Annotated in this window: 455 protein-coding genes, 2 tRNA genes, 3 pseudogenes, 3 riboswitches and 1 other annotated feature (2 of these 464 only partly in view); of the genes and pseudogenes, 375 read left to right on the top strand and 85 right to left on the bottom strand. The window is 38.1% G+C overall.

The window, feature by feature from the left end; genetic code table 11:
* Both RCG25_RS19190 and RCG25_RS19185 read left to right on the top strand, forming a co-directional pair.
* Positions 1 to 1,154, top strand: partial view of an MFS transporter gene (locus tag RCG25_RS19190; RefSeq protein ID WP_308080419.1) — the 3' portion only. Its footprint begins 31 nt before the window's first position; the window shows 1,154 of its 1,185 coding nt (coding positions 32-1,185); its start codon lies off the left edge, out of view; it ends in the stop codon at positions 1,152 to 1,154.
* Between the two features lie 93 nt (positions 1,155 to 1,247).
* Positions 1,248 to 2,366: an acyltransferase family protein gene (locus RCG25_RS19185; protein ID WP_308080418.1), complete on the top strand. Its 1,119-nt coding sequence runs from the start codon at positions 1,248 to 1,250 to the stop codon at positions 2,364 to 2,366.
* A gap of 39 nt (positions 2,367 to 2,405) precedes the next feature.
* On the opposite strand, the gene RCG25_RS19180 is transcribed toward RCG25_RS19185, so the two are convergent.
* The gene (locus tag RCG25_RS19180) at positions 2,406 to 3,059 is read right to left on the bottom strand and encodes a YczE/YyaS/YitT family protein (protein WP_308084223.1); all 654 of its coding nucleotides are present in this window, start codon (positions 3,057 to 3,059) and stop codon (positions 2,406 to 2,408) included.
* Positions 3,060 to 3,246: 187 nt separating this feature from the next.
* Here RCG25_RS19180 and RCG25_RS19175 point away from each other — a divergent pair, with 187 nt between their 5' ends.
* The 9 genes from RCG25_RS19175 to RCG25_RS19135 all read left to right on the top strand — a co-directional run bounded on the left by RCG25_RS19175 (position 3,247) and on the right by RCG25_RS19135 (position 16,126).
* The gene (locus RCG25_RS19175) at positions 3,247 to 4,440 is read left to right on the top strand and encodes an LL-diaminopimelate aminotransferase (protein ID WP_308080417.1); all 1,194 of its coding nucleotides are present in this window, start codon (positions 3,247 to 3,249) and stop codon (positions 4,438 to 4,440) included.
* 102 nt (positions 4,441 to 4,542) lie between these two features.
* Positions 4,543 to 4,995, top strand: coding sequence for an SRPBCC family protein (locus tag RCG25_RS19170; RefSeq protein ID WP_308080416.1), 453 nt, complete (start codon positions 4,543 to 4,545; stop codon positions 4,993 to 4,995).
* 133 nt (positions 4,996 to 5,128) lie between these two features.
* Entirely contained in the window at positions 5,129 to 6,214 is a 1,086-nt protein-coding gene (locus tag RCG25_RS19165; RefSeq protein ID WP_308080415.1) for a cadherin-like beta sandwich domain-containing protein, read from the top strand.
* Positions 6,215 to 6,359: 145 nt separating this feature from the next.
* Positions 6,360 to 9,116 carry a phosphoenolpyruvate carboxylase gene (gene ppc / locus RCG25_RS19160; protein WP_308080414.1) on the top strand — a complete coding sequence of 919 codons (2,757 nt, stop codon included), beginning with the start codon at positions 6,360 to 6,362 and terminating at the stop codon, positions 9,114 to 9,116.
* A 247-nt stretch (positions 9,117 to 9,363) separates the two neighbouring features.
* Positions 9,364 to 11,967, top strand: coding sequence for a bifunctional acetaldehyde-CoA/alcohol dehydrogenase (adhE, locus tag RCG25_RS19155; protein WP_308080413.1), 2,604 nt, complete (start codon positions 9,364 to 9,366; stop codon positions 11,965 to 11,967).
* Positions 11,968 to 12,010: 43 nt separating this feature from the next.
* Positions 12,011 to 13,651 (top strand): long-chain-fatty-acid--CoA ligase, encoded by a 1,641-nt coding sequence (locus RCG25_RS19150; RefSeq protein ID WP_308080412.1) that lies wholly within the window; start codon positions 12,011 to 12,013, stop codon positions 13,649 to 13,651.
* 122 nt (positions 13,652 to 13,773) lie between these two features.
* On the top strand, positions 13,774 to 14,442 hold the full coding sequence (locus RCG25_RS19145; RefSeq protein ID WP_308080411.1) for a hypothetical protein: 669 nt from the start codon (positions 13,774 to 13,776) through the stop codon (positions 14,440 to 14,442).
* Positions 14,443 to 14,462: 20 nt separating this feature from the next.
* Positions 14,463 to 15,029: a polyhydroxyalkanoate biosynthesis repressor PhaR gene (locus tag RCG25_RS19140; protein ID WP_308080410.1), complete on the top strand. Its 567-nt coding sequence runs from the start codon at positions 14,463 to 14,465 to the stop codon at positions 15,027 to 15,029.
* A 17-nt stretch (positions 15,030 to 15,046) separates the two neighbouring features.
* Positions 15,047 to 16,126 (top strand): alpha/beta fold hydrolase, encoded by a 1,080-nt coding sequence (locus RCG25_RS19135; protein WP_308080409.1) that lies wholly within the window; start codon positions 15,047 to 15,049, stop codon positions 16,124 to 16,126.
* 56 nt (positions 16,127 to 16,182) lie between these two features.
* Here RCG25_RS19135 and RCG25_RS19130 read toward each other — a convergent pair whose 3' ends face one another.
* Entirely contained in the window at positions 16,183 to 16,965 is a 783-nt protein-coding gene (locus tag RCG25_RS19130) for an alpha/beta fold hydrolase (protein ID WP_308080408.1), read from the bottom strand.
* 148 nt (positions 16,966 to 17,113) lie between these two features.
* Here RCG25_RS19130 and phaQ point away from each other — a divergent pair, with 148 nt between their 5' ends.
* The gene (gene phaQ, locus RCG25_RS19125; protein ID WP_308080407.1) at positions 17,114 to 17,554 is read left to right on the top strand and encodes a poly-beta-hydroxybutyrate-responsive repressor; all 441 of its coding nucleotides are present in this window, start codon (positions 17,114 to 17,116) and stop codon (positions 17,552 to 17,554) included.
* Positions 17,535 to 18,134: a hypothetical protein gene (locus RCG25_RS19120; RefSeq protein ID WP_308080406.1), complete on the top strand. Its 600-nt coding sequence runs from the start codon at positions 17,535 to 17,537 to the stop codon at positions 18,132 to 18,134. Before phaQ ends, RCG25_RS19120 begins: the two co-directional genes overlap by 20 nt.
* Positions 18,135 to 18,478: 344 nt before the next feature.
* Here RCG25_RS19120 and RCG25_RS19115 read toward each other — a convergent pair whose 3' ends face one another.
* The 3 genes from RCG25_RS19115 to RCG25_RS19105 form a co-directional block, all read right to left on the bottom strand.
* Positions 18,479 to 19,000: a hypothetical protein gene (locus RCG25_RS19115; RefSeq protein ID WP_308080405.1), complete on the bottom strand. Its 522-nt coding sequence runs from the start codon at positions 18,998 to 19,000 to the stop codon at positions 18,479 to 18,481.
* A gap of 71 nt (positions 19,001 to 19,071) precedes the next feature.
* The gene (locus RCG25_RS19110; protein ID WP_374121007.1) at positions 19,072 to 19,440 is read right to left on the bottom strand and encodes a DUF6114 domain-containing protein; all 369 of its coding nucleotides are present in this window, start codon (positions 19,438 to 19,440) and stop codon (positions 19,072 to 19,074) included.
* 106 nt (positions 19,441 to 19,546) lie between these two features.
* Positions 19,547 to 20,152, bottom strand: coding sequence for a DUF6230 family protein (locus RCG25_RS19105; protein WP_308080403.1), 606 nt, complete (start codon positions 20,150 to 20,152; stop codon positions 19,547 to 19,549).
* Between the two features lie 293 nt (positions 20,153 to 20,445).
* On the opposite strand from RCG25_RS19105, the gene RCG25_RS19100 reads away from it, so the two are divergent.
* Both RCG25_RS19100 and RCG25_RS19095 read left to right on the top strand, forming a co-directional pair.
* Positions 20,446 to 21,627 (top strand): response regulator transcription factor, encoded by a 1,182-nt coding sequence (locus RCG25_RS19100; RefSeq protein WP_308080401.1) that lies wholly within the window; start codon positions 20,446 to 20,448, stop codon positions 21,625 to 21,627.
* Positions 21,628 to 21,822: 195 nt separating this feature from the next.
* Complete coding sequence (locus RCG25_RS19095; RefSeq protein ID WP_308080400.1) at positions 21,823 to 22,653, top strand: undecaprenyl-diphosphate phosphatase; 831 nt, start codon at positions 21,823 to 21,825, stop codon at positions 22,651 to 22,653.
* 45 nt (positions 22,654 to 22,698) lie between these two features.
* Here RCG25_RS19095 and RCG25_RS19090 read toward each other — a convergent pair whose 3' ends face one another.
* Positions 22,699 to 23,508 (bottom strand): glycerophosphodiester phosphodiesterase, encoded by an 810-nt coding sequence (locus RCG25_RS19090; RefSeq protein WP_308080399.1) that lies wholly within the window; start codon positions 23,506 to 23,508, stop codon positions 22,699 to 22,701.
* 248 nt (positions 23,509 to 23,756) lie between these two features.
* Between RCG25_RS19090 and RCG25_RS19085 the strand changes: the two genes are divergently transcribed.
* The 3 genes from RCG25_RS19085 (at position 23,757) to RCG25_RS19075 (ending at position 24,744) form a co-directional block, all read left to right on the top strand.
* Positions 23,757 to 23,861: a YjcZ family sporulation protein gene (locus tag RCG25_RS19085; protein ID WP_308080398.1), complete on the top strand. Its 105-nt coding sequence runs from the start codon at positions 23,757 to 23,759 to the stop codon at positions 23,859 to 23,861.
* A 22-nt stretch (positions 23,862 to 23,883) separates the two neighbouring features.
* Entirely contained in the window at positions 23,884 to 24,027 is a 144-nt protein-coding gene (locus RCG25_RS19080) for a YjcZ family sporulation protein (RefSeq protein ID WP_308080397.1), read from the top strand.
* A gap of 165 nt (positions 24,028 to 24,192) precedes the next feature.
* A complete protein-coding gene (locus tag RCG25_RS19075; RefSeq protein WP_308080396.1) occupies positions 24,193 to 24,744 on the top strand; it encodes a cell wall hydrolase in 552 nt (183 codons plus the stop codon).
* Positions 24,745 to 24,754: 10 nt separating this feature from the next.
* Here the strand turns inward: RCG25_RS19075 and RCG25_RS19070 are convergent, their stop codons facing one another.
* From RCG25_RS19070 to RCG25_RS19060, 3 genes are all read right to left on the bottom strand, one after another.
* Complete coding sequence (locus RCG25_RS19070) at positions 24,755 to 25,177, bottom strand: YkvA family protein (protein ID WP_308080395.1); 423 nt, start codon at positions 25,175 to 25,177, stop codon at positions 24,755 to 24,757.
* A 105-nt stretch (positions 25,178 to 25,282) separates the two neighbouring features.
* On the bottom strand, positions 25,283 to 27,022 hold the full coding sequence (locus RCG25_RS19065) for an AAA family ATPase (RefSeq protein ID WP_308080394.1): 1,740 nt from the start codon (positions 27,020 to 27,022) through the stop codon (positions 25,283 to 25,285).
* 134 nt (positions 27,023 to 27,156) lie between these two features.
* Entirely contained in the window at positions 27,157 to 27,408 is a 252-nt protein-coding gene (locus RCG25_RS19060) for a hypothetical protein (RefSeq protein WP_308080393.1), read from the bottom strand.
* Positions 27,409 to 27,595: 187 nt separating this feature from the next.
* Here RCG25_RS19060 and RCG25_RS19055 point away from each other — a divergent pair, with 187 nt between their 5' ends.
* The 4 genes from RCG25_RS19055 to RCG25_RS19040 all read left to right on the top strand — a co-directional run bounded on the left by RCG25_RS19055 (position 27,596) and on the right by RCG25_RS19040 (position 31,914).
* Positions 27,596 to 29,176, top strand: a complete 1,581-nt coding sequence (locus tag RCG25_RS19055) for a peptide chain release factor 3 (protein WP_308080392.1) — start codon at positions 27,596 to 27,598, stop codon at positions 29,174 to 29,176.
* 155 nt (positions 29,177 to 29,331) lie between these two features.
* Positions 29,332 to 29,805 (top strand): hypothetical protein, encoded by a 474-nt coding sequence (locus RCG25_RS19050; RefSeq protein WP_308080391.1) that lies wholly within the window; start codon positions 29,332 to 29,334, stop codon positions 29,803 to 29,805.
* A gap of 295 nt (positions 29,806 to 30,100) precedes the next feature.
* Positions 30,101 to 30,847, top strand: coding sequence for an RNA polymerase sigma factor SigI (sigI, locus tag RCG25_RS19045; protein ID WP_308080390.1), 747 nt, complete (start codon positions 30,101 to 30,103; stop codon positions 30,845 to 30,847).
* Complete coding sequence (locus tag RCG25_RS19040; RefSeq protein ID WP_308080389.1) at positions 30,844 to 31,914, top strand: anti-sigma factor domain-containing protein; 1,071 nt, start codon at positions 30,844 to 30,846, stop codon at positions 31,912 to 31,914. Before sigI ends, RCG25_RS19040 begins: the two co-directional genes overlap by 4 nt.
* A gap of 47 nt (positions 31,915 to 31,961) precedes the next feature.
* Here RCG25_RS19040 and RCG25_RS19035 read toward each other — a convergent pair whose 3' ends face one another.
* Together RCG25_RS19035 and RCG25_RS19030 are read right to left on the bottom strand one after the other, a co-directional pair.
* On the bottom strand, positions 31,962 to 32,153 hold the full coding sequence (locus tag RCG25_RS19035) for an alpha/beta-type small acid-soluble spore protein (RefSeq protein ID WP_308080388.1): 192 nt from the start codon (positions 32,151 to 32,153) through the stop codon (positions 31,962 to 31,964).
* Between the two features lie 112 nt (positions 32,154 to 32,265).
* Positions 32,266 to 32,622: a DUF3905 domain-containing protein gene (locus tag RCG25_RS19030; protein WP_308080387.1), complete on the bottom strand. Its 357-nt coding sequence runs from the start codon at positions 32,620 to 32,622 to the stop codon at positions 32,266 to 32,268.
* Between the two features lie 133 nt (positions 32,623 to 32,755).
* Here RCG25_RS19030 and RCG25_RS19025 point away from each other — a divergent pair, with 133 nt between their 5' ends.
* Positions 32,756 to 32,920, top strand: a complete 165-nt coding sequence (locus RCG25_RS19025; protein WP_308080386.1) for a hypothetical protein — start codon at positions 32,756 to 32,758, stop codon at positions 32,918 to 32,920.
* Between the two features lie 138 nt (positions 32,921 to 33,058).
* Here the strand turns inward: RCG25_RS19025 and RCG25_RS19020 are convergent, their stop codons facing one another.
* Complete coding sequence (locus RCG25_RS19020) at positions 33,059 to 34,795, bottom strand: B12-binding domain-containing radical SAM protein (protein ID WP_308080385.1); 1,737 nt, start codon at positions 34,793 to 34,795, stop codon at positions 33,059 to 33,061.
* Positions 34,796 to 35,194: 399 nt separating this feature from the next.
* Here RCG25_RS19020 and RCG25_RS19015 point away from each other — a divergent pair, with 399 nt between their 5' ends.
* The 3 genes from RCG25_RS19015 to RCG25_RS19005 all read left to right on the top strand — a co-directional run bounded on the left by RCG25_RS19015 (position 35,195) and on the right by RCG25_RS19005 (position 39,214).
* Positions 35,195 to 36,208, top strand: a complete 1,014-nt coding sequence (locus tag RCG25_RS19015) for a 2-oxoacid:acceptor oxidoreductase family protein (RefSeq protein ID WP_308080384.1) — start codon at positions 35,195 to 35,197, stop codon at positions 36,206 to 36,208.
* Positions 36,208 to 38,502 carry a thiamine pyrophosphate-dependent enzyme gene (locus RCG25_RS19010; protein ID WP_308080383.1) on the top strand — a complete coding sequence of 765 codons (2,295 nt, stop codon included), beginning with the start codon at positions 36,208 to 36,210 and terminating at the stop codon, positions 38,500 to 38,502. Before RCG25_RS19015 ends, RCG25_RS19010 begins: the two co-directional genes overlap by 1 nt.
* Before the next feature lie 127 nt (positions 38,503 to 38,629).
* Complete coding sequence (locus RCG25_RS19005; protein ID WP_308084222.1) at positions 38,630 to 39,214, top strand: DUF2087 domain-containing protein; 585 nt, start codon at positions 38,630 to 38,632, stop codon at positions 39,212 to 39,214.
* Between the two features lie 43 nt (positions 39,215 to 39,257).
* On the opposite strand, the gene mtnK is transcribed toward RCG25_RS19005, so the two are convergent.
* Both mtnK and RCG25_RS18995 read right to left on the bottom strand, forming a co-directional pair.
* The gene (gene mtnK, locus RCG25_RS19000) at positions 39,258 to 40,442 is read right to left on the bottom strand and encodes an S-methyl-5-thioribose kinase (RefSeq protein WP_308080382.1); all 1,185 of its coding nucleotides are present in this window, start codon (positions 40,440 to 40,442) and stop codon (positions 39,258 to 39,260) included.
* A 99-nt stretch (positions 40,443 to 40,541) separates the two neighbouring features.
* A riboswitch (SAM riboswitch) is annotated at positions 40,542 to 40,703 on the bottom strand.
* 103 nt (positions 40,704 to 40,806) lie between these two features.
* A complete protein-coding gene (locus RCG25_RS18995; RefSeq protein WP_308080381.1) occupies positions 40,807 to 41,592 on the bottom strand; it encodes a carbon-nitrogen family hydrolase in 786 nt (261 codons plus the stop codon).
* Positions 41,593 to 41,712: 120 nt separating this feature from the next.
* Here RCG25_RS18995 and RCG25_RS18990 point away from each other — a divergent pair, with 120 nt between their 5' ends.
* The 6 genes from RCG25_RS18990 to RCG25_RS18965 all read left to right on the top strand — a co-directional run bounded on the left by RCG25_RS18990 (position 41,713) and on the right by RCG25_RS18965 (position 46,840).
* Entirely contained in the window at positions 41,713 to 42,891 is a 1,179-nt protein-coding gene (locus tag RCG25_RS18990) for a pyridoxal phosphate-dependent aminotransferase (RefSeq protein WP_308080380.1), read from the top strand.
* Between the two features lie 78 nt (positions 42,892 to 42,969).
* A riboswitch (SAM riboswitch) is annotated at positions 42,970 to 43,079 on the top strand.
* Positions 43,080 to 43,153: 74 nt separating this feature from the next.
* Positions 43,154 to 44,365 carry a 2,3-diketo-5-methylthiopentyl-1-phosphate enolase gene (mtnW, locus tag RCG25_RS18985; RefSeq protein WP_308080379.1) on the top strand — a complete coding sequence of 404 codons (1,212 nt, stop codon included), beginning with the start codon at positions 43,154 to 43,156 and terminating at the stop codon, positions 44,363 to 44,365.
* The gene (locus RCG25_RS18980; RefSeq protein WP_308080378.1) at positions 44,366 to 45,040 is read left to right on the top strand and encodes a 2-hydroxy-3-keto-5-methylthiopentenyl-1-phosphate phosphatase; all 675 of its coding nucleotides are present in this window, start codon (positions 44,366 to 44,368) and stop codon (positions 45,038 to 45,040) included.
* A complete protein-coding gene (locus RCG25_RS18975; protein WP_308080377.1) occupies positions 45,034 to 45,663 on the top strand; it encodes a methylthioribulose 1-phosphate dehydratase in 630 nt (209 codons plus the stop codon). Before RCG25_RS18980 ends, RCG25_RS18975 begins: the two co-directional genes overlap by 7 nt.
* Positions 45,664 to 45,689: 26 nt before the next feature.
* Positions 45,690 to 46,223: a 1,2-dihydroxy-3-keto-5-methylthiopentene dioxygenase gene (locus RCG25_RS18970; RefSeq protein ID WP_308080375.1), complete on the top strand. Its 534-nt coding sequence runs from the start codon at positions 45,690 to 45,692 to the stop codon at positions 46,221 to 46,223.
* A gap of 374 nt (positions 46,224 to 46,597) precedes the next feature.
* Complete coding sequence (locus RCG25_RS18965; RefSeq protein WP_308080374.1) at positions 46,598 to 46,840, top strand: Spo0E family sporulation regulatory protein-aspartic acid phosphatase; 243 nt, start codon at positions 46,598 to 46,600, stop codon at positions 46,838 to 46,840.
* Positions 46,841 to 46,896: 56 nt separating this feature from the next.
* On the opposite strand, the gene RCG25_RS18960 is transcribed toward RCG25_RS18965, so the two are convergent.
* Positions 46,897 to 47,628, bottom strand: coding sequence for a ZIP family metal transporter (locus RCG25_RS18960; RefSeq protein WP_308080373.1), 732 nt, complete (start codon positions 47,626 to 47,628; stop codon positions 46,897 to 46,899).
* Positions 47,629 to 48,023: 395 nt separating this feature from the next.
* Between RCG25_RS18960 and RCG25_RS18955 the strand changes: the two genes are divergently transcribed.
* From RCG25_RS18955 to RCG25_RS18940, 4 genes are read left to right on the top strand one after another with little or no spacing between them, the layout of a single operon-like run.
* Positions 48,024 to 48,848, top strand: a complete 825-nt coding sequence (locus RCG25_RS18955; RefSeq protein ID WP_308080372.1) for an electron transfer flavoprotein subunit beta/FixA family protein — start codon at positions 48,024 to 48,026, stop codon at positions 48,846 to 48,848.
* A gap of 35 nt (positions 48,849 to 48,883) precedes the next feature.
* Positions 48,884 to 49,915, top strand: a complete 1,032-nt coding sequence (locus RCG25_RS18950; protein WP_308080371.1) for an electron transfer flavoprotein subunit alpha/FixB family protein — start codon at positions 48,884 to 48,886, stop codon at positions 49,913 to 49,915.
* Complete coding sequence (locus RCG25_RS18945) at positions 49,908 to 51,203, top strand: FAD-dependent oxidoreductase (RefSeq protein WP_308080370.1); 1,296 nt, start codon at positions 49,908 to 49,910, stop codon at positions 51,201 to 51,203. The genes RCG25_RS18950 and RCG25_RS18945 overlap by 8 nt, the downstream gene beginning before the upstream one ends.
* Positions 51,203 to 51,487, top strand: a complete 285-nt coding sequence (locus RCG25_RS18940) for a ferredoxin family protein (RefSeq protein ID WP_040204690.1) — start codon at positions 51,203 to 51,205, stop codon at positions 51,485 to 51,487. Before RCG25_RS18945 ends, RCG25_RS18940 begins: the two co-directional genes overlap by 1 nt.
* A 139-nt stretch (positions 51,488 to 51,626) precedes the next feature.
* Here RCG25_RS18940 and RCG25_RS18935 read toward each other — a convergent pair whose 3' ends face one another.
* The gene (locus tag RCG25_RS18935; RefSeq protein WP_308080369.1) at positions 51,627 to 51,974 is read right to left on the bottom strand and encodes a hypothetical protein; all 348 of its coding nucleotides are present in this window, start codon (positions 51,972 to 51,974) and stop codon (positions 51,627 to 51,629) included.
* 223 nt (positions 51,975 to 52,197) lie between these two features.
* Between RCG25_RS18935 and RCG25_RS18930 the strand changes: the two genes are divergently transcribed.
* Positions 52,198 to 52,722, top strand: coding sequence for a hemerythrin domain-containing protein (locus RCG25_RS18930; protein WP_308080368.1), 525 nt, complete (start codon positions 52,198 to 52,200; stop codon positions 52,720 to 52,722).
* 20 nt (positions 52,723 to 52,742) lie between these two features.
* On the opposite strand, the gene RCG25_RS18925 is transcribed toward RCG25_RS18930, so the two are convergent.
* Entirely contained in the window at positions 52,743 to 53,981 is a 1,239-nt protein-coding gene (locus tag RCG25_RS18925; protein ID WP_308080367.1) for an MFS transporter, read from the bottom strand.
* A gap of 139 nt (positions 53,982 to 54,120) precedes the next feature.
* Here RCG25_RS18925 and RCG25_RS18920 point away from each other — a divergent pair, with 139 nt between their 5' ends.
* The 3 genes from RCG25_RS18920 to RCG25_RS18910 all read left to right on the top strand — a co-directional run bounded on the left by RCG25_RS18920 (position 54,121) and on the right by RCG25_RS18910 (position 57,458).
* Positions 54,121 to 55,101 carry a phosphotransferase enzyme family protein gene (locus tag RCG25_RS18920; protein WP_308080366.1) on the top strand — a complete coding sequence of 327 codons (981 nt, stop codon included), beginning with the start codon at positions 54,121 to 54,123 and terminating at the stop codon, positions 55,099 to 55,101.
* 128 nt (positions 55,102 to 55,229) lie between these two features.
* Positions 55,230 to 55,670 carry a MarR family winged helix-turn-helix transcriptional regulator gene (locus tag RCG25_RS18915; protein WP_308080365.1) on the top strand — a complete coding sequence of 147 codons (441 nt, stop codon included), beginning with the start codon at positions 55,230 to 55,232 and terminating at the stop codon, positions 55,668 to 55,670.
* A gap of 93 nt (positions 55,671 to 55,763) precedes the next feature.
* On the top strand, positions 55,764 to 57,458 hold the full coding sequence (locus RCG25_RS18910; protein ID WP_308080364.1) for a M3 family oligoendopeptidase: 1,695 nt from the start codon (positions 55,764 to 55,766) through the stop codon (positions 57,456 to 57,458).
* 44 nt (positions 57,459 to 57,502) lie between these two features.
* On the opposite strand, the gene RCG25_RS18905 is transcribed toward RCG25_RS18910, so the two are convergent.
* Positions 57,503 to 59,653 carry an ATP-dependent Clp protease ATP-binding subunit gene (locus RCG25_RS18905; protein WP_308080363.1) on the bottom strand — a complete coding sequence of 717 codons (2,151 nt, stop codon included), beginning with the start codon at positions 59,651 to 59,653 and terminating at the stop codon, positions 57,503 to 57,505.
* A gap of 202 nt (positions 59,654 to 59,855) precedes the next feature.
* On the opposite strand from RCG25_RS18905, the gene RCG25_RS18900 reads away from it, so the two are divergent.
* Entirely contained in the window at positions 59,856 to 60,905 is a 1,050-nt protein-coding gene (locus RCG25_RS18900) for a YkvI family membrane protein (RefSeq protein WP_308080362.1), read from the top strand.
* A 41-nt stretch (positions 60,906 to 60,946) separates the two neighbouring features.
* On the opposite strand, the gene RCG25_RS18895 is transcribed toward RCG25_RS18900, so the two are convergent.
* Complete coding sequence (locus RCG25_RS18895) at positions 60,947 to 61,558, bottom strand: CPBP family intramembrane glutamic endopeptidase (RefSeq protein WP_308080361.1); 612 nt, start codon at positions 61,556 to 61,558, stop codon at positions 60,947 to 60,949.
* A gap of 143 nt (positions 61,559 to 61,701) precedes the next feature.
* Here RCG25_RS18895 and RCG25_RS18890 point away from each other — a divergent pair, with 143 nt between their 5' ends.
* Positions 61,702 to 61,824 carry a DUF6254 family protein gene (locus RCG25_RS18890; RefSeq protein ID WP_308080360.1) on the top strand — a complete coding sequence of 41 codons (123 nt, stop codon included), beginning with the start codon at positions 61,702 to 61,704 and terminating at the stop codon, positions 61,822 to 61,824.
* A 246-nt stretch (positions 61,825 to 62,070) separates the two neighbouring features.
* On the opposite strand, the gene RCG25_RS18885 is transcribed toward RCG25_RS18890, so the two are convergent.
* A complete protein-coding gene (locus RCG25_RS18885; RefSeq protein ID WP_149869412.1) occupies positions 62,071 to 62,259 on the bottom strand; it encodes a YkvS family protein in 189 nt (62 codons plus the stop codon).
* A 247-nt stretch (positions 62,260 to 62,506) separates the two neighbouring features.
* Here RCG25_RS18885 and RCG25_RS18880 point away from each other — a divergent pair, with 247 nt between their 5' ends.
* From RCG25_RS18880 to RCG25_RS18820, 13 genes are all read left to right on the top strand, one after another.
* On the top strand, positions 62,507 to 62,701 hold the full coding sequence (locus RCG25_RS18880; RefSeq protein WP_308080359.1) for a hypothetical protein: 195 nt from the start codon (positions 62,507 to 62,509) through the stop codon (positions 62,699 to 62,701).
* A 114-nt stretch (positions 62,702 to 62,815) separates the two neighbouring features.
* Positions 62,816 to 63,766 carry an AAA family ATPase gene (locus RCG25_RS18875; protein ID WP_308080358.1) on the top strand — a complete coding sequence of 317 codons (951 nt, stop codon included), beginning with the start codon at positions 62,816 to 62,818 and terminating at the stop codon, positions 63,764 to 63,766.
* Complete coding sequence (locus RCG25_RS18870; RefSeq protein ID WP_308080357.1) at positions 63,763 to 64,959, top strand: DUF58 domain-containing protein; 1,197 nt, start codon at positions 63,763 to 63,765, stop codon at positions 64,957 to 64,959. The genes RCG25_RS18875 and RCG25_RS18870 overlap by 4 nt, the downstream gene beginning before the upstream one ends.
* Positions 64,956 to 66,158, top strand: coding sequence for a hypothetical protein (locus tag RCG25_RS18865; RefSeq protein ID WP_308080356.1), 1,203 nt, complete (start codon positions 64,956 to 64,958; stop codon positions 66,156 to 66,158). Before RCG25_RS18870 ends, RCG25_RS18865 begins: the two co-directional genes overlap by 4 nt.
* 30 nt (positions 66,159 to 66,188) lie before the next feature.
* Positions 66,189 to 67,679 carry a glycerol kinase GlpK gene (glpK, locus tag RCG25_RS18860; protein ID WP_308080355.1) on the top strand — a complete coding sequence of 497 codons (1,491 nt, stop codon included), beginning with the start codon at positions 66,189 to 66,191 and terminating at the stop codon, positions 67,677 to 67,679.
* Between the two features lie 347 nt (positions 67,680 to 68,026).
* On the top strand, positions 68,027 to 68,293 hold the full coding sequence (locus RCG25_RS18855) for a phosphocarrier protein HPr (RefSeq protein ID WP_308080354.1): 267 nt from the start codon (positions 68,027 to 68,029) through the stop codon (positions 68,291 to 68,293).
* Positions 68,293 to 70,005: a phosphoenolpyruvate--protein phosphotransferase gene (gene ptsP, locus RCG25_RS18850; RefSeq protein WP_308080353.1), complete on the top strand. Its 1,713-nt coding sequence runs from the start codon at positions 68,293 to 68,295 to the stop codon at positions 70,003 to 70,005. Before RCG25_RS18855 ends, ptsP begins: the two co-directional genes overlap by 1 nt.
* Positions 70,006 to 70,256: 251 nt before the next feature.
* Complete coding sequence (locus RCG25_RS18845) at positions 70,257 to 70,403, top strand: hypothetical protein (RefSeq protein ID WP_308080352.1); 147 nt, start codon at positions 70,257 to 70,259, stop codon at positions 70,401 to 70,403.
* A gap of 196 nt (positions 70,404 to 70,599) precedes the next feature.
* Complete coding sequence (locus RCG25_RS18840) at positions 70,600 to 71,235, top strand: FMN-dependent NADH-azoreductase (protein ID WP_308080351.1); 636 nt, start codon at positions 70,600 to 70,602, stop codon at positions 71,233 to 71,235.
* Between the two features lie 123 nt (positions 71,236 to 71,358).
* Positions 71,359 to 72,144, top strand: coding sequence for an SDR family oxidoreductase (locus RCG25_RS18835; protein WP_308080350.1), 786 nt, complete (start codon positions 71,359 to 71,361; stop codon positions 72,142 to 72,144).
* 88 nt (positions 72,145 to 72,232) lie between these two features.
* On the top strand, positions 72,233 to 72,706 hold the full coding sequence (locus RCG25_RS18830) for a hypothetical protein (protein ID WP_308080349.1): 474 nt from the start codon (positions 72,233 to 72,235) through the stop codon (positions 72,704 to 72,706).
* Positions 72,707 to 72,873: 167 nt separating this feature from the next.
* Positions 72,874 to 73,752, top strand: coding sequence for an NAD(P)-dependent oxidoreductase (locus RCG25_RS18825; RefSeq protein ID WP_308080348.1), 879 nt, complete (start codon positions 72,874 to 72,876; stop codon positions 73,750 to 73,752).
* A gap of 88 nt (positions 73,753 to 73,840) precedes the next feature.
* Positions 73,841 to 74,017 (top strand): hypothetical protein, encoded by a 177-nt coding sequence (locus RCG25_RS18820; RefSeq protein WP_308080347.1) that lies wholly within the window; start codon positions 73,841 to 73,843, stop codon positions 74,015 to 74,017.
* 538 nt (positions 74,018 to 74,555) lie between these two features.
* Here the strand turns inward: RCG25_RS18820 and RCG25_RS18815 are convergent.
* The 3 genes from RCG25_RS18815 to RCG25_RS18805 all read right to left on the bottom strand — a co-directional run bounded on the left by RCG25_RS18815 (position 74,556) and on the right by RCG25_RS18805 (position 76,966).
* Complete coding sequence (locus RCG25_RS18815; protein ID WP_308080346.1) at positions 74,556 to 75,710, bottom strand: aminotransferase A; 1,155 nt, start codon at positions 75,708 to 75,710, stop codon at positions 74,556 to 74,558.
* Between the two features lie 356 nt (positions 75,711 to 76,066).
* Positions 76,067 to 76,267 (bottom strand): hypothetical protein, encoded by a 201-nt coding sequence (locus RCG25_RS18810; protein ID WP_308080345.1) that lies wholly within the window; start codon positions 76,265 to 76,267, stop codon positions 76,067 to 76,069.
* A 201-nt stretch (positions 76,268 to 76,468) separates the two neighbouring features.
* Positions 76,469 to 76,966 carry a YkyB family protein gene (locus RCG25_RS18805; protein WP_374121006.1) on the bottom strand — a complete coding sequence of 166 codons (498 nt, stop codon included), beginning with the start codon at positions 76,964 to 76,966 and terminating at the stop codon, positions 76,469 to 76,471.
* Between the two features lie 199 nt (positions 76,967 to 77,165).
* Here RCG25_RS18805 and RCG25_RS18800 point away from each other — a divergent pair, with 199 nt between their 5' ends.
* Positions 77,166 to 79,280 (top strand): EAL domain-containing protein, encoded by a 2,115-nt coding sequence (locus RCG25_RS18800; RefSeq protein WP_308080343.1) that lies wholly within the window; start codon positions 77,166 to 77,168, stop codon positions 79,278 to 79,280.
* A gap of 43 nt (positions 79,281 to 79,323) precedes the next feature.
* Here the strand turns inward: RCG25_RS18800 and RCG25_RS18795 are convergent, their stop codons facing one another.
* Both RCG25_RS18795 and RCG25_RS18790 read right to left on the bottom strand, forming a co-directional pair.
* Positions 79,324 to 80,202, bottom strand: coding sequence for a metallophosphoesterase (locus tag RCG25_RS18795; protein WP_308080342.1), 879 nt, complete (start codon positions 80,200 to 80,202; stop codon positions 79,324 to 79,326).
* 163 nt (positions 80,203 to 80,365) lie between these two features.
* Complete coding sequence (locus tag RCG25_RS18790; RefSeq protein WP_374121085.1) at positions 80,366 to 81,217, bottom strand: C39 family peptidase; 852 nt, start codon at positions 81,215 to 81,217, stop codon at positions 80,366 to 80,368.
* 207 nt (positions 81,218 to 81,424) lie between these two features.
* On the opposite strand from RCG25_RS18790, the gene RCG25_RS18785 reads away from it, so the two are divergent.
* The 12 genes from RCG25_RS18785 (at position 81,425) to RCG25_RS18730 (ending at position 92,399) form a co-directional block, all read left to right on the top strand.
* Complete coding sequence (locus RCG25_RS18785; RefSeq protein WP_308080340.1) at positions 81,425 to 82,636, top strand: EAL domain-containing protein; 1,212 nt, start codon at positions 81,425 to 81,427, stop codon at positions 82,634 to 82,636.
* A gap of 99 nt (positions 82,637 to 82,735) precedes the next feature.
* Entirely contained in the window at positions 82,736 to 82,969 is a 234-nt protein-coding gene (locus RCG25_RS18780; protein WP_308080339.1) for a hypothetical protein, read from the top strand.
* 417 nt (positions 82,970 to 83,386) lie between these two features.
* The gene (locus RCG25_RS18775) at positions 83,387 to 83,623 is read left to right on the top strand and encodes a YkuJ family protein (RefSeq protein WP_040204715.1); all 237 of its coding nucleotides are present in this window, start codon (positions 83,387 to 83,389) and stop codon (positions 83,621 to 83,623) included.
* Positions 83,624 to 83,733: 110 nt separating this feature from the next.
* A complete protein-coding gene (gene cbpB, locus RCG25_RS18770; protein WP_308080338.1) occupies positions 83,734 to 84,177 on the top strand; it encodes a cyclic-di-AMP-binding protein CbpB in 444 nt (147 codons plus the stop codon).
* Positions 84,178 to 84,423: 246 nt separating this feature from the next.
* On the top strand, positions 84,424 to 85,941 hold the full coding sequence (locus tag RCG25_RS18765; protein WP_308080337.1) for an MDR family MFS transporter: 1,518 nt from the start codon (positions 84,424 to 84,426) through the stop codon (positions 85,939 to 85,941).
* Between the two features lie 32 nt (positions 85,942 to 85,973).
* Positions 85,974 to 86,861 (top strand): transcriptional regulator CcpC, encoded by an 888-nt coding sequence (locus RCG25_RS18760; RefSeq protein ID WP_308080336.1) that lies wholly within the window; start codon positions 85,974 to 85,976, stop codon positions 86,859 to 86,861.
* Between the two features lie 110 nt (positions 86,862 to 86,971).
* Positions 86,972 to 87,682 (top strand): 2,3,4,5-tetrahydropyridine-2,6-dicarboxylate N-acetyltransferase, encoded by a 711-nt coding sequence (dapD, locus tag RCG25_RS18755; RefSeq protein WP_308080335.1) that lies wholly within the window; start codon positions 86,972 to 86,974, stop codon positions 87,680 to 87,682.
* An 87-nt stretch (positions 87,683 to 87,769) separates the two neighbouring features.
* The gene (locus RCG25_RS18750; protein ID WP_308080334.1) at positions 87,770 to 88,909 is read left to right on the top strand and encodes an N-acetyldiaminopimelate deacetylase; all 1,140 of its coding nucleotides are present in this window, start codon (positions 87,770 to 87,772) and stop codon (positions 88,907 to 88,909) included.
* A gap of 272 nt (positions 88,910 to 89,181) precedes the next feature.
* Positions 89,182 to 89,730 (top strand): peroxiredoxin, encoded by a 549-nt coding sequence (locus tag RCG25_RS18745; protein ID WP_308080333.1) that lies wholly within the window; start codon positions 89,182 to 89,184, stop codon positions 89,728 to 89,730.
* Positions 89,731 to 89,799: 69 nt separating this feature from the next.
* Positions 89,800 to 90,255: a TlpA disulfide reductase family protein gene (locus tag RCG25_RS18740; RefSeq protein ID WP_308080332.1), complete on the top strand. Its 456-nt coding sequence runs from the start codon at positions 89,800 to 89,802 to the stop codon at positions 90,253 to 90,255.
* 502 nt (positions 90,256 to 90,757) lie between these two features.
* Positions 90,758 to 91,669 carry a DUF4349 domain-containing protein gene (locus RCG25_RS18735; protein ID WP_308080331.1) on the top strand — a complete coding sequence of 304 codons (912 nt, stop codon included), beginning with the start codon at positions 90,758 to 90,760 and terminating at the stop codon, positions 91,667 to 91,669.
* A 70-nt stretch (positions 91,670 to 91,739) separates the two neighbouring features.
* A complete protein-coding gene (locus RCG25_RS18730) occupies positions 91,740 to 92,399 on the top strand; it encodes a potassium channel family protein (RefSeq protein WP_308080330.1) in 660 nt (219 codons plus the stop codon).
* Between the two features lie 195 nt (positions 92,400 to 92,594).
* Here the strand turns inward: RCG25_RS18730 and rnjA are convergent, their stop codons facing one another.
* A complete protein-coding gene (gene rnjA / locus RCG25_RS18725) occupies positions 92,595 to 94,262 on the bottom strand; it encodes a ribonuclease J1 (RefSeq protein ID WP_308080329.1) in 1,668 nt (555 codons plus the stop codon).
* 3 nt (positions 94,263 to 94,265) lie between these two features.
* Positions 94,266 to 94,478, bottom strand: coding sequence for a DNA-dependent RNA polymerase subunit epsilon (locus RCG25_RS18720; RefSeq protein ID WP_308080328.1), 213 nt, complete (start codon positions 94,476 to 94,478; stop codon positions 94,266 to 94,268).
* 488 nt (positions 94,479 to 94,966) lie between these two features.
* Here RCG25_RS18720 and RCG25_RS18715 point away from each other — a divergent pair, with 488 nt between their 5' ends.
* Positions 94,967 to 95,863, top strand: coding sequence for a DMT family transporter (locus tag RCG25_RS18715; protein ID WP_308080327.1), 897 nt, complete (start codon positions 94,967 to 94,969; stop codon positions 95,861 to 95,863).
* Between the two features lie 26 nt (positions 95,864 to 95,889).
* The gene (locus tag RCG25_RS18710) at positions 95,890 to 96,660 is read left to right on the top strand and encodes a Cof-type HAD-IIB family hydrolase (RefSeq protein ID WP_308080326.1); all 771 of its coding nucleotides are present in this window, start codon (positions 95,890 to 95,892) and stop codon (positions 96,658 to 96,660) included.
* A 38-nt stretch (positions 96,661 to 96,698) separates the two neighbouring features.
* Here RCG25_RS18710 and def (RCG25_RS18705) read toward each other — a convergent pair whose 3' ends face one another.
* The gene (def, locus tag RCG25_RS18705; RefSeq protein WP_308080325.1) at positions 96,699 to 97,253 is read right to left on the bottom strand and encodes a peptide deformylase; all 555 of its coding nucleotides are present in this window, start codon (positions 97,251 to 97,253) and stop codon (positions 96,699 to 96,701) included.
* 174 nt (positions 97,254 to 97,427) lie between these two features.
* On the opposite strand from def (RCG25_RS18705), the gene RCG25_RS18700 reads away from it, so the two are divergent.
* The 6 genes from RCG25_RS18700 (at position 97,428) to RCG25_RS18675 (ending at position 103,822) form a co-directional block, all read left to right on the top strand.
* Positions 97,428 to 98,090: a YkyA family protein gene (locus RCG25_RS18700; protein ID WP_308080324.1), complete on the top strand. Its 663-nt coding sequence runs from the start codon at positions 97,428 to 97,430 to the stop codon at positions 98,088 to 98,090.
* 425 nt (positions 98,091 to 98,515) lie between these two features.
* On the top strand, positions 98,516 to 99,631 hold the full coding sequence (pdhA, locus tag RCG25_RS18695) for a pyruvate dehydrogenase (acetyl-transferring) E1 component subunit alpha (RefSeq protein WP_308080323.1): 1,116 nt from the start codon (positions 98,516 to 98,518) through the stop codon (positions 99,629 to 99,631).
* Between the two features lie 3 nt (positions 99,632 to 99,634).
* The gene (locus tag RCG25_RS18690) at positions 99,635 to 100,612 is read left to right on the top strand and encodes an alpha-ketoacid dehydrogenase subunit beta (protein ID WP_308080322.1); all 978 of its coding nucleotides are present in this window, start codon (positions 99,635 to 99,637) and stop codon (positions 100,610 to 100,612) included.
* Between the two features lie 77 nt (positions 100,613 to 100,689).
* Entirely contained in the window at positions 100,690 to 102,003 is a 1,314-nt protein-coding gene (locus RCG25_RS18685; RefSeq protein ID WP_308084221.1) for a dihydrolipoamide acetyltransferase family protein, read from the top strand.
* 5 nt (positions 102,004 to 102,008) lie between these two features.
* The gene (gene lpdA, locus RCG25_RS18680; protein ID WP_308080321.1) at positions 102,009 to 103,424 is read left to right on the top strand and encodes a dihydrolipoyl dehydrogenase; all 1,416 of its coding nucleotides are present in this window, start codon (positions 102,009 to 102,011) and stop codon (positions 103,422 to 103,424) included.
* 155 nt (positions 103,425 to 103,579) lie between these two features.
* Entirely contained in the window at positions 103,580 to 103,822 is a 243-nt protein-coding gene (locus RCG25_RS18675) for a hypothetical protein (RefSeq protein WP_308080320.1), read from the top strand.
* A 31-nt stretch (positions 103,823 to 103,853) separates the two neighbouring features.
* Here RCG25_RS18675 and RCG25_RS18670 read toward each other — a convergent pair whose 3' ends face one another.
* Positions 103,854 to 104,288 carry a DUF1885 family protein gene (locus RCG25_RS18670; RefSeq protein WP_308084220.1) on the bottom strand — a complete coding sequence of 145 codons (435 nt, stop codon included), beginning with the start codon at positions 104,286 to 104,288 and terminating at the stop codon, positions 103,854 to 103,856.
* A 162-nt stretch (positions 104,289 to 104,450) separates the two neighbouring features.
* Here RCG25_RS18670 and RCG25_RS18665 point away from each other — a divergent pair, with 162 nt between their 5' ends.
* Together RCG25_RS18665 and RCG25_RS18660 are read left to right on the top strand one after the other, a co-directional pair.
* A complete protein-coding gene (locus RCG25_RS18665; RefSeq protein ID WP_308080319.1) occupies positions 104,451 to 104,750 on the top strand; it encodes a DUF3055 domain-containing protein in 300 nt (99 codons plus the stop codon).
* A 164-nt stretch (positions 104,751 to 104,914) separates the two neighbouring features.
* Positions 104,915 to 105,037, top strand: a complete 123-nt coding sequence (locus RCG25_RS18660; protein WP_307289124.1) for a GapA-binding peptide SR1P — start codon at positions 104,915 to 104,917, stop codon at positions 105,035 to 105,037.
* A gap of 255 nt (positions 105,038 to 105,292) precedes the next feature.
* On the opposite strand, the gene RCG25_RS18655 is transcribed toward RCG25_RS18660, so the two are convergent.
* Complete coding sequence (locus RCG25_RS18655) at positions 105,293 to 106,765, bottom strand: aminotransferase class I/II-fold pyridoxal phosphate-dependent enzyme (protein WP_308080318.1); 1,473 nt, start codon at positions 106,763 to 106,765, stop codon at positions 105,293 to 105,295.
* Between the two features lie 210 nt (positions 106,766 to 106,975).
* Here RCG25_RS18655 and RCG25_RS18650 point away from each other — a divergent pair, with 210 nt between their 5' ends.
* Positions 106,976 to 107,935, top strand: coding sequence for an NAD(P)H-dependent flavin oxidoreductase (locus tag RCG25_RS18650; RefSeq protein ID WP_308080317.1), 960 nt, complete (start codon positions 106,976 to 106,978; stop codon positions 107,933 to 107,935).
* A gap of 232 nt (positions 107,936 to 108,167) precedes the next feature.
* Entirely contained in the window at positions 108,168 to 108,437 is a 270-nt protein-coding gene (locus RCG25_RS18645; protein WP_308080316.1) for a UPF0223 family protein, read from the top strand.
* Between the two features lie 523 nt (positions 108,438 to 108,960).
* On the opposite strand, the pseudogene RCG25_RS18640 reads toward RCG25_RS18645, so the two are convergent.
* Positions 108,961 to 110,137: pseudogene (locus RCG25_RS18640) on the bottom strand (IS256 family transposase).
* Positions 110,138 to 110,404: 267 nt separating this feature from the next.
* Complete coding sequence (locus RCG25_RS18635; RefSeq protein ID WP_308084219.1) at positions 110,405 to 111,037, bottom strand: YktB family protein; 633 nt, start codon at positions 111,035 to 111,037, stop codon at positions 110,405 to 110,407.
* 178 nt (positions 111,038 to 111,215) lie between these two features.
* Here RCG25_RS18635 and RCG25_RS18630 point away from each other — a divergent pair, with 178 nt between their 5' ends.
* Together RCG25_RS18630 and RCG25_RS18625 are read left to right on the top strand one after the other, a co-directional pair.
* On the top strand, positions 111,216 to 111,410 hold the full coding sequence (locus RCG25_RS18630; RefSeq protein ID WP_308080315.1) for a hypothetical protein: 195 nt from the start codon (positions 111,216 to 111,218) through the stop codon (positions 111,408 to 111,410).
* Between the two features lie 281 nt (positions 111,411 to 111,691).
* The gene (locus tag RCG25_RS18625) at positions 111,692 to 112,489 is read left to right on the top strand and encodes an inositol monophosphatase family protein (protein WP_308080314.1); all 798 of its coding nucleotides are present in this window, start codon (positions 111,692 to 111,694) and stop codon (positions 112,487 to 112,489) included.
* 37 nt (positions 112,490 to 112,526) lie between these two features.
* Here the strand turns inward: RCG25_RS18625 and RCG25_RS18620 are convergent, their stop codons facing one another.
* Positions 112,527 to 112,712 carry a YlaF family protein gene (locus tag RCG25_RS18620; RefSeq protein WP_308080313.1) on the bottom strand — a complete coding sequence of 62 codons (186 nt, stop codon included), beginning with the start codon at positions 112,710 to 112,712 and terminating at the stop codon, positions 112,527 to 112,529.
* A 188-nt stretch (positions 112,713 to 112,900) separates the two neighbouring features.
* Between RCG25_RS18620 and typA the strand changes: the two genes are divergently transcribed.
* The 3 genes from typA to RCG25_RS18605 are packed head-to-tail and all read left to right on the top strand — an operon-like array spanning position 112,901 to position 115,382.
* Positions 112,901 to 114,739, top strand: coding sequence for a translational GTPase TypA (gene typA / locus RCG25_RS18615; RefSeq protein WP_308080312.1), 1,839 nt, complete (start codon positions 112,901 to 112,903; stop codon positions 114,737 to 114,739).
* Positions 114,740 to 114,756: 17 nt separating this feature from the next.
* On the top strand, positions 114,757 to 115,074 hold the full coding sequence (locus RCG25_RS18610) for a YlaH-like family protein (protein ID WP_308080311.1): 318 nt from the start codon (positions 114,757 to 114,759) through the stop codon (positions 115,072 to 115,074).
* Between the two features lie 14 nt (positions 115,075 to 115,088).
* Positions 115,089 to 115,382, top strand: coding sequence for a hypothetical protein (locus RCG25_RS18605; protein ID WP_308080310.1), 294 nt, complete (start codon positions 115,089 to 115,091; stop codon positions 115,380 to 115,382).
* Between the two features lie 80 nt (positions 115,383 to 115,462).
* Here the strand turns inward: RCG25_RS18605 and RCG25_RS18600 are convergent, their stop codons facing one another.
* On the bottom strand, positions 115,463 to 115,663 hold the full coding sequence (locus RCG25_RS18600) for a YlaI family protein (protein WP_308080309.1): 201 nt from the start codon (positions 115,661 to 115,663) through the stop codon (positions 115,463 to 115,465).
* Between the two features lie 259 nt (positions 115,664 to 115,922).
* Between RCG25_RS18600 and RCG25_RS18595 the strand changes: the two genes are divergently transcribed.
* Positions 115,923 to 116,378, top strand: coding sequence for a pyridoxamine 5'-phosphate oxidase family protein (locus RCG25_RS18595; RefSeq protein WP_308080308.1), 456 nt, complete (start codon positions 115,923 to 115,925; stop codon positions 116,376 to 116,378).
* Positions 116,379 to 116,553: 175 nt separating this feature from the next.
* Here the strand turns inward: RCG25_RS18595 and RCG25_RS18590 are convergent, their stop codons facing one another.
* Positions 116,554 to 117,147: a YhcN/YlaJ family sporulation lipoprotein gene (locus tag RCG25_RS18590; protein WP_308080307.1), complete on the bottom strand. Its 594-nt coding sequence runs from the start codon at positions 117,145 to 117,147 to the stop codon at positions 116,554 to 116,556.
* Between the two features lie 214 nt (positions 117,148 to 117,361).
* Between RCG25_RS18590 and RCG25_RS18585 the strand changes: the two genes are divergently transcribed.
* A complete protein-coding gene (locus tag RCG25_RS18585) occupies positions 117,362 to 118,690 on the top strand; it encodes a PhoH family protein (RefSeq protein WP_308080306.1) in 1,329 nt (442 codons plus the stop codon).
* Between the two features lie 42 nt (positions 118,691 to 118,732).
* Here the strand turns inward: RCG25_RS18585 and RCG25_RS18580 are convergent, their stop codons facing one another.
* Positions 118,733 to 119,230, bottom strand: coding sequence for a peptidyl-prolyl cis-trans isomerase (locus RCG25_RS18580; RefSeq protein WP_308080305.1), 498 nt, complete (start codon positions 119,228 to 119,230; stop codon positions 118,733 to 118,735).
* 169 nt (positions 119,231 to 119,399) lie between these two features.
* On the opposite strand from RCG25_RS18580, the gene RCG25_RS18575 reads away from it, so the two are divergent.
* Both RCG25_RS18575 and RCG25_RS18570 read left to right on the top strand, forming a co-directional pair.
* The gene (locus tag RCG25_RS18575) at positions 119,400 to 119,681 is read left to right on the top strand and encodes an Fpa/YlaN family protein (RefSeq protein ID WP_308080304.1); all 282 of its coding nucleotides are present in this window, start codon (positions 119,400 to 119,402) and stop codon (positions 119,679 to 119,681) included.
* 347 nt (positions 119,682 to 120,028) lie between these two features.
* A complete protein-coding gene (locus RCG25_RS18570) occupies positions 120,029 to 121,237 on the top strand; it encodes an FtsW/RodA/SpoVE family cell cycle protein (RefSeq protein WP_308080303.1) in 1,209 nt (402 codons plus the stop codon).
* 36 nt (positions 121,238 to 121,273) lie between these two features.
* On the opposite strand, the gene RCG25_RS18565 is transcribed toward RCG25_RS18570, so the two are convergent.
* On the bottom strand, positions 121,274 to 122,179 hold the full coding sequence (locus RCG25_RS18565; protein WP_308080302.1) for a COX15/CtaA family protein: 906 nt from the start codon (positions 122,177 to 122,179) through the stop codon (positions 121,274 to 121,276).
* A gap of 517 nt (positions 122,180 to 122,696) precedes the next feature.
* Between RCG25_RS18565 and cyoE the strand changes: the two genes are divergently transcribed.
* From cyoE to eis, 8 genes are all read left to right on the top strand, one after another.
* Positions 122,697 to 123,635, top strand: coding sequence for a heme o synthase (cyoE, locus tag RCG25_RS18560; protein ID WP_308080301.1), 939 nt, complete (start codon positions 122,697 to 122,699; stop codon positions 123,633 to 123,635).
* A 122-nt stretch (positions 123,636 to 123,757) separates the two neighbouring features.
* Positions 123,758 to 124,819 carry a cytochrome c oxidase subunit II gene (gene coxB, locus RCG25_RS18555; RefSeq protein ID WP_308080300.1) on the top strand — a complete coding sequence of 354 codons (1,062 nt, stop codon included), beginning with the start codon at positions 123,758 to 123,760 and terminating at the stop codon, positions 124,817 to 124,819.
* Positions 124,820 to 124,850: 31 nt separating this feature from the next.
* Positions 124,851 to 126,722: a cytochrome c oxidase subunit I gene (gene ctaD, locus RCG25_RS18550; protein ID WP_308080299.1), complete on the top strand. Its 1,872-nt coding sequence runs from the start codon at positions 124,851 to 124,853 to the stop codon at positions 126,720 to 126,722.
* On the top strand, positions 126,722 to 127,348 hold the full coding sequence (locus RCG25_RS18545) for a cytochrome (ubi)quinol oxidase subunit III (RefSeq protein ID WP_308080298.1): 627 nt from the start codon (positions 126,722 to 126,724) through the stop codon (positions 127,346 to 127,348). Before ctaD ends, RCG25_RS18545 begins: the two co-directional genes overlap by 1 nt.
* Positions 127,349 to 127,352: 4 nt before the next feature.
* Positions 127,353 to 127,688 carry a cytochrome c oxidase subunit IVB gene (ctaF, locus tag RCG25_RS18540; protein WP_308080297.1) on the top strand — a complete coding sequence of 112 codons (336 nt, stop codon included), beginning with the start codon at positions 127,353 to 127,355 and terminating at the stop codon, positions 127,686 to 127,688.
* Between the two features lie 144 nt (positions 127,689 to 127,832).
* A complete protein-coding gene (gene ctaG, locus RCG25_RS18535) occupies positions 127,833 to 128,738 on the top strand; it encodes a cytochrome c oxidase assembly factor CtaG (protein ID WP_308080296.1) in 906 nt (301 codons plus the stop codon).
* Between the two features lie 119 nt (positions 128,739 to 128,857).
* On the top strand, positions 128,858 to 129,322 hold the full coding sequence (locus tag RCG25_RS18530) for a DUF420 domain-containing protein (protein ID WP_308080295.1): 465 nt from the start codon (positions 128,858 to 128,860) through the stop codon (positions 129,320 to 129,322).
* Between the two features lie 112 nt (positions 129,323 to 129,434).
* Complete coding sequence (gene eis / locus RCG25_RS18525) at positions 129,435 to 130,610, top strand: GNAT family N-acetyltransferase (RefSeq protein WP_308080294.1); 1,176 nt, start codon at positions 129,435 to 129,437, stop codon at positions 130,608 to 130,610.
* Between the two features lie 234 nt (positions 130,611 to 130,844).
* Here the strand turns inward: eis and RCG25_RS18520 are convergent, their stop codons facing one another.
* On the bottom strand, positions 130,845 to 131,204 hold the full coding sequence (locus tag RCG25_RS18520; RefSeq protein ID WP_308080293.1) for a YugN family protein: 360 nt from the start codon (positions 131,202 to 131,204) through the stop codon (positions 130,845 to 130,847).
* A gap of 191 nt (positions 131,205 to 131,395) precedes the next feature.
* Between RCG25_RS18520 and RCG25_RS18515 the strand changes: the two genes are divergently transcribed.
* Together RCG25_RS18515 and RCG25_RS18510 are read left to right on the top strand one after the other, a co-directional pair.
* The gene (locus RCG25_RS18515) at positions 131,396 to 131,821 is read left to right on the top strand and encodes a CBS domain-containing protein (RefSeq protein ID WP_308080292.1); all 426 of its coding nucleotides are present in this window, start codon (positions 131,396 to 131,398) and stop codon (positions 131,819 to 131,821) included.
* A 377-nt stretch (positions 131,822 to 132,198) separates the two neighbouring features.
* Positions 132,199 to 133,065, top strand: a complete 867-nt coding sequence (locus RCG25_RS18510) for a CAP domain-containing protein (RefSeq protein ID WP_308080291.1) — start codon at positions 132,199 to 132,201, stop codon at positions 133,063 to 133,065.
* Between the two features lie 22 nt (positions 133,066 to 133,087).
* On the opposite strand, the gene RCG25_RS18505 is transcribed toward RCG25_RS18510, so the two are convergent.
* The gene (locus RCG25_RS18505; RefSeq protein WP_308080290.1) at positions 133,088 to 133,462 is read right to left on the bottom strand and encodes a hypothetical protein; all 375 of its coding nucleotides are present in this window, start codon (positions 133,460 to 133,462) and stop codon (positions 133,088 to 133,090) included.
* 22 nt (positions 133,463 to 133,484) lie between these two features.
* Positions 133,485 to 133,967, bottom strand: a complete 483-nt coding sequence (locus tag RCG25_RS18500; RefSeq protein WP_308080289.1) for a PaaI family thioesterase — start codon at positions 133,965 to 133,967, stop codon at positions 133,485 to 133,487.
* 338 nt (positions 133,968 to 134,305) lie between these two features.
* On the opposite strand from RCG25_RS18500, the gene RCG25_RS18495 reads away from it, so the two are divergent.
* From RCG25_RS18495 to RCG25_RS18475, 5 genes are all read left to right on the top strand, one after another.
* The gene (locus RCG25_RS18495; RefSeq protein WP_308080288.1) at positions 134,306 to 134,719 is read left to right on the top strand and encodes a YlbD family protein; all 414 of its coding nucleotides are present in this window, start codon (positions 134,306 to 134,308) and stop codon (positions 134,717 to 134,719) included.
* A 17-nt stretch (positions 134,720 to 134,736) separates the two neighbouring features.
* Entirely contained in the window at positions 134,737 to 134,976 is a 240-nt protein-coding gene (locus RCG25_RS18490; protein ID WP_308080287.1) for a YlbE-like family protein, read from the top strand.
* Positions 134,977 to 135,079: 103 nt separating this feature from the next.
* A complete protein-coding gene (locus tag RCG25_RS18485) occupies positions 135,080 to 135,439 on the top strand; it encodes a hypothetical protein (RefSeq protein WP_308080286.1) in 360 nt (119 codons plus the stop codon).
* Between the two features lie 57 nt (positions 135,440 to 135,496).
* Positions 135,497 to 135,934: a YlbF/YmcA family competence regulator gene (locus tag RCG25_RS18480; protein ID WP_308080285.1), complete on the top strand. Its 438-nt coding sequence runs from the start codon at positions 135,497 to 135,499 to the stop codon at positions 135,932 to 135,934.
* Between the two features lie 91 nt (positions 135,935 to 136,025).
* Positions 136,026 to 136,301 carry a YlbG family protein gene (locus tag RCG25_RS18475; RefSeq protein ID WP_308080284.1) on the top strand — a complete coding sequence of 92 codons (276 nt, stop codon included), beginning with the start codon at positions 136,026 to 136,028 and terminating at the stop codon, positions 136,299 to 136,301.
* A 191-nt stretch (positions 136,302 to 136,492) separates the two neighbouring features.
* On the opposite strand, the gene RCG25_RS18470 is transcribed toward RCG25_RS18475, so the two are convergent.
* Positions 136,493 to 136,882, bottom strand: a complete 390-nt coding sequence (locus tag RCG25_RS18470) for a DUF7147 family protein (RefSeq protein WP_308080283.1) — start codon at positions 136,880 to 136,882, stop codon at positions 136,493 to 136,495.
* Positions 136,883 to 137,270: 388 nt separating this feature from the next.
* Here RCG25_RS18470 and rsmD point away from each other — a divergent pair, with 388 nt between their 5' ends.
* Positions 137,271 to 137,831, top strand: a complete 561-nt coding sequence (gene rsmD, locus RCG25_RS18465; protein WP_308080282.1) for a 16S rRNA (guanine(966)-N(2))-methyltransferase RsmD — start codon at positions 137,271 to 137,273, stop codon at positions 137,829 to 137,831.
* Positions 137,832 to 137,843: 12 nt separating this feature from the next.
* Positions 137,844 to 138,341, top strand: coding sequence for a pantetheine-phosphate adenylyltransferase (coaD, locus tag RCG25_RS18460; protein WP_308080281.1), 498 nt, complete (start codon positions 137,844 to 137,846; stop codon positions 138,339 to 138,341).
* 8 nt (positions 138,342 to 138,349) lie between these two features.
* On the opposite strand, the gene ylbJ is transcribed toward coaD, so the two are convergent.
* Entirely contained in the window at positions 138,350 to 139,570 is a 1,221-nt protein-coding gene (gene ylbJ, locus RCG25_RS18455) for a sporulation integral membrane protein YlbJ (RefSeq protein ID WP_308080280.1), read from the bottom strand.
* A 211-nt stretch (positions 139,571 to 139,781) separates the two neighbouring features.
* On the opposite strand from ylbJ, the gene RCG25_RS18450 reads away from it, so the two are divergent.
* Together RCG25_RS18450 and RCG25_RS18445 are read left to right on the top strand one after the other, a co-directional pair.
* Positions 139,782 to 140,561: a patatin-like phospholipase family protein gene (locus RCG25_RS18450; RefSeq protein WP_308080279.1), complete on the top strand. Its 780-nt coding sequence runs from the start codon at positions 139,782 to 139,784 to the stop codon at positions 140,559 to 140,561.
* A 9-nt stretch (positions 140,562 to 140,570) separates the two neighbouring features.
* Positions 140,571 to 141,590, top strand: coding sequence for a SepM family pheromone-processing serine protease (locus tag RCG25_RS18445; RefSeq protein WP_308080278.1), 1,020 nt, complete (start codon positions 140,571 to 140,573; stop codon positions 141,588 to 141,590).
* A 217-nt stretch (positions 141,591 to 141,807) separates the two neighbouring features.
* On the opposite strand, the gene RCG25_RS18440 is transcribed toward RCG25_RS18445, so the two are convergent.
* Positions 141,808 to 143,022: a nucleotidyltransferase gene (locus RCG25_RS18440; RefSeq protein WP_308080277.1), complete on the bottom strand. Its 1,215-nt coding sequence runs from the start codon at positions 143,020 to 143,022 to the stop codon at positions 141,808 to 141,810.
* A gap of 487 nt (positions 143,023 to 143,509) precedes the next feature.
* On the opposite strand from RCG25_RS18440, the gene RCG25_RS18435 reads away from it, so the two are divergent.
* The 4 genes from RCG25_RS18435 to RCG25_RS18420 all read left to right on the top strand — a co-directional run bounded on the left by RCG25_RS18435 (position 143,510) and on the right by RCG25_RS18420 (position 146,092).
* A complete protein-coding gene (locus tag RCG25_RS18435) occupies positions 143,510 to 144,037 on the top strand; it encodes a YceD family protein (protein WP_308080276.1) in 528 nt (175 codons plus the stop codon).
* An 84-nt stretch (positions 144,038 to 144,121) separates the two neighbouring features.
* The gene (rpmF, locus tag RCG25_RS18430) at positions 144,122 to 144,295 is read left to right on the top strand and encodes a 50S ribosomal protein L32 (RefSeq protein WP_026566356.1); all 174 of its coding nucleotides are present in this window, start codon (positions 144,122 to 144,124) and stop codon (positions 144,293 to 144,295) included.
* A 321-nt stretch (positions 144,296 to 144,616) separates the two neighbouring features.
* The gene (locus RCG25_RS18425) at positions 144,617 to 145,387 is read left to right on the top strand and encodes an enoyl-CoA hydratase/isomerase family protein (protein WP_308080275.1); all 771 of its coding nucleotides are present in this window, start codon (positions 144,617 to 144,619) and stop codon (positions 145,385 to 145,387) included.
* 75 nt (positions 145,388 to 145,462) lie between these two features.
* Positions 145,463 to 146,092 (top strand): RsfA family transcriptional regulator, encoded by a 630-nt coding sequence (locus RCG25_RS18420; protein WP_308080274.1) that lies wholly within the window; start codon positions 145,463 to 145,465, stop codon positions 146,090 to 146,092.
* Between the two features lie 46 nt (positions 146,093 to 146,138).
* Here the strand turns inward: RCG25_RS18420 and RCG25_RS18415 are convergent, their stop codons facing one another.
* Positions 146,139 to 146,609 (bottom strand): N-acetyltransferase, encoded by a 471-nt coding sequence (locus RCG25_RS18415; protein WP_308080273.1) that lies wholly within the window; start codon positions 146,607 to 146,609, stop codon positions 146,139 to 146,141.
* A 237-nt stretch (positions 146,610 to 146,846) separates the two neighbouring features.
* On the opposite strand from RCG25_RS18415, the gene RCG25_RS18410 reads away from it, so the two are divergent.
* The 48 genes from RCG25_RS18410 (at position 146,847) to pyrE (ending at position 197,128) form a co-directional block, all read left to right on the top strand.
* A complete protein-coding gene (locus RCG25_RS18410) occupies positions 146,847 to 148,184 on the top strand; it encodes an acetyl-CoA carboxylase biotin carboxylase subunit (protein ID WP_308080272.1) in 1,338 nt (445 codons plus the stop codon).
* 12 nt (positions 148,185 to 148,196) lie between these two features.
* A complete protein-coding gene (locus RCG25_RS18405) occupies positions 148,197 to 148,409 on the top strand; it encodes an acetyl-CoA carboxylase biotin carboxyl carrier protein subunit (RefSeq protein ID WP_308080271.1) in 213 nt (70 codons plus the stop codon).
* An 18-nt stretch (positions 148,410 to 148,427) separates the two neighbouring features.
* Positions 148,428 to 149,969, top strand: coding sequence for an acyl-CoA carboxylase subunit beta (locus RCG25_RS18400; RefSeq protein ID WP_308080270.1), 1,542 nt, complete (start codon positions 148,428 to 148,430; stop codon positions 149,967 to 149,969).
* Between the two features lie 110 nt (positions 149,970 to 150,079).
* Positions 150,080 to 150,982: a 2-dehydropantoate 2-reductase gene (locus RCG25_RS18395; RefSeq protein ID WP_308080269.1), complete on the top strand. Its 903-nt coding sequence runs from the start codon at positions 150,080 to 150,082 to the stop codon at positions 150,980 to 150,982.
* Positions 150,979 to 151,374, top strand: coding sequence for a DUF3397 domain-containing protein (locus RCG25_RS18390; RefSeq protein ID WP_308080268.1), 396 nt, complete (start codon positions 150,979 to 150,981; stop codon positions 151,372 to 151,374). The genes RCG25_RS18395 and RCG25_RS18390 overlap by 4 nt, the downstream gene beginning before the upstream one ends.
* Before the next feature lie 86 nt (positions 151,375 to 151,460).
* Positions 151,461 to 153,095 carry a bacillithiol biosynthesis cysteine-adding enzyme BshC gene (bshC, locus tag RCG25_RS18385; protein WP_308080267.1) on the top strand — a complete coding sequence of 545 codons (1,635 nt, stop codon included), beginning with the start codon at positions 151,461 to 151,463 and terminating at the stop codon, positions 153,093 to 153,095.
* Positions 153,096 to 153,250: 155 nt separating this feature from the next.
* Positions 153,251 to 153,682, top strand: a complete 432-nt coding sequence (mraZ, locus tag RCG25_RS18380; protein ID WP_307289041.1) for a division/cell wall cluster transcriptional repressor MraZ — start codon at positions 153,251 to 153,253, stop codon at positions 153,680 to 153,682.
* 63 nt (positions 153,683 to 153,745) lie between these two features.
* Entirely contained in the window at positions 153,746 to 154,678 is a 933-nt protein-coding gene (rsmH, locus tag RCG25_RS18375) for a 16S rRNA (cytosine(1402)-N(4))-methyltransferase RsmH (RefSeq protein WP_308080266.1), read from the top strand.
* Between the two features lie 60 nt (positions 154,679 to 154,738).
* Positions 154,739 to 155,101, top strand: coding sequence for a cell division protein FtsL (gene ftsL / locus RCG25_RS18370; RefSeq protein ID WP_308080265.1), 363 nt, complete (start codon positions 154,739 to 154,741; stop codon positions 155,099 to 155,101).
* Positions 155,098 to 157,344 (top strand): penicillin-binding protein, encoded by a 2,247-nt coding sequence (locus RCG25_RS18365; protein WP_308080264.1) that lies wholly within the window; start codon positions 155,098 to 155,100, stop codon positions 157,342 to 157,344. Before ftsL ends, RCG25_RS18365 begins: the two co-directional genes overlap by 4 nt.
* A 134-nt stretch (positions 157,345 to 157,478) precedes the next feature.
* Positions 157,479 to 159,398 (top strand): stage V sporulation protein D, encoded by a 1,920-nt coding sequence (locus tag RCG25_RS18360; RefSeq protein WP_308080263.1) that lies wholly within the window; start codon positions 157,479 to 157,481, stop codon positions 159,396 to 159,398.
* 187 nt (positions 159,399 to 159,585) lie between these two features.
* On the top strand, positions 159,586 to 161,046 hold the full coding sequence (locus RCG25_RS18355) for a UDP-N-acetylmuramoyl-L-alanyl-D-glutamate--2,6-diaminopimelate ligase (protein WP_308080262.1): 1,461 nt from the start codon (positions 159,586 to 159,588) through the stop codon (positions 161,044 to 161,046).
* A gap of 2 nt (positions 161,047 to 161,048) precedes the next feature.
* A complete protein-coding gene (locus RCG25_RS18350; protein WP_308080261.1) occupies positions 161,049 to 161,498 on the top strand; it encodes a hypothetical protein in 450 nt (149 codons plus the stop codon).
* A 1-nt stretch (position 161,499) separates the two neighbouring features.
* A complete protein-coding gene (gene mraY / locus RCG25_RS18345; protein ID WP_308080260.1) occupies positions 161,500 to 162,477 on the top strand; it encodes a phospho-N-acetylmuramoyl-pentapeptide-transferase in 978 nt (325 codons plus the stop codon).
* Complete coding sequence (gene murD, locus RCG25_RS18340) at positions 162,478 to 163,830, top strand: UDP-N-acetylmuramoyl-L-alanine--D-glutamate ligase (protein ID WP_308080259.1); 1,353 nt, start codon at positions 162,478 to 162,480, stop codon at positions 163,828 to 163,830.
* 72 nt (positions 163,831 to 163,902) lie between these two features.
* Positions 163,903 to 165,003, top strand: a complete 1,101-nt coding sequence (gene spoVE / locus RCG25_RS18335) for a stage V sporulation protein E (RefSeq protein WP_308080258.1) — start codon at positions 163,903 to 163,905, stop codon at positions 165,001 to 165,003.
* Between the two features lie 339 nt (positions 165,004 to 165,342).
* Entirely contained in the window at positions 165,343 to 166,446 is a 1,104-nt protein-coding gene (murG, locus tag RCG25_RS18330) for an undecaprenyldiphospho-muramoylpentapeptide beta-N-acetylglucosaminyltransferase (RefSeq protein WP_308080257.1), read from the top strand.
* 60 nt (positions 166,447 to 166,506) lie between these two features.
* Positions 166,507 to 167,415, top strand: coding sequence for a UDP-N-acetylmuramate dehydrogenase (gene murB / locus RCG25_RS18325; protein ID WP_308080256.1), 909 nt, complete (start codon positions 166,507 to 166,509; stop codon positions 167,413 to 167,415).
* A gap of 230 nt (positions 167,416 to 167,645) precedes the next feature.
* Positions 167,646 to 168,425 (top strand): cell division protein FtsQ/DivIB, encoded by a 780-nt coding sequence (locus RCG25_RS18320; protein ID WP_308084218.1) that lies wholly within the window; start codon positions 167,646 to 167,648, stop codon positions 168,423 to 168,425.
* The gene (locus RCG25_RS18315; RefSeq protein WP_308080255.1) at positions 168,412 to 169,122 is read left to right on the top strand and encodes a DUF881 domain-containing protein; all 711 of its coding nucleotides are present in this window, start codon (positions 168,412 to 168,414) and stop codon (positions 169,120 to 169,122) included. The genes RCG25_RS18320 and RCG25_RS18315 overlap by 14 nt, the downstream gene beginning before the upstream one ends.
* A 55-nt stretch (positions 169,123 to 169,177) precedes the next feature.
* Positions 169,178 to 169,909, top strand: a complete 732-nt coding sequence (locus tag RCG25_RS18310) for a DUF881 domain-containing protein (protein ID WP_308080254.1) — start codon at positions 169,178 to 169,180, stop codon at positions 169,907 to 169,909.
* On the top strand, positions 169,909 to 170,271 hold the full coding sequence (locus RCG25_RS18305; protein ID WP_308080253.1) for a small basic family protein: 363 nt from the start codon (positions 169,909 to 169,911) through the stop codon (positions 170,269 to 170,271). The genes RCG25_RS18310 and RCG25_RS18305 overlap by 1 nt, the downstream gene beginning before the upstream one ends.
* A 127-nt stretch (positions 170,272 to 170,398) precedes the next feature.
* Positions 170,399 to 171,703 carry a cell division protein FtsA gene (gene ftsA, locus RCG25_RS18300; RefSeq protein WP_308080252.1) on the top strand — a complete coding sequence of 435 codons (1,305 nt, stop codon included), beginning with the start codon at positions 170,399 to 170,401 and terminating at the stop codon, positions 171,701 to 171,703.
* Between the two features lie 42 nt (positions 171,704 to 171,745).
* Positions 171,746 to 172,879 carry a cell division protein FtsZ gene (gene ftsZ, locus RCG25_RS18295; RefSeq protein WP_308080251.1) on the top strand — a complete coding sequence of 378 codons (1,134 nt, stop codon included), beginning with the start codon at positions 171,746 to 171,748 and terminating at the stop codon, positions 172,877 to 172,879.
* Positions 172,880 to 173,299: 420 nt separating this feature from the next.
* Positions 173,300 to 174,238: a sigma-E processing peptidase SpoIIGA gene (gene spoIIGA / locus RCG25_RS18290; RefSeq protein ID WP_308080250.1), complete on the top strand. Its 939-nt coding sequence runs from the start codon at positions 173,300 to 173,302 to the stop codon at positions 174,236 to 174,238.
* Between the two features lie 44 nt (positions 174,239 to 174,282).
* Positions 174,283 to 175,002 (top strand): RNA polymerase sporulation sigma factor SigE, encoded by a 720-nt coding sequence (gene sigE, locus RCG25_RS18285; RefSeq protein WP_308080249.1) that lies wholly within the window; start codon positions 174,283 to 174,285, stop codon positions 175,000 to 175,002.
* Between the two features lie 160 nt (positions 175,003 to 175,162).
* Positions 175,163 to 175,942: an RNA polymerase sporulation sigma factor SigG gene (gene sigG / locus RCG25_RS18280; RefSeq protein WP_040204876.1), complete on the top strand. Its 780-nt coding sequence runs from the start codon at positions 175,163 to 175,165 to the stop codon at positions 175,940 to 175,942.
* Between the two features lie 96 nt (positions 175,943 to 176,038).
* On the top strand, positions 176,039 to 176,308 hold the full coding sequence (locus RCG25_RS18275) for a YlmC/YmxH family sporulation protein (RefSeq protein WP_308080248.1): 270 nt from the start codon (positions 176,039 to 176,041) through the stop codon (positions 176,306 to 176,308).
* A 69-nt stretch (positions 176,309 to 176,377) separates the two neighbouring features.
* Positions 176,378 to 177,208, top strand: a complete 831-nt coding sequence (gene pgeF / locus RCG25_RS18270) for a peptidoglycan editing factor PgeF (protein ID WP_308080247.1) — start codon at positions 176,378 to 176,380, stop codon at positions 177,206 to 177,208.
* Complete coding sequence (locus tag RCG25_RS18265) at positions 177,205 to 177,882, top strand: YggS family pyridoxal phosphate-dependent enzyme (RefSeq protein WP_308080246.1); 678 nt, start codon at positions 177,205 to 177,207, stop codon at positions 177,880 to 177,882. The genes pgeF and RCG25_RS18265 overlap by 4 nt, the downstream gene beginning before the upstream one ends.
* An 11-nt stretch (positions 177,883 to 177,893) precedes the next feature.
* Positions 177,894 to 178,349 carry a cell division protein SepF gene (locus RCG25_RS18260; protein ID WP_308080245.1) on the top strand — a complete coding sequence of 152 codons (456 nt, stop codon included), beginning with the start codon at positions 177,894 to 177,896 and terminating at the stop codon, positions 178,347 to 178,349.
* A 5-nt stretch (positions 178,350 to 178,354) separates the two neighbouring features.
* Positions 178,355 to 178,618, top strand: coding sequence for a YggT family protein (locus tag RCG25_RS18255; RefSeq protein WP_308080244.1), 264 nt, complete (start codon positions 178,355 to 178,357; stop codon positions 178,616 to 178,618).
* A gap of 28 nt (positions 178,619 to 178,646) precedes the next feature.
* Entirely contained in the window at positions 178,647 to 179,420 is a 774-nt protein-coding gene (locus RCG25_RS18250) for a YlmH family RNA-binding protein (RefSeq protein WP_308080243.1), read from the top strand.
* 85 nt (positions 179,421 to 179,505) lie between these two features.
* Complete coding sequence (locus RCG25_RS18245) at positions 179,506 to 180,021, top strand: DivIVA domain-containing protein (protein WP_308080242.1); 516 nt, start codon at positions 179,506 to 179,508, stop codon at positions 180,019 to 180,021.
* 48 nt (positions 180,022 to 180,069) lie between these two features.
* Positions 180,070 to 180,308: a binding site (T-box leader), on the top strand.
* 75 nt (positions 180,309 to 180,383) lie between these two features.
* Positions 180,384 to 183,155, top strand: a complete 2,772-nt coding sequence (gene ileS, locus RCG25_RS18240) for an isoleucine--tRNA ligase (RefSeq protein WP_308080241.1) — start codon at positions 180,384 to 180,386, stop codon at positions 183,153 to 183,155.
* A gap of 158 nt (positions 183,156 to 183,313) precedes the next feature.
* Positions 183,314 to 183,610, top strand: coding sequence for a hypothetical protein (locus RCG25_RS18235; protein ID WP_308080240.1), 297 nt, complete (start codon positions 183,314 to 183,316; stop codon positions 183,608 to 183,610).
* A gap of 78 nt (positions 183,611 to 183,688) precedes the next feature.
* The gene (gene lspA / locus RCG25_RS18230) at positions 183,689 to 184,180 is read left to right on the top strand and encodes a signal peptidase II (RefSeq protein ID WP_308080239.1); all 492 of its coding nucleotides are present in this window, start codon (positions 183,689 to 183,691) and stop codon (positions 184,178 to 184,180) included.
* Positions 184,152 to 185,063, top strand: coding sequence for an RluA family pseudouridine synthase (locus RCG25_RS18225; protein ID WP_308080238.1), 912 nt, complete (start codon positions 184,152 to 184,154; stop codon positions 185,061 to 185,063). Before lspA ends, RCG25_RS18225 begins: the two co-directional genes overlap by 29 nt.
* Positions 185,064 to 185,433: 370 nt before the next feature.
* Positions 185,434 to 185,976 (top strand): bifunctional pyr operon transcriptional regulator/uracil phosphoribosyltransferase PyrR, encoded by a 543-nt coding sequence (gene pyrR, locus RCG25_RS18220; RefSeq protein ID WP_308080237.1) that lies wholly within the window; start codon positions 185,434 to 185,436, stop codon positions 185,974 to 185,976.
* Positions 185,977 to 186,147: 171 nt separating this feature from the next.
* Complete coding sequence (locus tag RCG25_RS18215; RefSeq protein ID WP_308080236.1) at positions 186,148 to 187,458, top strand: solute carrier family 23 protein; 1,311 nt, start codon at positions 186,148 to 186,150, stop codon at positions 187,456 to 187,458.
* A 152-nt stretch (positions 187,459 to 187,610) separates the two neighbouring features.
* Positions 187,611 to 188,555: an aspartate carbamoyltransferase catalytic subunit gene (locus RCG25_RS18210; RefSeq protein WP_308080235.1), complete on the top strand. Its 945-nt coding sequence runs from the start codon at positions 187,611 to 187,613 to the stop codon at positions 188,553 to 188,555.
* A complete protein-coding gene (locus RCG25_RS18205; RefSeq protein WP_308080234.1) occupies positions 188,515 to 189,801 on the top strand; it encodes a dihydroorotase in 1,287 nt (428 codons plus the stop codon). Before RCG25_RS18210 ends, RCG25_RS18205 begins: the two co-directional genes overlap by 41 nt.
* Entirely contained in the window at positions 189,798 to 190,889 is a 1,092-nt protein-coding gene (locus RCG25_RS18200) for a carbamoyl phosphate synthase small subunit (protein ID WP_308080233.1), read from the top strand. Before RCG25_RS18205 ends, RCG25_RS18200 begins: the two co-directional genes overlap by 4 nt.
* On the top strand, positions 190,882 to 194,091 hold the full coding sequence (gene carB, locus RCG25_RS18195; RefSeq protein ID WP_308080232.1) for a carbamoyl-phosphate synthase large subunit: 3,210 nt from the start codon (positions 190,882 to 190,884) through the stop codon (positions 194,089 to 194,091). The genes RCG25_RS18200 and carB overlap by 8 nt, the downstream gene beginning before the upstream one ends.
* Positions 194,088 to 194,861, top strand: coding sequence for a dihydroorotate dehydrogenase electron transfer subunit (locus RCG25_RS18190; protein ID WP_308080231.1), 774 nt, complete (start codon positions 194,088 to 194,090; stop codon positions 194,859 to 194,861). Before carB ends, RCG25_RS18190 begins: the two co-directional genes overlap by 4 nt.
* Complete coding sequence (locus tag RCG25_RS18185) at positions 194,858 to 195,799, top strand: dihydroorotate dehydrogenase (RefSeq protein WP_308080230.1); 942 nt, start codon at positions 194,858 to 194,860, stop codon at positions 195,797 to 195,799. Before RCG25_RS18190 ends, RCG25_RS18185 begins: the two co-directional genes overlap by 4 nt.
* A complete protein-coding gene (pyrF, locus tag RCG25_RS18180) occupies positions 195,771 to 196,487 on the top strand; it encodes an orotidine-5'-phosphate decarboxylase (protein ID WP_308080229.1) in 717 nt (238 codons plus the stop codon). The genes RCG25_RS18185 and pyrF overlap by 29 nt, the downstream gene beginning before the upstream one ends.
* Positions 196,484 to 197,128 (top strand): orotate phosphoribosyltransferase, encoded by a 645-nt coding sequence (pyrE, locus tag RCG25_RS18175; protein ID WP_308080228.1) that lies wholly within the window; start codon positions 196,484 to 196,486, stop codon positions 197,126 to 197,128. The genes pyrF and pyrE overlap by 4 nt, the downstream gene beginning before the upstream one ends.
* A gap of 177 nt (positions 197,129 to 197,305) precedes the next feature.
* On the opposite strand, the gene RCG25_RS18170 is transcribed toward pyrE, so the two are convergent.
* Positions 197,306 to 199,018 (bottom strand): Rqc2 family fibronectin-binding protein, encoded by a 1,713-nt coding sequence (locus RCG25_RS18170; protein WP_308080227.1) that lies wholly within the window; start codon positions 199,016 to 199,018, stop codon positions 197,306 to 197,308.
* A gap of 379 nt (positions 199,019 to 199,397) precedes the next feature.
* Here RCG25_RS18170 and RCG25_RS18165 point away from each other — a divergent pair, with 379 nt between their 5' ends.
* From RCG25_RS18165 to spoVM, 17 genes are all read left to right on the top strand, one after another.
* Positions 199,398 to 202,076, top strand: coding sequence for a calcium-translocating P-type ATPase, SERCA-type (locus RCG25_RS18165; protein ID WP_308080226.1), 2,679 nt, complete (start codon positions 199,398 to 199,400; stop codon positions 202,074 to 202,076).
* A 253-nt stretch (positions 202,077 to 202,329) separates the two neighbouring features.
* Positions 202,330 to 203,205, top strand: a complete 876-nt coding sequence (locus RCG25_RS18160; RefSeq protein ID WP_308080225.1) for a YicC/YloC family endoribonuclease — start codon at positions 202,330 to 202,332, stop codon at positions 203,203 to 203,205.
* Between the two features lie 58 nt (positions 203,206 to 203,263).
* The gene (remA, locus tag RCG25_RS18155; RefSeq protein WP_066068779.1) at positions 203,264 to 203,527 is read left to right on the top strand and encodes an extracellular matrix/biofilm regulator RemA; all 264 of its coding nucleotides are present in this window, start codon (positions 203,264 to 203,266) and stop codon (positions 203,525 to 203,527) included.
* A gap of 11 nt (positions 203,528 to 203,538) precedes the next feature.
* The gene (gene gmk / locus RCG25_RS18150; RefSeq protein ID WP_308080224.1) at positions 203,539 to 204,153 is read left to right on the top strand and encodes a guanylate kinase; all 615 of its coding nucleotides are present in this window, start codon (positions 203,539 to 203,541) and stop codon (positions 204,151 to 204,153) included.
* Position 204,154: 1 nt separating this feature from the next.
* Positions 204,155 to 204,370: a DNA-directed RNA polymerase subunit omega gene (rpoZ, locus tag RCG25_RS18145; protein WP_308080223.1), complete on the top strand. Its 216-nt coding sequence runs from the start codon at positions 204,155 to 204,157 to the stop codon at positions 204,368 to 204,370.
* Between the two features lie 203 nt (positions 204,371 to 204,573).
* Positions 204,574 to 205,782 (top strand): bifunctional phosphopantothenoylcysteine decarboxylase/phosphopantothenate--cysteine ligase CoaBC, encoded by a 1,209-nt coding sequence (coaBC, locus tag RCG25_RS18140; protein WP_308080222.1) that lies wholly within the window; start codon positions 204,574 to 204,576, stop codon positions 205,780 to 205,782.
* Positions 205,782 to 208,193, top strand: coding sequence for a primosomal protein N' (gene priA / locus RCG25_RS18135; RefSeq protein ID WP_308080221.1), 2,412 nt, complete (start codon positions 205,782 to 205,784; stop codon positions 208,191 to 208,193). The genes coaBC and priA overlap by 1 nt, the downstream gene beginning before the upstream one ends.
* 58 nt (positions 208,194 to 208,251) lie before the next feature.
* Positions 208,252 to 208,737, top strand: a complete 486-nt coding sequence (gene def / locus RCG25_RS18130; protein WP_308080220.1) for a peptide deformylase — start codon at positions 208,252 to 208,254, stop codon at positions 208,735 to 208,737.
* The gene (gene fmt, locus RCG25_RS18125; RefSeq protein ID WP_308080219.1) at positions 208,734 to 209,678 is read left to right on the top strand and encodes a methionyl-tRNA formyltransferase; all 945 of its coding nucleotides are present in this window, start codon (positions 208,734 to 208,736) and stop codon (positions 209,676 to 209,678) included. Before def (RCG25_RS18130) ends, fmt begins: the two co-directional genes overlap by 4 nt.
* A gap of 1 nt (position 209,679) precedes the next feature.
* Positions 209,680 to 211,026, top strand: coding sequence for a 16S rRNA (cytosine(967)-C(5))-methyltransferase RsmB (gene rsmB / locus RCG25_RS18120; protein ID WP_308080218.1), 1,347 nt, complete (start codon positions 209,680 to 209,682; stop codon positions 211,024 to 211,026).
* A gap of 45 nt (positions 211,027 to 211,071) precedes the next feature.
* Positions 211,072 to 212,163: a dual-specificity RNA methyltransferase RlmN gene (rlmN, locus tag RCG25_RS18115; RefSeq protein WP_308080217.1), complete on the top strand. Its 1,092-nt coding sequence runs from the start codon at positions 211,072 to 211,074 to the stop codon at positions 212,161 to 212,163.
* Between the two features lie 4 nt (positions 212,164 to 212,167).
* The gene (locus tag RCG25_RS18110; RefSeq protein ID WP_308080216.1) at positions 212,168 to 212,920 is read left to right on the top strand and encodes a Stp1/IreP family PP2C-type Ser/Thr phosphatase; all 753 of its coding nucleotides are present in this window, start codon (positions 212,168 to 212,170) and stop codon (positions 212,918 to 212,920) included.
* Positions 212,921 to 214,897 carry a Stk1 family PASTA domain-containing Ser/Thr kinase gene (gene pknB, locus RCG25_RS18105; RefSeq protein ID WP_308080215.1) on the top strand — a complete coding sequence of 659 codons (1,977 nt, stop codon included), beginning with the start codon at positions 212,921 to 212,923 and terminating at the stop codon, positions 214,895 to 214,897.
* A gap of 98 nt (positions 214,898 to 214,995) precedes the next feature.
* The gene (gene rsgA / locus RCG25_RS18100) at positions 214,996 to 215,877 is read left to right on the top strand and encodes a ribosome small subunit-dependent GTPase A (protein WP_308080214.1); all 882 of its coding nucleotides are present in this window, start codon (positions 214,996 to 214,998) and stop codon (positions 215,875 to 215,877) included.
* A 1-nt stretch (position 215,878) separates the two neighbouring features.
* Positions 215,879 to 216,523: a ribulose-phosphate 3-epimerase gene (gene rpe, locus RCG25_RS18095; protein WP_308080213.1), complete on the top strand. Its 645-nt coding sequence runs from the start codon at positions 215,879 to 215,881 to the stop codon at positions 216,521 to 216,523.
* A 245-nt stretch (positions 216,524 to 216,768) separates the two neighbouring features.
* On the top strand, positions 216,769 to 217,416 hold the full coding sequence (locus tag RCG25_RS18090; RefSeq protein ID WP_308080212.1) for a thiamine diphosphokinase: 648 nt from the start codon (positions 216,769 to 216,771) through the stop codon (positions 217,414 to 217,416).
* A gap of 104 nt (positions 217,417 to 217,520) precedes the next feature.
* Positions 217,521 to 217,604 (top strand): stage V sporulation protein SpoVM, encoded by an 84-nt coding sequence (gene spoVM / locus RCG25_RS18085; RefSeq protein ID WP_035445740.1) that lies wholly within the window; start codon positions 217,521 to 217,523, stop codon positions 217,602 to 217,604.
* Between the two features lie 201 nt (positions 217,605 to 217,805).
* On the opposite strand, the gene rpmB is transcribed toward spoVM, so the two are convergent.
* Positions 217,806 to 217,994, bottom strand: a complete 189-nt coding sequence (rpmB, locus tag RCG25_RS18080) for a 50S ribosomal protein L28 (RefSeq protein ID WP_007087786.1) — start codon at positions 217,992 to 217,994, stop codon at positions 217,806 to 217,808.
* 291 nt (positions 217,995 to 218,285) lie between these two features.
* Here rpmB and RCG25_RS18075 point away from each other — a divergent pair, with 291 nt between their 5' ends.
* The 88 genes from RCG25_RS18075 to RCG25_RS17640 all read left to right on the top strand — a co-directional run bounded on the left by RCG25_RS18075 (position 218,286) and on the right by RCG25_RS17640 (position 314,901).
* Positions 218,286 to 218,648 carry an Asp23/Gls24 family envelope stress response protein gene (locus RCG25_RS18075; protein WP_144548976.1) on the top strand — a complete coding sequence of 121 codons (363 nt, stop codon included), beginning with the start codon at positions 218,286 to 218,288 and terminating at the stop codon, positions 218,646 to 218,648.
* 38 nt (positions 218,649 to 218,686) lie between these two features.
* Positions 218,687 to 220,366, top strand: coding sequence for a DAK2 domain-containing protein (locus tag RCG25_RS18070; protein WP_308080211.1), 1,680 nt, complete (start codon positions 218,687 to 218,689; stop codon positions 220,364 to 220,366).
* Between the two features lie 113 nt (positions 220,367 to 220,479).
* Positions 220,480 to 221,142, top strand: a complete 663-nt coding sequence (sdaAB, locus tag RCG25_RS18065) for an L-serine ammonia-lyase, iron-sulfur-dependent subunit beta (RefSeq protein ID WP_308080210.1) — start codon at positions 220,480 to 220,482, stop codon at positions 221,140 to 221,142.
* Between the two features lie 21 nt (positions 221,143 to 221,163).
* Positions 221,164 to 222,060, top strand: coding sequence for an L-serine ammonia-lyase, iron-sulfur-dependent, subunit alpha (gene sdaAA, locus RCG25_RS18060; RefSeq protein ID WP_308080209.1), 897 nt, complete (start codon positions 221,164 to 221,166; stop codon positions 222,058 to 222,060).
* The gene (gene recG, locus RCG25_RS18055) at positions 222,044 to 224,092 is read left to right on the top strand and encodes an ATP-dependent DNA helicase RecG (RefSeq protein ID WP_308080208.1); all 2,049 of its coding nucleotides are present in this window, start codon (positions 222,044 to 222,046) and stop codon (positions 224,090 to 224,092) included. The genes sdaAA and recG overlap by 17 nt, the downstream gene beginning before the upstream one ends.
* 155 nt (positions 224,093 to 224,247) lie before the next feature.
* The gene (gene fapR / locus RCG25_RS18050) at positions 224,248 to 224,814 is read left to right on the top strand and encodes a transcription factor FapR (RefSeq protein WP_308080207.1); all 567 of its coding nucleotides are present in this window, start codon (positions 224,248 to 224,250) and stop codon (positions 224,812 to 224,814) included.
* Positions 224,815 to 224,826: 12 nt separating this feature from the next.
* Positions 224,827 to 225,822: a phosphate acyltransferase PlsX gene (plsX, locus tag RCG25_RS18045; RefSeq protein WP_308080206.1), complete on the top strand. Its 996-nt coding sequence runs from the start codon at positions 224,827 to 224,829 to the stop codon at positions 225,820 to 225,822.
* A gap of 21 nt (positions 225,823 to 225,843) precedes the next feature.
* Positions 225,844 to 226,791 (top strand): ACP S-malonyltransferase, encoded by a 948-nt coding sequence (fabD, locus tag RCG25_RS18040; protein ID WP_308080205.1) that lies wholly within the window; start codon positions 225,844 to 225,846, stop codon positions 226,789 to 226,791.
* Positions 226,788 to 227,531 (top strand): 3-oxoacyl-[acyl-carrier-protein] reductase, encoded by a 744-nt coding sequence (gene fabG, locus RCG25_RS18035; RefSeq protein ID WP_308080204.1) that lies wholly within the window; start codon positions 226,788 to 226,790, stop codon positions 227,529 to 227,531. Before fabD ends, fabG begins: the two co-directional genes overlap by 4 nt.
* A 104-nt stretch (positions 227,532 to 227,635) precedes the next feature.
* Positions 227,636 to 227,869, top strand: a complete 234-nt coding sequence (acpP, locus tag RCG25_RS18030; protein ID WP_098528750.1) for an acyl carrier protein — start codon at positions 227,636 to 227,638, stop codon at positions 227,867 to 227,869.
* A 166-nt stretch (positions 227,870 to 228,035) separates the two neighbouring features.
* A complete protein-coding gene (rnc, locus tag RCG25_RS18025) occupies positions 228,036 to 228,776 on the top strand; it encodes a ribonuclease III (RefSeq protein ID WP_308080203.1) in 741 nt (246 codons plus the stop codon).
* A gap of 54 nt (positions 228,777 to 228,830) precedes the next feature.
* Positions 228,831 to 232,397 (top strand): chromosome segregation protein SMC, encoded by a 3,567-nt coding sequence (smc, locus tag RCG25_RS18020; RefSeq protein WP_308080202.1) that lies wholly within the window; start codon positions 228,831 to 228,833, stop codon positions 232,395 to 232,397.
* Positions 232,398 to 232,606: 209 nt separating this feature from the next.
* The gene (gene ftsY, locus RCG25_RS18015) at positions 232,607 to 233,593 is read left to right on the top strand and encodes a signal recognition particle-docking protein FtsY (protein ID WP_308080201.1); all 987 of its coding nucleotides are present in this window, start codon (positions 232,607 to 232,609) and stop codon (positions 233,591 to 233,593) included.
* 94 nt (positions 233,594 to 233,687) lie between these two features.
* On the top strand, positions 233,688 to 234,020 hold the full coding sequence (locus RCG25_RS18010; protein ID WP_308080200.1) for a putative DNA-binding protein: 333 nt from the start codon (positions 233,688 to 233,690) through the stop codon (positions 234,018 to 234,020).
* Between the two features lie 12 nt (positions 234,021 to 234,032).
* Entirely contained in the window at positions 234,033 to 235,385 is a 1,353-nt protein-coding gene (gene ffh / locus RCG25_RS18005; RefSeq protein ID WP_308080199.1) for a signal recognition particle protein, read from the top strand.
* A gap of 257 nt (positions 235,386 to 235,642) precedes the next feature.
* On the top strand, positions 235,643 to 235,915 hold the full coding sequence (gene rpsP, locus RCG25_RS18000; RefSeq protein WP_308080198.1) for a 30S ribosomal protein S16: 273 nt from the start codon (positions 235,643 to 235,645) through the stop codon (positions 235,913 to 235,915).
* 12 nt (positions 235,916 to 235,927) lie between these two features.
* A complete protein-coding gene (locus tag RCG25_RS17995) occupies positions 235,928 to 236,158 on the top strand; it encodes a KH domain-containing protein (RefSeq protein WP_308080197.1) in 231 nt (76 codons plus the stop codon).
* A 103-nt stretch (positions 236,159 to 236,261) separates the two neighbouring features.
* Entirely contained in the window at positions 236,262 to 236,648 is a 387-nt protein-coding gene (locus RCG25_RS17990; protein ID WP_308080196.1) for a YlqD family protein, read from the top strand.
* Positions 236,649 to 236,660: 12 nt separating this feature from the next.
* The gene (rimM, locus tag RCG25_RS17985) at positions 236,661 to 237,179 is read left to right on the top strand and encodes a ribosome maturation factor RimM (protein WP_308080195.1); all 519 of its coding nucleotides are present in this window, start codon (positions 236,661 to 236,663) and stop codon (positions 237,177 to 237,179) included.
* Positions 237,176 to 237,919 (top strand): tRNA (guanosine(37)-N1)-methyltransferase TrmD, encoded by a 744-nt coding sequence (trmD, locus tag RCG25_RS17980; protein WP_308080194.1) that lies wholly within the window; start codon positions 237,176 to 237,178, stop codon positions 237,917 to 237,919. The genes rimM and trmD overlap by 4 nt, the downstream gene beginning before the upstream one ends.
* 144 nt (positions 237,920 to 238,063) lie before the next feature.
* Positions 238,064 to 238,408 carry a 50S ribosomal protein L19 gene (gene rplS / locus RCG25_RS17975; protein ID WP_235743156.1) on the top strand — a complete coding sequence of 115 codons (345 nt, stop codon included), beginning with the start codon at positions 238,064 to 238,066 and terminating at the stop codon, positions 238,406 to 238,408.
* A 232-nt stretch (positions 238,409 to 238,640) separates the two neighbouring features.
* Entirely contained in the window at positions 238,641 to 239,201 is a 561-nt protein-coding gene (gene lepB / locus RCG25_RS17970) for a signal peptidase I (RefSeq protein WP_308080193.1), read from the top strand.
* A gap of 23 nt (positions 239,202 to 239,224) precedes the next feature.
* The gene (gene ylqF / locus RCG25_RS17965) at positions 239,225 to 240,100 is read left to right on the top strand and encodes a ribosome biogenesis GTPase YlqF (RefSeq protein ID WP_308080192.1); all 876 of its coding nucleotides are present in this window, start codon (positions 239,225 to 239,227) and stop codon (positions 240,098 to 240,100) included.
* A 62-nt stretch (positions 240,101 to 240,162) separates the two neighbouring features.
* Entirely contained in the window at positions 240,163 to 240,942 is a 780-nt protein-coding gene (locus RCG25_RS17960; RefSeq protein ID WP_308080191.1) for a ribonuclease HII, read from the top strand.
* Between the two features lie 406 nt (positions 240,943 to 241,348).
* Entirely contained in the window at positions 241,349 to 242,509 is a 1,161-nt protein-coding gene (sucC, locus tag RCG25_RS17955) for an ADP-forming succinate--CoA ligase subunit beta (protein WP_308080190.1), read from the top strand.
* Positions 242,510 to 242,531: 22 nt separating this feature from the next.
* On the top strand, positions 242,532 to 243,434 hold the full coding sequence (gene sucD, locus RCG25_RS17950) for a succinate--CoA ligase subunit alpha (protein ID WP_308080189.1): 903 nt from the start codon (positions 242,532 to 242,534) through the stop codon (positions 243,432 to 243,434).
* 99 nt (positions 243,435 to 243,533) lie between these two features.
* Positions 243,534 to 244,421 (top strand): DNA-processing protein DprA, encoded by an 888-nt coding sequence (gene dprA / locus RCG25_RS17945; protein WP_308080188.1) that lies wholly within the window; start codon positions 243,534 to 243,536, stop codon positions 244,419 to 244,421.
* Between the two features lie 333 nt (positions 244,422 to 244,754).
* On the top strand, positions 244,755 to 246,833 hold the full coding sequence (gene topA, locus RCG25_RS17940) for a type I DNA topoisomerase (protein WP_308080187.1): 2,079 nt from the start codon (positions 244,755 to 244,757) through the stop codon (positions 246,831 to 246,833).
* Positions 246,834 to 247,007: 174 nt separating this feature from the next.
* Positions 247,008 to 248,315: an FADH(2)-oxidizing methylenetetrahydrofolate--tRNA-(uracil(54)-C(5))-methyltransferase TrmFO gene (gene trmFO, locus RCG25_RS17935; protein WP_308080186.1), complete on the top strand. Its 1,308-nt coding sequence runs from the start codon at positions 247,008 to 247,010 to the stop codon at positions 248,313 to 248,315.
* 25 nt (positions 248,316 to 248,340) lie between these two features.
* Entirely contained in the window at positions 248,341 to 249,276 is a 936-nt protein-coding gene (xerC, locus tag RCG25_RS17930; protein WP_308080185.1) for a tyrosine recombinase XerC, read from the top strand.
* A gap of 92 nt (positions 249,277 to 249,368) precedes the next feature.
* Entirely contained in the window at positions 249,369 to 249,911 is a 543-nt protein-coding gene (gene hslV / locus RCG25_RS17925) for an ATP-dependent protease subunit HslV (RefSeq protein WP_308080183.1), read from the top strand.
* An 18-nt stretch (positions 249,912 to 249,929) separates the two neighbouring features.
* Positions 249,930 to 251,339 (top strand): ATP-dependent protease ATPase subunit HslU, encoded by a 1,410-nt coding sequence (gene hslU, locus RCG25_RS17920; protein WP_308080182.1) that lies wholly within the window; start codon positions 249,930 to 249,932, stop codon positions 251,337 to 251,339.
* Between the two features lie 113 nt (positions 251,340 to 251,452).
* Entirely contained in the window at positions 251,453 to 252,232 is a 780-nt protein-coding gene (codY, locus tag RCG25_RS17915; RefSeq protein WP_308080181.1) for a GTP-sensing pleiotropic transcriptional regulator CodY, read from the top strand.
* A gap of 383 nt (positions 252,233 to 252,615) precedes the next feature.
* Positions 252,616 to 253,314 carry a 30S ribosomal protein S2 gene (gene rpsB / locus RCG25_RS17910; protein WP_308080180.1) on the top strand — a complete coding sequence of 233 codons (699 nt, stop codon included), beginning with the start codon at positions 252,616 to 252,618 and terminating at the stop codon, positions 253,312 to 253,314.
* Positions 253,315 to 253,672: 358 nt separating this feature from the next.
* A complete protein-coding gene (gene tsf, locus RCG25_RS17905) occupies positions 253,673 to 254,557 on the top strand; it encodes a translation elongation factor Ts (protein ID WP_308080179.1) in 885 nt (294 codons plus the stop codon).
* A 163-nt stretch (positions 254,558 to 254,720) separates the two neighbouring features.
* Positions 254,721 to 255,446, top strand: coding sequence for a UMP kinase (gene pyrH, locus RCG25_RS17900; protein WP_308080178.1), 726 nt, complete (start codon positions 254,721 to 254,723; stop codon positions 255,444 to 255,446).
* Positions 255,447 to 256,004 carry a ribosome recycling factor gene (frr, locus tag RCG25_RS17895; protein ID WP_308080177.1) on the top strand — a complete coding sequence of 186 codons (558 nt, stop codon included), beginning with the start codon at positions 255,447 to 255,449 and terminating at the stop codon, positions 256,002 to 256,004.
* A 361-nt stretch (positions 256,005 to 256,365) separates the two neighbouring features.
* Positions 256,366 to 257,145, top strand: coding sequence for an undecaprenyl pyrophosphate synthase (locus RCG25_RS17890; protein ID WP_308080176.1), 780 nt, complete (start codon positions 256,366 to 256,368; stop codon positions 257,143 to 257,145).
* A 13-nt stretch (positions 257,146 to 257,158) separates the two neighbouring features.
* Positions 257,159 to 257,944: a phosphatidate cytidylyltransferase gene (locus RCG25_RS17885; RefSeq protein WP_308080175.1), complete on the top strand. Its 786-nt coding sequence runs from the start codon at positions 257,159 to 257,161 to the stop codon at positions 257,942 to 257,944.
* Positions 257,945 to 257,977: 33 nt separating this feature from the next.
* Positions 257,978 to 259,120, top strand: a complete 1,143-nt coding sequence (dxr, locus tag RCG25_RS17880; protein WP_308080174.1) for a 1-deoxy-D-xylulose-5-phosphate reductoisomerase — start codon at positions 257,978 to 257,980, stop codon at positions 259,118 to 259,120.
* A gap of 71 nt (positions 259,121 to 259,191) precedes the next feature.
* Positions 259,192 to 260,454 (top strand): RIP metalloprotease RseP, encoded by a 1,263-nt coding sequence (gene rseP / locus RCG25_RS17875; RefSeq protein ID WP_308080173.1) that lies wholly within the window; start codon positions 259,192 to 259,194, stop codon positions 260,452 to 260,454.
* A 166-nt stretch (positions 260,455 to 260,620) separates the two neighbouring features.
* Positions 260,621 to 264,946 (top strand): PolC-type DNA polymerase III, encoded by a 4,326-nt coding sequence (locus tag RCG25_RS17870; RefSeq protein ID WP_308080172.1) that lies wholly within the window; start codon positions 260,621 to 260,623, stop codon positions 264,944 to 264,946.
* Positions 264,947 to 265,204: 258 nt separating this feature from the next.
* A complete protein-coding gene (rimP, locus tag RCG25_RS17865) occupies positions 265,205 to 265,675 on the top strand; it encodes a ribosome maturation factor RimP (RefSeq protein ID WP_308080171.1) in 471 nt (156 codons plus the stop codon).
* A 37-nt stretch (positions 265,676 to 265,712) separates the two neighbouring features.
* Positions 265,713 to 266,837 (top strand): transcription termination factor NusA, encoded by a 1,125-nt coding sequence (gene nusA, locus RCG25_RS17860; RefSeq protein ID WP_308080170.1) that lies wholly within the window; start codon positions 265,713 to 265,715, stop codon positions 266,835 to 266,837.
* Between the two features lie 17 nt (positions 266,838 to 266,854).
* Positions 266,855 to 267,127 (top strand): RNase P modulator RnpM, encoded by a 273-nt coding sequence (rnpM, locus tag RCG25_RS17855; RefSeq protein ID WP_308080169.1) that lies wholly within the window; start codon positions 266,855 to 266,857, stop codon positions 267,125 to 267,127.
* 8 nt (positions 267,128 to 267,135) lie between these two features.
* Positions 267,136 to 267,438 (top strand): YlxQ family RNA-binding protein, encoded by a 303-nt coding sequence (locus tag RCG25_RS17850; RefSeq protein ID WP_308080168.1) that lies wholly within the window; start codon positions 267,136 to 267,138, stop codon positions 267,436 to 267,438.
* A gap of 19 nt (positions 267,439 to 267,457) precedes the next feature.
* Positions 267,458 to 269,782 (top strand): translation initiation factor IF-2, encoded by a 2,325-nt coding sequence (infB, locus tag RCG25_RS17845; protein ID WP_308080167.1) that lies wholly within the window; start codon positions 267,458 to 267,460, stop codon positions 269,780 to 269,782.
* Positions 269,779 to 270,060, top strand: coding sequence for a DUF503 domain-containing protein (locus RCG25_RS17840; RefSeq protein WP_308080166.1), 282 nt, complete (start codon positions 269,779 to 269,781; stop codon positions 270,058 to 270,060). Before infB ends, RCG25_RS17840 begins: the two co-directional genes overlap by 4 nt.
* A 17-nt stretch (positions 270,061 to 270,077) precedes the next feature.
* Positions 270,078 to 270,452, top strand: coding sequence for a 30S ribosome-binding factor RbfA (gene rbfA, locus RCG25_RS17835; RefSeq protein WP_308084217.1), 375 nt, complete (start codon positions 270,078 to 270,080; stop codon positions 270,450 to 270,452).
* A gap of 90 nt (positions 270,453 to 270,542) precedes the next feature.
* Positions 270,543 to 271,457 carry a tRNA pseudouridine(55) synthase TruB gene (truB, locus tag RCG25_RS17830; RefSeq protein ID WP_308084216.1) on the top strand — a complete coding sequence of 305 codons (915 nt, stop codon included), beginning with the start codon at positions 270,543 to 270,545 and terminating at the stop codon, positions 271,455 to 271,457.
* A 32-nt stretch (positions 271,458 to 271,489) separates the two neighbouring features.
* Entirely contained in the window at positions 271,490 to 272,446 is a 957-nt protein-coding gene (gene ribF / locus RCG25_RS17825; RefSeq protein ID WP_308080165.1) for a bifunctional riboflavin kinase/FAD synthetase, read from the top strand.
* Positions 272,447 to 272,614: 168 nt separating this feature from the next.
* On the top strand, positions 272,615 to 272,884 hold the full coding sequence (rpsO, locus tag RCG25_RS17820; protein WP_024026799.1) for a 30S ribosomal protein S15: 270 nt from the start codon (positions 272,615 to 272,617) through the stop codon (positions 272,882 to 272,884).
* A 245-nt stretch (positions 272,885 to 273,129) separates the two neighbouring features.
* On the top strand, positions 273,130 to 275,247 hold the full coding sequence (gene pnp, locus RCG25_RS17815; RefSeq protein WP_308080164.1) for a polyribonucleotide nucleotidyltransferase: 2,118 nt from the start codon (positions 273,130 to 273,132) through the stop codon (positions 275,245 to 275,247).
* A gap of 338 nt (positions 275,248 to 275,585) precedes the next feature.
* Positions 275,586 to 276,533, top strand: coding sequence for a polysaccharide deacetylase family protein (locus RCG25_RS17810; RefSeq protein ID WP_308080163.1), 948 nt, complete (start codon positions 275,586 to 275,588; stop codon positions 276,531 to 276,533).
* 100 nt (positions 276,534 to 276,633) lie between these two features.
* Positions 276,634 to 277,869 (top strand): M16 family metallopeptidase, encoded by a 1,236-nt coding sequence (locus tag RCG25_RS17805; protein WP_308080162.1) that lies wholly within the window; start codon positions 276,634 to 276,636, stop codon positions 277,867 to 277,869.
* A 101-nt stretch (positions 277,870 to 277,970) separates the two neighbouring features.
* Entirely contained in the window at positions 277,971 to 278,213 is a 243-nt protein-coding gene (locus RCG25_RS17800; RefSeq protein ID WP_308080161.1) for a YlmC/YmxH family sporulation protein, read from the top strand.
* 170 nt (positions 278,214 to 278,383) lie between these two features.
* A complete protein-coding gene (gene dpaA, locus RCG25_RS17795) occupies positions 278,384 to 279,286 on the top strand; it encodes a dipicolinic acid synthetase subunit A (protein WP_308080160.1) in 903 nt (300 codons plus the stop codon).
* Entirely contained in the window at positions 279,283 to 279,882 is a 600-nt protein-coding gene (gene dpaB / locus RCG25_RS17790; RefSeq protein WP_308080159.1) for a dipicolinate synthase subunit B, read from the top strand. Before dpaA ends, dpaB begins: the two co-directional genes overlap by 4 nt.
* A gap of 211 nt (positions 279,883 to 280,093) precedes the next feature.
* Positions 280,094 to 281,143, top strand: coding sequence for an aspartate-semialdehyde dehydrogenase (gene asd / locus RCG25_RS17785; protein ID WP_308080158.1), 1,050 nt, complete (start codon positions 280,094 to 280,096; stop codon positions 281,141 to 281,143).
* A 33-nt stretch (positions 281,144 to 281,176) separates the two neighbouring features.
* Positions 281,177 to 282,421, top strand: coding sequence for an aspartate kinase (gene dapG, locus RCG25_RS17780; RefSeq protein WP_308080157.1), 1,245 nt, complete (start codon positions 281,177 to 281,179; stop codon positions 282,419 to 282,421).
* Positions 282,422 to 282,501: 80 nt separating this feature from the next.
* A complete protein-coding gene (dapA, locus tag RCG25_RS17775; protein WP_308080156.1) occupies positions 282,502 to 283,374 on the top strand; it encodes a 4-hydroxy-tetrahydrodipicolinate synthase in 873 nt (290 codons plus the stop codon).
* A gap of 183 nt (positions 283,375 to 283,557) precedes the next feature.
* On the top strand, positions 283,558 to 285,225 hold the full coding sequence (locus RCG25_RS17770) for a ribonuclease J (protein WP_308080155.1): 1,668 nt from the start codon (positions 283,558 to 283,560) through the stop codon (positions 285,223 to 285,225).
* A gap of 109 nt (positions 285,226 to 285,334) precedes the next feature.
* Positions 285,335 to 286,090 (top strand): ClpP family protease, encoded by a 756-nt coding sequence (locus RCG25_RS17765; protein ID WP_308080154.1) that lies wholly within the window; start codon positions 285,335 to 285,337, stop codon positions 286,088 to 286,090.
* A complete protein-coding gene (locus tag RCG25_RS17760) occupies positions 286,087 to 286,326 on the top strand; it encodes a YlzJ-like family protein (RefSeq protein ID WP_308080153.1) in 240 nt (79 codons plus the stop codon). Before RCG25_RS17765 ends, RCG25_RS17760 begins: the two co-directional genes overlap by 4 nt.
* Positions 286,327 to 286,472: 146 nt before the next feature.
* Positions 286,473 to 288,824: a DNA translocase FtsK gene (locus RCG25_RS17755; RefSeq protein WP_308080152.1), complete on the top strand. Its 2,352-nt coding sequence runs from the start codon at positions 286,473 to 286,475 to the stop codon at positions 288,822 to 288,824.
* A 326-nt stretch (positions 288,825 to 289,150) separates the two neighbouring features.
* Positions 289,151 to 289,873 carry a GntR family transcriptional regulator gene (locus RCG25_RS17750; protein WP_308080151.1) on the top strand — a complete coding sequence of 241 codons (723 nt, stop codon included), beginning with the start codon at positions 289,151 to 289,153 and terminating at the stop codon, positions 289,871 to 289,873.
* An 80-nt stretch (positions 289,874 to 289,953) separates the two neighbouring features.
* Positions 289,954 to 291,042 (top strand): BMP family lipoprotein, encoded by a 1,089-nt coding sequence (locus tag RCG25_RS17745; RefSeq protein WP_308080150.1) that lies wholly within the window; start codon positions 289,954 to 289,956, stop codon positions 291,040 to 291,042.
* A gap of 210 nt (positions 291,043 to 291,252) precedes the next feature.
* Positions 291,253 to 292,788: an ABC transporter ATP-binding protein gene (locus RCG25_RS17740; RefSeq protein WP_308080149.1), complete on the top strand. Its 1,536-nt coding sequence runs from the start codon at positions 291,253 to 291,255 to the stop codon at positions 292,786 to 292,788.
* Positions 292,781 to 293,827 carry an ABC transporter permease gene (locus RCG25_RS17735; protein WP_308080148.1) on the top strand — a complete coding sequence of 349 codons (1,047 nt, stop codon included), beginning with the start codon at positions 292,781 to 292,783 and terminating at the stop codon, positions 293,825 to 293,827. Before RCG25_RS17740 ends, RCG25_RS17735 begins: the two co-directional genes overlap by 8 nt.
* Position 293,828: 1 nt before the next feature.
* Positions 293,829 to 294,788, top strand: a complete 960-nt coding sequence (locus RCG25_RS17730) for an ABC transporter permease (RefSeq protein ID WP_308080147.1) — start codon at positions 293,829 to 293,831, stop codon at positions 294,786 to 294,788.
* 187 nt (positions 294,789 to 294,975) lie between these two features.
* The gene (gene yfmF, locus RCG25_RS17725) at positions 294,976 to 296,256 is read left to right on the top strand and encodes an EF-P 5-aminopentanol modification-associated protein YfmF (protein ID WP_308080146.1); all 1,281 of its coding nucleotides are present in this window, start codon (positions 294,976 to 294,978) and stop codon (positions 296,254 to 296,256) included.
* On the top strand, positions 296,256 to 297,548 hold the full coding sequence (gene yfmH / locus RCG25_RS17720) for an EF-P 5-aminopentanol modification-associated protein YfmH (RefSeq protein ID WP_308080145.1): 1,293 nt from the start codon (positions 296,256 to 296,258) through the stop codon (positions 297,546 to 297,548). The genes yfmF and yfmH overlap by 1 nt, the downstream gene beginning before the upstream one ends.
* Positions 297,549 to 297,612: 64 nt before the next feature.
* Positions 297,613 to 298,335: an elongation factor P 5-aminopentanone reductase gene (gene ymfI / locus RCG25_RS17715; protein ID WP_308080144.1), complete on the top strand. Its 723-nt coding sequence runs from the start codon at positions 297,613 to 297,615 to the stop codon at positions 298,333 to 298,335.
* Positions 298,336 to 298,443: 108 nt separating this feature from the next.
* Complete coding sequence (locus RCG25_RS17710) at positions 298,444 to 298,701, top strand: DUF3243 domain-containing protein (RefSeq protein WP_308080143.1); 258 nt, start codon at positions 298,444 to 298,446, stop codon at positions 298,699 to 298,701.
* Positions 298,702 to 298,875: 174 nt separating this feature from the next.
* Positions 298,876 to 299,667: a DUF3388 domain-containing protein gene (locus RCG25_RS17705; RefSeq protein WP_308084215.1), complete on the top strand. Its 792-nt coding sequence runs from the start codon at positions 298,876 to 298,878 to the stop codon at positions 299,665 to 299,667.
* A gap of 21 nt (positions 299,668 to 299,688) precedes the next feature.
* Complete coding sequence (locus RCG25_RS17700) at positions 299,689 to 300,591, top strand: helix-turn-helix domain-containing protein (RefSeq protein ID WP_308080142.1); 903 nt, start codon at positions 299,689 to 299,691, stop codon at positions 300,589 to 300,591.
* Between the two features lie 50 nt (positions 300,592 to 300,641).
* Complete coding sequence (pgsA, locus tag RCG25_RS17695) at positions 300,642 to 301,226, top strand: CDP-diacylglycerol--glycerol-3-phosphate 3-phosphatidyltransferase (RefSeq protein ID WP_308080141.1); 585 nt, start codon at positions 300,642 to 300,644, stop codon at positions 301,224 to 301,226.
* Between the two features lie 34 nt (positions 301,227 to 301,260).
* Positions 301,261 to 302,514, top strand: a complete 1,254-nt coding sequence (locus RCG25_RS17690) for a competence/damage-inducible protein A (RefSeq protein WP_308084214.1) — start codon at positions 301,261 to 301,263, stop codon at positions 302,512 to 302,514.
* 1,208 nt (positions 302,515 to 303,722) lie between these two features.
* Entirely contained in the window at positions 303,723 to 304,766 is a 1,044-nt protein-coding gene (gene recA, locus RCG25_RS17685; RefSeq protein WP_308080140.1) for a recombinase RecA, read from the top strand.
* Positions 304,767 to 305,082: 316 nt separating this feature from the next.
* Positions 305,083 to 306,642, top strand: coding sequence for a ribonuclease Y (rny, locus tag RCG25_RS17680; RefSeq protein ID WP_308080139.1), 1,560 nt, complete (start codon positions 305,083 to 305,085; stop codon positions 306,640 to 306,642).
* A gap of 110 nt (positions 306,643 to 306,752) precedes the next feature.
* Entirely contained in the window at positions 306,753 to 307,550 is a 798-nt protein-coding gene (locus RCG25_RS17675; RefSeq protein WP_308080138.1) for a TIGR00282 family metallophosphoesterase, read from the top strand.
* Positions 307,551 to 307,741: 191 nt separating this feature from the next.
* On the top strand, positions 307,742 to 308,002 hold the full coding sequence (gene spoVS / locus RCG25_RS17670) for a stage V sporulation protein SpoVS (protein ID WP_003211281.1): 261 nt from the start codon (positions 307,742 to 307,744) through the stop codon (positions 308,000 to 308,002).
* A gap of 650 nt (positions 308,003 to 308,652) precedes the next feature.
* Positions 308,653 to 310,389: a 2-oxoacid:acceptor oxidoreductase subunit alpha gene (locus RCG25_RS17665; protein ID WP_308080133.1), complete on the top strand. Its 1,737-nt coding sequence runs from the start codon at positions 308,653 to 308,655 to the stop codon at positions 310,387 to 310,389.
* Positions 310,390 to 311,256: a 2-oxoacid:ferredoxin oxidoreductase subunit beta gene (locus RCG25_RS17660; RefSeq protein WP_308080132.1), complete on the top strand. Its 867-nt coding sequence runs from the start codon at positions 310,390 to 310,392 to the stop codon at positions 311,254 to 311,256.
* A 515-nt stretch (positions 311,257 to 311,771) separates the two neighbouring features.
* A complete protein-coding gene (gene miaB / locus RCG25_RS17655; RefSeq protein ID WP_308080131.1) occupies positions 311,772 to 313,316 on the top strand; it encodes a tRNA (N6-isopentenyl adenosine(37)-C2)-methylthiotransferase MiaB in 1,545 nt (514 codons plus the stop codon).
* Between the two features lies 1 nt (position 313,317).
* Positions 313,318 to 313,773, top strand: a complete 456-nt coding sequence (locus tag RCG25_RS17650) for a YlbF/YmcA family competence regulator (RefSeq protein ID WP_308080130.1) — start codon at positions 313,318 to 313,320, stop codon at positions 313,771 to 313,773.
* 247 nt (positions 313,774 to 314,020) lie between these two features.
* Positions 314,021 to 314,566 (top strand): outer spore coat protein CotE, encoded by a 546-nt coding sequence (locus RCG25_RS17645; protein ID WP_308080129.1) that lies wholly within the window; start codon positions 314,021 to 314,023, stop codon positions 314,564 to 314,566.
* 116 nt (positions 314,567 to 314,682) lie between these two features.
* On the top strand, positions 314,683 to 314,901 hold the full coding sequence (locus RCG25_RS17640; protein WP_308080128.1) for a hypothetical protein: 219 nt from the start codon (positions 314,683 to 314,685) through the stop codon (positions 314,899 to 314,901).
* On the opposite strand, the gene RCG25_RS17635 is transcribed toward RCG25_RS17640, so the two are convergent.
* Positions 314,898 to 315,452, bottom strand: a complete 555-nt coding sequence (locus RCG25_RS17635; protein WP_308080127.1) for a GNAT family N-acetyltransferase — start codon at positions 315,450 to 315,452, stop codon at positions 314,898 to 314,900. The two genes, RCG25_RS17640 and RCG25_RS17635, sit on opposite strands and share 4 nt — an antisense overlap.
* 340 nt (positions 315,453 to 315,792) lie before the next feature.
* Here RCG25_RS17635 and RCG25_RS17630 point away from each other — a divergent pair, with 340 nt between their 5' ends.
* Complete coding sequence (locus RCG25_RS17630) at positions 315,793 to 316,449, top strand: protein kinase family protein (protein ID WP_308080126.1); 657 nt, start codon at positions 315,793 to 315,795, stop codon at positions 316,447 to 316,449.
* A gap of 27 nt (positions 316,450 to 316,476) precedes the next feature.
* On the opposite strand, the gene RCG25_RS17625 is transcribed toward RCG25_RS17630, so the two are convergent.
* On the bottom strand, positions 316,477 to 317,394 hold the full coding sequence (locus tag RCG25_RS17625) for a ketopantoate reductase family protein (protein ID WP_308080125.1): 918 nt from the start codon (positions 317,392 to 317,394) through the stop codon (positions 316,477 to 316,479).
* A gap of 194 nt (positions 317,395 to 317,588) precedes the next feature.
* Between RCG25_RS17625 and RCG25_RS17620 the strand changes: the two genes are divergently transcribed.
* The 4 genes from RCG25_RS17620 to RCG25_RS17605 are packed head-to-tail and all read left to right on the top strand — an operon-like array spanning position 317,589 to position 320,537.
* Positions 317,589 to 318,335: a prolipoprotein diacylglyceryl transferase gene (locus tag RCG25_RS17620; protein ID WP_308080124.1), complete on the top strand. Its 747-nt coding sequence runs from the start codon at positions 317,589 to 317,591 to the stop codon at positions 318,333 to 318,335.
* Complete coding sequence (locus RCG25_RS17615) at positions 318,328 to 319,749, top strand: radical SAM protein (protein ID WP_308080123.1); 1,422 nt, start codon at positions 318,328 to 318,330, stop codon at positions 319,747 to 319,749. Before RCG25_RS17620 ends, RCG25_RS17615 begins: the two co-directional genes overlap by 8 nt.
* A gap of 23 nt (positions 319,750 to 319,772) precedes the next feature.
* Positions 319,773 to 320,060 (top strand): hypothetical protein, encoded by a 288-nt coding sequence (locus RCG25_RS17610; protein ID WP_308080122.1) that lies wholly within the window; start codon positions 319,773 to 319,775, stop codon positions 320,058 to 320,060.
* Between the two features lie 15 nt (positions 320,061 to 320,075).
* The gene (locus tag RCG25_RS17605; RefSeq protein ID WP_308080120.1) at positions 320,076 to 320,537 is read left to right on the top strand and encodes a flavin reductase family protein; all 462 of its coding nucleotides are present in this window, start codon (positions 320,076 to 320,078) and stop codon (positions 320,535 to 320,537) included.
* A 64-nt stretch (positions 320,538 to 320,601) separates the two neighbouring features.
* Here RCG25_RS17605 and adhE (RCG25_RS17600) read toward each other — a convergent pair whose 3' ends face one another.
* On the bottom strand, positions 320,602 to 323,202 hold the full coding sequence (gene adhE, locus RCG25_RS17600) for a bifunctional acetaldehyde-CoA/alcohol dehydrogenase (protein ID WP_308080119.1): 2,601 nt from the start codon (positions 323,200 to 323,202) through the stop codon (positions 320,602 to 320,604).
* A gap of 216 nt (positions 323,203 to 323,418) precedes the next feature.
* Here adhE (RCG25_RS17600) and RCG25_RS17595 point away from each other — a divergent pair, with 216 nt between their 5' ends.
* The 5 genes from RCG25_RS17595 to RCG25_RS17575 all read left to right on the top strand — a co-directional run bounded on the left by RCG25_RS17595 (position 323,419) and on the right by RCG25_RS17575 (position 328,825).
* On the top strand, positions 323,419 to 324,663 hold the full coding sequence (locus RCG25_RS17595) for an amidohydrolase family protein (RefSeq protein ID WP_308080118.1): 1,245 nt from the start codon (positions 323,419 to 323,421) through the stop codon (positions 324,661 to 324,663).
* A complete protein-coding gene (locus RCG25_RS17590; protein ID WP_308084213.1) occupies positions 324,656 to 324,736 on the top strand; it encodes an excalibur calcium-binding domain-containing protein in 81 nt (26 codons plus the stop codon). Before RCG25_RS17595 ends, RCG25_RS17590 begins: the two co-directional genes overlap by 8 nt.
* Positions 324,737 to 324,984: 248 nt before the next feature.
* Positions 324,985 to 326,532 (top strand): phytoene desaturase family protein, encoded by a 1,548-nt coding sequence (locus tag RCG25_RS17585; RefSeq protein WP_308080117.1) that lies wholly within the window; start codon positions 324,985 to 324,987, stop codon positions 326,530 to 326,532.
* A complete protein-coding gene (locus tag RCG25_RS17580) occupies positions 326,523 to 327,965 on the top strand; it encodes a phytoene desaturase family protein (RefSeq protein WP_308080116.1) in 1,443 nt (480 codons plus the stop codon). Before RCG25_RS17585 ends, RCG25_RS17580 begins: the two co-directional genes overlap by 10 nt.
* A complete protein-coding gene (locus RCG25_RS17575; RefSeq protein ID WP_308080115.1) occupies positions 327,962 to 328,825 on the top strand; it encodes a phytoene/squalene synthase family protein in 864 nt (287 codons plus the stop codon). Before RCG25_RS17580 ends, RCG25_RS17575 begins: the two co-directional genes overlap by 4 nt.
* Before the next feature lie 28 nt (positions 328,826 to 328,853).
* Here RCG25_RS17575 and RCG25_RS17570 read toward each other — a convergent pair whose 3' ends face one another.
* The gene (locus RCG25_RS17570; RefSeq protein ID WP_308080114.1) at positions 328,854 to 329,279 is read right to left on the bottom strand and encodes a hypothetical protein; all 426 of its coding nucleotides are present in this window, start codon (positions 329,277 to 329,279) and stop codon (positions 328,854 to 328,856) included.
* Positions 329,280 to 329,465: 186 nt separating this feature from the next.
* Here RCG25_RS17570 and RCG25_RS17565 point away from each other — a divergent pair, with 186 nt between their 5' ends.
* The 3 genes from RCG25_RS17565 to RCG25_RS17555 are packed head-to-tail and all read left to right on the top strand — an operon-like array spanning position 329,466 to position 332,578.
* Complete coding sequence (locus RCG25_RS17565) at positions 329,466 to 330,377, top strand: MerR family transcriptional regulator (RefSeq protein WP_308080113.1); 912 nt, start codon at positions 329,466 to 329,468, stop codon at positions 330,375 to 330,377.
* An 18-nt stretch (positions 330,378 to 330,395) separates the two neighbouring features.
* Positions 330,396 to 331,832, top strand: coding sequence for a cryptochrome/photolyase family protein (locus tag RCG25_RS17560; RefSeq protein WP_308080112.1), 1,437 nt, complete (start codon positions 330,396 to 330,398; stop codon positions 331,830 to 331,832).
* A gap of 11 nt (positions 331,833 to 331,843) precedes the next feature.
* Positions 331,844 to 332,578 carry a tryptophan-rich sensory protein gene (locus tag RCG25_RS17555; RefSeq protein WP_308080111.1) on the top strand — a complete coding sequence of 245 codons (735 nt, stop codon included), beginning with the start codon at positions 331,844 to 331,846 and terminating at the stop codon, positions 332,576 to 332,578.
* Positions 332,579 to 332,589: 11 nt separating this feature from the next.
* On the opposite strand, the gene RCG25_RS17550 is transcribed toward RCG25_RS17555, so the two are convergent.
* Positions 332,590 to 332,958: a Na-translocating system protein MpsC family protein gene (locus RCG25_RS17550; RefSeq protein WP_308080110.1), complete on the bottom strand. Its 369-nt coding sequence runs from the start codon at positions 332,956 to 332,958 to the stop codon at positions 332,590 to 332,592.
* Positions 332,959 to 333,196: 238 nt separating this feature from the next.
* Positions 333,197 to 333,338: riboswitch (cyclic di-AMP (ydaO/yuaA leader) on the top strand.
* A gap of 461 nt (positions 333,339 to 333,799) precedes the next feature.
* On the opposite strand from RCG25_RS17550, the gene kdpF reads away from it, so the two are divergent.
* The 6 genes from kdpF (at position 333,800) to RCG25_RS17525 (ending at position 342,100) form a co-directional block, all read left to right on the top strand.
* Positions 333,800 to 333,880, top strand: a complete 81-nt coding sequence (gene kdpF / locus RCG25_RS26120) for a K(+)-transporting ATPase subunit F (RefSeq protein ID WP_374121084.1) — start codon at positions 333,800 to 333,802, stop codon at positions 333,878 to 333,880.
* Between the two features lie 41 nt (positions 333,881 to 333,921).
* Positions 333,922 to 335,589 carry a potassium-transporting ATPase subunit KdpA gene (kdpA, locus tag RCG25_RS17545; protein WP_308080109.1) on the top strand — a complete coding sequence of 556 codons (1,668 nt, stop codon included), beginning with the start codon at positions 333,922 to 333,924 and terminating at the stop codon, positions 335,587 to 335,589.
* Between the two features lie 30 nt (positions 335,590 to 335,619).
* The gene (kdpB, locus tag RCG25_RS17540) at positions 335,620 to 337,650 is read left to right on the top strand and encodes a potassium-transporting ATPase subunit KdpB (RefSeq protein ID WP_308080108.1); all 2,031 of its coding nucleotides are present in this window, start codon (positions 335,620 to 335,622) and stop codon (positions 337,648 to 337,650) included.
* Between the two features lie 36 nt (positions 337,651 to 337,686).
* Positions 337,687 to 338,262, top strand: coding sequence for a potassium-transporting ATPase subunit KdpC (gene kdpC, locus RCG25_RS17535; RefSeq protein ID WP_308080107.1), 576 nt, complete (start codon positions 337,687 to 337,689; stop codon positions 338,260 to 338,262).
* A gap of 67 nt (positions 338,263 to 338,329) precedes the next feature.
* Entirely contained in the window at positions 338,330 to 340,663 is a 2,334-nt protein-coding gene (locus RCG25_RS17530; RefSeq protein ID WP_308080106.1) for a universal stress protein, read from the top strand.
* 156 nt (positions 340,664 to 340,819) lie between these two features.
* Complete coding sequence (locus RCG25_RS17525) at positions 340,820 to 342,100, top strand: ArsB/NhaD family transporter (protein ID WP_308080105.1); 1,281 nt, start codon at positions 340,820 to 340,822, stop codon at positions 342,098 to 342,100.
* Between the two features lie 66 nt (positions 342,101 to 342,166).
* Here RCG25_RS17525 and RCG25_RS17520 read toward each other — a convergent pair.
* Positions 342,167 to 342,815, bottom strand: a pseudogene (locus tag RCG25_RS17520) (DUF2238 domain-containing protein).
* Between the two features lie 284 nt (positions 342,816 to 343,099).
* Between RCG25_RS17520 and RCG25_RS17515 the strand changes: the two are divergent.
* The gene (locus RCG25_RS17515; RefSeq protein ID WP_308080104.1) at positions 343,100 to 343,306 is read left to right on the top strand and encodes a hypothetical protein; all 207 of its coding nucleotides are present in this window, start codon (positions 343,100 to 343,102) and stop codon (positions 343,304 to 343,306) included.
* Between the two features lie 90 nt (positions 343,307 to 343,396).
* Here RCG25_RS17515 and RCG25_RS17510 read toward each other — a convergent pair whose 3' ends face one another.
* The gene (locus RCG25_RS17510) at positions 343,397 to 344,263 is read right to left on the bottom strand and encodes a LysR family transcriptional regulator (protein WP_308080103.1); all 867 of its coding nucleotides are present in this window, start codon (positions 344,261 to 344,263) and stop codon (positions 343,397 to 343,399) included.
* 116 nt (positions 344,264 to 344,379) lie between these two features.
* On the opposite strand from RCG25_RS17510, the gene RCG25_RS17505 reads away from it, so the two are divergent.
* From RCG25_RS17505 to RCG25_RS17475, 7 genes are all read left to right on the top strand, one after another.
* Complete coding sequence (locus tag RCG25_RS17505) at positions 344,380 to 344,970, top strand: DJ-1/PfpI family protein (RefSeq protein ID WP_308080102.1); 591 nt, start codon at positions 344,380 to 344,382, stop codon at positions 344,968 to 344,970.
* 32 nt (positions 344,971 to 345,002) lie between these two features.
* Positions 345,003 to 345,545: a cysteine hydrolase family protein gene (locus RCG25_RS17500; protein WP_308084212.1), complete on the top strand. Its 543-nt coding sequence runs from the start codon at positions 345,003 to 345,005 to the stop codon at positions 345,543 to 345,545.
* Positions 345,546 to 345,634: 89 nt separating this feature from the next.
* Entirely contained in the window at positions 345,635 to 345,958 is a 324-nt protein-coding gene (locus RCG25_RS17495; RefSeq protein ID WP_308080101.1) for a hypothetical protein, read from the top strand.
* Positions 345,959 to 346,058: 100 nt separating this feature from the next.
* Complete coding sequence (locus tag RCG25_RS17490; RefSeq protein ID WP_308080100.1) at positions 346,059 to 347,168, top strand: AI-2E family transporter; 1,110 nt, start codon at positions 346,059 to 346,061, stop codon at positions 347,166 to 347,168.
* Positions 347,169 to 347,431: 263 nt separating this feature from the next.
* A complete protein-coding gene (locus RCG25_RS17485; protein WP_308080099.1) occupies positions 347,432 to 348,076 on the top strand; it encodes an alpha/beta hydrolase in 645 nt (214 codons plus the stop codon).
* A 53-nt stretch (positions 348,077 to 348,129) separates the two neighbouring features.
* On the top strand, positions 348,130 to 348,903 hold the full coding sequence (locus RCG25_RS17480; RefSeq protein ID WP_308080098.1) for a 2-keto-4-pentenoate hydratase: 774 nt from the start codon (positions 348,130 to 348,132) through the stop codon (positions 348,901 to 348,903).
* Positions 348,904 to 348,918: 15 nt separating this feature from the next.
* Positions 348,919 to 349,113, top strand: a complete 195-nt coding sequence (locus tag RCG25_RS17475) for a tautomerase family protein (RefSeq protein ID WP_308080097.1) — start codon at positions 348,919 to 348,921, stop codon at positions 349,111 to 349,113.
* Between the two features lie 116 nt (positions 349,114 to 349,229).
* Here RCG25_RS17475 and RCG25_RS17470 read toward each other — a convergent pair.
* Positions 349,230 to 349,303, bottom strand: a tRNA-Arg gene (locus RCG25_RS17470).
* Positions 349,304 to 349,526: 223 nt separating this feature from the next.
* Positions 349,527 to 350,270 carry a YwaF family protein gene (locus tag RCG25_RS17465; RefSeq protein ID WP_308080096.1) on the bottom strand — a complete coding sequence of 248 codons (744 nt, stop codon included), beginning with the start codon at positions 350,268 to 350,270 and terminating at the stop codon, positions 349,527 to 349,529.
* A gap of 199 nt (positions 350,271 to 350,469) precedes the next feature.
* Between RCG25_RS17465 and mutS the strand changes: the two genes are divergently transcribed.
* Both mutS and mutL read left to right on the top strand, forming a co-directional pair.
* Positions 350,470 to 353,073 (top strand): DNA mismatch repair protein MutS, encoded by a 2,604-nt coding sequence (gene mutS / locus RCG25_RS17460; RefSeq protein ID WP_308084211.1) that lies wholly within the window; start codon positions 350,470 to 350,472, stop codon positions 353,071 to 353,073.
* 19 nt (positions 353,074 to 353,092) lie between these two features.
* Positions 353,093 to 355,033 (top strand): DNA mismatch repair endonuclease MutL, encoded by a 1,941-nt coding sequence (mutL, locus tag RCG25_RS17455; RefSeq protein ID WP_308080095.1) that lies wholly within the window; start codon positions 353,093 to 353,095, stop codon positions 355,031 to 355,033.
* 276 nt (positions 355,034 to 355,309) lie between these two features.
* Here mutL and mreBH read toward each other — a convergent pair whose 3' ends face one another.
* On the bottom strand, positions 355,310 to 356,317 hold the full coding sequence (gene mreBH, locus RCG25_RS17450; protein WP_308080094.1) for a rod-share determining protein MreBH: 1,008 nt from the start codon (positions 356,315 to 356,317) through the stop codon (positions 355,310 to 355,312).
* 304 nt (positions 356,318 to 356,621) lie between these two features.
* On the opposite strand from mreBH, the gene miaA reads away from it, so the two are divergent.
* The 3 genes from miaA to spoVK all read left to right on the top strand — a co-directional run bounded on the left by miaA (position 356,622) and on the right by spoVK (position 359,003).
* Positions 356,622 to 357,578 (top strand): tRNA (adenosine(37)-N6)-dimethylallyltransferase MiaA, encoded by a 957-nt coding sequence (gene miaA, locus RCG25_RS17445; protein ID WP_308080093.1) that lies wholly within the window; start codon positions 356,622 to 356,624, stop codon positions 357,576 to 357,578.
* Between the two features lie 26 nt (positions 357,579 to 357,604).
* A complete protein-coding gene (hfq, locus tag RCG25_RS17440; protein WP_308080092.1) occupies positions 357,605 to 357,838 on the top strand; it encodes an RNA chaperone Hfq in 234 nt (77 codons plus the stop codon).
* 217 nt (positions 357,839 to 358,055) lie between these two features.
* Complete coding sequence (gene spoVK, locus RCG25_RS17435; RefSeq protein ID WP_308080091.1) at positions 358,056 to 359,003, top strand: stage V sporulation protein K; 948 nt, start codon at positions 358,056 to 358,058, stop codon at positions 359,001 to 359,003.
* Positions 359,004 to 359,071: 68 nt separating this feature from the next.
* Here spoVK and RCG25_RS17430 read toward each other — a convergent pair whose 3' ends face one another.
* The gene (locus tag RCG25_RS17430; protein WP_308080090.1) at positions 359,072 to 359,677 is read right to left on the bottom strand and encodes a trimeric intracellular cation channel family protein; all 606 of its coding nucleotides are present in this window, start codon (positions 359,675 to 359,677) and stop codon (positions 359,072 to 359,074) included.
* 209 nt (positions 359,678 to 359,886) lie between these two features.
* Between RCG25_RS17430 and hflX the strand changes: the two genes are divergently transcribed.
* The 4 genes from hflX (at position 359,887) to glnA (ending at position 364,344) form a co-directional block, all read left to right on the top strand.
* Positions 359,887 to 361,146: a GTPase HflX gene (gene hflX / locus RCG25_RS17425; RefSeq protein WP_308080089.1), complete on the top strand. Its 1,260-nt coding sequence runs from the start codon at positions 359,887 to 359,889 to the stop codon at positions 361,144 to 361,146.
* A 14-nt stretch (positions 361,147 to 361,160) separates the two neighbouring features.
* A complete protein-coding gene (locus RCG25_RS17420; RefSeq protein WP_308080088.1) occupies positions 361,161 to 362,432 on the top strand; it encodes a methionine gamma-lyase family protein in 1,272 nt (423 codons plus the stop codon).
* A 135-nt stretch (positions 362,433 to 362,567) separates the two neighbouring features.
* Positions 362,568 to 362,969, top strand: coding sequence for a MerR family transcriptional regulator (locus RCG25_RS17415; protein WP_308080087.1), 402 nt, complete (start codon positions 362,568 to 362,570; stop codon positions 362,967 to 362,969).
* 40 nt (positions 362,970 to 363,009) lie between these two features.
* Positions 363,010 to 364,344, top strand: coding sequence for a type I glutamate--ammonia ligase (gene glnA, locus RCG25_RS17410; RefSeq protein ID WP_308080086.1), 1,335 nt, complete (start codon positions 363,010 to 363,012; stop codon positions 364,342 to 364,344).
* A gap of 49 nt (positions 364,345 to 364,393) precedes the next feature.
* On the opposite strand, the gene RCG25_RS17405 is transcribed toward glnA, so the two are convergent.
* Positions 364,394 to 364,678, bottom strand: coding sequence for a DUF4257 domain-containing protein (locus tag RCG25_RS17405; protein ID WP_308080085.1), 285 nt, complete (start codon positions 364,676 to 364,678; stop codon positions 364,394 to 364,396).
* A 392-nt stretch (positions 364,679 to 365,070) separates the two neighbouring features.
* Positions 365,071 to 365,694, bottom strand: a complete 624-nt coding sequence (gene lexA / locus RCG25_RS17400; protein WP_308080084.1) for a transcriptional repressor LexA — start codon at positions 365,692 to 365,694, stop codon at positions 365,071 to 365,073.
* A 157-nt stretch (positions 365,695 to 365,851) separates the two neighbouring features.
* Between lexA and RCG25_RS17395 the strand changes: the two genes are divergently transcribed.
* The 13 genes and pseudogenes from RCG25_RS17395 (at position 365,852) to RCG25_RS17335 (ending at position 379,007) form a co-directional block, all read left to right on the top strand.
* The gene (locus tag RCG25_RS17395; RefSeq protein WP_308080083.1) at positions 365,852 to 366,178 is read left to right on the top strand and encodes a cell division suppressor protein YneA; all 327 of its coding nucleotides are present in this window, start codon (positions 365,852 to 365,854) and stop codon (positions 366,176 to 366,178) included.
* Positions 366,179 to 366,198: 20 nt separating this feature from the next.
* Positions 366,199 to 366,846 carry a YneB family resolvase-like protein gene (locus tag RCG25_RS17390; protein WP_308080081.1) on the top strand — a complete coding sequence of 216 codons (648 nt, stop codon included), beginning with the start codon at positions 366,199 to 366,201 and terminating at the stop codon, positions 366,844 to 366,846.
* Between the two features lie 75 nt (positions 366,847 to 366,921).
* The gene (locus RCG25_RS17385; RefSeq protein ID WP_308080080.1) at positions 366,922 to 367,152 is read left to right on the top strand and encodes a DUF896 domain-containing protein; all 231 of its coding nucleotides are present in this window, start codon (positions 366,922 to 366,924) and stop codon (positions 367,150 to 367,152) included.
* Between the two features lie 176 nt (positions 367,153 to 367,328).
* Positions 367,329 to 369,335, top strand: coding sequence for a transketolase (gene tkt / locus RCG25_RS17380; protein ID WP_308080079.1), 2,007 nt, complete (start codon positions 367,329 to 367,331; stop codon positions 369,333 to 369,335).
* A 229-nt stretch (positions 369,336 to 369,564) separates the two neighbouring features.
* Positions 369,565 to 370,005, top strand: coding sequence for a sporulation inhibitor of replication protein SirA (gene sirA, locus RCG25_RS17375; RefSeq protein WP_308080078.1), 441 nt, complete (start codon positions 369,565 to 369,567; stop codon positions 370,003 to 370,005).
* A gap of 73 nt (positions 370,006 to 370,078) precedes the next feature.
* The gene (locus RCG25_RS17370) at positions 370,079 to 370,294 is read left to right on the top strand and encodes a YneF family protein (protein WP_307288731.1); all 216 of its coding nucleotides are present in this window, start codon (positions 370,079 to 370,081) and stop codon (positions 370,292 to 370,294) included.
* A gap of 284 nt (positions 370,295 to 370,578) precedes the next feature.
* Positions 370,579 to 372,186: pseudogene (locus RCG25_RS17365) on the top strand (spore germination protein).
* A gap of 3 nt (positions 372,187 to 372,189) precedes the next feature.
* Entirely contained in the window at positions 372,190 to 373,302 is a 1,113-nt protein-coding gene (locus RCG25_RS17360; RefSeq protein WP_308080077.1) for a GerAB/ArcD/ProY family transporter, read from the top strand.
* Positions 373,277 to 374,530, top strand: coding sequence for a Ger(x)C family spore germination protein (locus RCG25_RS17355; protein WP_308080076.1), 1,254 nt, complete (start codon positions 373,277 to 373,279; stop codon positions 374,528 to 374,530). Before RCG25_RS17360 ends, RCG25_RS17355 begins: the two co-directional genes overlap by 26 nt.
* A 1-nt stretch (position 374,531) precedes the next feature.
* A complete protein-coding gene (locus tag RCG25_RS17350) occupies positions 374,532 to 374,690 on the top strand; it encodes a hypothetical protein (RefSeq protein ID WP_308080075.1) in 159 nt (52 codons plus the stop codon).
* Between the two features lie 86 nt (positions 374,691 to 374,776).
* Entirely contained in the window at positions 374,777 to 375,088 is a 312-nt protein-coding gene (locus tag RCG25_RS17345; protein WP_308080074.1) for a hypothetical protein, read from the top strand.
* A gap of 372 nt (positions 375,089 to 375,460) precedes the next feature.
* Positions 375,461 to 377,212, top strand: coding sequence for an ABC transporter transmembrane domain-containing protein (locus RCG25_RS17340; RefSeq protein ID WP_308080073.1), 1,752 nt, complete (start codon positions 375,461 to 375,463; stop codon positions 377,210 to 377,212).
* 1 nt (position 377,213) lies between these two features.
* Positions 377,214 to 379,007, top strand: coding sequence for an ABC transporter ATP-binding protein (locus tag RCG25_RS17335; RefSeq protein ID WP_308080072.1), 1,794 nt, complete (start codon positions 377,214 to 377,216; stop codon positions 379,005 to 379,007).
* Positions 379,008 to 379,065: 58 nt separating this feature from the next.
* Here the strand turns inward: RCG25_RS17335 and RCG25_RS17330 are convergent.
* Positions 379,066 to 380,402 (bottom strand): IS3 family transposase gene (locus RCG25_RS17330; protein ID WP_308080071.1). Its coding sequence is split into 2 segments (ribosomal slippage): positions 379,066 to 380,015 and positions 380,015 to 380,402, totalling 1,338 coding nucleotides; the frame shifts between segments, so codons are not numbered across the junction.
* 145 nt (positions 380,403 to 380,547) lie between these two features.
* Positions 380,548 to 380,724, bottom strand: a complete 177-nt coding sequence (locus RCG25_RS17325) for a Spo0E family sporulation regulatory protein-aspartic acid phosphatase (RefSeq protein ID WP_308080070.1) — start codon at positions 380,722 to 380,724, stop codon at positions 380,548 to 380,550.
* 273 nt (positions 380,725 to 380,997) lie between these two features.
* On the opposite strand from RCG25_RS17325, the gene RCG25_RS17320 reads away from it, so the two are divergent.
* Both RCG25_RS17320 and RCG25_RS17315 read left to right on the top strand, forming a co-directional pair.
* Complete coding sequence (locus RCG25_RS17320) at positions 380,998 to 381,705, top strand: cytochrome c biogenesis CcdA family protein (RefSeq protein ID WP_308080069.1); 708 nt, start codon at positions 380,998 to 381,000, stop codon at positions 381,703 to 381,705.
* A 125-nt stretch (positions 381,706 to 381,830) separates the two neighbouring features.
* A complete protein-coding gene (locus tag RCG25_RS17315; RefSeq protein ID WP_308080068.1) occupies positions 381,831 to 382,301 on the top strand; it encodes a CcdC family protein in 471 nt (156 codons plus the stop codon).
* 82 nt (positions 382,302 to 382,383) lie between these two features.
* Here the strand turns inward: RCG25_RS17315 and RCG25_RS17310 are convergent, their stop codons facing one another.
* Positions 382,384 to 382,815 carry a DUF2621 domain-containing protein gene (locus RCG25_RS17310; protein ID WP_308080067.1) on the bottom strand — a complete coding sequence of 144 codons (432 nt, stop codon included), beginning with the start codon at positions 382,813 to 382,815 and terminating at the stop codon, positions 382,384 to 382,386.
* Positions 382,816 to 383,023: 208 nt separating this feature from the next.
* Here RCG25_RS17310 and RCG25_RS17305 point away from each other — a divergent pair, with 208 nt between their 5' ends.
* Together RCG25_RS17305 and RCG25_RS17300 are read left to right on the top strand one after the other, a co-directional pair.
* Positions 383,024 to 383,515: a DUF4352 domain-containing protein gene (locus RCG25_RS17305; protein WP_308080066.1), complete on the top strand. Its 492-nt coding sequence runs from the start codon at positions 383,024 to 383,026 to the stop codon at positions 383,513 to 383,515.
* 282 nt (positions 383,516 to 383,797) lie between these two features.
* Positions 383,798 to 383,894: transfer RNA gene (locus tag RCG25_RS17300), tRNA-Sec, on the top strand.
* A 118-nt stretch (positions 383,895 to 384,012) separates the two neighbouring features.
* Here RCG25_RS17300 and RCG25_RS17295 read toward each other — a convergent pair.
* From RCG25_RS17295 to RCG25_RS17270, 6 genes are all read right to left on the bottom strand, one after another.
* Positions 384,013 to 385,140 (bottom strand): site-specific integrase, encoded by a 1,128-nt coding sequence (locus tag RCG25_RS17295; RefSeq protein ID WP_308080065.1) that lies wholly within the window; start codon positions 385,138 to 385,140, stop codon positions 384,013 to 384,015.
* Positions 385,141 to 385,277: 137 nt separating this feature from the next.
* On the bottom strand, positions 385,278 to 385,508 hold the full coding sequence (locus tag RCG25_RS17290) for a helix-turn-helix domain-containing protein (RefSeq protein WP_308080064.1): 231 nt from the start codon (positions 385,506 to 385,508) through the stop codon (positions 385,278 to 385,280).
* Between the two features lie 19 nt (positions 385,509 to 385,527).
* Entirely contained in the window at positions 385,528 to 385,731 is a 204-nt protein-coding gene (locus RCG25_RS17285; RefSeq protein WP_308080063.1) for a hypothetical protein, read from the bottom strand.
* Positions 385,732 to 385,919: 188 nt separating this feature from the next.
* Positions 385,920 to 387,500, bottom strand: a complete 1,581-nt coding sequence (locus RCG25_RS17280) for a YfjI family protein (protein WP_308080061.1) — start codon at positions 387,498 to 387,500, stop codon at positions 385,920 to 385,922.
* A complete protein-coding gene (locus RCG25_RS17275) occupies positions 387,478 to 388,068 on the bottom strand; it encodes a CHC2 zinc finger domain-containing protein (protein ID WP_308080060.1) in 591 nt (196 codons plus the stop codon). Before RCG25_RS17275 ends, RCG25_RS17280 begins: the two co-directional genes overlap by 23 nt.
* 45 nt (positions 388,069 to 388,113) lie before the next feature.
* Complete coding sequence (locus RCG25_RS17270; RefSeq protein WP_308080059.1) at positions 388,114 to 388,308, bottom strand: hypothetical protein; 195 nt, start codon at positions 388,306 to 388,308, stop codon at positions 388,114 to 388,116.
* A gap of 98 nt (positions 388,309 to 388,406) precedes the next feature.
* Between RCG25_RS17270 and RCG25_RS17265 the strand changes: the two genes are divergently transcribed.
* The 10 genes from RCG25_RS17265 to RCG25_RS17220 all read left to right on the top strand — a co-directional run bounded on the left by RCG25_RS17265 (position 388,407) and on the right by RCG25_RS17220 (position 399,665).
* On the top strand, positions 388,407 to 389,339 hold the full coding sequence (locus tag RCG25_RS17265) for a hypothetical protein (RefSeq protein ID WP_308080058.1): 933 nt from the start codon (positions 388,407 to 388,409) through the stop codon (positions 389,337 to 389,339).
* A 72-nt stretch (positions 389,340 to 389,411) separates the two neighbouring features.
* The gene (locus RCG25_RS17260; RefSeq protein WP_308080057.1) at positions 389,412 to 389,810 is read left to right on the top strand and encodes a terminase small subunit; all 399 of its coding nucleotides are present in this window, start codon (positions 389,412 to 389,414) and stop codon (positions 389,808 to 389,810) included.
* A gap of 286 nt (positions 389,811 to 390,096) precedes the next feature.
* Positions 390,097 to 392,853, top strand: coding sequence for a class I SAM-dependent DNA methyltransferase (locus RCG25_RS17255; protein WP_308080056.1), 2,757 nt, complete (start codon positions 390,097 to 390,099; stop codon positions 392,851 to 392,853).
* A gap of 35 nt (positions 392,854 to 392,888) precedes the next feature.
* Positions 392,889 to 393,929, top strand: coding sequence for a phospholipase D-like domain-containing protein (locus RCG25_RS17250; RefSeq protein WP_308080055.1), 1,041 nt, complete (start codon positions 392,889 to 392,891; stop codon positions 393,927 to 393,929).
* 53 nt (positions 393,930 to 393,982) lie between these two features.
* A complete protein-coding gene (locus tag RCG25_RS17245; protein WP_308080054.1) occupies positions 393,983 to 396,073 on the top strand; it encodes a DEAD/DEAH box helicase in 2,091 nt (696 codons plus the stop codon).
* On the top strand, positions 396,066 to 397,247 hold the full coding sequence (locus RCG25_RS17240; protein ID WP_308080053.1) for a GIY-YIG nuclease family protein: 1,182 nt from the start codon (positions 396,066 to 396,068) through the stop codon (positions 397,245 to 397,247). The genes RCG25_RS17245 and RCG25_RS17240 overlap by 8 nt, the downstream gene beginning before the upstream one ends.
* 291 nt (positions 397,248 to 397,538) lie before the next feature.
* Complete coding sequence (locus tag RCG25_RS17235) at positions 397,539 to 398,090, top strand: recombinase family protein (protein WP_308080052.1); 552 nt, start codon at positions 397,539 to 397,541, stop codon at positions 398,088 to 398,090.
* A gap of 588 nt (positions 398,091 to 398,678) precedes the next feature.
* Positions 398,679 to 398,933 carry a hypothetical protein gene (locus RCG25_RS17230; protein ID WP_308080051.1) on the top strand — a complete coding sequence of 85 codons (255 nt, stop codon included), beginning with the start codon at positions 398,679 to 398,681 and terminating at the stop codon, positions 398,931 to 398,933.
* A 115-nt stretch (positions 398,934 to 399,048) separates the two neighbouring features.
* Complete coding sequence (locus RCG25_RS17225; protein ID WP_308080050.1) at positions 399,049 to 399,411, top strand: sigma factor-like helix-turn-helix DNA-binding protein; 363 nt, start codon at positions 399,049 to 399,051, stop codon at positions 399,409 to 399,411.
* Between the two features lie 5 nt (positions 399,412 to 399,416).
* Positions 399,417 to 399,665 (top strand): hypothetical protein, encoded by a 249-nt coding sequence (locus tag RCG25_RS17220; RefSeq protein WP_308080049.1) that lies wholly within the window; start codon positions 399,417 to 399,419, stop codon positions 399,663 to 399,665.
* A gap of 30 nt (positions 399,666 to 399,695) precedes the next feature.
* On the opposite strand, the gene RCG25_RS17215 is transcribed toward RCG25_RS17220, so the two are convergent.
* Positions 399,696 to 400,535, bottom strand: coding sequence for an ATP-dependent DNA ligase (locus RCG25_RS17215; RefSeq protein ID WP_308080048.1), 840 nt, complete (start codon positions 400,533 to 400,535; stop codon positions 399,696 to 399,698).
* Positions 400,536 to 400,785: 250 nt separating this feature from the next.
* Between RCG25_RS17215 and RCG25_RS17210 the strand changes: the two genes are divergently transcribed.
* Both RCG25_RS17210 and RCG25_RS17205 read left to right on the top strand, forming a co-directional pair.
* Positions 400,786 to 401,343 carry a deaminase domain-containing protein gene (locus RCG25_RS17210; protein WP_308080047.1) on the top strand — a complete coding sequence of 186 codons (558 nt, stop codon included), beginning with the start codon at positions 400,786 to 400,788 and terminating at the stop codon, positions 401,341 to 401,343.
* 20 nt (positions 401,344 to 401,363) lie between these two features.
* Positions 401,364 to 401,711: a hypothetical protein gene (locus RCG25_RS17205; protein ID WP_308080046.1), complete on the top strand. Its 348-nt coding sequence runs from the start codon at positions 401,364 to 401,366 to the stop codon at positions 401,709 to 401,711.
* 777 nt (positions 401,712 to 402,488) lie between these two features.
* Here the strand turns inward: RCG25_RS17205 and RCG25_RS17200 are convergent.
* Positions 402,489 to 402,713 (bottom strand): thioredoxin family protein, encoded by a 225-nt coding sequence (locus RCG25_RS17200; protein WP_308084210.1) that lies wholly within the window; start codon positions 402,711 to 402,713, stop codon positions 402,489 to 402,491.
* Between the two features lie 372 nt (positions 402,714 to 403,085).
* On the opposite strand from RCG25_RS17200, the gene RCG25_RS17195 reads away from it, so the two are divergent.
* From RCG25_RS17195 to RCG25_RS17115, 17 genes are all read left to right on the top strand, one after another.
* The gene (locus RCG25_RS17195; protein WP_308080045.1) at positions 403,086 to 403,562 is read left to right on the top strand and encodes a CarD family transcriptional regulator; all 477 of its coding nucleotides are present in this window, start codon (positions 403,086 to 403,088) and stop codon (positions 403,560 to 403,562) included.
* A 543-nt stretch (positions 403,563 to 404,105) separates the two neighbouring features.
* A complete protein-coding gene (locus RCG25_RS17190; RefSeq protein WP_308080044.1) occupies positions 404,106 to 404,942 on the top strand; it encodes a KPN_02809 family neutral zinc metallopeptidase in 837 nt (278 codons plus the stop codon).
* A 241-nt stretch (positions 404,943 to 405,183) separates the two neighbouring features.
* Entirely contained in the window at positions 405,184 to 406,011 is an 828-nt protein-coding gene (locus RCG25_RS17185) for an electron transfer flavoprotein subunit beta/FixA family protein (protein WP_308080043.1), read from the top strand.
* Positions 406,012 to 407,034, top strand: a complete 1,023-nt coding sequence (locus RCG25_RS17180) for an electron transfer flavoprotein subunit alpha/FixB family protein (protein ID WP_308080042.1) — start codon at positions 406,012 to 406,014, stop codon at positions 407,032 to 407,034.
* Between the two features lie 307 nt (positions 407,035 to 407,341).
* Positions 407,342 to 408,517 (top strand): IS256 family transposase, encoded by a 1,176-nt coding sequence (locus tag RCG25_RS17175; protein ID WP_308079908.1) that lies wholly within the window; start codon positions 407,342 to 407,344, stop codon positions 408,515 to 408,517.
* 574 nt (positions 408,518 to 409,091) lie between these two features.
* Entirely contained in the window at positions 409,092 to 412,148 is a 3,057-nt protein-coding gene (locus RCG25_RS17170; protein ID WP_308080041.1) for an efflux RND transporter permease subunit, read from the top strand.
* A 568-nt stretch (positions 412,149 to 412,716) separates the two neighbouring features.
* Positions 412,717 to 413,505, top strand: a complete 789-nt coding sequence (locus RCG25_RS17165; protein WP_308080040.1) for an SDR family NAD(P)-dependent oxidoreductase — start codon at positions 412,717 to 412,719, stop codon at positions 413,503 to 413,505.
* A 25-nt stretch (positions 413,506 to 413,530) separates the two neighbouring features.
* Complete coding sequence (locus tag RCG25_RS17160; RefSeq protein ID WP_308080039.1) at positions 413,531 to 414,016, top strand: 2,4'-dihydroxyacetophenone dioxygenase family protein; 486 nt, start codon at positions 413,531 to 413,533, stop codon at positions 414,014 to 414,016.
* Between the two features lie 44 nt (positions 414,017 to 414,060).
* The gene (locus tag RCG25_RS17155; RefSeq protein WP_308080038.1) at positions 414,061 to 415,053 is read left to right on the top strand and encodes a tripartite tricarboxylate transporter substrate binding protein; all 993 of its coding nucleotides are present in this window, start codon (positions 414,061 to 414,063) and stop codon (positions 415,051 to 415,053) included.
* A gap of 64 nt (positions 415,054 to 415,117) precedes the next feature.
* Positions 415,118 to 415,561, top strand: a complete 444-nt coding sequence (locus RCG25_RS17150) for a tripartite tricarboxylate transporter TctB family protein (protein WP_308080037.1) — start codon at positions 415,118 to 415,120, stop codon at positions 415,559 to 415,561.
* 24 nt (positions 415,562 to 415,585) lie between these two features.
* On the top strand, positions 415,586 to 417,094 hold the full coding sequence (locus RCG25_RS17145) for a tripartite tricarboxylate transporter permease (RefSeq protein ID WP_308080036.1): 1,509 nt from the start codon (positions 415,586 to 415,588) through the stop codon (positions 417,092 to 417,094).
* A 56-nt stretch (positions 417,095 to 417,150) separates the two neighbouring features.
* On the top strand, positions 417,151 to 417,807 hold the full coding sequence (locus RCG25_RS17140) for a GntR family transcriptional regulator (RefSeq protein ID WP_308080035.1): 657 nt from the start codon (positions 417,151 to 417,153) through the stop codon (positions 417,805 to 417,807).
* Positions 417,808 to 417,826: 19 nt separating this feature from the next.
* Positions 417,827 to 418,801 (top strand): zinc-dependent alcohol dehydrogenase, encoded by a 975-nt coding sequence (locus RCG25_RS17135; protein ID WP_308080034.1) that lies wholly within the window; start codon positions 417,827 to 417,829, stop codon positions 418,799 to 418,801.
* A gap of 31 nt (positions 418,802 to 418,832) precedes the next feature.
* Positions 418,833 to 419,498 carry a bifunctional 4-hydroxy-2-oxoglutarate aldolase/2-dehydro-3-deoxy-phosphogluconate aldolase gene (locus tag RCG25_RS17130; RefSeq protein WP_308080033.1) on the top strand — a complete coding sequence of 222 codons (666 nt, stop codon included), beginning with the start codon at positions 418,833 to 418,835 and terminating at the stop codon, positions 419,496 to 419,498.
* Positions 419,499 to 419,501: 3 nt separating this feature from the next.
* Positions 419,502 to 420,179: an RraA family protein gene (locus RCG25_RS17125; RefSeq protein WP_308080032.1), complete on the top strand. Its 678-nt coding sequence runs from the start codon at positions 419,502 to 419,504 to the stop codon at positions 420,177 to 420,179.
* 15 nt (positions 420,180 to 420,194) lie between these two features.
* A complete protein-coding gene (locus RCG25_RS17120) occupies positions 420,195 to 421,187 on the top strand; it encodes a 2-dehydro-3-deoxygalactonokinase (protein WP_308080031.1) in 993 nt (330 codons plus the stop codon).
* Positions 421,188 to 421,311: 124 nt separating this feature from the next.
* Positions 421,312 to 421,956, top strand: coding sequence for a copper homeostasis protein CutC (locus tag RCG25_RS17115; protein WP_308080030.1), 645 nt, complete (start codon positions 421,312 to 421,314; stop codon positions 421,954 to 421,956).
* Between the two features lie 96 nt (positions 421,957 to 422,052).
* Here RCG25_RS17115 and RCG25_RS17110 read toward each other — a convergent pair whose 3' ends face one another.
* Together RCG25_RS17110 and RCG25_RS17105 are read right to left on the bottom strand one after the other, a co-directional pair.
* Entirely contained in the window at positions 422,053 to 422,793 is a 741-nt protein-coding gene (locus RCG25_RS17110) for a metallophosphoesterase family protein (protein ID WP_308080029.1), read from the bottom strand.
* 5 nt (positions 422,794 to 422,798) lie between these two features.
* On the bottom strand, positions 422,799 to 423,539 hold the full coding sequence (locus tag RCG25_RS17105; protein ID WP_308080028.1) for a uracil-DNA glycosylase family protein: 741 nt from the start codon (positions 423,537 to 423,539) through the stop codon (positions 422,799 to 422,801).
* A gap of 144 nt (positions 423,540 to 423,683) precedes the next feature.
* On the opposite strand from RCG25_RS17105, the gene RCG25_RS17100 reads away from it, so the two are divergent.
* The 5 genes from RCG25_RS17100 (at position 423,684) to rlmD (ending at position 429,268) form a co-directional block, all read left to right on the top strand.
* A complete protein-coding gene (locus tag RCG25_RS17100; RefSeq protein WP_308080027.1) occupies positions 423,684 to 424,340 on the top strand; it encodes a DNA-3-methyladenine glycosylase in 657 nt (218 codons plus the stop codon).
* Positions 424,341 to 424,515: 175 nt separating this feature from the next.
* Entirely contained in the window at positions 424,516 to 425,808 is a 1,293-nt protein-coding gene (locus tag RCG25_RS17095) for an ABC transporter substrate-binding protein (RefSeq protein WP_308080026.1), read from the top strand.
* Positions 425,809 to 425,871: 63 nt separating this feature from the next.
* Positions 425,872 to 426,849, top strand: coding sequence for a carbohydrate ABC transporter permease (locus RCG25_RS17090; RefSeq protein WP_308080025.1), 978 nt, complete (start codon positions 425,872 to 425,874; stop codon positions 426,847 to 426,849).
* Positions 426,846 to 427,709, top strand: coding sequence for a carbohydrate ABC transporter permease (locus RCG25_RS17085; RefSeq protein ID WP_308080024.1), 864 nt, complete (start codon positions 426,846 to 426,848; stop codon positions 427,707 to 427,709). Before RCG25_RS17090 ends, RCG25_RS17085 begins: the two co-directional genes overlap by 4 nt.
* Positions 427,710 to 427,900: 191 nt before the next feature.
* The gene (rlmD, locus tag RCG25_RS17080; RefSeq protein WP_308084209.1) at positions 427,901 to 429,268 is read left to right on the top strand and encodes a 23S rRNA (uracil(1939)-C(5))-methyltransferase RlmD; all 1,368 of its coding nucleotides are present in this window, start codon (positions 427,901 to 427,903) and stop codon (positions 429,266 to 429,268) included.
* A gap of 51 nt (positions 429,269 to 429,319) precedes the next feature.
* Here rlmD and RCG25_RS17075 read toward each other — a convergent pair whose 3' ends face one another.
* Positions 429,320 to 430,357: an LLM class flavin-dependent oxidoreductase gene (locus RCG25_RS17075; RefSeq protein WP_308080023.1), complete on the bottom strand. Its 1,038-nt coding sequence runs from the start codon at positions 430,355 to 430,357 to the stop codon at positions 429,320 to 429,322.
* Between the two features lie 167 nt (positions 430,358 to 430,524).
* The gene (locus tag RCG25_RS17070) at positions 430,525 to 431,391 is read right to left on the bottom strand and encodes a peptidylprolyl isomerase (protein ID WP_308080022.1); all 867 of its coding nucleotides are present in this window, start codon (positions 431,389 to 431,391) and stop codon (positions 430,525 to 430,527) included.
* Between the two features lie 296 nt (positions 431,392 to 431,687).
* On the opposite strand from RCG25_RS17070, the gene RCG25_RS17065 reads away from it, so the two are divergent.
* From RCG25_RS17065 to RCG25_RS17035, 7 genes are all read left to right on the top strand, one after another.
* Entirely contained in the window at positions 431,688 to 433,172 is a 1,485-nt protein-coding gene (locus tag RCG25_RS17065; RefSeq protein WP_308080021.1) for a sensor histidine kinase, read from the top strand.
* The gene (locus RCG25_RS17060) at positions 433,135 to 433,827 is read left to right on the top strand and encodes a response regulator transcription factor (protein ID WP_308080020.1); all 693 of its coding nucleotides are present in this window, start codon (positions 433,135 to 433,137) and stop codon (positions 433,825 to 433,827) included. The genes RCG25_RS17065 and RCG25_RS17060 overlap by 38 nt, the downstream gene beginning before the upstream one ends.
* A 17-nt stretch (positions 433,828 to 433,844) precedes the next feature.
* The gene (locus RCG25_RS17055; protein WP_308080019.1) at positions 433,845 to 434,450 is read left to right on the top strand and encodes an undecaprenyl-diphosphatase; all 606 of its coding nucleotides are present in this window, start codon (positions 433,845 to 433,847) and stop codon (positions 434,448 to 434,450) included.
* Positions 434,451 to 434,522: 72 nt separating this feature from the next.
* On the top strand, positions 434,523 to 435,686 hold the full coding sequence (locus RCG25_RS17050) for an MGDG synthase family glycosyltransferase (RefSeq protein ID WP_308080018.1): 1,164 nt from the start codon (positions 434,523 to 434,525) through the stop codon (positions 435,684 to 435,686).
* A 19-nt stretch (positions 435,687 to 435,705) separates the two neighbouring features.
* Positions 435,706 to 436,404, top strand: a complete 699-nt coding sequence (locus RCG25_RS17045; protein WP_308080017.1) for a polysaccharide deacetylase family protein — start codon at positions 435,706 to 435,708, stop codon at positions 436,402 to 436,404.
* Between the two features lie 14 nt (positions 436,405 to 436,418).
* The gene (locus RCG25_RS17040; RefSeq protein ID WP_308080016.1) at positions 436,419 to 437,192 is read left to right on the top strand and encodes a COG4705 family protein; all 774 of its coding nucleotides are present in this window, start codon (positions 436,419 to 436,421) and stop codon (positions 437,190 to 437,192) included.
* Between the two features lie 138 nt (positions 437,193 to 437,330).
* Positions 437,331 to 437,996 (top strand): phosphatase PAP2 family protein, encoded by a 666-nt coding sequence (locus tag RCG25_RS17035; RefSeq protein ID WP_308080015.1) that lies wholly within the window; start codon positions 437,331 to 437,333, stop codon positions 437,994 to 437,996.
* A 437-nt stretch (positions 437,997 to 438,433) separates the two neighbouring features.
* On the opposite strand, the gene RCG25_RS17030 is transcribed toward RCG25_RS17035, so the two are convergent.
* On the bottom strand, positions 438,434 to 438,862 hold the full coding sequence (locus RCG25_RS17030) for a cell wall hydrolase (RefSeq protein ID WP_308080014.1): 429 nt from the start codon (positions 438,860 to 438,862) through the stop codon (positions 438,434 to 438,436).
* A gap of 262 nt (positions 438,863 to 439,124) precedes the next feature.
* On the opposite strand from RCG25_RS17030, the gene RCG25_RS17025 reads away from it, so the two are divergent.
* Entirely contained in the window at positions 439,125 to 439,373 is a 249-nt protein-coding gene (locus tag RCG25_RS17025; RefSeq protein WP_308080013.1) for a hypothetical protein, read from the top strand.
* Positions 439,374 to 439,427: 54 nt separating this feature from the next.
* On the opposite strand, the gene RCG25_RS17020 is transcribed toward RCG25_RS17025, so the two are convergent.
* Together RCG25_RS17020 and RCG25_RS17015 are read right to left on the bottom strand one after the other, a co-directional pair.
* Positions 439,428 to 439,709: a hypothetical protein gene (locus RCG25_RS17020; RefSeq protein WP_308080012.1), complete on the bottom strand. Its 282-nt coding sequence runs from the start codon at positions 439,707 to 439,709 to the stop codon at positions 439,428 to 439,430.
* 3 nt (positions 439,710 to 439,712) lie between these two features.
* Positions 439,713 to 439,913: a hypothetical protein gene (locus tag RCG25_RS17015; protein WP_308080011.1), complete on the bottom strand. Its 201-nt coding sequence runs from the start codon at positions 439,911 to 439,913 to the stop codon at positions 439,713 to 439,715.
* 165 nt (positions 439,914 to 440,078) lie between these two features.
* Here RCG25_RS17015 and RCG25_RS17010 point away from each other — a divergent pair, with 165 nt between their 5' ends.
* Positions 440,079 to 440,585: a hypothetical protein gene (locus RCG25_RS17010; protein WP_308080010.1), complete on the top strand. Its 507-nt coding sequence runs from the start codon at positions 440,079 to 440,081 to the stop codon at positions 440,583 to 440,585.
* A 9-nt stretch (positions 440,586 to 440,594) separates the two neighbouring features.
* Here the strand turns inward: RCG25_RS17010 and RCG25_RS17005 are convergent, their stop codons facing one another.
* Positions 440,595 to 440,978, bottom strand: a complete 384-nt coding sequence (locus RCG25_RS17005; protein ID WP_308080009.1) for a hypothetical protein — start codon at positions 440,976 to 440,978, stop codon at positions 440,595 to 440,597.
* A 199-nt stretch (positions 440,979 to 441,177) separates the two neighbouring features.
* On the opposite strand from RCG25_RS17005, the gene RCG25_RS17000 reads away from it, so the two are divergent.
* The gene (locus RCG25_RS17000; RefSeq protein WP_308080008.1) at positions 441,178 to 442,716 is read left to right on the top strand and encodes an ATP-binding protein; all 1,539 of its coding nucleotides are present in this window, start codon (positions 441,178 to 441,180) and stop codon (positions 442,714 to 442,716) included.
* A 118-nt stretch (positions 442,717 to 442,834) separates the two neighbouring features.
* The gene (locus tag RCG25_RS16995) at positions 442,835 to 443,098 is read left to right on the top strand and encodes a hypothetical protein (RefSeq protein ID WP_308080007.1); all 264 of its coding nucleotides are present in this window, start codon (positions 442,835 to 442,837) and stop codon (positions 443,096 to 443,098) included.
* A gap of 58 nt (positions 443,099 to 443,156) precedes the next feature.
* On the opposite strand, the gene RCG25_RS16990 is transcribed toward RCG25_RS16995, so the two are convergent.
* The 3 genes from RCG25_RS16990 to hxlA all read right to left on the bottom strand — a co-directional run bounded on the left by RCG25_RS16990 (position 443,157) and on the right by hxlA (position 445,190).
* Positions 443,157 to 443,876, bottom strand: coding sequence for a 3-ketoacyl-ACP reductase (locus tag RCG25_RS16990; protein ID WP_308080006.1), 720 nt, complete (start codon positions 443,874 to 443,876; stop codon positions 443,157 to 443,159).
* A gap of 115 nt (positions 443,877 to 443,991) precedes the next feature.
* Positions 443,992 to 444,549, bottom strand: coding sequence for a 6-phospho-3-hexuloisomerase (gene hxlB / locus RCG25_RS16985; protein WP_308080005.1), 558 nt, complete (start codon positions 444,547 to 444,549; stop codon positions 443,992 to 443,994).
* 8 nt (positions 444,550 to 444,557) lie between these two features.
* On the bottom strand, positions 444,558 to 445,190 hold the full coding sequence (hxlA, locus tag RCG25_RS16980) for a 3-hexulose-6-phosphate synthase (protein ID WP_308080004.1): 633 nt from the start codon (positions 445,188 to 445,190) through the stop codon (positions 444,558 to 444,560).
* Between the two features lie 986 nt (positions 445,191 to 446,176).
* Between hxlA and zwf the strand changes: the two genes are divergently transcribed.
* The 6 genes from zwf (at position 446,177) to rpiA (ending at position 451,297) form a co-directional block, all read left to right on the top strand.
* Positions 446,177 to 447,634: a glucose-6-phosphate dehydrogenase gene (gene zwf / locus RCG25_RS16975; protein WP_308080003.1), complete on the top strand. Its 1,458-nt coding sequence runs from the start codon at positions 446,177 to 446,179 to the stop codon at positions 447,632 to 447,634.
* A 47-nt stretch (positions 447,635 to 447,681) separates the two neighbouring features.
* Complete coding sequence (gene gnd, locus RCG25_RS16970; protein ID WP_308080002.1) at positions 447,682 to 448,575, top strand: phosphogluconate dehydrogenase (NAD(+)-dependent, decarboxylating); 894 nt, start codon at positions 447,682 to 447,684, stop codon at positions 448,573 to 448,575.
* The gene (locus RCG25_RS16965) at positions 448,562 to 448,828 is read left to right on the top strand and encodes a hypothetical protein (RefSeq protein WP_308080001.1); all 267 of its coding nucleotides are present in this window, start codon (positions 448,562 to 448,564) and stop codon (positions 448,826 to 448,828) included. Before gnd ends, RCG25_RS16965 begins: the two co-directional genes overlap by 14 nt.
* A 63-nt stretch (positions 448,829 to 448,891) precedes the next feature.
* Positions 448,892 to 449,374: a hypothetical protein gene (locus RCG25_RS16960; RefSeq protein WP_308080000.1), complete on the top strand. Its 483-nt coding sequence runs from the start codon at positions 448,892 to 448,894 to the stop codon at positions 449,372 to 449,374.
* A gap of 190 nt (positions 449,375 to 449,564) precedes the next feature.
* Positions 449,565 to 450,572: a DUF3231 family protein gene (locus tag RCG25_RS16955; RefSeq protein WP_308079999.1), complete on the top strand. Its 1,008-nt coding sequence runs from the start codon at positions 449,565 to 449,567 to the stop codon at positions 450,570 to 450,572.
* 56 nt (positions 450,573 to 450,628) lie between these two features.
* Positions 450,629 to 451,297: a ribose-5-phosphate isomerase RpiA gene (gene rpiA, locus RCG25_RS16950; protein ID WP_308084208.1), complete on the top strand. Its 669-nt coding sequence runs from the start codon at positions 450,629 to 450,631 to the stop codon at positions 451,295 to 451,297.
* Positions 451,298 to 451,339: 42 nt separating this feature from the next.
* Here the strand turns inward: rpiA and RCG25_RS16945 are convergent, their stop codons facing one another.
* Complete coding sequence (locus RCG25_RS16945; RefSeq protein ID WP_374121005.1) at positions 451,340 to 452,332, bottom strand: NADPH:quinone oxidoreductase family protein; 993 nt, start codon at positions 452,330 to 452,332, stop codon at positions 451,340 to 451,342.
* 148 nt (positions 452,333 to 452,480) lie between these two features.
* Between RCG25_RS16945 and RCG25_RS16940 the strand changes: the two genes are divergently transcribed.
* Positions 452,481 to 452,846 carry a transcriptional activator HxlR gene (locus RCG25_RS16940; protein ID WP_133370871.1) on the top strand — a complete coding sequence of 122 codons (366 nt, stop codon included), beginning with the start codon at positions 452,481 to 452,483 and terminating at the stop codon, positions 452,844 to 452,846.
* A gap of 61 nt (positions 452,847 to 452,907) precedes the next feature.
* On the opposite strand, the gene RCG25_RS16935 is transcribed toward RCG25_RS16940, so the two are convergent.
* From RCG25_RS16935 to RCG25_RS16925, 3 genes are read right to left on the bottom strand one after another with little or no spacing between them, the layout of a single operon-like run.
* Entirely contained in the window at positions 452,908 to 453,999 is a 1,092-nt protein-coding gene (locus tag RCG25_RS16935; RefSeq protein WP_308079998.1) for a Ger(x)C family spore germination protein, read from the bottom strand.
* A complete protein-coding gene (locus RCG25_RS16930) occupies positions 453,996 to 455,117 on the bottom strand; it encodes a GerAB/ArcD/ProY family transporter (RefSeq protein WP_308079997.1) in 1,122 nt (373 codons plus the stop codon). The genes RCG25_RS16935 and RCG25_RS16930 overlap by 4 nt, the downstream gene beginning before the upstream one ends.
* A gap of 7 nt (positions 455,118 to 455,124) precedes the next feature.
* Positions 455,125 to 456,606 (bottom strand): spore germination protein, encoded by a 1,482-nt coding sequence (locus RCG25_RS16925; protein ID WP_308079996.1) that lies wholly within the window; start codon positions 456,604 to 456,606, stop codon positions 455,125 to 455,127.
* Between the two features lie 244 nt (positions 456,607 to 456,850).
* On the opposite strand from RCG25_RS16925, the gene RCG25_RS16920 reads away from it, so the two are divergent.
* The 5 genes from RCG25_RS16920 to RCG25_RS16900 form a co-directional block, all read left to right on the top strand.
* Positions 456,851 to 457,714, top strand: coding sequence for a carbon-nitrogen hydrolase family protein (locus tag RCG25_RS16920; protein ID WP_308079995.1), 864 nt, complete (start codon positions 456,851 to 456,853; stop codon positions 457,712 to 457,714).
* Between the two features lie 32 nt (positions 457,715 to 457,746).
* Positions 457,747 to 458,418, top strand: a complete 672-nt coding sequence (locus RCG25_RS16915) for a GNAT family N-acetyltransferase (RefSeq protein WP_308079994.1) — start codon at positions 457,747 to 457,749, stop codon at positions 458,416 to 458,418.
* An 18-nt stretch (positions 458,419 to 458,436) separates the two neighbouring features.
* Complete coding sequence (locus RCG25_RS16910) at positions 458,437 to 459,108, top strand: GNAT family N-acetyltransferase (protein ID WP_308079993.1); 672 nt, start codon at positions 458,437 to 458,439, stop codon at positions 459,106 to 459,108.
* Between the two features lie 184 nt (positions 459,109 to 459,292).
* Positions 459,293 to 460,162, top strand: a complete 870-nt coding sequence (locus RCG25_RS16905; protein ID WP_308079992.1) for an ABC transporter permease subunit — start codon at positions 459,293 to 459,295, stop codon at positions 460,160 to 460,162.
* Positions 460,159 to 461,373: the 5' portion of a DUF4352 domain-containing protein gene (locus RCG25_RS16900; protein ID WP_308079991.1), read on the top strand. It continues 390 nt past the right edge of the window; only the first 1,215 of its 1,605 coding nucleotides appear in the window; it begins with the start codon at positions 460,159 to 460,161; the stop codon falls past the right edge of the window. The genes RCG25_RS16905 and RCG25_RS16900 overlap by 4 nt, the downstream gene beginning before the upstream one ends.

Here is a 461,373-nt window from a genome sequence, read left to right as displayed (position 1 = left end):
GTTCGATGATTAGTAATTTCGGAGACGGAATACAGCAAATTGCAATTATGTGGTACATTTACCATTTAACAGGTGAGGCCCTTTCGATTGGCGTTATGATAGCCATTTATTATCTACCAAGTATTTTATTAACACCATTTGTTTCCGTATATGTGGATCACCATCAGTCAAAAAGGATTGTAGTGTTGACAGATATCTTTCGATTCATCATCGTACTGACCATGTCTATTCTGATATTTTTACATTTCGAATCAACACTTTTCATCTACTTTTTACAGTTCCTATTAGCTGTCTGTTACACCATCTATAAACCAGCTGAGCAGTCTTTTATAAAAGAATCTTTCTTAGACAAAGATATTCCCTTTGTTATCTCTAAGTCTTCTTCGCTAAATGACGGTGCCTTAATTGTAGGTTCTGCGGTATCTGGCGTGTTACTGATTAAATTGTCCTTATCCCTAAGTTTTTTTATTAACTCGCTGACCTTCCTGCTAGCTGCCATTCTCTATTTTTTAGTTAAACAGATCAACGCAAAACAAAAGAAACAAAACAAAATACAATATTTTTCAGAGCTTCTTTCCGGATGGGAATTTATCAAAAATCGAGACGGAATGAGATATCTACTATTTTTATCTATTTTGAATAGCATTAGCATTCAAATGACCACCACTATCCTATTACCGTTAGCGAAGGTGTTTAAAGGAGGTAGCGGACTATACTCGGTCTTTGATATTTCTTTTGCTGTAGGGGGAATACTCGCTGGAATCGTAGTCACGTACTTTTTAAAAAAGTATAAACAATGGTCGATTGTTTTTACAATGGTGGGAATGGCGTTAACAGCTGTCTTGTTACATTTTAATAGTTTCAAGACAACAGCAGCTATTTTAGTTTTTGTCCTTGGATTATTTACGATGTCTCACTTAATTGTTACCCAGACCCTTATTCAACTGAATTCAACCAAAGAGTATATTGGAAGAGTTGTCGGTTTAAGAACCATGTTAGCTTCTATTGTAAAAATCACATCTGCCCTAACAACAGGTATATTAATCTCCAAAATTGGTGTAAGCCATATCTTTCTCCTATTTTCACTCATTATCTTTGCCAGTTGTTTCACCTTACAAGGATTAAAGAAAGTGAATGTGCCAGATATGGTCTAAGTAGGTCCATCCTTGGATGGATTTTTTGTAACTTTTTTCCTGTGATTTCAGTCAGATAATGAAGAAGGTTTATACCTCTAGGAGGGGAAATAAATGGAAAAAAGGAGATTATTCTATTTAGACCATTTACGTGTCGTACTAACCGTTTTGGTCTTGGTACATCACACAGCAATAACATATGGGGCAGATGGGTCATGGGTTTATGAAGATGTCGAACCAACCAATGGTTTAAGTGTGACTGCAATTATTTTGACGCTTTTTACGGCTATTAATCAATCATATTTTATGGGATTATTTTTCTTTCTATCTGGATATTTTACTCCTCCATCATTTAACCGGAAAGGAGCTAAAGTTTTCTTAAAAGACCGTTTAATTCACTTAGGGATTCCATTAATTTTTTATACCTTTCTAATAGGACCATTTATCCAATATATAGTAGGATTTAAGAATGAATATTCCTTTAGTGAATTCTATCAAAAAGAGATCCTTACCTTGCATAGCATTAACATTGGCCCACTATGGTTTGTTGAAGCTTTATTAATTTTTTCGATTCTTTATATTGCTTATCGTAAGTTCTTTTTAGGAATCCAACAAGCTTCAAAAGATTTTCCTTCAAATAGGAAATTATTCTTTACGGCAATTAGCTTAGGTATAGCAGCATTTTTAATTCGCTTAGGTTGGCCAACAGGAGTGGGAATTCTAGGTTTACAGTTTGGTTATTTTCCTTCGTATATCTTACTATTTATCGCCGGTACAACAGCGTATCAGCATAATTGGTTAGATCAGATAAGTGTAAAAACAGTAAAACTTTGGGCCATGATTTCAGCCATTACCATACCTATTTTACCAATTGCACTTATAGCGACAGGTGCCTTAGAGGGGAATATGCATGTTTCAGGGGGATGGGGATTTCAGGCTTTTGTTTATGCGATGTGGGAGCCATTTGTTTGCATAGGTATTTGCTTATGGCTGCTTTCAATGTTTAAAACAAGGCATAATGTAACAAAGAAGATGTGGAGAACGTTATCTGAATCAGCTTATACCCTGTATATCATCCATCCTCTTGTTCTTGTCAGTATAAGTTTATATTTACACCAATTTGATTTACCGGCCCTATTGAAGTTTTTAATCGTTGCAGGAACCGGACCCGTTATTGGATTTGTTTTATCAGCCTGGATATGCAAGATTCCAGGAATAAAAAGAATACTATAGAAATAACCCCACATTTAAAGTGGGGCTATTTCTATAGTATTACAAAACAACGCTTTCCTGACTTTGTTCTTTTCTTTTTTTTAGGGATTTCACCAATGACTTAAACACCTTCAAGGAACGTTGAAAAACAGGACTCTGAATAAATGTATAGACAAAAGTGGCGATAAATACCGGACCACCTAAAAGGAATCCAATAATTAAGACGAAGCTTTCAACCATGATTCTTGCTTGGCTAACTGAAAGTCTTGTTTTATCGGAAATCGAAAGCATAAAGCCGTCACGAGGACCTGCCCCGATCCCTGCTGCCACATACATGCCGCCACCGATTCCAGTAATAACAATTGCAACTAATAAAATAACATAATCTACCCAGGAATGGGTTGCCTTCGGAAGAATATCTAACCAAAGAAAAAAATCCATAATGGGCCCAATGCATAAAGCGTTTAAAATGGTGCCAATATTGATATAGCTTCTAGCTACGAAGAATGAAATGAGGATAAGAATCAAACCACACACCACTCCCCATGTACCAATGGTAAAACCAAAATGTTCATAAAGAGCTACATTCAGTACTTCCCATGGATGGAGGCCAACATATTTAACTTTAACCGCAATAGCGTTGCCTAAGCCAAAAAAGGTTAACCCCAAAAAGAATAAACAATACTGTAAGAATTTCAATTCAGTTACCTCCATATAATGCATTGACTATTCTGAATTTTTATCTATCTACAAATCTTAATTTATGGAGGGATAATAATCAATGGTTATTTAGAAATATAGAATACAAATCATTAGACTGATATAATCTGAATTATGTTAAAATAAATAAAATTATTATACTAGGAAGATTCTGTAAAAAATATGATTGTGGGGAAGGACTATGAATCTCATAGCATCGGAAAAACTGCAAAAGATGTCTGCAAGTATTTTTCAAGAAGTAGCGAATCGTAAGAAAGAAGCCATAAAAAGAGGAAAAGATGTCATTGATTTAAGTGTCGGGTCTCCTGATTTTCCCCCGCCGTCGTTTGTGGTGGATTCATTAGTTGAAGCTTCAAAGGACACAAGTCGATATGGATATACACTGACAGGAATACCTGAATTTCATGAAGCAGTCAGTTATTTTTATAAAAAAAGGTATGCGGTTGAACTAAACCAAGAAAATGAAGTCTTACAGCTAATGGGTTCACAGGATGGATTGGCACACTTGGCTACAGCCCTGATTAATCCAGGTGACTATGTTTTGGTTCCAGACCCTGGTTATCCCATTTATGAAGCAAGTGTAAACATTGCGGGTGGAGTAATTTATCCTCTACCGTTGTTAGCCGAAAATAAGTTTCAACCAAAGTTGGATGAAATCCCATTAGAAGTACTTCAGAATACAAAAATGATGATTATCAGTTATCCCGGAAACCCTGTTACTGCATTAGCAGATAGAAGTTTCTTTGAAAAGGTAGTGGCCTTTGCAAAGTTGCATGAAATCTTGATTGTTCATGATTTTGCATATTCTGAATTGATTTTTGATGATCATCCGCAGCTTAGTTTCATGTCAATACCAGGAGCAAAAGAGGTCGGAATTGAGTTCAATTCACTTTCCAAAACCTTTAATATGGCTGGTTGTCGAATCGGCTACGTTGTCGGCAATAGGCAAGCCATTGAGATTTTAGCTTCATTTAAGTCTCATATTGATTATGGAATTTTTTATCCGATACAAAAAGCAGCAGTAACTGCATTGACCTCCGACTTTCATTTTCTTCGAGAACAAGTGAAAGAATATGAACTTCGTCGGGATGCATTAATTTCTGGTCTAAAGAAAAGTGGATGGCAGGTTGAAAAGTCTCCTGCAACGATGTTTGTGTGGGCAAAAATACCTGCTGGATGGACATCAAGGGAGTTTGCCTTTGAATTGATTGATCAAGCAGGTGTGGCAGTCATTCCAGGTGACGCATTTGGAAGGTTGGGAGAAGGGTATGTACGAATAGCTATGGTACAGCCCCCAGAACAGTTATCGATAGCAGCAGAACGAATCCATCAATTTATAATGAAACAGAACATTTTTCTTGACGCAATTCGTTAGTTCGGGATATTTCTTCTATAAACTGGTTTATAAACATATATATTTAAAAAGGCCTTCAGATACTTGAAGGCTTTTTATAATGATTATGAAAGAGGGATATAAATGCCAAGTGAAATTCAACATGTAGAATTAGATATCCCAATTGAAGTGATTTGGAAATTTATACGCGATCCGGATAACTGGGCCCCCTTGGTCCCAGGTTATATTCAACATGAAATAGTAAATGAAAACCAAATTACATGGGAATTTAAAAGCGACCTCTTAGGCATTATGAAAAAAAAGGTCAGTTTAATCATTGATAATATCATATGGAATGAACCTTTGAAGGTAAGTTTCGAATTAAAGCGCTCGAATGAAAAATACCTAGGTGAAGGATATTTCGAGGCTAAAGCAATGAATAGAAACAAAACAAGAGTAACAGGGTTTCTTGAAATTAATGCAACCGGTCCTATGGGCTCTTTAGCTAATACACTTTTTAAAAAAGCCATTCAAAAGTCGGATGAAGAAGTAGCCGTAGCTATCTCTTCTAAACTGGAAGAATTCAATAGAAGATAGAAAAAAGTCGTAAATCTTGTAAAAGAAACAGGATTTACGGCTTTTTATTTTATTGGTACTCGAAAAAAGTTAAGGATTTCTTAAGCATCCAGTGGTACCTTTAGTCTACAATATGGATGCGGGAGGAAAAGACATGTTTGCGAAGGTACCAAAAAGAGGAATAAATATTATACTTGTTGCTTCCATAATCGGGATGGGGAACTATTCTTACATACCTATTGCATATGCTGAAAGTACAGTTCCTGTACAGGAAAATCAGTCTGAAAACACACTTTCAAAATTAGAAATTGAAGGGATTAAGCTCGATCGTGATTTTACGGCAGATGTTAAAGAATATTCTACTACTGTAGAAAATGAAACAAAGGAAATTAAATTACTTGTAGAAAGTGGTAATCCAGAAACCAGCATTACCATAAATGACACGTCTATCAAAAGTGGTGTAGCAAGCATATTTTCACTTCTAACAGAAGAAAACAAATTCCTCATTACTGTTTCTGACGGTACACACCAACAGAATACCTATGCGCTTACCGTTACTAGAAAACAAAATGGGAATAACCTTTTGCAAAAGTTACAATTGTCTACTGGAAAACTATCACCGAGCTTTTCATCTGAAATATACGAGTATAATATGGGAATAGCAGACGACGTACCGTCTCTTACAATAAAACCTATTGCAGCAGAAACAACATCAACTATTCAGGTAAACGGGACTAGCCTTAAAGAAGGAAGTGTTTCGGTGGACCTTCCTATTGGGAAATCAATCATCACTATTGTTGTTACGGCAGAGAATGGGGAAAAAAAGACCTATACAATAAATGTGGCTAGGGGTAATTCGGCCAATTCACAAACAACCATCCCAACACAAAACAATCGAACCAATACATTCCAACCAACTATGAGCCAACAAGGTAATACCACAATCACAGCACAAAAAGTCAGTAAAGCAACCCTTTCTTCACTAACAGTTAACAATGGAACATGGGATAGTGCATTTTCTACTGATGAATTTACTTACCATGTGTCTGTTGGTAATGATATTGATTCCATAACATTAAGCCCAACTGCACGCTACAGCAGTTCAACCATCTTAATTGAAGGTGGCACAAGCAAAACGATCAAGTTAGACGCTGATAACAAAACCGTTATTTCAATTGTTGTAACTTATAGTGATGATGATCGAAAAACTTATGTCCTCGTCATTGATAGAAAAGAATAAATCCTATATGATCAGAACCTGTAATGTGCAGGTTTTTTTCTATTTTTTTAAAAAGTAAGTTATTTCTTTCACATGATGGGTAAAGTTATGGTATATTTATAAATAAAAATTTAGCGAATTTTTTGATTATAGGAAGGTGAATGGTATGGCAACAGAATTAAAAGTAAATGACAGCAGTCTTCCGTTGCGACGCGATGTGAAATTACTTGGAAAAATGCTTGGGGAAATTCTCGTCAATCATGGTGGTTCCGAACTGTTCGAAAAAGTGGAAAAGATTAGACATATGACTAAAACACTAAGAACACACTTTGATCAGGAAATTTATGCTGATTTAAAAGCTGAAATTGCAAATTTAAGCTCTCCGATGAGGAGGCAAATCATCCGTGCTTTTTCAATGTATTTTCATTTAATAAATGCTGCTGAACAAAACCACCGTATCAGAAGAAGAAGAGAGTATCAGCTTCAAGATGATACTATTGTACAACCTGCTTCTATAGAGAGTGCGGTTCTTTCTCTTAAAGAGAACAATATTAATGAAGAAGTAATTCGAAATGTATTACATACACTCTCGTTGGAATTAGTGATAACAGCCCATCCAACGGAGGCGACGAAACGCTCAATTCTTGAAATTCAACAACGAATTGCTGACATCTTAAAAAGCTTAGATCATCCGTTATTAACAAGCAGAGAAAGAAAGAAGCTTGAAGAAAGCTTGTTTAATGAAGTGACCATCCTTTGGCAAACCGATGAATTACGTGAGCATAAGCCGACTGTTTTAGATGAAGTAAGGAATGGACTTTATTATTTTGACCAAACACTTTTTGAAGTCCTACCGGAAATACACCAGGAATTGGCTAATTGCTTAGGGAGTTACTATTCAACGACTACGTGGGAAGTTCCTAATTTTCTACGTTTCGGTTCTTGGATTGGTGGAGACCGAGATGGTAATCCAAATGTTACTCATGAGGTCACATGGGAAACATTAAACAGGCAAAGAAAATTGGTGTTAAAGAAGTATAAGACTGTTTTAGTTGACCTAATGAAGAGGTACAGCCACTCTACTAAACGTGTAGAGGTAAGTGAGGAGCTTCTTACGTTTATTAATGAGAAGGAAGATACTTACTTAAGGGAAGAAAAAAAATGGCCAATTAAATCAGAGGTGTACCGCCGTGCATTTGCGCTTATTATTGAACGGGTTAAGCAAGTGGGGAACTCAGAACTAGGTTATCGTTCTGCAGAGGAATTATTAGAAGACCTATTTATTATAAAAAGAAGTTTAAAAAAGCATCATCCCACTGCGCATGAATTAAAAATAATTCAAAAGCTAATCCGTCAAGTGCAATTGTTTGGTTTCCATTTAGCTACTCTTGATATTCGTAACCATAGTGGGGAACATGAAGCAGCTATTTCAGAGATTTTACGTAAGGTCCGTATTACTGAGAATTATCCAGCGCTTCCTGAAGAAGAAAAATTAAAAATTTTACAGAACATCCTTATGGATCCACGCCCACTCCTATTATTAAATGAAGATTATTCTGCGGAAACGCAGGAGATGATTAAAGTGTTCCAAATGATCAAAGAGGCACATGAAGAGTTTGGAAAGAGAGCTATAACTGTCTATCTTGTAAGTATGACTAAATCACCAAGTGATTTGCTTGAAGTCCTTGTTTTAGCGAAAGAGGCGGGAATTTATCGACTACATGCAGACGGTACTTTAGAAAGTAATTTAAATGTTGCCCCACTCCTAGAAACGATCGATGACCTTGTGGCTGGTCCTAAAATCATGCAAACGCTTTTTGAAATGCCGGTTTATCGCAATCATTTGCAAATTTTAGGGGATCAACAAGAAATTATGCTGGGCTATTCTGATGGCAGCAAGGACGGCGGGACATTAACTGCTAACTGGAAGCTATACAGAGCGCAGATTGAAATTCATAAAATGGCTAAAGAGTATGAAATCGGTCTTAAGTTCTTCCACGGGCGTGGTGGTTCGTTAGGACGTGGCGGCGGTCCATTAAATAAGAGTATCTTATCTCAACCAGCAGAAACCATTGGAGATGGCGTTAAAATTACCGAACAGGGAGAGGTTTTATCATCAAGGTATTTGCTTGAGGATATTGCTTACCGCAGTTTGGAGCAAGCAACGTCTACACTGCTGCTAGCGGCAACACATGTATCAAAAGAGGCAGGATATCACCGAGATCCAATATGGGAAGAAACCATTGAGGAAATCGCAGGTATTTCTTTGGGGAAATATCAATCCCTTGTATTTGGTGATCCAGACTTTTTAACTTACTTTAATGAAGCTACTCCTCTAAGGGAACTTGGGGACTTAAATATTGGGTCAAGGCCAATGAGTAGAAAAAATAGAGGACGATTTGAGGATTTAAGGGCCATCCCATGGGTGTTTGCTTGGACCCAAAGCAGGCAGTTACTCCCTGCATGGTATGCAGCAGGAACTGGATTAGATACTTTCGCTTCTAAAAGTACAGAAAATCTTAAGCTCTTACAACAAATGTATGAGAAGTGGCCATTCTTCCGATCAACGATTGATAATTTGCACATGGCATTGATGAAAGCTGATATTACCACAGCGAAGGAATATTTAACACTTGTTGAAGATAAGGCGATTGCAGACAGAATTTTCAATAATATCTTAGAAGAATATGAAAGAACAAAAGCTATTTTGTTGAAAATAACAGGGGATAAGGAATTGCTGGATCATACTCCAAATATTCAAGAGTCGGTACACAGACGTAATCCTTATGTAGATCCATTAAACTTCTTACAGGTTGAGTTAATAAAAGAATTAAGGACGCAAGCTGAACCGAATGATGAATTAATAACACAAGTTCTACTTACAATAAGCGGAATTTCTGCTGGTTTAAGGAATACTGGTTGATATCTAACGAAAAGAGGCTGACTAATGTCAGCCTCTTTTTAGTAGTGTGTGAATCAAAATTTTGAACATTCTATGAAATGAATGAGTACTCATTCGTTTTTTAACACAATTCGACATTTTTCGGAATTTTTAAATGATATATTTTAGCCAGCAGGAGTAAGGGAGTGAATAAAAACGATTTTGTGAGAAACCAAACATACCTAATTTCTAAAATCTTGTATTCGATGCTGATTCGGAGGGGACAAAAATGTCTGTAAAAGAAAGAGTGGTACTTGAAACTCAAACGGTTGCTGCGATGATCGACTCGTTAGCAAACAATGCCTTGAAGGCACTTAGTGCTTTCCGTTGTTACAACCAGGAAATGGTTGATGAAATTGTAAAGCAAATGGCATTGACCGCGCTTGAAAACCATAGGGAGCTAGCAAAGCTTGCTGTAAATGAAACACGCCGCGGAGTTTATGAGGATAAAGTTTTTAAAAATATGTTTGCAACAGAATTTATTTATAACAATATACGGAACATGAAAACCGTTGGTGTCATTAGTGAAGACGAAAATGAGGGAATGGTAGAGATGGCAGAGCCAGTAGGCGTCATCGCAGGTGTCATTCCAATTACAAATCCAACCTCAACGGTGATTTTCAAATCATTAATTTCACTTAAAACTAGGAATCCTATTATATTTGCCTTTCCAAAATATGCACAACAATGCTGCAAAGAGGCAGCCGAATTGTTAAAGAAAGCCGCCATCAGAGCAGGCGCTCCAGAAAACTGCATCCAATGGATTGAAGAGCCTTCCCATGAAGCTTTCCAAGCTCTAATGATGCATCCAAAGATATCGCTCATTTTAGCAACAGGAGGACCTAATTTGGTAAAAGCGGCTTATAGCTCAGGTAAACCGGCACTTGGAGTGGGAGCTGGGAATGTACCTTGTTATATCGAGAAAACAGCTCATATCAAGCGTGCTGTTAACGATGTAATCTTATCCAAAACCTTTGACAACGGTATGATTTGCGCTTCTGAACAAGCATTGATTATCGATCAAGAAATTTATGATGAAGTGAAACAAGAAATGATAGATAATCATTGCTATTTTCTTAATGAAGAAGAACGCAAGATGCTAGAAAAAGTGGCTATATTTGAAAAAACTAATTCTATTAATCAGTTAATTGTTGGATTACCAGCGTATGTGATTGCGAAAATGGCTGGAATAAACGTTCCAGTAAATACGAAGATTCTTATTGCAGAGTTAGAGGGAGTAGGTCCTAACTACCCACTTTCCTGTGAAAAGCTAAGTCCAATCTTAGCATGCTATAAGGTTACTAATTTTATGGAAGGCTTAAAAATTGCAGAAGAAACACTGGAGTATGGAGGACTAGGACATTCAGCAGCCATTCATACTGCAGATCAAAGCCTAATTGATATGTTTGCAGTACGCATGAAGGCTGGTCGAATCATCGTTAATACTCCTTCCACACATGGTGCAATCGGAGATATTTATAACACTTCACTTCCGTCCTTAACAATTGGATGTGGAACATATGGGGGGAATTCAGTGTCACAAAATGTTGGAGCCGCTAATCTCATCAACATTAAAAAAGTCGCAAAAAGAAGAACGTTTACACAATGGTTTAAAGTTCCATCACAGATTTTCTTTGAGAAAAATTCCATCCAAGTGCTTGCTTCGATTCCAAATATCTCAAGAGCATTTATTGTAACAAGTGGAAGTTCTGTGAAAAATGGCTTTGTCGACAAGGTTTTATACTATCTTGAAAAACATCAAAACAAGGTTCAATGGGAGACATTTTCTGAAATTGAGCCAGAGCCTAGTATTGAAATGGTCATGAATGGTGCTGAGAGAATGAGAAGGTTTCAGCCCGATGTCATTATTGCTCTCGGTGGTGGTTCGGTAATGGATGCGGCTAAAGCGATGTGGTTATTTTACGAGCACCCAGAAACGGACTTCCATAGTTTAACTCAAAAATTCTTTGATCCGAATAAGCGAGTCGTTAAATTCCCGATTCTTCGCCAAAAGGCTAAATTTATCGCAATTCCAACGACATCAGGTACAGGTTCAGAAGTGACAGCCTTCTCTGTTATTACTGATAAAAAGGCTAACATTAAATACCCGCTAGCAGATTTTCAGTTAACACCTGATGTGGCGATTATTGATCCGCAGTTTGTGATGACTGTTCCCAAGCATGTTACCGCTGATACAGGGATGGACGTTTTAACCCATGCGATTGAAGCATATGTTTCGGTTCTGGCCAATGATTACACGGACGGGCTGGCACTAAAAGCCATTCAGTTGGTTTTTGAGTATTTACCAAGAGCTTATCGGGATGGAAGTGATGAAATAGCACGAGAAAAAATGCACAATGCTTCAACTATAGCTGGGATGGCCTTTGCCAATTCCTTTTTAGGAATCAACCATAGCTTAGCGCATGTACTTGGTGCTGAGTTTCACATTCCACATGGACGTGCAAATGCATTGCTTTTACCACATGTGATTCGTTACAATTCAGCCAAACCAAATAAATTTATGACTTATCCGAAGTATGAATACTTTATTGCGGATAAACGATATTGCGAAATTGCCAAAATGCTTGGACTACCCGCCAGTACGACAGAAGAAGGAATTGAGAGCTTAATTACGGCCATTATAAAGCTTGCTGAAGAACTAGATATTTCCATGAGTATTCAAGCTAACGGGGTAACAAAGTCAGAATTTGAAAGTAAAGTTGCTGGACTTGCCGAACTTGCTTTTGATGATCAAGACACCATTGCCAATCCAAAACAGCCATTTGTAAGTGAACTTGCTGAAATTTACAGACAAGCTTATACAGGTGTATAGGCCTTTGTGAATAAAGGAGAAGGATTATAAGGAGGGGAAAAATGTGGTATATCAAAAAAAGCCATGGTTAAAATTTTACGATCCAAGGGTTAGTGAAAATGTATCCATTGAGTACGATTCATTATTTGACCTTTTGAATCAGGCAGCAAATATTCATGATGAAAGACCGGCCCTTACCTTTTATGGGAGGTCTTGGAGCTATAAAGATACAAAAATGATATCTGAATGGTTTGCTGCCTCATTGTATCGAATAGGCCTTAAAAAGGGAGATCGTTTAGCGATAATGCTACCCAATTGTCCTCACTATATTTTTAGTCTATTTGCAGGGTTTAGATTAGGTGGAATTGCTGTTCAAGTGAACCCTATGTATGTCGAACGAGAAATTGAATACGTGTTAAATGACTCTGAGGCGGAATATATGGTTGTATTTGAAGACTTTTATTCGAGAGTCAAGCGGGTTCAGCCAAAAACATCATTAAAGAGGATTATTGTCGTGGGTTTCGGTGGGAACCGAATTCAGCTTTCTGCCGGGGATATCTACTTTGAGGATTTTCTAACACATGACAATGTCATTCCTGATATTCCAATTGACATACATGAAGATGTCGCTATCTTACAGTACACAGGCGGCACCACTGGAGTATCTAAAGGGGTAATGCTAACCCATCATAATCTTTTAGCAAATATAATTCAGGTATGTGATTTCACCTATAATGCAGTAGATGAGAAACCAGAGAACTTCAAAATCGTAAGTGTCCTTCCTATGTTCCATGTTTATGGCCTATCATGTAATGCACTTTCGGCAATCAGAATTGGTTGTAATCAGTTAATATTACCAAGGTTTGACGTCAATGAGGTATTAGATCTTGTAAAAAGGGAAAAGCCATTTCAAATGACAGCTGTCCCAACAATGATCTTCGCTTTCAATAGTCACCCAGACTTAGAAGCAAGTAATCTTGGAGATATTTATTATCTAAGCAGTGGGGGTGCACCACTCCCAGTCGAACAGGTAAGGTCTTTTGAGAAAAGAGTGGGTGTAAGATTAGCAGACGGATATGGTTTATCAGAAACAGCACCTTCTGCAATCTCTACCCCACCATTCTTACCAAGAAAATTAGGTAGTGTTGGTATTCCTTTACCAGGTACTGAAGCGAGAATTATTATACAAACCCCAGAAGGAATCGAAGACGTCCCAATTGGGGAGGCAGGTGAACTCATTCTCCGCGGTCCACAGGTAATGAAGGGTTATTGGAAACGGCCTGGGGATACGGAAATGGTATTGAAGGATGGTTGGCTCTTTACAGGGGATATCGCCAAAATGGATGAAGATGGCTATTTTTATATCTTGGATCGGAAAAAAGATATTATTATTGCAAGCGGGTATAATGTGTATCCACGAGAAATTGAGGAAGTACTGTACAAGCACGAGGCAGTTGAGGAAGCCATTGTTATTGGTGTTCCCGACAGCTATAGAGGGGAAACAGTTAAGGCATTTGTTAAGTTAAAGACAGGTGCTGTAGAAACACCGGTGAGCCTAATAGAATTTGCAAAGATTAACCTAGCACCTTATAAAGTTCCAAAAGAGATTGAAATTCTTAATGAACTTCCCAAATCATCTGTCGGTAAGCTGTTAAGACGAATGTTACGTAAAGAGGAAGAAAAACTACAAGTTTTACCACTATAATCTAACATCCACATGAACTACTTCAAAGAACATTTTTAATAAACCACTCAAGAACAATCCAAAATATGTACTAGTTTCTGATCGTAAGTTGAATAAAAAATTATAGAAGGGACGAGATAAAAATGCCTGACAAAAAGGAAGTTGAAAAAGAATCAATGGAAGAAAAAACACCAAATAAAATTCTACAGACAAACTCGGTTGAAGAAGAGAAAATAGTTGAAAATGAGGATATGGAGCAGCTTTCTAGTTTAGACGTTCTATGGCAGCATGCCTTCGGAGAGATAGATGAATGGGCTAAACACGCTGAATTTCGCGATGAGATCTTTTTAAAAGAAGCAAAGCATTTCGCCGAGAGTATAAAAAGGAATCAGGGAAACGTAAAAGACATTGCTGAGAGATTTAATAAAGAATTTGCTGAATGGGAAAGAACTGCAAGAGAAGAATTTTTAATGACAACGACTAGTCTGCAGCATTTTTTCCCGATTCGATCTTATGAGGATATTAATGCTCAAATTGATCAGATTCAGAAGAAAACGATGTCTATTCTTTCTACACCATGTCAAACATTAAATAATTACTTAACTATGGAAAAATATCTCGAAATGATAGACCAATATATCGAACTGCGGAAAAAAGGGAGAATGCAATATATTAAAACGGTTAAACAAGCTGGGAATATAATTTATGAAAGTCAGAGGGGCTTTGTTAATCTTTTTGCCAGACAGATTAAATCAGTTATGTTTCCTCTCAATAAATATTTGGAAAAAACAGAAGAACTTTCAAAATCATAGATTTAAAGGGGAGAAGCAGGATGACTCAAGATAAAACATACGATCCTTTTGAAGGATTCAAGCGAATAAGTGGAATGTGGGAAAAACAATTAAATGGTCTATTGTATATGATGACTGACAACAATGAGTTCGTGCGTTTAATGAAGGTTGGTACTGAGAGTCATGCGCGATACATGGATCTTTTAAGGAAGAACCAAGAGCTAATGGCAGGATTAATGAATATACCGACCAAAAAAGATGTAGCGAATGTAGCAAAACTTACTGTTCAAGCTGAGGAGAAAATGGATATTCTAGAAGAACAAATTTGGAATGTACAGGATAGCTTAAGCGCATTAAATAAAGAGCATGTGGAGATGTTTCAGGAACTGGTCAGTCTAGTTAAACAAATGAAAGTTGAATATCATCAAATCGCCCATAAGATAGAGGATACTAGAACATTAAAAGCAGAGATTGAGAGTTTAAAACAGGAGATGTCACAGTTAACAGATATTAAAGCGGAACTAGCGTCCATAAAAAATTTGATGCAAAAAGGTAAAGGAAAAGATAAAGAGCCTGTGCTCACAGGTTCCGTAGCATCTAAATCATAGTGAAAGGAGAGAAAAAGATGAGTGGAAATTCAGCGCGTTTCAATTTTATTCCTCAGCTTGATCTTGAAAAGGAAGCATCAAGGTGGAATCAAGTATATAAAGTTCTCACCGAACCGAAGCCAGATATTAAACCGACACAAAGAGAAATTATTTGGAAAAAGAATAAATCAACCTTATATTTTCACCCGGCAAAAGATAAAAAATATCAAACTCCTATATTCCTAGTTTATTCGCTAATAAATAAATCTTATATTTTAGACGTGGGTGAAGGTAGCAGTGTTGTGGGGGGACTAACAGAGCGCGGATATGATGTATACTTCTTAGACTGGGGCTCACCTGAGTATGAAGATAGTGATATTACCCTGGATGATTACATCTTAAATTATCTTGAAAATGGAGTGAAGCGTGCACTTAGGCATTCTGGTGCAGAGGGTATATCATTGGTGGGCTATTGCCTGGGTGGTACCATTTCAGCTATCTTTACCTCTATTACAAAACTACCAATAGTGAACTTGGTTCTTGCGACAGTTCCCATTGATTTTAGTGTGGGAATTGTGCCGGATAAATGGTTAAAAGGACTACAAAATGGAACCATCGACTTTAACCGTTTCTCAGATGTATATGGGGTCATTCCATCCGAATTTATGTACCTCATGTTTAGGGGACTTTCACCCGTCTATACTAGTCCATGGATTAACCTAATCACCCGCGCACACGATCCACACTATGTGGAAAAATGGCGAAGGATGGATAAATGGACAAAAGATACAGCCTCTTTTGCAGGCTCAGCCTTTAAGCAGTTATTTAATGATTTTTATAAAGATAACAAGCTCCTAAAGGGTGAGTTGGAAATTGGCGGTAGGAAGGTAGATTTAAAGAATATTAAGTGTCCAACTTTTGTGTTCTCGACATCTAGAGATACACTTGTATTAGAACAGCAAAGTCTACCTATTATGGATATGATTTCAAGTGAAGATAAAACATATCAAGTGTTCGAGGGCGGGCACGTTGCACTTGCTTTAACTGGTATGTTTGCCAAATTTGCTGATCAGTGGCTTTCTATTCATTCACAAAAAATCCAAGAAGAAGTTGTATAATATAAGAGGAATGAAATATATTAGTAACGGGAAGGACAATGCCCTTCCCGTTATTCTTACGCAACTGATTTTTGTTGATTAAGGAACCTACGCAGTAGGTTATTAAACCGGGCTTTAGCTTCAAGTTTAGCAATGTGACCAGTATTTCTCATGATGATAAACTCGGAATGTGGAATTAGCTTGTGCATGCATGCTTGAATCCAGACAGGTAGAACAGAGTCATACTGACCGCCAATAATTAGTGTTGGAACGCTGATTTTTGGCAGTAAAGATAAGTTATTCACATCTAGACATGTGTTTAAGGATTGTAGAAAAATTTGGTGTTTTGGGTGAAAAGAGTGTCCAAATATTTCTTTCATTTCCTTATTCCATGAATAAAGTGCCATTTTGGATATAAACTCTGTTTGTTTACCTGCAGCGGTAACGGATTCAAATTTAGCTTTTCGATTATTAAATAACAACTTTTTTAGTTTTTTCGGGAAAAAGTGAAAGGTGCTAATCAACAAGAGAGAACGGCAGAGGTTGGGTGCTTGGCGGTAAATTTCTTGTGCAACAGCTCCACCCATTGATAAACCAAGAATGTGAGCGTTTTCAATTTCTAGCTCCTTTAATAAGCCAATGATATCCAAAGCAAAATTCTGTATGGAAATACCATCCGTTTTTGTACACTCTCCATGACCTCTCAAATCTGGAATAATAAGCTCAAACTGATCAGCTAACTCAAACTGATTTTGCCACCCTTCTTTCACCTCGCCTAAACCATGGATAAGGACCAAAGGTTCACCTCTACCTAAGTGCAAGTAGGGTACACCGGATTTACTCCATTTGGCTTTTTCCATTTTACACCACCTTTTCATTTTTATTAAGTTTATAACCAAGTTTAGTATATTGTAAACCGATAAAATTTACTTTTATTCATATTTATTTACAGCATTGACAATTTATTACTCATAGGTGTAAAATACATATAGGTGAGGTGATAAAGATATGGTGAATCAAGACAATCCAACAGTTAATCCATCCAAAAATTTTGTGTTGCCATTTATTTTATTACTTCTTAGTAAAGTTTCTTTGCACGGTTATGAACTTAGCCAAAGGTTAGAAGCATTCGGGTTCAAAACGCTTGACCAGGGAAATCTATACAGACTACTAAGACAACTGGAAAAAGATGAGCTTGTATCCTCTGAATGGGATACTACTGGAAGTGGTCCGGCAAAAAGAAGATATTCTATTACCAAAGCTGGGGTTACATATTTAAAAGGCTATGCCAATCAACTTGAAACATACCAATCCCTCTTAGATCAATTTTTTAAGATGTATACCAGTTTCCTTGAGCTCTATATTCCTTCATTTCAAAAGAAGGATCCCATAGAGAAAGTAAATAATAGAAAAAGGAGGAGGAAGGACGATGGCACAGAAGAAGAATGAAACGGTTCCATCTGTTGATGAAAAAGTGATGCCGCTTGCAGAGGAATCGATACATGCCGGTTCGTTTGTAAACACATTTTGGGATCAGTTTGAACAGTCACGTGAGCGTGCGCTGCAACTTAGGGAAAATCGTGAGGATGCATATATTAATGCATTAAAAGAGGTAATTAAGTTCAATAAGCAGTACAGAAATTCAATTGCAAAACTGTATAATCAAACTAAAAAAACCAATAAAGAAATGGTTTCAGAATTAATGCATCAATTTAATGAAGGTAAAGAGGAACCGAAAGAAGAAGTGATTATCTCTAATGATCGTGAAGAGCTTAAAAATCAGTTGAAAGAAGTATCTGGACAATTAGAAAAATTGGCTCTGACTCCAATTAAATCTGTATTCCATATGGTTGATCGCTTGGAGGATAACTTTGAAAGAAATGCTGAATCTAGTATCAATTATGCCCGCGAACGTAGAAATGCATGGCTTGAAGTAAGAAAAGAATATATAAAATTTGCTCGAAATACACATTTAAACCTTGTTGAACGAGGGAAAAACAGTTTAAAAGAACTGGTCAAAACACCGTAACTATTATTAGCTAAATAAGGAGTTAATACAACATTGAATAACATAAAAATCCATCAAAAAAGCTAGGACCACAATCGCTATTTAATATTGAAGATTGTGGTTTTTTTATTTTGGCTGAGTTAAAGAACAATGTTGATTTTCATACCTGTTGATTGGAGCGGAAGGAGCGAAGACTCCTGTGGGAGTACGGTTCAGGGGAGACCCCGCAGGTGCAAGCGCCGAGGAGGCTCGCCGAAACGCCCACGGAAAGCGAAGCTCCTGGAGCGGAAATCAACAGACAAGTTTAGCAAAGACTTATTTTTAAATAATGAAAGAAGCGATGCTTTCATTAGCATCGCTTCTTTTTATTGTTGATTATTTGATAAAAAATACTCTAAACCTGCTTTCATTTGAAGAAGTTCCGCCTCACTTTTCGGTGATAACTCCACCTCGCCACCCTCATTAAAACTTAATTGAAATTGGGGGAGAGTAGAGCTAACAGTTTTTACATTATGTGCCAATAACATTGCGTTTTTAAGACCTATATTTCCGTTTTCAGGAACATATGCCTCGCTATATTCTGCGTTGGTAACAGATAAACTTAAATTTTCAAAAAGAATCTTATCGTTAGATGTCATTCTAGTTGTAATTATACCCTTTGAAGTTTTAACCATTTTCTTAATGACTAAATCCTTACAAGTAAGGTTTTCAAAAGTTAGTTTCAGCATAGACCGACTTTTTTCGATCGAGGTATTCCCGACAGACATTTCTGGAGTTTGTAGGGTTCCTTCCATTTGACTGGCTTCAATAATAAAACCAACCACGGATGGGTTACTTGCATAACTATCTTTTGTCACAAAGAGAAGTGCGCTTAATGTAGTAATCAAAATAATTATTATCTTATAAGTACTGTTTCTATGTTTCAAAGCCATCACCATTTCTGCGAATGCTACAAATTTTAATCTGGTAAAATGTCTTTTCCTGATGCCACTTCTTTTTCAGTAATAGGGTCTAGGTGTGATTGTGTTTTTGAATCTTGATCTGCCATTTCAGGTTTCCATGCAATTAACATAGCTCCACCAATAATTCCAAGAATGGTTCCAATTAGAAAGCCGCCTAATGCTCCCATGATCGACAAGACAGAAGCAAAAATAGCCAAAACACCAAGAAGAGTGGAGAGTCTTGGCATGATATAGGATAAAATCCCCATTAACAGTGTAAGGCCACCTAAAAAGAAGCCGACAAATAAAATACTTCCAGGGGCTGCAGCTACTTCATATAGCTTTGCAGGTACCCATAAAATGATTAGTCCAGAAAGAATAGACAAGGTCGCCCCCCAAAAGGGACGCCTTGCTCTCCAATTCCTAAACCTTTCACGTTTTGAATAAGTAGAGTTCATTTTTATCATCCTTACTCAATTTTCTATGATGAAGTTAGTTTAGTTTTTCGAAGTAAACCTTCATTCCAGGAAGACTTACAGTTTTTTGGAAAAGGTATAATGTTTGTAAATTACCGTTTTCAATTGTAATGGTATTTGCACTTTGTGTGAATTCTTTAGCCAGTGCTTCCATTCTTTGTTTTGGGTCAGTTAAATCATAATCTCCGATATAATTTTCGGACATTGTGAGGTTTTCAAACTTAGCATCACCATTTACCATGGTAGCTTTTTGAAGGAGCCCATTAATGACAACTGGTTTATCAGAAGCAATAACAACTCGAATCCCAAGTGCTGGGATCGCTTTGGAAATTTCTAATCCGTTTATCGTTGCCTTGTCAATTGCATTAACTGCAACAGGATTATTTTTTGTTGTTGCACCATCAGCAACCCCACCATATAGTTGAAAGTTTTCCCCAACCATTTTGTCGAACTTGACAGTAAATTCACCAAATCCGCTTAATGGTGCTGCTACAGCCACACCGGTAATACCAAAAATCGCTAACAAAGAACCTAAAAATAAAAATCCACCTAATAATGCAAACATTAGTTTCTTTTTGACCGTTTGCCCTCCAATAATGACTGCTTCTGCTCCTAAATTCATTCTCTTTCCTCCTTTATAATTGTTTTGAAAGGTAAGTATTTAAAGATGTAAATGCTTACACTACTCGTCACAATTTTAAGATAAGTTAGTAAATTAAGAAATCCCTACATTTGTAGGAAGTTTATCCCACTACATTACAAAGGATATAAGAACATTATCCTGCAAAAAAGAGAAATTCATAGAAAAATAGCAGGAATTTTGGCGTGATTCGATGAATTATGTATAGATACAATCTATGATATTATTACTAAAAAATAACAGCGTAGATGTTCATTGAATGGAGTGTGTGTGGAATGTCCAAGTCATTAAACCGCCATTTGGATAATCTTTTAAATGATGCTGTTAAAATGTTAAACCATTATCAAATAGATCTCATTGAGGAATGGAGATTAATGCTTCAATCCCTAAAAAATACGAGGAAAAAATCAGCTACAGTTTTTGAATTTATCAGTGGTTTCTTAGTGAAGTCGTTCCAGCTTATTAATGATGAGACGGTTGATATCTACCTGATGTTAGACAAATTACAAGATGATTGGTATGCCCATTTTGGCAGGCGTCCTGAACCAGAGGCGTTAATCTTTCATTTGAACTTGTTAGAAAATGCAGCTCATAAAGTATTAAAATCAAGGATTGAATCCTCCTCGAAGCTACATCCATCGGTACATTATCTATTCTCCAAGATTGGTGAAGTGATGTTATTCCAATCAGAAAAGGAGAACTGCAGTATTTGGAAGGATGCTGTTATTTTATTTAATGAATGGATTATCCGCTCTCAAAACTTCCAAGAGTCAGTTGAAAATATTTCCTTTGGATTTGGTTATTTTCTTCCTTTTGAACGATGTGCCCTATTTAAATTTACCAATAAAGAAAGTGTTGGCGTTGGTTTATTTGGTCACCATCTTAATACAGAAGAAATTCAAGCCATTGCAGAAAAAATTAGTAATATTCCAGTGCTTAATGAGAGTTTGGTGAAATTAAAGTCACAGGGCCACGAAATGAAAAATTTCCAGCCTATTTATATTCCTTTAGCTGAAAAAGCATTGCCTGAAAAATATGTAAAGAAATTTCAACTTACTTCTTTAATCATTGTCCCTATTTATGTTCCCGAAGAGGGGAAAATTATTGGTGGAGTCGTATTAGATAAAGGACCTGAGAAGCAATTCACAGTGGATACAAGTCTATTTCCAGCATTAATGAAATTCGGCCAAAGCTCTGGAGAACTTTTATCAAAATTTATTGAAGCCGAGATTAAAAAGCCGGAATTACCAGAAGGTGATGTAATCTCCTTATCTCCAAGAGAAATTGAAATTATTAAGCTTCTCGCAGACGGAGCATCTACTGCTGAGGCGGCATTAAAGCTTTATTTAAGTGAATTTACCGTAAGAGACTATATTTCCAATATCATGAAAAGGCTGAATGCACAAAACAGGACGGAAGTAGCAGTAAAGGCAATAAGAATGGGAATTATACAATAGATAGAAAAAAATCCTGTGGAATATGGAAGAAAGTACCTGAAACTATTATAGAACAAACCACGTTATACTAAAGTGGAGCAAATAAACTATATACGAAAAAATTATTGCTATTCACTTAATAAGTGAGTAAAATGGGGGAGTTATTTGTCATAACTAAACATTCTAAAGCAATAAAAGTAAGGAGAAGTTAACAACATGGAATTACTTTTGTTTATTAAGGCAATTATCTTGGGACTTGTAGAGGGTGCAACCGAATTTGCACCAGTTTCTTCAACTGGGCACATGATTATTGTTGATGATTTATGGCTTCAATCTGAAAAGTTTTTAACACAGCACGGGGCTAATACCTTTAAAGTGGTAATTCAACTTGGTTCTATCCTCGCAGTTGTCGTCACTTTTTGGGAACGATTTTTTGACTTGTTAGGCTTAGGACGATTCAGAAAGGGACACGTGGAGAAACAAAGCCGTCTTAAATTAACCCAAGTGATTGTCGGCTTAATTCCTGCAGGTGTATTAGGTGTCCTTTTTAATGATTATATTGACGACCATTTGTTTTCCACAGCAACTGTTTTGATTGGGTTAGTCATTGGGGCTGTGTTTATGATTCTTGCTGATTTAATTGGACCAAAAAATCCAAAAGTACAATCAGTTGACGAAATTTCATATGGACAAGCGTTAGCAATAGGACTCTTTCAATGTTTCTCACTTTGGCCAGGATTCTCCCGTTCAGGTTCAACGATATCCGGTGGTGTTTTAATGGGGATGAGTCACCGCGCCGCAGCTGACTTTACTTTTATTATGGCTGTACCGATTATGGCTGGAGCAAGTTTGCTTTCATTGTTAAAAAACTGGCAATATATGACTATGGATTCTCTTCCGTTTTTTATTGCTGGATTTATTAGTGCATTTATTTTTGCGTTATTATCTATTCGCTTTTTCTTAAAGTTGATTGATAAAATTAAGCTTTTACCATTTGCAATATATCGAATTGTACTAGCTATAGTTATTTATCTAATTTTCTTTTAGTGAAAAAAGACAGCTAATACCCAAATGGGGAAGCTGTCTTTTTTATTACAGTAAATCTGGATAGTCACTTATCATACCATCTACAGAATAATACTTTAACAAATTCTTCTCACTTCTTTTATTCACTGTCCAAACCATCGTTTTAAACCCATGCTGATGAATTCGCCTAATGAGTCTCTTGTTAACCATAGTAACCTTAGGATTGATATATGTAGCAAAGTTTACGTAGGATTCTAATTCTTTATTTGACAATCCGTTAATCTTTGTTTTCTTTATTAATATCCCAATTGGAATCTTGGGAAGAAGGTGATGGAAACGTTTCATAGAGATTTGATCAAAGGATTGAACGATAATTTGATTATTGTCCCCAGAAGTAAGGCCCCTTTTCAATAGTTCATTAGCTATTTTCTCTTCTATACCTGGATATAAGTTTGGCTTTTTTAACTCAATTAATAATCCAACCTTGCCAGCATAGGTATTTAGAAATTCGTTAAATGAAGGAATCCGTTCCTTAGAAAATTCCGAATGAAACCAGCTTCCTGCATCGAGTGACTGAAGTTCCTCTAAGGTAAAATCCCTTACTCTTCCTTTTCCGTTGGTTGTACGGTTAACTGTTGGATCATGGATAATAACTAATTCACCATCCCTTGTCATCTGAATATCGATTTCAAGGTAATTAGCTCCCAGCACTAATGCCTTGTTAAAGGATGCAAAAGTATTCTCCGGACAATATCCAGCTGCTCCTCGATGACCTATTTTTATAAAAGAATGACCTCTCCGTTCTTTTGTTATCCCACTTACCATACGATAAGCCACCATAAATAAGAAGAGTATAATTGTTGCAATTGACCTCAAACGATTGGCTCCTAACTATTATGATTTGTGAACATGGTAAGAAAAATGATTATAAATGTCAACTTTCAAAATGGTTTTCTTCGATGAACAGGAATAATGGACAGACATACTACCGTTATATCTGCCTTGTACATAAATAATGGGCTTATTCTTTTTATTCAAAATGTACGAATAGGGATATATGTCTATCGCACATTTTTATCTAGGTGAATATAGATATATGGAATTAAGAAAAGGAGGTAATGTAAATGTCTGGTGCAGTAGGTGGCTATGGCGGCGGATTTGCCCTACTAGTCGTTTTATTTATTTTGTTAATCATTATTGGTGCTTCTTGGTGTACCCCATTCTATTAATATTATAAAAGGAGGAGTTTAAATGTTTGGATATGGCTATGGTGGCGGATTTGGCGGTTGTGGAGTAGGTTATGGTGGTGGATGTGGTTTTGGCGGCGGATTTGCTTTAATCGTCGTATTATTTATCCTTTTAATCATTGTAGGTGCAGCTTGCTTTAGATGGTAGAAAAAAATGAATATGAGGCATTTATAAGTGTCCACATATCGAAAAGCAAGGATATTTCCTTGCTTTTCCTTTTTTTCCATGGAAAGTTTTTGAGGTTGGACAAGCTGTAGATTCATGTTACGGTTAATGGGTTGAAAAAATTAAAGGATAAAGGGGGACATAATAATGATGAAGCGTATTGTTTCTTTTTTATTAACGGTCATCATCTTCTTCATCCTGCTGAATAATCTTAATGTACCTTTAAACGTTAATGCTAAAAATCTCGATAAAACAAAAGCTCATAAAGTTACCAAACGTGAAACGTTAAGGGAAATATCTAATCAATACGGTAATTCAAAAGATGAATTAATAAAAATGAAAATTACTGAGAAAGAAAAGGACTTGTTAGCAAGGTTAGTGACAGCTGAAGCGAAGGGAGAACCATATAAAGGTAAGGTTGCTGTCGCAGCAGTTGTTCTAAACCGTTTAGAAAGTGAACATTTTCCAGATTCTATTCAGCAGGTTATTTATCAAGATAAACAGTTTCAACCCGTTGATAATGGGATGATTAATAAACCAGCATGTGAAGAAGCAAAAAAAGCAGTTGATGAAGCAATTCATAAAGATGGAGAAGTAACGGAAGCACTTTACTTTTTCAATCCTGATGAGACGGACAGTAGATGGCTGCGTACAAGACCTGTTACAGAAGAAATAGGAAACCATCGCTTTGCCACTTAAGAGAAACCCGCTATAAATCAAGCGGGTTTTTGTCATTTATCGAGAGATTTTTCCATCTTTGGAAGCCTTCTAATTCTTTGCTAATCTTTTTTAATGTATAGCCAATTACAGCTGCATCGTCTATAATTCCTAAACCAATGATAAAATCAGGAACAAAATCAAGTGGAGATACAAAATACAGAATAGCCCCGATAACCGTAACAATGGTACCTTTTGAAACATCTTTATATTCACCTTTAGAGTAGGCTTTAATCAAATCAAAAAATAACTGAAGCTTTTCTCGTGCTTCCCCTAAAATTTCTTTCCTATCATCTGCCATTCTCATTGCTTTATTAAGCAATCCAAGTGTTTTTTTCGGGTTGTCAATGTAGTTCCGTGCTTCCTTGTTGTAAACTTGTTGTTCCTTTTCGAAAAAGAAATTTTTACCGAACAAGCCCATCACTTCCCTTATTCAGGATTTTCACTATAGTTTACCACGGAAACCATAAATCAAAACTTCCTAAAAAAGAAAAGAGACTGATTAAAAAGTCAGTCTCTTTTAAGCTAATACGAGGTTATCAACATTTGATTTCGTGGAACTCCAAACGATGGTTTCCACTTCTGAACCTTCTAGTGTTTCGTTCTTTAATAATGCATCAACTAATTGCTGATACTGATATTGATGAACTTTAATAAGGCTTTCTGCTTTTTCTAAGCCTTTTGCAAAAAGTTCCTGCATTTTAGCTTCTTTATCTGATTTATTAAATGTCAAAGTGAAACCATCTTCAAGCAAGCCTGTATCAACCATTTGTTCAACGAGTTGTTTTGCCTGCTGTACGTCTCCGCTCACACCAATACTATGTTCACCCAGAATCAATCGTTCGGCAACACCACCAGCTAAAACCATGGCAACACGGTCAAGCAAATCAGTGTATGTTGATAAGTGAAGTTCTTGTGGAATCGGTGCCACATATCCAAGTGCTTCTCCACGTGGAATAATCGTGGCTTTTCTGACAGAACCAGGCTTTGTTAACGAAGCAACAATGGCATGACCAGCTTCGTGGATGGCAACCCTCCGTTTTGTTTCCTGGTCCTTCAATGTACGAGAGGTACTTCCAAGGATGGTTCGGTCTAAGGCGTAGTCAAGATCTTGTTTTTTGATCCTATCTTGACCGTTTCGAACAGCTCGTCTACTAGCTGTCTCAAATAGGGACTGTAACTCGGCGCCAGAAAAACCAGATGTACTCTCTGCTAAATCATCTAAAGAAGAATAAACATCTTCTCCCAGAGCTTTTCCCCGAGTATGGATATTAATGATTTCTCTTCTTCCATTTGTGTCTGGCAGAGGTACATGGAACGAGAAGTCAATTCTGCCTGGGCGAAGAAAGGCTTCATCCAGCATGTCTTTCCTGTTAGTAGCAGCGATAAATAAAATACCATCATTTACATGACCACCGTCAAGCTGAACAAGGAGTTCAGTTAAGGTTTTTTCGGCTTCCTCGCCGCCATGTGCTTTCCGTCTCCCTGCTAGTGCATCTACTTCATCAATAAAAATAACTGCAGGAGCATGTTTTCTTGCTGTTTTGAATAATGAGCGGACGCGACTTGCACCTACACCTACAAATAGTTCATTAAAAGCTGAACCACTCGATGAGAAGAAAGAAGCATTTAGTTCACGAGCAATTGCCTGTGCTAACAATGTTTTACCAGTCCCAGGAGGACCATACAACAAAATTCCTTTTGGTGGTTTAATCCCTAATTTTAATGCACGATCTGGCTCTTTCAATATAGAAAGAGTTTGTAGTATTTCTTCTTTCATTTCTTCGCCAAGTCCACCAACGTCTTTTAGACTAATTGTCGGTAAAGGGCGGGATTTAGCCACACTGTTTTTCATTGAGTTAGTCAGGCCGAAGCCGCCTTTTGTTTTTTGAAGGGTAATAGCAGCACCAGTTAGTAACAAAATCACACCGAGCATTACCCATTTTCCGTAAGGGCTACTTGTAGTATAGGAATATTCAATATTATATTTTTCAACTAGTTTTTCTACCATGTGGCTGTTAGGTGGAATATGTGAAGTGTATTCCTCTTTACCAGCTTTTAAATAAAGACTACCATCAGGTTGTTCTATGAGGGTAACGGACTTTCCCTTTTGTGCTTTAATTGTTTCTTCTACTGAAGAGAATGGGATCGCAATCTCATTATTAGTCGAATGAACAAACCAAACGATACCGCCAATAATTATGAGTAACGCTGTGAACAGCGGTATAAACTTGGAAACTATTTTTTTACTTTTGTTCATATTTTTCATCTCCTATAACAGAGTCATACTTTATTATAGAATGATTTCCAATAAAATGGATGTGGGAATCAGTGGAAGAGCTAACATTGAAGCTAAAAAAAAGAGGCTAACATAACAGTCAGCCTCAATATTAATTAGGATAATAAGCGAAGATGAGGAATAATTGGCATTAATACACTTTGAGCAAGTACACCAATACTTACACCTGCACTAGATGCTTTACTCCATTTAAAAACATGAACTTTTTCGTCCTTTCCTTCATACAAAAATAATAATTGCTCTCCTTCTTCGGCGATACCAATTTTTTTGAAGGACACGTTATTCTGCACTAGGACAGCTTCAAAGGCTTTGCGTAATAAATCTAAGTCGATTGTTGTAGTATCCATGGTTCCTCCCAAATACGAACATTAACGGCATTAAATAACCGCTTACCTACATTATATTCTTTTCCTTAACTGGATAAAAGAAATAATGAAAGCAGGTGAATTGAAATATTGCAAAGTTCACGTTTGAGAGATAAGATTGAACTTATGGACAAAAAATTTATTTATTGTCAAAAGAGAGGAAGACAAGATGGGTAACAATTTTAAAGAAGAAGTATTGTCGCGCCGAACATTTGCGATTATTTCCCACCCGGATGCCGGAAAAACGACACTAACGGAGAAATTATTATTATTTGGTGGAGCCATTCGTGATGCAGGGACAGTAAAAGCCAAAAAGACAGGTAAGTTTGCTACCAGTGACTGGATGGAAATTGAAAAGCAACGTGGGATTTCCGTCACTTCCAGTGTAATGCAATTCGATTATGATGATTTCCGAGTCAATATTCTGGATACCCCTGGACACCAGGATTTCAGTGAAGATACGTATAGAACGTTGATGGCTGTTGATAGTGCAGTGATGATTGTTGACTCTGCAAAAGGGATTGAGGAACAAACGCTTAAACTATTTAAAGTATGTCGCATGCGTGGTATTCCAATTTTTACGTTTATGAATAAGCTTGACCGTCAAGGGAAATCACCTCTTGAGCTTCTTGCGGAGTTAGAAGAGGTCTTAGGTATCGAATCGTATCCAATGAATTGGCCAATTGGAATGGGAAAAGAATTCCTTGGTATCTATGATCGATTTAATAATCGTGTAGAACAATTTCGTGTAAATGATGACGAACGATTTATTCCCTTAACTAATGAAGGTGAAATAGCGGGCGATCATCCGATAAAATCATCGGGGCTTTACGATCAAACATTAGATGAAATTATGCTTCTTAATGAAGCGGGTAATGAATTTTCAGAAGAGAAAATTGCAGATGGAACCCTGACGCCAGTGTTCTTTGGAAGTGCATTAACAAACTTTGGTGTACAGACGTTCCTAGAGTCTTACTTGCAATTTGCGCCACCACCAAAAGCACGTAATTCTTCGGTAGGAGAAATTGATCCGCTAGGAGAACAATTTTCAGGTTTTGTTTTCAAAATTCAAGCAAACATGAATCCAGCACATCGGGATAGGATTGCCTTTATCCGCGTTTGTTCTGGAAAATTTGAACGGGGAATGACCGTTAATATACCGCGCTTAGGAAAACAACTCAAGCTTTCTCAATCTACCTCATTTATGGCTGAAGAAAGAAATACAGTTGATGAGGCAGTTAGTGGTGATATTATTGGGCTGTATGACACAGGAACCTACCAGATTGGTGACACCCTTACAACAGGTAAGGACAATTTCCAATATGAAAGACTGCCTCAATTTACACCAGAATTGTATGTCAGGGTTTCAGCCAAAAACGTAATGAAGCAAAAATCCTTTTATAAAGGTATTCAGCAACTTGTTCAAGAAGGTGCGATCCAGCTATTTAAAACGGTTAGGATGGAAGAGTACCTTCTAGGTGCAGTTGGACAGTTACAATTTGAGGTTTTTGAACATCGGATGAGAAATGAATATAATGCCGAGGTATTGATGGAACGAGTAGGTTCAAAGATTGCCCGTTGGGTAGAGGGTGATGTAGTGGATGAGAATTTATCAAGCTCACGGAGTATGCTGGTAAAAGATCGCTTTGATCATTATGTATTCTTATTTGAAAATGACTTTGCCCTTAGATGGTTCCAAGAGAAAAATCCTACGGTTAAATTATATAATCCTATGGATCAACACGAATAGAATAAACTCAAAAAGCAGCGGGAAAATAATCCACGCTGTTTTTTTCATAAAGTTGGGAAAATCTATGTTCAAGCCTGTTAATTTGGCATCAGACTGGATAAGCTATATTGAACAGTTATTTACTTAAAAAAAGCCTAAAGAAGCGGGATATCACTATGAAAAAGTTGAGCAGATTAGAGGCCGTTTTATGGAATATAGCGTTTCCAGGTTTCAGCCAATTAATCATTGGTCAATATTTTAAAGGCGTGTTGTTTGTCCTATTAGAAATAGTTGTGAATGTTATGAGCAGATTTAACCGAGCGATTATGTACAGCTTCCTAGGTGAAATCAAAAAGGCTGAAGCGGTTATAGACTATCAATGGCTTATGTTCTATCCATGTATTTATATGTTTTCAATGTGGGATGGCTACCGTTCTGCGATGCCTGATAATGAAAGATATTCTTTTTTGCCATTTGTATCTTGTGCTTATTTTGTCACGGTTGGTTTAATGGTATCACCTAAAGTATCCATTCTTCAAATTCATCCCGGTCCAGTTTTTTTACCAATGCTGTTTTTAATTCCTGGGTTACTAGTTGGATTTCTTTTTAAATACTTATTGGCTTTTTTTAACAAAAATCAAATGGGTTAATGGACGAGCTTTAGATCAGCATAATCTGATTTAAAGCTTTTTATTTGGGAAAATTTTTTAATAAACCCCCAAAACTGTCTAAGCTGTCACGTAATAATGTAGTGAAAAGGCGATCGCAATAAACGAAAGAATGAGGGATGTTCAGATCGTATTTAACATAATAACAATGTTCCAGCCTAAACAATAAGTAAGGAAAAGATAGCCATTGTTGGAGTTATCTTTTTGACATTGCTTTACCCCCATAAAGTCCAAGGTAACGTTCGTATGTTATAATTGGTCGAATAGAGGTGAGCAAATGCTAAGTTTATTGTTTATGGCCAAGAAGAAAAAAAGAACCTTGGAGGAAACCGTCCTTCAAATTCAACAGGGCGACCAGTATCTACTGGACGAAATTATTGATGCCTACAAACCTTTTATTGCAAAGACTGTATCTTCCGTATGTAGACGATATATCTATGAAACTGATGATGAATTTAGCATAGGGCTTATTGCATTCAATGAAGCGATTGAAAAATATTCCCCAGAACGTGGAAGCTCATTGTTAAGTTTTTCTGAAGTAATCATTAAAAGAAGAGTCATTGACTATATACGTAAACAAACTAAAAATCAACATATTAGTATTGATTTAACTAATTCAGCTCAAGATGAAGAAACAGCAGGAACCATTATCGTTAATGAGCTTTCTCTTGATGATTATCATAAAAAGAATGATGAACAATTAAGAAAAGATGAAATTATTCATTTTCAAAACCTATTAATAACTTTTGATTTAAGTTTTAGTGATTTAGTTGAAAATTCTCCGAAGCATGTGGATGCCAGGAGGAATGCCATCCTCGCAGCCAAATTGTTAGTAGCTGACCAGGAATTAAAGAATTTTTTACTTGAAAAGAAACGTCTGCCTATTAAGCAACTTGAAACAATGGTTAATGTGAGCAGAAAGACAATCGAGCGGAATAGGAAATATATTATAGCAATTGCTCTTATCTTATCGAGTGATTATGTTTACATGAAGGATTATATTAAGGGGGTGTTAGAGACATGAAAAAGGGAATTATAATGGAAATAAATGAAGGCTTTTTAACGCTTTTAACCCCCGAAGGTGAGTTTTTACAATCAAGAAAACAAAATCAGCCCTATTCTCTGGGAGAAGAAATTTATTTTTTTCCGATTGAAAGTGTGATTGGATTTAAAACAAAACGTTCGATTAAAAATATGTTTAAGTTAAAAACTGCATGGGCCGTTATGGCAGCACTTATCATTTTTATTGGATCATTTATTCCCATGTATCAAAATAATAAGGCCTATGCCTATATGTCTATCGATGCAAATCCAAGTGTTGAACTTGGCGTGAACAAACAAATGAAGGTTGTGGAACTAACTGGCTACAATAAAGAAGGAAAAGAGATTATTTCACACCTTAAAGATTGGAAAAAAGAGGATGTTTCTGAAATAACAAAGGCTATTCTTTCTGAAATGAAAACGGCTGGATATTTAGAAGATAACCACCAAGTCCTTATTTCTACTGTTCGAATTGAACAACCTGAACAAAAAGTAGAGGATCAACTTCAGAGGAAATTAGATAAGATTGAAGCAACTGTTAATAAAGAAAAGGTAGAAGTAATAGTTGTAACGGCCACTGAAAAGCAATTACAAAAAGCGCATAAGCAAGGTATGACTGCTGGGAAGTACCAAGAAGAAAAACTTCAGACCTCTAGAGATCATTCTAAGCAAGATAATGTAAAGGCTAAAGAAGGTACAAAAGAAAAAAGTAATGTGCCGGCTCAATCTCCAGCTGTTAATTCTATGCCTCCAGGACAACAAAAAAAGCAAACAGAAAATAGCGTTAACGAGTCTGTTAATGGTAATGTAAGTGAAAAGAGTAATTTGGGCAAAAACCCGATTTCTCCTGGATATCTGAAAAGATTAGAAGAGGAAAAATTAAAGCAAAATCAAGGTCATAACAAGAAACAACAAAATACACAGGGTAAGAATAAAGAGCAAAAAGAAACAAATCAGGTGGAAAAAGGTAATTACCATAGTAATAATCATGGTAATAGTGACAGCGATAAAAATAAAAATAAAAATAAAAATAAGAATAAAAATAAGTAAAGTCCGGTGTTAAAACCGGACTTTTTCCATTTGTATGAAATTATTCTTTATTGTCCAGAAAGTTGGGCTTGAGCTTGTTGTACTAACCTTTTAGTAATTTCTCCGCCCACCGAGCCATTTGCTCTTGAAACTGTATCTGAACCCAATTGAACGCCAAACTCTTGAGCTATTTCATATTTAACCTGATCTAGGTACTGTTCAATTCCAGGTACTAGTAGTTTATTGCTGCTGTTAGCCATTCCAATTCAACTCCTTCTTTTCTCCAGAGGCTTCTTTCCTCTGTAAAAGTATTATTTAATTTTTTTATCGGTTTCATGAGTGGAAATGTTTTTCGTAATTGGATATTAAATTCTAGTCTGTCCCTTTACTTACATCCTTTGTAGGGTGCATAAATGGAACAGCCTGTGGCTTTCGTTTACTTTCCAGTAATTCCCGATTTTCAGTTGTATTCCACCCAATATCATTCGTTGGGTGAACCCATTCATCACCAGCCATAATTGATGGGTCTGTATCCTTGGACCAATTTTCTAATGGTGAGTTTTTAGAAGCGTATAAACTGTCTCCGATCGTAACGCCATGTTTGTTGACAAAGGGGTCCTCCATCTTTATTCCAGTTCCTTCAAAGCTTGGAGCATTTATTTGATGTGGCATGGTTTCGTTAATTGCAATGTCTTCAATTGACGGTTTTGTATCTTTAGAATGTTTCATCACTCATCACTCCTTTTAACTATTATTTTCTGCCTGTAGTTTTTTTTTATTTATGAAAAATAAGGAAGGAAAGGAATGAACGTATTTTGTTAAAACTATATCTGTACTAATTAACTTTTAGGAGGGTTTCTGTATGGCAAAGCGTAAAGCAGAATTTGATGCTGTAACCAAATATTCTAAAACACCTCATAAAAATGTTCAGGAAAGTGAATTCTCAGCAGAATTTGCCGACAACAACAACGCAATTAGAGGAGCAAATCGCAATTCTAAACAAGGCAAGAAGGGTAGAAGTGAATGAAAAGTCGTAGAAAAACTCCTCCGCGTATCCCAGTTGAGGAATTTAGTGTTGAATATGGAGACGTAAATGGGAAGTCGCTTTACGAAACAAAAAAGTCCAATAAAAAAAATAAATAAGCCGGGTTCTCCCGGCTTATCGTTAGGTTGTAAATATAAGCGTTCGATTGTTCGTTGGGTCGAAATAAGCCAATAAACAGGAAGGCTGTTTTTTGATTTCGCCCGTTGCTAAATAAACGGTTAAATTAAAAGAAATTTCTTCTAGCATCGTGTGTTTAAATAATTCCTTTTCCTCAAGGTTTAAATCAATAAAATCTTTTCCTAAGAGGTTAGGGTTCTCAATAAACTTTTTATATAATTCTGTTCGACTATTTTTATCATAGCTTGCTTCCCACCAAGGTTTTCTTGGTTTGTATTTATGATTGATTAAATAATCATATTTCATTAAATCTGCAACTAAATCAAGGTTCTTCACATCTTTTTGTTCAAGGAAAGAATATAACCTACGGAATAAGTCCTCTAGCTGATGACCAATTCTTGACCAGCCGCGTTCATCCCAATAGCTACCAAACTCTTGAAAGAAATCAAATGGAGAAGGAAAAACATTTTTGACCAAGTATTCAACTGTATGATCCATCCTATGGTCATTCCAATATTTTTCTAGTACATCTTCCACTTGTTTAATCCTTACAATATCGTCAAAGGAAAGGACGTTGTTGCTTAGAATTTCATATGGAGAATGGTCCATGTATACATATTGATGTTGTTCAGCACGCAATCGAACTCCAGTGCCGCGAAGCATTTTTAAGAATCCTAATTGTAATTCCTCGGGCCTCATCTCAAAAACATCGTTAAAGGTTTTGCGGAAAGATGCATAATCCTCTTCAGGTAATCCTGCAATTAAATCCAGATGCTGATCGATTTTGTTTCCTTCCTTTACCATTGTTACCGTTCTGGTAAGCTTGGCAAAGTTTTGTTTCCGCATGACTAATTCATTCGTATAGTCATTTGTAGACTGAACCCCGATTTCAAATCGGAAAAGACCTTTTGGTGCCTCTTGGTTAAGGAATTCAATTACTTCCGGCCTCATAATATCGGCAGTTATTTCAAATTGAAAAACTGTTCCAGGTAGATGCTCATCAATTAAGAAACGGAACATTTCCATGGCATAGCTACGGCTTATATTAAAGGTACGGTCAACGAATTTAATCGTTTTTGCTCCGTTTTCCATTAGATACCGTATATCAGATTTAATTTTTTCTCTATCAAAATACCTTACCCCTACCTCAATGGATGAGAGGCAAAACTGGCAGCTAAATGGACATCCTCTACTAGTTTCTATATAGGTTACCCGCTTACCTAAGTAAGGGATATCTTCAGGAAGTCGGTAGGGAGAGGGAAGCTCTTTAAGATCTAGCTTATTCATTTGTGGTGTTATGATAACCCTATCCTGAGAACGATAAGCAATACCGGGAACGTTACGATAATCATTATTCGTTTCGATTTCTGTGAGTAACTGTTTAAAGGTTTGTTCACCTTCACCGATTACAATAAAATCGACCTCAGAGTGCTTTTCCATCCATTCCATCGTATCGTAGGTAACTTCAGGTCCCCCTAAGACGATTAAAATAGAAGGGTCAATTTTTTTTAGCATATTGACTACTTTGAGTGTTTCTTCAATGTTCCAAATATAACAACTAAATCCAATAACGGCCGGTTTGGATTGATAAAGGTCTGACACAATGTTCATAACCGGGTCCTTAATCGTATATTCTTTGAGCTGTATGGTAAATTCGGGAGCGGCATAAGCCTTTAAATAGCGAATAGCAAGGTTTGTATGGATGAACTTTGCATTCAATGTAGAACAAATTACATTCATAAACTGGCTCCTTTTCAATGATAAAACAAAAAATAATTATAACTTATTTTCAACCAAAAAGATAGCAGACAAACAGGCAGTAAGGTTATGGCTCCATAATATCTTCTTATAATCCACTAATTTAAAGCTGTTATATTACAAATGTAATGCTGTTATATAATTGGATAATTCTAATTAATCCAGTCATATTAATGTTTCTTCGGAAAAATATTAATGTGTTTCAAAAAAATTCTCTTATGTTTGACTTTTGTCACAGCTTAATATATTTGAATGTCTTACAATGATCGTGGGGAAGTTAATTTTTTATGACATTTTCAAGGTGTTTTTATGAACGAATAAGAGTAGCGCAAAAGGCTCAAATGCCATGTGTATACTTTTTTAACAATGGGGAGGGACATTATGTCTATTTTACCGAAAAAAAATGAACTAGGATTTTTTGAAATTCGCCTTGAATCAATCGGAGGCTTAGGTGCAAACCTAGCTGGAAAAATGTTAGCGGAAGCTGGTGTTCTTAGTCTTGGGTTGAAGGGTTCCAACTTTTCATCTTATGGCTCAGAAAAAAAGGGTTCTCCTGTAAAGAGCTTTATCCGTTTTTGTGAACCAGATGTAGAAATTAGAGATCATAGTCCAATTGAACAGCCACATATCGTTGGTGTTTTCCACGAAGCCCTATATAAGACAGTTAATGTTGTCAGTGGCTTAGGTGCTGAGGGAATCGTTCTAGTAAATACAGAAAGAGAATTTGATGAAGTAAAAAGGGATTTACAACTAGAAAATGGAACTTTGGCCATTATTGATGCCTTAAGTATTGCGGTTGAAGAAAAAACAAAAGTAAATACAGCGATGCTCGGTGCTTTATACCGAATACTAGACTTTCTAGATCCAGAATCAATGAGAGATGTTATACGTAAAACATTTACAAAGAAATATCCTCATCTTGTTGAACCAAATATTCGTACGTTTGATCGTGGATATAATGAAGTGAAATTTAAAACCTATGAAGTTCTAGAAGGGGCGGAGGGTAAAGCCTTCACTCGTCCACTTCCGATGCTAGGGTATACAACCCAGGAAATCGGAGGGGTCTTAGTTTCACAAGCAAATAGTATTTTTAAAGATTTAAGTGGTTCTCGTCAAGGTTTCCTTCCAGAATTCCAGCAAGAAAAATGCATACATTGTGCTGCTTGCGACAACGTATGTCCAGATTTCTGTTTCGTTTGGGAAGAAGGAGAAGATAAGCGCGGCAGAAAGCAAATGTTCCTTAAGGGAATTGATTATCAATATTGCAAGGGCTGTTTAAAATGCGTGGAGGCATGTCCAACAGATGCGCTCGGAGATTTACGTGAAATGATTGGGTATGCAGACGCTAACCGCGTGAAGCAAAACTTTCCTTATGTTACAGGAGGTAGTTTCTAATGGCAACTTTAGATGATAAATTAACAACTCAAGCGATGGCCGAACAAATTTCAACTTTTGAATCAGGTAATGAAATGGCTGCAATGGCTGCAGCTCAAATCAACTATCATATCATGGGGTATTTCCCAATTACACCATCTACTGAGGTAGCGCAATTTCTAGACCAAATGAAAACTCGTGGCGAGCATGATATTAAATTAATCCCTGCAGATGGTGAGCATGGTTCAGCGGGTATTTGCTATGGTGCTGCTGCTACTGGTGCTCGCGTATTTAATGCGACAAGTGCAAATGGATTACTATATATGATTGAACAGCTTCCTGTACAATCAGGTACTCGTTTCCCAATGGTAATGAATTTAGTTACACGTTCTGTCAGTGGTCCACTTGATATTCGTGGAGACCACTCTGACCTTTATTATGCATTAAACACTGGCTGGGTTATTTTAACAGCCAAAACACCGCAAGCTGTCTATGATATGAATATTATGGCACTAAAAATTGCCGAGCATTCAAAGGTACGCTTACCAGTTATTGTAGCGTATGATGGATTCTTCACTTCACATCAAAAGCGTAGGGTAGAATTCTTCAAGGATCGTCGCGTTGTTCAACAGTTTGTTGGGGAGTGCCCAACAGATTACAATTTTGCTAGAGACCCTAAAAAACCAGTTACCATTGGTGCACATATGAGCGGTGATGATTTTATTAATAATCATTTCCAGCAATCCGAAGCCATGTATAATGCTGGTGAGGTATTTAAAGAAGTAGCTGCTGAATATGCGAAACTATCTGGTAGAGAATACCCAGTTCTTGACTTATATAAAATGGAAGATGCAGAAGTGGCGTTATTTTTATTAAATTCCGCAGCTGAATCAGCTAAGGATGTCGTTGATCAGCTCCGTGCAAAGGGAATTAAGGCAGGAGTCATTAGTCCGAATATTATCCGCCCATTCCCTGCGAAGGAAATTCGTGAAGCACTTAAAAACGTGAAATCGTTATTAATTGGGGAACGTGCCGATTCATATGGAGCTAATGGTCCGAATTTAACACATGAAGTGAAATCTGCTCTTCAAGATGACCGTAATAATCAAACAATTGTTTTAAGTCGTGTTTTCGGTCTTGGAGGAAAAGATTTCTATGCAAGTGATGCTGAGAAATTCTTTGAAATGGCTATCGATACGATGGAGAAAGGCTACGCCGAAAAACCATTTGATTACTATGGCCATATTCCAGGTAACCCTGAAAAGATCCTTAAGCCGGTTATTTTACCGCAACATGGAGATGTATATAAATCCGGTCTAATCGATGTGAAAATGGATGAGGAAACCAATAAGTTAAAAGTGAAAATCCCACCGCTTCGGGCTCTTACTGGTAAACCAAAGAGAATCGCTTCTGGTCATGGAGCTTGTCCAGGATGTGGAATTTTTGCCGGCCTTGAGCTATTCTTCAAAGGGATAGAAGGAGATATTGTTACTCTATTCCAAACAGGTTGTGCTTATGTTACAACAACCGCTTATCCGCATACATCTCATAAGCAAACGATGATGCACAACTTGTTCCAAAATGGCGCTGCAACCTTATCAGGTACAGTGGAGGCTTTCATGGAATTAAAACGCCGTGGTGAGATTCAAGTATCAGATGATGCTACGTTTGTTATGATTACAGGAGATGGCGGTATGGACATCGGAATGGGATCTGCAATCGGTACTGCTCTTCGTGGACATAAATTGATTATGCTCGAATATGATAATGAAGGTTACATGAATACAGGCTCTCAAATGTCCTATTCTACACCAATTGGCCATATGACAAGTACATCTGGAGTTGGTAAGACACAGAGAGGAAAAGCCTTCCATCATAAGGACACGGCTCAAATTATGGCTTCAACTAATATTCCTTACGTATTTACAGGTTCAGAAGCGTTCCCACAAGACCTTATCAAAAAGGGTGCAAAAGCACAGTGGTATGCGCAAAATGTCGGAACGGTGTATGGAAAACTTCTAATCACTTGTCCACTTAACTGGAAATCTGATGACCGTTACGGTGCAACAATCATTGAAGCGGCTGTAAATTCCTGCTTCTTCCCACTTTATGAAGTAGAGCAAGGAGTTACAACGATTACGTATAACCCAGAAGAAAAGAACAAACGAATTCCACTGGCTGATTGGTTAAAATATATGGGTAAAACTAAACATTTGCTAAAAGATGAAAACAAGCCAATCTTAGAAGATTTTGAAGCAGAAGTAGAAAAAAGATGGCAGCGTTTAAAAGCTAAACACGAAAGTCCAATGCTATAAGTTAGAAAGAAAAAGCAAAGTGTCATGTGCACTTTGCTTTTTCTTTTGATTTTCTTATTGACAGAAAAATTAAAGTTTGATATATATCTAATTAGATGAATATCGAAATTGAGAGGTGTATATGATGATGCAGCTAAACCGTTTAGTAGCGTTTTATAAAACAATGGGTGATCCAACGAGAGTCAGGATCGTTGCTCTTTTAGCTAAGGGTCCTCTTCATGGTCAGGCGATTGCAGGTAAACTAGGATTAACGGCACCAACCATCACACATCACTTGAAAAAACTGAGGGAAATTCATGTGGTATATGAAAGAAGAGATAAAAATACGATTTACTTCTATTTAAATGAATCTATGATTAAACAACAAGCACAAGTATTAACGCAGTTACTTGAGAAAAAAGGAGAGGAGTTGGGGAATATGGTGGAATCTAGTTTAGAAAGACAAAAAGTTCTTGAGAATTTCTTTACTAAAGATGGGAAATTAAAAAGCATTCCTGCTCAGAGGAAGAAGAAATTAATCGTCTTTGAACATATCGTAAAAGGGTTAAAAGCAGGTAAAAAATACGAAGAAAAAGAATTAAACGAGTATATCAAACAATTCCATGATGATTATGCAACTATACGGCGGGAATTCATAATCAATCATTACATGTATCGGGAAAATAGTATATACGAACTAAACCCAGAAGAAATGTGGGCAAAACCACAATAAAGAGAGGAGGTTGACCTTCTATAAGTCAACCTCTTTGTTTTTCCTAGAATCCTTCTCTGACTGTACGAATGAAAGCAGTGAGGTCTTTTATTTCTTTTCTCTGTTTGACAAGGATTTTTCCAAGTTCTAAAGAATGACGCTTCGCTGCTAATCTTGTTTGCTCATCCTCAACTCCATCCAAATCCGCTACATGGGCGAGTCCGATGGTTCTTCTGATCAACTCGCACCCAGCAAAACCGATTGTATCCTCAAAGAATTTAGCCAGCTGAAAGCGTAAGAATGAAGGGGTCTTAGCTAATGGTTCTTTGTTTTCCGTATTCCATAATTGTGAATATTGTTCTTCAAAGACATTCCAAACAGTTTCAATATGAGTGATAAACAATTCACGTTTTGGCACATTCACAATGACTTGGAAGAGTAAATTAGCAAAAACTTGACCAATGTCAAAACCGGCAGGTCCGTAAAAAGCAAATTCAGGATCAATTACTTTTGTTTCGAAATCGTCGGCAAAGACACTTCCTGTATGCAGATCTCCATGAAGAAGTGATTCCGCTTCTGTTAAGAAACTTCTTTTTAAAACAGTAACTTGAAACTTTAGCTCCTCGTCCTGCCAAAGAGCTTCCACTACTGGTCGGAGGTCAGATTCAAATTCATTTGTTTCTGCGTCTAAAAATGGATCTGTAAAAATTAAATCCTCAGTAATCTTGCATAGCTCTGGGTTAATAAATTGTTGTACTTTTGCCTTTTTCTCCGCTGGAGTTAGCGCATAATCTGAGGTGAAAAATAAAGTTCTAGCCAGGTACTCACCTAAATGTTTAGAAATGAGGGGATAGGTCGCACCTTTTATAAATCCTGTTCTAGCAATTAAGAGATGGGATAAGTCCTCCATTACAGTAACAGCTAAAACATCATCTGTGTAATATACCTGTGGTACGAAATTTGGAGCAATCTGACCAAAAGTTTTTAAGGCTTCTGCTTCAATTTTCGCCCTTTTAAGTGTTAATGGCCAGCTTTCACCCACGACTTTTGCATAAGGGAGAGCTTGTTTGATAATGATACTTTTCCCTGAATCTTGATCAACCAAGTGGAATACAAGGTTAAGATTGCCATCACCAATTTCCTTACAAGATAAGTTTGCTTTTTCAGAGAAAATATTTAAATTTATTGATAATTCGATAGCAGATGCTTCAGTTAAAGGTTTGTACGTTGTCTGTTTTAGTAGACTCATAATAAATTCCTCCTTATTTTGGAGGCTCTGTTGTACTTTACGCACAAAAAAGCCTCTTTCTTGTCTGAAAGAGGCTAGAAGATGTATGTTTCTTCGCACCTCTTATCTCTCAGAAAGAACATCCTTCTGTTGGAATTAGCACCGTGCCTTTTAGGGAGTTCCCCTTTACCTATCTCATGATAAGCGCCCCGCTTTTCAGTGGGGTAAGGTCGGTTGCTGGGCTTCAAAGGGCCAAATCCCTCAGCCAGCTCGTGATAAGAGTAAATCTAATATTCTATTTTTTCAGTATGATAAAAACTATAACAGGATAAAAAGATAGGTGTCAACAAAATTTTGAAAATATTATTAATTTTTAAATTTGAAACTAACGATAGTATTCTGGCTTTCTATCTGCGAAGATAGGGATTTGTTTGCGGATATCTTTAACAAGATCCATGTTTAATTCTGCAGATAGAATTTCCTCTTCATCCCCAGCTTCTGCAATCACTTTTCCCCAAGGGTCAATAATCATACTGTGACCAGCAAATTTGTTATTTGGATCACTTCCTGACCGGTTGCAGGCAACAACATAACATTGATTTTCGATTGCTCGAGAAATTAGTAAGGCCCGCCAATGTGCTAACCGAGGTTCAGGCCATTCTGCGACCACAAATAGTGCTTCCGCACCATGAGAAGTATGGGTGCGTATCCATTCAGGAAAACGGATGTCATAACAAATGACTCCCGCAAAATGACGATTTTCTAATTGGAATAACCCTTTTTCTGTACCAGCCTCTAAATATAAATGCTCATCCATAAGCTTAAACAAATGTAATTTACTATATTGGTGAACCAACTGGCCTTCTTTGTTTATGATAATCAAAGTATTTTTTACTCCGCTATCATTGCGGTTTGCAACAGATCCTCCAACGAAATGAACTTGGTATTTTTTTGCTGCCTCCTGTAGAAACTGAATCGTTTGTTTCGCTTGGTCATCTGCAATTTTATCAAGTCGTGTTAAGTCATATCCGGTGGTCCAGAGTTCAGGTAAGACGAGAATGTCAGGCTTAGTTTCCATTGCTTTTTCAATCAGTCTTTCAGCAGAATGATAGTTTTCATATGGATTACCAAAGGCGATATCCATTTGTATACAAGATATGTTTAATTTCATAGAATTTTCCCTCCGGTTCGAAAAATCAGAATTTTTTCTTTACAAGCTGTTATAAAAGTTATATCATTTGTGACTAGAATTTCAACAAAAATTTGTAATGAATAAGCAGGTGAGAGAGTGATGAAACAATTTCCACCATCAGAGCTTTTAAATAGTCTGCCAAAACAATTTTTTGCAGGCCTTGTAAAGAAGGTTGGAGAGTATATTGCCGAAGGGCATGACGTTATAAATTTAGGACAAGGAAATCCAGATCAGCCAACGCCTGAGCATATCGTGTCAAAATTACAGGAGGCGGCAGCTAATCCCATCAATCACAAATATTCTCCGTTTCAGGGGCATAGATATTTAAAACAGGCAGCAGCTGATTTTTACTTGAGAGAGTATGGAGTAACGATCAATCCTGATAAGGAAGTGGCTATTCTTTTTGGCGGCAAAGCAGGACTCGTAGAGATTCCACAGTGCTTGTTGAATCCAGGGGATACCATTCTTGTGCCAGATCCCGGTTATCCAGATTATTGGTCAGGTGTGGCTCTGGCAAAAGCGGAAATGGTTACAATGCCATTGAGGGAGGAAAATGCATTTTTACCTGACTACAACGAACTTTCTTCCGAATCGTTAGTAAAAGCAAAGGTCATGTTTTTGAATTACCCAAATAATCCTACCGGTGCTGTTGCCACTGAAGAATTTTTCAAAGAAACAGTGAAACTGGCAAACGATCAAAATATTTGCGTTGTTCACGATTTTGCTTACGGTGCCATTGGTTTCGACGGTCAGAGACCTATAAGCTTCCTAGAAACCGAAGGGGCTAAAGAAGTAGGAATCGAAATTTATACTTTATCTAAAACCTACAATATGGCTGGCTGGCGTGTAGGATTTGCTGTAGGGAATGAAAGTGTGATTTCAGCCATTGAACTCCTACAGGATCATCTGTATGTAAGTTTGTTCGGAGCTGTTCAAGAAGCGGCAGCTACAGCTTTAACTGCATCACAAGAATGTGTAAGAGAATTGAATGAACTATATGAGCGAAGACGTAATGTATTAATTAACGGACTTCGGTCGATAGGTTGGGATGTAACCGCACCAAAGGGATCCTTTTTTGCTTGGCTTAAGGTGCCAGAAGGGTACACATCTGGACAATTTGCTGAAATTCTACTTGATCAAGCCCATATAATGGTCGCACCAGGTATTGGTTTTGGTGAATATGGAGAAGGCTTTGTTCGAGTAGGATTATTATCATCCGAAGAACGGTTAGCTGAAGCTGTCAGAAGAATTAGTTGTTTAGAAATGTTCAAAAAATAAGTTGACAAATGTTTTTTTTCTTGCGATAATCCAAAATAAAGTTTAACAACTTATTAATGTGAATAAATACGAATCGTTTTCTTATCAAGAGCAGGTGGAGGGAAAAGCCCTATGAAGCCCGGCAACCGACTTAACTAAAAGTTAAGCACGGTGCTAAATCTTGCAGCAATCTGGCTGAAAGATGAGAAGATGTTAGTTTGTGATGCTAACCTCTTCTTTTCGAAGGGGTTTTTTATGTTTTTTGGAAAGGAAGTTGAAAATAATGTCTGAAATAATTGCTACATATCTTGTACATGATGAAAAAAATCCGGAGAAAAAAGCAGAGGAAATTGCTCTTGGATTAACTGTTGGTTCTTGGACAAATCTTCCTGAGCTTGAGCAGAACCAATTACGTAAGCATAAGGGCCGAGTCGTTTCCATCGAAGGGAAAGACTCGGAAAGAGACGGTCTAGCAATAATTCGGATTGCCTATCCAACCATTAATTTCTCTACTGACTTGCCAGCAATCTTAACCACTGTTTTCGGAAAACTGTCCTTGGATGGAAAAATAAAATTACTAGATTTGCAGTTTGATGATCACTTAAAGAGTCATTTTCCTGGACCAAGATTCGGTATCGATGGAATTCGAGAAAAAATAAACGTATATGATAGACCATTAGTGATGAGCATCTTTAAAGGCGTACTTGGTAAGGACATACACTTTTTGGTAGAACAGTTAAAGCAGCAAGCTCTTGGTGGTGTTGATTTAGTCAAAGATGATGAGATTCTTTTTGAAAATGAATTAACACCTTTTGAAAAAAGAATTACCGCGGGAAAACAAGTCTTAAATGAAGTTTTAGAAGAGACTGGTCATAGAACGCTGTACGCAGTAAACCTGACTGGGAGAACCTCACAACTTAAGGAAAAAGCAAAAAAAGCAGCTGAGCTGGGAGCAGATTTACTATTATTTAATGTCTTCTCCTATGGATTAGATGTCCTGCAAGAATTAAGAGAGGACAATGAAATTGGTTTGCCTTTAATGGCACATCCAGCAGTAAGCGGGGCATTAACTTCTTCATCCCAATATGGCTTTTCCCATTCTTTGCTCCTTGGAAAGCTTTTACGTTATGCAGGTGCTGATTTATCACTGTTCCCATCTCCATATGGAACGGTGGCATTAGAAAAAACATCTGCACTCTCGATTGCAGCTGAACTGACGAAAGAGGATGTTTATAAAAAAGCTTTTCCAGTGCCATCAGCGGGAATACATCCAGGGTTGGTATCCTTGTTAATTCGTGACTTTGGAATTGACTCCGTAATCAATGCAGGTGGTGGCGTTCATGGGCATCCAAACGGTGCTCGTGGAGGTGGCCTTGCCTTCCGACAAGCAGTGGATGCCATTCTTCAGGGAAACACACTCTCAGTAGGAGCGGAGCAGTACCCTGAACTTAATAAGGCACTTCAGCTTTGGGGAAATGCCGAGGTGACGGTCTAAATGACAAAGCCGGTTATTTATTGTGATTTTGATGGAACCATTACAGAAAGTGATAACATCATTGCTATAATGAAACAATTTGCTCCCCCTGAATGGGTGGAAATCAAGGATTTAATTCTTTCTCGTCAGATTTCAGTGAATGAGGGTGTGGGGAAATTATTTTCCTTATTGCCTAGTAATAAGAAGAAAGAAATAACTGAATTTGCAATTGAAAATGCAAAAATCCGACCAGGCTTTAAGGAGTTTGTAGGGTATGTTCGTGAAAAGGGAATTCCCCTCTATATTGTTAGTGGCGGTATAGATTTTTTTGTCCATCCGATTTTAGCAGAATACGCTCCTTTTGATGGAGTGTATTGTAATCATTCTGACTTTTCCGAAGAAACAATTAATATACTTTGGCCACATGAATGCGATTCCTCTTGTAACAATGATTGTGGTTGCTGTAAGCCTAGTATTATGCGTAAACTGAACAATTCAACGGAGAGTTTTAAAATCGTAATAGGCGACTCTGTGACCGACCTAGAGGCTGCTAAACATGCTGACTTTGTGTTAGCAAGGGATTTACTTCAGGAAAAATGTGTGGAATGGGGTATTAACCATCAAGGGTTTCATACTTTCTTTGATTGTATCGAGGAAATAAATAAAAGAATTGAGGTGGGTGAGCTAACATGTTAAAGGAAAGATGGGTAGAATTAGCCGATATTAAGGATGAATTGGCAGAGAGAGATTGGTTTATGGGAACAAGTGGAAACCTTGCCATTAAAGTGAGTGATCATCCGCTTCAATTTTTGGTGACAGCCAGCGGAAAAGATAAACGTAAGCGGACTTCAGAAGATTTTTTATTAGTGGATGAATTTGGCCGTCCGGTAGAAGAGACTCATTTAAAACCGTCAGCAGAGACACTTCTTCATGTGGAGATTTATCGCAAGACAAATGCTGGTTGTAGTCTTCATGTTCATACCATTGATAATAATGTGATTTCAGAGGTGTATGGTGATCATGGAGAAGTTACGTTTAAGGGTCAAGAGTTAATTAAGGCTTTTGATAAGTGGGAAGAGGATGCTGTTTTAAAGATACCTATTATAAGAAATTATGCACATATTCCTACACTTGCAAATAAATTTTCAGAAAATGTTTCCGAAGACAGCGGTGCTGTACTAATTCGAAACCATGGAATCACAGTGTGGGGACGAAATGCATTTGAGGCAAAAAAAATCCTAGAAGCATCAGAATTTCTATTCCGCTACCAACTGCGGTTACTAGAACATAAACCATACCAATTATTTAAGGTAGTTTAAAAAAATACAGGAGAGGTTGATACAATATGGCATATATTACATTTCAAAAGAAAGAAGAACAAATTCACGAGCAGGAGGCAGTTGCAAGCTTCCTAGAAGGTCAGGAAGTTATTTATGAAAACTGGGATATTAGCAAACTCCCAGCAACGTTAGTAGAAAAATACCTTTTAAGCGATGAAGAAAAAGAGGAAATATTAAATACATTCGCTGCAGAGATTGAAGATATTTCTGAGAGACGTGGGTATAAAGCACAAGATGTGATCTCATTATCCGAAAACACACCAAATCTTGACGTATTACTTACTAATTTTAAAAACGAGCACCATCATACAGATGATGAAGTTCGTTTTATTGTAAGTGGTCACGGGGTATTTGTTATTCAAGGTAAAGATGGAGAGTTTTTTGAAGTTCATTTAAATCCTGGTGATTTGATCTCTGTACCAGAAAATACAAGACATTATTTTACCCTTGAAGAAGACAGAAAGGTTGTTGCAGTAAGAATTTTTGTTACAACCGAAGGCTGGGTTCCTATTTACGAAAAAGAAGAAGTAAACCTATAAGAAAGGAAAACTGGCTGTAGCAATGCAGTCAGTTTTTTTATCTATTTTAGAATTCATTTTTCGGAGTTGGAAGTATTTTGGAAAAATTTTATCAGTAGCTTAATAATCCAATCAAAATAAAAGAAACTTATTCAATCATTTTCCTTCCTATTTGCGTAAGGTAAAATTTGTCATAAAGCAATCGAAGGGAGGCGGAGACAATTGTCGTAAAAGCTTGAAAAAAACGAAGGAATTTGTCGAAAAACGAAAGAAATAGAATGTTTTGTCTACTTTTGCGAATGTATTTACTTTTAAAGAAATTCTTGTCATAATTCTTCAAGTAGTCAACTTTTTTAGCGAATTACAGTAACAGGGTAATGATTAGGAGGATAACATTGTACAAGGATAGTATTAATCAAAATGATATGATTGAACAGATAAGGGCCAAAAGGGAATTAATGATAAATTGTGCAAACACGTTGGGCTATACAAGTGAGGAAACAATTAAATACAGCCAGGAGCTAGATGAATTAATTAATGATTACCATAGGGTAATGGGACAAGCTTCCAGGCCAAATGAAGAAGTTAAAATTGCTTTTAAACAAATGATTATGATTTGGCCTAAAGTATTAATCTAACTGGAATTTGAGAGGTACAAAACAGCGTAAAAATACATTGAAAAATGCTTGTCCTATTAAAAAATATTAATGATTAACACCATAATTAAAAGCCCCATTATAAACGCATAGGTTGATACTCGCTCATTTCCGTCTCCATGGCTTTCGGGAATTAATTCTTTATAAATGATATATAACATCGCACCTGCCGCAAAAGATAGGCCGTATGGAACTAGGCCTTGAACAAATGAAGTTAAAAAATACCCTAATAATGAAGTTACAATCTCAATGGCACCTGTTAAGGTCGCTATGATGAAGGCCTTCCATTTACTAATTTGCTGGTTAATTAAAAAGAGAGCGACAAGAAGGCCTTCCGGAGCATTTTGAAAACCAATTGCTAATGCGATTAAATTTCCAGTATCTCCTTCTGCAGATGCATAGCTAACACCAACAGATAGACCCTCAGGGATATTATGTAAAGTAATGGCAGCGATAATTAACAAAGCTTTTTCATCGAAATGAATTCCCTTTTTACTATGTTGTAAGTCAATATGGGGAATATTTTTTTCCAAGAGAGTTAGTACACCTACCCCTAACCAAACACCGACAAAAAGTGATATATATCCTCCATATTTGAGGGCCTCCGGAATCAAACCAATAGTAGAAGCTGCCATCATAATGCCTGCACTAAAGGCTAACAATACGTCCTTCCATCGATGTGTAATAGAATGATGAATAAATAAGATCAGTAACGCTCCAACTCCTGTTGATAAAGCAGAGAGTACACTCCCGAAGATTACCTCATTCATTGCTTTCCTCCTTCCTTATAATCATAAAATCTACAATTTTAGACAGTACTGTGATTTTTATCATTGTTTATATCCCAATATTTCATATAGTTATAGTAGTGCTATATTTATACATTCTTACATCATGATTAACTACATATCTTACCACAATTTGTTATTACTTCAAATTTTTTTATTAGTTATATCCTACTCCCTAGAATCTACCCAAGTTTGTCATGCTTATTTAGTTTATCCGAAATTTCATTTATCTTTGTAAGAAAAAAAAAGAAAACCATCATTGTTTGGTACTATGCTTGTGTTACGGTTCATATATCGTTAATAAAAGCATTTTTTATAACCAAAGGAAGCAAACGCTTTCACCAATATTAGACTATATGGAGGAGGGAAAGTCCTACATGCACATTGTCGTATGTGTCAAACAAGTACCTGATACAAAAATCATTAAAATCAATCCTAAAACAAACACACTCGACCGCCGAAGTGCTCCAGCTATTTTGAATCCTTACGATGCACATGCGGTTCAAGAGGCTGTGAAAATTAAGGAAAAAACGGGAGGTACCATATCGGTATTGTCTATGGGACCACCGCAGGCAACGGCTGTTATTAAAAAGAGTATAGAAATAGGTGCAGATAGAGGCTATTTGATTTCTGACCGTGCTTTTGCGGGTGCAGATACACTTGCAACAAGTTATGCCTTATCTAAAGCGTTGGAAAGAATCGGTAAGGATCTCCCAGTAGATTTAGTAATTTGTGGGAAACACGCTATCGACGGAGACACAGGACAGGTTGGACCAGGAATCGCAAGAAGGATGGATATTCCACCAGTCACGAATGTAATTGAAGTTACGGAAGTCAATCAAGCGGAGAAAACCATTTTAATCAAACGAAAATTAACCAACGGATATGAACTCATTCAGTCTGAGCTACCTTGCTTATTAACAGTTGAAAAAGAAATAAATGCAATCGACTATTCTCCAATGCCGAACATGATTAGTGCAGCTAGATATGAACCTATTATCTGGGCAGTAAGTGATCTAGAGAATGTTGAACGTTCTCAATTAGGACTTAAGGGTTCACCGACCATTGTAGGTAAGATGTTTACACCTCCACGACCAGAGGGTGGTAAAAAACTTGAGGGTACTGCTGATGAGCAAGTGAAGCAGCTCATGGAATTGTTATCAGAGAAAAAAGACCTGTTAACAATCCAGTCATCAAAATAACAAAGATTAATCAGTTGCCGCAAGGAGGGGTTTACATGAATCTAGACGATTATCGTGGAGTCTGGGTCTTTATAGAACAAAACGAAGGTAAAATAGAAGGCGTTTCACTTGAATTGCTTGGAGCCGGCAGAAAGCTGGCAGATAAACTGCAAGTTCCCTTAGCAGGATTCTTATTAGGAAGTGAAATTAAACCATTAGCAAATCAGGTAATAGCCTATGGTGCTGATGAGGTGTATGTCATCGATCATCCGGTAATGAAAGATTATCGGACTGAATCTTATATGAGGGGTGTTATGCTGCTGGCTCAAAAATATATGCCAGAGATTATCCTTTACGGAGCAACACCAAATGGAAAGGATTTAGCGAGTGCGGTAGCAACCGATTTATCTACGGGCTTAACAGCGGATACTACGATGTTGGATGTGGATACCGATAATAGATTGCTAGAAGCAAGCAGACCAGCATTTGGTGGAAATATTATGGCCACCATCCTATGTAAAAAGCATCGACCACAAATGGCCACTGTTCGACCGAAAGTAATGAAGGCATTAGAGCCAGATGCAGACCGTCTTGGTAAAGTCATTGAAGAAAAAATTTCACTGCAAGAAGAAGATATGCGGACAAAAGTACTCCAAATTGTGAATGACGTAACAAAAAAAGCTAATTTAGCAGAGGCACATGTCATAGTATGTGGTGGAAAAGGCATGGGAGATTTTCAAAATTTCCAGCTGATCCACGAGTTAGCAGAAACAATAGGTGCAAGTGTGGGCGGTACTCGTGATGTTGTAGAAGCTGGATGGCTACCGCATGAACAGCAAGTTGGGCAAACGGGAGAAACGGTGACTCCGAAGATTTATTTTGCTATTGGTATTTCAGGAGCAATTCAACATGTAGTTGGTATGAAAAACTCCGAGTTCATCATTGCTATCAACAAAGATCCAAATGCACCCATTTTTGATGTTGCAACATATGGAATTGTTGGAGATGCAATGGAAGTTCTACCTAAACTAATCGAGCAATTTAAGCAGCTCAGATCAGAAAAAGGCGGTGTTGTAAGCTATGCCTGAGAAATTTGATGTGATTGTCGTTGGTGCGGGTCCTGCAGGAACTTCCTGTGCTCTGACTTGTGCGAAAAATGGATTAAACGTTTTGCTTATCGAAAGAGGAGAATATCCTGGTGCCAAAAACGTAATGGGCGGAGTGTTATATCGAAAGCAAATGGAAGAGTTGATTCCTGAATTTTGGAAGGAAGCACCTCTTGAGAGACCCGTGATTGAACAGCGCTTTTGGATGATGGATAAAGAATCTGTTGTTTCCTTCGGCTATAAAGGTCTTGAGTGGGCCGTAGAACCATATAATAACTTCACTGTTCTCCGAGCACAGTTTGACCAATGGTTCGCGCAAAAAGCAGTCGAGGCCGGAGCGCTCCTAATCAACGAAACGGTGGTTACCGAATGTATTGTTGAAAATGGCAAAGTAGTAGGTGTGCGAACGGACCGCCCAGATGGAGAGGTATATGCCGACGTCGTTGTACTTGCAGACGGAGTAAACTCACTCTTATCTAAACAGTTAGGCTTCCACAAAGAATTTCGACCAGATGAAGTGGCATTAACTGTTATGGAAGTGGTTAATTTATCCAAGGAAAAGATCAATGATCGTTTTAATTTGGAAGATAACCAAGGCTGTACCATAGAGGTCTTTGGGGATTCAACAAAAGGTAACCTCGGAACAGCTTTTATTTACACCAATAAAGAAAGTATTAACATTGGAGTAGGTACTACTCTTTCCAGTATGATTAAAGCCAAATTAAAGCCGTATGAGCTGCTTGATTACTTGAAAACACACCCAATGGTAAAACCATTAATTGCGGGTGGAGAATCCGCAGAGTATCTTGCCCATCTCATTCCAGAAGGCGGATATCGTTCGGTTCCTAAGGTGGCTGGAAATGGAGTAGTTGTGATCGGTGATGCTGCTCAGCTTGTTAATGCCATCCACCGTGAAGGTTCGAATATGGCCATGCATTCAGGCATGTTAGCGGCTGAAACGGTAATAGAAGCGAAACATCGAGGCGACTATTCAGAGTCCAGCTTAAACCTCTATCGTGAGAAGTTATATGATAGCTTTATCATAAAAGATTTAGAGAAATATAAAGATGCTGCACATACATTTGAAAAGTATCCACAATACTTCAATGAATATGTTCCAATGATGAATAAAGCCATGAGCAAATTCTTTACGGTAGATGGAACACCAAAACGTGAAAAGCAAAAACAGATTATGAAGAGTGTCACTTCTGAAAGAGGAACGATTCGAGTATTGCAAGATATTTATCGTGCTTGGAAGGCGGTGAAATAATGTCAACGAAGAATATTGAAGAAAAACAGTATCTTCTCCGTTTTAAGTGTGACACGAAGTCTCATTTAACCGTACTTGATCATGATGTATGTATGACACAATGTCCCGATAAAATTTGCACAGTATTTTGCCCGGCAGAGGTGTATAAGTGGGAAGGAACAAGGATGCAGGTGGGCTACGAGGGTTGTCATGAATGCGGAAGCTGCCGTATAGGCTGTCCTTACCAAAACATCAAATGGGAGTATCCAAAGGGTGGACATGGAATAGTATTTAGACTTGCATAGAATAATAGAAAAAGTGTTGTTTGCGGCTTGCCGTGAACAACACTTTATTTATGTAAAAATATTAAATATCACTATATGTAGGTTTTTTCACAAGTGGGGGTAAAAAAGAGGTAAAGCAGAAGGTTGGTATGTTAGAGGCTTAGCTAATTTTCTCTAGTAGGGTTGAGGAGGATAGCTCATCTTTCTTGCCTGAAGCAACGAATGAAGAAGCTAGTTGGTTTGCATGATCCATGAACTCCATATTCTCTGAACAATAATAAGGCTTTCTCCAATTGAAATCACCGTCACAATCAGCGGGATATATGCTAACTTTCCAATTATAGTAAATGGTAGGTTGTGGGAGTTGTACCCCTTCTACAGCAATAAGCCAATGTGTATAAGGAGAATTAGGGATGGTAGCATCAGATTCCTTTAGTGCCTTTAAATCGTTAAAACCGATTGGGATTAATGCCTTTTGATAAAAGTCATGGTAATTTGGGGTTTTCATGTATTTTTGACCTCCCTTTCATGTTCTATCTTCATTATATGAAACTTTCAAACAATTTTTGTGTGATAAATGTTAAATTTTCAAAAAAATTAAAGCGGTTTCATAAAAATGACAAAAATACGACAACTATCCGCTTCTTTTTTAGAGATGTGACCTCTGTCACTACATAAATTCATAGTTAATTTTATACTTAGGACACAAATTACAATAGAGGTGAATGATAATGAGTGGTTGCATGAGTGGGTTTGGCGGTATGCCCCAAGCTGAATTAAGTGAAGGATTAAAACAACTTAAAAGTGAACATCCTCCATTATTAGAACAATTAGAGAAGCTATACACTTTAACACAAAACATTGACCAAGAGTTGAATGTTGAAGAAGATTTTATTGAATTAATTGAGCAGGTGAAAGCCTTTAAGGCAGCTTTAGACCCACATTCAGAAAGAGAAGAAGGCGTTCTTTTCCCAATGATGGGAACCTATATTGGAACAACCTCAGGACCTATTGCGGTAATGGAGTATGAACATGATCAAGCGAAAACCAATATCGGTTCTTTTCTAACAAATGCAGAAGTTACTGAAGCATCTACTGAAGAAAAGAAAAGGTTAGCTGAGTTAATCCAGAATGCCTATTTCATCTTAACCGAGCATTTCTCTAAAGAAGAAAATGTACTATTTCCAATGGCAGAAAGAATGCTAACAGATGAAGAAAAAGCTGAATTGTACAAAAGAATTCAAGAAATAAAGTAAGGATAGGCATTAGCCTATCCTTACTTTATTTGATTCCATTCCCACACCTTCTGATCAGATGGAAGTAAAAAAGCGATTAAACCGAGTAAGGGGAGTACCCCCAGCCATGTAATCATTGATTGTAAACCAATCCAGTCAGCAAGGTATCCTAACCCCACAGAACCAATTGCCCCCATACCAAATGCAAGTCCTACAGTTAAACCAGACATTGTCCCAATCTTTCCAGGAACTAATTCTTGTGCATAGACAACTGTCACAGAAAAACTAGTCATTAAAATAAATCCGGTAAAAATCAAAAAGATAAAGGCGATTGTTGGCGGTACATAAGGAATGAGAAACGAAAAAGGAACAGTTGCCAGCATGGAAAAGGAAATAATCTGTTTCTTTCCAAAACGGTCAGAAAGCGGACCTCCAAAGAATGTCCCAATTGCACCCGATACGAGAAAGGCAAATAAGAAAAGCTGAGACTGTTTAATGGTAAGTCCATACTCTTTAATTGCATAAAATGTATAGAAATTGGTCATTCCGGATGTGTACCAAGTCCTAGCAAAGATAAGTAACAGGATAAAGACGATTGTATTTTTAACTTCTTTGGACAACCCGTCTTTTTGATCCAACCCTGTTCTTTTACCTTTTGCTGTTTTAGGAGATTGGTTTAGTCTCTGATTATACCAACCTGCAATATAAATCAATAAAATCACAGCAAGAGCAGCAACAATGGTAAACCAAGATGCACCCCTCTGTCCTAGTGGGACTAGAATAAGCGCTGTAATAAGTGGGGCCAATGCCTGACCAGTATTTCCGCCGACTTGATAAATGGATTGAGCAAGACCTCGGCGATTCCCTGCAGCCATATAGGCAACCCTAGAGCCTTCAGGGTGAAACACGGCTGAACCGAGACCAATGAAGACAACAGCTAAGACAATCCAAGCAAAATTTGAAGCAAATCCTAATCCAAGTATTCCAACTAAAGTAAAAGTAAGTCCTATTGGCAAAGCATATGGCATAGGCTTTTTGTCAGTTACGAACCCGACTAGTGGCTGCATGACAGAGGAGACCATATTTAATGAAAAAGCAATGATCCCTAGCTGGGTGAAGCTTAACCCCATCGACTTCTCTAATATCGGAAACATAGCTGGTATAACAGCCTGAATCGCATCATTCAATAAATGACATAGCCCGATGATAAAGAGAATTTTAAACATGGTAGACTCTGAGGCTTTTGGCGTTTTAACGGGTAAAGCAGCTTGCTGACTCATTGACATCCCTTCTTTGTAAAAAGTGCAAATAGTTTTCTATCCATATCTTACTACCGATAGCCAAAAATAAGAAATATTTATTTCTGATTTTGGAATTTTTAAACTATAATGAAAGAATAATTGTTTCATAGGGGGATTTATGGAAAAGTCTGTTGAAGTATTGTTTACTCAAGAAGTTTTAAATCAATTTTTAACAAGGTTTGAATTAGAATTAAGAGTAAAGAAATTGGGAGACTTTGAGAATTATGTATTTGAAGTGTATCGCAATGACCAACCATTTGTCTTGAGGATTACCCATAGTTCACACCGCTCTTTAGGAGAAATAGAAGCAGAGCTAGATTGGATGAATTACTTGAACGAACATGGTGTTCATTGTCCAAAAGTATTTCCTTCCAAAAAGGGACAATTAATAGAATCCTTGGAGGCAGCGGATGGGTCCTGTTTTTATGCCTGTCTATACACCAAGGCTGAGGGATTTCCTGTTAAAATCAATTCTGATCAATACAATAACGAATTATTTTATGCCTGGGGTAGAGTAACAGGACATATGCATGCAGTGACAAAGCATTATAAACCGAAAAAAGGATTGAAATTACGCCCTTTTTGGCATGAAGAAGAACTCATTGATGTAAAAGCGTATTTTCCAGACGAACCGGAAATTATTAAGAATACTAATGACCTAATGAAAGAGCTAAGGGAACTTCCTCAAACGAAAGATAACTTTGGTTTAATCCATACAGATATCCATTCCGGTAATTTCTTTTATGATGGCACGAATGTCCATGTGTTTGATTTTGATGATTGCAGCTACCATTGGTTTACATCAGATATTGCCATTCCGCTTTATTATTCCATTTTTAATGGGCTACGTAATTCGAATAAACAGGAAAAAACCGAATTTGCTCATCGATTTCTAACTCACTTTACTGAAGGATATAAGGAATGTAATCCCTTACCGGAGAGATGGGAGGAACATTTACCTCTCTTTCTTCAATTAAGAGATATTACTCTTTATTCAGTTTTCCAAAAGAAGATCGCACCCGAAGACAGGGATGAGCGGTTAAATAAACTTATTAATGAGATACAATATAGGATTATCAATAAAGAAACAATTGTATAAACGATGTAGACGAAACCAAGTTGTGTCTCGTTTTTCATTTACATGCAAATTGACATAAGTAATAAATTTTTTTATAATAATTTTGAAATCAAGATAATTTTTAAAACAAATCTAAAGGATGAGTTTTTATGGAGCATGATTCAGTAGCAAAATCATTAAAGTTATTTATTGTCCTTTCACGAGCATATAAAGCGATTAATGAACATGTAAATAAAGTGATTCAAGCAAGCGGTTTAAACCCTACTGAGTTTGCTGTTTTAGAGCTTCTTTATCATAAGGGAGACCAGCCCATGCAGCAAATTGGAGGAAAAATTTTGCTAGCTAGCGGGAGTATTACTTACGTAGTGGATAAGCTGGAGCAAAAAAGAATGTTAAAAAGAATTGCTTGTCCAAAGGATCGAAGGGTCACTTATGCTCAAATTACGGAAGAGGGAAGAGCATTTATTCAAGACATTTTCCCAGAGCATGCAAATCAAATTGATCAGCTCATGTCTAGTCTAACTGATTCGGAAAAGTCGGAAGCGATTGATCTATTAAAAAAATTAGGTATACCTGCAGGTAAATTTTAATACGGCCAAAAGGTCGTATTTTTTTTGTAAAAGGAATATGATGGTAGAGTGTCGAAGAAATATATGCAGAAAACAAGATAAGGGGGATGTTTAATGAGCTTTGAAAACTATACATATGTACGCCCAAATTTAGAAGAAGTAACTGTTACATTCGATGCGTTACTGGAGCGTTTTAAAAGTGCAGCTTCAGTTGAGGAACAGAGTGAGGCTATGCATGAAATTAATGCACTTAGAAATGACATTGGAACCATGTTCAACTTATGCTATATTCGTCATTCCATTGATACAAACGATGAGTTTTATAAGCAAGAACAAGACTATATGGATGAAATTCAGCCTGAGGTTGAAGGTCTAGCTACAAAGTATTATCAAGCATTGGTAGAATCAACATTTCGCCGTGAATTAGAGGAAAAGTGGGGCAAGCAGCTTTTTGCTCTTGCAGAAGGTCAGCTTAAGACATTTAAGCCAGAAATTGTCCCATTACTTCAAAAGGAAAATCGTTTATCAACAGAATACACAAAGCTAATTGCATCAGCAAAGATTGATTTTGAAGGTGAAGAGAGGACTTTAACACAATTACAACCATTTACTGAGTCGACAGATAGAGATATGAGGAAACGGGCAAATGAGGCAAGGTTTGGGTTCTTAGCAGAGAATCAGGCAGAGCTTGATCGAATTTTCGATGATCTTGTAAAAGTAAGAACCGAGATTGCTCAGAAGCTTGGATACAATAACTTTGTAGAGTTAGCTTATTATCGAATGATGAGAACAGACTACAATGCAGAAATGGTAGCGAATTTTCGTCAGCAGGTGAAGGATTTTATTGTTCCAATAGCTACAAAACTAAAAGCTCGTCAACAAGAGAGAATTGGTCTTGACCAATTGAAATATTACGATGAGGGATTTATTTTTAAAACAGGAAACGCGGTTCCAAAAGGCAGTCCTGAATGGATCATTGAAAACGGACAGAAAATGTACGAAGAACTTTCAGAGGAAACGGGATCATTCTTCCGTTTCATGCAAGACAATAACCTTATGGATCTAGTAGCCAAAAAAGGAAAAGCTGCTGGCGGTTACTGTACATTTATTGAAAATAATAAAGCACCATTTATTTTTTCTAATTTTAATGGCACATCAGGTGATATTGATGTCTTAACGCATGAAGCTGGGCATGCTTTCCAAGTTTATTCTAGTCGTCACTTTGAGATTCCAGAGTACTATTGGCCTACCTATGAAGCATGTGAAATTCATTCCATGAGTATGGAATTCTTTACATGGCCTTGGATGGAGCTGTTCTTCAAGGAAGATACAGATAAATATAAGTTCTCCCATTTAAGTGAAGCCCTATTATTCCTCCCATATGGTGTATCTGTTGATGAATTCCAGCATTGGATATATGAAAATCCAACCGCAACACCAAAGGAACGTAATCTTCAGTGGCGTGAGATTGAGAAAAAATACTTACCACATAAGGATTACGATGGTAATGAATACTTAGAAAACGGCTGTTTCTGGCAGCGTCAAAGCCATATATACAATTCTCCATTTTATTATATAGATTACACGCTTGCACAAATTTGTGCCTTCCAATTTTGGAAACGTTCAAGAGAAAATCAAGAAGAGGCCTGGAATGATTATGTAAATCTATGTAAGCTTGGTGGAAGTATGTCATTTACCAAGTTAGTGGAAGCAGCAAACCTCATTTCTCCATTTGAAAACGGCTGTGTAGAATCAGTAGTTGGTGAGATTGAGAATTGGCTCAATTCTATTGAGGATAAAAAACTATAAGAAATAAATGAAAGAGGTTGACTCAGTCAACCTCTTTCACTTTTTTATTGAAACAGAACCATGTCAGAAACGACTTTTAATTGGCCATCTTCTAAAATGGCTTGTAACTTATTAGCATCTGGCTGTTCAAGGATAAAGTCAGCAATGGTATCTTCGAGTTGTTCCTGAATGACCCTGCGGAGTGGGCGTGCACCGAAAGCAGGGTGGTAACCAAGCTCAGCTAACTTTTCTTTAGCTTCTGACGTAATGTGTAACTCAATATTTTGTTCGGATAATGTTTCTTGTAATTCTTTTATCATTAAATCAACGATATATAAGATATTTTCACTGTCTAATGCGTTAAATTCAATGATATTATCAAAGCGATTTAGGAATTCCGGTTTAAAGAAGCTACCCAAAGAGTCAAGAATGGTGGCTTCTTCAACTGCCTCATTTGTACTAAAACCAACGTGGATTGATTTATGACCGACACCCGCATTACTTGTCATAATGATGACAGTATCCTTAAAGCTTACAATTCTTCCTTGGCTATCTGTAAGACGGCCATCCTCAAGAATCTGTAAAAACATATGTTGAACATCAGGATGTGCCTTTTCAATCTCATCTAACAAAATAATATTATAAGGATTTCTACGTACTTTTTCGGTAAGCTGTCCTGCCTCATCATGACCAACATAACCAGGAGGTGAACCAATTAATTTTGAAACGCTGTGTTTCTCCATATATTCGCTCATATCTAGACGAATCATGGCATCTTTTGTACCGAATAGTTCTTCAGCAAGTGTTTTTGAAAGTTCTGTTTTTCCGACACCAGTAGGACCAACAAAGAGGAAGGAGCCAATTGGCCGATTTTTTGACTTTAAGCCAGCACGACTGCGTCTAATCGCTTTTGCTACTTTTTTTACAGCCTTTTCCTGCCCAATGACTTTATGATTTAAATTTGCTTCTAAATCCTTCATCTTACACTGTTCTTCTTGTTGCAGTTTTCCAACTGGAATCCCTGTTTTTTGTTCAATAATTTCTTGAATATGTGAAACCTGAACAACCGGTCTTTCAGAGCTTGTATCTGTATTTAATGATTTCTCAAGCTGTGACTCTTCATCACGGAGTTTAGCTGCAGCTTCATATAGTTCCTTTTTAAGGGCTTCTTCCTTGGCAGCTGCAATCTCTTTTAAGCGGGACTCAATTTGTTCAGTACTTTTATAATCAGAGTTTAAATTTAATTTTGAACCAGCTTCATCAAGTAAATCGATGGCCTTATCTGGTAGGAAGCGATCTTGGATATAGCGCTGTGACAATTGGACACATGCATGGATGGCTTCATCAGAATATACCACTTCATGATAATCCTCGTACTTCTTTTGAATTCCTTTTAAAATTTCGACAGCAGCCTCTGCTGTTGGTTCAAGAACATGAACCGGCTGGAAGCGGCGTTCTAGGGCTGAATCCTTTTCAATCTGGCGATACTCTTTGAGGGTTGTTGCACCCACTACTTGTAATTCCCCACGTGCTAATGCAGGTTTCAAAATATTTCCTGCATCCATTGATCCTTCTGCAGAAACTGCACCGACAAGCAAATGAATTTCATCGATAAAAAGAATAATATTATTACGTTCTTGTAATTCAGTGATCAATTTTTTCATTCGTTCTTCAAACTGCCCACGAATTCCAGTATTGGAAACAAGGGAGGCAACATCTAAAAGATAGACCTCTTTATTCTTTAGTTTTCCTGGTACAGCTCCTTCTGCAATCTGAAGGGCAAGACCTTCAGCAATAGCTGTCTTACCTACACCAGGTTCACCGATTAATACGGGGTTGTTTTTGTTTCTTCTGTTGAGAATTTCAATGACACGTTTCACTTCATCTTCTCGACCGATAACTGGGTCTATAAGACCTGCTTTCGCCATGTTGCTTAGATTACGGCCGAATTGATCGATAAATCCACCATGTGAAGCTTTTTGTTGAGCTGTAAATGGTTCATTGATTTGAGAATCCTGTGGTACGTGATTACTCATAAACAGATTTTCAAAAGGAAAGCTAGGGAACGAGTTCATATGTGATCCAAAACTAGAACCCAAGGTTTGCTTTTCCTTCAAATAGCATTCCTGACAGAGTTTTATTTCCTTACGTTGGCCATTGATATTCATATTTAACTGTACATTTGCATGGTTTACATTACATTTTTGACAAAGCATAAGCAAATAACCTCCTAAAAATATATATAAGTTGTTTAACATCATCGTTTGACTTTGACTATCTTTGACTTTATGAGCATAGTATACTCTGACCTTTTTTGACTTTCAAGTGATTTGTTTATAGAAATGGTTGCCAATTACAGAAAAAAGCTCGTCTTTGTTTGTCCCTTAACTCATATATTGATGATAAGGGGGAGATGATGTGAGGAAAAATTGGCCAGCAGCCTTTCAAATTGCGGCAGTCTATGTTGGAACAGTGATTGGAGCAGGGTTCGCCACAGGAAAGGAAATCGTTGAGTTTTTTTCACGGTTTGGATTCTTTGGCTTTATTAGTATATTAATGAGCGGGTATCTCTTTATTGCATTAGGGTCTAAGTTAATGAGAATAGCTGCACAAATAAACGCAAAATCATATCAAGAGTTAAATGAGTACTTGTTTGGCAAATGGCCGGGTAGGGTTATTAACATATTTATGCTTTTTATGCTTCTAGGGGTAAGCGCAGTAATGCTTGCAGGTGCAGGGGCTGTTTTTGAAGAGCAGCTAGGTCTTGCTAAAAACCTGGGTGTGTTTCTGACGATTACATTATCCATTATTGTTATGTTAATTGGAACAAAGGGGCTTTTTGCAGTGAATAGTTTTGTGGTTCCACTGATGATTTGTTTTAGTCTCATATTGATGTCTTATTCCATTCAAATGCCTAATTTTTTAAATCAATTATTATATATACCCCATGCAGAAGATGGGTGGAAAAGTGTCGTGGCACCGTTTTCGTATACAGCCTTGAATCTTGGCTTAGCTCAGGCAGTTCTAGTACCGATTGCGTCAGAAATAAAAGATGATTGGACAATTAAATGGGGGGGAATTCTTGGGGGAATGGCCTTAACTCTTATCTTAATTGCTAGTCATTCAACATTGATTATGCTTCCAGATCTTGAACTATATGAAATTCCAATGGCCATTATTATGAAGAATTTAGCACCCTTTCTCCATGGCGTTTTTGTCCTTGTCATTTACGGCGAGATCTTCACTTCTGTCATTGGGAATGTTTTCGGCCTTGATCGACAGCTGAAACAATATATGGCCATCCCAACAATGGTATCGGTTTCGTCTATTTTTATCGTTTCCTATCTTATCAGCCTTGTGAATTATGGAACTCTGTTATCATATTTATATCCTTTATTCGGGTATATTTGTATGACCTTTTTTGTTTTACTTTGGATGAAACCTTTTAAACCAGCTGAAAAAAATTAAAGAGGCTGACTTCAGAGTCAGCCTCTACTTTCTGTAATTAACTATTTAAGCGGTAAAATAATAAAAATCATGATGTCAAAGACAAGATGTGAAACAATGATAAGCGGCATGCTTTTTTTCCAGTAATAGAGGAATCCCCAGGTAAGACCTGATAGAAAAGCAGCTAAAACTAACAAAAAAGAACCAGAATAGATGTGTACAGAAGCATAAAGCAATGCAGCTATTACAATACTTACCAATGGACGAAAATATTTCATTAAATTTTTCTGAATAAATCCACGCCAGAAAAGCTCTTCTCCAGGTGCAGCAACTAATAGTAAAGCAATGTACTGCCAAAATAACGAAGGTGCATACAACTTGTACAATTTTTTTAGGCTATTTTCAAATGGAATGTGAAGCAACGCCATTGCTTGAATGCCCAGCCAAAAAACCAAATAGAGTACAAATCCACTTACTACACCAAGAAAGAAATACTTGATAAACGGAACTTCATCGTCTACATCACCTTGGAGGGTAGCATAGGCAATTAACACCAGTAAAGAGCCAGAAAATATATACCAAAATATAGCTTTATCATGAAATGAAAAGTTGATGAGGATATGGGCAACAAGTAACCCGACAATAAGCCGTATGTCTAGGTTGTGTTTTTTCATTAGTGGCATCTCCTTTAAGAGTCAATAAAGGTTATTGTAGCAAAAATGATTTTCAAAGGAAATGTTTACATGAATGAATTCACAAAAATGACTGATAAGAAAAGAAAAATAAGAAAAAAATAACCTAGAAAGGAGTGATAGGGATGAGTAAGTCAAAAAGTGAGCAAGAGAGGGAATGGACAGTTAGAAAACAGGATCAAAACCCCCATGGGAAAGTAAAGTCATTAAAAGACCTTGCCAATGAAACAGGGAAGGGAAAAGAATAAGGGATTAATGAAAATGCTATATTAAAGCCTTATGTTGATTTGACACACTTGTTGATTGGAGCGGAAGGTGCGAAGACTCCTGCGGGAGTACCGGGCAGGGGAGACCCCGCAGGAGTGAGCGACGAGGAGGCTCCCCGGCACGCCCGCGAACCGCTCGTGCCTGGAGTGGAAATCAACAGATAAATTAAACAGAGCAATAAAAAAGAAAAGGCAGGATAAACTGCCTTTTCTTACGAATTTTTTCCATTAATAAGCGCTTTCTTTTACTACCTTATAGTTTTTATGGTTGACAACTGTTCGTTGATCTAATTCCAAATCACGATAATTATCCATATATGTTAGGTCGACTATTACAGAATTTTCATTTACCTTTTCAACAATCCCTTGCAAACCACCACGGAATTCTATGATATTCCCAACTTCTGCTTTTTTCATTTAGTCTCTCTCCTTTACTACAAAACTATAATAAAACCAGTTAAATAACAGTTTGCACTACTTTTCGGCATTCGTAAAGCCTTTTATTTGACAATTTGGTTAATTATTACTGAATATTTCAGGTATATGTGAAGAAAGTAGTAAAAAGAATAGAAAACGCTACCATAAGTAGAATAGTAGAAAGCGATATTTGACTTTAAGAAATGAATATACGATAAAATAATTATAGAAAAGGTGGTGCAATGAAATGAACGAAGAGTATGTAACCGATATTCTAAATAGGCTTATGACAGGTGAACTATCAGAGTATTACGTGAAGAACGAGGATTTTATGGAATTTCGCCAGGTTCTTGTAAAAAGAAAAGATTTCAAACATTTCCGTGGAATTGGTCAGCGAGGGGGAGATGTCCTATACCAGTACCTTAAAGAACCAAGAAGTTAATAGTAGACAAAACCGCTTTATTAGAGCGGTTTTTTGTTTATATTTGGAAAAATTGAAAAATTTGATAAAATATAAAAGACTATAAAATTAATTTACGTCTAAGGGGATGAGAGAGTGGTTCTTACAGAAAAAATCACGGAATTAAAAAGGGAAATTAGTAAAGTGATTGTCGGAAAGGATACAGAAGTAGAATTAATGGCAATTTCTTTATTATTTAATGGACATATATTACTTGAAAGTGTTCCAGGAACAGGGAAAACCATGCTCGCAAAAAGCTTTGCAACTGCAATTGGAGGGGAATTTTCGCGCATTCAATTTACCCCAGATGTCCTTCCAAGTGATGTTACGGGGATCCAGTTTTTTAATCCAAAGCTGCAGGAATTTGAATTACGTCCAGGACCAATAATGGCCAACATCGTTTTAGCTGATGAAATTAACAGGGCCACACCAAGAACACAGTCCAGTTTATTAGAAGTAATGGAAGAAAGGCAGGTAACAATTGATGGAGAAACGGTTAGATTAATGGAACCCTTCATGGTAATTGCCACACAGAATCCTGTTGAATCACAGCAAGGGACCTTTTCATTGCCTGTTGCTCAGATGGATCGATTTTTTATTAAAATTAATGTGGATTATCCGATGTATGAGGATGAAAAGAGAATCATGCAAATTCATCGCGGGGATAAAAAAATGAGCACGATTAGCCAAGTCTTTACTACCCAAGAAATAGAACAATTAAAGGGCGCCATCAACAACATTTACATTTCAGATGAGATGGAGGATTACCTGCTGACTGTAGTAAGGAGAACGCGGGAGCATAACAGTATTGAATTAGGTGTGAGCCCAAGAGGAACGTTGGCCTTAATGAAAGCATCGCAAGGAAAAGCATTTTTGAATGGCCGTACATATGTTACCCCAGATGATGTAAAAACAGTAGCTCCGTTTGTTCTAGGACATAGAATCTTTTTATCAATTGAGAGCTCCTTAACTAAAACTCCTGAATCTATTATTGAAGAAATCATACGCTCAGTACCTGTACCAGTAGAAGTGGGGGCAAATGAATGACTTGGAGTAAAGATTCGGTAGAAGACCGAAAGATTCCGGGTATTAGTACTTTTGCCATATTACTTATCTTTGTCAGCTTATATATGGAGTCAAAATTAGTCCTTTTCTTAGCTATATTTTTTCTAGTCATTGTGGTCGCTAATAATTATTATTTAAAAAAAGCAGGTGAAAAGCTTTATTTAGATAATATTTATGAAAAAAACCACTTTTTTGTCGAGGATAATGGACAATGGTCATTCATTTTTAGGAATGAGGGATTCCCCATCTTAAAGGGTGACCTAAGAGTCTACTTTGATCATTTTGTGGTTCCAGAGGGTGAAAAAGTGGAATCAAATTCTTCCATATATGATATTTCAATCCCGTTTTCTATTTTTAGCAAACAAACAAAACAGGTAGTCATTCCTTTCGAAGCTAGTAGAAGGGGAATTGCCAGAATTCGTAAGCTTGAATTTCATGTGCCAAGTCTTTTAGGATTCGGTGAAATCATTTTGGAATCGAAATCGTTTTTAAAGCAACAAGCTGTGGTCTATCCCCAACCTATTCCAGTAAAAGGGCTATTAGAGAAATTGTCTGTGCTACAAGGGGTAAACGCGGTTCCTTATTCAGTTTATGAAGATCGCCTTGGTCCATTAGGAACAAGGGATTATGTATCTTCAGATGGCTTTAATCGAATCCATTGGAAAGCTAGTGCAAAAAAACAAACGCTGCAAACAAAAGTATTTGAAAAAATTTCCGAAAAGGGTTGGACTATTGCGCTAAACGTATCGAATGGCCATTCCATTACTGGCCAAATCGAGAGATTGATTAGTGGAATGACTGAGATTGCTTATTATGCATGTAACAAACAGATTCCTTATTCCTTATGTATTAATGTACGGACAGCAGGAAATACGCCTTTTCTATTTCTTCCAAAAGGAGAAGGAAAAGAACACCTCCAAAAGGCATTGGAAACCCTGGCCTCCATTAGCACTCAAAATACAAGTATTCCATATGAATATATGCTTTCCTTTTATAATAGACATCTTACGTCACAACCCTTTTTTATCCACACAGGTATCAGGACAGAAGAAACTAATCGGATGCTCTTAAAAGTTGGACAAAGAGGGGCTAAGATGCTTGAGCTTACTATTGAACAGGAGCATGGTGTTCTAAGTGAATTAGACATTCAAAATGATAGAAGGGTACGCCTATGATGAAACGTGTCGCTTCCATAACCTATCGATTTGTCTTGGAATGTAATGTAGGGATTCTTTTCCTTTCTTTATTTTATATAAATAAAAAAGAATTCCCGCCTATTTTATTTTTGTTGCTTACTTGTATGGGGGGAATGATTTTTTTAGCAAGTCTTCTTGTAAAAATACGTGAAAAGGGAAAATGGGTTTATATTGTAACGATTTTTCCATTGCTGTTATATATTTATTACCAAGATGAGCATTCTCTATTTTTTGGATTAATTATTGGCTTATTTATATTTTGGCGGGGAATATCATTGTATGATGATGGGTCGCTACAATCTGAGGCGGTAATATTACTGTTATCTTTTATGGTAGGTTTGATTGCAATCATCTATTCCGCGCTGAGTCACTATCCTTTTCAAGACGCATTGATTTATCTACTAATATCTCAAATAATACTAGCCCTATTGGGCAGTTTTTATGGCAAATGGTTTTCGATTCAAACAGACAAAACTAAATTTGCTTTTTATTTTATGAAAATCCTAGCTGGATTCTTTATTATTGGAATAGGACTAACATTTTTACTGAAATATGTTCAACTCGCATTTTTCAGCATCTTACATGTGATTGTCATGCTTTTTAGTAATCTAATTGCTAATCCACTCTTAAGTGGCCTTGAATTCATTATGGGTCTTTTTGGGCAGGAGGAATATGTGCCAAAACCCTTCGAAAGTGATATGGAGAATGAAGCGGGTAAATATCAAGAACGGTCCTTCTCGATGGATTACTTACTCCTAATTCTTATTGTGGTAGTTGTAGGGATTATTGGCTACTTAATCTATAAGAAAAGACTAAAGCAACAGGCAATAGAAAGTAACTCTACGCCAAGGATAGAGGTTTTCGATGCATTCTTTAGCACAAACTCGATGGTGGGATTACGGAAAAGAGGTAAACCACCGGAGGAGTATATAAGAAGGGAAATATATAATCTAGAGAAATACGCCCATAAATTAAAATTAGGTCGTATTTCGTCTGAATCGCTTGAAGAATGGTGGAATAGAATTGGATTAGTGGGAGGAGATGAAATAATAGACCTATATGAAAAAGTACGTTATGGTCATGTACAGTCCTCTACTCGAGAACAGTCGTATATAAAGGCAGAAATTCATCAGTTAAAGCAGCAATTAATAGAAATTCATAAAAAGGGAAAGCACTAAATCTTCGGGAGAGCATGAGGAGGGGTTTGATTGGACCAATATATTTTATCCCTGGACCAAGGGACTACAAGTTCGAGAGCCATTCTTTTTAATAAAAAAGGTGAAATCATCCACACAGCGCAAAAGGAATTTACTCAGTATTTTCCACAACCAGGATGGGTAGAACATAGTCCTAACGAGATTTGGGGTTCCATTCTCTCGGTTATTGCAGGTGTATTATCTGAATCAGGAATTAAAGCCAATCAAATAGCCGGCATTGGGATCACTAACCAGCGTGAAACCACTGTGGTGTGGGATAAAGAAACAGGTGAGCCAATTTACAATGCGATTGTTTGGCAGTCAAGGCAGACAAGCGGGATTTGTGATGAACTAAGAGAAAAAGGCTACAATCAATTATTTCGTAAAAAAACGGGCTTGCTTATTGATGCTTATTTTTCAGGTACAAAGGTAAAGTGGATTCTAGACAATGTTAAGGATGCTCGTGAAAAAGCGAATGATGGAAAATTACTATTTGGAACCATTGATACATGGTTAATTTGGAAGCTTTCGGGTGGACGAGCGCATGTAACGGATTATTCTAATGCTTCCCGTACGTTAATGTTTAATATTTTTGAACTAAAATGGGATGAAGAACTATTAGCTATTTTAGGTGTACCAAAAATCATGCTGCCAGAGGTCCGACAATCGTCTGAAGTATATGCTAATACAGTCGATTATCATTTTTTTGGGAAAGAAATCCCCATTGCTGGCGTTGCTGGGGATCAACAAGCAGCTCTCTTCGGGCAGGCGTGTTTTGAAAAAGGAATGGCTAAGAATACCTACGGTACAGGTTGCTTTATGTTAATGAATACCGGGGAGAAAGCCGTTCAATCAGAACATGGTCTACTAACAACTATTGCTTGGGGATTAAATGGGAAAGTTCATTACGCCCTTGAAGGCAGTATCTTTGTTGCTGGGTCAGCCATTCAATGGCTGCGGGATGGGCTAAGAATATTGAAGAACGCAAAGGATAGCGAGGAGTATGCAGCAAAGGTAGATTCAACGGCAGGTGTCTATGTTGTTCCAGCATTTGTTGGCTTGGGTACTCCATACTGGGATAGTGATGTTCGGGGTGCAGTTTTTGGATTAACTAGAGGAACTTCGAAAGAGCATTTTGTCCGGGCCACATTAGAATCCTTAGCCTATCAGACAAAAGACGTTTTATCAGCGATGGAAGCTGATTCACTTATTGAATTAAAAACGCTTCGTGTGGATGGAGGAGCAGTTAAAAATAACTTTTTAATGTCCTTCCAAAGTGACATCTTAAATGTTCCTGTTGAGCGGCCAATCATCAATGAAACTACCGCACTTGGAGCAGCCTATTTGGCAGGGCTCGCAGTTGGTTATTGGGATAATCAAGAGGAGATTTCCAAGCAGTGGGCTATTGAACACCAATTTAATCCCAAGATGACAGATGAAAATCGGAAGACTTTATATGAAGGCTGGAAAAAGGCTGTTAACGCTGCTATGGTCTTTAAATAAATGGAATCCTTAAAAGTTGTCCTAAAAGACAACTTTTTGTGTTGTTATCATTAAAGTGTTTTGGTGGTTTTTGAGAGTTATTGACAGTTTTGTGAACAATAATGTTTTTTGAGTTTTTCAGTTGTTTACTAGGAATTAAAATGATATTCTAGCACTTGTATACAAATAAACATCATGACGAGGTTAAAATCAATACATGAATGGCTAGTTTTTTGGAAAAATTAAGCTGAAAAGGGTTGATTTTAATTCTTTAGTCTTTATTGATTTAGTTGACTAAATAAGAAGAAATGTTTATTTTTATTAAGTCAGAATAAATACATTTACTTATTAAAGGAGTTTGATTAATCATGGCAGAAAAGCAATTTAAAGTAATCGCAGAAACAGGAATTCACGCAAGACCAGCAACTTTATTAGTTCAAACAGCTAGCAGATTCGATTCTGAAATTACATTAGAATATAAAGGCAAAAAAGTTAACTTAAAATCTATTATGGGTGTTATGTCTCTAGGTGTGGGTCAAGGAGCGGACATTGTGATCGCTGCTGAAGGAAACGATGCAAATGAGGCATTAAACAGCTTAGAAGAAACATTGAAAAAAGAAGGTTTGGCAGAATAATGACGTTCTTAAATGGAATTGCTGCATCAAACGGTATTGCCATTGCGAAGGCATACCGTTTGGTTGAGCCAGATTTATCTTTCGAAAAAGTAACAGTAGAAGATTCTGCTGCTGAAATAGATCGTTTCCGTCAAGCTATGGCGCAATCAAAAAGTGAATTAGAAGCTATTCGCGATCGTGCCAAGATTGACCTTGGTGCAGATAAAGCAGCCATCTTCGAAGCACATCTTCTTGTATTAAGTGATCCAGAGTTAAATGCACCTATTGAAGATAAAATAAAGTCTGAAAATGTGAATGCTGAGACTGCTCTAAAGGAAATAGCAGACATGTTCATTATGATGTTTGAACAAATGGATAATGAATATATGAAAGAACGTGCAGCAGATATTAGAGATGTAACGAAACGTGTTCTTTCACATTTATTAGGTGTTCATATTGTCAATCCTAGCATGATTGCTGAGGAAGTAATCATTGTTGCTGAGGACTTAACTCCTTCAGATACAGCACAATTAAACAGACAGTTTGTGAAAGGTTTTACAACTAATATTGGCGGACGTACCTCTCATTCAGCTATTATGGCTCGTTCGATGGAAATTCCTGCAGTTGTCGGTACAAAGATTGCAACAGAGGAAATTAACAATGGTGACTTAGTTGTTGTAGACGGCTTAAAGGGTGAAGTTCACATTAACCCAACACCAGAACTTGTTGAACAATACCGTAAGTCACATGAAGAATATGAGGTACAAAAGGCAGAATGGGCGAAGTTAGTAAATGAACCTACTGTGTCTGCTGATGACCATCATGTGGAATTGGCTGCCAACATCGGAACTCCTAAAGATTTAAAGGGAGTTAGAGAAAATGGTGGTGAAGGGGTAGGCCTTTATAGAACAGAATTCCTTTACATGGGTAGAGACCAACTTCCTACAGAAGAAGAGCAATTCGAAGCTTATAAGGCAGTATTAGAAGGTATGAGTGGAAAACCTGTTGTAGTAAGGACGCTTGATATCGGGGGAGATAAAGAACTTCCATATCTTGAGCTGCCTAAGGAATTAAACCCATTCTTAGGTTTCCGTGCAATCCGATTATGTCTTGAAGAGCAGGATATTTTCCGTACTCAGCTTCGTGCATTATTACGCGCTAGCAGCTATGGTAACTTAAAAATTATGTTCCCTATGATTGCAACCTTGGATGAATTTAGAGAGGCTAAAGCGATTCTTGAAGAGGAAAAGCAAAAGCTTATTTCAGAAAATCAGAAAGTTGCGGAACATATTGAATTGGGTATTATGGTAGAAATCCCTTCTACTGCTGTTTTAGCTGATCAATTTGCTAAAGAAGTAGACTTTTTCAGTATTGGAACCAATGATTTGATTCAATACACAATGGCCGCAGACCGTATGAACCAACGTGTGTCGTATCTCTATCAGCCATACAGCCCATCTATTTTAAGATTGGTAAAAATGGTAATCGATGCTGCGCATGCGGAAGGTAAATGGGCAGGTATGTGCGGAGAAATGGCTGGGGACGAAACAGCTATTCCTGTTCTTTTAGGATTAGGACTTGATGAATTCTCTATGAGTGCAACATCCATACTAAAGGCTCGTTCCTTAATTCGGAACTTAAAAAAGTCTGACATGGAGAAGCTAGTTCAAGAAGTTCTCAACATGCAAACAACTGACCAAGTAATTGCAGCAGTAAATGCTGCTATAAAGTAATTAAAGAATCTTTGAAGAGGCTGACTTTTTGTCAGTCTCTTTTTTATATATACTTAATGAGATAAAATTATTATTTTTTAAAAAATTATGTCTTTTTTTGTGACAAACGGAGTATAATAATGGTTACAAAGACCTGTATTGCTGTTAATTTTAACTAATTAATATAGGTACTATTAGTTAGTGAAACAAGCGGTAAATGGGCACAAATATACATATGATAACTGTAAGAGTCTGTGGAGGTGAAAAGGAAAATGGAACAAAAGCCTGTACATTATGATGGAAGTTTTCAACTTGGCCCAGCAACAAACGAGGCAGTAGTAACTGAACCATTCCAGATGACTGATGAAATGAGAATAAACATCGGTCGAAATCCTTATTCACTTGATACAAATGAATAATGTTCTTTGCTAGGGTTTGTCACATGACAAATCCTTTTTTTATTTTGTACAAGCAGATTGTTTGAAAGGAAGACTCTTCTCTTATATAATTACCTTGAATTGAAGATATCTTAAATTAAAATAAATATCATTGTTTATTTTATAAGATTTTGATTCAAACTATATTAGATCCTACACAACAAGAAAGGTGATTAGAATGGCACAAGTATTATACATTACTGCACATCCACATGATGAATCACAATCATATAGTATGGCAGTTGGTAAAGCATTTATAGATAGCTATAAAGAAAAAAATCCAAATGATGAAGTAGTTCACGTAGATTTATACAGTGAAAATATTCCTCATATCGATGCAGATGTTTTCAGTGGATGGGGAAAGCTCCGTTCTGGACAAGCATTTGACGAACTATCATCTGAAGAGAAAGCAAAAGTCAGCCGTCTAAATGAATTAAGTGACCAATTTATCGCTGCTGATAAATATGTATTTGTCACACCATTATGGAACTTCTCCTTCCCACCTGTAATGAAAGCATATTTAGATTCTGTTGCTGTAGCAGGTAAAACGTTTAAATATACAGAACAAGGGCCGGTAGGACTGTTACCAGGCAAAAAAGCTTTACACATCCAAGCGCGCGGTGGGATCTATTCTGAAGGACCAGCGGCACAGATGGAAATGGGTCACCGTTATATAAGTGTCATGATGAGCTTCTTTGGTATCAATGAGCTTGAAGGTCTTTTCGTCGAAGGTCATAATGCGATGCCGGATAAAGCACAAGAAATTAAAGAAAATGCTATTGCGCGTGCAAAGGATCTTGGGCATACATTCTAAATATATGTTGACAAAAAAAAGGCGGATAAAATATTCCGCCTTTTTTTGTGAGTTTTCTACCACTACCTTTCTTTGGTAATCTTGTATACTGAAGATAGAATAATAAGGAGGCATGGATAAAATATGGAACTAAATTTATCTGGTAAATCAGCTTTGGTTGTAGCATCCAGTCAAGGACTTGGATTTGCGATTGCAGAAAGGCTTGTAAAAGAAGGTGTCAACGTCATGATTTCAGGCCGCGAAGAAGAAAAATTAAAACAAAAAGCTATTGAACTTCAGTCAATCGGTACAGGTCGAGTGGCGTTTCAAAAAGCGGATATTACAAACATAAATGATATTAACCAGTTAGTTGCTGTCACTAATGAGACGTTCGGAGGTCTACACATACTAGTAAATAATGCAGGTGGTCCACGAGCAGGAGCGTTCGAGGACTTAACGGACGAAGATTGGCAAACTTCATTTGAACTGAATCTGTTATCCTATGTACGTGTCATTCGTGCTGCATTGCCTTTTTTAAAGCAACAGGGGGGGAAAATACTAAATATAGCTTCCTCATCAATAAAAGAACCGATTCCTGGTCTCATCCTTTCCAATACATTCCGAACAGGAATCGTAGGTTTATCAAAAACATTGGCAACAGAATTAGCGCCTTATAATATTTTAATAAACACTATTGCTCCTGGCAGAATTGCGACTGATCGTGTTAAACATTTAGATCAAGTGAATGCTGACAAGCTGGGTGTAGAGAGGGAAACGGTTGAACTTCAGGTAAAAGCAGGAATTCCATTACAGAGATACGGAACACCTGAGGAGTTTGCCAATGTTGCTGCCTTTCTTCTATCTGATGCAAATTCCTATATGACTGGAAGTTCTTTTCTAGTAGATGGAGGAATGGTAAAGGCTATTTAGGCATATGATTTTTTTCCTTTATTAACCTTTCTTTACGTTTATTACCGTTCAAATATGGCTATGGTAAAAATAAAGGGGAGTGTTATAAATGCGAAGAAAAATTCATCGAATGTTTACCTTACTAATTGGAGTTTTTTGTATTTCTTTTTTAAGTGGCTGTGGGCTTTTATTCTCAAATGAGTTAATTGTGAATCGTTATGCAGATGCATTATTAACGAAAAACAATGAGCTGCAATTTCGCTTTCGAATAAACAATGAGATTTTAGAAGGTCATCAGATGTATAAAGTAAAGGTTACAATCCATGATGATCAGTTAGCTGAGGCAATTGGGAAAAGAGAAATTATTTATGGTGAGGAACAAGTCCTTAACGGAGAGTATTTAGAGGTAAGGGAAAAAGGTGAGAAGTATATCTTTATGGATCCACTTCCATTAAAAAAGGATTTACATATTTATGAACTTAAAAATATGATTGAAAGAGATCAAGCAGTCTCTATAGAAGTATTTAATGATAAGGAAGTATTTGGACGAACCTATTTAACAAACTTTTCTTCTGAATTATAATAGTTTATTTTTTAATGAGTAAGGACATCATTAATATGTGCATAAATTTGGAGATGGAGCACGGAGACCGGACGACTGGACGTTCGGTCTTTATTTATGCAAATCTTTATTAAAAACATAATGAAAGTGCTAAAATAGAGAAAAATCTCATTGAGAGGAAGATTAATTTGCATAATCCAGATAACACCGTAATTGGCTTTATTGGAACTGGCGTAATGGGAAAGAGTATGGCCGGTCATTTATTAGATGCTGGTTATCCTTTAGTGATTTATTCTAGAACAAAGGAAAAGGCCAATGAGTTAATAGAGAAAGGGGCAGAGTGGGTCGAAACCCCAAAAGAAGTGGCAATAAAGGCAAATGTGATTTTCACCATTGTCGGTTATCCAGTGGATGTCGAGGAAGTTTATTTTGGTGAAAATGGATTAATTCCTCATGGAAGGGAAGGAAGTTACCTCATTGATATGACGACATCTGCTCCTTCTCTAGCTGTGAAAATATACGAAGAAGCCAAAAGAAGAGGGATTCAAAGCATAGACGCTCCTGTTTCTGGAGGAGATGTAGGTGCAAGGGAAGCGAAGCTATCCATTATGGTGGGTGGTGAAAAGGAAGCATTTGAAGCAGTATCTCCTCTTCTGCAGCATCTGGGTACAAATATTGTTTATCAAGGAAAACCAGGTGCAGGCCAGCATACAAAAATGTGCAATCAAATTGCCATTGCATCAAATATGATTGGTGTCTGTGAGGCAGTAATCTATGCCGAAAACGCAGGGCTTGACCCTGAAACCGTATTAAAAAGCATTACAACAGGAGCGGCTGGGAGCTGGTCATTAAGTAATCTTGCACCGAGGATGCTGAAAGGGAATTTTGAACCTGGTTTTTACATAAAACATTTTATTAAGGATATGAAAATTGCTTTAGATGAAGCTGAGCGAATGGATATGCCCGTGCCTGGACTCGCATTGGCAAAGTCGCTTTATGAACAGTTAGCTGAAAATGGAGAGGAAGACAGCGGTACTCAAGCACTTTATAAATATTGGAAGAACTAATACACAGTGGCCACAATCTCCCAAGCATAAATTCTTCTTGTCTTCAAGAAACTAGTATAGAAACCTTAAGAAGACAGGAGGAAACACATTGGCTAAACGGACAAAAAAGAATGATCCACAGCAAAAAAACAAAAAGGGTTTTGATTCTGCGGTATTAAATGAAGAATTTGCACATGAAATGGGTTCAGCTGCAACCAATGAAATTCATAAAGATAAAGCTAAAAAAGAAAAAGCACCAAAGAATAACGGAAAATATAAGGGGTAATTGTGTTCCTTTATACAAAGTCCCCTCATTTTTAGATAACGGGTTTACTTGTATGGTGCAAAACGGTAAATAACAAACTTAATCACATAGCAAATCACGTGAAGCTCACAACACAATTCACAGTCAAAAAGGCTTAGAGATGCAAATATCTCTAAGCCTTTTTTAATATTCTTACTAAAGCACACGTAGTGGTACAAGTTCGTTAGACGCAAAAGCGAGTTTGATAAATAAGCGGAGAAATTTCTCTTATTTAGGAAATTTCACTGAAAATAGCTTAAATAACCGGAAAAATTCCGCTTATTGACTAAAAAAACGTAAAAATGGGTAATTTTTCTTTACTTAACCGGAAAAACTCCGCTTATTTACCCCGAAGCGAGCTCTATTCTGCAGTCTAACCGGAAAAACTCCGCTTATTTTAAAATCAACACAATCCACGTTCTAAATCGCAAATAATTCAAGTGCGTTTCCCTATGTGTTTTAAACTGTTTGAACCTCTAAAGTAAACCGGTTAATTTTTAGATGAGGAGGTTTGTTTTTGCTATTTCCAATTATTCATAAATTGTTCCATTCGATCGAGCCCATTTTCTAGCGTTTCCATGGAGCAGGCAAAGGATAAACGGAAATAGCCTTCTCCAAAGTCAGAAAATGCACTACCGGGAACTACGGCAACCTTTGTTTCATTCACTAGTTTGATGGCAAAATCAAAGCTATTTAAAGGAATTGTCTCAGGGATTTTAACAAAGAAATAAAATGCTCCATCAGGCATAACTGTATCAAGTCCCATGGTTGTTAATCGATGAAACACATAATCCCTTCTAAGGACATATTCTTCTTTCATAGCAGAAGCATCATTTATTCCTACTGTTAAAGCCTCTAATGCGGCTTTCTGAGCGATGGAATTAGCGCATGAGACATTATACTGATGCACCTTTAAAATGTGCTTTGTAATGTTTTCTGATGCAAATAGAAAGCCTATTCTCCAGCCAGTCATTGAGTGGGATTTCGAAAGGCCATTAATCACAATTGTCTTTTCTTTTAAGAAACGCGCAATAGACGTGTGTTTCTGGTCATAGGTAAGCTCGCTGTAGATTTCATCAGCAAGAACAAAAATATCTTTATCCTTTAAAAAAACTGCGATTTCTTTCACCTCTGCCTCTGATAGACTGACACCAGTAGGGTTGGATGGGTAGGGAAGCACAATACATCGTGTCTTTTCAGTGATAAATGGTTTTATCGTTTCTAAAGTGAAACGAAATTGATTTTCTCTAAGATCTACGTGTATTGGTACGGCACCCATCATTCGAATAATGGGTTCATATCCTGGATAAATAGGACCAGGTAAAATAACTTCCGTCCCTTCCGCCAATATGGTTCGAAAAGCAATATCTATCGCCTCACTTGCTCCGACAGTTACAATTATTTCGGAATCCGCTTTATATTTCAAATCATATTTTTTTTCAACAAATTCACATGCAGCCTTGCGTAATTCGATTGTTCCTGCATTGTGAGTATAGGAAGTAAAATCTTTTTCAATCGCAGCAATCCCAGCATTTTTCACATGTTCTGGCGTAGGAAAATCAGGCTGGCCTATGGTAAACGAGATTAGGTCATCCATGTGAGAAACCATATTAAAGAACTTTCTAATTCCTGATATTTCGATATCTTTAACTCTGTTATTTACTAAATGTTCCAATCTTTGTCCATCCTTCCAGTTCAGGAGTAATCTTCGTTTAGAATATCATGAATTTAAACAATTTGTAAGCAAGGTGTTTACATGTATTAATCAATTGGCTATTAAAATTATCTGTTGATTTCCGTTCCAGGCACTTCGCTTTCCGTGGGTGTTTCGGCGAGCCTCCTCGGCGCTTGCGCCTGCGGGGTCTCGCCTGAACCATACTCCCACAGGAGTCTTCGTGCCTTCCACTCCAATCAACAGGTGTATTAAATCAACATAATGCTTTAACATAGTAAATCAATTAAAAACGGCCTGAGTTATCTCAGACCGTTTTTTAGGGGGAGGGGAGTTTATATCAAAATTATTGAGTATGATTAATAACCGTAATCCCAGTCGATTTCATCTTCATGCCAGAATACAGGTGACACAGAACCGAAATCGATGATCTTCTCATCAAGCTTGCAGCTGCATTGTTCACAACCACATTGCTCTTTTATTTCTTCGTAAAAGGAATGTTCAACATCTTCAATAAATGTAATGTTCTGCTCTTGAAATAGAATGGCAGTTCCTTTCATAATTAAAAGCACCTCTTTTAAAGTTTATACTAATGTTTTGGAATAACTTCTTATGACTGTATTGTAATGCGGTTTTTAATTTGAGTCTATTGGTTTGTGATTTTGTTCACAAAACTATCAAGAAGTTGTAGCGAATATAAGAATTCTTAATTCGAGTAAAAAAGGTGACCAGTGGTATTTGGTCACCCTTGTTCTTAGCTATTAAGAATATCTTTCTCCTAATTTCTTGAATATAGGTTTTTGGTATGGTCGTTGATTTTTCTTTGCTATGGATACTGGATTCTCTATTTCAGTAATTCCTGTGTAGGTTTGCAATAAAGCTTTAGCGAAACTTAGTGAAAGGGTCGCCTTGGGATTTCTAACACGTCCATCAAGTTTACCAAGATGGGGAAGTTCATGGAAATCAGATTTAATAGGAGGAATATGGAAGGTGTATCTGCCACATTCAACGAGCACATCGGATTGCTGTTGGCTGTTTCTAGGATTTTCTGAAAAGTGGAGTCCTACTTTTTTTGCCTTGCCTTCTTGGATTAATTTTTTTAGTGATTCCTGTTTCAATTTGTACAAGAATTTGGGATTAGTTGCTGTTTTTGCATGGCGATTCACAATAAAGACTGCTTGAGCGAGGTTTTCGATGGTTAGATTTAGTTTGGATAGGGGATATTTCTGGTCGTGATTCAAGGTATGTTCTCCTTTCATTTTGTTAAGGCAACTTTATTATACCTCTTTTTTAAAAAAATAGAAACATAGCAGTATATAGGTCTAAAAAATTTTGGCGAAATAATCATTATTTTCAATAAATTACTTTCATTCAATTAAATTCATTGTAAAATAGAAATACTAGAATGTAAAAACATTATTGTAAGAAATCAGAATTTTTCAGCTGAAGGATGATTTAATGGAGCATTTAAATAATTTATTAACGAATGAATTAGCTTCTGGCAAAGCCAGCGGAAAAATACAGAAAATTATTTTTGATATTATTTTTCAGCACATTCAAGATATGGTCTTTGTAATGAAGGTTGAAGAAGGGCCGCAATTCCGATATATATTCGTCAACGAATCTGGCATGAAAAAAGCTAACCTTTCTGTTGAATCCATTGGAAAAACATTTTACGAAGTGCTGCCCCTTTCATTCGCAAATTCCCTTCAGCGAAAATATGAGAAATTAGTAAAAAGAAAAACAGTCATAACCTTTGACGACCAATTTGAATTAAATGATGGAAGAACAATTTATGGTGAAACTCTCTTAACTCCAGTTTTGGATCAAGACAATGCCATTAGTTATATTGTAGCTGTAACAAGAGATGTGACTGAATGGTTACAGGAGAAAAATAAAATAATTGAAAGTGAGCAGAGATATCGATCCATTATTGAACATAACCTTGATTCAATTTTTACAATTAACCTGAATGGAAAAATTCTAGAAGCCAATCCTGCTGCTTCCCTTTTAACAGGCTACTCAGAAAAGCAGATGATCAATCGATCCATTTACGACTTGATAAATGACAGGGATATTGAGAAATTTAAAGTGCTCTTACAGAAATCTTGTACTGGCATAGCACTTGAGGCACATGATTGTAAGGTTATTCATTCGAAAGGCTATTTACTTATTGTCCATATTAAAACTGTTCCGATTGTCATTCATAACGAAATCAAAGGGTTATATGTGATATTAAAGGACCTATCTGAAAAAGTTAAAAATATGGAAATGATAAAGTTTATGGCTTTTCACGATCAATTAACGGGATTATTAAATCGTAGAGCCTTACTGGAACAATTAAATGATCAAATTCATTTACCTGAAAATATATTAAAAGGATTTGCTTTAATTTCGATTGATCTTGACAGGTTTAAGTTTCTTAATGATACTCTCGGTCATTTGGCAGGTGATGAGATTTTAAAAAAGGTAGCTGATCGATTATCTCAATTTCAAAGTGATACATGCTATATTTACCGTCTAGGTGGTGACGAGTTTACTGTTCTTTTGCTAGCGGCTAATCGAGAAAGGGCCAATTCTTTTGTCAGAAAAGTTTTTTCTGTTTTCTCACAATCCTTTTATTTAAATACCCAGGAGTATTATATTTCACCCAGCATAGGTATAAGCTTATATCCCGATGACGGAAATGATGCGGAGATGCTGATCAAAAACGCTGACGAGGCACTTTATCGTGTGAAGGAAAGAGGAAAGGCACATTTTCAATTTTATCGTACTGATATGAATTCAACTTTTACCAATGTGGTTACGTTAGAGACACACCTAAGAAAGGCTATTGAAAAAGAAGAGCTGTCTTTGTTTTATCAGCCACAGATTAATATCGCCACAGGAGAAGTAAATAGTTTTGAAGCCCTGCTGCGATGGAAAGATAGTGAATTTGGGTTTATTTCACCTAATGTATTTATCCCATTGGCAGAAGATACAGGGCTAATTATTCCAATAGGTTATTGGGTAATTGAAAAAGCTTGTCAACAAATTCATACCTGGAATTCCTTGGGATATATGAATATTCGTGTAGCGATAAACATATCACCTAAACAATTCCTGCATCTAAACCTTGTTCCTTTCATTCAATCAATGATTCAAACCTATGGAATACAAGCCTCTTCTCTAGGGATAGAAATTACTGAAGGGGCCATGCAGGATACAAAAGAAACTATTCCTATTTTAAAAAGAATGAAGGAGCTAGGGATATCCATCTCGGTTGACGACTTTGGGACTGGGTATTCATCCTTAAGTTATTTAAAACAATTTCCTATTGATGGCTTAAAAATTGATCAATCATTTATTAAGGATATTCTTTTAGATCAAAAAGATGCTGCTATTATTAGGTCGATTATTCACTTAGGCCAAAGTTTAGGTTTGGAAGTAATTGCTGAGGGTGTAGAGGACCAGCAACAAGTAGAATTTTTAGCTAAGGCGAAGTGTGATAAAATTCAAGGATATTTTTATTCTAAACCACTTCCTGTTGAAGAGCTTGAGAAGAAATTTTTGAAAAAAAATGCTGGAAACTAAACACGAGAAAATCCTTATCATTTGTATTTTTGATAAGGATTTTTTATATGTCTTCTGATGAGAGTAATGTAAAAATGGTTAGCTCTGGTTTGGACATAAACCGGAAAGGTAATCTAGTAGTTCCAATGCCTCTGTTAACATATAGAGTTAACTTGTGATTATTTTCTATGGTATAAAGTCCCTCTGGATAGTTTTTGGCATAAGGCGGTATAACAAGCGGACCAATGAAGGGAAGTTTAACTTGTCCACCATGGCTGTGGCCACTTATTTGCCAGTTAATCGGATATTGTGCAGCTGTTTCGGCAAGGTCTGGAGCATGTGAAAGTAAGATTTTAAAACAATCGTTAGGAACATTTTTTAAGGCAAGAGGTAAATTGGGCCTTCCTAACATGGCATCATCAATTCCTAATAAAAAGATAGCACTTCCATCCTTTACTTTTATTTCTTTTGCTTCATTTAGTAAGACGCTGAAATTAGTGGTTTCCATAATATTACGGTAAATGTCTGAACCGTAGCCACCATGATCATGATTACCGAATATGCAATACTTTCCAAGTGGGGCATGTAATTTTTCTAAAAGATCTACAAGTTTATTGATTTCCGTGTATTTATTTGGCTCGTCCATTAAATCTCCAGTAAAGATTATAATATCTGGCTGTATAGCATTTATTTTATCGACTAACCTCTTAAACTGGGTAAGAGTGTATTGAAATCCAAGGTGGGTATCGCTAAATTGGACCATCTTTATTCCATTAAAGCCTTTAGGGATTAACGGATGTTTCATTTGTTGTTCTTGAATATCGAGTAATGATGGTTCAATGCGGTTTGCATAAAGATAGCCCCCCGAACTTACTCCTAGAACGGCAAGAAATGAACCGAATGATCGTTTTAGAAATGTTCTCCTCGTCTGCTTTTTAGCCATTATTCTACCAGCCTTCTGTTATTGGACTTAAGGGGGTCCTTTCATATTGTCTTTAAAATTACCCCATATTGCAAGTGAAAAAGGTACTTGGTAGTTTTTATGCATATACGGTTCAAAAGATACTAATATACATTAAAAAAAGGCAGTCAATTTGACTGCCTTATTATTTATAACTTACTGCTCGACTTTGCAGGGCCTTCCAGGAGGAGATAAACTGTGTTTTACCGACTCTAACCTGTTTTCTACCTGATAGTGGATCATTTAAATACACGTAATTGGTATCAAAGCCAACTAACACTACTGCATGTAAATCAAGTGGTGTCTTGATGTATTGTTTTCCATGGTACCAGCCTTCCCACCGATCAGGCAGTCGGTAATCTCCAGTCGTCCAGACTACAACTGGAAAACCCGCAGCTACGTGCTCTAATACTTTGTCAAAGGGTTGGTTAGTCAAATTAACCGCTCTTCCCGGTAGTTTTTGATTGATTAATGCAATCATCGGTTTGTCAAACACAGCATACCCTGCTCGTCGGCCAGTCATATCCCCAACAAATCCATCAGCAGGATTTCCCCAGCGTAGTATGTCTCCTTTGGTTGAACGAATAATGGGATCTGGGTCTTTCTGGATGGAATGGTAAAGATCCATTTTATTGGTTTTCACGCCTGCATAATTCAAAACCATCGCTAAACTTGTTACTTCACACCCATAACGTAACTCGGGGTTTTGTTTGATTAAAACTACATTAAGCATGGCAGAATTTTTTTTCGGTGGAGCACTAACAGAATTACTCTTTATTGGCTTGTTTTTTACATTTATTATTTGGTCTTTAACGTCCGTTATGGTATTTGATTTATTACTAATAGGGACGGTCAGAGATTCGTTCTCGGAACTCTTACTTATCGGCACTCTAGACTCTGGTTTTTCCTTGTTAGAGACAGAATTTGTATTCGCATTAAAATGGCTGCAACCAAACATTGGAAGGAGTAATGCTGCCAAGCAAAGCTTCTTCAAAATTAATCCTCCTTTAACGCTCAATTAAAGCGTTGATCTTTTGGTATCACCATTTGCCCTATTAACACTGAATTCCAAAATCATTTTTAAAGGGCTTGTATGTAGGATGTGATTGTATCTAAGTTGCTATAATGGTATCCTTTTGGAAAAGAACGTGAAACGGCACGTACGCGTATGGTATAATGAAAATATTTTTTTGGAGGTACTTAGATGGATGCTTTGGATATCCTATCGGATGTTGAAAATTGCTTTCCCTATTTTCAGCCGATTTTTAGTGCCGATGAACAGCGGGTTATAGCTTATGAGGTCTTAGGGAGATACCAATCTGAAGGCAATATAATAAGCTTGGGTCCATTTTTTCAAGACGAAGAGATCCCTGATGAATATAAATACGAAGTGGATTTATTAATTGTTAAAAAGGCGCTTGAAAAATCAATGGAACTAGATCCTGATATTCGCTTGTTTTTAAATCGGAATGCCGATTTATTAATGTATAAACATGGTGAGCCATTTTTACAGGAGCTTTTAGCTTTTGAGAAAAGAGGGTTAAATCTTCAGCGAATAGTTCTGGAAATTTCTGATCGTAATTACAATGGGGATGTGGATCAATTTGACCATCTTCTGCAGTATTACAGGACATATGGTATTAAAATTGCCATAGCTAGTGTTGACAGTGAAAGTCATTATTTTGAACGTCTAGGTCAGCTTAATCCAGATATATTAAAAATCAATTTACATCCGCTAAAATCGACGTCAACAGGGATGAACTTTAATGATGTTTTGTTCTCCTTGTCGCTTTTTGCAAGAAAAATAGGTGCTACTCTTTTGTTTGAAAATATTGAAATGAGTTATCAGCTGCAATTTGCTTGGAAAAATGGTGGCCATTATTATCAGGGATATTACTTACACCCACCATCTGCTGAGTTCATAGAACGAGACTTATTAAAGCATCGGTTAAAAGAAAAATTTCATGATTTTATTTCCTATGAAAAGAAAAAGTTAGAGGCTGTTTTTACTACTGCAGAAAACTTGCAAGTAAAGGTTCAGGAGCTAGTGATAAAAAACAGAAAAGCAAGTTATGAAGAACTTTTTCAGGCTTTGATAAAGGAAATGGATCAGGTGGCATTTAGGATGTATATATGTGACGAAGATGGTTTTCAAAAGTCAGCAAATATTTTTAAAGATAAAAATGGCTGGATCAGCCAATCTGAGTACTTAAATAAAAACTGGAGTTGGCGTCCCTATTTTTTAGAAAACATAATAAAAATGCGTCATGAACAAAAAGGTATTCTGTCTGATTTATATTGTGACATTGAAACAGGTGAAACCATTCGAACTTTTTCCTTTCCAATGAACGGGAATGATTATCTATTCATTGATATCTCGTACCAATATTTATTTGAACATGATCAACTTCTTTAAACATACAGTTGAATAGAAAGATTCCTGAAGTGGCATTTTAATGAAGAGGGTACTACAGCCGGTCAATACGGAACACTTCATTAAAAAGGGGTTTTGTTAATGGGTTTTATCAATATTCTTGGAATTCTTATTATTGCAATTCTTGCCATTTCGGCTATTTATACGCTGGTTTTAGGTAGACAGCAGAAAGTGGTTGAAGGGAATATGGATACTCAAATAGAAAAACATGTTCAGAAGCATGCATATATTAAAAATCCAATTTTTTTAGCCTACGGAATCTTCTTTGCTTTACTACTTTTCATCGTTTTTTTTGTTGCAATTACTTTTTATTAATGGGTCTCAATAAGGGATCCATTTTTTTATGCGTTTTCTAAAAAAATCTGTGTTAAAGAAAAGTGTTAATTTTTACACCCTGTTGATTGGAGCGGAAGGCACGAAGACTCCTGTGGGAGTGTGGTTCAGGGGAGACCCCGCAGGCGCAAGCGCCGAGGAGGCTCGCCGAAACACCCACGGAAAGCGAAGTGCCTGGAGAGGAAATCAACAGGCTATTTTAACAAAGCCATAAAAAAAATACCTAATTCTTTATTTTTACTTGGACAAATGGAGTGTGTTATTTTATTCTTTTAATATTGGCATATAAATTCACTCGATTGTAAAATTTTGAAAAAATCTTCAATCAGGATAGAAATAGGCCAAATGAGAAACATATCTGTATACAGTTATGTTTGTGTTTGAAAGGAGAAGAAGCAAATGTCACAGCTTCAAGGTATATTAACAAGATTAAAAAATCTACAGGAACAATCAAATAGTGGTGAACCAGCTCAACGCTATTTTGAGGTAAATGGTGAAAGAAAATGTCAGGTTACATTTCATCCGAAAACAGAAACATTTGAATTAGAAATATATAACGAGAAGGAAAAGCCAAAAAGATATCAATTTGATAATATTGATATGATTACAATTGAAATTTTTGATTTGATTCAATAGGAACCCTCGGGTTCCTTTCTTTTTCGAATATGATTTAAATTTTTCACAGACCCCCGAAAACTATGATAAAATAAGTCTGTAGAAAAACAAATATTGAGGAGTTTTCGGCGATGATCAGTCTTCCAAGCGGGGAATTTTTAGAGTATACGATAGAAGAATTAATGATACCATCAGAGCGCGTTGCACATGTGCAAATCGGAAACAATCTCGAACATGCATTGTTGGTCTTAACAAAAAGTGGTTATACAGCTATACCTGTATTAGACCCGCATTATAAACTACATGGGTTAATCAGTACCCCCATCATAATGGATTCTATTCTTGGACTTGAACGAATTGAATTTGAAGCGCTTGAAAATAAACGGGTAGAAGAGGTCATGAAGAGTTCAATACCTCGAGTAAAAGTGAATGATTCAATCTATTTGTGCTTAGATTTATTGGTTAACCATCCATTCCTTTGTGTAGAAACAGAGGAAGGCTTCTTTGAGGGCATACTCCCAAGAAGCACGGTATTAAACCAACTAAACAAGGTAGTAAAAAGGTTTAAAAAATAGGCTGTGTTAAAGAACAGTGTTGATTTTTACACCTGTTGATTGGAGCGGAAGGCACGAAGACTCCTGTGGGAGTATGGTTCAGGGGAGACCCCGCAGGCGCAAGCGCCGAGGAGGCTCGCCGAAACACCCACGAACCGCTCGTGCCTGGAGCGGAAATCAACAGGCAAGTTTAACAAAGCCAAAAAATAAGATGGTAAGAGCTCCCAATTAGGGAGCTGTATTTATTTAAAGATATGAGGTGTTAAGATGAGTAATACCACCACTAAGAATGCCGCAGCAGGCAGTGCTCGAAAAAAGCAAACGAAAAAGCCACTTGTATTAGCTTCTGTTATGCTAGCCATGTTTATGGGGGCGATTGAGGCAACGATTGTTTCAACCGCCATGCCGGCAATAGTAGCAGATTTGGGTGGATTCACACTTTATAGTTGGGTTTTTTCTGCTTATCTTTTAATGAATTCAATAACGGTACTTATCTATGGTAAATTATCAGATTTGTTCGGTAGAAAGCCGATTCTCACGTTTGGGATTATAATTTTCTTACTAGGTTCTATCCTTTGTGGGTTTGCGACATCTATGAAAACACTCATCATCTTTCGATTGATTCAAGGGTTCGGTGCTGGTGCTGTCATGCCGATCGCGACAACTATTGTCGGAGATATTTATACAGCTGAAGAAAGAGCAAAGATACAGGGGTATCTTTCAAGTGTGTGGGGGATATCCGCTATTACAGGTCCTGCTGTTGGTGGTTTACTTGTTCAATATGTCAGTTGGCATTATGTATTCTGGATAAACATTCCTCTTGGTATACTCTCCTTAATAGGGCTATGGATGTATCTTCATGAAAATGTTGAAAAGAAAAAACATGACATTGATTATATTGGGGCGGTTTTATTAACTGTTACAATATCCTCACTTATGTTTGTCCTCGTAGAAGCAGGAAGCCATTGGGCATGGGGATCTTGGCAAATTGTTAGTCTTTTAGTTTTATCAGTACTCGCCTTGATTGCATTCGTTTTTCAGGAAAGTCGTGCGATTGAGCCGGTTATGCCATTTTCAATATGGAAAGAGCGTTCCATATTTATAGCTAATATAACTTCATTGACTACTGGGATTATGTTAATTGGAATATCAAGCTTCCTACCTACTTTTGTTCAAGGTGTTATGGAACAAACACCAATTGTAGCCGGTTTTACATTAACTACGATGTCTATCGGATGGCCAATTGCCTCTACACTTGCAGGGAGAATGCTTATCTCAATAGGTTATCGTAAAACTTCTATAATTGGTGGCGTATTCTTAATCCTAGGGAGCTTTGTTTTTATCACGATGTCATCTTCTTCGGGTCCAATATGGGCAGCAGTGGGTTCCTTTTTTGTTGGTGTAGGTATGGGTCTAACATCAACGGCATTTATTGTTTCCATTCAAAGTACTGTTAGCTGGCAGCAAAGAGGAATAGCTACAGCGGCAAACATGTTCATGCGAAATCTGGGCAATACAATAGGAGCAGCATTACTGGGAGGAATACTGAATAACAGATTGAATGCTTACTTTAGCCAAAAAGATCCTTCTTTATCAGTTGACGATACAAATATTCTCTTAAAGGTAAGTGAGCGTGAAGACCTCGCGGGAGGGGTGCGCCGGATCTTACAGGATGGACTAACCTTATCATTACATACGGTTTATTATGTGGTCTTTACATTTGCTATAATTAGTCTAGTTTTAATCTTTTTTATTCCGAAAAAAAAGGATGAAGGCTCTGTGTAAAGTTCACAGGGCTTTTTTTAGGAGTGATCACGTTGTCCTCATTATCAGAATTTCACTTATTATCTGTACTTGCACAAGAAATGAATATGCGAAAAGCTTCTGAACGGCTGTTTGTTTCGCAACCCGCTCTTTCACAGCGCTTACAAACAATTGAAAAAGATTGGGGCACAAAATTATTTATTCGATCGCAAAAGGGGTTAGCCCTAACTCCATCTGGAGAACATGTGATTGATTTTGTGAATGATGTACTAAAAAAACAGGAGAAGGTTCGTGAGACCATTCACTCCCTTCAATCAGGCGTTTCAGGGACATTAAAAATTGCTGTTGCATCAATTGTAGGACAAAATTGGCTGCCACAAGTTTTAAAAAAGTTTATTGATAAATATCCACAAGCGAAAATTTCATTAGTAACTGGGTGGAGCAGTGAGATTTTAAAATGCCTATACGATGATCAGGTTCATATTGGGATTATACGTGGAACACCGGACTGGAAAGGGGTAAAGGTACACCTATTTAATGATCCTCTGTATTTAGTTGACAGAGAAATTACCAGACCAGAGCAGGTTTTGGCGACCGATCGTCCTTTTATTCAATTTAAAAGTGATTCCAATTACTATCAGGAAATTCAGGATTGGTGGATGCGGAATTTTAAAATGTCCCCAAAGAGAACAGTTGTGGTTGACCAAATTGAAACCTGTAAACAGATGGCTTTTAATGGTATTGGCTATGCCATTTTGCCAGGAATCACCTTAACTAAGGCAGAGAGGGATATTTTCAAAATTCCTCTTGTAAATGAGAATAATGAAGCATTAAAACGTGATACTTGGCTACTTGGTTATGAATCTTCTTTCCAGTTAAAACAGGTTCAAGCATTTGTCGAACTTATTAAGGAGCATATCGCCGAATCTTCAGAAGATTGATGTTGTTTTTTCTTGTTTTCGACTCTTTTGTTTGTTAAAGTATTTTCTATAATAACTGAAGCGACTAAGCGCTTCTACTTTATTAGATCAACTACATAGGGGGCAACAATATGAAAATGATGGATGCAAATGAAATTATCTCTTTTATTCAAAATAGTAAAAAATCGACTCCGGTTAAAGTGTATTTGAAGGGTGATTTAGAAGGATTAGATTTTGGCAGCAATTCAAAAGTGTTTATTAACGGAAATACTGGAGTAGTTTTTGGTGAGTGGTCAGAAATTAATGCAGTATTAGAAGCAAATCAAGCAAAAATAGAAGATTATGTACTAGAAAATGACCGCAGAAATTCTGCGATTCCACTTCTAGACACTAAAAACATCAATGCTCGTATCGAACCAGGTGTAATCATCCGTGATCAAGTGGAAATTGGTGATAACGCAGTTATAATGATGGGTGCAGTAATTAATATTGGTGCAGTTATTGGTGAGAAGACTATGATTGATATGGGCGTTGTCCTAGGTGGAAGAGCAACTGTTGGTAAAAATTGCCACATAGGTGCTGGTACTGTATTAGCAGGAGTAATTGAGCCACCATCAGCAAAGCCTGTTGTCATTGAGGATGATGTATTGATCGGTGCGAATGCAGTAGTCCTTGAAGGTGTTACAGTTGGTACAGGCTCTGTGGTTGCTGCAGGCGCAGTTGTGACAAAAGATGTTCCGCCGTACACAGTAGTTGCAGGGACACCTGCAAAGAAAATCAAGGATATTGACGAAAAGACAAAATCAAAAACTGAAATAATGCAAGAGCTTCGTCAGTTATAAGAAAAGCGTAAGCGCCTTGAACAGACTGATGTAAGAACAAAACAAAGCGTGGAGCTTCTCCACGCTTGTTTTATAGGAGAGAAGAGGGTGAAGGTAGTGAATGATTTAATTAACATCCGACGTGATTTACATCAAATTCCTGAACTTGGTTTTCAGGAGTTTAAAACACAGGCTTATTTGTTGTCATATCTAAAGTCTCTACCACAGGAACGGCTAACTATTAAGGAGTGGAAGACGGGGCTATTTGTCATGCTCCAAGGTTTAAATCCTCAAAAAACGATTGGATACCGGACGGATATTGATGGACTTCCAATAAGTGAGGAAACAGGATTACCATTTTCCTCTACACACGATTCATATATGCATGCCTGTGGTCATGATTTCCACATGAGCATTGCTCTAGGAGTGTTGACTCACTTTATCCGGAAGCCAATTAATGATAATCTTTTATTTGTTTTTCAACCTGCCGAGGAAGGTCCTGGAGGGGCAGAACCAATGCTGAAATCGGACATTATGCAGGAATGGAAACCGGATATGATTTTTGCTCTTCATATAGCACCAGAGTATCCTGTCGGAACGATTGCATTAAAGCCTGGGTTGTTATTTGCTAATACCTCAGAATTGTTCATTGACCTCATTGGAAAGGGAGGTCATGCCGCCTATCCCCACCAAACAAATGATATGGTTGTTGGTGCGTGCATGCTGGTTAATCAGTTGCAAACGATTATCTCAAGAAATGTGGACCCATTAGATAGTGCTGTAGTGACAATAGGAAAGATTACAGGGGGAACTGTTCAAAATATTATTGCAGAAAAAGCTAGGCTAGAAGGGACGATTCGGACATTGTCACCAGATTCGATGCGAAAGGTGAAACAACGTATAGAAGCGTTGGTAAAAGGGATCGAAACAGGCTTTGACTGTAAAGCGGTAATTGATTATGGTTCCATGTATTATCAGGTAAATAATAATGAGTCAATTACAAAAGAATTCATTGGAACCATTAAAAAAGAGACTGATATCCATGTGGTTGAATGTAAGGAAGCGATGACTGGCGAAGACTTTGGATATATGCTCAAAGAAATTCCAGGGCTGATGTTTTGGCTTGGTGTAGATTCACCATTCGGTTTACACCATTCCAAATTAAATCCAAATGAAAGTGCAATCGACGTTGCAGTAAAAGCTATGACGACATATATCGAGTTTAAAGGAAACGAAAGTTACCTGTAGTACAAGCCTTATCATTTCAACTTATCGATTAGACATGATAAAATCAAATAGAATAAAAAGAATATTGTTACATATCGTCGTTTATTCTATTGCGAATAGGGCAAAACTTAATAAGGGATATTTAGGTTATAGTTAATAATTAATATTTATTTAAATTAATTATAATTTAATATTGACTCAAAATAGTCTTTATCCTATAATGAAAATGTCAAAGAGATAGCAAATAAGACTTGCTATAAACTCATTTTATGTAATTATTGGAGGGATTCGGTATGCCAGAACGTATGGTAGGTAAACAAGCTCCACGATTTGAAATGGAAGCGGTTATGCCAAACAAAGAATTTAAAAAAGTAAGTCTTGAAGAAAACATGAAAAATGATAAATGGACAGTATTGTTCTTCTATCCAATGGACTTCACATTTGTATGTCCAACTGAAATTACAGCAATGTCTGATCGTTATGATGAGTTCGAAGATCTTGATGCGGAAGTTATTGGTGCTTCAACTGATACTATCCATACTCACCTTGCTTGGATTAAAACAGATCGCAAAGAAAATGGTCTTGGCGACTTGAACTATCCTCTAGCTGCTGACACTAACCATGTTGTAGCACGTGACTATGGAGTGTTAATTGAAGAAGAAGGTATTGCATTACGTGGATTATTCATCATCAGCCCTGAAGGCGAATTAATGTACTCTGTTGTTAACCACAACAACATTGGCCGTGACGTGGATGAGACACTACGTGTTCTTCAAGCATTACAAACTGGTGGTCTTTGCCCAGCTAACTGGAAGCCTGGACAAGCTACACTTAATGTTTAATTTTTAACAAACAAAAGATAGACCTAACCTTTTTAAAGTGTTAGGTCTTTTTAATAGGAGGATTTTCAAATGAAATTACGTGAACCAATGCCGGAGTTAGCGGGTGCAACAGAATGGTTAAACGGACAAGTGACAAGAGAGGATTTGATTGGTGAGAAACCAACATTAATCCATTTTTGGTCTATCAGCTGTCATTTATGTAAGGAAGCGATGCCACAGGTAAATCAATTCCGTGATGATTTTAAGGACAAGCTAAATGTTGTTGCCGTTCATATGCCCCGTTCTGAAAATGACTTGAACCTGGAAGAAATAAAGCAAGTAGCAGCTGAACACGGTATCACACAACCGATTTTTGTTGATAATGAGCATAAGCTTACTGAAGCGCTTGAAAATCAATATGTTCCTGCCTACTATGTATTCGATCGTGAAGGGAAACTTCGACATTTCCAAGCGGGTGGAAGTGGAATGAAAATGCTTGAAAAACGTGTAAATCGAGTATTAGATGAGTTAGAAAAAACAGAATAAAATAAACAAAAGACTGTCCGTTACATCAAACGGACAGTTTTTTTCACTATAAGAAAGTATAAAATTCGACTTCGAGAATTGTCTAGCTCCAGCGCCTAGCCCCTCGGGTCAAATGTTCTTTGGCAATAAAAGTCAAAGGACGGACTTTTCTTGCCAAAGAACATTTGCCTGTCGGGGCTGACCAAGGCGCTTGCGCTTTTCTTATTTTGGTGATTTTAAAGCATATTGTTGATACCCTGTTGATTGGAGCGGAAGGCACGAAGACTCCTGCGGGAGTACGGGGCAGGGGAGACCCCGCAGGAGCAAAGCGACGAGGAGGCTCCCCGGCACGCCCGCGAACCGCTTGTGCCTGGAGTGGAAATCAACAGGCACTTTTAATATAGCCATTTATTTTTGTAGTGTTGTAACCTTGTGTCCTTTTTATCGTCCGTATTAATAACACTGGATTCTGTAGTATTTATTCTGCCTGGCAATGACGATATATAAAAGGGGTGTCAAGGTTATGAAAAGATTAATTAAATGGGTACCAATTTATTTACTGATTATGTGCATGGTTTTAGCAGGATGTAGTTCTAGCAGTAAAAGTGAATCGGCTAAGATGAACGAAGATAAAGCCGTAATGGATTCTGCTCCATCTGGCAGCCAAGAGGAAACAATGAATGCTTCAGGTGAAAAAGCTAAGGGGGAACAAACAAACCAATCTGATAAACTAGAGGCAACTAGTCAGATGGTTATTTATCAGGCGGATTTGCAGCTTCGAGTAAAGAAATTTGAGAGGACAGTCCAAAGTTTAGAAGAAAAAGCAGTGAAATATGGAGGCTATATTTCAGAATCCAACGTGGCAAAAGAGGGGAACGAACAATTAAGCGGGAGAATTGTTATACGAATACCGCAAAAATATTTTCAAACCTTTCTACATGATGCGGAAGGGGAAGCTGTAGAAGTACTCCAGAGAAACATTTCTGGGCAAGATGTAACGGAAGAATATGTTGACCTTGAATCAAGATTAAAATCAAAAAGAGTAGTGGAAGAACGGCTCCTAGCTTTTATGAAAAATGCAACCAAAACAGAGGATCTATTAAAAATCTCCTCTGATTTAGCTGTTGTTCAGGAGGAAATTGAAACCATTGAAGGTAGAATGAAATATCTGGATAATCAAATATCACTTTCTACAGTGACAATTACCCTTTACGAGAATAAGGTGAGCGTTCCTGACCTTAATAAAGACCAGTTAAATACATGGGAAAAAACAAAAAAACAATTTATGAAGAGTACGAACATGCTCTTAGCTTTCTTATCAGGAGTTGTTGTTTTTATTATTGGAAACCTACCTATCCTTATAGTATTGGGTGTAATCGGATTCTTAGGTTTACTAGTATTTAAGCAGAGACGAAACCGAAATAGACAAGATTAGTGGCGCTCTCAAGCACCAGAATGCTATGATAGTACCATCATGATTAATGAGTTAGCGGGGGAGTCATAATATGAAGAAGAGTTATGCGGTAATTGGTTTAGGACGTTTCGGTGGTAGTATATGCCGGACGCTAACCGATGAAGGAATGGAAGTATTGGCTATTGATGTAAATGAAGAGCGAGTAAATGAATATGCAATGATTGCTTCCCATGCGGTGGTTGGTGATACAACAGATGAAAATGTATTAAAAAGCCTCGGGATTCGGAATTTTGATCATGTAATTGTAGCCATCGGCGATGATATTCAATCGAGTATCTTAACTACCCTAATCTTAAAGGAATTAGGAGTTGGACGTATTACAGTTAAAGCTCAAAATGATTATCATGAAAAAGTTCTTAGGAAAATTGGAGCGGATCATGTTGTACACCCGGAAAGGGATATGGGAAAACGAATTGCAACTAATATGGCCTCAAGCAATGTGGTTGATTATCTACAACTTTCTGATGAGCATAGCATAGTCGAAATCGTTGCTAACGGTAAGCTTAGTGGTCACACAATTATTGATTTGGATATCCGTAAGAAATACGGACTAAATATTGTTGCAATTAAAAGAGGAGAAGAAATTATTGTCTCTCCACAAGCAAAGGAAACGATTTACCTTAATGATGTATTAATCGTAATAGGAACTGATACCGACATAGACAGATTTGAAAAGAAAGTCCTTGAATAACGCAAAAGCTCCAGCCTCTAGGCTGGAGCTTTTATGTTATTTCATTAGAGTATAAAATTCGACTTCGAGAATTGGCCAGCTCCAGCGCCTAGCCCCTCGGGTCAAATAACCTTCGGCAATAAAAGTCAAAGGGCGACTTTTTTGCCGAAGAACATTTGCCTGTCGGGGCTGACCAAGGCGCTTCCGCTTTTCTTATTACACTTCCATAATGATTGGAAGTATCATTGGTCTTCGTTTTGTTTTTTCATAAAGGAATGGTGCTAACGTGTCTGTAATTTCGTTTTTAATTTCAGACCATTGGCTTGTTTTTCGTTCCATAACCTTATTTAAGTGTTTAGTGATTAAGTTTTGTGCATCATTAATTAGATCACCAGATTCTCTCATATAAACAAATCCACGAGAGATAAGGTCTGGTCCTGAGGCAATTTTAAATTCCTTCATATTAATACTCACTACGACAACGACTAAACCTTCTTCTGAAAGAATTCTTCTATCGCGGAGAACGATATTTCCGATGTCACCTACGCCGCTACCATCAATATAGACAGAGCCTGAAGGGATTTTCCCAGCAACCTGTGCCGTATTTTCAGAGAGGGCTAATACTTCACCATTGTCCATGATAAAGCAATTTTCTTCTTCTACGCCACAATCAACTGCAAGCTTTGCATGCATTTTTTGCATCCGGTATTCACCGTGGATAGGCATGAAGAATTTTGGTCTAATTAAACGAAGCATAAGCTTTTGCTCTTCTTGACCACCGTGACCAGAAGTATGGATATTACTTAGTTTACCGTGGATAACCTCTGCCCCGGCTCTGTAAAGCATATTAATCGTTCTGCTAACACTGATTGTATTCCCTGGAATTGGTGATGAAGAAAATACAACAGTATCCCCAGGAATAATTTGAATTTGACGGTGTGTTCCATTAGCAATTCTTGAAAGTGCCGCCATCGGTTCACCCTGACTTCCTGTACAAAGGATCGTCACTTTATCTGCAGGTAGACGATTAATTTGATTGGACTCAATAAACGTTTCCTTAGGCGCAATAATATAACCTAATTCAATGCCAATGTTTATAGCTGCTTCCATACTCCGTCCAAAAACAGCCACTTTTCTACCATTTACTACAGCAGCTTCCACTACCTGTTGCAGTCTGTGAATATTTGATGCAAATGTAGCGAAAATGATACGGCCATCTACTTTCCTGAAAATATCATGAATACTTTCACCGACACGACGTTCTGACATCGTGAAATCAGGTATTTCGCTGTTAGTACTATCAGAAAGCAAGCACAATACGCCCTCTTTACCGATTTCAGCCATTTTAGTCAAATTTGCTGGTTCTCCAACAGGGGTAAAATCAAATTTAAAATCACCCGTATGAACGACTTGACCAGGAGGTGTTTTTACAACAATACCATAGGAGTCAGGGATACTGTGGGTCGTACGGAAAAAAGTAACCGATGTTTTGCGGAATTTAATGATATCGTCTTCTTTAATTTCAATCAGTTTAGCATTTCTTAATAAGCCATGCTCTTCTAATTTATTTTTAATTAAGCCCAATGCCAATTTTCCGCCGTAAATAGGAATATTAATCTCACGAAGTAAGTAAGGAATTCCACCAATGTGATCCTCGTGTCCGTGTGTTACAAATAATCCTTTTATTTTATCTTCATTTTTAACAAGGTAAGTGTAATCAGGTATAACATAATCGATACCTAATAACTCATCTTCAGGAAACTTAATTCCAGCATCAATTAAGATGATTTCATCTTGGAACTGAACTGCATACGTATTTTTGCCTATTTCACCTAAACCACCTAAGGCAAAAACTGCAGTTTGATCATTTTTTACAAATTTCATAAATTATCCAATCTCCAATACTTTAAAGTCTTCATTTTGTTTTTCATATTCTAAAAATGCTCCTGATACTTCCTGCACTAATTCTACATTTAACCCACGATCAGCAATTTTTGTGCGGACATCTCTAACCGATTCGCCTTCAACAAAGATTGTTTTTGTGTTTTCTCTTACAGGTACTTCATTAATACTTCTTTGGTAATATACTTTAAATATCATTACAATATCGCTCCTAACTTAGGTCATAACTTTTTCTATTATATAAAACATTTTCATCTTTTTCATTTATTTTCTTTGGCAGTCCTTGGACTAAATATGAAAAGTATGTAAAAGAATCGCTGTTTTTACAATGTACAATAACGAAGGAGCCCTCCGCAAGTTTGAAGGGCTCGAAAAATTTAGGCAATGGATTTCTTTCTAAGTAAATCATTCCACTGTTTTAAGAGCTTTTTCCGGAGCTTCTTTAACATAGTGGATCATCTCCTTACCTCTTATTTTATACGATCCTTGTCCAATGTAAAGCAATCAATGGTAGATTATTGAAGGTTTTTAAAAAGAAAGGGTTTTTTTACTATTATGATATGATAAAAACGCATATTTTCTCATGGATAAACATGGAAGATTCATGGCGAATTACAAATTGACAATTATTTATAGAAGGTTTAGTGTTTTAAAGGGATAAATTAAATAGAAGGAAGAATGGTGAGATGGGAAAATTATTTAGTGCTTTGGCTGTATTGAGCCTTATTTGGGGAACTTCATTTTTATTTATAAAATTACTTTTAAACTCTATGGATCCAGTTGTGGTGGTTTTTGGCAGATGTCTATTTGGGTCAATGATCCTGCTATTAATTGTAATATTAAAAAAGAAAAAATTGAAACTAAGTACACTTCCTTGGTTTCAGTTATTGCTTGTAGCATTAGCTAATAATGCCCTACCATGGCTACTCATTAGTTCAAGTGAAACAAAACTTACTTCTGGTATGGCATCTATTATTAATGCAACAACACCGATATGGACCTTAATCATTGGAGCTTTCTTTTTTTCTTCATCACTGAGAAGGAATCAATGGATTGGCATAATGATTGGTTTCCTCGGCATTTTTATTTTATCCGATTTTAAATTAGGGGATTTATATTCAGGAAATGTAATCGGCATTCTTTTAATGACAGGTGCAACTCTATGTTATGGAATTGGTTCTCATCTGTCTAAAAAGTATTTAGCTCATTTATCTGTGCTTGAAACCTCGTTCTTTACTTTACTATTCTCTACTGGTATCAGCTTAATCATGGTGCTATTTAAGACGCCGCATTCACTTTCAACTTTTGTCAACATGAATACCTTGGGACCTTTTGTCGGGCTTGGTGTTTTAGGATCGGGAATCGCCTATTTACTTTACTACTATTTGGTGAAAGAAGGTAGTGCAGAGTTTGCCTCTCTTGTAACCTATCTTGTACCAGTCTCAGCAATAATCTGGGGTACTTTTTTATTACAAGAGGAATTACACTTCTCCATGATGGTAGGATTACTTATTATTTTTTCTGGTGTATATATTTCAACCATCAAACCAAAGGAAAAATCAAAAGCAACCTTCACAGCATAGTTCGAGCAAAAAGGAGTTATTTTTAAATGAAAAAAATTGTATTTTTTGATATAGATGGAACACTGCTTGATCATGAAAAAAACCTCCCTGCCAGTACAAAAAAGGGCCTCCAACTGTTAAAGGATAATGGAGTTTTTGTGGCCATTGCTACGGGCAGAGCCCCGTTTATGTTTACAGGTTTACGGGAGGAGTTAGAAATAGACTCTTTCGTAAGTTTTAATGGGCAATTTGTTGTCTTTGAGAACGAGATTATTTATGAGAACACCTTAAATGAAAAAGAATTAGAAAAACTATTCCAGCAGGCTAAAACAAACGAACACCCATTAGTTTTTATGAATGATAAGACAATGAAATCAAGTGTGCGGCATCACCCTTATATTGAAGAAAGTTTGGGAAGTTTGAATTTTACACATCCAGACGAAGATGCAAGATTTTATGTAAATCGTAAAATGTATCAGTCACTCCTTTTTTGTAAGGAACAGGAGGAACAGAAATACGCGGTTGACTATCCGAATTTTAATTTTATCCGATGGCACCCTTATTCCGTTGATATTTTACCAAAGGGAGGATCAAAGGCAGAGGGCATTAAGAAAATGATAGAACGGTTAGGTTTTGAATTAAAAGATGTATACGCATTTGGCGACGGGATGAATGATTTAGAAATGTTAAAAGCCGTTGGAACAGGTGTGGCAATGGGGAATGGGGTAGCAGAAGCTAAGGCCCATGCAGACCTAATTACGACTGATGTATCTGAGAATGGTATATGGAACGGACTAAAGGAACTTCAGTTAATATAAAATAAAAGATGGCTGACTCTACCTGAGTCAGCCATCTTTTAACGTTCAATTGCTGTTGCTCCATCAATTGGTCTTAATGGTTCTTGCTTATCAATAAGGTCGTAAAACATCACACCATTTAAGTGGTCGATTTCATGTTGAAAACAAATAGCAGGTAAACCCTTTAGACGAATTTTAACCTCTTCGCCATTAAGATTAATACCTTTCACTGTAATTCTTGCATATCTAGGAACAAAGCCTGGGATGGCTTCGTCTACAGAGAGACAACCTTCACCTGTTTGTAGATATGCCTTTTCAACGGAATGACTGACAATCTTTGGATTAAAAAGAGCATAACTATAGAGCACACCTTTTTCATCTGTTACATGCACCGCAATCATTCGCTTGGAAACATTAATTTGTGGAGCAGCTAAACCTATTCCAGGACGCAAACCATATTTGGAAGCAATTTCATTATTCTGGCTGTTTATAACGTATTCCAGTAAACCGGATAATATTTGTTTATCTTCTTCTGATGGCGGCATAACAACTTCCGCAGCCACTTTTCTTAGAGTTGGATGGCCATCTCGAATAATATCCTCCATCGTTAACATAACTTTCACTCCTGTGTTCAAAAAAGTAATTGGTATCCATAGTCTATCAAACAATAGATAAAATGTTAATCATTGATTCATGATATAGATATGCAACTCTAAATGGTGCTCAATATTGTCAAATATTCCAAGTATCGATATAGTAGGAGTTGAATGAGATTAGGAGGGTGTACAGTGTTATTTAAAAGCAAATGGCGTTTTTTTATTTCTGTAATAGCTGTCATTTTTATTATATCTGGATGCCAGGCTAAAGAAACACCTGAAGAAAAGATGTATGATGTGTTGGAGAAGGTTGTAGACAAAGAAAAGGTTTTTGAGGAACAGCAGGACCCCCTAGTTAAATTAGAGGAAGAAGAGAAAGTTCTTTATAATCAGATAATCAAACTAGGTATGAAAGAATATGACCAAATAGTCAAGCTCTCCGACAAAGCACTGACTTTGACTGAGAAAAGAAAAACACTTATGGAAAAAGAAACAAACAGCATAAAGGATTCTGAAAAAGAATTTAAGAAAGTGGCTGTAATTAAAGAGGATTTGGATAATCAAGAGTTAAAAAAACTAGCTAATGACCTTTACGATACCATGACTAAAAGATATGAAGCACATGAGGTATTGTATAAAGAATATACTGAGGCTTTAAAAAATGATAAAGAACTATATGAGATGTTTAAGAATAAAGACCTTCCCTTAGAAGATTTAGAAGCAAAGGTTGTTCAGCTTAATGATAATTACAAAAAAGTCTTTGAAGCAAATGAAAACTTTAACAATTTAACAGAACAATACAATGATAAGAAGCTGGCTTTTTATAAAAAAGCGGGTCTAAATCCGGATAAATAGGTATACATCAAAGAAATCGGCTCTTAAAAGCCGATTTTTTCTATATTATAACAAATGTGATTCTGTGTTAATTGTATATAACAGAAGTTATTGTTTATTGGTACAGATAATAAATTAACCTGAAAAATTAATAATACATAGTTGGTGGAAAATTATAAAACATAGTATTTGACGAAGGAAAATGAATGAGGTAAACTCATATATGAGTTAAATAATTGTATCAATTGAGTTACAAAAAATAATGATACAGAATAAAATGTTGGCAGAAGGAAGATTTTTCGTTTTTTCTTCTCTTTTCTGTGAAAAACTATCAATTAGTAATTTCAAGAACTAGACCAACATGACCCGTGCGTTTTTGGGGTAATCTAACTTAGTGGATTTATTTAAAAATTTTTTCTTTGAATAGAAAGGAAGAGGTGACCCAAATGGCTTCTAAAACTCAGAATGCCCAGCTTAATGCTAAAAAAGCACTCGAAGCTGTAGAGGATCAATTTCAAACACTTCAAATTCTTAATGAAGAAGGTGAAGTTGTAAACGAAGCAGCAATGCCTGAGCTATCAGATGAGCAGCTTCAGGAATTAATGCGTCGTATGGTATATACACGAATTCTTGACCAAAGATCCATTTCTTTAAATCGTCAAGGAAGACTAGGTTTCTATGCGCCAACTGCTGGCCAGGAAGCATCTCAACTAGCATCACAGTTTGCATTAGAAAAAGAAGACTTCATCTTACCAGGTTATCGTGATGTTCCTCAAATGATTTGGCATGGTCTTCCATTATACCAAGCATTCTTATTCTCTCGTGGACACTTCCAAGGAAATAAAATTCCAGAAGGTGTTAACGTTATTTCTCCACAAATCATTATTGGTGCTCAAATCATCCAAGCTGCAGGTGTTGCCCTTGGTATGAAAAAGAATGGTGCAAAATCTGTAGCGATTACTTATACAGGTGATGGCGGAGCTTCTCAAGGTGACTTCTATGAAGGTCTAAACTTTGCGGGTGCGTTCAAGGCTCCAGCTATTTTCGTTGTTCAAAATAACCGTTTTGCTATTTCTACTCCAGTTGAAAAACAATCAGCAGCTAAAACTGTTGCTCAAAAAGCTGTTGCTGCAGGTATTCCTGGAATTCAAGTTGATGGTATGGACCCACTAGCTGTTTACGCTGCTACTCGTGATGCTCGTGAACGTGCGATTAATGGTGAAGGACCTACTTTAATTGAGACTTTAACATATCGTTATGGCCCGCACACAATGGCAGGTGATGACCCAACTCGTTACCGTACGTCTGACCTAGATAATGAGTGGGAAAAGAAGGATCCTTTAGTACGTTTCCGTAAGTTCCTAGAAAAGAAAGGAATTTGGAACGAAGAAAAAGAGAACGAAGTAATCGAAAAAGCAAAAGAAGATATTAAAGAGGCGATTAAACAAGCGGACGCGGCTCCTAAGCAAAAGGTAACCGACCTAATGTCCATTATGTACGAAGAAATGCCTCATAACCTTAAAGAACAATATGAAATTTATCAAGCAAAGGAGTCGAAGTAAGTCATGGCTCAAATGACAATGATTCAAGCAATCACTGATGCATTAAGAACTGAGTTGCGCAACGATCCTAAAACACTCGTTTTTGGGGAAGACGTTGGTGTTAATGGCGGAGTATTCCGTGCAACTGAAGGACTTCATAAAGAGTTTGGGGAAGATCGTGTGTTTGATACACCACTTGCTGAATCTGGTATTGGTGGGTTATCAATTGGTCTTGCTTTAACAGGTTTCCGTCCAATCCCTGAAATTCAATTCTTCGGATTTGTTTTTGAAGTAATGGATTCTATTGCTGGACAAATGTCACGTATGCGTTACCGTTCTGGTGGCCGTTACAATATGCCGATAACTGTTCGTTCTCCGTTTGGTGGTGGGGTACATACACCTGAACTTCACTCAGACAGCTTAGAGGGGTTAATGGCCCAAACACCTGGTCTGAAGGTTGTTGTTCCTTCAACACCTTATGATGCAAAAGGATTATTATTGTCAGCGATTCGTGACAATGACCCAGTTGTATTCTTAGAGCATTTAAAATTATATCGTGCATTCCGTCAGGAAGTTCCTGAAGAAGAGTATACAATTCCACTTGGAAAAGCGGATGTAAAACGTGAAGGTACAGATTTATCTATCATTACTTACGGTGCTATGGTCCATGAGTCATTAAAAGCTGCAGATGAATTAGCTAAAGAAGGACACTCTGTAGAAGTTGTAGATTTACGTACAATTAGCCCGCTTGATATCGATACAATTATTGCTTCTGTTGAAAAAACAGGTCGTGCCATTGTTGTTCAAGAAGCACAAAAACAAGCAGGGGTCGCAGCTAACGTAGTTGCTGAGATTAACGATCGTGCCATCCTTAGCTTAGAAGCACCAGTATTACGTGTTACTGCTGCAGATACAATTTATCCTTTCTCACAAGCTGAATCTGTATGGCTTCCAAACTATAAAGACGTAATCGAAACAGCTAAAAAAGTTTTAACTTTCTAAAAGAGGTTCTACTGAAATCTATATATTATAGGAGATGAATCCCAGTGAGCGCAACCGCAACCACATTCCAATTTAAAATGCCTGACATCGGTGAAGGTATTCATGAAGGGGAAATCGTAAAATGGTTCATCAAACCAGGCGATAAAGTCCAAGAAGACGACGTACTTTGCGAAATACAAAATGATAAAGCAGTAGTTGAAATTCCTTCTCCAGTAGAGGGAACAGTTTTGGAAGTTTTAATTGGCGAAGGAACTGTAGCGACTGTTGGACAGGTACTCGTAACATTTGATGCTCCAGGATATGAAAATCTACAATTCAAAGGTGACCATGGTGATGAGGAGCCTAAACAAGAAGCGCCAGCAGCGCCAGCACCAGAAGCTAAGCAAGAAGCTACACCTGCACCAGCAGCAGCACCTGCGCCAGCAGTAGCAGCCCAACCTGCAGTGGAAGTAGATCCAAATCGTCGTATTATCGCTATGCCATCTGTTCGTAAATATGCACGTGAAAAAGGTGTTCAGATCGCCTTAGTTGCAGGAACAGGTAACAATGGACGTATTTTGAAGAATGATATTGATGCCTTCTTAAGTGGAGGAGCAGCAGCAGCGCCACAGGCGGCACCACAAGCAGCAGAAGCAGTGGAGGAAGCTCCTAAGGCAGCAGCAGCACCAACTCCAATTCCACAAGGGGAATATCCAGAAACACGTGAGAAGATGAGCGGTATCCGTAAGGCGATTGCAAAAGCAATGGTTAACTCTAAGCACACTGCTCCACACGTAACTCTTATGGATGAAATCGATGTTACGAAACTTGTTGCACACCGTAAGAAATTCAAGGAAGTAGCTGCGGCAAAAGGCATCAAGCTTACTTTCTTACCATATATCGTAAAAGCATTAACAAGTGCATTAAGAGAGTTCCCTGCTTTAAATACATCTCTTGATGATGCAACAAATGAAATTATCCACAAGCACTACTACAACATCGGAATTGCAGCAGATACTGAAAAAGGTCTATTAGTTCCAGTTGTAAAAGATGCTGATCGTAAGTCAGTCTTCACAATTTCAAATGAAATTAATGAATTGGCTGGAAAAGCTCGTGATGGAAAACTTGCTCCAAATGAAATGAAGGGTGCATCTTGCACAATTTCCAACATCGGTTCTGCTGGCGGTCAATGGTTTACACCAGTTATTAACCATCCAGAAGTAGCTATCCTTGGTGTAGGTCGTATTGCAGAAAAACCAATCGTTCGAAATGGCGAAATTGTTGCGGCTCCTGTGTTAGCATTATCGTTAAGCTTCGACCACCGAATGATTGATGGTGCAACAGCGCAAAACGCAATGAATCATATTAAACGTTTATTGAACGATCCAGAACTATTGTTAATGGAGGCGTAAGAAAAATGGTAGTTGGAGATTTCCCAATTGAAACAGATACTATAGTCATCGGTTCCGGTCCTGGAGGATATGTTGCCGCAATCCGCGCTGCTCAGCTTGGACAAAAAGTGACCATTGTTGAAAAGGAATATATTGGTGGTGTATGTCTAAATGTTGGATGTATCCCTTCAAAAGCCTTAATTTCTGCGGGTCACCGTTATGAAACAGCTGTACATTCTGAATCTTTCGGAATTACAGCTGAAAATGTTAAGGTTGATTTTTCAAAGGTACAAGAATTCAAAGCTGGTGTTGTTAAGAAATTAACTGGTGGCGTTGAAGGATTACTAAAAGGCAATAAAGTGAATGTTGTTCGTGGTGAAGCGTACTTTGTAGATGCCAATACACTTCGTGTAATGGATGAAACATCTGCACAAACATATACCTTTAAAAATGCTATCGTTGCAACTGGATCACGTCCAATTGAATTACCAGCATTTAAATATTCAAAGCGTGTTCTAAATTCTACAGGTGCTCTTAATCTAAATGAAATTCCTGAAAAGATCGTTGTTATTGGCGGCGGTGTTATTGGGATTGAACTTGGTGGCGCCTATGCAAACTTTGGCACGCAAGTAACTGTTTTAGAGGGTGCCGATGAAATTTTAGGCATGGGAGTATTTGATAAGCAAATGGCTGCTCTTGTTAAGAAAACGATGAAGAAAAAAGGTGCGGAATTCTATACAAAAGCATTTGCCAAGGGTGTCGAAGAAACTGAAAACGGCGTAGTGGTAACATTTGAAACAAAAGGCGAAGAAAAGAAAATCGAAGCTGATTATGTTTTTGTAATGGTTGGCCGTCGTCCAAACACTGATGAAATGGGCTTAGAGGAAGCTGGAGTGAAGTTAAGCGACCGTGGCTTAATTGAAATTGACAAGCAATGCCGTACAAGCTTAAGCAATATTTATGCAATTGGTGATGTTGTTGCTGGTCCTCAACTAGCACATAAGGCATCATATGAAGCGAAAATTGCTGCTGAAGCGATTGCTGGTCATCCGTCTGAAATTGATTATTTAGGAATTCCAGCAGTTGTTTTCTCAGATCCTGAGTTAGCACAGGTAGGATATACTGAAAGTCAAGCAAAAGAAGAAGGCATCGAAGTGGTTGCTGCTAAATTCCCATTTGCAGCAAACGGCCGTGCGCTTTCTCTAGACAGTGCTGACGGTTTCTTAAAGCTTATTACACGTAAAGAAGATGGTCTTGTAATTGGTGCTCAAATTGCCGGAGCAAGCGCTTCTGATATGATTGCTGAACTTGGTCTTGCCATTGAAGCAGGAATGACAGCGGAAGACTTAGCGATGACAATTCATGCTCACCCAACACTTGGTGAAATTACAATGGAAGCTGCTGAAGTTGCCCTAGGCAGCCCAATCCATATCATTAAATAATAAAAATAAAAGTCCTTTCCGAAAAACGGAAAGGACTTTATTTTTTTTCAGCGAATTTTAATATAGAGGAGGTGTTAAAAAAATAACTTATGACCCGATTTTATTCATATACTTAAAACACCAAATGGATAAAGAGAAGTTGAGTGGTGATAAAAATGAGAGTATATATTGTCATGCTTTTACAATTTATTATTTGGAGCGGATTTACGTTTATTGAATGGCTTTCAAAGCATGATCAACTCATCTATAAAGTCATTATGTTTTTTGTGTTTTTTTACTTAGCATTTTTAATCGGAAATTATGTCACAAAGTCAGTCCGTAAAACCCTCTTTATTACCGCGTTAAGCTTAGTTATCTATACTTCATTTCATTATACAATGGCTCAAATTATGCATTAAAAAAGCTCCTATAGGAGCCTTTCGTTGCTTTTTATTTTCTTGGGTAATAATACATGACTCTTTCATTAAAAAGATGAAGCTCGCCTTGCAGCTTTTTAGCAAGAAATTTACAGAATTCATTTGCTTTTCCTTTATCTCCATAAGTGGATTGTTCAGGAAGAGTGACTTGTATGTATGTTTGTTCACTTATAACACCGTCATCATTTTGAACCGATTCCGTATCAACACCAATTAGTATGGCATAGTAACGTTCTAGATTGGCTTGTAAGTAAAACCATTTCCCTTTACCGTCTTCCGTTTCTTTGATGTCATAAGGAAAGGCAGATTCTCCAAATTCCCAGCTTACCTGATTGCCTGTTTTGGATGTAATATCTTTATAGTAATAAAATAATTCCTTAACCTCATCAATGGTTATCGTTTGTTTTGCAGATGAAGGCACGAGCTTAATAAATGCATTAACAGCCATCATCATTCCCCCCTATAGTCCGTAGTATATGCCCTTCTATTCTAGCACTGAATAAAAAGTGATGACAACAATTAGAAGAATTAAATTGTCATCATTTCTTGTTATTTTATTAAAAATGAATTATAATAATATTCTAAATATTTAATTAAAAGGAGGAGTCTTATGGAACTATTTGATAAGCTCTATGATGAGCATGAAAATGCAAAAGTGAGGTTCATTGGTTTCACTACTGAAGATACTCGTTATGACTTTGGAATTATTTATACCAATATGTTTTTTGGAAAGCCTCTTGTGATTTGCATGCAAACCGGACGCTCCACACTCCTCGACCCCAAAGATATTGAAGATATTGATTACCTTCAAACTGTATTCCGTATTCCTGATAAAGAGCAGGCAGTTGATCTAGCTGAATTTTTTAGAGAAACACTACCGTCCATTCCTTTTGTTACCCAATATGAGTAGATAAAAGAAAAAATAGGCCTGAAAGGGTCTATTTTTTATGATATTTTTTAAATGTGACATACAAATTAGGCTTGAAATTATTAATGTGATATATTATTATCTAATTAAGGATATTAAAACGCTTTCATAGTAAGATATTCAATTATGAAAAGGGGATAGGACAAATGGGTACACTTGTATGCCAAACTTGTAACTCTACTATTGATCATTTTGAAGATGAAAAAGTAACGGTACTATACTCTAAATGCAATTGCTGTGATAACCACCATATCGAAGAAGAAGTATAAATATTGCTGCCAAATATAAACAGGCTGACTCGTTTACTTTGAGTCAGCCTTTATTTTTTTTGCTCTGTTAAACTTGCCTGTTGATTTCCGCTCCAGGCACTTCGCTTTCCGTGGGTGTTTCGGCGAGCCTCCTCGGCGCTAGCGCCTGCGGGTCTCCCCTGAACCATACTCCCACAGGAGTCTTCGTGCCTTCCGCTCCAATCAACAGGGTGTAAAAATCAACACTGTTCTTTAACACAGCCTATTTATTAAAATTTATTTAATTGCTTTATACTCTTTTATTACATGGATGGTTTTCATTTCATCATCCTCTGGCCCTTGTACAGGTAGGCCAGCTTCTAGATTTTCCTTAATGTAATGAAGATTTTCCTTAGTGATAATCTCACCTGGGATAAAAATAGGAATACCTGGAGGATACACCATAACAAATTCCGCGATAATTCTTCCTTCAGATTCCTCGAATGGAATCACTTCAGTCTCTGCATAAAAAGCATCTCTAGGGGTTAAAGCCAGCACAGGAATTTCAGGTAACAGAACCTCCACTGGTTCAATCTTTGTTGGACGGTGTTCACATTCCTCAGCAAGCTCTTTCAGGGCTTTTACTAAAAGATTTGTTTCTACTTCTGTGTCACCAAGTGTGATGATACAAAGGATGTTATACAGGTCAGAAAGCTCTACTTCAATGTTATGCTTTTCTCTCAACCATTTCTCAACATCATAACCGGTTAACCCTAAATCTTTCACTGAGATGATTAGTTTGGTCGGATCGTAATCAAATGTGGCATTAGAGCCTAAAATTTCTTCACCGATGCAACGAATATGTTCAATTTCATTAATTTTTTTACGAGTGGATTGCGCTAATTTGATTGTACGATCAATTAACTCCTTCCCGTTTGTTGCTAATTGCTTTCGGGCAGTATCAAGTGATGCTAATAATAAATAAGATGTTGAAGTCGTTGTAAGCATGCTTAAAATCGATTGTACATGCTTGGCAGAGACTAAGCCCTCACGTACATTTAAAATGGAACTCTGAGTCATAGAGCCACCTAGTTTGTGGACGCTAGTTGCAGCTATATCAGCACCAGCCTGCATGGCTGAAAGAGGAAGTTCGTCATGAAAATGAATGTGAACACCATGTGCTTCATCTACTAAAACAGGAATATTGTAGGAATGGGTAATTTCAACGATTTTCTTTAGGTCTCCAGAAATTCCGAAGTAGGTGGGATTGATGACTAATACCCCTTTTGCATCTGGGTGTTGCTGTAATGCCCGTTCCACTGATTCAGGAGTAATTCCGTGAGAAATTCCTAATTCTCTATCGATTTCAGGATGAATAAACACAGGAATAGATCCAGAAAAAACAATAGCTGACATTATAGATTTATGAACATTTCTTGGAACAATGATTTTCTCACCAGGTCCACAAACAGCCATTACCATCGCGATAATGGCACCGCTAGTACCTTGAACAGAAAAGAAGGTATGATCGGCACCAAATGCTTCTGCTGCTAGTTCCTGTGCTTTTTTAATCATTCCCTTAGGTGAATGTAAGTCATCAAGGGGACCAATGTTAATAAGGTCAATAGATAGGGCGTTATCGCCGATAAATTGGCGAAACTCTGGGTCCATTCCAGCCCCTTTTTTATGTCCAGGAATATGAAACTGGGTGGGATTTTTTTTTGCATGTTCCAGTAAACCGCTAAATAACGGTGTTTGATTTTGTGACAATCTAACTACACCTCTTTATATAGAAATACTCTTAAGATCAAGTCTATAAAATACATAAAACAAAGGAATTATAGCACTATTCTTTTATATTGCATAGGATTTATTTTGCTCAAACGCTTTATTTGTTTCAAGTTAGTTTCCCATAAAGAGAGGAAAATTAACCTTTTAAGACGAAATAACAAGTAACGAACATTTAGGAGGGAATTTCATTTGAATTGGCGAACACGGGTTACCGAGATTTTAAACATTCAATATCCAATCATACAAGGCGGCTTAGCCTATTTAGCGTATTCTGAGTTAGCTGCAGCTGTCTCCAATGCCGGGGGGCTTGGTCAGATTACTGCGATGTCCTTGAGTCATCCCTATCAATTGCGTGAGGAAATCCGAAAAGTGAAACAATTAACGAACAATCCATTTGGGGTTAATTTTGCTATTGGTCAACATGGCAGACCGTTTTCAGATTTTTTACAGGTCGCTATTGATGAAAAAGTTCCCGTCATTTCCATGACAGGGGGAAATCCGGCTCCAATTTTTGAACAGTTAAAAGGAACCCAAATAAAAACACTAGTCCTTGTTGCTGCAAGAAGGCAGGCAGTCAAAGCAGAAGAACTAGGTGCAGATGCAGTAATGGTTGTAGGTCAGGAAGGTGGTGGCCACCTTGGCAGGGATGATATTGGGACCATGGTATTAATTCCTCAAGTCGTAGATGCTGTTTCCATTCCTGTAATCGCATCGGGTGGAATTGGAGATGGAAGAGGATTAATGGCAGCGCTTAGTTTAGGTGCAGAGGGAATAGAAATGGGAACAAGATTTATTGCCACAAAGGAATGTGTTCATGCTAATGAACTTTATAAGAATAGGTTAGTAGAAGGCTCAGAATCAGATACGGTTGTCATCAAGAGGACGTTAGGAACACCAGCAAGAGCAATAGCGAATAGTTGGACTGATAAAATACTTGAAATCGAGAAAAGTAAAGGTGACTATACTGATCTAAAGGACTTAATTAGTGGAATGGCGAATAAACGCTATATCTACGAAGGAGCTGAAGATGAGGGGTTTGCTTGGGCTGGCCAAGTAATGGGTTTAATAAAGGATGTGCCTCCTGTAGGAGAGCTGTTTGAGCGAATGATAAAAGAAGCGGAAGAAATTCGTGCAAAGTGGGGAAAATAAAGGTATTATACTCTTTATTGAAAGGCTGTTTTAAAGAACATTGTTGATTTTATTCCCTGTTGATTGGAGTGGAAGGCGCGAAGACTCCTGCGGGAGTAGCGTGTCAGGGGAGACCCCGCAGGAGCAAAGCGACGAAGAGGCTCCCCGACTGCCCGCGAACCGCTCGCGCCTGGAACGGAATTCAACAGACAACTTTAACAAAGCCTATTGAAAATAGTTAGAAGGTGAAACAATGGAGTACCAATACCCAATTGATTACAGCTGGTCCACCGATGAGATTGTTGATGTGATTAAATTCTTTGAGGCCATCGAAAAAGCATATGAAAAAGGAATTGAACGCGATGAATTAATGAAGGTCTATCGTCGTTTTAAGGAAATAGTTCCTAGCATTGCTGAAGAAAAGACTGTTTGTGGAGAGTTTGAAGAGATAAGTGGATATTCTTCGTATCGAACAATAAAAAAAGCCAAAGAAGCCTCATCAGGTGACAGAATTAAAATGTAAAATAGGAAAGCTCCCGAGATCATTAATATCTAGGGAGCTTTCTTTCGCGTAGTATCTAATTATTTTGTATGGAAACACCAACAACCAGACAATTTGGTAAGATAAACGGGTTCTACGTGACTGAACAAGGCAATCGAGAACGGTTTGGGTAACATAGAAGGGTTCTACGTGACCGAACAAGGCAATCGAGAACCATTTGGGTAACATAGAAGGGTTCTACGTGACCGAACAAGGTAAGCGAGAACAGTTTGGGTAACATAGAAGGGTTCTACGTGACCGAACAAGGCAATCGAGACCGGTTTGGGTAACATAGAAGGGTTCTACGTGACTGAACAAGGCAATCGAGACCGGTTTGGGTAACATAGAAGGGTTCTACGTGACTGAACAAGGCAATCGAAGTCAAGCCCATTATTATGTGTAAATTCATTCCTCATGAAAAGCAATGTTAAGCAGATGATTTATTTTTGGTGTACTGGAAGGGGGTACCCCCTTCCAGTACACCAAAAATTCGCGCTTCGGGTCGCTATTTTTTCTCTTCTTTGTCCTGAATTATTCTTCTTCCTACTTCCTCGGCATAGTCCATTAAGACCGCTCCAATTAATCTGAAAGCTGACTGTGTATTAGGAAATATTCTAATTACCCTCTCTCTTCTCCGGACTTCCTCATTGATTCTTTCTAACGAGTTTGTACTTCGAATATGCTTATGATATTTCGGTTTCTCATTCAAGTATTGAATGGCATCTTCGAAGCCTTCCTCTAATATTTCTATGGCCTTGTCTAATTTTGAATTGCCACTAAATTGCTCAATGAACTCTTTCTTATATTTTCTGGCTTCCTCTACGGTCGCTACTTCAAATATTCTCTTTAACCCGATTTTGACTTCATCCATACCCTTTTTAGGCATATGGGTTATGATATTCTTTTTGAAGTGTACCGTACATCTTTGCCAGGCAGATCCTACAAACTCCGTTCCGATGGCAGCTTTTAACCCTTTGTGTGCATCAGAAATGATTAGCTTAGGTGATTGTAGACCTCTAGACTGTAAGTTATTGGAAGAAACGCTGCCAAGCTTCAGTACTCTCTTTATGATCTACTCTCAAACCAAGAATTTCACGCCTATTGTTCTCGTCAACAGCCGTTGCGATATAAACAGCTTTAGATACGACACGGTTATGTTCTCTTACTTTGATATACATGGCATCTGCAAAGATATATGGGTAGTACATTGTGTTCAGGGGCCGACTTGCCCATTGATTCACTACAGGATCTAGCTTTTCTGTAAGAGTGGATACAAATGATTTAGAGACCTTATTCCCACAGAGTTGTTCCACAATATTGGAAACCTTTCTTGTGGAAACCCCATTCACCACCATTTCAAGCATAGCTAATACAAATGATTGGTCACACCGGGCATATTGTTCAAACACTGTAGTTGAAAACTCTCCACTACGAGTACGAGGTACTCTAAGCGTAATTTTTCCAATGCTAAATAATAAATCACGATCATAATATCCATTGCGGTAGTCACGACGTAAGCTTGAACGTTCGTAAGAACCGGCTTGTAAGAACTCATCGCGTTCTTTTTCCATAACAGAGTTTAATACAAGGACAATAGAAGCTTTGATGACAGCGTCTATATCAGAGTTCATAACAGAATCTTTTAAATCATCAATATTTAGGTTAAACTGTATTTGAGTCATAATTAATTCCTCCACATTGTTTTCGTCGCTGATAACATTGTAGCCATGAGGAATTAATTTGACTCATTTTCTTTTTACACAATTATATGGACTTAATCGCAATCGAGAACCATTTGGGTAACATAGAAGGGGTCTACGTGACCGAACAAGGCAATCGAGAACCATTTGGGTAACATAGACGGGTTCTACGAGACCGAACAAGGCAAGTGTGAATGATTTTGGTAACATAGATTGGATCTGCGTAAATAAAAATTTATAAAAACTTCTTTATTTAATATTTTGAGCCAGTTTATATAACGGGGCAACTGTTTGAAAAACATGTTCAATCTGCTGGATCAACCCTTCAGAACCTAACTCAATAGCCTTTTCTTTATCGAGGGTTAACCCACAGAGTAATTCCGCTTTTTTTACACTCTTCAGTCTTTCGAAAATTGCCATAAGGTCTTTCTTTGATAATTCATCTTGTTTAACTGTTTCTGGTTTCATATGGTCGACTGACCATGCAAATCCAGAGGGAACTTCCTTATATATTGTGTTTGCTTTTTTTAAAAATCTCTCAGCAATTGTAGTTTTTAATGGTGCTTCATATATTACAGCAAACCAAATGAATAAATGGGTATTCCACAACCCAATTTGAAAGTGAGGTAGCATTTTATAGCCTCTAGAATTATTAGCAAATGCTACCCATGTATCCTTTGGTGGATTGATTGTTCTTCTAGCATGTTTAGCTACATGAACAAACATTTCATCACCAGTAAGTGTAGATAAGGTAGGTGCAAAATATTGACCGAGCTCTTCAAGTTTTGGACGAATAGTACTTTTTAATGCTTCCATTCTTGCCTCTAAGCCATCTATTAAAAAAACATCAAAATCCTCATGTGTAAAACCCTTGAAATCCATCATAATACCTCCAACAAGCCATTTGTCACTTATTGTAGCATAGGAAAGAAATTTGAAGAAGTTTGTTGCACTTCTAGGTTAGAGCACATATTTGTTGCAACATATCAAGCAGCCTCATATTATACAGTAAAAAAATAATCTGAAAAGTAAGTCAATAATAAGAAAGGGGAGAGGAAAGATGAAACAACTAATGAATACTTCTTTAAAAAAAGCAGGCGAAAAGGAAAGAACAGCTGTTTTAAGATTAGAAATGGATTATGAATTAGCAACCTTATTTGAAGCAATTGAAGAAAAGAATGAGAAGAAAATGAAAGAATGTAAACAAAAGTTAGAGAGAATTCGTCAGGAATTATTACGATTAAAGGCTCTTTAATAGCACTTTTATGAACCCTAAGTACGTACTTATTTATCTAAAGAGAAACAAATAAGAAGGGACAGAAAAAGAATAGTGAAGGGATTTACCTAAACGAACTCCGAAATTTTAGTAAGGGGAGTTCGTTTATTATTGTGCTTTTGTGTGATTAATTTAACTTAAAACAAGTTATGTCAAAAAGTTGATGTGATCCTTTAATTTGATTAAGCTATAAGTACATCAATGGAATGGTCATGTTCCATACTACATACATTGGAAAATAAGATCATTGGAGGTAAATAATGAATTGGGAAGAAGTTTATACTCATGCCAAGCAATGGGTCAAGGAAGCCGGAGAGACTATTCGATTATCCTTTGATAAGACATTGAATATCCAGACGAAAACAAACCGTAATGATCTCGTAACGAATATGGATAAAGAAATAGAACAGTTTTTTATAAAGAAAATTAGGGATGTTTATCCCGGTCATCATATTATGGGGGAAGAAGGATTTGGTGACGAATTTACTACCCTTGAGGGGGTTGTCTGGCTGATTGATCCGATAGATGGAACAATGAATTTTATCCATCAACAAAGAAATTTTGCCATTTCTCTTGGCGTGTACGAAGACGGAATAGGCAAAGTAGGACTTATTTATGATGTAGTTCATGATGAGTTATATCATGCCAAACGTGGGGGTGGCGCATTTTTAAATGATAAGCCTATCCCACCCTTAAAAGAAGCAAAAGTTGAGGATTCCATCATTGCGCTTAATGCTACCTGGGTGATGGAGAATCATCGCATTGATCATCATTTAATGATACCTCTAGTTAAAGCTGCAAGGGGGACTCGTTCATATGGAACGGCCGCACTTGAAATGGTGTTTGTGGCAACAGGCCGTGTTGATGCGTACTTGTCGATGAGGTTATCTCCATGGGATGTTGCTGCAGGGGCAGTCATTATTGAAGAACTTGGTGGAATAGTTACGAATTTAAGAGGAGAAAAGCTGGATTTCATTTCCCAGGACTCTCTGTTCACCGCTAAACCAGGTTTACATCAAACCATTTTGAAAGAATATCTAAAAAATGGTAAATGGTAAAAAAAGAAGCCTCGATGGCTTCTTTTTTTAAGATTGTTTATAGTTCCCCGTTTTCTCTCATTTTCTTTTTTGTTTTAAACCCTAATCCCATAATGACAAAACATCCAAGGACGCAGAAAGCTGCTCCTAACACGCTCTGTTCTCCAATTGCAATTCCAATTCCCATGATACAAACTGCTGCAAGAATAGAATAAACAAGCATTGGCCACTTAATCTTATTCATTTTATTACCCCTTTTATAGCAAGTCCTACATTAAAAAAAAAACAGTTTGACTTGTGTTTTTTAGCTTTATTTTATATTCTACATAAAATGCTTATAGGTTTCCACTTTAATTATGGTATAATGTTTTAGTTGTATATGGGAAACTATAAATAGTTTTATTTTTAGAATATAGGTAGGAGTGGAATTTTTTGAAAATAAGAGAAGATATTCGTAATATAGCCATCATTGCTCACGTTGACCACGGGAAAACAACGTTGGTTGACCAATTGTTAAAACAATCTGGAACGTTTCGTAGCAATGAGCATGTGGAAGAACGTGCAATGGACTCCAATGACTTGGAAAGAGAACGTGGAATTACCATTTTGGCAAAAAATACCGCAATTCAATACAAAGATAAAAGAATCAATATTTTAGATACACCAGGACACGCAGATTTTGGCGGTGAAGTTGAACGAATCATGAAAATGGTTGACGGTGTATTGCTTATCGTTGATGCATATGAAGGCTGTATGCCACAAACGCGTTTTGTTCTTAAAAAGGCTTTGGAGCAGAATTTAACTCCAATTGTTGTTGTTAATAAAATTGACCGTGACTTCGCTCGACCAGCAGAGGTAATCGATGAAGTAATCGATTTGTTTATCGAACTTGAAGCAACTGAAGACCAGTTGGAATTCCCGGTTATTTACGCTTCAGCAATTAATGGTACAGCAAGTACCAACCCAGAAAAGCAAGATGAAAATATGCAATCATTGTATGATGCTATCGTTGAATATATCCCTGCCCCAGTTGACAATCGTGAAGATCCATTGCAATTCCAAGTTGCCCTTCTCGATTACAATGATTATGTTGGAAGAATCGGAATCGGTCGTGTTTTCCGCGGTACAATGAAAGTCGGACAACAAGTAGCACTGATGAAATTAGATGGTTCAGTTAAGCAATTCCGTGTGACCAAAATTTTTGGTTTCTTTGGATTAAAACGACAAGAAATAGAAGAAGCAGTTGCCGGCGATTTGATCGCTGTTTCAGGGATGGAAGATATAAATGTTGGTGAAACGGTATGTCCAGTTGAACATCAGGAAGCACTACCAATTCTACGAATCGATGAGCCTACATTACAGATGACTTTTGTTGTAAATAACAGTCCATTTGCAGGTAGAGAAGGTAAGTATCTAACTTCAAGAAAGATTGAAGAAAGATTACGCGCTCAATTGCAAACAGACGTAAGCTTACGTGTTGAAAATACAGATTCACCAGATGCATGGATCGTTTCTGGCCGCGGTGAACTTCACTTATCAATCCTAATTGAAAACATGCGTCGTGAAGGCTACGAGCTCCAAGTTTCAAAACCAGAAGTTATCGTTAAAGTTATTGATGGTGTACGCTGTGAACCAGTTGAAAGAGTACAAATTGATGTACCAGAAGAACATACTGGTTCAGTAATGGAATCCATTGGTGCCCGTAAAGGCGAAATGATAGACATGGTTAACAATGGTTCAGGTCAGGTGCGCTTAATCTTTAACGTACCAGCACGAGGATTAATTGGTTACACAACCGAGTTCTTAACAATGACTCGAGGTTATGGAATTATTAACCATACCTTTGATAGCTACCAGCCAATGTTGTCAGGTCAAGTTGGTGGAAGACACCAAGGTGTACTTGTATCAATGGAATCAGGAAAAGCATCAACATATGGTATCATGCAAATAGAAGACCGCGGAACCATTTTCGTTGAACCAGGTACGGAAATTTACGAGGGGATGATCGTTGGCGAAAACACTCGCGAAAATGACATCACTGTTAATATTACAAAAATGAAACAGGCGACAAATGTTCGTTCAGCTAATAAAGACCAAACGTCTGTTATTAAAAAACCGCGCATCATGACATTAGAAGAGTCATTAGAATATTTAAATGATGACGAATATTGTGAGGTAACTCCAGAATCGATTCGTCTTCGTAAGAAAATTCTTGATAAAAATGAACGTGAAAGAGCGGCTAAAAAGAAAAAGGTTGCTGAATTAAGCTAATTAAAGAGGTGCACGCTGTGGAAGATTTAAAATCCTTTTCCCCAAGTCTTAGATTTTTTATTGAGCTAACGAACGATGTAGAAACAGGAGTGTTACTACAATATGTATTTATTGTCATCCTGTCTGTAATTGTCTATCGGTTAGGCTTTGCAAAAAAACTGCCTCTTTTGAAAAACATAGTAATTTATATTAGCCTCTGTGTTGGATGTGTGTTTATGTTGTTTTTTTCATATGCCCTACCAATAGCAGAAGGTTTAGGTGCAGCTGCATTGTTGTTAATTATTTATAAAATCCGCCTGCACCAATCAAAAAAGCATCAGGCTGAAGCGAAATAACGGGGGTTTAAAGAATGAAATCCTTACAAGATGCACTGTATAATTGGCTTACGATTAAAGTTGTTTGTGATGCCCGTCCAGATGACACAGCAGCACAAGAAACTCGTGCCTTTTTTGACGATATGCTAACTAATCAGCATCACGTCTCAAATCTAAGCATCACAACAGATGCTGTCATGTATTATGTTACCTACCAACAAGGTGATGAAACAAAGAAGGTTCGTTATCCGCGTGAATTGATTGAGATTATGTTAAATCAAATCAATCAAGAACCTGAAAAGTATGAGAATTATCCGATTGAAGATTAAAAAAAAACCGCTTGCTCTATATAATTAGAGCAAGCGGTTTTTGTTTTTTGGTTGCTGAACGGGCGTTTCCGCTTTTCTAGTTACCACTCATCTTTCTCGGATTTGGTACGAAATAATTTAAAGTTTCCTGTTTCTATTCGGGCATTCGTTTTCTCTGTAATTCTTTCACTGCATTCATTACACATGTATGTATGGATGGGGCGATTACGAAGCCTCTTAGCTATCAACGATTCATTTTCAATCGATTCAATTTTATCGCAAATTACACATTTTACTCGCATTAAGGCACCTCTTCAACTCTTTCTAAAAACAGAATGTTTGTATTATATAATAGGAAAGTATAAAATTCACTTCGAGAATTGTCCAGCTCCAGCGCCTAACCCCTCGGGGCTGACCAAGGCGCTTCCGCTTTTCTTATAGTATACCATGTTAGAAAGCAGACAGGAATCAATTGGTTAAAGTTGAACCAAAAAAGGGATAGTAGTAATATGAGATTATCTGTTTATTACAGTGTAAGGACAATTTAAAGGGGTTGTAGGAATGCCAAATCAAGTAGAACAAAAATTAATTAAGCCGTTATATGATGAGTTACAAAAAGAACGATTTGTAACGTTAGCAACAGTCGATCATGAAACTGGGGGACCCAATGTAAGTGCAATTTCCTGGGTGTTAGCGAAGGATGAAAATACCATTTATTTTTCTGTAGATAACCGTTCCCGAATATTAGAAAATATTAATAAAAATAACATGGTAGTGATTAACCTCATTGCAAATGAATCTACCTACTCCATTCAAGGGGAAGCACAGATTAAAGTAGAACGACTGGAAGAGGTGCCATTAAAGCTGGCATTGGTTGAAGTTGCTATTAAAGAAGTCAGGGATGTTATGTTTTACGGCTCAAAAATAGTGACAGAAGTACAATATGATAAGACATATGATAAAAATGCAGCTCAAAAATTAGATAATCAGGTTATGGATGCAATGAAAAAAGCTTAGGGAATCCTAAGCTTTTTCTACATAAAAAGAAGGTATAAAATTCGACTTCGAGAATTGTCCAGCTCCAGCGCCTAGCCCCTCGGGTCAAATAACCTTCTGCAATAAAAGTCAAAGAGCGACTTTCTTGCAGAAGAACATTAGCCTGTCGGGGCTGACCGAGGCGCTTCCGCTTTTCTTATTCTTTATAGTGATTAGATTGATCATTTTGTTCTTTTCTCAATTGTTTTTCCTTCTTCTCTGGAAGTTTATGTTTTGGCTTTTCTGTGGAATTCTTAGGGCTTGGTGTGATTAAGTCTCCAGGAATTTCTGGCATTAACCTACCAGCTACATCTGCCAGTTCTTCCATTATTCCCTGAACCGGTCTTCCCTTATTAATATCACCTTGTATCTCCTTTAATCGAGCAGTTGTGTCAGCATCGGCTACAACAACAGCCTTGGCGCCGTAAGGGTCTTTTCGCAGACTTTCAGCTACAGAATATTTAATTGAACCAACCTGAGAACGATCAATTTTAGCATTCACATCAATGCCTACAATCGCATAATTTCCTATCACGACTGCTGTTGCATCATTTACATTTGGAATACTTGTTGCTAATTTAACTAAACGCTTTGAAATTTGCTGTCCAGTTTTTCGATCAACATTTTCAATATAACTGTTCTTTACCTTTACTAAGGACTGATTAGCATTTTTTGCTGTTTCTTTATTGTTATCAGTGTTGCATCCCGCTAAAAGCAAACCTATTACAATTATCATTCCAATATTCTTCATTGACCCATACCTCCAAGTTGCAAAATATAAGTTAAATTAAGCAACAGTAGCTAAATTCATTTAGACAAACTAAGTGGTTCCATTAACAATTATTGTGCGGAACTTCTTCTATCTTTATTCCAATAAACATATATTTTACCAAAGTCCAATCTAGCAAAAGGGTTGTTGAAATGCTCTAACGGACCCAACAACATGTAAAGCAGGAGGCGTTGCTTTGAGTAAAATATACGTGTTAGATACAAATGTCTTGCTACAAGACCCGTATTCCATTTTTTCCTTTGAAGATAATGAAGTTGTTATTCCCGCAGTCGTTCTTGAAGAAGTGGACTCAAAGAAAAGGTACATGGATGAAATTGGTAGAAACGCAAGACATGTATCTAGATTAATTGATGGCCTAAGAGCCTCAGGAAAGCTGCATGAAAAAATTCCGCTTGAAAACGGAGGAACAATTAGAATTGAATTAAATCACCGAACGTTTCATGAACTTCAAGATATTTTTATTGAAAAGACCAATGATAATCGAATACTAGCGGTTGCAAAGAACTTATTCCTTGAGGAACAAACAAAGGAAGATGGCAAACCGGTTATTATTGTGAGTAAGGATGCCCTAGTGCGGGTAAAAGCTGATGCAATCGGCTTAGTTGCCGAAGATTTTTTAAACGACCGCGTTGTAGAAATTGATCATATATATACCGGATTTTTTGAACTATTTCTACCAATTGAATTATTGGGCAGATTCTATGAGAAAGGCGAATTAAACCTTTCTGAATTAGCAAACCACCCTTTTTATCCTAACCAGTTCCTTGTTATGAAAGATGCTTTAGGAAGTTCTGCCTCTGCCATTGGGATGGTTGACAAAACTGGACAAAAGGTAAAAAAATTAACTTTAAATCAGGAGCATGTTTGGGGTATTCACTCACGAAATGTACAGCAGACAATGGCCATCGAATTATTATTGCGCAAGGATATTCCGCTAGTTACATTAACTGGAAAGGCAGGTACAGGTAAAACATTATTAGCTCTTGCATCAGGTTTAATGCAGACAGAAGATTTTAGAGAGTATAAAAAGTTATTAGTGGCACGTCCGATTGTACCCGTGGGTAAGGACTTAGGGTTCTTACCGGGGGAAAAACAGGAAAAGCTAAGACCGTGGATGCAGCCAATCTATGATAATCTGGAGTATCTCTTTAACACGAAAAAGCCGGGTGAACTCGATGCTATATTGGCAGGAATGGGGTCGATTGAGGTAGAGGCCCTAACTTACATTCGTGGTAGAAGTTTGCCAAAGCAATTTATCATAATTGACGAAGCACAAAACTTAACAAAGCATGAGGTGAAAACGATCCTAACACGGGTAGGGGAGGGCAGTAAGATTGTGTTAATGGGAGACCCGGAACAAATTGACCATCCATATTTAGATGCCTATAACAATGGGTTAACCTATGTGGTTGAAAGATTTAAAGATCAAGTTATTTCAGGGCATGTAAAATTACTAAAAGGAGAACGGTCAGGATTGGCTCGACTTGCAGCTGATTTATTATAAGTTAAATAGGAAAAGAAAAACGGGCGCCAACTGGCTCCCGTCTTATTTTATTGTAAAGCCAGTTACATGTTTAATAGGATTATCTTGGTTAGAGCCATCGTTTAAATAAATATGAATAGGTCCGTCAGATGATAATGGTTTTCCTTCTTTTGAGAATCCCACTATTAAATCATAAGCATCATCAAGAGAAAATTCGTATTTTTCATCCTTACTATGAATGACAAGGGTTTGTGCGTCACTATTAGGCTCAGCATTTAATAAGAAGGGCTTTAAAGGAATGCCGAAGGTACCTGTTAGTACTTTTTCTTTTTCAAATTTTTTCTCCGATTTTAGTGTGGGTGGGTAAATAGCCCCTTCCATAATTTCACGATCCCAATGCTTTGAAACTGCCTTCGTGTACTCTTCTAATGAATCAGAATTCTTGTTGTTTGTTAAAAAGTAAGTGGTTAAATCAATACGTCTGTCATCAAAAATCCATACACCTGGTTCAAGTGTAATTGTATATTTCACTTTACCCGTAATCATTATGATATTATCCATTATCTATACCCCCTAAAGTCTAACCCTATTAAGTATAGCTTTTTTTTTTATGAATGTCATAAACTGAATACCATTATGTAATAGCCTTCATTGTTCTTGCAATTTTCTATTGTAAACGGTAAAATTTATAGATAAGTTGAATTATCGCTCTGAAATGGGGGGATTACTGTTGGCGTCTGAAATGATCGTGAATCACCAGGAAAAAGCCTTAGCATTATTGCAGGCTGACGCTGAAAAGATATTGAAGCTTATCAAAGTGCAAATGGACAATCTCACGATGCCTCAATGCCCACTTTATGAAGAGGTGTTGGATACACAAATGTTTGGCCTATCAAGAGAAATAGACTTTGCTGTTCGATTAGGCTTAATAGATGTCAAGGATGGAAAAGCGATTTTAGATAAATTAGAAAGAGAACTATCAGCGCTCCATGATGCATCCTTAAGAAAATAATCGTAGAGAACTCAAACAATGAAAAACAATTGTTTGGGTTTTTTTGTTCTATTAATATTAGGCTGTGTTAAAGAACAGTGTTGATTTTTATAACCTGTTGTTTGGAGCGGAAGGCTCGAAGACTCCTGTGGGAGTACGGTTCAGGGGAGACCCCGCAGGCGCAAGCGCCGAGGAGGCTCGCCGAAACGCCCACGAACCGCTCGAGCCTGGAGCGGAATTCAACAGACAATGTTAACAAAGTCTAATATTAAAAAGATGTAACAATTTTTCTTTTCTTCAAGTAATCATATCCATTTTCTATTATAATAGAGTGCATAATCAATACTTAAAAAATGAGGACGTCTTACATGGTAAAAAAAATACTGAAATCCTATGATTACACCTTAATCATTGCCATCATTCTTTTGTGTGCATTTGGACTTGTGATGATCTACAGTGCAAGTATGGCTTACGCAGTTCAACGATATCAAGTTAGCAGTGATTTTTTCTACCAAAGACAAAAAATATTTTTGTTAGGGTTTGCTGCCATCTTTTTGGTTACAGCCATTGTTCCTTATAAAATGATGAAATTCACAAAATGGTTTCAGCTTCCGATGGTGCTTGGGTCTATTATCTCGCTTCTTGGGTTATTTGCTTTCGGAGAGGTAAAGAACAATGCCCAAAGTTGGTATGCAATAGGAACTTTTCTTTTCCAGCCTTCAGAATTTGTAAAGTTGGCCGTTATCATTTATTTGGCTGCTGTTTATGCCAAAAAACAGGCATATATTAATCAATTTAATAAGGGGGTTCTTCCTCCACTGGGTTATCTTTTCATAGTATGTGTATTAATTGGAGTTCAACCTGATTTTGGTACGGCTGCCATTATTGCAGCCATTTCTGCGACCATCATTCTAGCATCTGGAATGAGCCCAAAGACAATATTGAAATTACTTCTTATGGTTCTCATTCTTCTTCTACCGGTTATACTTGTTTCCTGGGGGAAAGTTTTTTCAAATGAACAAATGAGTCGATTAGAAGTTCTGGATAACCCATTTGCAAAGGAATATGTTAAGGATGCGGGATTCCATCTAGCGAATTCTTATATTGCAATTGGATCAGGTGGCGTTAATGGATTAGGCCTGGGTAAAAGTATCCAAAAGCTTGGTTACCTCCCAGAATCACATACTGACTTTATCATGGCAGTTATTGCAGAAGAATTAGGGGTTTGGGGAGTAGGCTTTGTTATTTTCTTATTAGGATATGTTGTATTAAGGGGAATTTATATTGGCTTACAATGTAAAGATCCTTTTGGGAGCCTACTCGCCATTGGAATTTCGAGTATGATTGGAATTCAATCCTTTATTAATCTCGCTGGTGTATCCGGATTAATACCGCTTACAGGAGTTCCATTACCGTACATCAGTTATGGAGGATCTTCCCTTTTGATGCTTGCGGCAGCAACTGGAATCCTAGTGAATGTCTCCATGTTTGTTAAATTTGAGAAAAAATACAAAAATAAGCAAACGATAGAAAAGAAACAGGGCAGTCAGGACGGAAAAGTATTCTATATGCAATAAAAAGAGGTTGACCCTTAGGGAGTCAACCTCTTCTTATTATTGATTCTTTCTAGAGCGTGAATAAAGAAGAAGAAAATAACTCAACATTCCAAATAAACATGTAATAAAGAAAGCATGAAGAAGCGCAATATATAGATTAAGTCTACTAAAAATGATAAATGCCCCGGCAATCACTTGTAAGGAAACGAGGATGAATGAAATAATCCAACCCCAAAATAGAACCTTTTGATGCTTGTAGTGGCGAATAACAATAAATAAAACATAGGCAATCCATAGGAAAATGAACCCTGCGGCTACTCGGTGCCCCATTTGAACCCATTCCCACATATCAGAAGGAAATGCCAGACTTTCATTTTTACATAAAGGCCAATCTAGGCAGACCAGGCTTGACTTTGTATGTCTTACCAAGGCTCCTGTATAAATGACAAAATAACTATAAATAGAAATTCCAACAATATGGAAGCTCATTCTTTTATCAATCAATAGTTTATTGGCCTGGAATTTCTTATCAACTTCAAATATAAGAAGTGTCAACAAAAACACAGATGCGAATGAAATAAGTGAAATTCCAAAGTGTAATGCTAAAACAAAACTTGATTGCCCCCATTTTACTGCTGCCGCACCAATTAATGCTTGTAACAGTAAAAAGAAGAATGAGAGAAAGGAAAGAAACTTTGTTTCTCTAATGTGGCCAATAGCCTTCCATGACCAAACGGAAAGAACAAGCACCATAACTCCACCTACACCTGAAACAAGTCGATGTGCAAGCTCTATTGCTAATTCTGGAGTTATTTCCAATGGAAGGAATTTACCATTACATAAAGGCCAAGATCTTCCACATCCCATTCCAGAGCCAGTCTTTGTTACTAAGGCTCCGCCGATTAATATTAATATCATTGCAATTGTGGTTGCAACCGCCAACCACTTTAAAGAGCGTCGCAAAAAATCACCTCATAAATAGTTCAATAATTTGTCATTGGATAATCCTGACAGTATAATAAATGAAAAAGTAACTAGATTAAAAAGTCCTTATTTATCATAACGAATAAAGTGGAAAATGAACAGGATTTAAGTATAGTTTTTTATAGAAGTTTACTAACAGAAAAAGGCAATTGGATAATATATATTTTCCACTATTATTATAGTGAAAACTATTGAAACTTTGAAAAGTGCGTGTTAGAACTATATATAGTGGTTTTTTGTTGATAATAAAGGCGTGTCACAATTTGGTCAAAAATTATTCGAAAAAAATTCACAAAAATATCAAAAAGTGTGATTTAATATACAGAGAAAGTGTTTTTTGAATCACTGCTTCTCTAGTTTATTTATGAGTGATATTGTTTAATTTGATAAACTCATTATCCCTAATTTTTTGTAAAAAAAATAGACGGTAAAATTAGTAAGTATTGTTAGCTGTTAATTGGTGAATATTTGTTATGAAGGATTAGGAGGAGAAAGTATGTCCAACTCAAAGGCTTATGGAGAACCATCCATAGATAATGGTTCTGCAAGCCTGCATTCTAACATAGAAAAAACCTCAGTATGGAAAGACTTTATGGCTTTGATAAAGATAGGAATCGTAAATTCCAATCTTATTACAACCTTTACTGGACTTTGGCTGGCCTTGCATTTTTCAGGTCAAAGCTTTTTAGGGAACTTAGACATTGTATTTTATACAGTGGCAGGGTCTTCACTAATCATTGCGGGTTCATGTGCTATAAACAATTACGTTGACCGTGATATCGATCATCTAATGGAGAGAACAAAAGGAAGACCCACAGTAACAGGAAAGGTATTGCCGGGTAGAGTTCTTACCTTAGGTATTTTACTTATTGGACTGGGAACACTGTTCTTATTCTTAACAACCATGACTTCAACAGTTATTGGACTGCTTGGAGTTTTTAGTTATGTAGTTCTCTATACCTTATGGTCTAAACGACAGCTTGTTTCTAATACGATCATTGGTAGTATCTCAGGTGCCGTTCCACCGTTAATCGGTTGGGCTGCAGTGGATGCAAATCTTGATATTATGGCCTGGTCGTTATTTGTACTAATGTTTGTTTGGCAGCCTCCGCACTTTTATGCTCTAGCAATGAGGAGAGTAAAAGAATATAAAGCAGCAGGAATCCCAATGCTTCCTGTAGTGAAGGGCTTTAAAACAACAAAAATTCATATTGTACTTTGGGTGGCAGCACTCTTGCCAATCCCATTTTTTCTTACCAAATTAGGAATCCCATTTCTAATTCTTGCAACCCTGTTAAATATAGGATGGCTAGTATTAGGGATTTATGGATATAGGATCAAAGATGACATAAAGTGGGCAAAACTAATGTTTGTTTACTCCTTGCAATATTTAACTATTATTTTTGTGGCGATGGTGATTGTTACATTAATTTAGTTTTGCTTGCTTTGGCTGACTTTTAGGTTTTAAATTCTCCTTGAGTCAGCCACCTACATACTTCTTTGACCAAGCATTATATATTTAGAATTTTATTTGTGAAAGAGGGGTTTGATTAAGCTATGAAAAGCCTTGCAAAATGGCGTTTAGTCTCGTTGTTTGCGATGATAGCGCTTGTACTCTCCGGATGTGGCAAACCATTCGTTTCCACTTTGATGCCAGCCGGTGAAGTTGCAGACATGCAATATGATTTAATGAAGTTAAGTACTTTAATCATGGTTGGGGTAATTATTGTCGTCATGGTTATATTTGTTTTGGTATTTGTTCGTTACCGTAGAAAAGACGACAAAACCATTCCAAAGCAAGTTGAAGGAAGTCATAAACTAGAAATTATTTGGACTGTTGTGCCGATTCTATTACTTCTTATCCTAGCTGTACCAACTGTAGCATCTACTTTCAAACTTGCTGATGTTGACAAGATGGACAAGAAAAACACAAAAGCATTAGTAATTAATGTTCGATCACATTTATATTGGTGGGATTTTGAATATCCAAGCAAAAAGATTGTGACGAGTCAAGAATTAGTTGTTCCAACAAATGAAAAAGTTTACTTCAACTTAAAATCTATGGATGTTAAACACTCATTCTGGATCCCTGCAGTTGGTGGAAAATTAGATACCAATACTGATAATATCAACAAGTTCTGGTTGGAATTTGACGACAAGCGCGCAAATGAAGCGGGAAATCTATTCTACGGAAAATGTGCTGAGCTTTGCGGACCAGGACACGCTCTAATGGACTTTAAAGTTAAGGCGATTAGCCGCGACAAGTTTGATGCTTGGGTTACTGCAATGAAGGATGTTAAAGAACCACAAAAAGCAACAGGAGCTCTAGCTTCACAAGGTCAAGAAATCTTTAATAAGAGCTGTATCGGCTGTCATGCTGTAACTCCAGCTAATAAAATGCCAGAAACTGCACGTATTGCACCTAACTTATCAAACTTTGGTGAAAGATCGCGTGTAGCCGGTGTATTAGACCATAATAAAAAAGAAGTAAAAAACTGGATTAAAAATCCTGAAGCATACAAGCCTGGGAACTTAATGACTGGAAAATATCCAGAAATGTCAGATGATCAGCTTGATGCATTAGCCGAATATTTAATGAGCTTAAAAGTTCAGGAATAAATGGGGAATTGGTTGAAAGGGAGGTAAAATTGTGAGTACCTTAGCTCAAAAAAAGGGATTTGGTGCGACTTTGTGGGACTTTTTAACAACTGTTGACCATAAGAAAATCGCCATCCTATATCTTATTGCAGGTGGATTCTTCTTCTTAATAGGCGGACTTGAAGCTGTCTTTATTCGTATCCAACTTGCAGTACCTAACAATGATTTTGTCAGTGCAGGTGCATTTAATGAAATTATTACCATGCACGGAACAACAATGATTTTCTTAGCCGCGATGCCGCTTGTATTTGCATTTATGAATGCTGTTATGCCATTACAAATTGGAGCACGTGACGTAGCATTTCCATTTGTAAATGCAGTTAGTTTTTGGTTATTCTTCTTCGGAGGAATCTTCCTAAATCTTTCATGGTTTTTAGGTGGAGCTCCTGATGCTGGATGGACTTCTTATGCATCACTTGCGATGGCTTCGAAAGGCCATGGAGTAGATTTCTATATCTTAGGCTTACAGATTTCAGGTTTTGGAACATTAATGGGTGGTATTAATTTCTTGGTAACGATTATTAATATGCGTGCACCAGGAATGACGTATATGAGGATGCCATTGTTCACATGGACAACATTTGTAACCTCAGCACTTATTTTATTTGCATTCCCTCCACTTACAGTGGGTCTTGTATTAATGATGTTTGACCGAATGTTCGGAGCTAATTTCTTTGAAGTGGCAGCCGGCGGTAACACAGTAATTTGGGAGCATCTCTTCTGGATTTTTGGACACCCTGAAGTATATATTCTGATCCTTCCTGCGTTTGGGATTTTCTCGGAAATTATTCCAATCTTCTCAAGAAAACGCTTGTTTGGATATTCCTCCATGGTTTTTGCAACAGTTTTAATTGGTTTCTTAGGCTTCATGGTATGGGCTCACCATATGTTTACAACAGGTTTAGGTCCAGTTGCGAATGCTATTTTCGCGGTTGCAACAATGGCAATTGGTGTCCCTACTGGGATTAAGATTTTTAACTGGCTTTTAACTATGTGGGGTGGAAGTGTTAAATTCACTACACCTATGCATTGGGCATTTGCCTTTATACCATCGTTTCTTGCTGGTGGGGTAACAGGAGTAATGCTTGCTTCTGCAGCCGCGGATTATCAATATCATGATACTTATTTCGTTGTAGCACATTTCCATTATGTAATTGTAGGTGGTGTTGTCTTTGCAATTTTTGCAGGAACACATCTTTATTGGCCAAAAATGTTTGGAACAATGTTAAATGAGACCCTAGGAAAAATTACTTTCTGGTTGTTCTTTATTGGTTTCCACTTAACATTCTTTATCCAACACTTCTTAGGTTTATGGGGAATGCCACGTCGTGTATTCACATACCTTCCAGGTCAAGGATTTGAATTAGCAAACATGGTAAGCTCAGTTGGAGCAGCATTCATGGGGCTTGGTGTCATTATTATGTTAATTAACATCATTATGACATCAGTGAAAAATGTTAAGGTTGGGAATGATCCATGGGGCGATGGAAGAACACTTGAATGGTCTATTCCGTCACCACCTCCATTCTATAACTTTAAACAGTTGCCACTTGTTCGTAGTTTAGATGCATTTTGGGTTGAAAAAATGGAAGGGAAAAAGGCTATGACTCCTGCCGAGCCGCTTGGTGATATCCATATGCCTAATTCATCCTTTATTCCATTTATTATGTCTGTCGGCTTGTTCATTGCTGCTTTTGGTGCATTGTACCATCAAGATAAGGTTTCATGGTCTCTACCAGTAATGATTCTAGGCCTACTAATAACATTGGGTTCTATGTTCACGCGTTCAGTTAAAGATGATCATGGTTTCCATATTCACAAGGAAGAGCTAATTGATGACGAGGATAAGGGGGGGAAGGCATAATGCACGCTGAAGATAAATACACTTATGAAACATGGCCTGCTGCGCCGGAGAAAGCAACCCTTGAAGCAAAAAATAAATTTTTAGGTTTTTGGTTTTTCCTAGGAGGAGAGACGGTTCTATTCGCCTCCCTCTTCGCAACGTATTTAGCGTTAAAGGATAAAGTCGGTGATTCTGGACAGCCGCTTGCTAAGGAATTATTTGAGCTTCCATTAACATTTGTAGCAACTATGTTGTTATTAACAAGTTCATTGACTAGTGTATACGCTATGTATCACATGAAAAACTTTGCCTTCAAAAAAATGATGGTTTGGCTTGGCTTAACAGCATTATTAGGTGCAGGCTTCTTAGGACTTGAGGTTTACGAGTTTTCTCATTATGTTCATGAAGGACATAAGTTTACAAGTAGTGCATTCGGTTCTGCCTTCTATACGCTTGTAGGTTTTCACGGTGGCCACGTAGCGTTTGGTCTATTATGGTGTCTAACATTAATGTTCCGAAATGGAAAACGTGGTTTAGACCTATACAACGCGCCAAAATTCTATGTATTTAGCTTATATTGGCATTTTATCGATGTTGTTTGGGTATTTATCTTTACAGTAGTATATTTAATGGGAATGGTGGGATAAACTGATGGCAGATCAACAATTAAATTCAGGAAACCCAAGAGTTGACATTGAATATCGTCGTCGGAAAAGTACTGAAGAGATGAGATATCAAGTGGTATCTTTTACCCTAATGATTTTCTTAACTCTAATCGCATTTGCTGCAGTAGCTGTCAAAGGATTTACTGCATGGTTTACAGTACCATTTATTATCCTTTTAGCTGTTGTTCAAGTAATTTTCCAACTATACTATTTCATGCATATGAGCCATAAAGGACATGAAGCTCCATCTCTCTTCTTATACTCTGGAGCGTTGGTAGGAGCAATAACAATTCTAACTTTTACAACCATTATTTGGTGGTAAGAATTGGGCTATAAAAAAAGGAAAATCGGCTTTATGCCGATTTTCTTTTTTGAAAAAATGGAAAGTTTTCATGGTTTGCTTAACTTATTTGCCACGGGTATAATATAGTCAATAATTCTTTCAATTAACATTGAGGTGATTTCGGTGCTTACATTAGATATATTTGGATTTAAAGCACTTTGGAGCCCGTACTTTTTATTAATATTAATCGCATTAACCGTAGGTTATTTAGTCATTACAACAAAATATAGATTGTTATTTCCAGGGAATGAGCCATTGTCCAAAAAACAAGGGTCATTATTCTTAATATCGATGATTCTTCTCTACGCTATAAAAGGGTCACCCTTGGATTTATTAGCACACCTAATGTTTTATGTCCATATGATGCAGATGGCCGTGTTAGTTCTGGTTGTACCCCCTTTATTTATTTTGAGTATTCCAAACTGGGTATGGCAAAAGCTATTGAGCGTTAAAAAAATTGATTCTTTGTTTAGATTCTTAACGAAGCCACTAATTGCTTTAGTCGTATTTAACGGCTTGTTTTCTTTCTACCATGTTCCAATCATATTTGATCATGTCATGCAGAATTTCTGGCTTCATGCAGGCTATTCTATTCTTTTATTTCTTGTTTCTATTTTCATGTGGTGGCCTTTACTAAATCAGATGCCGGAACACCAAACTTTAAGTGGGTTGAAGAAGGTTGGCTATATTTTTGCTGACGGTATCTTGTTAACTCCAGCATGTGCACTTATTATTTTTGCTGATAATTCACTCTATGCAACTTATTCTGATCCTCATGTATGGGGACAGGTCATGAGTTTATGTGTAGGGGCATCTAATTTTGCTAGCTTAAATTTAAGTGGTCCTGCACTTTTTAGTTCCATGTCAGTAATCGAAGATCAACGACTTGGCGGAGTATTAATGAAGATTATCCAAGAAATCATCTATGGTGTGATACTAGGTCATGTTTTCTTTGAATGGTACCGTAAAGATCAGGAAGAATCCGAACGAGAGATGAACCAAACATTAAATCCATCTCCGATTAAATAGTCCCCCAACAAATTGGGGGATTTTTTTCGAGAATTTTTTATTTTATTCGGAAATTGATTGAAATAAAAGGGTTGTTACACTACTATTATTGTAGAATAAACAAAAGAGAGGACTTTTAAATGAATTCCTTACCGATTTTACCTACGATTAGTACTTCATTTATTGTTTTAAGTGCCATAACGGTTGCAATTGGCTGGTGGCAAATTAAACAAAGAAAAATAGAAGCCCATAAAAAAACAATGTTTTTCGCCGCTGTTTTTGCACTAATCTTTTTTATTATTTATGCTTCAAGAACTATTTTTATAGGGAATACTTCTTTTGGCGGACCAGATGACATTAAAATTTATTACACCGTGTTTTTAGTATTTCATATTACATTAGCAACCATCGGGGCAGTCTTTGGAATTGTTTCTTTAACAACAGGTTATAAAAATAACCTTGCCCTCCACCGAAAGCTTGGACCTGTTACTAGTATTATTTGGTTCTTTACTGGAATAACAGGCGTTGCGGTTTATCTTTTACTATATGTTTTTTATCATGGTGGAGAAACTACTTCAATGATTAAAGCTATTCTAGGGTTTTAATAAAAAAAGTGCCAATAGGCACTTTTTTATGTTTCTTTATCAGAATGTTCCCATTTTTCCTCGGTAACACTTTATAATAAAGGTAGGTTTTTAGTGTAAAGGGGGAAATCAATTGGATATTAAGATTCTAACGGACGATGATTTTATAGAATCATTAAAACTCTCAGAGTATGCTTTTCAATATAAGATAGCTGATGAACGAATTTCCGCAAGAAGAGATATGTTAAAGAAACATAAAATCCTAGGAATAAAAGAAAAAGAGAATCTTGCAGCTAAATTACATATTATTCCCCTTGGGGTCTATATGAATGGGGCTGAGTGGAAAATGGGTGGAGTAGCTGGTGTGGCTACCTATCCTGAATACAGGAGAAGTGGGTATGTACGCTCATTAATGATAGAGGCATTGAAACAAATGCACGCTGACGGTCAGCTTGTTTCCTTCCTTCATCCTTTTGATTTTTCCTTTTATCGGAAGTTTGGATGGGAGATATTAAGTGAGTATAAAAAAGTAACTCTTGATAAAAAGGATCTAGCTTTACTGCCAATACAGCCAGGAAAAATCATCCGATATTCTAAGGAAGCTTTTCCAGAGGATATCAATCATATCTATCAATTGTACTGTAACCAATTTAATGGAATGCTAGTTCGTTCTTTTGACTGGTGGAAGGATCATGTACTTAATGACGATTCTCAAATTGCTGTCTATTATAATCCAGATAATGAAGCGAAGGGTTATATCCTTTATCATGTAAAGGACAGAAAAATGGATGTGGAGGAAATGGTGTGCCTCGACCAAGAAGCAAGGGTAGGTCTTTGGAATTTTATTTGTCAGCATGATTCTATGGTGGAGAAAGTGTATCTGACCCTGCCGATCCATGACCAATTTCCATACTTTATTCAACAGCCGAAGGTAAGTATGGAATTACAGCCGTATTTCATGGCACGGATTGTTGATGTAGAAGAATGTTTAAGAAAGTTTGGGTTCCATTCAGGAACGGAGCCTGTTTTTCTCCATTTAGAAGATACCTTTGCACCTTGGAATAATGGAAGCTACTTAATTAGTCATGAACAAATAAAAGTATTTAAAGAAAAGAATGGGAGCCATTGTGTACAGCCACCAAGGAGGGGAATCCAGTTATCAATTAATGACCTGTCTGCCATCATTTTTGGTTATAAACGGCCAATAGAGCTATATCAGATGGGGTATTTAAAGGGAAATGAAGAGGAAGTCCAAAAGCTAGAGAAAATGGTTCCACATATCAAATCATCATTCTATGACTTTTTCTAATATAAAGGCTCTGTTAATCTTTCCTGTTGATTTCCGCTCCAGGCACTTCGCTTTCCGTGGGTGTTTCGGCGAGCCTCCTCGGCGCATGCGCCTGCGGGGTCTCGCCTGAACCATACTCCCACAGGAGTCTTCGTGCCTTCCACTCCAATCAACAGGGTGCAAAAACCAACACTGTTCTTTAACACAGCCAATATAAAAAAGGAAGGACCGTGGTCCTTCCTTTTTTATTAGAAATTACAATGCGAATTTACTTATTTCTGTGTTGATGTTCTCAAGAATTTTCTTGCATTGATTTACAAGGGAGGATGGGAAATTTTCACCTTCACCATACTCAACACCATGTGGATAATAATGCTTTCCTAGTAAAGGTGTCATCAATTGGATTGTTGCTTTAAAAGTATCAACATCACCTTCAACTGAATAACCTTGTACACGAAGGTAAAACACACCTTCTTTTAATTCAAATTTTCGGTCGTATGTAACACGTTCGTAATCCCATTGACCTGCACGAACTAAACCGTAATCAGTCATGACCTCATCTAAACGGTTTAAATCTGCTTTTAACTTCTCAATTCCCGTATTCTCAAATTTCATTATGAATCCCTCCTAATGACGCTTGCCTTACCCCTATGTTTCCTCATTGGTTATAGCAAATATAATTCATTTTAATAATAGTTGAAAATGTTTCAACTTGCAATGAATTCATTCATCGAATAAAACATTCATGAATGGAAAATATAAAATATGGTCATAAGTATATTTGAAAATCTTGGAGGGTAAAATTAATGGAAAAAATTCGTGATATTATGACAGACAATGTTGAGTGTTGTACCTTACTAGATAATATGTACGAAGTAGCCCTTAAAATGAAAGAACTTAATGTAGGGGCAATTCCTATTGTTGATCAAGAAAAGATAGTAGGAATGATTACTGACCGTGATATTGTTATTAGAGGTGTGGCTGAAAAACATCCGGGGTCAACTAAGGTAGAAGATATCATGAGTAGTGAGCTGATAACTATCTCTCCTGAAGCTACAAGCCAAGAGGCTGCCAAGTTAATGGCTCAGCACAAAATTCGCCGTTTACCTGTTGTAGAAGGCGATAAGTTAATTGGTATTGTTTCACTTGGTGATTTTGCAGTTCGTGAATTATCGGATGATCAAGCAAAGGAAGCTTTAACAGAGATTTCTGAGCATGGGATACAACATTAAAATTATTATATACGCAATAGGATTTTTCACTAAAACAGGTACTATTTGTACCTGTTTTTTCTTCTTTTATCAGACATTTTCGATAATATCTATTACTTATCAGGGTATAGATGATATAATTATCTTATCTATACATATAATGATAGAAAAAGGAATAGAGAGGGTGACAACCTCTGCGAACGCTTGTTAGAATTCTGATACTCTCAGTTGTGTTTTTATCCATAGGTTTTTATGTTAATATAAATGAAAAAACTGGAAATAATGTTTTGATAAAGGAAGATCACACGCAAGAAAGTAAGATATCTTTACCACAAAGTCCAGATTTAAAGTCAAATAAAAAAACATCGTCCGAAATGCCGAACGAGGGTTTAGCTCTAATGATTGGGCAAGATGTTTCTATTTTAGAAAAAGAATTTGGAACACCAGTGCGTAAGGATGAATCATTATACGGATATGAATGGTATATCTATAATCAAGACTACAAGCGATATCTACAGGTAGGTGTTGCAAATAATAAAGTGGTAACCATTTTTGCAATTGGTGAAAACTTAGATGTTGCTCCTTTTGAAATTGGTCAGCCAGTGGAAGAAATTTTTAATACTCAATACATTGATACAAATATAAATTTGGATTGGGAGGGTACTACCTACCGTTTTGAGCTCAATGACACTGATCTAAATCTTCGACCAATGGTTCAGTTGGGCGATATTTATGTCCAGCTTTATATAGACAAATTTACAGGTAACCTTTCAAGTGTCCGGTTCCTAGATGCTGAAACACTCATTAAACAGCGTCCATATGAATTAGTTTATCAAGGAGAGTTAGTCGAAGAACCTGTACTTTCAGATGAAACATGGAGGAGTATTGAAATCGGAACGGAGCAAGAGATCTTTGATATTACTAATGTTTTGCGACAAAGAAACAAACTGAAACCATTAAGATGGGACGAACTAACAGCTGAAGTTGCATATGGACATAGTAAGGATATGTCCGAAAACAATGATTTTTCCCATACGTCCAAGAAATTTGGGGACCTTACCGAGCGATTACAAACAGCTAAAGTAGCATATCAAGAAGCTGGCGAAAATATTGCTGCCAATTACACAGATGGACCTGCAGTAGTGGAAGGATGGCTTAATAGTAAAGGACATCGGGATTCTTTATTAAACAAAGATTTTTCACATATTGGAATTGGTGTATTCCAAAAATACTATACACAGAACTTTATTAAAAAAGTTGAATAGATCTTAACAATAAAAAAGGTGACTATTGGTCACCTTTTTGTTTTTTATCCATTTCATAATGGCTAAATAGAAAGGTTGAACCCTCCCACTTACCGAACATACGAATGTGTTCCCCAACAACAAAAGAATTTAACTTAATATTTTTAGTTATTGGAGTGCTTTTTTTAGCGGTAATTAATTTGGTTGCTGTTTGGAGTTTTAGTGTTTGTACATATATGTATCGATGATAATAAAAGCGTTGTTTTTCCTCATTTATGCTCTTTATTTCACCAGCTAATATGGATTCCTTGGGTATATTACTAACTGAAAGCCAATTATTATCTTGTTCTTTCATCTCTTTTTTTGTAAGCCAATAAAAGTAAAGACAAATGATTGGTATTACAATGGCGGTGACCATTCTTAATCAGCCTCCTCCATAATTATTTACTTATAATAAAAAACGTTCCTGTCGCATGGGCGATTTTTTTGCCGTCACTTCGATATGCTTCCCCAGATATAACCATGGTTTTGCTCCCTTGATGGATAATTTCTGCTTTGCATCGTAGCAGGTCTCCTATTCCAGGGGCTGTGTAGTGGATATTAAGCTGATTTGTGACGGCGCCGAATCCTTCAGGGAGATAATAATTGGCCAAGCTTCCCATGGCGGTGTCAAGTACTGTTGCTGTAATACCGCCATGCAATATATTTAGATTATTATTAAGGACAGAATTTACTGGGATTGTAATTTCACAGGTATTTTGATCAAAAGTTCTTTCCATATGGAGAATTCCATCAATAAATGTGCTTTTGTTTTGAATAATTTTTTTTTGAACACCTTCAAGTAGGTGTTGTAATGCATCTAAGTCGGTTTGTGTCCCATTCTCAATACAAGAATCTAATAATTGTTTTAATGAATCTTTCATAATAATTACCTCTTTCGTATCTTTATCTTAGTCTCTGTTAAAATTGCCTGTTGATTTCCGCTCCAGGCTCGAGCGGTTCGTGGGCGTTTCGGCGAGCTCCTCGGCGAAAAGCGCCTGCGGGGTCTCCCCTGAACCGTACTCCCACAGGAGTCTTCGAACCTTCCGCTCCAATCAACAGGGTATAAAAATCAACACTGTTCTTTAACACAGCCTTTTCTTAAGTCATCTTACCACTAAGATATATATTTATAAATAATTTCATTTCCATTTGCATTTCACATTTCTACTTTTCTTACATATTGTATTATTGGCAATATATATGGGCAGAGGTGAGAGAAATGTCACAAAAAAAATTACATCCCTCCGTACTGCAATTCAAAGAATTTGTTAAAAACAATCCAAATATTATTAAGGAAGTTCGGAATGGAAAGGCCACGTGGCAAGAACTGTATGAAGATTGGTACTTATTGGGTGAAGATGATAAACGTTGGGAAACCATCGGTGTAGAAACACGTTCGGAATCTGAAGCAGAGAGCAGCAGTGCTAAGGGAGATTGGATGTCAAATATTATGGGAATGGTCAAGAAAATGGACCCAAACCAAATGCAAAATCATATTAATAATCTAAGTCAGGCACTAGGTGCCGTTCAAGGTGTTATTGCACAGTTTCAAGGAGGGAATCCGAATGCAGCAGCAGGTCCTGTCAAGACTCCAGAGGGGCCAAAACATCCTTTTTCATTTCGAAAAGACTAATAGAAGGGAATTAGATTATGCGAAGAGAGGTACTTGATTATTTAGAAAATCAAAAGGATTTAAAGCAGTTTGTACGCGAGCAGCCCTATTGGTACCGAAAACTATCCAGAAATCCTTATGACTTACAATCACTTGAAATTGCGTCGTTACATCATTATAAGAAAACAATCCCACACCAAGTAGAAAAGTTTTCAAATAGCGTGCAAATGGCATCGATGATGTATTCTATGTTTCAGGCAATGAAAAACCAAAATTAATCAGGGACCACATGGGAAAAATGTGGCCTTTTTTTATTGCAATTTTTAGAAATAGACTAAAAATCAAAAAGGAGGCGAACAATACTAAAAAGGAGTGATTGGTTTGAAAAGGTTTATACCATCTATTGTTCTTCTACTTCTATTACAAGGAATGCTAACAATTTTTCATTCAAGTGCACAAGAAATACCTACATTAATGGTACAGCACGAAACGAAGGGGAAAGATGTATTGGTTGAATGTATTGTCACTGGGATCAGCTTTAGAGAATCGAACCAGTCAAGTCAAAAAATTGGGAAAATGGTTATCTGGATTGATGGCAAACGAAATAGAGAGGTAACGACTGCTGCATTTATAATTAAAGGACTACCTCAAGGGACGCATAAAGTAAGGCTTGAGGTTGTTAAGTTAAATAATGAGCCTTATGGATTGGTAAAAGAATTTATGGTAAATGTCCCTAAATAAAATGAAGTTTTCGCATTCTCTCATTTTTCATGGTAAAATGTCCTTGGAGGTGGGCGCATGCTTGCTACGTTAGAAAGAATGGAATTATTAGAAAATGCGGAAGCGTTAGCTAGGATGGTACTTGAATCCGATGTAGTGGAACAATATCAGATTTGTTTATATAAATTGAGAAGTAATAAGGAGACACAACGGAAAATTAACCGTTTTGTAAGCCTGAAAGAGCTATACGAAGAAGTCCAACGTTTTGGGAAGTATCACCCTGATTATAAACGGGTTATGACTCAAATCCGTGAAGTAAAGAGAGAAATGGATTTGGACCCATTAGTAGCTGAGTTTAAATTAGCAGAAACCGATTTGCAAAGTCTATTGGATGAAATCAGCTTGTTAGTAGGTGGCGCGGTTTCTAAACATATAAAAGTTCCTTCAGGGAATCCATTTTTTGAATCTAATCACGGTGCTGGCTGTGGCGGCGGGGGTAGCTGTGGGTGTAGTTAATGAGTGTAAACCAGCATATTTCAGCTGGTTTTTTGTTTTTCTATATGCTAGACTTATCTAAAATGATGGTTTTGCTGAAGGGGAAAAAAGTATGTTTGTTCAAAGACAAGGATTAGTAGTTTGGCTATACTCTTTAAAACAAGCTAAGATGCTACGTCGCTTTGGAAATGTTCATTATGTCTCAAAAAAACTAAAATATGTTGTCTTGTATTGTAATCAAGAAGACATGGAAGGCATCATGGAAAAGTTAAATTCTTTTTCATTCGTAAAAAAAGTAGAGCCATCTTATAAACCATTCCTAAGAATGGAGTATGAGAATTCTGCACCGGACAAAGCAAAGGAATATGATTATAAAATGGGTATATAAAAAGAGGTTGACTCAAGTGTCAACCTCTTTTCTTACTTAATCAGATAGTATAAAAATCGACTTCGAGAATTGTCCAGCTCCAGCGCCTAGCCCCTCGGGTCAAATAACCTTCGGCAATAAAAGTCAAAGAGCGACTTTTCTTGCCGAAGAACATTTGCCTGTCGGGGCTGACCAAGGCGCTTCCGCTTTTCTTATTGTAGAGGGGCTAAGTAGTGATTCAATCTAAGAATTCCGATTAGGTGTTGATAGAATAATTCCTTTTCATTAAAGATGGTAGATGGTTTAACAGATAGTTGGATAACTTGTTTACCAAGTTCCTCAGCAGTTTCAGAAAAAAGTGAGTATCTCTTATTAGGTGAAATATTTGGGTTTGGTATTCCTTCACGGCAAATGTATAAAGGTTGAAACTTGCCTGGATCAGTTGGTTTTAACACAACCACTAAGGATGTCAACTCCTTGTTATCTATCGTAGTATGAAGAGCCATCATATGGTGAAGCCGATGTTGATTGGCTTTAGCAAGCTCAATAAGTTCATAAATATCTGAATATCCTTCTCCGAGTTCAATAAAACGTTGTATCAATGAAAACTCTCCTTTAAACGCTAAATTCATTAATACTTTACCATTTTCTATAAACAAAAAAAACCCCGCAGAATAATCTGCGGGGTCCTTCCACATCCTCTAAAGGATAGAAGGCAAAGGGAGAGGAGAAACCGGAGGAAGAACTTATGGGGAAACGTAAGTCTTCTCCGCGGTTGGCAACAACATCCTCGAATTGATGTTGTTAATAACATTATTTCCACAACCTTTAAGCTTATACGTCTATTTTAAAAAATTTCCATATGAAACAAAAATTAGCTAGTGAACCTGTTACAATCTAAAGATATGTGACAACAGATTGTCTACTTTTTGTGAATTATGATAGGATGGATAAAGAAAAATTATTTCCGAAAAATGTGGTGATATGTTAGTGAGAGTCGTTTCGGGCACATGTAAAGGTAGACCTTTAAAAGCTGTTCCAGGAAATACAACAAGGCCTACAACCGATAAAGTAAAAGAAGCGTTATTTAATATGATTGGCCCTTATTTTGACGGTGGAATAGGTTTGGATTTATTTGCTGGAAGTGGTGGACTAGGCTTGGAAGCACTTAGTAGAGGCTTGGAGAGGGTTATTTTCATTGATCGAGAGTCGAAAGCAATCCAAGTCATAAATGAAAATATTAGGGCCTGTAAGTTTGAAGAGCAGACAGAGGTTTACCGTAATGATGCAGAGAGAGCGTTAAAAGCCCTAATCAAAAGGGAGATTACCTTTGATTACATATTTTTAGATCCTCCCTATAAAAAGCAGCAACTCGTAAGTTTAATGGAAAAAATGGATCAGCAGAATGTTGTAAAGACAAATGGAATTATAGTTTGTGAACACAGCTTTGACGTAGAGTTACCACAGTTAGTGGGACAACTTACGCAAATTAAACATGAAAAATATGGGATGATTGCTGTGACGATTTATTCTCGGACCAGCGAGGAATAAGGGGGAGTCATATTGGCTAGTATAGCCGTTTGTCCAGGGAGTTTTGATCCGATTACATACGGTCATTTAGACATTATCCGTAGAGGAGCCAAAGTCTTTGATAAGGTATATGTGGTAGTTTTAAATAATTCAGCAAAAAATCCACTTTTTACTGTTGAAGAGCGAATGAGTTTAATCAAAGAGGTAACGAAGGATATGCCTAACGTAATGGTCGATGAATTTGCTGGTTTACTTGTGGACTATGCAAAGAGTGTGAAGGCTAATGCGATACTTAGGGGATTACGGGCAGTCTCTGACTTCGAGTATGAGATGCAGATAACCTCAATGAATAGGGTGTTAGATGAAGATATTGAAACCTTTTTCATAATGACCAACAACCAATACTCTTTTTTAAGTTCCAGTATTGTGAAAGAGGTTGCTAAGTACAATGGGAAAATTACAGAACTTGTCCCTCCTATTGTTGAAAAAGAATTACAAAAAAAGTTTATTGACAAACAAATGGAAAGCTAGGCAATGGCCTAGCTTTTTTGATTTTTTAATCTGGCAAACAATAGTAAGACATAAACCATAAGTGAAAGAATCGTTATGAGGGGGCCAATCTCAATCATTTTATGGTAAAAGTGATCAGCCCACGATCCTTGCCCGAAAAAACTAACAGGTAATGCATTAGAAGGCTGTTCATTACTATTAAAGCGCATATATATGGGTTTCCATAATATAAGTGCAAACAAGCTGGCAAATATTCCTTGAAGGATTCTCGCAATAAAAAATGGCTGAAACCTAATATCTGTCTGAGCTAAAATACTAGCTACTTGAGCTTGAACACTAAATCCGCTAAAACCTAAGATGAAACTGGTCATCATAGCTTTTTGGAGAAGGGTGGCATCCTGTACCTGACTAGTTAATTGACTTCCTAAAGTAATTTCAAATAAACCAGAAATAAAAGGGATACTTAGCATTTCTGGAAAGGAGATGGAAGACAGTATTACCTCAACAGCTTTCGCCAGTGTTGCTGTAATATGTAAATGATAGAGCAGTTTATTAATAACGGAAAACAAGATGATAAAACCGCCAACCATTAATAAGGTTTGGATGGAGGAGTTAACAGCATCACCTAAAAGTTTTCCAATTGGGCGATTATCCTTCAATCTAGTCTGATGCAGTGCAGATAAGGCAGACCTGACCTTGAACTTTTTTCTTTTCTCACTAGCGACCTCTGGTGATTCCTTTCCATAAAAGCGCATAAGGAGCCCAACACAAATATTGCCTAAATAGTGTGAAAGAGCAAGGATGACACCTAAGTGAGGATTATAGAAAAATCCAACCGAGACCGCTCCAAAGATAAATAGTGGATTTGAGGAATTGGTAAAGGAAACAAGCCTTTCTGCTTCAATCTGAGTTAAGTGTCCTTCTTGGCGTAGTCTTGCGGTGAATTTTGCACCCGCTGGGAATCCAGAAGCCATTCCCATGGCCCAAACAAATCCTCCGACTCCTGGAACCTTAAAAAGCGGCCTCATAAGTGGCTCTAATAGCACCCCAATAAATTTTACTACTCCAAAGCCTATTAACATTTCAGAAACAATAAAAAAAGGCAGCAGGGAAGGAAAAACAATTTCCCACCACATATTCAGGCCTCGAATCGAAGCATCAAATGACTCCTGTGGATAAGAAATCAGAGATACTGCTAAAATGGTGACAGATAAAGAAAGAAAAAGTGTTTTTATCTTTGACCGAAACAATGGAGGGACCTCCTTCCAAGGGGATTGGTAACATTGTGCAAATTTATGTTATCAATGCTAAAATAGAGATTATTCCTAATAATCATATGAACACTTGTCCTCATATAACACAAATATACTCATAGAACGTCAATTTAGACCATAAGATTGAACGAGATTTATCTTTTACAATGGAAGGAAATGTTCATCTATATATGGGAGGTAGCTAAAGATGGAGCACCCTAAAATAGGGTTGGCACTTGGTTCTGGTGGTGCACGTGGGTTTGCTCATTTAGGTGTCATAAAGGCATTTAAGGATGCTGGAATTCCCATTCATTTAATCGCTGGGAGCAGCATGGGGGCCCTTGTTGGTAGTTTTTATGGGGCAGGTATTGACATGGAACGGCTATATAAACTATCCACTGCCTTTAAGAGAAAATATTTCTTGGATTTTACGGTACCAAAGATGGGCTTTATCTCCGGGAAAAAGGTGAAGGAATTTATAAAGGTTTTTACCCATGGAAAAAACATAGAAGATTTAAACCTCCCAATCGGGATTGTAGCAACTGACTTATTAACAGGAGAGAAAATCGTTTTTCAGAAGGGGCCTGTTGCTGATGCGGTGAGAGCTAGTATTTCTATTCCCGGTATTTTTGTGCCGGAAAAAAATAATGGAAGAATCCTTGTAGACGGAGGTGTCAGTGATCGCGTTCCTGTATCTGTCGCTAGGGAAATGGGAGCGGATATCGTCATTGCTGTAGATGTATCAAGAGTAAAACGTAATGCGGAAATTTCCTCTATTTATGACGTTATTATGCAGAGTATTGATATCATGCAATCAGAAATAGTCAAAAACAGGGAGATTACTGCCGATGTCATGATTCGCCCTCCTGTAGAAAACTATAGCTCCCGGGCATTTACCAATATTGAGGAGATTATCAATATTGGTGAAGAAGAAGCAAAGAAGTATATCAAGCAAATCGAAACTGTCATTGAACAGTGGAAGGGGTAACAATGAGCAATGCGTAAAAAAATATATATAAGTTCTGTACTTTTCATTACACTGCTTTTAATTGGGGGGATGTATTTTTCCTTACCCTATTATGTATCAAAACCGGGAATGGCGAAAGAATTGGGACCGATCATAACGGTAGACGGTGGGTATAAGGATGAAGGGAATTTTATGCTAACAACCGTCAGAATGGGTAGAGCCAATATCTATTCTTACTTAGAAGCAAAACTTCTAAAATATGAAGAGCTATATCCACTAGAAATGATTTTATATAAAAAAGAGACAGAAGAAGAATATAATGCTAGACAGCTTCACTTAATGGCAGGTTCAAAACTTAATGCAATAGAGGTTGCCTATCGGAAAGCTGATTTACCTGTTCATTATAAATATAAAGGGATATATGTTGTTCAAGTGATTCCTGGAATGCCGGCTGCAGGAAAGATCAATGCAGGGGATCGAATATTTAAAGTAGATGGACATCAATTTTCTTCCTCGGAAAAATTTATTGAGTATGTAGGTACTAAAAAAGCAGGAGACAAGGTCACTTTAACTTTTTCTAGAAATAAAATAACGAAGACAGAAACATTAAACGTTGAGCGTTTCAAGGAGTATCCTAATAAGGTTGGTATTGGAATATCTTTAGTAGACGATAAGGAAATTCTTGTTGATCCAAAGGTAAAGGTGAGAACAGATGAAATTGGCGGACCTTCGGCAGGGCTAATGTTTACATTAGAAATCTATAATCAATTGACTAAAGAAGATCTAACGAGAGGCTACCAAATAGCAGGTACAGGTACAATCAGTGAAGATGGAGTCGTAGGGCCAATTGGAGGAATTGAACAAAAAATTGTAGCTGCGGATAAAGCGGGTGCAGAAATTTTCTTAGCACCTAATGAAAACGGAGCAAAAAATTCTAACTATCGAGCAGCTGTAAAAACTGCACGAGATATCAAGACAAAAATGAAAATTATTCCTATCGATACCTTCGACGATGCAGTTAGTTACTTAGAAAAATTAAAGCAAAAATAAAAAGATGGTGCAGCTGCATCATCTTTTTATTTTAGGCTTTGTTAAAGAACAGTGTTGATTTTTAAAGCCTGTTGATTGGAGCGGAAGGCACGAAGACTCCTGTGGGAGTATGGTTCAGGGGAGACCCCGCAGGCGCAAGCGCCGAGGAGGCTCGCCGAAACACCCACGGAAAGCGAAGTGCCTGGAGCGGAAATCAACAGGCAAGTTTAACAGAGCCTTATTTTATATAAATAGGTGGTTGATTAAATTCTTGTTTGAACATTTCATTCCTTAAATGATTTGGGACTCCTAGAGCATAAACACGAGCGGCTTTCACATCAAGATTGATCTCGCTCTCCTTAAAGCTAGAAAGCTTTGATACAAGAGGCAGGCTCAAATCCTTTTTCACTTTATTTAAGTATTCTCTTCCGTTAGTAGTCATCCCTAATAGTCTTAAATAGGAAGCCTTCTCTAGGTTTCTGTTCATTTCTATTTTTTTTGCATTAGTTAAAATATGAACGCAAAGCCTTTGAAGTCTTGTCCAAGTATATCTTTTGGTTTTTATCTTCTGCATAAATTGCTGAAAGCTCTCGGATTCGATAGCTGCAGCCTGTAACCTATTTTCAAGTCCTTCTTCCATTTCATATATTTCCCTAAGCTCTTCACTATTGCTATGGATTAGGCGGTATTGTAAATAACTCCAATAATTTTCCCATTGATGAAACAGGTGAAAATGATGGAAATATTCCTCTAATAACTGCTTTGTTGCCATAGGTACATATTGGTCAATACCATGGTTATCGTCCTTTGGAGAAAAAATAGCTTTTCTAATACTAGTTGCACTAGCAATAGTTTCTGATGTGAAATGTTCATCATGATAATTGGCATGTTTCCGTGTCACAGTCATGGGCCTAATAGAACTCTTTTGTCGTTTTATTGCCTTTATGTATTCCAGACCTAAAATGTTGTTGGGTTTACCTAGGTCCAAGTAGTTTTTTGATGCTTGTAACTGGTTAAAAGCTAATGCTGATGCTTTAGGATAACTAACACCTGTATCCATAAAGTATTTTATGCCTTCATCTAGTTTTTTTTCTTCATCTTTTATGTAATCGAGCGTTTGAAGAAAGGAATTGATGTCCCCACTTTCACTTCCAAAGCATAAGGTCTCACAACCGGCTGCATCTAAAATAGATACCGCACCGTTAGCGAATGTTTCAGCCTTCTGTGTGGCAAAATGGTAGGGCAGCTCAAAAACGATGTCAACACCAGTTAGCAAGGCCATTTTCGTCCGATACCATTTGGATACAAGTGCAGGTTCCCCTCTCTGCAAGAAATTCCCACTCATAACAGCAATGACAACATCTGCCTTAGCGGCTTCCTTTGAAGCACTTAAATGAAAAGCATGTCCATTATGAAATGGATTGTATTCTACAATTAAACCAACAGCTTTCATTTTTTCTCTCCTTCCTTACAAATAAATATTGGCTGTTAAAGAATATTGTTGATTTTTATACCCTGTTGATTGGAGCGGAAGGCGCGAAGACTCCTGTGGGAGTACGGTTCAGGGGAGACCCCGCAGGCGCAAGCGCCGAGGAGGCTAGCCGAAACGCCCACGGAAAGCGAAGCGCCTGGAGCGGAAATCAACAGACAATTTTAACAGCGCCTAAATTTTAAAAAGGTATATGAGAATCCGTTGCAAAACGGACAATTAACCGATTATATTAATTATTATCATTATAGCAAAATTGTAAGGAAACCAATCAGATTATATGATAAGATGATAAAGATGTTTGCAAAATGGACAACTGGATAAACTAGGACTAGAGCTTATTTAGATGATTTGCATTCTTTAACAATCGCCTGATGGGGTGTAAAGAAAAAACATTGACAAAAAAATTTATGAAGGCTATAATTACCTTTGTTGCCTTGGGGTGATTCAATTGAAATGGACATTAAGTCAATTACAAAAATATCGAAACAAGGATTTTCCGATTGATGAAACTATTCGGGTTGATGAGATTATAGAAACTGATCCTTCTATCCGAGAGGTATCTCCTATGCATATTACAGGTCGTGGAGATATAGATTCAACGAAAGTGACTTTCCATTTAAAAATAGAAGGTCATTTAATACTTCCTTGTTCTCGTACTTTAGTGGATGTAAAACTTCCAATTAATGTCGAAACAACTGAAACTTTCCTCTTACAAGGTTCAGTTTATGAAACTGAAGAGGATGTAAATCAAGTAAAAGGTGACGTGATTGATGTAATGCCAATCATTCGCGAAATACTATTACTTGAGGTTCCAATGCAAGTCTTTTGTGAAGATGTCAATAGTGAAGGAGCAGCTCCACAGTCTGGTAAGGATTGGGAAGTTGTTCGTGAAGAGGAGCAATCTAAAAAGATTGACCCTAGATTGGCAGGACTTGCAAAGTTTTTTAACGAAAACAATTCTTCTTCCGAATCATAATCGGCAAAAACTAAGAAGCAAAGTGAAGAACCAGCATTCCTGGCCTTCATTACTTTCTTAATACTCTTTAAGGAGGTGGGAAGAATGGCTGTACCTTTTAGAAGGACTTCTAAAACCGCAAAAAGAAAACGTCGTACTCATTTTAAATTAAACGTACCTGGTATGGTAAGCTGCCCAAACTGTGGTGAAATGAAACTTTCACACCGCGTATGTAAAGCTTGCGGAACATACAAAGGAAAAGACGTTGTCAACGACTAATTTCCATTTGGATAGAAAGCACAAGGGTGATAAATCCCTTGTGCTTTTGTCGTTGTTTAGGAAATTTTAAAAAAGTTCCGAGTGTGGATAACTGAACTAGTTGTCCGAATCTAGCTACAGCGCCTAGCCCCTCGGGTCAAATAACCTTCGGCAAGAAAAGTCAAAAGGCGGACTTTTCCCGCCGAAGAACATTTGCCTGTCGGGGCTGAACGAGGCGCTTCCGCCTTTTGTTCTTTAATAAGATTCCTACATAATAAAATGTAATTGTTTGTACTAGAATGTTGATAGAGACTTTTGACGGGCAGAAGGGAAGTGGTAGGTTTGTCATATTTAATTGAAAAAACAGAGAAGGGTTATTTATTATTTACCATTACAAGAGCTGAAAAGAGAAACGCAATTAATTACGAAGTAATGCAAGGCTTAATGGAGGTAATGAAAAGAGCAACAGAACCGGATGTTTTGGCATTAATCATTACTGGTATAGGAGATCGTGCTTTTTGTTCAGGTGGAGATTTGTCGGTTTTTCACCTTCTTCATTCAAAAGAAGAGGCTTTTCCTATGCTTTCTAAAATGTCAAACATTCTCTACTCCTTATTGACCCTGCCTATTCCCACTATATCACTTATAAATGGGACGGCTATTGGGGGAGGCTGTGAGCTTGCAACAGCCTGCGATTTCCGTTTGGCTAGAAAAGGAATAAAAGCAGGATTTGTTCAAGGGAAACAAGCAATAACCACTGGCTGGGGAGGCGGTTCGATTTTAGGAGAAAAGCTCACTCTGTCAAATGCAATGAAGCTTCTAATGGAAGCGGAGATGAAAACAGCAGAAGAGTTAAAAGAGGCTGGTTTTATTGATGCTCTCTTTGAAAATGACGCATTAGAAGCTTGTGAGGCGTTCCTAGAAAACATACTAAAGAAAGAGTTAAGTGTACTGCAATCCTATAAGAAGATGTGGATTAGGAAATGGGAGGAAGCGAAGCTGCGAGAACGGATAGAAGAAGAGGTAAGGACTTGTGCCTTATTATGGGAAAGCGATGCCCACCATAACTATGTAAATAATTTTATTAATAAAAAAACCATGAATAAAGATTAAAAGACAACTTCTGATTAAGTCTATCTTTTCTAGTAGATGCATATGTATTATAAAAACACTAGGAGGGATGTTCTTATGTCACCTACTCGACAAGATGCGTGGTCCCAAGACGAAGACTTATTACTCGCTGAAGTTGTGTTACGGCATATCCGTGAAGGTGGGACACAATTGCAGGCGTTTGAAGAAGTAGGCAAACAGCTTTCGCGTACTTCGGCTGCTTGTGGTTTCCGTTGGAACTCATATGTACGTAAACAATATAAATCAGGTATTGAGCTTGCTAAAAGACAAAGAAAAGAACTAAAAAAGCAAGTAGTCACCACAGAAGGTGAGGTCATTCAAGATTCAGTTAAGGTTGAGACAGTCTCATCACCTGTAGGTTGTGAACAGGGAACTACCATTACTTTTCCTGCTGTCATTCATTTCTTAGAAGGAATCCATCAAAAGGCGGAAGATTGGGCAAGTTATGAAGTGGACAGGAAGAACTCTCTTGATAAAATTAAAGAGTTAGAAAAGAAGACTTTTTATCTAGCTGCAGAAAATGAAAGATTGTCTAAGAATTTAAAGGCTATTGAAGAGGATTACCGCTCATTAATTGAGATTATGGAAAGAGCACGGAAAATGGTTGTGCTACAAGATGAAGACAGACAACAAAAGGTAAAATTCCAGATGGACAAAAATGGTAATCTGGAAAGGGTAGAAAAATAGCAAAAAGCGGACATCATGGTGTCCGCTTTTTTTATTAATATAAATATTATTGTTGCGGTTCCACGCCTTCTGGATACCAAACTAGTGGATTTTCCCCACGATCCCGTTCCATATCGTAATCAACTTTAGAAAAGCCCATCTTTTCCCAAAAACCACTTGATTGTACTCTTGGATTTGTCTTAATAGGTAGACCAAAGTTCTTCGCGAATTCGACAAGAGCTTTACCAAAGCCCTTCCCTTGATAATCTGCTAGTACTTCCAGCTTCCATAATTCTAAATAATTTTGTGCTGGATAAAAATAACGATCGAATTTCGCATCAATTTGATATAAACTCATTCGTGCTACTAGTTTGTCCCCGAAATAAATACCGTAAAATGGTGATTCACTATCATCTTCAACCATATTGGCTTCAAGGTCTTCAAGCATGGATAACTCCTGAATTCCATATTCTTTAAACTTTTTAAATTCTTCTAATGTTTTAAAGTTAACTTTTAGTTTCTCCACTTTTGCTCTCATAGTAAACCTCCTAAGAAATCATAACCTCATAATATTGTATATATTCATTTGTTCATGAATAACATGAAGATGTATTAATTTTTGCATTATTCGAAATGAATTAATATTATTATATAACAAAAGCACAAAAAATTCTTCAAATAAGTTCAGGAAGCGTTTTCAAAATTTGCAGGAAATTCCGAGAATGATGTAGAAATTTTAATGGAGGAACAAAAGGGGCATGAAAGGGGAAAAAATGTGCAAAAAATATTAATTGCCAATAGAGGAGAAATTGCACTTCGTATCATAAGGACCTGTCAGGAGATGGGGATTGAAACGATTGCTATTTATTCAGATGCTGACAAGGATATGCCTTTTGTAAAAGCCGCAACTAAGGCTGTGTATGTAGGTGAGCCACCAGTAAACAAATCCTATTTACAAGTTGATAAAATCTTGGAAATAGCAAAAAGTGAAAAAGTGGATGCCATTCATCCCGGTTACGGCTTTTTATCTGAAAATGCAGCGTTTGCCAAAAAAGCTATTAAAGAAGGAATTATTTTTATTGGACCAAAACCAGAAACAATCGAATTAATGGGGGATAAAATAGTTTCGCGACAAACGATGGAAAAGGCTGGAGTACCAGTAGTACCTGGAAGTGGTAATGGTTTAAGAACTATTGAAGAAGCCTGTAGTTTAGCAATGGAGATTGGATATCCTATTATGCTTAAGGCAAGCGGCGGTGGCGGTGGAATTGGAATGGTGCTTTGTGAAAATGAGCAAGCGCTCGTTAAGTCCTATGATTCGACTAAAACCCGAGCCATGGCTTACTTTGGTTCAGACGAGGTTTTTATTGAAAAATATATTGCTGATGCTAGACATGTGGAAATTCAAGTGTTTGGGGATTCTGCAGGAAACATCGTGCATTTGTTTGAAAGGGATTGCTCAATTCAAAGAAGGCATCAAAAGGTTGTGGAAGAATCACCATCTCCTTTTCTAACTGAAACAGTTAGAAAAAAGATGTATGAGACTGCGGTGAAAGCGGCTCATGCGGTTGATTATATTAACGCGGGTACCATCGAATTTATCGTTGATGAAGCGGGGAACTTTTACTTTTTAGAAATGAATACTCGTCTTCAGGTCGAACATCCAGTAACAGAGATGATTACAGGACTTGATTTAGTAAAATGGCAAATACTTGTAGCTCGAGGTGGGAAATTACCTTTGCTGCAATCTGAAATTAACTCAAATGGAAGTGCTATTGAATTCCGCTTATACGCAGAGGATCCTGTTCGTTTTTTGCCGTCACCAGGAAAAATTACTTCTCTTAAAATGAATGAGACAAAAGGAGTCAGAATTGATTCTGGCTATGTGGAGGGGGGAACGGTAACACCGTTCTATGATCCAATGATTGCAAAATGTATTGTTTATGGACAGACAAGAGAAGAGGTATTATCGACTGCGGAAGGATTCTTTAAGGATGTGGTGATTGAAGGGATTAAAACAAATGTGCCCCTGTTTTTATCCATTCTAGCTGATACTGATTTCCAAAAAGGGGTGTATACTACGAGTTTTCTTACAAAAAATTTAGTGAAATAAGGAGAGAGAAACATGAAAGAAATTACAGCAACTATGGCAGGTACGGTATTAAATATTTTTGTAGCAAATGGTGACCAAGTAAATGTTGGCCAAGAAGTATTAATGCTTGAGTCTATGAAAATGGAGATTCCAATCGAGAGCAGCACGGAGGGTACTGTGTTAAATGTAAAGGTTACTATAGGTGACTTCGTAAATGAAGGCGATGTTCTTATAGTATTAGAATAACAGGAGAGGGGGATCAGAATGACGACCACTAACATGTTAAATGATCAATTAAATGCAAATAGAAAACAAATCGAGGCTGGCGGACACCCTAAATATCATGAAAAGCTGAAATCACAGAATAAGATGTTTGTTCGTGATAGACTTGCCCTATTATTTGATGATGGCAAATATGAGGAAGACGGGAAATTTGCTAATTTTAAAGCAGCTGATCTTCCTGCTGATGGTGTAGTCACAGCGATTGGTAAAATTAATGGCCAAACTGTTTGCGTCATGGCTAATGATTCTACCATTAAAGCAGGTTCTTGGGGAGCAAGAACAGTTGAAAAAATTATTCGTATCCAAGAAGTAGCGGAAAAATTAAGGGTGCCGTTATTTTATCTTGTGGACTCTGCGGGAGCGAGAATTACTGATCAGTTAGAGATGTTCCCAAACCGTAGAGGGGCAGGGAAAATATTTTATAATCAGGTGAAGCTTTCCGGTATGATTCCGCAGATATGTATTTTGTTTGGGCCTTCCGCTGCTGGAGGAGCATATATCCCAGCATTCTGTGATATTGTTATCATGGTTGACCAAAATGCATCCATGTATTTAGGATCCCCCCGTATGGCTGAAAAGGTTATAGGCGAAAAGGTAACGCTGGAGGAAATGGGCGGAGCACGTATGCACTGTTCAGTAAGCGGTTGTGGAGATGTTCTTGCCTATAGTGAGGAAGAAGCTATTGAATCAGCTAAGAGATACATTAGTTATTTTCCAGCCAGCTTTAAAGAAAAAACGAAGAGGGCAAATGGCGTCGCACCAAAAGAAGGTAGAGATTTAGAAGCAATTATCCCTGAAAATCAAAATGCACCTTTTGATATGTATGAATGTATTGATAGACTCATTGATCAAGATAGTTTCTATGAAGTGAAGAAATTATTTGCCCCAGAGCTAATCACCGGGTTAGCTAGAATGGATGGAAGAGCTGTTGGAATTATAGCTAACCAACCAAAAGTAAAAGGCGGCGTTTTATTTGTCGATTCTGCTGATAAGGCCGCTAAATTTATTCAGCTTTGTGATGCCTTCCATATTCCATTATTGTTTTTAGCAGATGTTCCAGGATTTATGATTGGTACTAAAGTTGAACGAGCTGGGATTATTCGTCATGGAGCCAAGTTAATTGCAGCTATGAGCTCTGCAACAGTACCAAAGATTTCTGTTATTGTTAGAAAAGCTTACGGGGCAGGGCTATATGCAATGGCCGGACCTGCCTTTGAACCAGATTGCTGTATTGCTCTTCCTACGGCTCAAATTGCAGTAATGGGACCAGAAGCAGCAGTAAATGCAGTATATTCTAATAAAATTAATGAAATTGAAGATCCGAAGGAAAAAATAAAGTTCGTTCAAGAAAAACATAAGGAATATAAGGAGCATATTGACATTTACAAGCTGGCTTCAGAGCTAATTGTCGATGAAATTGTTGCTCCATCCGAATTAAGAGACGTACTTATTCAGCGCCTTGATTACTATCAATCAAAAGAATTAAACTTTAGTGACCGAAAGCATCCTGTATACCCAGTTTGATTCTAGAATCCCTTGTCGTATAGTGATAAGGGATTTTTTTTTATCTTACTTACAGAAAGCTGACAATATCTGATAAAATGTGGGTAAAGACGACTAAATGAGGGGATACCATGAAGGTTGGAATCATTGGGGCTGGGTCAATTGGACTATTATTTGCGTCCTATATCAGTAGAAGTTATGAAGTAACAATTTATACAAAGACTGAAAATCAAGCTTCACAAATTAATGAAAATGGAATTATTCTTCAAAAAAAAGCCGAAAGAACGGTATCCTTAGTAAAGGCACTTCCAATTTCAAAGTGGAAGGGAACTGAGGATTTAACCCTTATTACGGTTAAACAATATCAACTTACTCCGGTGTTAGAGATTATTAATCAGCTTCCTTATGATCCTGATAACCTATTATTTTTACAAAATGGTATGGGGCATTTAAAGTGGTTAAAAGAATTAAAGAATAAAAACATATTTGTAGGTACGGTTGAACATGGTGCATTGAAGGAAAATGCCTTTACTGTCAGCCATAAAGGTGAAGGTGCAACAAACGTGGCGCCTTTTAGAGGGGATTGCTCCTTCTTACAAAGCTTTTTAGCTGCAGTACCTTCTGATTTTCCAATCTATGTGCAAGAAGATTATTATTCGATGCTAATGAATAAATTAATTGTTAATGCGGTTATTAATCCATTAACCTCTATTCTGCATGTGAAAAATGGGGAATTAATTCAGAATGAACATTTTTTTCGCGTTTTAACGAACCTTTTTGATGAAATATCCTTCATTTTGAACTTAAACCACCCAGAGGAACACTTTCGACAAGTGATGGAAATCTGTAAGAAAACTGCCGAGAATCGTTCCTCTATGTTAAAAGATATCGAGATGAATCGGCTGACAGAAGTAGACGCCATTCTCGGTTTTATCCTTGAGGAGGCAAACAAGCAGGAAAAACAGGCTCCTCTATTAGAGAACGTCTATCATTTTATTAAGGGAAAAGAACCAACAAAGGGGGGAGTGTTGTGAGTAGTATTCTGTCCTCTGTGTTAACAGTTCTTTTTGCATTACCAATTTTTGGATCTATTTTGGTCTTTTTATTTGGAAAAATAATAACAAAAAATTCACGGAGAGCTCTTCATATCTCACTAGATTACACCACTATTTTATATATTATTTCTGTCCATTTTTTAATTGTTACGATTTGGAAAATATCATTGTTTTGGTTAATAATACTAATAATGATAGTAATAGCAATGATGTTTGTTCTTGTTCATTGGAAAGTTAAGGAAGAGATCATTCTTCAAAAGGTTATGAAAGGCTTTTGGCGATTTAATTTTATGCTGTTTTTTCTAGTATACATTGCCCTCACTTTTTATGGCGTAATTTCAAGTGTTGTCACTTTTAGCTTTTCAACATAAAAATGAGCGGATGGTTTTTTCAAATAGGGCAGGTAGTGATATACTCGTTTAGAATGAATATCAGTGACCAGAAAGGGAGTACATAAATGGAGATTTTAAATCTCTCTTTACCAGCAACGAATCGGTTTGCTTCTAATTATTTGGAACAATCTGCTGATATCCAGCCTTTTTTTCACTATCGGTACAATGATGTAGAAGAAGATAAGAAAAGAATGGCGGAATTAGGCGGTAGAATATTTCCTCGCAGAGAGGTAGCTGCACACATAGAATCCTTCATGGAACGCTTTCCAACTTCAGAGGCTGTAAAGAAATCAATAGAAAAATTAAGACAAAATGATAGCGTCGTTGTCATTGGTGGCCAACAGGCTGGAATTCTAACAGGACCGCTTTATTCCATCCATAAGGTCATCTCCATTATTAAATTAGCAGAACAAAAAGAAAGACAACTAGGTGTTCCTGTGGTACCAGTTTTTTGGATTGCTGGGGAAGACCATGATTTTCAAGAAGTAAATCATGTATTTGTGCCAGTTAACCAAAAAGTTGACAAATGGACCTACCCTGAAAGAGTACTCCAAAAGAAAATGGTATCGGATATAGAACTAAATAAAGATGTATGTGTATCATGGGTACAAAACATCATTGAAAATTTTGGCGAAACAGAACATACAAATACACTTTTGCAGTTTGCAGAAGAACAAGTTAGTAGGTCCAAGAACTTCGTTGATTTTTTTGCAAACATTATTATGGAATTGTTCAAAGATTATGGATTGTTGATTGTTGATTCAGGAAATAAAGATTTTCGTTTATTACAAAGGGACTTCTTTACTCAGCAAATAGAACAACATGAAACCATCACGTTTTCGGTCCTTGAGCAGCAAAAGCAAATTGGAAATAAAGGCTACCCGATTACTATAGATATTAGTGACCAAGCGGCAAACCTATTTTTTTATGATCAAAAAGAAAATGAGCGTATCCTCCTAGAATACAATCGAGAATCGAACCGTTTTGTGGGGAAAAGTGGAACAGCTTCTTTTTCAAAAGAAGAATTAATGGAGCTTGTGAACACAAAGCCGGAACAATTAAGCAATAATGTGGTGACTCGTCCTCTTATGCAAGAATGGCTATTCCCAACCATAGCATTTATTGCAGGACCTGGGGAAATTTCCTACTGGGCAGAGCTAAAACTTGTATTTGAGCATTTTCATATTAAGATGCCGCCGATTGTCCCACGCTTAAATATTACATTCCTGGATCGGTCTGTTGAAACAGATATTTTAGAATTAAAGATAAATATAACTGATGTTTTAACTAGAGGAACGGAACAAGAAAAGGAAGGCTTTCTTTTAACCATTAAGGATAGAGAGTTAGAAGAGATGTTTTCAAAGACAAAAGCTGACTTAATGGAGCAGTATCAACTTATTGAAGCAAAAACAGAGGAACTTGACCGTGGGCTGCTTCCGATGCTAAAGAAGAATGAAACGTACTTACTGAAAGAAATTAACTTTATGCAATCAAAACTTGAAGATGCGGTTAAGTTTAGACATAATGTGATATTAAATAAATATGCTCGAGTGGATCTTGCGTTAAGGCCAGATGGCTTTCCACAAGAACGGGTTTGGAATGTATTTTATTATTTGAACGAATATGGATTGACATTTATTAAAGATATCATGACAGAGGCATTTGAATTTGATGGTAGCCATAAGGTTATAAAAATGTAGAAAAACTTCACTATTGCAGTGAAGTTTTTCTTTTTTTGTAAAAATTCAACTGGGTAAAAAAGGATTTTATAGAAATAGGGGCGAATAGTTAAAAAATAGGTGGTGAAAAGTGGGGGAATGTGGTACATTTTTTATAGAAAGTGGGGGTAATGGGTATGTTCATGGGTGAATACCATCACAGCATTGATAATAAAGGCCGATTGATTGTGCCCTCCAAATTCCGAGATGAACTTGGCGACATGTTTATCATTACTCGTGGATTGGATCAATGTTTATTTGGTTACCCAGTATCAGAGTGGGGACTTATTGAAGAGAAATTAAAAGGCTTACCTCTGACAAAAAAGGATGCCCGTGCTTTTACTCGTTTCTTCTTTTCAGGAGCAACAGAGAGTGAACTTGATAAGCAAGGAAGAATAAATATTCCTACACCACTTTTGCAATATGCAAAGCTAGAAAAAGAATGCGTAATTTTGGGTGTTTCCAATCGAATCGAAATTTGGAGTAAACAGATTTGGGAAGACTATTTTACACAGTCTGAAGAATCTTTTGCGGAAATTGCAGAAAATATGATTGGCTTTGATATATAATGGATAAGTTATATTAATATATTTTCTGTTAGATTTCGCTTGATTGGAAAAGGTGGTACGAAAATGTTTGAACATACAACTGTGTTATTAAAAGAAGCTGTTGACGGACTAAATATTAAGTCGGATGGTATTTATGTTGATTGTACTTTGGGTGGGGCTGGACATAGTTCGCTCATACTCTCAAGACTTGGCGACAATGGTAAATTGTTTGCATTTGACCAAGATGAAATAGCAATCGCACATGCTAAAGAGAAATTATCTGAATACGGTAGTCGATTAGAGATTGTTAAAAGCAATTTCTTGTACTTAAAAGAGGAACTTGAAAGTCGCGGGATTTATAAAGTTGATGGGGTTCTTTATGACCTAGGGGTTTCGTCTCCACAATTAGACACGCCTGAACGAGGTTTTAGTTACCATCATGATGCGCCCTTGGATATGAGAATGGACAATGAAGCAGATACTTCTGCATATGATGTCATCAACCATTGGGCATATGAAGATTTAGTTCGAATCTTTTTCCGCTATGGTGAGGAGAAGTTCTCAAAACAAATTGCTCGAAAAATTGAAGCAGCAAGACAAGTAAAACCGATTGAAACAACTTTTGAATTAGTTGAATTAATTAAGGCAGGAATCCCTGCACCGGCAAGAAGAAAAGGGGGACATCCTGCAAAAAGGATTTTTCAAGCAGTCAGAATTGCTGTTAACGATGAATTAGCAGTTTTTGAACAATCATTAAATCAAGCGATTGATTTGCTAAACCCTGAGGGAAGGATCAGTGTAATTACCTTTCACTCACTAGAGGACAGAATTTGTAAGGCAGCATTTAAGAAGGCTAGTGAAATACCTAATTTGCCTCCAGGTTTACCAATAATTCCAGATGAGTATAAACCAATCTTAAAGCTAGTCTCACGTAAACCAATTCTTCCATCGGAAGAAGAGTTAGAAGAAAATAATCGCGCCCGTTCTGCAAAGCTTAGAATCGCAGAAAAACTTTAAAAATAGGACAGGCAAAACAGCGCTTAAGCTGGAATATAAGAAAATCTGGAGGGGAAAAGATTGAGTAATCTTGCCAGGAAGTATCAACAACAACAAGAACAAGTTGAACAAAATAGCAAAAGTATTGGTGAAATAAAAATAAAAAAATCCTGGCTCACTCCAGGGGAAAAAATCATTGGAGTTGCATTTGCTGGATTGGTTTGTTTCGGTGCCGTGCATCTAATTTCTACCCAGGCTAATATTTATGAAGTAAATAAAGATCTTCAGAATGTGGAAGCAAAAGTGAAGGAACAACAGAAGGTTAACGGCGACTTGCAGGTTCAAGTTAGTGAACTTAGTGCATATGACCGAATTTATGAAAAAGCAAAGAAAATGGGACTTGTGTTAAACGAAAATAACGTCAAGGTTGTGCAGGAAAAATGAGCAAGAAACAGCCCTATATGAATGCTGGAGCAGCGATATTGTTTGTAATATTCGGCCTGCTCTTTTTTGTATTACTTTTTAGATATTACTCAATCCAAATTACTGGAGAAGTAGGAGGACAGCCTCTTGCTGCGAAAGCACAGCAGAAGTATAACAGGGAAGGGACACTGGCAGCAGCTAGGGGACAAATCTTCGATCGGAATGGTGAGGTAATCGCCGAGGATACGGCAGCGTATACATTAATCGCTATTGTTGATAAAAAAATGACGACAAACCCTAAAAAGCCTCAACATGTTAAAAATCCGCGGAAAACGGCAAAAGAACTAGCTAAATATATTCAAATGGATGAAACCGAGATTTATAGTATCCTAACAAAGGGAATTTCCAAAGGAAGATTTCAAGTAGAGTTCGGCAAGGCTGGTAAAGATATTACGCATCAAACGAAGAAAGAAATTGAAGCCTTAGAACTCCCAGGTATTACTTTTATCCGTGATTCAAAACGGTTTTATCCAAATGGAATGTTCGCATCTCATGTAGTGGGGTATGCTGATCGTGTTGAACAAAAGGATCAAACCTATAAATCAATTGGAAAAATGGGAATTGAGAAATCATTAAACACGGAATTAACCGGAGTCGATGGTAAGATTAATTATGAGAGTGATCTATGGGGCTATTTACTGCCGGATGGAAAAGAGAAAATTACACCAGCAAAAAATGGAAATGATGTGTACTTAACAATTGATAAAAAAATTCAAACCTTTTTAGAAGATGCAATGAACAAAGTGGCAAAAGATTATAAGCCTAAAAAAATCATTGCCATTGTTGCAGATCCAAAAACAGGTGAGATTTTAGCGATGGGTCAGCGTCCGTCCTTTCACCCAAAAACAAAAGAAGGGATAGATAAAAGCTGGCATAATGAAGCGGTAGAAACATCATTTGAACCTGGTTCTACTATGAAGATTTTCACATTAGCTGCAGCAGTCCAGGAGAATGTCTTCAATCCAAATGAATACTATCAATCAGGGTCATATAAAGTGACAAATAAGGATAAAGCGATTCATGACCATAATGGCTCAGGATGGGGAAGTATTTCATACTTAGAGGGAGTTCAGCGTTCTTCTAACGTTGCCTTCGCAAAAATAGCAAAAGAAAAATTGGGCTTTGAAAGGTTCAGAGAATACTTAACTAAATTTGGCTTTGATAAACCAACGGGAATTGAACTACCAGATGAAACATCTGGTAAAATCCAGTTCACCTATCCAATTGAAAAAATTACTACTGCATATGGACAAGGAACGGCGATTACACCGATTCAACAAATTCAAGCAGCCACAGCCATTGCTAATGGTGGAAAGATGTTGCAACCTCATGTGGTTGAAAAGATTGTCAATCATGATACAGGTGAAACCATTAAAGAGGTTTCACCAGAGGTGGTATCAACTCCAATTTCTGCTGAAACAGCAAGTAAGGTGCGAGATATTCTTGAAACAGTTGTTACCTCGCCTAAGGGTACTGGTGGCCGTTACAAAATCGAGGGTTATAGTGTTGCAGGCAAAACTGGAACCGCTAATATTCCAGGACCTAATGGTAAATATATAAAAGGGGTAAACGGTTATATGTTTTCCTTCTTAGGGATGGCACCAAAGGACGACCCTAAATTAATCGTATATGTAGCTGTCCAGGAGCCAGTATTGGAAGGCTTGGAGGCAGGACAAGGGGCGATTCCTGTATCTGGCGTTTTTAATCCTGTGATGCAAAATAGCCTACACTATTTAAATATACAGCCTTCTGTCCTGGAAAAGGCATCGATTAATAAGATGGCAAATCTAAAAGGACACTCCGTTACTGATACCGTTAAGGACTTAAAGGAAAAAGGTTTTGAAACGGTTGTGCTTGGAAACGGAACAGAAATAATTGGACAACTTCCTAAGGCAGGGACAACTATATTAGAAGGGGAAAAGGTAATCCTCCAAACAAATGGAGAATTAACCGCACCGGATATGACCGGTTGGTCACTAAGAGATGTGATGAAGGTGGCGAGCCTTGCTGGCCTTAAGCTCAATTCTAAAGGAAAAGGATATGTAGCCCAGCAAAATCTTAAACCAAAATCACCTCTTAAAGAGGGTGATTTCCTCATTGTTGATTTGAAAACCCCTGAAGAACAGTGGAATGAAGAAAAAGAAGCATCGACTGATAAGGGGAAGGAACAAACCGATGACAAGGAAGAAAAGGTAAAAGATTGATTTGAAGAGGTTGACTGCAAAGTCGACCTCTTTTTTTACGCTGTTTTTTCAACAATGGCTCGTTCTATTGAAAAAAGTACAAGCATATAAATGAACGATAATGGAATGCAGGAAAGAGGAGGATCGTTTATACTATGCGTGTTTCAAATGTTACTGTCCGTAAGAGACTAATGATTGCACTATTCGTTGGATTCCTGACCTTCTTAATTATTGATGTTAGACTTGGATATGTACAATTTGTTCTAGGGGATATGTTAACCGATCGAGCAAAGGGATCCTGGAGTCGGAATATTCCTTTTGAACCAGAGCGGGGACAAATTGTCGACCGGAACGGGATCCCATTAGCAACAAATATTAGTGCACCAACTGTATATGTCATTCCGCGGCAGATTAAGGATCCTGCGACAACTGCTGAAAAGCTGGCATCCGTATTAAATATGTCGAGAGAAAATGCTTATCGTGAAATTACTAAACGTGCATCATCTGTACGGATTAAAGAAGGCAGGAAAATCTCACATGAAAAGGCAAAAGAAATTAGAGCTCTGGGACTTGAAGGTGTATATATAGGTGAGGACTCAAAGCGGCATTATCCGAATGGGAGTTATCTATCACACGTTCTTGGTTTTACAGGTGTGGATAACCAAGGATTAATGGGACTTGAGCAGTACTATGATAAAGAGTTAAATGGTGAACGGGGTGCGGTTAAATTCTATGCGAATGCCAAAGGGGAGCGCATGAATAGCATGGCCGATGATTATGAGCAACCAGTCAATGGTCTTGATTTAAAGCTGACAATAGATTCGAAAATACAAACCATTGTGGAAAGAGAGCTTGATATTGCAGAGGCGAAATACAATCCAGACGGAATAGTAGCTATTGCCATGAATCCTAATAATGGTGAAATCCTAGCCATGTCGAGCAGACCGACTTTCGATCCAGCTAATTTTCGAAATGTACCGCAGGAAATATATAACAGGAACCTCCCTGTCTGGTCTACTTACGAACCAGGTTCTACTTTTAAAATTATTACACTCGCAGCTGCGTTGAATGAAGGAAAGGTTAATCTGGAAAAGGAACATTTTCATGATTCTGGTTCAGTTCAAGTGGCGGGTGCACGGTTAAAATGCTGGAAAAGGGGTGGACATGGGGACCAATCCTTTTTAGAAGTAGTACAAAACTCTTGTAACCCAGGTTTTGTAGAATTAGGTGAGCGTCTAGGCAAGGATAAACTCTTTAAATATATAAAGGATTTTGGTTTTGGTCAGAAAACCGGAATTGATTTACAAGGGGAAGGGACAGGGATTCTATTCAATCTAAATCGGGTAGGTCCGGTTGAACAAGCTACTACCGCTTTTGGACAAGGGGTATCCGTTACACCGATCCAGCAAGTAACCGCAGTATCTGCTGCCATAAATGGTGGGATATTATACAAACCGTATATTGCAAAAGAATTAATTGATCCTGTTACGAAAGAAGTGGTTATGAGGAATACTCCTGTTGAAAAGAGAAGAGTTATAACCGAGGAAACATCGAAAGAAATCCGCCATGCCCTTGAGAGTGTGGTCGCACAGGGAACTGGAGGAAAAGCGTTTGTGGAAGGTTACCGTGTTGGCGGAAAGACGGGTACCGCCCAAAAGGCTCAAAACGGGAGATACTTGGAAAATAACTTTATTGTTTCCTTTATGGGTTTTGCACCTGCGGATGATCCCCAAATAGTGGTTTATGTTGCGGTTGATAATCCTAAAGGGGTTACCGCATTTGGTGGTACCGTCACTGCACCGATTGTAGGTGCAATCATGAAGGATAGTTTAAGTGCAATGGGAATAGAACCTCGTAAAGATCAAATCGAAAAAGAAATAAAGTGGCCAGATACGCCTTTATTAACATTACCTGACCTTGTGGGTCTCACAAAAGGCGAACTTCAGGAGCAGATGATTAACTTAAGAATTGATCCTAGCGGAGAAGGGGATGTGGTTGTTAGACAATCCCCTAGCCCAGGAACAAAAGTAAAAGAAGGATCCAAAATAAGGTTATACTTTGGAAAAGGGGACTAAAAATAAGTAAATAGTCATCCTTAGGGGCGGTCGGAATCTATTCCGCCGCCTAATTTTTTTAAAACCTACATAACAAATAGCAAAATAAAATAATTTAATGTAAAATAAGATGGAACTTTCGCTAGTAGTCTCACTGAGGTAAATACTGGCAATATGTATGTACTGTCATGAGAGGATTTGAGGTAAAATGAAACTACAAGAGCTACTAAAGTCTTTGCACCCAATCGTGCCCTTCAAAGGGGGAAATCCTGAAATTACATCGATTGAAAATGACAATCGGAAGGTGCAAAAAGGGAGCTTATTTATTTGTATTAAAGGCTACACTGTGGACGGCCATGATTTTGCAGAATCTGCTGTAGAAAATGGTGCGGTTGCCGTTTTAGCTGAACGCCCATTAGCAATAGATGTACCTGTTATCCTTGTAAAGGATACTACAAGATCAATGTCTGTACTTGCGGATGCCTTTTATGAACAGCCAACGAAAAAGCTGCATTTAATTGGAATCACAGGCACAAATGGAAAAACCACTACCAGTCATTTGATTGAAAAAATATTTGCCGATGCAGGTAAGAAAACAGGAATCATAGGTACAATGTATACGAAAATTGGTGAACAGATACTGGAAACGAAAAACACAACTCCAGAAAGTTTGACGCTTCAAAAAACGTTCAACCAAATGGTTGAGGCAGGTGTCGATTCAGCCGTAATGGAAGTTTCTTCACATGCACTTGACATGGGAAGAGTCCATGGTTGTGATTATGATGTAGCAGTGTTCACAAATCTTTCTCAGGACCACCTTGATTACCACAAAACGATGGAAGAATACAAACGTGCTAAAAGCTTATTGTTTTCCCAACTCGGTAATACTTATAATCATAGACAGCCTAAATTTGCTATTTTGAATGCCGATGACCCAGCATCTGAAATGTATCAAAGATCAACCGCTGCACATGTTGTTACATATGGTATCGACAACCAATCTGATATTCAAGCACAAAACATACAAATGACTCCTAAGGGTACTACATTTAATTTAGTTATAAATGAGTACAGTTACCCCATTCAAATGCATCTAATTGGAAAATTCAGTGTTTATAACGTTTTAGCAAGCATTGCTTCTGCGCTAGTTTCAGGGATTGAATTGAATAAGATTATTGAATCCATAGAGGGAGTTAAGGGTGTGGCTGGACGGTTTGAATTGGTTAATGCAGGACAAGATTTTTCAGTAATCGTGGATTACGCTCACACACCAGATAGCCTAGAAAATGTGTTGAAAACCATTCAGCACTTCGCAAAGAAAAGGATTTTTGTCATTGTCGGCTGTGGGGGAGATCGTGACCGCACGAAACGTCCATTAATGGCTCAAATTGCCTGCCGCTTAGCTACTGACCCTATTCTTACTTCGGATAATCCAAGAAGTGAAGACCCGATCGCGATTTTGAAGGAAATGGAAGAAGGGGTACAAGGTGAAAGCTACCAGGTTATACCTGATCGAAAAGAAGCAATATTTACTGCAATTAACAATGCAACGACTGGTGATGTCATTTTAATTGCCGGTAAAGGACATGAAACCTATCAGATTATTGGTAATGTTGTACATGATTTTGATGATAGGCTGATTGCTCGGGAAGCAATCGAGGGGAGATAGGTATGTATTTAGCTTTAAACGACTTGGTCCATTTGTTTTCTGAAAAACAAGGTGTTCAGGATGATATGTTGTTTTACACTATGTCCGATCAAGCCAATGTAGCACAGCCTAGAGGTTTATTTTTGCCAATAAATGAGGAGTCTGGAGAGCTTTCAGAAGCAATTGCTAATGGTGCCATTGCAGCGGTTTGGGAACGGGGAAAGAAACTTCCGCGTTATACACCAAACCATTTTCCGTTATTTATTACTGATGATTACTCTGAGGCAATAGGGAAAATTTTAAATTATTATATAGAAAAACTAGATGGAGAAACAGACAAGATTATGGATATAACTAACATCAAATTTACAAATAAAAAACTTCTTAATAAAAATAAAGAGTCATATGATATAGCTGTGATGTTAAAAATGATAGCTGATCGTTGCGAAGACAATACAGAAAGGAGGGGATAGAATGAAGGAGCAAGTTATTTTCTTCACAATTGTTATGGGATTTTTAATTTCGGTTTTACTTTCTCCGATTTTTATTCCCTTCTTACGAAGGTTGAAATTTGGACAAAGCATTAGGGAAGAAGGTCCTAAATCACACCAAAAAAAATCAGGTACGCCTACAATGGGCGGTGTCATGATTTTATTTTCTATTATTATTACAACGCTAGTAATGATAGGGAAATTTTCTGATCAAATCTCTATTACAACATTTTTATTACTATTTGTTACTTTTGGCTTTGGTCTGCTAGGATTTTTAGATGATTTTATTAAAGTGGTATTAAAACGGAATTTAGGATTGACTTCAAAGCAAAAACTATTAGGTCAAATCATTATTTCTGTTGTCTTCTACCTAATATTCAAACATACAGGACAGTCAACTGAAATAAAACTCCCATTTGGCGATTATTCCTTTGATTTAGGATGGACTTATGTTTTACTCATTATTTTTTGGCTTGTTGGTTTTTCCAACGCAGTTAACCTAACAGATGGACTAGACGGCTTGGTGTCAGGCACCGCGGCTATTGCTTTTGGTGCATTTGCTGTATTAGCGTGGAATCAAAATAATTTTGAAATTGCAGTGTTTTCAGTGGCAGTAGTGGGTGCTGTACTGGGCTTTCTGGTTTTTAACGCACATCCCGCGAAGGTATTCATGGGGGACACAGGCTCACTTGCACTTGGTGGTGCCATTGCTGCAATAGCCATTTTGACTAAGCTTGAAATCTTGTTAATTATCATCGGGGGCGTCTTTGTCATCGAAACACTTTCGGTCATTCTACAGGTCATATCGTTTAAAACAACGGGTAAGCGAATTTTCCGAATGAGTCCCCTACATCACCATTATGAATTAGTGGGTTGGTCAGAATGGAGAGTAGTTGTTACCTTTTGGAGTGTTGGACTAATTTTTGCAGTACTTGGAATCTATATAGAGGTGTGGTTGTAATTGAAGCAGATTGAATCTTATCGTCATAAAAAAATACTTGTACTTGGTTTGGCAAAAAGCGGTGTAACCGCTGCTGCCCTACTTCATAAGCTAGGTGCGTTTGTAACAGTTAATGATAAAAAACCACTATCAGAAAATCCTGAGGCACAAGGGTTGTTAGAACAGGGGATTAAAGTGATATGTGGGGATCACCCGATTGAACTTCTTGATGAAGGGTTCGAGTTGATTGTGAAAAATCCTGGTATTCCTTATTACAATCCAATGATTGAAGGAGCACTAGAAAAGGGAATACCAGTTATAACAGAGGTAGAACTCGCTTACCAAATTTCAGAAGCACCATTTGTCGGTATCACTGGAACGAACGGAAAAACGACAACAACAACTTTGGTTTATGAAATGTTAAATGTCGGAAATAAAGCACCGTTAATAGCTGGAAATATCGGAACGGTGGCTTCTGGTGTTGCTCAAGCAGCAACCGCAGAAAATACCATTGTCATTGAATTATCATCCTTTCAATTAATGGGGATTGAAACATTTAATCCGAAAATCGCCATCATTACCAACCTTTATGATGCCCATTTAGACTATCATGGGACTAGAAAAGAGTATATTGAAGCAAAGGCTAATATCACAAAAAACCAAACTGAACTGGAATACCTAATCGTAAATGCGGATCAAGAAGATACGATGGAAATTGCCCGTCACTCCAAAGCCAGCATCATTCCTTTTTCCACTAAAATGAAGCTGACGAATGGAGCATATATTGACGAAGGCTGGATCGTTTTTAATGGTGAAAGGGTAATGGAAATAGAAGAAATTGCGTTACCTGGAGTACATAACCTTGAAAACATCTTATCTGCTATGGCAGCTGCTAAACTATCGGGTGTGGATAATAAGGCTATTCAAGAAGTACTTCGAACGTTTACGGGTGTCAAACATCGTTTGCAATACGTTGGTGAAATAAGTGGGAGAAAATTTTATAATGACTCAAAAGCAACCAATATTTTAGCAACAGTGAATGCACTTGCTGCATTTGATACTCCTATTATTCTCCTTGCCGGCGGACTTGATCGGGGTAATGAATTTGACGAGCTCCTTCCATATTTGAAAAATGTGAAAGCAATGATTACTTTTGGACAAACGGCACCTAAGTTGGAACGTGTAGGTAACGAGGCGGGAATAAAAACAATGAAGCGTGTCGATAATGTTGACAAGGCAGTGCCTGAAGCTTATCGATACTCTGAATCAGGGGATGTTATATTGCTATCCCCAGCATGTGCTAGCTGGGATCAATATAAAACTTTTGAAGTCAGGGGAGACATTTTTATCGAAGCGGTGCATAAGCTTAAGTAAGGGCTTGTACCACTTTTGGGTCTCACATGTGGTGCTGCTAAGCCCTAAAACTCGTAGTTGAGGTGTATAGTGGTGCCGACAAAGAGAACAACTCCTGATTTTATTTTAATGATTGTAACTTTCACTCTGCTGGCAATAGGGCTAATCATGGTTTACAGCGCAAGTGCGATATGGGCTGAATATAAATTTGACGATTCCTTTTTCTTTGCCAAAAGGCAGACGCTATTTGCCGGAGTCGGAATTGTTGCCATGTTTTTTATCATGAACATTAATTACTGGACGTGGAGAACATGGTCTAAAACTATTTTAATCGTTTGTTTTGTATTATTATTGTTGGTATTAATTCCTGGAATAGGGAATGTACGTAATGGATCTAGGAGCTGGATTGGAGTAGGAGCTTTCTCCATTCAGCCGTCTGAATTTATGAAACTAGCGATGATTGCTTTTTTAGCAAAATATTTGTCTGAGCGGCAAAAGTTGATTACCTCCTTTAAGAAGGGGCTTGTCCCTTCTTTAGGTCTTGCATTTGTAGCCTTTGCGATGATTATGCTTCAACCCGATTTAGGGACAGGAACTGTCATGATGGGGACTTGTATCGTAATGATCTTTATTGCAGGGGCCCGCATTAGTCATTTTGCTTTCTTGGGGTTATTAGGTGTTGCTGGGTTTGTTGGATTAATTGCTTCAGCACCATACAGAATAAAGAGGATTACCTCTTTCTTAGACCCTTGGTCCGATCCTTTAGGGAGTGGATTTCAAATTATTCAATCGCTATACGCCATTGGTCCAGGGGGGCTTTTTGGACTTGGTCTTGGAGAAAGCCGGCAAAAGTTTTTTTACTTACCCGAGCCGCAAACCGATTTTATTTTTGCCATTCTTTCAGAGGAATTAGGATTTATAGGTGGTTCGTTTATTTTATTACTTTTTGCTCTCTTGCTTTGGCGGGGCATTCGAATTGCGCTTGGTGCTCCAGACTTGTATGGAAGCTTTCTAGCTGTTGGAATCATCGCGATGGTCGCCATTCAAGTAATGATTAATATTGGTGTTGTAACGGGACTAATGCCAGTCACAGGAATTACATTACCATTTTTAAGCTATGGAGGCTCCTCGCTAACATTAATGTTAATGGCAATCGGTGTTCTCCTTAATATCAGCCGTTATTCAAGATATTGAAAATGACACCCTGTTCAGTGGCAGGGTTCTTTTTATTTGGCTATGATAAAGCATATTGATGAAATGCACTTAGTTGATTGGAGCGGAAGGTGCGAAGACTCCTGTGGGAGTACGGGTCAGGGGAGACCCCGCAGGCGCAAGCGCCGAGGAGGCTCGCCGAAACGCCCACGGAAAGCGAAGCACCTGGAGCGGAGATCAACGGACTGGTTTAAAAAAGCATTTTATCTAGGGCCTTCTTTACATTTACTTAACAATCTTTTATCATTTGCTTTCTTTCTTCAATTTTTATAGTAATATAGGTATGCAATTAGGTGTTAAATAGTTAATGAGGTGGAAAAGATGAGAATAGCAGTAAGCGGTGGAGGGACTGGCGGTCATATATATCCGGCTCTAGCACTAATTAGAGAAATTCAAAAAGAAAACAAAGACGCAGAGTTTCTATACATAGGTACAACTAATGGTCTAGAAAGTAAAATTGTCCCAAGAGAAAATATAGCATTCCAATCGATTCATATAACTGGTTTTAAACGTAAACTGTCTTTCGAAAATGTAAAAACAGTTTATAGATTCTTAAAAGGTGTGCAAGATAGTAAAAAAATATTAAAAGCATTTAGGCCGGACATTGTCATCGGTACAGGAGGTTACGTGTGTGGCCCAGTCGTTTATGCTGCTGCTAAACTTCGTATACCCACGATTATTCATGAACAAAATAGCGTACCTGGTCTGACAAATAAATTTTTAAGCAGATATGTAAATAAAATTGCAATCTGTTTCGAAGAGGCAAAGGATTATTTCCCTCAGAAAAAGATTGCTTTTACCGGAAATCCTCGAGCGTCAGAGGTCGTAGGTCAGGATGGAATACGTGGCCGACTCTCTGTTAGTCTTAGCACGACAAAGCCTGCTGTATTAATTTTTGGTGGAAGCCGAGGCGCACGTCCAATAAATGAAGCAGTAGTTAAAGCATTGCCTGAGTTTGCAGAAAAAATGTATCAAATTCTTTATGTAACGGGTGATACCCATTTTGAGGATGTAAAAAAGGAAGTAGAGTTAGTTGGAAATCCCAAGAATGTGGTGATCAAACCTTTTATTCATAACATGCCGGAAGTTCTTGCAGGTATTGATTTAGTTGTCTCGAGAGCGGGAGCAACAACACTAGCGGAATTAACCTCCCTTGGAATTCCAAGTATTCTTATTCCAAGTCCATATGTCACAAACAATCATCAAGAAAAGAACGCTAGATCCTTAAGTGATCATGGGGCAGCAGAATTATTGTTAGAAAAAGATTTGACAAGTAAAAGTCTTGTAACACACATTGACCGTATATTATTAGATAATGAGAATTTAACTGAAATGAAAGCAAAAGCTAAAAAAATGGGGGTTCCGGATTCAGCAAGCAAGCTATACTCATTAATGAAAGAACTTGTGGAGACGAATCAAAAGTAGCCCAATTTACTTTAGTGCATAAACTGAACTATTAGCATCTTGGAAAGTTAGGTGGTAAAAATGGACGAAATAATAAAAGAATTACAGACGCTAAATATTGGGAAGGTGAAGGAAAATGAGCTTCTAGCCAACCATACCACTATGAAAATTGGAGGTCCTGCAGACCTTTTTATTGAACCTTCTTCAGTTGAAAATTTAAAAAAAGTAATGTCTGTTATAAATAAGCATGGATTAAATTGGCGAGCGATTGGTCGTGGATCCAATCTTCTTGTATCTGATAAAGGTATTGAAGGAGTCGTAATCAAACTAAGCTCTGGATTAGACCACTTAGAGATCGAAGGGACAACAATTACTGTCGGTGGCGGTCATTCGCTTGTAAGTTTAGCAACACTTATCAGTAAAAAAGGTTTAGCAGGACTCGAGTTTGCTAGTGGTATACCCGGATCAGTTGGTGGAGCAGTTTATATGAACGCTGGTGCACATGGATCAGACATTAGTAAGATCCTAACTAGGGCTCATGTTCTATTTGAAAATGGGTCTATGGAATGGCTATCAAATGAGGAAATGAAATTTTCCTACAGGACCTCTGTATTACAGAACAAACGGCCAGGAGTAGTGGTTGAGTCTGTTTTTGATCTTACAACAGGTGATAGGGCAGCCATTGTGGCACAAATGCAAAAAAACAAGGATTATCGAAAAGAAACGCAACCATGGAATTTCCCTTGTGCTGGTAGTATTTTCCGTAATCCACTTCCTAACTATGCAGGAAAACTTATTGAAGCAGCTGGTCTAAAGGGATTTAGCATGGGTGGAGCAAAAATTTCTGAAATGCACGGTAACTTTATTGTAAATGCTGGGAACGCCACTGCCGCAGATGTCTTAGCCTTAATTCAGCATATTAAGGATACGATTTTTAACCTCTATGGAGTAAAAATGGAAACAGAGGTTGAAATAGTCGGACGTAAATAATCCTTGTATTTATTGTAAGAAATCTCTTACTAATGACAAATATTGTGTTATAATTACTGATAATATTACAGATGGAAACTAGGAAGAAAATGAATGACGGCATGAGTTTTCGTGCCGTTGTTTCACTTTCTATAGATAACGTAGCGGAACTTATAGACATGCTTTATGGGCTTTATAGTGTAGGGCAACCAGCGCCCCCAAGCTAAGGCTTTTCATTTGGAGGAATTATGATGGAAAAAGGTAAAATTGTTGCTCTAGAGGATCGTATTCCTAAGTTAAAGGAGCAAAGACGACGAAAAGCAAACAAAAGGCTGGTGCTCCTGCTATTTTTGTTTTTTACAATGATAGTAATTATCGCTTATACACAATCCCCATTAAGCCATGTAAAGACAATTAGGATAGAAGGCAATGAAGTTTATACTGACTCTGAAATTATTAGCAAAAGTGGTATTTCTAAGACTACGAATATATGGAAAGTCAAGAAGAGTGAGGTTTCTTCGAAATTACAGGGCTTATCCGAAATAAAAGAGGCAGATATAAAGATTCAATGGCCAAACACAGTTCAAATTCAAGTTAGAGAACATAAAAGAATAGCGTATCTTAAACAGGAATCAAACTATTATCCAGTTATGGAAAATGGTAAAATTTTGAAAGATAGAAATGAGGAAAAAATCCCAGTTAATTCTCCAATTCTTTTCGAATTCAAAGAAGGGAAAGCCCTAAACGAAATGGTAAAAGAGTTACAAAATCTCCCGAGTGAAATTTTAAACTCCATTTCTGAAATTCATTATTCTCCGAAAAAAACAGACCAGTATCACATTTCCTTGTTTATGAATGATGGATTTGAGGTAAGTGCAACTCTCAGAAGTTTTTCGGAAAAAATGGTGCATTATCCCTCAATCATTAGCCAATTAGATCCTAATAAAAAAGGGATAATTGATGTGGAAGTAGGCTCTTATTTTAAGGCTTTTGAACCAGAAGTGGAGGAAAAAGAAGTTGAAGAAAATTAAGGTAAGGGGTAAACACGTGATCTTGTCCCTTGTCTGCTTAGTTTTGGGGTTTATGATTGCCTTTTCTTATCATTTGACCCAACTGGAGAATCAAAAAGAAAAGCCTAGTTTGTCAGGCAAACAATATGAAAAAACTCTTGGATTAAGAAATCAATTGATTGCCCAAGAGGAGACAAATCGCAAGCTACAAAAGGAACTAAACCAAAAACAGGACAAGGTATTAAAAAACGAGAAGGATCTTGCTAAAGAAACACAAGTATTTTTAAACCTAGCAGAAGATGCAGAAAAGTACAGGATGTACCTCGGAAAAGTCAAGGTAAAAGGAAAAGGCGTTAAGATTACTTTGACAGATGGTGCCTATGATCCGAAGGAAGATAATGTGAACAATTATCTTGTTCATGAACACCATGTTTTTAAGGTTATTAATGAATTATATATTTCCGGTGCAGCGGCGGTTGCTATTAATGGACAGAGGTTAACAAGTCATTCGTACATTGTTTGCAATGGACCGGTCATTACTGTGGATGGAGTCCCACACCCCGCGCCATTTGTCATTACAGCTATTGGTGACCCAGAAGTATTAACTTCATCATTAAACCTAACAGGTGGAGTAAAAGACCAACTGGTAAACGATAATTTGGTTTTTTCCTTGGAAAAAGAAGATGAAATCGTGTTGAACCCAATATTAGGAAGTTAAGTTGAGGGTAAAATGTGTCCACATGAGGATTAATTTAAAAGGTTAGGTGAAAAAAGTGGACAAGCCGAAGAATTTGAGTTTTACGTTAATTGCTGCTGTGGTTGGTTTTATGATTGCAATTCAATTTCAAACCGTGAAGAAGCCTGAAGAACGTGATACAAGAGATGTTTGGCAGCTCCGTGAGGCATTGCTCAAAGAAAAAGAGCTACAGTCTAACTTATTAAGTGAAATCCGCTCAAATGAAGAAAAACTATCAGCCTATGAATCTAAGCGGAAACAAAGTAAGGAGCAGGTGTTACGGGATACACTTCAGGAGCTAAAAACGGAGGCAGGCTTGACCGAGGTTTCAGGTCCGGGAATCACCTTACATATTGAGCCGGTCATCGAGGATGTACAGCTAGGAACACCTGTGGCAACAACAGTTGTTTCCCCTGAATTGCTTAAAAGACTATTGAATGAACTAAATATGTATGAAGCAAAATATGTTTCCATTGATGGTCAACGAATTATAAATACCACGGTTATTAGGGATATAAATAGGGAAACAAAGATTGATGGTCATACAATTAGGACCCTGCCGGTTGAGGTTAAGGTGGGTGTAGATTCGATGAACAATGCCGAAAAATTATCAAACCAAATGAAGGTTTCAAAGGCTAGAGATGAATTCTTTGCTGAAAGCTTGAGACTCAATGTTTCTTCACCTAGTCCAAATATTACTGTTCCTGCTTATGAGAATCCAATTAGGATTAGGCATATGGAACCGATAAAGGAAGGAGGCGGTTCCTAATGTGGCTTCCGTTAGTGGGACTTGTGATCGGGATCTTCCTTGGACTGTTAACAGAAATAAGTATTCCTGAAGAATACTCAAATTATTTATCAATTGCTGTATTAGCTGCCTTCGACACACTTTTTGGGGGAATAAGGGCTCATTTGCAAAATATTTATGATGAAAAGGTATTTGTATCTGGGTTCTTTTTTAATATAATGCTTGCAGCAAGTTTAGCTTTTCTCGGTGTTCATCTTGGTGTAGACTTGTATTTAGCAGCAGTTTTTGCGTTTGGTGTCAGGTTGTTTCAAAATATCGCCGTTATAAGACGAATATTATTAACAAAATGGTCAACAAACAAAGAAAAAATAGAAAAAAATTGAACTTTTTTAAAGGGAAATATGTAGTTGTGACGAATAATTTTATAAGATATTACTATGAGAATCTATTAATGAACAAAATTGAATTGTTGTTGTTCTACCCAAGGAGATTAAAAGGAGGTGCCAAAGAATGAACAGCAATGAAATATACGTAAGTCTTGACATCGGTACATCCAGTGTAAAAGTTATCATTGGTGAAATGGTCAATGACTCGGGCAAAGACTCGTTAAATATAATTGGTGTTGGCAATGTGAAATCTGAAGGATTACGTAAGGGATCGATTGTTGACATGGACGATACCGTTCATTCTATTAAGAGGGCGATTGAACAGGCAGAAAGAATGATTGGCATGGAGATTAGAGAAGTGGTAGTCGGAATATCAGGTCATAATGTAATGCTTCAGCACTGTCATGGGATTGTCGCTGTATCCAGCCAAAACCGAGAAATTACGAATGAAGATGTCATTCGTGTCATTGAAGCATCACATGTGGGATCCATTCCACCTGAACGAGAAAACATTGGTGTGATTCGAAAACAATTCATTTTAGATGGTAAAGATGAAATTAACGATCCTCGTGGAATGATTGGTGTTCGTCTAGAAATGGATGGTACACTTATTACTGGATCTAAATCTATCATCATAAATACATTACGCTGTGTAGAACGAGCAGGACTTGAGATAGTAGACATTGTTCTTCAGCCGTTAGCTGCAGGAGATTATGCTTTATCCAAAGATGAAAAAAATCTAGGTGTTGCCCTCATCGATATTGGCGGAGGTTCTACTACTATCGCTGTGTTTGAGGAAGGATTTTTAAAGGCGACAAGTGTAATTCCTGTTGGCGGAGATTTATTAACGAACGACCTTTCAAAAGTTTTGCACACCTCAACAGAGGATGCTGAGAAAATTAAGGTTAAATACGGACATGCCTTCTATGATATTGCTTCTGAAGATGAGTTTTTCAGTGTTCCTATTATTGGCAGTGATCAACATCAACAATTTAACCAGCTCTATTTATCTGAAATTATTGAAGCTAGAATGGAAGAAATATTTGAATTAATTGTTAATGAATTGAAGCGTTTAGGTGTAACAGAGTTACCAGGTGGTTTTGTATTAACAGGTGGAACAGCAAAAATGCAAGGGGTATTGGAACTCGCACAGGATATGTTCCAAAATCCTGTTCGCCTTGCGGTACCAGACTATATTGGTGTAAGAGAACCTCAATATACAACGGCGGTTGGTTTAATAAAATATGCTTACAAGAATGGTAGATTACCAGGTGGAAATATTGGTGGTACGGGTGCATCTGTGGTAGCTGAACCAACTGAAAAAAGAACACCAAAACAACAACATCAACCTAAAGCAAAAGTAGAAAAACATCCGGAAGATAAGATGTCATCAAAAGTAAAAAAATTCCTTGGTTACTTTTTCGAATAAACATCCTCGAAAAAGAAAATCGGCGAATTAGGAGGATTTGTCATGTTAGAATTTGATACAAATTTAGATTCTCTTGCAACAATAAAAGTTATCGGGGTTGGCGGCGGAGGAAACAACGCGGTAAACAGAATGATTGAGCATGGCGTTCAAGGTGTTGAATTTATCGCAGTAAACACTGATGCACAAGCCTTAAACCTTTCCAAAGCTGAAGTCAAAATGCAGATTGGTGCGAAATTGACTCGTGGTCTTGGAGCAGGTGCTAATCCAGAGGTTGGTAAAAAGGCCGCAGAAGAAAGTAAGGAACAATTAGAGGAAGCACTTAGAGGTGCTGATATGGTGTTTGTTACTGCTGGTATGGGTGGCGGTACAGGTACTGGTGCAGCACCAGTTATTGCTCAAATTGCTCGTGACCTTGGTGCGTTAACAGTGGGTGTTGTTACACGTCCATTTACTTTTGAAGGTAAAAAACGTTCAAACCAGGCTTCTGGTGGAATTGGATCAATGAAAGAAGCGGTTGATACATTAATCGTCATTCCAAATGACCGCCTTCTGGAAATTGTTGATAAAAGCACTCCAATGCTTGAAGCTTTCCGCGAGGCAGACAATGTTCTTCGTCAAGGGGTTCAAGGTATTTCTGATTTGATCGCTGTTCCTGGATTAATCAATTTAGACTTTGCTGACGTAAAAACGATTATGTCAAATAAAGGCTCTGCCTTAATGGGAATTGGTGTCTCTGCAGGAGAAAACCGTGCAGCAGAGGCAGCAAAGAAAGCAATCAGCTCACCTTTATTAGAAACCTCTATTGATGGGGCTCAGGGTGTTCTAATGAATATTACTGGGGGAACTAACTTAAGTCTTTATGAGGTGCAAGAGGCTGCTGATATTGTTGCAACAGCATCTGACCAAGAAGTGAATATGATTTTCGGTTCCGTAATTAATGAAAACTTGAAAGATGAGATTATTGTAACCGTCATTGCCACTGGTTTTAACGAAGAAGGTTCACAACCAAAAGTAACACGTCCATCCTTTGGACAAGCAAAACCTGCTGTTGGAACTGTTAAGAGAGAGCACAAACGTGAAGAAGCTCCACAAGAACCAGTTCGAAATACGAATGTAGCCCAAGAGGAAACATTAGATATTCCGACATTCCTAAGAAACCGTAACCGTAGAAGATAATCTAAAGCGGTAGCACTATAAAAAACTATTAAAAGCATGGTCCAACCCGGACCATGCTTTTTTTGTAAGGCTGTGTTAAAAACAGGGTTAATTTTTATACTCTGTTGATAGTAGCGGAAGGCACGAAGACTCCTGTGGGAGTATGGTTCAGGGGAGATCCCGCAGGCGCAAGCGCCGAGGAGGCTCGCAGAAACACCCACGAACCGCTCGTGCCTGGAGCGGAAATCAACAGACAAGTTTAACAAAGCTTTTTGTAAAGGTAATCACGCTTATAATGTGACAAAATCCGTAGGGAATAGTGGAAATTTCTGTTTTTTTGATTACAGAAAGTGACACACTTCAGCCATACAAGTACGTTATACTTTTTCGTAAACAGATAGATTACTCACCTTTTGATAGCTGATAAAGGAGGAAGCTTTGTTGACTGTTTATTTAGATGTTATTTGGGCTCTTAATTTGTTCTTTGACAGTCTTCTCCTTTACTTAACTGCTATATTTCTGAAACGAAGAATACATCTTTGGAGGATACTTGCAGGAGGATTTATTGGTTCGTTGATTATTTTATTGTCGTTTACACCTTTAAATGTCTATTCAGGGCATCCAATTTCCAAATTGATTTGTTCCGTTTTTATGGTGTTAATAGCATTTGGATACAAGCGAATGAAATTTTTCCTTAAGGCATTAATGACTCTTTATGTTTCTACGTTTTTAATTGGTGGGGCCTTAACAGGAGCCCATTATTTTATTCAATATGATTCTGAATTAACTACGAAGGTGCTGATGTCGAGTGTAAAGGGTTTTGGTGATCCCGTAAGTTGGCTTTTTGTTCTAATAGGTTTTCCAATCGCCTGGCATTTCTCAAAGAAGAATGTTGAGAGTATGGAAATGACCAAAATTCAATTTGATCAAATAGTCAATGTAAGGTTGAAAATCGAGAACATCAGCTTAGTATTTAAGGGATTAGTGGATAGTGGAAATCAATTGTATGACCCACTGTCAAAGCTACCAGTTATGTTTGTATCAATCAAAAATCAACTAGAAGCCCTTCCTGAACCAATTAGAAAAATAACTCTCGATCCTGAACAACTTATTATGGGTATGGAGGAGTTTCCTACCGAATGGCAAAATCGAATGCGAATTATCCCTTTTAGTGTAGTTGGACAAGAACATCAGCTTATTGTTGCCCTTAAACCAGATTCCATTTTATTCGAGCAAAATGGTGCGCAATATTCTTGTGAGAAGGGTCTTGTATCTTTTACCACACAGAGGCTCTCTCCTGATGATGCTTTCCAGTGTATTGTTCATCCAAAAATGCTTACAGGGGTAAAACAGTCCGGGGAATCAGTGAAAGTAAGTTAATAATACTATACTCAGAAAAACATAATTTAGAAGGAGGAACATGCATGAAAAAATGGAGACTTCGCTTATCCTACTACTGGTATAAAATCTTAATAAAATTGGGCCTAAAAACGGATGAAGTTTTTTATATTGGCGGAAGCGAAGCATTGCCGCCTCCTTTAAGTAAAGATGAAGAAGAAATGTTATTAAGTAAACTTCCTGGTGGAGATAAGGCTGCGAGATCTATGCTAATTGAAAGGAATCTCCGGCTAGTTGTTTATATCGCAAGAAAATTTGAAAATACTGGTATAAATATCGAAGACCTAATTAGTATCGGAACGATTGGTTTAATTAAAGCGGTTAATACCTTTAACCCAGAGAAAAAGATTAAACTTGCTACATACGCCTCAAGATGTATTGAAAATGAAATACTCATGTACTTACGTAGAAATAATAAAATCAGATCTGAAGTATCCTTTGATGAGCCATTAAACATTGATTGGGATGGAAACGAATTATTATTATCTGATGTTCTTGGAACAGATGAAGACATTATTACGAAGGATTTAGAAGCGAATGTAGATAGAAAATTGCTTTCTAAAGCATTACACCAGCTTTCTGATAGGGAAAAGCAAATTATGGAGCTGCGTTTTGGCCTAACGAACGGTGAAGAAAAAACCCAAAAAGATGTTGCAGATATGCTAGGGATTTCACAATCCTACATCTCACGGTTGGAAAAGAGAATTATTAAAAGATTGAGAAAAGAATTCAATAAAATGGTTTAAAAATAAAATATTTTTAAGTTGAAAAAACCCTAGAATTTCCTGTTTAAATTGCAATTTTCGACAAATATGCACATGTCCGAGCTCATGGACATGTGCATATTTTTCCTTCTCAAGGAGATACTGTTTTTTGTACAGCAGCTCCTGTGAGGAGGGAAAAGGATTGACTCGAAATAAGGTTGAAATTTGCGGTGTAGATACATCTAAACTTCCTGTGTTAAAGAACGAAGAAATGAGAATACTCTTCAAGCAAATGCAAGAGGGCGATATTAGCGCCAGAGAAAAGCTTGTTAACGGAAACTTACGGCTCGTATTAAGTGTTATTCAACGGTTTAATAACCGTGGCGAGTTTGTTGACGACTTGTTTCAGGTTGGCTGTATTGGACTAATGAAATCAATTGATAACTTTGATTTAGGTCAAAATGTAAAGTTTTCCACTTATGCCGTACCAATGATTATTGGTGAAATACGAAGGTACTTACGTGATAATAACCCAATTCGTGTATCTCGTTCCTTAAGAGACATTGCCTATAAGGCACTTCAGGTTAGGGAACGATTAATGAGCGAAACCTCACGTGAACCAACTGCTGAAGAAATCGCAAAGGTCTTAGAAGTACCACATGAAGAAATCGTATTCGCCTTGGATGCTATTCAAGATCCAGTATCCTTGTTTGAGCCAATATATAATGATGGCGGCGATCCAATTTATGTAATGGACCAGTTAAGCGATGAAAAAAATAAAGATATTCATTGGATTGAAGAAATAGCTTTAAAAGAAGGTATGCGCCGTTTAAACGAACGTGAAAAACTAATTTTACGAAAGCGTTTTTTTCAGGGAAAAACGCAAATGGAAGTTGCTGATGAAATAGGGATCTCCCAAGCGCAGGTTTCACGTTTAGAGAAAGCTGCCATTCGACAAATGAATAAGAATATTCAAAGTTAAAGCTGTCCTAAGGGGCAGCTTTATTTTTGCTTTTTAAAATAAAATCTTCCATGTACACATATATTCTTTATAGTAATAAAACTGGGAGTGGTGTATGTGTTCAAGATTTCCGAATTCCAGATAAAAGATGTTGTAAATGTATCAGATGGTAAAAGGCTTGGTAATATTGGTGATATTGAGATTAATCTAACGACCGGTAAAATTGAAGCTGTTGTGATTTCCGGCAGTGGAAGGGTACTTGGCTTTTTTGGGAAAGATGAAGATATTGTTATTCCATGGAGAAATATTATTAAAATTGGTCAGGACGTTATTTTGGTTAGATATAAAGGAATAGAAGGGAAGATAGCGGAAGAAACAGAGGTTTGACCTTATGGTTTTGCGGTGACCAATTTTTCTTTTCATGGTAAACTAAAGAAAAACATTTGAGGTATTGTAATGGAACCCTTTGTTTTAAAAAATCAATCCTATTTAACAATTGATAACTGGATTCAACAATTTCCTGGACTGAATGTAGGTTTTACAACAAAACTCGGGGGAACGAGCGAAAGCTATTTCGAATCGCTCAACCTTGGCTTTCATGTGGGTGATGTTGTTAACGATGTATGCAAAAATAGACATATAGTAGCTGAACAATTAGAGGTTCCTCTAGACAATTGGGTGGGTGCGGAACAAACACATGACATTATTATTAGGAGTATTTCTAAAGCTGACCGTGGTAGGGGCTCCAATTCCTATGAACATTCGTTTAAAGGCACGGATGGTTTTTATACAAATGAAGAGGGCATTCTGTTAACTCTTTGCTTTGCTGACTGTGTCCCTCTTTTTTTTATTGCGCCTGAACAGAGGATGATTGGCACCGCTCACGCTGGTTGGAAAGGGACAGTTGGCCAAATTGCTAAAGAGATGATTACAGCTTGGGGTAACGAAGGGGTCAAGCCTGATCAGATTTTTGTTGCAATAGGCCCATCTATTTGTGAAAAATGTTATATTGTAGATGAACGAATTATTAAGCTAGTAGAAAATACACTAGAAGGCAGGGAAAGTTTACCCTATAATTTAGTGTCAGAAGGGCAGTTTTCCTTAGATTTACGCGAAGTAAACAGGCAAATCCTTTTGACTTCAGGAGTTCCGGATAGAAATATTCTTCTTACGAAATATTGCACTAGTTGTAATCAAGAGGAGTTTTTCTCTCACCGCCGTGACCAAGGAAAAACTGGCAGAATGTTAAGCTTTATTGGTTGGAAGGAGACAGCAAATCGTTTATGAGAGTAGCAGATAATTTAATTCAAATTAAACAGCAAATAAATGAGGCATGCATAAAAGGAAACCGGAATCCTGATGATGTGAAATTAATTGCAGTAACTAAATATGTAAGTATAGAACGCGCGCAAGAGGCCCTGGAAGCAGGTGTGAAACATCTAGGTGAAAACCGTGATGAAGCCCTGCTTGCTAAATGGGAAGTAATAAAGGACAAGCCTAGCTGGCATTTTATAGGGTCTTTACAAAAGAGAAAAGTTAAAAACATAATTGATAAATTGGAGTATATTCATTCTTTAGACCGATTATCACTAGCTGAAGAAATCAACAAAAGAGCGAAACAAAAAATAAAATGTCTAGTTCAGGTAAATATTTCTGGGGAAGAGTCTAAACACGGACTAACTTCAGAAGAAGCGATTGTTTTTATTGAGTCACTTCGTCCATATGAAAATATCAGTGTCGAAGGTCTAATGACAATGGCACCATTCACGAAAGAGGAACATGTTATTCGTGATTGTTTTCGCAAACTAAGAGAACTTCGCGATCAAGTACAAGCTTTACATTTATCTTTTGCACCTTGTACAGAGCTATCAATGGGAATGTCTAATGATTTTCAGATAGCAATTGAAGAGGGTGCAACAATGATTAGAATTGGAACAGCACTTGTCGGTGAAGAAGGTTAGGAGAGAAAAAAATGACGATTAAATCAAAACTTAAAACATTTTTCTTTTTAGATGACGGATATGATGAAAACGATGACGAGTATGTTGAAAAAGAGGAGCCTAAAAAGCAAAAGCAACAACAGCCTGTTAAATCCCAAAACGTTGTTAGCTTGCAAAGTGTTCAAAAAACGGTAACTCCTACAAAGGGATCTAAGGTAATTTTATTGGAACCACGTACATACTCTGAGTCCACTGAAATTGCTGACCATTTAAAAAGTAGACGTGCTGTTGTAGTCAATTTACAGCGGATTGATAATGAACAGGGCCGACAAATTATTGATTTTCTAAGTGGAGTTGTATACGCCATTGGTGGGGACATCCAAAAAATTGGCTTGAGTATTTTTTTATGTACACCTGATAATGTAGAAGTTTCAGGGAATATTTCTGATCTTATACAGGACCCAGATAACCAAAGTGCGAGGTGGTAATGTAAATGGCAGTAGTTTTTGGTCTTTTACAACAAATAATTCAACTCTATTCATGGGCATTAATCATTTACATCTTAATGTCTTGGTTTCCAAATGCAAGAGAGACAAGTATAGGACGAATATTAGCGAGAATTTGTGAACCCTATCTTGAACCCTTTAGGAAAATTATCCCACCAATTGGTATGATGGATATTTCTCCAATCGTTGCATTTCTAGTTCTAAACTTTGCTACCAAGGGGCTACATAGTGTTTATCTGTGGCTTGTTTAAATTTTGATACTAGGTTGTGTTTTAATAAATGAACATTTATCAACATTTTCGACCAGAAGAACGGGACTTTATTGACCAAGTATTACATTGGAAAGACCAGGTCGAATCACAGTACTCCCCTAAGCTGACCGATTTCCTTGACCCGAGGGAACAACATATTCTTAAGCTTTTAATTGGTGAAAATAATGATGTGAAGGTTCAGCTTTTTGGTGGAAGTCTTGAAGGTGAGCGGAAAAGAGCATTCATCTACCCAGATTACTTGACCGTTATGGAAGAGGATTTTCAAATAACCCTTTTTGAGGTCCATTATCCAACCAAGTTTGTCACTCTTGAACACAGGCAGGTCTTGGGGACACTTATGTCTTTAGGACTTAAGCGGGGGAAATTTGGAGACATTCTCATGAAGGATGGCCAGGTTCAATTTTTTGCTGCGAAGGAAATAAGTACGTATATTCAAACTAATATTGAATCTATTGGCAAGGCTGGAGTAAGATTAGTTGAAACAGCTATCGACAATCAGATTTCAGCGGATAAGTTATGGGAAGAAAATGATCTAACTGTATCTTCTTTGAGACTGGATACGGTTATTTCTGGTATTTATCATCTATCAAGGCAAAAATCGCAAACCTTTATACAACAAGGGCTTGTAAAGGTGAATTGGACACTTACTGAAAATCCTTCCTTCGAATGTGAAGAAGGTGATATGATTTCAGTCCGTGGATATGGTAGGTCGAAAATTATCAGGATTGAGGGAAAGACCAAAAAAGATAAATGGCGAATGATTGTCGGAAAGCAAAAATAATTCAATTTTAAAGCAGGAATTTCGAAAAACATGTCGAATATTTGCTAATACATATAGATGTACAGATTGTATGGAGGTGGCATCAATGCCGTTAACGCCGTTAGATATTCATAATAAAGAGTTTAATAAAGGGTTTCGCGGATATGACGAAGATGAAGTAAATGAATTTCTTGATCAGGTCATTAAGGATTATGAATTAGTCCTAAGAGAGAAAAAGGAAATGGAAGAACGTTTAAATGAAATGAAAGACCGTCTTGGCCATTTTGTGAACATAGAAGATACCCTAAACAAGTCTATTGTTATTGCCCAAGAAGCGGGTGAAGAAGTTAAGCGCAATGCTCAAAAAGAAGCAAAGCTAATCATTAAAGAGGCTGAAAAAAATGCGGATCGAATTGTCAATGAGTCCCTTTCTAAAGCTAGAAAAATTGCGCTTGAAATTGAGGATTTAAAGAAACAATCAAAGGTTTTCCGTACGCGTTTTAAAATGTTGATTGAGGCACAGCTTGATATGTTGAATACGGATGATTGGGATCATTTATTAGAGTATGAAGTAGATGCAACAGAATTAAAAATTCATCAAGAAGAAGATTCATTAACTTGACGAATTCGGATTTTTTAGCATATAATTTTTAGATAGTTGTATAGATTGGCAATGACGATGACAGGGACAGTACAATTTTTCATTGGCTTAGATAGCGAGTCGGGGATGGTGTAAGCCCGATAAGGCTGAAAAATTGGAAGATCACCCTTGAGTTCCGGACCGAACCCCTTTAGTTGGGCAGTAGGCTCAGGCGTGTTATTCACGTTACGAATGCTTAAGAGGATAGTACGTACCGGTATTATCTATCAGGGTGGTACCGCGGGAATAAAAACCTTCTCGTCCCTATTTTGGGATGAGAGGGTTTTTTTTATTTGTCTATTGGCTATTCTGTTATATGAAGAGGATATCAGGAGGAAGAAAAAATGGAATATAAAGATACGTTATTAATGCCGCAAACTGAGTTTCCGATGCGGGGCAATCTTCCCCAAAGAGAGCCTGAGATTCAGGCTAAATGGGAAGAAATGAAGATTTATCAGAAAGTGCAGGAACGGACAAACGGCCGTCCAATGTTTGTATTACATGATGGACCTCCATATGCTAACGGCGATATTCATATGGGCCATGCACTAAATAAAATTCTAAAAGATATGATTGTTCGTTATAAATCAATGAGCGGATTTCATGCTCCTTACGTACCTGGTTGGGATACACATGGCCTTCCAATTGAGCAGGCATTAACAAATAAAGGTGTAAAGCGGAAGGAAATGACGGTAGCAGAATTCCGTCAGCTATGTACCAAATATGCACTTGAGCAGGTTGATAATCAGCGTACACAATTTAAGCGTCTTGGTGTTCGTGGTGATTGGGAAAATCCATATATTACTTTAAAACCTGAATACGAAGCACAACAAATTAAAGTATTTGGTGAAATGGCGAAAAAAGGCTATATTTACAAAGGAAAAAAGCCAGTTTATTGGTCACCATCTAGTGAATCAGCCTTAGCTGAAGCGGAAATTGAATATCAAGACAAACGTTCAGCTTCCATTTATGTTGGTTTTAAGGTAAAGGACGGCAAGGGTGTACTTGATACTGATACGCAAATCATCATTTGGACCACTACACCATGGACGATTCCAGCGAATCTTGGGATTTCTGTTCATCCTGACCTAACCTATGTGATTGTATCTGCAAATGGAAGTAAGTACCTCGTTGCTGAAGCACTTTTAGAAGCAGTAACAAAAGAAATCGGCTGGGAAGATACTACAGTTGTTCAAAAAGTGAAGGGTGCTGAATTAGAATATATTGTCGCAGCACACCCATTATATGACCGTGATTCGTTAGTGATGTTGGGTGAACACGTAACCACTGATGCAGGTACTGGCTGTGTTCATACCGCTCCTGGACATGGGGAAGATGACTTTTATGTTGGTCAGAAATATGGATTAGACGTTCTTTGTCCAGTAGATGACAAAGGTGTGATGACAAGTGAGGCACCGGGTTTCGAAGGCTTATTTTATGATACTGCTAATAAGCCGATTGCACAGGCTTTAGAAGAAGCAGGTGCACTGTTGAAATTATCATTTATCACTCACTCGTATCCACATGATTGGAGAACAAAGAAGCCAGTAATTTTCCGTGCTACTGCCCAATGGTTCGCTTCTATTAAAGACTTCCGTGAAGATTTGTTAGAAGCAGTTAAGGAAACGAAATGGGTTCCTGCTTGGGGCGAGACACGACTGTTTAATATGGTTCGTGACCGTGGTGACTGGTGTATTTCTCGTCAGCGCGTTTGGGGTGTACCAATTCCAGTTTTCTATGCAGAAAATGGTGAAGAGATTATTACTGACGAAACGATTAATCATGTATCTGAATTATTCCGCGCACATGGATCTAATATTTGGTTCGAAAAAGAAGCTAAAGAATTACTTCCGGAAGGCTTTACTCACCCAGGAAGTCCAAATGGAATCTTTACTAAAGAAACTGATATTATGGATGTTTGGTTTGATTCTGGTTCTTCCCATCAAGCGGTTCTTCTAGAAAGAGAAGATTTAGTCCGCCCAGCAGATCTTTATTTAGAAGGATCTGACCAATACCGTGGCTGGTTTAACTCATCCCTATCCACTGCAGTTGCTGTATCTGGCAAAGCTCCATATAAAGGAGTCTTGAGCCATGGTTTCGCGCTTGATGGTGAAGGTAGAAAAATGAGTAAATCAATAGGTAATGTGGTTGTACCTGCGAAGGTTATGAATCAGTTAGGAGCAGATATTTTACGACTATGGGTTGCCTCTGTTGATTATCAGGCAGATGTTCGTGTTTCCGATGCGATTCTTAAGCAGGTTGCTGAGGTATATCGTAAAATCCGTAATACCTTCCGTTTCTTACTTGGAAACTTAGCTGACTTTAATCCATCAACAGATGCGGTTGCCTATGAAAACCTGCGTGAAGTTGACCAATTTATGCTTGTTAAATTAAATAAGCTAATTAAATATGTTCGCCAAGCTTATGAAAACTATGAGTTTGCAGGCATTTATCATGCTGTAAATAATTTCTGTACTTTAGACTTAAGTGCATTCTACCTAGACTTTGCAAAGGATGTCCTTTATATTGAAGCGGCAGATAATCATGAACGCAGAGCCATTCAAACGGTATTATACGAGTCACTGCTTGCGCTAACAAAATTAGTATCACCTATTCTCTCTCATACAGCTGATGAAGTGTGGAAATTTATCCCTGCAGTTGAAGAAGAAAGTGTTCAATTGACTGATCTTCCAGAGTATAAGGAACTTGCAGGTGCGAAGGCTTTAGAGGAAAAATGGACGGCATTTATGAAGCTTCGTGATGATGTCTTAAAAGCACTAGAAGAAGCTAGAAATCAAAAAGTGATTGGTAAGTCATTAACAGCAAAAATCACCTTATATGTTAATGATAAATCAAAGGCTCTGTTAGATTCGATTGAAGAAAACATGAAGCAATTGTTTATTGTTTCTGGTTTTGAAGTGGCTGGAACTTATGAGGAAGCCCCTGAAAATGCCCTTAAGCTTGAGGGAGCAGCTATTGTTGTAACAAAAGCTGAGGGAGAAACATGTGAGCGATGCTGGATTGTAACACCTGAAGTAGGTCAGGATCCAGAGCACAAAACCCTATGCCCACGATGTGCAGAAGTAGTAAAAGAAAACTATACACACTTAGCTTAATAAAAAATGAAGGCCCCATGCAGAAATGCAGGGGGCTTTTTACTATTATTTAAATTTTCCCTTTTTCGTTAATTGTTGTTGCCGTTGTCAAATGTTTTCCGGGGTCATTTGTAGGTTAAGGGAAATAATAAAACAAATGATTCACGGAGGTAACAACTATGAATGCCACGCAGGAAAAGCTGTTTTTAGAACTCCGTCAAACAAGAAAAGAAATCGAACATTCACTAAGGAACAAGAAGCGGCAGGAGTGGTTAACAGCCATTCTAGAAGAAGAACTAGCAGACATTAACACAGCAATTCACAAATTTAAAGCTGGAAATTTTGGTCAATGTGAAATTTCAGGTGAACTAATCCCTGATGATTTATTATCCATGATACCTACACTTAAGTCACTGGAGGATTCACAATATTTGCAAACGTATTATAAAAAATCAATTTCAACCTCTTTTTTATGATGTTACATTGTCGTTTCGCGAAAAAGTATGCTAAAATGCTTAAGAAGTAAGTCAGTTTAGGCTTGGGGGTATTTCTTAGTGTTTTATTACTTAATCGCACTTTTTGTTATTTTATTAGATCAAATTACAAAATGGTTAATAGTAAGCAAAATGAACTTAGGTGACAGTATTCCTATCATTGATAATATTTTGTATATTACTTCACACCGTAATCGTGGTGCTGCTTGGGGAATTTTACAGGGGCAAATGTGGTTATTTTATGTTATTACAATTATTGTCATTGTCGCGATCATGTATTACATGCAGAAAGCAGCAAAAGGAAAATGGTTATTAGGTGTATCCTTAGCCTTAATGTTAGGCGGAGCAATCGGAAATTTCATTGACCGGGTTGTTCGCAAAGAAGTGGTGGACTTTATTCACACCTATATCTTTACCTACAATTTTCCAGTGTTTAATATTGCTGACTCTGCTTTAGTCGTTGGTGTTGTTGTATTAATGATTCAGATGCTGCGTGAAGAGAGAGAATCAAAGGAGAAATTACATGGAGAAAATGGAACACACCATACTTGAAGAGCAAAAAGGTGACCGTATAGACAAGGTTATTTCAAGCCTCAATGAAGAATGGTCAAGATCGCAAGTTCAGATATGGATTAAAGATGGGAATGTCCTCGTAAATGGGCAAACCATTAAAACTAATTATAAATGTAGTCTTAACGATAGGATTGAAATTACTATTCCTGACCCAGAAGAGTTGGATGTCCTGCCTGAGGATTTAGGGTTAGATATTTATTTCGAAGATAGTGATGTATTAGTTGTTAATAAGCCTAGAGGGATGGTAGTTCATCCTGCGCCTGGACACGTGGCAGGAACATTAGTAAATGGCTTAATGTTTCACTGTAAGGACTTGTCAGGGATTAATGGTGTCCTTAGGCCTGGAATTGTTCATCGAATCGATAAAGATACCACAGGTCTTTTAATGGTTGCTAAAAATGATATGGCCCATGAAAGTCTTGTCAATCAGCTGGTTGAAAAGACGGTTACTCGTAAATATAAAGCGATTGTACATGGTGTGATTCCGCACGACTTTGGTACCATTGATGCCCCGCTAGGCAGAGATCCTAAAGAGCGCCAAAGTATGACGGTTGTTGATAAAGGAAAGCATGCAGTTACACATTTTCATGTTATTGAACGGTTTAAGGACTTTACCTTTGTGGAATGTCAATTAGAAACAGGTAGAACTCATCAAATTCGTGTTCATATGAAATATATTGGTTATCCACTTGCAGGTGATCCAAAATATGGACCGAAAAAAACGCTTAATATAGACGGACAAGCTCTTCATGCTGGCATTCTTGGATTTACACATCCTAGAACAAACGAGTATTTAGAATTTGAAGCCCCGCTTCCTGAAGATTTTGAGCAACTTCTTGTGAATTTACGAAATAAACATTGACGCTTGTATGAAAATCAAGTAAGATGACTATAGTTAAATAAGCCCTTTAATTCGGTCCCGTGAGGCTGAGAAGGAACGGTTAATGATGTAGGTTTACTATGCCTATATCTAAGAAAGTAACTCGTCAACCTCTCGCCAAAACCGGTGAGAGGTTTTTTATTTTAAGGCTGGGTTAAAGAACATTGTGATTTTATTCCCTATTGATTGGAGTGGAAGGCGCGAAGACTCCTGTGGGAGTATGGTTCAGGGGAGACCCCGCAGGCGCTAGCGCCGAGGAGGCTCGCCGAAACACCCACGGAAAGCGAAGCGCCTGGAATGGAAATCAACAGACAAGTTTAACAAAGCCTATTTTAATAAAAGAAGGTGTCACATGAATCAAAAAGCAATCGTTCTTGATGAACAAGCAATAGGGAGAGCACTTACACGGATTGCACACCAAATTATTGAAAAAAACAAAGGTATCGAAGAATGTATCCTTGTAGGAATTCGTACAAGAGGCATTTACTTAGCAAAAAGACTTGCTTCAAGAATTGAAGAAATCGAAGGTAATCCGATTCCAGTTGGTGAGATCGATATCACCCTTTATCGGGATGATTTATCGAAGAAAACCGAAAATCAAGAACCACTTGTTAAAGGCTCTGATATACCGGTTAATATTAGTGATAAGAAAGTCATACTTGTAGATGATGTTTTATATACAGGGAGAACCGTAAGAGCGGGTCTAGATGCTTTGATGGACATTGGACGTCCTGGGGCCATCCAGCTTGCGGTGTTAGTAGATAGGGGACATCGTGAACTTCCCATTCGAGCAGATTATGTTGGGAAGAATGTTCCAACATCAAGCGAGGAAAAGATTGTAGTTGAATTAGCAGAAGTAGATAAGATAGATCAAGTAAGCATTTTTGACAAATAAATAGCACCCTTTTTAAAGGCAGTCCTGTGAGGCTGACAAAGGGGAAAATGCCGGTAACCATTTTATTTCGGCATATCCATACCCTCTTTGTACCCGCAGTGGCAAAGAGGGTTTTTTTATGCCAAAAGGTAGACAATAAACATAATCAATATAAAAATAGGGGAGAAAAAAATGAACAACAAACCAATCCTAGACGTAAAAGATATTCCAAAACCTACCCAATGGCTTACATTAAGCCTACAGCACTTATTCGCCATGTTTGGGGCAACCATTTTAGTACCCTACCTTGTAGGTTTAAGCCCAGCTATAGCATTAATCTCAAGTGGACTTGGAACATTAGCTTTTCTACTTATCACAAAAATGCAAGTCCCAGCTTACCTGGGATCTTCATTCGCCTTTATCGCACCAGTGATTGCAGCAAAAGCTGCTGGTGGTCCAGGAGCAGCGATGGTGGGTACATTTCTAGCAGGCCTAGTTTATGGAATTGTTGCCTTGGTTATTAGTAAGGCGGGGCACCGCTGGATTATGAATTTACTTCCGCCAATCGTGGTTGGTCCAGTAATTATCGTAATTGGATTAGCACTTTCAGGAACAGCTGTTGGAATGGCAATGAATAACCCTACTGGAAAGTACAGCATGCTTCATTTCTCTGCAGCACTCGTTACCTTAGCTGCAACGATTATCTTTTCGATATACGCAAAAAAAATGTTTAGTATGATACCAATATTAGCAGGTATTATTGTGGGATATATATACGCTTTAATAATAGGGATTGTGGATTTTTCACCAGTTTTGAAAGCACATTGGTTTGAGAAGCCAGATTTTATTATTCCATTTGTAAGTTATAAAGTGAAATTCACTTGGGATTTAGTAGCACTGATGGTACCTGTAGCGGTTGTTACTTTGTCAGAACATATTGGTCATCAGCTTGTACTAAGTAAGGTGGTTGGACATGACTACATTAAAGAACCAGGTCTTCATCGCTCTATTCTGGGCGATGGAACAGCGACGATCATCTCAGCTCTAATTGGTGGACCTCCAAAGACAACCTATGGTGAAAACATTGGTGTTCTTGCAATAACGCGGGTTTACAGTGTGTATGTTATTGCTGGAGCAGCAGTGCTGGCCATCATCTTCGGATTTATTGGAAAAGTAACTGCATTAATAAGTACAATCCCAACTCCAGTTATGGGAGGCGTATCCATCCTTCTGTTTGGAATTATTGCATCTTCAGGATTAAGGATGCTAGTAGACAGTAAAATTGATTTCGGTGATAAACGTAACCTAGTGATTTCCTCCGTCATACTGGTTTTAGGAATTGGAGGAGCAATAGTCAAACTGCCTTTTAATATTCAAATTCAAGGGATGGCTTTAGCGGCAATCATTGGTGTGTTACTAAACCTCATTCTCCCAGGAAAACAACCAGTAGAAGAAAATATGTTTGAAGAAACAGAATCTGTAAAGAAAAAGAAAACTGCATAAATTAACAACCTTTTAAAGGAAGTCCAGAGAGGCTTATAAGGGTGTAACTTAAAAACCAAGCAGATTTATCTTGGTTACTAAGTATGGACGTAACTACACCCTAATTAAAAGATTAGGGTGTTTTTTATTAAAAATGAGAGGCGGGATCTTGAATGTTAAATCACTTGTTAACCACTAATGAATTAAAGGTGGAGGAGATTAATCAAATCTTAACAGATGCTCATAATTTTAAAGCCGGAATGAAGTGGCAACCAAAAGAGCAAATGTTTACTGCCAACTTATTTTTTGAAGCAAGCACACGGACAAAAAGCAGTTTTGAGGTAGCTGAAAGAAGGTTGGGTTTAGGGGTAATCCCGTTTGAAGTACTGACCTCCAGCGTTCAAAAAGGGGAGACACTTTACGATACAGTGAAAACATTAGAGGCTATCGGCGTAAATACGATTGTCATCCGTCATGATCAAGATCGGTACTTTGATGAACTGGTAGGAAAAGTTAACGTTCCTATCATCAATGGTGGTGACGGGTGCGGTCATCATCCTACACAGTCACTTCTCGATTTGATGACTATTCAGCAAGAATTTGGCCGATTTAAGGGATTAAAAATTGCCATTATAGGAGACATCCGTCATAGCAGAGTGGCCAGGTCCAATGCCGAGGTACTGATAAGGCTTGGAGCAGAGGTGATTTTTTCTGGACCGGAGGAATGGTTTGATTACCATAGTGTGGATATATCCAGATATAGACCAATGGACCAAGCAATAAAAGAAGCAGATGTGGTAATGCTACTGCGGGTTCAACATGAGCGGCATCAACAAAAAAGCAGCTATACTGCAAACGAGTACCATAAACAATATGGCCTTACCATAGAAAGGGAAAAGATGATGAACTCGCAAAGTATCATCATGCATCCTGCACCTGTAAATAGGAATGTAGAAATAGCTGATAGTCTTGTAGAATGCAAGCGTTCAAGAATTTTTAAACAAATGGAAAATGGAGTTTATATCCGAATGGCGGTAATCAAAAGGGCAATTGAGAGTCTTGAAGGAGGAAACAGATATGAAACTACTTATTCAAAACGCATGCTACATAGCATTTAATGGAGAGAAAAAACAAGCAGATATATTGATAGAGAACGGAACAATTACAAAAATTGATTCAAACATTGTTGCTATGGTGGATAGAAAAGTAGATGCAGCAGGGAAGCTAGTGTCACCAGGGTTTGTTGACTTACATGTTCATCTTCGTGAACCTGGCGGCGAAAAAAAGGAAACAATTGCAACTGGTACGCTCGCTGCAGCGAAAGGTGGTTTTACTACCATTGCTGCCATGCCAAATACGAGACCGGTGCCTGACACCAAAGAACAGCTGGAATGGCTCCAAGGCAGAATTCAAGAGACTGCTAAGGTAAGAGTGTTGCCATATGCATCAATTACAACTAGACAACTTGGCCAGGAACTTACGGATTTTGAAGCGCTAAAAAAGGCAGGTGCTTTCGCCTTTACGGATGATGGAGTAGGTGTTCAGTCAGCAGAAAAGATGCTTGCCGCCATGAAAAAAGCTCGTGAGGTAAATATGGCGATTGTCGCCCATTGTGAAGAGAATACACTGATTAACAAAGGTTCTGTCCATGAAGGATCATTTTCAGAAAAACACGGTTTAAACGGTATTCCTTCAGTATGCGAGTCTGTACAGATTGCCCGGGATGTCTTATTAGCGGAAGCAAGTGGCTGCCATTATCATGTCTGTCATATCAGTACAAAAGAATCTGTGCGTGTGGTAAGAGATGCAAAACGAGCAGGTATTAAAGTCACTGCGGAAGTAACACCGCATCACCTATTATTATCACAAGATGATATTCCAGGGCTTGATGCTAATTATAAAATGAACCCGCCGCTTCGGGACAACGCAGACAGGAAGGCTTTAATTGAAGGACTGCTTGATGGAACAATTGATTTTATAGCAACCGATCATGCGCCGCATACATCGGAGGAAAAAAGTGAGGGAATGATGTTAGCACCATTCGGTATTGTTGGATTAGAAACGGCGTTTCCACTTCTTTATACAAACCTGGTGTTAAAGAAGATCATTTCACTTGAGCAACTGATTGAATTCTTAACAATAAAGCCTGTGGAAGCATTTGGTCTTCCGTATGGAAAAATAGAAGTTGGATTACCTGGGGATCTAGTCCTAATCAACTTAGATGAGGAACAAGTGATTAACCCTAAAGAATTTTTATCAAAGGGTAAAAATACGCCATTTGCTGGCTGGAAATGTAAGGGATGGCCGGAGATGACAATCGCTGGAGGCCAAATAGCTTGGGAAAAAGGATGTGTACTAGCATGAAAAAGCAGCTGATATTAGAAGACGGAACGATATTTATTGGAAAAGGGTTTGGCAGTGATACGGAAACCATTGGGGAAGTGGTATTTAATACAGGTATGACTGGCTATCAAGAAATTCTTTCGGACCCATCCTACTGCGGACAAATTGTTACCCTTACCTATCCGCTTATAGGCAATTATGGGATTAATCGGGACGACTTCGAATCAATCAACCCAGCTGTGAAGGGCTTCATTGTTAAAGAATCTGCTGATTTTCCCTCCAATTGGAGAAGTGAATTTACCTTAGCTGAGTATTTTGAAATGAAAAAAATCCCGGGGATTGCAGGGATTGATACAAGGAAGTTAACAAGAATAATCCGTCAATATGGAACCTTGAAAGGTGTCATCTGTAGTATAGAAAAAAATCCAGAGGAAGTATTAAAAACATTACGAGGCACCGTACTTCCAATCAACCAAGTTAAGCAGGTATCAACTAAAAATGCTTATCCGAGTCCAGCACGTGGGAAAAGAGTAGTCCTTGTAGACTTTGGAATGAAGCATGGAATATTACGAGAGCTAACCCAACGTGACTGTGATGTGGTTGTAGTTCCATATCATACAACCGCTGACGAAATTCTTCAATTACGCCCAGATGGAATTATGCTGTCCAATGGACCTGGGGATCCGAAGGATGTTCCTGAAGCTATTGATATGTTAAAAGGGATTTTAGGTAAGGTTCCTCTTTTTGGAATTTGTCTAGGTCATCAACTATTTGCGCTAGCGTGCGGAGCCAATACGGAAAAAATGAAGTTTGGTCATCGAGGTTCAAATCACCCAGTGAAAGATTTATCTACTGGAAAAATTGCGATTACGTCACAAAATCATGGATATACGGTTGAAGAAGGTTCGATTAAAGACACAAGACTAGCAATCACCCATATAGCGATTAATGATGGAACGGTAGAAGGACTAAAACATTTAGATTACCCGGCCTTTACTGTCCAGTACCATCCCGAGGCCTCACCAGGACCTGAAGATGCCAACGGCTTATTTGATCAGTTTCTTGCAATGATGGAAGAGAACAAACAGGAGGTAACAGCAAATGCCTAAACGTAAAGATATTCACTCCATTCTAGTAATTGGTTCAGGACCAATCGTCATTGGTCAGGCTGCCGAATTCGATTATGCAGGCACTCAAGCATGTATCGCTTTAAAGGAAGAAGGCTACCGTGTCATTCTAGTAAACTCTAATCCTGCCACAATTATGACGGACACAGAAATTGCAGACGCAGTTTATATTGAACCATTGACAGTAGAGTTTGTCAGCCGAATTATTCGTAAGGAACGTCCGGATGCTCTTTTAGCGACACTTGGAGGGCAAACAGGTCTTAACCTTGCCGTTGAATTAGCAACATCAGGTGTTCTAGCTGAATGCGAAGTTGAAATTCTAGGAACCAAACTTTCTGCCATTAAACAAGCAGAAGATCGAGAGCTCTTCCGAAGCTTAATGAATGAGTTAAATGAACCGGTACCAGATAGTGAAATTATTCATGAATTAGCCGAAGCAAAGGCTTTTGTGGAAGAGATTGGCTTCCCTGTCATTGTTCGCCCAGCATATACCCTTGGAGGAACGGGAGGCGGAATCTGTCATAATCCTGAAGAATTAGAGGAAATTGTCTTAAGCGGATTAAAGCACAGTCCTGCTAATCAATGCCTGCTAGAAAAAAGTATCGCTGGCTTTAAGGAAATTGAATACGAAGTCATGCGCGATGGAAATGACAATGCAATTGTCGTTTGTAACATGGAAAATATTGACCCGGTTGGAGTACATACCGGTGATTCCATTGTTGTAGCCCCAAGTCAGACGCTAAGTGATCGAGAATATCAGCTGTTACGAAATGTTTCTCTAAAAATCATTCGAAAGTTAGGGATTGAAGGGGGTTGTAACGTTCAGCTTGCTTTGGATCCAGATAGCTTTAACTATTATATTATCGAAGTAAATCCACGTGTTAGCCGATCTTCGGCTCTAGCCTCAAAAGCTACTGGCTATCCGATTGCAAAGCTTGCTGCAAAAATTGCTGTTGGCTTAACACTCGATGAAATGTTGAACCCTGTTACGGGTAAAACCTACGCCAGCTTTGAACCGGCACTTGATTATATCGTGACGAAAATCCCAAGATGGCCGTTTGATAAATTTGAATCAGGTAATCGCTCATTGGGAACCCAAATGAAAGCAACAGGAGAAATTATGGCAATAGGCCGAACGTTTGAAGAATCCCTGTTAAAAGCCATTCGCTCACTTGAGGCAGGAGTGTACCATTTCGAATTAAACGGTGCAGAGGAAATTGATAATGATTTACTCGAGAAACGGATACGTAAAGCAGGCGATGAACGGCTTTTTTACATCGCAGAAGGGCTAAAACGTGGAATTACCATTGAAACTATCCATCAATGGAGTAAAATAGATTTATTTTTCCTAAAGAAAATGGAAGGGATCATTGAACTAGAAAGACAGCTTGCAACGAATCCACTAGATCAAGAAATCCTAATCGAAGCAAAGCAAAAAGGCTTTACGGATAAAAAAATAGCTGAGTTATGGAATTTGACTGAAAAGGATATAAATACACTCAGGAAGAACTTCGGTCTAGTCCCTGTATACAAAATGGTCGATACCTGTGCTGCAGAATTTGAATCGGAAACTCCTTATTACTATGGAACATACGAAGAGGAAAACGAGTCGGTGGTTACAGATAGAAAAAGTGTGATTGTTCTCGGTTCTGGACCCATACGAATTGGTCAAGGGATAGAGTTTGACTATGCAACGGTTCATTCTGTTAAGGCCATCAAAGAAGCCGGATATGAAGCGATCATCATTAATAACAACCCTGAAACGGTATCCACAGATTTTAGTATATCGGATAAGCTCTACTTCGAACCGCTTACGATTGAAGATGTCATGAGCATTATTGAGTTAGAAAAACCTATTGGAGTTGTGGTTCAATTTGGTGGTCAAACAGCCATCAATCTGGCAGCTAAGCTTACTGAAAACGGTGTGAAAATTCTCGGAACAAGCCTTGAGGATTTAGACCGTGCAGAAAATAGAGATAAATTTGAACAAGCACTTGAACAGCTAAATATTCCGCAGCCTTTAGGGAAAACAGCATTATCAGTGGAAGATGCACTAGTGATTGCAACCGATATCGGGTATCCCGTTCTAATCCGACCATCCTATGTTCTTGGCGGTAGAGCTATGGAAATAGTCTATCATGAAAAAGAATTGCTTCATTACATGAAAAACGCAGTAAAGGTAAATCCAGAACATCCAGTTTTGATTGACCGCTATTTAATCGGAAAAGAAATTGAAGTGGATGCCATCTGTGATGGGGAAAATGTATTGATACCTGGAATTATGGAACATATCGAGCGAGCCGGGGTCCATTCTGGTGACTCGATTGCAGTGTATCCTCCTCAAACACTTTCTGAAGATGTGAAGAAAACACTTGTTGAATACACAGTAAAAATGGCAAAAGGCTTAAACATCGTGGGATTGTTAAATATTCAATATGTATTGTCACAAGGTCAAGTCTATGTACTAGAAGTCAACCCGCGATCAAGTCGTACCGTACCATTTTTAAGTAAAATCACCCAAGTGCCAATGGCAAAGATTGCAACAAAAGCTATTTTAGGAGTTTCATTGACAAATCAAGGCTATACTCCAGGGCTTGTTCCTGAAAAAACAGGTGTGTATGTTAAGGTTCCGGTTTTCTCATTTGCCAAGCTGAAAAGCGTGGATATCACCTTAGGACCGGAGATGAAATCAACAGGTGAAGTAATGGGTAAGGACATGACGCTTGAAAAAGCTCTATACAAGGGATTGATTGCTTCAGGCATGAACATTCAAAAGTTCGGCACTGTATTGTTTACTGTTGCTGATAAAGATAAACAAGAAGCATTAAAGCTTGCCAAGCGTTTTGCTTCAAACGGTTATCGTTTAATGGCAACAAGCGGTACGGCTACCGTTTTAGAGTCAGCAGGATTACAGGTAAAAGTGGTTGGGAAAATTGGTTCAGAAGGAAAAACACTATTAGATGTCATCCATCATGGAGAAGCCCAATTCATCATCAACACACTGACAAAAGGGAAGCAGCCGGAACGAGATGGATTCAGAATTCGCCGTGAAGCGGTTGAGAATGGAGTTCCCTGCTTAACCTCACTAGATACAGCGGATGCAATCCTAAAGGTGATTGAATCCATGAATTTTTCAGCAGAAGCAATGGCTGTGGAAAAGAAAAAGGAGGCCGTTTTTGCATGATTAGAAAAGAATTATGCAAAATCGTCAGCCAAGATGAAATTGCCCAAGATATTTATGAGCTTGTGGTCGAAGCAGAATTGGTCAATGAAATAACTGAACCTGGTCAATTTGTTCATATTCGGGTCTCAAACAGCTGGGACCCATCTTTACGGAGACCAATCAGCATTTCTTCCTACGATAAAAAAAGCAAACAATTGACTATGATTTATCGGAAAGAAGGAAAAGGGACTTCACTACTTGCGAAAATGAAACCTGTGATGGACCTTGATATTCTGGGACCGTTAGGAAATGGTTTCCCGGTTGATGAAGTAAATGCAGGAGAAACAGCACTATTAGTTGGCGGCGGGATTGGTGTCCCGCCTCTACATGAGCTGTCCAACCAATTGAAGGCTAAAGGAGTAAATGTCATTCATATCCTCGGCTTCCAAACAGAATCTGCTGTTTTTTACGAAAATGAATTTATGAAAAATGGAGAAACAATTGTGACAACAGTTGACGGTACGTATGGTAGGAAAGGGTTTGTCACTGATGTGATGAAAGAACTAACCTTTGACTCAATCTATACCTGCGGTCCGACCCCTATGCTAAGGGCTATTCAACAAAATTATCAAGATAAGAAACTATTTCTATCATTAGAAGAGCGAATGGGTTGTGGAGTTGGCGCCTGCTTTGCGTGTGTTTGCAAAAAGGCGGATGATCCAGAGGGAGTTTCGTATAAAAAGGTTTGCAGCGATGGGCCTGTATTCCGTGCCGGGGAGGTTGTCATATGAGTCGATTAAACATAGAATTACCAGGCTTAACATTGAAAAATCCTATAATGCCAGCATCCGGCTGCTTTGGATTTGGCAGGGAGTATAGTCAATTCTACGATTTGAGTGAACTTGGGGCTATCATGATTAAAGCGACTACAACTGAACCAAGATTTGGGAATCCTACTCCTAGAGTGGCAGAAACCTCTGCTGGAATGCTAAATGCAATCGGCCTTCAAAATCCGGGTTTAGAAAAAGTTATGTCCGAGGAACTACCCTGGCTTTCTCAGTATAATGTGCCGATTATTGCAAATGTGGCAGGCTCGGTAGAAGAAGATTATGTAAAGGTCGCTAAAGAAATTTCAAATGCCCCAAATGTACGTGCGTTAGAACTAAACATCTCGTGTCCAAATGTGAAAACAGGAGGCATTGCATTTGGGACGATTCCTGAAGTGGCTAAACAGTTAACCAAAAAGGTAAAGGAAGTTTCAGAGGTTCCTGTATATGTAAAACTGTCGCCCAATGTGACCAATATCGTGGAGATGGCTCGAGCTGTTGAGAATGGTGGAGCTGATGGTCTAACCATGATTAATACCTTAATTGGGATGAGATTGGATTTAAAAACAGGCAAACCGATTTTAGCTAATGGGACTGGCGGTTTATCCGGGCCAGCCATTAAACCAGTAGCGATTCGAATGATTCACGAGGTTAGTCAAGCTGTATCCATTCCCATTATCGGGATGGGAGGGATTCAATCTGCCGAAGATGTAATTGAATTCTTTTATGCTGGAGCAAGTGCGGTAGCTGTTGGTACAGCGAATTTCGTAGATCCATTTATTTGTCCAACGATTATTAAGGAACTGCCAGACCTTTTAGATAAATTAGGTTTCGAACACATAAGTGAATGTAGTGGAAGGAGCTGGATGAGGCATGAACAACTCGCTTATCATCGCGCTTGATTTTTCAAACAAGCAAGAGGTAGAACAATTTTTACAGCCTTTTAGTGGGAAAGAGTTATTTGTAAAAATAGGAATGGAATTGTTTTACCAGGAAGGCCCTTCGATGATTGCATTTTTGAAAGAAAAAGGACATCGTATTTTTCTAGATTTAAAGCTTCATGATATTCCAAATACAGTGAAAAGCGCGATGAAAGGCCTTGCTCGACTGGAATGCGATTTAGTCAATGTTCATGCGGCGGGAGGCAAGGAAATGATGGAGGCTGCATTAGAAGGGCTGGAGGCAGGGACAGCTGCAGGACTTACTCGACCTGCTTGTATTGCCGTGACGCAGTTGACAAGTACCTCTCAGGAACAAATGAACAGAGAACAATTGATTCCTGTCACGTTAAAGGAATCAGTGCTTCATTACGCAGGAGTAACGAAAGAAGCAGGACTCGATGGGGTTGTTTGTTCAGCCTGGGAAGCAGCTGCTATTCGTGAAAAGCTAGGCTCAGATTTCTACACCGTGACACCAGGAATTCGTATGGTAACAGATGAGGTAGGCGATCAAAAACGAGTTGCCACCCCAACATTTGCAAAGATTGCAGGGGTAAGCTCCATTGTTGTGGGACGTGCTATTACAAGGGCCGTTGACCCGCTAGCAAGTTATGAGCTTTGGATGCAAGAATGGAAGGGAGTAAGATTATGAAACATGATATCGCTGAAAAACTATTAGAAATAAATGCAGTTGCACTAAAACCACAAACACCATTCACGTGGACCTCTGGACTTCGGTCCCCCATATATTGTGATAATCGGTTAACACTGTCCTTCCCAGCCGTAAGGAAAGACATTGCCTTAGGGTTGAAAAAGCTCATTCTTGAACACTTTCCTGATGCAGAAGTAATTGCAGGAACAGCCACTGCTGGGATCCCTCATGCTGCCTGGGTCAGTGACCTTTTGGATTTACCAATGTGTTACGTTCGTTCCAAGCCAAAGGGACATGGGAAAGGGAATCAAATTGAAGGAAAAGTAGAAGAAGGACAAAAAGTAGTCGTAGTTGAGGATTTGATATCCACAGGAGGCAGCGTAATCACGGCGGTTCAGGCTTTAAGGGAAGCTGGCTGTGAGGTGATGGGAGTGGTATCTATCTTTACCTATGGGCTTGAAAAAGGAAAAGAAGCCTTTTTACTGGCAGGGATTAAAAGTGAATCATTAACTGATTTTCCTACTTTAATAGGGGTTGCGGTCGAAAAAGGCTATGTTAACGGAACCGACCAAGCCAGCCTCCTTGATTGGAGAAAAGACCCTTCATCATGGAGTATGAGTTTTGAGAAACAAGAGGCTTAACCTGGTTCTGTAGAGAAATTTGTAGATAAAACTGGTTTTTGTGTAGATAAAAGCTAAATGTGTGTAGATAAATAATAAAAGTGTGTAGATAAATCTTAAAATCGTGTAGAAATAATTTTTTAAGATAAATTTTTGATAGGAATTCGTACAGAAAAGCCCCGGAATCCCGGGGCTTTTCTAATTTTTCTTTAATTTCAACACCATTTCTTCATCAGGAGTGACATAAACTGTTTGTTGATTATCATAAATAACAAAACCTGGTTTTGCGCCACTTGGTTTTTTTACATAGCGAACCTTTGTAAAATCAACCGGTACGGAGCTTGAATTTCGTGCTTTGCTGTAATAAGCAGCCAAAACGGCCGCCTCCCGAATGGTTTCATCGGAGGGCTCTTTGCTGCGAATCACAACATGGGAACCAGGAATGTCCTTTGTATGAAGCCAAATTTCGTCTCTAGCAGCTAGCTTGTTGGTTAAATAATCATTTTGCTTATTGTTCTTCCCAACAATGATGTCTGTTCCATCAGAAGACACAAAGTGATCTAAAACCGGCTTAGCATTCTGAATTTTTTTGCCGTTCCTTTTCTTCCGGTCGCGGACATAGCCACCCTCTACGAGCTCTTCGCGAATCTCTTGCAAATCCTTTGGAGAGGCGGCAATTACTTGCTGCAACAAATTATCAAAGTACATTACTTCTTCCTGCGCTTTTTCTATTTGCTCCGTTACAATAGTTACCGCATTTTTTGCCTTTTGATACTTAGAAAAATACTTTTGGGCATTTTCAGAAGGTGATTTCCTCGGGTCTAATGCGATGGCAATCGTACTACCGTGTTCATCATAATAATTGACCACTTCTATTTCATTCATGCCCTTTTTCGCCGCATAGAGGTTAGCTGTTAATAGTTCGCCATAGCGCTGAAATTGATCCGCACGCTCAGCGTCCTGTAACGTATTCTTTAGTTTTTCAATTTTCTTTTCATTCTTTTCTTTCTCATTAGTAATAAACCGCTCAATATCATTCCCTTGCTGCTTCACCCTGTCACGTTCCGCCTTACCGAAATAAAAGCGGTCTAGCATTTCGCTAAGGGTAGGATAGCTTTTCGTTTCCCCATTCAAATGCTCAAGTGGAAATAAATAAAATGATTCTTTTCCACCGCTTGAAGTAATAGAAGGAGAAATATGATCAGAAGCTATACTTTCTATTAACCGGGTAAAGGTTGAAGGAACGGTCGTGCGATTTGCCAGTCCGCTTTGGAAAAGTACCTCTTTAGCAAAAAGGGGTGAGGTACCGGCAAAATGCTCGACAAGCTGACGGTCAATCCTGCCGCTATTAAAATCAACCTTCTGTAATACATCCTCTTCAACAGCTGTAAATGGGTTTACCTTATTTTGTTCTGGGGGATATACGTAAGGCTGGCCTGGTAAAATCGCTCGATGGCTGTTAACAGCAAAGGAAACATGCTTAATACTATCAAGGATGACATTTCTTGTTTTATCTACTAAAACTATATTGCTATGTCTGCCCATAATTTCAATAATTAATTGTTTATAGCTAATATCACCGATTTCATTTCGACCTTTTATTTCAAAAATAATCATTCGATCGGTTTCAACTTGATATAAGTCTTCTAATATATAGCCTTCGATATGCTTTCTAAGCAACATACAAAACATTGGTGGTTCGCTGGGATTTTCATAGGCTTCGTTTGTCAGCTGTACTCTTGCGTAGCTTGGATGGGCTGAGAGGAGAAGCTTTTGATTGACTCCATTTGCCCGGATTGTAAGAATTACTTCATTTTTATATGGTTGATGGACTTTGTTGATTCGACCGCCTTTTAAGGAGCGGACAAGCTCAGCAACCATTGCTTTTGTAAATAAACCATCAAATGACATGGGAAAACATCCTTTACACTTTCATATAAATTGGTTTTGTTAAACTTGCATGTTGATTTCCGCTCCAGGCACTTCGCTTTCCGCGGGGCGGTCCGGGAGCCTCCTCGTCGCTCACTCCTGCGGGGTCTCCCGTGACCGGCTACTCCCGCAGGAGTCTCGTGCCTTCCGCTCCAATCAACATAGTGCCAAATCATCAATAAGCACTTTTACATAGCCAATAAATTAATTATATCCTACTATTTTCAAATCTGTCTTATTTATCGTTTGTTAATAGGATGGGTTTTAACTAATTCTTTCATCATATCATAGCATTTTTTTGGACGACCCTGAATAAGCTTTCCTTAGAGTATGTCAATAAAGGGGGAAGTGAGATGGTCGGATGAAATTCCATGAAATGAAGATAGAACAAGTAGAAAAGGCCTTAGAAACCGACTTTTCTTCTGGATTATCACAGGAAGAAGTAAAAAAACGGATAGACCAGTACGGGCTAAATGAATTAGAAGAAGGAGAAAAGCAATCGGCTTTACTCTTATTTTTTAGTCAATTTAAAGATTTTATGGTCTTAGTACTTCTTGCGGCTACCTTGATATCTGGATTACTTGGCGAATATATTGATGCAATTGCGATTATCGCCATCGTCATTATAAATGGTTTTCTTGGTTTTTTCCAAGAACGGCGGGCAGAAAAGTCACTCCAGGCGCTAAAGGAATTATCTGCTCCACAGGTGTCAGCTCTTAGGGATGGTCAATGGATCAAGATTCCTTCAAAGGAAATTGTCGTAGGTGATATTTTAAAGTTTAGCAGCGGAGATCGGATTGGTGCTGATGTTCGTGTAATTGAGTCAAAAAGTTTAGAAATTGAGGAATCTGCTCTTACGGGTGAATCTGTTCCAGTTGCTAAACATATAGAAAGCTTAACCAATCCAAACCCTGGAATTGGAGACATGGAAAATATCGCTTTTATGGGTACGATGGTAACTAGGGGAAGCGGCATAGGGGTTGTAATGGCGACGGGTATGAAAACCGCCATGGGGCAAATTGCTGATTTACTCCAAAGTGCACAATCGCAGGATACTCCATTACAACGACGCTTGGAGCAGCTAGGGAAGATTTTAATAACTGTTGCCTTATTGCTGACGGTCCTTGTGGTTGTAGTCGGGGTATTACGTGGACATGATTTATATGAAATGTTCTTAGCAGGGGTTTCTTTAGCTGTTGCAGCCATTCCAGAGGGTCTGCCTGCAATCGTGACGGTGGCATTATCACTTGGTGTACAGAAGATGATTAGGCAAAATGCGATTGTTAGGAAGCTGCCTGCAGTCGAAACACTTGGTTGCGCCTCGGTTATTTGCTCTGACAAAACTGGAACAATGACCCAAAATAAAATGACCGTAACACATTTGTGGAGCGGTGGACAAACTTGGACTGTAGACGGCGTTGGCTACGAGCCGCAGGGCCAGTTTTACCGGGATGATCGAACCGTACAGCCTAAAGATGAGAAAGCCTTACAGCAAATGCTGATTTTTGGTATGTTATGCAATCATTCAGACCTAGTGATAAAGGATGATGAATTTACGCTGGATGGAGACCCAACGGAAGGCGCCTTATTAGTAAGTGCAATGAAAGCAGGCTTTGAAAGGACAAAGCTATTAGACGAATTTACGATTGTGAATGAATTTCCGTTTGATTCTGCAAGAAAAATGATGAGCGTTCATGTAAAGGATAAACAAGGCAGGCATTTTATTATTACAAAAGGGGCCCCAGATGTCATTTTAGGGATTAGTGAATCGATCCTATGGGATGGACGGACTCAATACTTAAATAAGGATTCGCAAAATAAGGTCCAGGATGCAATCAATGGCCTTGCTTCACAGGCACTTCGGACCATAGCTATCGCTTTTAAACCAATATCTACAAACACCGTCATTTTAAGTGAACAAGAAGCAGAAAAACAGTTAACATTCATTGGAGTCCAAGGAATGATTGACCCGCCAAGACCTGAAGTAAAAGATGCCGTGAAAGAGTGTAAGGAAGCTGGTATTAAAACGGTAATGATCACGGGAGACCACGTGATTACAGCAAAAGCAATTGCTTCCCAGCTAGGCATTTTAACTAAGAAAAGCAAGGTGTTGGATGGTAAAGCATTATCTGATATGTCAGTGGAAGAACTTGAGGAAATAGTCGATGATGTTTCTGTTTTTGCAAGGGTTTCCCCAGAGCATAAGTTGAAAATTGTTAAAGCGTTACAAAATAGGGGGCATATTGTTGCCATGACAGGGGATGGAGTAAATGATGCTCCTGCAATAAAGGCAGCAGATATCGGGGTATCCATGGGGATTACAGGGACTGATGTTGCAAAAGAAGCTTCGGCGCTCATTCTGCTGGATGATAATTTTGCTACGATTAAAGCTGCGATTAAAGAAGGCAGAAACATTTATGAAAACATACGTAAATTTGTCCGTTATTTACTGGCATCCAATGTTGGTGAAATATTAGTCATGTTATTTGCAATGATTTTGGCATTGCCGCTTCCTCTCGTGCCAATCCAAATCCTTTGGGTTAATTTGGTTACGGATGGACTTCCTGCTATGGCACTTGGACTCGATCGACCAGAGGAAAATGTAATGAAACGAAAGCCAAGAAGCCCTAATGAAGGTGTTTTCTCCCGGGGGTTAGGATGGAAGGTTGTTTCAAGGGGATTCCTGATTGGGATTGTAACCTTATTATCGTTTATGATTGTTTATGGTAATGATCCGAGTAAGCTGCAGTATGCTCAAACAGTTGCCTTTGCCACACTAGTAATGGCTCAGTTAATCCATGTGTTTGATTGCCGGAGTGAAAAATCGGTCCTGTCAAGAAATCCATTTGGGAATCCATATCTAGTTTGGGCGGTTATTTCATCACTATTGTTAATGCTTGTTGTTATTTACTATCCACCTTTGCAGCCTATTTTCCATACACTGCCGATTCTTGCGAAAGATTGGTTGTTAATTGTAGGACTATCCTCTATTCCAACTTTTTTACTAGCAGGGACATTTTTATTAAGAAAAACAAAATAAAGTATGTTATAATCCAAAAGGTAATAGATGCCACTCTATTACCTTTTGTCTTTTTAATATAACGAAGTGTAAAATTCGACAACGAGAATTGTCCAGCTCCAGCGCCTAGCCCCTCGGGTCAAATAACCTTCTGCAATAAAAGTCAAAGAGCAACTTTTCTTGCAGAAGAACATTTGCCTGTCGGGGCTGATCAAGGCGCTTCCGCTTTTCTTATAAAAAGCCGATCATTTCTCAAGGATTGGATGTGCAAGTGATGGTTATTAGTATGACAGGCTTTGGCAGAGCTAAGACTGAATCGCAGTTCTTTTCTGTAAATGTAGAAGTTAAAACGGTAAATCACCGTTTTTGTGAAATGAATATTAGAATGCCAAGGCAGTTATTAAAAATAGAAGATAAATTAAAAAAGAAACTAAGCCAGCAGATTCGACGTGGACGAGTAGAAGTTTATGTAAGTGTAGAGGGTGAGGGAGTTGTTACCCGAAAGGTTCACGTGGACTGGAATCTGATTGATGAATATTATCAATTTATAAATGAAGCACGAAGCAAATATGGTGTGGAAGGAACTGTAACTATACACGATTTGCTTGGTCGAAGTGACCTATTACATATTGAAGAAAGTGAAGTCGGCAACGAAGAACTCGAAAATTTAGTTCTAACCGCTACGGAAGAAGCTGTTCAATTATTATTACAAATGAGAATGGCGGAAGGGGAAGAAATAAAAAAAGACCTGACTGCCATCTTAGCACAATTAGAAAACGATGTATTTGAGCTTCAGAAATATACTCCTCTCGTTGTTCAATCCTTTAAGGATCGTCTGACGAAAAGAATGCAGGAGTTTTTAAATGGGCAATTGGACGAAACAAGAATATTAACTGAAGTTGCCGTTTTTGCTGATAAAGCGGATATCAATGAGGAAATTACTCGTTTAAAAAGTCATATTCAGCAGTTCCTTCAGACGTTAAAAAGTCAGGAACCGATTGGGAGAAAGCTAGATTTTCTTGTTCAGGAAATGAATAGAGAGGCTAATACTATTGGTTCAAAAGCGAATGACTCAAACATTGCGAAACAAGTGGTAGAGATCAAGAGTTTACTTGAAAAATTGAAGGAACAGGTTCAAAATATCGAATGATTTGTTTAGAAACTGTTTACCACGGTCAAAATATATTATTGATGATTGGATGATGACCATGTCGATTAAATTAATTAATATTGGATTTGGAAATATCGTTTCGGCCAATCGGATTATTTCAATCGTTAGCCCCGAATCTGCACCAATAAAAAGAATTATTCAAGACGCCCGTGACCGGGGGTCCTTGATTGATGCTACATACGGTAGACGTACACGTGCTGTCATTGTCATGGATAGCGACCATGTCATTCTGTCAGCTGTACAGCCAGAAACGGTTGCTCATCGATTATCTGACCGTGATGAAACTATTGATGAAGGGTAGGATTCTTAATAATGCAGGAAAAAGGATTACTGATTGTTCTTTCAGGGCCATCTGGTGTTGGAAAAGGAACGGTACGAAAAGAAATATTCTCTCATCCAGATACAGCTTTTGAATATTCTATATCGATGACAACTCGCTTACCACGTGAGGGAGAAGTGGATGGCGTAGATTATTTTTTTAAATCAAGAGAAGAGTTTGAAGCGTTAATTGAGCAAGGGAAACTTCTAGAATATGCAGAATTTGTTGGGAACTATTATGGCACTCCTGTTGATTATGTTCGTCAAACCTTGGATGCAGGCAAAGATGTATTTTTAGAAATTGAAGTAAAAGGTGCTAGACAGGTACGAGAAAAGTTTCCAGAAGGGCTGTTTATTTTCCTCATGCCGCCAAGCCTGTCTGAATTAAAAAATCGAATTGTTACTAGAGGAACTGAAACAGAAGATATCATTCATAATCGCATGCTTTCTGCTCGAGAGGAAATTGAAATGATGGAATTGTATGATTATGTGGTTGAAAACGACCAAGTGGAACGTGCATGCGAACGTGTTAAAGCAATCGTAACTGCAGAGCATTGTCGTAGAGAACGTGTAGAGCATCGCTATAAAAAATTATTGGAGGTTGAATAGAATGTTATATCCTTCTATCGATTCATTACTTGAAAAAATTGATTCCAAATACTCACTAGTTTCCGTTGCGGCAAAGCGTGCACGCGTAATGTCGCAAGTAAGGGACGAAAGACTTGCGAAATACGTCTCTTATAAATGTGTAGGTAAGGCGCTAGAAGAAATTTATAGCGGAGAGCTTACTTACCGTATTGCAAAAAAAGAAACATCTGATGAATAAATAAGAGTAGCGAACAGACATAAACATGAATGAAGGCCTGACGACAAAGGAAATTCCTTACGTGTCAGCCTTTTTTATTTGGCTTTAACTATGAAAGTTGAATTTTGTCGACATACAGTAGGAAAAAGATGAAAAAATGTTACTATTACAGCATAATAGAAGGTAAAGATTAATGGACGGACAAGAAATGGGGGATTCGGGTCATGGTAAAGGATAAGAAAATATTATTATGTGTGACAGGAGGAATTGCTGTTTATAAAGCAGCAGCCTTAACAAGTAAACTTGTTCAAGCTGGGGCACAGGTGAAAGTCATTTTAAGTGAATCTGCTGAAAAATTTGTTACCTCATTAACCTTTCAAGCACTGTCCCGCAATGAGGTTTATACAAACACCTTCGAAGAAAAAAATCCGCAAGTTATTGCCCATATTGATCTAGCTGACTGGGCTGATTTAATTTTAGTTGCACCGGCAACGGCTAATACCATCGCAAAATTAGCTCATGGTGTTGCTGACAATATGATTACGACAACGTTGCTAGCTGCAACGGCACCGGTTTGGATTGCTCCAGCAATGAATGTACATATGTACGACCACCCGGCAGTGAAAAAAAATATTGCCACTTTAGCTGATTACGGATATCAATTTATTGAACCAAGTGAAGGCTATCTGGCTTGTGGATATGTTGGAAAAGGACGGCTTGAAGAACCAGAAAAAATTGTTGAATTAGTCCAGGCTTTTTTTAGTAAGGAAGAATTAAAGCTAATAGGTAAAACAGTTTTAATTACTGCGGGACCAACCCGTGAAAAAATTGACCCTGTACGTTTTATTTCTAACCATTCAACTGGAAAAATGGGCTATGCACTTGCAGAAGCGGCACAGAAACAAGGTGCACGTGTCATCTTAGTTTCAGGTCCAGTCCAGTTACCGTCACCTGCTGGAATGGAAGTGGTCAACATTGAAAGTGCTGAGGAAATGTATCACGCCGTTATGAACCATTACGAGAGTGTCGATGTTGTAATTAAGACGGCAGCTGTAGCTGATTATAGGCCTAAAACAACCTATGACCACAAAGTGAAGAAGCAGGAAGGCGACTCCAGCATTGAATTAGAAAGAACAAAAGATATTCTGTTTGAGTTAGGTAAAAGGAAAAAGCATCAAATATTAGTTGGGTTTGCCGCAGAGACCGATCATATCGAAGAATACGCAACCAAAAAATTAAACAGAAAAAATGCAGATATGATTGTCGCCAACAATGTGAAAGCAGAGGGTGCTGGGTTCGGAACAGATACGAATATTGTGACGCTCTTTAAACGTTCTGGAACGGTTACTGAATTACCGCTCATGTCAAAACAGGCTGTTGCCGAAAAGATTATTGATGAAATTAGTTCTCTTATAGAAGGATCTGGAAAATAATGAATATTGCAAGTGTTATTGTTGATGTCCCAACAAAACAAACGGATAAGACCTTCGATTATTTAATACCCGAAGAATGGATAGGGACCATTCAACCAGGGATGAGGGTAGTTGTCCCTTTCGGACCGAGAAATATTCAGGGATTTGTTATGGACATCAAAGCTGAATCGAAATTTAAAAAGTTAAGAGAAATCATTGAACCAATGGACCTCGAACCCGTGTTGAATCATGAATTATTAGAACTTGGTGACTGGCTGACAGAGAATACACTTTGCTTTAAAATTTCTGCCTTTCAGGTCATGCTGCCGGCTGCATTAAAAGCAAAGTATGAAAAAAAAGTGAAGCTTGCCTCGAATGCAAGGGTTTCTGACCTTCCGCTAAATCTTCAGGATTTGTTTACAAACAATGGAATGGTAAAGTGGGAAGAGGCAATATCTACTGGAATTGTCCCTGTCTTGCAACGTGAAGCAGCCAAACACAATCTTGAAGTAATTTACGAAGTCAAAGAACGAGTACGAAAAAAACAAATGAAGTTTATTCGCCCGCTCGTGTCTCTTGAGGAATTGAAGGAAGAAGCAAAACGTTTATCTGCTAGAGCTGAAAAGCAAAAGCAAGTATTATACTATTTTGTTGAGAATTTTGATGCTATTGAGTTAAGAAAGTTGACAGCAGAAATAAACACCACTTCCTCTACCATTAAAACCCTGGTTGATAAGCAGCTACTTACAGAGTTTGAATTGGAGGTTTATCGGGATCCTTATGAAAATCGATCATTTGAACGAACCAAACCATTACCTCTAACTTCTTCGCAGCAAACAGCCATTGAACCGATTTTAGATTCTATTGAGAATCAAAAACATGAAGTATTTCTCCTCTATGGTGTTACAGGAAGTGGGAAAACGGAAATATACTTACAATCCATACAGGAAGTAATCGAAAAAGGAAAAGAAGCCATTGTTCTTGTTCCAGAAATAGCTCTAACTCCTCAGATGGTTAATCGCTTTAAAGGGAGATTTGGGGATTTAGTTGCGGTATTGCACAGTGGGTTATCAGCTGGTGAAAAATACGATGAATGGCGAAAGATTCAACGTAAGGAAGTAAAGGTGGTTGTCGGAGCTCGTTCCGCTATCTTTGCTCCCTTTGAAAACCTTGGAATTATTATTATTGATGAGGAACATGAAACGAGCTATAAGCAGGAAGAAATGCCGAGGTATCATGCAAGAGACGTGGCAGTTCAAAGAGCTAAGACGTACAACTGTCCCGTAGTCCTTGGCAGTGCTACCCCATCCCTTGAATCGTTTGCAAGGGCACAAAAAAAGGTGTACCAGCTATTGTCGCTGCCAAGTCGTATGAATAACCAATCGCTTCCCTCTGTTGATATTATTGATATGCGAGAGGAGCTTCGTGAAGGAAATCGGTCGATGTTTTCCAGAAAGCTTTTTGAAAAGCTCCAAGATCGGATAGAGAAAAAGCAACAATCTGTCTTATTTTTAAATAAACGAGGTCATTCATCCTTTGTTATGTGCCGGGATTGTGGATATGTCATGAATTGTCCATACTGCGATATTTCCCTTACCTACCATCGGGTAAATGAGCATATGAAATGCCATTATTGCGGTTATGAGACGTATGTTCCTAGTAATTGCCCTGAATGTTCAAGTGAGTATATCCGCTATTTTGGAACGGGCACACAAAAGGTTGAAGAAGAGCTCGGGAAAATTCTCCCAGAAGCAAGAATCATCAGGATGGATGTGGACACAACTGGAAGAAAGGGAGCGCACGAAAGGTTACTAAAGGATTTTCAAGATGGAAAAGCAGATATTTTGTTAGGCACTCAAATGATTGCTAAAGGGCTTGATTTTCCAAATATCACACTAGTTGGTGTGCTTTCGGCAGATACTATGCTCCATTTACCAGATTTTCGGGCCTCTGAAAAAACCTTTCAGCTTTTAACCCAAGTGAGTGGGAGGGCTGGGCGCCACAAACTGCCAGGGGAGGTTGTTATTCAAACCTATACCCCTGAACATTACAGTGTGGAGTTAGCTGGCACGCAAGATTATGATCTATTTTATCAACGGGAGATGATGATTCGTAAAACCCACCATTATCCGCCGTTTTATTACCTCTCACTCATTACTATCAGTCATGAGCAGTTGATCACAGTAGTATCAGCTACAGAGAAAATTGTAAACTATGTCCGCTCACAGCTTTCAAAGGAAGCAGTAGTTTTGGGACCTGCGGCTTCACCGATCCCTAGGATTAATAATAGATATCGCTATCAATGTCTGATAAAATACAAGCGGGAACCGAACATGACAAAAACGTTAAAAACCATTTTAGATCAATATCAAATGGATACAAAGAGTGGTTTACTGGTTTCTATTGATGTCAACCCGTTTATCTTAATGTAAACTGGGTGAAAATAATAATAAAAGAATGCTCTTTAATGGGCATAACGGAGGAACTGATTTGGCAGTAAGAAATGTTGTTATTCATCCTGCAGAGATACTAGAGCAAAATTGTGAGGCAGTGTTGAATTTTGATAAGAAGCTAGCGAAAATACTAGATGATATGTATGATACGATGATTGAATATGACGGGGTGGGTCTAGCCGCACCCCAAATAGGATTGAATGCACGGATTGCCATTGTTGATATTGATGACGAATTAGGGACTATTGAAATGATTAATCCCCGTGTTCTAGAAACATCGGGCGAACAGACAGGTCCTGAAGGCTGTTTAAGTTTCCCAGGATTATTTGGTGAGGTGACAAGGCCTAATTTTGTTAAGATAGAGGCATTTGATCGAAAAGGCAGGAAATATACTTTAGAAGCAGAAGAGTTCCTGGCTAGAGCGATTCAACATGAAATTGACCATCTTAACGGAATCTTATTTACATCAAAGGTAACAAGATACCTTGAGGAAGATGAGTTAAAAGGAGTAGAAAGTGAATGACGAAAATTGTTTTTATGGGTACCCCGGATTTTTCGGTCCCTGTTCTTCAAAAAATTATTGAGGACGGCTATGAGGTAATAGGCGTAGTCACTCAGCCTGATAGGCCGGTAGGAAGAAAAAAGGTGTTAACCCCACCTCCTGTTAAAGTGGAAGCCTTGAAACAAGGCATCCCCGTTTTCCAACCAGAAAAAATCCGTCAAGAAGAAGAGCTTAGTAAAATCCTTTCCTTAGAGCCGGATCTTATTGTAACAGCTGCTTTTGGTCAAATATTACCTAAAAAGCTGTTGGATGCTCCTAAATACGGCTGCATAAATGTACATGCATCCCTTCTGCCAGAACTTCGTGGCGGTGCCCCAATCCACTACGCTATCATTCAAGGGAAAAAGAAAACCGGTGTGACAATCATGTATATGGTAGAGAAATTAGATGCCGGGGATATTTTAACAACTGTGGAGGTTCCAATCACTGAAGAAGACAACGTAGGAACACTCCATGATAAGTTAAGTGCTGCTGGATCAAAATTGTTATCAGAAACCTTGCCACTTTTATTAGATGGAAAGCTTACCTCACAACCTCAAAATGAGGAACAGGCTACATTTGCATCCAATATTAAACGTGAGCAGGAAAAGATTGACTGGAGCCAGACAGGTGAACAAATTTATAACCATATCCGTGGATTAAACCCGTGGCCCGTTGCTTTTACCACTATGGAGGGGCAGGTAGTGAAAATTTGGCGAACCGAAAAAGTTGCTGACTCAAAGAGAAATGAGCCAGGAACGATTGTAAAAATAGAACCAGACGGATTAATAGTAAGTACAGGAAATGAAACGGCTATAAAAATCCTAGAGCTTCAGCCTTCAGGTAAAACCAAAATGATGAGTGAGCAATTTTTACGCGGTGCTGGTTCAAAAATATCATTAGGCAGTAAGCTGGGAGAATAAAATGACAACGAAGAAAAATAATGTACGTGAAATTGCCTTGGACCTATTAACAACAATTGAGAAAAACCAATCATATAGCAATTTACTTCTTAACACGACGATTGAAAAAAATGAGCTGTCACAAAAAGATGTAGGATTGTTAACGGAATTAACCTATGGAACCTTGCAAAGAAAAATGGCCTTGGACTTCTACCTGAATCCGTTTATCAAAGATAATAAAAAGTTAGCTGATTGGATTCATCATTTACTCAGGCTTACGCTTTATCAGATGGTGTATCTTGATCGTATTCCAGATCGAGCAGCTATCTACGAAGCAGTAGATATTGCGAAGAAGCGAGGACATAAAGGAATTGCCAGTTTGGTAAATGGAGTTTTACGAAGTATACAAAGAAAAGGACTCCCTTCATTAAATGAAATTTCTGATCCAAACAAAAGATTAGCAATGGAAACAAGTCATCCAGAATGGCTCGTAACTAGATGGGTGGATCAATTTGGGTTTGATAAAACAAAAGAAATGTGTGAAATTAACTTAACAGCACCAATGCAAACAGCAAGAGTGAATCTGACAAAAATTTCGCGAGATGAGTGTGTTGCTCTTTTAGAAGAGGATGGCTTTCAAATTGAAAAAAGTCCTATAATTCCTGAAGCAATTAGATGTTTAAAGGGAAACTTAGCTTCCACGATTTCCTTTAAATATGGAATGTTTACCATTCAGGATGAAAGCTCCATGCTTGCTACTTACGCATTAGGGGCAGAGAAAGATGAGTTTGTCCTCGATGCTTGCGCAGCACCTGGTGGAAAAAGTACACATATTGCTGAAAAGATGAATAATACGGGTGAAGTGATCTCGGTTGATCTCCATCAGCATAAGGTACGATTAATTAACGATAACGCAAGCCGTTTAGGGTTAGAAAATATTAAAACAAGTGTATCTGATTCTAGACATTTACAAGATAAGTTTAAGGATGTATTATTTGACCGCATTCTTCTCGATGCTCCATGTTCTGGCCTTGGAGTAATGAGACGAAAGCCCGATATGAAATATACAAAAACTGAAAAAGATTTAGAGCGGTTAAGTACCATACAGCAGGATTTATTGAAGTCAGTATCGCCTTTACTAAAAAAGGGTGGCATTCTTGTCTACAGTACATGTACAGTGGATAAAGAGGAGAATGAAAATACTGTATTGAAGTTCTTGGAGAATAATCCAGACTTTGAACCTGATTTAACTTTTAAAGATAGGATGCCGGAAGCTGTTCAGCCATTCATAACAGGATATGATTTGCAAGTCTTTCCACAGGACTTTGGCTCAGACGGTTTTTATATTGCAGTACTAAAAAAAGTATAAGCGCCTAGGTGCTGAAGTTAGACAATTGAAAGAAGGTGTAAACAGTTGGAACAATTAAATACAACTGAGAAGAAAACAACATTAGATAATAACCTACCCTCCATCTATTCCTTGGAGCTTCATCAATTAAAGGAATGGTTATCAGAGAATGGAGAAAAACCATTCCGTGCAGAGCAAATCTTCGATTGGCTTTACAAAAAAAGAATTACTTCTTTTGAAGAGATGAGCAACTTAGCAAAAGGCTTAAGAGATAAGCTAGCAAATCATTTTCAAATCACTACCTTAAATACGGTCATTCAACAGACTTCAGCTGATGGAACGATTAAGTTCTTATTTGAACTTCATGATGGATATTCGATTGAAACCGTTCTAATGCGTCATGATTACGGTAACTCCGTTTGTGTTACAACTCAGGTTGGCTGTCGAATTGGCTGTACTTTTTGTGCATCGACATTAGGTGGATTGAAAAGGCATCTAGAAGCAGGCGAGATTGTTGCCCAAGTAGTTAAGGTACAACAGGCACTTGATGAAACAGAGGAACGTGTAAGCTCTGTGGTCATTATGGGTATTGGTGAACCATTTGATAACTATGATAATATGATGTCTTTTCTAAAAATAATCAATCATGATAAAGCACTAAATATCGGAGCGCGGCATATTACCGTTTCGACTAGTGGTATTGTACCTAAAATTTATCAGTTTGCTGATGAAGATTTGCAGATTAATTTTGCTATTTCACTCCATGCTCCGAATACGGAATTGCGTTCAAGGTTAATGCCAATCAACAAAGCCTATAAACTTGATGACTTAATGAAAGCAGTACGATATTATATCGATAAGACAGGTCGTCGAATTAGCTTCGAATACGGTCTTTTTGGTGGAGTGAATGATTCTACAGAGCATGCAGAGGAATTAGCAACTCTTTTAAATGGGGTTAAATGCCATGTGAATCTTATTCCAGTTAATTATGTCCCTGAAAGGGATTATGTTCGTACTCCAAGGGACAAAATTTTTGATTTTGAAAAAACACTTAAAAAACGTGGTATTAATGTGACAATTCGCCGAGAGCAGGGGTCAGATATTGCTGCAGCATGTGGACAACTTCGTGCAAAGGAGCGAAAAGAGGAGACGAGGTAAATATATGAAAGCAGTTTTCATGACAGATCGAGGGAAAGTACGACTTCATAATGAGGATGCTGGAGGAGTATTTGTAAACCAGGACGGTGATCGCCTAGCCATTGTTGCTGATGGGATGGGAGGTCACCGTGCAGGTGATGTTGCCAGTGAAATGACAATCACACAATTAAAAAATGAATGGGAAGCCTCTAAAGGGATTTCTACTGCTGAGGAAGCCGAGCGATGGTTGAAGGAAAAAATAACAATAGTGAATCAAATATTGTTCGACCATGCGACGAATCATCCTGAATGTGATGGAATGGGTACAACGATCGTTGCGGCTATAGCCACTGATCGCTTTGCAACTTTAGCTAATATTGGAGACAGCCGTGGCTATATTTATAATGAATCTGGATTTAAACAGGTTACAGAAGACCATTCACTTGTAAATGAACTGGTGAGGTCTGGACAAATCTCGAAAGAAGATGCCGAACACCATCCAAGAAAAAATGTGTTACTCCGAGCTTTAGGAACAGAAAAAATGGTTGAAATGGATACTAAAACCATAATGTTCGAAGAAGGGGATATTATCCTTTTATGTTCAGATGGTCTTTCAAATAAAGTAAGTGAAAAAGAAATGATGACCATTCTTTTAAATGAAGATCATTTAGAACAAAAAGCAGATTCACTTATCTCACTAGCCAACAACTACGGTGGAGAAGATAACATTACACTGGCTATTGTAGAGTTTAGTGATGTCAGCGAGGGTGATGCATAAATGATGATTGGAAAAAGATTAAGCGGCCGCTATAAAATCTTGGATATGGTTGGCGGAGGCGGAATGGCTAATGTTTATTTAGCGCATGATATGATCCTAGATCGTGATGTGGCTGTTAAAATGCTTCGCCTTGATTTTGCCAATGACGAGGAATTTATCCGGAGATTCCGTAGGGAAGCTCAATCAGCAACAAGTCTTGCACACCCTAATATTGTTAGTATTTACGATGTGGGCGAAGAAAATGATTTATATTATATTGTGATGGAATATGTGGATGGACAGACATTAAAACAATACATACAGCAGAATACTCCATTAAAAGTCGAGGATGCCATCGGGATCATGAGACAGTTAACTTCTGCCATTTCTCATGCTCATCAAAATCATATAATCCATCGTGATATTAAGCCTCATAATATCTTGATTGACCATGATGGGAATGTAAAGGTGACTGATTTTGGAATTGCTATGGCACTAAGTGCAACAAGCATCACACAGACTAATTCAGTCTTAGGCTCTGTTCATTATTTATCACCCGAGCAAGCACGTGGTGGAATGGCAAATGGAAAGTCGGATATATATTCCTTAGGAATTGTTATGTTTGAATTATTGACTGGCCGGCTCCCATTCTCGGGTGAATCAGCCGTATCCATCGCTTTAAAGCATCTCCAATCGGAAACACCTTCCGTAAGAAGGTGGAACTCAAGCATTCCACAAAGTGTGGAGAACATTGTTCTTAAGGCAACTGCCAAAGATCCTTTTCATCGTTATAACAGTGTAGAAGAAATGGAAGAAGACTTACGCACAGCGCTTGACACAGAAAGGGTAAATGAAGCAAAGTTTGTTATTCCGATAGATAATGATGCGACAAAAGCAATTCCAGTTATAACAAATGATAAACCCCTTAAAAATTTGGATGAAACATTAGTTCATAGTAATGAGAAACCATTGCCTGGTCCAAAAGATGACTTAAAGGAGGGCTCCGGCAAAAAGAAACGTAAAAAGTGGCCGGTAATATTAATATCTACCTTTCTTGTATTAGTCATTCTTGGATTATTAGCAATTACCTTTTTACCTGGATTATTATCTGCGAAGGATGTAAAAATCCCAGATGTAAGCGGCATGGAGTTGGATGAAGCAATATCCAAGCTCAAGCTAAGTGGGTTAGAAGTGGATAAAAAGATTGAGATCGAAGATGAAAACGTAGAAAAAGGAAATGTGGTAAAGACTAATCCTGAAAGCGGCACGACAGTAAAGGAAAATTCAAAAATAAACCTTTATATCAGTACAGGCAAAGAAAAATTTGAACTATCCGATTATGTGGGCCGGCAATATGAAGATGTCATTCGTTTGTTGGATAATTATAATTTCAAAGATATTAAAAAAATCGAGAAACACGATGATAGTGAGCCTGGAACCATCATAAGTCAGAATCCTTCAGGTGGCGAAAAGGTTGTTCCTGAGGAAACTGAATTAGAGTTTGAAGTAAGTAAGGGGCCAGAAAAAATTGTATTAAAGGATTTAACACAATACAATTTAAAAGGTGCGCAAGATTATGCGGCTCTAGTAGGATTAACCCTTGATGCTTCACAAGAAAAATATGATGATAATATCCCTGCAGGTATGGTTATGTCCCAATCACCTGAACCAGGAACCGAGTTGAAAAAGGGAGACAAGGTGACGGTCGTGATATCAAAAGGGAAAGAAGATAAACCACCAAAAGAGGTTATCATTGAACTAGATATTCCGTTTGAGCCAGCAGTTCCAGGAGAGCCCGGTCAGAAGCAGCTTGTTACGATCTTGATTGAGGATATGAATCATAGTATGACAGAACCTGCAGAGACCTTCTATATTACGGAAAATACAAAGAAACAAATTAAATTGATGATTCCGTACGGGAAGAAAGCCGGCTACAAGGTCATTCGTGATTCAAAAGTTATTATTGATGAAAATAAAAACTACTCAGATGTGGAATAAATGTAGCTAAATCTGCCTGTATAAAAATGAATGCGCTCGTACAGATTTTAAAGGGAAGCCTAACGATTTGTTTAGAATGAGAGGCAAGGAGTGTAGCTATGCCTGAAGGAAAAATTGTTAAAGCATTAAGTGGTTTTTATTATGTTCTTCAGAATGAAAGACTGATCCAGTGTAGGGGAAGAGGCGTCTTTCGGAAAAACAAGATTACCCCACTTGTGGGAGATGAGGTCGTTTTTCAAGCGGAAAATGATTTAGAAGGATACATTTTAGAAGTGAAAGAGCGCAAAAATGAATTGGTGCGACCACCCATTGCCAATGTTGATCAGGCTATTCTTGTGTTTTCGGCTGTTGAACCTGACTTTAGTACAGTACTATTGGATAGGTTTCTAGTTTTAGTTGAGTATAATCACATCGAACCACTAATCTGTATTACAAAAATGGATTTAACAAATGAAGCGCAAAAACAAGTGATATCTGAATTCGCAGAACACTATCGGAAAGCTGGTTATGAGGTCATTCTTACATCATCAGAAACAGAAATGGGGATTGAATTGTTAAATCCACATGTGGAGAATAAAATTTCTGTTTTTGCAGGTCAATCGGGAGTAGGAAAGTCTTCCTTATTAAATGTACTGAGACCTGATTTAGAACTAAAAACAAATGATATATCATCCCATCTAGGCCGAGGGAAGCATACAACAAGACATGTTGAACTCATTCAAATTGGCCAAGGTCTCATTGCAGATACACCAGGATTTAGCTCATTAGAATTTACAAACATTGAAGCAGAAGAGTTAACTTTTTGTTTTCCGGAGATACAAAGAGCCAGTGAGAATTGTAAGTTTAGAGGATGTTTGCATGTGACTGAGCCTAAATGTGGAGTAAAATCGGGAGTTGAATCAGGTGAAATACCGGGTTACCGGTATCAACATTATGTGGACTTCCTCCAAGAAATAAAAGATAGAAAGCCGAGGTACTAACATGGTGAAAATAGCACCCTCAATTCTTTCAGCAGATTTTTCTAAATTAGGAGAAGAGGTTTTAGCTGTTGAGAAAGGAGGAGCTGACTACATTCATATTGATGTCATGGATGGTCATTTTGTACCCAATATCACAATTGGTCCACTTATAGTGGAAGCTATTCGTCCAGTCACAAAATTGCCGCTTGATGTTCATTTAATGATTGAAAATCCTGATCAGTATATAGAAGCGTTTGCTAAAGCGGGAGCTGATTATATAACTGTTCATGTGGAAGCATGTCGTCATCTCCACCGGACCATTCAGAGTATTAAAGCATGTGGAATTAAGGCAGGGGTGGTCTTAAATCCAGCGACCCCAGTTGAGACCATCCAACATATTATTGGTGACATTGATATGGTGTTATTAATGTCAGTCAATCCAGGGTTTGGGGGACAAACATTCATCCCTGAGGTTCTTCCCAAAATCAAAAAAGTAAAAGCGTTAGCTGAGCAAAAAGGGGTAGATATCGAAATCGAAATTGATGGCGGTGTCAACCCTGAAACAGCAAAGGATTGCATTGAAGCAGGGGCAACTGTCCTTGTTGCAGGATCAGCTGTATATAATCAACCTGACTATGCAAAAGCAATTTCATTAATAAGAGGCTAGAAAGAAGAGGTTGACACGCAGTCAGCCTCTTTCCTTATTGAAAAAGGCTGTGTTAAGGAACATTGAAAATTTTATATCCTGTTGATTGGAGTGGAAGGCGCGAAGACTCCTGTGGGAGTACGGTTCAGGGGAGACCCCGCAGGCGTAAGCGCCGAGGAGGCTCGCCGAAACGCCCACGAACCGCTCGCGCCTGGAACGGAAATCAACAGACAAGTTTAACAAAGCCATAAAAAAGGGGACTTGTAATGATTATTAACATACTAGCGGGAGGTCCAGAAGACCTGCTCCCGGACTTAACAGAATATATAGAAGAAAACAGCATTTGGATTGGAGTAGACCGCGGAGTATATCATTTATTAAGAAAAAACATCAAACCAACCATAGCATTTGGAGACTTTGATTCTGTATCACAGGAAGAATGGAACTTCATTGAAGGACAGGTTTCTGAACTTAAGAAATTTAAACCAGAGAAAGACGAAACTGACATGGAACTTGCCCTTAACTGGGCATTAGAGCAAAAACCAGCTATTGTCCGATTATTTGGGGCAACCGGGGGAAGATTAGACCATTTATTGGCCAATGTCCATCTTTTGTTAAACCCTTTAAGAGCAAAAAACCCCGCTCATGTGACCGTGATCGACCGCTTTAACACGGTTTTTTTAAGTGATCCAGGAAGCTATACCATTGAAAAAAGGAAAGGACAAAAATACATTTCATTTGTACCGTTAACCCTTGAAGTTAGTAATCTCACACTGGAAGGCTTTAAATTCCCATTGAAAAACCGGCATATTTCACTTGGGTCGACACTATGTATTAGTAATGAACTTATTAGTGATTATGGTACTTTTTCATTTTCCGAAGGCATATTAATAGTGATAAGAAGTCACGATTAATAGGCAAAACTATTAGGTACTGATTTCGTTCGTTAGAATAAACTGTTAGGGCGTACGAAAAAAGTGAGATTAAATAAGCAGGGAGATTTGTGAGGAGGGACAGTATGAAATTTTATACAATTAAACTGCCAAAATTTTTAGGCGGACTAGTCCGAGCGATGATTGGGGCATTTAAAAAGAATGAATAGAAATATATAAAAGTACAAGAATGGTATCGTTTTTAATTAATACCCTTTTTTTGGCACCCGCCTCGTCTGGGTGCTTTTTATTTTCTTAATTGGGAATAATAAAAGAATGGAGTACATTTGTACTTTTTTGTTCAAATACTTAGTAAATCCTTTTTGGGCAAAAAGAAAGAGCATCCAAAGATAGGATGCTCAGGTCCTTTATTATACGCGTTCTACTTTACCTGATCTTAACGCTCTTGCAGAAACCCAAACACGCTTAGGCTTTCCATCAACAAGAATACGTACTTTTTGTAGGTTAGCACCCCATGTACGCTTGTTTGCGTTCATAGCGTGTGAACGTGCGTTACCAGTTGTTGTTTTCTTTCCAGTGACTACACATTTACGTGGCATAATGATTTCCCTCCTTAACTACCAAAAGGCTTTATACAGCTATCTTTTAGATGCTCATCTGGATATAGAAAATTGACTAACCAAATTTTCTAGTCTTGAGATACCTTAATAATTTATCACACAACCCAATTGAATGCAATAGTTGTATATAAACCTTTCAAGAAAAAAACCTTGACATAGGTATTAATTAAATGCTCTTATATTATACAGGCAAGTATGACTTTCAATATTGGGTTGACTATAGTAAAATGACTGTAGTCAAGGAGCAATTTTCCAAAGGGGGAACGATTCATGTCCATCGAATTAAAAACTAAGTACGGACAAATTGATATTTCAAACGAAGTAATCGCTACCATTGCCGGAGGAGCAGCTATCGAATGCTATGGTATCGTCGGTATGGCCTCTAAAAATCAAATTAAAGATGGGATTACGGAAATACTACGAAAAGAAAACTTTACTCGAGGCGTAATTGTGCGCCAGGAAAATGAGGCATTACATATTGATATGTACATTATTGTTAGCTATGGAACGAAGATTTCCGAAATTGCCCACAACGTGCAATCAAAGGTTAAATATACCCTCGATAAGACAGTTGGACTTGCCGTTGACTCGGTAAATATTTACGTTCAGGGAGTTCGAGTAACGAATCCGTAAGTTCGTACTGCGAACCGCAAGTAGAGGAGGAAAATTTTGTGTCAATAACAGCATTAGATGGAAAACGTTTTGCCGAAATGGTAATTCAAGGTGCAAATCATTTGGCAGCAAATGCTAAAATGGTTGATGCTTTGAACGTTTTTCCTGTGCCCGACGGTGATACTGGAACAAATATGAACTTATCAATGACCTCCGGGGCGAAGGAAGTAAGAAATAATGTTCAGGAACATATTGGTAAAGTTGGAGTTTCCCTTTCAAAAGGGTTGCTAATGGGAGCACGTGGAAATTCAGGAGTTATTCTTTCCCAATTATTCCGCGGCTTTTCTAAAGCGGTTGAATCGAAAGCTGAGATTTCCGCGAAAGATTTTGCGCAAGCATTAGACGCAGGCGTAGAAACAGCTTATAAAGCGGTAATGAAGCCTGTAGAAGGAACGATCCTAACAGTTGCGAAGGATTCGGCTAAGAAGGGTGTGCAAGTTGCCCAAAAATCCAATGATATTATTATGATCATGGAAGAAGTGGTGAAAGAAGCAAAGGCTTCATTAAAGCGTACGCCTGATTTACTACCCGTATTAAAAGAAGTAGGTGTGGTAGATAGTGGCGGACAAGGACTTGTTTTCGTTTACGAAGGCTTCCTTGCAGTTTTAAAGGGTGAAGAGCTTCCTGAATCTCCTATTACTCCTTCAATGAACGAAATGGTTAATGCTGAGCATCATAAAAGTGTCCAGAGTCATATGAATACAGCGGATATTGAATTTGGATATTGTACAGAATTCATGGTAAGGTTTGAAGCTGATAAGGTGACTAAGCATCCATTTGATGAAGGCGATTTCCGTAACGATCTAAGTAAGTTAGGTGATTCTTTGTTGGTGATTGCTGATGAAGATGTAGTAAAAGTGCATATTCATTCTGAGCAGCCTGGTGAAGTATTAACCTACGGACAAAAGTATGGAAATTTAATTAACATGAAAATAGAAAACATGCGTCAGCAGCATTCTAATATTGTAGGTGAATCCCATACAGCAAAAGATTCCGAGCTTCCTAAAGCTCCAAAAGAACTTCAAGAATACGGAATAGTTACTGTTTCGATGGGTTCAGGAATTGCGGAATTATTTAAGAGTATTGGTGCGCATGCTGTCATTGAAGGCGGGCAGACGATGAATCCGAGCACGGAAGATATCGTTAAAGCCGTTAAAGAAGTTAATGCAAAAAAGGTATTTATCTTACCGAATAACAAAAATATTATCATGGCCGCTCAGCAGGCAGCTGATGTTTCAGACGAAGAAATTTATGTCATCCCGTCAAAAACGGTTCCTCAAGGACTATCAGCATTGTTAGCTTTCAATCCTTCAACAGATGTGAAGGCTAATGAGTCTGCAATGATGGACGCCCTACAGCATGTTAAGACGGGACAAATTACGTTCGCCGTTCGTGACACGCAAATTGATGGCTTAGAAATTGAAAAAGATGATTTCATGGGCATCTCTGAGGGGAAAATTGTTATTAAAAACAAAGACAAAGAAAACGCAGCGAAAGAACTGCTTTCTCAGATGTTAGACGAAGATTCAGAAATCTTAACCATTATCTTCGGTGAGGATGTTACAGAGGAAGAAGTAACCAGTCTTACACAATTTGTGGAAGAAAACTTTGCTGATGTTGAAATAGAAGTACATAATGGTGGTCAGCCATTATATTCTTTTATCTTTTCAATTGAATAAGGAACGGCTAAAATAGAAGGGGTTACCCTTCTATTTTTTTTTGATATAAGTGTCGTTTAATAAATATAAGAATAATGTTTAGAGATAGATTAAGGCAAAGGGAGAGAATGCATGTGAAGTATAGAAGTGTGTTCGACATTATTGGTCCGGTTATGATAGGCCCATCCAGTTCACATACGGCAGGGGCCGCGAGAATAGGTCGTGTGGCAAGAAGTTTATTTGGCAGAGAACCCAAATGGGCAAATATCTCATTGTATGGGTCCTTTGCAAAAACGTATAAGGGTCATGGAACAGATGTAGCCATTGTTGGTGGATTATTAGATTTTGACACAGATGATAAAAGAATTATAAATGCGATTGATATCGCAGAAGCTAGTGGCATGAAATTACGTTTTATAGAAGAAGATGCTGTGACAGATCATCCCAATACAGCTAGAATCTTCATTGGCGATCATGATGGGGAACTAGAGTTAGTAGGAATCTCAATAGGCGGTGGGAAAATTGAGATTACTGAGCTTAATGGCTTTGAACTAAAGTTATCAGGGAACCATCCTGCTATTCTTGTTGTTCATAACGACCGTTTTGGAGCCATAGCTGCTGTTTCCAACACTCTTGCTAAATATGAAATAAATATTGGTCACATGGAGGTAGCCCGAAAAGAAAAAGGGAAACTGGCACTGATGACTATTGAAGTGGATCAAAATATGGATGATAGCATTTTACTAGAGCTTGAAAAACTTCCAAATATTTTAAAAGTGACCAAAATTGTAGATTAACAACTAGAGGGAGGAAGATATGTGTTTCGTAATGTTGCTGAATTAGTCGAACTTGCCAATAGTCAAAATAAAAAAATCTCAGAAATTATGATAGAACAGGAAGTTTCCGTTACAGGGCGAACAAGAGAAGAAGTCTTTGCATTTATGGACCGAAATCTAAAAGTGATGGAAGAAGCTGTTGAAAGAGGGATAAAAGGAGTTTCCTCTCATTCTGGATTAACCGGAGGCGATGCAGTTCTTTTACAAAAGTATATTGAAAAGGGTAATTTCTTATCAGGAGAAACGATTCTTGATGCAGTAAGTAAAGCTGTCGCTACGAATGAAGTGAATGCAGCAATGGGAACCATCTGTGCTACACCAACGGCAGGTTCTGCTGGTGTAGTTCCAGGAACCTTATTTGCTGTTCAAAGGAAGCTTAAGCCAACTCGGGAGCAAATGATTTCCTTTCTATTTACTGCAGGGGCATTTGGTTTTGTTGTTGCAAATAATGCTTCTATCTCAGGTGCTGCTGGAGGCTGTCAGGCGGAAGTTGGGTCAGCTGCTGGAATGGCTGCGGCTGCAATTGTTGAACTGGCAGGCGGTACCCCGGAGCAGTGCGCAGAAGCGATGGCCATTACACTAAAGAACATGCTTGGTTTAGTTTGTGACCCAGTTGCAGGGCTTGTAGAGGTTCCGTGTGTGAAACGAAATGCGATGGGTGCTGCAAATGCGATGGTTGCAGCTGATATGGCGTTAGCAGGCATTACAAGTCGTATTCCATGTGATGAGGTCATTGACGCCATGTATAAAATTGGTCAATCGATGCCTACAGCACTAAAAGAAACTGCGCAGGGAGGGTTGGCGGCTACACCGACAGGTCGAAGACTCGAAGCGAAGATTTTCGGTATACCGCTCAAAGATAGTGAATCCAAATCTTAACCAATCAATTACAGTCTTAAAGGGAATTGGTGAAGAAACTGCTGAGATATTCTCAGAAATGAAGATTTTTACGATTCAAGATTTACTGGAGTATTTTCCATATCGTTATGAAGATTATTCGTTAAAAGAACTGACGGAAGTACAGCATGATGAGAAAGTAACGGTTGAAGGGAAGGTTCATAGCGAGCCTTCTCTTGTCTATTATGGCAGGAAGAAATCCAAATTAACGTTCCGTCTTTTTGTTGGATCGTACTTAATTAAAGTAGTTTTTTTTAATCAGCCCTATTTAAAAAATAAAATTATGATGAATGAAACCATAACTGTAACGGGAAAATGGGATGCACATCGGCAAACCATAACAGCCAATGAGATGCAGGCAGGACCAAATGCAAAATCCAAAGACTTTGAGCCCGTTTACTCATTACGAGGGAAGTTAACAATTAAGGGAATGCGGAAATTTATTCACCTGGCCTTCCATCAATACGGGGGTGATCTTGAGGAAACTCTTCCGACTGCTTTTGTAAAAAAATATCGTCTCTTGGGCAGGCAAGAAGCATTGAGAGTCATGCATTTCCCTGATAGCCCGGAGGAAGTGAAGCAGGCAAGACGTCGTTTTGTTTATGAAGAGTTCCTCTTATTTCAATTAAAAATGCAGGCATTGAGGAAATTTGAGAGAGAGCATTCTCCAGGAGTAGAACAAAACTATGATTTAACTAAAGTAAAGGATTTTATTGAAGGTCTTCCTTTTCCATTAACAAATGCTCAAAAACGAGTGGTTAATGAAGTGTTGTCGGAGTTAAAATCTAAACTCCGCATGAACCGCCTTTTACAGGGAGATGTTGGGTCTGGTAAGACAGTGGTTGCTGCGATTGGTTTATATGCCAGTGTAACAGCTGGTTATCAAGGGGCGCTTATGGTCCCAACTGAAATCTTAGCTGAACAGCATGCAGAATCATTAAAGAATTTACTTGAACCGTTTAAGGTGAAATGCGAGCTATTAACAAGCTCCGTTAAAGGAAAACGCAGGAGGGAAATCCTGCAAGAATTAGCAGAAGGAAAAGTAGATATATTAATTGGTACACATGCCCTGATTCAAGATGAGGTGATCTTTAAGAAGCTTGGTTTTGTTATTACCGATGAACAGCATCGTTTCGGGGTGGAGCAGCGAAGAGTATTAAGGGAAAAAGGAGAGAATCCTGATGTACTTTTTATGACAGCCACTCCGATTCCTCGGACATTAGCGATTACGGTCTTTGGTGAAATGGATGTTTCCATTATTGATGAGATGCCAGCGGGAAGAAAGGCGATTGAAACCTACTGGGCAAAGCCAGAAATGCTAGAGCGTGTACTTTCCTTTGTCGAAAAAGAATTAAGGAAGGGACATCAAGCCTATGTTATATGCCCGTTAATTGAGGAATCTGACAAGCTTGATGTTCAAAATGCAATTGATGTGCATACTACTTTAAACCACTATTTTAAGGACCGTTATAAAGTGGGGCTTATGCATGGACGCTTGAGTTCAGAAGAAAAGGATTCTGTTATGAAGGCTTTTAGTATGAACGAAGTACAGGTACTCGTTTCAACTACTGTGGTGGAAGTAGGGGTAAATGTACCGAATGCAACGATGATGGTTATTTATGATGCAGAAAGATTTGGGTTGTCTCAGCTCCACCAGCTTCGCGGGCGTGTGGGGCGTGGTAGTGATCAATCGTATTGTATTTTACTTGCCAATCCAAAGTCAGAGGTTGGTCAAGAGAGAATGAGAATCATGACAGAGACAACTGATGGGTTTGTACTTAGTGAAAAGGATCTTGAATTAAGAGGACCTGGTGACTTCTTTGGTCGAAAACAAAGCGGTGTGCCTGAATTTAAAGTAGCTGACATGGTTCATGATTACAGAGCCCTCGAAACAGCACGAAATGATGCTGCAATGCTGATCCAATCAGAGGTATTTTGGAACGAGCCAGACTATGAATACCTAAGAAAAAAACTAGAAGAATCAGGAGTGTTAGAAGGCGAAAAGCTAGATTAAAACTTGGTATTATGTTGAGTGAATCGGTAGGCCCGAAGACTTCTGAAACAAAGAAAGCAGATATGTAGGATGAAAATTAATCTTGCAATCTGCTTTTTCAAATTTTATACTACTATTAGTACCTAGTCATAAGATCTCGGACGGTGTGAAAAATAATGAGAAGAAGTAAAAAAGAACGTCAACACTTGTTGACGACCACTATAAAAGATAATCCCTTTATTACCGATGAGGATTTAGCTGAAAATTTTCAAGTGAGTGTACAAACGATTCGTCTAGACCGTCTTGAATTGTCCATTCCCGAATTGCGTGAGCGGATTAAAACAGTCGCTGAGAAACGATTTGAAGACGAAGTGCGCTCATTACCACTTGAAGAAGTTATCGGTGAAATCATTGATATAGACTTAGATCAAAGTGCGATCTCTATTTTTGATGTAAAAGAAGAACATGTCTTCAAGCGCAATAATATTGCTCGGGGACATCATGTTTTTGCACAGGCCAATTCTCTTGCAGTTGCAGTAATTAATGATGAATTAGCGCTAACAGCAAAAGCAAATATTCAATTTAAGCGGTCGGTAAAATTAAATGAACGAGTAATAGCGAAAGCAAAAGTGACAAAAATAGATGAGAAGGTTGACAGAACTTTTGTTGAAGTAACTAGTTTTGTGAATAATGAGCTCGTATTTACCGGAAAATTTGAAATGTACCGTTCGAAAAATGGTTAAAGGATGAGAAAAATGAAATTAGCAATTGATGCTATGGGTGGCGACAATGCCCCAAAAGAGATTGTCTTAGGTGCACTGAAAGCAGTTGAAACATATTCTGATATACATATCACCCTAGTAGGGGATGAAAATAGAATTAAAGAAACCCTTACTAGTCATGACCGAATTTCTATTTTACATACGACTGAAGTGATTCTAGGAACGGATGAACCAGTTAGAGCGGTTCGTCGAAAAAAGACTGCTTCCATGGTGTTAGCTGCCCAGCAGGTAGCTGACGGAGCAGCCGATGCTTGCATTTCAGCAGGCAATACAGGTGCATTAATGGCAGCGGGCCTTTTTGTTGTCGGTAGAATTGAAGGTATTGACCGTCCGGCCTTAGCGCCTACACTGCCAACGATTGGTGGAGAGGGCTTCCTGCTCTTAGATGTCGGGGCAAACGCAGATGCCAAGCCCGAGCATTTGCTTCAAAATGCCATCATGGGCTCTATATACAGCCAAAAAGTAAGAGGAATTGAAAAACCTAGAGTCGGTCTTTTAAATATTGGTACTGAAGAAAAGAAAGGGAATGAGCTGACTAGGCAGGCTTTTGACCTTTTAAAAAATGCAGATTTAAATTTTGTTGGCAATGTTGAAGCAAGAGATTTGCTTGAAGGGGTAGCCGATGTAGTCGTAACCGATGGATTTACGGGCAATATGGTATTAAAAACCCTTGAAGGTACTGCTCTTTCCATGTTTAAAATGTTAAAAACGGCTCTTATGAGTAGTTTTACAAGTAAACTAGCGGCTGCGGTGCTAAAGCCTAATCTTATGACTTTAAAAAATACAATGGATTATTCCGAGTATGGCGGTGCTGGGTTGTTTGGATTAAAAGCACCCGTTATTAAAGCACATGGTTCTTCTAATGCTCAATCGATTTTTAGTGCGATCCGTCAAACGAGAGAAATGGTTAGTAATGATGTAGTTGGCTTAATTAAGCACACGGTTGAAGCGGACAATACTACAAAATAGAATGTTAAAAGGAGTGTCGATATGAGTAAGGTAGCATTTGTGTTTCCTGGACAAGGGTCACAGACAGTAGGAATGGGGAAAGAACTGGCTGAAAAATACTCCGAGGTAATGGGATATTTTGAAAAAGCAGATAAAACACTAGATACCAAACTCAGCCAGCTTATTTTTGAGGGTCCGAAAGAAGAATTGACCAAAACCTATAATACCCAGCCTGCATTGTTAACAACAAGTATGGCCATTTTAAACTTTTTTCGAAAATCTGGAATCCAAGCGGACTTTGTTGCTGGACATAGCTTAGGAGAGTACACGGCATTAGTAGCGGCAGGTGTATTAAGCTTTGAAGAAGGTGTATTTGCCGTTAGGAAACGTGGAGAATTTATGGATCATGCTGTACCGAATGGCGAAGGTTCTATGGCTGCGGTGCTTGGCCTAGATCGTGACCCTCTTTCAGACGTAACAAAAGCAGTAAGTGAAGAGGGCTTTCCGGTTTCTTTAGCTAATTTAAACTGTCCCGGACAAATTGTCATTTCTGGTTCACGAGAAGGGGTAGAACGAGCAGGTGTGAAAGCGAAAGAAGCCGGCGCCAAAAGAGTCCTTCCTTTAGAGGTAAGCGGACCTTTCCATTCATCATTAATGAAACCAGCTGCAGAACAGTTGCGTGAAGTGCTAGATGGGATGGAGATGAAGGATGCTGAAATACCGGTTGTCATAAATGTTACAGCTCAACCTGTTAGTAATGCTTCTGAAATAAAGGATAAGTTAATCGAGCAGTTATATTCCCCAGTACAATGGGAGGATTCCGTTACTAAAATGATTGACCTTGGAGTCGATACTTTCATCGAGATTGGTCCTGGAAAAGTTCTGTCAGGATTAATCAAAAAAATTGATAAAACAGTTAAGACATACGCAGTAACTGATGAGGAAAGTGCAATGGCAGTAATGGAAGCCTTAAAGGAGGAAAAACTATGAGTTTAGCAGGGAAGGCAGCGCTTGTTACCGGAGCATCAAGAGGAATCGGCAGGGAAATTGCTCTTGAGCTGGCAAGACAAGGAGCAAATGTTGCAGTAAATTTTTCTGGTAGCGAAGCAAAAGCAAATGAAGTAGTTGATGAAATTAAAGCCCTCGGCAGAGATGCTGTGGCGATAAAATGTGATGTTTCAAATACAGTAGAAGTGACTGAAATGGTTAAAGCATCGATTGACCGCTTTGGTAAACTAGACATCCTCATAAATAACGCGGGTATTACAAGGGACAACCTTTTAATGCGAATGAAAGAAGAAGAATGGGATGATGTAATTAATACTAACCTTAAAGGTGTATTCCTTTGTACAAAAGCGGTAACAAGACAAATGATGAAACAACGAGTGGGCCGCATCATTAATATTGCTTCCGTTGTTGGTGTAAGTGGGAATCCAGGGCAAGCTAACTATGTAGCTGCAAAAGCGGGAGTTATTGGCTTAACAAAAACAACTGCTAAGGAATTAGCGTCACGTAATATTACAGTGAATGCAGTTGCTCCAGGGTTTATTACTACTGATATGACAGATAAATTATCTGAGGAAGTAAAAGCGGAAATGTTAAAACAGATTCCGTTAGCAAGATTAGGAGAAGCTAAGGATATCGCTAAAATCACTGCTTTCATAGCTTCTGATGACTCATCGTATATTACAGGCCAAACCTTCCATGTAAATGGCGGTATGGTAATGTAATGAAGTGAATTACTGTTTCTGAACAGTAATCTAATTTTAATCAAAAACAACATTTATTATTTTATTGAAATACACTATAATAGCTTGAGGGGAGGTGAACGAGCATGGCAGAGGTATTAGAACGTGTTACAAAAATCATCGTTGACCGCTTAGGTGTTGATGAGTCTCAAGTAAAGCTTGAAGCTTCTTTTAAAGATGATCTTGGCGCTGATTCCCTTGACGTAGTTGAACTAGTAATGGAATTGGAAGATGAGTTCGATATGGAAATTTCTGACGATGATGCTGAAAAAATCAGCACTGTTGGTGATGCTGTTAATTACATAAATAGCAGTAAGTAATCTCGTTAGATTTTATTCACAAAGCTCCGTTTTCAAACGGAGCTTTATTCTGTATGATAGAACTTGGTAGAGTAAACTATCTGCCAAGTTTCTTTGCGTTTTCAAAGAAATTTTTTTAAACTCATAATAGGCAATGTCTGTAAACTAAATGCAAGGTGGAGACTTTATGCGCAAAAACGGTAAAGAAAAAGAGTTGAACAATCGCGCAAAGGAAAATCAATTTAAGGATTTTCAAACGACAATTGGAATTACTATTGAAAATGAAAAATTACTAAAGCAAGCTTTTACTCATTCATCCTATGTGAATGAGCATCGCAGAAAGCCTTTCGAGGATAATGAAAGACTTGAATTTTTAGGAGATGCTGTACTGGAGCTAACTGTTTCTCAATTTCTTTTTAAGAAATATCCTACCATGACAGAAGGAGAATTAACGAAACTAAGAGCAGCCATTGTGTGTGAGCCATCACTCGTTTCTTTTGCTAATGAGCTTAAGTTTGGTAATCTCATTTTGTTGGGAAAAGGGGAAGAAATGACAGGCGGAAGAGAACGCCCTGCTTTATTAGCGGATGTGTTTGAGGCGTTCATAGGAGCTCTCTATTTAGATCAAGGAATTGATAAAGTCATTGAATTCCTTGAATTGATCGTTTTTCCTAAAATAAATGCTGGTGCTTTTTCTCATGTGATGGATTTTAAAAGTCAATTACAAGAACTCATCCAAAGAGATGGGACAGGTACATTAGAATACAAAGTCTTATTAGAAAAAGGTCCAGCACATAACAAGGAGTTTGTTTCCAAAGTGTCCTTAAATGGAGATGAACTGGGAGTAGGAACTGGGAAATCGAAAAAAGAAGCCGAACAGCATGCCGCCCAAATGGCACTGGACGTATTAAAAGCGAAAACAACCTAGAAATGTCAAAATGTTTGCAGGAGAAATCCCGGGTTGCATGGGGAGGATAATGAAATGTTTTTAAAACGGTTGGACATCATTGGATTTAAATCGTTCGCAGACCGCATTGGAGTTGATTTTGTTCCTGGGGTTACTGCTGTAGTGGGTCCCAATGGGAGTGGCAAAAGTAATATAACTGATGCGATCCGCTGGGTCCTAGGTGAACAGTCCGCTAAATCTTTACGAGGAAGTAAAATGGAAGATATCATTTTTGCCGGCAGTGATACTAGAAAAGCGCTGAATTTCGCTGAGGTATCACTGACATTGGATAATCAAGACCAAGGAATCGGGTTAGATTACAATGAAGTAAGTGTGACCAGACGTGTCTCACGTTCAGGCGAAAGTGAATTTTACATTAACAAACAGCCCTGCAGGTTGAAGGATATTATCGATTTGTTTATGGATTCAGGTCTTGGCAGAGAAGCCTTTTCCATCATTAGTCAAGGAAAAGTAGAAGAAATATTAAACAGTAAAGCTGAGGATCGCAGAACTATCTTCGAAGAAGCAGCTGGTGTTTTAAAATACAAAAACCGCAAGAAAAAAGCAGAGGTAAAATTATTTGAAACACAGGATAATTTAAACCGAGTGAATGATATTTTACACGAACTGGAAAGTCAGGTAGAGCCGCTTAAAATTCAAGCATCGATGGCTAAGGATTTTCTGGAGAAAAAAGAAGAACTAGAAAAAATAGAAGTAGCATTAACTGTGTTTGAAATTGAAGATCTACACCAGAAATGGGAAAACCTTTCTAAACAACTAGAAGAACATCAGCAGGAAGAGTTAAAGCTATCATCAGATTTGCAGGTCAAAGAAGCTAAAATAGTTGAAACAAGAGACCGAATTTCTGCATTAGACGAATCGATTACAGACCTGCAAAATGTTTTACTTCATGCAAGTGAAGAACTTGAAAAGCTCGAAGGTCGTAAAGAAGTATTGAAGGAACGGAAAAAGAATGCTGCTCATAACAAGGAACAGCTGAAAACGAATATCACTGAGTTGACAGAAAAAATCAGCCAGCTTCAAAAAAATAGGGACATGCAGGCAGAGTCAGTTAAAGAACTAGGTGAACAGGTTCATTCATTACAGGCCGAACTAAAGGAAAAACAAGAAAAGCTACAACTTTTCACCGAAAATATAGAAGAAAAAATTGATAGCTTAAAAAGTGAATATATTGAGCTACTCAATCAGCAGGCTGGTGCTAAAAATGAATTGAAATATATTGACCAGCAATTGGAGCAACAAGAGAGAAAAAGCTCGCGTCTTGATTCAGAGAATACGAAATACATTCAAGAACGACAAATTGCTCAATCCAAGATGGAGCAAATTCAATCTTTATTAGCAGATTTTCAAAAACAATTAGCAGACCAAGTGGTAGCATTTCGCGATCAACAGCGAAAGCTTGAAACGGTAAAAAATAATTATGAAAAACAAGAAAAGATGCTGTATCAAGCCTATCAGCTGCTTCAACAGGCAAAATCAAGAAAAGAAATGCTCGAAGAAATGGAAGAAGATTATTCCGGGTTCTTCCAAGGGGTTAAAGAGGTTCTAAAGGCAAGGGATCATAAGCTAAAGGGAATTGAAGGCGCAGTAGCAGAATTAGTTACCGTTCCAAAAGAATATGAAACAGCACTCGAAACAGCTTTTGGAGGTGCCCTTCAGCATATAGTTGTTGATACCGAGCAAAATGCACGGACAGCGATCCAATATTTAAAACAACATTCTTATGGACGAGCAACCTTCTTACCGCTTAGCGTTATTAAAGGCAGGCCTTTATCCGCTGCACAATTATCGTCCATTCAAAATCATCCATCCTTGATTGGAACTGCTGTCAGCATTGTTAAATTTGAATCAAGGTATGCTGAGGTAATGAATAACTTATTAGGTAATGTTGTGATTACAAAAGACCTGAAGGGTGCCAATGAATTGGCAAAAATCCTTCAGTACCGCTGTCGTTTGGTCACGCTTGAGGGGGATATTGTTAATCCTGGTGGTTCCATGACGGGTGGTGCGGTTAAACAAAAGACATCCTCTCTATTAACTAGAAAAGGTGAACTAGAAGATTTAAAAGCCAAATTGGTTATTATGGAGGAAAAAACAGCTAGTCTAGAAAAAACGGTTAAATCCTTAAAAGAAGAAGTTCAACTGACTGATCAACAGCTAGATGAAATTCGGAAAAATGGGGAAGAATTGAGACTTAACGAGCAGGCTGTAAAGGGAGAACTGCGTGAAGCTGAGCTTGGAGTAAAAAATATTAACGAGCGATTAGCGATATATGACCTTGAAAAAGGACAGTTTTCTGATGAAAAGAACGGCTTACTAAAACGAAAAGACGAATTATTTAATGCGCTAGAAACCTATCAAGTAAATGTTACAGAACTGGATACCCAAATTGTTAAATTAACAGAACAAAAAACCAGTGATTTAACTTCAAAAGAAACTTTGACGAATGAAATAAATGATTTAAAGGTAGAGTTTGCTTCTAAAAACGAGCAATTTACGAATATAAAAGAGAGATTTACGCTTACGATTGAGGACTTAGAAGAAAGCGAAAAAAAGCTAGCTCTTTATACGGAGGACCTTAGCCTATTGTCTTCAGAAATGACAAACAGTTCATCAGGTGAGGAGCAGCTTGAGACTGCAGCTAAGTTGAAGCAGCAAGACAAAGAAGCCACACTACAGCTTATTACTGCTAGAAGACAGGAACGATTGTCCTTAGTGGATGTTCTTGAAGACATGGAATTAGAAGCTAAAGAGTTGAAAAGACTTCATAAAGGAATGATCGTGGTATTAAAGGATGAGGAAGTCAAAATCAATCGACTTGATGTCGAGCTTGAAAATCGACTGACACATCTTCGAGAAGAATATTTATTGTCATTTGAAGGGGCGAAGGAACAATATCCATTAACAATTCCTGTTGAGGAAGCACGGAAAAAGGTCAAGCTCATCAAACTTGCCATTGAAGAACTAGGAAGTGTGAATCTTGGTGCAATTGAAGAATATGAGCGTGTATCTGAGCGATATGAGTTTTTAAATGAGCAAAAGTCCGATCTCCAGGAAGCAAAAGATACCCTTTACCAGGTGATTGAAGAAATGGATATAGAGATGAAGAAACGCTTCGAACAAACCTTCAATGGAATTCGTGAGCACTTCGAACCAACCTTCCGAGCTCTTTTCGGTGGAGGAAGAGCGGATTTAGTTCTAACAGTACCCGAAGATTTATTAAATACCGGGGTAGAAATCGTTGCTCAACCTCCTGGGAAGAAGCTGCAGAATTTGGGACTCCTTTCAGGTGGAGAACGTGCATTAACTGCTATAGCCTTACTATTTTCTATCTTAAAGGTACGACCTGTTCCATTTTGTATCCTTGATGAGGTGGAAGCGGCCCTAGATGAAGCCAATGTCTACCGTTTTAGCCAATATTTAAAGCAATATAGCAAGGAAACACAATTTATCGTGATAACCCACCGGAAAGGAACCATGGAAGAAGCAGATGTCCTTTATGGAGTAACTATGAAGGAATCAGGCGTATCCAAACTAGTATCTGTCCGATTAGAAGAAACAAAGGAACTCGTAGAATCTTAATTTTAGACTAAATTAAAGCATTATGTTGATTTAACACACCTGTTGATTGGAGCGGAAGGCGCGAAGACTCCTGTGGGAGTATGGTTCAGGGGAGACCCCGCAGGCGTTTTTCGCCTAGGAGGCTCGCCGAAACACCCACGAACCGCTCGTGCCTGGAGCGGAAATCAACAGATCAGTTTAACAAAGTTAATTTAAAAGGAAGTGGTAGAATGAGTTTTTTTAAAAAACTAAAAGAGAAAATTACGAAATCAACAGATTCCGTAACCGAAAAGTTTAAAGAAGGCTTAACGAAAACAAGAGACAATTTCTCAGGAAAAGTAAACGACCTTGTAGCAAGATATCGAAAAGTCGACGAAGACTTCTTTGAAGAATTAGAAGAGATATTAATTCAAGCAGATGTCGGCTTTGATACAGTAATGCGATTAATTGAAGAATTAAAGACGGAAGTAAAACGCAGAAATATTCAGGATCCACAGGAAGTTCAGAGTGTTATTTCTGAAAAGCTAGTAGACATCTATAATTCTGGAGAAGAACAATCCTCTAAATTAAATATTCAAGAGGAAGGCTTAACTGTTATTTTGTTTGTCGGGGTCAATGGTGTTGGAAAAACGACCACAATTGGCAAACTTGGACATAAATTTAAGAGTGAAGGCAAAAAGGTTTTAATGGCAGCAGGGGACACTTTCCGTGCTGGTGCGATTGAACAGTTAGAAGTATGGGGTGATAGAGTCGGAGTGGAAGTCATCAAGCAGGCAGAAGGTTCCGACCCGGCAGCCGTTATGTACGATGCCATCCAGGCGGCAAAATCCCGTCAGGCAGATATTTTACTTTGCGACACTGCAGGCCGCCTGCAAAACAAAGTAAACTTAATGAAAGAGTTAGAAAAGGTGAAGCGTGTCATTGAACGGGAAGTACCAGGTGCACCACATGAAGTCATTTTAGTTCTCGATGCTACGACTGGACAAAATGCTCTCATCCAGGCAAAGACCTTTAAAGAAGTGACGAATGTAAGTGGAATCGTTCTTTCTAAGCTAGACGGTACGGCAAAGGGCGGTATTGTTCTTGCGATTCGTAATGAATTGAAAATTCCTGTAAAATTTGTCGGTCTGGGTGAAAAAATGGATGATCTTCAAGAGTTTGATGCGGAGAAATACGTGTATGGACTCTTTGCGGATCAGGTAGAGCAAACCGAATAATGGATGTAAAGGTATTATCTTGACAGAAAGTGCGTGACTGTGTAAACTACTCTTGTAAAGGCTTTTCACTTAACATGATATTGGAGGGATAGGCATGCTTGAAAAAACAACACGAATGAATTATCTTTATGATTTTTATTATTCGTTGTTAACGCCAAAGCAGCAAAGCTATATGTCTCTCTATTATTTAGATGATTATTCTCTTGGTGAAATTGCCGATGAGTATGACGTAAGCCGTCAGGCCGTTTATGATAATATTAAACGGACGGAAGCCATGCTCGAGGAGTATGAGGAAAAGCTCCTATTATTCCGAAAATTTCAAGAGCGGGCAAGTTTAATTAGACATCTGAACGAATTGCTTAATGAAGAGAACCCTTCAAAGCAAGCAATGTTAGAAACCGTTGCTGAGCTTGAGAAATTAGATTAGGAGGCGGCATACATGGCATTTGAAGGATTAGCCGACCGACTGCAGAATACAATCCAAAAGATCCGTGGAAAGGGAAAGGTCTCTGAAGCGGATGTAAAAGAAATGATGCGTGAAGTTCGTCTTGCATTATTAGAAGCAGACGTAAATTTTAAAGTCGTTAAAGATTTTGTTAAAAAAGTAAGTGAACGATCTGTTGGACAGGAAGTACTGAAAAGTTTAACTCCAGGTCAACAGATTATCAAAATCGTTAATGAAGAATTGACGGCTTTAATGGGTGGCGAGCAGAGTAAGATTGCTTCATCCAACCGCCCACCTACAGTCATAATGATGGTTGGTCTCCAGGGTGCGGGTAAGACAACTACTTCTGGAAAGCTAGCTCTTTTGCTTCGAAAGAAGTACAACCGCAAACCATTGCTCGTTGCTGCCGATATTTACAGGCCTGCGGCAATTAAGCAACTCCAAACGCTGGGTAAACAATTGGATATGCCTGTTTTTTCACTTGGCGATCAAGTAAGTCCAGTTGAAATTGCGCGACAGGCGATTGCAAAAGCGAAAGAAGAACATCATGATTACGTTCTTATTGATACTGCAGGTCGACTCCATGTTGATGAAGCATTAATGGATGAGCTGAAAGACATTAAAGAGCTAACAAAGCCTGATGAAATCTTCTTAGTAGTTGATGCCATGACAGGTCAAGATGCCGTCAATGTTGCTCAAAGCTTTAACGAACAGCTTGGTCTTACAGGAGTTGTTTTAACAAAGCTAGATGGTGACACGAGGGGTGGAGCAGCACTTTCAATTCGTGCTGTCACACAAACACCGATCAAATTTGTCGGTCTTGGCGAGAAAATGGATGCCTTAGAGCCGTTTCATCCAGAACGGATGGCTTCTAGAATTTTAGGCATGGGTGATGTACTGACGCTGATTGAAAAAGCTCAAGCAAATGTCGATGAACAAAAGGCTAAAGAGTTAGAGCAAAAAATGCGTACAGCTTCGTTTACCCTTGAGGATTTCTTGGATCAGCTTGGTCAGGTTCGAAATCTAGGACCCTTGGATGAATTGCTTAAAATGATGCCTGGTGCAAATAAAATCAAAGGTTTGAATAATATTCAGATCGATGAAAAACAAATTGCCCATGTGGAAGCGATTATCCAATCAATGACTAAAGCAGAAAAGAACAACCCGGAAATACTGAATGCAAACCGCAAACGCAGGATTGCTAAAGGTAGCGGACGCCCTGTCACAGAAGTAAATCGTTTATTAAAGCAATTTGAAGATATGAAAAAAATGATGAAACAAATGACAGGCATGCAACAAAAAGGCAAGAAAAAAGGCGGATTTAAATTCCCGTTTAAGCCGTTTTAAATCGAAAAGCGGAAGTGCCTTGTTCAGGGGCGACAGGCAAATGTTCTTCGGCATAAAAAGTCCGGTTTTTGACTTTTAATGCCGAAGGTTATTTGACCCGAGCCCCTAGGCACTGGAGCTAGACACTGTTCTAACTTCAAGGTTTGATTTATGTAAAATATGGTAATAATGTATGTAAAGAAAAAACACTTTACAAACTATAAAAGAATTGATATTATACTATCTTGTGTGAAACTATTCGGAGGTGCTTATTTAAAATGGCAGTTAAAATTCGTTTAAAGCGTATGGGAGCAAAGAAAACTCCTTTCTATCGTATTGTTGTAGCAGATTCTCGTTCTCCTCGTGACGGACGTTACATTGAAGTAGTAGGAACTTACAATCCGGTTGTTCAACCTGCTTCAGTTCAAATCAATGAAGAATTAGCTCTTAAATGGTTAAAAGACGGTGCGAAACCATCTGATACAGTTCGTAACCTTTTCTCAAACCAAGGCATCATGGAGAAATTCCATAATGCAAAATTAAACAAGTAATCGAAGGTTAATATGAAACAATTAATCGAATCGATTGTTAAGCCTCTTGTAGATTTTCCTGAAGATGTCCAAGTTGACGTGATGGAAGATGACAGCCGCGTAACCTATCAGCTTACTGTTAACAAAACTGATATGGGAAAAGTGATTGGAAAACAAGGGCGTGTTGCAAAGGCCATTAGGACTGTTGTATATGCAGCAGGATCATCACAACAGAAGAAAATTTTTCTAGAAATTGGTGAATAGCTTTTTGCATCTAGATAAAGGGGGGATTCATTCCTCCCTTTTTTGCTATCACGAAAAGCGGAAGCGCCTTTAAGGACATCCGAAGCTTGAAGGAGGCAATTCTATGCAAATCATTCAAACTGTTGTGGTTAAGCAAGTTTTAACAGAGAGTAGCAGGCAAAAGCTCTCAGAGAAGTATCAAGACAAAATGCTGCAGCTGAAAAAGGAATGCGATCAGCTCCATTTTGAGCTAAAGAGACTAGAAAAAACAAAAACATTTTCCCCGGAAGCTTTAAAAAAACATTTTCAAAAAGAAATTCAAATGCGGAAGGAAAAAATCAAGCTACTTGAGTTTCAAATGGAACAATTACATATCCTACCACTAGGTAGTGAAATAAAAGAGAAGGAAGTTCAGGCTCTCAAAGAAGTTAATGTTGGTGACTCTTGGGAAGAGGTGCTTGGACAACCTTGTATTATCATTAAAGACGGTACCATCAAGGAAATTAGATAGAAGGTGAAACATATGGAAAAATGGTTTAATGTTGGGAAGATCGTTAATACTCAGGGGATAAAAGGCGAAGTGAGAGTAATTTCAAAAACTGACTTTCCTGAAAAACGGTACAAGGTGGGCAATGTTTTATATTTGTTTATGCCTAATTCAAACACGCCAATTGAACTAACTGTGAAAAGCCACCGGACCCATAAAAATTTTAACCTGCTTACATTTGAAGGCTTCAATAACATCAATGAAGTGGAAAAATTCAGAGATGGGATATTAAAAGTGCCAGAATCACAACTAGAAACGCTTGAAGAAGATGAATTTTATTATCACGAAATTATTGGCTGTCTCGTAGCAACGACCAAAGGAGAAGAAATTGGTAAAGTAACTGAAATATTATCTCCAGGTGCAAATGACGTGTGGGTGGTGAAAGGAAAAGGCGGGAAAGACGTTTTGATTCCTTATATCCATGAAGTCGTGAAGAAAGTGGATGTGAAAGAAAAAGTCATATTAATTGATCCAATGGAAGGGCTACTTTCATGATGCAAATTGATATTCTCACTTTATTTCCGGAGATGTTCACCGGGGTACTGGGACAATCCATTCTGCAAAAAGCTACTGAAAAATCAGCTGTTAACTACAATGTAGTAAATTTTCGGGATTTTGCAGATAACAAGCACTCGACGGTTGATGATTATCCATATGGCGGCGGAGCTGGTATGGTGTTAAAGCCACAGCCCATTTTTGATGCTGTTTCAGCTCTTAAAGAAAATGCCAAAAGCAAGAGCCCAAGGGTGATTCTTCTTTGCCCGCAAGGTGAACGCTATAGCCAGCGAAAAGCAGAGGAATTGGCCTGTGAAGAGCATTTGATTTTTATTTGTGGCCATTACGAGGGCTATGATGAGAGAATCCGTGAAAATATTGTAACGGATGAAATATCTATTGGTGATTACGTTTTAACTGGGGGCGAGCTCGGGGCAATGGTCGTAGTTGATAGTGTTGTCCGACTATTACCTGAAGTATTAGGAAATCAAGAATCCCATATGAAGGATTCCTTCAGCACGGGACTACTTGAACATCCTCACTATACCAGGCCGGCTGATTTTCGTGGTTTAATGGTTCCTGAAGTACTTTTATCAGGGAATCACAAATTAATTGAAGAATGGCGAAACAAAGAAGCATTAAGACGTACGCTGTTAAGAAGACCGGATTTACTTGAGAAAATAGCCCTCACCCCTCAGCAGGAAAAATGGTTAAACGAAGTAAAAAAAGAATACGAGTAGTGTTGCGAGGATACAATAATTATGGTATGATACTTCTTGTGACTTAAACTGATACCTATCAGATTGCGGTCTTATAACGATGTTCCGCTGCAAGCTATAAGGAAAATGATATGCATGAGCATCTGTTGGAAGGAGTTGAAAACGATGCATAAATTAATCGAAGAAATCACAAAAGAACAACTTCGTTCTGATTTACCTGCGTTCCGTCCTGGTGATACTGTACGTGTACACGTTAAAGTTATCGAGGGTACTCGCGAGCGTATTCAGTTATTCGAAGGTGTAGTGATTAAGCGTCGTGGTGGTGGAATTAGCGAAACTTTCACAGTTCGTAAAGTTTCTTACGGAGTAGGCGTTGAGCGTACTTTCCCAGTACACACACCAAAAATTGCGAAGCTTGAAGTTATTCGCCGCGGTAAAGTTCGCCGTGCTAAGCTTTACTACTTGCGTAACCTTCGCGGTAAAAAAGCAAGAATTAAAGAGATTCGATAATAAGAAAAGAAAAGAGCTTGCTTGTGAGCAAGTTCTTTTTTTATACAAATCATTAAATCGGTGCATATGGTGCTATGTAAATGATTGGTCAGATTTTTCCTTAATTGTTACTGATTTATAAACGAATTATTAAAGTTTGATAAAAATTGTGATCCCATCGTGTTAAATATGTTTAAGTTATGTAAAATAGGCTTTATAAAACATTTTTTTATTACTGATTGGTGGGGATTGTATGACAAAAAAGAAAAATGAGCTATGGGAATGGACAAAAGCCTTGTTAATTGCTGTGGCCTTAGCTGCAGTAATTAGGTTTTTCCTTTTTGCTCCAATTGTAGTGGATGGTCTATCGATGATGCCTACATTGAAGGATCAGGATCGAATGATTGTTAATAAATTTAGTTATGACATTGGGGAACCCAAGCGATTTGATATCATCGTTTTTCATGCCCCAGAGAAGAAAGATTACATAAAGCGTGTAATTGGCCTACCGGGAGATACAATTGAGTATAAGAATGATACTTTATATGTAAATGGAAAAGCGTATAAAGAACCATATTTGGACGAATATAAGAAACAAGTACAGGATGGGCCATTAACGGACTCGTTCACACTTGAAGAAACTCCAGTCGGCCAAAAAACAGTTCCAAAAGGGGAATTGTTTGTTATGGGAGATAATCGACGCTTCAGTAAAGACTCAAGGCATATTGGGTCGGTTCCATTAAGTAAGGTAATTGGTAAGACAAGCATTGTGTATTGGCCTTTAAATGATGCACATATTGTTACAGTGAAATAGATATAGTTTAGGGGGTGGCTGCTTTGACGATCCAATGGTTTCCTGGTCATATGGCCAAGGCTCGCAGAGAGGTCACAGAAAAGTTAAAATTAGTTGATATTATCTTTGAATTGGTAGATGCAAGAATTCCGTATTCTTCAAGAAATCCAATGATTGATGAAATCATCCAACATAAGCCGAGGCTGGTCTTACTTAATAAGGCTGACATGGCTGATCCGGTAGCGACGAAGGAATGGATAGCCTCATTCGCAGAGAAGGGAATAAAGGCTCTCGCAATTAATTCCCAAGCCGGTGAAGGAATGAAACAAATTGTCCAAGCCGCAAATGAAATCCTTAAAGAGAAATTTGACCGAATGAGGGCAAAAGGAGTAAGACCGAGAGCGATACGTGCGATGATTGTTGGTATTCCTAATGCTGGAAAATCTACACTCATCAACCGACTGGCTAAAAAAAATATAGCTAAGACAGGAAATACTCCTGGAGTGACAAAATCTCAACAGTGGATTAAAGTAGGGAAAGAATTGGAACTGCTGGATACACCAGGTATTTTATGGCCGAAATTTGAAGACCAAGAGGTTGGAATGAAATTGGCAATTACCGGTGCTATTAAAGACACTTTATTAAACCTGCAGGACTTGACGGTTTATACTCTTAGGTTCTTAGAGCGGGCGTATCCAGAACGCTTACAAGAGCGGTATAAGCTTACAGAAATACCAGAAGACCTTGTTGCATTATTTGACCATATTGGTGTGTTAAGAGGCTGTCTAATGGGCGGTGGTATGGTCGACTACGATAAAGTAGCAGAATTAGTGATTAGGGAGATAAGGTCTGAAAAATTTGGACGACTTACCCTTGAACGACCAAAGGATTTCCTAAAAGTAGAAGAAAATAGAGAATAACAAAAAGGCTCTCCGTTAGGGGGCCTTAATTTTTCGAGAAAAAATAAGTTTGGGTGAAGTGGATGAAAAAACAATCGATTGCCGAAATCGAGGCGTACCTTTCTACAATTGTAAATGAAGAGGATCCATTCTTAATTGAAATTCAGAAAGATGAGCGGAAAGGTGTTCATCAATGCATTCAAAAGTGGCGTAGACAAAAAGAGCAGGAAAGGTTGCTCCAGGAAAAATTTATTGAAATGAATCAATTCGAGCGGAACTATCGAGAGGAAGGGTTTCAATTAATTGCAGGAATTGATGAAGTTGGAAGGGGACCGCTGGCTGGACCCGTTGTGGCTGCGGCTGTTATCCTACCAGAAAATTTCTTCTTAGCCGGAATTGATGACTCTAAAAAGCTTTCTGAAAAAAAACGCCAAGAATACGATAAAATGATTAGAAGTGAAGCGCTGGCATACAGTATTTCAATGATTAGTGCGGATGAAATTGATGAAATTAATATCTATGAAGCAACCAAAAAGGCAATGTATGCAGCGGTAGCCGGTTTAGATCCGAAGCCAGATTTTTTATTAATTGATGCTATGAAGCTAGAAACTCCATATCCTTCAGATTCAATTATAAAAGGGGATGCTCGAAGTATATCGATCGCAGCTGCATCCATCGTGGCTAAGGTAGCAAGAGATGAGTTAATGAAAGAAATTTCGTTAAGCTATCCAGCATATGGTTTTCAGCAAAATATGGGGTATGGTACGAAGGAACATATTCAAGCTATTCAACAGCATGGGATTACACCGTATCATAGAAAAAGCTTTGCGCCAGTAAAAGACTATCTTGCACAACTTAAGTAAACAGGCACCTGCCTGTTTTTTTTTATTAGGCTGTGTTAAAGAAGATTGTTGACTTTTATCCCTGTTGATTGGAGCGGAAGGCACGAAGACTCCTGTGGGAGTATGGTTCAGGGGAGACCCCGCAGGCGCTTTTCGCCGAGGAGGCTCGCCGAAACACCCACGAACCGCTTGTGCCTGGAGCGGAAATCAACAGGCAAGTTCAACAGAACCTTTTATTATTTTAAAAAATAAATATGGAAACATTTACTATTGAAATTTCTTAATGTTTACTAGAGATATTTAAATGTTTTTCAGAATTTTTTAAAATGAATATAATTTTTTGCTTAATGGTGGACAAGGTATGTGTCATTATATAAAATGAAAACGGAGTCAATTTTTAGAAGAGTATGATATAGGAGGATGGGAAATGAATATCCATGAGTATCAAGGGAAAGAGATCCTCAGAAAGTACGGGGTTGCGGTTCCAAACGGTAAAGTGGCATTCACTGTTGAAGAAGCTGTGGAAGCTGCAAAAGAATTAGGCACACAGGTTTGTGTAGTTAAAGCACAAATTCATGCTGGCGGACGGGGGAAAGCTGGCGGTGTTAAAGTTGCGAAAAACCTTGATGAGGTTCGTACATATGCAAGCGAAATCCTCGGTAAAACTTTGGTAACACACCAAACAGGACCTGAAGGTAAAGAAGTGAAACGCCTGCTTATTGAAGAAGGCTGTGATATCAAAAAAGAATATTATGTTGGACTAGTTTTAGACCGTGCTACTTCACGTGTTGTTTTAATGGCTTCTGAAGAGGGCGGAACGGAAATTGAAGAGGTTGCTGAAAAGACTCCAGAGAAAATTTTTAAAGAAGAAATTGATCCAGTGGTCGGCTTACAGCCTTACCAGGCACGTCGAATTGCATTCAATATTAATATTCCAAAAGAATTAATTAATCAGGCTGTTAAATTTATGACAGCTTTATACACTGCGTACATCGATAAAGATTGCTCAATTGCAGAAATTAACCCGCTGGTTGTTACAGGTGATGGTAAAGTAATGGCTCTTGATGCTAAATTAAACTTTGATTCAAATGCTCTATATCGTCAGAAAGACATTCTAGAGTACCGTGATCTTGAAGAAGAAGATGCAAAGGAAATCGAAGCATCTAAATACGATTTAAGCTATGTTGCATTAGATGGTAACATCGGCTGTATGGTTAACGGTGCCGGACTTGCAATGTCCACGATGGATATCATTAAACATTACAGCGGCGATCCTGCTAACTTCCTTGATGTTGGGGGCGGTGCGACAGCTGAAAAGGTTACAGAAGCATTCAAAATTATCCTTTCTGATCCAAACGTAAAAGGTATTTTCGTTAATATCTTTGGTGGAATCATGAAGTGTGATGTTATTGCTGAGGGTGTAGTAGAAGCAGCTAAGCAGGTTGGGCTAAGTGTTCCACTTGTTGTTCGCTTAGAAGGAACAAATGTTGAATTAGGTAAGAAAATCTTAGCTGAGTCAAGCGTTGAAATTATTGCTGCTGAATCCATGGCTGATGGCGCACAAAAAATCGTTTCATTAGTGAAATAGGATCAAAGAAAGGGGAATTAACGTGAGCGTTTTTATTAATAAAGATACAAAAGTTATTGTTCAAGGGATTACTGGTTCAACGGCCCTTTTTCATACAAAACAAATGCTTGAATATGGTACACAGATTGTCGGTGGTACATCTCCAGGAAAAGGCGGAATGGAAGTAGAAGGCGTGCCTGTTTTTAACACAGTTAAAGATGCTGTTGATGCTACAGGGGCTACTGCATCTGTTATTTACGTACCAGCACCATTTGCAGCCGATGCGATTATCGAAGCAGTTGATGCGGATTTAGATCTTGCTATTTGCATTACGGAACATATTCCGGTATTGGATATGGTAAAAGTAAAACGTTATATGGAAGGCAAAAAGACCCGCTTAGTAGGTCCAAACTGTCCGGGTGTTATCACTCCTGATGAATGTAAAATTGGTATCATGCCTGGTTACATTCATACTAAAGGACATGTAGGAGTTGTTTCACGTTCTGGAACATTAACTTACGAGGCTGTTCATCAATTAACGCAAGCAGGAATTGGTCAAACAACTGCTGTGGGTATTGGTGGCGACCCTGTAAACGGAACAGACTTCATCGATGTATTAAAGGCATTTAATGAAGATTCTGAAACATATGCAGTAATCATGATCGGTGAAATCGGTGGTACGGCAGAAGAAGAAGCGGCTGAATGGGTTAAGGCTAACATGACAAAACCTGTGGTTGGCTTCATTGGCGGACGTACTGCACCTCCTGGAAAGCGTATGGGCCATGCTGGTGCGATTATTTCAGGTGGAAAAGGTACAGCTGACGAAAAAATCCGTGTTATGAACGAATGTGGCATTAAAGTAGCTGACACCCCATCCGTAATGGGCGAAACTCTAATCGAAGTATTAAAAGAACAAGGCTTATACGAAAAGTGTAAGACCCATTAAAAACTAATCTTCACATCATCAGATTAAACGGAAATAGTCTCTCACTCATGAGGGACTATTTCTTCTTTTAATAAAAAAATTATTGGAGGTATGTATTAAATGGACGACTTTAAAGAGAAATTGATTCATTTGCTTCACTATCCAAATCTCTCGTGGAATACGATTTTACAAATCTTAAAAAAAGATCCTACCTTAAACAACCTCACTCGAAAAACAACTTACTCAACACAGCAAAGCTTCAATATTCCATCCCTTACCCGCGAAGATTCTGCTCCTAAATCAACCATTCTTCCACTTCCATTCGAAGTCATTCATGACCAAATCCGCCAATACGAAACCAATGATATTGCCGTTATCACTATTTTTGATAAAGAATATCCACATTATTTAAAAGAAATTTATCAGCCTCCATGGGCACTATTTGCTAAAGGCGATGTGTCCTTATTAAATCATGAACCTAAACTTGCAGTAGTGGGTTCGCGTCAGGCTACTCAATATGGTAGGAATGCAATTAAATCCATCTTCCCCCAACTTATTGAAAATAGCGTACTTATTGTAAGTGGATTAGCAAAAGGAATTGATGCATTAGCACATGAATTTGCTATAAAAAATGGTGGAAAAACAATAGCTGTTATTGCTGGGGGCATCTATCATATATACCCTAAAGAAAATATGAACCTAGCTTTAGAGATGATGAAAACACAGTTGATTGTCTCAGAATATCCCCCAGATACAAAACCACTTCGATGGCATTTTCCATTTCGAAATCGAATTATTAGCGGTCTATCTAGAGGTACCTTTATTATAGAAGCAAAAAGAAAAAGCGGATCACTCATCACAGCGAATTATGCCGTAAATGAAGGTCGAGATGTATTTTCATTGCCTGGCAGTATTTATAATCCATGTTCAGCAGGGGCTAACGAGCTAATCCAACAAGGGGCAAAACTTGTGACATGTGCAGGGGATATTTTAGAGGAAATAAGATAAAACTCTAGGTTAAAAGGGAATTTTGGGAATAAAAGTAGTGTTTTTGCAGGTTTTTTTCGACTAAATGGAGAAATTAGCTAAAAAAGGTTGCAATAATTTCTAATATGTTATACATTTTCCAACAGAAGTTCGAAAAAATGGCTAAACATAAAATACTATTAAAATTAACTTATAAATTGATCATTATTGGGATAGGGCAGTTTTGTAAAGTATTTTCTCCGGTTCTAGTTTTTACTCGAATTTAGGAAAACTTCTCAAATAGAAGCACCGTAGAAACAGGCATATGCCATTTTCAAGGCGCTTTCACACTTTCCCTCTTAAGGAGGATATTGGATGGCAGACTTTCTAGTAATTGTAGAATCACCTGCAAAAGCGAAAACGATTGAACGATATTTAGGTAATAAATATAAAGTAAAAGCATCTATGGGACATGTTCGTGACCTACCAAGAAGCCAAATGGGGGTCAATGTTGAAAATGGCTTTGAACCTAAATATATTACAATCCGTGGCAAGGGTCCTGTATTAAAAGAATTAAAAACTGCAGCAAAAAAAGCAAAAAAAGTTTATCTAGCAGCCGACCCTGATCGTGAAGGGGAAGCAATTGCATGGCATTTGGCTCATAGTCTAGACGTAGATATTCATTCAGATTGCCGCGTAGTTTTTAATGAAATTACAAAAGAAGCAATCAAGGAATCTTTTAAACATCCACGACCAATTAATACGGACCTCGTAGATGCACAACAGGCTCGAAGAATTTTAGACCGGCTTGTAGGCTACAATATCAGCCCGCTTTTATGGAAGAAAGTAAAAAAAGGATTGAGTGCAGGACGGGTTCAATCAGTTGCAGTTCGCTTAATTATTGATAGGGAAAATGAAATTAAAGCGTTTACTCCTGAAGAATATTGGACAATTGAAGGAGAATTTTTAAAGGGAAAAGACCATTTTAGTGCGGCATTTCATTCCCTAGTTGGAAAAGAAAAAACAGGGTTAGCCTCAGAGCAGGATGTTCAAACGATACTGAAGCAATTAGATGATAACAAGTTCAAAGTTGTCTCAGTCACTAAAAAAGAAAGAAGAAGAAATCCGGCGCCACCTTTCATTACTTCTTCTTTGCAACAAGAGGCAGCGAGGAAACTTAATTTTCGTGCGAAGAAAACCATGATGCTTGCACAGCAGCTGTACGAAGGTATTGAGCTTGGGAAAGAAGGAACAGTTGGACTCATTACCTATATGAGAACAGATTCAACGAGAATTTCCGAAGTGGCTCAAACAGAAGCAGCTAATTATATAAAAGCTGAGTTTGGTGAAAGCTTTTTAAAAGAAGAGCAAAGAAAAGAGAAAAAACAGTCGAATGCTCAAGATGCCCACGAAGCTGTTCGTCCGACAAGTACATTAAGGGATCCGAACAGCATGAAGGAATTTCTTTCTCGAGATCAATTCCGCCTCTATAAATTAATTTGGGAGCGCTTCTTAGCAAGCCAAATGGCACAGGCAGTAATGGATACGATGAGTGTAGATTTGCAAAATGGAGATGTAATTTTCCGTGCAACTGGCTCAAAGGTCAAGTTTCCAGGTTTCATGAAGGTGTATGTTGAAGGATCAGATGATCAGGTAGATGGCCCAGATAAAATGCTACCGGATTTAAAAGAAGGGGATGAAGTCTTTAAAAAGGACATCGAACCTAAGCAACATTTCACACAGCCACCACCAAGATACACTGAGGCAAGATTGGTGAAAACACTTGAAGAACTGGGTATTGGCCGCCCGTCTACTTATGCACCTACACTTGATACGATTCAAAAGCGCGGCTATGTTGCCTTGGACAATAAACGATTTGTGCCAACGGAACTTGGTGAAATTGTTCATGAGTTAATGGTTGAGTTTTTCCCTGATATTCTAAATGTCGAATTTACTGCTAAGATGGAACAAGGGTTAGATAATGTTGAAGATGGTAAAGTTCGTTGGGTTCAAATTATTGATGAGTTTTACCAGGACTTTGAAACGCATTTAGTAATAGCCGAAAAAGAAATGCAGTCAGTAGAAATCAAAGATGAGCCTGCAGGCGAAGACTGTGAAAACTGTGGAAACCCAATGGTGTTTAAAATGGGACGCTATGGAAAATTTATGGCATGCAGTAATTTTCCAGATTGTCGAAACACCAAACCAATAGTAAAAGAAATTGGTATGACTTGTCCTAGTTGTAAGGAAGGTCAGGTTGTTGAACGAAAGAGTAAGAAAAAGAGACTTTTTTACGGTTGTACCAGATACCCAGAATGTGAATTCATCTCTTGGGATAAGCCGCTACCAAGACCTTGTCCAAAATGTGAGGGCTTGCTTGTAGAAAAGAAATTAAAAAAAGGTGTACAGGTACAATGTACGGAATGTGACTATAAGGAAGAGCAACAGAGTTAAAAGGGTGGGAAGTCTCCGCTCTTTTTTTTATTTGTGAAATAAAAAACTTTTTTGTTTTTAATTCGTATAGTACAATGCAAGATGGACTTAAATAAGGGAAAGCTAATTGTATATGCTATTTCTCTTTAAAAATTGGGTATAAATGTAATAGGAAGTACATCAGGAGGTATATTGATGAAGGATGTAACAATAAATGTTGTCGGTGCTGGCTTAGCAGGAAGTGAAGCAGCATGGCAAATAGCTAAACGTGGTGTAAAGGTTCGTCTTTACGAAATGCGTCCTGTGAAACAGACTCCTGCCCACCATACAGATAAATTTGCTGAATTGGTTTGTAGTAATTCACTGCGAGCAAATACATTAACCAATGCAGTTGGTGTGCTTAAAGAAGAAATGCGAAAGCTAGACTCTGTCATCATGGCAGCAGCAGATGCTTGTTCCGTTCCAGCTGGTGGAGCTTTAGCGGTTGATCGTCATGAATTTGCTGCTAAGGTAACGGAGTTAGTCAAGAATCATGAAAATGTAACGGTAGTAAATGAAGAGGTAACCAAAATACCTGAAGGTCCAACGGTTATTGCTACTGGTCCTCTAACGAGTGCAGACCTTTCTGCAGAGTTAAAGAACCTTACGGGTGAGGAATATCTTTATTTTTATGATGCAGCAGCCCCTATTCTTGAAAAAGAAAGCATTGACATGGACAAGGTTTACTTGAAGTCACGCTATGATAAGGGTGAAGCGGCCTATCTTAATTGTCCTATGACGGAAGAAGAGTTTAATCGCTTTTATGATGCACTTATTTCTGCGGAAACAGTTCCGTTAAAGGAATTTGAAAAGGAAGTCTTCTTTGAAGGGTGTATGCCAATTGAAGTAATGGGTTCAAGAGGAAAAAAGACAATGCTTTTCGGTCCATTAAAGCCAGTTGGATTAGAAGATCCAAAAACAGGGAAAAGACCATTTGCAGTGGTACAACTTCGTCAAGATGATGCAGCTGGAACATTGTTTAATATTGTCGGTTTTCAGACACATTTAAAGTGGGGAGCACAAAAAGAGGTAATTCAGTTAATACCAGGTCTTGAAAATGCTGAAATTATCCGTTATGGTGTTATGCATCGCAACACCTTTATAAACTCGCCAAAAGTACTTAAGGCAACTTATCAATTCCGGAATAGAGAAGATTTATTTTTTGCTGGCCAAATGACTGGTGTGGAGGGTTATGTGGAATCTGCAGCAAGTGGTCTGATTGCTGGGATTAATGCTGCAAGGTTAGTTCAGGGGATGGAAACCGTTGAATTTCCAGTTGAAACAGCTATAGGGAGCATGGCTCGTTATATTACTACCGCTAATGCAAAAAACTTCCAGCCTATGAATGCTAATTTTGGCTTATTCCCTGAACTCCCAGTTAAAATTAAGGGTAAACAGGAAAGAAATTTAGAGCATGCAAATCGAGCGCTAGACACAATTCAGAACTTTGTGAAAGTTTTGTAAAATTTATTGCAAGGTCTTTAGAAGTATGTTACGATTTAGTAGCCCTTGTGAGGTGAATTTTGTGACAAATGTGAATGTTTTCCTAAAGTTATTTCTGGAGTATTTACAAATGGAACGTAATTACTCAAAATATACAATTGAACATTATCAACATGACATCAGTGATTTTTTTGTGTTCATGGCTGAGCAAGCCGTAAATCAAGTAGAAATGGTGCAATACCATGATGCAAGACTCTATCTTACTAGATTATTTGAAAAAAAACTCGCAAGAAAAACGGTTGCCAAAAAAATATCTGCATTAAGAAGTTTCTATAAATTTTTGCTTCGGGAAAAGTATGTAGAAAGTAATCCATTTTTGCTTCTAACAATACCAAAGCTTGAAAAACGGTTACCGCAATTCTTTTATGAAAATGAACTTACACTGCTATTTGATTCATGTGAAACTAATACACCTTTGGGTCAACGGAACAAAGCACTACTTGAACTTTTATATGGGACAGGGATACGAGTAAGTGAGTGCTGTCAAATCAGCTTAAAAGATCTTGATTTTTACCTATCAACAATATTAATTCATGGAAAAGGGAACAAGGAACGTTATGTACCTTTCGGAAGCAAAGCAAAAGCTGCATTAGATTTATACATAAACGATGGCAGGAAAAAGCTAATAGCCGATAAGCAATCCATTGAGACATTATTTGTTAATAACCGTGGCGGACCATTAACAACTAGGGGTACGAGAAAAATATTGAATCGAATGATTGAAAAATCTGCTTTGGATTCAAGTATTCATCCACATAAGCTGCGGCATTCCTTTGCCACCCACTTACTCAATAATGGTGCAGATCTACGTTCAGTCCAAGAATTGTTAGGGCATGCTTATTTATCTTCCACCCAGGTGTATACACATGTAACCAATGATCACTTAAGGAAAACGTATATGGCCCATCATCCAAGGGCATAAATGTATAATATTTTTCATATGGATTTTTAATGGTTACATACAATTTACTCTTTGTCTGTAAACGGAAAATACTCCTATAGGAGGTCAATTAAATGAACCAATTTCATGCAACAACGATTTTTGCTGTTCACCATAATGGTCAGTGCTCTATGTCAGGTGATGGTCAAGTTACGTTTGGTAATGCAGTAGTGATGAAGCACACAGCAAAAAAAGTTAGAAAGATATTTAATGGTAGAGTGTTAGCCGGTTTTGCTGGGTCTGTTGCTGATGCTTTCACCTTGTTTGAGTTATTTGAAGGCAAATTAGAGGAATATAACGGCAACCTACAAAGAGCGTCAGTTGAACTGGCTAAAGAGTGGAGAAGTGACAAAATTCTTAGAAAACTTGAAGCCATGCTGATTGTTATGGACCGGGAAAATTTATTATTAGTATCCGGTACCGGTGAAGTCATCGAACCAGACGATGGCATACTTGCGATTGGTTCAGGTGGGAATTATGCACTTGCGGCAGGTCGTTCCCTCAAAAAATATGCGGGTGATCATTTGACGGCGAAAGAAATAGCAAAAGCTTCTTTAGAAATAGCTGCGGAAATATGTGTGTATACGAACCACAATATTATTGTTGAAGAGCTATAACGGGAAGGAGACTGAAGAATGGGAAAAACTAATACCAATAATTTAACCCCCCGCCAAATCGTTGAAAGACTTGATCAATATATTATTGGACAGAAAGATGCTAAGAAAGCAGTTGCTGTCGCCCTAAGAAACCGCTATAGAAGAGGTTTATTGAATGACAAGATTCGGGATGAGGTCATTCCTAAAAATATTTTAATGATCGGACCTACGGGTGTTGGGAAAACAGAGATTGCCCGGAGAATTGCAAAGCTTGTTGGTGCACCGTTTATTAAGGTTGAAGCGACTAAATTCACTGAAGTTGGTTATGTTGGCCGTGACGTTGAATCAATGGTAAGAGATTTGGCTGAAACGTCTGTTCGTTTAGTTAAAGAAGATCGAATGCAAAGTGTGAAAGAGCGTGCCGAGGAAAATGCTAACAGCAGGCTGGTTGATTTACTCGTTCCTTCAGCAAAAAAATCAACCAACTATAAAAATCCGCTCGAAATGTTATTTGGTGGAGGAAACTCCTCTTCTGAACAGGAGGCACCTCAAGAAGATTATTCCGTTCAAGAAAAACGGAAAATCGTCAAAGAGAAATTGGCTTTAGGTCAATTAGAGGATGAAATGGTTACGGTAGAAGTTGAGGAACAAGCGCCGTCAATGTTTGATATGCTTCAAGGTTCAGGCATTGAACAAATGGGTATGAATATGCAAGATGCACTTAGCAGCTTTATGCCTAAAAAACGCAAGAAAAGGAAACTAACTGTTCGGGAAGCCAGGAAGGTTTTAACCAATGAAGAAGCCGCCAAGCTAATAGATATGGATGAAGTAACATCTGAAGCTATTTATCGTGCTGAACAGACTGGTATTATTTTCATTGATGAAATTGATAAAATTGCCAGCAAGAACTCAGGTGGTTCTTCAGCAGATGTATCAAGAGAAGGGGTTCAACGAGATATTCTGCCAGTAGTTGAAGGTTCAACAGTTGTAACCAAATATGGTTCCATTAAAACCGACCATGTGTTATTCATTGCTGCAGGGGCATTTCACATGGCTAAGCCGTCCGATTTAATTCCTGAACTTCAAGGACGTTTTCCAATTCGTGTGGAACTCACAAAGCTTACTGTAGATGACTTCTTTAGGATTTTAATCGAACCTGATAATGCTTTAATTAAGCAATATCAAGCTTTATTGGAAACAGAAGGTATACAAATTGAATTTTCTGACGATGCTATTCGTAGAATTGCAGAAGTAGCCTTTGATGTGAATCAAAATACCGACAATATTGGTGCGAGACGACTTCATACAATCTTAGAAAAGCTTTTAGAAGATTTATCTTTTGAAGCGCCAGATATCACGATGGACAAAATCACCATCACACCACAATATGTGGACGAAAAACTTGGAGCAATCTCCAAAAACAAAGACTTAAGTCAATTTATCCTATAGGAATGTCTAGTTTGTCGATTGGCAAAATTCTCATTCTTTATATACCTATTACGTCAAAATAGTTACATTTAAAAATTTTATAATGGTTGTAGTCAATTAGGAGGAAGAAACAGATGGATTTACTTACAAAAACTAGACGGATTAACGTATTATTACAAAAAGCAGCAGGAAAGCCGGTAAACTTTAAGGAAATGTCTGAAACATTAAGTGAAACGATTGAAGCGAATGTTTACATTGTAAGCCGTCGTGGAAAACTTCTTGGATTTTCAATTTATCAACAAATTGAAAACGAGAGAATGAAGAAAATGTTCGAAGATCGTCAATTTCCTGAGGAGTATACAAAAGGCTTATTCAATATTCAAGAAACTTCTTCAAACTTGGATATTGAAAGTCAATATACAGCTTTCCCTGTAGAAAATAGAGATTTATTCCGTGAAGGTTTAACAACAATCGTTCCAATTATCGGTGGAGGAGAACGTCTTGGTACATTAATCCTTGCAAGATTGCAAGAGAAGTTCCATGATGATGACCTAATCCTCGGTGAATATGGTGCGACTGTAGTAGGTATGGAGATTTTACGTGAAAAATCAGAAGAGATTGAAGAAGAGGCTAGAAGCAAAGCTGTCGTTCAAATGGCTATTAGTTCTTTATCATATAGTGAGCTTGAAGCAATTGAACATATTTTTGAAGAACTTAATGGTTCTGAAGGCTTGCTGGTTGCATCAAAAATTGCTGACCGTGTTGGTATTACTCGTTCTGTTATCGTAAACGCTCTAAGAAAGCTTGAAAGTGCAGGGGTAATTGAATCTCGTTCCCTTGGTATGAAAGGTACGTATATCAAAGTATTAAATGATAAGTTCCTTGTAGAACTTGATAAATTAAGATCTAACTAAAAAAAATCTCCAGGTGTGAGCCTGGAGATTCTTTTTTTAGGCTGTGTTAAAGAACATTGTTGATTTTTTACACTCTGTTGATTGGAGCGGAAGGCACGAAGACTCCTGTGGGAGTACGGTTCAGGAGAGACCCCGCAGGCGCAAGCGCCGAGGAGGCTCGCCGAAACGCCCACGAACCGCTTGTGCCTGGAGCGGAAATCAACAGACAAGTTTAATGAGCTTTTTTTTAAAAGTATACTTGATTGTTATTTGTACATGTGCTATATTATTTCATGGTGTTAATACACACGCTCGTTGATTTAAACAGATGGTGCTGTTGATTACAGTTTCTGTTTAAAGATGATAGGAGCGGAGGAAATCAAACCATTAGGAGGAAACAAAACATGTCAGTTATTTCAATGAAACAATTGCTTGAAGCTGGTGTACACTTCGGACACCAAACTCGCCGTTGGAACCCTAAGATGAAGAAATATATCTTCACAGAGCGTAACGGTATCTACATCATCGACCTTCAAAAGACAGTTAAGAAGGTAGAAGAAGCTTACAATTGGGTTAAGGACCTTGCTGGTAACGGCGGTACTATCCTTTTTGTTGGTACAAAGAAACAAGCTCAAGATTCTGTTAAAGAAGAAGCAGCTCGTTCTGGTATGTACTATGTTAACCAACGTTGGTTAGGTGGTACACTAACAAACTTTGAAACAATCCAAAAGCGTATTGGCCGCTTAAAAGATATTGAAAGAATGTCTGAAGACGGTACTTTCGAAGTATTACCTAAAAAAGAAGTTGTTCAATTAAAGAAAGAACAAGAACGTCTTGAGAAGTTCTTAGGCGGAATTAAAGATATGAAGCAACTTCCTGATGCACTATTCATCATCGACCCTCGTAAAGAGCGTATCGCAGTTGCTGAAGCTAAAAAATTAAACATTCCTATCGTAGGTATTGTTGATACAAACTGTGATCCAGACGAAATCGACGTTGTCATTCCTGCAAACGACGATGCAATTCGTGCGGTTAAGCTTTTAACTGGTAAAATGGCTGATGCTATCCTAGAAGCTAAACAAGGTGAAGAAGTTACTGCTTAATTAATTTAAGTGCTTAACAATAAAAAGGTGATAAGAGGGAGCACCCTTTATCACCTTTTTTTAAAGAGGCTATGTTAAAGAAGATTGTTGAATTTTATACCCTGTTGATTGGAGCGGAAGACGCGAAGACTCCTGTGGGAGTATGGTTCAGGGGAGACCCCGCAGGCGCAAGCGCCGAGGAGGCTCGCCGAAACACCCACGGAAAGCGAAGCGACTGGAGCGGAAATCAACAAAGCCCTTAAAGAAAACCCGCTATTCTAGTACTTATCAAAAGTACAGTAGTGAAAGAATGTTTATCTTAGCTAACAATGGCTAAGATATGAATATAGTACATAGTATTTAAAGGAGGAAGTTAATAATGGCAGTTACTGCTCAAATGGTTAAAGAACTACGTGAAAAAACTGGCGCAGGTATGATGGATTGTAAAAAAGCGTTAACAGAAACAGATGGTGATATGGAAAAAGCAATCGATTTCTTACGTGAAAAAGGAATTGCAAAAGCTGCAAACAAAGCTGACCGTATTGCTGCAGAAGGTTTAACTTCTATCCTTGTAGATGGTAATGAGGCTGTAATTCTTGAAGTAAACTCTGAAACAGACTTCGTTGCAAAAAATGAAGCATTCCAAGCACTTGTTAAGGAAATTGCTGAACACCTTCTTAAAAACAAACCAGCAACTGTTGAAGAAGCAGCTGCTCAAACAATGGAAAACGGTGCAACTGTAGCAGATCACATCAATGCTGCAATCGCTAAAATTGGTGAAAAACTTTCTCTTCGTCGCTTTGCAGTAGTTTCTAAAACTGATAACGATTCGTTTGGTGCGTACCTACACATGGGTGGACGTATCAGCGTATTAACAGTTCTTGAAGGTACTACTGATGCAGATTCTGCAAAAGATATTTCTATGCACATCGCTGCATTAAAACCAAAATACGTATCACGGGACCAAGTATCACAAGAAGAAGTTGAGCGTGAGCGTCAAGTATTAACTCAACAAGCTCTTAACGAAGGTAAGCCTGAAAATATCGTTGCGAAAATGGTTGAAGGCCGTCTTGGAAAGTACTTTGAAGATGTTTGTGTACTTGACCAAACTTTCGTTAAAAACCCTGACCAAAAAGTTCGTCAATTTGTTGAATCTAAGGGTGCAACTCTTCGTGAATTCGTTCGTTACGAAGTTGGAGAAGGTATCGAGAAGCGTGAAGATAACTTCGCTGAAGAAGTTATGAACCAAGTAAATAAACAATAGTCAAATATTCTCTTGTTTAAAAACATAAGCTTTAAGGGAATGTTACTGAAATAAGTTTTTGAATAGGGGACACGATGTGTTCCCTATTTTTCAAGAAAAATATTGTTTAGCAAAGCGCTGAAATGTAGCGCTAGTGCTTTCAAATTTACATACGGAGGTTTATATGAGCGGTCCTAAGTACAAACGCGTAGTTTTAAAGTTGAGCGGAGAAGCACTTGCTGGTGAATCTAGCTTTGGTATTAAACCTTCAGTAATCAAATCGATTGCCATCCAAGTAAAAGAAATAGCGGAACTTGGAGTGGAGGTAGCAGTAGTCGTAGGTGGCGGTAACATTTGGCGTGGGAAAATCGGCAGTGAAATGGGTATGGATCGAGCTAATGCTGATTATATGGGTATGCTTGCAACAGTGATGAATTCTTTGGCACTTCAAGATAGTTTGGAGAACTTAGGAATAGAATCACGGGTTCAAACCTCGATTGAAATGCGTCAGGTTGCAGAACCATACATTAGACGTCGTGCAATTAGACATTTAGAAAAGAAACGTGTAGTTATTTTTGCAGCAGGAACGGGGAACCCATATTTCTCAACAGATACTACTGCAGCGTTAAGAGCAGCAGAAATCGATGCTGAAGTAATTTTAATGGCAAAAAATAATGTGGATGGTGTGTATTCAGCAGATCCACGTATTGATGCAAATGCTACTAAATATGAAGATCTTTCATTCCTAGATGTATTAAAAGAAGGATTAGCAGTAATGGATTCAACTGCATCTTCTTTATGTATGGATAATGATATTCCACTTATCGTTTTCTCAATTATGGAACAAGGCAATATTAAAAAAGCCGTTATGGGTGAAAAAATAGGAACTGTTGTTAGGGGGAAAAATTAAATGCCGAAACAAGTTATTGCTGGTACTAAGGATCGTATGACAAAAGCAATTCAATCTTATACACGTGAGCTTGCTAGTATCCGTGCTGGGAGAGCAAGTGCATCCTTGCTCGATCGGATTACTGTTGATTATTATGGTGCGCCAACACCTGTCAATCAAGTGGCTGGAATTTCTACTCCAGAAGCTAGACTACTTGTTATTCAACCCTACGATAAATCAATTCTCGGTGATATTGAAAAAGCAATCCTTAAATCTGACTTAGGTTTAAATCCATCAAACGATGGGTCAATTATCCGTATTGCTATCCCACAGTTGACAGAAGAGCGCCGTAAAGAGCTTGTAAAAGTAGTGAAAAAAGAATCAGAAGAAGCAAAAGTTGCCATTCGTAACATCCGTCGTGATGGAAACGATGACTTGAAGAAGCTTGAAAAGAATGGAGAAATAACTGAAGATGCGCTTCGCGGCTATTCCGACGATATGCAAAAACTTACAGATGAATTCATTCAAAAAATCGACCAAATCACGAAAGATAAAGAAAAAGAAATCTTAGAAGTGTAAAGGTGTGATTGTCTAGCTACAGCGCCTAGCCCCTCGAGGTCAAATAACCTTCGGCACTAAAAGTCAAAGTGACGACTTTTAGTGCCGAAGAACATTTGCTTGTCGGGGCTGACCAAGGCGCTTCCGCTTTTCTGTGAAGACCCTCTATTTAGGGGGTTTTTTTCACTATTTTAGGGGTATTTTTATTTAATAAGATTACCCGAGAATGTTTTCTGAACATTATTCTTAATTCCTTTTATTTTACATAAGTTATTTATTAGAGATATCTTCTTGCTTTTTTGGTATGATAAAAGCATGTAACCGTGTTTACCCTTTACATAAACAATCGGAGGCAATGATTAATTAATTGAGGAGCAATGCTATGTTTAATAAATTTAGGCTTGGGAAGAAGCAAGAACACTCTTCCACACTCCGAGATAAAATTGAAGAATTAAAAAAACAACCGATACCTGAGCATGTTGCAATTATCATGGATGGTAATGGACGTTGGGCTAAGAAGAGGGCCTTGCCACGTGTTGCTGGTCATCATGAAGGGATGAAAGTAGTCCGCAAAACTACTATGCTGGCAAATAAACTTGGAATTAAGGCACTTACATTATATGCATTTTCAACTGAAAACTGGAAACGCCCTAAAAATGAAGTAGAATATATCATGCGTCTGCCAGAAGAATTTTTAGGTACATTTCTCCCGGAACTTGTTGAAAATAATGTTCAAGTGAAAATGATTGGATATAAAAATCAGCTTCCTGTACATACACTGCATGCAATTGAAAAAGCTATAGAAGAAACGAAAGAGAATAATGGACTAGTATTAAACTTTGCTCTGAACTATGGCAGCCGAGCTGAGATTATTGATGCAGTCAAGCAGGTCTTAAATGATAGTAAAAATGGAATACTGAATGAGACCGATCTAAATGAAGATATTTTTTCTTCCTACCTTATGACCTCTGAATTTAAAGATCCGGACCTATTAATTAGAACGAGTGGAGAAATTCGTTTAAGTAATTTTATGCTTTGGCAATTGGCCTACTCGGAGTTTTGGTTCACGGATGTTTTATGGCCTGATTTTAGTGAGAATCATTTACTCGAGGCAATCGAAGTCTTTCAAAAGAGACAGCGTAGGTTTGGCGGAATATTATGAGGTGAACTATTAGATGAAGCAAAGAATTATTACAGGAGTTATTGCTGCGGCATTATTTTTGCCCATTGTTTATTATGGTGGGTTTCCACTTGTATTATTAACCTATTTTTTAGCGACGATTGGTTTGTACGAGCTGTTAAAAATGAAGAATTTAACGATTTTTTCTGTTCATGGATTTCTTTCCGTCTTATTTCTTTGGGTTCTTCTCTTTCCAGAGGAATATTCCGAAGTGATACAATCCTTTTATTACTCAAAAACAGAAATAGGCATTGCGTTAATTTTTTTATTGTTAACCTATACTGTGATTACGAAAAATCGGTTTACATTTGAGGATGTATCCTTCTCTATACTCTCTGCTCTTTATGTAGGAATTGGTTTTTACTTCTTCTTTGAGACTAGACAAGAGGGTGGCCTTGTTTTTATTTTGTATTCCTTATTTATGATTTGGGCAACTGATTCAGGTGCCTACTTTATAGGGAAATCTATGGGTAAGAGGAAGCTATGGCCTGAAATTAGCCCTAATAAAACGATTGAAGGCTCAATTGGCGGTGTACTATGTGCAGTCATCGTATCTGTACTGTTTGTACTATTTACTGATATACATGCTTCTTTAATTGGAATAACTGTCGCCCTGTCAGTTTTTGGACAAATTGGCGATTTGGTTGAATCTGCATTTAAGCGTCATTTTAATGTGAAAGACTCAGGAAATATATTACCTGGTCATGGCGGTATTCTTGACCGGTTTGATAGCCTACTATTTGTTTGGCCGTTATTGCACTTTTTCCATCTTTGGTCTTAGGCGTATGCGTTTTATCTTTAGGAGTTGACATTATTGAAAACAATTAGCTTATTGGGAGCTACAGGGTCGATAGGCACTCAAACCCTTGATGTGATTCGTGAGCACCCAACAGAATTTAAACTAACTGCCTTATCTATAGGAAAAAATATAGAACTAGCAAGAAAAATGATTAGTGAATTTCATCCAGAGCTTGTTTCTGTACAAAACAAAAGTGATTATATAACATTAAAAACAGAATTCCCACAAGTCAAGTTTGCATTTGGTCCTGAGGGCTTAATTGAAACAGCAGTTTATGAAAAGGCGGATATTCTAGTGAATGCCGTGCTAGGAAGTGTTGGTTTAAATCCAACATTACAAGCGATTGAATGTGGAAAAACCATTGCAATTGCAAATAAGGAAACTCTTGTTACGGCAGGGCATTTAGTGATGGATGCAGCCAAACGAAATAATGTAAAACTTCTTCCAGTTGACAGTGAACACTCCGCAATTTTCCAAGCACTCCAGGGGGAAAAGGCGAAAAATATTGAAAGATTGATTCTTACTGCCTCAGGTGGCAGTTTCCGTGACCGGTCAAGAAATGAGTTAGAAAATGTGACGGTTCAAGAGGCATTAAACCATCCTAATTGGTCAATGGGAGCAAAAATTACAATTGATTCTGCTACCATGATGAATAAAGGGTTGGAAGTCATTGAGGCACACTGGCTGTTTGATATTCCTTATGAAAGAATAGATGTTCTCCTTCATAAGGAAAGTATCATCCATTCAATGGTGGAATTCCATGATTCAAGTATTATTGCACAGCTCGGGACACCAGATATGAGAGTACCTATTCAATATGCACTCACATATCCTGACCGCTTGCCTCTAGCATCGGCAAATCGATTGAATCTAGCTCAAATTGGGAGATTACATTTTCAGGAAATGGATGTTGAGAGATTTCGCTGTCTGAACTTTGCTTATATAGCTGGTAAAGAAGGCGGAACAATGCCAACAGTCTTAAATGCAGCAAATGAAGCTGCAGTAGCGGCCTTTTTAGAAGGAAAGATTCGTTTCCTGCAAATTGAAGACTTAATTGAAAAGGCATTAAGCACTCATCAAACCATCCAACATCCTAGCCTGAGCGTAATACAAGAGGTAGATCAAGAAACTAGACAGTATGTACAATCTCTTCTGTAAGGAAAGCGGAAGTGACAGTAATCAAAGTTAAGTGATTCACCCCCTATCCTTAAAAAAGGTGGTTTTAAAATTTGAGTACAGTTATTGCCTTTATTGTAATTTTTGGTGCACTTGTCTTCTTTCATGAATTAGGTCATTTTATTTTTGCAAAAAGGGCAGGTATCCTCTGTCGCGAATTTGCCATTGGTATGGGTCCAAAGGTGTTCTCCCATAAAAAAGGAGAGACTACTTATACGATTCGTCTTCTTCCAATAGGCGGTTTTGTTCGAATGGCTGGAGAAGACCCTGAAGTAGTAGAAATTAAGCCTGGATATCGTATTGGTCTTTTGTTTGATAAACAGGATCATGTGACAAAAATTATTTTAAATAATAAAGAAAAATTCCCTAATTGCCGAATTGTAGAGGTCGAGTATGCCGATATTGAGCAGGAGCTTGTCATAAAGGGATTTCCGGAAGATGAAGATGAAAGCTTGCACGCTTTTAAAGTACTTCCTAATGCAGTAATTGTAGAAAATGGAGTCGAATCACAAATCGCTCCGGTTGACCGCCAATTTGGTTCAAAAACATTAGGTCAAAGGTTTATGGCTATATTTGCTGGTCCGATGATGAACTTTATTCTCGCATTTATATTATTTATTGTTATTGCATTGCTTCAGGGTGTTCCTTCCAATGAGGCAAAATTGGGTGAAATTACTCCAGATGGGGCAGCCAAGATGGCTGGTCTAAAAAAAGGTGATATAGTTCAGAGTATCAATGGTTCGGAAATTTCTAGCTGGACCGATGTCGTTGAAATCATTCGAAAGAATCCGAATGAAGAGCTTGATTTTTCTATTGTTCGTGCCGGAAATGAAAAGGAGATTCAAGTAACTCCTCTTGAAAAAATCGTTGAGGGCAAGAAAATGGGGATTATAGGTGTTTATAGTCCTGTGGAAAAATCACCTGTTCAAGCCGTGAAGTCTGGTTTCACTGAAACTTATTTCTGGACAAAGCAAATTTTTGTTATGCTCGGCAAATTGATTACAGGCCAATTCTCTATTGATGCCCTTTCAGGTCCAGTTGGAATATATAATTCCACTGCTGAAGTAGCTAAGTCTGGAATTTATTACTTAATGAAATGGGCTGGAATTTTAAGCATTAACTTAGGGATTATGAATTTATTACCAATTCCTGCACTCGATGGTGGAAGATTGATGTTCTTTGCAGTCGAGGCAGTGAGAGGAAAGCCGATAGATCGACAAAAAGAAGGAATGGTTCATTTTATCGGATTCGCCCTCCTCATGCTGTTAATGCTCGTAGTTACGTGGAACGATATACAGAGATTTTTCTTGAAATAAAAAATTGGGATCGCGAATTGCGATCCTTATTTTTTTCGGATACATTTTTCCCGAAATGGATGAAGTTTTCTGTCGAAAATCGACGAATCATCATGTATCATATGATATAATTACTATTCAATATAAAAGAGACAGAGAGATTTTAATATAGATGGGAGAGAGAACGATGAGCGAACATGCCCTAGGCAATAAAGAGCGATTCCAACTCTTGCTCCAGCAGCTGCAATTAATAGAGGATGCTGTTGTAGTGCATTTTACAAATGCGCAAATTGAAAGACTATTGGTCGAAAAGAAAGCGAGAAAGTGGCATTTTCAATTCTTATTTGAAAAAATCCTTCCTTTTAATGTCTATATGAGGTTCACCACACAGCTGGAACGAACTTTTTCGAATATTGCTACTATTTCCTATGATATCAAAGTGCCAAATCCAAACAGTACGCCCGAACTTTTACTAGAGTATTGGAGTCATTGTATTCAACAAATTGATGGAATTTCTCCCCCTCTCTTAAAACTTTTAAATGAACAATTGCCAATCGTTAGCGGAAATAAATTATCGATTACGGTAAGAAATGAGGCGGAGGGTCTAGCCTTAAAACGAAAATATGGTTCAGTAATTGGAGATATTTTGCAATCGTTTGGTTTCCCGCTGTTTTCAATTGAAACAGATTTAAAAGTCGAAGAAAAAAATGAAGAATACGAAAAATTTCTACTGGCAAAACAAAAAGAAGATCAGGAACGTGCCCTCCTGGCAATGGTTGAAATGCAAAAGAGCGATGCAGAAAGAGACCAAGCTTCAGGGGATGTGCCTGATGGACCGCTTTCCATTGGTCTAACCATAAAGGATGATAATGATCTTCGCAGCATGATTGATATCGTTGATGAAGAAAGACGAGTAGCTGTTGAAGGTTATATTTTTGATGCGGAAATAAGAGAATTACGCAGTGGCCGTTCATTATTAACCTTTAAGATTACCGATTATACAAGTTCGCTAATGGTAAAAATGTTCTCTCGAGATAAAGAAGATGCTGCCTTGTTCCAGCGTGTGAAAAAGGGAATGTGGGCTAAGGTTCGTGGAAGCATTCAAAACGATACCTTTGTACGTGACCTTGTCATGATCGGAAATGATATAAATGAATTTAAACCTGCTGGGCGGAAAGATACTGCGCCGGACGATGAGAAACGGGTAGAATTACATCTGCATACACCTATGAGTCAAATGGATGCTGTCACACCTGTAAGTGCTTTAGTTGCTCAAGCAGCGAAATGGGGACATAAAGCTATTGCTGTCACCGATCATGCAGTGGCTCAATCTTTCCCAGAAGCATATGGTGCTGGTAAGAAAAACGATATCAAGATCCTATATGGTGTGGAAGTCAATTTGGTCGATGACGGGGTACCGATTGCTTATAATGATGCACATCGTCTCCTTTTAGAGGATACGTTTGTTGTGTTTGACGTAGAAACAACAGGACTTTCAGCTGTGTATGATACGATTATTGAATTAGCAGCTGTAAAAGTGAAGGACGGAGAAATTATTGACCGTTTTGAGTCATTTGCAAATCCGCACCATCGACTTTCAGCAACAACGATTAATTTAACAGGAATAACAGATGATATGGTGCAAAATGCACCTGAGGTAGAAGAAGTATTGCGGAATTTCCATGACTGGGTAGAGGACGCTGTTCTTGTCGCCCACAATGCATCCTTTGATATGGGATTCCTAAATGTAGGGTATAAACAAATAGGGTTAGAAAAGGCCAAAAATCCTGTTATCGATACACTTGAGCTTGGACGTTTTCTTTATCCTGAGCTGAAAAACCACCGATTAAATACCTTAACGAAAAAGTTTGATATTGAATTAACCCAGCATCACCGCGCGATTTATGATGCAGAAGCAACGGGCTACTTATTATTAAAAATGTTAAAGGATGCACTAGAAAAGGGAATCCAATACCATGATGAATTTAACAATAACATGGGTAAGGGGAATGCCTATCAACGTGCTCGTCCATATCATTGCACACTTTTAGCACAAACCGAGGCGGGGTTAAAGAATCTATTTAAGCTCGTTTCCATTGCACATATAGAATACTTTTATCGAGTACCACGTCTTCCTCGATCGGTTCTTCAAAAATATAGAGAAGGAATTCTTGTTGGCTCTGGCTGTAATAAAGGTGAAGTGTTTGAAGGGATGATGCAAAAATCTCCGGAAGAAGTCGAAGCTTTCGCGGGATTCTATGATTATCTCGAAGTAATGCCAAAAGAAGTAAATGCACCATTGATCGAAATGGAATTGGTTCGTGATGAAAAATCAATGGAAGATATTATTGGCAAGATCGTTACACTAGGTGATAAGTTAGGGCTCCCTGTTGTGGCTACGGGAAATGTTCATTATCTCAATGAAAACGATAAAATTTACCGTAAAATTTTAGTTAACTCACAAGGTGGAGCGAATCCGCTAAACCGTCATGAGTTGCCTGACGTTCACTTTAGAACAACCAATGAGATGCTCGATGCTTTTTCCTTTTTGGGTAAAGAGAAGGCAAAGGAAATCGTTGTTACTAACACGAATAAAATTGCCGATATGATTGACAACATAAAGCCGATTAAAGATGATCTCTATACACCAAAAATTGAAGGTGCCGATGAAGAGATGCGTGAAATGAGCTATTCAATGGCTCGTAAAATATATGGTGACAATCTTCCAGAGATTGTTGAAGCCAGATTAGAGAAAGAATTGAAAAGTATTATCGGCCATGGATTTGCCGTAATTTACTTGATTTCACATAAGTTAGTAAAAAAATCACTGGATGATGGTTATCTAGTTGGTTCGCGTGGATCAGTTGGTTCGTCCTTAGTCGCCACGATGACTGAGATAACGGAAGTGAACCCATTGCCACCACATTATGTTTGTCCAACCTGTAAGCATTCAGAATTCTTTAATGATGGTTCAGTTGGATCAGGATTTGATTTGCCAGATAAAGATTGTCCACATTGCGGCGCTAAATACAAAAAGGATGGACACGATATTCCGTTTGAAACCTTCCTTGGCTTCAAAGGGGACAAGGTTCCCGATATCGACTTGAACTTCTCCGGAGAATATCAACCACGTGCTCATAACTATACGAAGGTTCTGTTTGGTGAAGAGTATGTCTATCGTGCAGGAACCATTGGTACGGTTGCAGATAAAACAGCATTTGGATATGTAAAGGCCTATCAGCAGGATAACAACCTTCAACTGCGTGGTGCAGAAGTGGAGAGGCTCGCATCTGGTTGTACAGGTGTGAAAAGAACAACAGGACAGCATCCTGGTGGTATTATCGTAATTCCTGATTATATGGATGTATATGATTTCACACCGATTCAATTCCCGGCGGACGATAGAAATTCCGAATGGAAAACAACTCATTTTGATTTCCATTCCATCCATGATAATGTCTTAAAGCTTGATATACTCGGACACGATGATCCAACTGTTATCAGAATGCTCCAAGATCTAAGTGGGATGGATCCTAAAACCATTCCGACGGATGACCCTGAAGTAATGAAAATCTTTAGTGGAACAGAATCGTTGGGTGTAACAGAACAACAAATTATGTGTAAAACGGGTACGCTAGGGATTCCTGAGTTTGGGACTCGATTTGTCCGACAAATGCTAGAAGATACAAAGCCAACAACATTTTCAGAACTCGTCCAGATTTCAGGACTATCCCATGGAACGGACGTATGGCTAGGGAATGCACAGGAGTTAATTCACAACCAAACGTGTAATTTAAGTGAAGTAATTGGCTGTCGTGATGATATCATGGTCTACTTGATTTATCAGGGGCTAGAACCTTCATTTGCTTTTAAAATTATGGAATCTGTCCGTAAAGGTAAGGGCTTAAGTGAAGAAATGGAAGCCGAAATGCGGAGAAACGAAGTACCAGAATGGTACATTGACTCTTGTAAAAAGATCAAATACATGTTCCCAAAAGCACACGCGGCAGCCTATGTATTAATGGCGGTACGGATTGCGTACTTTAAGGTGCATCTGCCACTTCTTTACTATGCTGCTTATTTCACGGTTCGTGCAGAAGACTTTGACATTGAAGCAATGTCTCGTGGGCCTGAAGCAATCCGGGCAAAAATTGAGGAAATCAACGCAAAAGGACTGGAAGCATCCAATAAAGAGAAAAACCTCCTAACTGTTCTAGAGCTGGCACTTGAAATGACAGAAAGAGGATTTTCATTTCAAAATTATGATTTATATAAATCAGATGCATCAGATTTTATTATTGAAGGGAATACACTCATTCCACCATTTAATTCGATTCCTGGGTTAGGAACTAATGCAGCTTTTAATATCCTAAAAGCAAGACAAGATGGAGAGTTCTTATCAAAAGAAGACCTTCAACAACGAGGAAAGGTTTCTAAGACCATTCTTGAATATTTAGACAAACAAGGTTGTCTAAATGCACTACCTGAGCAAAACCAGCTATCTTTGTTCTAAATAGGGATAATCCTGATAAACCTCCGTTGTGTTTGCATAAAAACAATGGTTATGGTATAGTTTTATTGGAAATACTAAGAAATACTCTCGTGTTCAAGAGTGGGGAAACCCACTCTTTCGTTATGTAATCGAGGTGCTTACACTTAACAGTTGTACGCATCTTGGTTTTGTTTACAAATGTTTTTTAGTGTTATTTGATAAAACTTACCGTGAACTACATAGAATATGGGTGATATATTTTAGAAAAGGAGGTAAAGCATGAGCAAAGTAACGGAAGTTGTAGAAGAGCTGGCTGCACCAATTTTTCAAGAACTTAGCTTAGAATTAGTGGATATTGAATATGTGAAGGAAGGCAAAAATTGGTATCTTCGCGTATATATCGATAAGGACACAGGAGTTGATATTGAGGATTGTGGTCTAGTTAGTGAGCGACTAAGTGAAAAACTCGACGAATTGGATCCAATTCCCCATAACTACTTTCTTGAAGTATCCTCTCCGGGTGCAGAGCGTCCATTGAAAAAAGAAAAAGATTTTGAAAAGGCTATTGGTAAAAATGTCTTTATTAAAACTTATGAACCGATTGATGGAGAAAAAGGTTTTGAAGGGAAATTACTTGAGTTTGATGGCCAACACATAAAAATTGAAGTGAAAATCAAAACTCGTAAAAAGTCTATTGACATTCCATATGAAAAAGTAGCAAGTGCAAGACTGGCTGTTGTTTTTTCATAAATGAAAAAATTGAATATGAGTAGGGGGATACAAGCAAATGAGCAGCGAATTATTAGATGCTCTTACAATACTGGAAAGAGAGAAAGGGATTTCCAGAGATATACTAATTGATGCGATTGAGGCGGCATTGGTATCAGCTTACCGTCGTAATTTCAATCAGGCACAAAATGTCCGCATTGATTTGAACTTACAATCTGGTTCTATGCGCGTTTTTGCAAGAAAAGAAGTGGTTGATGAAGTATTCGATCCACGGCTTGAAATTTCTATTGCAGATGCCCAACATATTAATCCTAATTACCAGGTAGAAGATGTTGTCGAAATGGAAGTAACTCCAAAAGACTTCGGAAGAATCGCTGCGCAAACAGCGAAACAAGTGGTAACTCAGCGTGTTAGAGAAGCTGAAAGAGGTATTATTTATTCTGAATTTATTGACCGTGAAGAAGACATCATGACAGGTATCGTTCAAAGACTTGATTCTAAATTTATTTATGTCAGTCTTGGTAAAATAGAAGCACTATTACCTTTAAATGAGCAAATGCCAAATGAACGTTACAAACCGCATGATCGAATCAAAGTTTTTATTACTAAAGTAGAAAAAACTACTAAGGGTCCACAAATTTTTGTTTCTAGAACTCATCCTGGGTTACTGAAACGTCTATTTGAAATTGAAGTTCCTGAAATTTACGACGGTACAGTTGAAATTAAATCTGTTGCCCGTGAAGCAGGAGACCGCTCGAAAATTTCCGTTCATTCTGATAATCCTGAGGTTGATCCTGTTGGTTCTTGTGTTGGACCAAAAGGAACAAGGGTGCAAGCGGTAGTTAATGAGTTAAAAGGTGAAAAAATTGATATCGTTAAATGGTCTGATGATCCAGTTGTTTTTGTCGCTAATTCTTTAAGCCCTTCAAAAGTGCTAGATGTTATGGTGAACGAAAATGAAAAAGCTACCACAGTTGTTGTACCTGATTATCAGCTTTCATTAGCAATCGGTAAACGCGGTCAAAATGCTCGACTAGCAGCAAAATTAACTGGCTGGAAAATTGATATCAAAGCTGAAACTGAAGCACGTGAGCTTGGAATTTACCCACGTGAAGAAACAATTAGACTTTTTGATGATCAAGTGGATACAGATTTTGATTATGAAGATGATGATTTGGACTAATTAGGAGGTGAATGATCGTGAACACAAGAAAAAAAGTTCCTATGCGCAAATGTGTGGCAACCGGTGAAATGAAGCCGAAAAAAGAACTCGTTCGCATCGTTCGCTCAAAAGAAGGGGACGTAACCATTGATTTAACTGGAAAAAAATCCGGTAGAGGTGCATACCTTTCAAGAGACAAAGAAGCTATCCTATTAGCCAAGAAGAAAAATACTTTAGCTAACCATTTAGAGGTTTCTATAAATGATTCGATATACGAAGAACTACTTGAGCTAATTGAGAAGGAGAACTGACAATCCAAATGAAACAAAATCAATGGATGTCATTGGTTGGCTTGGCCAATCGAGCGCGTAAAATCATATCGGGTGAAGAGCTTGCCTTAAAGGAAATTAGAAACGGTAAAGCAAAGCTCGTTTTATTAGCCGCGGATGCATCTGCAAATACGACTAAAAAAATTACAGATAAATGTAATTCCTATCATGTTCCGTTGAAAATGGTGGAAGACCGTCATCTTCTAGGTCAAGCAATTGGCAAGGAAGCACGCGTTGTTGTAGCTGTTTTAGATGTAGGATTTGCAAAAAAACTGGTAACGTTGCTCGATTAAATCTAGCGGGGGTGAAAATATGAGTAAAATCCGTGTTTATGAATACGCAAAAAAACACAATATTTCAAGTAAAGAAATCATTACAAAATTAAAAGAAATGAATATAGAGGTTTCTAACCATATGGCAACAATAGAAGATTCAGACGTAAAAAAACTTGATGCAACATTCAACAAAAAAGAAAGCAATACACAACAGAGTAAACAAATGGGCGGCGGGCAGCAACAACGCTCAAATGGACGTCCTGCTCAGCAGCAACAACAACAACGTCCAAATCAAAGACCGGCACAGTCTGGTCAAAAACCGCAAGTACAGTCTAAAAATGCACCTAAAGCGTTTGAGGAAGCTGCAGATAAATCTCCTACTCCTAAGAAGGTAAAAGTTGTCTCTCCTCCAAAAGCGGCTGAAGGCAAAAAACAGAGCCAAGAAACTCAATCAAAAGAAAATAAAGTCTTCAGTAGTGCAGATAAAGCAAAGGCTAAGCCTTATAATAATAATCAAAATCGTAATAATCGTAATAATAATAATAACAAGAAGAAGACTCATACACCAGTTCAGCAAGCACAGCCTCAGAAGAAAAAAGAAAAAGAGCTTCCTGCTAAAATTACTTTTAGTGAGTCACTCACTGTTGGTGAACTTGCGAAAAAAATCTATCGTGAACCGTCAGAAATCATTAAAAAGCTCTTTTTACTTGGTGTGATGGCTACCATTAACCAAGTGCTTGATAAAGATGCTATTGAATTGATTGCTGGGGAATATGGAGTAGAGGTTGAAGAAGAAATCAAGATTGACACAACTGATCTTGAAGTTTACTTTACCGAAGATGGAACTGAAGACTTAGTAGAAAGACCTTCTGTTGTAACGATTATGGGTCACGTTGACCATGGTAAAACAACCCTTCTTGATTCTATTCGTAATACAAAGGTAACTGAAGGTGAAGCTGGCGGAATTACGCAGCATATTGGTGCCTATCAAGTAGTTGAAAATGGAAAGAAGATTACTTTCCTTGATACACCGGGACACGCTGCATTTACAACCATGCGTGCTCGTGGAGCGAAAATTACTGACATTACTATTCTTGTGGTAGCGGCAGATGATGGTGTAATGCCACAAACAGTTGAAGCGATTAACCATGCAAAGGCTGCTGAAGTTCCAATCATTGTAGCTGTAAACAAAATGGATAAAGAAGCAGCAAATGCAGACCGAGTTATGCAGGAATTAACTGAACATGGATTAGTATCTGAAGCATGGGGTGGGGATACTATCTTTGTACCACTTTCTGCAAAAACCGGAGAAGGAATTGACACTCTTCTTGAAATGATCTTACTTGTAAGTGAAGTAGAAGAATATAAGGCAAATCCTAACCGAAAAGCTGTTGGTACGGTTATCGAGGCACAATTAGATAAAGGCCGTGGATCTGTTGCGACATTATTAGTTCAAAACGGTACTTTAAAAATTGGTGATCCGATTGTTGTTGGAACTACATTCGGACGGGTTCGTGCGATGGTGAATGATAAAGGACGCCGAGTAAAAGAAGCGGGTCCTTCTACTCCAGTAGAAATTACAGGACTAAATGATGTTCCGCAGGCAGGAGATCGTTTTGTTGTATTTGAAGACGAAAAAACAGCCCGCCAGGTTGGGGAAGCACGAGAGCAAACTGCTTTAGTAGCTCAACGTGGTGAAAAATCCGTTGTCAGTCTTGAAACACTATTTGACCAATTGAAGCAAGGTGAAATGAAGGACTTAAACATCATCCTAAAAGCAGATGTTCAAGGTTCTGCTGAAGCCGTTGCTGCATCATTGCAAAAAATAAATGTAGAAGGCGTAAACATTAAAATTATTCATAGTGGTGCCGGTGCTATTAATGAGTCAGATATCACTCTTGCAGCCGCTTCAAATGCAATTGTCATCGGATTTAACGTTCGTCCAGATGTAAATGCTAAGCGTGCTGCGGAAGCTGAAAAGGTTGATGTTCGTCTACACCGCATTATTTATAAAGTAATTGAAGAAATCGAAGCAGCCATGAAGGGAATGCTTGATCCTGAATTCCAAGAAAAGATTATTGGTCAAGCTGAAGTTCGTCAAACTTTCAAGGTTTCAAAGGTTGGTACCATTGCTGGTTCATTTGTTACTGAAGGTAAAATTACCCGTGATAGCGGAATCCGTTTAGTTCGTAACGGAGTTGTTATCTTTGAAGGACAAATTGATGCGCTAAAACGTTTCAAAGATGATGCTAAAGAGGTTGCTAAAGGTTATGAATGTGGTGTCACGATTAAAAACTTTAATGATGTTAAAGAAGGAGACATCATTGAAGCTTATGTAATGGAAGAGATCGAACGTAAATGATCATCGGTGTTGCCGAATGTGAATGTATCATCTATGATGCACATTCATTAAAAGAGAAACGAGCCGTTTTGCAGAGAATTCTATCTCGTCTAAAACAGAAATTTAATGTATCCGTTGCCGAGGTTGACTTTCAAGATGTATGGCAAAGAACGAAAATTGCCATTGCGGTTGTTACCTCTAATCGGGTATCTACAGAGATTGAATTGCAGAACTCACTAAAATTTATTGACTCGTTTCCAGAGATAGAACGAACAATCACCGAGATTGATTGGCTTTAAATTAAGAGGTGAATATGATGAGCCACAGAGCAAATCGTGTTGGAGAGCAAATGAAAAAAGAACTTAGTGACATCATCGGCCGGAAAATAAAAGATCCTCGGATCGGCTTTGTGACAGTTACTGATGTTCAGGTTACAGGAGATTTACAGCAAGCAAAAGTATTTATTTCTGTGTTAGGTGATGACGAGCAAAAGGAGAATACATTAAAAGGCTTAGCGAAAGCAAAAGGCTTTATTAGAACCGAAATTGGCCACCGTATTCGCCTTCGTAAAACACCTGAAATTATTTTTGAGTGGGATGAATCAATCGATTATGGTAATCGAATTAATACCCTTCTACATCAATTGCATACGGATGACGATAAACCGATGGAAAAGAATGACGAAGAATAAGTTCAAAAATAAGCAGAAATTTACAGTGGAAATGGATAGACAATCGTCTATCCATTTTTTTCGAATATTACTGAGATCGGAGTGAATATGGTGGAAGGAATATTACCGTTATTCAAACCAGCAGGGCTAACTTCCCATGATTGTGTATTTAAGCTAAGAAAAATTTTAAAAACTAAAAAAGTCGGACATACAGGAACACTTGATCCGGATGTAACGGGTGTCCTCCCTATTTGTATTGGAAAAGCAACAAAGGTTGCAGAGTATATTACGGACGCAGGAAAAGCATACGAAGGTGAAGTAACCATAGGCTTCTCCACCACGACGGAAGATGCATCTGGTGAAGTGGTTGAAAAGAAAGATGTTGATCGAACCCTTCTACGCGAAGAAATTCAAAAAGTCCTTGATTCGTTGACGGGAGAAATTGAGCAAACCCCACCGATGTTTTCAGCAGTGAAGGTGGGAGGGGTTCGGCTGTACGAGTATGCTCGAAAAGGCATTGAAGTAGAGCGCCCCACTAGGAGGGTAACCATCTATTCAATTGAATTACTGGATGATCGGACAGAATTTTCAGGAGAAACGATTCGATTCCGTTTTAGGGTCAGTTGCAGTAAAGGGACCTATATACGAACATTAGCTGTAATGATTGGGGAGAAACTAGGGTACCCTGCACACATGTCCAAACTAATAAGAATCCAGTCGGCAGCCTTCACATTAGAGGATTGTCTGACCTTTGAGGAAGTAGAAAAACTGATGGAAACTGGTGAAATTTCTACTGTTTTACGACCATTAGAATCAGCACTTTCTTATTTGCCGAAATTACAGATTAATGATAAAGTAGCAGAGAAAGTGAAAAATGGTGCGGTGTTACCAATACCAGAACACTTAAAAACAACTAACGGACCGATTATCGCTGAAACAGCAGAAGGACTGGCTCTCGCCATTTACGCAAAACATCCAAGCAAGCCAGACCTGCTTAAACCAGTAAAAGTATTGCGAAATGAATAATAAGGTTTCGGTATAGAAAAGGTGAGTTTCATTTGGAAGTCAAAAGACTTAATTTTCCACATAAATTAGATAGAAACGATTTTCCGCCTTTAGCAATGGCCTTGGGCTATTTTGATGGCGTTCATATGGGACATCAACAAGTAATCCTAGAGGCAAAAAAACAAGCAGAAGAACAAGATTTCCGAAGTGCAGTAATGACTTTTGATCCGCATCCCTCTGTTGTATTGGGAAAGAGCAAAAAGCACGTACAATATATTACGCCCTTATCAGATAAGATAAAGATAATTGAAGAGTTAGGTATAGATTATTTATTTATTGTTCATTTTACACCTGAGTTTGCTAACTTACTCCCACAGGAGTTCATTGATCAATATGTGATAGGTCTGAATGTGAAGCATGTAGTAGCTGGCTTTGATTATTCTTATGGGCGGATGGGAAAAGGAACGATGGAAACACTGCCTTTCCATTCTAGGGATCAATTTTCTTACTCTGTTGTCCCAAAGTTAGCTCAAGGTGAGGAAAAGGTTAGTTCTACAAGAATTCGTCACTTGCTTAACGAAGCAAAAGTAAATGAACTTCCTGATCTTCTTGGCAGATATTATAGGACATTGGGCACTGTCATTCACGGGGACAAGCGTGGGAGAACGATAGGTTTCCCGACAGCAAATATAGACCTGAATGAAGAGTATATGATCCCTCCGTTGGGGGTATATGCTGTAAAAATGAAGGTAAAGGATCATTGGTATAATGGTGTTTGTAATGTTGGCTATAAACCAACCTTTAATAAAGAAACATTAAAGCTAACTGTAGAAGTTCACATATTTGAATTTGAACAAGAGATTTATGGAGAAGAAGTGGTAGTCGAATGGCATCTGTTCTTGCGCAAAGAACAGAAGTTCTCCGGAATTGAAGAATTGGTTAGTCAGATAGAAAGAGATAAGCAAAAGGCAATAGATTATTTTGAAAAGAATCGACAATCTTCCTGCTAAAGCCGCTTTTATCAAAGTTTTTCTTACATTTAAATAAGGTTTCGACTTGCTTTTTGACGTAAAAAGATGTATTCTTATATACGTATTAAAAACAACCTTTGCTTGGCAAGTCGAGTCACCGACGCTTGCTCGGTAACTGGGGATAGAAAAATTAGGAGGTGAACCTGGATGGCAATCACTCAAGAACGTAAAAATGAACTTATCAATGAGTATAAAACTCATGAGAGCGACACTGGATCTGCAGAAGTTCAAATCGCTGTCCTTACTGAATCAATCAATAACTTGAACGAGCACTTACGTACTCACAAGAAAGATCACCACTCACGTCGCGGTCTTTTGAAAATGGTTGGTAAACGTCGTAATCTTTTAACATTCCTACGTAACAAAGACGTTCAACGTTACCGTGTGTTAATCAATAAGCTTGGTCTACGTCGTTAGTCTACAGAAGCGGGATTTATCCCGCTTTTTTATTAGCCTAAAAAGGCAAAAATTAAAGTAGTAAAGAAATTTTTATACATAATTTTAAGTCAAGACTTTTATGTGCATACTAATACTAATTTGAAATTAATAACATAAGCATTTATGGCTTTTTTTATATTAGGAAGATTTAGAAAGAGGATTTCAGCGAGGAAGTATCCTCGCATTATCCTCCTAAAGTGATTTAGATAGAGAGGGGTACAAATATGGAACAAACGAAACATGTATATTCTATGGATTGGGCAGGACGTAATTTAACCGTGGAAATTGGACAGTTAGCTAAACAGGCTAATGGAGCTGTAATGGTCCGCTATGGAGATACAGCTGTATTAAGTACAGCTACTGCTTCAAAAGAGCCAAAAAATCTCGATTTCTTTCCATTAACAGTAAACTATGAAGAACGTTTATATGCAGTTGGTAAAATTCCAGGTGGATTTATTAAACGTGAAGGTCGTCCAAGTGAAAAAGCAATACTTGCCAGCCGTCTAATTGATAGACCTATCCGTCCACTTTTTGCTGATGGCTTCCGTAACGATGTGCAGGTAATCAGTATTGTCATGAGTGTGGATCAAAACTGTTCTTCCGAAATGGCTGCAATGTTTGGGTCATCACTAGCACTTAGTACTTCTGATATTCCGTTTGAAGGACCAATTGCGGGTGTAATTGTAGGCCGAGTAAATAATGAGTTTGTCATCAATCCAACGGTTGAACAAGCTGAAAAAAGTGATATTCACTTAACGGTTGCTGGTACGAAGGATGCCATTAACATGGTTGAGGCAGGTGCACTTGAAGTGCCTGAAGAAACGATGCTTGAGGCAATTATGTTTGGTCATGACCATATTAAACAATTAATTGAATTCCAAGAAAAAATTGTTGCAGAAATTGGTAAGCCAAAAAGAGAAATCAATCTTTATGAAATTGATAAAGAACTTGAAGCAGAAGTAAGAGAAATTTGTGAAGCTGATATGCTTAAAGCAATTCAAGTTCAAGAAAAGCATGCACGTGAAGATGCGATTAAAGAAATAAAAAATCAAGTGATTGCTAAATATGAGGAACAAGAAGCAACAGCTGAAGATTTAAAACAAGTGAAGCAAATCTTGGACAAGATCGTTAAAGGTGAAGTACGCCGCCTAATTACTGTAGAAAAAGTACGTCCAGACGGTCGCAAAATCGATGAAATCCGCCCATTGTCATCACAGGTAGGTATTTTACCTCGTACTCACGGTTCAGGATTGTTTACACGTGGACAAACTCAAGCTTTAAGTATTTGTACACTAGGAGCAATGGGTGATGTACAGATTCTCGATGGTTTAGGAATTGAGGAAGAAAAACGCTTTATGCACCATTATAACTTCCCATCCTTTAGTGTTGGGGAAACAGGTCCAATTCGTGGACCGGGTCGACGTGAAATTGGACATGGTGCACTTGGTGAACGTGCGCTCGAGCCTATTATACCGTCTGAAAAAGATTTCCCTTATACAATTCGCCTTGTATCTGAAGTGCTTGAATCTAATGGTTCTACTTCCCAGGCTAGTATTTGTGCTTCTACTTTAGCGATGATGGATGCTGGTGTTCCTATTAAAGCGCCTGTAGCAGGAATTGCAATGGGTCTTGTCAAATCAGGAGAGTATTATACAGTTCTATCTGACATTCAAGGGATGGAAGATCACCTTGGAGATATGGATTTTAAAGTTGCAGGTACCTCTAAAGGGGTAACCGCACTTCAAATGGATATTAAGATTGAAGGTCTTTCTCGCGACATTTTAGAGGAAGCATTGCAACAAGCAAAAATAGGAAGAATGCACATCTTGGATTCGATGTTAGCTACCATTACAGAGCCAAGAACAGAGCTTTCCCAATTTGCACCTAAGATTTTAACAATGACTATCAATCCTGATAAGATTCGCGATGTGATTGGGCCTAGTGGTAAACAGATCAATAAGATTATTGAAGAAACTGGCGTTAAGATCGATATCGAGCAGGATGGAACGGTATTTATTGCTTCGACCGATCAAGCAATGAATCAAAAAGCGAAAAAAATCATCGAAGATATCGTTCGAGAAGTTCAAGTTGGTGAATTATACCTCGGTAAGGTTAAGCGAATTGAAAAATTCGGTGCTTTCCTTGAAATTTTTGCAGGAAAAGATGGTCTTGTTCATATTTCCGAACTGGCTGAAGAGCGGGTAGGAAAAGTCGAGGATGTTCTTAAAATCGGAGATGAGCTTTTAGTTAAAGTAACCGAAATCGACAAACAAGGCAGAGTCAACTTGTCTCGAAAAGCCGTGTTAAAAGAGCAGCGGGAAAAGGCTGAGAATAAAGAATAATTAATAAAGAAACTCAGGCTAAATCAAGGCTGTGATTAATTTATAAGAGTCAGGGGCTTCCCTGACTCTTTCTTATGCTTGTGTTAATGAACATTGTTGATTTTTATACCCTGTTGATTGGAGCGGAAGGTGCGAAGACTCCTGTGGGAGTACGGTTCAGGGGAGACCCCGCAGGCGCAAGCGCCGAGGAGGCTCGCCGAAACGCACACGGAAAGCGAAGCACCTGGAGCGGAGATCAACAGACAAGTTTAACAGAGCTTTTCTTTTATAAGCAAGGAGTTTTACATGTTCTACCTTGTCCCCCCTATACATAATCTTTATGGAAGGGGGAAAGGTAAATGAAAAAGGTCAGCATATTTTTAATTATTTGTTTGAGTGCATGGATTTCAGTAAATAATCCAGTTGTGAACAATTATGTATCCTCTTTAAGGGATTCGGCGCTTCCGGCAGCGAAACAGTCAGATCCCCTATATCAGAGTATAATAAAAAACGCTTCTACATATGAAATACCACCTTCTGATGCCAAGGTTGACAGGGTTTGGAAGGCTATTCCAGGATATAATGGCCTTAAGGTAAATATTGGCGCTTCATATAAAAACATGAAAAGTAAAGGCGTCTTTGATGAAAAGAAATTAGAATATACCCAAGTGAAACCAAAAATTCATCTAAAGGATTTACCACCAACCCCAATTTATAAAGGGCATTCAGACAAACCTATGGTATCCTTTATTATTAATGTGGCTTGGGGAAATGAATATTTACCTGAAATGCTAGCAACATTAAAAAGACACAATGTATCCGTTAGCTTTTTCCTTGAAGGAAACTGGGTTAAAAGAAACCCAGATGTTGCAAAAATGATCGTAAGCGCTGGGCATGAAGTAGGTAATCATTCCTATTCTCATCCAGATATGCAAAAGCTTACTGCAGCTCAGACAAGAGAACAAATACTAAAGACGAACAACATTATTGAAGCGGCTACAGGAGAAAAGCCAGTTTGGTTTGCACCTCCAAGTGGCAGCTATCGGGATGAGACGATAAAAATAGCAGATGAACTGAATATGTTAACGGTTATGTGGACGGTTGATACCGTTGATTGGCAAAAACCATCACCTGATGTCTTAATTAATCGAGTGATGTCTAAAATTGATAAGGGTTCCATGGTTCTCATGCATCCAACAGAATCAACCGCAAAATCACTTGACAGGCTCATTACTCTTATCGAGAAAAAGGATTTAGAGATCGGTACGGTCTCAGAATTAATGAGTGAGGAAAGGTTGATAAAATAATTTGTGAGAATCTATCAGAAAATTGGAGAAAATATCTATAAAAACGTATAATAAATAATTGGAGTAGTAGTATCTGCTGTTTAATGACAGGAGGAAGTCGATGATTAATAAGTACACTTGCCAAAATGGAGTAAGAATTGTATTAGAAAATATACCAACTGTAAGGTCTGTCGCAATTGGTGTATGGATTGGAACTGGTTCAAGAAATGAAGATCCACAGACAAATGGAATTTCACATTTCTTAGAGCATATGTTTTTTAAAGGGACAACGACACGTTCAGCAAAGGAAATAGCTGAATCCTTTGACAGCATTGGCGGTCAAGTTAACGCTTTTACCTCTAAGGAGTATACTTGCTATTATGCAAAGGTTTTGGATACACATTCCAAGTATGCGTTAGATGTTTTAGCTGATATGTTCTTTAATTCTACTTTTGTGGAAGAAGAATTGAAAAAGGAAAAGAATGTAGTCCTCGAAGAAATTAAAATGTATGAAGATACACCGGATGATATTGTTCATGATTTACTAAGTAGAGCCGTTTATGAAAACCATCCACTTGGTTATCCAATTTTAGGGACTGAGGAAACACTAAATACATTTACAGGAGATTCCCTGAAGGAGTACATCCATGAACGATATACTCCTGAAAATGTGGTCATCTCAATAGCTGGGAATATATCGGAATCCTTTATTAAAGAGGTTGAAAATTATTTTGGATCTTACCAGGGTGGGTCAAAGGAAACACCTGAAAATCTTCCTACTTTCCATGCTAATCGTTTGTCACGCAAGAAGGAAACGGAACAGGCTCATTTATGTATTGGATTTGAAGGATTGAAGGTTGGTCATGAGGATATCTATAGCTTAATTACCTTAAATAATATTTTGGGCGGTAGTATGAGTTCCAGACTATTTCAAGAAGTTCGTGAGCAAAGAGGCTTGGCGTACTCAGTATTCTCTTATCATTCTGCTTATCAGGATAGTGGGGTGGTTACTGTTTATGGAGGAACAGGCGCGAAGCAGCTTGATGTTTTATTTGAAACCATTCAAGAAACCCTTGATAAATTAAAACAAACGGGCATTACTGAAAAGGAATTGACCAATAGTAAAGAGCAGCTGAAAGGTAGCTTGATGCTTAGTTTGGAAAGTACAAACAGTAGAATGAGCCGGAATGGTAAAAATGAATTACTGTTAAAACGCCACCGTTCACTTGATGAGATTATTGAACAAATTGACCAAGTGACTAAAAATAGTGTGGATGATATGGCAAGAGCTATTTTTACGGATAAATATTCCGTCACATTAATTAGTCCTAATGGGGAATTCCCAACTAAATTATAATCCCAAAACAGTTCGAGTTTTCGAACTGTTTTTTCTTTAGTCTAAATATAATCTTCCTTCTATAAAATAATAGAAAAGGGGAAGAAGGAGGTTTTGGAGGTATGAGGTTAAGTGAATTGAGTGGGAAAGAGATTGTTGATGTAAAAAAGGCAGAACGCCTTGGTGTACTCGGACAAACTGACTTAGAAATTAATGAAAGCACGGGACAAATACAGGCGTTGCTTATTCCTTCATTAAAATGGTTTGGCTTTAGGAAACAAGGTGAAGAAATAAGAGTTCCCTGGAAACATATCCAAAAAATCGGATCGGATATGATTATTATTGATGTTCCCGAAGAAGAATAGATCTACCAATTCGAATGAAAAGCCCAAGCAGAAAAACTTCTGCTTGGGCTTTTTTCTTTTACATGTATGGAAAACTCACCGATTGAAGGGAACTTACATAAGATGGTGAAGTGATAAGAAGAAAAGGAATACCTAGAAGGATTTTTAAAAAAAAGAAGGTGAATGTTTTCATGCTGACAGGGATGCAGATAGCCGTGATTGGCGGTGATGCCAGACAGCTGGAAATCATCCGCAAGTTAACCGAATTGGACGCGAAATTATCGCTTATTGGTTTTGAACAGCTTGACCATGCCTTTACGGGAGCGGTCAAGGAAAAGTTGGATGAGGTCGATTTTTCTAATATGGACGCACTGATTTTACCGGTGCCAGGTACAAATTTGGAGGGACAGGTAGAAACCATCTTTTCCAATGAAAAGGTTGTTATAACTGGAGAATTACTTAGTAAAACACCTGAACATTGTTCCATTTACTCAGGAATAAGTAACTCCTATTTAAATGGAATAACAAAAGAAAACAAAAGAACACTCATCCAATTATTCGAAAGAGATGATGTAGCTATCTATAATTCCATTCCAACGGTAGAAGGAACAATTATGATGGCAATCCAGCATACTGATTTCACGATACACGGATCAAATATTACTGTTTTGGGCCTTGGCCGAGTAGGGATGAGTGTGGCACGTACGTTTGCTGCACTGGGAGCTAAGGTAAAGGTAGGAGCAAGGAAAAGTGAACATTTGGCAAGAATCACAGAGATGGGTTTAACGCCATTCCAATTAAATAATCTTGTGAATGAAGTAAAGGATACTGATATTTTGATAAATACAGCACCACATTTAATTGTTACGGCAATGGTTATCTCTAAATTACCTTCACATACTCTTATCATTGATCTAGCTTCAAAGCCTGGTGGAACAGATTTCCGATATGCAGAAAAAAGAGGGATTAAGGCGTTACTTGCTCCCGGGTTACCAGGCATAGTTGCACCGAAAACAGCAGGTCAAATTTTGGCAAATGTTCTTGCCCAACTGCTTCAAGAAGATTTACGAAAGCGAAAGGGGAAAGTGAAATGAGTTTAATAGGTAAAAGAATAGGCTTTGGACTAACTGGATCCCATTGTACCTATGATGCCGTATTTCCAGAGATAGAAAAGCTTGTTCAAGCAGGAGCGGAGGTTGTTCCAGTAGTAACCGCTACTGTTCAAAATACAGATACACGCTTTGGCAAGGGGATGGATTGGATTCAACGTATTGAGGACTTAACAGGAAACAAGGTAATTGATTCAATTGTAAAAGCAGAACCACTTGGTCCCAAATTCCCACTTGATTGTATGGTCATTGCTCCTTTAACAGGTGTGTCCATGAGTAAATTTGCCAATGCCATGAATGATAGCCCTGTGTTAATGGCAGCCAAAGCAACTCTTAGAAACTTAAAGCCGGTTGTTCTTGGTATTTCAACAAATGATGCGCTCGGTTTAAATGGAGTAAACTTAATGCGTCTGATGGCTACTAAACATATATACTTTATACCTTATGGTCAGGATGATCCAATAAAAAAACCAAACTCGATGGTTGCTAGAATGACGATGCTTTCAGAAACAGTAGAAGCAGCGATTGATGGAAAACAGATTCAACCCGTTTTAATTGAAAGATATAAAGATACTGAATAACTCTCTCTCTCTTTCATCATCAAAAAAGGTTATTTCTTCTGAGGAATATGTTAAAATAAATTAATCTTTTAACAGTGGAGCTTTTCATTAATTGCTCCACTGTTAGGGTTATAAACTATACATGACATGCTGGCAATAAGAGTGCCATTTCCTTTAAGACCTTCAAAATACCAGCCATGTTCAGGATGAAAGATTGAAAGGGGAACATGTAATGAGAGAGCATAATGGATTTCATGTTGCAGTAGTCGGAGCAACAGGAGCGGTTGGACAACAAATGATCCAAACATTAGTGAAAGAGAATTTTCCAATCAGAGAACTAACCCTACTATCCTCAGCACGGTCGGCAGGAAAAAAAGTAGTGGTTAATGGTCAGGAATATACCGTCCAAGAAGCCAAGCCTGAGAGCTTTGAGGGTGTTGAAATAGCACTTTTCAGTGCAGGTGGAAGCGTATCTAAAGAACTTGCTCCAGAAGCTGCTAAGCGTGGTGCCATTGTCGTGGACAACACTAGTGCGTTTAGAATGGATGAAAATATACCGTTGGTTGTACCAGAAGTAAATGAAGGGGATTTGCATAATCATAATGGAATTATTGCCAATCCAAATTGTTCGACCATTCAAATGGTTGTTGCTTTAGAGCCTATTCGTCAAAAATTTGGTTTGAAAAAAATCATTGTGTCAACTTATCAAGCGGTGTCTGGTGCAGGTGCTGCAGCAGTGGAAGAATTAATGGAACAAACAAAGTCGATTCTTAACGGAGAAACCAATGAACCAACTATTCTTCCAGTAAAATCAGACAAAAAACATTATCAAATTGCATTTAATGCCATTCCACAAATTGATAAGTTTCAAGATAACGGCTATACGTATGAAGAAATGAAAATGATTAATGAAACAAAGAAAATCATGCACTTACCAGAGCTGCAGGTCTCTGCTACATGTGTTCGCTTACCTGTGGCTGTAGGTCATTCTGAATCGGTATACTTTGAGATTGAGGAAGGAAATGTTAGCGCAAGTGAGATTAAAGCATTATTAAAAGATGCACCTGGCGTAGTCCTTCAAGATGATCCGGAAAATCAAGTATACCCAATGCCGGCTGATTGTGTTGGCAAAAATGATGTATTCGTTGGAAGAATTAGAAAAGATATTGATGAAGACCGTGGTTTCCATATGTGGGTCGTTTCTGACAACCTGCTAAAAGGTGCTGCGTGGAATTCAGTACAAATTGCGGAAAGCTTAGTTAAATTAGGTTTAGTAAAATAAAAGTTACAACCAAAGGCAGGTTTTGGTGTCACTATGAAAATAATTGTTCAAAAATTTGGCGGGACATCTGTAAAGGATGAAAAGAGTAGAAAGCATGCCCAAGGCCATATTGAAAAAGCAATAGCAGATGGATATAAAGTAGTGGTTGTTGTTTCTGCAATGGGTAGAAAAGGTGACCCATATGCAACGGATACACTTTTATCGCTAATTGGCGGGAATCTAAGTAAGATCTCAAAAAGAGAACATGATTTATTATTGTCCTGTGGGGAGATTATATCTAGTGTCGTGTTTGCAAATATGTTATTAGACAGTGGTATTAATGCTGTTTCTTTAACAGGTGCACAGGCAGGATTCCGTACAAATAATGACCATACAAATGCAAAGATTACTGAAATGAAGTGTGAGCGATTGCTCAGGGAACTTGAGAATACTGATGTAGTTGTTGTGGCTGGGTTCCAAGGAGCGGCAAAGAACGGGGATATCACCACCATTGGACGCGGGGGAAGTGATACATCCGCTGCCGCATTAGGTGCTGCTCTTAATGCAGAATGGATCGATATTTTTACTGATGTCGAAGGAATTATGACTGCTGACCCACGTATTGCTGAAAATGCACGTCCACTATCAGTGGTTACTTACACTGAAGTGTGCAACATGGCCTATCAGGGGGCTAAGGTCATCCATCCAAGAGCCGTAGAAATTGCTATGCAGGCAAAGGTACCAATTCGTATTCGTTCTACTTATTCCGATAATTTAGGAACGTTGGTTACAACCCTAAATAAAAATAATCGGGGGAGCGATATTAAGGAGCGTGTGGTAACAGGAATTGCTCATGTTTCTAATGTTACTCAAATAAAGGTTTTTGCTAAAAAAGATCAATATTATTTGCAGGCTGAAGTATTTAAGGCTATGGCAAATGAAAAGATCAGTGTTGATTTTATCAATATATCGCCCAATGGTGTAATTTATACGGTAACAGATGAGATGACCGACCGGGCAATAAAAGTATTAAATGAACTAGGGCATGACCCTGTTGTAGAGCGATATTGTGCAAAGGTTTCTGTAGTTGGTGCCGGAATTGCGGGTGTCCCTGGAGTTACCTCTAAGATTGTAACCGCACTTTCAGATCAAGGGATTCGTATTTTACAATCTGCGGATAGTCATACAACTATATGGGTACTTGTAAAACAAGATGACTTAGTTAAATCCGTCAATGCACTTCATGACGCGTTTCAATTAGAAGATGAGTCAGTAGAATTCAATCTTTCAGATTTGTAATAGTGTTTAATGAAGTGATATAAGAAAAGTAGAAACATCTCTGTTTTTCACTAGTGGCACGTAACGAAAGGAGTAGAACAATGATTCATTTCGGACGGGTGTCTACAGCAATGGTAACCCCTTTTGATAAAAAAGGGCATATAGATTTTGCTAAGACAACTCAATTGATAAATTTCCTCATAGAGAATGGAACAGATTCACTGGTTATAGCTGGTACGACAGGGGAATCACCAACTTTAACAAAAGAGGAAAAACTTGCGTTATTTAGTCATGTAGTAAAGGTTGTAAACAAAAGAGTACCAGTTATTGCGGGTACGGGAAGTAACAATACGTATGCCTCTATTGAATTGACAAAAAAGGCAGAGCAACTTGGTGTTGATGCCATTATGGTTGTGGCACCTTACTACAATAAACCAAATCAAGAAGGCTTATATCAGCATTTTAAAGCTGTGGCAGAAGCAACTTCTCTGCCAGTTATGGTGTATAACATTCCTGGTAGATCGGTTATAAATATACTTCCTGAAACGATTATTCGTCTTTCAAAGATTGCGAATATCGTTGCGGTGAAGGAAGCTAGTGGAGATTTAAATGCAATGACACAGATTATTGCAAATACAGATGATGAGTTTGTTTTATACAGTGGGGATGATAGCTTAACATTACCTGTCCTATCTATAGGTGGTGCCGGTGTGGTATCAGTGGCATCGCATGTGGTAGGCAATGATATGCAGGAAATGGTTAAAGCCTTTTTTGATGGAGATAACAAAAAGGCGGCACTATTACATCAACAGCTTCTTCCAACGATGCAGGGATTATTTGCGGCTCCAAGCCCTGCACCTGTTAAAACAGCCTTACAGATGGCTGGATTAGATGTTGGTTCAGTCAGATTGCCGCTTGTGGGCCTCACTGAACAGGAACGTGCAACATTACTATCAATTCTTAATAAAAAGTAAATTTTCTAAGGGCTGACCTATATGGGTCAGCCTCTTTCTTTTTCTTGAAGGCACTCATAGAGGTAAATTAGCTTTTTTAAGTTGTAAACATTTTCTTTTTTCAAGTATAATAATGATAACTGATTTCGAACGGAATAAAAAAGTTCAAGAAATTAAATTGCTACTACATAGGAGGATTCAAACTTGATAAAGAGAAAAAATAAAACCATTAAGTTTATTGCACTTGGTGGCGTAGGAGAAATCGGAAAAAATATGTACCTAGTAGAAGTAGATGGAGACATATTGATCGTAGACGCCGGCTTAATGTTCCCCGAGGAAGAAATGCTAGGCATCGATATGGTCATTCCAGATTTAACCTACTTAAGGGATAATAAGGATCGAGTAAAGGCTGTTTTTTTAACACATGGACATGAAGATCATATTGGTGCACTTTCCTATGTATTAAGGCAAGTAAATGTACCGGTTTATGGAACAAAATTAACCCTTGCCCTTGCGGCTGCAAAGCTTAAAGAACAGGAATTTAAAGGGAATGCTAACTTTATTGAAGTAAACTCAGATACAGTCGTAGAATTAGATTCAGTAAATGTCAGCTTTTTTAAGACAAATCATAGTATTCCTGATTCTGTAGGGGTGTGCATACATACGTCTGAAGGAATTATCGTATATACAGGTGACTTTAAATTTGATCAGGCAGCAACGAAACTTTATAAACCCGAAATTGGTAAAATGGCAGCTATAGGTGATCAAGGTGTGTTATGTTTACTATCAGATAGTACCGAAGCAGAAAAACCTGGTTACACAACTTCGGAAGCGATTGTTGAAAGAGAATTGTCTAATGCTTTCTATAATGCACCGGGCCGAATCATAGCCGCGTGCTTTGCATCAGATATTAACCGGATCCAGCATATTTTTGATGTGGCGAAGGATAACGGTCGTAAAGTAGCAGTGGTAGGAAAAAGTTTAGAGCGTATTTATCATATAGCACTTGATATGGGCTATTTAGAAGTAGCTGAAGATCTAATTATCCCAATTCATGAGCTTAAAAATTACCAAGATCGAGAAATTGTCGTCCTTGCTACCGGAACTCAAGGAGAACCAATTGAAGCTCTTCAAAAGATGGCAAAACAAACACACAAGCAACTGAATATTCAGACAGGAGATACTGTTCTAATTGCTGCCTCACCTTTAAAAGGTAGCGAGGTTTTCTTATTTAAAACAGTAGATATGTTATTTAGAGCAGGTGCCAATGTTATATCTGGCAAACGGACAATCCATGTATCGAGCCATGGAAGTCAGGAAGAATTAAAATTTATGATTAACTTAATGCAACCAAAATTTTTCATTCCTGTTCATGGTGAGTATCGGATGTTAAAAGCCCATAGGAAAGTAGCACTTGAATGCGGTCTTACAGATGAAAAAATTATGATTCCTGACCGTGGTGATGTGGTGGAATGGAAAGACGGAAAGCTAGCATTTGCAGGTAAAGTTCCTTCTGGTAATGTCCTCATTGATGGAATTGGTGTAGGGGATGTTGGGAATATTGTATTGCGGGATCGTAGGCTTTTATCTCAGGATGGAATCCTTATTGTTGTTGTAACCTTGACGAAACAAGACAAGAAAATTGCAGCAGGTCCAGAAATAATTTCAAGAGGATTTGTATATGTTCGTGAATCTGAAAAATTAATGGATGATTCCACTAAATTGGTGCGTGATATTGTTGAGCGTACGATCGCTAAGGGTTCATTTGAATGGGCAAGCCTAAAGCAAGAAATTCGAGATGAATTAAATCGCTATTTATTTGAAAAAACAAAAAGAAGACCAATGATTCTACCAATCATAATGGAAGTATAAGAAATAAGGTACTGGACAATGTCCAGTACCTTATTTATATGGATTGGTAGAATGAAATCAAATCATAGGTTAATACTAAAATATATCATGCTTTGAAGGGAGTATTTGGATGAATAACGATATACAAAAAAATGATACTGGTAACCAGGATGGCGGCGAGCCACAAAAAGAGGAAAAGCCTGCTTCAGGTTTATTAGAAAAAATTCAGCAGCTTGGCCAAACCAATGTTCCACAGCTATCTGCAGATTCAAGAATTCATTGTTTAACAATCATAGGACAAATAGAGGGGCATATGGCACTTCCTCCTCAAAATAAAACCACTAAGTATGAGCATTTATTGCCACAGCTCGTAGCTATTGAGCAAAATCCCAAGATTGAAGGAGTGCTCATAATTTTAAATACAGTTGGAGGGGACGTTGAAGCGGGGCTTGCCATTTCTGAAATGATAGCCTCTTTATCGAAACCAACTGTTTCCATTGTTTTAGGTGGCGGACATTCAATCGGTGTCCCAATTGCTGTATCCTGTGATTATTCCTTTATTGCAGAAACAGCGACTATGACGATTCATCCCATTCGATTAACTGGCCTCGTCATTGGTGTTCCTGCAACCTTTGAATACTTAGATAAAATGCAAGAGAGGGTAGTTAATTTTGTTACGAAGCATTCGAAAATTACCGAGGATACATTTAAAGACTTAATGTTTGCAAAGGGTAATTTGACAAGAGATATTGGAACAAATGTAATTGGTGTTGACGCCGTGAAGTCTGGATTAATTGATGAAGTAGGCGGATTGGGACCGGCTATGAAGAAGCTAAATGAAATGATCGATCTTCGGCAGGAAAAAAATGAGGGGCTGATTCAATGATTTTATATACGATGATGCCAAATGAACTGATCTTTCCAACTGAACAAGAATCTTTTCAGCAACAAAAAATGATAACCTATCAAGGAGTTCCACTCCTAGTAGAGCAAATGGATCCGCAAAATGTTCAAGTAATCCGTATTCTAAGCAGCGATCCGCAGCACTATCTAGACGAACGGATATGCCCTGGTGCTAAAATTTCTTTTGGTGTCCAAGAGGGTTTGTCCGCTTTGCAGTAGTAGATTATGGTATAATCAGGATACAAAGAAAAAAGCAGCCATTCCGGCTGCTTTCTTCCATTTCTTTATTATTTATTTAGTTATACATACTAACTTATAGTAATATTGTGAAATAATATACCATAACTAACATATAAGGTGATTAGATGGCCAAAAAAAAGAGAAGACAACCAAAAAAGAGAGATAACCATTTAAAACGAACGATCCAATTTGAATTAACTGCACTTGCTATTTTAGCAATAGCCATCATTTCCATTGCCAAGCTTGGGGCAGTAGGAAAAGCAACTGTCCTTTTCTTTAGATTTTGGATGGGTGAATGGTATATGCTGGGTTTGCTAGGGCTGGTAGTATTAAGCGTATACTTAATGTGGAAGCGAGAAATACCATTTTTCTTTCATATTAAATTAGTCGGAAGCTATTTTATTGTTTCTGCTATCCTTTTATTAAGCCATGTTACATTGTTCCACTTACTTACGAATGATGGGAAATTTAAAGACCCAAGTGTCATTAGTAATACATGGGAATTATTCATGATGGAACTTCGAGGGGAAACAAGTACAACCGACCTTGGCGGTGGTATCCTTGGAGCTATTTTGTTTGCACTATTTCATTACCTATTCGCAGAAACAGGTACTAAGATTATTGCATTTATTTTTATTATAATTGGTATAGTTTTACTTACAGGCAAATCCTTCGGTGACTTCATTGGCAAGATTATGCTGACGCTGTTCGACTTCTTTAAAAATCAATGGGAAGCATTTAAAACGGATATGTCAGAATGGAAGCAAAAACAAGAAGAACGGAAAAATGAGAAAAAGGAACAAAAAGCAAGACAGCAGGAACCCTCTGTACAGGAAAGTGGACCTGTGATCAACGTTCAACAGCCATCCTTGCAGGAGGAAACAATTGTTCCAGAACCGATCATTTCCAGTTTTGCTGACAAGGCTTATATGGAAGAATCAGTAGCCATACCTTCGCAGAATAAAACTGAACAACAAAAAGGAAAAAAAGGAAACATGGAAGAGGAAGTTGATCAAGCACCTCCAATCACGTTTACCGAAGTAGAAAATGTTGCATACGAATTGCCTCCTCTTAGATTATTAAAGCATCCGAAGAAAACAGATCAAAGTGGAGAATATGAACTGATTCATGCAAATGCTGCAAAGCTTGAGCGAACTTTTCAAAGCTTCGGTGTTAAGGCGAGAGTCACACAGGTTCATTTAGGACCAGCTGTAACAAAATATGAGGTACACCCAGATGTGGGTGTAAAAGTTAGTAAAATTGTTAGCTTAAGTGATGACTTAGCCTTAGCACTTGCTGCCAAGGATATACGAATTGAGGCACCTATTCCAGGAAAATCCGCTATAGGAATTGAAGTTCCTAATTCAGAGGTAGCCATGGTCTCGCTTCGTGAAGTATTAGATGCTACTCAGAATGATAAACCGGATGCCAAATTACTAATTGGACTCGGCAGAGATATAACGGGTGAGGCTGTGCTGGCCGAATTAAATAAGATGCCCCATCTACTTGTGGCAGGTGCTACTGGGAGCGGGAAAAGTGTATGTATTAATGGAATCATAACAAGTATCCTGATGAGGGCAAAGCCTCATGAAGTAAAGTTAATGATGATTGATCCGAAAATGGTTGAACTAAATGTTTATAATGGAATTCCACATTTACTTGCACCAGTTGTGACAGATGCGAAAAAAGCCTCACAGGCATTGAAAAAGGTTGTTAGTGAAATGGAAAGACGTTATGAACTCTTTTCATACACAGGAACCCGTAATATTGAGGGCTATAATGAGCATGTGAGAAGACATAATTTAGAGGAAAATGACAAGCAGCCATTATTGCCATACATTGTCGTTATTGTTGATGAGTTAGCTGATTTAATGATGGTTGCCTCTTCAGATGTAGAAGATTCAATCACACGACTCGCACAAATGGCGCGTGCAGCCGGCATTCACTTAATTATTGCTACTCAAAGGCCATCTGTGGATGTTATTACAGGTGTCATAAAAGCAAATATTCCTTCCCGAATTGCCTTTGCTGTTTCAAGTGCAACGGATTCAAGAACAATTTTGGATATGGGTGGAGCAGAAAAGTTACTGGGGCGTGGGGATATGCTATTCCTGCCAGTGGGAGCATCAAAGCCTGTTCGTGTCCAAGGTGCATTCCTTTCCGATCAAGAGGTGGAGGATACCGTTGAATTTGTTATTTCACAGCAAAAAGCTCAATACCAAGAAGAAATGATCCCAGATGATATTCCGGAAGTAACAGGAGCAGTTGAGGATGATTTGTATGATGAAGCCGTTGATTTAATTGTTGAAATGCAAACAGCATCAGTTTCCATGCTGCAACGCCGTTTCCGAATTGGTTACACTAGAGCGGCCCGCCTTATTGATGAAATGGAAGCACGTGGAGTAGTGGGACCATACGAAGGAAGTAAGCCACGTGTGGTTTTACAGACAAAACCAAAAGAAGAGCAAAGTTCATAGGTAAAAAAAAGAGCCAATGGCTCTTTTTTTTATACTAAATTCCCACATGCCCCATACTATAGTATTAAGTGCGCGCTTATAAAAGATGATAAAAAAGACCTATATTCTGGTGTGAAATACCTATGTTTTTAATAGAAAGATTATATTATAACAGATTTCAAAGCAATAATATCAACAACTTTAAGACATTTTTGAAGAATGAACCTTTTTTCGACAAAATTTTGAATACCTATTTATTTATCACTAAAAAAATGTTACTATAATCTCGGTTAGTAGGAATGATATCAGATGTCTGATGTCTTAGGAAAAAGCCTGGAGGATAAAGCATGTCAATTAAGTCAGATAACCGGCATTTATACTTACAAGTAATCGATCGGTTAAAGCAGGATATTGAAAATGGAATATATAAAGAAAAAGAAAAATTACCTTCCGAATTCGATCTTGCTAAACAGCTTGGTGTAAGCAGGGCAACACTTCGAGAGGCTTTACGTATTCTTGAAGAAGAAAACGTTATCATTAGGCGCCATGGTGTTGGCACCTTCGTTAATTCAAAGCCACTGTTTACTTCAGGGATTGAACAACTTAATAGTGTCACTGACATGATTAAACAAGCTGGTATGAAACCAGGAACCATTTTCTTAAGCTCATCAACACTGGGGCCTACCGAAGAGGATATTCGCCGTTTCTCATGTTCTACAAGTGAGGAGATTTTCGTGATGGAGAGGGTTAGGACCGCAAATGGTGAACCAGTTGTCTACTGTATTGACAAGGTTCCCGAACGGATTTTGCCTAAAACTTTTTCCTATGAGGAAGGTTTCTTCCGCATATTGGACGAAGAAGCAAACCGAAGAATTACATACGCGGTAGCTCAAATCGAGCCGATAGGCTATCATGAGAAAATTTCCCCAATTCTAGAATGTGATCCTGAAACTGCATTGTTAGTTTTAAAACAAATGCATTTCGATGAAATGGATGAACCTGTTCTATATTCGGTAAACTATTTTAAAGCGGACAAGTTTAGTTTTCATGTATTAAGGAAACGTATTTAATTTTTTAATACGAGATGAAAACGTACCCAGTTCTGCGAAAATTTCTACTATATCAAACATATCATAGGGGGTACAATGCCTTGCAAAAGCGTAAAATTGGAATGGCGCTATCTTTAGTTCTTGCTGCTGGAACACTTTTAGGTGCTTGTGGAAAAAGCGATGACACAAGCAAAAACGAAACATCTAAGGGTGGAGAAGAAAAAGGAAAAGCATTCTCTGTTGCGATGGTTACTGACGTCGGTGGTGTTGATGACAAATCATTCAACCAATCAGCATGGGAAGGTCTTCAAAAATTCGGTGCTGACAATGGAATGAAAAAAGGTAAAGGCGGATTTGATTACCTACAATCTAAATCTGATGCAGATTACTCTACAAACTTAAATACTCTTGCTCGTCAAGACTTTGATTTAGTATACGGAATCGGTTTCTTAATGCAAGCTGCAGTAGAAGAAATCGCGAAACAACAAAAAGATTCACACTTTGCAATCATTGATGCTGAAGTTAAACAACCAAACGTAGCAAGCGTTCTTTTCAAAGAGCAAGAAGCTGCATTCCTTGCTGGTGTTGCAGCAGCTCTTACAACAAAATCTAACCACATCGGTTTCATCGGTGGTATGGAAATTCCTGTTATCGAGCGTTTCGAATCTGGTTTCTTAGCTGGTGTTAAAGCTGCTAAGCCAGAAGTGAAAGTTGACGTACAATATTCTGGAGCATTTGACAAAGCAGAACTTGGTCAAAATATCGCTTCTAAAATGTACTCTTCAGGCGCAGACGTAATTTTCCACGCAGCTGGTGGTACTGGTAACGGTCTATTCAAAGAAGCTACAGACAGAAAAGCGAAAGACCCTAGCAAAGAAATTTGGGCAATCGGTGTAGACCGTGACCAAAACGACATGGGTCCAGATGTTGTTCTTACATCTGCACTTAAGCGTGTTGACGTAGCAGTACAAGATTTATCTAAAAAGGCTATGGATGGAAATTTCCCTGGTGGAGAATCAATCCTATACGGTTTAGCTGAAGATGGCGTTGGCTTAGCACCAATCAACAGCAAAGCTGCTAATAAAGATGCAATCGAAACAGCTGTTAAAGAGTGGGTCGAAAAGATTAAATCAGGTGCTATAAAAGTCCCTGGAACTCGTGATGAATTAAAAACTTTTAGCGCAAAATAATTTTTGTGAGGAAAAAAGCGGGTTGGAGAAACCCTTCCCGCTTTTACCTTGTTTAAGAGTCTTAACTGAAGTGTAGAAATGTAATTCTACTTTTCATTTAAGATTTTATAGTGGGGAGGAAATCCCTGTTTTTTTAAAATTCGGAAAGGTCTGACCTCTTACTACTTCTGGTCAATTTTTCCATTATCATGTCACAGGGAGTGAGAAGAGATGGAATATGTAATTGAAATGCTTAACATCCGTAAAGAGTTTAATGGCTTTGTTGCGAATGATAACATAACTCTTCAATTAAAAAAGGGTGAGATTCACGCATTACTTGGTGAAAATGGTGCAGGGAAATCCACCTTAATGAATGTTCTATTTGGTTTATATCAACCAGAGCAGGGTGAAATCCGTGTTAAAGGGAAGCCTGTTAACATTTCTAACCCGAACATCGCAAATGATTTAGGAATTGGAATGGTCCACCAGCACTTTATGTTGGTCGATACGTTTACAGTAACTGAAAACATCATTTTAGGTAGAGAAATAACCACTGGTGGCCGAATTGATATTAAAAAGGCTGAACAACAAGTGCGTGAGATTTCAGAGCGCTATGGTTTAGCGGTTGACCCTCAAGCAAAAATTTCCGATATTACTGTAGGTATGCAGCAAAGGGTAGAAATCCTAAAAACTCTTTATCGTGGTGCGGAAATTCTTATTTTTGACGAACCAACAGCTGTACTTACACCGCAGGAAATCAAAGAATTAATCCAAATAATGAAAACGCTTATTAAAGAAGGTAAATCTATTATTCTAATTACCCATAAATTGAAAGAGATTATGGAAGTTTCCGATCGTTGCACGGTTATTCGAAAAGGTAAAGGGATTGGAACGGTTACTGTTAGTGAAACCAACCCTAATGAACTTGCAAGCTTAATGGTTGGTCGTGAGGTTGTTTTCAAAACAGAAAAGAAAGATGCATCTCCTAAACAGGATGTACTTGAAATTAACAATTTAGTAGTTAAAGATCCTCGTGGCGTGACAGTTGTTAATGGATTGGATCTTTCTGTCCGTGCTGGAGAGATTGTTGGTATTGCCGGGGTTGATGGTAATGGCCAGTCAGAATTTATTGAGGCAATTACTGGCTTGCGTAAAGCTGAAACCGGAAGCGTGAAATTAAACGGTAAAGAATTGATTAACCAAACGCCAAGACATATTACAGAATCAGGTGTTGGTCATATTCCTCAAGACCGTCATAAGCATGGACTAGTTTTAAACTTCCCAATCGGAGAAAACATGGTATTACAGACTTATAATAAAAAACCATATTCAAAGAACGGAATTTTAAACTTTAAGGAAATTTATAAAAAAGCAAAATCACTAATTAATGAATTTGATGTTCGTACGCCTAGTGAGTACACGTTAGCACGTGCACTATCCGGTGGTAACCAACAAAAGGCGATAATTGGACGTGAAGTTGACCGCAATCCAGACCTACTGATCGCAGCACAGCCTACTCGAGGCTTGGATGTTGGTGCAATTGAATTCATTCATAAACGCTTAATAGAGCAGCGCGATAATGGAAAGGCAGTCTTGCTAGTATCCTTTGAATTAGAAGAAATTATGAACGTTAGTGACCGTATCGCGGTTATATATGAGGGGAAAATCGTAGCTATCGTGAATCCGAAGGAAACAAATGAGCAGGAGCTTGGATTATTGATGGCTGGCTCGAATAGAAAGGAAGCGGGTGAAGTAACAAATGTCTAAACGGTTGAGAAGTATTTTAACACCAGTTATTGCCGTCTTATTAGGTATCCTTGTAGGAACAATTATCATGATTGTCAGTGGTTACGATCCGATTGCAGCTTTTACAGCACTTTGGAATGGTGCATTTGGAGATATTTATTATATCGGGGAAGTAGTTAGACAATTTACACCATATATTTTAGCAGGTTTAGCCGTGGCCTTTGCCTTCCGAGTTGGTTTGTTTAATATTGGGGTTGAAGGACAGTTCTTAGTTGGTTGGCTTGCAGCAGTTTGGGTGGGGGTTGCTTTTGATCTACCACGTGTGATTCATTTACCACTTGCTATTTTAGCAGCAATTGTAGCTGGTGCACTTTGGGCATTTATTCCTGGTTTATTAAAAGCACGTTTCCGTGTCCATGAAGTAATCGTAACAATTATGATGAACTATGTTGCACTTCATTTGTCAAACTATATTATTCGTAACGTAATATCACATAAAGGTGATAATACAGGTCCAATTCATAAATCAGCAACTTTACGTTCTGAGTGGTTAGAAAGTCTTACTGATTATTCACGTCTACACTGGGGAATTATTCTTGCTATCCTTTCTTGCTTTGTTATGTGGTTCTTATTAGAAAGAACAACAAGAGGTTTCGAATTAAGATCTGTAGGATTTAACCAACATGCTGCACACTACGCTGGTATGAATGTTAATAAGAATATTATCCTTTCCATGTTAATTTCAGGAGCCTTTGCTGGATTAGCTGGAGCAATGGAAGGTCTTGGTACTTTCGAATATGCAGCGGTTAAAGGTGGATTCTCAGGAGTAGGGTTTGACGGTATTGCCGTAGCCTTACTAGGTGGAAATACAGCATTAGGTGTTTTCTTCTCGGCTATTCTGTTTGGTGTTCTAAAAGTGGGAGCATTAAACATGCCTCTTGAAGCAGGCGTTCCTAATGAATTAGTTGATATCATTATTGCTTTAATTGTATTCTTTGTTGCATCAAGCTACATCATCAGAGTATTTCTTGACAGAATCAGTAAGAAGGAGGTGAAGTAAGTTGAGTTTAATGGATATCTTAATGATTCTTGTTCCTTCCACATTATTATGGGCAGCTCCACTTGTCTTCACTGCATTAGGCGGTATTTTCTCAGAGCGTTCTGGGGTAGTAAATATTGGGCTTGAAGGTTTAATGGTAATTGGGGCATTTACAGCCATTGTGTTCAACTTAACTACTTATGATACATTTGGTAGTGCTACACCGTGGATTGCTTTATTAGTAGCTATGGCTGCTGGAGCATTTTTCTCACTATTCCATGCGGTTGCGTCTATTACATTCCGCGCTGACCATACCGTATCTGGTGTTGCGATCAACTTATTAGCAACAGGACTAACCTTGTTCCTTGTCAAACTTATTTATGATAAAGGTGAAACTGGAATTATTTCTAAAGGCTTTAGCAAAGTTGATATTCCTGTGTTAAAAGACATTCCGGTTATTGGAAAAATCTTTTTCCAAGACACCTATTGGACTTCTTTCCTAGCAATTATTGTTGCTATTATTGTATGGTATGTTGTTTTCAAAACTCCATTTGGTCTTCGTCTTCGTTCTGTTGGTGAACACCCAATGGCAGCTGACACAATGGGTATTAATGTAACAAAAATGCGTTACCTAGGTGTTCTCCTTTCTGGAGCACTTGGCGGTCTAGGCGGTGGAGTGTACGCACAATCCATTACATCTAACTTCAGCCACTCTACTATCAGTGGTCAAGGTTTCATGGCGTTAGCAGCCATGATTTTCGGTAAATGGCATCCACTTGGCGCATTAGGGGCAGCAATCTTCTTCGGTTTTGCTCAAAGTATCAGTATCATTGGATCAAGTTTACCTTTCTTAAAGGAAATTCCAAGCGTATACTTGCTAATCGCTCCTTACGTATTAACAATCTTAGCTTTAACAGGATTCATCGGTCGTGCCGATGCACCAAAAGCAGTTGGTACTCACTATATCAAAGGTAGCCGTTAATAATTATAGAAAAAGCTCTCAGTCACCCACTGAGAGCTTTTTTTGTTTTTAATAAACGCATTTACTTGTATAAAACAAGCTTGTCAAATTATAGTAATAAGTATAGGTTTTATTACAAAGGAAAAGATATTAAGAAAAATGTTTACATATTGTAATATATGACCCTTTACCGATAAGGAGGATATAAATGGACGCTACTGCAGAAAAAATATTGGAAATGCAAGGGTATAAACTCCATGTGATTCAAACGGATAAATACAAAACGAATACCTTCGTTTGGAAGATGAAAGCACCATTAACAAAAGAAGATGTGACGAAAAGGGCCCTTCTTCCACAGGTATTACAAAGTAGTTCTGCAAAATACGCTTCAACCACCGCACTTCGCTCATACCTAGATGAATTATATGGGGCAACTCTATTTGTGGATTTATCTAAAAAAGGTGAATACCATGTAATCAGTTTTTCCATTGAGATTGCAAATGAAAAGTTTCTTAGTGACCCAAGCCCATTATTAAAGAAGGGGTTTGAACTGCTTGCAGAGATCTTAACTAAACCAAATGTTACTGGTAATGCGTTTGACAATGAAACAGTAGAAAAAGAAAAGCGAGCCCTCAAGCAGCGAATTCATTCGGTTTTTGACGATAAAATGCGCTATTCGAATGTTCGCTTGTTACAGGAAATGTGTAAGGAAGAGCCATACGCTTTAGAAGTTAACGGAGATGCGGCAGATGTGGATGGCATTACTGCGGAAAATTTATATGAATACTTTAAAAGAGCCTTTTTAGAAGATGAGATGGACCTGTATGTGATTGGTGATGTAAATGAAGAAGATGTAAAAAAACTTTCTTCTGAGCTGCTCCAATTTGAAGACCGCACACCAAAAAGGGTGGAACAACAAAGTATTAACAAAAGATCGGATGTAAATGAGGTCAAAGAAGAGCAGGATGTAAAACAAGGAAAGTTAAATATGGGTTACCGCACAAATATTGTGTATGGCGATTCAGATTATTTTGCTCTTCAGGTCTTTAATGGAATTTTCGGTGGCTTTTCACATTCTAAGTTATTTATCAATGTTCGCGAAAAGGCAAGCTTAGCCTACTACGCTGCCAGCCGATTAGAAAGTCATAAAGGCTTAATGATGGTCATGTCAGGAATCGATTTAAAAAACTATGATCAAGCAATAGGAATTATTAACGAGCAAATGGGGGCAATGAAAAAGGGAGATTTCACTGAACAAGAGTTAGAGCAAACCAAAGCGGTCATTAGAAATCAAATCTTAGAAACCATTGATACCTCTCGTGGTTTAACGGAAATCCTTTATCATAATGTTGTGGCACATACAGATATTAAGCTAGATACATGGCTGACGGAAATGGATAAAACGACCAAAGAAGAAATTGTGGCAGTTGCAAACAAAATCGATTTAGATACTATTTATTTCTTAACCGGAACGGAGGCGGGCAAATAATGGAGAAGATTAATTTTGACCAACTTCAAGAAGAGCTGTACCATGAAAAAATGTCCAATGGCCTCAATGTCTATATTTTACCGAAGAATGGTTTTAATAAAACGTATGCGACCTTTACCACAAAATACGGTTCTGTAGATAATACCTTTATTCCATTGGGAAAAGACGAATACGTAAAAGTACCAGATGGAATTGCTCACTTTTTAGAGCATAAACTTTTTGAGAAAGAGGATGGAGACGTATTTCAGCAATTTAGCCGTCAAGGAGCTTCTGCAAATGCGTTTACCTCTTTTACAAGGACCGCCTATTTGTTTTCTAGCACATCAGATGTGGAAAAAAATCTAGAAACATTGATTGATTTCGTTCAAGAACCTTATTTTTCTGAGAAAACAGTTGAAAAAGAAAAAGGGATTATTGGTCAGGAAATCACGATGTATGATGACAATCCCGATTGGCGCCTATACTTTGGTTTGATTCAAAATCTGTACCAAAATCATCCGGTAAAAATTGATATAGCCGGAACAATTGAATCCATTTCCCATATTACAAAGGATTGGTTATACGAATGTTATAATACTTTTTATCATCCAAGTAATATGCTGTTATTTATTGTTGGACCTGTAGACCCTGGAAAGATAATGAATCAAGTAAGGGAAAATCAGGCGAAGAAGGATTATAAGGATCAGCGGGAAATCAAACGTAAATTTGAATCAGAACCAACACAAGCAGCTGAAAAAAAGCAAGTGCTTGAAATGAATGTACAAACTTCAAAAGCATTAGTAGGAATTAAAGCTCTCCATGTGGATCAAATGGGAGCGGAAATGCTAAAAAATGAACTAACGATGAATGTTCTGCTTGATCTGTTGTTTGGAAAAAGCTCTGAAAACTATAATCAGCTCTACAGTGAGGGTTTGATTGATGAAACGTTCTCATTCGACTATACACAAGAACAAGGTTTTGGCTTTGCAATGGTAGGTGGGGACACAAGAGAACCAGATCAATTAGCTGAGAGATTAGAAAAAATGCTTTTGGATGCAAAAAAGAATAGTTCTATTACTGAGGAGCAGCTTGCAAGGGCAAAGAAGAAAAAAATTGGTGCCTTTTTACGTGCTGTCAACTCGCCTGAATATATTGCCAATCAATTCACGAGGTATGCATTTAATGATATGAATTTATTTGATGTCGTTCCTACATTAGAAAGTATTACGCTTCAGGATGTTCAATCATTAGCTACAGAAGTGATCTCGGAAGATCGCTTTTCAGTATGCCAAGTCATTCCAAAGAAAAAATAAAGGAAGAAGCGTCGTTTACGCGGCGCTTTTTCTCCTGTTATTACATAGAGAGAGTGATCTGAAAATGAAAAAATACGCACTCATTACGGGAGCAAGTGGTGGAATAGGACAAGCGGTTGCATGTAGGTTAGCAGCAGATGGGTATCATTTGTATCTACATTATAATAAGAATAGTGATTCTATAAGTGATTTAATGAAGAAGCTTGAACAATTTGGCGGGGAGTACTTACCCATACAGGCAGACTTATCAAATTCGAAGGGCTATGAGACAATCTCTTCACAAATTTTTTCCTTAGATGCCATCATTCATTGTAGCGGGAATAGTCATTATGGGATGCTCATGGATTTGGAGCTGGAAGATGCACAAGAATTGATGAATGTGCACGTGCTAAATCCAATAATGCTTACCAAGGAAATGTTGCCGAAATTACTACATAAAAAGTCTGGAAATATTGTCTTTATTTCATCCATTTGGGGTCAAACGGGTGCTGCGTGTGAAGTGGTTTATTCCACTGCGAAGGGTGCACAAATTGCCTTTGTGAAAGCCCTTAGTAAAGAAGTGGCCTTAAATGGGATTCGAGTGAATGCGATTGCTCCTGGAGCAGTGGCCACACCCATGATGGAGGGCTTTAATGCGGAAGAAATAGAGGAATTGTGTGAAGAAATCCCTATGGGCAGACTGGGGTTGCCCGAAGAAATAGCAGGAACAGTCAAATTCTTGCTATCCAAAGATTCCTCTTATATCACTGGACAAGTACTTTCCGTAAATGGCGGCTGGTATACATAAATATACATTGTTTATTGTAATCGGAATTAAAATTCACAAGTTATTCATGTATAGGACACACCTCTTCTTCGCAAAATAACCTTGTACTATTTTAAAGGAGGTAATGTCATGTCAGTGTTAGATAACTGGAAACAATGGGAAGACTTTTTAGCTGATCGTCTTCATCATGCACAAAATGAAGGTATGAGTGAAGGGGCTATTGGTAACTTAGCGTTTCAAATTGGTGATTACTTATCAAAGCAAGTTGAACCAAAAAATGAGCAAGAAAGAATGCTTGCAGACCTTTGGTCAGTTGCTGATAAAGATGAACAGCAGGCTATTGCAAATATGATGGTTAAACTTATTCAAAATAACGGAAGCCGCTAGAAGAGAGGAGAGTTATCCTCTCTTTTTTTGTTGATAAATAAATTTTTCCTTTGTTACATATAAATATGCCATAATCTTTGTTTTTCCTTTCATCTTCATTCAAAATCATTTATTATAAGGTTTAGATGATGAGTTGTGAAAAAAATGTCGAAACTTCTTAGTAGGGGGTTTTTTATAATGAAAAAAGAATGGTATTTAGAGTATGAGATTCAAAAAAACCGCCCTGGCCTTTTGGGGGATATTTCATCCTTATTGGGAATGCTCTCAATAAATATTGTAACTATTAATGGTGTGGATGAAGGAAGACGCGGTCTTCTTATACTTGCAAAAGATGACGATCAAATTAAACGACTTGAGTCAATTTTACATACAATGGACACAATAAAATTGATTAAACTAAGAGAACCAAAACTAAGAGACAGATTAGCTGTTAGACATGGCAGGTATATCCAAAGAGATGCAGACGATAAAAAAACCTTTCGCTTTGTAAGAGATGAGCTTGGATTATTAGTAGATTTTATGGCAGAATTATTTAAGCAGGAAGGACATAAGCTAATTGGAATTAGAGGAATGCCGAGAGTAGGCAAAACGGAATCACTGGTAGCAGCGAGCGTCTGTGCAAATAAACGCTGGTTATTTGTCTCGTCTACTCTACTAAAACAAACCATTCGAAATCAACTAATTGAAGACGAGTACAATGAAAATAACCTATTCATTCTTGATGGAATTGTTTCAACTAGACGTGCAAATGAGCGCCACTGGCAGCTTGTCCGTGAAATCATGCGTTTACCTTCTGTTAAAGTAATAGAGCATCCGGATATTTTCGTACAAAATTCTGAGTATACCCTCGATGATTTTGACTATATTATCGAACTCAGGAACGATGCAGAAGAAGAGATTACTTACGAGGTTGTTGATCAACATAATATGTTCTCCGGATCAGATTTTGGAGATTTTGATTTTTAATAAATTGGAAGGTGTTAACAGTTGACTGAATTAGGGAATCGACTAAAAGAAGCTCGATTAGCCAAAGGATTTAGCTTGGATGATGTACAATCCATGACAAAAATTCAAAAGCGTTATTTAATTGGTATAGAAGAAGGAAATTATGCAAGCATGCCCGGAAATTTTTATGTTCGTGCATTCATAAAGCAATACTCTGAGGCGCTAGGCCTTAATCCGGATGAAATATTTGAGACCTATAAAAGTGAAATTCCGGCTGCTTATCATGATGAGTTACCTCAACAGTTATCGAGAGTAACGACCCACAAATCAATTAATGATGGGAATTCGAAAATTTTGAATTTACTTCCTAAAATATTAATTGGGGTGTTTGTGGTTGGGCTGGCTAGTCTCATTTATGTACTTGTAACAAATCATGCTGGTAATGATTCAAATGAATCACTCAGTAAAGAAAATGATCCAGTAAAATACGTCAAGTCCGAGAACCTTGAAAAAGCAAAAGAAGCGGAGAAGAAAGAAAAAGAGAAAGTGAAAGAAGAGGAGACCGATAAGCAAAAAGAGGAAGAAAAAACTCCGGAAGTGGTCACTCCGACTCAAGAAATATCTGTTGTGCAAAGTGCTGGTCATGATACGACCTATGAACTGAAAAATGCTGATAAATTTGTTGTGAAGTTGGTTGCTAAAGGCGGGGATGCCTGGGTTAGTGTTAAAAACGGAAAGGGGAAAACCTTCATTTCGGACACGCTCAGAATTAATGGGACCTCAAGTCAAACAGTGGATTTATCAGCAGAAACTTTGGCGACCATCAGGGTCGGCAATGCAGCTAACACAGAAATTTATATAAATGACCAAAAGCTTGAGTACGCCATTCCAGCAACAGCAAATGTTCAGAACATCAAGATTCAATATGTTCTGAAAAGCGAATAGTCATCAATCGATGACTATTTTCGCTTTCAATAACTACGCGGAGGAAAATTATGAATATTCCAAACAGAATTACAGTATCGAGAATATTATTAATTCCACTATTCTTGATTATTATGCTTGCACCTTTTGATTGGGGGGACATGCACCTATTCGGTGTAGAATTACCAGTTACTCACTTTGTAGGAGCACTAATTTTCATTTTAGCTTCAACAACAGATTGGGTGGATGGTCATTATGCTCGTAAGTATAACATGGTAACAAATATGGGGAAATTTCTTGACCCGCTAGCAGATAAATTACTAGTTTCAGCTGCTTTAATTGTTCTTGTTGAACTGAATGGTGTTTATGCTCCTTCATGGATTGTTATCATCATTATCAGTAGGGAATTTGCCGTAACAGGGCTACGACTTTTACTTGCAGGTGAAGGTGAGGTAGTTGCAGCAAATATGCTCGGCAAAATTAAAACGTGGGCACAAATCGTGGCTATTTCAAGTATCCTACTACATAATACTATTTTTGAATTGATCTCCTTCCGATTTGATATAGTATCCTTATGGGTAGCACTTATTTTCACTATTTGGTCTGGTTGGGACTATTTTGCAAAAAATAGTCATGTCTTAAAAAATTCAAAATAGGTAACAAACTACTGGTAAAGAGGGCGAGAGTATGTTGAATGCTGAAATTATAGCAGTTGGTTCAGAGTTGTTACTCGGTCAGATAGTGAATACGAATGCCCGCTTTATATCGCAACAGTTGGCGGGGCTGGGTATTAATGTTTTTTATCATACAGTAGTTGGTGATAACCCTGACAGATTGAAGTCGGCGATTGAAATTGCTGAAAATCGTTCTAAAATCATTATCTTTACTGGTGGTTTAGGACCAACAAAGGATGATTTAACGAAGGAAACCATTGCTCGTCATCTTGGTAAACAATTAGTTATGGATGAAGCGGCGTTGGAATCGATTGAGCTTTTCTTTAAGCGGACAAACCGTGTGATGACAGAAAATAACCGTAAGCAAGCACTTGTACTGGAAGGGTCCCAAGTCCTGCCGAATGATCATGGGATGGCTCCAGGAATGGTTGTAAGTGGTGAAAATCATACATATATGCTTCTGCCGGGTCCTCCTAAGGAAATGGAACCGATGTTTCTTCATTATGGGGCAAAGGCACTTTCATCGAAAGCTCAGTCGAATGAGAAAATTGTTTCAAGAGTGCTGCGGTTTTTCGGTATTGGGGAAGCCGCATTGGAAACAGAGATTATGGATTTGATTGATGCCCAAAGCAATCCAACGATTGCACCACTTGCAGGGGATGGAGAGGTTACGTTACGGCTTACTGCAAAGCATACGGATGAGAATATTGCTCTTACTATGCTTGATGATGTAGAAGCTAAAATCTCACAGCGTGTCGGAGAGTTTCTGTATGGCTATGATCATACTTCATTATTGGCTGAACTGACAAAAATGTTGAAAGATAGAAAACTTACGATTACAGCTGCAGAGAGCTTAACGGGAGGAATGTTCCAGAAGGAGCTAACGTCTATCTCCGGTGCGAGTACAGTGTTTAATGGCGGATTGGTTTGTTATTCAAATGAGGTAAAACATCAGGTCTTACAAGTGAGACAGGAAACGTTAGATAAGCATGGAGCTGTAAGTGAGCAATGTGCGCATGAATTAGCCGAAAATGCAGCAAGGATTTTTGGTACGGATATCGGGATTAGTTTTACGGGTGTTGCCGGCCCCTCTGAGGTGGAAGGAAAGCCCGTAGGTACCGTTTATATTGGAATGGCAATGAAAGGGATGCCGACGAGGGTTGAAAAGCTTACGCTTGGCGGAACGAGGGAAGCGATTCGAAACCGTGCGGTGAAATACGGCAGCTACTTTATATTACGTAATTTAAAAGAGTCACAGAATACTAAATAGTGTTCTGTGATTTTTTTATAAATTATGATTTATCGTCTATACGGCTAGAAGGAGCGAATGACGGTGGAGTTGATTTGGTAGAAGCCGTCTACGAGCCCGAGTAGAGGGGAAAAAAGAAGAATCGGTCACGTAGGAGTAGTCTACGAGCCCGAACAGTAGGGGAAAGAGGAAACGGTCACGTAGGAGTAGTCTACGAGCCCGAACAGTAGGGGAAAGAGGAAACGGTCGCGTAGGAACAGTCTACGAGCCCGAACAGTAGGGGAAAGAGGGAACGGTCACGTAGAAGCAGTCTACGAGCCCGAGCAGTAGGGGGAAAGAGGGAACGGTCACGTAGAAACCGTCTACGAGCCCAAGTAGAGGAAAAGAAAGAGGAACCGGTCGCGTAGGAGCCGTCTACGAGCCCGAACAGAGGGGAAAAAAGAAGAACCGGTCGCGTAGAAGCAGTCTATGAGCTCGAACAGAGGGGAAAAAAGAAGAACCGGTCACGTAGGAGCAGTCTATGAGCCCGAACAGTAGGGGGAAAAGAGGGAACGGTCGCGTAGAAGTAGTCTACGAGCCCGAACAGTAGGGGGAAAAGAGGAAACGGTCGCGTAGGAACAGTCTACGAACCCGAACAGTAGGGGAAAAAGAGGGAACGGTCACGTAGAAGCAGTCTACGAGCCCGAGCAGTAGGGGAAGAGGGAACGGTCACGTAGGAGTAGTCTACGAGCCCGAACAGTAGGGGGAAAAGAGGAAACGGTCGCGTAGGAACAGTCTACGAGCCCGAACAGTAGGGGAAAAGAGGAAATGGTCACGTAGAAGCCGTTTACGAGCCCGAACAGTAGGGAAAAAAGAGGAAACGGTCGCGTAGAAGCCGTCTACGAGCCCTAAGAGTAGGGAAAAAAGAGGAAATGGTCACGTAGAAGTAGTCTACGAGCCCGAGCAGACGAAAAGAAAGAAGACCGGTCATAAAGAACAACCGTCTAACAATTATTCTCAAAAAAGATTTCCGACAATTAACCCAAATTCCATTTAAAAGCTGAGATTTATGCCTATTTATACAAAAAGTAGGGGGATATGCTAGTTATTACATAAATAGCACATAGAAAACAATCGAATAAATGTTCGTTTTTTTACTCGACAAATACCTAAAAAGAAGGTATATTATTAATAGGTTTTAAATCGATAGATTTTAAGTATGTGTTTATATATAAGGGAGGAAAAGATTCGTGAGTGATCGTAAAGCGGCATTAGAAATGGCGTTAAAACAAATTGAAAAGCAATTTGGTAAAGGTTCCATCATGAAGATGGGAGAGAAAACTGATACAAGGATTCTTACGAGTCCGAGTGGGTCATTAGCACTTGATGCTGCACTTGGAGTTGGTGGATATCCGAGAGGCCGTATAATTGAAGTTTATGGCCCTGAGAGCTCAGGTAAAACAACTGTTGCTTTACATGCAATTGCAGAAGTACAAGCAAAAGGTGGACAAGCAGCATTTATTGATGCTGAGCATGCATTAGACCCCGCATATGCACAAAAATTGGGTGTTAATATTGATGAGTTATTGTTATCGCAGCCTGATACGGGTGAACAAGCACTTGAAATCGCAGAGGCACTTGTTCGAAGCGGTGCAATTGATATTCTTGTAGTTGACTCAGTAGCAGCATTAGTACCAAAGGCTGAAATTGAAGGTGAAATGGGAGATTCTCACGTTGGTTTACAAGCTCGCTTGATGTCTCAAGCACTGCGAAAACTATCAGGTTCCATTAACAAATCAAAGACGATCGCTATCTTTATTAACCAAATTCGTGAAAAAATTGGAATTATGTTTGGTAATCCCGAGACAACACCAGGTGGACGCGCATTAAAATTCTATTCTACTGTCCGTATTGAAGTGCGTCGTGCAGAGGCGTTAAAGCAGGGAAATGATATCGTTGGTAATAAGACAAAGATAAAGATTGTTAAGAATAAAGTTGCTCCTCCTTTCCGTACGGCAGAAGTAGACATTATGTATGGAGAAGGTATTTCTAAAGAGGGCGAAATCATCGATTTAGGCTCCGAACTAGATATCGTTCAGAAGAGCGGTTCATGGTATTCCTATAATGATGAAAGACTAGGTCAGGGCCGTGAAAATGCTAAGCTTTTCTTAAAAGAAAACCCTGATGTCCGTCTTGAAATTCAACAAAAAATCCGTGAGCACTACGGCTTAGATGGTGAAAAGTTCGTGACGGAAGTTGAAGAAGAAGAGGAATTTAATTTACTAGATAATTAATAAAGCAAAGCCCCTTTTGGGTTTTGCTTTTTTGATAACATCTGTATTTTTATGAAAAGAAGTTAATAATAATTCACTTAGTACACTGTTCATTCTAGTATTAGTTGATGACGAATTCTAAATATTTAAAAAAGCCTAGTGGACTAAGCCTTGACAATGAATATTCACAGCTTTACAATTAACATGTATATTTTACATTTTTGGTAATATTACAATTTGAAAAGCCCTGGTGCTTGCTGTATGTTGAGTCTAAACAATGTACATGCCGACACTTAAAAAAATGTAACAAAAGTTCATAGCAAGAGGAGGTGTAACGATGGACCTAATTACTATCATCTCCATTTTGCTTGGCCTTATCGTCGGTGCCGTTGTTGGCTATTTTGTTCATAAATCCATTGCTGAAGCAAAAGTAGCTGGTGCAAAGAATGCTGCTGAGCAGATTCTTGAAGATGCTAAACGTGATGCTGATTCATTGAAAAAAGAAGCTTTGCTGGAAGCAAAGGATGAAATTCACAAGCTTCGAACAGAAGCAGAGCGTGAGGTTCGTGAACGAAGAAATGAAATGCAAAAACAAGAAAACCGTTTACTGCAAAGAGAAGAGAATTTAGATCGAAAAGAGGAAACGTTAAACAAGCGTGAAAATCTTTTAGAAAAGAAGGATGATTCTCTAAACCAAAGACAACAGCATATTGAAGAGATGGAAAGCAAAGTGGACGAGTTGGTAAGAACACAACAAACTGAACTCGAACGGATTTCGAGCTTAACTCGTGAGGAAGCTAAAGCGATCATTATTGACAAGATGGAGCAGGAACTTGTCTACGACACTGCAATAATGATTAAGGAAAGCGAAAATCGTGCAAAAGAGGAAGCTGATAAGAAAGCGAAGGAAATTCTTTCGCTAGCAATCCAACGTTGCGCTGCTGACCATGTTGCGGAGACGACTGTATCAGTCGTTAACCTTCCAAATGACGAAATGAAGGGCCGGATTATTGGCCGTGAAGGACGAAATATCCGTACACTTGAAACATTAACGGGAATTGATTTGATTATTGATGATACTCCTGAAGCTGTTATTCTATCAGGCTTTGATCCTATTCGTCGAGAGACAGCCCGCTTAGCACTAGAAAAACTAGTTCAAGATGGCCGAATCCATCCTGCACGTATTGAGGAAATGGTAGAAAAATCTCGTCGCGAAGTGGATGAGTATATTCGTGAAGTCGGTGAGCAGACCACTTTTGAAGTGGGTGTGCATGGACTCCATCCAGATCTTATTAAAATTCTTGGTCGCTTAAAGTTCCGTACAAGCTACGGTCAAAACGTATTAAAGCATTCAATGGAAGTGGCACAGCTTTCTGGTTTACTTGCTGCTGAGCTTGGACAAGATGAAACTCTAGCTCGTCGTGCAGGATTGCTTCACGATATTGGTAAAGCAATTGACCATGAAGTGGAAGGTAGCCATGTAGAAATTGGGGTTGAACTGGCAACCAAATACAAAGAACATCCAGTTGTTATTAACAGTATTGCGTCACACCATGGTGATACAGAGCCAACATCCATTATCGCCGTATTGGTTGCCGCTGCAGATGCATTGTCAGCTGCTAGACCAGGTGCTCGTAGTGAAACTCTTGAAAACTATATCCGCCGCCTAGAGAAGCTGGAGGAGATTTCTGAATCCTATGAGGGAGTTGAGAAATCCTTTGCGATACAGGCTGGTCGTGAAGTACGTATTATTGTAAGACCAGATGCAGTTGATGATCTTGCTGCTCATCGATTAGCACGAGATATTCGTAAGCGAATTGAAGAAGAGCTAGATTACCCTGGCCATATTAAAGTCACAGTTATTCGTGAAACACGAGCTGTAGAATACGCAAAATAAAGCGGTGCATTTGCACCGCTTTATTTATTGGGTAAAACTGGTGATTAAATTATTTTTGATTGTGATACAATTGAAACAACTACAATTACTTATTGACGAAAGGAAAAATAATGAATTTACTTTTTATCGGAGATGTGGTCGGCTCACCAGGTCGGGACATGGTTAAGGAATATTTACCAAAACTAAAAGAGAAATTCCGGCCTACCTTTACCATTATTAATGGGGAAAATGCTGCCGGAGGCAAGGGGATTACAGAAAAAATCTATCGTGAATTTTTAGGGTATGGCGCACAGGCAGTTACGCTTGGTAACCATGCTTGGGATAATCGAGAAATTTTTGAGTTTATCGGTTCAGCAAAAAATATGGTAAGGCCAGCGAATTTTCCAGAAGGTACACCGGGGCAAGGGATGGCATTTTTTAAAGTTAATGAGTTTGAGATTGCAGTCATTAACCTCCAAGGAAGAACCTTTATGGCACCATTAGATTGTCCCTTTAAAAAAGCTGATGAGTTAGTTGAAAAAGCAAGGGAAAGAACCCCATTTATCTTTGTTGATTTCCATGCAGAAGTGACGAGTGAAAAACAAGCCATGGGGTGGTACTTAGATGGAAGAGTATCAGCAGTTGTTGGAACTCACACACACGTCCAAACAGCTGATAGCCGTATTCTGCCTGCTGGGACTGGGTATCTATCAGATGTGGGCATGACAGGCCCGTACGATGGCATATTAGGTGTTGAAAGAGATGCAGTCCTTAAAAGGTTCCTTACCAGCCTCCCAGTCCGTTTTGAAGTTCCTACGGCAGGTAGAAATCAATTAAGCGCTGTTTATATCGAACTAGATCGTAAAACAGGGATGACGAAAAAAATCAGTCCTATTTTAATAAACGATGACCATCCGTTTTATTCGTAAGAGCAAAAGAACCCCTTTTGCTCTTTTTTAATGGATATGTACCAAACGGACCAAAGGGAATCATCTCTTTTTTTTGTCCAAGCCGGAATATGTCTTTTGCAGGCTGAATATAGTAGCAGTGGAAAGTTATAACCTGATTTGTACATGAAACTGCTCATGCGGGATCGGGATTTTTTAAGGAGGAGCTAGGAATGGAAATATTAAAAGTTTCAGCAAAATCTAATCCTAATTCTGTAGCTGGTGCACTTGCCGGAGTTCTGCGTGAAAGAGGTGCAGCAGAAATACAGGCGATTGGTGCGGGTGCATTGAACCAAGCCGTAAAGGCAGTAGCAATTGCACGAGGATTTGTAGCACCTAGCGGAGTTGATTTAATCTGTATCCCTGCGTTTACTGATATTTTAATTGATGGGGAAGAACGCACAGCTATCAAACTAATTGTTGAACCACGGTGAAAGAGATAGATTATTTTCCGGGGGGCAAAAAAAGGTACTTCTTATTTTTCCTGCTTGTTTGACACAAGCGGGTTTTTTTATTGGTTAGGAAATTATAAAAAGGTCCGAGTGTGGAAAACAGAACTAGTAGTCTGAATCTAGCTTCAGCGCCCAGCCCCTCGGGTCAAATAACCTTCGGCAAGAAAAGTCAAAAGGCGGACTTTTCCTGCCGAAGAACATTTGCCTGTCGGGGCTTGACGAGGCGCTTCCGCTTTTTGTTCTTTCGAGGGTAGCCATAGTTGCATATAAAAATATTATTCTAATATACAAGAATAATTAAAAAAACAACAGTTCCGTTTAGTGATAAATCGTCCAAAACCGCATAAGAATAACAGTTTTTATCTGCTATTTATCTATTTTCCGCTTTAAAGGAACACAGTTAATTTTAAATAATAAAAAAATATTCATATTTTAGACAATATTTCGTGTGAAAGGGTTGCAATTTTTAGTGCATAGGTCTAGAATTGTAAGCGTTTAGTACATATCCTTGATTCTATTTTTTAGTCTGCAACGTATTTAAATGGGCTAATTTCTAGTGATTTACTCGGAAAAGTGCTACACTTAGTATGTTCAATCAACTTATTTTTTACATATCCAAAGGGGTGTAAGTCATGATCAATCAACTTTCGTGGAAAGTTGGCGGACAACAAGGGGAAGGTATTGAAAGTACTGGGGAAATCTTTGCTATCGCATTGAATCGCCTGGGATATTACTTGTATGGTTATCGTCACTTTTCATCTCGTATTAAAGGCGGTCATACAAACAATAAAATCAGAGTAAGTACGACTGAAGTTCGTTCTATTTCTGACGATCTAGATATCCTTGTAGCGTTTGACCAAGAAACCGTTGATATTAACTACAAAGAGCTTCATAGCAAAGGTGTCATTCTAGCTGACTCCAAATTTGATCCAAAGAAACCTGAAGATACACAAGCTTCCATGTATGCGGTTCCATTTACAGAAATTGCTACTGGACTAGGAACTTCTTTAATGAAAAACATGGTAGCTATCGGTGCAACATCTGCTGTGTTAGATTTGGATATTCAAGTTTTTAAAGAAGTAGTTCATGAAATTTTCGGTAAAAAAGGCGAACAAGTTGTTGCGAAAAACATGGATGCAATTAAAGCAGGCTATGATTATATGAAAGAAAAACTTGAAGCTGGCGTCCAAACAATGCAGCTTGAAAAAGCTGATGGTAAGAAGCGTATGTTTATGATTGGGAACGATGCGATTGCATTAGGTGCGATTGCTGGTGGATGCCGATTTATGGCTGCATACCCAATTACTCCAGCTTCTGAGATTATGGAATATTTAATTAAAAAGCTTCCTGCTCTTGGCGGAACAGTTATTCAAACAGAAGATGAGATTGCAGCATGTACAATGGCTATTGGTGCTAACTATGGTGGCGTCCGTGCAATTACAGCTTCTGCTGGTCCAGGATTATCCTTGAAAATGGAAGCAATTGGCCTTTCTGGTATTACAGAAACTCCACTTGTTATCGTTGACACTCAACGTGGTGGTCCATCTACTGGATTACCAACAAAACAAGAACAGTCAGACTTAATGGCCATGATTTATGGAACTCACGGTGAAATTCCGAAGATCGTTATGGCTCCTAGTACAGTTCAAGAGGCATTCTATGATGCGGCTGAAGCATTCAATCTAGCAGAAGAATATCAGTGCCCAGTTATTCTACTTACTGATCTTCAACTATCTTTAGGTAAACAAACAGTTGAACCTTTAGATTTTAGTAAAGTTGAAATTAGACGAGGTAAGTTAGTTTCAGGAGACATTCCTGCAAACGAAAACAATGGCTATTTCAAGCGTTATGAAGTGACAGAAGATGGCGTATCTCCACGTGTTATTCCTGGTATGAAAAATGGTATCCACCATGTAACAGGTGTAGAACACGATGAAACTGGTAAACCATCAGAATCAGCTCCTAACCGAATTGCTCAGATGGATAAGCGCTTCCGCAAAGTCGAGAATATCCGCTTTGATACACCAGTCTATAAAAATGTAAAGCATGAAGATGCTGATGTTTTATTTGTTGGTTTTAACTCAACACGCGGAGTAATTGAAGAAGCTATGACTCGTCTCGAGAAGGACGGATTAAAAGTGAACCATGCTCATATTCGTTTAGTTCATCCGTTCCCAACAGACGAAGTCCTTCCTTTAGTTCGTTCTGCTAAGAAGGTTGTTGTTGTTGAAAACAACGCAACTGGACAGTTAGCGAATATCATGAAGATGAATGTTGGACATGCTGAGAAAATCGTTAAGCATGTTAAATATGATGGTAATCCGTTCTTGCCGCACGAAGTGTATACAAAATGTAAGGAGTTGTTCTAAATGGCCACTTTTAAAGACTTTCGAAACAATGTAAAACCGAACTGGTGCCCTGGCTGTGGCGACTTCTCCGTACAAGCGGCAATGCAACGTGCTGCAGCAAATGTTGGTTTAGAACCTGAAAATTTAGCTGTTATTTCTGGTATCGGCTGTTCAGGACGTATTTCTGGTTATATCAATTCATTTGGTTTCCACGGTATCCATGGTCGTTCATTACCGATTGCACAAGGTGTTAAAATGGCTAATCGTGACTTAACAGTTATCGCTTCTGGTGGTGACGGGGACGGTTTTGCCATCGGTATGGGTCACACGATTCACGCTATTCGCCGTAATATCGACATTACTTATGTTGTTATGGATAACCAAATTTATGGTTTAACTAAAGGTCAAACATCACCACGTTCCGCAGCTGGCTTTAAAACAAAGTCAACTCCATTGGGATCAATTGAACAAGCAATTTCTCCAATGGAAATGGCTTTAACTGCTGGCGCAACATTTGTTGCACAAAGCTTTTCAACTGATTTAAAAGAACTTACTGCTCTAATTGAAGCAGGTATCAATCATAAAGGGTTCTCATTAATCAACGTATACAGCCCATGTGTAACCTATAATAAGGTCAACACTTATGATTGGTTCAAAGAAAATCTTACAAAGCTAAGTGATGTTGAAGGGTACGATCCAAATAGTCGTGAAATGGCTATGCAAACATTAATGAAGCATAATGGCCTTGTAACTGGTCTAATCTATCAAAATACTGAGCGTCAATCTTACCAGGAGTTAATCCAAGGGTACTCACCGGCTCCGTTATCTCAAGCGGACCTTAATCTTGACCAAAACTATTTTGATAAATTAGTCGGCGAATTTATGTAATAAATAAAAAAATCCCGCGGAACTTTGTTCCCCGGGATTTTTTTTATGAAGGCTGTGTTAAAGAACAGAGTTGATTATTAACCCTGTTGATTATTAACCCTGTTGATTGGAGTGGAAGGCTCGAAGACTCCTGTGGGAGTACGGTTCAGGGGAGACCCCGCAGGCGCAAGCGCCGAGGAGGCTCGCCGAAACGCCCACGAACCGCTCGAGCCTGGAACGGAAATCAACAGACATTTTTTAAAGAACCTTTATGAAAAATAGTGAGTTACATCACATTAATTTTACTTGGAATCCAGTACAATTATTAATTGGCTAATTTTTTATTTTAGATGATTAGCAATGTCCTCTAAAAGGGCGTGTTTACAGGGATTTCTATTGTTTTCATTACAGTAAACCTTTATACTATAATAATGTGCAGATTAACCAAAAAATTATTCTTAGCACAAAGAATAATAATGAAACTAATAGAAGCAATCAGTTTAAGTTAACTTGTAAGAAAGGGGATTTTGAACCAAATGAATGAAAAGCAACGTTTAGAAGGTCAACAAGTAGAAACGGCTAATTCTTCGGACAAAAAATCCGCCAAGGATTACAGCAAGTACTTTGAGCAAGTAATAACTGCACCTTCTTTAAAGGATGCGAAGAAACGTGGTAAAGAAGAAGTAAAGTATCACAATGACTTTGCAATTCCAGAAGAGTTCCGTGGGATGGGTGAAGGCAGAAAGTTCTATATCCGTACGTATGGTTGCCAAATGAACGAGCATGATACAGAAGTTATGGCTGGGATCTTTTTAGCTTTAGGTTACGAGCCCACTGATAATACCGAGGATGCAAACGTAATTTTACTAAACACATGTGCAATTCGCGAGAATGCTGAAAATAAAGTGTTTGGTGAATTAGGTCATTTGAAAGCACTAAAATTAGAGAAGCCAGACTTACTTATAGGTGTTTGTGGCTGCATGTCTCAGGAAGAGTCCGTAGTTAATAAAATTTTGAAGACGTATAACCAAGTGGATATGATTTTTGGTACTCATAATATCCACCGCCTGCCAAACATCCTTCATGAAGCATATATGTCAAAGGAAATGGTTGTTGAAGTATGGTCCAAGGAAGGAGACGTTATTGAAAACCTTCCGAAGGTACGTCGTGGCAAGATTAAAGCATGGGTTAACATCATGTATGGCTGCGATAAATTCTGTACGTATTGTATTGTACCTTATACACGCGGTAAGGAACGTAGCCGCAGACCTGAAGAGATTATCCAGGAAGTCCGTCATTTAGCAGCACAGGGCTACCAGGAGGTAACTCTTCTTGGCCAGAACGTTAATGCCTATGGTAAAGACTTAGAAGGAATGAACTATGGTCTAGGTGAGTTAATGGATGAATTACGTAAGATTGATATTCCACGAATTCGTTTCACTACAAGCCATCCGCGTGACTTTGATGATCATTTAATCGAAGTTCTAGCTAAAGGCGGCAATTTAATGGATCATATCCACCTGCCAGTCCAATCAGGTTCAACGGATGTGTTAAAAATCATGGCTCGTAAATATACAAGAGAACAATATTTAGAGCTTGTTAGAAAAATTAAAGCGGCGATTCCAAATGTTGCTTTGACAACTGATATAATTGTGGGATATCCGAACGAAACGGACGAGCAATTTGAAGAGACAATGTCTCTCTATCGTGAAGTAGGCTATGAATTAGCGTATACATTTATTTATTCTCCACGTGAAGGTACACCAGCGGCCAAAATGGAAGACAATGTTCCAATGGAAGTTAAGAAAGAACGTCTACAGCGTCTGAACAAGCTTGTTAATGAAATGTCATTAGAAGCAATGAAAAAACATGAAGGACAGGTTCTTGATGTACTGATCGAAGGGGAGAGCAAGAACAACCCTAATGTTCTTGCAGGTTACACAACAAGAAGCAAGCTTGTCAACGTTGTAGCACCTAAATCAACGATTGGCAAAATTATTAAAGTGAAAATTACAGAAGCAAAAACATGGTCATTAAACGGAGAAATGGTGGAAGAATTAGAACCAGCAGAGGTGAAGTAAAGTGGCGAAGTATACAAAAGACGATATCGTCGCTCGTGCAGCAGATTTAGCACGTATGATAGCAGAAACTGAAGAAGTAGACTTCTTCAAACGAGCAGAAGCTCATATTCATGAAAATCCAAAGGTAAACACATTAATTGCAGATATTAAAGGTCTTCAGAAGCAAGCAGTTAATCTACAACATTATGGAAAACCTGAGGCGTTAAAGAGAGTTGAAGATAAAATTGCTACAATTGAAAAGGAACTAGATGAGATTCCTGTTGTCCAAGATTTTAAGCAATCCCAATTAGAAGTTAATGAGTTGTTGCAGCTAATTGCATCGACTATTTCAAATACAGTCACTGATGAGATTATCACTTCCACAGGCGGCGATGTATTAATGGGTGAAACAGGCGGCAGCATGAAACATGGCGGCGGAGCTTGTGATGGGCACGACGATTGTGATCACGATCATTAATTAGGTTAAGAGGCTGACTCAAAAAAAGGGTCAGCCTCTTTCTTTTTCAAGAATCAGCATTCTCCTCGATTTAATCTACATAAGAAACCTCCATTTTAAGTACAGGCAAGTGAGGCACACACCATTAAATCCCGCATAAAATGAACTATGACTAAACTTTTAACCAGTATTCACAAAATTATATATCACACTAGTCTACAATTTAGCATACGATGAAATGAAACTGAATGAGGAGGGTTCGCGCGAAATGGGAGAATATAGAGAGATAATTACGAAGGCCGTAGTAGCGAAAGGACGTAAATTCACCCAGTCCAATCATACGATTAGCCCGGCGCACAGTCCAACAAGTATTCTTGGTTGTTGGATTATCAACCATAAATACAACGCGAAAAAAGTAGGGAAGACTGTAGAGATTCACGGTCACTATGATATCAATGTATGGTACTCGTTTAATGATAATACCAAAACAGAGGTAGTAACTGAACGGGTACAATATACTGATGTTATCAAGTTAAAGTATCGTGATCATGACTGTATCGATGACAGTGAAATTTGCGCTAAAGTGTTGCAACAGCCAAACTGTGTGGAAGCAGTCATTTCCCCTAACGGTAATCGAATCATCGTTCATGTCGAAAGGGAATTCCTTGTAGAAGTAATTGGCGAAACAAAGGTTTGTGTTCGCGTTAGTTCTGAAGGCTGCAAAGACTGTGACGATGATTGGGGATTGGATGTAGACGACGAAGAATTTGAGGATCTTAATCCAGAGTTCTTAGTCGGCTCAGAAGAAGAGTAAGGCCACTAGGAAGGTAAAACTTCCTAGTTTTTTTCTGTTCTGAATTATGAGGTTTTGGAAATTTAATGAATGTTAAACTGACAATATCAGCAAGCTATTTCTAGGAGGTGTTAGTGATGGAGCCGAGACAACCTGGAAATAAAAAGATGACTGATTTTGATCAATTAAATGACAGAGTGATTGCTGAAAGTCCTTCCTCACCAATGTTAGTAATCAAAACGAACCTCGACCCAAAGGAACCATCAGAAAATAATCCTTATTATCACAATGGAAAAGCACATGATCCAGAGGCAATGAAGAATTTCTTTGAGAACAATGAAAGCCAGGAGAACTAATTTTCCTGGCTTTTTTTCCAATCAGACTGCAACAAGGATAGTACGCATGTATCATGGAATTCTTCATTTTGATGAATATACCCTCGTAGAAGGCCCTCTTGTTCAAAGCCTAGTTTCATAAGTAAATTGATGGAGGCTTCATTTTCGGGGAAGACGACTGCTCCTAACCGATACAGATGTAATTGCTTAAAGCTAAACGCCAATACTTCTTTAATAGCCTCAGAGGCATATCCCATTCTCCAAAACGTGGGATGTAGTTCGTAGCCAATTTCAGCCCTCTTATTATTAATATGTAAAGCATTCAGTCCTACTGTACCAATAATCTTTTGATTTTCTTTTACTTTAATTCCCCAGCGGATCCCTTTTTTTTCATGAAAGTTTTTGTGGAACATGTCAATTAATCTAGAAGCTTCAATTGGTAGGGTAAAACGATTCGTTCCGTAAAAACGTGTTACTTCTTCTAAAGATAACACCTCATAAATGGAATCAACATGCTGATGAGTAATTTCAATTAACTTCAGTCTCTTTGTTTCTAAAATGGGAAAATTCACAGTATCTCCTCACTTTTAAATAATAGGCTATGTTATAGAACAGTTTTGAATTTATACCTTGTTGATTGGAGCGGAAGGCGCGAAGACTCCTGTGGGAGTACGGTTCAGGGGAGACCCCGCAGGCATGAGCGCCGAGAAGGCTCGCCGAAACGCCCACGAACCGCTCACGCCTGGAGCGGAAATCAACAGAAAAAGTTAACAGAGCCAAATAATGAACAAATAATAACTATTCTTAAGTGTACTATGGTTTCTTACTGCTGAAAAGATACGGTTGAAGAAATGGAGTAAAAACATTATGATTTATGTAATATTATCGGAAGAGTAGAAAAGGTGGGTACGGATGCAAATCGCACAATATATCAGGCTAATAGAAAATGAGTTATTAACCAAAATTGAATTACAATCGCCCAGCCCATTCGATCCCATTATTGTAAAAAATCAATCCAAGTCGTGGAGGACTATCGGAAGCGGGAATTACGCGGGAGTTTTTGCTCATGAGTCCAATCCTAATTGGGTCGTAAAAATTTATGGACGGAATCCTGAAGAGCTGAAGAAGGAAATAGAGGTATATAAAAAATTAGGAAACCATGAATCCTATTCCAGACTTTTAGACTATGGAGAAAATTATTTGATCTTAAAAAAGCTGGATGGGATTACTTTATTTGATGCTTTAGTAAAGGGTGTACCTATACCTGAAAATGTGATTCAGGATATCGATGCCGGATTAGAATACGCAAGAAAAATTGGCTTAAATCCCTTTGATGTTCATGGTAAAAACGTCGTGATGCATAACGGAAAAGGGTATATCGTAGACGTATCTGATTTCTATAAACAGGGTATATGCCACAAGTGGAAAGATTTGAAAAAAGCATATTACAAGATTTATAGGCCCTATATACTTAAATTCCATCCGCCCATACCCTTTTTTATCGTGGACGGTGTAAGAAAAGGCTATCGTTTTTACAGGAAATTGAAAAAGAAAAAGGGAAATAAATAAACTAATAATTATTTCCCCAAGCACTGTTTAGAGGTTCATTGTTTCATATATTTTTAAATTCAGGTTAACGATTTTTAAAGTAGGAGCATCGATATCGTTTAAGTTAGCTAAGTTTAATAGGTAACCATATAGATGATCTGCTTCAATGGGCAAACTCTTTTCCATATCGCGTTGGAGCGAGGACTTCATTTCATAATTCATAGCTATTAATTTATCCTTTTGTAAGACTTCAATACCTTCTGGTAGGGGTGCATGGATACTTCTCATAATGGTAGCCGTTTCATGCAGTACCTTCTTAATCGTATTTAGTCCCTCTTTATTTTCAAGGATGGGTCCGATAGGAGACCTAAACAAGGAAGTGATTCCGGAAAGAGTGGAAATGAATAAATATTTTACCCACATCTCTTGGTTAATCTTATCTGAAAGCAGAAAATTGGCTTTTGTCCCCGTAAGAACACTCTCTAAACGTGTCATTCGTTCAGATTTTTCTCCATTTCGTTCGCCGTAAACTAGGTCATGGATAGGACTAGTTTGGATGATGGTTCCATTCTGATCGAGGGTGGATTCAACAAAGCAAAGACCACCAAGGACATTTTTCTCATCAAATGATTCTACCAGTTTGTCTATGTGAGACATCCCATTTAAAAGAGGTAAAATCATCGTATCCTTTCCAATGTAAGGCCGCACGTCCTCAATTGCCGAATCAAGGTGATAAGCCTTCGTGGAAATCAATATAACGTCAAAGGCTTCTGCTGCCTCTCCAGAGAGCAGGAGTTGTGGCTTTATATGTATGTTTCCATGGATGCTCTGGATGAGTAGTCCATTTTGTTCTAACTGTTTCTTTCTTTTTTCCCGAACAAGAAAGGTAACATTTTCTCCTTTTTCAGCTAAACGGCCGCCAAAATAACCTCCGACTGCACCAGCTCCAACTACTAATATGTTCATGATGATAACCTCCATTTTTTTAAAAGGTGTCGAGTTAATAGTAGCACAAATCTATTAAATATTTGGGCAGTTTTGCTTTTATTCTCTCTATTACTGAAATGATATGTATTTTCGTAAAAATTTACAGTTTTTTTGAAAAATTGTGTTAATATATTTATCATCATGGAAGAATATAGTAAAGAAAGGAGTAGTAGATGATGAATTTCCCTTTCTATATTTTTGGTGTGCATCCGCATTTGATTTTTGAATCCTTAGCCTATTTTATTGGATTTCGCGTGTATTTATATACAAGAAATAAGGAACGAATACCTATTGATAAAGCACTTTGGGTGGTAGTTGGTGCAACATTAGGTGCTGCCATAGGTTCAAAACTTCTTTATTGGTTAGAAGATCCGGTGAAGACACTGGAAAACTGGAATAACCTAATTTATTTAGTAGAGGGAAAAACAATTGTGGGCGGCTTGTTAGGCGGCTTAATTGGGGTGGAGACAGCTAAGAAATGCATCGGATGGACGCGTTCAACGGGGGATGATTTCGTTTTACCTCTTTCTGTTGGAATGATGATTGGAAGAATTGGCTGCTTCTTAACTGGTTTAGATGATCATACCTATGGTGTTCCAACCACATGGGCAACGGGCGTAGATTTTGGAGATGGTATTCTTCGCCATCCCACTCAATTGTATGAAATCGCTTTCTTAGGCATCCTCATCTTCTTTCTTCTATATTTAAAAAGAAAACAGTCAGGGTGGGAAGGTCTTTTATTTCAATTATTTATGCTAGGGTATCTTTTCTTTCGCCTAATGATTGATTTTATCAAACCAACTCCACATCCTTACTGGATTCTAAATAATATCCAACTTGCTAGTTTACTAGGAATTATGTATTACATATGGCTGATCAGTAAAAAACAAACCGAAAAAAGGAGAGAAATTCATGCCTAACCGTCCCTATTTATTTTATGAACTGACAAACAGTATCTGTTCTACCTGTCTGCGAAAGGTAGAAGCGAAAGTGATTATTGAAAATGAAAAGGTATACCTTGTGAAGCATTGTATGAAGCACGGTAGGGAGAAGGTCTTGATTTCAACTGATGTCGCTTATTATAAATGGTGTCGTGAGTTTATTAAACCATCGGAAATGCCATACCGATGGAATACACCTATTAAATATGGCTGCCCATATGATTGTGGACTTTGCCCTGACCACGAACAGCATAGCTGTTTGACGCTTTTAGAAATTACGGAAAGATGCAACCTAAAATGCCCCATCTGCTATGCGGAATCCTCTCCTCAAAAAGGAAGCTTCCGAAGCTTAGAGAAAATTGAATTCATGCTCGATAATATCATTAAAAATGAACGACACGCAGATATTGTTCAGATCAGTGGCGGGGAACCCACCATCCATCCATATTTTTTTGACATCCTTGATATGGCAAAATCAAGACCGATCCGACATATAATGGTGAATACCAATGGTCTTCGCATGGCAACAGATAAAGAGTTTGTGAGAAGGCTTGCCACTTACTCTCCTGGTTTTGAAATTTATCTCCAGTTTGATAGCTTTGAAAGAGAAACACTAGAAGAATTAAGAGGGGTAGATTTAAGGGATGTAAGAAAAAAAGCAATTGAACATTTAAATGAATTTAATATTTCTACAACCTTGGTTGTAACCTTAAAGAAGGGCTTAAATGATCATGAGGTCGGCAAAATTATTCAATATGGGTTAAAACAGAAATGTGTTCGAGGAGTTACCTTCCAACCGATTCAGGCTGCAGGGAGATTGGAAGAATACGACCCAGCGACAAATCGCCTTACACTTAGTGAAGTAAGACAGATGATCATTGAACAATCCAATGTTTTTGGCTCAAAGGATATTATTCCTGTTCCCTGCCACCCGGACTGTTTGGCAATGGGGTATGCATTAAAAATGAACGGCGAAGCAACACCATTAACTGGCCTTATTGATCCTAATATTTTATTAGAAGGCGAACGCAATACCATTGTTTTTGAACAGGATGACAATATCAAAAATATGATTTTTAAATTATTTTCTTTAAATCATTCACCCGATTCTGCCTCACTCTCCCTAAAGGATTTACTCTGCTGTTTGCCAAAAGTATCTATGCCAGGAGAAATTGGCTATGATAACGTATTTCGGGTCATCATTATGCAGTTTTTAGATGCGTACAATTTTGATGTGCGATCCGTTAAAAAATCCTGCGTTCATATCGCTCATCCAGATGGTAGAATCATCCCATTTGATACGTACAATTTATTTTATCGCGATGAGAAAGAGCAGGAACTAAAGAAAATTCAAGCAGAGTTAGAGGCTAGAGCTTTCATAAATGCCGAATAACAAAGGTGAGGGGAGAACAAGGAATGACTCATAACCAAAAGACCCAGAAGGATGGGTCATTAAAAGATTTATGGCTTGGAATTGGTTTGAGCATGGGTATTTACCTTTTAGGCATATTCATATTACTGGTAGTTTCACCTATATTTATGGCCTATGTATGTATAGCAGTAGTCGCCATTATTGTGATACCAATTGTAAGCTTTGCAAAGGGGAGGAAACGATTAGGTCAAGGAGCATTAATAGGGTTGGGATTAAATATTTTGTTATTTACTGCCTGTTTTGGAATCATTCTTTACAATCTTGGCGGATGAAGTGGAGGAGATTAAATGGATGATCGTCAGTTTAGAAACGCTATGGGGAAATTTGCGACAGGGGTAACTGTAGTAGCTACAGAGGTAGACGATGATGTACATGGCATGACAGCTAACGCTTTTATGTCCGTTTCACTTAATCCGAAGCTTGTAGTCATTTCTGTAGCTGAAAAAGCTCGAATTCTTGAGAAAATAAAAAAGAGTAAGAAGTTCACTGTCAATATTCTAGCTGCCGACCAACAAGAACTCTCAATGATTTTTGCTGGGCAGATTAAGGAGCACCGAGAAGTAGTGTTTGACTATCTAGATGGAAAACCAGTATTAGCAGGGGCGGTTGCGCAGATTGCCTGCGAAGTATCGGCAGAACATATCGAAGGAGATCATACCTTGTTGATTGGAAAAGTGACAGCTATTCACATCGGGGATGCCGAGCCTCTAATTTATTTCAGTGGACGTTACCGGGCACTAGCTGAATAATTGAAGGTATACTGTAAGAAAGGAAGAGGCTAATTCAAATGCCCCTTCCTTTTGTTCTTTACGGTTAAATCCCTTTGTAGGCTTGCCGTAAAATCTCTGTCAATTCCCTAGTTAGCGGGCGCTTCGGATTGACATTCGTATCTGGATCATTAAATGCTTGTAAGGCCAATAGGTCAACTTTATTTTCAAATTCAGAATAGTTTATACCACATTCTTCAATGCTCAATGGCAAGTCTAGCTCTTTAGCTAGGTTGATAATAGCTCCAATTAAACTATCGATCCCTTCCTCCGTTGTTCGAGCTTGCAAACCAAGCATCTTAGCAAGCTCAGCATATCGCTGGTCAGCGATAAAATGTTCGTAACCTGCGAACGGTGTAAACTTTGTAGGTTTTTTCGAATTATAACGAATGACATGTGGCAGGAAGATTGCATTTGCTCGCCCGTGTGCAATGTGGAACTCAGCGCCTAATGCATGAGCAAGACTATGATTTATTCCTAAAAACGCATTGTTGAAAGCAAGCCCAGCCATGGTTGATGCATAATGCATTTTTTCTCTTGCAAGAGCGTCAGTGTGATCATGGTAAGCTCTTGGCAAGTATTCGAACACAAGCTGAATAGCTTTGATAATTTGACCGTCTGTAAAATCATTTGCGACAACTGAAACATACGCTTCAAGTGCATGGGTTAATACGTCCATCCCGGTATCAGCGGTAATATGCTTAGGTACTGTCATCGTAAATTGCGGGTCAATAATAGCAATATCCGGTAAGAGTTCAGGATCTGATAGAGGATATTTTATATTTGCTTTTTTATCCGTAATAACTGCAAAGGAAGTCACCTCAGAACCTGTTCCAGAGGTCGTTGGAATGGCAATAAGCGTTGCTTTACCTCGTAATTTTGGATAGGTGACTACGCGTTTTCTTGGGTTTAAGAATTTTTGTTTTAATGCATCGAAGTTAGTATCAGGATATTCGTAGAAGAGCCACATGGCCTTCGCTGCATCAAGGACAGAACCGCCTCCCAAAGCAATAATGACATCCGGTTGGGCATGTCTCATACATTCTGCTCCCTTTTGGACGGTTTCAATACTTGGATCAGGCTCCACTTCTGAAAAAATATCAAAATGTTTAAAATCGGGTCGTTTTTTTAGAAAATGAATGACCTTATCTACATAGCCATTTCTGATAGAGCTTGGACTAGTTACTATAAATGCATTTGAAATATCAGGAATAATTTCTAAGGTCTGGATGGAGTTCTTTTTATAATAGATTTGTGGTGGAGTTCTTAGGACTTGGGAATTGATGTTTCTCTTTGCCACCTTTTTAATATTTAGTAAATGCGTGGCACTTACATTGACTGAGACGGAGTTTCCACCATAGGTACCGCAGCCAAGAGTTAGGGTAGGTAGAAAATCATTATATACATTACCCGTTGCTCCTTGAGCGGATGGTGTGTTAACAATAATCCTTCCTGCTCTCATTCTCATCGCAAACTGTTCAATAATTCTATCATCTGAAGTATGGATGGAAGCGGTATGACCTAGTCCGCCATATTCTAATGTCTGATCAGCAAGATCGAAAGCTTCCTCCACATTATTTGCCTTGTAGCAGGCAAGGATCGGGCTTAATTTCTCACAGGAAAGGGGGGATTTTGGTCCAACCCCTTCTAATTCAACCACAAGTACCTTCGTTTCTAACGGAACTTCAATACCCGCCATTTCGGCGATTTTAAAGGCGGGTAACCCAACAACCATTGGGTTAAGGGAACTAGTATCTTTTTTTATCGCTAGATGTTCCAATTGTTGTTTTTCAGTTTCGTTAAGAAAATAACACTTGTTAGCCATCATTTCAGTAATGACTTCCGAATAGATTTCTTTATCAATAATGAGGGCCTGCTCAGATGCGCAAATCATCCCATTGTCATATGTCTTGGATAGAAGCAGATCTTGGACAGAACTCTTCACATTGGCTGTTTTTTCAAAATAGCAAGGGACGTTGCCAGGACCGACCCCAATTGCAGGTTTGCCGGAGCTGTAAGCCTCCTTAACCATACTTGATCCCCCAGTAGCAAGGATGAGTGATACTTTTGGATGTCTCATGAGAGAATGAATGGCTTCACGGGAGGGCTCATCTAACCATTGAATGCAATTTTCAGGGGCGCCCGCTTTAATCGCAGCTTCCCTCAGGAGCTGTGCTGTTACAATCCCTGATTTTTGAGACAAATGGTGAAAAGAAAATATAATTGGATTTCTTGTCTTGAGTGAAATGAGTGATTTATAAATGACTGTCGATGTAGGGTTCGTAATGGGGACAAGCGCCGCAATTACACCGACGGGTTCAGCTAGCTCATATGTACCTTCATGCTCGTTTTCTCTAATAATGCCTACAGTTTTTAGGTTCCGGATACTGTTATAAATCATCTCCGTAGCGAACAAATTTTTTGAAATCTTATCTTCAAATAAGCCTCGATTGGTTTCATCTACAGCCATTTTAGCGAGCTTATCATGATTTTCTAAAGCAGTGAGAGCCATACTTTTAACAATTTGATCTACCTTTTCTTGATTTAAGGTGCGGAATAAATTTAATGCCTGTTCGCCTTTTCGGGCAAGCCGCTCAATCATAGAGGCAATTTGCTTTTGTTCAAGTGCTTTTTCTTCTACTGCCATAAAACTTCCCCCCCATATAGATAAATTTTTTTACCCTCGTACTGTCTTAAAATATATCAATGACTAGAATAGAAATTTGTAGAATAATGCGGAGAATTTTGGCGATTCCACTTAGATTAGAGAATGTTCGAAAAAAGTTCGAAAAGTAGTTTTGAACCGCTTATCTGATGTACAATTGTTTGGTAAGTATGGAAAATTAATACATGGAGTGAAGACATGCTTTTTAAAAATGCTAGTTACTTAGACGAAAATTGTAATTTGGTGAATGGTGATCTTTTCATTGATGATGGTATCATCAAGGTTGATTGTGAAAACGAAGTAGTTAATGAAGATAAAATAATAGATTGTCAGGATTATATCATTATTCCTGGCCTATTTAACGCGCATTTCCATGGGTATTCCTTATTAGCGAAAGGAATTGCTAGAGAGATGAAGATTGAATCCTGGTGTAATGATAGTCAGCAAGGAAGGATACAAACACAATTCTTTGAGAACTTAGACAAATTATCAAGCGAGGAATATGAATGGGTCTGCTTAAAGGCAAACGCAGAGATGGTGAAGAAAGGAATTACCTTCGTTAGTGAAAATGAACCGGCCTATTGGCCTGATTTAGTGGCCGGAGCGATTGATAAAATAGGTATGCGTGGAATTTTAGATACCCATAAAGAGATAAAGAATTACTACCAAAAAAAGGTGGGGAACGTATCTTTCGGAACCCACTTGCTAGAAGAGGAAGATATTACAGAAGAATCGTTGGATGCTTGCGTTCAGACGAAAAATGAGTATGACACGATTTACATGACTCACTGTATGGAGAATGATTGGAGACGAGATATCATTTACGCAAAATTTGAAAGGTCTTCAATAGAGTTATATAAAGAGAAGGGGCTGTTGGATGATAAAACTGTTCTTTATCATGGAGTACATATGAGTGGGAAGGATATTGAACTCGTTGCCGAAACTCAATCATCTGTCGTCCACTGCCCTAATTCGAATTTGTGGTCAGGCGCTGGTGTGGCACCTGTAAGTAAAATGCTTGTAAAGGGTGTAAATGTTTGCCTTGGAACTGATTTTGCTAGCGTAGATATTTGGGAAACGATGAAAACTGCCTATTATTTATTAAAATTAAGCAGTCCATTTAATCGTTTCCAGGCGGAAGATATTTTTAAAATGGCAACTGTCAATGGAGCAAAGGCATATCTGCAGAATGATCTAGGAGCAATCAAGGAAGGGTACAAAGCGGATCTGGTGTTTATTAAAAAGGATCCTATGATTCCACAGATTAATAGCGATGAATTTTCTACAATTGTCCATAACTTGTTATTTGAAACAAAGGAAGAAAACATTCGGCATGTGATGATTGATGGTAAATGGGTCATGTTTGATCGAGAGCTGTTAACAATCAACGAAAAAGAAATAGATGAAAACTTTAAAAACGTGATGGAAAAGGTGTATAAATAGGGTACCATCTACAAATCCTGCCTATGATGCAAGGCATGATAGGGATAAAGATAATTGGGCGTGCGAGCGATAAGCAAGTCAACCTGTACTTATATATAATGCAAAAAGTCTCTTCCATTTAAGTGGAAGAGACTTTTTTGTATATGAAGATTATACAAACGTTGTACGAGATTTTATTACTTTGAAAGAGTTTTCTATATAATTTTAGGCTTTTTAGGACATTGAGTGAAAATAAATATGTATAATTTTTAATCAAAAACATTGTACAAAAGTTATACGATGTGTATAATCTAAATAAACTGATAAAGGAGGTGGCGACACTTGAGCAGGAGTAAAAAAGTAACTGTCATCGGAGCAGGACCAGGTGGGTTAGCTGTCTCTATGCTGCTTGTAGCCAAGGGTTATGAGGTAGTGGTCTATGAGAAACAGTCATATATAGGGGGGAGGACTTCCAGATTAACCTTGGGTGAGTACAACTTTGATTTAGGACCCACCTTTTTTATGATGCCAGATATTCTGGAAGAAATCTTTCAGATGGCAGGACGCCAATTACAAGACTACGTTCAGATACAGGAGATTAATCCATTATATACATTAAAATTTAAAGACTTATCTTTTACACCTACTCGTAATTACGAGGAAATGATACAAGAAATTGAAAATAAGTTCCCTGGTAATGGAGCAAGTTACGATCAATTCATGAAGATAGAAGGAGAGAAGTTTGACCGGGTAACCAAACTGCTTCAACAGCCATTTACAAAATTAACTGATCTGATAACAAGAAATATGGTATCTGCCTTCCCAAAATTAAATGCTCTTGATACGGTATATGGCCGATTATCAAACTATTTCAATGATGAAAGGTTGAAATGGGCTTTTTCCTTCCAGGCAAAATATTTGGGCATGTCACCTTGGGAATGTCCCGGAACGTTTACTATTCTCTCTTATTTAGAACACCGTTTTGGTTTGTTTCATCCAATAGGAGGGGTGAATAAGCTTTGTGAAGCAATGGCACAAGTTATCGAGGAGTATGGCGGGAAAATCCATACCGGAACGGGTGTTAAGCAAGTAGTGGTAAAAGAGAAAAAGGCAGTGGGAGTTCTCCTTGAAAATGGGGAAATGGTGCCTTCAGATGATGTCATTATTAATGCTGATTTCGGGCATGCAGCAACTAACCTTTTCAAGCAAAGGGATTTAAAGAAATACCGTAAGGAAAATCTAGAAAAGAAGAAACTCTCGTGCTCCACCTTTATGCTGTATTTGGGGATAAATAAACCATTAAATTTGCCGCACCACATGATTCTTTTTGCCGATGACTATAAACAGAATGTGGATGAGATGACCAAAGAAATGAAGTTATCTGAGGATCCATCTATTTATGTCCATAATCCTTCAAGGCTTGATCCAACTCTTGCACCAAAAGGGAAGTCAGCTCTATATGTGCTCATGCCAGTTCCTAATTTACAGGCAGATATTGATTGGGAAAAAGAGAAGCAAAAAGTAAGGGAAAAGATTTTGTCCCGTTTAGAATTAGAACCTGAATTACATGATATTAGATCCTATATTGAGGTGGAAAAAATCGTTACTCCACTTGATTGGCAAAATGAAATGTATGTCTATAAAGGAGCTACCTTTAGTCTTGCTCACAACCTAAGTCAAATGATGTACTTCCGTCCGCATAACAAATTTGAGGATGTGAATCATTGTTTCTTAGTAGGGGGAGGAACACATCCTGGCAGCGGTTTACCAACGATTTTTGAATCAGCCAAAATCAGTGCCACTCTATTAAACCAGCAATATGTGAAAAATAACCTCTATAAGGAAAAGCAACATTCCTCAGACAGGAAGGAGCCCGTACTATGGAAATAGGCATTGTGGGGGCTGGGGTTGGAGGCTTGGTATCTGCCTTGCTGCTTTCAAAACAAGGCCATCAAGTAACCATTTATGAAAAGGAAGGATACCTGGGTGGAAGATTGACCTTCCAAGGAAACGGACGTTACCAAATTGACCAAGGACCGACCATCGTACTTTTACCGGAGCTTTTATTAAGTATTTTAGAAGAGGCTGGAATTTCGAAGGAAGATATTCCATTGATTCCATGCGAGCCTTTATATGATCTTCATTTTCATGATGGGTCAACGTATACGAAGTACAGAGACTTGCCCACACAGCTTAAAGAATTGGAGCAGAAGTTTCCTGGGGAGTCAAAGAATCTTCTAAAATACCTTTCAGATATGTCCAACGTTTTCGAATTAGGGATGGAAGCTTTTTTGAGCAAGACATTTAAACGCAAGCAGGATTTTCTAACCATAGAAAATATCAAACTATTAGCACAATCCAAAGCATACAAAACCTTAAAGAATTTTAATGCCTCTTATTTTTCTCATCCTAATCTTCAAGAGGCTTACTCCTTACAATCTTTGTATATCGGTGGTTCGCCATATGAGGTGCCGGCCCTATACGGATTAGTTTCCTATAGTGAGCATGCCCATGGTATTTGGTACTTAAAGGGAGGGTACGGGAGTCTTATTCCCATTCTAGAAAAAGCATGTATAGAACAGGGAGTTAAAATTAATCTCCATTCAAAAGTGGATCGCCTCCTCATTGAAGCGGGTGTATGCAAAGGGTTGTCTGTGAATAACGAAACGACTTTCTACGATGCAGTTATTTTTAATGGTGATTTTCCTAATCTTTATTCAATGGTGGGAAAAAAGAAAAAGGAAAAGAAATTTCAACCTTCTTCCGGCTGTGTGTTGATTTACCTTGGTGTATCAAAGCGATTTCCAAAGGCAAAAGCTCATCAGTTCTTTTTGCCGAAAGATTTTGAAAAGAATATGGCTCAAGTATTTAAGACAAAACAAATACCTGAAGACCCATCCTATTATGTGTTTAATCCGGTTGCACTGGAGGATGAAGCGGCTCCACCTGGGGAAAGTGTTCTATATTTCTTAATTCCAGTTCCGTCAGGAGATCAGATCGATTGGGAAACATCAGGACCAATGCTAGCTGAGCAGGTTTTAATGAAAGCAGAAAAGCACTTTATCGGTTTGCATGAAGCGGTGGAATGGATGGAGATTCGTACCCCGGCAGATTCTATTCGTGACGGATTATATCAGGGGGGGAGCTTTGGGATTGCTCCTAATCTATTTCAATCAGGAGGATTTAGACCGCAGTTATCTCCGTTTAAGATTGATAGATTGTACAGTGTGGGAGCCTCGATTCACCCTGGTGGGGGGATTCCAATCGTGCTACAGGGGGCGCGACTATTAAGTGAGCTAATAAAAAAGGAGCTTAGAACGTGATTGATTCGAACTTAATCTCTGCTTGTGAGGAATTGATGAAGAAGCATTCTGCGAGCTTTTATACGGCTTTTCGTTTTTTACCTTCACCAAGAAAAGAAGCGGTGTTTGTTATTTATGCTTTTTGTAGAATGATTGATGATTCTGTTGATGAGCCAGAATCTTCACCCTATACATTGAGTGAACTTGAAACATTATTTGATCATTTAGATAGTGCAGAAGGACATTTTATCTGGCCTTGTTTAAGTTGGCTGTTTAGTAGTTTCCCTATTTCAAAAGAGCCATTTTATAAGCAGATATCCGGGCAGAAAATGGATACGACCCTAACAAACTATGAAACAATGGAAGAGCTCGAATTATATTGTGAAAGAGTCGCCGGTTCTGTGGGGGAGATGCTTCTTCCTGTTCTTCATGATCAACCTTCGAGTGAGGTAGAACTTGCGGGCGTGTACCTTGGAAAAGCGATGCAGATTGTGAACATTATCCGGGATATAGGAGAAGATCAACAAAAAGGACGCCGATATATTCCTAAGGAATGGATGGAGCAATATCATTATACACAAGAGGAGTTTGAGACAAACGTGGTCAATTTTCGCTTTAAGCGAATGCTGACGGGTCTGATGAATGTGGCTGAGGATTGGTTTTCAAAGGGGTTAGAAAACATTGATACCTATCCTGAAAAGAGTTCCTTCTCTATTAAACTAGCTGCAGGTTATTATGCAGCCATTATGGAGGCAGTAAGACATAATGAATACCAAGTGTATACAAGTAGAGCGATTGTGAGTGACAAGAAAAAGAAAATGATACTTTTGGCAGCTCTTCAAGTATCCAGCCAAAATGAGGTTCACTCTATTGAAGCTTAGTAAGATCCACCTATTAAGCACTCTCTAACTATTTTTTTAATAGGAAACCCAACATCCCACCATAAAGGGAATGACCCAAAAGCCAAAAACCTAAAGCCGGAAGATTGGATATTGAAGGTGTGCGGTCTGATAAAAGGGTCGTAGGATACAGAAAGATCCCGATAACTAAACAAATTAGGGTAATGAATAGGATTCTTTTTTTGGTGGGGATATATTTTTTGTTAAGTAAAAATAGTAAACATACGCTCAATACAACAGAAATAAATAAGTGGATACTAAATTCAATGATCTCAGAAACCTCAAAACGTTGAATGATAGGAACATAATCCACATTTAATAATAATGTATAAACCTTAAGAGAAGTAGTCTTTTCAACCACTTTCAAAAATAGGCCCAAAAATACACCAGAAATCAACCCAGCAAGTACAGCTTTATTTATCTGTAGTTTTTCCAATGAATGTCCTCATTTCCTTATTCCATCACTATGGATTTTCTTTTATTAACTTTGGATGAAGGAAGTATGTCAAATGTTTGTATAGTTGTTTTTCTGGCGTTGTACAAGGTTGTGGCTTGGTATATACTGGACTAAATAGTCATGAGAAGTTTTTTCCAACATGCCGAGAGGATGACATAAAGAGAAATGAAAATCGAAAATTCAACCTATTCGATCCAACAAGTTTCAGAAATTACCGGATTGTCAAAACAGGTAATTCGAAAATGGGAAGAGAGATATCAAATTGTTAATCCTGAAAGATTAGAAAATGGGTACAGAATTTATAGTGAAGCAGATATTAATACAATATTAAAAGTAAAAGGATTAGTAGACCAGGGACATACAGTCAAGCAAGCAGCCTATCTTGTAGAGAAAGGTGGTTCCCCTTCTGATCAAAGTTTACTGGATGCTGGCTGGAAAAAGAAGAATCAATATGAAGAGTTAAACGAATTTGTTCTCGATTTGCTGAAGGAAGGCACCCACTGCAACGAAGCCGCAATGAATATAATTCTCCAGCAGGCCTATCACCAAAAGGGATTAGATTTTTTCATTCAATCTGTCGTGATCCCTTTTTTACATGAAGTTGGGAATCGATGGGAAAAGGGGCAATGGGGAGAATATCAGGAATCGCTTGCAAGTCTTACCGTACGAGATTTTCTTGTTCAATTAAGAAGGAATTTTAAATACAGGGAAAATTCACCGACCCTTTTAGGTGCCTGTTTGCCGTATGAACAACATGAAGTTCCGGTGCTAATCCTTTTGATTCAAGCTATGTTAAAGGGGTGGAAAACGGTCTTAATAGGGGCATCTCCAGCTGAAGGATCAATTGAAAAGACGATTCAAAAATTGGAGCCAGATAAAGTCATCTTGTCGGCTACCACGACTTTTCCTTTCGAACAGGACCCAGCGATATTAACTAAGCTTGAGAGGTTTGCCTCTGATTGTAAAAAAACCCAGTTTTACATAGGGGGACCTGGAGCCGTAACATATCTGGCAAACAGAAGCCAGCTACAGTATATTCACTTAACTCATACATTGGATGAGGTATTAGTAGTATAAAACGGGATGGAGAGACAGATGCAACATAGAAAAACAATCATTTGGTTGCGCAGGGACCTGCGAATTCAAGATAATTTAGCATTATGGTCAGGAATGGAACAAGGAAGTATTGTTCCTGTTTTTATCTGGTCGCCTGAGGAAGAAACAAAAAAGGTAGTTGTTGAAGCTGCTTCCTGGTGGCTCCACCATTCCCTGATAGAATTAGACCGAGCATTACAAGACCGGGGCTCAAAGTTAATTGTTCGAAAAGGGAAAAGCCTTTCAATACTTAAGGAGCTGATTGAAGAAACTGGAGCTCAGGCTGTGTTCTTTAATGAAAGATACGAACCAGAGATCCGATTACGTGATCAACAGATTAAAGAAACGCTAGAAAAGGAAGGAATAATGGTAAAAGCCTTTCATTCGAATCTGTTATTTCCACCTTTATCAATAATAAATAATCAAGGGCAGCCCTATAAAGTATTTACTCCTTTCTGGAAGAAATGTTTACAGATGCCCATTCCACTACCCAAAATCTTACCCGCTACGCTTTCAAGTGCACATGACAAAGTTAAAACTTTAAATATTGATGAATTAGATTTATTGCCTACTATAGCTTGGTATAAAAAATTGAAAGAATACTGGTTGCCAGGAGAAAAGGGGGCAATCAATCAGTGTGAACAATTTATTGAGGAAAGGCTGTGGGGATATTCTACAAAAAGGGACTATCCATATGTTCAGCATGTTTCCAGGTTGTCCCCTCATCTAACCTGGGGAGAAATCAGTCCGAGATGGATATGGCATCAATTAAAGGAACAAGAGAAAATTGGTTCTAGCAATGGGCAGGAAGATATTGATGGATTTTTAAGACAATTAGTATGGAGAGAATTTGGGTATCATCAGCTAGTTTCTTTCCCTGAAATGATTGATTCTCCCCTTCGTAAGGAATTTTTATTTTTCCCATGGGAGGAGAGGGAGGCTGAATTTTCAGCATGGAAAGAAGGAAGAACGGGCTATCCAATAATTGATGCAGGGATGCGAGAATTATGGGAAACCGGTTGGATGCATAATCGGGTCCGAATGGTAACGGCCTCCTTTTTAGTAAAGCATTTATTGATACCATGGCAAAGAGGGGCTTCGTGGTTTGAAGAAACACTGCTTGATGCAGACTTGGCCAATAATTCAATGGGGTGGCAATGGGTATCAGGCTGTGGGTTTGATGCAGCACCGTACTTTAGAATATTTAATCCCATTACCCAAGGACAAAAATTTGATGAGGCTGGCGCTTACATTCGACAATGGGTACCAGAATTAAAACACCTGCCAGCTAAATATCTTCATTGCCCATGGACAGTACCTGAAGAGATTCTCCGTGAGGCAGGGGTGGAGCTAGGTACATCCTATCCTTTCCCAATTGTTGAACACTCTTTTGCAAGAGAAAGAGCTTTAGAAGCATACAATTTAATCAAAAAGTAAGGGGGAGTCGAATGATTCGGTGCGCTTTGAATTTCCTTGGGCTTTTATTGGTAGTTATAGTGAATATATTAGCTAATACGTTACCACTTAACGGACAGACTACTGGAGAAATATCAAATAGGTTGAATGTGTTATTTATACCGGCAGGCTATGTCTTTAGTATTTGGGGAATCATTTACTTATTCCTTTTTATCTGGGTGCTCAGACAGCTGCCGAAGTACCGAAGAAATCTCCCTCTTTACCAAACTACTAGTGGACTTTTTCTGCTTACCTGTATTCTAAATATCCTGTGGCTTTTTTTATGGCATTATGAGTACTTTTTCTATACGGTTTTAGTCATGTTAGCTTTTTTGATTACACTTATTTTTCTATACAAGAAAGTAAAAAGCTTTCACCCTCCAAAGATAGATGTAATCCCTTTCTCCATCTATCTTGGATGGATTTGTGTAGCCTTGATTGCAAATATCAGCTATTATCTGGTTTTTATTCAATGGAATGGCTGGGGGATAACACATATTGTGTGGACCTTTATTATGCTATGGGTTGCTGCATTACTGGCGGAGAATTTTTACATGAAGGAAAAAGACCCTTATTATGTTTTAGTTTTTATTTGGGCTTTGATTGGGATTGGTGTGAAAAATCAAGCTTCCTTTCCTAGTGTAAGTTACGTTTCTTATGTACTATCAGTAGCATTACTAATTTTTCTATGGGTCACAATAAAGGAAAAAGCTCTACTTGAGAGGTAGAGCTTTTTAAGTTAGTCTTCAAGAGATTTTTCTAAATCTTTATCAACAATAAAAACCTCAATTCTTTCTCCAATCTTTGTACTAATATCACTATGACTAGATAAGACCTTACATTTTGTAAATTCTTCTACTATTTTTTCAAAATCATGACTATACATTTCACGTAAGACTTGTCTCATTTGCTTTACTAGTTTTCTGCCTGTGTCGTGGGTTACAAGATGCTTCTCCTCGGTGGTTAATACGCCTTTGAAGCGTGTTATGACCATGTCCTGTACGATGTATGTTTTTGCTTCCTGTGGACCACGTCCAAGTAATTCTCTCTGAAATTTAATAAATGCTGAGCTGATTTCAGCCTCTAGTTTCCTCTTAGAATTAGCCATCCCCAAAACCCCCGGATCTATTTACATATTTCTATCTAAATCATGAACATTATATTACTTGCATTTTATATAATGTCAATAGTAAAAAAAATAGGCATTAAAAAGTAAAATAAAGAGAAAAAATGAGAAATTAAGAGATAATTAATGAAAAAGCAAAAAAAACCTATAAATTCAGCGGAATATTACATGAAATTGGCTATTTACAAATACTAATTAACGAAATAGAATAACAGAATAAGTAAATAGACGGCTTAATCCTGATTTATTCAGGAACGGAGGAACCAATTTTTGGGGGTTAATTCTGGGGAACCAGAAGGGATGAGAAACTCTTTCGCCATCCTACCCGTCAGCTAACTTCGTCGGCTAAAGCGAAGGAGGTCTAAAGACCACCTTATTCAGGGGGCTTTTTTGTTTTTAAGCAAGAGGGCAGCCTGACAAACTAAGTAGGTCTTTTTATTATGCCTATTTTTAGAAAAAGTAAACTGGAAGACAGGACGCAAAGGAAGCCTTACAGGCTTGCTGGGCGCTAAGTAGACCATGCATACTTTTTCTCCAATATGATCAATTATGACAAGAATCCTTTACAGGAATATCTCTTTTTGAGGTGTTTCTAGTTCTGGTTCTTGATCTCAATTGCTCAACTGGGGAAGGAGTACGTATGGTCTATTTTTTATGCTTTCAGATGGTGATGTTTTGTAAATGTCACTGGATGAATAATCAAAAAAGGGGGGATTTAAATGCTAGATATTCTAATGGTAGCTGCCATTTTTGGTTTGGGAGCACTAATGCTGGGACTTGTTCGTTGGGCTGATTCTGTAATTCAGAAAGGGAGTGTTAAGTAATGCTAGTTTTTATAGGAATCATTATAGCTGCTTTGTTTGTGTATCTTGGATATGTACTTATTCATCCTGAAAAATTTTAATTGAAAAAATAAAAACTTGATTTCAAGTGGAGGGAAATACATTGACTACCGCACTATTATCCGTGGGGATTACCTTAATCCTCGTCTTATTACTTGCAAAACCGATGGGGGTCTATTTAGCTACTGCATTCGATTATAACAAAACAAAATTGGATCGCATTTTTGGATTTGAGAAGTTGGCCTACCGTATTTCTGGAATCAAAACAAAGGATCAAACTTGGAAGCAGTATGCAATTGCCGTCATTTGTTCGAATACTGTGATGATTTTACTAGTTTACGTGTTTTTTCGGATTCAAGGAATTTTACCGCTGAATCCAAGTGGAATTAAAGCAATGGAACAAACCCTATCGTTTAATACCGCAATTAGCTTTATGACCAATACTAATTTACAGCACTACAGTGGGGAAAGCGGATTATCCTATTTAGCGCAAATGGTAGCAATAGGCCTAATGATGTTTACTGCTCCGGCGACGGCACTAGCTGTCATAATTGCTTTTATTCGTGGATTAGCTGGTAAGCCTTTAGGAAATTTTTATGTAGACCTAATACGCTCTATATTCCGGGTGCTTCTACCTATTTCATTTATTTCAGCACTAGCATTTCTTTTCTTAGGAGTACCGCAAACATTAGATCCGACCGTAACGGCTAAAACGATTGCTGGTGCAGAGCAGCAAATCGCACGCGGACCGGTGGCGTCATTTTTAGCGATTAAAGAATTGGGGAATAACGGAGGCGGCTTTTTCGGGGTAAACTCAGCGCATCCTTTTGAAAATCCAAACGCAATTAGTAACCTGATTCAAATTTTACTTATGTTGTTAATTGGTACGGCTACTCCATTTGCTTATGGGAAAATGGTAGGGAATGCCAAGCAAGGCCGAGTGTTGTTCATCTCTATGTTCATGATGTTTCTTATTATGCTGGGTGTTTCACTGACTTATGAATACCAAGGAAACCCTGCTTTAAATGCATTAGGAGTTCAACATGAACAAGGTACCATGGAAGGAAAGGAAGTACGTTTTGGCGTTGCCCAATCAGCTCTATATTCTACTGTTACAACTGCTTCAGAAACCGGAGCGGTCAATACGATGCATGACACCCTTACACCAATTGGCGGACTAGTAACGATTTCAAACATGATGCTTAATACCATTTTTGGTGGAATTGGCGCAGGCTTTCTAAACGTTTTAATGTACGCCATGATTGGAGTGTTTTTATGCGGTCTTATGGTTGGACGGACACCAGAATTCTTAGGGAAGAAGATTGAAGGCAAAGAGATGATTTTGATTGCTGTCACTCTTTTAGTTCATCCTATTCTGATTTTGGTACCGACGGCATTGGCAGTCGTACTGCATCCAGACACAATTTCTAATCGAGGCTTCCATGGTTTAACACAGGCCATGTATGAATATACTTCATCGGCTGCCAATAATGGATCAGGGTTCGAAGGTTTAGGAGATAATACACCATTTTGGAATATCTCAACAGGTATTGTGATGTTCCTTGGTCGATATATTTCATTTGTCACCTTGCTTGCCGTTGTGGGTTCTTTAGCGGCGAAAAAACCAGTTCCGGAAACAGTTGGCACATTCCGTACAGATACTGCCTTGTTCGGAGGAGTGTTTATTGGTACCGTTATTTTAATTGGTGCCCTTACCTTCTTCCCTGGTCTTGTCCTAGGACCGATTGCTGAACATTTGACATTAAAATAATTAATGGAGTTTCCTTTGGAGGAGTAAACCATGAGTAATCAGAAAAAAACAATGATCAATTCAGATATAGTCAAACAAGCGTTAAAAGAATCATTTATTAAGCTAGACCCTAGAGTAATGGTTCGAAACCCAATTATGTTTGTGGTTGAGGTAGGATTTATTATCACTCTGTTATTTACATTTTTTTCAGGTGCTTTAGGAGGGGATGTTTCCCCTTGGTTTAATGCAACGGTGTCTATTATTCTACTACTTACCGTTTTATTCGCAAATTTTGCAGAAGCGTTAGCAGAGGGACGCGGGAAAGCACAGGCAGATTCTTTAAAGAATACTAAAAAAGAGAGTATTGCAAAAAAAATCGTGAATGGAACGATTATGAACGTTTCGTCAACAGATCTTCGTAAAGGAGATATCGTCATTGTGTCCCAGGGGGAGCTAATTCCTGGGGACGGTGAAGTCATTCAAGGAATTGCTTCTGTAGATGAATCTGCAATTACTGGGGAGTCTGCTCCAGTGATTAAAGAAGCAGGTGGTGATTTTAGTTCTGTAACAGGTGGAACTCGTGTTGTAAGTGACGAAATCAAGGTGCGTATTTCCAGTGAACCAGGAGAATCCTTCCTAGATCGTATGATTTCCTTAGTTGAAGGAGCGCAGAGACAAAAGACGCCTAACGAAATCGCTCTGAACACAGTACTAACAAGCTTGACGTTGATTTTCATGATTGTTGTTGTAACTCTTCCATTTTTCGCTAAGTATTTAGAGATCAATCTTGAGATTCCTGTCTTAATTGCCCTGTTGGTATGTTTGATTCCAACCACTATAGGTGGCTTATTGTCAGCAATCGGGATCGCCGGGATGGACCGGGTTACTCAATTCAATGTCATTGCTATGTCTGGTAAAGCGGTGGAAGCTTCAGGAGATATAAATACAATTATTCTAGATAAAACAGGTACGATTACGTTCGGAAACCGGATGGCAAGTGAATTTACTCCTGTTGGAAATCACAAGGTGGAGGAGCTTGCTTCTTGGGCAGCGATTAGCTCAGTTAAGGATGAAACTCCAGAAGGGCGTTCGGTTTTAGAATTAATGAAGAAATTAAACTTCACATATACTGATTCTCTAACCGATAACAGTGATTTCATTGAATTCAGAGCCGAGACCAGAATGAGCGGTCTAACTTTAATTGACGGCCGTAAAGTTAGAAAAGGAGCAGTTGACGCAGTCAAGCAATGGGTGATCGAACAAGGCGGAAAAATTCCTCAAGATCTACAGGAAAAATCCAACCGGATCGCTTCTGAAGGAGGAACCCCGTTAGCGGTTGCAGTTGATCAAGTAATCTATGGACTTATTTATCTTAAAGACACCGTAAAACCAGGAATGAAAGAGCGGTTTAATCAGCTTCGTAAAATGGGAATTAAGACCATTATGTGTACAGGAGACAACCCGCTGACAGCAGCTACGATTGCGAGAGAAGCAGGAGTTGATGATTTCATTGCAGAGGCCAAGCCGGAAGACAAGATTTCCGCGATACGAAAAGAACAAGGTGAAGGTAAGCTGGTCGCGATGACCGGTGATGGAACCAACGATGCGCCTGCCCTTGCTCAAGCGGATGTTGGCTTAGCAATGAATAGTGGAACGATGGCAGCGAAAGAAGCCGCCAACATGGTCGACTTGGATTCCGATCCTACCAAGATTATTGAAGTCGTTTCAATTGGTAAGCAATTACTAATGACCCGCGGGGCACTCACTACTTTTAGTATTGCGAACGACGTTGCCAAGTATTTTGCGATTATTCCAGCGATGTTTATGCTGGCGATTCCTGACTTAAGTGTGCTGAACATTATGCATCTTGGTTCACCAACTTCAGCAATTCTTTCAGCCTTGATCTTCAATGCCATCATAATACCGATGCTGATTCCTTTAGCGATGAAAGGGGTCGCCTATAAGCCGATGGGGTCTGCAGAATTACTTCGCCGCAACCTCTTCGTGTATGGTTTAGGTGGTGTGGTGGTTCCGTTTATCGGAATCAAGTTAATCGATATCGCCGTTAATCTATTTATTTAGTTCCCATATTAAATGTTCGGGGAAGGAAGAAAAAATATGTTATCGAATATAACTAAGAACACTATACTTAGTCTTTTACTAATGGTCATTTTGGGATTGGGTTATCATCTTCTGGTTACTGGAATTGCGAATATGATAACTCCTGAGAAAGCGAACGGAAGTCTTCTATACGATGAAAAAGGGCAAGTGGTCGGATCTACACTAATCGGACAAAAATTTGATGACCCGAAACTTTTTCAAGGCAGGGTTTCCAGCATTGAATACAATGCTGCAGGATCTGGGACGAACAACTATGCTCCATCTAATGAAGATATGATCAAGCGTACGAAAGAGTCTGTAGAAAACTGGAAAAAAGAAAATCCTGATGTACCTGTTGACCAAGTACCGATTGATCTTGTAACGAACTCTGGATCAGGGTTGGACCCGCATATCAGCCCAGAAGCCGCGTTAGCTCAAATCCCACGTATACAGAAGTTGGCAGGAATTGACAAAGGTCAATTAGAAGACTTGGTTGAAAAAAATACGGAAGGGAAAGAACTTGGTTTATTTGGTGAACCGAGAGTCAATGTTTTAAAACTTAACCTTGATTTAAAACAACTATTGGTGAAATAACTCAAACAGGGGAGCAACGTGCTCTCCTTTTTCCTATATCTATGTAAAATAAACGGGGGCTGCAAACATGGGTGAACAATTTAAAAGGAAAAGTCCAGAGGAAATATTGCAATCCATTTATCAGATGCAGCGAGGCAGACTCAAAATCATCTTGGGTGCGGTTAGCGGAACAGGTAAAACCTATCATATGTTGATGGAGGGTAATAACCTCAAAAAGAATGGGATTGACGTTGTTATTGGTATGATCAGTGCGTCGGAACGTCCTAAGACAACGGAACAAATAGGCTGTTTAGAAATTATTCCTTCTATTAAATGGATAGAAAATGGTAAGGAGAAGGACGATCTGGATGTAGATGCTATTATAGCTCGTAATCCTGAAGTGGTTTTAGTAGATGTGCTAACCCATCGAAATCGGCCAGAGGCCCCTAGACCAACTCGTTTCGTCGATATTCAATATCTCTTAAAAAAGAAGATAAGCGTTATTACTACTGTTAACATTTATGAACTGGAAGGTATAAGGGGAATTGTAGACAAATTAACGGGTGGAAAAGTAAAGGTAGGATGCACCGTTCCAGAAGATACACTGGCGTTGGCAGATGAAGTAAAGCTGTTGGACGTTCCACCTGAAGTGATCCTCAATAGACTCCAGGAAGGAGAAATCGATCTTCAGCATGAGGAAAAAGGTAAAGGAGTTAACCTCTTACATCCCAGCAACCTTGCCGTTCTGCGCGAATTAGCTCTTCGTTTTTTAGCGGGGGAGGTAAATGATACGCTGGATGACTATAGAGAGAAGCATGGAATGATGGGTCCATCAGGTGCATCAGAAAGAATTTTAGTGACCGTTCAATATCATTGGAATGGATCCATCCTGATTAGACGAGGACAGCAGATTGCTAAAAGGTTAGGAGGAGATTTACTGGTTGTTTGTTTTGCCAACAAAGAATTATCTAAGAATGAACTCACCTTTAAGCGCTCTATCATGAAACTAGTAGAAAAAGTGGGAGGGGAGTTTGAAGAATTACCGTTAGAGCAAGATGAGGTTGCATATCAGATCGTCCAGTATGCAACCAAGCACAAAGTCACTCGGATTGTCATGGGGCAATCCAAGCAAACACGTTGGAAAGAAATTGTCTATGGATCGATTATCAATGAAATATTGCGGAAAACGAAAAATATCGATATTTTTATGGTTGCAGATCGAGCAGAAAAAGCTGGCGAGCGTGTATTACCAGCAAAACAAATAAAAAAAGAGAAAGAAATGGATCCTTATCGACGACTTACAACTCAGGAATTAGTAAATGAAATGAATAAACTGAAACGCGGTACGTTAAAGGTATATATTGGGGCAGCGCCAGGGGTAGGAAAAACCTACACGATGCTAAGGGAAGCAAACGAATTAAAGAAAAAGGGCATTGATATTGTCATAGGGTTATTAGAAACACACGGTAGAAAAGAAACAATTGAACAAATTGGGAATTTGGATATCATTCTTCGAAAAATTCTTTCCTATAAAGGTACAAAGTTAGAAGAAATGGATACTGAAGCTATTATTAGGCGAAATCCAGAGGTAGTCCTTGTCGATGAGCTAGCACATACCAATGTGCCCGGAAGTAAGTATCATAAACGGTATTCAGATGTAGAGGATATATTGGATGCAGGTATTTCAGTTATCTCAACAATGAATATTCAACATTTAGAAAGTTTAAATGACAGTGTGGAGCAGATAACTGGGGTGAGGGTAAGGGAAACGGTGCCAGATCATATTCTTCGAAAAGCGGATGAAATTGAATTGATTGATATCTCTCCGAAAGCATTACAAGAACGAATGAGGGAAGGACGTATCTACGCTTCTGTAAAAGTGGAGCAAGCACTAAATAACTTTTTTAAGACCGGTAATCTTATTGCTCTAAGAGAGCTGGCATTACGTGAAGTTGCAGATGATGTGGATGAACGCCTAGAAGCGTGGGAGAGAAAAAGAGCCTTAAGAGGGCCGTGGCGACAGGAAGAAGTAATTTTTGTATGTACCAACTTAAGACCTGACAGTGAAAGACTGATTCGACGCGGATTTCGCATCGCCTATCGTTTAAAAGCCACATGGTATGTTTCATATGTAAAAGACCACCATCCCTTAAACGAAGAAGAGGAACAAGTATTAAATAAAATTCGTAAACTGACAGAACGGCTTGGCGGACTATTCGAAATGTATGAGACCAAAAATCGGCGTAATGTCTTTAAAAAACTAGTAAGTGAAATGAATGAAAAAAAAGCAACACAAGTAATTATCGGACAATCTGCTCGTACTCGCCTCGAGGAAATCATAAAAGGTTCTGTATTACAGCGATTGTTAAGAGAGGTACGACATATGGATGTATTAGTGGTAGCAGACCAACAAAAGCAATAATGAAAAAAACTTAAAACTTTTTGAGGAAGGCATGAATATATACCTTCCTATTTTTGTAGGAAATTAATAAATTTTCTGGATAAAATGTGCAAGACAGTAGAATCTATACAATAGGAAAATTTTAAACGTCTTTATTCAAATAAGGAGTGAAAAGCTTTGGATTCACAGGAGATTATTGCGCTTATCATATTTCTTGTTACATATGCATTAATTATTTCAGAACAAATACATAGGACTACCATTGCAATGCTTGGCGGATTATTCATGGTTGCGCTCGGAATTTTGGATCAAAAAAATGCCATCCATCATATTGATTTCAATACCATTGGGTTATTAGTAGGTATGATGATCATAGTAGGGATTACTGCTCAAACAGGCGTGTTTGAGTACATTGCTGTTTTGTTGTCTCAAAAAGCAAAAGGGGCTCCTATAAAAATTTTAGTTGCATTGAGTTTATTTACAGCTGTTGCTTCTGCTTTGCTTGATAATGTAACAACTGTTCTTTTAGTTGTTCCAGTTACAATAAGCATTACTTCCCAATTAAAAGTGAATCCTATTCCATTTTTAATAGCTGAGATTTTGGCTTCTAATATCGGCGGGACCGCAACCATGATTGGTGATCCACCAAATCTAATGATTGGAAGTGCTGTACCAGAGTTAACTTTTCTTTCGTTTATTTATAATCTTACACCCGTAATAGCTATAATATTAATTGTGAATATATTGCTTTTAGTAATGATTTATAGAAAACATTTAAAGACTACAGAAGAGCTAAAAAATCATTTACTCAGTAAAAATCCTCGAAATGAAATAAAAAATCCTGCTTTATTAAGAAAATGTATAATTATAGTCTTTATTACTATTGGTGGGTTTTTTATTCATCAATTTATACATATAGAAACGGCAACGATAGCATTAATTGGTGCCTTTATTTTGTTACTATTCACAGGAGATAAATATTTGGTAACGGCGATAGAAAAAGTAGAATGGACAACCCTTTTCTTTTTTATTGGCTTATTTGTTATTGTAGGGGGGCTTGTTGAAACAGGGTTAATCGCAGCTCTTGCTAAAAACGCCATGTCTTGGACAGGCGGGGAACTAAAGTCATCGACCTTACTTGTTTTGTGGATGAGTGCAATCATTTCTGCTTTTGTTGATAATATTCCTTTTGTAGCGACAATGATTCCTATGATTAAAGAGATGGGACAGTTAGGCATTACCAATTTAGATCCACTTTGGTGGAGTTTGTCACTGGGGGCTTGCTTGGGAGGAAATGGAACTTTAATAGGGGCAAGTGCGAACCTTGTAGTAGCAGGAATAGCTTCGAAGGAAGGATATCATATAACGTTTTTAAAGTTTTTGTTGATTGGTTTCCCGCTTATGTTGGTATCAATCCTTATATCAATGATTTATGTTTATATAAGATATTTAATGTAGAAAAAAATATTAAACGCTAATCTAACGATTTTTAAACCAAAAAAATGAAGGTTGAATTGCGTTAAATTAGCGTTTCTTGTTTAGTACGGCTGATGTACCTAATTCTTTCTGTAACAATTTATCATGCAGTTTGGAAAGGAAAAGTAATGCTAGGCTGGTACTAGCTAAAGTCAATAGCATATCCCACTGAGCATCCCATATATCTCCTTGGTTCCCTAAAAAGTTTTTAGCCGTTTTTCCTCCCTTTCCTATAATAAAACTGATCCACTCAATAATTTCATACATAGCTGAAATGGCAAGAGAAATACTTGTCACAATCCAAAATAAAATCCCTTTTGTTAAGAGGGTTTTCCTTAATAAAAATTTCTCTGATTACAATGCCAAACATCCCTTTTAAAAAATGTCCGAATCGATCGTAGTGATTTCTTTTTAAATCAAAAGTATCTTTTATCCAATTAAAGAAAGGAACCTTTGAATAGGTGTAATGGCCGCCGATAAACATCAAAATAGCCAAAATAGTAATAATGAAGTATGAAAGGGTAGTAAGACGAAACTTTTTGTATGTTGATAGTGCGATAATCAAAACAATAATGGCAGGAGTGACTTCTAATACCCATGACGAATAGCTGGCAGGATTTATAACTGACCAAATAAAAACAGCTATCACGGCCAGTAATAACAAACCGTGAATTGTCTCAACCGCTTTTCCCTTCATGCCCGCCATCACTCCTAAGTGCTTTATCTTATAGTTTTAAGCCCTGCTTTAATTCTTTTACATAATCTAGGACAGTTTTAGATTAAGGAGGAAGAAGTCATTTTATGCCTTTTAACTTACATTTGAACATAGAATAAATTGGTAATTATGATTTACATGTTACGAGTTTATGGGGGACAATTTTTAAATTTCTAAAGACAAATTCAAGGTAGTTTTTCCCTTAATAAAAATAAATTGAGAGGTCATTATAAAGAAGTACTTTAAAATAAAAGGAGAGAAAACCCATGCCTCAAATTGATGTAAATCAGCTTAATCAAGCAAAAGCCAATGTAACTCTTACTCAAGAATTGTTAACAAAAGCAATCGAAAAAGCAAATTCCGATCCTACACTTGCCCAGGAAGCGATCAAACAAGCATCAAATGAAATTTCATCAGCATTAACTGCAGTGACTCAAGTTCAAAAAACTTCCCAGGCCGATTCGTTAGAATGATAAACCTACTGTTCAGTTATTTTTTATAAACCAAAATAAAAGCCTTGAAAAAAATCAAGGCTTTTTACATTTACGGTTGATATTAAAACTCTAACGTTCTCCTAAAACCATTTTAATAAACTTTCTATGGGCTTTCGACAACCATTTGTTTTTATGGTAAGAGATTTGTGCATAGAACACAGGATTTTCCGAAGCTGACTCGATTGCCTTCATCTTTTCTTCTCTTAATAATGTTTCTACACTTATGTAGGGCATTAAGCTGATTCCTAACCCGCTTACAACACACTGTTTCATCGCTTCCATACTATTAAACTCCAAATGGTTATGTGTACTAATTCCGTTTCTAATTAAATACCCTTCAAAAAATTTCCTTAAGGCACAGCTTTTCGGACTGAAAATAAAACATTCTCCAGTGGCTTCCTCCATTGCCTTTATCGAATGATTGTTTTCCCCAACGAAGACTAAGGACTCTTCGGCCCAGACTTGGGTGATTAAATTTGGATCATTTACCTTAGGCTCTAAAGTAATGGCAATATCAATCTCGCCGGAATAGAGCCTCTCCCTAAGTGGAAGACAATCATCATTAATTAGTGAAAACGAAACCTCTGGATATAACTTTTTATACTGTGAAAGAACTTTGCCTAACTTGTATACGGTAATCGATTCGGCTGCACCAATGCGGATCTCGCCCTTCAATGTTCTGTCATTGGTGGAAATATGTTGAATCTTAGAATAGACGGCTAGTAATTCTACAGCATAATGATACAATTCCTCGCCAACAATCGTAAGTTGAATGTGTTTTCCCAGACGGTCAAATAATGGAAGGCCAATCTCTTCCTCAAGCTGCTGAATATGAGAAGTAATGGAGGCTTGTGAGTACTGAAGTGTTTGGGCAGCCTTTGTAAAGCTATTCAAATCAACAACTGTTTTAAACGTTTGTAATTGACGAATCTCCATTTATGATCCTCCCATTCTTCCGTTTTATTATCAGAAATTCTAAACTTATAGTTTAGTTATTTCAATTTTACTAATGGTAAATTATAACATACAATTCACTTAGGGAGATGATGGATATGAAAAAAATATGTTTACTCTTACCGAATGGATTTGAAGCTGTTGAGGCAAGCGTGTTTACAGATGTGTTTGGCTGGAATAAAGACGTAAGCGAGGGGTCAACTGAACTCATAACGGTGGGAACAAGAGATGAATTAAAATGCACCTGGAATTTAACGGTTAAACCGGATAGGCTGCTATCAGAGGTTACCGCCAATGAGTTTGATGCTTTAGCCATACCTGGTGGATTTGAACAAGCTGGTTTTTACGAGGATGCTTTTCGCCCAGACGTCCTTGATTTTATCCGAGAATTCGATAAACAGGGAAAACTCATTGCAGCGATCTGTGTAGGTTCATTAGTAATTGGTAAAAGCGGTGTTCTACAAGGGAGAAATGCTACGACCTATAATCGAAGTAATAGGAAGCGGCAAGTACAATTAGCAGAAATGGGAGTGAATGTGATTCCGGATCAAAGCGTTGTCATCGATAAAAACATTATTACATCGTTCAACCCCGCCACTTCATTCGATGTAGCATTTACCATGCTTGAACTTTTAACATCAACAGATAATGCAAACAATGTAAAAAGGCTTATGGGATTTCTTGAATAGTTCATATAAAAATAGGAGGGTTTTTGATGAAAATCTCTGCAAACGCTGCTTTATTATTAATAGATGTGCAAAAATATTTTGATGATCCAAGGCAAGGAAGAAGAAACAATCCAAATGCCGAAGAGAATATGGCCTTATTGTTAAGCGAGTGGAGAAAATCAGATCGACCTGTTATCCATGTTCAGCACATTAGCAATCCTTCCTTGGCGCATCATCCTGGGCGTGATATTAAAGAAATTGTTGCACCCCGACCAGAGGAACTAGTCATCGTGAAAAATGTAAACAGTGCTTTTATCGGTACGAACTTGGAGGAAAATTTAAGAGAATCTGAGATTGAAACACTTGTTATTGTAGGATTAACAACCGATCATTGTGTCTCTACAACAACACGTATGGCAAAAAATCTCGGCTTTACCCCATTCATCGTATCTGATGCGACCGCTACTTTCGAAAGAGTTAGTTATGATGGGAAGCTGTACAGTGCTGAAGAAATCCACAGCTTAGCTCTAGTCAGCTTGCACGAGGAATTTGCTACAGTTATTGATACGGATGGTGTTTTAGAATTACTAGATTAATAAATGATTGTCACGTGTAAATAAGCGCGTGACAATTTTTTGTTTTGGGACATAGGCCACCTTCATAAAATTAATTGGAGGTGTCTGTATTGAAAAAAAATATAAAAGAAATTGAATGCCTTGTATGTAATGGGGTCCATTTTCGAAAAGGTTTTTTTGCTGCAGAATATCAAAAATATGATGAGGATACGAGATGGAATATAAAATCTGAAGCCAAGATACACTTTTATTTAGAATCTGAAGAAGACAATCCATTGAATAGAATCCCAGAGCAATCGAATATATATTCCTACATCTGTGAAGACTGTGGTTTTATTATGAATTTTAACAAAGAAAAACAGGTTGAAAGTAAAAAACAAGAGCGAATGAAAAAACAAAGGCAAAAAATGTATGATTGGACTAAATTTAAATAATGTTCAATGTTGATTGGAATGTCTTACATTGATAATACTGTATTTTATCCCAATATTTTGATATAATTTTTCCAAATAATGAAGCTAAGAGGTACATTCCGTGTCTAAATCTAAAATTCAATTCTGGTTAATTCAAATTTTGCTCCTTTTAACAATTATTTTCGTTTCAACCAAAATCTCATTTATGTTTAATCCTATAGGGGTGTTTTTCTCGACGGTGTTCTTTCCAATTCTGATCACTGGGTTCCTATTTTTTCTATTGAATCCGGTTGTTAATTTTCTGGAACGCAAAAAACTCCCTAGGATAGCAGCCATATTGGTCATATATGTTGTATTTGGCTGTGTTCTTGCATTGGTAATAGGTAGCCTAGTTCCAGCTGTTTCCAAACAGGCAACCGAGCTTGCTAATGATCTGCCTAACTTTGCTCATAAGACTACTGATTTTGTTAATGATGTAGTCAAGTCTTCAGAGGTTAAAAACTTTAGAGAGCAGCAGAGTGAAATGATCGATACGGTGCAACAACGTTTAATGAAGTATGCCAATTCACTGCCAAATACACTGACGAACATAATTATGGGCATTTTTGGCATCGTCACGAATATTGCGATTATTCTTGTCACTGTTCCATTTTTATTATTTTACATGTTTAAGGATGGACAAAAATTTCCTGAAGCCGTATCAAAGTTTATTCCAGCTGGATACCGGGATGATGCTTTAAAAATACTAAAAGAAACTGGAGAGACACTGTCAGCATACATTCAGGGGCAGGTAGTGGTCGCCTTGGCTGTCGGTACTTTAGCCTTTATCGGGTATTTAATCATCGACTTACGCTATGCATTAATTATGGCGCTGATTGTAGCTTTCACCAATATTATCCCATATGTAGGGCCAATCATTGGTGGTGCGCCAGCCGTACTAGTCGCTTTCTTTGATTCACCAACAAAGGCTTTATTTGTAATCATCGTTATCCTGGTGGCCCAGCAAATAGAAGGGAATTTCCTGTCTCCGATGATTTTAGGTAAATCATTGGATACACACCCAGCTACTATTATCATTATTCTTTTGGCAGCAGGCAATCTTGCTGGGGTACTTGGAATGGTGTTGGCTGTTCCAACCTATGCTGTTTGTAAAGTCATTATCTTGAACTTAGTCAGATTTTTAAGAGCGAGGAAAGCGGCAACTTATACAGGTGAAGGACCCTTTGTTTAAAACTCAGATTATATTTCCAAAAGAAAAAAGCCTTGAATTTTCAAGGCTTTTTTACGTTCCAAAGAGGCAGAAAGTACAGGACGGATATTAAAAGAAATGATTGGAAATTCTCCTTATTCTTATAGTTTTCTAATAGTGAACTTTATTTCGTATTAACAAAAAAACTTTGACAATCCATATTCACATTTGGTATTTTATAAGAGAATAAAAATTCATATAACAAAACATTAAAAAGACATTTTACAACTCTAGGGGGTTTGCAAATGGAAACGGAAATGATTTATGAATTTCGCCGTCCTAAGAATATAATTCCTGGGAAAAAGTATCCCGCATTGTTTGTTATGCATGGCATAGGAAGCAATGAACAAAATATGCTTTCACTTGTTAATAGACTGGAGGATTCCTTCTTTATTTTTAGTGTAAGGGGACATTTGACACAAGGTCCGGGATTTGCCTACTTTACAATCCAGGGCTATGGAAAACCACATCGAGAAGTTTTCGATGAAGGAATCAAAAAGCTCGCTAACTTTATTGATTATGCATCAATAAATTATGAATTAGACCCAGATCAATTATACTTGTTGGGCTTCAGCCAAGGAGCCATAGTTTCCATGACATTAGCTCTCACCCTTGGAAACAAGATTAAGGGTGTAGTAGCGCTAAGTGGTTATATTCCTCAATTTGTAAAGGAAGAATACAGGATAAATCCAGGGAAACATTTATCAGTGTTTATATCACACGGGGAATATGACCAGGTTCTGCCATATGAGTGGGGGAAAGAAAATGTCGATTGTTTTACTGAGCTTGGGGTTCCTGTGAACTTTCGATCTTATCCAGAAGGGCACACTGTATCCGAAATAAATCTTCAGGATTTTCAAGCTTGGATTATAAATGATTTACGAAGATAATTCATCCAGAGTTTAGATATGGAAATTCAATGAAAAAAACGGGGAATGAGAACATGGATTTACATGTCATTGCTAAAGAAATTTACAGCCATCAAAAAAGTGCTGTAGAAATGAGTAAAATAACAACAGGTTATCCCAATATAACAATTGAGGATGCTTATAAAATTCAAGAAATTAACACGGAAAAAGAATTACAAAATGGTGATCAATTTGTCGGCTGGAAAATGGGGCTAACAAGTTTCGCGAAGCAACAATCGGTAGGGGTCAATCAACCTATTTACGGAAGATTGCTTAAGTCAATGGAGATGTCCAATCAGGAACTTTCTTTGGACGGTTTGATTCATCCGCGGGTGGAACCAGAATTTGCGTTCTTAATGAATAAGAAACTAAAAGGAAATAATGTTACTGAGCAAGAGGTTTGGCAAGCTACTGAAGGTATAATGCCAGCATTAGAGATCATTGACAGCCGTTATAAGAATTTTTCATTTAACCTTATTGATGTGGTTGCAGATAATGCATCCAGTACAAAATTTTTTCTTTCGGAACAAATATATGTACCAAATAAGTTTCAATGGGAAAAAGCACAGGTTCGAATGAAGTTGAATGGTAAAGTAGTTCAAGAAGGAAAAGGTTCAGCTGTTATGGGAAATCCTGTTCAATCGGTGGTTGAATTGGTCAAAATGTTAGACTCCTCTGGGCTTTGTATTGAACCTGGGATGATTGTACTAACCGGTGGAATTACCGAAGCGATTCATGTTTTTAGTGGAGATTCCATTGAGGTTGAATTTGATGAATTGGGTAAAATGGATTTGACGGTCATTTCATAATCGGGAGGTTTGGAAATGCCAATTGTACAGGTACACTTGCTTGAAGGTAGACCGAAAGAAGTAAAACAGCAATTGATTTCAGAGATTACAGCAGCAGTTAGCCGGACGTTAGGTAATTCACCTGAAACAATCAGAGTATTATTACATGACGTGTCAAGTGAAAATTGGGGTGTAGCCGGTTCGCCAATAAGTAATAACAAGAAAATGTAAGGACCATTTTTTATAAAGGATTGAAGCAAAAAAAAAACGCTGATTCGAGGCTATACATCAACCGACATAAATGTACGGTTAAATAGCGTCAGAATCAGCGTTTTCTGGCTTTTGTACGTCCCAAAGAGGATTCGAACCTCCGACCTACAGTTTAGGAAACTGTTGCTCTATCCTGCTGAGCTATTGGGACTAATGAAGAAATGAAAAAATATTTTTGTTCCCAACACACAATAAGTTAATCCCGTCCTGATCTCAGAAAGCTGATTCAAGAAGCGGCTCGATCAGTACGCTGAAGTTACTTCAATGAAGCATATTCGAACGTGCTGAGCTATTGGGACTCAATGTTCTTCTATGTTTCTTAATAGCAACGTAATTTATTATACTCAGTTAATCAATAAAGGTCAATACATACGTTAGTGAATGGAGAGGTCTCTGTCCACTTCTGGTTGTTTGACAGCCTTTTCGCGGAAAATAACCCAAACGATTAAACTTAGCGATATCAACAGCCCCTCTAACGATAAGATATACCACGGATAAGAGCCGAGCACATCTAATAAACTCGCGCTATCTGGTTTATGGCTTAGGAACATATAATTCCCGTCAACTACCTTATTGATGAACATAATAATAGGCATCAAGACATTTAGGAACACAAACAGTTTTACCACTGACCAGATCGTTGGGTGATACCCTAGTACCCAGGTAAAATATAAAGGCACCCAAATAATCAATAAATGAGTATAAAAGAAATGAAAGAAACGAAAATGTGGAAAGTCATAATTTAATAATGGTGTAAGTAATGCCTGTGACGCCCCTAGTAAGGCAGTAAATAGTAAAATCTCATAGATTATTTTTAATCGTGTAAGTAGCAATACGATGGTTAACATCAAGCTGATGCTACACAACTCAAGGGGAATGGCATGACTGACATTCCAGCTGCCATTTATAATCATCCAAAAATGATAGGTACCTTCCATAATAATTAGTGAGATAGCCAATCCAATTTCAACCTGCCGCAGCTTCTTCTTTTTAAGAGAATCTCTAAATAGAAACATACATACTGAACCAATGATTAAAATAGCTAGTACGAAAAAATGACTAGTCGAAAACATATCAAAGTCATAGTTTTTATTGCTCCGGCCAAACCACTCCATCATCCCACCGTCCCTTTTCCAAATTTTATCATGGATTGATTTCGGAAATCGTCGAAAAACAGGAAATCGTAAAATTAATTTATGGGAATTTGTACTACTATCTATTAATTTGGCAAATATTCAACGAGTGCCTGACACTCCCGGTATGTGATATAATAATATGTCGAAAGAAATCGAAATGAATTTAACCGTGGAGGTCATTATGGCTGCTTATACGCCGATGATACAGCAATATTTAACCGTTAAGGCAGATTATCAAGATGCCTTTTTATTTTTTCGCTTAGGCGATTTTTACGAAATGTTTTTTGAGGATGCCATTAAAGCATCACAGGAATTAGAGATTACATTAACGAGTCGTGATGGCGGCAGTGAAGATCGGATTCCTATGTGTGGTGTCCCATACCATGCGGCTCCCAACTATATTGAACAGCTTATTTCAAAAGGATATAAAGTTGCGATTTGTGAACAAATGGAAGACGCAAAACTAACCAAAGGAATGGTCCGACGGGAAGTCGTTCAGTTAATTACCCCAGGTACAGTAATGGATGGTAAGGGCTTGAATGATAAAGAAAATAACTATATTGCCTCTATTACTGCATTTGACGATCAAACATACGGCTTTGCATATAACGATATCTCAACTGGTGAAAGCCGAGTGACCCTGCTTACCAATTATTTTGAAGAAGTTCTAAATGAATTGGCGGTTTTAAGTGCCAAAGAAGTAGTCGTATCAAGTAGCTTTGACGGAGAGCTGCAAAAGAAAATGCGTGAGCGTGATGTGATGGCTATTTCTTTTGAGGATAATAGTTCGATAGATATGACTTTTTCTCATCTGCTTGAGGATTTGAACCAAGATAAATTAAAGCAAACGGCAGCTAGGCTCTTTAACTATTTATATCGTTCCCAAAAAAGAAGCCTTGACCATCTTCAGCCAGTCACTACCTATCAAACTCATCAATTTATGAAAATTGATTACTATTCAAAGCGAAACCTTGAATTAACGGAAACGATTCGTTCTAAGGGGAAAAAAGGCTCCTTAATATGGTTGCTCGATGAAACCATGACGGCTATGGGTGGTAGGATGTTAAAGCACTGGATTGATCGGCCGTTAATTGACCAGGATGGGATTAGACAGCGTCAAGCCATAGTCGAGGTTCTATTGAGCCGCTATTTTGAACGTCAAGAGCTTCGTGAAAAATTGAAGGAAGTCTATGATTTGGAACGACTCGCCGGACGGGTAGCCTTTGGTAATGTCAATGCCCGTGATTTGGTGCAGTTGAAGCGTTCTTTAATGCAGGTGCCTAACTTAATACAAACCCTACAAGCGATGCAGAACGAACAGGTAAATCAGTTGGCAGAAAGGCTTGATCCTTGTGAAGAGGTATCAGATTTATTAGAGCGAGCTATTGTTGAAAATCCACCCCTTTCTTTAAAAGAAGGAAATATGATTTCGGATGGGTATAATGAGCAGCTAGATCAATATCGATATGCCAGCAGGAACGGTAAGACCTGGATTGCTCAGTTAGAGCGTGAGGAACGAGATAAAACAGGCATTAAATCATTGAAGGTTGGTTATAACCGGGTGTTTGGCTATTATATTGAAGTCACACGGGCAAACCTGCATCTTTTAAAAGAAGGGCAGTATGAGCGTAAGCAAACGCTAACGAATGCGGAACGATTTATTACCCCGGAATTAAAAGAGAAAGAAGCGTTAATTTTACAGGCAGAAGAAAAATGCGGTGAACTGGAATATGAGTTGTTTACGGAAATTCGCGAGAATGTGAAGGAACAAATTCCTCGTTTACAAGCTTTAGCGAAGATCGTTAGTGAATTAGATGTTCTCCAGTGCTTTGCTCAGGTTAGTGAAGAGCGCCGATATGTGAAACCAGAGTTTTCGACCGAGCGCCGTGTTGTGATTAAAGAAGGGCGTCATCCAGTGGTTGAGAAGGTATTAAACGCCCAGGAGTATGTGCCCAACGACTGCTATATGGACAATGAACGTGAAGTATTGTTAATCACAGGTCCAAACATGTCAGGTAAAAGTACGTACATGCGCCAAATTGCCCTGACCGCCATTTTAGCGCAAATCGGCTGCTATGTTCCGGCTTCCCAAGCGGTACTGCCAATTTTTGACCAGGTATTCACTCGTATTGGTGCAGCCGATGACTTAATTTCCGGTCAGAGTACTTTCATGGTGGAAATGCTTGAGGCAAAAAATGCGATAGCGAACGCCACACAAAACAGCTTAATTTTATTTGATGAAATCGGCCGTGGAACCTCTACTTACGATGGTATGGCGTTAGCACAGGCGATTATTGAATACATTCATGAGCGGATTGGTGCAAAAACCTTATTTTCAACCCACTATCATGAGTTAACGGTTTTAGAAGAAGAACTAACCAAGCTCAAAAACATTCACGTTAGTGCGATTGAACATAATGGCAAGGTAGTTTTTCTTCATAAAATTAAAGAAGGTCCCGCTGATAAGAGTTACGGAATTCATGTGGCACAGTTGGCTGGACTCCCTGCAGAATTAATTAACCGGGCCAACGAAATCTTATCAGCTCTTGAGCAGTCTGATGTTCAGGCTGTCCCAGCTAAAAAACCAATTATAATGGAAGAAAAAAGGTCAGAGCAGCCAGCACAGCTATCGTTCTTTGACGAACTAAAAGAGACGAAAAAGCAGGAACCTTCTCCAAAAGAAAAGAGAGTATTGGATAAAATAAAAGAATTAGATTTGTTAGATGTGACACCGTTACAGGCCATTAACATGCTGTACGATTTGCAGAAAAAATTAAAAGGCTAAAGAAAAGGAGGCGAACTGTATGGGGAAGATTATTCAATTAGATGACGCCCTATCCAATAAGATTGCGGCGGGAGAAGTAGTCGAACGCCCCGCCTCTGTTGTAAAAGAGCTTGTAGAAAATGCGATTGATGCTGGTAGTACCGTGATTGAAATTGAGGTAGAAGAAGCAGGATTGGCAAAGATTCGAATTACTGATAATGGTCATGGGATTGACGAAGAGGATGTTTTAATTGCCTTTCAACGTCACGCCACCAGTAAAATAAAAAATGAAAATGATCTGTTTCGTATCCGTACGCTTGGATTCCGAGGGGAAGCCCTGCCAAGTATAGCCTCTGTTTCACGGCTTGAAATGAAGACCTCGACTGGTGAAGGTGCCGGAAACCGGGTAGTTATTGAGGGCGGCAAGGTTGAAGTGTTTGAAAAAACGTCGAGTAGACGGGGAACGGACCTCATCATTACCGATTTATTTTTCAATACGCCTGCACGGCTTAAATATATGAAGACCATTCATACAGAGCTCGGTAATATTACAGATGTTGTCAACCGCCTTGCTCTTTCTCATCCAGAAGTAGCCTTCCGTTTGATTCATAACGAAAGGAAACTGCTGCAAACGAATGGAAACGGTGATGTTCGTCAAGTGCTGGCCTCCATTTATGGATTAGTCATTGCTAAGCAGTTAGTTCCTATTTCAGGTACCTCACTCGATTACAAAATTAGTGGATTTGCTTCGATGCCGGAGGTTACAAGGGCTTCGAGAAACTATATCTCAACAATGATTAATGGACGGTTTATTAAAAACTATCCGTTGGCGAAAGCCATTCAGGAGGGCTATCATACCCTACTTCCTATTGGACGATTTCCAATTGTTCTACTAAACATAGAGATGGATCCATTGCTTGTAGATGTGAATGTTCATCCTTCAAAAATGGAGGTCCGCATAAGTAAGGAAGCGGAGTTAAATGAACTGGTAACATCAATGATTAAAGAGGTGTTCAAATCTAAGATATTAATTCCAACAGCCTACACGCCTGTTAAGAAAGAAGTACAGAAGTCTGAGCAAACAGCCTTCGTGTTGGATGAAGGAACAATACCCGAAAGTGAACCTATGAATGTTCAAAAGCAATGGAGTGCTCCATTTGAAAGAGTTAATGAGTCTCATGCGATTGAAGCGAGTCATTTTAGCAAAGAACCGCTGCTATCTGAGAGAGTGGGGGAATCATTAGGTTGGGAATCGGTTAATCCTTTCTCTGCTGGTTATGAGAATTCACGTGTTAGTGGTGGAGTTGAGGAATCAGAAGAATTACCTGAAACGATTGAATCGACTGAGGTTACCTTTGAAGATAAACCAATTTCAACTGAAAGCAATCCATCAGCAAGCCGTGTGCCGCGCTTATATCCAATCGGTCAAATGCACGGTACCTACATTTTTGCTCAAAATGAAAATGGCTTGTATATCATTGACCAGCACGCGGCCCAGGAACGGATGAAATATGAATATTTCCGTGAAAAAGTGGGACAGGTGGAACCGGAATTGCAGGAAATGCTCGTTCCGTTAACTTTTGAATATTCAACAGATGAATATATGAAAATCACCGAACATCAACAGGAATTGGAAAAAGTGGGGGTTTTTCTTGAGGAATTTGGGATGAATAGTTTTATCGTCCGTTCTCATCCTCAGTGGCTCCCTAAAGGGGAAGAAAAACAAATCATTGAAGACATGATTGAACAGCTATTATCCATGAAGAAGGTAGATATTAAAAAGCTGCGTGAAGAAGCAGCGATAATGATGAGCTGTAAAGCTTCGATTAAAGCCAATCGTCATTTACGGAATGATGAAATCCAAGCCCTGCTCGATGACCTGAGAAAAGCATCAGATCCATTTACCTGTCCGCATGGAAGGCCGATCATTGTCCATTATTCGGTTTATGAGATGGAAAAAATGTTTAAACGGGTTATGTAATGGTGAAAAGAACATTCCTTTATGGGGGTGTTCTTTTTTATGGGTGGGATTGCTATCAAGATGAATGGAATTCTACACAAAAACGGAGGAATTCTACACAAATTCATAATAATTCTACACAAAATAGGAGGAATTCTACACAAATTCACAATAATTCTACATGAAATCAGAGGAATTCTACAAAATTTCAAGTTTTCCTACAAAATATGGATTAAATTTCTATATTAACAACAATAGGCTGCAGGACAAATCCCGCAGCCTATTGCCTATAAATGCCTATCTAATCGCTGCTTGCAACTTACTCATATACTGAAGAGCTTTACCTGTTCCAATTACAACACATTCAAGTGGATCTGAAGAAAGCTGTACAGGAACAACGATTTCCTTGCTTAACCATTCCTCCATACCATTTAAAAGTGAGCCACCGCCAGTTAAAATTACGCCACGGTCAACAATATCACCACTAAGCTCAGCAGGGCAGTCTTCAAGTGTCGCACGGATTGCTTCTAAAATATGAAGAAGAGCCTCTCTTAGAGCATTTTGAACTTGATAGGATGAAAGATTAATAGTTTTTGGTAAACCCGACACCAAGTCACGACCGCGGATATCCATGAAGCGTTCTTCATGATCAACCAAAGCATAACCAATTTCCATTTTAATTCTTTCTGCTGTTCTTTCTCCAATTAGTACATTGTATTCCTTACGAACAAATTGAATAATATCATCATCGAGACGGTCACCGCCGACCTTAATCGAATGACAGGCAACCACACCGCCAAACGAAATAATGGCAACCTCAGTATTACCACCGCCGATATCGACAACCACGTTTGCGACAGGTTCATCTACAGGCATTCCTGCTCCAATCGCTGCCGCAACAGGTTCTTCAATCAGAGAAATTTTCTTGGCCCCGGCATTTCGAACGGCATCCTGGATTGCTCGGCGTTCTACACTTGTAGACCCAGATGGAATACAAACCACTACATTCGGTTTACGGAAACCGTAGCCCATTTTTTTAGTTGCCTTACGCATGACATGCTTTAGCATATCAGTAGTGACATCAAAGTCAGCAATAACGCCATCCTTTAAAGGACGGATGGTCACGACTTTTTCTGGTGTCTTACCTATCATCTCTTTTGCCTCAAGCCCAACTGCTACCACATTTTTCGTTTCTGTATCTATGGCCACAACGGAGGGCTCATTAAGTACAATTCCTTTGTTTTTACTATAAACCAATATATTAGCTGTTCCTAAATCAATACCTATATCAAAGTTAGAAAGCATATTTTCACCTTATTCCTTAGTTTTATTCAATAATAAACTACGATTAAGCCTAACATGAATGTGGGGGTAAAATGCTGTTTGTAAATAAACCGTTATCCATTTGTAAAGTTACAAGAAGTATCTTTCATCTTTGGAAGAAATTTGGATATGATAATTTCATGATCAAAAACGCATAGAAAAGGTTTTTTTTGTTAATACTTATTTGATGTTCAACTGCTTTTTAAAATTGTGTTACGATGTAAGGGTGAAAGCAGAAAAATGAAACCTGTTTTCAATTAAAACGAAATAAGGCAGTGTGAAAATATTGAATGCGAAACAAAATGTACTGGTAATCATCGGTCCAACCGCTGTAGGGAAAACAAAGTTGAGTATTGAAATGGCGAAACGGTATAATGGTGAAATTATCAGTGGGGATTCGATGCAAATCTACCGTGGAATGGACGTTGGGACTGCTAAAATAACAAAAGAGGAAATGGAATACATTCCACACCATCTTATTGATATTAAGGAGCCCTTTGAAAGTTTTTCCGTTGCTGAATTTCAAGAACTGGTTAGGGCTAAAATAGCTGAGATTGATAAAAAGGGGAAACTTCCGATTATTGTTGGAGGAACCGGCTTATACATTCAGTCGGTCATCTATGATTATCAATTTTCCGATGTTTCGGGAGATGAAGCCTATCGTCTTCAGTTGGAGGAAAGAGTCAAAGAAGTAGGAAATGAAGCACTTCACGAAGAATTGAAGGAGATAGATCCCGGAAGTGCTGCTCAAATACATCCCAATAATGTAAGACGGGTCATTCGAGCGCTGGAAATTTATCACCTGACCGGGAAGACGATGCAAGAATACCAAAGTCATCAGCAACCAGATTTGTTGTACAATACAGCAATAGTGGGCTTAACCATGGATCGGGACCAGCTGTATGAACGCATAAATTTACGGGTAGATATGATGATGGATGAAGGTCTCCTACCGGAAGTAAAAGCCTTATATCAACAGGGGCTGCGTGAGTGTCAATCCATCCAAGCCATTGGTTACAAAGAAATTTATGAATATTTGGATGGAAAAGTCACACTCAATGAAGCGGTAGAAAATTTAAAGCAAAATTCCCGAAGGTATGCGAAAAGGCAATTGACTTGGTTTCGTAACAAAATGAAGGTAGAATGGTTTGATATGAGTAATGTGAATAATTTCTCAAAAAAAATAGCCGAAATTTCACAATATGTTGAAGGAAAGCTACAAGTAAAATCGAATACATATTAGTAGAGATAAAAGAGGAGGATATACAAATGAAAACGACAATCAATATTCAAGACCAATTTTTAAATCAATGCCGTAAGGACAATATGCATGTTACGGTGTTTTTATTAAATGGGTTTCAATTAAGAGGACAAATTAAGGGCTTTGATAATTTTACGGTTTTGTTTGAATCAGAAGGTAAGCAGCAGTTAGTATTTAAGCATGCAATTTCCACTTTTGCGCCACAAAGAAATGTACAGTTGGATTTAGAAAACCAACAATAACTTATTTTCTCAAAATAGAGTCCATATACGGGCTCTTTTTGTTTTTTCAGGGATAAAGAGAAAACTTTTTTAATGAAAGCGATAGGTCGTGAATACACATAGAAATGAAGGATTATGCTTTCCTTTGTAGATAAAGTGATCCGAATTTATGACAAATAAATTCAAAGTAGTCATAGCTACTTTAAGTATACTGTCTGCAGAATGAGAGGTGAAAGCTTTGGATCAACCATTTCGCATGAAAAGTAACGGCCAAATAAGCGTTGTCCTCAATTCACAAAAGAAAAAAACGTTAACAAAAGAGGCGCCAGAATTCCAAGTTGTTCCAAAGATCATTCCCCCTGAGCACACGGCTTTAAAGGAAATAGAAGAGGAGCTAGTGGCTTTGGTTGGTATGGAAGAAATGAAGCGAATGATAAAAGAAATTTATGCGTGGATTTATGTGAACAAGAAACGGGAAGAAATGGGCCTGAAAGCTAGAAAACAAGCTCTCCATATGATGTTCAAAGGGAATCCGGGAACCGGCAAAACAACAGTTGCGAGGCTGATTGGAAAGCTATTTCAAAAAATGTCTGTTCTTACAAAGGGACATTTAATCGAGGCAGAACGAGCGGACCTTGTAGGAGAGTATATTGGGCATACAGCTCAAAAGACAAGAGATTTAATTAAGAAGGCACAAGGTGGAATTTTGTTTATTGATGAAGCCTATTCCTTAGGGCGTGGCGGGGAAAAGGATTTTGGAAAGGAAGCCATCGATACACTGGTAAAGCATATGGAGGATAAACAGCATGAGTTTATCCTTATTCTTGCCGGATATTCCAGAGAAATGGATTACTTTCTGACACTCAACCCTGGTCTTCACTCTCGTTTTCCTTTAGTAATTGATTTCCCTGACTACAATATCAAGCAATTGATGGAAATTGCAGGAAGAATGTTAGAAGAAAGGGAATACAATCTAAGTCACGAGGCCGAGAAAAAACTAAGGGATCATCTTATTTGGGTAAAGTCTGTCCTAAATCCCAATAGTTTTTCAAACGGGAGATATGTTCGTAATGTCATAGAGAAATCTGTACGGGCACAAGCGATGAGGCTACTGATGCTAAATAGCTATGACAGACACGAATTAATGACTCTAAGAAGTAATGATCTGGTGTTTGATGAAGATTAATAAAAAAAAACGGCGGAATGTAGAATCCGTCGATTTTTTTTATGTCCAGCTCCAGCGCTTTTCTAATTTTAGTGCGTCCCAAGATTCCTTGATGGAAGTTTCCAATCGAAGGTGTAGGAGAGTACTCTCAAAATGGTAACAAGACCAAATAACGAATACAGTTCCCATGAATCCACTGCTAATTTAAGGCCAATGATAAGTCCTGCAAGGATCGCCCAAACCGCATAAATTTCTGACCGAAGAACAATCGGTTTTCTACCTGCCAATAAATCACGGATAATTCCGCCACCAATACCGGTTAATACAGCAGCGACAATTACGGCGCTAAGCGGATGATTCATTTTTGCAGCATAGATGGCCCCTTGAATAGCAAAGGCGGATAGACCGATGGCATCGAAAAAGTTTCCCCATTTTTGCCAATGCCTAAGTAAATTGCTTGGAAATAAGAAGACAGCGGTAATGGATAGCAACGCAATTTGAAAAAATAATCCTTGTTCCCATAAAGCGGATACGGGAACGCCAATTAACAGATTTCGAATTGCCCCTCCTCCGAAAGCGGTAACAATTCCTAAAATATAAACGCCTAAAATGTCGTATTCCTCTTCCATGGCCACAATGGCGCCACTAATAGCGAAGGCAATTGTGCCAATCATACTCAAAACTTCCCATGTCATTGTGCTTCGATTTCTCCTCGATGTCTATTTTTAAGAAAATCATCATGATAATAGTAAAATAAAGTGAAAAGCAAACATTAAAATTTTATCATGATAATAGAAAATTACAACAAGTATTTTAATATCGTAAACAAAAGGGAAAATTAGAGTATGCAAGCGTTTTTTGTTATGATGAATGGTAGAGCCTTTTAAGGAAGGAAGGATGCCTTGTGGAACAAAAGGAAACAAAGGAAAAAGTAATTCTCGTTGGCTGTCAAACAAATAAAGACGAGGATTCACGATTTCAATATTCTATGGAAGAACTAGCGGCATTAACGGAAACTGCTCAAGGTGAAGTGCTCGTCTCAGTTGTTCAAAAACGGGACCGCGTTCATTCGGCTACATATATTGGCAAAGGAAAAGTAGAAGAACTAAATGCATTAGTTGAGGAACTTGAAGCAGATGTAGTGATCTTTAATGATGAACTATCACCGAGTCAAAAAAGAAACCTCGGTGCAGAAATAGAAGCGCGGATTATTGATCGAACACAGCTCATTTTAGATATCTTTGCACAACGGGCTCGTTCCAAAGAAGGGAAATTACAAGTAGAACTTGCCCAGCTGCAGTACCTTCTTCCGCGTCTAGCAGGTCAAGGGACCGCATTATCACGGTTGGGTGCAGGGATTGGAACAAGAGGACCCGGTGAAACAAAACTAGAATCAGACCGCCGTCATATTCGCAGAAGAATTGACGATATCAAAGGTCAGCTTTCAGTCATCGTTCAGCACCGCGATCGGTACCGAGAAAGAAGAAAGAAGAATAAAACCTTTCAGGTAGCGATTGTTGGCTATACCAATGCAGGAAAATCAACATTGTTTAATCGCTTATCCGAGGCGGAGTCGTACGAGGAGAATCAATTATTCGCTACGCTTGATCCGATGACCAGAAAATTAATTTTACCAAGTGGATTCTTAGCATTAATTACGGATACGGTTGGATTTATTCAAGACTTACCAACCACCCTTATCGCGGCATTCCGTTCCACTCTAGAAGAAGTAAAAGAAGCAGACTTGCTGCTCCATGTGGTTGATATGTCCAATCCGGATTATTTTCAACATGAAAAAACAGTAAAAAAACTGCTGGATGATTTAGATATTAAAGATATCCCGCAACTGACCGTTTATAATAAAAAGGATATTCAACATCCTGACTTCGTTCCAACAGCCAATACACCGACAGCTTTTATAAGTGCTTTTAATCAAGAAGATCGTCAGCACTTAAAAGAGAGAATTGAGAAGATGGTGGTGGAACGAATGGAACCGTACGAGGTGGAGGTGCCTTCAACAGAAGGAAAGTTGCTTTCTCAATTGAAAAATGAGACGATTTTAAGAGAGCTATCCTTTAATGAAGAAAACCAATTGTACCGCTGCAAAGGGTATTCACTTCAGGACCATCAAATCACCGGACAATTGCAGAAATTTCAACAATAGATAGGAGTAACAACATGTTTCAACAGTTAAAAAGTGGGGAAAAGCTTCAGCCGATTGTTAAAAGAGTGGAACAACAAATTGCTGAGGTACATAAACAAATTGATGAACGAATTGAAACGAATCAATTTGCTGTATTAAGAAGCTTCCAAAAACATCGGGTCGGCGATTCGCATTTTATCCCATCGACGGGTTATGGATATGATGATATTGGCAGAGATACCCTTGAATTAGTGTATGCAGATGTATTTGGCGGTGAAGCCGGGCTTGTTCGCCCACAAATTATTTCAGGCACACATGCGATTTCGATTGCTTTATTTGGTGTTCTCCGTCCAGGCGATGAACTCCTTTATATAACCGGCAAACCATATGATACGTTAGAAGAAATAGTCGGGCTTCGTGGAAATGGAGTAGGGTCATTAAAAGAATTTGGAATTTCCTATGATAGCGTGGCACTTACTGATGAGGGTGGAATGGATTGGACGGCTATTGCCGATAAAATCAAACCGAATACTAAAATGATCGGCATTCAGCGCTCAAAAGGGTATGCAACAAGACCGTCATTTACGGTTGCGGAAATCGGGGAAATGATACGTTTTGTAAAAGAAATCAAACCAGATGTCGTTGTATTTGTTGATAACTGTTATGGGGAGTTCGTGGAGGAAATGGAACCTTGCCACGTGGGAGCGGACCTGATGGCGGGTTCTCTCATTAAGAATCCTGGCGGCGGGATTGTGAAGACGGGTGGCTATATTGTTGGAAAAAAACAATGGGTGGAGGCATGTTCTTATCGGATGACCTCACCTGGAATTGGTGCTGAGGCCGGTGCTTCTCTTTATAGCCTTCAAGAAATGTACCAAGGGTTCTTCCTTGCACCGCATGTAGTGGGGCAAGCGTTGAAAGGCGCGGTTTTTACTGCTGCAATGTTAGAGGAGTTAGGTATGAATTCTTCACCGAAGTGGAATGCGAACAGGACAGACTTAATCCAATCTGTTCAGTTTGATGATCGTGATAAAATGGTTGCTTTCTGCCAGGCGATTCAATTTGCTTCGCCGATAAATTCTTATGTTACACCGTACGCAAGTTATATGCCAGGATATGAGGATGATGTCATTATGGCAGCGGGTACGTTTATCCAAGGCGCCAGTATTGAATTAACAGCAGATGGTCCAATCCGACCACCGTATGTGGCATATGTTCAAGGGGGATTAACGTATGCCCACGTGAAGATGGCCGTGTGTCTTGCTGTTGACCATTTAATTGAAAAAGGATTAATTGAATTGAGTTAGGGGAAAATAGGACAACGGTTAGTTGTCCTATTTCATTTTGAAAAAACCATGTAAGAAAACCTTACATATGATTGACAATAAATCTAACACGAAATATAATAGCAATATGATTTAACAAAAGGGAGGAGAAATTTGGTGAGTGGAAAGGAAATTCGCCGTTCCATGCCACTGTTTCCCATCGGAACTGTCATGCAACTAACGGAGCTTACAGCTAGGCAAATCCGCTATTATGAAGAGCACCAATTGATTTCTCCAGCAAGAACCGAGGGAAACAGGCGTCTGTTTAGCCTTAACGATATTGATAGGCTTCTAGAAATCAAGGATCTAATTGATCAGGGAGTCAACATGGCGGGAATTAAACAACTCTTTGCGGTTAAACAGCAGCAAGCAGAAACACTAGAAAAGCAAACTGAGAAAGTCAAACGAGAACTTACAGATGACCAACTCAGAAAGCTACTTCGCAACGAAATGATTCATTCAGGAAGAAACAATCGATCCACATTGCGTCATGGCGATATGTCTCGGTTCTTCCATTAAAATCTACTAATTTCTTTTTAAAAAAATTGGGGGTATTAAAATGGCAAAGTATTCAAGAGAAGATATTCAACGACTGGCAAAAGAAGAAAACGTGAAATTTATCCGTCTTCAATTTACGGATATTCTTGGAACCATTAAAAACGTGGAGATTCCAATTAGCCAATTAGAAAAAGCACTTGATAACAAAATGATGTTTGATGGTTCATCTATCGAAGGTTTTGTACGTATTGAAGAATCTGATATGCTATTATATCCAGATTTAAGCACTTGGGTTGTTTTCCCTTGGACAGCTGAAAAAGGAAAAGTAGCTCGTTTAATCTGTGATATCTATACTCCAGAAGGAAAACCATTCGAAGGTGACCCACGAAATAACTTAAGAAGAGTATTAAAAGAAATGGAAGAGTTAGGATTCACTAACTTCAACCTAGGACCTGAACCTGAATTCTTCTTATTTAAATTAGACCAAAATGGTGAACCAACATTAGAATTAAACGACCAAGGTGGCTATTTTGACTTAGCTCCAACAGATTTAGGTGAAAACTGCCGTCGTGATATCGTTCTTGAGCTAGAAGAAATGGGCTTTGAAATCGAAGCATCACACCATGAAGTAGCTCCAGGACAGCACGAAATCGACTTTAAATATGCTGATGCATTAACAGCATGCGACCAAATCCAAACATTCAAGCTTGTAGTTAAAACAATTGCACGTAAGCATGGTTTACACGCGACTTTCATGCCTAAGCCATTATTCGGTGTAAATGGATCAGGAATGCACATGAACCTATCATTATTTACAAATGGTCAAAATGCATTCTACGAGCCAACTGGTGATCTAGAAATGAGCGATACAGCTCGTCAATTTATTGCGGGTATTCTGAAGCACGCACCAAGCTTTACAGCTGTAACTAATCCAACTGTAAACTCTTATAAGCGTCTTGTTCCTGGTTACGAAGCACCTTGTTATGTAGCGTGGTCTGCAAGAAACCGTTCACCATTAATTCGTATTCCAGCATCACGTGGATTAAGTACTCGCGTAGAAGTACGTAGCGTTGACCCAGCAGCAAACCCATACCTGGCGATGGCTGTGCTTCTAAAAGCTGGTCTTGACGGAATTAAAAATAAATTGACTCCTCCAGCTCCAGTAGACCGTAACATCTATGTTATGAGCAAGGAAGAAAGAATTGAAGAAGGTATCATTGATCTTCCAGCAACACTAGCTCAAGCACTAGACCAACTAAAGTCTAACGAAGTAATTGTATCTGGTCTTGGAGAGCACATCTTCGAACACTTTGTAGAAGCAAAAGAAATTGAATGGGATATGTTCCGTACAGTCGTTCACCAATGGGAACGCGATCAGTACATGAGCATGTACTAAAAATAAAAAACCTTAGCGCTTTATTGGCTGCTAAGGTTTTTTATTATCCTTATTTCTCACCTTCCTGGTTTAACATTTTAAATCTATTAAGGACTGTATCACCGCCGATGCCAGCAATGATTGAAAAAACAATGATTTCTACCAATGAATTAGGTTCTGTGTATAGAACGAGGAGAAGAGAGGCGACCGCGCCTAGAAGCAATTCTTCTAGGAAACCCAGATAAATGAATTTTTTTGTTTTCCTAGGCATAATGATTTTACCGTGTTTCCGAACATGTCCAACAACCCCAACCAATCCACCAATTGCTACAGAGAAAATAATGTCCCATAACACTGTTTCTCACACTCCTTAAGCCGTTTATTTTTTGGACCTAAGGTAAATCTTGGTGTATTACTATTATATTAAAGTGCTGTACTAATATCATGAGTAAATATACTGAATTTTCAATATATTGAACATAATAATGTATTTAATTGAAATTTTTCCCAATATATTGAACGTAATGACCTGTTACTATTATCTGTTGATTTCCGCTCCAGACACTTCGCTTTCCGCGGGCGTTCCGGGAGCCTCCTCGTCGCTCACTCCTGCGGGGTCTCCCGTGACCGCTACTCCCGCAGGAGTCTTCGCGCCTTCCGCTCCAATCAACAGGCATGTCAAATATCATATGCTTTAACATAGACAAACAAAAAGAGCTGCACCAAGTTGGTGACAGCTCCTATTTTTCAGTGGATATGTCGGTAAACACCTATTACTTTTCCTAAAATGGAGACATTCCGTAGAATAATAGGTTCCATTGTAGAATTTTCTGGTTGCAAACGGATGTAATCCTTTTCTTTAAAAAATCTTTTACAAGTTGCTTCGTCTTCCTCTGTCATGGCTACAACAATATCACCATTATTAGCTGTTGGCTGTTGTTTTACAATGACATAATCTCCGTCAAGAATTCCTGCTTCTATCATACTTTCACCCATAATTTCTAGCATAAATACATGTTCATCAGCTGGTGCCATGCTTTCTGGAAGCGGGAAGTACTCCTCGACATTTTCGATCGCTGTAATTGGTAAGCCTGCAGTAACTTTCCCAACTACAGGTACGTTGACAACTTTATTCCTCGGAATATGTGCAGCTTCGTCCGCTTCTAATATCTCAATGGCTCTTGGCTTTGTCGGATCCCGTCTAATGAGACCTTTGCTTTCTAGTCTTGCTAAGTGACCGTGAACAGTAGAGCTGGATGCAAGTCCAACAGCTTCGCCGATTTCTCTAACAGAAGGAGGATAACCTTTACTCTTGACCTCTTCTTTAATGAAATCCAAGATATCCTGCTGCCGCTTTGATATTTTTACCATAAAATGCACCTCGCCTGGTTAATGTTGTCTTTATTATAGCATGTTCGCCTTTTTTATACAAACATAAGTTCGAAAATGAAGTTGACAACAAACAAACGTTCGTACTATAATAAAAATAACAAAAGGGAACATATATTCTTATTAGAGGTGTAATTATATGAAAAATTTATGGAACCAATACTCCTATGCCATTACTCTTATTCTGTTAAGCTGTTCAATTGCTATCATTCTATCCTTCCAGTATCATTCAAATGAAGAGGATCAGTTTATAAAGGTAACAATCTCTGAAGGGGATTCCTTATGGAAAATCTCTGACCAATATTCTACACAGCATTCATTATCGAATAAAGAATTTGTAGGATGGGTTAAAAAACATAACAAAATCGTAAATGATCAAATCTTTCCTGGTGAAGAAATCATCATCCCTGTCAGTAGAGAAGACTCTTCCTCCACAACGGAACTAGCAAGTGCTCCGGGAAATTAGTTAGGTTAGGTAATATATATATGAAAGCAATTATTTATTGTCGTGTTAGCACAAATAAAGAAACCCAGGAAACCTCATTGGAACGTCAGGAAGAAGAATTAATTCAATTGGCAAAACAACATCAATTCGAAATTGATACGATTATTAAAGAACAAGCGAGTGGCTATGATTTTGATCGTGAGGGCATACTACAGGTATTAGATCGAATAAAAGATAACCATGTCAAGGCTTTGTTAATTCAGGATGAAACACGTCTTGGGCGAGGCAATGCAAAGATTGCTCTCCTACATTGCATCCTAAAGGAAAATATAAAGCTCTATTGCATAACCCATAATGGCGAATTACAATTATCTGAATCTGACTCAATGGTTCTACAGATTGTCAGTATGGTGGAGGAATATCAACGAAAGCTTCATAACGTTAAAATTAAGCGTGGAATGAAACGAGCGGTTGAACGAGGATATCAACCTCAACATAACTTAAGAAATCTCGGAGAATCTTCAGGCAGGGATAAAATTGATGTTCCTATTGAAGAAATTGTTAGGATGAGAAATAATAACATGACTTTTTCAGAAATTGCCGCAACGCTTAGAGGCTTAGGTTATCTTATTTCTAAAGCTACGATACATAGGAGATACCAGGAATTTATAGAATCAAAAGTTGAGTAGACCTTTTGCCTTGTCAGAAGGTCTTATTTTTAGTAAAATCAGATGTCAGACGACTAATTGAAAGGAAGGTTCTTAATGCTATCAAAAGAAAAAATGGCTAGGATTAATGAGTTGGCCAGAAAATCGAAATCGACAGGATTAACGGAACTAGAAGCAAAAGAGCAATCTAAACTACGAAGCGAGTATTTAGCAACTTTCCGTTCTAGTATGCTTGATACGTTAACAAATACAAAGTTCATCGACCCGGAAGGTAATGATGTAACACCTGAGAAAATTAAGGTTAGAAAGAAAAATACACTTCATTAATAAATCGGGATACATTTTGTATTCCCTTTTTACATATACAAACAATTAATGTGTCAAAATAAGAAACAAAATGCCTTTTGGCTCTTATTTAAATGCTTTTTGTTGAATTAAAAACATCGGCAATATAATATTAATGATGTATTTAGTATCCTAGTGATTAAGAAAGGATGTAATTCATGTTTAACACTATTGATGATTTATCTGTTACTTCAATCCGAACGCTTTCCATTGACGCTATCGAGAAAGCAAACTCTGGCCATCCTGGTATGCCGATGGGTGCGGCTCCAATGACTTATACATTATGGACACGATTCATGAATCATAACCCAAAAAACCCTAAATGGTTTAACCGTGACCGATTTGTTTTATCTGCAGGTCATGGTTCAGCATTGTTATACAGCATGCTTCATTTATCCGGTTACAGTTTATCAATGGATGATCTAAAACAATTCCGTCAGTGGGGTAGTAAGACACCTGGACATCCAGAATATGGTCATACTGAAGGTGTAGAAGCAACAACAGGTCCACTTGGTCAGGGAATTGCTATGGCAGTGGGTATGGCAATGGCGGAGCGCCATGTAGCAGGTGTTTATAATAAAGAAAATTATGAATTAGTCAACCACTTTACATATAGTATTTGCGGTGATGGGGATTTAATGGAAGGTGTATCAGCTGAGGCTGCCTCTCTTGCTGGTCACTTAAAGTTAGGTCGATTGGTTGTTCTTTATGATTCTAATGATATTTCCCTTGATGGTGACTTAGATAAATCATTCTCTGAGAGTGTTAAGGACCGTTTCCTTTCATACGGATGGCAATATCTTCGTGTAGAAGATGGTAATAACCTTGAGGAAATTGCAAAAGCACTTGAAGAAGCAAGAAATGATTTAGACCGTCCAACGATGATTGAAGTAAGAACGGTCATTGGTTATGGCTCACCAAACCGCGCCGGTACTTCTGGTGTTCATGGATCACCACTGGGTGCTAATGAGTTAAAGCTTACTAAAGAGGCTTATAAATGGACTTTTGAAGAAGATTTCCATGTTCCACAGGAAGTATATGAAAACTTCCAAAAGCTTATCGTTGAAACTGGCGAGAAAAAGGAAAAAGAATGGAACGATCTTTTTGCAAAATATAAGACAGAATATCCTGAACTAGCTGCTCAATTGGAGCAGGCATTAAACAATGAATTACCTGCTGGTTGGGACAAGGATATCCCTGTTTACAGTGAAGGAAAGAGCTTAGCAAGCCGTGCATCTTCTGGAGAGGTGTTAAATGCGATTGCGAAAAACCTTCCTATCTTCATTGGTGGTTCCGCAGACCTTGCAGGATCTAACAAAACGATGATTAAAGGATCAAAAGATTATATGCCAGGTTCCTATGAGGGCCGTAATTTCTGGTTCGGTGTCCGTGAATTTGCAATGGGTGCTGCAATGAACGGTATAACTCTTCATGGTGGCGTAAAAGTATTTGGTGGAACATTCTTCGTTTTCTCTGATTACTTACGTCCAGCTATTCGTTTAGCTGCATTAATGGGTCTACCTGTAACCTATGTATTTACTCATGACAGTATTGCGGTTGGTGAAGATGGACCAACACACGAACCAGTTGAACAGCTTGCAGCATTACGTGCTATGCCAGGATTATCCATCATTCGTCCAGCAGATGGAAACGAAACAGCTGCAGCATGGAAGTTAGCTGTTGAATCCACAAATAAGCCAACTGCACTTGTTCTAACTCGTCAAGATCTGCCTACATTAAAAGGTACAGATACAAATGCATACGATGGAGTTTCTAAAGGTGCCTATGTAGTTTCTCCATCTGAAAGAGAAACGCCAGATGCTTTATTATTGGCAACTGGTTCTGAAGTAAGCCTTGCTGTTGAAGCTCAAAAGGCTTTAGCTGGTGATGGAATTCATGTTTCTGTAGTAAGCATGCCTTCTTGGGATCGTTTTGAACAGCAATCTCAGGAATACAAAGATTCCGTTCTTCCAAAGAACGTGAAAAAACGTCTTGGTATAGAAGTAGGTTCATCTTTTGGATGGCACAAATATACTGGTGACGAAGGCGATGTACTGGCAATCGATATGTTCGGAGCTTCTGCACCAGGTGAAAAGATTATGGAAGAATACGGCTTTACAGTAAGCAATGTTGTTGCCCGTGTGAAGGCATTGTTACAAAAATAAACAACAAATGTTAGGGACAGCTTTTAGCTGTTCCTTTTTTTGTGACAATTTTTCGAAAAATATCCTTTTCTGAAGGAAAGTTCATATTTTCTATCGAATTCATAGTAGATTTGTTAAGAAATCTGTTAATCGACAAAAGTAGTGGAAGTTTTTGCCGCAGTAAGACAAATGATTCGTTTGTGTTTTTTTATAATAGAAAAAAGGGGAATCAACGAAGGAGAGAACCGTAGTGAGAAAATATCAGCTATATTTAATAGAAGATGAATTTGCGGCCCATTACTTCGGAAGAGAGCGACTATTTTTTCAGCTTTTTCAGGAACATCAACATGCAGTTGGCGAGCTAAAATTTATAACTAAAAAACAAATTTCATATATCACAAAAAGAGTAGAAGTCTTAAAAATTCACCAGTTAATTCAGAAGCAACTTGGAAAAATTAAGGGGTTTAAGGCTGACCATGGTGCATACACCATTGAATTGAGCGGAAAACTAAGTACGGCAAAGGTTGAAGTCTTTCAGGACTTGATTACTGTTGAAGCACAAGGAAGCTATGAAGCGGAAACAGCTTTTTTTGAAGTGCTTAGAAAATGTGAATCATCCTTCTTAGCTATTGACCTTGAACATCAACGATATGGCTGGTTAAAGCCAATTAAAGAAAGAAAATTTATCTAATTGAAACGAGATATTGTCTTATCTCGTTTTATTTAGTACACTGTATGATAGACAACATGAAGGAGGAAGTTTAATGGGTATGTACATTCTAGTAGGTATACTAGCATTAGTAGCTGGTGTAGCACTAGGATTTTTCATTGCTCGGAAATATATGATGAGCTATTTAAAGAAAAATCCGCCAATTAATGAGCAAATGTTAAAAATGATGATGATGCAAATGGGTATGAAGCCTTCACAAAAGAAGATCAACCAAATGATGTCAGCTATGAACAAGCAACAATCTAAATAATTGGACAAGCACATCTATCATATACATTGACCAAAATAATTAAGAGAAACGACCTACAGGTCGTTTCTTTTTTTTATTTCGTAGGCTGTGTTTAAAGAACAGAGTTGATTTTTTATACCTGTTGATTGGAGCGGAAGGCTCGAAGACTCCTGTGGGAGTACGGTTCAGGGGAGACCCCGCAGGCGTAAGCGCCGAGGAGGCTCGCCGAAACGCCCACGGAAAGCGAAGAGCCTGGAGCGGAAATCAACAGGCAATTTTAATAGAGCCATTTTCTAAAAAAGGGAATGAAACTAGTTTGTTTTGAGAACCTTAAAAACAAAAAGGCTAGTAGTGGAGTGGTTAATCTGTTAAAGCAATTAAAGAACAAAATGAAACAAATCACCCAACAACAAGAGAGTAAAGAAGAAAATGTCCACTCTGATGAGCTTATACGTTTAAAACAGTGCAATATATTTAAAGAACTTGTCAATAACAACGAAGCAATCGCTAAAATTTATAAATTACATAAGAATCGGGATATAAGTATCAGAAACTTAACAATCGGAGGATCGGGAGTAAAAGCATGTATTGTATTTCTAACTCCGATCGTTAATGCAGAAATAATAGAAAGATCAATCATTGAGCCATTACTAACAAACATAGATAGAAATAAAGAAATCGAAATGCTCATTGTAAACCAATCTATTAAGAAAATTTCTACCTTTAAAGAAGTTCTTTTAGAAGTTAATAAAGGGAATACGGTCTTATTTATCGATAACTGTTCGATCGCTTTTTCAATGGAAACCGCACAGGTTAAAGCTAGAAATATTGAAAAAGCAGAGACTGAAGTCATCTTAAAAGGGCCAAAAGAGGATTTTACTGAGAATGTTGCTGATAACATCTCATTAATTCGTAAAAAGTTTAGAACGTAAAGTCTAATAAATGAGTCAATAACCGTTTCAAAGAAAAATAACGATGAGGTATATATTCTTTATTTAGAAGATGTAGTAAATGAAGAATTATTAGAAAATGTAAAAAAAAGTTTACAGTCATTTGAAGTAGATGTAATTCAAAACATTGGAATTTTAGAGCAATATATTGAGGATAGAGAAAAATCAATATTCCCAACCACCCTTTATACTGAAAAACCTGATAGGGCAGCATCATTTATTCAAGATGGATATATCGTTTTACTGATGCATAGCTCTCCAGCATGTTTAGTCCTACCCGCAACCTTTTGGGCCTTTTTTCATACACCAGATGAACATTATTTGCGATTTTTATTTGGGAATTTTACGAGAGCATTACGGGGAATGGCCATATTTATCGCCTTATTTACATCTGCCATTTATATTTCCATTACTAACTATCATGCGCAGATGATTCCGCCTGATCTGTTGCTGGCCATATCGTCGACTAGGGAAAGAGTACCATTCCCAGCTTTCATTGAGATTTTAATTATGGAAATTGCTTTTGAATTAATTCGTGAAGCCGGTTTGAGGGTACCGAATCCAATTGGGCCAACCATTGGAATTGTGGGTGCGCTAATCCTTGGCCAGGCAGCTGTAGAGGCAAATGTAATTAGTCCTCTAGTCATTATAGTTGTTGCATTAAGTGGTCTATCATCGTTTGCAGTCAGCGATATCAGTTTTAATTTTGCCATTCGTATTATAAGATTTATCTTTATTATTGCTGCTGGGATTCTAGGCATATATGGAATGGTCGTCATATTTGTAATGGGATTATCTTATATGGTTTCTATTAGGAGCTTTGGGGTTCCATATTTAGCCCCCATGACCCCAAGATATAAAGCCTCTCAAGATACGGTATTTAGAAAAATTCTACAAAATGAAAGATGGAGACCGGGATTTTTAAGACCAAAGGATTTAGAAAAAAAGGGAGATACAACGTAAATTATGAATAATTCGACTAGCACTGTTGGAATTAGAGAATATGTGGCTACGATGTTATTAATTATTGGAGTCAAGCTATCTGATAGCACTCCAGCTCTTTACTTCGATAGCTTAAAAAGTGCTGCATGGATGGGACCTTTAATAGGAGGAATCATCACGACAATCCCACTATATTTCTTTATTAAAGTATTATCCCTTTATGAATCCAAAAACCTGCATGACTTAAATATCTTACTATTTGGTAAGTACATTGGGTTTCTGTTTTCCTTTATCTTTTGGGTCTATGGTTCCATAGTCATATCAGTTGATACAAGGAGCTATGTAGATATTATTGCCACTCTTTATTTTGTAAAGACCCCAACAATAGTTATCTTCATTGCTTTAATGGTTGCATGTGCTTACACTGCTAAAAAAGGAATACAAAATCTGACTTCAATGTCATGGATTATACTTTCTTACGTAAAAATCACACTGTTCCTTGCGTTATTATTAACCCTTAAAGATGCTAATACATTCGCCATTTTTCCGTTATGGGGACCGGGTATCAAAAAGGTAGTCACTGAAAGTGCTTTTAAAACCTCACTTTACGGTGATTTTTTATTTATGGGATTAATTTTTCCTTTCTTCACATCCAAAAAAGTATTCTCTAAAGGCTCGTGGCTTGCCTTAACTTTTTTAACGGTTGAAATGACTATTGCATTTGTCCTTTATCTTTTTATGTTCGATTACGGCCCTGCAAGTTTGTTAACTTATCCATTCCATGAAGTAATCCGTTATATCTCCATTGGCGATTTTCTTACCAGTCTTGATACCTTCTTTTTCCCGTTTTGGCTGGTCGCCAGCTTAATGAGATTTTCTATTTATTTATACTTAAACGCACTTCTGTTAGGGAATCTATTCAAAATAAAACAGTTTGAATATTTAATTCCAATTTTAGCGAGTGTTTTTTTAATCTTGGGGATGATCCCAGAAACACCATCGTTTACGATTTTTAAATTAAGAGACCCCTTATATGAACTTTTTTCACCGGTATTTATTGTATTTCCTCTCCTTCTCTGGGGGATGGCAAAGCTGAAGGGTGATTTTAAAAATGAACCTAAAAAAAATAATGCTTAGGATGACCATATATATCTGTATGATTCTCTTACTTTGCGGCTGCTGGGATAAAAAGGAGTTAGAAGAGAGGGCTTATGTTATAGGATTAGGATTGGCTAAGAACCACGAATCGAATAAGATTGATATCACATTTTTAATTGCTAACCCAGAGGTGGGAAGTCAGCAAAGTGGTTCCGGTTCAAAAGAACCTGCACGAGAAATAATTACGATTACAGCGAATGATTTTATCACAGCACGTAATACAGCTAATGCGATTGTTGCAAGGGAACTTACCTATGACTTATTACGAGTCTTTGTTGTTTCTGAACAATTAGCGGGTGATAAGGACTTTATTCGGTATATTTACGATGCGACAAAAGATAGAGAAATCAAGAGGGATGCGTATTTAATCGTTTCGAAAGAAGATCCTAGAGTCTTTTTTACCAATAATAAGCCTAAGTTAGAAACAAGACCACATAAATATTTTCAATTTATGATAACCAGAGGAATCGAAACTGGACTGATTCCGGATTCAGATCTCCATCGATTTTTTAGGGTAACAGAAAGTGATGATGATTTATTTCTAGCCATGTATGCAACCACAAAATTAGAAAAAGGAGGAAAGCGAGGGAATGAAGACGAGTATCTTGCAGGACAAATAGATACCGAAGGAACTTCCAATCAAACACAATTCATTGGAGCGGCTGTATTTAAAGAAGGAAAGATGATTGGTAAAATTACGGGGCAAGAAACAAGAATATCCGTTCTTTTAGATGATACAGCTGAGTTAAACGACGTATTGACAACGTATCCTGACCCATTTAATAAACAACTAAGAGTAGCGGCCCGAGTCATCAAGAAACAAAATAACGAAATTAACATTGATATTAAACATGGTCCTCCAAAAATCAATGTTACTTTACCACTAACCATTGAGATTTTATCTGACCCTAGTATGGTTAACTATGGAGCACATGAGGATAAGAAAAATATCTTAAAAAAACACTTAGAAAATGTGATTTCAAAAAAAATAGAAGCTTTTGTTAATAAAACTCAAACCGAGTTTAAAGGAGAACCATTTACGTGGTCTGCTGAGGTAAGGAAACAGTTTAAAACAATCCCAGAATATAAGAAGTATAATTGGATGAAGGTATACCCTGATGCTAGAGTAGATATTAAGGCAGATATTACATTAGGTGAATTTGGTAAGCAGGAAAAGGTGCCAAATTTAGAAGAGTTGAGGGATTAATATGAAGATCGCATTATGGTTCATAATTATCCTAATGGTAAGTTATAGCGTAGCTTTCTCCATTTCTTTATGGAAAGATAAAAATAAAAGCGGTGCAATTGTCATCATGGCATTTGCCTTATTTATCTTAATCGCCCCATACTTTGTTTTAATGAAATAAAAGGTTCACTAAATGTTTAAAAAATTAGCAGGAACCACCTACAATCATGTCTAACTATTTAGTTAGGTAGTGGAGGTGGAGCAGCTTTGAGTCAGAAAGTCATTGAAGGTTTAGATAACGTGGTTGTTGGGAAAAATGAATGCTTATTTTGTGAAAATGATATTCAATATGTAGCGATTGTAAGAGGAGATAACGATTTAGAGGAATTAAAAAAACAGTATCCTTTTTGTGAATTAACTGATCAAGTATTACCTTTAAACAAGAAGGTGGTAAATAATGTCCTTAATAAGGAAACACAACAAATCGTTGATCTCGAAGTAATCGTTCGATGTCCAAAATGTAATGCCAACAACAGATTTACCAGTTATCTAAAGTTAAGAAAATGGGTAAAAGAATAATTCTTATTTTAGCAATTCCTTTTGGGATTGCTTTTTTTACGGTAAATACAAATTTACAAAATGTTTATTATTTTATAAATATTTGATAAAATAGAAACCTCGGGAATAAACTTCGTTTCCCGTAATATCACTTTCTATTTATGGCTCTGTTAAACTTGTCTGTTGATTACTGCTCCAGGCGCTTCGCTTTCCGTGGGCGTTTCGGCGAGCCTCCTCGGCGCTTGCGCCTGCGGGGTCTCCCCTGAACCGTACTCCCACAGGAGTCTTCGCGCCTTCCGCTCCAATCAACAGTGTATAAAAATCAACAATGTTCTTTAACAAAGCCTTATTTATAGAAGGTGATTTACTTTTAAGGGTTTTGGGGGCGGTTGAATGAAAGTATTTTTAAATTTAGGCTGGTTTTTTAGACAAGAGAAGAAATCGTACATCTCAGGAATTATCTTATTAATGCTTGTCGCAGTACTGCAATTAGTGCCGCCAAAAATTATTGGAATTGTAGCTGATCATATCAATGAGGGGACAATGACAAAAGGGATCCTTGTTCAGTGGGTGCTGGTCCTTGTCGCGGTAGGGGTCTCGATGTATGTCTTACGTTATTACTGGAGAATTAGAATTTTCGGTTCAGCGGTCAAACTAAGTAAAATCTTAAGAAATCGTTTGTATCAGCATTTTACCAGAATGTCTCCGTCTTTTTATCAAAAAAACCGCATTGGTGATCTTATGGCGCATGCAACGAATGATCTTTCAGCTATCCAGCAAACGGCAGGAGCGGGGGTGCTGACTTTGGTCGATTCCCTTTCAACTGGAGGCTTTGTTATTATTGCCATGGCCTTTACAATCAGCTGGAAATTAACCTTAATCTGTTTACTTCCCATGCCCTTCATGGTGATGTTAACTAGCTGGTTTGGTTCGATGTTACATAAAAGTTTTTATAAAGCTCAAGAAGCTTTCTCTTCCTTAAACGATAAAACACAGGAAAGCATCACTGGGATCAAAGTTATTAAGACGTTTGGCCAGGAAAAGGAAGATATTGAGGATTTTCGCAAGCAATCAGAAGATGTAGTGCAAAAGAATATTGTTGTGGCCAAGATTGATTCACTCTATGACCCTACTATTAGCATTATTGTCGGTATTTCCTTCTTCCTCTCGATTGCCTTTGGGGCGAAGTATGTTCTAAATGGAGAGTTAACGATTGGAGAATTAATTTCTTTTACTACATACCTGGGACTATTGGTATGGCCCATGCTTGCGTTTGGCTGGTTGTTTAACATCGTGGAACGAGGCCGTGCTTCCTATGACCGTGTGGCAGCATTACTGAATGAAAAGATAGAGATAACAGATTCGGAAGCAGCAGTGGATGTAGTGTCATACGGAGATATTCAATATAAAATTGATGAATTTACGTATCCAGGGGAATTGAGACCTATTTTGAAAGATGTTTTCATTTCCCTAGCTGCAGGAGAAACGCTCGGAATCGTTGGGAAAACAGGATCAGGTAAAACGACATTGTTAAAGCTGCTGATTAGAGAGTTTGAAGGCTACAAGGGAGATATACTGTTTGGTGGAGAAAAGTTATCAAAGTATAAACTGGAGAGCTTACGCGAAGCTATTGGATATGTCCCGCAGGATCATTTCTTATTCTCAGCAACAGTTGCAGAAAATATAGCTTTTACGAACCCATCGGCGACAGAGAATGAAGTCATGAGGGCGGCAAAATTAGCGAATATCCATGAAGATATTCTCCAATTTACGGAAGGGTATCAAACGATTGTAGGGGAACGCGGTGTGTCTTTATCAGGAGGACAAAAACAAAGGATTTCGATTGCGCGTGCCCTATTAATGAACCCAGAGGTTTTAGTGCTTGACGATTCACTTTCAGCTGTCGATGCAAAAACAGAGGAAGCGATTCTCACATCGTTAAGAGAGAATCGTGAGGGGAAGACAACCATTATTACTTCACACCGCTTAAGTGCTATTCAACATGCCAATCTTATTATTGTCATGGATGAGGGAAGCATCATTGAAAAAGGTACTCATGATGAACTGATGCATAGTGACGGTTGGTACAAGGAAATGTATTTACGCCAGCAACTAGAAGAGCTGGTTGAGCATGGAGGGCACTAAAATGGATGAGAAAATACAATTGTCAGAACGTGAACAAAGGAAAATCTTATTTCGCCTTCTATCCTACACCAGGCCACATAAAAAAATAATCGGTCTTGCTTTTGTTTTATTACTATTAACCACCATTGGAGATATTGTTCTTCCTATTTTAGTGAAGATTTTTATCGATGATTATTTGACACCAGGGAGGCTAGTGTATCAACCATTACTGGTTCTTGGTTCAGTGTACATGGGCATTCAAGTGGTTAAAGCGATTTTATTATTTTTCCAATTTGTAAAATTCCAAGAGATCGCTTTATATATTATCCAGCAGCTTCGCATTGATGTGTTTTCGAAGGTGCAATCACTTGGGTTAAGATACTTTGATAGAACGCCTGCAGGGAGCATTGTATCGCGGGTGACGAATGATACGGAAGCGATTAAGGATATGTTTGTTACTGTTCTAGCGACCTTTATCCAGAGTGGATTTTTGCTTACAGGAATATTTATTGCCATGTTTATCTTAAATGTAAAACTTGCCTTAATGTGTGTCATTATTATTCCAATATTACTATTTGTCATGAACTTATACAGGAAATTAAGCTCTCGTTTCTATCTTGATATGCGTGAACGACTCAGCCAATTGAATGCCAAGTTAAGCGAATCTTTGCAGGGGATGTCGATTATCCAGGTATTTCGTCAGGAAAAACGTCTTCGTAACGAGTTCGGTGAAATTAACGAGAAGCATTACAATGCAGGGATGAAAAATATTAAGATTGATGGATTGCTATTACGACCAGCAATTGATTTGATTTATACATTTGCCTTAATCCTTGTGTTAAGCTATTTCGGATTTACTTCCTTTCAACATAGTGTGGAAATTGGGGTCATCTACGCGTTTATTAATTATTTGGACCGTTTCTTTGAACCGGTAAATCAAATGATGATGAGGCTCTCCTTGTATCAACAAGCGATTGTGGCTGGTTCACGAGTGTTTAAATTATTAGATGAAGAAGATTTAGCTCCTGCCCAGAAGGAAGAGAAGACCCTATCGATTGAAGAAGGAAAGATAGAGTTTAAGAATCTAAGCTTTTCCTATGATGGAAAAAGGGATGTCTTAAAGGATATTACTTTTACAGCAAATCCAGGTGAAACGGTTGCTCTTGTTGGGCATACAGGAAGCGGAAAGAGTTCTATTATTAATCTAATGATGCGATTCTATGAATTTGAACGTGGTGAAATTTTGATTGATGGAGCCTCGATTCGTGAGTTTACCAAACCTGAGTTAAGGGAGAAGATGGGACTTGTATTACAGGATCCGTTTTTGTTTTATGGGACGGTAAAGGATAATATTCGACTTCATAATGAAGGGATGACGGAGGAACAAGTCGAAGAAGCGGCAAGGTTTGTTCAGGCTCATACCTTTATCGAAAAGCTGGATGATGGATATAGCCATAAAGTGGTAGAAAGAGGGTCTACTTTTTCAAGCGGGCAACGGCAGTTAATTGCATTTGCCAGGACCATTGCCGCCAATCCGAAGATATTGGTTCTAGATGAAGCAACAGCTAATATTGATACGGAAACAGAAGAAGCCATACAAACAGCTTTGGCGAAGATGCGAAAAGGTCGTACCACTATCGCCATTGCCCACCGTCTTTCAACCATTCAGGATGCCGATTTAATCCTAGTTCTTCATCAGGGGGAAATCGTGGAACGTGGTACCCATCAAGAGCTATTAGCTTTGGGTGGTTTATATCACAAGATGTTCCTACTGCAAAATGGGGGAGTAGAGCGTCTAGAGGATGTCGTAAATTAATAGAAAAGCCTGGCGAGTGTAATGTGTACCCGTTGTAAAGGACATTTTTAAAAAAAGCCTAGGCAGATTTAAGAAGATGGTCTCTGTATTGAACAGGGGTCATCTTTTTTAAATTCCATTGATATCTATAGTGGTTGTAATACGTCATATATTGCTTAATTTCTCTTTTTAGCTCCTCTAGGGTTGTACATTCTTTTATATAAGCTTCGTCTTTTAAGTGGCCAAAGAAAGATTCTTGAGGTGCGTTATCCCAACAATTACCTCTTCTTGACATAGATTGGCGTAGTTTAAGTTTTTTTACAGCTTTTTGAAAATCCGGATGCGTATAATGTACTCCTTGGTCTGAATGGATCAATGCATCTTTCGCTTTTTTAAAGTGTTTATTCTTCTTTAGTTTTTTAAGAGTGTCTGTGGCTAAATCAATGGTCATACGTTCTGAAATATTATAGGCTAATAGTTCACCTGTGGAACCATCTTTTATGGCTGATAAATAAGCTTTCCGACCTTCACCGTAAAATAAGTAAGTGATATCTGTTAGAAGAACTTTATAAGGGATTTCCTGTTTAAATTCCCGATTTAAAAGGTTTGGTACGACTCTATGTTCTTGTGTGGCTTTCATCATCCGTCTATAGGGATTTGCCTTTCTAATAGGGCAAATAATACCGTATTTCTTCATGATTCTTCTAATCCGTTTTAAATTGTATTTAACATTAAATTGACCCGCCAAAGTCATTTTAATTTGACGTGCCCCTTTCTTACGGCGTTTAAAATGAAAGGCTTTTAGGATGATCTCCTTCACTTTCTCATCTTCCGCTTCTTTTTCTTTTCTTATTTTTTGTGACCGTTCAGAGAAATAATTATAATAACCAGACCGTGAAACACCAGCCACGTTACATAAATAGCTCACCATATTCTTCAACTTATATTTCTGTATAACTGAACGGATAAGGATAAACTTTTGATCAGTGGGTAAGGTTATAGGTTCCTTTTCAGCCCCCTTTCTGCAAATCGTATCTTTTTTAATAGTTCATTTTCTGCCTTTAATAAATTATTTTGAGCTTCTAATCTCGCAAATTTCTCTTCTAGTGTTAGCTCCCTTTCACCAAGTCTCCCTGAATTTTCACCTCTGGTATCGCGTAGACCGGCTACTCCGTTTTCTCTATAGGAGGCGCGCCATCTCTTACCAGCAGCTCTAACACGATCCATTCCTAAAACATCAATATCGAATCCACATTGTTCAAATATCTCTCTAGGTAGCTTTCCACCTGCATTTTCTTCAATGAAAAGATGCTTAAACTCATCTGTATAGGTTATTCCCTTTGATCTAACTGATTTAACATAAGGGTTATTAGAAAGAATCTTAACCTCTTTCTCTGTAAATAATCTCTTACTCATCTGCATTCCCCAATCCCATTTTTCTTAAGTATACAAAAAAGTACCCGATAGAGGACTTTTTTAAGTGTCTACTCTATCGGGTACATTTTAGTGACTGCCAGGCTTTTTCTTGTAAGTGGAGCTATTCTTTTGTTGGAGCTTGTCTCTAGCAAGCCGATGATGGAACTTTTTTTATATATACTCTATTATATTCATTTAAAAGATGATCAAGTTCCTGACTATAGCGAATTGCTACGGAGGAAGACAAACCGTTCGTTATCGCGACTTGAATTAATTCAGCACGTTTTTTTTCAATTAAGGTAATTAATTCTTGTTTAATCACGGCCGATTTCCTTTCCGGAGTAACTCCTAGTTTTTGGTGGTAGTTGAATACAAGTCTACTAAAAATGACATTGTTTTACTAGTATAACCTATAATGTAAATTACTTCAAAGAGATTTGTAAATAAATATCCAACATTTTAGGCGCTAGTTGGAAAAAGTAAATAGATTTTGAAGTGGGGAATTAGAGACACAAAATATTCATGTTTAATCATTATCTTTTGGTGAAGAGATTTGTTAGAATGAAGAAGTATCGACTATAGTGGGAGTGTTAATATGTCTGATGTAAATGTGTTTATAGCCCTAGGGGCCGGATTTTTGAGTTTTATCTCACCATGCTGTTTACCACTTTATCCTGCATTTTTGTCTTATATCACGGGCATGTCTGTTGGAGAATTAAAAACTGAAAATGCTATGCTTCAAAAGCGAAGTCTTCTACATACTATATTTTTCCTTTTAGGGTTTTCAGCTATTTTCATAGCGATTGGTTTCGGGACTTCTTTTATCGGCCGATTTTTCTATGAATACAAAGATTTAATTCGTCAGCTTGGCGGAATTTTTATTGTCTTATTTGGACTAATGATTGTTGGTGTGTTTAAACCGGAATTTTTGATGAAAGACCGGAAGTTAGAGTTTAAAAATCGACCTTCTGGATTTATTGGTTCCATTTTAATTGGTATGGCTTTTGCTGCTGGATGGACGCCATGTACTGGTCCAATTCTATCGTCTGTGATTCTTCTTGCGGGATCGAATCCTGGATCAGGTGTTTTGTATATGACAGCTTATTCCCTAGGGTTTGCCATCCCATTTTTGATTTTATCTTTCTTTGTTGGAAGGATGCAATGGATTCGCAAAAACAGCGGCAAGATTGTGAAAATCGGTGGTTACATTATGATTGCCATGGGTGTAATCCTTTTCTTTGACTGGATGACAAAAATCATTATCGTCTTCCAAAGCATGTTTGGCGGCTTTAGTGGATTCTAAGATTAGTAAAATTTAACTGATGTAGTTCAAAAATGGATGCCGATACAGTGAAAATATTTTTTCATTCGTGATCATTTAAGCTATAATGGGTAAGTAAATAATTAGATAAAGGAAGATTGAACCCAATGAACTACGTTGTTGTTTCTTCAATCGGTGCAGTCTTTATGGGCTTTTTCGTATTGTTCGTTCGTATGAAAGCCGCAAAAAAACCTGCAAATGTAAAAAAGATTATTCTACCGCCTGTTTTCATGTCCAGTGGGGCCTTGATGTACGTAGCGCCAGAGTTTCGCTTAACTCCAATGGAGATTTTAGAGGCCGTAATCCTCGGGATGCTCTTTTCTATCTTACTAATCAAGACCTCGAAATTTGAGGTGCGTGAAAACGATATTTATTTAAAACGGTCCAAGGCATTTGTTTTTATCTTAGTCGGCTTGTTAGTCGTCCGCCTCGTAGCTAAATCGATCTTAAGCAGCACGATTGATTTTGGTCAGCTAAGCGGAATGTTCTTCCTGCTCGCCTTCAGTATGATTGTTCCTTGGCGTATCGCGATGTATCGATCTTATATGAAACTATATAAAGGGTTACAGAAAAATTAAACTAGTAAAACACTGATCCGCTTTTGGGTCAGTGTTTTTTGCTATTTCGAGAAAAATAAAAAACCGTCCCAAGTTGGACGGTTTAGAATAAATGCTCGTACGGCTTAACATCAATTCGATTTTCAAAAAGCTTTTTGCGTAAAAATTTATGATCTCTTTTTGGTGTTGCTTGTATGTAGCCGCGAATGACGAGTTCCTCGGTAATCTTCTCGACTTTCTCATTAAGCGCTAGCTCACCAATTTTCCCAGCAATCTTATGACGGGCAACATCGCGGAAAAGCTCAGGGACAGGGCTGACCAAATCCTCAAGTAGTGCCTTTTCTTCAGCACCCCATAAGTGACGGGTTTCATTTACATAATGTTCTTCCCAATCCATTACGGACTTGCCATCGTCTTTAGGCATTTTTTTCAAAAATTTACGGAACATAAAAAATCCGCCGATGGCGAATGAACCTACTAGAAAAACAACCCAAAATAGGATAAACCACAAAAACCAACCGCTCAACTGCTGCATTTTTTTCACCTACAAAAACTATTTTTTCATCTTATTATAGACTTTTTTTTGACACAATGACAAGTAATCGTCATAAAGGACCAAGTAAAAGTACTTTTGAAAAACTATTATTTCCTACAATGATTAAAGTCGTAGGGATAACTAGGTAAATGAGTATACAATTATTTCGTAAAATTACAAAATATTACCTTATTAGAGGGAAATCGACATGGCGGAAAAGGTGAAAAAACCATTTTATAAGAAGTGGTGGGTCTGGTTACTTGCAGTGATCATTATTGGAAGTATTGCAAGTGGCAGGGGAGAAGAGGATGCTACTCCTAAAAAGATAGATTCAAAAGCCAAAGCTACAGAGACAGCTGCAGCACCTGAGAAGAAAAAAGAAGAAGTAAAAAAAGAAGCAAAGAAAGATGTTTTTGCAGTTGGTGAAGCAGTACAGTTAGGAAAGAATGTCTTAACAGTTGCAAAAGTTGAAAAATCGAATGGTACTGAATTGGATACTCCACAGCAAGGGAAAGAATATATAATTGTAACGGTTCAAATTCAGAATGCTGGTGATCAAAATATTTCCTACAACCCATTTGATTTTAAGATGGCAAATAGTCAAGGTCAAATTCAAGATATGGGATTTACAACAGTTGATTCTGATACTTCTTTACAATCAGGAGAATTAGCGCCAGGTGATCGGTATCTGGTACTATAGCGTTTGAGGAGCCTGTAGGGGATACTCGATTACAATTACAATACACACCAAGCTTCTGGAGTGATAAAACAATAAAAGTTAATCTTCAGTAATATATTAAAATAGCTATAACCAGTCTTGGAAAAAGACTGGTTATTATTTGTGACACAAATTTTTCACTTGAAAATAGTGATTAATTCCTACATAATAAAGACCGTGGTAGTTTATTAATTTATGTTTGGTGATAATATCAGAATAGATTAACTTAACCACAAATGTGAAAAATTCTCTTCCTATTTCTATGGGGCTGAATGGGGTACTGGTGTCCTCCACAGTCTTCAAAACTGCTTGAGACCTGCGTGCCAGGTCTGGTGGGTTCGATTCCCACGCAGTCCCGCCAACTCAATACTTTCAAGGGTTCTAGCGAATTCCTTAAATACATAGACCAGAGGGCACTCGGTCTTTTTTTATTGGCAAGTGCCCAAAAAGTGCCATTCTTCTTTTTGTGCCATCTTCCGCTATTCCAGGAGGGTGTCTAAAGTGTCTACCGCAATCCCTTCAATAGAATCGGTCAGATGTGAATAGGTATCCATGGTCACCGAAATCTTGGAATGTCCTAGACGCGCGCTGACGATTTTTGGATGAACATTGGCTTGAAGTAAGATAGTTGCATGGGAATGGCGTAAATCATGAAACCGAATATCTGGTAGATTGGCTGCCTTAATGGCTCTTTTCAATGCTCTAGATATTTCAGATGGGGCCATGATGTTCCCTTTAGAGTTGCAAAAGACCAAATTATGAGGATTAAAGCCATCCCCTAGTATTTTCTTTTGCTTCTCATGTTCTTCTTTGAGTGACCCCAGTAGCTTTGCCAGTTCAGCCGTTAACTTTATCCCTCTTGGCTTTTCGTTCTTAGGAATAGAATTGAAAAAATATTGACCGTTTGCTTCTGTGATGGTTTGCCGTATATAGAGCCTTTGCGTGTGAAAGTCAACGTTCTTCCAAGTCAGGCCAATTAACTCACTTTTGCGCATGCCTGTATGAGCAGCAGCATACATAATCGGATAGAACACGGGAGTTCTTTCTTTTGCTGTTTTAAGCAGGAAATTGAGCTGTTCAACACTATAGGTGTTCATTTCCCGTTTGGATGGCTTAGGAGGTTTAGCCCCTCTAGCCACGTTTTTTTCTATGAACTCCCAGTCAATGGCATCATTCAGGGCTTTTGAGAGAACGCGATGATGATGGGTGACCGATTGAGCTGATAATACGTTCAATTTCTCTTTGTAGTAGTTTTGTAACTGGGTGCTTTTCAATTCTTGGAGCTCTATGTGCCCTAGAGACGGCTTTAGATGGGCTCTGACAATTTTCTCGTATTCGGCATAGGTCTTAGGTTTCGTGTTGGTTTTTGCGTAGTTTTCAAGCCAATAGGATAGGTATTCTCCTACCGAAATCTGGACATTGTTTGGTTTATTTCTGTTATTTTTTACCTCAAGTAAAGCTTCTGCCATCGCTATCTTCGCTTCTTTTTTTGTGTTAAAGGAACGTTTTATTCTGGTCCGTTTCCCATTGGAATCTTTCCCGGTTTCTATCACAAAGATCCACTTTCCTGTTTTTTTATCCTGCTTTGGATAACCAGTGCCAGCCATTTAATTACCTCCATTCTTATATCAGCTGGACACCAAGCAATATGCACCTACTTAGATAATATACAATTATTTACAAAAAGGGGAGGCATATGCTTGGGTCCAGTGGTTTTCTCTTAATCTCTTAAACGCACCAAATGTTAGAATTCCACTTTTTCTTCTTTAACAGGATGTGTTGCCAAAGGGTCTTCAGTAGAGCCTTCAAACCATGTTAGAAATGATTTTCGGGGTATCAGTATACGTTTGCCTACCGTTACAGCATGGAAAGAATTAGACTTGACTAATGAGTAGGCTTGCCCACGACCAATCCCAAGGAAAGCTTGTAAATCCTTTACTTCTAAAACCTCAGGTAATTCTGATGCTTTTTTCATGTGTGCGCTCCTCCTATCATTAATGTTCCAACTGTGACAATTCATAGCAGATGTACTGTATTAATGCCGCAGCAAGAGTCCTGCTATTATCTGTATCTGCAATTGCTAATCGTGTTTTTCCTTCTTCTATTAATCTATTCTGCTCAATTTGGTTAGATAGGAATCCATCTATTAAGGCCAGCTTCATTTGACGGTCATTATCATATATTTTTGTCGAAAGCATTTTATTAATCTCTCCTTTTAATGGGTCCCATTACCCCCGCATGATTCAGAAGCCTATTTTATCAACAAAATTTGTATTGGCTAGTATATCTGTCGTTTCCCCCATGTCCCCCAAAAAAGGGCGTATGGGGCCGGCGGGGGAAAGACGGGGATATATGACTATTTCATAAATCCTTGATATATCAATCTTTATTCAGGAATTGGGGTAATGGGGATCTGTTTTAAAAAATATGGATTGATTTGAATGAACTTTTTTTGCCTATCTCCGTTCTTTGAAGCGAGCAACGCTCTTTTAATAAATCCTCTTTCTACCAATTCATTTATGACTGTGTTAAGTTCTTCTGTGTTAAACCTTTTTTTTACTAGTTGTTGGACGTCCCTAAATGGGATAAGGCAATCATAGTGACCAATTTCTTCATAGAGCTTCCTGTATCTTCTTATTAAGACCTTTAATAGATAGCTAGCATCGTTATTTTGGTTATCGTTTTTCATCGTGCCAAAAGCTGCCTGTGCATGTTGAATGAAATAATTACTAAGCAATATCGCTTTGTAAACTGTTACCGAGCTAATTTTTTCCGGTATGCACTCTAAACTATCATCAATATCCAGTTGATTGGCGATATGGAGTAAACCTGCAATCCGAGCAATATTTCCGACAATTTTTCCTCCCCACTCCGGTATGTTTGATAACGATCCGCCGTCACGTAACTCGTTTTCAATTCGTTCCTGATAATCAGCAAATAAGGGATCTGCCTCAGCGTCAAAAGTTAGGACCAAAGGTTTTTTCATAGATTGTTTCATTAGTAATTTAATATTTTTATTGTATGTGGCCCTAACATCCTCAGGAATGGACTCAGGACGTACCTTCCTGTATCCTTTCAAATCTTTTGGAAGTGAGTAAAGGAAACGGGCCATAAATCCTCTACCCTGGAATATAGGAGGTAAATTTTTTACTGTATCGGGTTGACCGAAAATTCCAATAGTTATACACGGAGATTCTACAATCTCTGTTCTAGTTCTACGGTCAACCCTAAGATAATCTCCTGAATGTCCTTTAAGGTAAACCTCAAGGTTAATTTTTCCGCTATAAAGTCCTTTAACCATGTCAAACAGACCGGCTTCTGCAGAAACTAAACCAATTCTTTCTCGATTTTGTTTCATTAAGGTGACTAAGATTTCGGGAGTAGCATCATCGGTAATAAAAGTTGGAGGAGATAGTTCAGGCAGGCCATCCAGTTCTTGTTGTATCTGCGTGATTTCCTCAAAGATGCTACTGTCACCGTCTCTAGCGTAATTTCCTTCAAGATGCTCAATTCGTTTATGCAGCGTACGCCTAGTGGATTCATTCTTCATTGATTCAAGCTTTAATCGCTCGTTCTCTTCTTTTTCAAAACTGACCATCGGCAGACACATTTCACGATGAACGGAACTTTTCCTGTTTGCTGGTCCAAGTAAAGTAATGCAGTAGGTGTTCAACGGTTCAAACCAGTCACCATAAGGATTGATTACAAAATTCTTTGCTGATGCTATTGATAGAACTGTAATAGCGGCCATACAAGCCATATCCACTGCTGTTTGTGTGGACTCAGCTACAGCAATAACAAAGTCCATTAACCATTTTGGAAAGATACTAGCATTAAACTCTGGTAGCTCATTTTGTTCGTACCAGACCGGTTCTTCCCATTCTTCCATATAGCTTTCATCTCTATTGAAGCCTGTTATCAACGAAAGATCGTTTGGTGAAAGGTTAGTTAAATTGTTTGTTGGCATCGTTAATCATTTCTCCTATTCTTCTCATGGCATAAATCCTGTCCTCGACACTACCATTTCTGATTAATGGCTCAAAATAATCAATTTTGGACAGGTTATGGTAGACATCCGCTTTTTGTTCCATGCTGGTCAAGTCCTCAATAGTTAACGCTTCCTGTTCATAAATCCGTTTTAAATCGGATAAGGCGTCAGCGTATTTTCCGCAGTTATCGTAAAATTCTTTAAGGCTTCCTTGTATTTTAAGTTCACCTGAATCGATAGCATGAGCAAGGTTAACTGGGTCAAGGCGCAAATCTTTTATGAGGACCCTTTTTGCCTGCTCATAAGTAATATTCAGAGCTTTACTTACCAAATTTATGACGTTTCCACCACCGCAGCCCGCCCAGCAATACCAAGAGTTAGTAACTGCATATACTGTAAAGGAAGGCGTATGGTCATTGTGGAAAGGGCAGCGGATTTGGAACTGCTTTTTATTTGTATTAATTTTTGGTAGCTTGACATCAGTATATTTTTCTAAAGCGGTGATGACAGATAATCTTCTATTAATTTCGTCAATAATTACTGACATGAACAATCACTCCTACACATCAAAGTTAGTCTGAATTTTCTTGCTCTATCCTGTCTTGTTATTGGAATCCTTTAATTCCTTTATGATCGTGATGATTTTTTCTTTTTGGGCTTTGGTTAGGTCTCTTCTAAGTAACCGGCTAAAGTTTCCGTCGTTAATACCATATTTCAACGCTATTTGCCAATAATATAGACCTGCATCTTCAATTGCACTTCGAATGTCCATATTTTTTAGAACCATTGTCTTCACCCCCTAACATTGTTGTTGTTTTTAGTGTAAAATTAAAAAGGTAATCCTAAAAGATTACCAAGGGATTACTTTTTTAGGGGGTGCGATATATGGTTGAAAATGCATTTCAATGGGAAAGTACATGGCGGAAAGTAATATATAGGTTTGAAATGGTTAATGGAATTGAATGTATCGTTTCAGATGGAAGAAAAGAAGTTACATATTACAATCCTTTAGAAATAGAAGGCTTATCAAAAAGGCCAAATAAGCCAACTGAAAATAATGTTTCACCTGAAGTAGCCTTAGCCAGGATAGATGTAAATAAAAAGGTTGAAATTCTTAACTTTGTTAACCGATTTGGATTACTGGGACTTTGGGCACATCCCAAATATTGCAAAGCAGAAGGTTTAGAGGGTTTTGAATACAGTCGATTAATCAATCAAGTAGAATATTCTAATTGGTACCGGCATCCCCGGAAAATGGGTATATATGGTTGGATGGAACCGCTACAGTTATTTGTAAAGGCAGTCCATGATTACCAAACCCTTTTAGATAAGACAACTGCAGTGGAAGAGACAATCGGAACGAATCTTGATACGGAAGGCGAGGTTTCGTTTCCTGTTAACCACTTTTGGAGGGAACAGCTAAAGGGCGCTCATCTTGCCCCAATCTGGGATGGAGGAAAGTGGTCTCTCGGATGGGAATACCAGTCTTTGCTCTCTGCACTTTACCTGAAAATAGCTTTAAATAAAGTTGCTGGGAAAATGGTAAGAAGATGTAGAAAAAAAAGATGTGGCAAATTCTATATTGATGATCACAAGGATAACGGGTTCTGTTCTGAACATTGCAAGGTAGCATTTTATACAGCGAGTTCAAAGAACCAAGCAGCAAAAAGGGAATTGTTAGTGAAGTATAGCAATGAACACGATTACGAACAATTATCCCTTTTTATAGACTTGCTCTTAAAAGAAGGTGTATCTGGTAAAGGGAGACTTGAGAAAAAAATTTTAAGAGACTATATCAATAAACGCCTTTCAGAATAAATCCCAAAATTGAAATAAATATACGTGATATAATATAGATAGGAATACTGTGTTTTTAAGGGGGGATGTGAAATGATGGTTGATTTGAATATTAAGCAAAAAAGGTTTGCGGATTATTACATTGAGACGGGAAATGCAACAGCTAGTTATTTACGTGCAGGTTATGAGGCAGAAGGGAATGCTGCGGAAGTAAACGCTAGCCGTCTGCTCAGAAATGCTAAGGTACTAGAGTACATCAAAGAGCGGAATGAACAATTGGATGTAGGTTTAATTGCTGATATAACGGAAACAAAGCGGTTTTGGACAGAGATTATGAGAGATGAAGAAGCTGACATGAAAGACCGGCTGAAGGCATCGGAATTCATTGCCAAAACGAATGGTGCTTTTGTCGAGAAGAAGGAACTGCAAGGTGGATTTAATGGGAAAATAGAGTTTGGATTTATTGACCCCTCCGTGAACGAAAAGTACTAAATGCATATTTACTAAACCGCCTAGCCACGATGCTGGGCTTTTTTATTTAAGGTTTTAAAAACTATTGGCTTATTTGTTATAATAGGTTTTGTATTTATCATTGTGAATCCTTAAGCTTTATATGATTGCTTTGAGTAGTAGACAAGATGTCTAGCATTGTCATACTAGTTAACTATCAACCGGCTAAAGACGGTATAAATAATCGACATATTTTGAACTTTTTTATTGTGGTCACAAAGAGCAAGGGCTCATGTGGCTAAAGAATCTAAATCAGGAGGGGACATTAATGAACCCAGTTGAAATTGAAGCAGCTGTCTCCGATTTGGCAATCCAGCCCTTTGACAAGGCTGAGTTTCCGTTTGCCTTTTTGCGGGCATTCGGGAACAAAGAGACGACTATCAAGCGCCTGCGTTCAGGTGAATCGAATAAGTCCGATATCGGCGGCGTATTGCAGACCAACAACATCCATATCGCAGTCGCCCAACCAGGCGAAATAACAAAGACCCTTGTATCACTGAGATTAAGCCGGGCAACTACCAAGTCCAAGGCACGCTACATCCTAGCTACTGACGGTGTAGACTTTGAGGCAGAGGAGCTGGAGTCAGGCGAGACAGTTGCATGTGTTTATCAGGATTTCCCAGATCACTTTGGCTTTTTCTTGCCACTTGCCGGAATCACGACCTTTAAGCATGTACCCGAGAGTTTTTTCGACATAAAGGCAACGAGCAGGTTGAACAGGCTCTATGTTGAGTTGTTGAAGGATAACCCGCAATGGGGAAGCACAGAAAAGCGTCACGAGATGAACCACTTTATGGCGAGGCTAATCTTCTGCTTTTTTGCAGATGACACCGGCATCTTTAGCAGGACCGATCTGTTTACCGAGACAATTGAACAGATGAGCGTACGCGATGCCTCGAACATGCATGAAGTGATTAGCGAAATCTTCCGAGCCATGAACACGAAGATTGTGAATCGCCCGAAAGCAAAATTACCACGCTGGGCTGACGCATTCCCTTACGTGAACGGTGGACTATTCTCGGGCAGTGCTGATGTTCCGAAGTTCAGCAAGATTGCTCGTTCCTATTTGCTGCACATTGGTAGTCTAGACTGGACTAAGATAAATCCAGACATTTTTGGCTCTATGATTCAGGCAGTTGCGGACGACGAGGAACGTGGTGCACTCGGTATGCACTACACCAGCGTGCCAAATATTCTGAAGGTACTCAATCCGCTTTTCCTGGATGATCTGAGAACGCAGCTTGAAGCTGCGGGGGACAACCATCGTAAGTTACTCAATCTGCGCAAGCGCTTGTCGAGGATCCGAGTTTTTGATCCCGCATGCGGATCAGGCAACTTCCTAGTTATCGCCTACAAGCAGATGCGAGAGATTGAAAATTCCATTAACGAAAGACGAGGAGAACATGGACGTAAAAGTGATATACCATTGACCAACTTTCGTGGCATAGAACTACGCCACTTTTCGGCCGAAGTTGCACGCTTAGCCCTCATTATAGCTGAGTTTCAGTGTGATGTTCTTTATCGAGGAATGCAACTAGCTCTGTCTGAATTTCTACCGCTCTCATCTGAAAACTGGATAACCTGCGGTAATGCCCTTCAAATGGACTGGTTGAGTATCTGGCCGTCGACTGGAACAGATGTGAAATTTCACACCGATGATCTTTTCAACACGCCATTGGAGCAAGCAGAAATCGACTTCGAAAATGAAGGCGGAGAGACCTATATATGTGGTAACCCACCATATTTAGGGAGTAAGTGGCAATCGGATGAGCAAAAAGCTGACCTAAAAGCTATCTTCGATAGCAAGGGAATCAGCTGGAAATCCCTTGACTATGTCGCAGGCTGGTTCATGAAGGCTGCGGAATATGGAGCCAGAACTAATGCCATTTCTGCCTTTGTATCTACAAACTCGATTTGTCAAGGGTTACAGGTGCCAATCCTTTGGCCTGCCATCTTTGAAACTGGTCATCAAATTCTTTTTGCGCACACATCATTCAAATGGGCAAATTTAGCAAGCAATAATGCTGGGGTAACTGTGGTCATAGTTGGTATCGGAGCAAACCCACGGCCAATTCGGCGATTATTCACCTTAGGGGAAAATGGATCTGTCATAGAGAGACAGGTCGATTTTATAAACGCATACCTTGTTCCTGGTCGTGTTAACTCGGTTAATCAAGCCCGTAGTCCTATTTCCGGAACTTCGCCAATGCTTTTCGGGAATATGCCGAGAGATGGAGGGGCTTTTGTATTGGATGGTGACGAGAGGAAGAAAGTGTTGCAGCAGTTCCCAGAGGTTGAGAGGTTTATTCATCTTTACCTTGGGTCAGAACAAATGATTCAGGGTAAACCTAGATGGTGCATTTGGATTGATGATGACGATGCTGATTTCGCGAGTGAGCACCCATATTTAAAGACAGTTCTAGCGAAAGTAAGAGATTTTCGATTGGAAAGTTCAGCAAAATCTACTCGTGATTTTGCCACACGTCCACATCGTTTTGTACAGATTGCTGGGACAGCAAAAAGGCATTCGCTCGTTGTAGCAAAGGTTTCATCCGAAAGAAGGCCATATTTGCCAGTTGATTTGTTGGACGGGAATGTGATTGTTAGCGACCTGCTTTTTGCTTTATATGATGCACCTCTCTGGAATATGGCTTTAATTGCCTCACGTTTGCACCTGGTTTGGGTCGCTACTGTATGCGGGAAGTTGAAGACGGATTTTAGATATTCAAATACACTTGGATGGAATACATTTCCTGTTCCGAAATTAACAGAAAAGAACAAAATCGATCTGACGAGGTGTGCAGAGGAAATCCTTTTGGCAAGGGAACGGCATTATCCAAAAACGATTGCTGATTTATATGATCCGGATTCTATGCCGGAAGACCTGCGTAGTGCGCATGAACGAAACGATGAGACCTTGGAAAGGATTTATATTGGGCGTCAATTTAAGAATGATACAGAGCGATTGGAAAAGCTATTTGAACTTTATTCAAGGATAATTAATCGCAAAGTTACGGGAGCTTAGAAAATATTAATAAGTCTGAAAATGAGGTGTTAAAATTGTTATCAAGAACTTATTTGCACCACGATGCTGACTCACCATCGACTATTTCAGAAATAAAACGTATTCACGAACGGATAAAGACATCAGATTTTTTAGGTGTGTATGCTTATGCCACTCAATCAGGGGTTGCTTCTTTCGAACTGGAGTTAGGGGATTACTTTTGGGAAAGCACGCCATCAAGATGGTTGTTTGGAATCGACTATGGAAGAACTCAGCCCCAGGCACTTCGATATTTGTGTAATCAAAAAAAATCTGAAATTCGTATATATGATGGTGACTGGGTTGTTAATCAGAAGGGATTTGTTCCGCGACGTGATTTCCATGCGAAAATGGCGCTAATGCTTAATCATGATGATAATTGGTTTGGGATGGTTGTTGGTTCGGGGAACTTTTCTTCTAACGGGCTTCGTAAGAGCATCGAAGCTGGGACCTCTCTCTACACCCATGGCTGCATCGACAAAGGATATAAACATTTTCACCTAGGTAAAACCATTTTAAGAGCTGAATCTCTTTGGCAGGCAGCTACTCCGGTGGCCGATATTTTGAATGAATATGAGGAGAAATGGAATGCCTCGTTCTCCAGAAAAGTGTTTGGAAATCAGCTAAGAGACGACGTCCATTATGGAGAGAAAGAGATTTTTTGGATTGAGGCTGGCTATGTAACAAAGAATCGTGGACCAAACAGGCCTGGTAATCAAATTGATTTCCCTAGAGGCATGTCACGATATTTTGGGTTTAATCCACCGGCTGAATTGCAACCAAATTCCGTGATTGGGAATGTTATATTTCAAACCCCTTCTGGAAGCGATTCGAAAAATTTGCGATTAGGTAACAATATGATGGAGAAGATTACTTTACCCATTCCGGAAACGCATGGATTTGATATCTATGATGGGAAAATTCTGGTTTTCCAGCGGTCCGGCGAACACTTTATATTGCGAGCGTTGGAAGCAGATGATTTTGAGACTGCTTTCGGAGACAGATTATCCGAAGTAAGGGTCATGGGTAGCGGTAGACGTTATGGACACATTTCCTGATATACGCAATCTATAGCCCTAAAGAAGAACCGTAAGGAAGAGGTATTGTTAGAATGAATAATAATAATGAACAACACCGTTTTGTTCCATCCATTTCTGTAAATTATGAAGGGAATGGTAGTGCAACGAAGTATAATGAATTCGGCATGCGTCCAATGCAGGAGAGAGCCTATGAGCGACGTGGTGAACAGTATCTGCTTATCAAATCGCCTCCCGCATCAGGCAAAAGCCGTGCGCTTATGTTCATCGCCCTTGACAAACTCCATAATCAAGGGCTCAAGCAGGCCATTATTGTAGTCCCAGAAAAGTCAATCGGTTCTAGCTTCAACGATGAACCCTTAAGCCAGTTTGGCTTTTGGGCCGACTGGAGAGTGGAGCCGAAATGGAACCTATGTAACGCACCTGGTTCGGATAATGGCGGGAAGGTTAATTCGGTGGGTGCATACCTCGAAAGTGAGGATAAAGTATTAGTCTGTACCCACGCTACCTTCCGGTTTGCAGTCGACAAATTTGGGGTTGAGGCGTTCGACAACAGGTTGATCGCCGTGGACGAGTTCCACCACGTTTCGGCCAATCCTGACAACAAACTCGGCTTGCATCTCGGGCAGTTCATCGCACGCGATCGTGTTCATATTGTGGCGATGACTGGCTCATACTTCCGTGGGGATGCAGAAGCAGTGTTATCCCCGCAGGATGAGTCAAAGTTTGATACAGTCACCTATACTTATTACGAGCAACTCAATGGCTACAAGTATCTTAAGAAGCTCGACATTGGCTATTTCTTTTACTCGGGTTCTTACACAGATGATATCCTCAAGGTTCTCGACCCGGCCGAAAAAACCATCGTCCATATCCCGAATGTCAATTCGCGCGAGAGCACGAAGGACAAGATCCGAGAGGTCGAATACATCATCGAAGAACTGGGAGAGTGGCAAGGGACTGATCCTGCGACCGGTTTCCAGCTTGTTAAGACGACAGGTGGCCGAATCCTCCGGATCGCCGACCTGGTGGATGATGATCCTACCAAACGCGACCGTGTATCAGCAGCTCTGAAAGACCCAGCGCATAAGAATAACCGTGATCATGTTGACATCATCATCGCCCTTGGTATGGCGAAGGAAGGCTTTGACTGGATTTGGTGTGAGCACGCATTGACGATTGGCTATCGAGCAAGTCTCACGGAGATTGTACAAATCATCGGCCGTGCGACCCGCGACGCACCGGGCAAAAGCCGTGCCCGTTTCACTAACCTCATCGCGGAACTTGATGCATCCGAGCAGGCAGTTACCGAGGCCGTAAACGATACCTTGAAGGCCATTGCTGCCAGTTTGCTGATGGAGCAGGTTCTTGCGCCTCGCTTTGAGTTCAAGCCGAAGAATTCAGCCAGTGGTCCGGTACAAGGGTTCGACTATGGTGAGAGCGGTTATAACCCTGGAATGTCCAATGTCGGTTACAACCATCAAACAGGGGAGTTACAAATCGAGATCAAGGGTCTTTCTGACCCAAAGAGCGAGGAAGCCGCACGAATTTGTCGAGAGGACCTAAACGAAGTCATTGCAACATTCGTTCAAGACAAGACCACAATAGAGCGTGGCTTGTTTGACCGTGAAATTGTGCCTGAAGAGTTGACTCAGATTCGTATGGGCAAAATCATCAAGGAAAAGTACCCAGACCTCGACTTTGAGGATCAGGAAGCGGTACGCCAGCACGCTATCGCTGCCCTTTACGTGGCGCAACAAGCCCAGCAAACTGCGAATGGTGGAAGCAGTGAATCTGCCGCTAACACTTCGCTCATTGATGGGGTGCGCAAGTTCGTGATGGACGTTCGTGAACTGGACATCGATCTCATTGATCGCATTAATCCATTCAGTGAGGCATATGCAATCCTCGCCAAAGCAATAAGCGAGGACAGTCTGAAACAGGTAGCGGCCGCCATTGCGGGAAAACGTGTTAGCATTCCCTATGAGGAAGCTAGAGCGCTGGCTGAACGGGCTCTCCAATTTAAGAAGGAACGGGGGAGACTTCCGGACATAAATGCTAAAGATCCTTGGGAAAAGCGAATGGCCGAGGGTGTTTCAGCCTTGAGACAATATATTGCGAAACAAAAGGCAGCAGGAGGTAATGGAGGGGATATAAATGGCTAATCTTTCTGATGACGAACTACTCGATGAGCTTGGTGTGGAGCAGGAAATACAAAAGAAAAGCTCTTTTTCACCACGTGAGGAACGCATAATCTCGGGGTTTGAGGAAATTCAGCAATTTGTCGAGCAGAACGGCCGTACTCCCCAACATGGTGAAGACAATAATATCTTTGAAAGGCTGTACGCTGTACGACTCGATTGTCTACGTAAGCAGGAGGAATGTAGAGTTCTTCTTGAATCATTCGATTATCAAGGGCTACTGAAAGGGGTAGAGATTGAACGAGTCGGCCCAGAGATATCGATGGATGACGATAATTTGCTCGCTGAGCTCGAAGTGGCAGACTCTTCCGGCATAACAGAACTACGCCATGTCCGCCCACGCTCCGAAATACGGGCGGCCGAGGAAATCGCAAAAAGAGAGAAGTGTGAGGATTTCGATTTCTTCAGGCCGTTATTTGAGCAGACTGAGCGTGAACTCAATACTGGGGTTCGACAAACGCGTCCATTTGGTAAGGATGCAAGTGTCAATACAGGTAACTTCTTTATTTTGGGCGGCCAACTTGTCTATGTGGCTGAGAAGGGGGATGAATTCAAAGCTCCAAATGGCCATCCTGATGCTCGACTAAGAGTCATTTACTCCAACGGTACCGAAAGTAATCTCCTACTGAGGTCATTGCAGAGAGCACTCTACAAAGACGAGGCTGGGCGCCGCTTGACCGATCCAGATGTTGGACCTTTGTTTAGTGAAATTTGGGATGAAGGTGATATCGAAAGTGGTACCATATATGTTCTGCGCAGCCTGTCCAATCACCCCTTCGTTGCGGAGCACCGCAATCTGATTCACAAGATTGGCGTAACAGGCGGTAAAGTTGAAACTCGCATCGCCAATGCGGAACATGAGGCTACTTATTTGCTAGCGGATGTCGAAATAGTCGCCAGTTATAAACTAGCCGGCATCAACCGTACGAAACTGGAGAGTATTTTCCACAGAATTTTTGCACCTGCTCAGCTCGATCTTACCATTCATGACCGCTTTGGCCACCCTGTTCAGCCTAAGGAATGGTTCCTTGTGCCGCTACAAGTGATTGACGAAGCAGTGAGTCGTATTCGAGATGGATCAATTACAAATGTAACCTATGATCCAAAGACGGCTAGTTTGGTTGGCCTTGCTCAATAGAGAGAGGGAAGAAATGCAACATTGTTGGAATTGTGCGTATACCAGTAACAATCTTTAACACCCACTTTATCATAAAACAAATAATTATATTCTAGTGTAATTATTAATGATTCAAGTTTAAAAGCAGTATAATCCCCTCCAATTTGGTTGGGGACTTTTTTCATTTCTAAAGTAAATGGATATAAATAGTATCATAACTTAAAAGTTTTGACTCCAAAGTCTGGAAGGTGTAATATCAAGGTAACAACAGGTGTCAAAACTTAGGACCAAAAGTAAAGGGGTGAAATTGATATGATATACGGGTATGCAAGGGTTAGTACACAAGGCCAGGATTTACAAGGGCAACTGGAAAAATTGAGGAATGCTGGCTGTGAGGAGATCTACTCCGAGAAGTTTACTGGAACCAAGGCTGAACGGGAAGAATTTCAAAAGCTGATAAAAACGGTAAAAGCAGGTGATACGTTAATCGTAACTAAACTGGACAGGTTCGCACGATCCGCAATTGATGGGATTACTATCATCAAGCAACTCTTTGAACGGGGTGTAAGGGTACACGTATTAAACATGGGAATCATCGAGGATACTCCCACCGGCAGACTGATCCTAAACATCTTTTTAGCTTTTGCGGAGTTTGAGCGGGATTTAATTGTGGAACGGACCAAGGAAGGGAAAGCAATTGCCAAGCAGAAGGGTGATTATAAAGAAGGAAGACCAAGGAAATTCAAAAAAGCACAAATAGAACTGGCTCTTAAGCTACTAGAAACACACTCTTATAAGCAGGTGGAGGAAACTACAGGGATTAGCAAGAGCACACTGATTAGGGCAAAGAACGGAACCAGGTAATTGTGGAAGGGAATTATATTTAAGCTACTCTAAAAGGAAGAGTAGCTATTCTTTGTACTATTCTTCAATCGGTGGCTGCTGAAGAGGGGGGAGGGTGGTCGTGCCTGGAATGCCAATGACGTTTACCAATCCACTCGCAAAATTTTTTAATAAAAAAACGGACCTCTACGGGACGATAATAACGGCACCTTCTTCTTATAAAAAAGCTTTCCTAAGTGGCTTAGAAGAAGGCTTTTTTTATTTGTTTCTAAATGTGGTTACTCTACTCTGGAATTCCTTCTGAAGTTAGTTAAGGAAGTTCGCGATTGGTACCTTTGTAGTGACTTAGAAGCAAATGGAATTTCATATAAGACTTTTAAGTTTTTGTAATATCACTATGTTATCGCTGATAGGAATGATATAAGCTATTTTGGAGGAAAAAGAGTTTAAGAAATGTACTTAAAGTAACGGGGGCGTTAGATGAGGAAGCTTAAACATAGTCCATGAGGCAGCCATGACAGCTGCCATTTATTTTTGTAAGTCTTGCATGACTGGAACAATAAGATGCATGCTAAAAGGGGTTTAACCAATTATTTTAGGAGGCATCTAATGCTAGTCAAATTCATGGATTTAAAAGAAGAGTGTTATTTCTTCCAAAAAGAGTTTTCCGACATTTCACCAATATTGCTTATGATAGAGGCACGTTCCAATGTAAATATTTTTCTGGACCCCCAAGGTGCCAAGCGGGTTTTTGGTCGGTTCCATAGCTATGAATACAATATAGAATTGAGTGGCAATTACTTGAAAGAAAGTTTGATGGTAAGAATTACAACTGATGAGAATACAGTCAATATTCCCATTTGATTGGCCCACAGGTTTGGTACTCCGTCCTAGTTTTTAAATTCACAAATACGACACAAGGAAAAAATGAACAACCATCTAAATATTATAAGATACATACCTGAGGGGAAGTAATTAGATGGATTTTGAAACATTGATGACAAAGGATAACGCAATTTTCTTTATGGATATGGTCGACTCAGTAAAAAGTCCTAATTTTGTGCCTGTACTTTTTAAACCCAGACCTTATATAAAATTGCTTCAGAACAAAGGTGAAGATTACCAACGATTCATTGGACTTTATGCTATGATGAAATACATCTTATCAGAAAGAGAAGTATTCGTTTTGGATTCAATTTACGGTATAAACAAAGAGAAGGCCACTTTTGAGGAAATTGGGAAAATGCTTAACCTGTCCCGCAGTCGTATTGCGCATATACGAAATGATGCTGAAGTGAAATTGGTCCGAGAATTGATATGGTACTTTGAAATAAAGAGGTAGGTCACATGAGGTTTAGCTTAGAATTATCACTGGATATTGAAGGGAATTCAACATACGTAAGAGGAGAATTTACAGCAAATAGTAGAACCAACATCCCAAGTGTGGCCTATGAGCAGATTAAGAAAATCAAGAGGGAAACTGGCTACAGAGATACTAAAATTGAAAAGGTAGTAGTGGACCAGGAACACGACATAACGGAGCAGGTTAGAGCTATTGATAACCGCCCCATAGAAGGTTTAGGTGTTTTCTGGTAAAAGGAAAGGCCCTTCGTATTGTGAAGGGCTTTAGCTATTCATTGATACAAAGGACGGCAGCCGTAGTAGACCAGCCTTTGTGATATTTCGGTATTTTATGGTACACGACAATGGATCGATAAAAGCAAATTTTTCGTTTTCATCGATTATAGGCATCTGGTAAACTTTCTTTTTTTCCTCAATTGGTACCCCGAGTTCCATTACTCCTGCGTAGCGGCCGTCCTCAAAGGCCAGGAGCCACCCAAATACGTCTTTTCGATACCCTTTAACTAACACATTGGCAACCTGGTAATTAATCACCTTGAGCCAGGAATGGGACCGTTTGCCGACCTCATAGACGCTGTCCTTCCTCTTTAGTACAATGCCATCTAGGTCTTGTTCTTTAATGAGGTTAAATAAAGCGTTACCGTTACTATGGATGCTCATAATCTTTGATAGGACGGGGGTATTTTTGGGAATTAGCATGTCGAGGAGTTCCTTGCGCTGATAAAGGGGCAGGTGGGTTACTTTTTCGCTGCTGTGAACCAAAACATCAAAAACAACAAAGGAGACTGGTTCCAATTGAGATAATTGTTGCACCTTTTCCGTTTTAAACGAAGAAAATCTACTCATTACAGCTTCAAAATCTGGCTTACCTGCTGCATCCGTTAGAACTACTTCACCATCCAGTATGGTTCCATTAGGAATATCCAAGTCCAGTAATTCCGGGAAACGGTTTGAGACATCAGTATTATGACGTGTATATAATTTCTTTTTTCCTGCAATATGAGAATAAATTAGACGGAATCCATCCATTTTTGGTTCCGAGTAGTAATGATCGTTATCGAAAGGGGTAGCAGTCTTATGGAGTAGCATTGGGCTGAAAAACATTGTTTTCACCTCAGTAACATGATAACTTTTAAATCTGAAACTGTAACTATGAGGTTTCTGGAAAACTGAGAACAAAAGGGGCGAATAGTGATTTTTTTAGTTCTGATACAACTACATTTTTTGACAAAATATATTGTTTTAATATAATTTTTTACAATAAACTCTGACAATAGTGGTGATATTAGCCAAAACAAGTGATAAAATTATAATCAAAATGTTTATTAGCAGCTTTTTAGGGGGATAGTAAATAGTGGGTAGTAGGAGAATTCAGATTAAGAATGGTGAAACACCTGATATAAAGAAAAATGCTCTTGATTTAAGGGATATAATTTTAAAAAGGGCAATTTTCGATAAAGCAATAACTGATCAGAAGCAAATCAAAAAAATTACAATGCAACATAACTTAGCATACCTTGAATATAAAATTTACAAAATAAAAGGCTCTAATAAATGGGAGTCGGGGCATTTTATTGCTCATAGTAAAGTTTCAACAAGACATAAATTTTTGCATCCGCTCAATGAATATGGGTTTGTTGAATTGAAGCCGGGAGGAAGAGCCTTTAAACATATTAATGTGTCTAAAACAAAGGAAATTGAAAGTTGCAGTTATTCCCATCCTAGGTTAGGAGATTCAGAAGCTAAGCTTTTAGAAAGATTAGCTGAAATCTTAGAACCTTTTTCGGTAGGGGAAGTGACTTTGTATACGGAATTCGAACCATGTTTGAGTTGTGATTATGAAATATTTCAATTTTTAGAAAATTTTCCGGGTATTGAATTGATTATATGTTATGAATTGGATTATAATTAACCATAAAAGGAGGTTTGGTCATGGATAGGGCACAAGAATTATTAATTGCTTTTGTAGATGGCTTTGACCTAGAGAAAGAATTAAATAACTTATCTGAAGAAGAAGCATGCGAGTGGATTCTTGAAGAATGGTCAGAACTTCAAGGTGAAGGAGTATCTTCTAGCGAAGCAACCTCAATAATAATCGATTCAAATTACAAATGGATGAGTATAAAACCTGAAAACAAAATTTTTGTATTTTCTACCTTAATGGAATTGAACCAGCGAAACAATAACTATAAAACCGCCTCTACTTTACAGCAAGAGATAGAAAAAATATTGGACATAACTGATTCTGAGGAAAAAAAAAGTAAAGAATTAGTATTTTAAGGCAAAACACTCTCTTTTATGGGGGTGTTTTTAAATTAGCTTTCTATGGTGGTTGGTGGCAAGTTGGTGGAAAAATTATACATTCTGCCACCAATTACACCTTATTAAATTGTATCTTGAGAAAATAAAACCCTATTAAATCCATGATTTCAAATACAATCTGTTATAATCAGATATAGTTAACAACCTTGACAGGGTTGAGTTATCTTTTATCAATTTGGGCTGTTTAGGTGCCATGCTTGGTGCCCAAATTTTTAAAATCATCAATCACCAAAAAACACTACCAAACAAGAAACCTTGATTTATCAATACTTTAAGGTACCTCGAGATACTAGAAAAACAGATGCTAGCAAACTTCAAAACTGCTTGAGACCTGCGTGCCAGGTCTGGTGGGTTCGATTCCCACGCAGTCCCGCCAAAATAGATTTTCAATCAATTACATAACTTCCTATCTCCACAGTCTTTTGCTCATTTTGAACTGAACTGTGGTTGACCGAGAACCCAAAACTGTGTTTGTTCAGAGCCTTCAAATAAGTATATTTGGAGTTTTTTTGTATGCGTAAAGGATCATGGAAGAATTGTAACAACGAGACGGTCGCGAAAACAAAGCTTCTCAATGTGTGAGATGTTTGTGCGGTTTATGTGGTTTAAACAGATAATAAACTATCGTTTTTGTAAACAATTTAACAAATTGAGATTAACCGTAAATATGCAAGTGTTTTTTGGGGGGGAATTGTATTTTTACGGTTAATCAACTTAAGTGAAAGTTTCAGTATTTTAATTTAGCACTGACTCATAAATTCTTTTTATTTTCTTCTGAAAGAGATTTAGATGGACTATTCGTGCTTCTCTCAAGTATTCTTTTCCGTGGACAAACAATAGGAGAACCGGGACAGTGAAAATCCCAAAGTGTCCGGCTATTTCTGTTGCCTCATCTGCATCAATAATCCCAAAATGAATCTGCCTAAACTCCTTTATAACTTCCTCAACCTGAGGAAGTATAGCGTGACAAACGCTTCAACTCTGGTTTAATACATATATAAAACTAAGTTGATGATCATTTACAAAATGGTCTACCTCTTCGATTGAATGTAAATCTTTCATTTTTCTCACTCCATTCTCGATTGAAGGATGTAAATAGTCATCATTATATTTCCAAAAGTGAAAGTTTATATTCTAATAGCTGCTAAGGTTTCAGAATCTATGCGGGAAAATAAACCTTCCCTTTATTGGTAATACGACAGGGATTCCTATTGTTTTTACTTTTTTTTGATTTTTGAAGAAAAAGTAGTTGACGCTTAAAATAAATTTATGATATTATAGAAAATTTGATAAAAATTATTATATGTGTTAGGCTTAAGAAGGTTACCAAATATGGAGGTGGATTATTTGTTTCAAATTGGCGATAACATTGTTTATCCAATGCACGGAGCAGGTGTAATTAAAGCCATAGAAGAAAAGGAAATCTCAGGGGTAAAACAACAGTATTATGTTATAAAAATGTTAATAAGTAATATGCAAGTCATGATTCCTGCGGGGAAAATTTTGAGTTCAAGTATACGTCCAGTTACTGACATAATTGCATTAAAACACATCATACACATTTTTCAGCATGGAGAATCAGATCGATTACTGCCGTGGAAACAAAGGTATAAATTGAACACCGACAAAGTAAAAACGGGTAAAATACAAGAAGGTGCTGAAGTTGTACGTGATTTAATGCGTATGAAGAAAGAAAAAGCACTTAATTCAAGCGAAAAAACAATGTTGGATAACGCACATGGATTTTTGATGAGTGAACTGGGATTAATTAAAGGAATCACTGAAAATCAAATAAAAAGTTTCTGTTAAGGTTAATTAAAGTTAATGTATTGTATTTTCTAAAAATATCCTTAACTTTTTGGGAATATGATTATTAGTAAAAGTAAATCACTTCAAAGACATTCAGCTTCTTCAACTCACTTTTAGAGCATCAACCTCTTTTGTTAAATCTACAACCTAATCCAATTTATTATTTAAATTTCTTTTACGAACGTTTGAAGTTTCAACAAATAACTCGATAAAATAGTCACTTGATTTTTGCAATCCTGATTCACACTGGCACGGACAAGGAGCCGTAAGGATGAAAGAGAGGTAGGGCTTTCATTGTTTTAGGTATACAATTTATTATCAAAGTCATTATTTCTATAAGAATACATCCACTTTTTCTTTTTGGAGAGGTGGATTTTTTTATGCCTTTTAAATTGAGAACTAATAAAATGTGTGAAACAAGAAGTTCAAGAAACCACTTCCAATAAATAGCTATTTTTATTCCCCTTTTAGATGGGTATAACATTATGGAAATAGATAACTGATTGATTATACTCTATCAGTAATTTTTAGGGAGGTAAAAAGATGCAATGGAAAGGAAGACGGCAAAGCGCAAACGTTGAAGATCGCAGAGGTATGGGTATGGGAGGGAAAACCGTGATAGGAGGAGGTATTGGCAGTATCATTATCGTTCTCCTCTTTACACTGCTCGGTGGTAACCCCGGAGATTTAATAAATAATAGTCCATCGAATCTAGGCTCAGATACTAGCGCTCCTTATCAAGAATCAACTCAGGAGAAAGAATTGGCGGACTTTGTTTCTGTTGTCCTTGCCGATACGGAGGATGTTTGGTCAGAGAAATTTCAGGAAAAAGGGCTAACATACGAAAACCCTACGCTAGTTTTGTATAGGAACAGTGTTCAGTCAGCCTGTGGAACTGCCAGTTCGGCTGTTGGACCGTTTTATTGTCCTGGTGACCATAAGCTTTACATTGACCTAAGTTTTTATGAGGAGCTGAAACAAAGATTCCAAGCACCTGGTGACTTTGCAATGGCGTACGTCATTGCTCATGAAGTAGGCCACCACGTCCAGACCCTTTTGAATATGGGAGACAGTGCTTCAGCAAGCCAAAAACGTTCCAATGAATACTCTGTCCGTTTTGAATTGCAGGCTGACTACTTGGCGGGTGTTTGGGCACACGATGCCAAAGGGAAGGGTTACCTTGAAAAAGGGGACCTTGAAGAGGCACTGAATGCAGCAAACGCAGTTGGTGATGATAATATTCAGAAAAAAGCACAGGGCTATGTAGTTCCTGAAAGCTTTACACATGGAACGTCTGAACAAAGAAAGCGATGGTTTAATAAAGGATTTGAAAATGGCACCATTGAGGGTGGAGATACCTTTAAACAGGCAAAACTATAATGGTTAATAAACAGTACTAAAGAAGTTGCCAAAACAATACGGCAGCTTCTTTTTTCATGTGTCTGGCATTTCATCTGCAACATTTACATAGATATTTGTCAGAAAATTAGAATGTAAGGACATCTCTTTTAATAAAGTTAAAGTAAACGGGCGTAAAAAGGCTTTTTAGCGAAAAACATCCGGCAAGATTCATATCGTGGTAAGTAAAGGATTATTTGCTTTATTAAAAGGGAGGGGTTAAATGCTGCATATTGTAGCCTGTATCAAGCAAGTGCCTGACACCAAAATCATTAAGATGAATCCAAAAACAAATACGATGGACCGTAGAACAGCACCTGCGATATTGAATCCGTATGATGCCCATGCTGTTGAAGAGGCGGTTCGTTTAAAGCAAAGATATGGGGGGACCGTATCTGTTGTTACCATGGGTCCGCCTCCAGCGGTTACCGCGATAAAGAAGTGTATTGAAATCGGCGCCGATGAAGGCTATTTAATTACCGACCGCCGGTTTGCGGGTGCCGATACATTGGCAACGAGCTATGCCGTTACAAAGGCTATTGAAAAAATAGCAAAACAAAAACCCGTAGATTTAATCATTTGTGGAAAAATGTCCATCGATGGAGATACCGGGCAAGTCGGACCCGGAATCGCAAGAAGGCTCGATATTCCACCACTGACTTCTGTGAATAAAGTCGTGGAAATCAATCAAGAAGAGGGATATGCCATTGTTCATCGCAAGCTGGAGGATGGATATGAAGTCGTCAGGTCAGCCTTACCGTGTTTGTTTTCTGTTGAAAAAACTATCAATGACGTGCCGTACTCTCCGTTTCCTAACATGATAAAAGCTGCCAGATATAAACCTCATATTTGGTCTGTTGATGACCTGGAAGGTGTAGATATAAAGCAGCTTGGATTGAAGGGGTCTCCAACGATTGTCTCCAAAGTTTGGGCACCGCAAAAACCGGCAGGAGGAACATTTCTTGAAGGCAACCCAACGGCCCAAGTAGAGCAATTACTTTCTGTCCTGCTTGAAAAGAAAGAACTGTTCGAAACAAAGGAGGGCATGTAATTGGACTTCAAGGATTACAAAGGTGTTTGGGTATTCATTGAACAAAAGGATGACATGGTTGCTTCTGTTTCGCTTGAACTTTTGGGTGCAGGAAGAAAGTTGGCAGACAAACGGGGAGTGGAATTAGCGGGTATTTTAATCGGGGAGAATGTTAAGCATTTAACAAAAACCGTATTTGAATATGGTGCTGATACAGTTTATGTGTATGATCAACCCATCTTTAAACATTATCGGACTGAGACCTACATGAAGGCGCTATTGGAATGCAGTGATAAACATAAACCAGAAATTATCCTCTACGGTGCTACTTCAACTGGAAAAGACTTGGCAAGCGCGGTAGCAACAGATCTGCCAACAGGTTTGACGGCGGATACGACGGAGTTGGATGTCGAAGAGGAAACGGGGTTACTTTTGGCGAGCCGGCCAGCGTTTGGCGGAAATATTATGGCGACCATCCTTTGTAAAAAATATCGGCCACAAATGGCGACAGTACGCGCCAAAGTCATGAAGGCGCTGACGCCGGAGTCGGGGAGAACAGGCAAGATCGTCGAAGAAACAATTTCGCTACAAGAGGAAGACATCCGGACAAAAGTCTTGGAAATTGTAAAGGAGACGGTTAAGAAAGTAAGAATCGACGAAGCGGACATCATTGTGGCAGGTGGAAAAGGCTTAGGGAGCTACGAGGGATTTCAGCTAATACACCAATTGGCGGAAACGCTTGGTGGAGCGGTTGGTGCCAGTAGGGATGTAGTAGAAGCGGGCTGGATTGACCACGCTCATCAGGTAGGGCAAACCGGTGTGACGGTAACGCCAAAAATATATTTTGCAATAGGAATTTCTGGTGCCATTCAACATATTGTGGGAATGAAAAATTCCGGTTTGATTATTGCCATTAATAAGGACAAAGAAGCCCCTATTTTTCAAAACTGTCATTATGGAATTGTGGGCGATGCTTTTGAGATCGTTCCTATATTGATCGAACAATTTAAACATGCTCTTTCTAAAGATAAGGTAATGAAATAAATTAAGAGTTCGATGCTGGAATATTCTAGGCTGTTTACTAAAACATTGTTGTTATGGTATAAAAGCGGAGGTTTAATCATTTAGAATCTGAGCTACACTGCGAAAAAGCTGGCTAATTGGATTGCCCCTTAGAAGAGTAATCAGTAAGCGGAGTTTTTCCGGTTATTTGCAAAATCGAGCTCATTTTGGAGTAGATAAGCGGAGTATTTGATTAAGTCCATATAATTGTGTAAAAAGAAAATGAGTCAAATTAATTCCTCATGGCTACAATGTTATCAGCGACGAAAACAATGTGGAGGAATTAATTATGACTCAAATACAGTTTAACCTAAATATTGATGATTTAAAAGATTCTGTTATGAACTCTGATATAGACGCTGTCATCAAAGCTTCTATTGTCCTTGTATTAAACTCTGTTATGGAAAAAGAACGCGATGAGTTCTTACAAGCCGGTTCTTACGAACGTTCAAGCTTACGTCGTGACTACCGCAATGGATATTATGATCGTGATTTATTATTTAGCATTGGAAAAATTACGCTTAGAGTACCTCGTACTCGTAGTGGAGAGTTTTCAACTACAGTGTTTGAACAATATGCCCGTTGTGACCAATCATTTGTATTAGCTATGCTTGAAATGGTGGTGAATGGGGTTTCCACAAGAAAGGTTTCCAATATTGTGGAACAACTCTGTGGGAATAAGGTCTCTAAATCATTTGTATCCACTCTTACAGAAAAGCTAGATCCTGTAGTGAATCAATGGGCAAGTCGGCCCCTGAACACAATGTACTACCCATATATCTTTGCAGATGCCATGTATATCAAAGTAAGAGAACATAACCGTGTCGTATCTAAAGCTGTTTATATCGCAACGGCTGTTGACGAGAACAATAGGCGTGAAATTCTTGGTTTGAGAGTAGATCATAAAGAGAGTACTGAAGCTTGGCAGCGTTTCTTCCAATACTTACAGTCTAGAGGTCTACAATCACCTAAGCTAATCATTTCTGATGCACACAAAGGGTTAAAAGCTGCCATCGGAACGGAGTTTGTAGGATCTGCCTGGCAAAGATGTACGGTACACTTCAAAAAGAATATCATAACCCATATGCCTAAAAAGGGTATGGATGAAGTCAAAATCGGGTTAAAGAGAATATTTGAAGTAGCGACCGTAGAGGAAGCCAGAAAATATAAGAAAGAGTTCATTGAGCAATTTAGTGGCAATTCAAAATTAGACAAGGCCATAGAAATATTAGAGGAAGGCTTCGAAGATGCCATTCAATACTTGAATGAGAAACCAAAATATCATAAGCATATTCGAAGTACAAACTCGTTAGAAAGAATCAATGAGGAAGTCCGGAGAAGAGAGAGGGTAATTAGAATATTTCCTAATACACAGTCAGCTTTCAGATTAATTGGAGCGGTCTTAATGGACTATGCCGAGGAAGTAGGAAGAAGAATAATTCAGGACAAAGAAGAGAAAAAATAGCGACCCGAAGCGCGAATTTTTGGTGTACTGGAAGGGGGTACCCCCTTCCAGTACACCAAAAATAAATCATCTGCTTAACATTGCTTTTCATGAGGAATGAATTTACACATAATAATGGGCTTGACTGAGTATTTCCGCTTATTCAAAGAAAAGTGCCCTATATTTGCATTTTACAATCAAATAAGCGGAATATCTCCGTCTATTTGAGCTAATTTACGTCCAGTTTTCCAAATAGGCGGAATTTCTCCGCCTATTTATTAGACCGAACCTTAAAAAAGGTAGACAAAAGCATCAATGTCTAAGAAATGAGCCATTAATTAAGAGCTACTCACACTGCTGAGCAGCTTTTTTTGTATGTTCGGAAAAATACATATTGTTTATGAAACCCTTCTTCACACTTTCCCGTCTACTCATCTGATGGTTTTTCGAGATTGGAAAACATTTCTAGGTCTCAGGTCGTAGACCATTTTACAACAACCGCCCGAGGCTGGAAGTTGGGTGGAAAGCCTATAATGAAAAAGGAAATCAAGAGATAAGCAAATGGAAAAAACGAATACCGGAGGGGAAAGAAGTTATGCAGTCGTGGATTAAATTTTCTTTAAAGAACGCAGGGGTTATTTTTATTGCTATGTTAATGGTGATCGCGGGAGGTATTTATTCCGTCAAAACGATGAAGATGGAGTCGATGCCGAATGTCGACATTCCGTATATCATCGTACAGGTTCCATATGTGGGAGCTACCCCGGAACAAGGGTTAGAGGATATAGGGAAGCCATTGGAAACGACCTTGTCGGGAATCAAGAAACTGGATAATCTCTATATTGAAGCACACAGTAACGTAGTTGTGGGAATTCTCGAGTTTGAGATGAGCAAGGACATGGATGAAGCCGAGAAAGATGTAACCACAGCTGTTGCTTCAATCAAGCTGCCGGAAGGTGCTGAGAAACCACAAATTCTAAAGGACGGTCCTTCTGCTGCACCAGTATTTGAGTTTGCTCTTTCTTCAGATACAGCCAATCAATCTGATCTGACACAATATATTAATGAACACATTAAACCAGCTTTGTCAGGAATCGATGGTGCAGGTGCAATTGAGGTTTCTGGTGAAACAGAAAAGCAAGTAGCAATCAAACTTGATCCGGAAAAGATGAAGAGTTACGGGATTACTTATGAGACCATCAAACAAACGATTTTAGCCCATCATTTTTCTTTTCCTGCTGGTCAAATGAATGTAGAAGATAAAACGTTAAATGTTCAGGCTGATTTCAAGCTTGGTTCGGTAAAGGATGTAAAGGATATTCAAATTTTGGTTCAAGGGCCAACGGGGTTCCAAAAGGTCAGTTTGTCAGAGATCGCCGACGTTTCCTACAGCAATAAAAAGGAAACCGTTTATACCCGCTTAAACGAAAAGCCGGCTGTTTTAGTCGAAATGAAGGCACAAGCAGGGTCCAATACGGTAGAAGTAGTGGGACAGGCAAAAGAAAAGCTGGATGCGTTAGATCTTCCTTCCGGCTATAAATTAACCAAATTATACGATACCTCCAAAGAAGTCAAAACGTCTGTCAATGGGATGCTGCGTGAGGTATTGTTAGGTACCTTGTTTGCTGTAATTGTGACGTTCTTATTTTTAAGAAATGTGAGAGCAACGATTGTAGCCGTCTTATCGATCCCATTATCTATATTGGCTTCTATGATCACCATGAAATATTTGGACTATAGCTTAAACATGATGACGCTGGCAGGAATCGCTGTAGCTGTCGGACGGGTCATTGACGATTCGATTGTGGTCATTGAAAATGTATACCGTCGAACCTTAACAAGCACTAGACGTGATGAGCGAATGGTGTTAACGGCAGCCAAAGAAGTGGGAGGAGCGATTACTTCCTCCACACTTACAACCATTGCCGTATTCGGGCCACTTTCCTTTGTACCAGGAATTATTGGCCGCTTCTTTGCACCGTTTGGCATCACGGTCATCGTGGCGCTGGCGTTTTCTTTGATTGTTTCGCTAACGGTTGTACCGTTGTTGGCCAAATTATTCTTACTGAAGATTAAACATAAAGAAGTGAAAGAAAGTTGGTTTGAAAAAGCCTATAAGCATACCTTGACATGGGTCTTAAATAAACGGGCGGTCACGATTGTTATAGCAGTAGTGATGTTTGCCGGATCGCTCGCACTGGTTCCCATGATCCCGAAGAACTTTTTACCACAAGAAAAAGCCGTTTCCTACCGGTTAACTGGAGATTTACCAGCTGGTACCTCATTGGAAAAAGCGAATGAACTTGCTATCAAAGTTGAAGAAGTCCTTGTTAAGGAAAAACAAATTAAAAATGTACAAACAATTGCAAATGGGGAACATATTCGTTTTTCCATTGATTTAAACGATAACATAACGAAGGAACAGACCAGTGATTTTGAAAAGAGGGTGAAAACAGAAGTAGAGAAACTGGATGATCAAATGAAAGTGGCCCTCGCTCCTGTGGGGATAGTAGGAACAAGCGGTTTAGCATTAATGGTCGAAGGTTCAAATGCCAAAGATTTAGAAACTGCTGGCAAAATGATTGTAGATAAAATTAAAGATATTGATGGTTTGGAAAATGTCGAATCGAACCTCTCTGGCGTGAAGGAACAGCTTCAATTGAAAATCGATGATCAAAAATCTGCAGAAAAAGGGTTAAGTCCTATTATGGTTGCAGGTTTCGTTAGACAGTTAATTTCAGGCGATCATGTGGGTGACATGCAAGTAGATGGGAAAACAACCAGTGTTAATTTGTTATTGGCGGGAGACCCAGCCCATTCGATTCAGGATATCATGAGCCAAACGATCATGAAACCGCTAGGGGTTCCAGTCACTCTATCAGATGTGGCGACACTTACGAAGCAGCCAAGTCCATCCGCATTGTACCGATTAAATCAGCAACAGTATGTGCAGGTTTCCGGCCGGATCACAACGGATAATTCTTCTGGTGTGCAAGCAGAGGTCGATAAGCGTCTTAAATCGTTAGACTTACCAGATGGTATTACCTATCATTCAGAAGGTCAAGCGCAAGCGATGAATGAAGGGTTTACGAATATGACGATTGCAATGGCTGTAGCTGTTGTGTTGGTGTTCATTGTCATGCTTGTCGCGTTTGGAAATATGTTAATGCCACTGTCAATCTTGTCTTCCTTGCCATTCTTGTTTTCTGGCGGATTGTTGGGCTTATATCTGACGAATCAAGCACTCGGCATGCCAGCATTGGTTGGCTTCCTCATGTTAATCGGAATTGTGGTGACAAATGCGATTGTGCTAATGGAACGTGTGAAGCAGAATGAAAAGAAGGGCATGGAAATCAAAGCAGCTTTGCTTGAGGCAGGTAAGACACGTCTACGCCCAATATTGATGACAGCGCTGGCGACAATAGGTGCGCTACTGCCTTTAGCACTGTCAAGTGAAGGTGGATTGATCTCAAGATCTTTGGCGATTGTCGTTATTTCCGGGTTGCTGACGTCAACATTGTTAACCTTGGTGATTGTGCCAACAACGTATCATATTTTAAGTTCGATTAAGTTGAGATTTAACAGAAAAAATGAAGTTACAGTACCTAGCTCAGCAAGAAGTGTTTCCAAGATGACGGGACTCTTGAAGTGATTAGTAAAGGTAGTGGGAGAAGTGTTTTATAAGCACTTCTCTTTTTTTTGAAAGGCTCTGTTAAATTTGCCTGTTGATTTCCGCTCGAGGCACGAGCGGTTCGTGGGCGTTTCGGCGAGCCTCCTCGGCGCAAGCGCCTGCGGGGTCTCCCCTGACCCGTACTCCCACAGGAGTCTTCGTGCCTTCCGCTCCAATCAACAGGGTGTATAAATCAACACTGTTCTTTAACACAGCCTTTTGAAAAGAATAAAAAAATATCGGTCAGCAGGGTAAGGTGTTTGAGCTCTTCTATGTGCTAGGGCTTTGAAATTGCTCGATTTAATGATCTTCAGCAACTTGGATATTACTTTTCAGGGGCATGGTATTGGTGTGAAGAAATTTTGCATTGAACTTAGCTTTATTAAATATATTCATAGTTTCTAGCATCTATAATCTATTAGATAATAAATTAAGAAAACTTAGAAAATTTTAAAAAGTATATTGACAATAGTTAACACTATTTCTACAATGTAAATATATCTAATATCTGATGCATCAGATATTAAATACTACAAACGGAGGTGTAAAAATGAATAATAGTAAAGTGGCAATTGTTACAGGAGGGGCCTCAGGACTTGGACTAGCAGTAGTTAAACAGCTTGCTAATAATGGGATGGCTGTAGCAATTGTTGACATATCGACTGAAAAGGGTGAGGAACAAGAGCTGAATCTTGTCAGTCAAGGTAAGAATGTTAAATTTTATAAAGCGGATGTAACAAATCAAGGTGTGGCAAAAGAAGTAGTAAAGAACATTGCCGATACATTTGGAACAGTAAATGTCCTTGTGAATTGTGCAGGTATCATTCGCCGTTCACCTGCGGCAGCTGTTGCTGCAGATGAGTTGGATACTATTTTACGTATTAATTTACAAGGAAGCGTTTATATGTGCCAAGCAGTACAGCCGTATATGGCTCAAAATGAAAACGGTGCCATTGTGAACTTTGCATCGATGCTTGCGCATTATGGCAGCACGAATCTATTATCGTATGCAGCATCCAAAGGAGGTATTGTTCAAGTAACAAAATGCCTTGCAGTTGAATGGGCACAATACAATATTCGTGTCAATGCAGTTAGCCCCGGATATATTGAAACACCTCTTGCGGTAGGTGCAACGCAGAATCCCGCATTTAGAGAAAGAATACTATCACGTACTCCACAAAGAAGGTTTGGCACCCCAGAGGAGGTTGCAGCAGTTGTAAACTTCCTTGTTTCACCAGAATCAAGTTTCGTAACAGGTGCTGTTATACCTGTTGATGGCGGGCTCCTTGCAGGGGATCCATGCTTATATCCACCAGTAACACAATTAGAACTTGTATAATAAAAAATTCTAAGGAGGAAACACAATGATTACAAATATGGATTTGAACAAGTTTACGGAGCAATTTCAACTAGATGACCAGGCGATCGACTTAAATAACATTCCATGGATTCCACAATCTGAAAGAGTATGGTTTAAACCTGTTCGCTTTGATTTGACAACTGGAAGCTGGATAAATTTACTGAAAGTAAAGCCAGGTGGTGCGGTTAATAGACATCGTCATTCTGGAGGAAAGGTAATGGCATTTACACTTCAAGGGCAATGGAGATATTTAGAAAGGGAATGGGTAGCAAAACCAGGAACTTTTGTATATGAGCCGCCTGGAGATATACATACACTTGTTGTTGATGGGGAAGAGGAAATGATTACACTTTTTATTCTAGAGGGAATCATCCAATATTTAGATGACAATGATAAAGTAGTTTATCAGGATGATTTGTTTAGTAAAATGAACCTCTACTATAAATATTGTGAAGAAAATAATATTCCAATTGAAAACCTAAAATATTAAAGTTTATCAATAATTTTAAGCAAATAACTTACTGGAGGGCTCTCATGAAGAGGAAGAATAAATTGATAGGTTTAATACTTGCTTCAGTTATGTCTGTTAGTTTAATAGGTTGTAGTAATAATGGTTCCGCAAGCACCGCAAGTAAAAAAAGTGATTATCCCAAGAAGCAAATTGAGCTAATTGTTCCATTTGCTGCAGGAGGAGGTACAGATGCAGTAGCTCGTGCATTTGCCGATGTAGCTAAGAAACATTTGCCAGAAGCGATGGGCGTTGTTAATAAGACGGGAGGCGGTGGCGCTATCGGAATGGCTGATGGAGCAAACGCAAAACCAGATGGTTATAAGGCAACTTTGGTTACCGTTGAACTAGCAATTCTTCCTAATTTGGGATTAGCTTCATTTAAATCGGATGATTTAAAACCAGTAGCACAATTAAATGCTGATCCGTCTGCTATTACGGTCAGAGCAGATTCAAAATGGAAAACACTTGAAGAATTTCTTGATTACGCAAAAGCGAATCCAGAAAAAGTCCGTGTAGGGAATGCAGGAAGTGGTTCGATTTGGCATTTGGCTGCTGCAGCATTAGGTGACAAGACAGGTGTTAAATTTAGTCATATTCCATATGAGGGCGGTGCTCCAGCTGTAACTGCTTTATTAGGTGGTCATGTGGAAGCGGTTACAGTTAGTCCTGCAGAGGTTAGTGCTCAGGTTAAGGCAGGTAAATTACGCATGTTGGGGGTAATGGCAGACGAACGTCTTGAAGCATACAAAGATGTGCCAACCTTAAAAGAGAAAAATATCGATCTTTCGATTGGCACTTGGAGAGGGATCGCAGTACCAAAAGACACACCTCAAGATGTAGTTGATATTCTGAAGGAAGCTACAAAAAAAGCGGTTGAGGAGAAGTCGTTTAAAGATGTTCTAGAAAAAATGAATTTAGGCCTGAAATATCAAGATGATGCAGCCTTTTCCGAAGTCATTAAACAAGATTCTAGTCGTTTTAAAGAGTTAATTGAAAAGCTAAACCTAAAGCAATAAAAATGATTGGTTCCAAGGAGGTGGTAAGCTTCCTTGGAACTGAGTTATTAAAGAGGTGAAAGTTATGGCGAAGCGTGTAGACATATCGATTGCTGGAGCTCTTATATTACTTGCTGGATTAATCATTTATACAAGCAGAAGTTTTCCACATTCGCAGGGACCAGATGTAGGAGCTGGATTTTTTCCTGCAATTCTCTCCGGTATTTTAATTTTATTATCCCTTATTTTAATTTTTTCAGCGTTAAGCAAAGTCGGGCATGCTCCTGAGAAAACTGAATGGAAAAAAGCGGTTCTTGCGATGGTGTTTACATTCTTATACTTCTTATTTGTAACTTACATCGGATATGTAATAGCTACTCCACTATTTCTTGCAGGTATGATGTGGTATTACCAATATCGAAAAAAAATAAATCTTGTTTTTTGGTCTTTGTTTATTACAGGAATCATGTATTTTTGTTTTGACAGTTTATTGAGGGTTCCATTACCAATGGGGCTATTCTTCGAATAAGATTACAGGTTGGAGGTGGATTATTTGCTAGATTTAATTGGACAAGGGTTTTTGAGTATATTTTCTCAACCATCTATTCTATTAATTTCTATACTTGGGGTTGTAGTTGGAATTATTGTAGGGGCTTTACCAGGACTTACTGCCACAATGGGAGTGGCATTGTTATTACCAATGACTTTTGGGATGGATCCAGCTCCTGCTCTGCTATTGTTATCCGGTGTTTATTTTGGAGGTATCTATGGGGGATCAATAACGGCGATTCTACTACGAACCCCAGGTACACCAGCTGCTGCAGCAACGGCGATTGATGGATATGCATTAACACAAAAAGGAAAAGCCGGTAAAGCACTAACTGTTGCAACCGTTTCGTCATTTACCGGTGGAACAATCAGTGTGTTTATTCTAATGTTTCTTGCACCAATACTTGCTAATTTTGCTTTGAAATTTAGTGCGCCTGAATCTTTTGCGCTAGCTTTGTTTGGAATTAGTATTATTGCCAGCATATCTGGTGTATCTTTAGTTAAGGGACTAATTTCGGGCACAGCCGGTTTGCTTATTGCAACTGTTGGACTTGATCCAATACAAGGTTTTCCACGATTTACTGGAGGAATACCTGATATTATGAGTGGAATTCCTTTTATACCTATTATGATTGGATTATTCGCTGCAGCAGAGGCATTCAAATCGTTAGAAGAGATGAATATTAAAGAAAATGTTAAAGCCAAAATTGAAAACTTTGGGATTTCAAGACAAGATATTAAAAAAATCTTACCTACTATATTACGTTCAACCGGAATGGGAACATTTATTGGGATTATTCCTGGTGCTGGTGCAGATATTGCTTCGTTTGTTTCTTATAATGAGGCAAAACGTTTCAGCAAAACGAAAGATGAGTTTGGTAAAGGGAGTTTAGAGGGAGTTGCTGCATGTGAATCAGGTGCCAATGCTTGTACAGGGGGAGCCCTTGTACCTTTATTGACGCTTGGTATACCTGGTGATTCGGTAACAGCTGTTATGCTTGGGGCCCTTATGGTTCAAGGACTTCAACCAGGTCCTCTCCTATTTAAAGATAGTGCTGATCTTGTCTATACGTTATTTAGCGGTATGATTCTTTGCTATATCATTATGCTTATTATTGGATTGTTCGCAGCCCGATATTTTGCAAGGGTGACTGAGATTCCCAAGGCAATATTAACACCAGTTATTCTAATGTTATGTGTCGTTGGTTCTTATGCAATTAATAATAGTTTGTTTGATGTTATTATAATGTTAGTTGCAGGTGTTCTTGGATATTATATGCAGAAATTTGATTTCCCAGCTTCACCTATTGTATTGGCTATTATCTTGGGGCCAATGGCAGAAAGTCAATTTAGACGTGCATTGACACTTTCAAACGGGAGTTATGACATTTTCTACACTCGTCCTATCACACTTGTTTTGTTGTTACTATCAATCTTCACCTTGTTTACGCCAATTCTTAAGAAACTTTGGGAGACTAAAAAAGAGATTAAAAATGCTGATGTTAAGTTATAATACAAGCTTGTGTAAAGTATGAGGTAAGGATTAATTAAAGATACAGAGGTATATAAATGGTAGAAAAATTACTATTCGACAATCTAAATTTAAATGAAAGAGTTTACGTGCATTTACGAGAAAAAATTATTAATAATATTTTAAAACCTGGATCAAAGATAGAATATGAACAGCTTATGGTCGAACTCGGCATAAGCAGAACACCATTACGGGACGCTTTGAATCGACTGCAGCACGATAAGTTGATTGAAATTAAACCCCGCTCAGGTACGTATGTCGGTATACCAACACCTAAAGACATCCAAGAGGTTTATGATGTGCGAAAGTCTTTGGAGAGTCTTGCTATTGCAAATGCTACTAAAACAATCACTAAAGAGGAATGCCAAGCATTTTTGGATGAAGCTGATATCGCGGAATTAGAACTAAAAAAAGGAAATTTAGAACCCTTTTTTCTATCAGATCGAGTTTTTCATCAGAAGGTAATTTGCCGTTCTGATAACAGTCGTTTAATTGCAATTATGAAGTCTTTAGAAGTTCAGGTGCGATGGTTCGGTATAATAATGACTATAAATCATGAGCGGCCTTATCGAGCAATTTCTATGCATCGTGAAATTATCAAAGCAATGTATGATCGCCGAGTCAATGATGCCAAGAGTTTAATGGAACAGCATATCGATGAAGTGAGAGAAGATATTTTATCCGACTTTCTCTGAGGTGAAGGAAGGTGTATTAATGGTTCTGATGAAGGCTGCTGTTTATGAATCGCAAAAAAAAATTTCTATGCACCATGTACCGATGCCGAGTATTAATCCGGGTTGGTCTCTAATAAAAGTACATTTTTGTGGTATTTGTGGTACTGATATGAATATCTATGCTGGCAGTCATCCAAGGGCAAAAAGGTGGTTAATTGTTGGTCATGAATTTTCGGGAGAAGTGGTCGTGCATCCGACACTTCTTCCGGGCACATTCGTTACAGCAATGCCTTTATTAAACTGTGGGGGCTGCGATCCCTGTAAACAAGGATATTCACATGTTTGTGAATCATTAGGTCTCCTAGGGATAGATGAAGCAGGTGGAATGGCTGAGTATGTAATGGTTCCAGCTGATGATGTTTATCCCCTGCCAAAGGGGATGTCCTTAAGAAGAGGAGCTTTGGTTGAACCACTTGCTGTTGCTGTTCATTCTGTCAGAGAGTCATGCTTTAAATCAGGAGATACTGTTACTGTGTTTGGTGCGGGGCCAATTGGTCTATGTGTTGCAATAGTGTTAAAGCTTTTTGGTTCAAATGATATTTCTATTGTGGAAGTCAACCCCTTCCGAAAAAAATTGGCAGAAGAATTAGGTTTTAAAGTAACTGAAAATTCAAACTTTTTATCTTCTAAGGATATAGTTTTTGACTGTGCTGCTCATCCTAAAGTAGCTGAACAGCTTGTAAAGGCTACTAAAATTAAGGGACAAATTGTATTGGTTGGAACATATAAATATCCAGCCGCACTGGATTTGCAAAATCTAACTTTTAAGGAGTTGTCGATTAAAGGCACTCGAGTGTATACAAAGAAAGATTATGACATAGCCATTTCACTTCTCGAGCAGGATTTTAATTTTGATAAGATCATCACACAAGAATTTGAGTTGGATAAAGTAGAGCAAGCATTTGAGATGCTTGCTGCAAATGGAGACTGCATGAAAATACTTATTTCACTTTAGATACGAATGAAATAGAAAGAAGTGGTCAGAGATGGGCAAATTAGAGATTACTAGATTAATACATAATCATAAGCTTATCGCTATCATGCGTGGAATTGAAGAAAAGGATTTAATAGGAACGGTTCAAGCCATGATTGATGGTGGGATAAGACTGTTGGAGATTACTTTTGATCATATACAAGATAATTGTATTGAAGATACATCAAACAAGATTAAGAAAATTGTGGAATATTTCGGTGACCAAGTATATGTCGGTGCTGGTACAGTTTTAACAGAAAGAGAAGTGGAGGCAGCTGTAGAGGCTGGTGCACAATTTATCATTTCACCAAATGTAGATGATATTGTTATCAAAAAAACAATTGCATTAAATGCAGTTTCAATACCAGGAGCCTTAACTCCAACCGAAGCTGTTTTGGCTTATAGCTTAGGTGCTGACTTTGTAAAATTATTCCCTGCTGGTGAACTTAGTAAAAGTTATATTACTGCTCTAATGAAGCCACTTGAACATATCCCATTCCTAGCCGTAGGGGGAATAACTCCTGAAAATGTTAAAGAGTATTTGGATTTAGGTGTCCGTGGGGTAGGGGTAAGTGGGAGCTTAGTAAATAAGGAAGCTATCAAAGATAGAAACTATGAACATATAAAAAGTGTAGCTGAACAATTTACCTTAAATATTAAACTTAATTCGGAGGGATAAAAGATGAAAAATATAGTTAAACCTAGACCAGATGTTGATGAGAAATTAATTGCGCCATTCCGTGAAATGTATAACGTATTATCATTATCATGTGTGGTTGGGGATGCAATGGAGCGTAGTAACGTAATGCGTCATGATATGAAACCAAAAGGTGCAGACAAAAAAATAATCGGTCCAGCTATTACGGTGAAATTGACTGCAGGAGATATTGTTGATTGCTTAGGTGTATTTGAAATTGCAAAACCAGGTGATGTGATAGTTATTGATGCGTTCGGTGAAACTGAAACTTCCATCTGGGGGGGATTAATGTCGGGAATTGCTAGAAATGCAGGAATAGTTGGAGCCGTTATAGATGGCAGTTGCCGAGATAATGATGAAGCAAGATTGCTTGATTTTCCAGTCACTGCTAAAGTCTGTGGTCCTCGTGCAGCGCATACCGCTTATTCCGGAAGAAAAGAACCTATCGAAATTAACGTACCAATTACTTGTGGAGGGGTAATTGTAAACCCTGGAGATTTAATTGTAGCGGACGAAATTGGTGTTGCTGTGGTTCCGTACGAAGATTTAGAAAAAGTTTATGCAATTGCTCGTGAACAAGCTGATAAAGAAATTGCTACACGTGAGGAAATATTACGAGGTGCGACTGTTGAGGAGTTATTAAATAAGTTCGGCCGTATCTAATAGAGGTGTATTTAAATGTATACTATAACGATTGATACAGGAACCACAAATACGAGAATAACTTTATGGAAAAATGATATAGCCCACTATAAAACTTCAAAAGAAGTAGGCGTTCGTGATACAGCTGTGGATGGAAACAATTCCCGCCTTAAAGCAAGCATAAAAGAAGGTATTGATGAAGTTTTATCAGCAAACATGCTTAGGTTAGGAGATGTGACTAAAATACTAGCATCAGGCATGATTACATCAAATGTAGGTGTTTTTGAAGTCCCACACCTAACCGCACCTGTTGGTATGCAAGAGGTTGCAGACGGTATGATAAGTCAATATCTTCCCGACATTGTGGAAAAAGAAATTTGGTTTGTCCCAGGAGTAAAGAATAATGTTTCGGAAATAACCATGGAAAATTGTGAAGCTATGGATATGATGCGGGGGGAAGAAGTCGAGACAATAGCATTAATCAGACGTTTAAATCTTTCAGGACCTTCTGTCATTGTATTACCTGGATCCCATTCAAAATATGTTGCCATTGATGAGAACAATAAAATAACTGGGTGTTTAACATCTCTTGCAGGCGAGATTCTCTCTGTAATTACAAATCACACTATTATTGCCAATGCCCTGGAGAAATCTTTTGCAGACGAGCTTGAGAAAGATATGATTATTCAGGGGTATAAAAATAGTCAACAATATGGTCTAAGCAGGCTTACTTTTACCGTCAGAATTATGGATCAATTTACTGATTTAACTGTAAATCAAAAGGCAAACTTCTTATTAGGAGTAGTGTTATCAGACGAATTAAAAGCAGTTAAGAATAGTAAGGCTCTTGCGTTTAATAAAAATTCTAATGTGGTTATTGCTGGCAAAGATATATTAAAACAAGCATATGAAGTCATTTTTAATGAAGATAAGTATTTTTCCCAAGTAACCTCCGTTGATAGCAAAGATTTAGAAGACTTAGCAGGCTATGGTTCTATTTGTTTGTCAGAAATGCGAGGATTTTCATAATGTAGTATAAACGCACTTTTCATTTTTATGAGGGTGTGTTTTTTTACGGTGGAGTTTGCGGTGTGGGAAACAACGCTGTGATATTATATTAATTAATATCCTCAAACAAAAAAGGTGTGTTTATATGCTTAAAGAAGTTTGTGTTGAGAATTTCACATGGGTTCCTATGGCAATTGCGCGAGGGGGGAATCGCATTGAACTTTGTGACAACCTAGCTGTAGGGGGCACAACGGTTAGTCATGGGGTAGCTGCAAAAACCATTACATATTGTCACCTCCACCATACGAAGGTCATGACCTTGGTAAGGCCAAGAGGTGGAAACTTTATACATACTAAAGAAGAAATTAGGATTATGCAAAATGATATTGTCCATTTCAAACAGTTAGGAACAGACGGAGTGGTCTTTGGTTGTTTAAATGAGTCAGGCTGGATTGATGAAGAGTCCATTTTACATTTGCTAGATTCTGCGAAAGGGCTTGATATTACCTTTCATATGGCATTCGATCATATAAAACCCGAATATCAATTTGAAGCTATTGATTGGCTTGCGAAACATGGAGTGAAACGGATTTTAACTCACGGAGGGCCAGAATCTAGTTCAATCGAAGACAACCTGAACCGGTTGAAAGAATTAGTGGACTATGCGAAAGACAAAATAATTATTATGCCCGGTGGTGGAATTACAGACAAGAACCTACATTTTATTACTAGTAAGCTTAAAATAAGTGAAGTACATGGGACAAAAATAGTGGGGCAGCTAGATTTGTGATAAACACGAAAATTGAGTCCCGTCTGATTAGAAGCCCTCTTTGGCATGCGTTCGAGACTTACTCGAATTCATGCCTTATAAAAATTGATTTCTCCTCTACTTATTTAACCCTCTATATTTTGCCGTGGTTAATTCCTGAATATATTCTTCAAGCTCGGGCATTGCCGCTTCTTTAGCTAATTGGATTGATAATTCTATATCATATGGAACACGAACAAGATGTATCGAAAACACTCCATTTTCAGTTTGGTTATATTCTCCCTCAAGTATGGAATAGGAAGCTTGAGTGAGATCAAGCGGATTACCAACGCTGCCGACATTACATAAAGTTTTACCTTTTATATTTTGCTGATAAGCATTATGAATATCTCCATAACAAACGACATCCGGCTCCCTTTCTCCTGCTATATTTTCTGTGTATGCAGTGTTTTCGAACATACTTAAGCGTCGTTCGAGTAAGTCCCATGGCTGTATTCTTTCATACACACTTCTGGGTGAAGCATGAAACATTCTGACTAGTTTTCCACTCATCATAAACTCGACAGAAAAGGGGAGGTCTTTTAAATAATCCATTTGGTTTTTTGGTAATTGGTTTTGATGCCACTTAATTGTGTCCGATTCTTGGGGTTTAGGAAAAAAATCATCCCAATTTCCTCTAATCACACGATCACAATGCTTTTGAATTAGTTGTATTGCCATATTAGATTGTGGGCCTTTGCCTACTAAATCACCTAGGCAAATAATTCTCTTAATGTTTCTAGAACCTATATCAATTAGCACAGATTCTAGTGCAGGGATATTTCCATGAATGTCTGAAATGACAGCGATTTTTTCCATATTTACTAAACTCCTAACGAATGGTCTGTAAAATAATTCTCGATTTGTCTTCTCATATCCTCTTTATTCTCGCGGAATTGTCTGTGCCGATGGCCGTTACTTCCTGAAGGATGAGGGAATCCTCTCAAAATAGGTTTTTCTTTATAAAAATAAGTAAGAACTTTACTAACATTCACACCTAGAGGGATAATCAATGGATTTTCAATTTTTGAGATTTCTTTGATAAAATAATTGTTTACATATGCCAATAGCATGTCAGTTTTTAAAATATTGGGCCTTGAACCGTTAAAATTTTGATGATTGTAAAATACCGCATGCGGAAGAATGGAGGTAGTGTAAACAAGATGACTTGATTCCCCAAAAAGATGGCTTGAAGACGAAATTCCTAGATACCTTGGCAATTCAAGTTCATCAAGCATGGAAATAAGGTTGTTTCTCATTGATCCCTCAAAGCTGGCACTTTTTTTGACCTGATGAAGTAGTTCCTCGTCACCTAAATGTCTATTTTCAATAACAGTTATATACGCTTTTTTCATTTGATGGAGACCAGGTGTAATGCCTGCTAGAACCACCTTTGCGTGCTCATTTATGTAATCAAAAGGGGTGTAATAGACCTCTAATTTTTTCTGTACATCCCTTTCTAATAAGAAAGTTGAATTTAATAGGTCATGATCGGATAACGGCAATTGAAGAGAAAATATTTTCTCTTTATATAAATGAAATTTTGCTCCCGTCACAATTCCCATAGATTTTTCCTCCCATGTCTTAAAAAGTAATGCCAATGACCTTATTGTAATATTCCCAACCTGCCTATTAAATAAAAGAAACACGGGTAAATATATAAAATAGAAGAAATGAATCCTATAGAAACAGAAGAAAAGTAATAGAGAATGGAGGTAAATCAATTGGAGGATTTTTCAAATAACTTTATTCCGTTACCTGATTCATTTTTTGAACAGCCTACTCTTGAATTGGCAAAGGCATTGCTAGGGTGCATTCTTGTAAAAGAAACGAATGAGGGTATTACGGCTGGATACATTGTGGAAACAGAAGCTTACATCGGTCCTGATGACAGGGCGGCACACAGTTATAACAACAAACGGACTGCAAGAACAGAGGTCATGTTTCAACGTTCCGGACTTGCCTATACTTATTTAATGCATACACATTGCCTCATTAATGTTGTCAGCGGAGGTGAAGAAAAACCTGAAGCCGTTTTGGTTCGGGCACTGGAGCCTCTGTACGGAATTGAGATTATGAAAATCCGAAGAGGACTTGACGATCTGAACAGTCTGACAAACGGCCCTGGAAAACTGACAAAATCAATGGGTATTTCAATGGAGGACTATGGGCACCGTCTAACGATTACCCCGTTATATATTGCCAAAGGCTACAGTCCAGAAAGCATTTCGGCTGGAAAAAGGATTGGAATTGACAACTCTGGTGAAGCCCGGGACTATCCATGGCGTTTTTGGGTTACTAATAATAAATATGTTTCAAGACATCAAAAGTCTGAATATGAATTTTTCCGAAACACCTCTTCTTGAGATAGGTAATTCTCCTTAGGAAACTACCACGATTCACTTCCTCACCTTAAGCACCCTCGTACCTTATTCCTATTTTGACAACAAGCAGGTTTATTTGACCAATACCTGGGTATTCCTCCTAATGTAATAAGTTTGTTTTTATAAAAAATAAAACACATCTAGGAGGCTTGAACGAATGAAAAATAGGTTTAGTAGTTTGTTATTAGCAGGAATCTTCATTTTATCATCGATTCTATCAGGTTGTGCTAGTAAAACAGATACAGCCGAGGCAAAAGAGAAGGTGGTAGTAAACTTTTGGACCTTCTGGGGCTCAGAAACAAGAAGACCGGTTATTGAAAAAATCGTCAATGATTTTAATCAATCCCAAGATCGAATTATTGTAAAACATACATTTATCCCATGGGGAGATATTTGGACCAAAAATCTTGCCGCAGTAGCAGCAGGAAACCCTGCAGATGTGGTCATCAATGATATAAACAGTGTGGCACAGCGCGCAGAAAACAATCAAGCAGAAGATTTATCTCAGTACATAAAAGATGATACCTTCAAAAAACAATTTTACCCGAATTTATGGAACACCGTTTTATATAAAGGGAAGCCATACGCTGTTCCGTTCACCACGGATACTAGATTGCTTTTCTATAATAAGGATGCTTTCAAAGAGGCTGGATTAGATCCAAATAAACCTCCCCAAACGTGGAAAGAGCTAGAGGAATATGCCCAGCAGCTGGATAAAAAGCAAGATGGTCAATTCACTAGAATTGGATTTTATCCTTTGTTTGGCGGCTTTGGGGCACCAAGTTGGCTGAAAAATGCGGATAACGGAAATGGCTACATTGAAAATGGTAAGTTAAAAATTAATACCCCTAATAAGGTAAAGGCACTACAATGGCTGGCAGATTGGCAAAAGAAGTACGGCGATAAAACAATCCAAAATTACCAGGCCGAATTTAGTAATGGACAAGCCAATCCGTTTATCGCAGGAAAGGTTGCAATGTTTACGGATGTAGCAACATTCTTTACCCAGATCCGTGACTCAGGTACGAAGATGAATTTTGGTGTAGCTCCAATCCCATCTTTTGATAAGGAGAGTAAGCATTGGAGTGATGGAGGTGGATTTGTGGCGGAAGTTCCTAAAGGTGCCAAGCATCCGAAAGAAGCGATGGAATTTATTAAGTACTTGACAGGTGAAAAAGCACAAAAATATTGGGCTGAAAAGAATTATGATAACGTTGCTAATATCAAGGGAGCAGAAGGTGCATTGAAGGGGTTAACGGGTGATTCCAAAATCGTCTATCAAGAGGCAGTGAACGCTTTACCATACACAACGATGTCACCGGTTCCCACACATTATCCAGACTATCAAAACCGAATCAATCCTTTAGTGGAGTCTGCAACTCAAGGCAAACGTTCTCCTTTGGAAGCTTTAGAAAAGGCGGCAAAAGATGTGGGGAAAATGAAGAAATAATAGGTGAGAAGAGAAGCCATCGTGCTTCTCTTCCGCTTATAAGAGAGGAAGGATAAAGCAATAATGAAGCAAATCGATACCACATTACCAAAAATCCAATTTACCGAAAAGGCTTCCAAAGCGGCAATTCTCCCAACTGCTTCCCAATCAAAGTGGAAAAGGAACATTACGGGATATGTATTTATTTTTCCATGGCTGGTTGGCTTTGTCGGTTTAACAGCAGGGCCCTTGTTATTTGCTCTATATGCCAGCTTTACAGATTATAATATTACCTCCAAAATGAATTTTATCGGTCTGGATAATTACAAGAGGATGTTCACCTTAGATGATATGTTTTGGACTTCTCTGTGGAATACGGTCTATTATGTTATTTTTTCTGTTCCTTTAACTACAGCAGGGGCGATTTTTGCAGCAGTTTTAATGAATCAAAAAATTAAAGGAATAAAAGTTTTTCGGACCATTTTTTATCTTCCGGCTATACTATCGGGTGTAGCGGTCTACTTTTTATGGATGCAGCTGTTAAGCCCTTCAACGGGATTAGTTAACCAATTCTTACATATGTTTGGAATCGATGGACCTAACTGGCTTTTTGATCCAAAATGGACAAAACCCGCACTAATTTTAATGAAAATGTGGAGTGTGGGCGGCGGGATGTTATTATATCTTGGCAGAATGCAGGGGATCTCACCCTCCTTGTATGAATCTGCTGAATTAGAAGGGGCCAACAGTTTCCAAAAGTTTTTTCATATCACCCTTCCGTTAATAACGCCCATTATATTCTTTGATGTGATTACCAGTACGATTGGATCCTTTCAAATTTTCCAGGAAGCTTATGTGATGACCCAAAATGGCACGGGCGGTCCGGCCAATTCTATGCTCTTCTATAATCTTCACATGTGGAACAATGCGTTTAAGTCCTTTGATATGGGATATGCATCCGCCATGGCTTGGTTCCTATTTATCATCATCATGGTATTAACCGTACTGAATTTAAAAGCAGGAAAGAAGTGGGTTTACTATGAGGGGGGAGATGGGAAATGAGAGATTCAAGAGAATTAAAAATTTATCGTAAGAAGGAATGGAACAGTAAGAATTTGGTTGTATTCCTTATTCTACTATTAGGGAGCTTCGTACTATTGACACCACTTTGGTGGATGATTTCCACTTCCTTAAAATCAACACAGGAGATTTTGCAGTTTCCACCGTCTTTTTTCCCGAAGCAATTCCATTTTTCCAATTATATAGAGGCGTGGAAGACGGGAGATTTTACAAGATGGAGTATGAACACCTTACTAATTGCCGTTGCCAGCACGGTAGGGAACGTTTTAATCAACTCTTTTGTTGCTTACGGGTTTGCAAAGGTTAGTTTTAAAGGAAGGAACGCGCTTTTTGTTCTTGTTCTTTCGACCATGATTATACCTGGATTTGTGACCTTGATCCCACAATACATACTATTTTCAAAATTAGGATGGGTCAATACGTATCTACCGTTAATTGTACCTGCTTTTTTAGGAAGTGCTTTTAATATTTTTTTGATACGACAATTTATGATGACAGTACCGAATGAAATCATCGAAGCGGCATTCATGGATGGTGCAAGCCATTTCCGCATTTGGTGGTCCATTGTAATGCCGCTTGTTAAGCCAGCGTTACTAACAGTTGGGATTTTTTCTTTTACAGGAGCATGGAATGACCTTTTAACACCGTTATTGTATCTTAGCGATGAAAAGCTTTATACCCTGCAACTGGGTCTTCAAACTTTTAAAGGCAGTATTCAGACTCAATGGAATTATTTGATGGCCATGTCAGTCATGGTTCTGATTCCTATTATTCTTATTTTCTTTCTGTTCCAGAGCTACTTTATCAAAGGGGCTAATTTATCTGCCGGGATGAAGGAGTAAATCTTGGTAAATGCACTTCTTTAAAAACAATGTAATAAACGCTAAAACCACCAAAAAATAGAATTTGGTGGTTTTATTATTTGTAAAAGAGGATTAATAAAATGATAAACTTATGTCATAATAGATATTTAATTAGAGTAAGAAAGGTAATTTGGGAGGAAGAAAAATTGACTGGTACTACAGCAAAAGAAATGCTAGTTGAAATAGATAAATTAGATGAAAAAGGCTCTGGTCAAGCGGTTCAATGGCTTGAAAATGAGATGGGAAATAAACGAAAGTTAAAGCTTACTATTCCGCAAACACTTCCAGGAGAAAAGGTGCGTGTCATAGTTGACCAGCCGGATCGAAGACGAAGAAAAGCAATGCCGGAAGAAATCCTTGAGGCGAATCCAGAAAGAACAACTGCGCCATGTCCGCATTTTGAAAGATGTGGGGGATGCGTATGGCAGCATTGGGATTATAGCGGCCAACTAATGCAAAAGACGCTACATGTAAAACAGGCAATTGAAGCTCAAGGCTTTAATCCGGACCTCGTTCAAGACACGATGGGTATGGACGAACCTTGGCAATATCGAAATAAAATGGAATTTACGTTTGCTCCTGATGGGTCACTTGGGCTGCATGAGCAAGGAAACTTCCGAAAAATCATTTCACTCGAATCATGTTTGATTGCGGGTAAGGAAATGGTTGAAGCTGCGATGGAAGTAGCCGCATGGGTTAGGGACCACCAATTAACAGGATATAACAAAGATTTACATGAAGGATTGCTGCGTCATTTAATGGTGAGACAATCTTTTGCTACTGGTGAAATCATGCTCGCTCTTTTTGCAACAGAGGGACCGGAAGTTCATTTAGAGCAGGCGGCTGCTGATTTAGTGAAAAGGATCGGACAGAAGTTTCCACAAGTTAAAAGCTTGTTATTGCTTGAAAATACAGACTGGGCTGACCGTACACAATCAGAAAAAACTCATGTTTTAGCTGGACGAGATTTTATTTACGATGAAATGGATGGCTATCGTTTCCGTCTATGGTTTGATACGTTCTTCCAAACAAATCCAACCCAAGCGCAAAAATTGGTGGACTTAGCCATCGAAATGGGCGAACCAAAGAAAACGGAAAAAATGATTGATCTTTTCTGTGGTGTGGGTACGTTTTCTCTTCCTTTTGCCAGTAGAGTAGAAAAACTGGCAGGGATTGAAATTGTGGAGAGCTCCATCGAATCCGCAAAACGCAACGCATTGGATAACGGATTAACGAATACCTACTTTTTAGCCAAGGACGCGAGAAATGGTATTGATGAAGTACTGGAGAGCTTTGGTCATCCAGAATTATTAGTGGTAGATCCTCCGCGCTCAGGTGCTGGTGGTAAAGTGATGAGGAAGATTGGACGAGCGAAACCAGAACGAATTGTGTATATCTCTTGTAATCCTGACACGTTTGCTACTGATATCAAGGAACTGGAGCCTTTCGGATACGAATTAAAGATTGTTCAGCCGGTTGATTTATTCCCGCATACTGTGCACGTTGAGTGCTGTTCACTACTAATTAGAAAAGATTAATAGTAATAAAGGCATCCATAATGGGTGCCTTTGTTTTTTAGTAGCAATCCCTTATTGTCTAGTTTCCTTACGTATAACAGGTGCGACTTCTGTTGCCAATCGTTCAATGTTTTCGGCGACTTTTTTAAAGGGCATCCCGCCGATATCCATTTGCGCAATGAAACGTTGGTGACCAAATAGCTCGTACTGGGTCAATACTTTTTCAATGATCTGTTGAGAACTTCCAACAAAAAGGGCTGTTTCTTTGCCAGCCATCTGGTTAAAGTCTTCTTTTGAAAAAGTCTTTTTGACACCCTGTTGCCGATTAAGGTGAGCCCAATAAGTAGAATGATACGGATAAAATTCTTTAATTGCCTGCTGGCTCGTTTTTGAAATATAAGCGTGTCCCGTAACACCCACTTTCATGTTTTCAATTGGGTGACCAGCTTGATCAGAACTTATTCGGTATAAGTCAACAAGCGGCTTATATTCGCTTGGATTCCCACCTAGCATGACTATTGCTAATCCAATACCAAATCTACCTGCTCGTTCTGCACTTTCAAGGGAGCTTCCGACACCTGCCCATATTGGGATTTTTTGTTGAACAGGACGTGGTGAAATTTCTGCATCCTTTAATGATGAGCGGTAGCGACCATTCCAGGTAACTTTTTCGTTCGCGTTTAAGTGTAATAAAAGCTTCAAGTGTTCTTCAAATAATTCGTCATAATTCTTTGGATCATATCCGAATAGTGGGAAGGAATCTAAAAAAGCCCCGCGGCTAGCAATAATTTCAGCACGTCCATCTGAAAGTAAATCAAGAGTTGCAAAATCTTCAAATAATCGTACAGGGTCGATGGTGTTTAACACGGTAGTAGCACTTGTTAACTTAATTTGTTTAGTGACTTGGGAAATCGCTGATAAGACGACAGCGGGTGTGGACACTGCATAATCCAAACGGTGATGTTCTCCCACACCAAATAGATCAAGTCCAGCATCATCCGCCATTTTTGCAGCTTTAATAATTTCATCTATTCGTTGCTTAAAACTAATCGTTCTGCCTGTTTGTGGATTTGGGTTTAAATCTGCTAATGTGTAGATTCCAATTTCCATCCCCTTTTTACTCCTCCACGATGATGTAAAATCGCTTTTGTTTAATTCTATTCAATTTTTTAAAAAAGGAATTTATTATTTGTTGAAAAATCAAAAATGGATGTAAATAGAAAAAGCCATTTGTGAAAATTAATTTCCACAAATGGCTTTTTTTGATCAGTAATTCTTTATGAATTTGTTGTAGCTGCTGGTGAGGTAAACTCCGCAGCACTCTTTAGATCTTTATCTGAAATTTTTATGTTTGCCTTTTTAAATTCAGCTTTTAGTACTTTCATTATCATATCTTGAGTAACCTTTGAGTCTTTTACTTGATCTGTCATGGTATCTTTCATCTTATCAAAAGATTGTTTTTCTTTTATTCCTGTCACTTGAATGATGTGATAGCCAAATTGTGTTTTGACCGGAGCACTAATTTCGTTTTGTTTTAAGGCAAATGCTGCTTTTTCAAAATCAGGGTCCATCACGCCAGAGCCGAACCATCCGAGATCTCCGCCTTTTGTAGCACTCGCAGTATCCTTGGAAGATTGTTTTGCCAAATCTTCAAACTTCTCGCCTTTTTTAAGTTTAGCTTCAATATCATTTGCTGTTTTTTCATCTTCTACTAAAATATGACGTGCTTGAATATCTGGCTTATAGGCAGCGTAGGCATCTTGCAACTCTTTATCCGTCACCTTAACCGTTTTATGCACCGCTTTTTTCTCTAGCAGATTTAGTTTTACACTTTTTCGGAAATCATCCTCAGTTTTATAGCCATATTGCTGTAGGGTTGGGAGAAATTGATCACCAAGCTGTTCTTTAGATTTTTTTACTTCTGCATCGATATCTGATTTAGAAACGCTATACTCCTTTGAAAGGACTTTTTCCACAAGTAATTGTTGAAGAGTTTGTGTCCCATACTTGCTTTTCATTGCTTGATATAATTCATCCTGTGAAATGTTCCCCGCATCAGACTTCACTACAGTACTATTACTACTAGTGCATGCTGATAACCCCAATGCGCTTATGATCAATCCTGTAAGAATCAATTTTTTCATATTTACACTCCTAATTTATTAATCCATCTGAAGGTCAAACCCATCATACTTAATGAATATGAATAAATCGTGAACAAGCTATGAACACTCCCTTAACAATATAAAGCCAATCTAAATATCAAGAGAGCACTAAAGTAAATGAAACTATTTAATAAATATTTAATAATTCCTTAATAGTATGTTTAGGGTGGATGTTTATTCTTGAGAGGAAGAATAGTGCTTTTTGTTATTTATTCTAACCGCTTGGTTACTCTAAGCTTACACAAGCAATTTAAATAGAAAGCAGTGAGGTGAAAATGTCGATTCGTTTTAGACTTGTTTTATCCTATCTTGCTATGATACTTGTTCCAATATTCTTTGTTGTTGTTTCCGCCCTATTAGTAGCTCTCCTTTTTAGAGGGGATATTAAGGAGCTAAAAAACATCTATTTACCTCCTGAACATCAACATGATATCTCAAAAAACGATCAATTATATATTGATTTACATCGGAACGTTTTGAAGAACCCTGGACGATTTTCTGATAAGAAATTTTTAAAGCAGTTTGACAGCCAATTCATTAAAGAAGGTGGAACGGGTATCATCCTTAGAAAGGGAATAGATGTTATTTATCAATCGGATTCACTTAAACATTTAAATAAAGATGATCTTCCTATTTTTGGGGTGTTTGGTGATGTGGACCCTGTTGAAGAAATTGACCATCAAGTAGTTTCAATTAAAAAAATTGATTTTATTTATCCTGATAATACTGAGGGGTCATTATTTTTAGTGACTGATGCAAGTAGCTTTTCTAAATTTGTACGCTCATTTTTCCCTGCTTTATTTATTGGGTTAATCATAATCTTAATTATTACAAATGGACTGCTTACTTATTATGTTTCAAGAAGCATTCTAGTGCCGATTAGACAATTGCAAAAAGCCGCAAAAGAAATGAAGGAAGGAAACCTTAATGATCCCATAACGCCATTGTCTAAAGATGAGTTAGGTCAGTTGGCCCAAGGTTTTGATGAGATGAGAACCAAGTTAAAGGAATCGATTGAAAAGCAAGTAGCTTACGAAGAAAACAGGAGAGAATTAATAGCAAATATTTCACATGATCTTAAAACACCAATTACAACGATAAAAGGATATGTGGAAGGGATTCGCGATGGCGTCGCTAATAGCCCTGAAAAGATAGATCGTTACCTTCAGACGATTTATTCGAAATCAATCGATTTGGATCATATGATTGACGAACTTTTTTTATATTCAAAGTTAGACTTACAACGCCTTCCTTTTCATTTCGAAAAAATCAATTTTGATCATTTTCTACAGGATTTTGTAGAAGAGCTCCGATTTGAAGTGGAGGAACTGAGTGTATATGTGGACTTAAAAATAGAGGGAAATAGTGATTATTTAATACTGGGAGATCGTGAACACTTAAAGCGTGTCATTACCAATATTGTTGACAATTCTTTGAAATATAACGATAAGGAAGCCAGAAAGCTATCCTTTCACCTTTCAACGAAAGACACAAAGATCCAATTTGAAATCGAAGACAACGGACCAGGAATAGCGGAAGGAAATCTACCGGTTATCTTTAATCGATTCTACCGAGAGGATAAAGCAAGGGGGACAGAAAAAGGTGGGAGTGGTCTTGGTTTATCCATTGCAAAACGTATTATTGAAGAACACCATGGACGCATTTGGGCTGAAAGTAAGAAAGGACAGGGAACAACGATTCTATTTACATTAGATAAAGCAGGTGTTGAAAGTGAAAAGGATCTTAATAGTAGAAGATGATAAGAGCATTGCAGAACTGGAGAGGGATTATTTAGAAATAGACGGTTTTTTTGTTGAAATTGCACTGACAGGTCAGGATGGATTAAACAAAGCATTAAAAGAAGAGTTTGATTTAGTATTACTTGACCTTATGCTTCCTGGTGTGGATGGCTTTCAAATTTGTAAGACAATCCGGACTGAGAAGGACATTCCAGTTCTTATGGTTTCTGCGAAAAAACAGAATGTTGATAAAATTCGTGGATTGGGATTAGGTGCGGATGATTATATTGTTAAACCATTTAGTCCATCTGAACTGGTTGCAAGAGTAAAGGCTCATCTTTCTCGTTATGAACGGCTCAAAGGTAAGGATGTTCAAAATGAAATTATAATTCTTGGTTTAAGAATCGATCAGGCTTCAAGGAGAGTATTTGTTAACAACCATGAAGTAATTTTTACGACTAAAGAGTTTGATGTACTAACTTTTTTGGCGCTTCATCCGAACCAAGTATTTAATAAAGAGCAACTATTTGAACGCTTATGGGGATTTGATTCACTAGGGGATATTTCCACCGTGACTGTCCACATTCGTAAAATTCGTGAAAAAATTGAAACAGACCCGTCTAATCCTCAATTCATTGAAACAGTTTGGGGAGCGGGGTATAGATTTAAAAGATAATTTTTAGGAGGTTCATCATGTTATCACAATTAGATTATTCTATTTTTCAATCGATTAATCATCTGGCTGTTAACGATAAGTTTTTGAATCCGTTAATGGAATTCTTGGCTGAAAGGGCAGAGTATTTGTTTTTTGCAGGTATTTTATTTTACTGGTTTTTTCAAAAGTCCAAAAATCGAAGAATGATAGTTGAGGCCAGTTTCGCAGCTTGTATCGCCTTAGGACTTAACATGCTAATTGGAATGTTTTTTTATCGCGACCGCCCGTTTGTTGCACATCATGTCAATTGGCTCATCCCTCATGTCAAGAATGCATCTTTTCCAAGTGATCATGCGACTGCCGCATTTGTTATAGCGACAGGGATTTGGATTTGGAGGAAACGCGACGGATGGGTTTGGTTGATTTTAGCTGCTGGTATTGCTCTTTCACGTGTCTGGACCGGGGTCCATTATCCATTAGATGTTATTGCCGGCATGATTATTGGGACAAGTTGTGCCTTAACAATAAATTACCTTGCAAAAAGATGGGTAAAGTTTAACAAGCTTATGATGTTTCTAATTAGAATCTATCATAACTTTGAAAGTTTAATTGTAAATAGGTTGAATCTCGTAAAAAAGAGTTAAGAATCTATCTATTCATTTGAAACTATATAAATTAGGTTAGTTATTAACTAATTATAGGGAGTATGATCAGGTATGAACTACACAGACAAGGATAAAATTCTGATACTGTCAGCCACATATGGTGATGGGCATAAGCAGGTAGCTAATGCGATTAGTGAGGCGGTAGATTTTAGTCTTCCAAATGTTGAACCGATTATTTTAGATATTATGCAGTGGCTGCATCCATATCTTTATCCTGTAAGCAATTATTGTTATAAAAAAGTGATTAATAAGTTTCCTCAACTGTATAGCTTTCTTTATCGGAAGACGCATGCAAGAAGTACTTTCTCTGCCAAACTAAATGCTCTATTTTCAAGAGGGATGAGCTCGTTGCTTGAAATCTTACAAACAATGAATCCTAAAGTTGTGGTTAGCACTTATCCGCTTGCTGCGGGAATTATGTCGAAATTAAAAGAACAAGGCTTTATTGATGTTCCAGTTGTAACCATTATTACAGACTATACAGACCATTCCTATTGGCTGCATCCTTACACGGACCAATATGTCGTCGGTTCCAATCAGGTAAAGGAAAAGTTAATTTCCTTAGGTATTGATCCGCATAAAATTAAATGTACGGGTATTCCTATTCGTCAAAAGTTTATTCAAACAGAGCCACGTGATGTCCTTGCAGAAAAATATGGACTAATTCCTAACCAATTCACTGTACTTGTGATGGGTGGTGGGGAAGGATTTATCGGAAAAGGAATTTCAACCTTTCGTGCTTTTGAGAAGCTTGCTTCCCCCATCCAATTGATCATTATTTGTGGACGAAATCGGAAATTACAAAAGCAATTGGAGGCAGTAGTAAGGAATTCCAAACATAAGGTGCTCATTTTGGGTTTTAGTGAAGATATTAATGAGTTAATGGCGGTTTCGGATCTTATGGTATCAAAGTCTGGCGGAGTTACAACTACGGAAGCAATGGCGATGGAACTGCCTTTATTAATTTATAGACCGCTTCCCGGTCAGGAAGAAGACAATGCAAAATTCTTAGTAAAATCAGGAATGGCCATTTTAGCAAAAAATGAAGAGGACATAATTAGTAACATCCAAAATATGTTATCTAACTCAATACCGTTACTCTTAATGAAATTCAAGGCAAGGATCAATCAAACTAAAACATCTTCTTTTGATGCTCTTGATGTTATTTTAAGAGAAGCGAATAGTAGAGTTACACAAAAGAGTGTTAGTGTCTAAGACAAATTGAAGTAGGCAGATGAAAGATATGATTAAGATTACTCTACTGGTATTATCTATACTCGTACTCTACTGGTTCATTCCATATCTTATGACTGCTGGTTTAGGCATAGGGGTTTCAAAACGAATGGATCATTCAGAAAAAATTGCTTTTACATTTGATGATGGTCCCAATCCCATCTATACTCCTCAGCTATTGGACTTATTAAGAATGAATAATATAAAAGCAACCTTTTTTGTCGTTGGTTCTAAAGCAGAAAAATACCCTGAGCTGATAGAAAGAATGCACAATGAAGGACATTTAATTGGAATTCATAATTACGTACACAGGTCTAATTGGGTTATGGCTCCTTGGACGATTAGGCATCACTTGAAAAAAAGTTCAACAATTATTGCTGAGATTACTGGTAAGAATCCTATCTACTACCGACCTCCATGGGGTTTATTGAATATATTTGATTTTCTTCTAATGGCCAGGTATAAGATTGTCCTTTGGTCTGTAATGGCTGAGGACTGGCGATGCAAAGGTGGTAGTGAAAAGATTACGAAAAGGCTGCTACGAGACATACGAGATGGAGATGTTATTCTCCTGCATGATTGTGGAGAAACACTTGGAGCAAATGAGGATGCCCCAAGGAATACAATTGATGCATTAAAAGAAGTCTTTAAACTAATAACCAACCAAGGGTTTACTTGTGTTAGGCTTGATGAAATGTAAAGGAGATTAGGTAAATGAAAAATATTGAAAACCCATTAATAGTCAGACAGATGTTAAACAAAGTTCCTCAAGTCACGATATTCTTTTGGATCATTAAGATAATGGCGACGACAGTCGGAGAGACAGCCGCAGATTATCTAACCTTTAATTTGAACTGGGGATTGACAGCAACGACTATAGTCATGGCAGTTCTATTAATCATCACATTGTTTTTCCAGTTTAGATCAAACAGGTATGTTCCATCGATTTACTGGCTAGTAGTGGTACTAATCAGCGTGGTCGGCACGCTAGTAACTGATAATCTAACGGATAACTTAGGCGTTCCACTTCTTACGTCCACTATCGTCTTCACCATTTTATTGGTTGGGACCTTTATCTTTTGGTTTGCGAGTGAGAGAACTTTATCGATTCACTCCATCTTTACGACCAAGAGAGAAGCGTTTTATTGGTTGACGATCCTGTTCACCTTTGCATTAGGTACAGCTGCAGGTGACTTGTTATCTGAAGATATGAATCTAGGATACTTAAAGTCTGGAATCATTTTTGTAGCAATGATCGCATTGGTAACAATTGCATACTATTTATTTAAGTTAAATGGTGTTTTAGCCTTTTGGATCGCTTACATTTTAACTCGTCCTTTTGGTGCATCACTTGGTGACTTCTTGTCACAATCTCGCCATAACGGTGGATTGGGTTTGGGTACGACAGGGACAAGTGTGATCTTTCTCGTAATAATCTTGTGTTTGGTTATCTACCTAACCAAAACTAGGATAGACAATAGGAAATAGTATAATCTGACCTACCCTTCCTTGTAAGTGCGAGGGTGTACACTGTGCTATATTATTTAGGGCAGAGAGTATTTGTGTTTCACATTATTATAATCATGGCCTAAAGTGTAAAAAATAAAAAAAAGAGGATAATCAAATATGAAATTAAAATCCCCTCTTGTCATTGCTTTTGTAATTAGTGCAGTATGTATAATTTGCTTTAGCTTATTGTCTTTATTAATAAGCGAGCATATGATCCTACACTTTGACAGCGAGGTTATCTCAGCAATCCAAGGTTGGGAGTCACCATCTCTGACATGTATAATGAAGTTTTTTACCTTTATTGGAGGAATCCCATTTGTAATTGGCCTATTTTTTTTGTGTTTTATCTATAAAGTGGTCAACCATCGAATGGAATTGATTCTGTTTATTTCTACACTTATAGGCGCATCCTGCCTAAATGTCCTTTTAAAGAAATTGTTTCATCGGGTTCGTCCTAACTTACATCCTTTAATTGATGAAGGAGGATACAGTTTTCCCAGTGGTCATGCTATGAATGCTTTTACTGTTTATGCCATGATCGTGTTTATTTTATGGCGTCATGTTCCAAGAAAAAGGGGGAGAAGTCTTCTTATCCTATTTAGTTTTTTCATGATTCTTGGAATCGGAATTAGTCGGATTTATTTAGGGGTACATTATCCAAGTGATATTATTGGCGGTTATTTAGCAAGTGGCTTTTGGCTGACAACGGCTATTTGGATTTTTCGATTTTACCAAAAAAAGACAAATAAATCAGTGGATAAAACTGATATATACTCGGTTTGATTTAGGATCAAAAAAAAAGCACATTGTGTGCAATGTTAGTTTCGAAGGACTGTTTTAAAGTGGTACATTAATCACTGATAATTTTAAGTTATACTATATTTGGAAGGATATGGCTAAAAAAGTAAGTATGGCAGTGATAAATCACCGTGATTGGAAGACATTTCTATTTACAGTGAATTACAACGTTTTTTCGACTTTGTGTTCCACAGAAGATATCATTCAGTGAGAATGAAAGTCGAAAAAAGACATAAAAAGGATTATTTACAGTGTTGTAGAAGGGGTGCAGAATTAGATAGACTTATTCATTTTAATAATCGCTTAAAGATAAATGAATGCTTAAAGACCATTTCATAATAAGAAAATACACTTCTCATAAAAGAGGGTGTGTTTTTTTATTTTTTTAATCTTAAACTGCATTTTTTAATACAATTTAAATTTTAAAAAGTATTATAAACGTTTTCACAGGTCTCTGCTTTAGGTTGATAAAAACAGTGATTTTTGAACTTCCCTACAAAAGGTTGATTATACCAAGTTGGAGGGCAATCACCTGGTGGCTTAAAATACCACAAGCTAAATTTTGCTGGCCAAAACCGTTCCCCATCAACTGCTCGACGAGCTAAACGTTTTTCTCGTTCTCTAGCTCTTTGATAAAAATAGCCATGTTGAACAGCTTCAAAGGCATGAGGCTGGTATATCATTTGTGGAATTGTTCGAAGCCCTTTAAAGTCGGAACAATTTGCACGTATTCGATTAATTCCTACATTCCCAACAAGCTGCATACCCCTTTCTCCTTCTCCTTCAGCTTCCGCTCGAAGTAACCTCGCTAAAAGATCAATATCCGAACTTCTTGCTTTTACAACCGGCATGGCGTTTCACCTCATTATATGAATGTCCTTGCATAGCATCCTTATAGTCACACTATGAATAGGGAGAATTTTCGTGCATGTCTCAGAACAATAGAATAAGAAAGGAATGAAAAATATAGAGTGGAAGTAAAACGATAATTATTTGAATATAAATTAATGAGAGATGAGGCAAATATGGACAATTCAGTTATTCCCTCACAGATATAATTTTGAAAACATAAGATGGTAAAGGAACGGAATAGTAAGAAAAGGGGGAAATAAGGTGCCTTCAGTTATTAATTTAGGAATTATGAATATAAATTCCCCTCAGCCAAGTTCAGCAATCTTTGTGGGTGAATCTATAGTTACTGGAATGGATGCCAACAGAAAGTATAATTTAGGATTTGGGGGTATTTATGGTTACCTTAATGCAATAACAGGGAATATATCCAATAATGCAGATAGCTTTGAGTTTATGGATGGGGTTATTTTTGATCAAGATTACAAACCAAGTGTTGGTGGGAATTTATAGGTCCAAGATTTGCTTTAATCTATAATCATGTTTGGATACAACAACAAACCCTTTTCATAATTGGGTTTGTTGTTTAGTTTTGTTGATTTTATTCTTTTTTTTAAGTTCGATCATTTTTCTTTTCATTGAGTCATTCTTGTTACTTGTTAATGAAGAGTTAGAATGTGCAAAGTTGTTGCGATCTCCATGAATATTGCCTAAGCCCTGGTTATGTTCTTTGTTGTTTTTAAAGTCCTCAATAAAATTGTTCCCAATACTAAAGCAAGAAGCTCCTTCGATACTTCCGATTCTTATAGTACCGATATGAAAGGTGGGTGATAAAATTGGACTAGACATGAATTATTCACCACCCCGATTTTCTTTGTGCTTCACCCAGTGAGTATTACTAAGTATATTTTCATTTCCAGACAAGGATCCAACACCCTCGTTTATGATCCTTATGTTACGGAAATTTTTATGTGTGTTTTTTTTACCAATGAAAATTCCGGAAGAAGTTTTGATGTTTGCAACTAAGATATCCCCAAATGTAATTTCGATCATGTGCAATTTCTCCTTTCCTTTCAAAATTAGTCTATTCAAGAAGTGGGCGATTGACACGAATATTCATTGGCCGCTAGACGAATGTCACCATACTAATTTTCTAAACATAAGGTACATTGAATGATTAGAATTTTGTATAAATAAATAAAATGTGGTGGATAGAGAATGTTAAAATCTTCACAATTTAATTTTATAGGGGATATTAAGGTTCAGACCATGCAAAGACAGTCTGGTATCTTTATAGGCGAAAATAATAAGGCAATCGGTTGGAGTGCACACGGAAAAGATAATAGTGTTATTGGAAGTATAAGCGGACAATCTAATCTTCTTTTTAACAATATATCTATATTAATTGATCCTGATTTTATTGATACACCTATTGATGATCGTGATATAAATATTTCTCTTGAGAATGATTGTGATGAAAATCATACATCTAATCTCTCACTCAATAATTTACAGGTCAATTCAATGCAAGATAGTACTTTATTTGTAGGGGATGGCCAGGTAACAGGAATGGATGCGAATGAAAAGGCAAATTATTCTCAAGGCAGCATTTTCGGAAACAAAAATCAGTTATTAAATAATCTAAATATTAATAATGACCAAGATCAGATAGATGCGATTATTGATGATCAGGACATTAAAATTGCACATATCGAAAGGAAATAACCATTCTACTTAGAATTTATTTCGGAAACGGTACCCATTTGAAGTTTTTTCCATACTTTCTTGATTAGGAGGACTCGTTTCAGACATAGCTTCGGTTTTAGCCTTCTTCTTATTAATATTTAGGTCAATTCCTGTGGACCAATCCTTTTTACTCGTAATATTATTCCCAATAATTAATTTTCCACTTAGCTCGTCAATATCAATATTGTCTAATCGGAATACAATGTTTTCTAGGTAATCAATTTGTACATGTTCAAAATGAAAATTTTTCTCTCCATTGTTATCCTTTTGTTGTTTTTCAAGAAGCTCAATTATTTGCTCTAGTTTTGAAACTATAAGAGAGTTTATATTATTTTCTTTCTGTTTTTTTCTAAAAGAAAAATATTTAAACATAAACTCCCCCCTTAGTGGATGATGATTTGTTCCTTTATTAACTTTATGCAGAAAAATAGGACTTATTAATAAAAGGATAAGGAAGCTATTTTTCCTAACTGACAGATTAATTTTTATTATATAGATAATAAAGAGGAAGGAAATTACATGGGGTTTGTCGAATATTGGAAATAAAAAATAATAACTTTAGAGGGATGAAATGAGCGAAGAAATTGAATATATTGGTAAGAAAATTAAAAAATTATCTAGTGGGAAATTCAAGATTCCGAATTCTTTGATTGATGAGAAATATGGATATAGTATTCAACAAAAACAACTGGTGTCGATCCAAGCTTCAGAAGTAACCTTATTTATATATGTAGGGGAGTTATTTATTAAAAGTAATGAAAGGAATAAAAATAATCTAATTACGTTTGTAGATGATTTCGGGCGGAAATTAATCCATTCCCGGCTTTCGCTTGAACAATCTATCAATTTTGTTTATCTAACCCGTTGCTCAATTATGGACTTGCTTGAACAGGAATTTCGGGAAAATGGCATATCTATAGATACTTTTTTTGAATCAATTAAAATACTTGAAAATTTGTACCAGCTTATTTCTAAGACCCTTCTAAATTGCTACAATGAGGAGTTATCATACACCAAATTTGCATTAGATGAGTCCAATCAAGATTTGATAATTACTCTAAGAGAGCTCGCCGATTTGCAGAAAGCCCTAAATGAAGCTACCATTTTTTCAATTACCGATCGAGACGATAGAATTTCTTATGTTAATGATAAGTTTTGCGATTTATATAAATATGCAAGGGAAGAACTAATAGGAAAAAAACATGATATATTCTACTCCGACTTTCATCCCCCTTCTTTTTTTAATCATATATGGGAGACCATTCAATGTGGAGAGGCTTGGAAAGGGGAAATTCTTAATAAAGCGAAGGATGGAACCAAGTATTGGCTGGATACAACCATTGTTCCATTTGTTGATGAAAAGGGAGAAAGGTATCAACATATTTGTATACAGTATGACATTACTGAAAAGAAATCAACGGAAGAAACGCTAAGTAAAACTGAAAAGTTATCTATGATCGGTGAATTGGCTGCAGGCATTGCGCATGAAATCAGAAATCCATTAACAACCATTCGTGGATTTGTACAACTCCTTACTGAAAATGGAAAAGTGCCCTATTTTGTCGAAACGATTTTAGATGAAATAGAAAGGATAAGTTTTATTGTAAATGAATTTATGATTTTTGCTAAACCTCATTCAGTATATTTCAGTGAATTCGATGTAAAAAATATTTTAGGCAGTGTGATTACCTTTCTTGAGCCCGAAGCATTACTGAAAAATGTACTAATTAAATATGAAGTTCCTTCAGAGGATATCGTTTTTCTTGGGGAAAAGAATCAGTTAAAACAGGTTTTTATAAATTTAATTAAAAATTCCATAGAGGCGATGCCAACTGGTGGTAATATCTATGTTTCTATTGATTCGACTGCTCATCATATTGTAATAAAAATCAAGGATGAAGGGGTGGGAATGGGGGAGGAGCAGGTTAAAAGATTGGGAGAACCCTTTTTCACCACCAAACTAAATGGAAATGGATTAGGCCTAATGGTCAGCTATAAAATTATTCATAACCATAAGGGAACGATTAATGTGAAAAGTAAACTACATCAAGGAACCACTTTTATCATTACATTTAATAAAACAACAAAAAAAGAAGCCTTTAATCTTTGATAATAAGGTATAAATCAAACATTCGAAAAGCCCTCATATTCTTTAAATTAGAGGAGTAAAGATTTATTTACATATTATGTGGGAAAACTATCCTATACTGACTTTGAGGAGTGAGCGGATGTTCGTAAAAGGGAACATTATTGCAGGTGAATTTGATTCGACTATCAATGAATTTTCCTTACAGAAAGTTAAGAATTTCGAAACAGAGTCGGTCCTTAATGAAAACCAGTTAAATAATATTTATCATTATTTAAAAAAACATCAGCATGAAGAGGATGGGCAAATTATTACTTTATACGATCAAATGCTTGTACGCTTAGCACAGAATGAAGTGAACCAGTTAATTGTTGATTTAGAGAAAGTAATGTCCTTGTATCACTGATACATATAAGAGTATTTGTACGAACTAAAGAAGCAGACCCCACTGGATCTGCTTTGTTTTATGATGGATTTGTTGACCATAATCCAGCTGTTTTAACGAATACTCTTGGATTAAATTTTAAACTAGCTACGACTAATTCTGCAAGGTCTTCTGGGTGCATCACGTTTTCTTCATTGCCTTTAACAAGATTTGTATCAATCGCTAAATCTGTTACGACAGTACTTGGTGTTAAAGCAGTAACTCGGACATTATGTTTTCTTACTTCTAGCATAAGCGATTCTGTTAACCCTAAAACAGCGAATTTCGAAGCACTGTAAGCACTTGTAACAGGAGCACCTTTTTGACCAGCAGATGAAGAGATATTGATGATATCTCCTGATTTTCTTTCGATCATTCCTGGTAATACTGCTCTTGTTACATTATACACACCCATTAAATTGACTTGAATGATTTTTTCCCATTCTTCTGGTGTTAGATCAAGGAACCCACCAAATTTCGCAACACCAGCATTGTTAATTAGGATATCAATTGGGCCTAAGTCTGATTTGATATGTTCAACAGCATGGGTAACGGATTCAAGATCGGTCACATCTGCTGTTGCTGCAGAAACCTTTACATCAAATTGTGCTAGTTCAGCAGCTACCTTTTCTAGATTAGACATATTTAAGCCGATTAAGCCTAAATTTACGCCTTCTTTTGCTAAGGCGATAGCAGTAGCACGTCCAATGCCTCTACCTGCGCCAGTAACTATTGCAGTTTTTCCATTTAAAGAAATCATTTTATCACTCCTAAAATTATTACAAATTGAAGTAGTTCATTCTAACAGAAAGACCGCAATCTTGCATGGAAACAGCTTGCGGTCTTTCCTATTTAGAACTCGAGGAATAATATATTTATTCTAAGTTCGCGTGTTTACCGTACATTTTATTGGTATCCAAACCTTTTTTCTCCATGAACCGAAGAATCACAGCGTCGTAAAATAGTAAAAGTGTTTGCTCAAATAATGAGCCCATTGGTTGAATCGTCTTAAAATCACTCTCCGACTGATCTTTAGGTGAGCCAGGCAACTTAATTGTGATATCCGCTAATTGTCCAATAGTGGACTCAGGGAAAATCGTTACAGCTGCAATCGTCCCACCGATGCTTTTTGCTTTCTCAGCCATGGAAACTAAACCTTTTGTTTCTCCTGAACCTGATCCAATGATTAAGATGTCATCTTTTTCAAAGTTAGGGGTTACTGTTTCGCCAATCACATAGGCATCTATCCCCATGTGCATCATTCGCATGGCAAATGATTTGGCCATAAATCCAGATCTACCTGCGCCTGCAACAAAGATTTTTTTTGATTCAAGAATCCCATTAACTAATTTTTCAGCTTCATCATTCGAAATTAAATCTACGGAGCGATTTAACTCTTTTATGATTTCAGCTAGGTATTGAGTTGTATTCATGATCTGAATTACCCTTGATTAATCATTTGTTGCATTTTGGCAGCAGCAGCTTTTTTATCAGCTTGTCCTGTAATCCCGCCACCTACAATGACCAGGTCTGGTTGTACTTTGATGACTTCTGGAAGTGTGTCTAACTTAATACCACCTGCGATTGCAGTTTTAGCATTTTTTACAACACCTTTGATTGTTTGTAAATCTTCAAAAGAGTTCTTTCCAACTGCTTGAAGATCGTAGCCAGTATGAACACAAATATAATCAACGCCCATAGCGTCCACTTCTTTTGCACGGCCAGCAAGGTCTTTTACAGCTATCATATCAACAAGGATTTTTTTACCTTGTTTTTTCGCTTCTTCAACTGCACCTTTGATTGACATATCTTCGGCAGTACCAAGAATTGTGACGATATCTGCACCTGCTTCAGAAGCTTTCATTACTTCATAACCAGCTGCATCCATGATTTTTAGGTCTGCTAATACCTTTAAGTTAGGGAATGCTTTTTTAACTGCATTTACAGCATGAAGCCCCTCGTTAATTACAACTGGTGTACCGATTTCAACGATATCAATATGTTCCTCTACTTCTTTTACCAGCTCAATTGCTTCTGGAATATTGACTAAATCTAATGCTAATTGTAATTCCATCTATATTCACTCCTATAATTTTTTTATATGTGTACAGTGATAATGTCTCCAAAGGGTAATAATACTTTTACAGTAATATTATCCTTTTAGTGCATTATCTGTACCTGCCAGCAATAAGGGATATCATGTCCTCTCGCTGAACAATTGCAAGTATACAACGTATATAACAACAATAAAAGTACGCACTTTTATTTTACATAGTGCTAAAAAGTATACTATAAGACAAACCGCTTATATAGTCTTACTATTAACTTTAAAAGAAACAATGCACCATTGCGTATGGCCTATTTTCTTATAAGTTGCTTGATAATTGCCCAAATTGTCATGTTGTTTATAAAAATCTCTTATTAATAAAGACATTTCTAGCTGGGGGATTGAATGAATACTGTTCTCAACAAATTTATTTCACATATATTTTTGGTGCCAGGGAGAGGATGCTCACCCTGGCTTTTTAACTTTATAGGAAAGTATAAAATTCGACTTTGAGAATTGTCCAGCTCCAGCGCCTAGCCCCTCGGGGCTGACCAAGGCGCTTGCGCTTTTCTTATTTATTTACACAAAAATAGATGAGTTTATTTCCTTTAGTATACATTTTGTTATTATGTTATTTTTTTATCACTATTTAAATAAAAAGTGCGTACTTCCATTGAAAAAATGTAGGTATTATACTTACATCTTGTTGCAACATTGGATTCACGAAATACTGTGGTTATTGGTCAGTCATCTGATCTTCCGCATTCAGTTTACTACATTGAAAGGGTGAATAGTATGTTCGGGTTACATGCAAAGCATTACAAAGTTTGTTCAAGATGCCTAACCTTCACATCGAATAATGGTTATTGTCCAAAATGTGGTCATTCGCATTTTAGGGACATCATTATTACGGTACAAGCAGGTTCAAATAAAAAATGCTAAGCCAGGGGTTGGCTATCAAGTAGTTTTTTAAGAAAGCATAAGTAAAATTTTTATTTTTGGAGGTATGTAAAATGGAGGCAATGACATTTGTCTTATTTGGGGCGACAGGGGACTTAGCAAAAAGAAAAATCTTCCCGGCTCTATATAATTTATTTTTGGATCAAAAATTACCTCTGCCCATCTCAATTATTGGGGTGGGCAGAGGAGATTTATCAGATACTGATTTCCAAAACCATGTGAAAGATTCTTTAAAAACATTTTCTAGACGATCACTAAATGACGATTCCAACCTTGAAGTGTTTATCCGTGCCTTTCGGTATAGCCATGTAGATGCTATCAAGGCTGAAGGATATAAAGGATTACTTGAACTCGTTAAACAACGTGAAGAAGAATTGAATATTCCAGAAAATCGTATGTTCTACCTATCTGTTGCTCCAGAGTTTTTTAATGTGATTGCTTTCAACATTAAAGAGAGTGGTCTAGGTTCTACTAAAGGTTGGAAACGTCTAATTATCGAAAAACCGTTTGGACATGACTTAAAATCAGCTCAAGAATTAAACGATAAACTAAGTAAAGCTTTTGATGAAGAAGAAATTTTTCGCATCGACCACTATCTTGGAAAGCCGATGGTACAAAACCTGGAAGCTTTAGGATTTGCAAATCCAGTGCTTCAAGCATTATGGAACAACCAATACATTGCAAATGTGCAAATTACTGCAAGCGAAACAGTTGGGGTTGAAGAGAGAGCTGGTTATTATGATCAAGCTGGGGCTATTCGCGACATGTTTCAAAATCATATGCTGCAAATCTTGATGATGACAGCAATGCAGCTGCCAAAACAAATTAATGCAGAAGAGATCCGCAATGAAAAGAGAAAAGTAATAGAATCACTTCGTCCATTAAAGAAAGAGGATGTGGTGAATCATGTGATTCGAGGTCAATATGGTCCTGGTGAAATCCAAGGTAAACAAGTTGTTGGGTATACAGGAGAACCTGAAGTTGCTCCTTCTTCTTTAAATGACACATTTGTGGCTGCCCGTTTATATGTGGATGATGATTTTTGGAGAGGGGTTCCTTTCTATATCCGTACAGGAAAAAGAATGACAGAGAAATCCACCCGAATTGTGATTGAATTCAAAAATACTTTAAAGGATTTGTATAGGACTCAAGAAGATGAAACTGCGCCAAATCTTTTAGTGATTGAAATCAATCCAAACGAAAGTGTTTCATTACAATTAAATAGTAAAAACCCATTAAACAATGGAAAAATCGAACCAGTCAATGTTGATTTTTCTGCTAAGCAAGCAGATGTTCCTGAAGCGTATGAGCTTTTAATTTACGATGCAATGCGTGGCGACTCTACATTCTTTGCACATTGGAAAGAAGTGGAGTTGTCTTGGAAATGGGTACAGCCTATCTTAGAGGCTTTTGAGGAAAATACAATTCCCCTTCAATTATATCCATCCGGGTCAATGGGACCAGATGCTTCCCATCAATTATTGGCAGAGGAAGGATATAAATGGTGGTAGTAATAAAAGATGAAGAATATTTTTAGATTATTAAGGAGGAAATGAACATGAAAGTTGGATTAATTGGTTTAGGAAAAATGGGATTAAACTTAGGTCAAAATTTAATTGATAACAAGCACGAAGTAGTAGCTTTCGATGTAAATGGAAGTGCCGTTGAAGAAATAAAGAAATACGGTGCTAAAGGTACATCTGATTTAAAAGAACTTGTTGAATCATTAGAAAAACCAAGAGTTGTATGGATTATGGTTCCGCATGCTGTGGTAGATTCAGTAATTGATGAAATGACACCATTATTAGGCACTGGAGATATCGTAATTGAAGCTGGAAATTCTCACTATAAGGAATCCATTCGCCGATATAACCAGCTAAAGGAAGTAGGAATTCACTTTATGGATGCCGGTACTTCTGGTGGAATGGAAGGTGCTCGTAATGGAGCATGTTATATGATTGGTGGAGACCCTGAAGCCTGGAGCATCGTGGAACCTATTTTCAAGGATACAGCTGTCGAAAACGGATTTATCTATGCTGGTAAAGCAGGGAGTGGTCATTTCTTAAAAATGGTTCACAATGGAATTGAATACGGTATGATGGCAGCGATTGGTGAAGGATTCGAGGTGTTAGAAAAAAGCAAGTTCGATTTTGACTACGAAAAAGTGGCTAGAGTGTGGAATAACGGCTCAGTTATTCGTTCATGGCTCATGGAGTTGACTGAACGTGCATTTTCAAAAGATGCAAAGCTAGATGAAATTAAAGGGATTATGCACTCTTCTGGTGAAGGGAAATGGACAGTTGAAACAGCTTTAGATTTACAAGCAGCCACTCCTGTTATCGCAATGTCTCTTTTGATGCGTTACCGTTCATTAGACAGCGATACTTTTACAGGTAAAGTTGTAGCTGCATTAAGAAACGAATTTGGTGGACATGTTGTTGAAAAAAACTAACAGAATTACATCTGTCACATTTAATAGAAAAGCTGTGTTAAAGTACAGTGTTGATTTATACACCCTGTTGATTGGAGCGGAAGGCGCGAAGACTCCTGTGGGAGTATGGTTCAGGGGAGACCCCGCAGGCGCTAGCGCCGAGGAGGCTCGCCGAAACACCCACGGAAAGCGAAGTGCCTGGAGCGGAAATCAACAGGCGCGTTTAACAGAGCCAATAGAAAAAGAGTCAATAAAAATAGGTGAAGAAAAATAGCGCATTATTTGTGAAATGGCAATGAAAACAATGAATATGATGGTAGAAAAGGATGTGAAGTTCATGAATGTATTGGATGCAAAAATGATAAATACTCAGTATGGTATAGAAACTTATCTAGATCTATTGAAAAATGTTGAAGTGAAAGACATTCAATATGTTACAGAGACAGCTTCTTATTACGAAATCACTATAGGTGTAGAGTATTTTCGGTTAAGAAATGAAAATTATTATAATAGTGAAAAGAGATATTTTAAGATGCGTATGAATTCTGATTTAAATGCTATTACTATAATAGAAACAAATAGAGAAAGTTTATTTGCTGTGAAAAATGAATTTGAAAGATCTGCAACAAAGGAACTGATTGGAGAGTGGCTAATAAAAAGCAATGCTTTCAGAAAAGTTCTTAATGATTTGATAGCTGATAAGAAAATGGAAAACGTTAAAACGGAGGAAAATATAATAGGAACAATAAGGTTCCTGGAGAAATTACTTGAAATCACAACAGAAGACATTTTAAGTGCTCGTGTTGAGAGATCTCACTAGTTTCCGAAATAACAAATTAAAATGATAAAAATTTATTTGGAGTATGTTTTTTAGAAAGTTAAATAGGGAATCTCAAACGGTATGAATTCCCTATTTAACTTCTGCTTCTATTATCTTGCCAGGAACATTTACCAAATAAAATTAATGTAAATGGTTATCCTAATCTGTAATTGCTAGGAGGGATGATAAAATGGAACAAGTTAATCACCATACTAAAATTAATGCATCAGAAATTGCTGTCATTTGGTCACAATATGTTAATGACAGTTTGTCACGATGTATTCTTCGCTATATGTTACATGATGTAAAGGATGAAGATATTCGCAATTTACTGGAATTTGCCTTAAAATTATCAGAAACTCATTTAGAAAAAACGAAGCAATTCTTATCCTTAGAAAATCTTCCAATTCCAATAGGCTTTACAGACGAAGATGTCACAGTAGACGCTCCTAGTTTATTTACTGATACATTTAAGATTGTTTATTTACATATTATGACAATTCACGGTTTGACGAGATATGCTGGTGCCACTAGTGTTTGTATACGAGAGGATGTAAGAAAATACTTTATTGAATGTACTTCGCAAACATTGGAACTATATGATAGGGTAACTAGTGTTTCCTTAAATAAGGGAATTATTAACAAACCTCCTACTTTAAACAATCAACAAAAGATTGATTTTGTTAGGAAGCAAAATTATTTAACTGGTTGGTTCGGGAAACGTAGACCTATTAACGCAATTGAAATCAGTGGTGTGCATCTTAATATGCAGAAAACAATGGTGAAAATGGTATTGGAGTTAGGATTCAGTCAAGTTTGTCAATCTAAAGATGTACGAGATTATATGGAACGTGCTCGTAAGCTTTGTATTAAACACTTTGATATTCTAAGTTCAATGTTAAAAGAGGAGAATCTTCATGTTCCAAAGTTATTTGAAACAGAGGTAACAGATTCAACAGTTCCACCCTTTTCAGATAAACTTATGCTATTTCATATAGCGACACTGCTTTCTGCAGCCATTGCTTATTATAGTGAGGCATTATCAATGGGACAAAGAAGAGACTTAACGGCAGATTACGCACGAATGAATACCGAAATTGCCGTAATTGCTGAAGATGGTATAAATTTATTAATAGAAAAGGGATGGATGGAACAACCTCCCTCTGCCACTGATCACGAAAGTTTGGCAAAGAATTAGAACAATGATAATTATGCTTTATGAAAAGAAAGGACCTAGTTTTGATGGGTGTCAAAATTGTTGATAAAAAAATAGTCGGTGAAAAAGCAGCAGAGTTTGTTAAAGATGGCATGGTTGTGGGGCTTGGTACGGGTTCGACAGTTTTTTATACCATACAAAAGCTTGGTCAGCTAGTGAATGAAGGCCTTTCCATTAAAGCTATTCCAACTTCTGTTCAAACGGAAGAACTTGCCAAAGAATTAGGCATTCCACTTACAAGCTTCAATGAAATAGATAGTATAGATATTGCTATTGATGGAGCAGATGAAGTCAATCCAGAATTGGAACTGATCAAAGGTGGAGGCGGCGCACTTTTAAGAGAAAAAATCATTGCGAGAGCAGCTAAAACATTTATTGTTGTAGCTGATTCATCTAAAGTGGTAGAGAAATTAGGTGCGTTTCGATTGCCTGTAGAAGTTATTACGTTCGGTTATGAAATGACGGAAAAATATATTAGAGCCATTGGTTTAGTCCCGGAAATTCGATTAAACGGTGAAACTCCGTTTATTACTGATAATGGAAACTATATTTTTGACTGCCGAATTCCTGAGCACGTTCAGCCTGAGACGTTAGAACGAATGCTTAACATGATACCGGGAGTCGTTGAAAATGGGTTGTTTGTTGGAATGACTGACTTAGTTATCACTCTGGATCTAGAAAAAAATGTTGTCATGTTAAGAAAGTAATTTCCTTTAGAGAGAGACTTTGGGTCCCTCTCTATTGTTTTATTAAATCTTTACTATGATTCTACCTCTTGCTTGTCCTTTTAAAATAGTAGGCAAGTTTTCAGGTAATTCTTCAAGTGTAATTTCTTTCTGTATAATTTCAGAAAGAGTAGAAGGTTTTAAATCGGTTGCCATGCGATTCCATAGTTCTTGCCGAACATCCATTGGACAATAAACAGAATCAATACCGAGAAGGTTTATGCCACGTAAAATAAACGGAAACACGGAGGTAGGAACGCTTCCTCCACCAGTTAAACCACTGACCGTAACAGAACCATTGTATTGGATTTTACTTAAGATGGATGCAAGTGTCTCTCCCCCTACTGGATCAACCGCCGCAGCCCAAATTTGTTTATCAAGGGGCTTGATTTTACCGTTAAAGACATCTTCACGAGAGATAATCTCTTTTGCACCGATCTTATTTAAAAAAGTATGCTCAGAATTTTTACCAGTACTAGCGACTACTTCGTATCCTCTTTTTGAAAGCATGGAAACAGCTAAACTACCTACACCGCCTGTTGCTCCTGTAACAAGAACTTTTCCTTTTTCTGGTGTTAAACCGTTATCTTCTAACCTTTGAATGGAGAGGGCTGCAGTAATACCTGCTGTCCCCAAAATCATTGATTCTTTCAACGTTAAATTTTTTGGTAATGGGACAATCCAATCACCAGGAATTCGGGCAAATTCACTATAACCACCATAATGGGAAACACCAATTTCATAGCTTGTTGCAATGACTTCGTCCCCTTCACGGAAACGTGGGTCTTGAGAGGATACGACTACCCCTGCTAAATCAATACCTGGAATAAAGGGATAGTTTGTGATGATTTTTCCATTCGGAATACTAGCTAAACCGTCTTTATAGTTAATCGCAGAATAAGAAACCTTGATTAAAACATCACCTTGAGGTAACTCATTTAAGGTAATATTTTTGAGTTGAACAGAAAAATCGTTTTCATTTTTATCTACCATCAATGCTTTAAATTGTTCCATCATTCTTTAACTCCTTTCTTGAAAAGCAGATTAGAATTATATATTCACTGCTAATATATAATGTATGGGAGTATATTACAAGTACAGACTTTTATTTTGTATAGTGAAAAAAGTATACTGTGGGGTATAATAAATATGGAGGTGATGTGAAATGTCGCGAATGCAGGATAAGATGTTTAATTGTGAAAAAGAATTAACTCTTTCCGTTATCGGTGGTAAATGGAAGATGCTTATACTATGGCATCTAGGAAAAGAGGGAACGAAGCGATTTGGTGAACTGAAAGCTCTTATGCCAGGGATCACGCAGAGAATGCTAGTTAATCAATTGCGAGAACTGGAAGAAGACTTGATTGTAAATCGCGAAGTCTATCCCGTGGTTCCTCCAAAAGTAGAATACTCCCTTACTGAACAAGGAAGAAGCTTGATGCCGATTCTCGATGCTATGTATAACTGGGGAAAAGATTATATGGAAACTGCTGGGTTGAATCCTTTAGTTAGACAAGAGTCGATTAGGTAAATCTTAACTGGTAATCTAAGGTTGACTCCGGCCAAGGGGGTCAACCTCTTTTCATGATAATTTAATAATTATTTTTAGTATTTTGTAATGCCTCAAAATAAAGCTGATAATTAACTTTTATTTTCATTTTTCCCCAAGCGGCTAACCATACCTTTTCGCTGATGGGTTTGGAAAAGGGGCTAAGGGTATGTGTCCCGATTTGAAGAGGATCCACCTTAAGCTCTTGCATTTTTTTTATGAGGTCCGTAGTTTTCATTTCTAATTCAGTTTCAATTTCCTTCTGAAGCTGCATCAGTTCATTTCCGTTAAGGATATTTTTATTACCTTGATATTCCTCAATTCTTCCATTTAGTTTCACGTTTATTGTAACTAGGGAAAGATTTTTATCTAAATCCACATTTACTCTTGAGCGTAGTCGTCCAATAACCACATCTAATTTTGGTATTGGAAAAAACTTCAAATAGTGATCATTGTCAAGAAGTTGAAATATTTGATCTTCGGTACTTGTGACCGTTTCTATTAATTTATCATTGCTAAAAAAAGCAGTCCCCTCGTAAGTAAAGTTATCTTTCGCTACTGTGAAAACAGGAAGAACGGGATCTGAAAATGGTGAAAACAGCTTATTTTTATATTCATGCAAATTGACAATGGTCATTTCACCTTGTTTTTTCCTCTCATAGTGTTTTAGCATCCGATATAGATAATAATCAAGGTTTTCTTGCTTCTTTGCTTGTCTGTTAATATATTCGTCAAAATTACCTTTAACGATTACTAAATACATTCGTTGCGAAACATCATAGTCTGTCAATAGCGTGTTAATCAACTGAAAAATCCCTTGTTTCGCTAATTCCTCATGAATTAAAAACAAACGGAGTTGTCCAACCTTCAATTCACGATAATATCTTAAATTAAAGTCTTTTCCTCCCTGTTTAAGGAGATCAACATCTAGTGTTAATAAGCTTTTTGGCTCATTTACTAATGGAGGGACTAATGTACTCATTTTTATTTTTCCTTTTTCGCCTTTACTAATTGACCAAAAAGTGACAGGGGCAATATCTTCAATTGTGTTGTTCTCAACAAATGGGGCACATCCTGGAATCATGACTAATGAAACAAAGATTCCCCAAACTAAAAGCATTTTCTTGCGTCTCATGCTTTTACACGCCCTTTTAGCTTTGTCAATAGGAGCAAGAATGTTGGGACGATAAAGTAAGTTATTCCACTTAACCAAATTTGAATATTCAGGAGAAAATTCTGTTCGGTTTCAATGGACCAAATCCAATTATTCACAATTACAAAGCAGAGAAATAACATAATACAAGTGACAGCAAAACCCATACGTGAAGGTTGGGTACTTGTTTTTTTTAGGATGATTCTTGTAGCCCCATATATACATAACATGAAAATGGATATAGCAAACACCAATACAAACATATGAAGTGAAATCAGGATAATATCCAGTCGTTCAAACATGGGAGATTGTAAGTATCGAATCATATGAATAATAGGGTATTTACTTTTACTTAAATAATTTGAACCGAAAAAGAATAAACTCGCAATAAACAATAGCAAATACTCTGAAGTAGAAAGAGCATTCGCATAAGTTAAATATTTACTCATTTTTTGTTGTGGTTTGATCCAAGGAATTAAACAGATTAAATACTCTGGTCCTGAATATGAAGACCAAATGAGTAACAATCCTTTCCATGAATCAGTTGTCCAATTTGTTGGTATCAAGGGATACAAATCATGTAATGCAGCGATTGGTGGAATAAAAAAGGGAAAATATAAAAAAATTATCCAAAAAACACATAAAAAAACAATTACCACAAACCGTATGGTATTTTTCATTCCTAGTGAAGCAACATAGGAGCTCGTAAGAAGAATGAAAAAAATAATCCAATTTGAATTCATTGATGGGAAAATAAAATCATGAATGACTTCTAAGTATCCGAGTGTGATCACAGTTATTTTAATTAGTATCAATATTAGGCCTATAAAAGTCAAAAGCCTTACCATTCGAACACCAAAAAGCTCTACAAAACCTTGATATCCCTTTTTAGCATAATTTGATTCTAGCCATTTGCATAACAGCTTTATATTGAGTTGGGAAAAGATTGCCATTGCAACAATGCCCCAAATCATAAACGGATGTAATAAGTAGGTAGGCATTAAAAAAAATAGGTAAAGCATTTGGAAACGGTTCACGATGAAAAAGGCATAGATTCCGTCAAATTTAGATGATTTATCAAATAAGGAAAATGTGGTCAACTTTGAATCACATCCTTCGTTTGTATCTCCATTTCTGTAAAGGGTGTAAATGATCCGGACGGGATTTCATGTTTATTAAAGGCCCTCTAATAAAGAGATCGATCCAGTCCTTCCAGTAAAATGGAGCGATTGGTGAAAAATAGGGTTGTTTTAAGGAAGTAAGACCATTTAGATGTGCTAAAATGGCAATTGCTCCCATGGCAATGCCAAAAACACCAAAAAAGGATGAAAGGAGAAGAAAACCAAATTGAATGAGTGTATTTGCCTTCGTCATCAAATAGTTTGGTACTAAAAATGAGGAGATGGTTGAAATACAAACTAATACAATTAATACTTTGCTCGCAAAACCCGCTTGAACCGCTGCTTGACCGATAACTATACCACCAATCACCCCTAAGGTTTGACTTGATTTGGTCGGCATCCGTAAACTCGCTTCTTTTATGATTTCAAGAATAGTTAACATCACTAATGCTTCCCAAAATGGTGTAAAAGGTAGTTTACTTCTAGATTCCACTAAAACAAATAGTATTTGTAAGGGAATCATTTGATAATGGTGGGTTGTTAATGCAACATAAAATGGTATCAGTGTGACGGACAGAAAAAAGCTAAAATATCGAATAACTCTTAAAAAACTTGCAACCGGCCAACGATTAATATAATCCTCAGGAGATTGGAAAAGGTGAAAAAAGGTGATTGGTGCAATTAATACAAACGGTGTGTTCTCTACCAAGATAGTTAATTTACCGAGCCCTAAGGAATAAGCACAAACATCTGGGCGGTCAGTTTGTTGGAATTGTGGAAAAATACTGTGATGATGTTCCTCCATAAATGCCGCTACCTGGGATGAATCGAAAAATAAATCAAAGTTAATTTCAGAGATTTTCTTTCTTGCTATTGATATATATTCAGGATTGGTCAACCCGTCTATGTACATTAGGACAACAGTTGTTTCACTTAATGAACCTACTTTATATTTCTCTGTTTTTAATTCAGTAATAGGAAGTCTTCTGCGTATGAGGGTGATATTTGGTTCTAATTGTTCAGTGAAACTATCTTTTGCACCGTATAAAATTGTTTCTGTTTCAGAGGTTTGAATCCCCCTACTTAATTCGTTAGGAAGAGGAATGACCAACCATTGTTCTTGGATACAATCATTCAGAAGTACAGCACCGGTGAGGAGTAATTTCTGTGCCTCTTCAAGTGATTGGATCTTCAATACTTTAGGTGTGGCTATGCTTTCGTAAATCATGGCATGTGGACATTGGATAACAGGTTCTATTATCAATTCATTCAAACGTTCCTGGTCAATTAAGGTTTTTAAATAGATTAAGACAACTTTTTGATCGTTAAGTGTAGTGCGTTCGATTATCTCTACATCGTCCATATTGTCTAAAACCTGTTTTAGAGAGTCTAGTGATATCTTCCTTTGCACAGGTTGTTGTGCGTCACTACTATCATTAGCAATGCTTTTACCCTTTTTCCAAAACATAAGCATCCCCCACTGATATAAGCTCCCATTTGTTCACTTTAGAAAAAGTGTAATGGTAATTCTTCTTTTTAGTATGAAAAAGAAAAGATTATTTTATACTAATAAAATAAGGTAGGGGAAACTATATAAATTTTACAGTATAGTTTTTTACACTATGTAATGAAAAAGTGCGTACTTGTTCAAATTTTTCATTTCGCTAATAATAGGATTAAATGATTATTACAAATAGAAAGAAGGGGATTGTATGCAAATGAGAGTATCAGCCGTTCAGTATTATCTTCATACCATTAGCTCTTTTAAAGAGTTTGCAGACCAGGTGGAGCATTATATCAAAACAGCAGAAGAATTTGGATCCGATTTTATCATTTTCCCTGAATTTTTTACTACACAGCTTATGTCAATAGGCAACGATAAAGGGGAAGCATTAACCATCCAAGAACTACCTGATTATACCGATCAGTACCGGTCATTATTTATTGAACTGGCCAAACAATATAAGATGCACATTATAGGTGGAACACACGTGATCCGTAAAGGTGATCGCCTTTATAACGTTGCACATATGTTTTATCCAGATGGAAGAGTGGTAGAACAAGCAAAACTGCATATTACTCCAACAGAAGTTAATGAGTGGAATATGAGTCCAGGTGAGGGCCTTGAGGTATTCGAGACAGAAAAAGGTACCATTGCTATGTTAACTTGTTATGACATTGAATTTCCGGAAATCGTTCGTATAGCAAAGGCGAAAGGGGCAGATGTTATTTTCTGTCCATCATGTACTGACGATCGCCACGGCTTTCACCGTGTTCGTTACACAAGTCATGCAAGAGCCATCGAAAATCAAGTCTATGTTGTCACTACTGGTACGATCGGCTCGCTGCCAACAGTTGATTTCATGCGTGCCAATTTTGGCCAGGCAGTCGTCATCACACCAAATGACATTCCATTCCCGCCAAAAGGGATTTTGGTGGAAGGTGAGATTAATCAGGATATGATCGTTACAGCTGACTTGAATTTAGAGCTATTATATCAAGTACGTGAAAAAGGATCGGTTACCACATGGCGTGACCGACGCACAGATCTTTACCCAGATTGGGAAACAAAATAAGAGGATTTATACAATGAAATGGGGGAATCCTCATGTATCGAAAAGAATTTTTCGTTTTCGACCAAGACAAACCTGTTCCAGTTGTCATCCGAAATTATGAAGAAAAGGACTTTCCTGATTTAATACGTATTCAACAGGAAAGTTTTCCTCCTCCATTTCCATCTGAATTGTGGTGGAATGAAGAGCAACTAAAAAACCATGTGACACTTTTTCCGCAAGGAGCTTTATGTATTGAAGTGAATGGTGAAATCGCTGGATCTATGACTGGATTGCTAGTGGACTTTGATCCTCAACATCCAGAGCATTCCTGGGAGGAAATAACGGATAATGGCTATATTCGTAACCACAACCCAAATGGAAATACTCTTTACGTAGTCGATATTGGTGTCCGACCTGCATTTCGAAAATTAGGGTTAGGCAAGTGGCTAATGTTTTCAATGTATGATGTAGTTGTTCATTTGGGATTGAACAGATTGCTTGGTGGAGGAAGAATGCCGGGGTATCACAAACATGCGAATGATATGACACCAGAACAATATATCGATGCGGTGGTAAAAGGAGAATTAAAGGATCCAGTTATTACTTTTCTCCTCCGTTGCGGTCGTACCCCTGTAAGGGTAGTAGCAAACTATTTAGAAGATGAAGAATCCTATAATTATGGGACTCTAATGGAATGGAAAAATCCGTTTTCCCATTCAAAATAAAGAAAAGGGGATGATCCAATGGAATATAGTAGAATAACCAATATCAACGATCCGTTATTTAAACAAATGCATCAATTAATGCAAGATGTGTTCCCCCCAGAAGAAGTACTAGAATTTGATCTTTGGAAAGAACCGTTAGAAGATCCAGGTATCCGTGTTTTTGTCGCTGTTCATGAAGGAAAAGTAGTGGGCGCAACTGAGTACCGTTATTATGAAGATTTTAATGTAGCAATGACGGATTTTACAATTATTGGCCAAGCAGGCTTGGGCATAGGTCCCTTTTTAGCGAATAAAAGACTAGAAGACCTGAATGAATTAGCAGCAGCGAATGGGAAGAAACTGATGGGTATGTTTGCTGAAATCTATGATCCATATCGTGTAGAGCACTATGAATTTGGCGGTGTTAAGCCGATGGATCCTTATGTTCGTCGTGAAGTGCTGGCACACCTTGGATACAAACGTTTGGATTTTCCATATGTTCACCCGTCCTGGAACAATGATGGGGAAGCTGTCACAGGTCTAGATCTATGTTTCCTCCCAATGGATGGAGAATTGAATGAGCTGCAATCAGATTTAATAGTGAAATTTTTGAAACGCTATTATACCGTCTTATCTAATAAACCAGAATCTTGGTACTCAATGATTCAAAACTTAGAAGCAAAAGAAAAAGTGGCATTATTATATTTTTAATGATAGAAAAAGCTTGCTGATTAAGTCGTTGAATAGACTAATCGGCAAGCTTTTTTTGAAATGATTAATTTTTGTAAATAATTTTACTTTTTTTACAAAAATGTGAACAAAAAACCAGTTCAGACACGTCTAATTCCTTTAGAGTTATCTATATCGGACAATATAAATGTAAGAGAGGTAAAAAATGAAAAAATATTTGGATCTGCCCCTAAGGATTATTCTCATGATTTCAGGAATCCTGTTTGTTTTTGCACTACCTACATTAATTGGAATAGGAAAAACACTAACAATCAACTTTAAACCGTTTAGGGAATTTGTTGAAATTAATATTCACAAATTGACTCAAATAAAAGATCCTCAATTCATAGGTTTAATTGAACAAATAAATATGGCTGAAAGCTATCGTTATTCGATGACCATTGTATTTGCTTCCATATTGGTGGTTATCATCGTTGGCATGCTAGGAGCGATTATGGTCCAATTGGCACCAAAAAAAATAGGAAACATGTTTAAGAAAGTTATTAATTTTTTTGAGTCCGTTCCTGATTTACTCATTATTTTTCTATTTATGTTTTTCGTAATAACTCTCTATAAAACTACTGGACTTAAATTTTTGCAGCTATATGGCATCTTTGGTCACAAGCCTTATTTTGTGCCCATCGTAACAATCGGTTTCCTCCCAACCCTGTTTTTTATGCAATTTCTAATTAAGGCCTTAGAGGGGGAAGAGTCTAGGGACTATGTTTTATACCTTAAGGCAAAAGGAATTAGGAAAAGTAGGATTTTAATTGTACATATGATTCGTAACATCTTCCCACTATTTATCATTCAGTTGAGAACAAGCATTTGGATTATTCTCTCCAATCTTTATCTTTTGGAGTTCATGTTTAACATCAATGGTTTCACGAAAACTTTTCCAATCGCAATGGGAATGGGCGAGTTTTTATTACTAGTAATATGTCTACTACTGTTTACATTGCCTCTTTTAATTATAGAAGCCATAAGTCTCTTGGTGCTCACGTTTTTTAAAGGGAAGGAGAGTGTTAGTTTATGAGGAAGTATAAAAAAACGATTATAGGAATAGCTCTCCTCCTCCTTCTTTTTCTAGCAAGTTATTTATATCCACTTTACGGACCAATGGATTTTAATAAACAAATCTTAGTTTCCGATGAAGAGGGCAATGTGCTTGGGAGAGCCCCGTTTCCACCATCGTTTGGACATATCATGGGAACGGACCGTAACGGACAGGATATGCATTTGCTTATGTTGTATGGTGCAAAATACACGTTAGTTACAGCACTTGTTGTTGCCCTCTTGAGAGTCCTATTTGGAGGGGCAATGGGTGTTTTCTTATCCATTTATGCCCCTTATTTGAAAAAGTATTTTAAGGACTTTTTCGTTATCTTTAGATATATTCCGACTATATTCTTAGGAATTGTTTTAATGTTGCCAGTGCATGGATCGTTTGAAAGTCCCATGTCCTCGGTTGTTACTTATCAGATTTTAATGCTAGTCTTTCTTGGTTTCCCGTCGGTTACTACTTTTGCATCAGATATTACAGATGAATTGGTTAGAACATCCTTTGTGAAGAGTTCGTATTTAATGGGGGCTAGTAGGTTTCATATAATCCGAAAACATTTGATGCCCTATTTTCGCTCGTATGGGGTTTTATTTACCTTCCAACAGTTATTAAGCGCCCTCCAGATCACGATGCATTTAGGTGTTTTTTCTTTTTTTCTTGGCGGTCAGACAATTGGAGGAACGTTTGGGTATGAAGAACCGCCGAAGGCAGCGTCTTTAACCAATGAGTGGGCTGGTTTAATTGGCCAGAATTTTCATGACTTTATGAGAGCACCATGGATGATTTTTGCCCCAATTTTAGGCTTTTTCGTTGTTATCTTAATTGTGAACATGATGAGAAAAGAATTGGAAGAACAGATGAATGGAACGCTTGTCCTAAACAAGAAAAAGAAGGATGCAATTATTTCTTCACCCATTCAACCAGAAAAGCATCTTTTTGAATTCGTGAAAAAAGAACAACAACCACATGGATTTTCGGAGGTTGTTGGTAAAGAATCTAAGAGAAAGTTTTTTAGCAGGAAGGGTTTGATTTGGGGGTTAGTGGTTATTTTTATATGTTTAGTGACTGTTTATGAACCAGGTGGGAAGGCCAAAATTCCGGAGGCGGCTAGTGCCAATAAGAAATCTACATCCACTAAGCCAGTTGTTTCCACTTCGCCACTAGCACAAGAAACTTCAAGCCCA

It is taken from the genome of Neobacillus sp. PS2-9, assembly GCF_030915525.1.
In the GTDB taxonomy this organism is placed as follows: Bacteria; Bacillota; Bacilli; order Bacillales; family Cytobacillaceae; genus Neobacillus.
Note: the sequence above shows the minus strand (reverse complement) of the source record. Positions and strands in the feature narration are given on the sequence as shown.

Bases quoted from the DNA above. Each gene is read 5' to 3' on its own strand.
- RCG25_RS17065 (WP_308080021.1), top strand. From the start codon at position 431,688: ATGTCGATTCGTTTTAGACTTGTTTTATCCTATCTTGCTATGATACTT.
- RCG25_RS17550 (WP_308080110.1), bottom strand. From the start codon at position 332,958: ATGGCTAATTCTAAGAGGAAACTAGAGGCTGAAATCAGCTCAGCATTT.
- RCG25_RS17135 (WP_308080034.1), top strand. From the start codon at position 417,827: ATGGTTCTGATGAAGGCTGCTGTTTATGAATCGCAAAAAAAAATTTCT.
- RCG25_RS19005 (WP_308084222.1), top strand. From the start codon at position 38,630: ATGCAGCTAAACCGTTTAGTAGCGTTTTATAAAACAATGGGTGATCCA.
- RCG25_RS18480 (WP_308080285.1), top strand. From the start codon at position 135,497: ATGCTTGCTACGTTAGAAAGAATGGAATTATTAGAAAATGCGGAAGCG.
- RCG25_RS18320 (WP_308084218.1), top strand. From the start codon at position 167,646: ATGGAAAAAGGTAAAATTGTTGCTCTAGAGGATCGTATTCCTAAGTTA.
- RCG25_RS17675 (WP_308080138.1), top strand. From the start codon at position 306,753: ATGAATTTACTTTTTATCGGAGATGTGGTCGGCTCACCAGGTCGGGAC.
- RCG25_RS17100 (WP_308080027.1), top strand. From the start codon at position 423,684: ATGGAGGTAAATCAATTGGAGGATTTTTCAAATAACTTTATTCCGTTA.
- lexA (WP_308080084.1), bottom strand. From the start codon at position 365,694: ATGGTAAAAATATCAAAGCGGCAGCAGGATATCTTGGATTTCATTAAA.
- RCG25_RS18595 (WP_308080308.1), top strand. From the start codon at position 115,923: ATGCCAAATCAAGTAGAACAAAAATTAATTAAGCCGTTATATGATGAG.
- RCG25_RS17990 (WP_308080196.1), top strand. From the start codon at position 236,262: ATGCAAATCATTCAAACTGTTGTGGTTAAGCAAGTTTTAACAGAGAGT.
- RCG25_RS17740 (WP_308080149.1), top strand. From the start codon at position 291,253: ATGGAATATGTAATTGAAATGCTTAACATCCGTAAAGAGTTTAATGGC.
- RCG25_RS18185 (WP_308080230.1), top strand. From the start codon at position 194,858: ATGAGTCGATTAAACATAGAATTACCAGGCTTAACATTGAAAAATCCT.
- hslU (WP_308080182.1), top strand. From the start codon at position 249,930: ATGGGAAAAACTAATACCAATAATTTAACCCCCCGCCAAATCGTTGAA.
- pknB (WP_308080215.1), top strand. From the start codon at position 212,921: ATGATGATTGGAAAAAGATTAAGCGGCCGCTATAAAATCTTGGATATG.
- RCG25_RS17010 (WP_308080010.1), top strand. From the start codon at position 440,079: ATGTTAAAATCTTCACAATTTAATTTTATAGGGGATATTAAGGTTCAG.
- RCG25_RS18205 (WP_308080234.1), top strand. From the start codon at position 188,515: ATGAAACTACTTATTCAAAACGCATGCTACATAGCATTTAATGGAGAG.
- ptsP (WP_308080353.1), top strand. From the start codon at position 68,293: ATGACGTTCTTAAATGGAATTGCTGCATCAAACGGTATTGCCATTGCG.
- RCG25_RS18660 (WP_307289124.1), top strand. From the start codon at position 104,915: ATGGGTACACTTGTATGCCAAACTTGTAACTCTACTATTGATCATTTT.
- RCG25_RS18855 (WP_308080354.1), top strand. From the start codon at position 68,027: ATGGCAGAAAAGCAATTTAAAGTAATCGCAGAAACAGGAATTCACGCA.
- dapG (WP_308080157.1), top strand. From the start codon at position 281,177: ATGAAAATAATTGTTCAAAAATTTGGCGGGACATCTGTAAAGGATGAA.
- RCG25_RS19075 (WP_308080396.1), top strand. From the start codon at position 24,193: ATGATGAAGCGTATTGTTTCTTTTTTATTAACGGTCATCATCTTCTTC.
- sucC (WP_308080190.1), top strand. From the start codon at position 241,349: ATGAATATCCATGAGTATCAAGGGAAAGAGATCCTCAGAAAGTACGGG.
- RCG25_RS16945 (WP_374121005.1), bottom strand. From the start codon at position 452,332: ATGATGGAACAATTTAAAGCATTGATGGTAGATAAAAATGAAAACGAT.
- RCG25_RS17555 (WP_308080111.1), top strand. From the start codon at position 331,844: ATGATTCGGTGCGCTTTGAATTTCCTTGGGCTTTTATTGGTAGTTATA.
- ileS (WP_308080241.1), top strand. From the start codon at position 180,384: ATGGAATATAAAGATACGTTATTAATGCCGCAAACTGAGTTTCCGATG.
- RCG25_RS18510 (WP_308080291.1), top strand. From the start codon at position 132,199: ATGATTGGGCAAGATGTTTCTATTTTAGAAAAAGAATTTGGAACACCA.
- RCG25_RS17610 (WP_308080122.1), top strand. From the start codon at position 319,773: ATGACTCATAACCAAAAGACCCAGAAGGATGGGTCATTAAAAGATTTA.
- RCG25_RS16940 (WP_133370871.1), top strand. From the start codon at position 452,481: ATGTCGCGAATGCAGGATAAGATGTTTAATTGTGAAAAAGAATTAACT.
- RCG25_RS17800 (WP_308080161.1), top strand. From the start codon at position 277,971: ATGAGGTTAAGTGAATTGAGTGGGAAAGAGATTGTTGATGTAAAAAAG.
- ftsZ (WP_308080251.1), top strand. From the start codon at position 171,746: ATGTTAGAATTTGATACAAATTTAGATTCTCTTGCAACAATAAAAGTT.
- RCG25_RS17140 (WP_308080035.1), top strand. From the start codon at position 417,151: ATGGTAGAAAAATTACTATTCGACAATCTAAATTTAAATGAAAGAGTT.
- ymfI (WP_308080144.1), top strand. From the start codon at position 297,613: ATGAAAAAATACGCACTCATTACGGGAGCAAGTGGTGGAATAGGACAA.
- RCG25_RS17170 (WP_308080041.1), top strand. From the start codon at position 409,092: ATGCAGTCGTGGATTAAATTTTCTTTAAAGAACGCAGGGGTTATTTTT.
- RCG25_RS18810 (WP_308080345.1), bottom strand. From the start codon at position 76,267: ATGAAAGGAACTGCCATTCTATTTCAAGAGCAGAACATTACATTTATT.
- RCG25_RS18940 (WP_040204690.1), top strand. From the start codon at position 51,203: ATGTCAACGAAGAATATTGAAGAAAAACAGTATCTTCTCCGTTTTAAG.
- RCG25_RS18010 (WP_308080200.1), top strand. From the start codon at position 233,688: ATGCTTGAAAAAACAACACGAATGAATTATCTTTATGATTTTTATTAT.
- rpmB (WP_007087786.1), bottom strand. From the start codon at position 217,994: ATGCCACGTAAATGTGTAGTCACTGGAAAGAAAACAACAACTGGTAAC.
- ftsY (WP_308080201.1), top strand. From the start codon at position 232,607: ATGAGTTTTTTTAAAAAACTAAAAGAGAAAATTACGAAATCAACAGAT.
- RCG25_RS18675 (WP_308080320.1), top strand. From the start codon at position 103,580: ATGAGAGTATATATTGTCATGCTTTTACAATTTATTATTTGGAGCGGA.
- RCG25_RS17015 (WP_308080011.1), bottom strand. From the start codon at position 439,913: ATGATCGAAATTACATTTGGGGATATCTTAGTTGCAAACATCAAAACT.
- RCG25_RS18895 (WP_308080361.1), bottom strand. From the start codon at position 61,558: ATGAAAAAACACAACCTAGACATACGGCTTATTGTCGGGTTACTTGTT.
- RCG25_RS18670 (WP_308084220.1), bottom strand. From the start codon at position 104,288: ATGGCTGTTAATGCATTTATTAAGCTCGTGCCTTCATCTGCAAAACAA.
- miaB (WP_308080131.1), top strand. From the start codon at position 311,772: ATGAATGAAAAGCAACGTTTAGAAGGTCAACAAGTAGAAACGGCTAAT.
- RCG25_RS17995 (WP_308080197.1), top strand. From the start codon at position 235,928: ATGAAACAATTAATCGAATCGATTGTTAAGCCTCTTGTAGATTTTCCT.
- dprA (WP_308080188.1), top strand. From the start codon at position 243,534: ATGGACGACTTTAAAGAGAAATTGATTCATTTGCTTCACTATCCAAAT.
- RCG25_RS18505 (WP_308080290.1), bottom strand. From the start codon at position 133,462: ATGGTCACCGCCATTGTAATACCAATCATTTGTCTTTACTTTTATTGG.
- RCG25_RS19095 (WP_308080400.1), top strand. From the start codon at position 21,823: ATGGAATTACTTTTGTTTATTAAGGCAATTATCTTGGGACTTGTAGAG.
- RCG25_RS17235 (WP_308080052.1), top strand. From the start codon at position 397,539: ATGATATACGGGTATGCAAGGGTTAGTACACAAGGCCAGGATTTACAA.
- RCG25_RS17640 (WP_308080128.1), top strand. From the start codon at position 314,683: ATGGAGCCGAGACAACCTGGAAATAAAAAGATGACTGATTTTGATCAA.
- RCG25_RS17070 (WP_308080022.1), bottom strand. From the start codon at position 431,391: ATGAAAAAATTGATTCTTACAGGATTGATCATAAGCGCATTGGGGTTA.
- RCG25_RS19010 (WP_308080383.1), top strand. From the start codon at position 36,208: ATGGCAACTTTAGATGATAAATTAACAACTCAAGCGATGGCCGAACAA.
- pgeF (WP_308080247.1), top strand. From the start codon at position 176,378: ATGGAACCCTTTGTTTTAAAAAATCAATCCTATTTAACAATTGATAAC.
- RCG25_RS17020 (WP_308080012.1), bottom strand. From the start codon at position 439,709: ATGTCTAGTCCAATTTTATCACCCACCTTTCATATCGGTACTATAAGA.
- RCG25_RS17110 (WP_308080029.1), bottom strand. From the start codon at position 422,793: ATGGAAAAAATCGCTGTCATTTCAGACATTCATGGAAATATCCCTGCA.
- RCG25_RS19120 (WP_308080406.1), top strand. From the start codon at position 17,535: ATGGCACAGAAGAAGAATGAAACGGTTCCATCTGTTGATGAAAAAGTG.
- pdhA (WP_308080323.1), top strand. From the start codon at position 98,516: ATGGCTTCTAAAACTCAGAATGCCCAGCTTAATGCTAAAAAAGCACTC.
- RCG25_RS19085 (WP_308080398.1), top strand. From the start codon at position 23,757: ATGTCTGGTGCAGTAGGTGGCTATGGCGGCGGATTTGCCCTACTAGTC.
- RCG25_RS17255 (WP_308080056.1), top strand. From the start codon at position 390,097: ATGAACCCAGTTGAAATTGAAGCAGCTGTCTCCGATTTGGCAATCCAG.
- RCG25_RS16905 (WP_308079992.1), top strand. From the start codon at position 459,293: ATGAAAAAATATTTGGATCTGCCCCTAAGGATTATTCTCATGATTTCA.
- RCG25_RS17265 (WP_308080058.1), top strand. From the start codon at position 388,407: ATGGTTGAAAATGCATTTCAATGGGAAAGTACATGGCGGAAAGTAATA.
- dapA (WP_308080156.1), top strand. From the start codon at position 282,502: ATGATTCATTTCGGACGGGTGTCTACAGCAATGGTAACCCCTTTTGAT.
- RCG25_RS17360 (WP_308080077.1), top strand. From the start codon at position 372,190: ATGAATAATTCGACTAGCACTGTTGGAATTAGAGAATATGTGGCTACG.
- RCG25_RS18905 (WP_308080363.1), bottom strand. From the start codon at position 59,653: ATGCTTTGTCAAAAATGTAATGTAAACCATGCAAATGTACAGTTAAAT.
- RCG25_RS17480 (WP_308080098.1), top strand. From the start codon at position 348,130: ATGGATTTACATGTCATTGCTAAAGAAATTTACAGCCATCAAAAAAGT.
- pgsA (WP_308080141.1), top strand. From the start codon at position 300,642: ATGAATATTCCAAACAGAATTACAGTATCGAGAATATTATTAATTCCA.
- RCG25_RS18545 (WP_308080298.1), top strand. From the start codon at position 126,722: ATGCACGCTGAAGATAAATACACTTATGAAACATGGCCTGCTGCGCCG.
- RCG25_RS18990 (WP_308080380.1), top strand. From the start codon at position 41,713: ATGAAACAATTTCCACCATCAGAGCTTTTAAATAGTCTGCCAAAACAA.
- pyrH (WP_308080178.1), top strand. From the start codon at position 254,721: ATGAGCGGTCCTAAGTACAAACGCGTAGTTTTAAAGTTGAGCGGAGAA.
- RCG25_RS16920 (WP_308079995.1), top strand. From the start codon at position 456,851: ATGCAAATGAGAGTATCAGCCGTTCAGTATTATCTTCATACCATTAGC.
- RCG25_RS18780 (WP_308080339.1), top strand. From the start codon at position 82,736: ATGGGTTTTATCAATATTCTTGGAATTCTTATTATTGCAATTCTTGCC.
- RCG25_RS17595 (WP_308080118.1), top strand. From the start codon at position 323,419: ATGCTTTTTAAAAATGCTAGTTACTTAGACGAAAATTGTAATTTGGTG.
- RCG25_RS18950 (WP_308080371.1), top strand. From the start codon at position 48,884: ATGAATCTAGACGATTATCGTGGAGTCTGGGTCTTTATAGAACAAAAC.
- RCG25_RS19180 (WP_308084223.1), bottom strand. From the start codon at position 3,059: ATGGAGGTAACTGAATTGAAATTCTTACAGTATTGTTTATTCTTTTTG.
- RCG25_RS18160 (WP_308080225.1), top strand. From the start codon at position 202,330: ATGGTTATTAGTATGACAGGCTTTGGCAGAGCTAAGACTGAATCGCAG.
- RCG25_RS18880 (WP_308080359.1), top strand. From the start codon at position 62,507: ATGAACGAAGAGTATGTAACCGATATTCTAAATAGGCTTATGACAGGT.
- trmFO (WP_308080186.1), top strand. From the start codon at position 247,008: ATGAAGGATGTAACAATAAATGTTGTCGGTGCTGGCTTAGCAGGAAGT.
- RCG25_RS17465 (WP_308080096.1), bottom strand. From the start codon at position 350,270: ATGATGGAGTGGTTTGGCCGGAGCAATAAAAACTATGACTTTGATATG.
- RCG25_RS19080 (WP_308080397.1), top strand. From the start codon at position 23,884: ATGTTTGGATATGGCTATGGTGGCGGATTTGGCGGTTGTGGAGTAGGT.
- RCG25_RS18190 (WP_308080231.1), top strand. From the start codon at position 194,088: ATGATTAGAAAAGAATTATGCAAAATCGTCAGCCAAGATGAAATTGCC.
- RCG25_RS17505 (WP_308080102.1), top strand. From the start codon at position 344,380: ATGAAAAAAATATGTTTACTCTTACCGAATGGATTTGAAGCTGTTGAG.
- RCG25_RS17215 (WP_308080048.1), bottom strand. From the start codon at position 400,535: ATGTTTTTCAGCCCAATGCTACTCCATAAGACTGCTACCCCTTTCGAT.
- sigE (WP_308080249.1), top strand. From the start codon at position 174,283: ATGAAAAAATGGAGACTTCGCTTATCCTACTACTGGTATAAAATCTTA.
- remA (WP_066068779.1), top strand. From the start codon at position 203,264: ATGTCGATTAAATTAATTAATATTGGATTTGGAAATATCGTTTCGGCC.
- rplS (WP_235743156.1), top strand. From the start codon at position 238,064: ATGCATAAATTAATCGAAGAAATCACAAAAGAACAACTTCGTTCTGAT.
- RCG25_RS17320 (WP_308080069.1), top strand. From the start codon at position 380,998: ATGTCTGATGTAAATGTGTTTATAGCCCTAGGGGCCGGATTTTTGAGT.
- ppc (WP_308080414.1), top strand. From the start codon at position 6,360: ATGGCAACAGAATTAAAAGTAAATGACAGCAGTCTTCCGTTGCGACGC.
- adhE (WP_308080119.1), bottom strand. From the start codon at position 323,202: ATGGCAGTAGAAGAAAAAGCACTTGAACAAAAGCAAATTGCCTCTATG.
- dpaA (WP_308080160.1), top strand. From the start codon at position 278,384: ATGCTGACAGGGATGCAGATAGCCGTGATTGGCGGTGATGCCAGACAG.
- RCG25_RS18600 (WP_308080309.1), bottom strand. From the start codon at position 115,663: ATGCGAGTAAAATGTGTAATTTGCGATAAAATTGAATCGATTGAAAAT.
- RCG25_RS17630 (WP_308080126.1), top strand. From the start codon at position 315,793: ATGCAAATCGCACAATATATCAGGCTAATAGAAAATGAGTTATTAACC.
- RCG25_RS17530 (WP_308080106.1), top strand. From the start codon at position 338,330: ATGGGTGAACAATTTAAAAGGAAAAGTCCAGAGGAAATATTGCAATCC.
- kdpC (WP_308080107.1), top strand. From the start codon at position 337,687: ATGTTATCGAATATAACTAAGAACACTATACTTAGTCTTTTACTAATG.
- RCG25_RS17035 (WP_308080015.1), top strand. From the start codon at position 437,331: ATGAAATTAAAATCCCCTCTTGTCATTGCTTTTGTAATTAGTGCAGTA.
- fmt (WP_308080219.1), top strand. From the start codon at position 208,734: ATGACGAAAATTGTTTTTATGGGTACCCCGGATTTTTCGGTCCCTGTT.
- RCG25_RS17485 (WP_308080099.1), top strand. From the start codon at position 347,432: ATGGAAACGGAAATGATTTATGAATTTCGCCGTCCTAAGAATATAATT.
- RCG25_RS17625 (WP_308080125.1), bottom strand. From the start codon at position 317,394: ATGAACATATTAGTAGTTGGAGCTGGTGCAGTCGGAGGTTATTTTGGC.
- RCG25_RS18395 (WP_308080269.1), top strand. From the start codon at position 150,080: ATGAAGGTTGGAATCATTGGGGCTGGGTCAATTGGACTATTATTTGCG.
- RCG25_RS18930 (WP_308080368.1), top strand. From the start codon at position 52,198: ATGAGTGGTTGCATGAGTGGGTTTGGCGGTATGCCCCAAGCTGAATTA.
- fapR (WP_308080207.1), top strand. From the start codon at position 224,248: ATGAGAAGAAGTAAAAAAGAACGTCAACACTTGTTGACGACCACTATA.
- RCG25_RS18520 (WP_308080293.1), bottom strand. From the start codon at position 131,204: ATGAAATTTGAGAATACGGGAATTGAGAAGTTAAAAGCAGATTTAAAC.
- RCG25_RS18580 (WP_308080305.1), bottom strand. From the start codon at position 119,230: ATGGATAATATCATAATGATTACGGGTAAAGTGAAATATACAATTACA.
- rnc (WP_308080203.1), top strand. From the start codon at position 228,036: ATGCGCAAAAACGGTAAAGAAAAAGAGTTGAACAATCGCGCAAAGGAA.
- RCG25_RS18400 (WP_308080270.1), top strand. From the start codon at position 148,428: ATGACGACCACTAACATGTTAAATGATCAATTAAATGCAAATAGAAAA.
- RCG25_RS17340 (WP_308080073.1), top strand. From the start codon at position 375,461: ATGAAAGTATTTTTAAATTTAGGCTGGTTTTTTAGACAAGAGAAGAAA.
- rpsP (WP_308080198.1), top strand. From the start codon at position 235,643: ATGGCAGTTAAAATTCGTTTAAAGCGTATGGGAGCAAAGAAAACTCCT.
- RCG25_RS17185 (WP_308080043.1), top strand. From the start codon at position 405,184: ATGCTGCATATTGTAGCCTGTATCAAGCAAGTGCCTGACACCAAAATC.
- RCG25_RS19065 (WP_308080394.1), bottom strand. From the start codon at position 27,022: ATGAACAAAAGTAAAAAAATAGTTTCCAAGTTTATACCGCTGTTCACA.
- RCG25_RS18210 (WP_308080235.1), top strand. From the start codon at position 187,611: ATGTTAAATCACTTGTTAACCACTAATGAATTAAAGGTGGAGGAGATT.
- ffh (WP_308080199.1), top strand. From the start codon at position 234,033: ATGGCATTTGAAGGATTAGCCGACCGACTGCAGAATACAATCCAAAAG.
- RCG25_RS18515 (WP_308080292.1), top strand. From the start codon at position 131,396: ATGGAAAAAATTCGTGATATTATGACAGACAATGTTGAGTGTTGTACC.
- RCG25_RS18720 (WP_308080328.1), bottom strand. From the start codon at position 94,478: ATGATATTTAAAGTATATTACCAAAGAAGTATTAATGAAGTACCTGTA.
- RCG25_RS17475 (WP_308080097.1), top strand. From the start codon at position 348,919: ATGCCAATTGTACAGGTACACTTGCTTGAAGGTAGACCGAAAGAAGTA.
- RCG25_RS18960 (WP_308080373.1), bottom strand. From the start codon at position 47,628: ATGAATGAGGTAATCTTCGGGAGTGTACTCTCTGCTTTATCAACAGGA.
- RCG25_RS18235 (WP_308080240.1), top strand. From the start codon at position 183,314: ATGAATGCCACGCAGGAAAAGCTGTTTTTAGAACTCCGTCAAACAAGA.
- RCG25_RS17750 (WP_308080151.1), top strand. From the start codon at position 289,151: ATGTCAATTAAGTCAGATAACCGGCATTTATACTTACAAGTAATCGAT.
- rpoZ (WP_308080223.1), top strand. From the start codon at position 204,155: ATGTTATATCCTTCTATCGATTCATTACTTGAAAAAATTGATTCCAAA.
- RCG25_RS18995 (WP_308080381.1), bottom strand. From the start codon at position 41,592: ATGAAATTAAACATATCTTGTATACAAATGGATATCGCCTTTGGTAAT.
- RCG25_RS17120 (WP_308080031.1), top strand. From the start codon at position 420,195: ATGTATACTATAACGATTGATACAGGAACCACAAATACGAGAATAACT.
- RCG25_RS18570 (WP_308080303.1), top strand. From the start codon at position 120,029: ATGGTAAAAAAAATACTGAAATCCTATGATTACACCTTAATCATTGCC.
- RCG25_RS18075 (WP_144548976.1), top strand. From the start codon at position 218,286: ATGTCCATCGAATTAAAAACTAAGTACGGACAAATTGATATTTCAAAC.
- nusA (WP_308080170.1), top strand. From the start codon at position 265,713: ATGAGCAGCGAATTATTAGATGCTCTTACAATACTGGAAAGAGAGAAA.
- RCG25_RS18865 (WP_308080356.1), top strand. From the start codon at position 64,956: ATGATGAAACGTGTCGCTTCCATAACCTATCGATTTGTCTTGGAATGT.
- phaQ (WP_308080407.1), top strand. From the start codon at position 17,114: ATGGTGAATCAAGACAATCCAACAGTTAATCCATCCAAAAATTTTGTG.
- RCG25_RS18200 (WP_308080233.1), top strand. From the start codon at position 189,798: ATGAAAAAGCAGCTGATATTAGAAGACGGAACGATATTTATTGGAAAA.
- RCG25_RS18835 (WP_308080350.1), top strand. From the start codon at position 71,359: ATGGAACTAAATTTATCTGGTAAATCAGCTTTGGTTGTAGCATCCAGT.
- hxlB (WP_308080005.1), bottom strand. From the start codon at position 444,549: ATGAATACAACTCAATACCTAGCTGAAATCATAAAAGAGTTAAATCGC.
- RCG25_RS18730 (WP_308080330.1), top strand. From the start codon at position 91,740: ATGAAGAAGAGTTATGCGGTAATTGGTTTAGGACGTTTCGGTGGTAGT.
- RCG25_RS18690 (WP_308080322.1), top strand. From the start codon at position 99,635: ATGGCTCAAATGACAATGATTCAAGCAATCACTGATGCATTAAGAACT.
- gmk (WP_308080224.1), top strand. From the start codon at position 203,539: ATGCAGGAAAAAGGATTACTGATTGTTCTTTCAGGGCCATCTGGTGTT.
- coaBC (WP_308080222.1), top strand. From the start codon at position 204,574: ATGGTAAAGGATAAGAAAATATTATTATGTGTGACAGGAGGAATTGCT.
- RCG25_RS18165 (WP_308080226.1), top strand. From the start codon at position 199,398: ATGAAATTCCATGAAATGAAGATAGAACAAGTAGAAAAGGCCTTAGAA.
- RCG25_RS17285 (WP_308080063.1), bottom strand. From the start codon at position 385,731: ATGCTTTCGACAAAAATATATGATAATGACCGTCAAATGAAGCTGGCC.
- RCG25_RS19140 (WP_308080410.1), top strand. From the start codon at position 14,463: ATGACTCAAGATAAAACATACGATCCTTTTGAAGGATTCAAGCGAATA.
- RCG25_RS17055 (WP_308080019.1), top strand. From the start codon at position 433,845: ATGTTATCACAATTAGATTATTCTATTTTTCAATCGATTAATCATCTG.
- RCG25_RS17130 (WP_308080033.1), top strand. From the start codon at position 418,833: ATGGGCAAATTAGAGATTACTAGATTAATACATAATCATAAGCTTATC.
- cyoE (WP_308080301.1), top strand. From the start codon at position 122,697: ATGTCCAACTCAAAGGCTTATGGAGAACCATCCATAGATAATGGTTCT.
- bshC (WP_308080267.1), top strand. From the start codon at position 151,461: ATGGAGATTTTAAATCTCTCTTTACCAGCAACGAATCGGTTTGCTTCT.
- RCG25_RS17280 (WP_308080061.1), bottom strand. From the start codon at position 387,500: ATGCCAACAAACAATTTAACTAACCTTTCACCAAACGATCTTTCGTTG.
- RCG25_RS18980 (WP_308080378.1), top strand. From the start codon at position 44,366: ATGACAAAGCCGGTTATTTATTGTGATTTTGATGGAACCATTACAGAA.
- RCG25_RS18735 (WP_308080331.1), top strand. From the start codon at position 90,758: ATGAAAAGATTAATTAAATGGGTACCAATTTATTTACTGATTATGTGC.
- dpaB (WP_308080159.1), top strand. From the start codon at position 279,283: ATGAGTTTAATAGGTAAAAGAATAGGCTTTGGACTAACTGGATCCCAT.
- acpP (WP_098528750.1), top strand. From the start codon at position 227,636: ATGGCAGAGGTATTAGAACGTGTTACAAAAATCATCGTTGACCGCTTA.
- RCG25_RS17275 (WP_308080060.1), bottom strand. From the start codon at position 388,068: ATGTCAGTAATTATTGACGAAATTAATAGAAGATTATCTGTCATCACC.
- RCG25_RS18265 (WP_308080246.1), top strand. From the start codon at position 177,205: ATGAGAGTAGCAGATAATTTAATTCAAATTAAACAGCAAATAAATGAG.
- RCG25_RS17605 (WP_308080120.1), top strand. From the start codon at position 320,076: ATGGATGATCGTCAGTTTAGAAACGCTATGGGGAAATTTGCGACAGGG.
- rpe (WP_308080213.1), top strand. From the start codon at position 215,879: ATGGTGAAAATAGCACCCTCAATTCTTTCAGCAGATTTTTCTAAATTA.
- RCG25_RS18920 (WP_308080366.1), top strand. From the start codon at position 54,121: ATGGAAAAGTCTGTTGAAGTATTGTTTACTCAAGAAGTTTTAAATCAA.
- tsf (WP_308080179.1), top strand. From the start codon at position 253,673: ATGGCAGTTACTGCTCAAATGGTTAAAGAACTACGTGAAAAAACTGGC.
- RCG25_RS17810 (WP_308080163.1), top strand. From the start codon at position 275,586: ATGAAAAAGGTCAGCATATTTTTAATTATTTGTTTGAGTGCATGGATT.
- pyrE (WP_308080228.1), top strand. From the start codon at position 196,484: ATGAAACATGATATCGCTGAAAAACTATTAGAAATAAATGCAGTTGCA.
- RCG25_RS18805 (WP_374121006.1), bottom strand. From the start codon at position 76,966: ATGAAAGGAGAACATACCTTGAATCACGACCAGAAATATCCCCTATCC.
- RCG25_RS19170 (WP_308080416.1), top strand. From the start codon at position 4,543: ATGCCAAGTGAAATTCAACATGTAGAATTAGATATCCCAATTGAAGTG.
- RCG25_RS17515 (WP_308080104.1), top strand. From the start codon at position 343,100: ATGCCTCAAATTGATGTAAATCAGCTTAATCAAGCAAAAGCCAATGTA.
- RCG25_RS19060 (WP_308080393.1), bottom strand. From the start codon at position 27,408: ATGGATACTACAACAATCGACTTAGATTTATTACGCAAAGCCTTTGAA.
- RCG25_RS17840 (WP_308080166.1), top strand. From the start codon at position 269,779: ATGATCATCGGTGTTGCCGAATGTGAATGTATCATCTATGATGCACAT.
- RCG25_RS19020 (WP_308080385.1), bottom strand. From the start codon at position 34,795: ATGAATGTAATTTGTTCTACATTGAATGCAAAGTTCATCCATACAAAC.
- glnA (WP_308080086.1), top strand. From the start codon at position 363,010: ATGGCAAAGTATTCAAGAGAAGATATTCAACGACTGGCAAAAGAAGAA.
- RCG25_RS18870 (WP_308080357.1), top strand. From the start codon at position 63,763: ATGACTTGGAGTAAAGATTCGGTAGAAGACCGAAAGATTCCGGGTATT.
- RCG25_RS17305 (WP_308080066.1), top strand. From the start codon at position 383,024: ATGGCGGAAAAGGTGAAAAAACCATTTTATAAGAAGTGGTGGGTCTGG.
- RCG25_RS17040 (WP_308080016.1), top strand. From the start codon at position 436,419: ATGAAAAATATTGAAAACCCATTAATAGTCAGACAGATGTTAAACAAA.
- sigI (WP_308080390.1), top strand. From the start codon at position 30,101: ATGCTAAGTTTATTGTTTATGGCCAAGAAGAAAAAAAGAACCTTGGAG.
- RCG25_RS17205 (WP_308080046.1), top strand. From the start codon at position 401,364: ATGGATAGGGCACAAGAATTATTAATTGCTTTTGTAGATGGCTTTGAC.
- RCG25_RS18365 (WP_308080264.1), top strand. From the start codon at position 155,098: ATGAGCAAGAAACAGCCCTATATGAATGCTGGAGCAGCGATATTGTTT.
- RCG25_RS17240 (WP_308080053.1), top strand. From the start codon at position 396,066: ATGGCTAATCTTTCTGATGACGAACTACTCGATGAGCTTGGTGTGGAG.
- hxlA (WP_308080004.1), bottom strand. From the start codon at position 445,190: ATGGAATTACAATTAGCATTAGATTTAGTCAATATTCCAGAAGCAATT.
- RCG25_RS18945 (WP_308080370.1), top strand. From the start codon at position 49,908: ATGCCTGAGAAATTTGATGTGATTGTCGTTGGTGCGGGTCCTGCAGGA.
- mraZ (WP_307289041.1), top strand. From the start codon at position 153,251: ATGTTCATGGGTGAATACCATCACAGCATTGATAATAAAGGCCGATTG.
- RCG25_RS17390 (WP_308080081.1), top strand. From the start codon at position 366,199: ATGAAAGCAATTATTTATTGTCGTGTTAGCACAAATAAAGAAACCCAG.
- RCG25_RS18420 (WP_308080274.1), top strand. From the start codon at position 145,463: ATGTCACCTACTCGACAAGATGCGTGGTCCCAAGACGAAGACTTATTA.
- trmD (WP_308080194.1), top strand. From the start codon at position 237,176: ATGATGCAAATTGATATTCTCACTTTATTTCCGGAGATGTTCACCGGG.
- RCG25_RS19050 (WP_308080391.1), top strand. From the start codon at position 29,332: ATGAAAAAGTTGAGCAGATTAGAGGCCGTTTTATGGAATATAGCGTTT.
- RCG25_RS18645 (WP_308080316.1), top strand. From the start codon at position 108,168: ATGGAGTACCAATACCCAATTGATTACAGCTGGTCCACCGATGAGATT.
- RCG25_RS17260 (WP_308080057.1), top strand. From the start codon at position 389,412: ATGATGGTTGATTTGAATATTAAGCAAAAAAGGTTTGCGGATTATTAC.
- kdpB (WP_308080108.1), top strand. From the start codon at position 335,620: ATGAGTAATCAGAAAAAAACAATGATCAATTCAGATATAGTCAAACAA.
- RCG25_RS18260 (WP_308080245.1), top strand. From the start codon at position 177,894: ATGACGATTAAATCAAAACTTAAAACATTTTTCTTTTTAGATGACGGA.
- priA (WP_308080221.1), top strand. From the start codon at position 205,782: ATGAATATTGCAAGTGTTATTGTTGATGTCCCAACAAAACAAACGGAT.
- RCG25_RS18710 (WP_308080326.1), top strand. From the start codon at position 95,890: ATGAAAAAAATTGTATTTTTTGATATAGATGGAACACTGCTTGATCAT.
- lpdA (WP_308080321.1), top strand. From the start codon at position 102,009: ATGGTAGTTGGAGATTTCCCAATTGAAACAGATACTATAGTCATCGGT.
- RCG25_RS17735 (WP_308080148.1), top strand. From the start codon at position 292,781: ATGTCTAAACGGTTGAGAAGTATTTTAACACCAGTTATTGCCGTCTTA.
- rsmH (WP_308080266.1), top strand. From the start codon at position 153,746: ATGTTTGAACATACAACTGTGTTATTAAAAGAAGCTGTTGACGGACTA.
- RCG25_RS17805 (WP_308080162.1), top strand. From the start codon at position 276,634: ATGATTAATAAGTACACTTGCCAAAATGGAGTAAGAATTGTATTAGAA.
- RCG25_RS19030 (WP_308080387.1), bottom strand. From the start codon at position 32,622: ATGAAACATTCTAAAGATACAAAACCGTCAATTGAAGACATTGCAATT.
- RCG25_RS18245 (WP_308080242.1), top strand. From the start codon at position 179,506: ATGCCGTTAACGCCGTTAGATATTCATAATAAAGAGTTTAATAAAGGG.
- cbpB (WP_308080338.1), top strand. From the start codon at position 83,734: ATGATCAGTCTTCCAAGCGGGGAATTTTTAGAGTATACGATAGAAGAA.
- RCG25_RS18800 (WP_308080343.1), top strand. From the start codon at position 77,166: ATGGAGCATTTAAATAATTTATTAACGAATGAATTAGCTTCTGGCAAA.
- mraY (WP_308080260.1), top strand. From the start codon at position 161,500: ATGAAGGAGCAAGTTATTTTCTTCACAATTGTTATGGGATTTTTAATT.
- RCG25_RS17295 (WP_308080065.1), bottom strand. From the start codon at position 385,140: ATGGCTGGCACTGGTTATCCAAAGCAGGATAAAAAAACAGGAAAGTGG.
- xerC (WP_308080185.1), top strand. From the start codon at position 248,341: ATGTTACGATTTAGTAGCCCTTGTGAGGTGAATTTTGTGACAAATGTG.
- rpmF (WP_026566356.1), top strand. From the start codon at position 144,122: ATGGCTGTACCTTTTAGAAGGACTTCTAAAACCGCAAAAAGAAAACGT.
- ftsA (WP_308080252.1), top strand. From the start codon at position 170,399: ATGAACAGCAATGAAATATACGTAAGTCTTGACATCGGTACATCCAGT.
- RCG25_RS17395 (WP_308080083.1), top strand. From the start codon at position 365,852: ATGAAAAATTTATGGAACCAATACTCCTATGCCATTACTCTTATTCTG.
- RCG25_RS18360 (WP_308080263.1), top strand. From the start codon at position 157,479: ATGCGTGTTTCAAATGTTACTGTCCGTAAGAGACTAATGATTGCACTA.
- RCG25_RS18745 (WP_308080333.1), top strand. From the start codon at position 89,182: ATGCCAGAACGTATGGTAGGTAAACAAGCTCCACGATTTGAAATGGAA.
- RCG25_RS18915 (WP_308080365.1), top strand. From the start codon at position 55,230: ATGGAGCATGATTCAGTAGCAAAATCATTAAAGTTATTTATTGTCCTT.
- RCG25_RS17005 (WP_308080009.1), bottom strand. From the start codon at position 440,978: ATGTTTAAATATTTTTCTTTTAGAAAAAAACAGAAAGAAAATAATATA.
- RCG25_RS17075 (WP_308080023.1), bottom strand. From the start codon at position 430,357: ATGGAAATTGGAATCTACACATTAGCAGATTTAAACCCAAATCCACAA.
- RCG25_RS17310 (WP_308080067.1), bottom strand. From the start codon at position 382,815: ATGCAGCAGTTGAGCGGTTGGTTTTTGTGGTTTATCCTATTTTGGGTT.
- RCG25_RS17370 (WP_307288731.1), top strand. From the start codon at position 370,079: ATGGGTATGTACATTCTAGTAGGTATACTAGCATTAGTAGCTGGTGTA.
- RCG25_RS16960 (WP_308080000.1), top strand. From the start codon at position 448,892: ATGAATGTATTGGATGCAAAAATGATAAATACTCAGTATGGTATAGAA.
- RCG25_RS17155 (WP_308080038.1), top strand. From the start codon at position 414,061: ATGAAGAGGAAGAATAAATTGATAGGTTTAATACTTGCTTCAGTTATG.
- mtnK (WP_308080382.1), bottom strand. From the start codon at position 40,442: ATGAGTCTACTAAAACAGACAACGTACAAACCTTTAACTGAAGCATCT.
- RCG25_RS18635 (WP_308084219.1), bottom strand. From the start codon at position 111,037: ATGGATTTCAAGGGTTTTACACATGAGGATTTTGATGTTTTTTTAATA.
- RCG25_RS18890 (WP_308080360.1), top strand. From the start codon at position 61,702: ATGAGTAAGTCAAAAAGTGAGCAAGAGAGGGAATGGACAGTTAGAAAA.
- murG (WP_308080257.1), top strand. From the start codon at position 165,343: ATGAGAATAGCAGTAAGCGGTGGAGGGACTGGCGGTCATATATATCCG.
- RCG25_RS18605 (WP_308080310.1), top strand. From the start codon at position 115,089: ATGAAATCCTTACAAGATGCACTGTATAATTGGCTTACGATTAAAGTT.
- RCG25_RS18440 (WP_308080277.1), bottom strand. From the start codon at position 143,022: ATGAAAGCTGTTGGTTTAATTGTAGAATACAATCCATTTCATAATGGA.
- RCG25_RS17095 (WP_308080026.1), top strand. From the start codon at position 424,516: ATGAAAAATAGGTTTAGTAGTTTGTTATTAGCAGGAATCTTCATTTTA.
- RCG25_RS19105 (WP_308080403.1), bottom strand. From the start codon at position 20,152: ATGAATTTAGGAGCAGAAGCAGTCATTATTGGAGGGCAAACGGTCAAA.
- rimP (WP_308080171.1), top strand. From the start codon at position 265,205: ATGAGCAAAGTAACGGAAGTTGTAGAAGAGCTGGCTGCACCAATTTTT.
- RCG25_RS17105 (WP_308080028.1), bottom strand. From the start codon at position 423,539: ATGGGAATTGTGACGGGAGCAAAATTTCATTTATATAAAGAGAAAATA.
- RCG25_RS18495 (WP_308080288.1), top strand. From the start codon at position 134,306: ATGTCACAAAAAAAATTACATCCCTCCGTACTGCAATTCAAAGAATTT.
- lepB (WP_308080193.1), top strand. From the start codon at position 238,641: ATGACAAAAAAGAAAAATGAGCTATGGGAATGGACAAAAGCCTTGTTA.
- RCG25_RS18500 (WP_308080289.1), bottom strand. From the start codon at position 133,967: ATGAAAGATTCATTAAAACAATTATTAGATTCTTGTATTGAGAATGGG.
- RCG25_RS19025 (WP_308080386.1), top strand. From the start codon at position 32,756: ATGGCAAAGCGTAAAGCAGAATTTGATGCTGTAACCAAATATTCTAAA.
- RCG25_RS18975 (WP_308080377.1), top strand. From the start codon at position 45,034: ATGTTAAAGGAAAGATGGGTAGAATTAGCCGATATTAAGGATGAATTG.
- spoVM (WP_035445740.1), top strand. From the start codon at position 217,521: ATGAAATTTTATACAATTAAACTGCCAAAATTTTTAGGCGGACTAGTC.
- RCG25_RS19175 (WP_308080417.1), top strand. From the start codon at position 3,247: ATGAATCTCATAGCATCGGAAAAACTGCAAAAGATGTCTGCAAGTATT.
- RCG25_RS16955 (WP_308079999.1), top strand. From the start codon at position 449,565: ATGGAACAAGTTAATCACCATACTAAAATTAATGCATCAGAAATTGCT.
- RCG25_RS19145 (WP_308080411.1), top strand. From the start codon at position 13,774: ATGCCTGACAAAAAGGAAGTTGAAAAAGAATCAATGGAAGAAAAAACA.
- yfmH (WP_308080145.1), top strand. From the start codon at position 296,256: ATGGAGAAGATTAATTTTGACCAACTTCAAGAAGAGCTGTACCATGAA.
- RCG25_RS18225 (WP_308080238.1), top strand. From the start codon at position 184,152: ATGGAGAAAATGGAACACACCATACTTGAAGAGCAAAAAGGTGACCGT.
- mutL (WP_308080095.1), top strand. From the start codon at position 353,093: ATGGGGAAGATTATTCAATTAGATGACGCCCTATCCAATAAGATTGCG.
- carB (WP_308080232.1), top strand. From the start codon at position 190,882: ATGCCTAAACGTAAAGATATTCACTCCATTCTAGTAATTGGTTCAGGA.
- RCG25_RS18830 (WP_308080349.1), top strand. From the start codon at position 72,233: ATGCGAAGAAAAATTCATCGAATGTTTACCTTACTAATTGGAGTTTTT.
- RCG25_RS17660 (WP_308080132.1), top strand. From the start codon at position 310,390: ATGGCCACTTTTAAAGACTTTCGAAACAATGTAAAACCGAACTGGTGC.
- murB (WP_308080256.1), top strand. From the start codon at position 166,507: ATGGACGAAATAATAAAAGAATTACAGACGCTAAATATTGGGAAGGTG.
- rsgA (WP_308080214.1), top strand. From the start codon at position 214,996: ATGCCTGAAGGAAAAATTGTTAAAGCATTAAGTGGTTTTTATTATGTT.
- fabD (WP_308080205.1), top strand. From the start codon at position 225,844: ATGAGTAAGGTAGCATTTGTGTTTCCTGGACAAGGGTCACAGACAGTA.
- RCG25_RS19165 (WP_308080415.1), top strand. From the start codon at position 5,129: ATGTTTGCGAAGGTACCAAAAAGAGGAATAAATATTATACTTGTTGCT.
- RCG25_RS16995 (WP_308080007.1), top strand. From the start codon at position 442,835: ATGTTCGTAAAAGGGAACATTATTGCAGGTGAATTTGATTCGACTATC.
- ctaF (WP_308080297.1), top strand. From the start codon at position 127,353: ATGGCAGATCAACAATTAAATTCAGGAAACCCAAGAGTTGACATTGAA.
- RCG25_RS18625 (WP_308080314.1), top strand. From the start codon at position 111,692: ATGAATTGGGAAGAAGTTTATACTCATGCCAAGCAATGGGTCAAGGAA.
- RCG25_RS19055 (WP_308080392.1), top strand. From the start codon at position 27,596: ATGGGTAACAATTTTAAAGAAGAAGTATTGTCGCGCCGAACATTTGCG.
- rsmB (WP_308080218.1), top strand. From the start codon at position 209,680: ATGACAACGAAGAAAAATAATGTACGTGAAATTGCCTTGGACCTATTA.
- RCG25_RS17125 (WP_308080032.1), top strand. From the start codon at position 419,502: ATGAAAAATATAGTTAAACCTAGACCAGATGTTGATGAGAAATTAATT.
- RCG25_RS18445 (WP_308080278.1), top strand. From the start codon at position 140,571: ATGCGTAAAAAAATATATATAAGTTCTGTACTTTTCATTACACTGCTT.
- dapD (WP_308080335.1), top strand. From the start codon at position 86,972: ATGAAAATGATGGATGCAAATGAAATTATCTCTTTTATTCAAAATAGT.
- RCG25_RS18970 (WP_308080375.1), top strand. From the start codon at position 45,690: ATGGCATATATTACATTTCAAAAGAAAGAAGAACAAATTCACGAGCAG.
- RCG25_RS17510 (WP_308080103.1), bottom strand. From the start codon at position 344,263: ATGGAGATTCGTCAATTACAAACGTTTAAAACAGTTGTTGATTTGAAT.
- RCG25_RS17890 (WP_308080176.1), top strand. From the start codon at position 256,366: ATGTTTAATAAATTTAGGCTTGGGAAGAAGCAAGAACACTCTTCCACA.
- RCG25_RS18530 (WP_308080295.1), top strand. From the start codon at position 128,858: ATGAATTCCTTACCGATTTTACCTACGATTAGTACTTCATTTATTGTT.
- coxB (WP_308080300.1), top strand. From the start codon at position 123,758: ATGAAAAGCCTTGCAAAATGGCGTTTAGTCTCGTTGTTTGCGATGATA.
- topA (WP_308080187.1), top strand. From the start codon at position 244,755: ATGGCAGACTTTCTAGTAATTGTAGAATCACCTGCAAAAGCGAAAACG.
- RCG25_RS18925 (WP_308080367.1), bottom strand. From the start codon at position 53,981: ATGAGTCAGCAAGCTGCTTTACCCGTTAAAACGCCAAAAGCCTCAGAG.
- RCG25_RS17580 (WP_308080116.1), top strand. From the start codon at position 326,523: ATGGAAATAGGCATTGTGGGGGCTGGGGTTGGAGGCTTGGTATCTGCC.
- rpsB (WP_308080180.1), top strand. From the start codon at position 252,616: ATGTCAGTTATTTCAATGAAACAATTGCTTGAAGCTGGTGTACACTTC.
- frr (WP_308080177.1), top strand. From the start codon at position 255,447: ATGCCGAAACAAGTTATTGCTGGTACTAAGGATCGTATGACAAAAGCA.
- RCG25_RS18355 (WP_308080262.1), top strand. From the start codon at position 159,586: ATGAAACTACAAGAGCTACTAAAGTCTTTGCACCCAATCGTGCCCTTC.
- RCG25_RS17760 (WP_308080153.1), top strand. From the start codon at position 286,087: ATGATTTTATATACGATGATGCCAAATGAACTGATCTTTCCAACTGAA.
- RCG25_RS17755 (WP_308080152.1), top strand. From the start codon at position 286,473: ATGGCCAAAAAAAAGAGAAGACAACCAAAAAAGAGAGATAACCATTTA.
- RCG25_RS17230 (WP_308080051.1), top strand. From the start codon at position 398,679: ATGCTAGTCAAATTCATGGATTTAAAAGAAGAGTGTTATTTCTTCCAA.
- RCG25_RS19015 (WP_308080384.1), top strand. From the start codon at position 35,195: ATGTCTATTTTACCGAAAAAAAATGAACTAGGATTTTTTGAAATTCGC.
- RCG25_RS18215 (WP_308080236.1), top strand. From the start codon at position 186,148: ATGAACAACAAACCAATCCTAGACGTAAAAGATATTCCAAAACCTACC.
- hslV (WP_308080183.1), top strand. From the start codon at position 249,369: ATGAACCAATTTCATGCAACAACGATTTTTGCTGTTCACCATAATGGT.
- RCG25_RS17565 (WP_308080113.1), top strand. From the start codon at position 329,466: ATGAAAATCGAAAATTCAACCTATTCGATCCAACAAGTTTCAGAAATT.
- zwf (WP_308080003.1), top strand. From the start codon at position 446,177: ATGGAGGCAATGACATTTGTCTTATTTGGGGCGACAGGGGACTTAGCA.
- mtnW (WP_308080379.1), top strand. From the start codon at position 43,154: ATGTCTGAAATAATTGCTACATATCTTGTACATGATGAAAAAAATCCG.
- RCG25_RS18685 (WP_308084221.1), top strand. From the start codon at position 100,690: ATGCCTGACATCGGTGAAGGTATTCATGAAGGGGAAATCGTAAAATGG.
- RCG25_RS18885 (WP_149869412.1), bottom strand. From the start codon at position 62,259: ATGAAAAAAGCAGAAGTTGGGAATATCATAGAATTCCGTGGTGGTTTG.
- rny (WP_308080139.1), top strand. From the start codon at position 305,083: ATGGACCTAATTACTATCATCTCCATTTTGCTTGGCCTTATCGTCGGT.
- RCG25_RS17960 (WP_308080191.1), top strand. From the start codon at position 240,163: ATGAAAAAACAATCGATTGCCGAAATCGAGGCGTACCTTTCTACAATT.
- RCG25_RS17335 (WP_308080072.1), top strand. From the start codon at position 377,214: ATGGATGAGAAAATACAATTGTCAGAACGTGAACAAAGGAAAATCTTA.
- smc (WP_308080202.1), top strand. From the start codon at position 228,831: ATGTTTTTAAAACGGTTGGACATCATTGGATTTAAATCGTTCGCAGAC.
- infB (WP_308080167.1), top strand. From the start codon at position 267,458: ATGAGTAAAATCCGTGTTTATGAATACGCAAAAAAACACAATATTTCA.
- RCG25_RS19130 (WP_308080408.1), bottom strand. From the start codon at position 16,965: ATGGAAAAAGCCAAATGGAGTAAATCCGGTGTACCCTACTTGCACTTA.
- RCG25_RS16935 (WP_308079998.1), bottom strand. From the start codon at position 453,999: ATGAGACGCAAGAAAATGCTTTTAGTTTGGGGAATCTTTGTTTCATTA.
- RCG25_RS17150 (WP_308080037.1), top strand. From the start codon at position 415,118: ATGGCGAAGCGTGTAGACATATCGATTGCTGGAGCTCTTATATTACTT.
- fabG (WP_308080204.1), top strand. From the start codon at position 226,788: ATGAGTTTAGCAGGGAAGGCAGCGCTTGTTACCGGAGCATCAAGAGGA.
- RCG25_RS17050 (WP_308080018.1), top strand. From the start codon at position 434,523: ATGAACTACACAGACAAGGATAAAATTCTGATACTGTCAGCCACATAT.
- RCG25_RS18405 (WP_308080271.1), top strand. From the start codon at position 148,197: ATGAAAGAAATTACAGCAACTATGGCAGGTACGGTATTAAATATTTTT.
- RCG25_RS17000 (WP_308080008.1), top strand. From the start codon at position 441,178: ATGAGCGAAGAAATTGAATATATTGGTAAGAAAATTAAAAAATTATCT.
- RCG25_RS19100 (WP_308080401.1), top strand. From the start codon at position 20,446: ATGTCCAAGTCATTAAACCGCCATTTGGATAATCTTTTAAATGATGCT.
- adhE (WP_308080413.1), top strand. From the start codon at position 9,364: ATGTCTGTAAAAGAAAGAGTGGTACTTGAAACTCAAACGGTTGCTGCG.
- RCG25_RS18955 (WP_308080372.1), top strand. From the start codon at position 48,024: ATGCACATTGTCGTATGTGTCAAACAAGTACCTGATACAAAAATCATT.
- RCG25_RS18450 (WP_308080279.1), top strand. From the start codon at position 139,782: ATGGAGCACCCTAAAATAGGGTTGGCACTTGGTTCTGGTGGTGCACGT.
- RCG25_RS17850 (WP_308080168.1), top strand. From the start codon at position 267,136: ATGAAACAAAATCAATGGATGTCATTGGTTGGCTTGGCCAATCGAGCG.
- RCG25_RS17765 (WP_308080154.1), top strand. From the start codon at position 285,335: ATGAATAACGATATACAAAAAAATGATACTGGTAACCAGGATGGCGGC.
- mutS (WP_308084211.1), top strand. From the start codon at position 350,470: ATGGCTGCTTATACGCCGATGATACAGCAATATTTAACCGTTAAGGCA.
- RCG25_RS19185 (WP_308080418.1), top strand. From the start codon at position 1,248: ATGGAAAAAAGGAGATTATTCTATTTAGACCATTTACGTGTCGTACTA.
- RCG25_RS17620 (WP_308080124.1), top strand. From the start codon at position 317,589: ATGATGAATTTCCCTTTCTATATTTTTGGTGTGCATCCGCATTTGATT.
- yfmF (WP_308080146.1), top strand. From the start codon at position 294,976: ATGGACGCTACTGCAGAAAAAATATTGGAAATGCAAGGGTATAAACTC.
- def (WP_308080325.1), bottom strand. From the start codon at position 97,253: ATGTTAACGATGGAGGATATTATTCGAGATGGCCATCCAACTCTAAGA.
- RCG25_RS18785 (WP_308080340.1), top strand. From the start codon at position 81,425: ATGGATGCTTTGGATATCCTATCGGATGTTGAAAATTGCTTTCCCTAT.
- RCG25_RS17885 (WP_308080175.1), top strand. From the start codon at position 257,159: ATGAAGCAAAGAATTATTACAGGAGTTATTGCTGCGGCATTATTTTTG.
- rimM (WP_308080195.1), top strand. From the start codon at position 236,661: ATGGAAAAATGGTTTAATGTTGGGAAGATCGTTAATACTCAGGGGATA.
- RCG25_RS17385 (WP_308080080.1), top strand. From the start codon at position 366,922: ATGCTATCAAAAGAAAAAATGGCTAGGATTAATGAGTTGGCCAGAAAA.
- RCG25_RS18765 (WP_308080337.1), top strand. From the start codon at position 84,424: ATGAGTAATACCACCACTAAGAATGCCGCAGCAGGCAGTGCTCGAAAA.
- pnp (WP_308080164.1), top strand. From the start codon at position 273,130: ATGGAACAAACGAAACATGTATATTCTATGGATTGGGCAGGACGTAAT.
- RCG25_RS17195 (WP_308080045.1), top strand. From the start codon at position 403,086: ATGGAGGTGGATTATTTGTTTCAAATTGGCGATAACATTGTTTATCCA.
- RCG25_RS18250 (WP_308080243.1), top strand. From the start codon at position 178,647: ATGAACATTTATCAACATTTTCGACCAGAAGAACGGGACTTTATTGAC.
- RCG25_RS17225 (WP_308080050.1), top strand. From the start codon at position 399,049: ATGGATTTTGAAACATTGATGACAAAGGATAACGCAATTTTCTTTATG.
- RCG25_RS18740 (WP_308080332.1), top strand. From the start codon at position 89,800: ATGAAATTACGTGAACCAATGCCGGAGTTAGCGGGTGCAACAGAATGG.
- RCG25_RS18255 (WP_308080244.1), top strand. From the start codon at position 178,355: ATGGCAGTAGTTTTTGGTCTTTTACAACAAATAATTCAACTCTATTCA.
- plsX (WP_308080206.1), top strand. From the start codon at position 224,827: ATGAAATTAGCAATTGATGCTATGGGTGGCGACAATGCCCCAAAAGAG.
- tkt (WP_308080079.1), top strand. From the start codon at position 367,329: ATGTTTAACACTATTGATGATTTATCTGTTACTTCAATCCGAACGCTT.
- RCG25_RS17245 (WP_308080054.1), top strand. From the start codon at position 393,983: ATGAATAATAATAATGAACAACACCGTTTTGTTCCATCCATTTCTGTA.
- RCG25_RS17115 (WP_308080030.1), top strand. From the start codon at position 421,312: ATGCTTAAAGAAGTTTGTGTTGAGAATTTCACATGGGTTCCTATGGCA.
- RCG25_RS17615 (WP_308080123.1), top strand. From the start codon at position 318,328: ATGCCTAACCGTCCCTATTTATTTTATGAACTGACAAACAGTATCTGT.
- RCG25_RS16910 (WP_308079993.1), top strand. From the start codon at position 458,437: ATGGAATATAGTAGAATAACCAATATCAACGATCCGTTATTTAAACAA.
- RCG25_RS17220 (WP_308080049.1), top strand. From the start codon at position 399,417: ATGAGGTTTAGCTTAGAATTATCACTGGATATTGAAGGGAATTCAACA.
- RCG25_RS18475 (WP_308080284.1), top strand. From the start codon at position 136,026: ATGTTTGTTCAAAGACAAGGATTAGTAGTTTGGCTATACTCTTTAAAA.
- RCG25_RS16925 (WP_308079996.1), bottom strand. From the start codon at position 456,606: ATGTTTTGGAAAAAGGGTAAAAGCATTGCTAATGATAGTAGTGACGCA.
- RCG25_RS18090 (WP_308080212.1), top strand. From the start codon at position 216,769: ATGATTATTAACATACTAGCGGGAGGTCCAGAAGACCTGCTCCCGGAC.
- RCG25_RS16915 (WP_308079994.1), top strand. From the start codon at position 457,747: ATGTATCGAAAAGAATTTTTCGTTTTCGACCAAGACAAACCTGTTCCA.
- RCG25_RS17090 (WP_308080025.1), top strand. From the start codon at position 425,872: ATGAAGCAAATCGATACCACATTACCAAAAATCCAATTTACCGAAAAG.
- RCG25_RS18590 (WP_308080307.1), bottom strand. From the start codon at position 117,147: ATGAAGAATATTGGAATGATAATTGTAATAGGTTTGCTTTTAGCGGGA.
- RCG25_RS18845 (WP_308080352.1), top strand. From the start codon at position 70,257: ATGGAACAAAAGCCTGTACATTATGATGGAAGTTTTCAACTTGGCCCA.
- spoVS (WP_003211281.1), top strand. From the start codon at position 307,742: ATGGAAATATTAAAAGTTTCAGCAAAATCTAATCCTAATTCTGTAGCT.
- asd (WP_308080158.1), top strand. From the start codon at position 280,094: ATGAGAGAGCATAATGGATTTCATGTTGCAGTAGTCGGAGCAACAGGA.
- RCG25_RS17085 (WP_308080024.1), top strand. From the start codon at position 426,846: ATGAGAGATTCAAGAGAATTAAAAATTTATCGTAAGAAGGAATGGAAC.
- RCG25_RS17665 (WP_308080133.1), top strand. From the start codon at position 308,653: ATGATCAATCAACTTTCGTGGAAAGTTGGCGGACAACAAGGGGAAGGT.
- RCG25_RS17350 (WP_308080075.1), top strand. From the start codon at position 374,532: ATGAAGATCGCATTATGGTTCATAATTATCCTAATGGTAAGTTATAGC.
- RCG25_RS17430 (WP_308080090.1), bottom strand. From the start codon at position 359,677: ATGACATGGGAAGTTTTGAGTATGATTGGCACAATTGCCTTCGCTATT.
- rbfA (WP_308084217.1), top strand. From the start codon at position 270,078: ATGAGCCACAGAGCAAATCGTGTTGGAGAGCAAATGAAAAAAGAACTT.
- RCG25_RS18170 (WP_308080227.1), bottom strand. From the start codon at position 199,018: ATGTCATTTGATGGTTTATTTACAAAAGCAATGGTTGCTGAGCTTGTC.
- RCG25_RS18350 (WP_308080261.1), top strand. From the start codon at position 161,049: ATGTATTTAGCTTTAAACGACTTGGTCCATTTGTTTTCTGAAAAACAA.
- RCG25_RS17270 (WP_308080059.1), bottom strand. From the start codon at position 388,308: ATGGTTCTAAAAAATATGGACATTCGAAGTGCAATTGAAGATGCAGGT.
- RCG25_RS18715 (WP_308080327.1), top strand. From the start codon at position 94,967: ATGGGAAAATTATTTAGTGCTTTGGCTGTATTGAGCCTTATTTGGGGA.
- pyrF (WP_308080229.1), top strand. From the start codon at position 195,771: ATGAACAACTCGCTTATCATCGCGCTTGATTTTTCAAACAAGCAAGAG.
- RCG25_RS17160 (WP_308080039.1), top strand. From the start codon at position 413,531: ATGATTACAAATATGGATTTGAACAAGTTTACGGAGCAATTTCAACTA.
- RCG25_RS17175 (WP_308079908.1), top strand. From the start codon at position 407,342: ATGACTCAAATACAGTTTAACCTAAATATTGATGATTTAAAAGATTCT.
- RCG25_RS18795 (WP_308080342.1), bottom strand. From the start codon at position 80,202: ATGGCTAAAAAGCAGACGAGGAGAACATTTCTAAAACGATCATTCGGT.
- RCG25_RS18910 (WP_308080364.1), top strand. From the start codon at position 55,764: ATGAGCTTTGAAAACTATACATATGTACGCCCAAATTTAGAAGAAGTA.
- RCG25_RS16990 (WP_308080006.1), bottom strand. From the start codon at position 443,876: ATGATTTCTTTAAATGGAAAAACTGCAATAGTTACTGGCGCAGGTAGA.
- RCG25_RS18490 (WP_308080287.1), top strand. From the start codon at position 134,737: ATGCGAAGAGAGGTACTTGATTATTTAGAAAATCAAAAGGATTTAAAG.
- RCG25_RS17030 (WP_308080014.1), bottom strand. From the start codon at position 438,862: ATGCCGGTTGTAAAAGCAAGAAGTTCGGATATTGATCTTTTAGCGAGG.
- RCG25_RS17315 (WP_308080068.1), top strand. From the start codon at position 381,831: ATGAACTACGTTGTTGTTTCTTCAATCGGTGCAGTCTTTATGGGCTTT.
- RCG25_RS18620 (WP_308080313.1), bottom strand. From the start codon at position 112,712: ATGAATAAGATTAAGTGGCCAATGCTTGTTTATTCTATTCTTGCAGCA.
- RCG25_RS17165 (WP_308080040.1), top strand. From the start codon at position 412,717: ATGAATAATAGTAAAGTGGCAATTGTTACAGGAGGGGCCTCAGGACTT.
- RCG25_RS17045 (WP_308080017.1), top strand. From the start codon at position 435,706: ATGAAAGATATGATTAAGATTACTCTACTGGTATTATCTATACTCGTA.
- RCG25_RS19135 (WP_308080409.1), top strand. From the start codon at position 15,047: ATGAGTGGAAATTCAGCGCGTTTCAATTTTATTCCTCAGCTTGATCTT.
- RCG25_RS18415 (WP_308080273.1), bottom strand. From the start codon at position 146,609: ATGAGAGCAAAAGTGGAGAAACTAAAAGTTAACTTTAAAACATTAGAA.
- RCG25_RS18665 (WP_308080319.1), top strand. From the start codon at position 104,451: ATGGAACTATTTGATAAGCTCTATGATGAGCATGAAAATGCAAAAGTG.
- RCG25_RS18110 (WP_308080216.1), top strand. From the start codon at position 212,168: ATGAAAGCAGTTTTCATGACAGATCGAGGGAAAGTACGACTTCATAAT.
- pyrR (WP_308080237.1), top strand. From the start codon at position 185,434: ATGAATCAAAAAGCAATCGTTCTTGATGAACAAGCAATAGGGAGAGCA.
- RCG25_RS17290 (WP_308080064.1), bottom strand. From the start codon at position 385,508: ATGAAAAAAGCATCAGAATTACCTGAGGTTTTAGAAGTAAAGGATTTA.
- RCG25_RS17420 (WP_308080088.1), top strand. From the start codon at position 361,161: ATGTTTCAACAGTTAAAAAGTGGGGAAAAGCTTCAGCCGATTGTTAAA.
- RCG25_RS17710 (WP_308080143.1), top strand. From the start codon at position 298,444: ATGTCAGTGTTAGATAACTGGAAACAATGGGAAGACTTTTTAGCTGAT.
- RCG25_RS17870 (WP_308080172.1), top strand. From the start codon at position 260,621: ATGAGCGAACATGCCCTAGGCAATAAAGAGCGATTCCAACTCTTGCTC.
- RCG25_RS17645 (WP_308080129.1), top strand. From the start codon at position 314,021: ATGGGAGAATATAGAGAGATAATTACGAAGGCCGTAGTAGCGAAAGGA.
- RCG25_RS17355 (WP_308080076.1), top strand. From the start codon at position 373,277: ATGAACCTAAAAAAAATAATGCTTAGGATGACCATATATATCTGTATG.
- RCG25_RS19040 (WP_308080389.1), top strand. From the start codon at position 30,844: ATGAAAAAGGGAATTATAATGGAAATAAATGAAGGCTTTTTAACGCTT.
- kdpF (WP_374121084.1), top strand. From the start codon at position 333,800: ATGCTAGTTTTTATAGGAATCATTATAGCTGCTTTGTTTGTGTATCTT.
- codY (WP_308080181.1), top strand. From the start codon at position 251,453: ATGGATTTACTTACAAAAACTAGACGGATTAACGTATTATTACAAAAA.
- RCG25_RS17190 (WP_308080044.1), top strand. From the start codon at position 404,106: ATGCAATGGAAAGGAAGACGGCAAAGCGCAAACGTTGAAGATCGCAGA.
- gnd (WP_308080002.1), top strand. From the start codon at position 447,682: ATGAAAGTTGGATTAATTGGTTTAGGAAAAATGGGATTAAACTTAGGT.
- RCG25_RS19035 (WP_308080388.1), bottom strand. From the start codon at position 32,153: ATGGCTAACAGCAGCAATAAACTACTAGTACCTGGAATTGAACAGTAC.
- mreBH (WP_308080094.1), bottom strand. From the start codon at position 356,317: ATGCTTTCTAACTTTGATATAGGTATTGATTTAGGAACAGCTAATATA.
- rnjA (WP_308080329.1), bottom strand. From the start codon at position 94,262: ATGAAATTTGTAAAAAATGATCAAACTGCAGTTTTTGCCTTAGGTGGT.
- RCG25_RS18305 (WP_308080253.1), top strand. From the start codon at position 169,909: ATGTGGCTTCCGTTAGTGGGACTTGTGATCGGGATCTTCCTTGGACTG.
- rpsO (WP_024026799.1), top strand. From the start codon at position 272,615: ATGGCAATCACTCAAGAACGTAAAAATGAACTTATCAATGAGTATAAA.
- hfq (WP_308080092.1), top strand. From the start codon at position 357,605: ATGAAAACGACAATCAATATTCAAGACCAATTTTTAAATCAATGCCGT.
- rlmD (WP_308084209.1), top strand. From the start codon at position 427,901: ATGCTAGTTGAAATAGATAAATTAGATGAAAAAGGCTCTGGTCAAGCG.
- RCG25_RS18630 (WP_308080315.1), top strand. From the start codon at position 111,216: ATGAAACAACTAATGAATACTTCTTTAAAAAAAGCAGGCGAAAAGGAA.
- RCG25_RS18840 (WP_308080351.1), top strand. From the start codon at position 70,600: ATGGCACAAGTATTATACATTACTGCACATCCACATGATGAATCACAA.
- RCG25_RS18775 (WP_040204715.1), top strand. From the start codon at position 83,387: ATGTCACAGCTTCAAGGTATATTAACAAGATTAAAAAATCTACAGGAA.
- RCG25_RS18935 (WP_308080369.1), bottom strand. From the start codon at position 51,974: ATGAAAACCCCAAATTACCATGACTTTTATCAAAAGGCATTAATCCCA.
- RCG25_RS17560 (WP_308080112.1), top strand. From the start codon at position 330,396: ATGCAACATAGAAAAACAATCATTTGGTTGCGCAGGGACCTGCGAATT.